General features: G+C 60.2%; 308 protein-coding genes, 2 tRNA genes, 1 other RNA gene and 5 pseudogenes. 158 read left to right on the top strand and 158 right to left on the bottom strand.

What is annotated here, in order from left to right; translation table 11 throughout:
• The first annotated feature begins 343 nt into the window (after positions 1-343).
• The 21 genes and pseudogenes from EV130_RS23455 to EV130_RS34265 all read left to right on the top strand — a co-directional run bounded on the left by EV130_RS23455 (position 344) and on the right by EV130_RS34265 (position 21793).
• A complete protein-coding gene (locus EV130_RS23455; RefSeq protein ID WP_074062279.1) occupies positions 344-682 on the top strand; it encodes a hypothetical protein in 339 nt (112 codons plus the stop codon).
• 145 nt (positions 683-827) lie between these two features.
• Positions 828-1034 carry a hypothetical protein gene (locus EV130_RS23450; RefSeq protein WP_074062280.1) on the top strand — a complete coding sequence of 69 codons (207 nt, stop codon included), beginning with the start codon at positions 828-830 and terminating at the stop codon, positions 1032-1034.
• A 177-nt stretch (positions 1035-1211) separates the two neighbouring features.
• Positions 1212-2018, top strand: a complete 807-nt coding sequence (locus EV130_RS23445; RefSeq protein WP_074062281.1) for a pseudouridine synthase — start codon at positions 1212-1214, stop codon at positions 2016-2018.
• Positions 2019-2032: 14 nt separating this feature from the next.
• Positions 2033-2719 (top strand): phosphoribosyltransferase, encoded by a 687-nt coding sequence (locus EV130_RS23440; RefSeq protein WP_074063294.1) that lies wholly within the window; start codon positions 2033-2035, stop codon positions 2717-2719.
• 101 nt (positions 2720-2820) lie between these two features.
• Positions 2821-4566: an SLC13 family permease gene (locus EV130_RS23435; protein ID WP_132661594.1), complete on the top strand. Its 1746-nt coding sequence runs from the start codon at positions 2821-2823 to the stop codon at positions 4564-4566.
• A 74-nt stretch (positions 4567-4640) separates the two neighbouring features.
• A complete protein-coding gene (locus EV130_RS23430) occupies positions 4641-5585 on the top strand; it encodes a phosphoribosylaminoimidazolesuccinocarboxamide synthase (RefSeq protein ID WP_132661592.1) in 945 nt (314 codons plus the stop codon).
• Between the two features lie 86 nt (positions 5586-5671).
• Positions 5672-6274: a TetR family transcriptional regulator gene (locus EV130_RS23425; RefSeq protein ID WP_074062284.1), complete on the top strand. Its 603-nt coding sequence runs from the start codon at positions 5672-5674 to the stop codon at positions 6272-6274.
• Positions 6275-6431: 157 nt separating this feature from the next.
• Positions 6432-7652, top strand: a complete 1221-nt coding sequence (locus EV130_RS23420) for an efflux RND transporter periplasmic adaptor subunit (protein ID WP_074063295.1) — start codon at positions 6432-6434, stop codon at positions 7650-7652.
• Between the two features lie 47 nt (positions 7653-7699).
• Complete coding sequence (locus tag EV130_RS23415; protein ID WP_132661590.1) at positions 7700-10804, top strand: efflux RND transporter permease subunit; 3105 nt, start codon at positions 7700-7702, stop codon at positions 10802-10804.
• A gap of 158 nt (positions 10805-10962) precedes the next feature.
• Complete coding sequence (locus EV130_RS23410) at positions 10963-12405, top strand: efflux transporter outer membrane subunit (RefSeq protein ID WP_132661588.1); 1443 nt, start codon at positions 10963-10965, stop codon at positions 12403-12405.
• 163 nt (positions 12406-12568) lie between these two features.
• Entirely contained in the window at positions 12569-13612 is a 1044-nt protein-coding gene (locus tag EV130_RS23405) for a LacI family DNA-binding transcriptional regulator (RefSeq protein WP_074062287.1), read from the top strand.
• Between the two features lies 1 nt (position 13613).
• Positions 13614-14636 (top strand): polyamine ABC transporter substrate-binding protein, encoded by a 1023-nt coding sequence (locus tag EV130_RS23400; RefSeq protein WP_074062288.1) that lies wholly within the window; start codon positions 13614-13616, stop codon positions 14634-14636.
• A 68-nt stretch (positions 14637-14704) separates the two neighbouring features.
• Positions 14705-15532 carry an ABC transporter permease gene (locus EV130_RS23395; protein ID WP_074062289.1) on the top strand — a complete coding sequence of 276 codons (828 nt, stop codon included), beginning with the start codon at positions 14705-14707 and terminating at the stop codon, positions 15530-15532.
• Entirely contained in the window at positions 15529-16308 is a 780-nt protein-coding gene (locus tag EV130_RS23390; protein WP_074062290.1) for an ABC transporter permease, read from the top strand. Before EV130_RS23395 ends, EV130_RS23390 begins: the two co-directional genes overlap by 4 nt.
• On the top strand, positions 16301-17323 hold the full coding sequence (locus EV130_RS23385) for an ABC transporter ATP-binding protein (RefSeq protein ID WP_132661586.1): 1023 nt from the start codon (positions 16301-16303) through the stop codon (positions 17321-17323). The genes EV130_RS23390 and EV130_RS23385 overlap by 8 nt, the downstream gene beginning before the upstream one ends.
• Before the next feature lie 4 nt (positions 17324-17327).
• Complete coding sequence (locus EV130_RS23380; protein ID WP_074062292.1) at positions 17328-18248, top strand: nucleoside hydrolase; 921 nt, start codon at positions 17328-17330, stop codon at positions 18246-18248.
• A complete protein-coding gene (locus EV130_RS23375; protein ID WP_132661584.1) occupies positions 18245-20032 on the top strand; it encodes an adenine deaminase in 1788 nt (595 codons plus the stop codon). Before EV130_RS23380 ends, EV130_RS23375 begins: the two co-directional genes overlap by 4 nt.
• Before the next feature lie 176 nt (positions 20033-20208).
• Positions 20209-20583 (top strand): IS66-like element accessory protein TnpA, encoded by a 375-nt coding sequence (gene tnpA, locus EV130_RS23370; RefSeq protein WP_245520086.1) that lies wholly within the window; start codon positions 20209-20211, stop codon positions 20581-20583.
• Positions 20580-20933, top strand: a complete 354-nt coding sequence (gene tnpB, locus EV130_RS23365; RefSeq protein WP_132661580.1) for an IS66 family insertion sequence element accessory protein TnpB — start codon at positions 20580-20582, stop codon at positions 20931-20933. Before tnpA ends, tnpB begins: the two co-directional genes overlap by 4 nt.
• Before the next feature lie 69 nt (positions 20934-21002).
• Positions 21003-21629 (top strand): annotated as a pseudogene (locus EV130_RS23360) (transposase domain-containing protein); the annotation flags it as partial.
• Positions 21611-21793, top strand: a complete 183-nt coding sequence (locus EV130_RS34265; RefSeq protein ID WP_165918560.1) for a transposase domain-containing protein — start codon at positions 21611-21613, stop codon at positions 21791-21793. The pseudogene EV130_RS23360 and the gene EV130_RS34265, both read left to right, overlap by 19 nt.
• Here the strand turns inward: EV130_RS34265 and EV130_RS23350 are convergent.
• From EV130_RS23350 to EV130_RS23295, 12 genes are all read right to left on the bottom strand, one after another.
• On the bottom strand, positions 21723-21980 hold the full coding sequence (locus tag EV130_RS23350; RefSeq protein WP_132661578.1) for a hypothetical protein: 258 nt from the start codon (positions 21978-21980) through the stop codon (positions 21723-21725). The two genes, EV130_RS34265 and EV130_RS23350, sit on opposite strands and share 71 nt — an antisense overlap.
• Before the next feature lie 45 nt (positions 21981-22025).
• Positions 22026-23165 carry a response regulator gene (locus EV130_RS23345; protein ID WP_132661576.1) on the bottom strand — a complete coding sequence of 380 codons (1140 nt, stop codon included), beginning with the start codon at positions 23163-23165 and terminating at the stop codon, positions 22026-22028.
• 13 nt (positions 23166-23178) lie between these two features.
• The gene (locus EV130_RS23340) at positions 23179-23544 is read right to left on the bottom strand and encodes a response regulator (protein WP_132661574.1); all 366 of its coding nucleotides are present in this window, start codon (positions 23542-23544) and stop codon (positions 23179-23181) included.
• A complete protein-coding gene (locus EV130_RS23335; protein ID WP_132661572.1) occupies positions 23541-25649 on the bottom strand; it encodes a sensor histidine kinase in 2109 nt (702 codons plus the stop codon). Before EV130_RS23335 ends, EV130_RS23340 begins: the two co-directional genes overlap by 4 nt.
• Complete coding sequence (locus EV130_RS23330; RefSeq protein ID WP_132661570.1) at positions 25615-26199, bottom strand: SCO family protein; 585 nt, start codon at positions 26197-26199, stop codon at positions 25615-25617. The genes EV130_RS23335 and EV130_RS23330 overlap by 35 nt, the downstream gene beginning before the upstream one ends.
• Positions 26196-27203, bottom strand: a complete 1008-nt coding sequence (locus EV130_RS23325; protein ID WP_132661568.1) for an ABC transporter substrate-binding protein — start codon at positions 27201-27203, stop codon at positions 26196-26198. Before EV130_RS23325 ends, EV130_RS23330 begins: the two co-directional genes overlap by 4 nt.
• Before the next feature lie 907 nt (positions 27204-28110).
• Positions 28111-29286, bottom strand: a complete 1176-nt coding sequence (locus tag EV130_RS23320; protein WP_132661566.1) for a M20 aminoacylase family protein — start codon at positions 29284-29286, stop codon at positions 28111-28113.
• An 85-nt stretch (positions 29287-29371) separates the two neighbouring features.
• Positions 29372-30877: a tripartite tricarboxylate transporter permease gene (locus tag EV130_RS23315; RefSeq protein WP_132661564.1), complete on the bottom strand. Its 1506-nt coding sequence runs from the start codon at positions 30875-30877 to the stop codon at positions 29372-29374.
• A gap of 9 nt (positions 30878-30886) precedes the next feature.
• A complete protein-coding gene (locus EV130_RS23310) occupies positions 30887-31348 on the bottom strand; it encodes a tripartite tricarboxylate transporter TctB family protein (protein ID WP_132661562.1) in 462 nt (153 codons plus the stop codon).
• A 149-nt stretch (positions 31349-31497) separates the two neighbouring features.
• A complete protein-coding gene (locus EV130_RS23305; protein WP_132661560.1) occupies positions 31498-32481 on the bottom strand; it encodes a tripartite tricarboxylate transporter substrate-binding protein in 984 nt (327 codons plus the stop codon).
• A 199-nt stretch (positions 32482-32680) separates the two neighbouring features.
• Positions 32681-34009 carry a sigma-54-dependent transcriptional regulator gene (locus EV130_RS23300; protein WP_132661558.1) on the bottom strand — a complete coding sequence of 443 codons (1329 nt, stop codon included), beginning with the start codon at positions 34007-34009 and terminating at the stop codon, positions 32681-32683.
• Positions 34006-35784 (bottom strand): sensor histidine kinase, encoded by a 1779-nt coding sequence (locus tag EV130_RS23295; protein ID WP_420493356.1) that lies wholly within the window; start codon positions 35782-35784, stop codon positions 34006-34008. The genes EV130_RS23300 and EV130_RS23295 overlap by 4 nt, the downstream gene beginning before the upstream one ends.
• Before the next feature lie 205 nt (positions 35785-35989).
• On the opposite strand from EV130_RS23295, the gene EV130_RS23290 reads away from it, so the two are divergent.
• On the top strand, positions 35990-36652 hold the full coding sequence (locus EV130_RS23290; protein WP_132661556.1) for a sulfite oxidase-like oxidoreductase: 663 nt from the start codon (positions 35990-35992) through the stop codon (positions 36650-36652).
• On the opposite strand, the gene EV130_RS23285 is transcribed toward EV130_RS23290, so the two are convergent.
• The 3 genes from EV130_RS23285 to EV130_RS23275 form a co-directional block, all read right to left on the bottom strand.
• Positions 36637-37275 (bottom strand): hypothetical protein, encoded by a 639-nt coding sequence (locus EV130_RS23285; protein WP_132661554.1) that lies wholly within the window; start codon positions 37273-37275, stop codon positions 36637-36639. The two genes, EV130_RS23290 and EV130_RS23285, sit on opposite strands and share 16 nt — an antisense overlap.
• Positions 37276-37362: 87 nt before the next feature.
• Positions 37363-38079, bottom strand: a complete 717-nt coding sequence (locus tag EV130_RS23280; protein ID WP_132661552.1) for a CbtA family protein — start codon at positions 38077-38079, stop codon at positions 37363-37365.
• 12 nt (positions 38080-38091) lie between these two features.
• The gene (locus EV130_RS23275) at positions 38092-38301 is read right to left on the bottom strand and encodes a CbtB domain-containing protein (RefSeq protein WP_074062301.1); all 210 of its coding nucleotides are present in this window, start codon (positions 38299-38301) and stop codon (positions 38092-38094) included.
• Between the two features lie 211 nt (positions 38302-38512).
• Here EV130_RS23275 and EV130_RS23270 point away from each other — a divergent pair, with 211 nt between their 5' ends.
• Complete coding sequence (locus EV130_RS23270) at positions 38513-39070, top strand: histidine phosphatase family protein (RefSeq protein ID WP_132661550.1); 558 nt, start codon at positions 38513-38515, stop codon at positions 39068-39070.
• 354 nt (positions 39071-39424) lie between these two features.
• Here the strand turns inward: EV130_RS23270 and EV130_RS23265 are convergent, their stop codons facing one another.
• Positions 39425-39760 (bottom strand): hypothetical protein, encoded by a 336-nt coding sequence (locus tag EV130_RS23265; RefSeq protein ID WP_132661548.1) that lies wholly within the window; start codon positions 39758-39760, stop codon positions 39425-39427.
• Positions 39761-40600: 840 nt separating this feature from the next.
• Here EV130_RS23265 and ligD point away from each other — a divergent pair.
• The 4 genes from ligD to EV130_RS23245 all read left to right on the top strand — a co-directional run bounded on the left by ligD (position 40601) and on the right by EV130_RS23245 (position 46885).
• Positions 40601-41644: a non-homologous end-joining DNA ligase gene (ligD, locus tag EV130_RS23260; RefSeq protein WP_132661546.1), complete on the top strand. Its 1044-nt coding sequence runs from the start codon at positions 40601-40603 to the stop codon at positions 41642-41644.
• 2076 nt (positions 41645-43720) lie between these two features.
• Positions 43721-44461, top strand: a complete 741-nt coding sequence (locus tag EV130_RS23255; protein WP_132661604.1) for an NYN domain-containing protein — start codon at positions 43721-43723, stop codon at positions 44459-44461.
• Between the two features lie 553 nt (positions 44462-45014).
• Positions 45015-46007: a magnesium transporter CorA family protein gene (locus EV130_RS23250; protein WP_132554495.1), complete on the top strand. Its 993-nt coding sequence runs from the start codon at positions 45015-45017 to the stop codon at positions 46005-46007.
• Positions 46008-46573: 566 nt separating this feature from the next.
• Entirely contained in the window at positions 46574-46885 is a 312-nt protein-coding gene (locus EV130_RS23245) for a hypothetical protein (protein ID WP_132661544.1), read from the top strand.
• A 17-nt stretch (positions 46886-46902) separates the two neighbouring features.
• On the opposite strand, the gene EV130_RS23240 is transcribed toward EV130_RS23245, so the two are convergent.
• Together EV130_RS23240 and EV130_RS23235 are read right to left on the bottom strand one after the other, a co-directional pair.
• Positions 46903-47121, bottom strand: coding sequence for a hypothetical protein (locus EV130_RS23240; protein ID WP_132661542.1), 219 nt, complete (start codon positions 47119-47121; stop codon positions 46903-46905).
• Between the two features lie 230 nt (positions 47122-47351).
• Positions 47352-47654, bottom strand: coding sequence for a hypothetical protein (locus tag EV130_RS23235; protein ID WP_132554499.1), 303 nt, complete (start codon positions 47652-47654; stop codon positions 47352-47354).
• Positions 47655-47777: 123 nt separating this feature from the next.
• Between EV130_RS23235 and EV130_RS23230 the strand changes: the two genes are divergently transcribed.
• Positions 47778-47993: a hypothetical protein gene (locus EV130_RS23230; protein WP_074062312.1), complete on the top strand. Its 216-nt coding sequence runs from the start codon at positions 47778-47780 to the stop codon at positions 47991-47993.
• A gap of 124 nt (positions 47994-48117) precedes the next feature.
• On the opposite strand, the gene EV130_RS23225 is transcribed toward EV130_RS23230, so the two are convergent.
• The 4 genes from EV130_RS23225 to EV130_RS23210 all read right to left on the bottom strand — a co-directional run bounded on the left by EV130_RS23225 (position 48118) and on the right by EV130_RS23210 (position 51200).
• Positions 48118-48194, bottom strand: a tRNA-Met gene (locus EV130_RS23225).
• Positions 48195-48326: 132 nt separating this feature from the next.
• A complete protein-coding gene (gene mnmA / locus EV130_RS23220) occupies positions 48327-49526 on the bottom strand; it encodes a tRNA 2-thiouridine(34) synthase MnmA (RefSeq protein ID WP_074062369.1) in 1200 nt (399 codons plus the stop codon).
• A gap of 161 nt (positions 49527-49687) precedes the next feature.
• A complete protein-coding gene (locus EV130_RS23215; protein WP_074063302.1) occupies positions 49688-50788 on the bottom strand; it encodes a mechanosensitive ion channel family protein in 1101 nt (366 codons plus the stop codon).
• Between the two features lie 226 nt (positions 50789-51014).
• Entirely contained in the window at positions 51015-51200 is a 186-nt protein-coding gene (locus tag EV130_RS23210) for a hypothetical protein (protein ID WP_132661540.1), read from the bottom strand.
• 190 nt (positions 51201-51390) lie between these two features.
• Between EV130_RS23210 and EV130_RS23205 the strand changes: the two genes are divergently transcribed.
• Both EV130_RS23205 and EV130_RS23200 read left to right on the top strand, forming a co-directional pair.
• Positions 51391-52722 carry an erythromycin esterase family protein gene (locus EV130_RS23205; protein ID WP_132552413.1) on the top strand — a complete coding sequence of 444 codons (1332 nt, stop codon included), beginning with the start codon at positions 51391-51393 and terminating at the stop codon, positions 52720-52722.
• A 2-nt stretch (positions 52723-52724) separates the two neighbouring features.
• Entirely contained in the window at positions 52725-53393 is a 669-nt protein-coding gene (locus tag EV130_RS23200; RefSeq protein ID WP_074062372.1) for a phosphoribosyltransferase, read from the top strand.
• Positions 53394-53468: 75 nt separating this feature from the next.
• Here the strand turns inward: EV130_RS23200 and EV130_RS23195 are convergent, their stop codons facing one another.
• Positions 53469-53891, bottom strand: a complete 423-nt coding sequence (locus tag EV130_RS23195; RefSeq protein WP_074062373.1) for a MerR family transcriptional regulator — start codon at positions 53889-53891, stop codon at positions 53469-53471.
• A 71-nt stretch (positions 53892-53962) separates the two neighbouring features.
• On the opposite strand from EV130_RS23195, the gene EV130_RS23190 reads away from it, so the two are divergent.
• Together EV130_RS23190 and EV130_RS23185 are read left to right on the top strand one after the other, a co-directional pair.
• The gene (locus tag EV130_RS23190) at positions 53963-56173 is read left to right on the top strand and encodes a heavy metal translocating P-type ATPase (protein ID WP_132552415.1); all 2211 of its coding nucleotides are present in this window, start codon (positions 53963-53965) and stop codon (positions 56171-56173) included.
• A 143-nt stretch (positions 56174-56316) separates the two neighbouring features.
• On the top strand, positions 56317-56832 hold the full coding sequence (locus EV130_RS23185; RefSeq protein WP_074063303.1) for a YidB family protein: 516 nt from the start codon (positions 56317-56319) through the stop codon (positions 56830-56832).
• Between the two features lie 64 nt (positions 56833-56896).
• Here the strand turns inward: EV130_RS23185 and serA are convergent, their stop codons facing one another.
• The 19 genes from serA to ybgC form a co-directional block, all read right to left on the bottom strand.
• Positions 56897-58492 carry a phosphoglycerate dehydrogenase gene (gene serA / locus EV130_RS23180; RefSeq protein WP_074062375.1) on the bottom strand — a complete coding sequence of 532 codons (1596 nt, stop codon included), beginning with the start codon at positions 58490-58492 and terminating at the stop codon, positions 56897-56899.
• A gap of 84 nt (positions 58493-58576) precedes the next feature.
• On the bottom strand, positions 58577-59755 hold the full coding sequence (locus EV130_RS23175) for a phosphoserine transaminase (protein ID WP_074062376.1): 1179 nt from the start codon (positions 59753-59755) through the stop codon (positions 58577-58579).
• Between the two features lie 337 nt (positions 59756-60092).
• The gene (locus tag EV130_RS23170; RefSeq protein ID WP_074062377.1) at positions 60093-60926 is read right to left on the bottom strand and encodes an outer membrane protein; all 834 of its coding nucleotides are present in this window, start codon (positions 60924-60926) and stop codon (positions 60093-60095) included.
• A gap of 220 nt (positions 60927-61146) precedes the next feature.
• On the bottom strand, positions 61147-61479 hold the full coding sequence (locus tag EV130_RS23165) for a cytochrome C oxidase subunit IV family protein (protein WP_074062378.1): 333 nt from the start codon (positions 61477-61479) through the stop codon (positions 61147-61149).
• Between the two features lie 8 nt (positions 61480-61487).
• Complete coding sequence (locus EV130_RS23160) at positions 61488-62210, bottom strand: heme-copper oxidase subunit III family protein (RefSeq protein ID WP_074062379.1); 723 nt, start codon at positions 62208-62210, stop codon at positions 61488-61490.
• 9 nt (positions 62211-62219) lie between these two features.
• Entirely contained in the window at positions 62220-62927 is a 708-nt protein-coding gene (locus EV130_RS23155; RefSeq protein WP_132661538.1) for a cytochrome c oxidase subunit 3, read from the bottom strand.
• Positions 62924-64702 carry a cytochrome c oxidase subunit I gene (ctaD, locus tag EV130_RS23150; protein ID WP_074062381.1) on the bottom strand — a complete coding sequence of 593 codons (1779 nt, stop codon included), beginning with the start codon at positions 64700-64702 and terminating at the stop codon, positions 62924-62926. The genes EV130_RS23155 and ctaD overlap by 4 nt, the downstream gene beginning before the upstream one ends.
• 32 nt (positions 64703-64734) lie before the next feature.
• Positions 64735-65559 carry a cytochrome c oxidase subunit II gene (locus EV130_RS23145; protein WP_132552418.1) on the bottom strand — a complete coding sequence of 275 codons (825 nt, stop codon included), beginning with the start codon at positions 65557-65559 and terminating at the stop codon, positions 64735-64737.
• 144 nt (positions 65560-65703) lie between these two features.
• Positions 65704-66090 (bottom strand): c-type cytochrome, encoded by a 387-nt coding sequence (locus EV130_RS23140; protein ID WP_132552419.1) that lies wholly within the window; start codon positions 66088-66090, stop codon positions 65704-65706.
• Positions 66091-66324: 234 nt separating this feature from the next.
• The gene (gene glmM, locus EV130_RS23135; RefSeq protein WP_074062384.1) at positions 66325-67677 is read right to left on the bottom strand and encodes a phosphoglucosamine mutase; all 1353 of its coding nucleotides are present in this window, start codon (positions 67675-67677) and stop codon (positions 66325-66327) included.
• Positions 67678-67897: 220 nt separating this feature from the next.
• Positions 67898-69829, bottom strand: a complete 1932-nt coding sequence (ftsH, locus tag EV130_RS23130; RefSeq protein ID WP_022715750.1) for an ATP-dependent zinc metalloprotease FtsH — start codon at positions 69827-69829, stop codon at positions 67898-67900.
• A gap of 98 nt (positions 69830-69927) precedes the next feature.
• The gene (gene tilS, locus EV130_RS23125) at positions 69928-71385 is read right to left on the bottom strand and encodes a tRNA lysidine(34) synthetase TilS (RefSeq protein ID WP_245520084.1); all 1458 of its coding nucleotides are present in this window, start codon (positions 71383-71385) and stop codon (positions 69928-69930) included.
• 11 nt (positions 71386-71396) lie between these two features.
• Complete coding sequence (gene ybgF, locus EV130_RS23120) at positions 71397-72413, bottom strand: tol-pal system protein YbgF (protein WP_132661536.1); 1017 nt, start codon at positions 72411-72413, stop codon at positions 71397-71399.
• Positions 72414-72575: 162 nt separating this feature from the next.
• Complete coding sequence (gene pal / locus EV130_RS23115; RefSeq protein ID WP_074062386.1) at positions 72576-73103, bottom strand: peptidoglycan-associated lipoprotein Pal; 528 nt, start codon at positions 73101-73103, stop codon at positions 72576-72578.
• A 155-nt stretch (positions 73104-73258) separates the two neighbouring features.
• Positions 73259-74569 carry a Tol-Pal system beta propeller repeat protein TolB gene (gene tolB / locus EV130_RS23110; protein ID WP_074063305.1) on the bottom strand — a complete coding sequence of 437 codons (1311 nt, stop codon included), beginning with the start codon at positions 74567-74569 and terminating at the stop codon, positions 73259-73261.
• A 21-nt stretch (positions 74570-74590) separates the two neighbouring features.
• A complete protein-coding gene (locus EV130_RS23105) occupies positions 74591-75718 on the bottom strand; it encodes a hypothetical protein (RefSeq protein ID WP_074062387.1) in 1128 nt (375 codons plus the stop codon).
• A gap of 8 nt (positions 75719-75726) precedes the next feature.
• The gene (gene tolR, locus EV130_RS23100; protein ID WP_022715756.1) at positions 75727-76182 is read right to left on the bottom strand and encodes a protein TolR; all 456 of its coding nucleotides are present in this window, start codon (positions 76180-76182) and stop codon (positions 75727-75729) included.
• A gap of 18 nt (positions 76183-76200) precedes the next feature.
• Complete coding sequence (tolQ, locus tag EV130_RS23095) at positions 76201-76920, bottom strand: protein TolQ (RefSeq protein WP_022715757.1); 720 nt, start codon at positions 76918-76920, stop codon at positions 76201-76203.
• Between the two features lie 385 nt (positions 76921-77305).
• The gene (ybgC, locus tag EV130_RS23090; RefSeq protein ID WP_074062388.1) at positions 77306-77761 is read right to left on the bottom strand and encodes a tol-pal system-associated acyl-CoA thioesterase; all 456 of its coding nucleotides are present in this window, start codon (positions 77759-77761) and stop codon (positions 77306-77308) included.
• A 114-nt stretch (positions 77762-77875) separates the two neighbouring features.
• Here ybgC and EV130_RS23085 point away from each other — a divergent pair, with 114 nt between their 5' ends.
• The 6 genes from EV130_RS23085 to EV130_RS23060 all read left to right on the top strand — a co-directional run bounded on the left by EV130_RS23085 (position 77876) and on the right by EV130_RS23060 (position 83286).
• Positions 77876-79096: an NAD-dependent epimerase/dehydratase family protein gene (locus EV130_RS23085; RefSeq protein ID WP_074062389.1), complete on the top strand. Its 1221-nt coding sequence runs from the start codon at positions 77876-77878 to the stop codon at positions 79094-79096.
• A gap of 8 nt (positions 79097-79104) precedes the next feature.
• The gene (locus EV130_RS23080) at positions 79105-79953 is read left to right on the top strand and encodes a glycosyltransferase (RefSeq protein ID WP_074063306.1); all 849 of its coding nucleotides are present in this window, start codon (positions 79105-79107) and stop codon (positions 79951-79953) included.
• The gene (locus EV130_RS23075; protein WP_132661534.1) at positions 79950-80849 is read left to right on the top strand and encodes an NAD-dependent epimerase/dehydratase family protein; all 900 of its coding nucleotides are present in this window, start codon (positions 79950-79952) and stop codon (positions 80847-80849) included. The genes EV130_RS23080 and EV130_RS23075 overlap by 4 nt, the downstream gene beginning before the upstream one ends.
• 62 nt (positions 80850-80911) lie before the next feature.
• Positions 80912-81508 (top strand): 5-formyltetrahydrofolate cyclo-ligase, encoded by a 597-nt coding sequence (locus EV130_RS23070; RefSeq protein WP_074063307.1) that lies wholly within the window; start codon positions 80912-80914, stop codon positions 81506-81508.
• 3 nt (positions 81509-81511) lie between these two features.
• The gene (locus tag EV130_RS23065) at positions 81512-82336 is read left to right on the top strand and encodes a TIGR00282 family metallophosphoesterase (RefSeq protein WP_074062391.1); all 825 of its coding nucleotides are present in this window, start codon (positions 81512-81514) and stop codon (positions 82334-82336) included.
• Positions 82337-82446: 110 nt separating this feature from the next.
• Entirely contained in the window at positions 82447-83286 is an 840-nt protein-coding gene (locus EV130_RS23060) for an MBL fold metallo-hydrolase (protein ID WP_074062392.1), read from the top strand.
• 37 nt (positions 83287-83323) lie between these two features.
• Here the strand turns inward: EV130_RS23060 and EV130_RS23055 are convergent, their stop codons facing one another.
• Positions 83324-83827 carry a pyridoxamine 5'-phosphate oxidase family protein gene (locus EV130_RS23055; RefSeq protein ID WP_074063308.1) on the bottom strand — a complete coding sequence of 168 codons (504 nt, stop codon included), beginning with the start codon at positions 83825-83827 and terminating at the stop codon, positions 83324-83326.
• Between the two features lie 175 nt (positions 83828-84002).
• Between EV130_RS23055 and EV130_RS23050 the strand changes: the two genes are divergently transcribed.
• Entirely contained in the window at positions 84003-84749 is a 747-nt protein-coding gene (locus tag EV130_RS23050; RefSeq protein ID WP_074062393.1) for a YebC/PmpR family DNA-binding transcriptional regulator, read from the top strand.
• 223 nt (positions 84750-84972) lie between these two features.
• On the opposite strand, the gene EV130_RS23045 is transcribed toward EV130_RS23050, so the two are convergent.
• Both EV130_RS23045 and EV130_RS23040 read right to left on the bottom strand, forming a co-directional pair.
• Positions 84973-85974, bottom strand: coding sequence for an LLM class flavin-dependent oxidoreductase (locus EV130_RS23045; protein WP_132661532.1), 1002 nt, complete (start codon positions 85972-85974; stop codon positions 84973-84975).
• A 127-nt stretch (positions 85975-86101) separates the two neighbouring features.
• Positions 86102-88423 (bottom strand): methyl-accepting chemotaxis protein, encoded by a 2322-nt coding sequence (locus EV130_RS23040; RefSeq protein ID WP_132661530.1) that lies wholly within the window; start codon positions 88421-88423, stop codon positions 86102-86104.
• A gap of 234 nt (positions 88424-88657) precedes the next feature.
• On the opposite strand from EV130_RS23040, the gene ruvC reads away from it, so the two are divergent.
• The 7 genes from ruvC (at position 88658) to EV130_RS23005 (ending at position 93425) form a co-directional block, all read left to right on the top strand.
• Complete coding sequence (gene ruvC, locus EV130_RS23035; RefSeq protein ID WP_074062395.1) at positions 88658-89170, top strand: crossover junction endodeoxyribonuclease RuvC; 513 nt, start codon at positions 88658-88660, stop codon at positions 89168-89170.
• Between the two features lie 41 nt (positions 89171-89211).
• Positions 89212-89475 (top strand): AbrB/MazE/SpoVT family DNA-binding domain-containing protein, encoded by a 264-nt coding sequence (locus tag EV130_RS23030; RefSeq protein ID WP_132661528.1) that lies wholly within the window; start codon positions 89212-89214, stop codon positions 89473-89475.
• Positions 89453-89719 (top strand): hypothetical protein, encoded by a 267-nt coding sequence (locus EV130_RS23025; RefSeq protein WP_132661526.1) that lies wholly within the window; start codon positions 89453-89455, stop codon positions 89717-89719. Before EV130_RS23030 ends, EV130_RS23025 begins: the two co-directional genes overlap by 23 nt.
• Positions 89716-90330, top strand: a complete 615-nt coding sequence (gene ruvA / locus EV130_RS23020; RefSeq protein WP_074062398.1) for a Holliday junction branch migration protein RuvA — start codon at positions 89716-89718, stop codon at positions 90328-90330. Before EV130_RS23025 ends, ruvA begins: the two co-directional genes overlap by 4 nt.
• 74 nt (positions 90331-90404) lie before the next feature.
• Positions 90405-91445 (top strand): Holliday junction branch migration DNA helicase RuvB, encoded by a 1041-nt coding sequence (ruvB, locus tag EV130_RS23015; protein ID WP_074063310.1) that lies wholly within the window; start codon positions 90405-90407, stop codon positions 91443-91445.
• Complete coding sequence (locus tag EV130_RS23010; RefSeq protein WP_074062399.1) at positions 91446-92348, top strand: metallophosphoesterase; 903 nt, start codon at positions 91446-91448, stop codon at positions 92346-92348.
• A gap of 513 nt (positions 92349-92861) precedes the next feature.
• Entirely contained in the window at positions 92862-93425 is a 564-nt protein-coding gene (locus EV130_RS23005; RefSeq protein WP_074062400.1) for a DinB family protein, read from the top strand.
• On the opposite strand, the gene EV130_RS23000 is transcribed toward EV130_RS23005, so the two are convergent.
• The 5 genes from EV130_RS23000 to EV130_RS22980 all read right to left on the bottom strand — a co-directional run bounded on the left by EV130_RS23000 (position 93422) and on the right by EV130_RS22980 (position 101546).
• Entirely contained in the window at positions 93422-94801 is a 1380-nt protein-coding gene (locus EV130_RS23000) for a virulence factor family protein (protein WP_132661524.1), read from the bottom strand. The two genes, EV130_RS23005 and EV130_RS23000, sit on opposite strands and share 4 nt — an antisense overlap.
• Positions 94798-97401 carry a bifunctional lysylphosphatidylglycerol flippase/synthetase MprF gene (gene mprF / locus EV130_RS22995; protein ID WP_074062402.1) on the bottom strand — a complete coding sequence of 868 codons (2604 nt, stop codon included), beginning with the start codon at positions 97399-97401 and terminating at the stop codon, positions 94798-94800. Before mprF ends, EV130_RS23000 begins: the two co-directional genes overlap by 4 nt.
• 250 nt (positions 97402-97651) lie before the next feature.
• Positions 97652-99775, bottom strand: coding sequence for a mechanosensitive ion channel family protein (locus EV130_RS22990; RefSeq protein ID WP_074062403.1), 2124 nt, complete (start codon positions 99773-99775; stop codon positions 97652-97654).
• A gap of 137 nt (positions 99776-99912) precedes the next feature.
• Positions 99913-100932 (bottom strand): phosphogluconate dehydrogenase (NAD(+)-dependent, decarboxylating), encoded by a 1020-nt coding sequence (gene gnd / locus EV130_RS22985; protein ID WP_074062404.1) that lies wholly within the window; start codon positions 100930-100932, stop codon positions 99913-99915.
• A gap of 119 nt (positions 100933-101051) precedes the next feature.
• Positions 101052-101546 carry an SRPBCC domain-containing protein gene (locus EV130_RS22980; RefSeq protein WP_074062405.1) on the bottom strand — a complete coding sequence of 165 codons (495 nt, stop codon included), beginning with the start codon at positions 101544-101546 and terminating at the stop codon, positions 101052-101054.
• 56 nt (positions 101547-101602) lie between these two features.
• Here EV130_RS22980 and EV130_RS22975 point away from each other — a divergent pair, with 56 nt between their 5' ends.
• Entirely contained in the window at positions 101603-101926 is a 324-nt protein-coding gene (locus EV130_RS22975) for an ArsR/SmtB family transcription factor (RefSeq protein WP_074062406.1), read from the top strand.
• A gap of 46 nt (positions 101927-101972) precedes the next feature.
• Here the strand turns inward: EV130_RS22975 and EV130_RS22970 are convergent, their stop codons facing one another.
• Positions 101973-103166 (bottom strand): MFS transporter, encoded by a 1194-nt coding sequence (locus EV130_RS22970; RefSeq protein ID WP_132661522.1) that lies wholly within the window; start codon positions 103164-103166, stop codon positions 101973-101975.
• Positions 103167-103301: 135 nt separating this feature from the next.
• On the bottom strand, positions 103302-104225 hold the full coding sequence (locus EV130_RS22965; protein ID WP_132552435.1) for a LysR substrate-binding domain-containing protein: 924 nt from the start codon (positions 104223-104225) through the stop codon (positions 103302-103304).
• An 84-nt stretch (positions 104226-104309) separates the two neighbouring features.
• On the opposite strand from EV130_RS22965, the gene EV130_RS32675 reads away from it, so the two are divergent.
• Entirely contained in the window at positions 104310-104471 is a 162-nt protein-coding gene (locus tag EV130_RS32675; RefSeq protein WP_155774468.1) for a hypothetical protein, read from the top strand.
• Position 104472: 1 nt separating this feature from the next.
• On the opposite strand, the gene ssrS is transcribed toward EV130_RS32675, so the two are convergent.
• From ssrS to EV130_RS22950, 3 genes are all read right to left on the bottom strand, one after another.
• Positions 104473-104631: non-coding RNA, 6S RNA (ssrS, locus tag EV130_RS22960), on the bottom strand.
• Between the two features lie 59 nt (positions 104632-104690).
• Entirely contained in the window at positions 104691-105068 is a 378-nt protein-coding gene (locus EV130_RS22955; protein ID WP_074062409.1) for a cell division protein ZapA, read from the bottom strand.
• A gap of 15 nt (positions 105069-105083) precedes the next feature.
• Positions 105084-105359, bottom strand: coding sequence for a DUF4164 domain-containing protein (locus EV130_RS22950; protein WP_074062410.1), 276 nt, complete (start codon positions 105357-105359; stop codon positions 105084-105086).
• Between the two features lie 339 nt (positions 105360-105698).
• Between EV130_RS22950 and tkt the strand changes: the two genes are divergently transcribed.
• The 6 genes from tkt (at position 105699) to EV130_RS22920 (ending at position 114894) form a co-directional block, all read left to right on the top strand.
• A complete protein-coding gene (gene tkt / locus EV130_RS22945) occupies positions 105699-107672 on the top strand; it encodes a transketolase (protein ID WP_074062411.1) in 1974 nt (657 codons plus the stop codon).
• Positions 107673-107729: 57 nt separating this feature from the next.
• Complete coding sequence (gene gap / locus EV130_RS22940) at positions 107730-108740, top strand: type I glyceraldehyde-3-phosphate dehydrogenase (protein ID WP_132552436.1); 1011 nt, start codon at positions 107730-107732, stop codon at positions 108738-108740.
• 575 nt (positions 108741-109315) lie between these two features.
• Positions 109316-111178, top strand: a complete 1863-nt coding sequence (locus tag EV130_RS22935) for a potassium/proton antiporter (RefSeq protein WP_132661520.1) — start codon at positions 109316-109318, stop codon at positions 111176-111178.
• 71 nt (positions 111179-111249) lie between these two features.
• Positions 111250-112449: a phosphoglycerate kinase gene (locus EV130_RS22930; protein WP_074062413.1), complete on the top strand. Its 1200-nt coding sequence runs from the start codon at positions 111250-111252 to the stop codon at positions 112447-112449.
• A gap of 224 nt (positions 112450-112673) precedes the next feature.
• On the top strand, positions 112674-113699 hold the full coding sequence (locus EV130_RS22925) for a class I fructose-bisphosphate aldolase (RefSeq protein ID WP_132661518.1): 1026 nt from the start codon (positions 112674-112676) through the stop codon (positions 113697-113699).
• Between the two features lie 277 nt (positions 113700-113976).
• The gene (locus tag EV130_RS22920; protein ID WP_132661516.1) at positions 113977-114894 is read left to right on the top strand and encodes a PhzF family phenazine biosynthesis protein; all 918 of its coding nucleotides are present in this window, start codon (positions 113977-113979) and stop codon (positions 114892-114894) included.
• On the opposite strand, the gene EV130_RS32670 is transcribed toward EV130_RS22920, so the two are convergent.
• On the bottom strand, positions 114891-115055 hold the full coding sequence (locus EV130_RS32670) for a hypothetical protein (RefSeq protein ID WP_022715794.1): 165 nt from the start codon (positions 115053-115055) through the stop codon (positions 114891-114893). The two genes, EV130_RS22920 and EV130_RS32670, sit on opposite strands and share 4 nt — an antisense overlap.
• A gap of 171 nt (positions 115056-115226) precedes the next feature.
• Between EV130_RS32670 and EV130_RS22915 the strand changes: the two genes are divergently transcribed.
• The 3 genes from EV130_RS22915 to rcdA all read left to right on the top strand — a co-directional run bounded on the left by EV130_RS22915 (position 115227) and on the right by rcdA (position 117611).
• Positions 115227-116507: an MFS transporter gene (locus EV130_RS22915; protein WP_074063313.1), complete on the top strand. Its 1281-nt coding sequence runs from the start codon at positions 115227-115229 to the stop codon at positions 116505-116507.
• 21 nt (positions 116508-116528) lie between these two features.
• Positions 116529-116720 (top strand): DUF1192 domain-containing protein, encoded by a 192-nt coding sequence (locus EV130_RS22910; protein WP_074062415.1) that lies wholly within the window; start codon positions 116529-116531, stop codon positions 116718-116720.
• 375 nt (positions 116721-117095) lie between these two features.
• Complete coding sequence (rcdA, locus tag EV130_RS22905; protein ID WP_074062416.1) at positions 117096-117611, top strand: protease adaptor protein RcdA; 516 nt, start codon at positions 117096-117098, stop codon at positions 117609-117611.
• A 304-nt stretch (positions 117612-117915) separates the two neighbouring features.
• Here the strand turns inward: rcdA and rpmE are convergent, their stop codons facing one another.
• Positions 117916-118137, bottom strand: coding sequence for a 50S ribosomal protein L31 (gene rpmE, locus EV130_RS22900; RefSeq protein WP_027508080.1), 222 nt, complete (start codon positions 118135-118137; stop codon positions 117916-117918).
• 191 nt (positions 118138-118328) lie between these two features.
• On the opposite strand from rpmE, the gene EV130_RS22895 reads away from it, so the two are divergent.
• The gene (locus EV130_RS22895; RefSeq protein WP_074063314.1) at positions 118329-120131 is read left to right on the top strand and encodes an ABC transporter transmembrane domain-containing protein; all 1803 of its coding nucleotides are present in this window, start codon (positions 118329-118331) and stop codon (positions 120129-120131) included.
• Between the two features lie 3 nt (positions 120132-120134).
• Here the strand turns inward: EV130_RS22895 and EV130_RS22890 are convergent, their stop codons facing one another.
• Positions 120135-121352, bottom strand: coding sequence for an adenylate/guanylate cyclase domain-containing protein (locus EV130_RS22890; protein WP_132552439.1), 1218 nt, complete (start codon positions 121350-121352; stop codon positions 120135-120137).
• A 235-nt stretch (positions 121353-121587) separates the two neighbouring features.
• On the opposite strand from EV130_RS22890, the gene EV130_RS22885 reads away from it, so the two are divergent.
• Entirely contained in the window at positions 121588-122571 is a 984-nt protein-coding gene (locus EV130_RS22885; protein ID WP_074063316.1) for a Bug family tripartite tricarboxylate transporter substrate binding protein, read from the top strand.
• Between the two features lie 66 nt (positions 122572-122637).
• The gene (locus EV130_RS22880; RefSeq protein WP_074062417.1) at positions 122638-122826 is read left to right on the top strand and encodes a YegP family protein; all 189 of its coding nucleotides are present in this window, start codon (positions 122638-122640) and stop codon (positions 122824-122826) included.
• Positions 122827-122856: 30 nt separating this feature from the next.
• Here the strand turns inward: EV130_RS22880 and EV130_RS34015 are convergent, their stop codons facing one another.
• The 6 genes from EV130_RS34015 to EV130_RS22850 all read right to left on the bottom strand — a co-directional run bounded on the left by EV130_RS34015 (position 122857) and on the right by EV130_RS22850 (position 128481).
• Positions 122857-123066: a hypothetical protein gene (locus EV130_RS34015; protein ID WP_132552440.1), complete on the bottom strand. Its 210-nt coding sequence runs from the start codon at positions 123064-123066 to the stop codon at positions 122857-122859.
• Positions 123067-123496: 430 nt separating this feature from the next.
• Complete coding sequence (locus tag EV130_RS22870; protein ID WP_074062419.1) at positions 123497-124528, bottom strand: peptidoglycan -binding protein; 1032 nt, start codon at positions 124526-124528, stop codon at positions 123497-123499.
• Between the two features lie 3 nt (positions 124529-124531).
• The gene (locus tag EV130_RS22865) at positions 124532-125626 is read right to left on the bottom strand and encodes a flagellar motor protein MotA (protein WP_074062420.1); all 1095 of its coding nucleotides are present in this window, start codon (positions 125624-125626) and stop codon (positions 124532-124534) included.
• A gap of 115 nt (positions 125627-125741) precedes the next feature.
• Positions 125742-126542: an inositol monophosphatase family protein gene (locus EV130_RS22860; RefSeq protein WP_074062421.1), complete on the bottom strand. Its 801-nt coding sequence runs from the start codon at positions 126540-126542 to the stop codon at positions 125742-125744.
• A 195-nt stretch (positions 126543-126737) separates the two neighbouring features.
• A complete protein-coding gene (locus EV130_RS22855; RefSeq protein ID WP_074062422.1) occupies positions 126738-127817 on the bottom strand; it encodes a tetratricopeptide repeat protein in 1080 nt (359 codons plus the stop codon).
• 10 nt (positions 127818-127827) lie between these two features.
• The gene (locus EV130_RS22850) at positions 127828-128481 is read right to left on the bottom strand and encodes a thiamine phosphate synthase (RefSeq protein WP_074062423.1); all 654 of its coding nucleotides are present in this window, start codon (positions 128479-128481) and stop codon (positions 127828-127830) included.
• Positions 128482-128588: 107 nt separating this feature from the next.
• Between EV130_RS22850 and EV130_RS22845 the strand changes: the two genes are divergently transcribed.
• Entirely contained in the window at positions 128589-129353 is a 765-nt protein-coding gene (locus EV130_RS22845) for a sulfite exporter TauE/SafE family protein (protein ID WP_074062424.1), read from the top strand.
• Between the two features lie 80 nt (positions 129354-129433).
• Positions 129434-129694, top strand: a complete 261-nt coding sequence (locus tag EV130_RS22840) for an ArsR/SmtB family transcription factor (RefSeq protein ID WP_074062425.1) — start codon at positions 129434-129436, stop codon at positions 129692-129694.
• 159 nt (positions 129695-129853) lie between these two features.
• Here the strand turns inward: EV130_RS22840 and EV130_RS22835 are convergent, their stop codons facing one another.
• Positions 129854-130027: a YdcH family protein gene (locus EV130_RS22835; RefSeq protein ID WP_074062426.1), complete on the bottom strand. Its 174-nt coding sequence runs from the start codon at positions 130025-130027 to the stop codon at positions 129854-129856.
• Between the two features lie 228 nt (positions 130028-130255).
• Here EV130_RS22835 and EV130_RS22830 point away from each other — a divergent pair, with 228 nt between their 5' ends.
• From EV130_RS22830 to ggt, 7 genes are all read left to right on the top strand, one after another.
• Positions 130256-130459: a YdcH family protein gene (locus tag EV130_RS22830; RefSeq protein ID WP_027508067.1), complete on the top strand. Its 204-nt coding sequence runs from the start codon at positions 130256-130258 to the stop codon at positions 130457-130459.
• Between the two features lie 19 nt (positions 130460-130478).
• A complete protein-coding gene (gene purE / locus EV130_RS22825; protein ID WP_074063317.1) occupies positions 130479-130973 on the top strand; it encodes a 5-(carboxyamino)imidazole ribonucleotide mutase in 495 nt (164 codons plus the stop codon).
• A complete protein-coding gene (locus EV130_RS22820; protein ID WP_074062427.1) occupies positions 130970-132034 on the top strand; it encodes a 5-(carboxyamino)imidazole ribonucleotide synthase in 1065 nt (354 codons plus the stop codon). The genes purE and EV130_RS22820 overlap by 4 nt, the downstream gene beginning before the upstream one ends.
• A gap of 156 nt (positions 132035-132190) precedes the next feature.
• Complete coding sequence (gene ykgO / locus EV130_RS22815; protein ID WP_003582204.1) at positions 132191-132316, top strand: type B 50S ribosomal protein L36; 126 nt, start codon at positions 132191-132193, stop codon at positions 132314-132316.
• 115 nt (positions 132317-132431) lie between these two features.
• Positions 132432-133046 carry a tetratricopeptide repeat protein gene (locus tag EV130_RS22810; RefSeq protein WP_074062428.1) on the top strand — a complete coding sequence of 205 codons (615 nt, stop codon included), beginning with the start codon at positions 132432-132434 and terminating at the stop codon, positions 133044-133046.
• A gap of 66 nt (positions 133047-133112) precedes the next feature.
• Entirely contained in the window at positions 133113-134123 is a 1011-nt protein-coding gene (locus tag EV130_RS22805) for an alpha/beta hydrolase (protein WP_132661600.1), read from the top strand.
• A gap of 68 nt (positions 134124-134191) precedes the next feature.
• A complete protein-coding gene (gene ggt, locus EV130_RS22800) occupies positions 134192-135937 on the top strand; it encodes a gamma-glutamyltransferase (protein WP_132661514.1) in 1746 nt (581 codons plus the stop codon).
• A gap of 4 nt (positions 135938-135941) precedes the next feature.
• On the opposite strand, the gene EV130_RS22795 is transcribed toward ggt, so the two are convergent.
• Complete coding sequence (locus EV130_RS22795; protein WP_132552444.1) at positions 135942-136649, bottom strand: hypothetical protein; 708 nt, start codon at positions 136647-136649, stop codon at positions 135942-135944.
• Positions 136650-136806: 157 nt separating this feature from the next.
• Here EV130_RS22795 and EV130_RS22790 point away from each other — a divergent pair, with 157 nt between their 5' ends.
• The gene (locus EV130_RS22790) at positions 136807-137877 is read left to right on the top strand and encodes a helix-turn-helix domain-containing protein (protein WP_132552445.1); all 1071 of its coding nucleotides are present in this window, start codon (positions 136807-136809) and stop codon (positions 137875-137877) included.
• 70 nt (positions 137878-137947) lie between these two features.
• Complete coding sequence (locus tag EV130_RS22785) at positions 137948-138922, top strand: threonine ammonia-lyase (protein ID WP_074063319.1); 975 nt, start codon at positions 137948-137950, stop codon at positions 138920-138922.
• Between the two features lie 27 nt (positions 138923-138949).
• Here EV130_RS22785 and EV130_RS22780 read toward each other — a convergent pair whose 3' ends face one another.
• Positions 138950-139852: a LysR substrate-binding domain-containing protein gene (locus EV130_RS22780; RefSeq protein ID WP_132661512.1), complete on the bottom strand. Its 903-nt coding sequence runs from the start codon at positions 139850-139852 to the stop codon at positions 138950-138952.
• Positions 139853-139964: 112 nt separating this feature from the next.
• On the opposite strand from EV130_RS22780, the gene EV130_RS22775 reads away from it, so the two are divergent.
• A complete protein-coding gene (locus EV130_RS22775) occupies positions 139965-140393 on the top strand; it encodes a tautomerase family protein (protein ID WP_074062433.1) in 429 nt (142 codons plus the stop codon).
• Positions 140390-140938 carry a DUF4865 family protein gene (locus tag EV130_RS22770; protein ID WP_132661510.1) on the top strand — a complete coding sequence of 183 codons (549 nt, stop codon included), beginning with the start codon at positions 140390-140392 and terminating at the stop codon, positions 140936-140938. Before EV130_RS22775 ends, EV130_RS22770 begins: the two co-directional genes overlap by 4 nt.
• Position 140939: 1 nt before the next feature.
• Here EV130_RS22770 and EV130_RS22765 read toward each other — a convergent pair whose 3' ends face one another.
• The 3 genes from EV130_RS22765 to EV130_RS22755 all read right to left on the bottom strand — a co-directional run bounded on the left by EV130_RS22765 (position 140940) and on the right by EV130_RS22755 (position 143599).
• Positions 140940-141575, bottom strand: coding sequence for a LysE family translocator (locus tag EV130_RS22765; RefSeq protein WP_074062435.1), 636 nt, complete (start codon positions 141573-141575; stop codon positions 140940-140942).
• 117 nt (positions 141576-141692) lie between these two features.
• Positions 141693-143132, bottom strand: coding sequence for a pyruvate kinase (pyk, locus tag EV130_RS22760; protein WP_132552447.1), 1440 nt, complete (start codon positions 143130-143132; stop codon positions 141693-141695).
• Positions 143132-143599, bottom strand: a complete 468-nt coding sequence (locus EV130_RS22755) for a DUF1036 domain-containing protein (RefSeq protein WP_074062437.1) — start codon at positions 143597-143599, stop codon at positions 143132-143134. The genes pyk and EV130_RS22755 overlap by 1 nt, the downstream gene beginning before the upstream one ends.
• A gap of 219 nt (positions 143600-143818) precedes the next feature.
• Here EV130_RS22755 and EV130_RS22750 point away from each other — a divergent pair, with 219 nt between their 5' ends.
• The 3 genes from EV130_RS22750 (at position 143819) to EV130_RS22740 (ending at position 145281) form a co-directional block, all read left to right on the top strand.
• Complete coding sequence (locus tag EV130_RS22750) at positions 143819-144610, top strand: N-formylglutamate amidohydrolase (protein WP_132661508.1); 792 nt, start codon at positions 143819-143821, stop codon at positions 144608-144610.
• A gap of 11 nt (positions 144611-144621) precedes the next feature.
• Positions 144622-144927, top strand: a complete 306-nt coding sequence (locus tag EV130_RS22745; RefSeq protein ID WP_132552449.1) for a DUF1244 domain-containing protein — start codon at positions 144622-144624, stop codon at positions 144925-144927.
• 90 nt (positions 144928-145017) lie between these two features.
• Complete coding sequence (locus EV130_RS22740; protein WP_008533181.1) at positions 145018-145281, top strand: DUF2312 domain-containing protein; 264 nt, start codon at positions 145018-145020, stop codon at positions 145279-145281.
• Positions 145282-145498: 217 nt separating this feature from the next.
• Here the strand turns inward: EV130_RS22740 and EV130_RS22735 are convergent, their stop codons facing one another.
• From EV130_RS22735 to EV130_RS22730, 3 genes and pseudogenes are all read right to left on the bottom strand, one after another.
• Positions 145499-147316 (bottom strand): peptidoglycan L,D-endopeptidase MepK, encoded by a 1818-nt coding sequence (locus EV130_RS22735; RefSeq protein ID WP_132661506.1) that lies wholly within the window; start codon positions 147314-147316, stop codon positions 145499-145501.
• 180 nt (positions 147317-147496) lie between these two features.
• Positions 147497-147712 (bottom strand): annotated as a pseudogene (locus tag EV130_RS34260) (helix-turn-helix domain-containing protein); the annotation flags it as partial.
• Positions 147713-147786: 74 nt separating this feature from the next.
• A pseudogene (locus EV130_RS22730) lies at positions 147787-149044 on the bottom strand (sigma-54-dependent transcriptional regulator); the annotation flags it as partial.
• A 207-nt stretch (positions 149045-149251) separates the two neighbouring features.
• Here EV130_RS22730 and EV130_RS22725 point away from each other — a divergent pair.
• The 10 genes from EV130_RS22725 to EV130_RS22680 all read left to right on the top strand — a co-directional run bounded on the left by EV130_RS22725 (position 149252) and on the right by EV130_RS22680 (position 160488).
• A complete protein-coding gene (locus EV130_RS22725) occupies positions 149252-151105 on the top strand; it encodes a M3 family oligoendopeptidase (protein ID WP_132661503.1) in 1854 nt (617 codons plus the stop codon).
• A 231-nt stretch (positions 151106-151336) separates the two neighbouring features.
• Positions 151337-152497 carry an aminodeoxychorismate synthase component I gene (locus EV130_RS22720; RefSeq protein WP_132661500.1) on the top strand — a complete coding sequence of 387 codons (1161 nt, stop codon included), beginning with the start codon at positions 151337-151339 and terminating at the stop codon, positions 152495-152497.
• Entirely contained in the window at positions 152494-153120 is a 627-nt protein-coding gene (locus tag EV130_RS22715; protein WP_132552454.1) for an aminotransferase class IV family protein, read from the top strand. The genes EV130_RS22720 and EV130_RS22715 overlap by 4 nt, the downstream gene beginning before the upstream one ends.
• Positions 153121-153191: 71 nt before the next feature.
• A complete protein-coding gene (locus tag EV130_RS22710; protein WP_132552455.1) occupies positions 153192-153476 on the top strand; it encodes a YciI family protein in 285 nt (94 codons plus the stop codon).
• Positions 153477-153686: 210 nt separating this feature from the next.
• Entirely contained in the window at positions 153687-155141 is a 1455-nt protein-coding gene (locus EV130_RS22705; RefSeq protein ID WP_074062445.1) for a homospermidine synthase, read from the top strand.
• Between the two features lie 167 nt (positions 155142-155308).
• Entirely contained in the window at positions 155309-155671 is a 363-nt protein-coding gene (gene omp10 / locus EV130_RS22700) for an outer membrane lipoprotein Omp10 (RefSeq protein ID WP_074062446.1), read from the top strand.
• 206 nt (positions 155672-155877) lie between these two features.
• Positions 155878-157737 (top strand): 5'-nucleotidase C-terminal domain-containing protein, encoded by a 1860-nt coding sequence (locus EV130_RS22695; protein ID WP_074062447.1) that lies wholly within the window; start codon positions 155878-155880, stop codon positions 157735-157737.
• A gap of 121 nt (positions 157738-157858) precedes the next feature.
• A complete protein-coding gene (hemH, locus tag EV130_RS22690; protein ID WP_132661497.1) occupies positions 157859-158893 on the top strand; it encodes a ferrochelatase in 1035 nt (344 codons plus the stop codon).
• Positions 158894-159018: 125 nt separating this feature from the next.
• The gene (locus tag EV130_RS22685; protein WP_074062449.1) at positions 159019-160029 is read left to right on the top strand and encodes an SPFH domain-containing protein; all 1011 of its coding nucleotides are present in this window, start codon (positions 159019-159021) and stop codon (positions 160027-160029) included.
• A 3-nt stretch (positions 160030-160032) separates the two neighbouring features.
• The gene (locus tag EV130_RS22680) at positions 160033-160488 is read left to right on the top strand and encodes an NfeD family protein (RefSeq protein WP_074062450.1); all 456 of its coding nucleotides are present in this window, start codon (positions 160033-160035) and stop codon (positions 160486-160488) included.
• On the opposite strand, the gene EV130_RS22675 is transcribed toward EV130_RS22680, so the two are convergent.
• Complete coding sequence (locus tag EV130_RS22675; protein ID WP_074062451.1) at positions 160489-161481, bottom strand: KpsF/GutQ family sugar-phosphate isomerase; 993 nt, start codon at positions 161479-161481, stop codon at positions 160489-160491.
• Between the two features lie 145 nt (positions 161482-161626).
• Here EV130_RS22675 and EV130_RS22670 point away from each other — a divergent pair, with 145 nt between their 5' ends.
• Positions 161627-163201 (top strand): outer membrane beta-barrel protein, encoded by a 1575-nt coding sequence (locus tag EV130_RS22670; RefSeq protein WP_074062452.1) that lies wholly within the window; start codon positions 161627-161629, stop codon positions 163199-163201.
• A gap of 2 nt (positions 163202-163203) precedes the next feature.
• On the opposite strand, the gene galU is transcribed toward EV130_RS22670, so the two are convergent.
• The gene (gene galU, locus EV130_RS22665) at positions 163204-164091 is read right to left on the bottom strand and encodes a UTP--glucose-1-phosphate uridylyltransferase GalU (RefSeq protein WP_074062453.1); all 888 of its coding nucleotides are present in this window, start codon (positions 164089-164091) and stop codon (positions 163204-163206) included.
• A gap of 204 nt (positions 164092-164295) precedes the next feature.
• Between galU and EV130_RS22660 the strand changes: the two genes are divergently transcribed.
• Positions 164296-165519 (top strand): lytic murein transglycosylase, encoded by a 1224-nt coding sequence (locus EV130_RS22660; protein ID WP_132661494.1) that lies wholly within the window; start codon positions 164296-164298, stop codon positions 165517-165519.
• Between the two features lie 88 nt (positions 165520-165607).
• Entirely contained in the window at positions 165608-166819 is a 1212-nt protein-coding gene (locus EV130_RS22655) for an SGNH/GDSL hydrolase family protein (RefSeq protein WP_074063321.1), read from the top strand.
• A 135-nt stretch (positions 166820-166954) separates the two neighbouring features.
• Here the strand turns inward: EV130_RS22655 and EV130_RS22650 are convergent, their stop codons facing one another.
• From EV130_RS22650 to gltB, 3 genes are all read right to left on the bottom strand, one after another.
• On the bottom strand, positions 166955-168409 hold the full coding sequence (locus tag EV130_RS22650) for a glutamate synthase subunit beta (RefSeq protein WP_074062455.1): 1455 nt from the start codon (positions 168407-168409) through the stop codon (positions 166955-166957).
• Positions 168410-168428: 19 nt separating this feature from the next.
• Positions 168429-168602 carry a hypothetical protein gene (locus EV130_RS32665; protein WP_165918557.1) on the bottom strand — a complete coding sequence of 58 codons (174 nt, stop codon included), beginning with the start codon at positions 168600-168602 and terminating at the stop codon, positions 168429-168431.
• 64 nt (positions 168603-168666) lie between these two features.
• On the bottom strand, positions 168667-173388 hold the full coding sequence (gene gltB / locus EV130_RS22645) for a glutamate synthase large subunit (protein WP_074062456.1): 4722 nt from the start codon (positions 173386-173388) through the stop codon (positions 168667-168669).
• 524 nt (positions 173389-173912) lie between these two features.
• Between gltB and EV130_RS22640 the strand changes: the two genes are divergently transcribed.
• Entirely contained in the window at positions 173913-174965 is a 1053-nt protein-coding gene (locus EV130_RS22640; RefSeq protein ID WP_074062457.1) for a threonine aldolase family protein, read from the top strand.
• A 13-nt stretch (positions 174966-174978) separates the two neighbouring features.
• Here the strand turns inward: EV130_RS22640 and EV130_RS33870 are convergent, their stop codons facing one another.
• Positions 174979-175107: a hypothetical protein gene (locus EV130_RS33870; RefSeq protein WP_257788689.1), complete on the bottom strand. Its 129-nt coding sequence runs from the start codon at positions 175105-175107 to the stop codon at positions 174979-174981.
• A 205-nt stretch (positions 175108-175312) separates the two neighbouring features.
• Between EV130_RS33870 and EV130_RS22635 the strand changes: the two genes are divergently transcribed.
• Positions 175313-175798, top strand: a complete 486-nt coding sequence (locus EV130_RS22635) for a BA14K family protein (protein ID WP_074062458.1) — start codon at positions 175313-175315, stop codon at positions 175796-175798.
• 39 nt (positions 175799-175837) lie between these two features.
• On the opposite strand, the gene EV130_RS22630 is transcribed toward EV130_RS22635, so the two are convergent.
• Entirely contained in the window at positions 175838-176695 is an 858-nt protein-coding gene (locus EV130_RS22630; protein WP_132661491.1) for a LysR substrate-binding domain-containing protein, read from the bottom strand.
• Between the two features lie 95 nt (positions 176696-176790).
• On the opposite strand from EV130_RS22630, the gene EV130_RS22625 reads away from it, so the two are divergent.
• On the top strand, positions 176791-177795 hold the full coding sequence (locus EV130_RS22625) for a bile acid:sodium symporter family protein (protein WP_132661488.1): 1005 nt from the start codon (positions 176791-176793) through the stop codon (positions 177793-177795).
• Between the two features lie 68 nt (positions 177796-177863).
• Here EV130_RS22625 and EV130_RS22620 read toward each other — a convergent pair whose 3' ends face one another.
• Positions 177864-178331: an Hsp20 family protein gene (locus tag EV130_RS22620; protein ID WP_074062460.1), complete on the bottom strand. Its 468-nt coding sequence runs from the start codon at positions 178329-178331 to the stop codon at positions 177864-177866.
• A 404-nt stretch (positions 178332-178735) separates the two neighbouring features.
• Between EV130_RS22620 and EV130_RS22615 the strand changes: the two genes are divergently transcribed.
• Positions 178736-179710 carry an alpha/beta fold hydrolase gene (locus EV130_RS22615; RefSeq protein ID WP_074062461.1) on the top strand — a complete coding sequence of 325 codons (975 nt, stop codon included), beginning with the start codon at positions 178736-178738 and terminating at the stop codon, positions 179708-179710.
• Positions 179711-179722: 12 nt separating this feature from the next.
• Here the strand turns inward: EV130_RS22615 and hisN are convergent, their stop codons facing one another.
• Both hisN and EV130_RS22605 read right to left on the bottom strand, forming a co-directional pair.
• Positions 179723-180496 (bottom strand): histidinol-phosphatase, encoded by a 774-nt coding sequence (gene hisN / locus EV130_RS22610; protein WP_074062462.1) that lies wholly within the window; start codon positions 180494-180496, stop codon positions 179723-179725.
• A 249-nt stretch (positions 180497-180745) separates the two neighbouring features.
• Positions 180746-181627, bottom strand: coding sequence for an N-formylglutamate amidohydrolase (locus EV130_RS22605; RefSeq protein WP_074062463.1), 882 nt, complete (start codon positions 181625-181627; stop codon positions 180746-180748).
• A 191-nt stretch (positions 181628-181818) separates the two neighbouring features.
• Between EV130_RS22605 and cpdR1 the strand changes: the two genes are divergently transcribed.
• Both cpdR1 and EV130_RS22595 read left to right on the top strand, forming a co-directional pair.
• Positions 181819-182181: a response regulator CpdR1 gene (cpdR1, locus tag EV130_RS22600; RefSeq protein ID WP_003542883.1), complete on the top strand. Its 363-nt coding sequence runs from the start codon at positions 181819-181821 to the stop codon at positions 182179-182181.
• Between the two features lie 84 nt (positions 182182-182265).
• Positions 182266-182340: transfer RNA gene (locus EV130_RS22595), tRNA-Val, on the top strand.
• A 261-nt stretch (positions 182341-182601) separates the two neighbouring features.
• On the opposite strand, the gene EV130_RS22590 is transcribed toward EV130_RS22595, so the two are convergent.
• From EV130_RS22590 to EV130_RS22575, 4 genes are all read right to left on the bottom strand, one after another.
• On the bottom strand, positions 182602-184752 hold the full coding sequence (locus EV130_RS22590; protein WP_132661485.1) for a hypothetical protein: 2151 nt from the start codon (positions 184750-184752) through the stop codon (positions 182602-182604).
• On the bottom strand, positions 184749-185327 hold the full coding sequence (locus EV130_RS22585; protein WP_074062465.1) for a nuclear transport factor 2 family protein: 579 nt from the start codon (positions 185325-185327) through the stop codon (positions 184749-184751). Before EV130_RS22585 ends, EV130_RS22590 begins: the two co-directional genes overlap by 4 nt.
• A gap of 82 nt (positions 185328-185409) precedes the next feature.
• Positions 185410-188379 (bottom strand): S8 family serine peptidase, encoded by a 2970-nt coding sequence (locus EV130_RS22580; protein WP_132661482.1) that lies wholly within the window; start codon positions 188377-188379, stop codon positions 185410-185412.
• Between the two features lie 288 nt (positions 188380-188667).
• Positions 188668-190605 carry an acyltransferase family protein gene (locus EV130_RS22575; RefSeq protein WP_132661479.1) on the bottom strand — a complete coding sequence of 646 codons (1938 nt, stop codon included), beginning with the start codon at positions 190603-190605 and terminating at the stop codon, positions 188668-188670.
• A 1204-nt stretch (positions 190606-191809) separates the two neighbouring features.
• Between EV130_RS22575 and EV130_RS22570 the strand changes: the two genes are divergently transcribed.
• Positions 191810-192007 carry a CrpP-related protein gene (locus tag EV130_RS22570; protein ID WP_132552465.1) on the top strand — a complete coding sequence of 66 codons (198 nt, stop codon included), beginning with the start codon at positions 191810-191812 and terminating at the stop codon, positions 192005-192007.
• Between the two features lie 193 nt (positions 192008-192200).
• Positions 192201-192677, top strand: a complete 477-nt coding sequence (locus EV130_RS22565) for a hypothetical protein (RefSeq protein WP_132661476.1) — start codon at positions 192201-192203, stop codon at positions 192675-192677.
• Positions 192678-192680: 3 nt separating this feature from the next.
• On the opposite strand, the gene EV130_RS22560 is transcribed toward EV130_RS22565, so the two are convergent.
• Positions 192681-193379, bottom strand: a complete 699-nt coding sequence (locus EV130_RS22560) for a hypothetical protein (RefSeq protein WP_132552466.1) — start codon at positions 193377-193379, stop codon at positions 192681-192683.
• A gap of 149 nt (positions 193380-193528) precedes the next feature.
• Between EV130_RS22560 and EV130_RS22555 the strand changes: the two genes are divergently transcribed.
• Positions 193529-194047, top strand: a complete 519-nt coding sequence (locus tag EV130_RS22555; protein WP_074062471.1) for an MgtC/SapB family protein — start codon at positions 193529-193531, stop codon at positions 194045-194047.
• Positions 194048-194080: 33 nt separating this feature from the next.
• Here the strand turns inward: EV130_RS22555 and EV130_RS22550 are convergent, their stop codons facing one another.
• Both EV130_RS22550 and EV130_RS22545 read right to left on the bottom strand, forming a co-directional pair.
• Entirely contained in the window at positions 194081-194266 is a 186-nt protein-coding gene (locus tag EV130_RS22550; protein ID WP_074062472.1) for a hypothetical protein, read from the bottom strand.
• 73 nt (positions 194267-194339) lie between these two features.
• On the bottom strand, positions 194340-194573 hold the full coding sequence (locus tag EV130_RS22545; RefSeq protein ID WP_074062473.1) for a hypothetical protein: 234 nt from the start codon (positions 194571-194573) through the stop codon (positions 194340-194342).
• 408 nt (positions 194574-194981) lie between these two features.
• Here EV130_RS22545 and EV130_RS22540 point away from each other — a divergent pair, with 408 nt between their 5' ends.
• Both EV130_RS22540 and EV130_RS32660 read left to right on the top strand, forming a co-directional pair.
• Positions 194982-196103, top strand: a complete 1122-nt coding sequence (locus tag EV130_RS22540; RefSeq protein WP_074062474.1) for a DUF475 domain-containing protein — start codon at positions 194982-194984, stop codon at positions 196101-196103.
• Between the two features lie 115 nt (positions 196104-196218).
• On the top strand, positions 196219-196446 hold the full coding sequence (locus EV130_RS32660) for a hypothetical protein (protein ID WP_165918556.1): 228 nt from the start codon (positions 196219-196221) through the stop codon (positions 196444-196446).
• Positions 196447-196534: 88 nt separating this feature from the next.
• Here the strand turns inward: EV130_RS32660 and EV130_RS22535 are convergent, their stop codons facing one another.
• The 5 genes from EV130_RS22535 to EV130_RS22520 form a co-directional block, all read right to left on the bottom strand.
• A complete protein-coding gene (locus EV130_RS22535) occupies positions 196535-198052 on the bottom strand; it encodes a tripartite tricarboxylate transporter permease (protein WP_074063323.1) in 1518 nt (505 codons plus the stop codon).
• An 11-nt stretch (positions 198053-198063) separates the two neighbouring features.
• Positions 198064-198555, bottom strand: a complete 492-nt coding sequence (locus EV130_RS22530; protein ID WP_074062475.1) for a tripartite tricarboxylate transporter TctB family protein — start codon at positions 198553-198555, stop codon at positions 198064-198066.
• Positions 198552-199496, bottom strand: coding sequence for a Bug family tripartite tricarboxylate transporter substrate binding protein (locus tag EV130_RS22525; protein ID WP_132661473.1), 945 nt, complete (start codon positions 199494-199496; stop codon positions 198552-198554). The genes EV130_RS22530 and EV130_RS22525 overlap by 4 nt, the downstream gene beginning before the upstream one ends.
• A gap of 170 nt (positions 199497-199666) precedes the next feature.
• Positions 199667-199807, bottom strand: a complete 141-nt coding sequence (locus EV130_RS32655) for a hypothetical protein (RefSeq protein WP_165918558.1) — start codon at positions 199805-199807, stop codon at positions 199667-199669.
• Positions 199808-200854 (bottom strand): ABC transporter substrate-binding protein, encoded by a 1047-nt coding sequence (locus EV130_RS22520; RefSeq protein WP_132661598.1) that lies wholly within the window; start codon positions 200852-200854, stop codon positions 199808-199810.
• 142 nt (positions 200855-200996) lie between these two features.
• On the opposite strand from EV130_RS22520, the gene EV130_RS22515 reads away from it, so the two are divergent.
• The 14 genes from EV130_RS22515 (at position 200997) to EV130_RS22450 (ending at position 225241) form a co-directional block, all read left to right on the top strand.
• Entirely contained in the window at positions 200997-202865 is a 1869-nt protein-coding gene (locus EV130_RS22515; protein ID WP_132661470.1) for an adenylate/guanylate cyclase domain-containing protein, read from the top strand.
• Positions 202866-202982: 117 nt separating this feature from the next.
• A complete protein-coding gene (locus tag EV130_RS22510; RefSeq protein WP_074062479.1) occupies positions 202983-203660 on the top strand; it encodes a response regulator in 678 nt (225 codons plus the stop codon).
• Positions 203657-205039 carry a sensor histidine kinase gene (locus EV130_RS22505; RefSeq protein WP_132661467.1) on the top strand — a complete coding sequence of 461 codons (1383 nt, stop codon included), beginning with the start codon at positions 203657-203659 and terminating at the stop codon, positions 205037-205039. Before EV130_RS22510 ends, EV130_RS22505 begins: the two co-directional genes overlap by 4 nt.
• A 110-nt stretch (positions 205040-205149) precedes the next feature.
• Positions 205150-208473, top strand: coding sequence for a transglutaminase family protein (locus EV130_RS22500; RefSeq protein ID WP_074062481.1), 3324 nt, complete (start codon positions 205150-205152; stop codon positions 208471-208473).
• 14 nt (positions 208474-208487) lie between these two features.
• Positions 208488-210908, top strand: coding sequence for a circularly permuted type 2 ATP-grasp protein (locus tag EV130_RS22495; protein WP_132661465.1), 2421 nt, complete (start codon positions 208488-208490; stop codon positions 210906-210908).
• Positions 210905-211792: a transglutaminase family protein gene (locus EV130_RS22490; RefSeq protein WP_074062483.1), complete on the top strand. Its 888-nt coding sequence runs from the start codon at positions 210905-210907 to the stop codon at positions 211790-211792. The genes EV130_RS22495 and EV130_RS22490 overlap by 4 nt, the downstream gene beginning before the upstream one ends.
• A gap of 375 nt (positions 211793-212167) precedes the next feature.
• A complete protein-coding gene (locus EV130_RS22485; protein WP_132661462.1) occupies positions 212168-213358 on the top strand; it encodes a pilus assembly protein in 1191 nt (396 codons plus the stop codon).
• Positions 213359-213634: 276 nt separating this feature from the next.
• Positions 213635-216097, top strand: coding sequence for a glycogen/starch/alpha-glucan phosphorylase (locus tag EV130_RS22480; RefSeq protein WP_074063325.1), 2463 nt, complete (start codon positions 213635-213637; stop codon positions 216095-216097).
• On the top strand, positions 216094-218301 hold the full coding sequence (gene glgB / locus EV130_RS22475) for a 1,4-alpha-glucan branching protein GlgB (protein ID WP_074062485.1): 2208 nt from the start codon (positions 216094-216096) through the stop codon (positions 218299-218301). The genes EV130_RS22480 and glgB overlap by 4 nt, the downstream gene beginning before the upstream one ends.
• Before the next feature lie 22 nt (positions 218302-218323).
• Complete coding sequence (gene glgC, locus EV130_RS22470) at positions 218324-219586, top strand: glucose-1-phosphate adenylyltransferase (protein WP_074062486.1); 1263 nt, start codon at positions 218324-218326, stop codon at positions 219584-219586.
• Between the two features lie 4 nt (positions 219587-219590).
• Positions 219591-221033 (top strand): glycogen synthase GlgA, encoded by a 1443-nt coding sequence (glgA, locus tag EV130_RS22465; protein WP_074062487.1) that lies wholly within the window; start codon positions 219591-219593, stop codon positions 221031-221033.
• 5 nt (positions 221034-221038) lie between these two features.
• On the top strand, positions 221039-222670 hold the full coding sequence (locus EV130_RS22460) for an alpha-D-glucose phosphate-specific phosphoglucomutase (protein ID WP_132552475.1): 1632 nt from the start codon (positions 221039-221041) through the stop codon (positions 222668-222670).
• Between the two features lie 10 nt (positions 222671-222680).
• A complete protein-coding gene (gene glgX / locus EV130_RS22455) occupies positions 222681-224663 on the top strand; it encodes a glycogen debranching protein GlgX (protein ID WP_132661459.1) in 1983 nt (660 codons plus the stop codon).
• A gap of 89 nt (positions 224664-224752) precedes the next feature.
• Positions 224753-225241, top strand: a complete 489-nt coding sequence (locus EV130_RS22450) for a MaoC family dehydratase (RefSeq protein ID WP_074062490.1) — start codon at positions 224753-224755, stop codon at positions 225239-225241.
• A gap of 259 nt (positions 225242-225500) precedes the next feature.
• On the opposite strand, the gene EV130_RS22445 is transcribed toward EV130_RS22450, so the two are convergent.
• The 4 genes from EV130_RS22445 to EV130_RS22430 are packed head-to-tail and all read right to left on the bottom strand — an operon-like array spanning position 225501 to position 230653.
• Positions 225501-226049, bottom strand: coding sequence for a sarcosine oxidase subunit gamma (locus tag EV130_RS22445; protein WP_074062491.1), 549 nt, complete (start codon positions 226047-226049; stop codon positions 225501-225503).
• Entirely contained in the window at positions 226042-229035 is a 2994-nt protein-coding gene (locus tag EV130_RS22440) for a sarcosine oxidase subunit alpha (protein WP_132661456.1), read from the bottom strand. Before EV130_RS22440 ends, EV130_RS22445 begins: the two co-directional genes overlap by 8 nt.
• A complete protein-coding gene (locus EV130_RS22435) occupies positions 229032-229373 on the bottom strand; it encodes a sarcosine oxidase subunit delta (protein ID WP_074062493.1) in 342 nt (113 codons plus the stop codon). Before EV130_RS22435 ends, EV130_RS22440 begins: the two co-directional genes overlap by 4 nt.
• A 26-nt stretch (positions 229374-229399) precedes the next feature.
• Complete coding sequence (locus EV130_RS22430) at positions 229400-230653, bottom strand: sarcosine oxidase subunit beta family protein (protein ID WP_074062494.1); 1254 nt, start codon at positions 230651-230653, stop codon at positions 229400-229402.
• 245 nt (positions 230654-230898) lie between these two features.
• On the opposite strand from EV130_RS22430, the gene EV130_RS22425 reads away from it, so the two are divergent.
• Positions 230899-231978: a FecR family protein gene (locus EV130_RS22425; protein ID WP_132661453.1), complete on the top strand. Its 1080-nt coding sequence runs from the start codon at positions 230899-230901 to the stop codon at positions 231976-231978.
• A gap of 4 nt (positions 231979-231982) precedes the next feature.
• Here the strand turns inward: EV130_RS22425 and EV130_RS22420 are convergent, their stop codons facing one another.
• The 5 genes from EV130_RS22420 to EV130_RS22400 all read right to left on the bottom strand — a co-directional run bounded on the left by EV130_RS22420 (position 231983) and on the right by EV130_RS22400 (position 235514).
• A complete protein-coding gene (locus tag EV130_RS22420; RefSeq protein ID WP_074062495.1) occupies positions 231983-234154 on the bottom strand; it encodes a CHASE2 domain-containing protein in 2172 nt (723 codons plus the stop codon).
• 170 nt (positions 234155-234324) lie between these two features.
• A complete protein-coding gene (locus EV130_RS22415; protein WP_074062496.1) occupies positions 234325-234555 on the bottom strand; it encodes a hypothetical protein in 231 nt (76 codons plus the stop codon).
• A 51-nt stretch (positions 234556-234606) separates the two neighbouring features.
• Positions 234607-234843: a 30S ribosomal protein S21 gene (gene rpsU, locus EV130_RS22410; RefSeq protein ID WP_074063327.1), complete on the bottom strand. Its 237-nt coding sequence runs from the start codon at positions 234841-234843 to the stop codon at positions 234607-234609.
• 51 nt (positions 234844-234894) lie between these two features.
• Entirely contained in the window at positions 234895-235197 is a 303-nt protein-coding gene (locus EV130_RS22405) for a cold-shock protein (RefSeq protein WP_074063328.1), read from the bottom strand.
• Between the two features lie 107 nt (positions 235198-235304).
• Complete coding sequence (locus tag EV130_RS22400) at positions 235305-235514, bottom strand: cold-shock protein (RefSeq protein ID WP_074062497.1); 210 nt, start codon at positions 235512-235514, stop codon at positions 235305-235307.
• A 366-nt stretch (positions 235515-235880) separates the two neighbouring features.
• Between EV130_RS22400 and rpsU (EV130_RS22395) the strand changes: the two genes are divergently transcribed.
• The 5 genes from rpsU (EV130_RS22395) to EV130_RS22375 all read left to right on the top strand — a co-directional run bounded on the left by rpsU (EV130_RS22395) (position 235881) and on the right by EV130_RS22375 (position 240608).
• The gene (gene rpsU / locus EV130_RS22395) at positions 235881-236093 is read left to right on the top strand and encodes a 30S ribosomal protein S21 (protein WP_003585885.1); all 213 of its coding nucleotides are present in this window, start codon (positions 235881-235883) and stop codon (positions 236091-236093) included.
• Between the two features lie 138 nt (positions 236094-236231).
• Complete coding sequence (locus EV130_RS22390) at positions 236232-237098, top strand: tetratricopeptide repeat protein (protein ID WP_074062498.1); 867 nt, start codon at positions 236232-236234, stop codon at positions 237096-237098.
• Between the two features lie 27 nt (positions 237099-237125).
• The gene (locus EV130_RS22385) at positions 237126-238190 is read left to right on the top strand and encodes an NAD(P)/FAD-dependent oxidoreductase (protein ID WP_132661450.1); all 1065 of its coding nucleotides are present in this window, start codon (positions 237126-237128) and stop codon (positions 238188-238190) included.
• A gap of 217 nt (positions 238191-238407) precedes the next feature.
• Positions 238408-240066: a sensor histidine kinase gene (locus EV130_RS22380; RefSeq protein WP_132661448.1), complete on the top strand. Its 1659-nt coding sequence runs from the start codon at positions 238408-238410 to the stop codon at positions 240064-240066.
• Between the two features lie 62 nt (positions 240067-240128).
• Positions 240129-240608, top strand: a complete 480-nt coding sequence (locus tag EV130_RS22375) for a DUF992 domain-containing protein (protein WP_074062501.1) — start codon at positions 240129-240131, stop codon at positions 240606-240608.
• 98 nt (positions 240609-240706) lie between these two features.
• Here EV130_RS22375 and EV130_RS22370 read toward each other — a convergent pair whose 3' ends face one another.
• The 6 genes from EV130_RS22370 to EV130_RS22345 form a co-directional block, all read right to left on the bottom strand.
• Complete coding sequence (locus tag EV130_RS22370) at positions 240707-242101, bottom strand: NAD(P)(+) transhydrogenase (Re/Si-specific) subunit beta (protein WP_074062502.1); 1395 nt, start codon at positions 242099-242101, stop codon at positions 240707-240709.
• Between the two features lie 10 nt (positions 242102-242111).
• On the bottom strand, positions 242112-242510 hold the full coding sequence (locus EV130_RS22365) for a proton-translocating transhydrogenase family protein (RefSeq protein WP_074062503.1): 399 nt from the start codon (positions 242508-242510) through the stop codon (positions 242112-242114).
• On the bottom strand, positions 242500-243657 hold the full coding sequence (locus tag EV130_RS22360; RefSeq protein WP_132661445.1) for a Re/Si-specific NAD(P)(+) transhydrogenase subunit alpha: 1158 nt from the start codon (positions 243655-243657) through the stop codon (positions 242500-242502). The genes EV130_RS22365 and EV130_RS22360 overlap by 11 nt, the downstream gene beginning before the upstream one ends.
• 99 nt (positions 243658-243756) lie before the next feature.
• Positions 243757-243981 (bottom strand): aa3-type cytochrome c oxidase subunit IV, encoded by a 225-nt coding sequence (locus tag EV130_RS22355; RefSeq protein WP_074062505.1) that lies wholly within the window; start codon positions 243979-243981, stop codon positions 243757-243759.
• Positions 243982-244099: 118 nt separating this feature from the next.
• Positions 244100-244852: an N-acyl amino acid synthase FeeM domain-containing protein gene (locus tag EV130_RS22350; RefSeq protein WP_132552482.1), complete on the bottom strand. Its 753-nt coding sequence runs from the start codon at positions 244850-244852 to the stop codon at positions 244100-244102.
• Between the two features lie 142 nt (positions 244853-244994).
• The gene (locus EV130_RS22345; protein WP_074062507.1) at positions 244995-247298 is read right to left on the bottom strand and encodes a putative bifunctional diguanylate cyclase/phosphodiesterase; all 2304 of its coding nucleotides are present in this window, start codon (positions 247296-247298) and stop codon (positions 244995-244997) included.
• 320 nt (positions 247299-247618) lie between these two features.
• Between EV130_RS22345 and EV130_RS22340 the strand changes: the two genes are divergently transcribed.
• Both EV130_RS22340 and EV130_RS22335 read left to right on the top strand, forming a co-directional pair.
• Positions 247619-248158, top strand: a complete 540-nt coding sequence (locus EV130_RS22340; RefSeq protein WP_074062508.1) for a TRAP transporter small permease subunit — start codon at positions 247619-247621, stop codon at positions 248156-248158.
• A gap of 21 nt (positions 248159-248179) precedes the next feature.
• Positions 248180-249739, top strand: coding sequence for a TRAP transporter large permease (locus EV130_RS22335; protein WP_132661442.1), 1560 nt, complete (start codon positions 248180-248182; stop codon positions 249737-249739).
• Between the two features lie 78 nt (positions 249740-249817).
• Here EV130_RS22335 and EV130_RS22330 read toward each other — a convergent pair whose 3' ends face one another.
• Positions 249818-250924 carry a TRAP transporter substrate-binding protein gene (locus EV130_RS22330; protein ID WP_132552484.1) on the bottom strand — a complete coding sequence of 369 codons (1107 nt, stop codon included), beginning with the start codon at positions 250922-250924 and terminating at the stop codon, positions 249818-249820.
• Between the two features lie 291 nt (positions 250925-251215).
• Here EV130_RS22330 and EV130_RS22325 point away from each other — a divergent pair, with 291 nt between their 5' ends.
• Positions 251216-251989: a gamma-glutamyl-gamma-aminobutyrate hydrolase family protein gene (locus EV130_RS22325; protein ID WP_132661439.1), complete on the top strand. Its 774-nt coding sequence runs from the start codon at positions 251216-251218 to the stop codon at positions 251987-251989.
• A gap of 402 nt (positions 251990-252391) precedes the next feature.
• Here EV130_RS22325 and EV130_RS22315 read toward each other — a convergent pair whose 3' ends face one another.
• From EV130_RS22315 to EV130_RS22305, 3 genes are all read right to left on the bottom strand, one after another.
• Positions 252392-253348: a 2-hydroxyacid dehydrogenase gene (locus tag EV130_RS22315; protein WP_132661436.1), complete on the bottom strand. Its 957-nt coding sequence runs from the start codon at positions 253346-253348 to the stop codon at positions 252392-252394.
• Positions 253349-253364: 16 nt separating this feature from the next.
• Complete coding sequence (locus EV130_RS22310) at positions 253365-254387, bottom strand: LacI family DNA-binding transcriptional regulator (protein WP_022715909.1); 1023 nt, start codon at positions 254385-254387, stop codon at positions 253365-253367.
• A gap of 120 nt (positions 254388-254507) precedes the next feature.
• Positions 254508-255020 (bottom strand): MarR family winged helix-turn-helix transcriptional regulator, encoded by a 513-nt coding sequence (locus tag EV130_RS22305; protein WP_074063329.1) that lies wholly within the window; start codon positions 255018-255020, stop codon positions 254508-254510.
• 87 nt (positions 255021-255107) lie between these two features.
• Between EV130_RS22305 and EV130_RS22300 the strand changes: the two genes are divergently transcribed.
• The 3 genes from EV130_RS22300 to EV130_RS22290 all read left to right on the top strand — a co-directional run bounded on the left by EV130_RS22300 (position 255108) and on the right by EV130_RS22290 (position 258116).
• On the top strand, positions 255108-255899 hold the full coding sequence (locus EV130_RS22300; RefSeq protein ID WP_132661433.1) for a creatininase family protein: 792 nt from the start codon (positions 255108-255110) through the stop codon (positions 255897-255899).
• A gap of 124 nt (positions 255900-256023) precedes the next feature.
• Positions 256024-257127 carry a CobW family GTP-binding protein gene (locus EV130_RS22295; RefSeq protein WP_074063331.1) on the top strand — a complete coding sequence of 368 codons (1104 nt, stop codon included), beginning with the start codon at positions 256024-256026 and terminating at the stop codon, positions 257125-257127.
• Positions 257127-258116 carry a WD40 repeat domain-containing protein gene (locus EV130_RS22290; protein ID WP_132552490.1) on the top strand — a complete coding sequence of 330 codons (990 nt, stop codon included), beginning with the start codon at positions 257127-257129 and terminating at the stop codon, positions 258114-258116. Before EV130_RS22295 ends, EV130_RS22290 begins: the two co-directional genes overlap by 1 nt.
• A gap of 53 nt (positions 258117-258169) precedes the next feature.
• Here EV130_RS22290 and EV130_RS22285 read toward each other — a convergent pair whose 3' ends face one another.
• The gene (locus EV130_RS22285) at positions 258170-259180 is read right to left on the bottom strand and encodes a serine hydrolase domain-containing protein (RefSeq protein WP_074063332.1); all 1011 of its coding nucleotides are present in this window, start codon (positions 259178-259180) and stop codon (positions 258170-258172) included.
• A gap of 151 nt (positions 259181-259331) precedes the next feature.
• Between EV130_RS22285 and EV130_RS22280 the strand changes: the two genes are divergently transcribed.
• Positions 259332-260288: an NAD-dependent epimerase/dehydratase family protein gene (locus tag EV130_RS22280; protein WP_132661430.1), complete on the top strand. Its 957-nt coding sequence runs from the start codon at positions 259332-259334 to the stop codon at positions 260286-260288.
• Positions 260289-260327: 39 nt separating this feature from the next.
• On the opposite strand, the gene EV130_RS22275 is transcribed toward EV130_RS22280, so the two are convergent.
• On the bottom strand, positions 260328-260918 hold the full coding sequence (locus EV130_RS22275; RefSeq protein WP_074062515.1) for a GNAT family N-acetyltransferase: 591 nt from the start codon (positions 260916-260918) through the stop codon (positions 260328-260330).
• A gap of 88 nt (positions 260919-261006) precedes the next feature.
• On the bottom strand, positions 261007-262140 hold the full coding sequence (gene odc2 / locus EV130_RS22270; RefSeq protein ID WP_074062516.1) for an ornithine/lysine decarboxylase: 1134 nt from the start codon (positions 262138-262140) through the stop codon (positions 261007-261009).
• 524 nt (positions 262141-262664) lie between these two features.
• On the opposite strand from odc2, the gene EV130_RS22265 reads away from it, so the two are divergent.
• The 3 genes from EV130_RS22265 (at position 262665) to EV130_RS22255 (ending at position 265368) form a co-directional block, all read left to right on the top strand.
• On the top strand, positions 262665-263558 hold the full coding sequence (locus EV130_RS22265; protein WP_074062517.1) for a LysR family transcriptional regulator: 894 nt from the start codon (positions 262665-262667) through the stop codon (positions 263556-263558).
• Between the two features lie 101 nt (positions 263559-263659).
• Positions 263660-264301, top strand: coding sequence for a DUF1007 family protein (locus EV130_RS22260; protein WP_132661427.1), 642 nt, complete (start codon positions 263660-263662; stop codon positions 264299-264301).
• On the top strand, positions 264295-265368 hold the full coding sequence (locus EV130_RS22255) for a nickel/cobalt transporter (RefSeq protein WP_132661424.1): 1074 nt from the start codon (positions 264295-264297) through the stop codon (positions 265366-265368). The genes EV130_RS22260 and EV130_RS22255 overlap by 7 nt, the downstream gene beginning before the upstream one ends.
• 4 nt (positions 265369-265372) lie before the next feature.
• Here the strand turns inward: EV130_RS22255 and EV130_RS22250 are convergent, their stop codons facing one another.
• The 4 genes from EV130_RS22250 to EV130_RS22235 all read right to left on the bottom strand — a co-directional run bounded on the left by EV130_RS22250 (position 265373) and on the right by EV130_RS22235 (position 267790).
• On the bottom strand, positions 265373-265579 hold the full coding sequence (locus EV130_RS22250) for a hypothetical protein (RefSeq protein ID WP_132661421.1): 207 nt from the start codon (positions 265577-265579) through the stop codon (positions 265373-265375).
• On the bottom strand, positions 265576-266265 hold the full coding sequence (locus EV130_RS22245; RefSeq protein ID WP_132661418.1) for a GNAT family N-acetyltransferase: 690 nt from the start codon (positions 266263-266265) through the stop codon (positions 265576-265578). Before EV130_RS22245 ends, EV130_RS22250 begins: the two co-directional genes overlap by 4 nt.
• Before the next feature lie 64 nt (positions 266266-266329).
• Positions 266330-267049, bottom strand: coding sequence for a tellurite resistance TerB family protein (locus EV130_RS22240; protein ID WP_132552497.1), 720 nt, complete (start codon positions 267047-267049; stop codon positions 266330-266332).
• A gap of 102 nt (positions 267050-267151) precedes the next feature.
• Entirely contained in the window at positions 267152-267790 is a 639-nt protein-coding gene (locus EV130_RS22235; RefSeq protein ID WP_132661415.1) for a 2-dehydro-3-deoxy-phosphogluconate aldolase, read from the bottom strand.
• 151 nt (positions 267791-267941) lie between these two features.
• Between EV130_RS22235 and EV130_RS22230 the strand changes: the two genes are divergently transcribed.
• From EV130_RS22230 to trhO, 3 genes are all read left to right on the top strand, one after another.
• The gene (locus EV130_RS22230) at positions 267942-268430 is read left to right on the top strand and encodes a CYTH domain-containing protein (RefSeq protein WP_074062524.1); all 489 of its coding nucleotides are present in this window, start codon (positions 267942-267944) and stop codon (positions 268428-268430) included.
• On the top strand, positions 268408-269316 hold the full coding sequence (locus EV130_RS22225; protein ID WP_074062525.1) for a CHAD domain-containing protein: 909 nt from the start codon (positions 268408-268410) through the stop codon (positions 269314-269316). Before EV130_RS22230 ends, EV130_RS22225 begins: the two co-directional genes overlap by 23 nt.
• Positions 269317-269398: 82 nt before the next feature.
• On the top strand, positions 269399-270328 hold the full coding sequence (gene trhO, locus EV130_RS22220; RefSeq protein ID WP_074063333.1) for an oxygen-dependent tRNA uridine(34) hydroxylase TrhO: 930 nt from the start codon (positions 269399-269401) through the stop codon (positions 270326-270328).
• 2 nt (positions 270329-270330) lie between these two features.
• On the opposite strand, the gene EV130_RS22215 is transcribed toward trhO, so the two are convergent.
• The 10 genes from EV130_RS22215 to EV130_RS22170 form a co-directional block, all read right to left on the bottom strand.
• Positions 270331-272538 (bottom strand): bifunctional diguanylate cyclase/phosphodiesterase, encoded by a 2208-nt coding sequence (locus EV130_RS22215; protein WP_132661412.1) that lies wholly within the window; start codon positions 272536-272538, stop codon positions 270331-270333.
• Positions 272539-272705: 167 nt separating this feature from the next.
• Positions 272706-273482: a MetQ/NlpA family ABC transporter substrate-binding protein gene (locus EV130_RS22210; RefSeq protein WP_074062527.1), complete on the bottom strand. Its 777-nt coding sequence runs from the start codon at positions 273480-273482 to the stop codon at positions 272706-272708.
• A gap of 31 nt (positions 273483-273513) precedes the next feature.
• On the bottom strand, positions 273514-274179 hold the full coding sequence (locus EV130_RS22205) for a methionine ABC transporter permease (protein WP_074062528.1): 666 nt from the start codon (positions 274177-274179) through the stop codon (positions 273514-273516).
• Complete coding sequence (locus EV130_RS22200; protein WP_132552502.1) at positions 274169-275242, bottom strand: methionine ABC transporter ATP-binding protein; 1074 nt, start codon at positions 275240-275242, stop codon at positions 274169-274171. Before EV130_RS22200 ends, EV130_RS22205 begins: the two co-directional genes overlap by 11 nt.
• A gap of 418 nt (positions 275243-275660) precedes the next feature.
• Positions 275661-277034, bottom strand: a complete 1374-nt coding sequence (locus EV130_RS22195; protein WP_132661410.1) for a GH1 family beta-glucosidase — start codon at positions 277032-277034, stop codon at positions 275661-275663.
• A gap of 233 nt (positions 277035-277267) precedes the next feature.
• Complete coding sequence (locus EV130_RS22190; protein WP_074062531.1) at positions 277268-278455, bottom strand: Gfo/Idh/MocA family protein; 1188 nt, start codon at positions 278453-278455, stop codon at positions 277268-277270.
• 195 nt (positions 278456-278650) lie between these two features.
• Positions 278651-279703 carry a sugar phosphate isomerase/epimerase family protein gene (locus EV130_RS22185; protein WP_132661407.1) on the bottom strand — a complete coding sequence of 351 codons (1053 nt, stop codon included), beginning with the start codon at positions 279701-279703 and terminating at the stop codon, positions 278651-278653.
• Between the two features lie 245 nt (positions 279704-279948).
• The gene (locus tag EV130_RS22180; protein WP_132661404.1) at positions 279949-280899 is read right to left on the bottom strand and encodes a substrate-binding domain-containing protein; all 951 of its coding nucleotides are present in this window, start codon (positions 280897-280899) and stop codon (positions 279949-279951) included.
• A 68-nt stretch (positions 280900-280967) separates the two neighbouring features.
• The gene (locus EV130_RS22175) at positions 280968-281978 is read right to left on the bottom strand and encodes an ABC transporter permease (protein ID WP_074062534.1); all 1011 of its coding nucleotides are present in this window, start codon (positions 281976-281978) and stop codon (positions 280968-280970) included.
• Positions 281979-282050: 72 nt separating this feature from the next.
• Positions 282051-283574, bottom strand: coding sequence for a sugar ABC transporter ATP-binding protein (locus EV130_RS22170; RefSeq protein ID WP_132661402.1), 1524 nt, complete (start codon positions 283572-283574; stop codon positions 282051-282053).
• Positions 283575-283741: 167 nt separating this feature from the next.
• Between EV130_RS22170 and EV130_RS22165 the strand changes: the two genes are divergently transcribed.
• Positions 283742-284773 (top strand): LacI family DNA-binding transcriptional regulator, encoded by a 1032-nt coding sequence (locus EV130_RS22165; RefSeq protein WP_074062536.1) that lies wholly within the window; start codon positions 283742-283744, stop codon positions 284771-284773.
• A gap of 50 nt (positions 284774-284823) precedes the next feature.
• On the opposite strand, the gene xylA is transcribed toward EV130_RS22165, so the two are convergent.
• From xylA to EV130_RS22140, 5 genes are all read right to left on the bottom strand, one after another.
• Entirely contained in the window at positions 284824-286134 is a 1311-nt protein-coding gene (gene xylA, locus EV130_RS22160) for a xylose isomerase (RefSeq protein ID WP_132661399.1), read from the bottom strand.
• A gap of 135 nt (positions 286135-286269) precedes the next feature.
• Positions 286270-287724 carry a xylulokinase gene (xylB, locus tag EV130_RS22155; RefSeq protein ID WP_074062538.1) on the bottom strand — a complete coding sequence of 485 codons (1455 nt, stop codon included), beginning with the start codon at positions 287722-287724 and terminating at the stop codon, positions 286270-286272.
• 16 nt (positions 287725-287740) lie between these two features.
• A complete protein-coding gene (locus EV130_RS22150; RefSeq protein ID WP_132661397.1) occupies positions 287741-288766 on the bottom strand; it encodes a LacI family DNA-binding transcriptional regulator in 1026 nt (341 codons plus the stop codon).
• Positions 288767-288891: 125 nt separating this feature from the next.
• Positions 288892-290481, bottom strand: a complete 1590-nt coding sequence (locus EV130_RS22145; RefSeq protein WP_132552509.1) for a DHA2 family efflux MFS transporter permease subunit — start codon at positions 290479-290481, stop codon at positions 288892-288894.
• Positions 290482-290502: 21 nt separating this feature from the next.
• Entirely contained in the window at positions 290503-291717 is a 1215-nt protein-coding gene (locus EV130_RS22140; protein ID WP_074062541.1) for an HlyD family secretion protein, read from the bottom strand.
• Positions 291718-291870: 153 nt separating this feature from the next.
• Here EV130_RS22140 and EV130_RS22135 point away from each other — a divergent pair, with 153 nt between their 5' ends.
• The 6 genes from EV130_RS22135 to lysS all read left to right on the top strand — a co-directional run bounded on the left by EV130_RS22135 (position 291871) and on the right by lysS (position 299530).
• Complete coding sequence (locus tag EV130_RS22135) at positions 291871-292545, top strand: TetR/AcrR family transcriptional regulator (protein ID WP_074062542.1); 675 nt, start codon at positions 291871-291873, stop codon at positions 292543-292545.
• Between the two features lie 103 nt (positions 292546-292648).
• Positions 292649-293488, top strand: a complete 840-nt coding sequence (locus EV130_RS22130) for a GyrI-like domain-containing protein (protein ID WP_074062543.1) — start codon at positions 292649-292651, stop codon at positions 293486-293488.
• Positions 293489-293588: 100 nt separating this feature from the next.
• Positions 293589-294338, top strand: a complete 750-nt coding sequence (locus EV130_RS22125; protein WP_074062544.1) for a TerC family protein — start codon at positions 293589-293591, stop codon at positions 294336-294338.
• A 259-nt stretch (positions 294339-294597) separates the two neighbouring features.
• Positions 294598-296367 (top strand): SLC13 family permease, encoded by a 1770-nt coding sequence (locus EV130_RS22120; protein ID WP_074062545.1) that lies wholly within the window; start codon positions 294598-294600, stop codon positions 296365-296367.
• Positions 296368-296559: 192 nt separating this feature from the next.
• Positions 296560-298017: a glutamate--tRNA ligase gene (gene gltX, locus EV130_RS22115; RefSeq protein WP_074062546.1), complete on the top strand. Its 1458-nt coding sequence runs from the start codon at positions 296560-296562 to the stop codon at positions 298015-298017.
• 16 nt (positions 298018-298033) lie between these two features.
• Positions 298034-299530, top strand: a complete 1497-nt coding sequence (gene lysS / locus EV130_RS22110) for a lysine--tRNA ligase (RefSeq protein WP_132661394.1) — start codon at positions 298034-298036, stop codon at positions 299528-299530.
• A 62-nt stretch (positions 299531-299592) separates the two neighbouring features.
• Here the strand turns inward: lysS and EV130_RS22105 are convergent, their stop codons facing one another.
• Entirely contained in the window at positions 299593-300282 is a 690-nt protein-coding gene (locus EV130_RS22105) for a hypothetical protein (RefSeq protein ID WP_074062548.1), read from the bottom strand.
• Between the two features lie 179 nt (positions 300283-300461).
• Between EV130_RS22105 and EV130_RS22100 the strand changes: the two genes are divergently transcribed.
• The 7 genes from EV130_RS22100 (at position 300462) to EV130_RS22070 (ending at position 307330) form a co-directional block, all read left to right on the top strand.
• Complete coding sequence (locus tag EV130_RS22100) at positions 300462-301370, top strand: LysR family transcriptional regulator (RefSeq protein WP_074062549.1); 909 nt, start codon at positions 300462-300464, stop codon at positions 301368-301370.
• A 121-nt stretch (positions 301371-301491) separates the two neighbouring features.
• Positions 301492-302652, top strand: coding sequence for an ABC transporter substrate-binding protein (locus EV130_RS22095; RefSeq protein WP_132552511.1), 1161 nt, complete (start codon positions 301492-301494; stop codon positions 302650-302652).
• A 196-nt stretch (positions 302653-302848) separates the two neighbouring features.
• Positions 302849-303835 (top strand): ABC transporter ATP-binding protein, encoded by a 987-nt coding sequence (locus tag EV130_RS22090; RefSeq protein WP_132661392.1) that lies wholly within the window; start codon positions 302849-302851, stop codon positions 303833-303835.
• Positions 303832-304800: an ABC transporter permease gene (locus tag EV130_RS22085; protein ID WP_132661390.1), complete on the top strand. Its 969-nt coding sequence runs from the start codon at positions 303832-303834 to the stop codon at positions 304798-304800. Before EV130_RS22090 ends, EV130_RS22085 begins: the two co-directional genes overlap by 4 nt.
• Positions 304790-305605, top strand: coding sequence for an ABC transporter permease (locus tag EV130_RS22080; protein WP_074062552.1), 816 nt, complete (start codon positions 304790-304792; stop codon positions 305603-305605). The genes EV130_RS22085 and EV130_RS22080 overlap by 11 nt, the downstream gene beginning before the upstream one ends.
• Positions 305606-305619: 14 nt before the next feature.
• Positions 305620-307047 carry a gamma-aminobutyraldehyde dehydrogenase gene (locus EV130_RS22075; RefSeq protein ID WP_132552514.1) on the top strand — a complete coding sequence of 476 codons (1428 nt, stop codon included), beginning with the start codon at positions 305620-305622 and terminating at the stop codon, positions 307045-307047.
• Positions 307048-307156: 109 nt separating this feature from the next.
• On the top strand, positions 307157-307330 hold the full coding sequence (locus EV130_RS22070; protein WP_022715956.1) for a DUF1328 domain-containing protein: 174 nt from the start codon (positions 307157-307159) through the stop codon (positions 307328-307330).
• A gap of 16 nt (positions 307331-307346) precedes the next feature.
• On the opposite strand, the gene EV130_RS22065 is transcribed toward EV130_RS22070, so the two are convergent.
• The gene (locus EV130_RS22065; RefSeq protein WP_074062554.1) at positions 307347-308015 is read right to left on the bottom strand and encodes a DUF1345 domain-containing protein; all 669 of its coding nucleotides are present in this window, start codon (positions 308013-308015) and stop codon (positions 307347-307349) included.
• A 105-nt stretch (positions 308016-308120) separates the two neighbouring features.
• Positions 308121-309086: a transaldolase gene (gene tal, locus EV130_RS22060; RefSeq protein WP_132661387.1), complete on the bottom strand. Its 966-nt coding sequence runs from the start codon at positions 309084-309086 to the stop codon at positions 308121-308123.
• A gap of 320 nt (positions 309087-309406) precedes the next feature.
• On the opposite strand from tal, the gene EV130_RS22055 reads away from it, so the two are divergent.
• A complete protein-coding gene (locus tag EV130_RS22055; protein WP_074062556.1) occupies positions 309407-310393 on the top strand; it encodes a sugar-binding transcriptional regulator in 987 nt (328 codons plus the stop codon).
• On the opposite strand, the gene EV130_RS22050 is transcribed toward EV130_RS22055, so the two are convergent.
• A complete protein-coding gene (locus EV130_RS22050; protein WP_132552536.1) occupies positions 310384-311256 on the bottom strand; it encodes a methylated-DNA--[protein]-cysteine S-methyltransferase in 873 nt (290 codons plus the stop codon). The two genes, EV130_RS22055 and EV130_RS22050, sit on opposite strands and share 10 nt — an antisense overlap.
• 69 nt (positions 311257-311325) lie before the next feature.
• On the bottom strand, positions 311326-311823 hold the full coding sequence (locus tag EV130_RS22045) for a DUF2244 domain-containing protein (protein ID WP_132661384.1): 498 nt from the start codon (positions 311821-311823) through the stop codon (positions 311326-311328).
• On the opposite strand from EV130_RS22045, the gene nth reads away from it, so the two are divergent.
• Positions 311822-312625 carry an endonuclease III gene (gene nth, locus EV130_RS22040; RefSeq protein ID WP_207900894.1) on the top strand — a complete coding sequence of 268 codons (804 nt, stop codon included), beginning with the start codon at positions 311822-311824 and terminating at the stop codon, positions 312623-312625. The two genes, EV130_RS22045 and nth, sit on opposite strands and share 2 nt — an antisense overlap.
• A gap of 16 nt (positions 312626-312641) precedes the next feature.
• On the opposite strand, the gene EV130_RS22035 is transcribed toward nth, so the two are convergent.
• Positions 312642-313361 (bottom strand): sulfate transporter family protein, encoded by a 720-nt coding sequence (locus EV130_RS22035; protein ID WP_132552516.1) that lies wholly within the window; start codon positions 313359-313361, stop codon positions 312642-312644.
• Positions 313362-313594: 233 nt separating this feature from the next.
• Between EV130_RS22035 and EV130_RS22030 the strand changes: the two genes are divergently transcribed.
• Positions 313595-314449, top strand: a complete 855-nt coding sequence (locus EV130_RS22030; protein ID WP_074062559.1) for a MurR/RpiR family transcriptional regulator — start codon at positions 313595-313597, stop codon at positions 314447-314449.
• Here EV130_RS22030 and EV130_RS22025 read toward each other — a convergent pair.
• The 9 genes from EV130_RS22025 to EV130_RS21985 all read right to left on the bottom strand — a co-directional run bounded on the left by EV130_RS22025 (position 314446) and on the right by EV130_RS21985 (position 324376).
• Positions 314446-316029 carry an FGGY-family carbohydrate kinase gene (locus tag EV130_RS22025; RefSeq protein ID WP_132661382.1) on the bottom strand — a complete coding sequence of 528 codons (1584 nt, stop codon included), beginning with the start codon at positions 316027-316029 and terminating at the stop codon, positions 314446-314448. The genes EV130_RS22030 and EV130_RS22025 overlap by 4 nt on opposite strands.
• On the bottom strand, positions 316029-316718 hold the full coding sequence (locus tag EV130_RS22020) for an HAD family hydrolase (protein ID WP_074063335.1): 690 nt from the start codon (positions 316716-316718) through the stop codon (positions 316029-316031). The genes EV130_RS22025 and EV130_RS22020 overlap by 1 nt, the downstream gene beginning before the upstream one ends.
• A 93-nt stretch (positions 316719-316811) precedes the next feature.
• Positions 316812-318293: a mannitol dehydrogenase family protein gene (locus EV130_RS22015; protein WP_132661379.1), complete on the bottom strand. Its 1482-nt coding sequence runs from the start codon at positions 318291-318293 to the stop codon at positions 316812-316814.
• A 101-nt stretch (positions 318294-318394) separates the two neighbouring features.
• Positions 318395-319393 (bottom strand): ABC transporter ATP-binding protein, encoded by a 999-nt coding sequence (locus EV130_RS22010; RefSeq protein WP_132661376.1) that lies wholly within the window; start codon positions 319391-319393, stop codon positions 318395-318397.
• A gap of 18 nt (positions 319394-319411) precedes the next feature.
• Positions 319412-320242, bottom strand: coding sequence for a carbohydrate ABC transporter permease (locus tag EV130_RS22005; protein ID WP_074062563.1), 831 nt, complete (start codon positions 320240-320242; stop codon positions 319412-319414).
• Between the two features lies 1 nt (position 320243).
• A complete protein-coding gene (locus EV130_RS22000; RefSeq protein ID WP_132661373.1) occupies positions 320244-321116 on the bottom strand; it encodes a carbohydrate ABC transporter permease in 873 nt (290 codons plus the stop codon).
• A 133-nt stretch (positions 321117-321249) separates the two neighbouring features.
• Positions 321250-322560: an ABC transporter substrate-binding protein gene (locus tag EV130_RS21995; RefSeq protein WP_074063336.1), complete on the bottom strand. Its 1311-nt coding sequence runs from the start codon at positions 322558-322560 to the stop codon at positions 321250-321252.
• A 144-nt stretch (positions 322561-322704) separates the two neighbouring features.
• On the bottom strand, positions 322705-323658 hold the full coding sequence (locus EV130_RS21990) for a sugar-binding transcriptional regulator (RefSeq protein ID WP_132661370.1): 954 nt from the start codon (positions 323656-323658) through the stop codon (positions 322705-322707).
• Positions 323659-323797: 139 nt separating this feature from the next.
• A complete protein-coding gene (locus tag EV130_RS21985; protein ID WP_237358562.1) occupies positions 323798-324376 on the bottom strand; it encodes an exopolysaccharide biosynthesis protein in 579 nt (192 codons plus the stop codon).
• Positions 324377-324640: 264 nt separating this feature from the next.
• On the opposite strand from EV130_RS21985, the gene EV130_RS21980 reads away from it, so the two are divergent.
• Genes EV130_RS21980 through EV130_RS21970 form a run of 3 tightly spaced genes read left to right on the top strand, consistent with a single transcriptional unit; the run spans position 324641 to position 327605 of the window.
• Positions 324641-325303: a response regulator gene (locus EV130_RS21980; RefSeq protein ID WP_074062566.1), complete on the top strand. Its 663-nt coding sequence runs from the start codon at positions 324641-324643 to the stop codon at positions 325301-325303.
• On the top strand, positions 325300-326634 hold the full coding sequence (locus EV130_RS21975; RefSeq protein WP_132661367.1) for a sensor histidine kinase: 1335 nt from the start codon (positions 325300-325302) through the stop codon (positions 326632-326634). Before EV130_RS21980 ends, EV130_RS21975 begins: the two co-directional genes overlap by 4 nt.
• A 59-nt stretch (positions 326635-326693) precedes the next feature.
• A complete protein-coding gene (locus tag EV130_RS21970) occupies positions 326694-327605 on the top strand; it encodes an ROK family protein (protein ID WP_132661365.1) in 912 nt (303 codons plus the stop codon).
• 54 nt (positions 327606-327659) lie between these two features.
• On the opposite strand, the gene EV130_RS21965 is transcribed toward EV130_RS21970, so the two are convergent.
• From EV130_RS21965 to EV130_RS21950, 4 genes are all read right to left on the bottom strand, one after another.
• Positions 327660-330806, bottom strand: coding sequence for an efflux RND transporter permease subunit (locus EV130_RS21965; protein ID WP_132661362.1), 3147 nt, complete (start codon positions 330804-330806; stop codon positions 327660-327662).
• Between the two features lie 27 nt (positions 330807-330833).
• A complete protein-coding gene (locus EV130_RS21960) occupies positions 330834-331970 on the bottom strand; it encodes an efflux RND transporter periplasmic adaptor subunit (protein ID WP_132552525.1) in 1137 nt (378 codons plus the stop codon).
• A 50-nt stretch (positions 331971-332020) separates the two neighbouring features.
• Positions 332021-332626, bottom strand: coding sequence for a TetR/AcrR family transcriptional regulator (locus EV130_RS21955; RefSeq protein WP_074062570.1), 606 nt, complete (start codon positions 332624-332626; stop codon positions 332021-332023).
• A 136-nt stretch (positions 332627-332762) separates the two neighbouring features.
• The gene (locus EV130_RS21950) at positions 332763-333194 is read right to left on the bottom strand and encodes an OsmC family protein (protein ID WP_132661359.1); all 432 of its coding nucleotides are present in this window, start codon (positions 333192-333194) and stop codon (positions 332763-332765) included.
• A 191-nt stretch (positions 333195-333385) separates the two neighbouring features.
• On the opposite strand from EV130_RS21950, the pseudogene EV130_RS21945 reads away from it, so the two are divergent.
• From EV130_RS21945 to EV130_RS21935, 3 genes and pseudogenes are all read left to right on the top strand, one after another.
• Positions 333386-333592: pseudogene (locus EV130_RS21945) on the top strand (galactonate dehydratase); the annotation flags it as partial.
• A 100-nt stretch (positions 333593-333692) separates the two neighbouring features.
• On the top strand, positions 333693-334091 hold the full coding sequence (locus tag EV130_RS21940; protein WP_074062572.1) for a DoxX family protein: 399 nt from the start codon (positions 333693-333695) through the stop codon (positions 334089-334091).
• A gap of 84 nt (positions 334092-334175) precedes the next feature.
• The gene (locus tag EV130_RS21935; RefSeq protein ID WP_074062573.1) at positions 334176-334955 is read left to right on the top strand and encodes an SDR family oxidoreductase; all 780 of its coding nucleotides are present in this window, start codon (positions 334176-334178) and stop codon (positions 334953-334955) included.
• A gap of 2 nt (positions 334956-334957) precedes the next feature.
• Here the strand turns inward: EV130_RS21935 and EV130_RS21930 are convergent, their stop codons facing one another.
• Positions 334958-336175 carry an adenylate/guanylate cyclase domain-containing protein gene (locus tag EV130_RS21930; protein ID WP_074063339.1) on the bottom strand — a complete coding sequence of 406 codons (1218 nt, stop codon included), beginning with the start codon at positions 336173-336175 and terminating at the stop codon, positions 334958-334960.
• Positions 336176-336512: 337 nt separating this feature from the next.
• On the opposite strand from EV130_RS21930, the gene EV130_RS21925 reads away from it, so the two are divergent.
• Together EV130_RS21925 and EV130_RS21920 are read left to right on the top strand one after the other, a co-directional pair.
• Complete coding sequence (locus tag EV130_RS21925) at positions 336513-337424, top strand: SMP-30/gluconolactonase/LRE family protein (RefSeq protein WP_074062574.1); 912 nt, start codon at positions 336513-336515, stop codon at positions 337422-337424.
• A 49-nt stretch (positions 337425-337473) separates the two neighbouring features.
• On the top strand, positions 337474-339717 hold the full coding sequence (locus tag EV130_RS21920) for a glycoside hydrolase family 2 protein (RefSeq protein WP_132661357.1): 2244 nt from the start codon (positions 337474-337476) through the stop codon (positions 339715-339717).
• A 6-nt stretch (positions 339718-339723) separates the two neighbouring features.
• Here EV130_RS21920 and EV130_RS21915 read toward each other — a convergent pair whose 3' ends face one another.
• On the bottom strand, positions 339724-340839 hold the full coding sequence (locus EV130_RS21915) for an ABC transporter ATP-binding protein (protein WP_132661354.1): 1116 nt from the start codon (positions 340837-340839) through the stop codon (positions 339724-339726).
• Between the two features lie 3 nt (positions 340840-340842).
• Positions 340843-340941 (bottom strand): annotated as a pseudogene (locus EV130_RS21910) (carbohydrate ABC transporter permease); the annotation flags it as partial.

Genomic DNA, 340941 nt, shown 5'->3' with positions numbered 1-340941 from the left:
GGCTTATACGGCTAACCCTCAGACATAGTCAACACCGACAATCCAACTTTTTTGACATTTTTGTAACACACTGTTTTCGCAGGTGATTTTGTGGCAGATTTATTCACAGATCGGCCTGTCAGCGCGGCTTATCGGGGAAAATCTTTATCAGCTGGTCAAAAATCGCTCAGATCCACCCTTCCGCTGGCGAAAAAATCTTCAAAAACAGCCGTCAAACGCGGTTTTATGGTTAACCAACGGTAAAGATCGGCCCGTAAAGAACGAGCATGGCCCATATCAGTCCAAATCGGAACCTAAAGCGGTTTGTCGTGTTGTTCTCCCATCGCAACACAAGGAGATCGACATGGCTGCCAATACCGATGACATCCGCACATCCGTGAGCAAGGACATCGCCGCGCTTCAACAGGAAGTGTCGCGCCTGCAGAAGATGATTTCCGCTCAGGGCGCTGAAGCCTACTATGAAGTGCGCGACCGCGCCGGCAAGGCCATTGATCAATCGCTCCCTCGCGCCAAGAACGCCGTTGCCCAGATCCGCGCCGAGAGCGTGGCAGCCGCCGGAGCTGCCCGCGAACATGTCGCGGCAACGACGACCGCCCTCGCCCTCGCCGGTGCTTTGGGCTTCCTTGCCGGCTACCTGCTCAGCGGTCATCACCAGGCGCAGGCGCATCATTGGTGGCGTTAGGCAAGGCCTACCGCAGCGCACAATAAGGATGACTATTTAGGGACCCTCCGATCGGAAATTAGGTAGGGTCCATAAATACTTATGTCTTAGAAAAACCAATTTTTAATGGCAGGAAGGCGAGCATAATAATGAGGGAGGATAAACCATGGAAAACAAGAAGGCGAATTGCATCGTCGAAGTCAGCGTAGACAGCGCCACTGGCCGGCGTGCAGTTGGCATCATGAATATGCGACAGGCCCTCGAACTGCCCGAAATGCTGAGCCTGACCTATACCCATCCTGACCCGGTGAAGGCCGCTGCCGGCATCGTCGTCAATCGTCAGGAACTGGCAGGTTTTCTCGCCTGCCGCTAAGGCCTGCAGGATTTGACAATATCGGTAACGGAGCCGCCGGCGCGGACAAGCCTGTTCGGCTGTCGTTCAGTGCAACTTGCGGCTCTCATTATTCCTTTGGGTTTTCGCCGCCTTCGCTGGCGTCCGTCTGAAGTTCATGCAAAGAATGCGGCGTTGCAACCAGGCAAGGACGTCTGAGTGGGAGAGCGGCGCCAACCGCACAAATTGCGTGAACGCGAGAAAGCCGGCGCTGATGCCGGCGGCAAGCGGGTAACCCTGCCGCGTGCTCTTTCGAAGCTCGGCTATTGTTCCCGCACCCAGGCCGAGCGCCTGATCGTGGACGGCCGTGTTGCAGTCGACGGGCGCATTGTTCGCAATCTCGACGCCTGGGTCGATCTTCAATCGGCAAAGCTTGCAGTCGACGGCGCAACGATCGCCGCCGAGGCGAAGATCTACCTGATGCTGAACAAGCCGCGCGGGCTTTTGACGACCCGGCACGATCCGGAAGAGCGTCCGACGGTCTATGACTGTCTCAAGGAATTCGACATTCCGCATCTTTCGCCGGTCGGCCGGCTCGACAAGGCAAGCGAAGGCCTGCTGCTGTTTACCAACGATACCGAGTTCGCGCAGGCCCTGCTCGATCCGATCACCCATGTGACCAAGACCTATCATGTGCAAGTCGATCGCATCATGGATGCGCATTCGCTGGCCGAAATGACATACGGCATCCGGCACGACGGCGAAGTGCTGATGGCGACGGCCGCACGGCTCCTGCGAAGCGGCGACCGCAACTCGTGGATCGAAGTGGAACTCGACGAGGGCCGCAACCGGCAGATCCGCCGCATGCTCGAAGCCACCGGAGCCGAGTGTCTGCGCCTGGTGCGCGTTGCAATAGGCGGGCTAAAGCTTGGAGAGCTGCCGAAGGGCTCGGTGCGCGCACTGACGGAGGCGGAGCTACGCGACCTGAAGCGGCGGACGGGCATGGAAAGGACCGGGCGGAATTGATGCGGAAGGACGATATCGCGCCGCACGACTTCTGGCAGGAGCTCCATCCCCCGGGCAGCTTTCCGGCCAATGGCGAGTTCACCTCGTTCTATGTCGCGGAATTGCAGGATCGCCGCCAGCTTCGACTGCCGATCCGGGTGCTTGCCGACAGCAAACACGCGCTCGCCTCGCTGATCGTCAACCAGGCGAGCTTCGCCGTGCTCGATGCACTCGCCGGGCAATTGGCGGCGACGATCAGGGACTTTGACATCGATATCGTAGCAGGCCTGCCAACCCTCGGGTTGACGCTTGCTGCGGCGGTCGCCCAGAAGCTCGGACACACGCGCTACGTGCCCTTGGGCACCTCCCGGAAATTCTGGTACCGCAACGACCTTTCCGTGGCCCTGTCGTCGATTACCACGCCGGAACCGCACAAGCGTCTATATATAGACCCGCGCATGCTGCCGTTGCTTCGGGGACGCCGTGTCGCGCTGATCGACGATGTCATCTCGAGCGGCAGTTCCATCGTCGCGGGCCTGCAATTGATGACCGCCTGCGACATCGAACCTGTCGTCATCGCAGCGGCGATGCTGCAATCAGAACGCTGGAGGGAAAAGCTCGCAGCTGAAGGCGCCCGGTGGCCCGACCGCACCGTCGGGGTTTTCGTGACACCGATACTCGAAAGAACGGCACAAGGCCGCTGGCGCGCGCCCACTGCCTGACCTCGCACAACATGAGGATTGATCGATCTTTCCGCGCACTCTCCCTATACAGTCCTGTCGGATGGCTACATTTTGCTGACGGTTGAAACGCGAGCCCGCCCATGACGTTCGAGCAAGCATCCCTGCTGATCCTTCTCTCGGCGATGCTCGTTCTGTTCTGCCTGAACCGTATCCGCATCGAGGTTGTAGCCATCGGCGGCCTGCTTGCCGGGTATGTGCTCCGGCTTTATCCGGCCGATCAGGTCTTTGCCGGTTTCGCCAGTCCGGTCGTCATCACGGTGGTCGAGATTCTACTGATCGTCCAGGTGCTCGCGCGCGCAAAGCTCTTTGACAGCCTCGCCGAACGTTTTGCAGCCGCCGGACTGTCCGGCTTCACGGTCATCGCCAGTCTTTCGGCCGTCACCGGGCTCATCTCGATCTTCATGAACAATATCGGCGCCTTCGCGATCATGCTGCCTGCAACGCTGCGCATCAGCAGCGTCATGAATATCCCGCGGCGCCAGCTCGTCATGCCGATTTCCTTCGCGGCGCTTCTCGGCGGCCTCGTCTCGCTGATCGGAACGCCGGCCAATCTGCTTGTCAGCGATGCATTGGCCAAGGCAACAGGTTCCGGCTTTCGTTTTTTCGATTTCGCCTATGTCGGCCTTCCTGTCGCCATCACCGGAATTCTGCTGATGGCCGCTGTCGTGCCGCAACTTTTTCCGGAAACCGACGACCAACCTGCCACAGCCGCGCCGGCCCGACGGCGCATCGTGGCGGAACGGCGCGTTCCTGAGGGTTCGCCGCTCGCCGGCCGTCGCCTTCTCGATTGCTCCAGCCTCTTTGACATCCAGCCGCACGCATTGATCCGCAACGGCCAGTTCGTCTTTGGTCCGTTCGATCAGTCGACCATCAAGGCAGGCGATATCTTGCTTGCAGAAGGCGCCGATGCGGTGTTTGCCGGCCTCGCCGCCTCGGCTGCGCTCGTTCCGGAAGCCCATCCGAATGGCATGCAGGCGGATTTCACCCACATTGAAGCCGTCGTCATGCCCGAGAGCACGCTGGTCGGCTCGCGAATCCGCTCGTTGGAGGTCTTTAAAAGCCGCAGCGTTCGGGTTGGCGCTCTCTCCATGCGGTCGCCGCGGATCGAAGGCCGCTTTGAGGATCTGCAGCTCTCGATCGGCGATATCCTTCTGCTCGAGGGCCCGCGCCAGGCCGTCGCCGAAGCGCTTGAGGAATGCGAATGCCTGCCGCTCGCCTCGCAACCTGCAGACGAGGCGACCTCGAATGCGTGGCAGCCCTTCCTGGTCTTTGCTGCTGGAGTGACGCTTTCGGCTGTCGGGCCGGCCCGCGCGGAGATCGCATTTGCGGCTGTCGTCTTCGCTCTTGCGCTGATGGGTTATCTCAACATCCGCCAGGCCATGGCGGACATCAACTGGCCGATCATCATCATGCTGGCCGCGATGATCCCGATCGGCTCGGCTGTTGCCGCAACAGGCACGGCCCAGTTGGTGGCCGACTGGCTGAGCCTGCTCGTGCCGATATCCATGCCGCTTGCCGGCATCGCACTCCTGCTCTTCATCGCCATGGCGCTCACGCCTTTCGTCAACAACGCCACGGTGGCCATTGTGCTCAGTCCTGTTGCGCTGGAATTCGCAGAGGCAGCGCACCAGCCTCCGGCCGCCTACCTGATTGCCGTTGCCGCGGGCGCATCGCTCGATTTCCTGACGCCGTTCGGCCACCACAACAACACGCTGGCGATGAGCATCGGCAGCTATCGCGTCTCAGACTTCATGCGCGCCGGCAGTCCGCTGGCGTTTGCTTGCTATTTTCTGACCGTTCTTCTGGTTGCCCTGCTCTGGCTTTGAACGCCATTTGCTTGACTTCCCCTGCAATGGAACTAGAGCAGGGTGAAACCGAGCGACAAAGGACTATCGAGCCCGTGCGAATTCTCTCCGAAGCCCATTTCCCCGAACTGCCGAACTATTACCGCGGCAAGGTGCGCGAGAATTATGACCTTCCGGATGGCAGCCGCATCATCATCAGCACCGACCGCCTCAGCGCTTTCGACCGCATTCTCACCTGCATCCCATATAAGGGCCAGGTGCTGACGCAAACGGCGCGCTACTGGTTCGAAGAGACCAAGGACATCTGCCCGAACCATGTCATTGACTATCCGGACCCGAACGTGGTCATCGGCAAGCGGCTCGACATTCTGCCCGTCGAGGTCGTCGTCCGCGGCTATCTCGCCGGCACCACGGGCACGTCCATCCTCACTCTTTATAAGAAGGGCGAGCGCGACATGTACGGCATGCACCTGCCGGACGGCATGCGTGACAACCAGCGACTGCCCGAGCCGGTGATCACCCCGACCAGCAAGGAATTCGACGGCGGCCATGACGAGCCGCTGACGCCTGACGAGATCGTCGGCCGCGGTCTGCTGACCGCGGAACAGTGGGCAACGCTTTCGAGATACGCGCTCGCGCTTTTCGCGCGCGGCCAGGAAATGGCCGCGAAACGCGGCCTCATCCTCGTCGACACCAAATACGAATTCGGAACCGACAAGGACGGCAATATTATTCTCGCCGACGAAATCCACACGCCCGACAGCAGCCGTTACTGGATCGCGGACAGCTATCAGCAGGCCTTTGAAGACGGCACGCGCCCCGCAAGCTTCGACAAGGACTTCGTCCGGGCCTGGGTGGCCGAGCGTTGCGATCCCTACAAGGACGAGATCCCCGAGATCCCGGTCGAACTGGTCGAGGAGACATCGAAGGTCTACATCAAGGCCTATGAGGCGATTACCGCCCAGTCTTTCGTTGCCGATGACCGCGGCGAAACCCCGGCTGCCCGTGTGCGAAGCAACCTTGCGCGCTATTTCCCTTAAAAACCCGGAACGAACCGCCCGAAGGCCGCCTCGGCGCTTGCGGGTTTTCGTCGGGAGGCATTAGCATGTGCAGGGCGGGGGAACGAATGGCACGAAGGCCGCGGCGCAAAGCCGAGGAGACGCGGGAAGACATTCTGTCGACGGCCGAGTTGCTGTTTCGCCAGCGTGGTTTCGTCGCCGTATCGATCGCCGACATCGCCTCGTCCCTCGGCATGTCGCCGGCCAATGTCTTCAAGCATTTTCATTCGAAAGTGGCGCTTGTCGATGCCATCGCCGAACGGCATCTCGGCAACGCCACCGAGCGCTTTGGCTCTTTCGACGGAAGCCTGCCGCCCAAAGAACAACTGCTGCGTTTCGTGCTTCGGCTTCTCGATAGCCACCTCAAGGACATTCAAGACAATCCCTACATCTTCGAAATGGTGCTGACGACAGTTCAGGCGAAGCTCGAAGCAGGTATTCGCTACCGCGAGCGAATCGAGCAGAATCTCGAGGAAATCATCCGCGAGGGGGTGAGCGCAGATCATTATAAATGTTCCGATCCGCGCCGCGCCGCCCATACCGTTGCCGATGTTCTTGCATCGGTGCTCCATCCCGTGCTGATCGCTCGTGACGATAAGGATACGCTTGTGCGCAGGGCCGAGGAGATCGTCTGTTTTGTCGATACCGCATTGCAAAATAGCGCTTGCTAAGTGACGATCATTGAATTACGTCACTTCGTGAATCTTTTCGCAAGTTCGGATCGAAGGGTATTTGAATCCCGCTAATCACGCTCCTTATTGGAATGCAGCGCTCCGTCGCCGGAGCCGGTGATCCGATCCGCAAATGCCAATCGCAAGGGAATTCAGCATGAAACGGCGTGGCTTCATCATTTCTTCAGCTTTGGTGCTGAGCGGATTGCTCTGTGCCTGCAGCGACAGCGGCAACAACCAGGCCGGCGGCGCCGGTGTGCCCGCAGCAGCGGCTCAGCAGGCAGCCCCGGTCGGTGTCGTGACGCTGAAGAAGGACACCTTCCCGGTCACGACGATCCTTCCGGGCCGGGCCGAGGCCTTTCAGACGGCCGACATCCGTCCGCAAGTCAGCGGCATCATCCGCGAAATCGCCTTCAGAGAAGGCAGCGAGGTGAAAAAGGGCGACCTCCTTTATCAGATCGAAGATGCGCCTTATGTCGCAACCGTCGAACAGGCCAAGGCGGCAATCGCCAAGGCCGAAGCCAGTGTGCCGAGCGCGCAGAGTAATTTCGACCGCTACCAGCGCCTTGTCGGCAGCGGCGCGACACAGATCGAATTCGAAACGGCAAAGACCACCCTTCTCCAGGCTCACGCTGAGGTCGAATCGGCCAAGGCCACCCTTGCCTCCGCGCAAATCGATCTCGACCACACGAAGATCGTCGCGCCATTCGACGGCGTCATCGACGAGACGGCCTACAACGTGGGCAACGTGGTTGCCGCCAATCAGACAGCGGCGCTGACGACGATCCGCCAGCTTGACCCGATTTATGTTTCGCTCACCGAATCGAGCACCAATCTGCTCAGGCTGCGTGATGCTTTGGCATCTGGCACGGTTCGAGGGGAAGGCGCCGATGTCGCCTTCCGGCTCATCCTGGAAGATGGCAAGGAGTACGCCCAGAAGGGCAAGCTGGATATGTCGAAGCAGATCGTCAGCGAGACAACCGGCACCTTCATCATCCGCGTGCTCTTTCCGAATCCGGATCTCGTCATCTTGCCGGGCATGTATGTTCGCGCGACCGTCGAGCTTGGCGCCGAGGTCGGCTATGCGCTGCCGCAACTCGCCACCAGCCGCGACGCGACCGGCCGTCTGACGGCGCAGTTCATCTCCGCTGATGGCAAAGTCGAGACACGTGTGTTCGAAAACGCCTCGCCCTCCAACAATTCCTGGCTCGTGACCGACGGCGTGAAGGATGGCGATCAGCTGATCGTCAGCGGCCTGCAGTCGATCGCGCCCGGCATGCCGGTTACGCCCGTCCCCATGAAGATCAATGAAAGCGGTGTGGTCGTGGCTGGCGAGCAGGCAGCAGCCGGTAACGCCCAGAAGCCGGCCGCGCAGTAGGACGCGCCAGGCTCCAACGTCGATCAAAGCCGCACAGGAATCATTTGATGGCCAAGTTTTTCATCCGACGCCCGATTTTTGCCTGGGTCATTGCGATTACCATCATGCTCGCAGGCTTGCTCGGCATTTTCACGCTGTCGATCTCGCAGTATCCCGACATTGCGCCCACCACGGTGCGCATCAACGCCACCTATCGCGGCGCGAGCGCTGAAACCGTCGAGAAATCGGTGACGACGATCATCGAAGACGGCATGACCGGTCTTGATGACCTCACCTACATGACTTCGACCTCGTCTACCGGTTCGGCCAGCATCTCGCTGACGTTTGGAACAAGCGTCGATCCGGACATCGCGCAGGTGCAGGTCCAGAACAAGCTGCAGCTCGTCCAATCGCAGCTTCCCGATGACGTCATCGATGCCGGCATCAGCGTCACGCGATCGACCTCCAGTATCCTGCTGGTCGGATCGCTGGTTTCGACCGATGGCAAGCGGAATTCCGTCGACCTCGGCAACATCCTGTCAAACCAGATCGAAGACCAGATACAGCGTCTCGAAGGCGTCGGCAGCATCAATATCTTCGGTTCGGGTTATGCAATGCGCGTCTGGCTCGATCCCTTCAAACTGCAGAAGTATCAGCTGACGCCAAGCGACGTGACCTCGGCCATCGAGGCCCAGAACACGCAGGTTTCCGTTGGCTCCCTCGGCGCACAGCCACTCGTCAAGGGCCAGCAGCTGAACGTCACGATCACCGCGCAGAGCCAGCTGACGACGGTCGCGGACTTCGAGCGGATCATTCTGAAAGTGGAAAAGGACGGATCGACGGTCCGCCTCAGCGACGTCTCGCGTATCGAAATTGGCCAGGAAAGCTACGGCGGCTCGTCGCGCTACAATGGCCAGCCATCGAGCGGCTTTGCCGTCAACCTTGCGATCGGCGCCAATGCCATCGACACCGCGGAGCGCGTTCGCTCAGCGCTCGACACAATCGGCCACGGCCTGCCGGAAGGCGTGGAGATTACCTATCCTTACGACACAACGCCCTTCGTCGAGCTGTCGATCGAAAAGGTCGTCCACACCCTCATCGAAGCGATCGTTCTCGTCTTCGTGGTTCTGCTCGTCTTCCTGCAGAACCTGCGCGCGACGCTGATCCCGACCATCGCCGTGCCGGTGGTCCTGCTTGGAACCTTCGGCATTTTGGCGGCAACGGGATATTCGATCAATACGCTGACGATGTTTGCCATGGTTCTCGCGATCGGCCTGCTCGTCGACGATGCTATCGTCGTTGTCGAGAACGTCGAGCGCATCATGTCGGAGGAAAAGCTGTCGCCGCTTGAGGCGACGGAGAAGTCGATGGGCGAAATCACCGGCGCCATCGTCGGCATCGCACTGGTTCTGACGGCCGTCTTCATTCCGATGGCCTTTTTCGGCGGTTCGACCGGCATCATCTACCGTCAGTTCTCGATCACCATCGTTTCGGCCATGCTGCTTTCGGCCCTCGTCGCCATCGTGCTGACGCCGGCACTTTGCGCCAGCATGCTCAAGCCGGTCTCCGAACACAGGAAGCACCGCGTCGGCGACTGGTTCAACCGCAACTTCACGCGCTCGACCAACGGTTACGTCCGCACCATCGGCTACCTGTTGAAGCGTCCGATCAGGGTGATGCTGGTGTTCCTGCTCGTCGGGGCAGGTTGCGCCTATCTGTTCACGCGCCTGCCGAGCTCGTTCCTGCCGCAAGAAGATCAGGGCGTTCTGCTGACGATCGTCACCACGCCGCCCGGATCGACGACGCAACAGACCCAGGCAGTCGTCGAGAAGGTCGAAAAGTATTATCGCGAAAACGAAAAGGATTCCGTCGATTCGGTCTTCGGCGCCCTTGGCTTCAGCTTCAACGGCTCCGGCCAAAACAGCGCGATCGTCTTTACAAAGCTCAAGGATTTTTCGCTGCGTACCGAGGCCAGTCAGCACGCGCAGGCGATCGTGACGCGGGCGCTCAAGACCTTCTTCACCTTCCGCGAAGCGCAGGTCTTCGCATTGCTGCCGCCGGCGATCCAGGGTCTCGGCGTGTCCAGCGGCTTTTCGATGTACCTCGTCGATACCGGCGGACACGGCACGGCTGCGCTCGACACCGCCTCCAAGCGGCTGATCCAGATGGCCAATGCCAGCGGCAAGGTGGTCGCCCTTCGCAACAACAACAAGGAAGTCGAGCCGCAGATGCGGATCGTCATCGACCAGGAGAAGATCGGCGCTATGGGCGTGGATATTTCCGCGGTCAATGCGATGCTCTCTGTCATCTTCACCGGCCGCGACGTCAATGACTTCACGCTGAACGGCGAGATCAAGCCAGTCTACGTGCAGGGCGATGCGCCCTTCCGGATGCAGCCGACCGATCTCGACCACTGGTATGCCCGCAACTCCTCCGGCGAAATGGTCCCCTTCTCCGCCTTCACCAGGACGGAATGGGTCAAGGGTGCCCCGACGCTTGCCCGCTTCAACGCCGTCAGCGCGATCCCGCTCGACGGGGCTTCGGCACCGGGCGTCAGCTCCGGCGATGCCATGAACGAGATGGAGGCCCTTACTGCACAGATCGGCGGCGGTTATACGGTGGCCTGGCAGGGCATATCCTATCAGGAGCGGCTCTCGGGTTCGCAGGCGCCGATGCTTTATGCAATTTCGGTGCTCGTCGTCTTCCTTTGCCTGGCGGCGCTCTACGAAAGCTGGTCGATCCCGTTCTCGGTGATCATGGCGGTGCCCGTCGGCGTGCTCGGCGCGCTTGTGGCTGCGACCCTCTTCGGACAGGCGAACGACGTCTACTTCAAGGTCGGTCTTCTGACGACGATAGGTCTCGCAGCGAAGAACGCGATTCTGATCGTCGAATTCGCCAAGGACCGTTTGGAGACCGGGATGGGTCTCTTTGAGGCGACTTTGGAAGCGGCAAGGCTTCGTTTGCGCCCGATCATCATGACATCGCTTGCCTTCATTTTGGGCGTCGTGCCTCTTGCCGTGGCCACCGGCGCGGGCTCCGCAGCCCAGAACGCCATCGGCATCGGTGTCCTCGGCGGCATGCTCGCGGCCACGGCGCTCGGGATTTTCTTTGTGCCGTCCTTCTTCGTGGTCATCCGCCGCGTCTTCTCCCGGCGCACGAAAATTGTGGCGTGAGTGTGATAAAAATGCACTGCCAGAATGAATGACTCATTGATACATTGCCGGCGGATTGCTTCGACATGGTGTATCTCGTTGGGACGAAGCGCGGCCGACGGCAAAGCATGATGCTTTTGGCAAGAAATTAGACTTGGTCGAGTTACAGGAAGAAATGAATGATATCTCTTCGTTTTGCTACACCGGCACTATTGCTTTTGCTGGCGGGCTGCGTGAGCGGACCGGACCACACGCCTCCGGAGATGCCGCTGCCGGCGAAGTTCGGTGAAGGCAGCAACAAGAATATCGGTGATGTAGCGACGGTGGCCTGGTGGTCGGCGTTTCGCGACAGGCAGCTTGACAGCCTGGTTGCGCGCGGCATCGACCAGAACCTCGACGTTCTGCAGGCGATGGAACGCATCAATGCGGCGTCCTCCAATGTGACGGTCGCCGGGGCTGGCTCGCTGCCGAGCCTGGTCGTCGGTGCCTCGCACACGGTGTCGGGCCAGATGGGCTCGGAGCGCACCCGGGTGGGTGCGACCAACACCTCTGGCGGCGAGGCCAATGTCTCCTGGCTGCTCGATCTCTTCGGCCAGTACCGGCGCTCCAAGGAAAGCGCGCTTGCTTCGCTCGATTCGGCCTATGCCAGCGCCGACGTGGCCCGGCTTGCCTTCCTGCAGGATCTCGTCTCGACCTATATCGACGCCCGCTTCTACCAGGAGCGCATCGCGCTGTCGAAGGCCAACCTGCAATCGCGCCGGGAGACCTACGATCTTACCAAGTTCCAGCTGGAAGCCGGTGCCGCCTCCAGGCTCGACGTCGTCCAGGCCGAGGGCCTGGTGCAGTCGACGCAGGCTGAAATCCCCGGCCTGGAAACCAACTTCCGCGTCTCGGCGCATCACATCGCCACGCTGCTCGGCCTGCCGGCCTCCTCGCTGATGGCCGAGCTGCAGAAGGGAGCCGCCCAGCCGGTCTACCGTGCCGGCATCATCTCCGGCATCCCGGCCGACCTGATCCGCAACCGTCCCGACATCCGCGTGGCCGAGCGCAATCTGGCAGCGGCGACCGCCAATATCGGCGTCGCCGAATCGCAGCTTTATCCGTCGATCTCGCTGTCCGGCTCGATCTCGCCCACCTGGGTCAATGCGGCCGGTGGCAGCGGCGGCGGCCTGACCACCTGGTCCTTCGGCCCGACGCTCAGCCTGCCGATCTTCGACGGCGGCCGCCTGCGCGCCAATGTCGACATCGCCAAGTCGGACGCCAAGACCGCCTATCTCGCCTGGAAGGCAGCGGTGCTCAATGCCGTCGAGGAGGTGGAGAACGCGCTGTCGGCCGTGCGCCGCGACGCCCAGACGGTGGAAGCGCTGCGCGCCCAGGTCAAGACGACGCAGGAATCGCTGGAACTGTCGACGGCAAGCTACAAGGACGGCGCCTCCTCGCTGCTCGACGTGCTCGACGCCCAGCGCCAGGTGTCGCTGGCCCAGGCAAGCCTGGCGGCGTCCGTGCAGCAGATGGCCAGGGACTACGTCTCCCTCAACGTCGCAATCGGCGGCGGCTATGCCCCCGGCGGCAAGGTCAACGCTGTCTCCGCCACCGTGGCAAAAGGCCCCTCAAAGAGCTGAAAGAGCCATTTCTAGGAATGACAAAAGCCCCGGCAACGGGGCTTTTTTTGTTGCTTTCGAAAAATCGTGTGTGGAAAGGGCCCCATCCCGCAAAATGGATTCGACAAGCCGCTGTGCTTCAGGTACGCGTGATTAAACGATTAATCAAACGCATCATGAAACTATGGCTCAGTTGCGCCCGGGACCGAACCTCAGCAGGATTGCGACGTCGCTTGGCGTGTCGGTCGCAACAGTCTCGAACGCGCTTTCGGGCAAGGGGCGCGTCTCGGAGCAGCTCGTCGGAAAGATCAGGGAACATGCCGCCGAGCTCGGATATGTTCCAAGCCAGGCGGGTCGGGCGCTTCGCACCGGCCGAAGCGGCGTGCTCGGACTTGTTCTTCCCGACATCGCAAATCCCCTCTTTCCCAAGATTGCGCAGGCGATCGAATTCGCCGCCGCCTCTGCCGGCTACGGCGTGCTGATCGCCGATTCGCGCGGGAATGTCTCGGCTCAGACCGAAGCAATCAACCGGCTTGTCGAACGCGGCGTCGATGGCCTGGTGATCGTGCCCCGCCGCGCAACGCGCATATCCGCAGCAAGCTGCCCAGTCGCCGTCATCGACACTGCATCGACGCCGGGCAACACGGTTGCAGCCGACCACTGGCAGGGCGGCCAACTGATTGCCGCTCACCTCGCCGATCTCGGCCATAAGCGGATCCTCATCATCGGCAACAATCCAGAATCGAACGTGCAGAACGATCGTGCGGGCGGCATCCGTTCGGGTCTTTGTCCGGGCATGAGCGCCGAAACGCTCTGGATCGAAAAGCTTGAACATCAGGCCGGCAGCGGCTGCCCGCTCGGCCTTGCAAGAAAGGTCGGCGAGGGTTTCACCGCCTTTGCCGCCTTGTCCGACCTTCAGGCGCTGCGGGTGCTCACGGAGCTGCAGCGCGATGGCATCCACGTGCCTGCCCAAGCCAGCGTCACCGGTTTTGACGACCTGATCTGGTCTGCGGTCGTGACACCTGCGCTTACCACGGTGAAGATGGACATGGACGCAATTGCCGAGATCGCCGTATCGGCCTTGGTCAAGAACATAAAAACAAGCAGCACCCGGGAGGGCGCACTCGTGACTGCGGAGAAAGATCGCGTGCCCATGCAACTGATCATCCGCCAATCGTCCGCCCCGGCGAACCCGGTTCAAGAACACCTGCAGATGGAGAACTCCTGACATGAAGACATCCCTCATCGCATCGGCAGCGCTGCTCGCGCTAATCCCGCTCGGCGCCATGGCGCAGGATCGGACTCTGACCATTTCCGTCTATGCCTTTGCGCAGGACGACTTCAAGACGCTGGTCTATGATCCCTTCGAAAAGCAATGTGGCTGCAAGCTCGTCGTGGAGACGGGCAACAGCGTCGAGCGCCTCGCCAAGATGGAGGCGAACAAGGCAAACCCGGCCGTCGATATGGCTGTCGTCTCGATGGCGGATGCGCTGTCGGCTTCCCGCAAGGGACTGGTGGAGAGGATCGATCCGTCCAAGCTTACCAACTTCGAAAAGCTCTACGATCTCGCCAAGGATCCGAACGGCGACGGCATGAGCGTCGGCTACACGTTTTATGCCACGTCTATCGCCTACCGCTCGGACAAGATGAAGATCGAGTCTTGGGCCGATCTCCTGAAGCCGGAATATGTCGGCCACGTCGCCTTTCCGAACGTGACCACCAACCAGGGGCCGCCGGCGCTCTACATGCTCGGCCTTGCGCTCGGTACGGATACGTCCGACCTCAAGGGTCCGATCGAAGCCGTCGGGGAGAAGAAGGATGACATCGTCACCTTCTACGAGAAATCCTCGCAGCTGGTACAGCTCATGCAGCAGGAGGAAATCTGGGCCGCTCCCATCGGGCGTTTCTCCTGGGCGGGCTTCACCAAGCTCGACCTTCCGATCGCCTGGGCGACCCCGAAGGAAGGCCAGACCGGCGGTATGAATGTCATGGTCGTCACCAAGGGCTCGAAGAATCAGGATCTGGCGCTGCAGTTCATGGATTTCTGGCTCTCGACCGACATCCAGACGAAACTCGCCGAAAAGCTGATCGATAGCCCTGCAAACAAGGAAGTGAAGGTATCCGAGGCCGCCGCCAACAACCTGACTTACGGCGAGGAGACAGCCAAAACCCTCAAGCTCATTCCCTCCGCCGCAGCGCTCGACAATCGCGACGCATGGCTCAAGGAATGGAACGACAAGGTCGGCCAGTAAGGCTGCGATAACACCCGGTTCCGGCTAGCCGGGACCGCCCCTTCCGCGGTCGTCCCGAAAGGCGCATCATGTTTCAGAACCGAGCAGAAGCCCTGGCGCTCGCCCTGCCCGCAGCAGTCTTTGCCGCCGTCGTTTTTCTGCTGCCCGTCTCCATCCTGCTTTCAGAAAGCTTTCGCCTTCAAGGCGCCTGGACGCTTTCGGCCTATGGTGACTTCTTCTCCGGCACGCTGAACCGCACCGTCTTCATCCGCACCTTCAAGCTTGGTCTTGAGGTGACGGCCGTTTCAGCGATCATCGGCTACGCCGCAGCTTTCGCCATCGTCAACCTGCCGCCCAAGGGCAAGGGCCGGATGATCGGCCTCGTTACCCTGCCGCTGATGATCTCGCCCGTTGCCCGTACCTATGCCTGGATCGTCATCCTCGGCCGCACAGGCATCGTCAACCAGGCGGTGACCGGAATGGGCCTCAGCGATGGACCACTACGCCTTCTCTTTACTGAAACGGCCGTGTTCATCGGCCTGCTGCAGCTCTTCTTGCCTTTGATGATCCTTTCCCTGATCAGCGCGCTCGAGAATATGCCGAAGGATGCGATCCCGGCGGCCCGCGTACTCGGCGCCAACTGGTTCCAGGTTTTCTGGAAGGTCATCCTGCCGCTGACCCGCGAGGGCCTCGTCGTCGGCGGCACGCTCGTCTTCACCGGCTCGCTGACAGCCTATATCACGCCCGCCGTGCTCGGCGGCTCAAAGGTGCTGATGCTCGAAACGCTGCTCTACCAGCAGGTCTCGGTCGCCAATAACTTCGTTTCCGCAAGCGTCATCGCCTTCATGCTGATCGTCATGAGCTTCGCCGCGAACATTCTGCTGAAGCGCCTGGCAACTGCAAGGAACAAGCGATGACCTCCCGCTTGTTCGCACCAATCGTGCTTTTCCTCGTGCTGACATTCCTCATCGGGCCATTTCTGATCATTATCGCCGCATCGCTTTCGGCCGGGGATACGCTCGCCTTTCCGCCGCAGGGCCTTTCGCTTCGCTGGGTGATCAAGGTCTTCACCATCGAGAGCTTCCGCGACAGCTTTTCGATGTCGATGTTCCTCGCAGTCTTCGGAACGCTCGCCGCTCTCGTGCTCGGCATTCCGGCCGCCTACGCTCTGTCGCGCTATTGGCTGCCCTTCGGTGAAACCGTGCGAACCGTCGTTTCGCTGCCGATCATCGTCCCGGGCATCATCGTCGGCCTCGCATTGCTGCGTTACCTGGTCGTGCCCTTCGGCTTCAACATCACGCTGGCGCTCTTCTTCGCCCACACGGCGCTCGTCCTGCCCTATGCAGTGCGCGTCGTTTCCGCAAGCCTCAATAATTTGCGCTCGGACATCGAGGAAGCCGCCGTGCTGCTCGGCTCGACGCGCCTGGGCGCCTTCTTCCGTGTTGTGATGCCGAATATCCGTGGCGGCATTCTTGCCGCCTTCATCCTCGGCTTCGTCACCAGCTTCAACCAGGTGCCGGTCTCGCTCTTCCTGTCCGGCCCCGGCGTGCGCACGCTGCCAATCGACATGCTGGGCTACATGGAGACCACCTACGACCCCTCGATCGCCGCACTCTCCTCGCTGCTCGCCTTCCTTTCCATCGGCATCGTCTTCCTCGCCGAACGTTTCCTGGGACTGTCTCGTTATGTCTGATGCCTATCTTCAACTCGACAAGCTGACGCTGGCCTATGGCGATACGATCGCCGTGAAGGATCTTGACCTGTCGATCGCCAAGGGCGAACTGGTTGCCCTGCTCGGCCCTTCAGGCTGCGGCAAGACGACGACAATGCGCTCCATTGCGGGTCTGCTGGCGCCCGCCTCCGGCCGCATCAATCTCGATGGCGCCGACATCACGCGCGTTTCGCCCAACAAACGCGCCGTCGGCCTCGTCTTCCAGTCCTACGCACTCTTCCCGCACCTGACGGTCTATGAGAACGTTGCCTTCGGCCTCCGCCTCAAGGGTCTCAACGGCCAGGATCTCGATACCCGCGTCAACGCCGGGATCAAGTCGGTCGGCCTCTCCAGTTTCGCCTCGCGCAAGCCCGCGGAACTTTCCGGCGGCCAGCAGCAGCGTGTGGCGCTCGCCCGTTCCATGGTCATGGAGCCGAAGGTGCTGCTTCTTGACGAGCCGCTCTCCAACCTCGACGCGCGGCTGCGCCTTGAAATGCGGGCAGAACTGCAGCGCGTGCAGAAGGAAACCGGCGTTACCATGATCTTCGTCACGCACGATCAGGCCGAGGCCTTGGCCCTTGCCGACCGTATCGTGGTCATGCTGAACGGCGCCATAGAGCAGATCGGCACGCCGGAAGAAATCTACAACAAGCCGGTCTCCGCCTTCGTTGCCGATTTCGTCGGCTTCGAGAACGTCTTCAAGCTGGAGAACGGCAAGCTCGTCACGGCGAACGGCGCCATAGAGCTTCCCCATCTTACTCCGCAGGCAGCAGGACTGGCCTGGCGGCCGAGCGCGGTCGCACTTGGTTCCGGTCCATTCCAGGGGGCCGTGAGCGGCACCTCCTTTGCCGGAAACACCCGCGAATATCTGCTCGATACACCGCTCGGACAGATCAAGGCCGAGGTGGATGCAAGCCTGCCGGCGCACGACATCGGCGCTGCACTTTCCTTCGACCTACCGCTTGCGGCCGCGGCAACTCTCAAGAGGTTCGGGTAATATCATGGGCGTTTGGATCGATACCGATATGGGTTTTGACGACATCGCCGCCATTTTGGTGGTTGATCAGTCCGAACTCGAGATAGACGGCGTCTCGCTCGTCTTCGGCAACACGCCGCTCACCCAGGTGCAGGCAAACGCTGCCGGTGCCATGCAAACCTTCGGATGGACATTCCCCATTCATTGCGGCCGCGCCCAACCAGTCCTTGGCAAGCTCGAGACTGCCCAGGCGATCCTCGGCGAAACCGGCATCCCGACGATCGAAAGAGCCCTGCCGCAAGCAGCAGCGCTTGCAGCAAGCGACGCCTTCACTGCTCTTTGCCGCTGGCTAGAGGCTGACGGTCCGCGCCGCATCCTGGCGCTTGGCCCGCTGACGAATGTCGCCGCGGTGGCGCTGGCGCGTCCGGATCTCGCCGCCCGCATCAGCGAACTCACCTGGATGGGTGGTGGCGTTACTGCCGGCAATCATACCGCCTCGGCGGAATTCAACGCCTTTGCCGATCCCGAAGCGCTGGCGATCGTCATCGCCCATGGCATGCCGCTGCGAATGGTCGATCTCGACCTGTGCCGCAAGGTGCTCGCCAGACCGGAAGACGCTGAAGTCGTGCGCGGCGCCGGCGGCACGAGGGCCGAACTTCTGGCCGACATGTTTGCCGGTTACATCCGCATCGGCACCGGCCGCGGCCGCCCCGCCATGGCGATCTACGATCCGTGCGCCGCCGTGGCCTTCGTGGCGCCGGATGCTGTGAAGTTCCACCCCGCCCGCATCGATGTCGAGCTGGCAGGCGAATTGACCCGCGGCCGCACGGTGGTCGAGACGCGCGACACTCATGCCACGTTCAACGCCCATTTTGCCGCCGATATCGATGCCGAGACGGCGCGGACCATTATCCTTGCAGCACTGGTCAACGAGGCCCGCAAATGAGCGTAAAGCGTAGGCGAGAACCCTCAGACATCAATGATCCGTCGCTGCGTGCCCGCGCCGTTGCCGCAGCAAGGGGTGCTGCACCATTCGATGCGCTTATCACAAGCGGCAAGCTGCTCGACGTAGTCACCGGCCGCTTCCGTGATGCAGATATCGGCCTCGTCGGCGGGCTGATCGCCAGCGTGCATGCGCCGGGCACCCGCACCGAGGCGACCGAATTCATCGATGCCGGCGGGACGTTCGTCACGCCCGGCCTGATCGATACGCACATGCATATCGAAAGCTCGATGGTGACGCCTGCCGAATATACCGCAGCCGTCCTGCCGCGCGGCGTGACGACGATCCTCTGGGATCCGCACGAATTCGCCAATGTGCATGGCCTTGACGGCGTGCGCTGGGCGATCGAAGCTTCCCGCGTTCTGCCTTTGCACATGATCCTGCTCGCTCCGTCTTGCGTTCCTTCGGCACCGGGCCTGGAAGTAGCAGGCGCCGACTTTGACGCTTCGGCAATGGCCGGAATGCTGCAACTTCCTGCGCTCGGCGGCGTTGCCGAAGTCATGAACATGCGCGGGGTCATCGACGGCGATCCGCGCATGACCGCCATCGTTCAAGCTGGGCTCGCCTCGGGCAAACTCGTCTGCGGCCACGCTCGCGGGCTGGAGGGCGTCGATCTCAACGCCTTCATGGCGGCCGGCATCACCTCCGATCACGAGCTGACTTCCGGCGCCGACCTTCTCTCCAAGCTTACCGCCGGAATGACGATCGAGCTCCGCGGCTCGCATGATCACCTCCTTGAGGAATTCGTCGAGACGCTGAACAGTATTGGCCATATGCCGCCAACTGTGACGCTTTGCACCGACGACGTCTTTCCGGATGAACTCGAAAGGGATGGTGGCCTTGACGACGTCATCCGCCGGCTGGTGCGCTACGGCATGAAGCCGGAATGGGCGCTTCGCGCTGCGACGTTCAACGCCGCCGAACGCCTGAAGCGCAGCGACCTCGGCCTGATCGCCGCCGGGCGGCGCGCAGATATCGTCCTGTTCGAGGACCTGCAGGACTTCAAAGCCCGCACTGTCATCGCCAATGGCCGCGTGGCAGCGCAGAACGGCAGGCTTACCTCGCCGGTCCATTCGCTCGACCCCGCGCCGCTTACCAATTCCGTCAAGCTATCGCCGGTTGCCGAAGACGATTTCAAGGTGCCCTCGAAAGGCAATCGCGTCCGCATCGCCACGATCGACCGGCCGCGTTTTACGCATTGGGGCACAGCCGATGCCGAGGTAAAGGACGGTTTCGTCGTACCGCCGCCGGACTGCGCCATGATTGCCGTCGCCCATCGCCACGGCAGGGCGGATGGCCGCCCGCGCACCGGCTTCTTGAAGGGCTGGGGAAAGTGGCGCGGCGCTTTCTGCACGACTGTATCGCATGACAGCCATAACCTCACAGTCTTCGGCGGCAATGCAGGCGACATGGCGCTCGCCGCAAACGCCGTCATCGCGGCCGGCGGTGGCATGGCCGTTGCCAGGGATGGCCAGATTGCCGCATTGCTCCCACTGCCGCTTTCCGGCCTCGTCGCCGAGACTTCGCTTAAGGACACCGCCTCCGGCTTCCGCGATATTCGCAAGGCAATGGAAAAGATCGTCGACTGGCAACCGCCCTATCTTGTCTTCAAGGCCTGCTTCGGCGCGACACTTGCCTGCAACACCGGCCCGCATCAGACCGACCGCGGGATTGCCGATGTCTTGACGGGAAAGGTGCTGGAAAGCCCGGTGCTGGAGATTTTGTAGCCGGCGCGGGAGTTTGCCTGCCCTCCCATCCGACACTTCGGGCCAGCTTCCCCTGAGCGGAGGGTCCGCCCCTATTTTTCTGTAACCGGTGTTCCGCTCCCACGTTGATATTGCCGCCCTGATCTGTGATCGCCTTTCCATGGAAGAGCAACGGGAGTTTCTCCATGGAGACTACATTGGAGGTTCTCACGACCAGGAAGTCTGGACGTGAGGTTCACCGGCATTGGCCGGATGAGGTCAAGGCGCAAATCGTTTCGGAGAGCCTTCGGCCCGGCGCGATGGTGAATGAAGTCGCCGAGCGACATGGCTTGAAGCCGAACCATCTGTCCACTTGGAGAACGATGGCACGACAAGGCAAGCTGGTTCTGCCTGCACCCGAGGATGCGGTGGAGTTTGCAGCGGTGATTGTTGAGCCACCCGTTTCGGAACCGCCGACTAAGAAAGCCAGCCGTCCTGAGATCATTGTTGGCTCCGTCACGATCCGTTTGGAAGAAGGCGCGTCTGCTACCCGAATCGTCGCTGTCGCGCGTGCCTTGGCGGTCCCAGCATGATCTTTCAATCGAACCGCGTGCGGATCATGGTCGCGACCAAGCCGGTCGACTTCCGCAAAGGCCATGATGGATTGGCGGCGCTGGTCAAGAACGAGCTGCACAAAGACCCGTTTACAGGAACGGTCTTCGTATTCCGGTCACGCAACGCGGACCGGTTGAAGCTGATCTACTGGGACGGCAGCGGTATTGTAATGGCCTACAAGCGGCTAGTGGAGCACACGTTCACTTGGCCAAATATCCGGGACGGCTTGATGACCTTGGGACATGCCCAGTTCGAGGCGCTGTTCGCGGGACTCGACTGGCGTCGGGTCCGTTCAGTGGAGGCGAGAGCGCCGACCGCCATCGAATAGGTGCGTCACGATGACTCGATTGGCAAACTCCGGCGGTGAGACGCGGGCCGAATTTGATAAACTTCTACCATGTTGGACGCCGCCGATTTGCCGGACGATATTGCTGCCTTGAAGGCGATGCTGGTCGCAGCGCAGGTGCGTGAAGTCCGTAAGGATGAGCGGATCGAACGGCTGGAGAAGCTGGTTGCCGCTTTCAAGCAGGCGGCCTTCGGCCGCAAATCAGAGAAAGCCGATCCCGAGCAATTTGATCTTGCACTGGAGGACCTGGAAACGGCCATTGCGGCCGTGCATGCCGGAGACGAGGCCGATAGCCCTTCGGATAAACCGCACCCCAAACCACGCGCTGCCAATCGCGGCTCTCTTCCCGCCCACCTTCCTCGTGTCGAGGAGATTATCGAGCCGGAAAGCCTGATCTGCCCCTGTGGCGGCGGCCTGCATCGCGTGGGCGAGGACGTGTCCGAGCGGCTGGATGTCATTCCGGCGCAGTTCCGTGTCATCGTCACCCGTCGTCCCAAATATGCCTGCCGCGCCTACACCGACGGCGTATCTCAGGCTCCAGCACCTGCTCGACTGATCCACGCCGGATTGCCGACCGAGGCGACCATCGCGCATGTACTGGTGTCAAAGTACGCAGATCATCTGCCGCTCTATCGCCAAGCCCAGATCATGAGCCGACAGTGTATCGATCTGGAGCGGAGAATTGGGCGATCATCGCTTCGCTCATCGAAACCAGCAAGCTCAGCGCTGTCGATCCGTTTGCGTATCTGACCGCCACGCTCACCTCCATCGTCAATGGCCACAAGCAGAGCCGGGTGGACGAGCTAATGCCATGGAATTACTCAGGGCGAACACGCGGCTGACGTCTGCTGTCGGCCCGAAGCTGACCTCGTACGTCACGATGCCAAGGTCCCCTTCGGGTGGGAAGTTGCCGTTCGGCTCATCTGCCAGAACGAGCACGTTGCGCCATTGTTGCCATTTGCTTGTTGCCGGCAGAACGACCGTTCCCCACCCGCTGCCGTCATTTAGAAGCGTCTGGATTGCGCGCATTGTATGTCGTCTGGATACGATGGGCCGCGTCCGCTGCTAACTTTGTCAGCCAAGCCACCGAACAATTTCGTAAGCCGGCATCGGGCGGTGGAAACCTTTCAGAGTCAATTCGCCAACAGGAACGGATTCAACCAGTGGCTCGATAGTGCCGTAGACCCGTTGGCTGACGAGAATCTGACGAGATTTGGCCTTCTCGCACAATCGGGCCGCATGGTTCGGGACGGTACCGATGACCGCATAATCCGAGCGCTGGTCAAAGCCAATCTGTCCGATAGTCGCGTGTCCCCGAGCGATGCCGATCCCGAAACCAAGCAAATAGCCCCGTTTGCGCCATCGTTCCGAATGCTCGTCGATCGCGTCACGCATCTCCGCCGCCATACAGACCGCTTTCTCGGTGTGGTCGATGCAAGGCAGTGGATCATTAAAAACGACGAGAAGACCGTCGCCCACGAAGCGTTCCAAGGTTCCCCCATGGCGGGCGATCAGCTCGCCGAGGCAGGAGTGGTATTCGCGAAGAACTGTCATCACCTCTTCGGGCTCGGCGGTCTCGGCGAAAGCTGTAAAGCCGCGAAGATCGCAGAAGACTACGGTCACCTCGCAACGGTGACTTTGAAGAAGCGCGTCGCCATTTCCTGCTGCAACAATAAGGTCGGCGACCTGAGCGGGCAGAAATCGTCTGAGGCGGCTCATCCGCTCGATTTCCATCACCTGCTCCGCCACTGTTTGTTCAAGAGAGCGGTTCCATGCCGCCAATTGTGCGGCCTGGTCCTCAAGGCGCAGCGCCTGGCTCTGGACGGTATCGTGAAGCGCCTTTTGGCGCAGCATCGAGCGGACTCGCGCCAGCAGAGCCTGGTGCTCGAACGGCTTGGTCAGATAGTCGTCGCCGCCGGCGTCCAATCCCTTCACCACGTCTCGGGTATCCGCCTTCGCGGTGACGAGGATAACCGGGATCGATCGCAGCGACACGTCTTCCTTGAGCATCCGCACGACGCTTATCCCATCGAGCTTCGGCATCATGATGTCGAGCAGGATCAGGTCCGGCTTGAACTCACGCGCCTTCGCGAACCCCTCTTCGCCGTCCGCTGCAGTCACCACTTCGTAGCCGTTCGCCTCGAGGCGCATGCGCAGGATTTCGAGATTTTCCGGCGTGTCGTCGACGGCGAGGATGCGAGGCGGATCGTGCACGGTTCAGCCTCCCTCAGGCAAGGAATTCTCGGATCTTTGTGAGCAGTTGGCGCGGACTGAATGGCTTGGCAATGTAGCCGTCGCACCCCGCAGCCAGGGCTTTCGCCTCATCTCCCGACAATGCGTAGGAGGTGACGGCGATTATCGGAATGTGTCGGAGTGTCGGGTCAGCCTTTATGCGTCGCGTAGCTTCATACCCGTCGATCATAGGAAGCTGGATGTCCATGAGGATCAGGTCTGGCTTCTCAGCTACGGCTGCCGCGACGCCGGCAGCCCCGTCGGCAGCCTCTATCAGGTCGTACTCGGTGGTGGCCAAAAGATCGCGGATAATCTGGCGGTTGTCGTCAGTGTCCTCCACCATCAGGATTCGTTTGCTCATGCCGCCTCCGCGCTTTCCTCTACCCGCATCGGGATCTTCAAGCGGAATGTCGAGCCTGAACCGAGAACCGACTCGACCTCTATGGTTCCGCCATGCATTTCAACGATACGTTTCGAGATCGCCAAGCCTAGACCGGTGCCGCCCTTCTGCTTGGTACTGCTGCTGTCGACCTGCTGGAATTCTTCGAAGATGAGCACCTGGTCTTTGGGCGCAATGCCGGGACCTGTGTCCCGCACTGTGATCTCAAAGTGTCCATCGACCACATCGGCAAGAATGTCGATCGCACCCGTTTCGGTAAACTTGACGGCATTGCCTGCAAGATTGAGGAGGACCTGGGTCAAGCGGCGTTCGTCCCCGCGTCCGATTGGCAGTTTCTCGGCAACAGTCGCCGTGAGCATGAGACCTTTCGCTCGCGCTAGCGGCTCCACCGCCGTCACAGTCGATTGAACAATCTGCCCAACGGAGTATTCCTCGAGCGCAAGCGTTAGCTGGCCCGCTTCGATCTTTGAAAGGTCGAGCACGTCGTTGATGAGCCCCAATAGGTGGTGGCCGTTAGCTTGCACGCGCGCCACGGTAGCCTTCGCCTTGTCCGGGAGCTCGCCGTAGATCCCGTCTACCAGCAGTTCGGTGAAGCCCAGGACGGAGTTTAGCGGCGTCCTCAGTTCGTGGCTCATATTCGCGAGGAATTGCGACTTGTGGCGGCTGGCTGCCTCCAACTCCCGGCCTTTCTCCTCTATCTCCCGGAAAAGCTTCGCGTTTTGCATGGCCACGACCGACTGGGCTGCAAAGGTCTCCAACAGATGAATCACCTGCGTGTCGAATTCACCGGGCTTGCGGCGCTCGACGACGAGCGCGCCCACGATCTTGTTTGGCCTGAGCAGTGGAACCACCAAGACGCCGCGATATCCGGCATCGAGGACGATCTTCTGGGAAGGAGAGGGGATACCTTCGCTAAGATCGGCGGCTTGGACCGGCGCTCGGCGTCTTGCAGCATCGCCAATTCCGGCATCGTTCAATTTGATCGGCTGGCTGGAGAGTGCGGCGATGATTTCGTCGCTCATCCCATAGGTCGCCCGGAGGCGGAAGTGTTGCCTGGTGCTGCTGAAGACGTAGATGGTGCCTGCGTCCGTGTCCGACAGTTGAACCGCCTTGGCTACGATCGTCTTCAGCACCGTATCGAGGTCGAGAGTTGAATTGACCGCTTGGCTGACTTCCCCGAGCGCCTCCAGTTCGCCAACCGAGCGTGCAAGCGCGGCCGTGCGGGCCTGCACCTCCTGGTATAGCCGCCCGAGCTGCACGGACATCTGGTTGACATCGGCGGCAAGCACTCCAAGCTCGTCCCGATTGGCGACGGTAACCTGTTGGGCGAAGTCGCCCGCCGCTATCTGGCGCAGACGCGTCTCGATCTTCTTGACCGGCTCGATTAGCGACCAGGAGATTATGTAGCCGAGCCCTAGCGCCAGCAGGATGCTGCCCACCGCAAAGGAAATCACGATCAGCCGGGAGGTTCCGAACGCCCCTTCGGTCGCTTCGATTGCCCCCACCATGTCGGCTTCCGCCATGTTGACGAGTTGGTTGGTCAGCCGCTCGAGGCGGTCGGCCGACGGCATGATCTCATCGAGCTGCATTCTGCGCGCCTCGTCGGTGTGCCCGGCGCGGATGAGCTCGACGACACGTGTGACTTTCGCGGTAAACTGATTGTATTCTTGCCGGACCTCGCCCAACACTTGCGCCTCACTTGCGGAGACAAACTCCATGCGGTCGAGGTCGTAGCCAAACTGGTTGAGCTGGCGCAGCGCTGCATCGAGCATCCTGTCGGCCTGAAGCAAAAGTGCGGTCGAGATGCTGTAGAGTTGGTTCGTCGTGTCCTGCTGGACCTGGCGATAGGCGGCGATCTTGCGCTGCAGCTTGATCAGCTCGGTTGTCTGAGCGTTGACTCCACTCAGCACCTGCAACCCGACGGCCCCGAGCACGATCAGCAGTCCGACGATCGACAGGAACCCGATCAACAGCTTGGTCTGGACGCGCGCTGGCAGCCGCGCAACCCAGCCAATCAGCCCGCTCGTGAGGTTACCTAGCTTCCTCCAAAAGGCTAAGAAGATCACTCCGGAACTCCTCCAGGTCGAAACCAGCGCCGAGATATTGTACGCGCAACATGCCGTTCGGGTCTACGAGCGACGTCAGCAGCGTGTGGTCGACGTCACCATTCGCCGTCTTCCGCGCAATGACGCCATATTTGCGCCCCACCTCATGGACCATCGCAGGATCGCCGGTAAGAAACGACCAGCCCTTCACATCGGCATTGAAGTTCTCAGCATAGTGCTTCAGCACCTCGGGAGTGTCGCGCTCGGGGTCGACGGTGATCGAAACGAAGACGATCTCGGACCCGAACGCACCACCCAGCTTGTCCTTCACGCGCGCCATGTTATCGGTCAGCATCGGACAGATGTCGGTGCAGGAAGCAAAGATGAACGCAACCGCAACTACCTTGCCGCGAAATTCACGGAGTGACACAGGTACTCCGCTCTGCGACGTCAGGGTAAAGTCGGGTGCGGCTCCGATAGTCGGCAAGCGCTGGTCGTGCGATGCATCATGTGCCTGAGCTGGCCCGGCTAGCAGCGCCAAAAGCAGAACCTTTGCTGGCCACCTCCTCATGACTTTAATTCACGCCTCAGTTCATTGAAGAAGCGCCAGTCCGTGGCCTTGGCGATGATCTCCTGGGGACTCGCGGTGATAGCGCCGGCCTCGTGCAGGCGCAGCGCGTAGAAGCGCACCGTGTCTTCCACGTCATAGTCCCGCCACCGCTTGTAGGGGACCTCGCCGAGGGCCTGGAGCGCGTAGTCGTAATTGGCGGTGAATTTGCCTTCAACGAGACGGCGCGCGACCATGGCCGGGTCGGCCACGCACAGATCGGCAGCCTTCAGGATGGCGCGCATCACCCGCTTTGAAGCGACGGGATTGGCGGCGATGAAGCCGGGATTGCCGGCCAGCACGCAGCAGAAATACTGCGACCACGGCCGGTCGAGCGCGCTGTTGATGAGGACGTGGCCGGCCGCCTTGGCGCGCAGTTCCTGCGGCTCCGGCGGAAAGCCGAGAAAGGCGTCGACATCGCCGCGCAGGAACAATTCCTTCGGCTTCACCTCTGGATCGCTCACCCAGACGATGTCCCGCACCGGGTCCAGTCCGACATGTGCCGCTATGCTGACGATGAACAGGTGCGGGGCCGAACCTATCGCCTGAACACCGACTTTCCTGCCCTTGAGTTGGAGGATGCTGTCGATGCCCGGCTGGACGAATAGTTCCCAACAGCCCGGATGGATGCCGCCCATGAATGTTAGCCTGTACCCCTGATCGACGGCGACAAGCGCAGGTGCAATGAAGGTCATGGTGAAATCGATTTTGCCGCTCGCCGTATTCGTCGCTGTCTCAAAGCCAGGCTGGGACTCGACGTAATCCACATGCGTGAAACCCTCGGCATACAGCAGATCCTCCGCGACAAATTGCGGCGCGAGGCAGATGCCGGAGTTCTTGCTCAGGCGAATCCGATCGGTCTCGGGCGGTGGTTCGGCGACGGCCGGTGTCGCGGCACCCACGAGTCCCGCAGCGCCGACTGCCGTGAGGCCGGCCAGGAAGCGGCGGCGGTTCTGGATGCTCGGCATGGGAAGTCTCCTTTCCTAACTTTACTTCTCAGCTCGCGCTTCAACTCGCCGAGGAAGCGCCAGTCGGTCATCTACCGCGCCACCATTCCCCGACCCCACACGCAGAGGTCGGCGGTCTTAAGGATGGACCGCAAGACCCGCTTGGTCGCCACCGGGTACTTGTTCACGTAGTCCGCCGTGGCGGAGATCATGCAGCAGAAATACTGTGACCACGGGTGGTCGACGGCATTGTTGAGGATCGTGTGGCCGATCTCCTGGCGCGCAGCTCCTGCGGCTGGGGCGGCGTGCCAGGAATGCGTCTTTCTTCCGATTGATAGAGAGTTCCGTCGGCTTGTTGTCTTCAGTCAAGACCCACTGAATATCGTTGACGGGATCGAGCCCGACATAGGCGGACATGAGGGCCAGCCACACGTGTCGCGAGTTATTGAAACCATCTACCCCACCCTCTTACCCCGCAGATCCGTGACGCTGCGGATGCTCTCCTTGGCGATCAGTTCGAGGCATCCCGAGTGCAACCCAGTTAGCACCTTCACGGGCACGCCCGCGTACCTCCGTCCAGTCGATGCATATTAGGCAACCCTAACTCAATCTAGCGATCGCGGCGGGTTGTCAAATCAACTTTTTGGAAATAGCGCACCTGCCGCGTCCTTTGGAGACGTACGGCAAAGTTCCGCTCAATTATAATGCGGCCGCCGTTAGTGAGCGGCCCCAACGGGGGCATCAGTGAGCATTCGTCCGGATCAGATGGACTTCCGCTCATGGCGCATTCTTGCCACCTCTATCACAACCGCAGCGTCCGAAACGGGCCAACGTTCTTGGTCAATGTGCTAGGAAAACAGTGCTTACATTTTTCTTCTTCGCTCAAAACGAAGGTTCCCGCGGGCATATCAGGGGAGGCCAATAACGCCTATGCTGGAGACGTCAGCTCCCCTTCCACCAGCTTCACCCAATAAGCCACGCCATAGCCGATCGCCGCATCGTTGAAGTCATAGGCGCTATTATGGTGGAGGGCGCCGTCGACGGCAGGGCCATTGCCGAGCCACACGTAGCAGCCCGGCGCATTCTGTGCGAAGAAGGCAAAGTCATCGCCGGCCGTCGAAGGCGGAAAGCTGGTACGCACCTTGTCCCCCAGCACGGCCCGTGCAGCAGCCAGGGCCTGTTGCGTCGCATTGGCATCGTTGACGACCGGTGGAATGCGCCGTTCGAATTGATAATCCACGTCAATGCCGTACATCGCCGCCGTGCCTTGCGCTAGGCGGCCGATCTCCACTTCGAGCTGATCGCGCACGTTAGCCGAATAGGCCCGCGCCGTCCCGCCGATCTCGACCTTGTCCGGGATGACGTTGAGCGCCTTCGGATCACCGGCCTGCAGCGAACAGGCGCTAACGACGGCAGGCTGCAGCGGATCGACGACGCGCCCGACGATCGTCTGCAACGAGGCAAGGAAGGTGCCCGCAGCGGTGATCGGGTCGCGCCCGAGATGCGGTTTTGCGCCATGCGTGCCCGTGCCGCGAAAGGTTATCCTCCAGCTGTCCGAAGAGGCAAGCTGCGGGCCTTCGACCACTGCGATCTCGTCGACGGCAAGGCCCGGCATATTGTGCAGGCCGTAGACGGCATCGCAGGGAAATAGCTCGAAGAGCCCCTCTTCCACCATCCGCTTGGCGCCGCCTCGCCCTTCCTCCGCCGGCTGGAAGATGAAATGCACGGTACCCGAAAAACCCTTGACCGCGGCTAGATGGCGTGCGGCGCCGAGCAGCATGGCGGTATGACCGTCATGCCCGCAGGCATGCATCTTGCCGGCCACCGTCGATTTGTACGACCGTTCGGCGATCTCCGGCATCGCCAGCGCATCCATATCCGCGCGAAGCCCGATCGCTCGCGTGCCGCTGCCGGCCTTCAGCGTGCCGACGACGCCCGTACCGCCTAGTCCGCGATGCACCTTGATGCCCGCCTCCTCAAGCAGCTGCGCCACGATGCTGCTCGTGCGCTCCTCCTCGAAGCCGAGCTCGGGATGGGCGTGCAGGTCACGGCGCAGCGATGCGAGAAAAGCCAGATCGTCCTTGATCTGCACGGGGATGTTCATGGGCCCGGATGTCCTGTCATACGAAACGGGCGCCAAAACAGCGCCCGCGTCAGGTTATCCTTTTTTCAACAATGCGCGGCGAACTTCAACCCTCTTCCACGAAGACCTCTTCGCGCTTCTTCTTCACACTCGGCAGGAAGACGACGATGAGGACCGCCGCGGCGATCGCAAGAAGTATCGCGCTGATCGGCCGCGTGACGAAGGTCGTCGGATCGCCGCGCGAAAGGATCATCGCCCGCCGCAGGTTTTCTTCGAGCAGCGGACCCAGCACGAAACCGAGCAGCAGCGGGGCGGGCTCGCATCTGAGCTTGGCAAGCACATAGCCGATAAAGCCGAAGAAGGCGACGGCATAGAGATCGTAGACGTTGGAGTTGACGCTGTAGACCCCGATCGAGCAGAAGGCCATGATAATCGGGAATAGCACGTAATACGGCACCGTCAACAGCTTCACCCAGAGCCCGATCAGCGGCAGGTTCAAGACGACGAGCATCAGATTGCCGATCCACATCGAGGCGATGATGCCCCAAAAGAGCGCCGGCTGCTCGGTTGCAACGTTCGGCCCTGGAACGATCCCCTGAATGATCATGGCGCCAATCATCAGCGCCATTACCGGATTGGCCGGAATGCCGAGGGTGAGAAGCGGAATGAACGAGGTCTGCGCACCAGCATTGTTCGCCGATTCCGGGCCTGCGACGCCGGCAACGGCACCTTGTCCGAATTCCTCGGGCTTGTCAGAGATACGCTTTTCAACCGTGTAGGAGGCAAAGGAGGCGAGGATCGCACCTCCGCCCGGCAGGATGCCGAGAGCCGAGCCGATCGCCGTGCCGCGAAGCACCGGCGCGATCATCTCCTTGAACTCTTCGCGTGACGGCAGCAGGCCTGAGACCTTTGCCACCAGCACCGTCCGGGTCTTCTCCCCTTCCAGGTTGCGCAGAATTTCGGCGATACCGAAGACCCCGACGGCAAGTGCCACAAAATTCAAGCCATCCGCATATTCGCGGATGCCGAGGGTGAAGCGTGGGGTGCCGGTATAGATATCGGTTCCGACGAGGCCAAGCAGCAACCCGAGCACGACCATGGCCAATGCCTTGACGACGGAACCATGGGCGAGCGCGATCGACGACACCAGGCCGACGACCATCAGCGAGAAATATTCCGCAGCGCCGAAGCGCAGGGCGATATCTGTGAGGGGCGGCGCGAAGATCGCGACAAGGAAGGTCGAGACCGTGCCGGCGAAGAAGGAACCGAGTGCGGCGATCGCAAGCGCCGCCCCTGCCCTGCCGCGCCGCGCCATCTGGTAACCGTCGATGGCCGTCACCGCCGAAGAGGATTCGCCCGGCATGTTGATCAGGATCGCCGTCGTCGAACCGCCGTACTGGGCGCCGTAGTAGATGCCAGCGAGCATGATGAGCGAAGACACCGGCTCAAGCTGGAATGTGATCGGCAAAAGCATGGCGATGGTCGCCGTGGCGCCAATGCCGGGCAGAACGCCGATCAGCGTACCGAGCAGAACGCCGATCAGACAGAAGAAGAGGTTGGCAGGAGTTGCTGCCGTGGCAAAACCGAGTGCAAGATTGCTAAAAAGTTCCATCGCGGCCTCCTAGAACCGGACCCAGGGGCCAAATCGCTCGAACGGCAATCCAAGGCCGTAGCTGAACACGCCGACGGAAAAGGCCGTCAGCAAAACCGAGAGCAAAATCGCGTGGAGCACCGTCATCCGATGCGAGGCGAAGCAGGCAATGAAAGCGGTCAGGAAGATCGAAGGCACGAATCCCAGCCCCCGGACCGTCAGCCCAAAAAAGATCGGCGCAGGCAGGATGAACAGCATGCCCCGCCAGGCAAACGGCCCCATCGGCTCGCCTTGCACGCGGATTGCTTGAACGAAGACGACGGCGCCGAGAATGATCAGCACCGCTGAAAGCAGCAGCGGGAAGTAGCCTGGGCCCATGCGAAGCGTCGTGCCCAAGTCGAGGCTGTAGGATTGGATGGCGAAAAATGCGCCGGTCGCGACAAGCAGCGCGCCGCAGATCACATTGGTGGTATCGAAACTAACCGGTTTCATGGTGTCTCCGTGGGTTGGAGATGGTTCCCTCAGCGCAAGTGGTTCCCCCTCACCGGCTTGCGCCAACTCTGCCTGAAGGCGAGAGGCTGCCACGATACCCTCTCCCCGGCGGGGAGAGGGTTAGGGTGAGGGGCCAAAGGTACTACGCCTCAATCCGCATATTCGCCGGCAGCGTCGATCACCGGCTTCCAGCGGGCGATTTCGCTTTCAAGCTTCGCCTTCAGGGCAGCAGGCGTGGCGTCGGCTTCCGGCGATGGCGTGGTGCCCAGTTCTGCAAAGCGAGCCGCCACGTTCTGGTCCTTCAAAGCGACTTGCAGCGACTTCGACAGACGATCGTTGATCTCGGCGGGAGTGCCCTTTGGCGTGTAGACGCCGTGCCAGATGCCGACTTCAAAACCGGGCAGGCCGGCTTCGACCGCCGTCGGGATATCCTTCATGATGTCGAGGCGCTTGGGCGAGGTCACGGCGTAAGCCTTGATGGTGCCGCCCTTGATCTGCTTCGTCGTGTTGGTCGTCTGGTCGCACATGACGTCGACCTGGCCACCGAGAAGATCGGTCATCGCCGGGCCGGTGCCCTTGTAGGGAACAGTGGTCAACGGTGTCTGGATCGCGCTCATGAGCATCATGCCGCAAAGATGCGAGGCTGCGCCGATGCCGGCGTTCGCAACCGTCACGCTGTCCTTGTTGGCCTTCACATATTCAATCAGGCTCTTGAGGTCAGTCGGTTCGAAATCCTTGCGGGCGACGATCGTCATCGGAACTTCGGTGACGAGGCCGACATATTCGAAGGAGCCGAGCGTGTCATAGGCGAGCTTGCGGTAAAGCGTAGCGCTGGTGGCCATGCCTATATGGTGCAGCAGGATGGTGTAGCCATCCGGGTTGGCTGCAGCCACCCGTCCCGCGCCGAGCGTACCGCCTGCACCGCCGACATTTTCGACGACGATCTGCTGACCGAGGTCCTTCGACATGGATTCGGCCACGAGGCGGGCAACGGTATCGGTCGGGCCGCCGGCCGAGAAAGGTACGACCATCGTGATGGTGCGCTCTGGATAGGTCTGCGCGGATGCGCCGGTTGCGAGAAGCGAAACGGCAACAGCCGCCGTCATGCCAAGCATGGCCTTCAGGATTTTCATCTTTTTCCTCCCTGATGAAAATAAAATACCACCGACGCTTCCCACGCGCCAATGAAGATAGGGCCATTAGCACGCCCGCAGCCGCCTACGGCAATCTGCCCGGCTCCGCCCTTTGCCAAAATTCGGCATTGGTGCGGCGCAGCATGGGTCGATTCGGACACAAACGGGTTTGGCGATGTGTGGAAATCCACCCATTTAACTAGTCGGAAACAAGCAGCTTCTTGTCCAGCCCGTATTTCTGCATCTTTTCGTACAATGTCTTGCGGGAAATCTGCAGCGACTCATAGACCGGCTTGAGGCTGCCACCATGCGCAACAAGGGCGCTGGCGATCACGCTGCGCTCGAAATCGGCAACCCGGTCGGCAAGGCCGCTGACTTCGCCCAACTGCCGCTCGCCGTCCAGGCCGAGCACGAAGCGGTCCGCTGCATTGCGCAATTCGCGCACATTGCCTGGCCAATCCCGCTGGGCGATGTCGGAAATCACCTCGGGCGGCACCGCCATCTCGTCGCGGCCGTAGCGTGCGGCTGCCTCGCGGACGAGCTGGAGGAACAGCAGCGGGATATCGGGCCGCCGCTGCGCCAACGCTGGCACGTGCAGCGTTACGACATTCAGCCTGTAGAGGAGATCGGCGCGGAAACGTCCCGCAGCGACTTCGGCCTCGAGATCGACCTTGCTGGTCGCAATGAAGCGCACGTCGAGCGGCACGACCTCGTTCGAGCCGAGGCGGGAAATGACCCGCTCTTGCAGCACCCGAAGAAACTTTGCCTGAAGGTCAATCGGCATCGATCCGATTTCATCGAGCAGGATCGTGCCGCCGCGTCCGTGTTCAAACTTGCCGTAACGCGGCCGCACCGCACCGGGAAAAGCGCCAGCCTCATGGCCGAACAGCTCGCTCTCGATGAGGTTTGCAGGCAGCGCCGCGCAGTTGATCGCGATGAACGGCCGGCTCGCCCGGGCACTGATGTCATGCAGCGCCCGGGCAACGACCTCCTTGCCCGCGCCGGTCTCGCCAACGATCAGGGTGTCGGCGTCGCTCGCCCCGATTGCCCGGATGCGGTAGCGTAATTCCACCATCACCTGCGTGCGACCCGGCAAACGGGCCTCGATATCGTCACGCTTGCCGGCAACGGCCTTGAGCAGCCGGTTTTCCAGCACGAGGCTACGGCGTTCCATGGCCCGCCTTATCACACCGGCCAGCATCTGCGGGGTGAATGGCTTTTCGATGAAATCATATGCGCCTTCGCGCATCGCCTTCACTGCCAGCTGCACGTCGCCATGGCCCGTAACGAGGATGACAGGCACTTCCGCATCGATCTCGCGGATCTTCTGCATCAGGGTCATGCCGTCGGTGCCCGGCATGCGGATATCGCTGGCGACGACCCCCGCGAAGCTATAGCCGATCAGCTCCAGCACATGGTCGGCATGGGAAAACGTCTCGACGTTGAAACCCGAAAGCTCCAGTGCCTGTGCCGTCGACCGGCGCAGCTCTTCCTCGTCGTCCACCAGCAGGATCTTCTGTTCGCTCACTCAGCCGCCTCCGGCATAATGCCCGTCGCCGATTGCAGATCGATGCGGAAAACGGCGCCTCCCTCCGGATGATTGGAGGCCGCCAGGCTGCCGCCGAAATCCTTGATGATGTTGTAGGATATCGAAAGCCCGAGGCCCAGGCCCTTGCCGACGCCCTTGGTCGTGAAGAAGGGATCGAAGATGCGCTCGGCGATTGCCGCCGGCACGCCCGGTCCGTGATCGCGGACCATCAGCACCACCTTGCCCTTTTCCTCGCAGGCCGTCACTTCAATCCGCCGGTCCTCGATCCCTTCGACGGCATCGGCGGCATTTGATATCACGTTGACCAAAACCTGCTGCAAGCGAACTGAGCCGGCACGGACGACGGGTGGGCGGATGCCAAGATCGACCCGCAGGTCGGCATCCGCCGCCTTCAGCCGCCAGGCGATGATCTCCAGCGTATCGCGGATCGCCTCGTCGAGCGGCACCGGGCCGAGCTTCTCGTTCGGCTTTCGCGCGAAGTTGCGCAGATGCCTGCTGATGGATGCCATGCGGTCGATAAGCCCGCCGATGCGCTGGATATTGTCCTGCGCTTCTGCAGTGCGTCCGCGGTCCAGGAGCACGGCCGCGCTGTCTGTATAGGTCTTTGCAGCGGCAAGCGGCTGGTTGAACTCGTGGGAGAGTGCCGCCGACATCTGGCCCAGACCGGCAAGCTTGCCTGCCTGGATGAGGTCGGCCTGGGTCTGGCGAAGCTGTATTTCGGTCAGCCGCCGCTCGGCGATTTCCTCTTCGATGCGGCTGTTGACGCGGGCAAGGTCGGCCGTGCGCTCCTCGACGCGCCGCTCCAGCTCGTTGCGCGCTTCCGCCTGCAGATGCATGCGCTCGTTGAGTCGCATCCGCCGCTGCCGCAGAATCGCAATCGCCAGGCCGGCGATGCAGAGAATGAGGAAGACGGCGCCAAGCGCGGTGCGTGCCTGCGTGCGAACGGAACCGGTGTCCATCAGCACGTTAACGGTCCAATCCTCGGCCGGCATATAGTGCGAGAGCACCAGATATTCCTTCTGCACGCCTTCTTCGACGAGAGACATCAATTCATGCTCTTCGAAATGGCTGCGCGTGATTGGTAGCGCGGTCAGCCTGGCATTCGCGTAGCGGCGGGACGCCCCCGTACGCGAGATGCGGTCTGCGGTCAGGGGCAGAATGCCGTTATAAAGCCAATCCGGCTTGCCCGACATGAAGATGATGCCTTCGGGATCCGATACGAAGATGCGGTATTCGCCACCGCTCCACGAAGCCTCGATCATGTCGATATCGACCTTGAAGACGATGACGCCGCGAATTTCCTCGCCAGCATAGATCGGCGAGGCAAAATAATATCCGCGTTTGAGCGAGGTGGTTCCGAGCGCGTAGAACCGGGACTGGCGCCCGGAAACGGCATCCTGGAAATAAGGGCGATAGCTGAAATTCTCGCCGACGAAGCTGCTCGGCAGATCGAAATTGCTTGATGCAATCGTCTCGCCATCCGGCCTGATCACATAGATATCGGAGGATTTCAGGAGTCCGTTGATCTCCTTGAGATAGAGATTGGCCGCCTCGCGCAGCGCCTGGTCCTGCGGGCGGCTGACCAGTTCCTTGATGTTGTCGTGATCGGCAATCAGCGCCGGCAGCGCCTCATAGCGGTTCAGGTGACCACTCAGCGCGGAAACCGCAAGCCGCATCGCGGTGCCCGCCTGCGATGACGCCTCGCCCATATAGGCACGGGTTGCCACCGCCCCACCATAATAGAAGAACGCCAAGACGACGAACGGCGCCGAAAACAGCGCGGCTATCAGCCTGTATCTGGACGACAGGTCCGCCTCCTCCCCTTCCTGCCTCTCTCCTGGGAGGCATAACCGACCTCCAAGTCTAATGACCGGATACGGGATTTCCAAGAGGGCGGCTTGCCTTGACTCACCCGGAGCCCCGATGTCCTATTGCCCCAACGCGATGAGGATTTCCCGCATGAGCGACGAGCAGACCCCCTCCGACAGCAAACTCACCACCTCGAAGCGCCGCTGGGCCGCCGAAGGCAAGTTCCTGACAGGTCGTATCAGCCGCCCGGAAACCGAGCGCCTGCCGCCCGGCCAGCATCTCGTCAAGAACTGGCCGGTCCTTGATCTCGGCCAGCAGCCGGTCATCTCGCTCAACACATGGCGTCTGGAAGTGCGCGGGCTCGTCGAGAGATCGCTCGACCTCACCTGGGCGGCCTTTCAGGCGATGGAGCAGAGCACCAAGGTCAGCGACATTCACTGCGTCACCACATGGTCGCGCTATGACAACAAATGGAAAGGCGTTGCGACACGAGATCTTCTCGATCTCGTAATGCCGAAGCCGCAAGCCAACTATGTCATGCTGACGAGCTATGACGGCTATACGACCAACCTGCCGCTTTCCGATTTCGCGGCCGAGGATGCGATCCTTGCAACATCATGGGAAGGCCTGCCGCTGACGCACGATCACGGCGGCCCCATGCGCCTGGTCGTGCCGCATCTCTACCTCTGGAAAAGCGCCAAGTGGCTTCGCCGCGTCGACCTCATCCCTGCCGACCAGGCGGGCTTCTGGGAAAAGAATGGCTACCACATGTACGGCGACCCATGGCGCGAGCAGCGTTATACGGACGATTGACCTCGAAGCAGGCGCTTGGCCACCAAGAATGCAGCAAAGAGGACGCCCACGAGCCCCGATAGCGACGCCATGCTTGCGGCGTGCGTCGCGATTTCGCTCCAGCGCGGGCGTACGATATCCGCCGTGTTGAAGGCCTCGCCGCTGAAGCGGCAGGTGATCAGCGAGAGCCCGCGCTGCACCATCGCCGCATCGGCATCGGCAATGATCGCCGATGCGGCCGCCGCTTCCTGCGGCATGGCGCGCATGGCAATCAGCACGGCCTTGGTCGCAGCCAGATAGGCGTGGGCACATTCGTTGAACGGGCTCCGCTCATCGGTAACGCTGCCGGGCATCTGCCCCCAGAAGCAGTAGGAATACTGGATCTGCGCATAGTTCAGCACACGCCTGAACGGCTCGTTCGTATCGATCGCCTGCGAGGCGAGATCGATGATCCGGTCCCGATATTCTGCGATCACTGCCATTTCGCCATGCGAGATTCCGGAGATGGGTATGCCGGCACGGCTGCCAGCCGAACTGCTGTTGTGCGCTGAGGCGTTGCCGGCGGCGAAAAACAGAAGTGCTGCCAAACCCAGGCTTGCCAGCCCTCGCTTCGTGCAACCTGGACAATGAGATTGCCGCAACATTGCCAGGTATTCCCTCATCCCTGTGACACAAGGGAACGAGGAGCTTTCTTTTGACGAGCCACGACGAGGCAACGCTTTAGGCCCAAATTATCGCAAGGCCGGACGCAGTCGCTTTTCCGCCAGCACTCCGAAGACAATCCCAAGCGCGGCCCACAAGATGCCATGCATGCCGAGCGAGGCCGTGCGAAAACGCCAGAGCACCGTGGCCGAATAATTTTCCGGCACCTCGTTGATTGGCGGAAGGGCGTACTGAACCAGGCCGATGAAGACGAGATAGATCGCACCTGCGAGGATCGCCGCATTCCAAATGCCGAAGCGCGCAGACAGATTGCGCGCCAGCGCCACTGCAGCAATCAGCGAGGCGACGGAAACGACGATCATCAGGAAGAACACTTCCGTGCGCACGCCGATCGTATCCGGATTGCCGACCGCAGGCGGATTGGCGGGGTACTTGATGGCCGGGACGAGAACGATGGCAACAAAGGCGGCAAGCGCAATCACCGCGGCCGTGCCGCGAGCGCCGAGCGGGCTGAACCGCCCGTGAACGAAGGCGAAGGCAAGAGCAAAGAGGCCGCCAACGGCAACCGCATAGGTCATGACGCCGGTGAAGAGGCCGAGGCCGGCCTGTGTGGCGCGGCTCACGAGTTCCGGTTCAGCGGCTTCGCCTGCAGCCTGGGCAGCAGCTTCTTCGAAGGCAATCGCCTGATCGACCAGCGGCTCACCGAATGCATAGGCAAAGGCAAAAACCAGGATGCCAGCAATCGCCCCCGCGAGCATGCCACGGAGCAAAAGATTTCCAACCATGTCCGTCGTCCTTCAGTGGCAGGGGAAGCCGAGAAGGTGACGGCCGTCATGTACGAATTCGTGGACGTAGCCGCCGGAAAACAGCGCCATGGCGCCCTCTTCGGTGCCGACGAAATAGATGGCGATGATCATCAGCAAGCCACCGAAGATCGCCCAGGGCAGGATTTCTCCTAGCGGGATCGGCGCCGGTGCTGCGATGGGCCGAAGAGCGGTGTCAGACATGTTTTCCTCCTGGAAGACGCGTTCAGTCGAAAGAGCGTTGTGCGGTAGGGTCTGACTTCCAGCCTGCTTTCGCATCCTGGTCACAGTGGCGCGACCGCGCCGGATTTTCACCGGCTTCCAAACCCGCAACATGACCGTTATATCTGGGCGCGGAGAACTGTCAACGAGACTTCATCTGGCTCCCCATCGCATTTCCGGAGATCGAAGGAACGTGCACACCCGGCTCACCTGGATCTGCCATGGCCTGACAAGCGCTGGTCGCAACGGTCGCTTTCCACTCGACGAACCGCTTGAGGAAAGCGCCGTCACGCAGACGCGGGCGATTTCCGGTTGGCTGCAGCGCGCCGACCGGGTCGTGACGAGTCCGGCGCTGCGCGCACGCCAGACTGCAGAAGCACTCTCGCTCGTCTCTCTTCCCGATCCGTTGCTTGCCGATTGCGATTACGGCCGGTGGGGCGGGATGGCGATCGCCGATCTGCAGATGCAGGAGCCCGAAAATATGCTCGCCTGGATGAGCGATCCGGAATCGGCCCCGCACGGCGGCGAAAATATCAGGCAACTCGCAGGACGGGCAGCCTTGTCGATGGAAACGCAATCGGTGCTCGGCGGCCACGTTATCGCCGTCAGTCACGCCGCGGTCATCCGCGTTGCGATCCTGAACGTGCTTCAGGCGCCGCTTTCGTCTTTCTGGCTCGCGGATATCGAACCGTTATCCGTGATCCGCATGACCCATAATGGCCGCCGCTGGGCGCTTCGCTTCGGCGGCTGAAGCCGCTTTATCGCTAATTTTTCAAGGAATAAATTAGATCAGCCTTACGCAAGCAAGTTGCGTCACATCTATTGAACCCGGTTCACCGGGCGCTAAGTCCTTGCCCCGAGGAGACAGGCCATGACCTATGACTGGAGTGGGGAGCGTACACGGCGCATGCGTCTTTTGCGGATTGCGACCGCCGTTATTCTCGTCGGCCTTGTTGTCAGCATTCCGTTGCTGATGACATAGGCGCAAGGGGCGAGCAGCCCTCAACTGCTCGCCTTTTCCTTATGGCCTCGAACGGAAACCCGAACCCACTCTGCGATCAAGCACGCCCAAAATTTCGCAACCGCCGGGACATTGGAGCTTGCCCTAATGCTTGATAGTCGTACCGGTCACCGACACTGGATCGCTGGCCGGAAACGTATCCTCGAGCCCCTCGTCAAGCTGCTCCTCGAGGGTCGATCGGTCATGGGAGGCGCGCGCGCTCAGCCTGACGTTCATCGTTTCGCCCTCGGGGCTCTTGGAGGACGCGATTTGGCTCAACAGCTCCTTCGCCTTTTGTATGGCATTCTGCCGATTGAGCGAGCGCTCGGCGTCGTTTTTCAACTGCACGGAAACGACCTCTCCGCCGTCGCCGACGAATTCGACCACAAAGCCAGCCTTCCCGCCACCAACGGGCATAACCTGTGTTCCAACGACCTGCATGGGGAATTTCCTCTCTATGAGCGCCAAAAGGAAAACGAAGATGTCACCCGCTTGGTTCCAGGCCGGAGGATCAGGGCGGCTGCGGCATGAGGCCTCCACCTGGATGGAGAAGTATTGTGCCTGGGACGGGCGAACTCCCGGATTTTTTGCGGGTGATGTCGATCAGCACCGATCTGTCGCATGACTCCCACAAGGCGAAGCGATGAGCAACACCTGTCGCAGTCAGCTTCAGGTCGCTGTTGACGGTGCAGTCGTACCTTTCGCTCGGGTATTCTGGCAGCCACCGATGCTAAAGCGTATCGTTCCGATCTTTCAAGCCGTCAAAGCTTCGAGGCCCGGGAGGGGCTGGAAGAATTATTTCCCGGTGCCATTTACTGAATTCTAATAAAGGCAGTGGAGTTTAGGAGCATGGCTCGGTGAGGTCCGAGGTTTTATCAGCCCGATTGACGTCGAAATCGAAGGCAACGGCGATATCGACAGGCTGGTACGGCCGAAGACCTCGCCGGTCATGCTTCTAAGCAGCAAATGGCCGGGAGTTTCCCTTATGACTTCGCTGGCGTGCGGCCAGCCACACTCAGTGTCCTGCCAGGCGATCGCTTTGATGAAGCACCGGGAAAAGAAGCCCCGCAAAGGGACGGGGCTCAAGATATGATGAGCAGCGCCCTAGAGCGGGCGACGACGGAAAGTACCCTTCATAGCTCGCATCTTCAAGATCCACGAATCCAAGGCTGAAAACTACGCACGATTCAAGGCGCCTTGACGACAGTTCGAGCGGCAAAGCAGGTGGTCATTGTCTCAAATTTCGTTTTCTTTTTGAGTATTCCCTGATGTAATCATCGGATGGCAAAGCCACCACCTTCAAAGCCCCTGCTGGCCACCGACAAGCCGCTTCGGTCCCGAGCCCGCAAGCCGCGAGATCCGGCACAGTCGAGCCTTCCCGTCGATCCCATGCCTGAACGCATCGAGCCGTGCCTGGCGCTTCTCAAGCCGAAGCCGCCGAAGGGCGAGCAATGGATTTATGAAATCAAATGGGACGGATATCGCCTGGCGGTGCATATCGAGCCGCATGGCGTGCGCATTGTCACGCGCGGCGGCCATGACTGGACGCATCGTTTCCCGGCGATCGGACAGGCCGCCAAGCAGCTCGGCGTGACGACGGCGGTTCTCGACGGCGAGGCAATCGTGGTCGATGAGCGTGGCCGATCCGACTTCGGGCTGCTGCAGCAATCGCTCGGCGGCCGGGGCGGCAAGCAGATCTCCGGCGAAGCGCTCTTCATGGCGTTCGACTTGCTCTATTTCGACGGGCATGATCTGCGGCAACTGGATCTTTCTTCGCGCCGCCATCTGCTCGAAGGTATGGTCACCGATCGAGAAGGCGTCATTCGGCTGTCGGAGGAGTTCGAGGCGGACGGAGACCGGCTGCTGGAGCTTGCCTGCGAGCATGGGCTCGAAGGCATCATCGCGAAGGATCGCCACAGCGAGTACCGCTCCGGCCGTCTCGGCGACTGGGTGAAAATCAAGTGCCTGCAGAGCGACAGCTTCGTGATCGTTGGCTATGAACTTTCCACGGTCGCGCGCGCCGGGATCGGTTCCCTGCTGCTGGCGGCGCGCAAGGGCGATGGCCTGGTTTATGTCGGCAATGTCGGGACCGGCTTCAACGAACGCACGGCGCAGGAGCTGCGCGGCATGCTCGATCGTGTGAAGGTGACGAAACCTGCGGTCGGCTATGAGGGCAGGCGCAAGGGGCTCGTCTGGGTGCGGCCAAAGCTGATTGCCGAGATCGAGTATCGTGCCTGGACGCACGACGGGAAGCTGAGGCATGCCTCCTACAAAGGTCTGCGCGATGAAGAGGACGAGGTCACGATCCATGTCCTGGAGAAATAGGCTCTTGGAACGCCCCTTGGAGGTACGTCAAACTTCGAACCGAACAGGCACGAAATACCGGATCGAAGTGAACAGTTCCGGAATAACTGGCGACGCCCCTGCATCTTCTGAACAAGGTCTTAGCCAGCGCCCGGACAGAAAGCAGTCTTAAGCGCGGCGGCGAAGATCTTCGCTATCCTCGGCAAAGAAGAGCATCAATAACCGCGTTGGTAAGACCTCCTCGGTAACGAGATCCGCAGTGCTCGGCATCGTTCATCAAGAGATCGCTGCTTTGATCTGAGGCGCCGCCAATGGGCCGCGCGCTCGAATGGGCCGTGCTTTTCGAACGCCTCCGCTGCCTGGTCTCAGGCAAGCCGCAAGATCGCGGTGGCGTTTATGCCGGCGCAAGGCGTTCGATGGGTAGCTGGACGAAAGATCTGCCTGGTCAATCCGTAGAGCGCGAACGACGCGCCCTACGGCGAATTGGCCTGTTAGCACTCAGTCGTCTTCTTCATTTGGCCGGGAGCGGCAGTGTTGGCATCCGTATCCTGCTGCCCTGGTGCCGCTTGCTTGGCGCTTCCAAGCTGTTGGCCAGGTGCACAGTCCTTAGCTGAGTTCTCATTCGTGGTGCTGCCGGTGGTAGTCGTATCGCTTCCCTGATCGGTAGTGGTCGGTTTGGTCGTCGTAGTCGTCGTCGTGGTGGTGCTACCGCCCGTAGTAGTACTCGTCTGAGCGATGGAAAGGCCTGTCGACAGGGCCAGCACGGCCGACGCCAAAAGGATCCGGTTCATCGTGGTACTCCATTGTTTTGCACGGTAAGCCTGACTACTTAATCGAAAAGAGGAAAAACAGTTCCGCAGCGGTGTTCAATTTTGTAACCACGGCTAAAGGGTCGAAACCGATTGCGAGCGGCACAGACAATCATCCGCGCTCGCCTATCGCGCCCTTTCGGCGCGACGCGACTCCTTTACTTTCCGGCCTATGAAGGCCAACACATGCGAAAGGACCGCAGTATGTCCCATTTGGAAAAGCTGAAGGGAAGCGGCCTCGTTCCGATTCAGGTCGACATGGCCGAGCGCGGCTGATGTTGTCGGCAACCTCAGCAGCATTTATTTGCGAGGACGTTAAGGTGCTCGACCAGGAAATTCCTGACCCGGGAGTATGAAGCGGACGACCGGGAACATTTCAATCGCCTGGGATGTTCGGCAGAATGGACCGTGCGGCCAAGATCTCCTGTAACCCGTGCTTTAGCCCCTTGCACGCGGTCGTGCGGTCCGCCTCGTTACCTCGCGCATTGGTATCATAGCGTACGGAAACCATGACCCATATCAGGCGTTCTTGTTTTGAACGTCTCCCGACGTTCCTCTTCGTCATCACCAGCCTGGCCCCGATTCGTCGGGGCCTTTTTTGTGTGCCGGCGGAACGCTCCGTTGAAAATGAACGGATTGCGTGGCCCATCCACAAACGCGTATCAGCTGGCGACCTGGCCCTGCGGTGAACACCCCGTCGCTCAGGGCCGATTTTTTGTCCACATCCGTACTAATCCCTATGGGCTAGTTCCCGGTACTGTGTTGGTTTGTCATTCTAGCATCAGAGCATGCCGCAGGAACCGGTATGTTCCATACCGTGGCCGCAGGTTTGAGTGGTTTCCCTACGGCAACAGGTGCACGAGGGCTTGCGTCACATGATCGGCGTGAGCCCTCGTCGTAAAAGCGTTAGCGCCCGGAAATGCTTGCGCAGAGGTCGAAATGACGGTCGGAAATGGCCGCGGCAACCACGCCAAGCCCGACGTGGAAGATAGTCGGTCCATTGTCGATGCCGCGCAAGATCGCTGTTATTGCCAAAGCTCTGCGACCGAAACGCCTTGATGAAGGCCACCGCTATGGAGCTTGTCGATGCCCTGAAAAGGCATTTGACCTGCGAATGCTCGCTCCTTCGGACTTAGAACGTCGTGTCGTCTGCCTCACCTTTTCGCGAGGAACGCGACCGAAGCGCTTGCAGCTATCCAATCATTCGGCCGTGACAAGGGAGCGGTTGCAAGAAATGATCTCCTCTGTGATGCTGGTGTTCGGGACTGAGAGACTGGAGCTCTGTTGCATGCCTGAAGCTCGCTCGCCGCGACTTGCTGTGCTCATCGACGCTGACAATGCCTCCGCAAAGATCGCTGACGGTTTATTCGAGGAGATAGCCAAGATCGGCGAGGCAAGTGTTCGGCGCATCTACGGCGACTTCGCTAGTGGTCGCTCAAAAGCTTGGATCGACGTCCTGGCAAGGCACGCGATCATCCCCCAGCAGCAATTCGCCTACACCACTGGCAAGAACGCTTCCGATATCACTCTCGTCATCGACGCCATGGATCTCCTGCACAGCGGCCGCTTCGACGGTTTTTGCCTTGTATCCTCAGACAGCGATTTTACTCGCCTCGCCTCGCGGATCCGTGAGCAAGGCATCGACGTTTTTGGTTTTGGTGAACAGAAGACACCTGAAAGTTTCCGCCAGGCATGCCGCAGATTCATTTATACCGAGAACCTGATTCCTGCGATCGCTTCAAATGGAACGGACGCCATACAGGCGACGCCCTCACTACAGCAGCCGAGCGCGGCGACGCCCATCATCAAGAGGATGATCGCTCAGATGGAGAGTGAGGATGGATGGGTGCCGCTCGGAGCGGTCGGAACGCAGCTAGCAAATCTGGCGTCTGACTTCGATCCACGGACATATGGCTTCAGGAAGCTCAGCGACCTCGTGAAAAAGACGAACTCCTTCGACATAGATCATGCGGAAGGCAGGCCCCTGCGCATCCGGGTCAAACAGCCATCTCCGAAGAAAAAGAGCTAACGACGTCCGACATCCCAGCGAACAAGCATAGCGCTCGAGCGCAATTCGGTCCGGCTCACTTTGGCGGCTTTCGTTGCTGAGCAACCTGCCACTCTGCTGAGATCGAAGAGTGGGTCGAGGTTGATCCGACAGCTCATTGCCTCAGTTGCGGCCTCCATTCCATTGTCGGTGACGCATCAGGCTTGCCGGCGACGACTGTCGACTTCCTGGAGCGGACATCGTCACGACGGTTTCTCGCAGCATTTGCGAAATTCCGACAAGCGCTCGCGCTGCAGGAGCAGCCTTGCCGGGTAACGAAGACGACATCAGCTGAATTTGCGAGAACATCGCGTCGGAGATGCGCGTGACCAACAAGCCGCGATGCGCCTTAACCCCGCTTGACTTCATGCTGGGCCGGGCGCATTCGGAGGTAGCGATGACATTCGTAAAACTGTCATTGATTCAAAGGAAAACGACATGAACCCCGACGTTCGAAGTTCGACGTCATCACGGCCGCGACCCCGGTGACCTTCCCTTGAGCTCCGGATAGACCGACGGTCTTTCAGGAGAGCCCATGCTACGCACCTACTGGCACCATGCCGATCGATTGGCAGCTGTCCCGTCCGATGTGACTCCGGAAACGGCCCCTGCTCCGGTTTGGCACGACCTGCTCAATCCGGTGCCCGAGGAAAACAGATCAGTCGAGCATCAACTGGGGATTTCCATCCCGACGCGCGAGGAGATGGAGGACATCGAGCTTTCCGCCCGCCTCTATCAGGAAAGCGGTGCCGAGTTTATGACGATGACGGCACTGACGGGCCTGGATGGTGACGAGCCCGTAAAGACGCCGGTGACTTTCATTCTGAAGGGCTCGAGCCTCGTGACCGTGCGATATGCCGAGCCGAAGCCCTTCGACGTATTCCTGTTACGGGCGCAGCGTGGCATTGGTGGCGGCGTGCCTTGCGCGAACGGCGAAATGTTGATGACCGGCCTTATCGAAGCGCTGATCGATCGCATGGCCGACGCCCTCGAGCGGCTGGGAAACGAGATCGACGGCGTTTCTCGCGAGGTCTTCCGCAGCAAGGTCTCGAACGTGACGAAAAAGACGCGCGACTTGCAGTCACTCATCGAACAGCTCGGCCAGAAGGCCGATTTCCTCACGGCTATACGCGAAAGCCTGGTCAGCATTTCCCGGCTCGTAGCCTATCACTCCGCCCTCGAAAGCCCACAACGCCGGCCGACTAAAGAGCTTCGGCAGCGCGTCAAGCTGCTGCAACGGGACGCCGCGTCCCTCGGCGATCACGCAACCTTTCTGTCGGGAAAGATCAACTTTCTGCTCGATGCGACGCTCGGGCTCATAAATCTCGAACAGAATCAGATCATCAAGATCTTCTCGGTGGCGGCGGTGGTGTTCCTGCCTCCGACACTGGTCGCCTCGATCTACGGAATGAATTTCGATTTCATGCCGGAGTTAAAATGGTATTTCGGCTACCCTCTCGCCATCGTCCTTATGATGCTCTCGGCCGTCATGCCCTACCTCTATTTCAAGAGACGCGGCTGGCTTTGAGCAATGATCGGTTGCTTCAGGCCGTTGAGAGACCGATCTCGATAATTCGCAACCATGCGAGAGGCCGCTCTGCGAGCAAGATCTGATGGGGCTTGAGCTGACGTCGCATCATGAACCGCGTGCATAAAGGCTTGATGGGAAGGTGAGGCAAGAAGTCTTGCCAGGCTTGCGAGACAAACGATGTATGAGATTGAGTAAGGGTAAATCCCCGTTTTGGCACAAGAAGCGGCCGTTGGAAGATCATGTGCTGCATCCATCAGGTGTCTTCACCTCGAAGTGGACCGGCCAGCGCAGCTGCCGGCACTGAAAGGACCCGTTGGAAGTCAGAAGCGACATGTCCGGGAAATGTGCGGAATGTTACTTCTAAGCCACAGACGTTGCTATGGAATTTATGGTGGCGGAGGACCGTATTGGTCACAACAGCCGACATCATGAACGGTCTCTCAATCTGTGAATAAATCGAATAACCGGTAAACCGCGTGCAAAGCCGTTCCTGTTGTTGAACTGCACTTGCGACTCATGGGTGTTCATTATCAACTGCTCATGCAACCAGCAAAGGAACGGCTATGGCACGCTACATTGCAGTTTACGATATCGCCGACACCTATCGGGGTCTGCATGCCGCGTTTATCGCTCAAGCGGAGAAACTTGGATGGTCGACTTGGGTATGGGCGCTTACCGCAAAGAAATGGTATAAGCTACCCAACACCACCTTGATCGGCGACTTCCAGGATTGCGACGCGGCACAAGCAGCATTCAACGCCGCAGCAAAGGCCGCCAGAGCTGAGAAGGGTGAGCTTGCGGTAGAGAAGTATTTTATCGCCGACTGGGGCTCAGCCACATTTGACTCTGATGTTAAAGCTGACCCTGCGAAATGATCGCTCGTTCGGTGCGCTTAGACACAAGTGACTTTCGGCACCACCCCGGAAGCCGTGCGTTGTAAGGCCTCCCCGGTGATTCCTTCACCGCTCGCACCGGCCTTTTCAAAGGTCAGCCGATAGACGCCGCCGATCTCGAACTGCTCGATGGCAACCGGATTTGTAACGGTCATGGAAAGCTCGCCGTGCGGCTTATAGTTCGACCAGTCGCCGTTGCTTTCCGGCGCGCCCTGCAACGGTCTCGCCGCTCGACTTCGCGCGTCTGGCTGAAGAAATGCTGAAGGCTGATCGCGAGACAGCCCTGAAAGCCTTTGGCCAGGCGATACTCGCTACCTCCTCTTCAGAATAGAAACTATTGCCGAAAATGCAAAAACCCGCGACCGGTGGAGGTGACGGGCTGTGGTGGCCAGGCGGTCCAGGTTCGACGCGTCGCCTTCGGTTGAGTTCTTCACTGGGCTTCGTAGGGCTAGTCCAAGGACCAGTTATAGGGCGATTCCGGATCATAAACACAAGCATAATCGAGGGTGCACATCTGACCGTTGGCATCCCGCAAGCTGACAATGGTGCGCTTGTCACCCAGCCTACAGCGCGCCGGCGGATAGCGGAAGCTGCGGCCGCCGATGCCGGTGCGTACAAAAGCCGCTTTGGATTGGCGTATAATTTGCATAATCTGGCTACACGTGTGAGCCCGGGCATTGACTTCCACGGCCTGGGCGGCAAGGCCTGACGACGGGAGCAAAAGCGCAGCTGCTAAAATCACGTTCTTCATGGGAACTCCTCCTATGGAGGCGAGTTAAACAGCGCTGCCAGCGGCATTCAAAACAAATTCTGTATTGTTAAGGCATTGGTTCGTTAAACGCATAACTGGCCCCGGAAAGTTTAGGAGGGTGTCGTGGACTTAGAAAGTATGCGATCTGAGTACGAACAGAAGATCAAGGAACATGAGGATCATCTCAAGGCGATGGATGAAAACGACATCCAACACTTCCAGAAGGAGGGCAATGGCCCACTTTCAAACGTTACCGAGCGTATAAAGGCCGAGTATCGCCGTAATATCGAAACATATACGGCGCTGATCGCTCAGATCGACGCGATACTAGGGGCTTAGGCCGAGCCTGCCAATAAGGCAGAGCACGATTAGATGGGAAATTCCGCGGCACAAAGATGGCACAAAGGCCGCGGAATTACCGGAGCCGCTTTTTCCTAAACGGCTGTATTTCTTAGGAATTTGATGGTAGCGGAGGAGGGATTTGAACCCCCGACACAAGGATTATGATTCCTCTGCTCTGACCTACTGAGCTACTCCGCCACTGGTCAACGATGCCGTTCGCGAAGCGGCGGCTCGTGGGATGAGCGGCTTATAAGGTGCGGTCCGGCTTGGTGTCAAGCAGGTGACATCAAGAAAACGGCGCGTTTTGTTGCAGGCCGTTTCGCGCCCGGTTCAGGCGGCGGCGGCTCTGGAAAGCAGGGCTTTCAGCGAGGCTTCGGCCGTCGGCTCGCGCTCTGAACGCTCGACGAAGCCGCCGCCAAACACGCGGGCGTCATCGCCAGGCGCCGAATAAAGCGCGCATGCCTGGCCCGGCGCCACGCCGGCTTCGCCGACGGTCAGGTCGACATAGATACCGCGCGCATCGGCACGGACAACCGCCGGCGCCGGTGCCCGGGTAGAGCGAACCTTCGCGTAGCAGGCAAAACCTTCGCCGGAGGAGGCTTCGGCAAGCGGCTGGTCGCCGAGCCAGTTGACATCGCGAAGATAGACGCGGTGTGTCTCCAGCGCTTCCTTGGGGCCGACAATGACACGGCGCGAGCGCGCATCGAGAAAGACGACATAGAGAGGCTCGCCGGTCGCAACGCCGATGCCGCGGCGCTGACCGATCGTGTAGTGCAGGATACCGTCGTGGCTGCCGAGCACGCGGCCGTCGAGATGTACGATCTCGCCCGCCAGCGCCGAGTTCGGCTTCAGCTTGGTGATGATATCGGAATACTTGCCTTGCGGCACGAAACAGATGTCCTGGCTGTCGGCCTTCTTGGCAACGACCAGGCCCATCTCTTCGGCAAGTCTGCGGGTCTCGGCCTTCGGCAGGCCGCCGAGCGGGAAGCGCAGATAGTCGATCTGTTCCTGGGTTGTTGCAAACAGGAAATAACTCTGGTCGCGCTCGGCGTCGGCTGGACGGTAAAGCGCGCGGCGGCTTGGGTTGCCGGATGTCGGGTTCGGGCGCGAACGGATGTAATGGCCGGTCGCCAGCGCATCGGCGCCGAGTTCCTTGGCGGTCGCCAGAAGATCGGCGAACTTGACGGTCTGATTGCACGACACGCAAGGGATCGGCGTTTCGCCGGCCACATAGCTTTCCATGAAAGGATTGATGACGGTGTCGCGGAAGCGCTTCTCGTAGTCGAGCACGTAATGCGGAATGCCGAGCGTTTCGCAGACCCGGCGCGCGTCGTCGATGTCCTGCCCGGCACAGCAGGAACCGGCACGGTGAACGGCCGCTCCGTGGTCGTAAAGCTGCAGCGTGATACCAAGCACATCGTAGCCCTGACGCTTCAACAGGCCGGCAACGACGGAACTGTCGACGCCGCCGGACATGGCAACGACAATGCGCGTATCTTCCGGTTTCTTGTCAAAATCCAGTGTGTTCACGAGTGCTGCCAGTTCAGTGCTTGTTTCGCCCCGCCGTCTGCCCTTGAAATGCGGCGAATTTCCTGTTCTTCCGGCAGGCTGGTCCGCCGGGCTTTCGTGGCCGTGGATATAGAAAGGATCGCGGCTTCGCGCAAGAGGCGGGGATTTGCTGCGACAATGCGCTATTCGGCTGCCGCCTTTCGCCCTTTCTCCTCCCGACCCTCCAGCATCGCTCTGACCTGCGGCAAGGCCTGCGGATATTCGCGCTGGATGAAATCGATCAGCTTTTCGCGGATTTCGCAGCGCAGGTCGAAGGTTCGTCCGGAATTCGAAGCTGAGGCGAGGATGCGGATTTCCATGACGCTTTCCCTGAAATCGGTGACGGCGACGTTGGCCACTCTCCGGTCCCAGAGCTTGGAGCCGGCCAGTATCTCCTCCGCCTTGGCGCGGATCGCGGAAACTGGCACGCTGTAGTCGAGATAGATCATGACCGTTCCGATCAGCGATGCGCTTTCGCGCGTCCAGTTCTGGAACGGGTTCTCGATAAAATAGCTGAGCGGCAGGACGAGGCGGCGCCAGTCCCATATTTTCACGACGACGTAAGTCGAGGTAATTTCCTCGACATTGCCCCATTCGCCCTCGACCAGAAGCGCATCGTCGATGCGGATCGGCTGCGTGATTGCAAGCTGAATGCCGGCAAAGAGGTTTTTGAGGACGGGCTGCAAAGCCAGACCGACGACAATGCCGGCAACGCCAGCGGATGCGAGCAGGCTCACGCCATATTGCTTGACCGCGTCAAAAGTCATCATGCAGGCGGAAATCGTCACGACGACGATGATCATGTCTGCGATCCGCTCAATGATCCGCGACTGCGTGACGTGCTTGCGCGCGAGCAGATTGTCCTCGGCGTCCAGCTTGAAGCGCCGCAGATAGACGGTCATCCAGATATGCTTGGCGGTCTTCGCCATCCAGGCAACGAGGATGATGAAGGCGATCAGCAGCACGTGGCGCAGCGTCGAGGCCTGATACTCCGTGAGTGGCGAAATCGTGGCGGCAAAGCCCAGCGCCGCAGTCAGGATTGCAAGCCGCGCCATGCCCTCGAGCCGGGAGACAAGCGACCTCCAGATGATATCGCGCGAGGCGACAAGGCGTGCCAGAAGCCGGAAAGCCACGCGATGGAAGAAAAGCGCGAGCGCCACAACGACAGCGAAGATGCCAATACTTGCCACCCAATCAGGCAGCCAGATGCCTTGGGCGCGAATATCGTTTACAAGGTCGGACATGAGCCGGCACTTAGGGTGCCCTGCAATATGGAAAAGGGCAAAAGTTCGTGCTACCGCTTGGGAGCCCAGCAAGGCCGCGAACATTTCCCCGATGAGAGATCTCAGCCGTTGACGGCGATCCACCGCTTTGGGGGCATGCCGATCTCAATTCTTCGGCTTGCGCCCGTGTCACGGATTTTTCGAGCAGTTAGCCCTGAAACCCTGCTGCTTGAGGCTCTTGAGCTGCTCACTTTTCGAAACCTTCGGCACGGGCCGTCGCATCGACGCCCGAGCCGATGCCGACGAGCGAGCGGATGATCGCAACAACGCCGGCATCCCTACCGGCCATGAAATTGCGATCAAACTTGATCCTGTCGGAGGCGAAGGCGCGCAGATAGCTGAAAAAATCCGGCTGGTGAGAAAATAGAAACAAATCACAAACATAGTTCGCCTGAGCTTTCGGCGGAAGAATGTAGCTCAGGCAATCGAAAACCGTTTGATGCCGCAGAAACAATTCTTGCGGCAATGTGTTTCTAGTGAGACGATACGGAGCCAACGAAGGCGCCGAGCCGCCCTCGCAAACGACGGACAAATAACCCGATCACATTCGAAAGGAGGCTCATATGACTCTCCTGGAGCTTAAACCGAACCAGGCGGACGGCATCGCGCATGCAATTCGCCATGCCTGCGAACCGCTGCCTGATCCCGCCCATATGATCGAATTCGGCGTCTTCTTCGATCCTTATATCGACAGCTCGAAGGTCGTCCTTTTGGGCGAGGCGACGCACGGTACGGCCGAGTTCTACCAGGCGCGCGCGGCCATCACCCGCAACCTCATCGAAAATCACGGCTTCAACATCATCGCAATCGAAGCCGATTGGCCCGACGCCGAACGGATCGACCGCCATGTGCGTCACCGGCGCGTGCGAACCTACGACGCAGAATCCTTTATACGCTTTCCCGATTGGATGTGGCGGAACGCCGAGTTCGAGCAGTTCGTCTCGTGGCTGCACAGCTACAATGAAAGCCTCGCGCCGGCCCGGCGGGTCGAGTTGCGCGGCCTGGATATCTACTCGCTGAATAGCTCGCTCAAGGCGGTGCTCGATTACCTCCAGCGTATCGACCCCGAGGAGGCGAAAGCAGCTCGCCGCCGTTATGCCTGCCTGACGCCATGGCAGGAGCGGCCGGCAGGCTATGCCCATGCCATCCTTTCCGGCGTTCAGGAGGAATGCGAGCCGGCCGTCGTCGCCCAATTGCAGGAACTGCTCGCCCGCGAGCTCGATTATGCCGCCGCAGATGGCGAGGACTTTCTCGATGCAGCTCAAAACGCGCGTATCGTGGCAACTGCCGAACATTATTATCGGGCGATGTACCGGAGCGGCAATGATTCCTGGAATCTGCGCGACAAGCATATGTTCGAAACGCTCCAGAAGCTCATGGAGTATCGGCCAGATGCAAAAGCTGTCGTTTGGGCCCACAATTCGCACATCGGCAATGCGGCTGCCACCGCCATGGGCTGGGACGGCCAGTTCAACATCGGCGAGCTTGCCCGGATTGCTTATGGCGAGGAGGCCCTTCTCGTGGGCTTCGGGACGGACCGCGGTACGGTGGCGGCCGCTGACGACTGGGACCAACCGGTAAAGATCAAGACCGTCAATCCGTCGCGTCCGGACTCTTACGAGCGTGTTTTCCGGCAGACCGCGATACCCAGATCGCTGACCGACCTGCGCGGAACCCGCGATCGGGCAGTGCGCGAGATATTGTCGGAACGTCGACTTGAACGCGCCATCGGTGTCGTCTACCGGCCGGAAAGCGAATTCTACAGCCACTATTTCGAGGCAGTGCTTCCCGAACAGTTCGACTGCTACCTTTGGTTCGAAGAAACGAAAGCCGTGAATCCGCTTGCTGCCGTGCGCCCGCAGGGTGTGCCCGAAACCTATCCGTTCGGACTGTGACGATGCAGAATCCTCTCCGCTTTCACGATCGTGCCGACGCGGGCAGAAAGCTCGCCGAGGCGATTGGCGCACGAAGCGATGACCCTGTCGTGCTCGGTCTGCCGCGTGGCGGCGTGCCTGTGGCATTCGAACTCGCGTGCTGCCTGCACGCGCCGCTCGATATCCTGCTCGTCCGCAAGATCGGGGCGCCTGGCTATCCGGAATATGCCATCGGCGCCGTCGTCGACGGCAAGAATCCACAACGTGTTATGAACGAGGACGTCCTCGCCTATTGCGGTGCGTCCCTCGATTATTTCGAGAAAGAGGCAGCCCGCCAGCTCGAAGAGATAGAGAGGCGCCGAAAGGTTTATCTCGGTGATCGCCCACCCACGGATCTGTCAAACCGGAGCGTCATTCTCGTCGACGACGGCATTGCCACCGGCGCTTCGGTCAAGGCTGGATTGAAGGCGCTTCGTCAGGCGGGTGCGGCTCATATCACTCTTGCGGTCCCGGTTGCGCCACGGATGGTAATCGAGGATCTGAGGGCGCAAGTCGACGAAGTCTTCTGCCTATCCGCGCCCGAGGACTTCCAGGCGGTCAGCCTTCACTATGACGATTTCAATCAGACCAGCGATGGCGAGGTCACCGAGTTGCTTGCAAGGGCGGATTTCGGCGCCCCCTCGAAGGGCTGAGGCGGTCTACGGTTTCAGCGCCATTTCTCCACCCTCGTGCCAGTCACCAGTGAGGGTGACCTGCGCCTTTCGGGTTCAGTGGTGCGGATGCATGCATTGGCCGTGGTCGGCAAGGACTTCGATGACCCGGCACTGATCCACACGGCCGTGGCCGCAGCCTTCGACCATGATCTCCAGCTCGGCTTTCAGTGCCATGAGACTGCGGATACGCTGCTCGACCTCGATGAGCCGCGCTTTGGCGATAGCATCGGCCGAGGCGCAGGATTGATCGGGATCGTCCTGCAGCGCCAGCAAGGTTCGGATGGAACCGACCTCGAAGCCGAGCTCGCGGGCATGGCGGATGAAGGCAAGGCGGCGGATATCGGCGGGTTCATAGGAGCGCTGGTTGCCCTCGCTGCGGCTGGGCGCCGTCAGCAAACCGATGCTCTCATAGTAGCGGATCGTCGGAACCTTCACTCCGCTCTGGCGAGCTGCTTCGCCGATCGTGATCTTTTTCATGATTTTTCTCTTGCACCTCTAGTCGCTAGAGCATGTAGGAAGAATGCTGCTGAAGAACAAGGAACTCCGAAATGGCTGAAGCGGCTCGAGCGAAATACAAAGTTGGCGGAATGGACTGCGCATCCTGCGCGGCGAAGATAGACACTGCAGTGCGCCGCATTGCCGGCGTCGAGGACGTTTCCGTTTCCGTGACCGCGGGCACGATGACCATCAGCCATAACGGCACGAGTGACCTGAAAGCGATCGAGAAGAAGGTGACGGGTCTCGGCTATTCGGTCTTGCCGATGCCGGCGAAGGCGCCGGATCACGATCAAGCTGCGCAAGGCCATAACCATGATCAGGCCGATCATGATCACCATGGGCACATTCATCCCGAAAAGGACATCACAGATCTGCACGGCCACGACCATGGACAGATCGGCGGCTTCTGGTGGCAAAGCAGAAAAGGGCGGCTGACGATCGCAGCCGGTGCGGCTCTTGCCGCGGCTTACGCTGCCGGGCATCTCATGCCGGCGATCGCCCCCTACGCCTTTGTTGCCGCTGTGCTGATCGGTCTTGTACCGATCGCCCGTCGCGCGATATCGGCGGCACTGTCCGGGACCCCGTTTTCGATCGAGATGCTGATGACGGTCGCGGCCGTCGGCGCCGTCATCATCGACGCCGGAGAGGAGGCGGCAGCCGTCGTCTTCCTCTTTCTGGTCGGCGAATTGCTGGAAGGCGTTGCCGCCGGACGTGCTCGGGCGAGCATTCAGTCGCTGACGGCGCTCGTGCCGAAGAACGCCTTGCTGGAGGAAAACGGCCAAACGCGGGAAGTGCCGGCAGGGACCCTCACCGTAGGCTCCACCATCCTCGTTCGCCCGGGCGACCGTATTTCGGCTGACGGCGTCATCGTCTCTGGCGAAAGTGCGATCGACGAGGCGCCTGTGACAGGCGAAAGCGTTCCGGTGCGCAAAGGTAGAGATGACACGGTCTTTGCCGGAACGGTGAACGGTGACGGCGCACTCCGTATCAAGGTAACCGCAGCAAGCGCCGACAACACGATCGCCCGCGTCATCAAGCTCGTCGAGGAAGCACAGGAATCGAAGGCGCCCACCGAGCGTTTCATAGACCGCTTCTCGCGTTACTATACGCCAGGCGTCGTCGCGGCCGCGGCATTGGTGGCGATTGTCCCGCCGCTCCTTGGCGCTGGCACCTGGGAGGAATGGATCTACAAGGGGCTCGCGATCCTGCTGATCGGCTGCCCTTGCGCTCTGGTGATCTCGACGCCAGCTGCGATCGCTGCTTCGCTCTCGGCAGGCGCGCGGCGCGGATTGCTGATGAAGGGTGGTGCCGTGCTGGAAACGCTCGGCAAGGTCACCGCCGTCGCGCTCGACAAGACCGGCACGCTGACTGAAGGCAAGCCGAGAGTGACCGACATCGTGCCTTTCGAATTGAAGGAGGCTCAAGTGCTCTCGCGCGCGGCCGTGCTGGAAAGAAATTCCAACCACCCTCTGGCACTGGCGATCCTCGATCGCGCAAAGAGCGACAAGGTGCCCGTACCGCCTGCCTTTGAGGTAGAAGCCGTTCCCGGCAAGGGCATGACCGGCCGCGTCGGCGGTGAAAGGCTGGATCTTCTCTCTCCGTCTGCCGCCCGCGCGACTGGCGCCCTGACGGTTGAACAGGGTGAGCGCATCGCTGCGTTGAACGTACAGGGCAAGAGCGTATCGGTTCTTCTCGTCGACGGCAAAACCGCCGGTTTCATCGCCATGCGCGACGAGCCGCGCGGGGACGCAAAAGCCGGCCTCAAGATGCTGACCGACGCCGGGGTCCGGATCGTCATGCTGACCGGCGACAACGAGCGCACCGCAAGGGCGATCGGTGAACAGCTTGGCATCGATGTCAGAGCCGAGCTCATGCCCGGAGACAAGCAGCGTATTGTTGGCGAGCTGAAGCGCGAAGGCTTCATCGTCGCCAAGGTCGGCGACGGCATCAACGACGCCCCTGCCCTGGCAGCTGCAGATGTCGGCATCGCCATGGCAGGCGGCACGGACGTAGCGCTGGAGACCGCGGATGCGGCGGTCTTGCACGGCCGCGTTGGCGATGTGGCGGCGATGATCGAGCTTTCCAAGCGGACGATGCGCAACATCTTCGAAAACATTGCCATCGCGCTTGGCCTGAAGGCGGTCTTCCTCGTCACGACCGTCATTGGCCTCACCGGGCTCTGGCCCGCAATCCTCGCCGATACGGGCGCAACAGTGCTCGTGACCCTCAATGCGCTGCGGCTGCTGCGCCCGGTTCGATAGTGTTTATCTTCAGGGAGTGAGCCAACCACAGCTTGTGGTGAATTTTCGATGACACGGGAACCATGTCGTCGGCCGCGCATTCCCGCATTCGGGCTGTATTGATCGAATGCGGCGCCCGGGCAAATCTCGATGGGGAGGACATCATGGATCGCAGAAATCTTACGGCATTGCTCGGCATACTTGCCGTCGCCGGATACCAGAACCGCGACAAAATCGCCGCGGCGCTCCGCGAACTCACGCAAGGCGGCGCACAGCCCCAAACTGGCGGCACGGAGCCCGGCGGAATGCGCTCCAAGCCTTCTGAGGGAGGTTTGGGCGGAATTCTCGGCGGCCTTGCAGGCGGCGGTCTCGGCGACCTCGTCAAGGGTGGCTCTGCCGGTGGTATCTTAAGTGGCGGCCTTGGTGGCCTACTCGATCAGTTCACCAAGAACGGCTACGGCGATACAGCGGATTCATGGGTATCGCGCGGCCAGAACAAGCCGATCGACGATCGGCAGCTCTCGCAAGCGCTCGGCCCGGACGTTCTCGAAGAGCTTTCTTCAAAGACGGGCTTGAGTGAGGATGAAATCCTCAAACGCCTTTCAAAAGACCTACCGAAGGCCGTAGACGACCTGACACCACAGGGTCAAATTCCGAACAGCGCCAACTTTTCGATCTGATTGAAAGGCTTGCCCGGCGCGGTCCCCCGCGCCGGGCATCCTCATTCTTCCTTGGGAGGAAATCTCAATCGACCGCAAAGACCAAGGGCTTGGCCTGGCGGATTGCCGGATGCGCCGTCAGCTTCGCCAGAACGTCGTCGCCAATAGGGCCGTCGACATAAAGGAGCGCGATCGCATCACCACCCTGCTTGTCTCGGCCGAGCTGGAAATTGGCGATGTTCACACCGGCTTCCCCGAGCGTCGTGCCGATGAAGCCGATCATGCCGGGAACGTCGGTGTTGGCAATGTAGACCATGTGGCTGCCGACATCGGCATCGAGATTGATGCCCTTGATCTGGATGAAGCGCGGCTTGCCGTCGGAGAAGACGGTACCGGCGATCGAGCGCGTCATGCTCTCGGTAGTCACCGTGAGCTTGATGTAGCCGTCGAAGACGCCGGTCTTGTCGCGCTTGACCTCGGAGAGCACGATGCCCTTTTCCTTGATCATGATCGGGGCCGAAACCATGTTGACGTCGGCAACCTGCGTGCGGATCAGGCCGGCAAGCAGGGCGCTCGTCAGCGCACGGGTATTCATGTTCGCCGTGGCGCCGTCGTAAAGGATCTCGATTTCCTTGATCGGCTCCTCGGTGACCTGGCCGACGAAGGCGCCCAGAACGTCGGCGAGCCTGATGAAGGGCTTCAGGATTGGCGCTTCTTCAGCCGTAATCGACGGCATGTTGATAGCGTTGGAAACGGCACCCTTGACCAGGTAGTCCGCCATCTGCTCGGCAACCTGAAGCGCGACGTTTTCCTGCGCTTCGGTGGTCGACGCACCGAGATGCGGCGTGCAGACGACGTTCGGCAGACCGAAGAGCGGGCTTTCCTTGGCGGGCTCGACCTCGAAGACATCGAAGGCAGCACCGGCGACATGGCCGGACTTGATCGCGTCTGCAAGCGCAGCCTCATCGACGAGACCGCCGCGGGCGCAGTTGATGATGCGCACACCTGGCTTGGTCTTCGCCAGTGCTTCCTTGTTGAGGATGCCGCGCGTCTTGTCCGTCATCGGCACATGCAGCGTGATGAAATCAGCCTTGGCAAGCAGTTCGTCGAGCTCGACCTTGACAACGCCCATTTCCTCGGCGCGCTCCTTGGAGAGGAACGGGTCGTAGGCGAGGACGTGCATCTTCAGGCCAATGGCGCGAGCACAGACGATCGAGCCGATGTTGCCGGCACCGATGACGCCGAGCGTCTTGCCGGTGATTTCGACGCCCATGAACTTCGACTTCTCCCACTTGCCGGCCTGCGTCGAGGCATCAGCCTGCGGCAGCTGGCGGGCAACGGCGAACATCAGCGCGATTGCGTGTTCGGCGGTCGTGATGGAGTTGCCGAAGGGCGTGTTCATGACGATGATGCCGCGACGCGAGGCAGCCGGGATATCGACGTTGTCGACACCGATGCCAGCGCGCCCGATGACCTTGAGGTTGGTGGCGGCTGCAATCAGCTTTTCGGTCGCCTTGGTGGCGGACCGGATGGCAAGACCGTCATAGTTGCCGATGATTTCGGCGAGCTTGTCCTTGTCCTTGCCGAGTTGCGGCTGGAAATCGACTTCGACGCCGCGGTCGCGGAAGATCTGGACGGCGGTTTCCGACAATTCGTCGGATACGAGAACGCGAGGTGCCATTGGGGGCTTCCTTCAAAAGTGTTCAGCGATGATAAAAGAGAATGCAAGAGCCCCGCTCAGTGAGCGGAGCCGGATGCGATCACGTCAGGCAGCAGCCTGGGAGAGCGTCGCCTTCTGCGTCTCGAAGGCCCAGGAGAGCCAGGGCATCAGCTTCTGCATGTCGGCGGTTTCGATCGTGGCGCCTGCCCAGATGCGCAGGCCCGACGGCGCGTCGCGATAGTGGCCGATGTCGTAGGCGACACCTTCCTTCTCGAGCAGCGAGACGACGCCCTTGGCAAAATTCGCCTGGCCGTCGGCGTCGAGTGCCGCAACATCCTTGTCGACGATCTTCAGGCAGACCGACGTATTGGACGCGGTTTCCGGTTCCACCGCCAGGTTGGCGATCCAGTCGCTGGCCGCAACGAAATCGGCGATGACCTTGGCATTCGCATCGGCACGCGCCATCAGCGCCTTCAGACCGCCAAGCTGCTTTGCCCAGAGAAGCGCATCGAGATAGTCCTCAACGCAGAGCATCGAAGGGGTGTTGATCGTCTCGCCCTGAAAAATGCCTTCGGAGAGTTTGCCGCCGGAGGTCATGCGGAAGATCTTCGGCAGCGGCCAGGCGGGCGTATAGGTCAGCAGGCGCTCGACTGCGCGCGGCGAAAGGATGATAACACCATGCGCACCCTCGCCGCCGAGAACCTTCTGCCAGGAAAAGGTGACGACATCGAGCTTGGCGAAATCGAGGTTCTGCGCAAAAGCGGCAGACGTCGCATCGCAGATCGTCAGCCCCTTCCGGTCGGCCGGGATGAAATCACCGTTGGGAACGCGCACGCCCGAGGTGGTACCGTTCCAGGTGAAGACCACGTCGCGGTCGAAATCGACGAAGGAAAGGTCCGGAAGCTCGCCGTAATCGGCTTCCAGCTTGCGGACGTCCTTGAGCTTCAGCTGCTTGACGACATCGGTGACCCAGCCTGCGCCGAAGCTTTCCCAGGCGAGCATGTCGACGCCGCGCTCACCGAGCAGCGACCAGAGCGCCATTTCAACGGCGCCGGTATCGGAAGCCGGAACGATGCCGATGCGGTAATCCGCCGGCACTTCGAGGACTTCGCGGGTAAGATCGATGGCTTGCTTCAGCTTTGCCTTGCCGACTTTGGCTCGGTGTGAACGGCCGAGAGCCGCGTCCGAAAGGGCATCAAGCGTCCAACCGGGGCGCTTCGAGCAGGGGCCAGAAGAGAAATGGGTATTTTGCGGACGTACGTCCGGCTTTGCGGTCTTTGCCATGTGCTATCCTTCCAGATAGATAGCTCCTCGTTGGGGAGGAGTGTCCCGCCGCCGTGGATACAGATGACGCGCATTATAGTCAACGTGGAAGTGTCGCATACGGAGGATTTTTTGACGCAGGCGCGATCAAGCCGCTTCATGCGTCGGGGCCGACCGCGCAGAACGGTCTGTAGATCGCTGTCTGCAGTATGTGCGACAAGATTTCGGCAGTCCCCGCTTTCAACCGCAAGACCGCGCATGCGCAGTTTGAGCAGACAATGGCACACCGGCGAAAGTAGACTTATCACGAAAAAGCCGCCCCAACGGGCGGCTTGCGATCAGTAGCTGAGACTCCGGATCACTTGTAGACCGACGGCTGCAGCGGAATTTCCGGCGGCGGTTCGTAGCTTGCCTGCTGGCAACCGCCGAAGAGGTAACGGGCGCCGACGCGAGCTTCATGAACATAGAAACCTCGGTCCCGGCCAGGACCACCGTTGCTGGCGTAGCCGAACATATTGCCACCGTCCACATGCAGGAAGCGATAGCCGACATCCGCCTTGACATTACACGTCACGTCGATCGAGGCGCCGGCCATGAGCGCGTAGGTGAAGCGCCAGTTGCCGCGGCCGCCATGGATCACGTCGTCATCGCAACCGCCGCCGTCATCCTGGCAGGAGGTGTTACGAAGGCTTTTCCATTTGACGTAGGAACCGCCGATACCGGCGCCGACATAAGGCGTGAAGGCGCCGTAAGTGCCGAGGTCGACATAGGCATTGGCCATCAGCGTCCAGGCCGTAAGCGACGAGACGTCGCGAGACGTGCAATCCTCGAGCGGAGCACCGCACTGGCCGGTTGTCGAACCGCGGAAATCAGCCTTGGTCAGGTAGTCGAGCGTGAGGTCGGTGCGCAGGTAATCGTTGATCTGGTAACCAACACCGCCGCCGACTGTCCATGAGTCGCGCAGTTCGGCGCTGTCGAAATCGACCTCATTGGCGTTGCTGCCCTGGAAGTAGCGGGCGCCACGCAGGTCGGTGAAGCCGTAGCCGACATCGCCCCGTAGATACCAGCCGGTCGATTCAGTTACCGTGACTTCCGGCGGCATTTCCGGCGCGGGCTCAGGAGCGAGATCGGCGGCGAAAGCATTTGATGTGACAAGCAATGCGGCAAAGATGCCGGACAAGCTTCTTTTCATGATCCACTCCAAAATCCAGTTGCATCGGCAGAGCGGACTCCCTGCCAAACTGATAGGCTTTGCATGGACAATGAATTGGAAATGTTAAAACCTGCTTAACCGTACAAATTAACTATGTTTTTTTGCAAAACACCGCGGCCGGGGCGACCCGTTGGATTTACCGCAAGCATGGCCGAGCCAACCAGTTCTTCGAACTTCTGATGTTCGACAAGTGATCGCTTCAAAGGCCCACACTGGAAAATGTCAGCCGGGTGAAGATCGTATAGTTCGATTCGGAGACCATCATAGCGACGAAGACCAGCACCAGAACCGGCGGCACCAGAATTGCATAGACAAGTGCCAGCCGCTCCCAGGCCATGTGCATGAAGACGGCGACAATCAGTCCTGCCTTCAGCACCATGAAGAACAGGATCAGGAACCACCGCGCATAGCCCTGGATGGCGAAATAGTCGACCAGGTACGAGAAGGTGCTGAGGACGAAGAGCAACCCCCAGACCAGGAGATAGAGCTTGACGGGGTGTTGTTGTCCGGAATGCGTTTGCGCTTGTGCCATGCCAGGCCTCACCACAAATAGAAGAATGCAAAGATGAATACCCACACGAGATCGACGAAGTGCCAGTAGAGACCCATGATCTCGACGATCTCGTAATCACCCTTGCGGCTGGTAAAAAAGCCGCGCCGCTGCGTGTCGAAATCACCGCGCCAGACCTTGCGAGCGACGATGAGAAGGAAGATCACGCCGAAAGTGACATGGGTGCCGTGGAACCCGGTGATCATGAAGAAAGACGAGCCGAATTGCGCCGCACCCCAGGGATTCTCCCAGGGCCGTACGCCTTCGGAGATCAGTTTCGTCCATTCGAACGCCTGCATACCGACGAATGTCGCGCCGAGCACCGCTGTCAACAGCATCAGGGCGGCCGTCCGGCCACGTTCGCGACGATATCCAAAATTGACGGCCATCGCCATCGTGCCGGAACTGCTGATGAGAACGAAGGTCATGATGGCGATCAGGATCAGCGGCAATTCCTGGCCGCCGATATGAAGCGCGAAGACCTCGCTGGGATTGGGCCAGTCGACAGGCGTGGACATGCGCGCGGTCATGTAGGCAAGCAGAAAGCAGCCGAAGACGAAGGTGTCGCTGAGGAGGAAGATCCACATCATGGCCTTCCCCCACGAGACGTTCTTGAATGCCCGCTGGTCGGAAGAGAGATCGGCCGCGATCCCACGCAGGCCCTCGGGTCGCTGGAGTGTTCCGCCGGTTTCTGCTTGCGTATAGTCAGCCATCTTTATCCCTCACGAAATCAGCTGGCGGCAGAGATCGACGAAGTCATTCGCCCAGCCGGCCAAGAGTGCGAAGAGAACGATCCAGACGAAAAGCATGAAATGCCAGTAGACGGCACAGAGCTCGAGGCTGAGTTGCAGCTTGGCTGCAGAAAAACGACCGTCGAAGGCCCTGCCTGTCGTGCGGCCGAGCACTGCCAGACCACCTAGAATGTGCAGACCGTGCAGTCCGGTCATGATGTAGAAGAAGCTGTTGGCGGGATTGTCGGCAAGCACGTAACCGGCCGCCGCAAGCTCCCGCCACGCCATGACCTGCCCGGCGAGAAAGAGGAATGCCGTCGCCAATCCCGAAAGGAGCGCGACCCGCATGATGTCGCTACGACCGCTGCGTGCCTCGACCTTTGCCCATTCGAGCGCCGCGCTGCTGAGCGCAAGCGCGGCGGTGTTGACCCAAAGCAGCCGAGGAATGGGCGTCGCCCACCAGTCGGCCGCCGCCATGCGCATGAAGTAGGCGCTGATCAGAAGCGCAAAGAGCGCGCCGACGACGGCGAGGAAAATGCCGAGGCCAACCCTGGCGGGGGCCATCGGCAACCGCTTTTCGCCGGCCGGCTCGGTCACCAGTCCCACCTCCAGCCAAGGCTTGGAGGTCAGCCGGTGCTGGGTCATCCACCAGAAAGCGATGACTGCGATGACCGCCAGGAAAATAAGAATGACGCTCATGAGGCTGCTCCCGCCGCCGTCGGCGCGGTGCCTGGGTCATTCTGCGCAAGGAAGTCCTGGCTATTGCCCGGCACGCTGTAATCATAGGCCCAACGGTAGACCACCGGCAGTTCCTTGCCCCAGTTGCCATGCACCGGCGGGGTCTGCGGGGTCTGCCATTCCAGCGTCGTCGCACGCCACGGATTGCCGCCGGCTTCCCGGCCCCTGTAAAGGCTCCAGACCAGATTGAACAGGAAGACGATCTGCGCTGCCCCGACAATCAGGGCCGCAGCGGTGATGAAGACGTTCAGCGTATCGGCGGACGGCGGAACGAAAGCCGTCTCGCCCATCTCGTAGTAGCGGCGCGGCACGCCCACCAGGCCGAGATAGTGCATGGGAAAGAAGATCGCATAGGTGCCGATGAACGTGGTCCAGAAATGGATGTGCCCGAGCGTCTCGTCCAGCATGCGTCCGGTCACCTTCGGATACCAATGATAGATCGCACCGAAAATGACCAGGATCGGGGCCACCCCCATCACCATGTGGAAATGCGCCACGACGAACATCGTATCGGAAAGCGGCACGTCGACGACGACATTGCCGAGGAACAGTCCCGTCAGGCCGCCATTGACGAAAGTTAGGATGAAGGCGAGCGCAAAAAGCATTGGCAGTGTCAGGTGGATATCGCCGCGCCAGAGCGTCAGCACCCAGTTATAGACCTTGATTGCCGTCGGTACCGCAATGATGAGCGTCGTGACGGCAAAGAAGAAGCCGAAATTCGGGTTCATGCCGCTGACATACATGTGATGCGCCCAGACGATGAAGCTGAGCGCCCCTATGATCAGGATCGCCCAGACCATCATGCGGTAGCCAAAGATATTCTTTCGCGCATGCGTGCTGATGAGATCGGAGACGATCCCGAAGGCGGGAAGCGCCACGATGTAAACCTCCGGATGACCGAAGAACCAGAAGAGATGCTGGAAAAGGATCGGGCTGCCGCCGCCCTGCTGCAGCTGCGTGCCCATCTCCACGATGGCAGGCATGAAGAAGCTCGTCCCGAGCAGCCGGTCGAAAAGCATCATCACGGCGGCGACGAAAAGTGCGGGAAAGGCAAGGAGCGCCATGACCGTCGCCGTGAAAATTCCCCAGACCGTCAGCGGCATGCGCATCAGCGTCATGCCGCGCGCGCGTCCCTGCAGCACGGTCACGACATAATTCAGGCCGCCCATCGTGAAGCCGATGATGAACAGGATCAGGGACGACAGCATGAGAATGATGCCCCAGTCCTGTCCGCCCGGCGTGCCCGAAAGAATGGCTTGCGGCGGATAGAGCGTCCAGCCGGCGCCCGTCGGCCCGCCGGGCGCGAAAAATCCGGCCACGAGCACCAGCACGGCGAGCAGATAAATCCAGTAACTCAGCATGTTGGCATAGGGAAACACCATGTCCCTGGCGCCGAGCATCAGGGGAATGAGGTAGTTGCCGAAACCGCCGAGAAACAGTGCGGTGAGAAGATAGATCACCATGATCATGCCATGCATGGTGATGAACTGGTAATAGTGCTCCGCGTCGATGAAGGCGAAGTAGCCAGGAAAGGCAAGCTGCAGTCGCATCAGCCAGGAAAGGACCAGCGCCACGAAACCTATGGCCATCGCCGTCACTGAGTACTGGACGGCAATGATCTTGGCATCCTGGCTGAAGACATATTTCGTCCACCAGCTCTTCGGATGGTAAAGCTCCACATCTTCGACTTCTGCAGGTGGGATGAGCTCCCCGGCGCCCGATCGAATATCGACCATGATATGTCCGTCCTCCCTGTTCCTCCGATAGGCTACTGCGCCTGTTCTGCCGGCTGCGCTTCCCCCGATGCCAGCATTTGGGTGAATGTCGTCTGTTCCGCCAGCCAGGCCTGGTAGGCGACCTCCTCATCGACCATGACCGTTCCGCGCATCTGCGAGTGCCCGACGCCGCACAGCTCGGCGCAAAGGATTTCGAAGGTTCCCGTGCGCGTCGGCGTAAACCAGAAATAGGTCACCATGCCGGGGATCATATCCATCTTTGCGCGAAATTCAGGCACGTAGAAATCGTGAAGAACGTCGATCGAGCGAAGCAGGACCTTGACCGGTTTGCCGATTGGCAGGTGCAGTTCACCTCCCTCGACGATCACGTCGTCGAGCCCTGCGTTGTCGCTCTTGTTCAGGCCAAGGGGATTTTCCGGGTTGACCTCACGGGTATCGGCCTTTCCCAGGCGCCCGTCCGCGCCCGGCATCCGGAAACTCCACTGCCACTGCTGAGCGACGACTTCGATCTGGTGCGCATCGGCAGGCACGGTGATGAACTGGTTCCACACGACGAGCCCGGGCGCGAGCATCGCGGCAACCCCTACGGAGGTTACCACCGCAAGCCATATCTCCAGCCGCCTGTTTTCCGGCTCATAGGCCGCCTGGTTTCCCGGTTTGTGCCGGAACCGGAACACGCAATAGGCCATAAAGGAACCTACTGCCACGAACACCAGACCGGTGATCGCGAAGGTGATCAGCAAGGTGTTGTCGATGTAGCCCCAGTTGGAGGCAATGGGCGTCCACCACCACGGGCTCAGCAAATGAAACACGACGGATCCGACGACCAGCAGAACCAGAACCAGCACGATAGCCATTGCCTGCTCCTTGAACCGTGACTTGCCACAGGGCGAAATTCGCAATCCGTCGGTGTATTTTTAGCATTATCTCACGAACAAGTCGTGTGGACAATGACAACGGCGAAAGCGGCGCCTGGGTGACTGTCGGGCATTCGCATTCTTCTATTGGGAAAACTGCTTGAGATAAGCGATGAGATTTTTGATCTCGGTGTCGTCCTTCAGCCCGGCAAACACCATCTTCGTTCCTTTTATCTTTCCCTTGGGATCGTGGAGATAGTCGCGCAGTGTTGCCTCGTCCCAAACCAGCCCGCCCTCGCCTGCCTTCTTCATTGCCGGAGAATAGCTGAAATTCGGATGTGTCGCCGCCTTCCTGCCAAGGATCCGGTTCAGCGACGGGCCGACCTTGTTCTTGTCCGTATCGGCAACATGACATATGGCGCATTTTTTGAAGACAGTAGCACCCGCCGTGGCATCGCCCTCCTGGGCATTCACGCCAAAGGCAGGAAGCATGGCAATCCATAAGCCGGCGAAAAGGACGCGATACCGCATGACAACCCAATCCTCCCAGGTTGCCTGAAACGATGGCCGGCGCCAGCTTCCTATCGCAATATGGCTTGCCGTGTTGTCGTCGCTGCAGGCGGGTGACACTTGTGCGATGAAGAAAAAGCTATGCCTCTGCGCCGATAAGTCAATTCATCCAATAAGATTGTGCCGAAGCGAAATAAGGCGGGCAAAAAAAGCCGGCGAAGCGGCGCCGGCTTTGATCGATCATCCAGGTCAGGATCAAGCGGCGGTGCGCACGCCCGAGATCGTGCCGATCAGCTCGTTGACAATGCGCTCGATCTGCGCCCGGTCGTCGCCTTCTGCCATGACGCGGATCAGCGGTTCGGTGCCGGAGGGGCGGATGACGAGGCGGCCGCTTTTGGCAAGCTCGGCTTCCGCATCGGCGATTGCTTGCTGCACCTGCAGGTCTTCCAGCGGCTTGCCTCCGGAAATGCGGACATTGCGCAGAAGCTGCGGCACCGGCTCGAAGCGGCGGCATACTTCGCTGACGGTCTTGCCAGTGCGCTTGACGGCAGCAAGAATCTGCAGCGCGGCAACAAGGCCATCCCCGGTGGTGCCGTAGTCCGAGAGCACGATATGGCCGGACTGTTCGCCGCCGACGTTGAAATTGTGCTGGCGCATGTGCTCGACGACATAGCGGTCGCCGACCTTGGTGCGGGCAAGGCCCATCCCCTTGCCTTCGAGAAAGCGTTCCAGGCCGAGGTTCGACATCACGGTCGCAACAATGCCGTTGCCGCGAAGCTGCTGGTTTTCCGCCCAGGTTTCGGCGATCACTGCCATAAGCTGGTCGCCGTCGACCATCGTGCCGTTTTCATCCACGATGATGACCCGGTCGGCGTCGCCATCGAGGGCAATACCGATGTCGGCCCGCACTTCGTCGACCTTCTTCTGCAAGGCGACTGGACTGGTGGAACCGCAATTGAGATTGATGTTGATGCCGTTGGGTTCGTTGCCGATCGTAACGACGTCGGCGCCGAGTTCCCAAAGCACGGCCGGCGCCACTTTATAGGCGGCACCATTGGCGCAGTCGATCGCAACCCTCAGACCCTGCAGCGTGACGTCGCGCGGCAGCGTGCGCTTGGCATGCTCGATGTAGCGGTCGTGCACGCCATCGATGCGCTTGGCACGGCCGATGTCGTCGGACTTGGCAAGTTGCGTGTGGAGATCCTTCTCCATCAAGTCTTCGATCTGCATTTCGATATCGTCGGAAAGCTTGTAGCCGTCGGGACCGAAGAGCTTGATGCCGTTGTCCTCGTATGGATTGTGCGAGGCGGAAATCATGACGCCGATATCGCAACGCAGCGAACGTGTCAGCATGGCGACGGCGGGCGTCGGGATCGGGCCAAGAACGAATGCATCGACGCCTGCGGCCGTGAAGCCCGCGACCATGGCATTCTCCAGCATATAGCCGGACAGACGCGTGTCTTTGCCGATGACCACGCGATGGCGGTGATTGCCGCGGCGGAAGATCGTACCGACTGCAATGCCGACCCGCATCGCCAGATCCGGCGTCATCGGGAAGATATTCGACTGCCCGCGAATGCCGTCTGTGCCGAAGTAACGTCTTTTCATATGCTCCCCTATGCTTTCAGCGCGCCAAGCAATTCAAGCCGCAGAGACGATTCGTCCCAATACAAAGCCCCATTGCGGCCTCTTCATGATAGCGGCATGCCACAAATCCTAGGCGCCATCACGTAAATTACCAAGAAAATTGATTATATCCCGTTACCGACGGAAAAAGGCCGGATCTTCTGCTGGAAAATCCGGCCTTGTTCGTTCGAGTTGCTTTCAGTCAATGCGGCTGGGGCTCGAGCCCTGCTTCCGGCTCGTCGCCCTTGGAAGCCGGGCGTGCGCCGGCTTTCGGCACGGCCGAGCCGCGGCTCGGCGGCGAGTCGTCACCAAGGTCGCGCGCCGGCTTCTCACCGCGCAGCAGCGCCTTGATTTCCTCGCCGGTCAGCGTTTCGTACTCAAGCAATCCTTCGGCAAGCGCGACGAAGTCGTCGTGCTTTTCGGTAAGGATATCGCGCGCCTGCGTGTATGCCTCGTCAATAAGCCGACGCACTTCGTTGTCGATCTTTTGAGCCGTGGCCTCGGAAACGTTCTTCGATTGCGATACGGAATGGCCGAGGAAGACCTCCTGCTGGTTTTCGCCATAGGCAACCTGACCGAGCTGGTCGGAAAAGCCCCACTGCGTGACCATGGCGCGGGCAAGCTTGGTAGCCTGCTCGATATCCGAAGACGCACCGGAGGTGATGTTCTCCTTGCCGAAGGTAAGTTCTTCCGCAACGCGGCCGCCCATCATGATGCACAGGCGCGAGACCATCCACTTATAGCTCATCGAGTAGCGGTCGCCTTCAGGAAGCTGCATGACCATGCCGAGAGAACGGCCGCGCGGAATGATCGTTGCCTTGTGCAGCGGGTCGGCGACGGCGACGTTGAGCGCCGTGATGGCATGACCGGCTTCGTGATAGGCCGTGAGCTTCTTTTCCGCCTCGGTCATTGCCGAAGAGCGGCGCTCGGCGCCCATCATGATCTTGTCCTTGGCGTCTTCGAACTCCTGCATGGTGACGACACGCTTGTTGCGGCGTGCGGCCATCAGGGCGGCTTCGTTGACGAGGTTCATCAGGTCAGCACCGGAGAATCCGGGCGTGCCGCGGGCTAGAACCTTGAGGTCGACATTCGGCGCCAGCGGAACGTTGCGGGCATGCACCTTGAGGATGCGCTCGCGGCCGACGATATCCGGGTTCGGAACGACAACCTGGCGGTCGAAACGGCCCGGACGCAGCAATGCGGGGTCGAGAACGTCAGGACGGTTAGTCGCCGCGATCAGGATGATGCCTTCATTGGCCTCGAAGCCGTCCATCTCGACCAGCAACTGGTTGAGCGTCTGTTCGCGTTCGTCGTTGCCGCCGCCGAGACCGGCGCCACGATGGCGTCCGACAGCGTCGATTTCGTCGATGAAGATGATGCAGGGCGCATTCTTCTTCGCCTGCTCGAACATGTCGCGGACGCGACTTGCGCCGACGCCGACGAACATTTCGACGAAGTCGGAACCCGAGATGGTGAAGAACGGAACGTTGGCTTCGCCGGCAACGGAGCGGGCAAGCAGCGTCTTGCCGGTACCGGGAGGTCCGACCAGCAGCACACCGCGCGGGATCTTGCCGCCGAGACGCTGGAACTTCTGCGGATCGCGCAGGAATTCGACGATTTCCTCCAAGTCCTGCTTGGCTTCGTCGACGCCTGCGACGTCATCGAAGGTGACGCGGCCATGCGCCTCGGTGAGCAGCTTGGCCTTCGACTTGCCGAAGCCCATTGCGCCGCGCGAACCGCCTTGCATCTGCCGCATGAAGAACAGCCAGACGCCAAGAATGAGCAGCATCGGCAGCAGCGTGCCGAGGTAGCTCAGGAAGCCTGACGAACCATCGGTTTCAGGCCGGGCCGAAACCAGTACGTTCTTCGACTGCAGGCGCTCGAGCAGGTTGTCGTCAATGACAGGAGAATAGGTCTGGAAGGTGGTGCCGTTTTCAACATAGCTTCCCGAGACACGGTTGCCCGTGACGACGACTTCCTTGACGCGGCCCGCATCGACCTCACGCAGGAACTGCGAATAGGGTATGTCGCGCGAGCCGGTCTGTGCCGGCGTCGTCTGGAACATGCTGAAAAGGGCAATCAGCAGAAGCGCTATGATTGCCCACAAGGCGAAATTTCGTAAGTTAGGGTTCATTGAACTCCCCAGCACTGCAACAACCGCCTCATGGCAGCCGTCTTATTTGGCTTCTAACATAGGGTTGCGCGGTGCCGTTGCCAAGGCGATACACTCTGTCAGATGGCTTTTCCGTCAATAAGACCAAAAGGCGGGCTTGGATAGGGGCGCATTCCAAAAGCCGCCGCGAGGCTTTCAGCAAAGATTAGATCAAATCGTGTCAAAAAGCGGTCGAACAACGCAAAATACCGCGTGAGGCTGACATCGGGATGAGAAATCACGCACATGTTCGGGCAGGCGGCGACTAGAATGCATGGTTGGGTGGCCAATGCCCGCTTGAACGCAGCTTTGGGCAAGTCCGCCCCCCCTGCCTCTTCATCGGTACCGTGCCGGCCATAGGGCTGGAGCGTGCCCGGGGCCTTGAGCGTATCGGATGCAAAGGCATCGTTGACGGCGCCGACGCGCCGTTGCTGGATTTCGCTGACGGGCGCGGAAACGATGGAGGCGCTGGCAAAACGTGCGATAACCGTCACGTCCGACGACGAGCTGTTCTCGACAACAAACCGGCCATCCCAGATGGCGCGCTTCCCAGGCGCAACAACCAGTGGCAAGATGCCGCGGCTTTCGCGGGCAAGGTAAAGGCCGTCGCGTCTGAGATCGAAGACCACTCTGCTTGCGGTCATGCGTCCTGGCCTGCCGGCGGTCACAAAACCGAGAATGCGATCCATCTGCACGCGCCCTGGCGCAAATCGCTGTCCGCCGAAAACGGCCGCAAGACGGCCGAGCGCATAGCCGAGCACGTCCAGTGGCGCCTCAAGTCCCTTTGCCGCCACGCGGCCCAGCCCTTCGCCGGGACGTGTAAAGTGTTGGCCGAGCCACAAGGCCGCCTGCCGTGAAAGCTCCAGGCGGATATCGGCGCCGTAGGCTTCGCGCCCGGGGGCGCCCTCACCTGCCAATGCCACGCGCGTCCGCACGCGCTCATATTTTACATCCTCGTTGCTTGGATCATCGAGCCAAGGCATGGCGCGGGCCGAGAGAAATGCGCGGATATCGGCCCGCAGGCACGAAAGAAACGGCCGTGCGACCCAGACCCGGCGATCAAAGAGAACGGCATCGGCGATCCCGGTGGAGGGGCTGCGACTGCGCGCGCCGCGCATGGCTTGCGTCTCGCGCTGATCGTCGAGCGTGTGCGCCGTCACGATCAAATTGGCGCCAAGTTCCGCCGCGGCATCTGCGAGCAGCTCGTAACGTGCCTCGCGAGCGGCCACCATGACGCCGGTTTTTGGTTTGGGATCGCGCCAGACACGGATTACATGAGAAATGCCGAGGGACCTGCATAAGGCTGCGACATGACGCGCCTCATCTGCCGATTCTGCGCGCAGATCGTGATCGATCGTCGCGGCACACAGGGAAATGTCGGAATTGGGTTCGGCCTTCAGCGCTTCCAAAAGGGCAAGAAGCAGGCCGGTCGAATCGCTGCCGCCGGAGATCGCGATGAGAATACGTGTCGGGCTGGCAAGCAAACGGCAAAAGCGGCGGGCCGCTGTCTCGGGCGAAAGCACGGTTTGCGCAGACAAACCGGAAATCCTCAGCAGGAGAGGCGCTTCTGTTCGCTCGCGACCTTGTTTATGACAGCGCGCGAAGCCTTCGGGTAACGCTTGGTCACTTCCTTGAGCGTCGCGCAGGCGGTGTCGTTATTGTCGAGCGCGGCCAGCGACATGCCGAGCTTCAGCAGCATTTCGGGCGCTTTTTCGGAGGAGCCGTATTTCTTGTGGGCATTCAGGAAGGTCTTGGCGGCCTCGTTGAACTTGCCTTGGGAATATAGCGCCTCGCCCAGCCAGAAGTTGGCATCGGCAGCGCGAGCGCTTCCCGGATACTGCGCGATGTACTGGGTGAACTGCTCCTCAGCAATCGCATAGTCGCCGGAAAGGACGTGACCGTAAGCGACCTTGTACTGGTCGGTCTCGCTGCCGAGAGATGCGGTCTGCTGCGGCGAAGTCGCGGCGTTTACGTCGGGAAGCGGCGCTGAACCGACCTCGGCGTTCTCATTCACGCTGCCACCGATCGGATTGCCGTTCTGATCGAACTGGATCGAGCCCAACTGCTGTGGCGGGCGGCCGAAACCGTCGGACGGAGCGTCGCTGGAGGGAGCCCTTTCGGCTCCCTGCGGGGTTTCGATGATCGTCGCGACATCGTCGTTCTGGCGCCGGGGGCGTGCGTCGGCCTGCCCGGAATCGGGAGGCTGCAGGTCGGCCTCGCTCTTCTTTGTGCTGCCCTTCGATCCGGCGGCACCGCCGCTCTTTTCCAGATCCTGGAAGCGGAATTCGTTGTCTTCCTGCGTCTTGCGCAGCGATTCCTGCATCTGCAGGATCTGAAAGCTCATTTCCTCAATGCGGCCGTTCAGCTGGCGCAGTTGCTCTTCGAGTTGCTGCACGCGCATCTCCGCGCTGCTGCTTTGCACGTTGACGGCCGGCGGCGTCTGCGTCTGGCTATGCGCAGGTTTGCCGCCAAAGTTCATGCCGAGGAACGAAGCGGAAAAAGCCGCTCGCTCGGTTCCGGTCACGGCCGCGAGGCAGAGCAAGCCTGCCACGACAAGTTTCTTCATAGGTTTCGTCCTGTCCCAGTGATTCTTCGCGCCTGGATGGCACGAACAGGAGATTTTTCCAATTACCTTCAAAAAGCAACGGAGTCTGGCCAAAGTGTGTTCAAAAAGAAAAGGCGGCCCGCCAAGGAGCCGCCTTTCCGCAACACGATATAATCGAGAGGATTACATGCCGGCGCCGCCGAGAACAGTGACTGCACGGCGGTTCTGCGACCAGCAGGAAATATCGTCGCAGACGGCGACGGGACGTTCCTTGCCGTAGGAGATCGTCTTCATGCGCTGAGCCGGAACGCCGCGCGACGAAAGATAATCCTTGGTTGCGGCAGCGCGGCGGGCACCGAGAGCGAGGTTGTATTCGCGCGTGCCGCGCTCGTCGGCATGGCCTTCGACGGTGATCGCATAGTTCGGGTAGCGAGCCAGCCACTGTGCCTGGCGGTCCAGTGTCTGGGCAGCGTCGGCGCGGATCGAGGTCGAGTCAGTATCGAAGAAGATGCGGTCGCCGACGTTGACGGTGAAGTCCTGAGCCGAACCCGGCGTTGCGGCACCTGCACCGAGGCCGAGCTCGCCAGCGCTGTTGGGCGTCTTCTTGTTGGCGCAGCCAGCAAGCGCCAGACCGGCAACGAGTGCGATCATGACAGGGTTGCGGGCGAGGTTCTGCATGCGGCTCATTGCCGGGGTGTGAATTCGGCTCATGGCCGGATCTCCTTGCGATTTATCAGGGTTGCCGGACTGTAACCGTACTCGGTTAATCGGCGCTCAAGAAGTATGGTTAATAATGTGTTGATTGTCCCTGCATCGGCCAATTCCAGCACTTTGCGGCGACAAGAAGGCGAAATCCGGCTCGTCCACTACTCAAGCAGCGGCGACCAGGCGGGGTCGGATGCGTAGGTCGGCGTCTTGATGACCTGCTCGTTGTAACCCGTCAGATCGATCGAATAGAGCTGCGGGCCGCCGGCACCGGCCGGCTGACGGAAGAACATCAGCACACGCCCATTCGGCGCCCAGGTCGGGCCTTCGTTGTGGAAGCCGGTCGTCAGGATGCGCTCGCCCGAACCGTCCGGCTTCATCACGCCGATCGAGAATTTGCCGCCCGATTGCTTGGTGAAGGCGATCAGATCGCCGCGTGGCGACCAGACCGGCGTCGAATAGTTGCCGTCGCCGAATGAGATACGGGTCTGGCCGGAGCCGTCGGCATTCATCACGTAAATCTGCTGCTTGCCGCCGCGATCGCTTTCGAAAACGATCCGGCCGCCATCGGGCGAATATGATGGCGAGGTATCGATCGCTGCCGTCGAGGTCAGGCGCGTCGTCGTGCGCGACCGCAGGTCCATCGTGTAGATATTGGCGTTGCCCTCCTGTTGAAGGCTCATCACCACTTTTTGGCCATCAGGCGAGAAGCGCGGCGAAAAGGTCATGCCCGGGAAGTTGCCGACAACTTCACGCTGTCCGGTCTCGAGCTGCAGCAGGTAGACGCGCGGCTGCTGGTTGGCGAAGGACATGTAGGTCACTTCCTGCCGGTTCGGCGAGAAGCGCGGGGTCAAAACGAGGTCGCTGCCATCCGTCAGCGTGCGCACGTTGAAGCCGTCCTGGTCCATGATCGCGAGCTGACGTTTGCGCTGCTGCTTCGTGCCGGATTCGGAGACAAAGACGACGCGGGTATCGAAGTAGCCCTCCTCGCCGGTGATCTGTTTATAGATCGCGTCGGCAATGATATGGGCCACGCGGCGCCAGTTTTCCGGCTGCGTGTAGAATTGCTGGCCGGTCATCTGCTGACCGGCGAAGGTATCCCAGAGACGAAATTCGGCGCGAAGACGGCCATCGCCTTCCTGCGTGACGCGGCCGGTGACGAGCGCCTGGGCGTTGATGACCTTCCAGTCCTCGAAACGCGGAGCGGCATCGGGGTTGGAAATCTTCTCGATGAAGGCGTTCTTGTTGACCGGCGCAAAGAGCCCGGAGCGCTGCAGATCGGCTGCGATCACCTGAGAAACCTGCGCGCCCATGTCGCCCTGCAGGAAGTCGGTAATGGCGATCGGCAGCGGCTCGACGTTACCCTTGTTGATGTTGATCTCGACAAGCGCCTGCGCAGGCGTCGCGATAGCCGCCGTCACAGCCATGCCGAGAGCCACCATGAAGGCGCGGATGAGGGAACACTTGGTCATGAGGAGCAAGCCTTTCAGCATTTAAAGGGCCATCTGACTGGGGTCGAAGTTCACGATGACTTCGCTCCACGCGTCATATTTGTCTTTCGGAAGGTTGGTGAACGGCGCAGACCGTTTGACGGCACGGTAGGCACCGCCGGCAAGCGCACGGCGTGTGGATTCGTTGCCGCCGGTCGCTTCGACCTCCGGATCTCCGATGATCTCGCCGTTCTCGTCCAGCTTCATGTGGACGGTGATGCGGACCTGGTCCATGTCCGCAAGGCCGGGAATGATCTGCCAGTTGCCGGCAATCGCGTTGCGCAGGGCATCCATCTCGCTCATGCTGAGCTTGGCGCCGGTGTTGTTCGACTTCTTGGCGCCCAAAGAAGCGACTTCGGTCGAGCGCTTGGCGCCGCCATTGGAAGGCTCCTGCTTGTTCAGCAGTGCGGCGATGTCGTCGGCGTTGAAATCGCTCTGCTTCGAGGACGAGGCCTTCGCCTTTTCCTGGGCCTTGTCGGCCTTCTTCTTGTCCGGCTGCTTGTCAGCCGTCTTCTTTTCGTCCTGCGCTTTTTCCGGCGGCTTTTCAGCGGGTTTCTGCTCGGGCGGCTTCACCTGCGGCTTGGCGACCGGCGTGGGAACGTTGTCGGGCAGCGCTTCGGCTTCCGGCTTCGGCGGCTCAGCCTGTTCGGCAGGCATTTCTTCCGGCTTCGGCGGGGTCGGCACAATTTCCGGCTTGGTTTCTGGAATCGATGCGACTTCCTTCGGCTCATCGACCACCGTGTCCTCTTTCATGATCTCCTTCACCTCGTTGGGAACGGGATCATTCTGGGGAAGCGGCTTTTCGGTGGCTTTCGGCGCGGCAGTGCTTTCGTTGTTGCTGGGCTTGGCGTTGGGGACCGGCGGGGTCTTCAGATCGACCTTGTTGTCGCCGAGGTTCTCGGCGTCTGCAACATCAGCGGGTTTTGACGTCGGCTTCGGCGCCGGCTTGTCGTTGGGCTTTGCCGTCTTGTCACCCTGCTGCATCTGGGTGATGGATTCGACCGGCACGAGATCGACCGGCATCGCTTCGAAATCATCGACCTTGAACGATTCGGGCGAACCAATGGTCACCAGAGCCGCGGCGAGCACCAGGCCGTGCAGAACAGCAGATGTGACGACACTGGTCTTCATCTTGCTTTCTACTGGTCCTTCTTCTGCTGAGTGACGAGACCGATATTCTTGAAGCCCGCGCCCTGGATGCGCGCCATGACGTCGGCGATCACGCCGTAAGGCGCCGTCGCATCACCACGCACGAAGATGCGTTCATTGTAGCCGGTGGTCGCGATCGCTTCGAGCTTGGCGGCGATTTCCTCGGCCGGGATCGGCGTTTCCTGCAGGAACACCGCACCGTCATTCTTGACGGAAATGGTGATCGGCTGCGTTTCGGAATTGAGCGCCTTGGCCTGCGTTTCCGGCAGGTCGATCGGCACGCCGACGGTCATCATCGGTGCCGCCACCATGAAGATGATGAGCAGCACGAGCATGACGTCGACGAGCGGCGTCACGTTGATTTCGGAAATAACACCCTTGTTCCGGCCACCACGACGGCGGCGTCCTCCGCCTCCGCCGTTATTGCCTCCAACAGCCATACCCATAATCGTGTACTCCGTTGGTTACTGCGCGGCCTGACGCGGCTGCAGCTTCTCGTCGATCTGGCGCGAAAGTATGGCGGAAAACTCGTCCGCAAAGCCTTCCATGCGGCCAGACAGCTTGCCGGCATCCGCGGAGAACTTGTTGTAGGCAATAACCGCCGGGATAGCGGCAACGAGGCCGATCGCAGTGGCCAGAAGGGCCTCGGCGATACCCGGGGCAACGACTGCGAGATTGGTCGACTTCGAACCGGCGATTGCCTGGAACGAAGTCATGATGCCGACGACCGTACCGAAGAGACCGATGAACGGACCGGCCGAACCGATCGTTGCGAGCGAGCCGAGGCGGGCGGAAAGATATTCGGTTTCACGCGCGAGCGTCACATCCATTGCCCGGTCGATACGCATCTGCAGGCCGATCGGCGAGCGTGCGCCGCGTTCGAAGGACTTCTTCCACTCGCGCATGGCTGCCACGAAGATAGAAGCAAGCCCGGTATTGTTGCGTTCCGAAAGGGTCCTGTAGAGCTCTTCCAGCGACTGACCCGACCAGAAAACCTGTTCGAACTTGTCGAACTGGCGCCGGGCGCGCCCATAGGCCAGATACTTGTCGATGACGATCGCCCAGGTCCAGACGGAGGCTGCGATCAGCCCGAGCATGACCAGCTTGACGACGATGCCTGCCTGCATGAACAGCGACCAGAGGCTGACGTCGGCCGTTGCTGCTGCCAATCCTACTTGTTCCATTTATCAAAATCCCCGAATCCAAACGCCCGGTGCTTGACCGGGCGGCACAGAAAGTGATCTCGCAAGAATTGCCTGGCGACCGCCGCCCAAAGCCCTGGTCAAGCTTGAAGCTCTTCTTCCGCCTTCCTTGCCGTCAAATTTGGTCAAAGGAAGGCGTGCACCGCACAATCTCCGACTTTCAGAGTAAGACACTATTATGGTTAAGAGATCGTTAGTGCCAGAGTATGACGGCAAAGCTTTACCAGCAGAATTTTCTTTCCGGCTTGGCACGAAGAGAGCGAAGTCCGACCATGGAATGCCCCGCAATCCTTGCAGCGCAAATTCCTTCCCATAAAAGTCATGTTTTTGCAAGCCTTGCGTTGTGTCTGCATGTCGGGGATGTGCCTCAGGCCCCCTCAGTCTCGATTTGCATCTGCTTGGCCAGTGCCTCGGGCAAGCGCCGTGGTCTTCCCCTGGCGTTGATGACGGCGATGATGACCTTGGCGGCGATGAGCGGTGTTTCGCCGCGGCGGATCTCCTGATGCAGCACCATCTTCGCGCCGCCTGCCTTTTCGGTGCGCGTTACGATCGTGAGAACATCGTCCATGCGGGCCGGATTCCTGAAGTCTATCTCCATGCGGTGAACGACGAAAACGAGCCCTTCCTCGTCGGCACTGATCAGCTCGCGCTGCTCAACGCCCAGGCAGCGGAGATAGTCGGTGCGGCCGCGCTCGAGAAAATGCAGATAGCGCGCGTGATAGACGAGACCGGAAAAATCGGTGTCTTCGTAATAGACGCGCTGGATCAGTTCGTGACCCGTCTGCGTCAGCGCACCAGAAATCGAAAAGCCGTTATCCGCCATAATTTTCTCCAAACTCGCATGCCTGTTGGCGAGGCGCAGCAATGCCCTAGCTTTGAACAATCGTCACAGTTCTTAAGTATCCCGATAGTGGATGAACATGCAGGAGGCAATGCGATGAAGATTGCGGTGATGGGCGGAGATGGGTTTATTGGCTGGCCGACATCGCTGCATCTTTCAGACGCGGGCCACGACGTCCACATTCTCGACAATCTCTCGCGGCGCTGGATCGACACCGAACTCGGCGTGCAATCTCTGACGCCGATGGATTCCATTCAGGAGCGAACCCGCATCTGGCATGCCGAAACCGGGCGGCGCATCCATTTCAATCTGATCGACCTTGCCAAGGACTACGAGCTTCTCAAGAAGTGGCTTGCCGAAAACCGGCCGGACGCCATCATCCATTTTGCAGAGCAGCGTGCGGCACCTTATTCGATGAAGAGCGACCGGCACAAGAACTACACCGTCAACAACAATGTCAGCGCCACGCATAACCTTTTGAACGCGCTCGTCGAACTACAGCTCGACGCCCATCTGGTCCACCTCGGCACGATGGGCGTCTACGGCTATTCGACCGTCGGCGCCGCGATCCCCGAGGGCTACCTGACCGTCGGCGTCGAAACGGCCGATGGCGACATGGCGAAACAGGAAATCCTCTATCCGTCCAATCCCGGCTCGATCTACCATATGACCAAGTGCCTGGATCAACTCCTTCTGCAGTTCTACGCGAAGAACGATGCGCTGCGCATCACCGACCTGCACCAGGGCATCGTCTGGGGCACACATACGCAGCAGACGTGCCGCCATCCCCAACTGATCAACCGTTTCGACTATGACGGCGATTACGGCACCGTGCTGAACCGCTTTCTCATCCAGGCGGCGATCGGCTACCCGCTGACCGTGCACGGCACGGGCGGCCAGACGCGCGCCTTCATTCACATTCAGGATTCGGTCCGCTGCATCGAGCTTGCGCTGAAGAATCCACCTGCGCGCGGCTCCCGTGTCGAGATTTTCAACCAGATGACCGAGACGCATCGGGTGCGAGATCTCGCCGAGATGATCGCCAGGATGAGCGGCGCGAAGATCGCCTGGCTTCCCAATCCGCGCAAGGAAGCGCCGGAAAACGACCTGATCGTGAAGAACGAGAAATTCCGCGACCTGGGGCTCAATCCGATCACGCTCGAGGCGGGCTTGCTCGGCGAGATCGTCGACGTCGCCAGGAAATTCGCTTACCGCGTCGACCGCTCCCGCGTTCCCGCCGTCTCCGCGTGGACGAAGGACATCGCCGCCACGATCGACCGCGACCCGGAAGGCAAGCGGCTGAAATCAGTGTCGTGAGCATGGACATGACAGAGACTGGAGCGGCCTCATCGGCAGAGCCTCCTCAACGCTACGCCTACATCACCCTCGTCACGAATGCCGACTATGCCAAGGGTGCGACCGCGCTTGTGCGCTCCCTCCGGCTCACGAAAACGGCGGCCAGTATCGTCGTGCTGCACACCGGCGGCGTGGATAACAGCGCCCTCGCCCCGCTTGCCGATCTTGGCTGCCGGCTGATCGCAGTCGCGCACCTGCCGCTTTCGGGCGCCTTCAACGACCGCCATGCCCGCGGCATGCTTCATTCCGCCGCCCCGTTTACCAAGGGCCGCAAGCCCAGTTTTCATTCGCCTCTCGACAATTTCTGCAAGCTGCGCCTGTGGCAGCTGAGCGAATACGATCGCACCGTCTTCATCGACGCCGATGCTATCGTCTTGAAGAATATCGACAAGCTCTTCGGCTACCCCGAATTTTCCGCAGCACCGAATGTCTATGAAACGCTTGCCGACTTCCGCCGCTTGAATTCCGGCGTCTTCGTCGCAAAGCCTTGCGAAGAAACCTTTGGCCGGATGCTCGCTATGCTCGACCAGCCGGATGCCTTCTGGCGACGGACCGACCAGACCTTCCTCGAAGCCTTCTTCCCGGATTGGCACGGCCTGCCCGTCTATTTCAACATGCTGCAATATGTATGGTTCACCATGCCCGCGCTATGGGACTGGAAGAGCATTTCGGTCCTGCATTACCAATATGAAAAGCCATGGGAGAAGGATCATCCGAAGGCGGCCAGGCTCAAGCCGCTGATCGATCTCTGGCACTTCGTCCATGCCGGCAATGGCCTGCCGGACATTGCGTCCATGATGAACCCGGAGGCGAAATGAAGGTACTGGTATCCGGCGGGACAGGCCTGGCGGGACGCTATATCGTCGAGGAGCTGCTTTGCGCCGGATATTCGGTCATCATCGGCGGACGCCGCGCGCCATTGCCGCGCCTCTTTTCCCGTCCCGTCGAATTCGCGCCGCTTTCGCTCGATCCCGACGAGGATCATATCGAGGCCTTCGACGATGCCTATTTCTTTGTGCATGCGGCGCTCAGCCATCTACCCGGCAAGTATCGGGGCGGCGAAGGCGATGATCCGCGCGGTTTCCGTCGCCTGAACCTTGACGGCACGGTGAAGCTCTTCGACACCGCCAAGCGCGCCGGGACCCGCCGCTGCATCTTCATCTCCAGCCGCGCCGTCTACCAGGATGCGGCGCCCGGCACTGTGCTCACGGAAGCCATGGTGCCGGAGCCGGATACGCTTTACGGAGAGGTGAAGCTCGCCGGCGAGCGAGCGCTGGCCCATCTGGCCGGAGCCGGCTTTGCAGCGGCCAGCTTGCGAGCCACGGGCGTCTACGGCGGCCTGCTCCCGAACAAATGGACGGATCTTGTCAGGGATTACCTGAGCGGCAGGCCGGCGCCCGTTCGAGCCGCAACGGAAGTTCACGGCAGCGACCTCGGCCGCGCCGTGCGGCTGATGCTGGAGACGGAAAGCGCCCGCATCTCCGGCGAGGTTTTCAATGTTTCCGATCTTCTGGCCGATACCCGCGATATCTTGTCGCTCGTGCAACAGGAAACCGGCTGTCCCAATCCTCTACCTGCCTCGGCAGACAAGGCTGCCATCAATCGGATGAGCACCGAAAAGTTGCGCTCGCTCGGCTGGCTGCCGGGCGGCAAGGCGCTGTTCGAACAGACAGTCCGGCAACTGGCAGGTCCATTGCAGCATTTGCTACGGTAAACTCCAGGCCGCGCCGCTTTGATGGGATTGCAAAGGCCCGCCAGCCGTTTATGGTTCGCCTTATGCAGCAGACGATATACAAGGAACTGAAAGCCCAGATGCGCGCCGAACGGCTTGCGCTGCGCGACGCAATCCCGCCGGAGACGCGCATCGAGAAAAGCCTGGCGATGGCGGAGCACGCTGGCGAGGCCGTGGCTTTCGATCCCGGCACGATCATTTCGGGCTTCATGCCCATCCGCTCGGAGGCAGACATCCGGCCGTTGATGGCGCGCTTTGAGGCACGCGGCGCTCGCCTCTGCGTTCCCGCCATCCTCGACAGGCAGACGATCGTCTTCCGCGAGCTCCTGCGCAGCGCGCCGCTCGTTGACACAGGCTTCGGCACTGCCGGACCGGGAAAGGAGGCGACCGTTCTCGATCCGGAAATCATGCTCGTGCCGCTTTCGGTCTTTGACGATCGCGGCCATCGCATCGGCTATGGCGCCGGCCACTACGACCGCGCGATCGGCCGTTTGCGGCAAAAAGGCATGCATCCGAAGCTGATCGGCATTGCATTCGACTGCCAGGAAGTGGCACATGTGCCCGACGAGCCGCATGACATAAGCCTGGATGCCATCCTGACAGAAAGCGGCCTTCGCTTTTTTGCTTCTTGGATCGGATAAGGAATGCGGCTGCTTTTTCTGGGTGACATGGTCGGCAAGACGGGGCGCACGACCGTATGGGACCGCCTGCCAGGGCTGGTTTCAGACCTGAAACTCGATTTCGTGATCGTCAACGGCGAAAACGCTGCCGGCGGTTTCGGCATCACCGAGGATATCTTTCTGGAGACGATCAATGCCGGCGCCGACGTCGTCACAACCGGAAACCACGTCTGGGACCAGAAGGACGCGGTGGCCTTTGCCGGTCGCCACGACCAGTTCCTGCGCCCGGCGAATTATCCGCAGGGAACGCCCGGTCGCGGCTCAGGGCTCTTTTATGCCCGAAGCGGAGCACGCGTGCTCGTGGCAAACATCATGGGCCGCGTCTTCATGCATCCCGAGCTCGACGATCCCTTCAAATCCGCCGAAGCGATCCTCGATGCCTGCCCTCTGAAGGAACAGGCCGATGCAATCATCTTCGATTTCCATGCCGAGGCCACCAGCGAGAAGCAGTGCTTTGGCCATTTCGTCGATGGACGCGCCAGCTTCGTGGTCGGCACGCATACCCATGTGCCGACCGCCGACCACCAGATCCTGAACGGCGGCACGGCCTATATGTCGGATGCCGGCATGTGCGGCGACTACGACTCCTCGCTCGGCATGGACAAGGAAGAGCCGCTAAACCGCTTCATTTCCAAGATGCCGAAGGGACGTATGGAAGCTGCCACTGGCCCAGCCACGATCTGCGGTGTCGGCGTGGAGATTTCCGACTCCACGGGACTTGCTGAAAAGATTGCGCCGCTGCGGATCGGTCCGCGGCTTTCCGAAACCATCCCGGAGTTCTGGCGCTGAAAACACCCGCCGGCAACACGCAATTGTGAGCGGCCCAGCCTGATTTCGGCTGGACCGATGCATCCCCTTGTCGCATCCTCGCCGCACCGTGAAAGCGCCGGAGGGGTGGCATGAAGCCGCAATTGCTTATCCTCGCTATCGCATGCCTTGTGCCTCCGGCCCTGCCCCGCGCAGCCGCCGCACAAGAGGAACGGAAACCGGTCAGCCAATGCCAGGCGATCGCACAGGCAATCCCCAGGGCCAGTTTCGCAAGCTTTTCCGGTGAGACGCCGATCGTACCCGCGGTTTCGGAAGGCGATGATGTCAAGCTGACCTTCCTCGGACATTCCACTTTCGAAATCGAAACGCCGGGCGGCATCGTCATCGCAACGGATTTCAACGGCTGGTACCGGCCGGTCGTAACACCCGACGTGGTGACGATGAACCGGGCGCACTCCACGCACTACACGCTGAGCCCGGATCCGGCGATCAAGCACGTGCTGCACGGCTGGAGCGATGTGCCCGGAGAAAAGGCCGACATCGACCTGGTGGTCGGAGACGCCTATGTGCGCAACGTCACGACCGATATCCGCGGCGGCTACGGTGGTGCGCAGCAGGATGGAAATTCGATCTTCATCTTCGAGAGCGCCGGGCTGTGCATCGGCCATCTCGGCCATCTGCACTATGAGCTGACCGATGCCCACTACACCGAGATCGGCCGCCTGGACATCGTCATGGTTCCGGTCGATGGCGGCCTGACCATGGGCGCCGACAGCATGAGCCGCATCATCAAGCGGCTGCGCTCGTCGCTGATACTGCCGATGCACCGCCGCGGTCCGCCGGTCGAGCGCTTCGTGTCGATGTTCGGCAAGGATTTCGATATCAGCTACGCGCCGGACGACACGATCACAGTTTCCATGCGCTCGCTGCCCAAGAAGCCGCTCATTTATGTGATGAAGGGCGCCCAATAGAGACCCAAAAGCCTGAGAGCTTTGGGCTCTTCCAGCATCATGCAAATTGCAGATGGCGTTTGATGCCCACCTCCGGCAACTTGTCGTCACTGAGATTGGCCTTGGCGATCTCCCAGCCGAACTTGAGCTTGCTGCCGGTAGAAACCCAGATCTCGGCGTCGTCCACATGCATGACGAGCATCGTCAGGTTCGGATCTTTCTTGCCCTCCTCGTACCAGGCGGCAACGACCGAATTCCAATATTGCTCGATCCTCGAAGGGTCCGGCCGGACCTCGATCTTGCCTGCCAGGGACGCGTGATAGTCGTGATCCTTGCCAATGACGCAGAAGCGCGCACGCGTTCCCGGTTTGACGGCGCGGACGATGTCGGCATCGGATTTGGTATAGAACCAGATGGTATTGGTCTTCGGATCGGCATGCGGAGCCATCGGCTGCATGTGCATGTCGGCGCCGTCGATGCCGAGCATTCCCGCAGAAACGTCGTTCACCTGATCCCAAAGCTGCCGTGCCGGATGATCGCGCGCCTCACTAAAGCTTGCCATGGCCTTCCCCTTCCGTTCGGACATTTCAAGCCTTCAAACGTCACGTCTGCCGCTTTGTTCCGCAGCTTTTGCCCATCCTCGGGACACACAGACAAGCTGCTTTTCCCTTGAATGCCGCCGGCTTCGCTCTTATAAGGCCGTCCATTCCGAACAATGAGACGTGAACAGGGGTGCCATGGCTGGCCATTCACAGTTTAAAAACATCATGCATCGCAAAGGCCGTCAGGATGCCGTGCGATCGAAAATGTTCTCCAAGCTTGCGCGCGAAATCACCGTTGCCGCCAAGGCCGGCCTGCCCGACCCGACGATGAACGCCCGCCTGCGCCTGGCAATCCAGAACGCCAAGGCACAGTCCATGCCGAGGGACAATATCGACCGCGCCATCAAGAAGGCTTCAGGCGCCGATAGCGAGAACTACGACGAAGTCCGCTACGAGGGTTACGGTCCGGGCGGCACGGCGATCATCGTCGAAGCACTGACCGACAACCGCAACCGCACCGCATCCAACGTCCGCTCGATCTTCACGAAGGCCGGCGGTGCGCTCGGCGAAACCGGCTCGGTTTCCTTCTCCTTCGACCACGTCGGCGAGATCACCTACAAGCCATCCGCCGGCGATGCCGACACGGTCATGGAAGCCGCGATCGAAGCCGGCGCCGATGACGTCGAGACCGACGAGGAAGGCCACACCATCACCTGCGCCTTCGAATCCCTTGGCGAAGTCGCCAAGGCGCTGGAGGCCGCGCTTGGCGAAGCTGAAACCGTCAAGGCCGTCTGGCGCTCCCAAAACAACGTGCCGGTGGACGAGGAAAGGGCCCAGTCGCTGATGAAGCTCATCGACAGCCTGGAAGACGATGACGACGTCCAGAACGTCTATTCGAATTTCGAAGTTTCCGAAGAAGTGCTTGCCAAGCTTTCGGCCTGAGCATTCGAACGACGAACAAAAGACCCGGCTGCGGAAACGCTGCCGGGTCTTTTGTCTTCAGGAGCGATGTTGGCGCAGAGCCATACCAGGCAGCCACCCGCCGCCTGATGGGCTCCCTCACTCCAGTGCTTGCCAGGCCCAGCGCGGTCAGGTCCTTGGGCGCCGAAGACCCATTCACAGGAACGAGGAAAGAAGCCGGGGAGGGTTTGGCAGGTCTGGGACCTTAAGCCGCAACACGCATGAAATTCCCCAGTCCCGCAAACAGCTCGACCGACTTCAGCCGCGCCTCGATGTCGTGGATCGGCATCGAGATGATGAGTTCGTCCGCCCCGGTCTCCTTCAGGAACTCGGTGACCTTCGCCTCTGACGTCTTCGGCGAACCCACGACCGCATAGCGCAGCGTATGCTCGATATTCAGTTTCTCCATCTGCGACCAGAAACCCTCCATGTCCTCGACCGGCCGCGGGAACGGGCCGCGAACGTTGCGGCGCAGGTTGACGAACTGCTGCTGGGCGGAGGTAAAGTGATATTGCGCCTCCTCGTCGGTCGGCGCGACGGAACCCATGACGCCGGCCATGACGTAAGGCTTTTCGAGCGAGGCCGAGGGTTGGAATTTGCTGCGGTAGATATCGATCGCGTCGAGCAGCGAATCCGGAGCGAAATGCGAGGCGAAGGCGTATGGCAGGCCGAGCATTGCTGCAAGCTGCGCGCTATAAAGACTGGAGCCGAGAAGCCAGATCGGCACATGGGAATTGTGGCCGGGAACGGCAAGGATCGCCTGGTTCTCGACCGGCGCACCTAATAGCTGCTGCAGCTCGACGATATCGCTCGCAAAGTTGTGGGCGCCTGCCTCCAGATTGCGGCGGAGCGCCTGTGCCGTGTGCATATCCGTACCCGGCGCGCGGCCAAGCCCGAGGTCGACACGGCCTGGAAAAAGCGCGGCCAATGTTCCGAACTGCTCGGCGATCACCAGCGGTGAGTGATTGGGCAGCATGATACCGCCCGAGCCGATGCGGATCCGTTTCGTTGCGGCACCGACATGGCCGATGACCACCGCAGTCGCGGCACTTGCAACCCCCGGCATGCCGTGATGCTCCGCCAGCCAAAAGCGCTTGTAGCCGCACTCCTCCGCCTTCTGCGCCATGCGCGCCGAGCCTTCGAAGGATTGTTTTATCGTCGTGCCTTCGGCAACGGGCGAAAGATCGAGAATGGAAAAGGGAACCATTGGTAAAACCTGCCGGTGATTGGAAGGACAGGTCTATGTAGGTTCACGAATGGCTCATTCCAAATGCTGCAGACGAAGAAACGGGCCGGTGTCCCGACCCTTCATCTCTTGGCTTCGTTTGTTCCGTTTATCGGCGCTGCCGAAGAACATGAACCTCGGCGCCGCTATAATGATAATGTTCGTGAGGCAGCGTGAAATTGCCGAGTTGACGATCCATCTCCACAGCCTCGGCCGCAAGTCGATGGATCGCGGCTGTCGTTTCCTCCACCATGGCGGCATTCTGCTGGGTCATCGAATCGAGCTCGGAAACGGCCGTGTTGATCTGGCGGAGCGTATCGGCCTCTTCGCGGGTCGATTCCATGATCTCGTTGATTTGGTCGTTGATCGCTTCCACATGGCCGCCGATGCCCGTCAGGGCCACCCCTGCCCGCTCGACTAGCGACACGCCGGTCTCGACTTCGTGGGTCGACTTCTGAAGCAGGCTCGCGATCTCCTTGGCTGCGCTCGAGGAGCGCTGCGCCAGCTCGCGCACTTCCATTGCCACAACCGCAAACCCCTTGCCGGATTCCCCGGCCCGGGCGGCTTCCACGCCGGCATTAAGCGCCAAAAGGTTGGTCTGGAAGGCGATGTCGTCGATGACGGAGATGATCGTATTGATCTGCCGCGAGGAGGATTGGATTGCTTCCATCGCTGCGATTGTCTCGCGCATGACCTGGCTGGAGCCAGTGGTCTCCTTCTTCGCGTCGCGGGCGATGCGCTCCGCCTGTTCGGCGCGTTGGATCTGGAGGCGAACGGACCGGGTGATCGCGTCGATCGCATTGGCCGTTTCGGTGATCGAGGCAGCCTGGCGCTCGGTGCGTCCGGCAAGGTCGTCGGCTCCCGTGCGCATCTCTTCCGAGCCCGACCGGACAGCCATAGAGTTGCCGCCGATCGCCGTCATCGTTTCGCTGAGCGTGGCGAGGGCCTCGTTGAAGTTGACGCGCAGGCTTTCAAGTTCGTCGGGGAAGCGCGTTTCGATCTGATAGGCGAGATCGCCCTTCGCCAGATGGTGCAGCCCCTCGTCCAGCGCCTGGACGACGTCCTGCAAACTTCTCGCTTCGGCTTCGCGAAGAGCAAGATTTTCCTGACGGTCGCGCTCGGCGCGGGCACGGGTTTCGGCGCTTGCCGCTTCCAGCTCGCGGCTTTCGATCAGTGATTGCCTGAAGCGGGCGAGCGCCTTGGCCATCGTGCCGATTTCGTCCTTTCGGGTCTGGCTGCCGATCTCGACATCCAGCTTGCCCTCGGCCACATCACGGGTAATTCCAGCCAGGCGGGAGAGCGGCGAAAAGAGCAGCTTGGTGATCAGGCCGGTGGCGATCGCCATGACGACAAGCGCTGCAAGGCCGATCATGGTCAAAAGCGTCGCGATCTCGATCGAACCCGCATTTAGCTCGCTGACGAGTACGCTTTCGACGACAAGGAACCGCTCGCCCTGGTAGGTGATAGAGCGGACATAGGCCCGAGCGGTGCCGTCGGGGCGCACAAAGTCGTCGACCGTCATGCCGTTGCTGCTTGAAAGCGCATCCTTCATGAACGTGAACGGCGCCGCCTCGAGCGTCGCAAGCCGGCCTTCGGCATTGAGCCCCACGGCCGAACCGTCACTGGAAATGATGGCTGCCTGAGCCGTACTGCCCGAAACGATCCCCTTTGCCAGGATGCTGGTGATGATATCGTCGCGCACCTTGAAGAGGATGATGCCCTTCGGCTGACCGAGCTTGATGATCGGCACTGCGTAGAAGATCGCCGACTTGCCGTTGGAGGCATCGACGCGCAGGCCCGAAAATGCGGTCGGCGCGGAATCGTCCGTTGCCTTGGCCGTATTTTCGACGGCCTTTGCAAACGCAATGCCCGCACCTGTCGTCTTCCATGCATCGGCCTTCAGGTTTTCGGCAAAATCATCGTCCTTTTTGTAGGAATAGAGAACCGAGCCATCGAGATCGGCAATCAGCAGGTCGCTGAAGGCGGTTTTTTCCAGGTCGCGTTGAACTTCGCCCTGCGTCTTTTCGTGGTTGGAGTAGTAAAAGCCGCTCGGTCCTTCCGGCTTCATCAGCCTTTCACGCTGATCGGCCGGGTTCGGATTGTTGGTGATGAACACCTTCTTGAGTTCGCCGCGCGCGTCGCCCGACGATTTTTCGATCGTCTTCCAGCCGCTCTTCAGGCTGGTGATCGACATCTGCAGCGCCTCGATGCGCGCAACGGAACTCGCCTGATTTTCGAGCTGTCCGAGTTGATCCTGCAGCATGTCGCCGCGGAAGATGAGAACGCTTTCCTTGGCCTTCAGCGCCTGCGCATCCGAAATGCGGCTGCTGGTGAAATAGCCGAGAACACTGATCGTGCTCACGGCCAGTGCCGTGAGCAGGATGAATGTCGCGATAACCTTGAAGGACAGGGACTGAAATCTCTGAACCATGACAATGAACCCTTCCGGAGCGGCTTGCCGGCAGCGCAAACCTGCCACCTTGACCGAAAACAGAACACGGGGAGCCTTAACCTTTTGCAAAAGGCAGCTCCTCTCACATTTGAAGGGGCAGCTTTCAGGCATTCGGTTTAATTCGTGGTAAACGGCGCCTTATAAAGGGGCGTAATGTTTTTGTTTTGTTCACATATCGGTGGCAGTTATTTTGCAACCGCAATAAGGTGAGACATGCAAAATACGATTCGCATCATCGGCATCGACCCGGGCCTTCGCCGCACCGGCTGGGGAATTATCGACACGCTCGGCAATTCGCTGCGCTTCGTCGCCTCCGGAACGGTGACCTCCGACGGCGAGATGGACCTCGCCTCCCGCCTTTGTCAGCTGCATGACGGGCTCGCTCAAATCGTCCATGACTTCAAGCCGGATGAGGCGGCGGTCGAGCAGACCTTCGTCAACAAGGATGCGGTCGCCACGCTGAAGCTCGGTCAGGCCCGCGGCATCGCGATGCTCGTGCCGGCACGCGCCGGGCTCCAGGTATCGGAGTATGCGCCCAATGCCGTCAAGAAAGCCGTCATCGGCGTCGGTCACGGCGAGAAGCAGCAAATCCACATGATGCTGAAAATCCTGATGCCGAAAGTCGAATTCAAGGGCAACGACGCCGCTGACGCGCTCGCCATCGCCATCTGCCACGCCCATAACCGCGGCAGCAGCCGAATGCGCCAGGCAGCATTGGCCGGCTGATATGTATTCTTGGTTTTTTCCCTTTTGCTATCTAGGTAATCATGCGTGTCACCGAAAAGGGCCAGGTGGCCATGCCGAAGGAGATTCGCGACCGGCTGGGGATGGGCCGCGGATCGGAAGTGGATTTCATCGCCTCTAAAGCGGGCGCCATACTCCTCAAGATCGAGACGGGTGGAGCTGATCCAGTTCGCACGTTCGATGATTGGGCGAGCCGCGCTCAAACAACGGTTGATCTCGGCGGAATGACGACGGATGATGATATCGAATGGTTGAGGGGCCAACGTGACGATCTCGACGCTCGTTGACACCGATATCTTTATCGACAATTGGGGGCCGGATACCGTCGAAAGGCAATGGTCCCTGAAGCAGTGCGTGATTGACGGTGACCTGGTAACGAAGGCAGTGATCTGGTCGAAACTCGCCGCCTCGGCTCATGCCGATTGGCGCCGGCATCGGCTGCTGAAGCGCGACGCTGCCCGCTACCGTTCCTATTATCCATTCCTCGACCTCATCACTCCCGAAACTCATCGCTCACGGACCTCTTCATGATCGGCAAGCTCAAAGGCACCATCGACGAAATCGGCGACGACCACGTGCTCGTCGACGTGCACGGCGTCTGCTACACCGCCCATTGCTCTGGCCGTACGCTGTCGAGACTCGGTTCGCCGGGAGAGGCTTGCGTGCTCTTCATCGAGACCTATGTGCGCGAAGACCAGCTGAAGCTCTTCGGCTTCATGAGCGCGCTGGAACGCGAATGGTTCAACCTGCTGCAAAGCGTCCAGGGTGTCGGCGCGAAGGTCGCACTCGCGGTGCTCTCCATCCTGACGCCAAGCGAATTGGCAAATGCGATCGCCCTGCAGGATAAAACGGCCATCTCCCGCGCCCAGGGGGTCGGCCCTAAAGTTGCGGTTCGTATCGTCACCGAATTGAAGAACAAGGCGCCCGCCTTTGCCGGCGAGGCGATCCATATCGGCCTCAAGCAGGAACTCGGTGAAGGTGTTGCTTCGGCCCCGGTCGCCGATGCCGTCTCGGCGCTGACGAACCTTGGCTATTCACGTGATCAGGCCGCCAATGCCGTCGCTGCGGCCATGAAGACGGCAGGCGAAGGTGCTGACAGTGCCAAGCTGATCAGGTTGGGCCTCAAAGAGCTCGCGCGTTAAATCCGCCGTGATTTGATGCAAAAGCGGAATACGTCGTATATGGGTTGAATCCCATCGAACCGGAAGAAGCCAAGATGAGTGAACCCGCGCGCCTGATATCGCCGGAAAAGCGGGGCGAAGACCTGGATGTGACGCTACGCCCGCAGTCGCTGGACGAGTTCACCGGCCAGGCGGAGGCGCGTGCGAACCTGAAGGTTTTCATCGAGGCCGCCAAGAACCGCGGCGAGGCGCTGGACCATGTCCTGTTCGTGGGGCCGCCAGGTCTCGGCAAGACGACGCTCGCGCAGATCATGGCCAAGGAGCTCGGCGTCAACTTCCGCTCCACCTCGGGTCCTGTCATCGCCAAGGCAGGCGACCTTGCAGCGCTGCTGACGAATCTCGAAGAGCGCGACGTCCTCTTCATCGATGAAATCCACCGCCTGAATCCGGCTGTCGAGGAAATCCTCTATCCGGCGATGGAAGACTTCCAGCTGGACCTCATCATCGGCGAAGGCCCGGCCGCCCGCTCTGTGAAGATCGACCTCTCGAAATTTACCCTTGTCGCCGCGACCACCCGCCTGGGCCTCTTGACCACGCCGCTCCGCGACCGCTTCGGCATTCCGGTGCGGCTCAGCTTCTACACGGTGGAAGAGCTGGAACTGATCGTGCGCCGCGGCGCCCGTCTCATGAACCTGCCGATGATCGACGACGGCGCCCGCGAAATTGCGCGGCGCGCCCGCGGCACGCCGCGCATCGCCGGCCGCCTGCTTCGCCGCGTGCGCGATTTCGCCGAAGTCGCCAAGGCCGAAGCCGTTACCCGCGAAATTGCCGACGAAGCGCTCACGCGCCTGCTTGTCGACAGTGTCGGCCTCGACCAGCTCGACAAGCGCTATCTCAACATGATCGCCGTCAATTTCGGCGGCGGCCCCGTCGGCATCGAGACGATCGCCGCCGGCCTTTCCGAACCGCGTGACGCGATCGAGGACATCATCGAGCCCTACATGATCCAGCAGGGCTTCATCCAGCGAACGCCGCGTGGCCGCGTGCTGACGGCAACCGCCTGGAAGCATCTCGGCCTGCAGCCACCGAAGGACCTGGAAGCCGCCCAGTTCCGGCTGTTTCAGGAAGACGATTAGGTGATCACGCGACGCGGATTTCTGAAGATTCTCGGCAGCAGTGTCGTGGGCGCCATGGCGTTTGGTGGTTACGCATTCGCCTATGAACCTATCGTGCGGCTGAACATTGCCCGTTATGCACTGACGCCGCCAGGATGGACGCCGGGCTTGAAGCTCAGGGTCGTCGCCCTTGCCGATTTGCATGCCTGCGAGCCCTGGATGTCGGCCAGCCGTATTGCCGCGATCTGCGCCAAGGCGAACGAACTCAATGGAGACGTGACGGTCATGCTCGGCGATTATACCTCCGGTATGAACATAGTGACGCGTCACATGCATTCGAGCGAGTGGTCGCAGGTACTCGCCGCCTTGCGCGCTCCGCTCGGCGTTCACGCCATCATGGGCAATCACGACTGGTGGGAAGACAAGGACGCTCAGAAGAACGACGGGGTGAAACCGTTTGCACATCGCGCCCTGGCCGATGTCGGAATTTCGGTCTACAGCAACCGTGCCGTCCGGCTCGAAAAAGACGGACATGGCTTCTGGCTGGCGGGTCTGGAAGACCAATTGGCGCTTCTAGCGGGCAAGAGGTGGGGCCGCGCGCGCATGGTCGGCCTGGACGACCTGGACAGCACGCTGGCTCAGGTTTGGGACGATGCGCCCGTCATCCTGCTTGCCCACGAGCCAGATCTCTTTCCGCGGGTGCCGCAGCGCGTATCGCTGACGCTTTCGGGCCATACACACGGCGGGCAGATCCGTCTTTTTGGCCGCTCGCCGGTCGTTCCCTCCCGTTTCGGCAATCGTTACGCTTATGGCCACGTTGTCGAGGAGGGACGAAACATCATTATATCGGGCGGTCTTGGCTGTTCGATTGCGCCGATCCGCTTCGGCGTCCCGCCGGAGATTGTCGTAATCGATCTTGGATAGGCAGAAAGTCCCCGAGCCGGCTCGATGGCGATGCCTGGCGTTTCAACCATCGCATGGCGGATCTCGGGCTTGGCGGCCGCGCCGGGAACGGCCAGACCTCCGAAGAAACGCCGAAGCGGGCGATGATCGGGGAATTCGGGCTCGTGGTCGAAAATCCAGCGCCTCCTTTGGGTGTGGGAAACTTCCCATTTGAGAAAACGCGCCTGGCAAGGGCGGGCTTCCATTGCCTGAGGTAAATTTCGCCCGCGTTTCCGTTCAAGTCCAGAAAGATCGTCCACCGGATCGAAGATGGCGGCAATTATCCCAGGTTCAAATGGCTGCCCGCGGCACAGGAAACCCTGTCCGGGCTGGAAATTTTGCCTATTTCATCGGAAAAGACGTCGCCGGCGTCGCCGCACCATCTTGTCTGGCTCGATCAGGCTCTGGATGGCAACGATCAAGCAACCGGCAAACATTGACGCCACGTAAATCGGCGCCTTTGCTGGGCCAAATTCGTGCTGAGGAGGATGCGCCATGCCGAGTTTCGATCCGCGCCGAGTGTTTCGCAAGCTCTCCTATAACAACGCGCTTGCGAACCATCGCCTGCTGGCTGCCTGCGCGTCCCTGCCTCCGGGAGAATTCGAGGCGAAGCGCGTCGGCTTCTTCCCCTCGATCAAGTCGACGCTCAACCACATCATCACTGTTGATTGGTTTTATGTCGACGCGCTCGAGGGCGGCAAGCTTGGTCAAAAAGCCTTCGAGGTCGAAGAGCCGTTCGATGAGGTCGCCTCGCTTGCTGGCGAGCAGCGCAAGGTCGATCAGCGCCTTGTGGCATTTTGCGAAGCCTTGACCTTGGAAGGGCTTGCAGCGGTGATCGATCTCCAGCGCGCCGGCCGCCTCCAGAAAGAGCGGGTGGACGACGTGCTGAGCCACCTTTTCCAGCATCAGACACATCATCGCGGCCAGGTGCATGCGATGCTCGCTGGAACCTGCGTAAAGCCGCCGCAGCTTGACGAGTTTATCGTCGATGACGACGCGAAGTTCCGCAGCGCCGATATTGCGGCCTTCGGCTGGAGCGAAGAGACGCTGATGCGTTAGTCGGCAAGGTGCGCCTTCAGCCGGTCGACGATCGTCCTCGTCAGCAGATCGTAGTTCTCGTCGAAATGGTGATCACCCGCCAGCTCGACGACGTCGGCGCCGCTATCCTTCAAAGCGGGACAGGCGACCTCGTCATCGTCGTCCTTGCCGTAGATGCATTGCACAAGCTTGGGGTCGATGGCTTTCAGATCATCGACCGGATCGCCGGCAGCACCCTCCGTCTTCTGACCGAGCCACCCCATGACGGAGATCACGTAGTCCACCTCGTGGGAAAGCGAGAGCAGCGACACCTGTGCGATCGTCGCTTTGTCGGCGGCTTTAAGCCTGTTGTAGGTGGCGGGCACGATATCGGCACCGAAAGAGTAACCGACCAGAAGAACGTGCTTCACCTTCCATTGCTTGCGATAGAATTCGATAATCTTTTCCAGATCGTCGGCCGTTTCCTGGGGCTGGCGCTCTGACCAGAAATAGTGAAGCGAATCGACGCCGACGACGGGGATGCCCTCTTTCTGCAGCGCCGCACCGACTTCCTTGTCGATATCGCGCCAGCCGCCATCGCCGGAATAGATGATCGCCATGGTGTTCATGGACGGATTGGCATCGAGCACGGCAAGCGGCAGTCCGAGCGGATTGTCGGCGCTTCCGGAAGCCGCGATCAGGTCGTCCAGCGTCTCGGAAAGAGCCGTTTCGGCATCATCCCCAGCATCGCGAATCTCGATTTCGGGATGATCCATCTTCAGCGCCGCGACATGCGCACGCCCATCTTTGGTTGCAGCAGACGTGAAGACAGCGGTGATAGGGTCTGCAAGGTTGCCTTCGGCGAGGCCGTAGACCATCCGGCCACCCACCGTCTTTTTCGATGCCGGCGTGCAGAGCTGCTTTGTGAGCGGAATGCCGGCGGCCGGATCCACGGCCAGCGTTTGGCCGATCGTCGCATCCGGCGTCTGCGCAGCAATCGCCAGCGCCAGTGCGCCGCCTTCGTTGATACCGGCGATGATCGGCAAGTGATAGGCGCTGTTGCCGGCAGCCCGTTGCACCTGCTGGCTGAGCGACTCGATATCGGACACCAGATAGATGCAGCCGTCATTCTCGTTGACGTCATATTTGCGCAGAGCATCCATATAGGACAAAAAATCGACACCGATGACGACGGCTCCCTCCTGCACCAGATTGTCGGCCTGCGCCTTTTCCTTGTCGCCCCAGCCAGCACCATCCGAAATCAGCATCACGGCGCCTTTGACGTCGCCGTCCGGCAAAAAGATGTGCGGTGAAGGAATAAGCCCGGTTTCAAAGCGTTGCGTGGTTTCCTCGGCAGCGACGGCCGGGGCCGTCAGCGCGAAAGCGCACACGGCCGAAAGCAGATATCTCCTGATCATTTCCTGACGACTCCCTTCAATCCGCCGCCGATGAGAAGTGTCGCGTCCATCAACGCGATCATCGGATTGCCCCCTCCTGAAACCGCAAGATAGCGCGGCTGCCAGTGCGGATGAAACTTTGATTTGAATGCCCGAAGGCCTTTGAAATTGTAAAAGCGCTCGCCGTGTTCGAAGACGGTGCTGCCGATCCGGTCCCAGACGGGTGCCGTCTCGCGCTTGGACATGCCCGAAAGCGGTGCCATGCCGAGATTGAAGTGCGTGTAGCCTTCGCCGCGCAGATATTCCATGATCCGTACGAAGAGGAAGTCCATGGACCCTTTGGGCGCCTGCGGCGAAAAGCGCATGAGGTCGATCGTACCTTCCGACTTCGTTCCGGTGACGAGGATATTGGCAAAGGCGACGATCCTGCCGTCCTTCTTCAAGATCCCAACCGGCTGGGCGATGACGTAGCCCGGCTCGAAGGCGCCGAGCGAGAAACCTTTCTCCTTGGCGTTGTGATGTTCGAGCCAGGCGTTGGAAACTGCAGAGAGCTCGTCGATGACACCGGCCACCTCCTCGGGCGGGATGACTTCGAATTCAAGCCCGTCGCGCTGCGCGCGCGCCGCCGTCTGCCGCAGGTTTGCCCATTTGCCGCCCTTCATTTCGAAATTCGCCAGATCGGCAACGGCCAATTCGCCGAGCTTGAACGCACGCAGGCCCGCATCGGCGCAGTGTGAGAGAAGGGCTGGAGAAATCTGATAGAACACGGCCCGGCAACCGGCAGCGCGCGCCGCCTCGACGAAGCGCCATACGAGTTCCGGTCTCGCCCCTTTTGCCCCGATGGGATCAAACAGTGCGATCCAGGAGCGCCCCTGCCGGCCATACATGATGAAGGCATCGCCATCCTCGGAAAACATGATGCTCTTGTCGCCCATGCGCACCAGATTGGCATCGGCATCATCCTGCGCCCTGACGATCTCGACTGCGCGCCGGAGCGCCTCCTGCGTGGCAGGCTCCGGTTTGAAGGCGGCGGGGCGAAGCAGGCTGAAGATCGCGATTGCCGAGGAAATGATCGTGAGGCCGAGAACCGCACGCAGCCCGCGCGGCGCCTCGCCGGCGAATTCGAACTGCCACCAGAGCTCGTTGCTGTATTCCACATCGCGGTAGACGAAGAGCAGAATGACGACGGCGCCCACGCAGACAACCGCAATCGCGGTCATCCATGATGCCGTCAGCGTCTGGTTGAGCAATGAGGCATGGCGGGAAAAGAGCCGGCGGCTGACAAAGAGGCTGGAAATTAGGAAGGCGAGGAACAGCGCTTCGACAAGGGCTACGGCCTTGAGCAGTGAAAGCGCCAGCGCGGCAACAGCGGCGATAATCGCCACCAGCCAGGCGCCATCGAGCCGCTGGCCAAGACCGCGCGCGGCAACGAGCAGCGCGAGACCCATCAGGCTGGAGAGGAAATGTGCTCCTTCAACGATCGGCAGCGGCAGATAGCTGGCGAGGAATTCCAGATTCTGGTCCGGCGTCGGCGTGACGCTCGAAAAGATCAGCATGACGCCGAGCAGCAGCGTCAGCGCCGAAAGCAGCTGCGGCGTCAGCCGCCCGCCGATGCGGCGGATGCTGGAAGCCGCCGGATGATCGACAAAGCGCCGAAATTCGGTTGCCGACACCGCGAGCACGGCGATCAGAAGCGGCAGCACATGATAGATCAGCCGGTAGAGGACCAGCGAGCCGAGAACCGCATCGATATTCACCGCGCTGCCAAGCGAAGCGATGACCACCGTCTCGAAAACACCGAGGCCGGCCGGAACATGGCTTAGCACCCCGAGCCCGACAGCAATCGCATAGACGGCAAGAAACACCGGCCAGCCGATCGCCGTTTGCGGCAGCAGAACATAAAGAACCGTGGCTGAAGCCGCGATATCGAAAGCGGTCACCAGGAACTGGCGCGACCATGTGCGCGAATCCGGAAGCCGGATCGAGATCGGGCCGATCTGCATCGCCCGACCGTTGCGTCCAAGCACCAGAAGCGCTCCCAAAGCCGCGATGATCACGCCCGCGACCAGCCGCAGCAGCAATGCGCTCGTTCCCACAAGAGGTGCAATTTCATCGGCGATGATCATCACTGCGATCGATGCGACCCCTGCCAGGCCAAGCCCGAAGGCCAGCGTGACGAACGCAATGACGCGGCCGATTTCTTCCGGCGTCAGGCCGAGACGCGAATAGGCGCGATAGCGGATCGCCCCGCCGCTCAACGCCCCGAAGCCCGCCGTGTTGCCGACCGCATAAGCGCTGAAAGCCGTCAGGGCCACATGGGGAAATGGCAGCCTCTTGCCGATGTAGTCGATGGCATTGAGGTCGTAAACGATGAGCGCCAGGAAGCTCAATCCGGTAAAGAGAAGCGCAAGCACAATGGCGCTGGGCCGCGTATTGGCCAGCGCTGCGACGACGTCTTCGTAGCGCACCTCATCGGTAAGCTTTACGACGGCATATCCGACGATGCAAAAAACAAGAAGCGTGGCGAGCGCCACCAGGTGGGGGCGATAGCGCCTGATGAACCCGCGCGCACCGCGCGTCGCTGCGACTTCGATCTCTTCCAAGCTGCCGTCACTCGCCATCTCTACCTGCCGCTTTGCCGTCTGGCGGATCGTCCAGGAGTCGAAGCATACGCGGCATTCAAGCTCTGCAAGCTGATACCGGGCGATACCCCACCGCCGTCATTTGCGTCTCAGTCGGCTTGAATTGGGGCAGAATTAGCGCCTTAAACCACGATGAACATTGCATTTTCGTAAGGTTTGACAATCGAAGGGCAAGATGGGCCCAAGGCTTGCGTGCCTGCCGGACCGTCCGATCCGAGCCTTGGCGTTTTCAGCTCGCCACCTCGCCCGCGGTATCCGGCTTTTTTGTCACATGACGCGCCGCTGCCGCACGCGCCTCGACTTCGCGTCCCTCGCCGGAGACCTGTACTGTTGGCACAGCAAATTCGATGCCGTTCTCCTTGAAGGCATTGCGGATCATCGCCAGTGCGTTGCGGCGGATGACGAACTGCTCGCCCGGTTTGGTCATCATCGCCAGGCGGATCTCGATTGCGAATTCGCCGAATTGCTCGACGCCCTTCATCTTCAGAGTCTCGATGATATGCGGCCCGAATTCGGGATTCTCGAGCAGTTGCTGTCCGATCTGCTTGATTACCTTCTTCGCTTTCACGAGGTCGGTATCGTAGGTCACGTTGAGACTGATCTTGTCGATCGTCCAGTCGCGGTTGAGGTTCTTGACCGCGCCGAGCTCGCCGAAGGGCACGGTCGTCAGTGGTCCGCGGTGATGGCGGAGTTTCACCGAGCGCAGGCTGAAGGATTCGACCACGCCCTTGTGGCTGCCGCTCTCGATATACTCGCCGACGCGGAAGGCATCGTCCCACAGATAGAACATGCCGCTGATGACGTCCTTGACGATCGCTTGCGCTCCGAAGCCCACGGCAACGCCGACGACGCCGGCACCGGCGATCAAGGGGGCGATCTGGATGTTGAGACCGGCGAGCACCATCAAGATGGCAATGACGGCGATAACGACAGCAAGGACGTTGCGAAAGATCGGCAGCAGCGTTTGCAACCGCGCACGCTTGGCCTTTTCCTCATCCGTGGCGCCATCGGCAAGCGACGTATTCGCAAGCTTGCTGTTGATAAAGGTCTTCACGAGATGCCAGATCAGATCGGCTGCAAGCAGAATGACGACACCGCCGATGATGCCGCGGGCGATGCGATCCACCATCGTCTCCCCGGCGGCCATCGTATCGGCTCCGACGCCGATCATCCGCCCCAGCCAGACAGCCGCCAACGCGATGATGACCGCCCTGACGCCGCGGTCAAGCAACACTGCAGCCATGCTGCGCTTTGCAAGGAAACCCGCTTCAGCCTGATGCAGCGCACGGACGCAAATCGTGGCGATGGCGAGCATTTTAGGCAGTATCAGCGCGTAGATGCCGAGCCAAAGCAGCCCGGTGAAGCCGGCGACCCAAAGTACCCAAAGCAGCATGAAATAAAGCGTGAGCGCCCAGGATGTCGTCGTGCTGCGGCGTGCACCGTCTGCCGGTCGCGACCAAACAGCCTCGGTCGCAATCAGAAACAATCCGATACCAAGGACGTAGGCCACGAAATAGCGCGATGCGCTGGAAAAGCCGAGCGGCGCCAGGACCTGGACGACGGCCCAGCCGAAGGCGAAGTAGATGACGAAGATCGCCGAGCGCCGGAACCAGAAAAGCGCTTCGGCGCGAGAGACCGCCGGTTCACCGTCGGCCCTTGGAAGCGCCACCAGGGCAACCAGCAGCCGTCCAAGCGAGACAACAAAGCGTGCGGCCACCAGCGCAATCGTCACGGCGATCGCCATCGACTGACTGACAGGCGGCCATTTGAACACGAGAAGCGCCACGAGAGTTGCGATCATGAAGACGATGGCAGGTACGAGCCTGAAGAACAGATTGACCCCTGCCTGATACAGCCCCGCCGGCTCCTCGGGATCTACGCGCTTCATTCGCGCGCGCGGCGCAACGGCACGGAAAAGCAGTTCCGCCAGGGGACCTGCAAGGAAAAGAGCCAGTGTTTGAACGAGAATGCGGCCGACGCCTATGGGCTCCACCTCCCGGTCGACAATATCGGAGGCGCTTTCGACCTCGTCCGGCAGGGCCATTGGGGCTTGCGACACCATCTCGACATGGCGCCGTACGTGCCCGAGCAAACCCGAAAGCGCCGACATCTGCTCTTCAGGCGCGGCTACGGCTGGAGCAGATGGAATATTGGTCTTCGCCGACATCCACTTCTGGACTTCGGGGGCCTGCATCAGTTCCATTATCTGGCGCACTTTGTCCGGCGGCGGCGCGGCCGGATCGGCGGCCGGTGCTGGCGTTTGCCCAAGTGTCGCGCCGCAAAGCGCCGTCAAAATCAACAACGAGAGAAGAAACGCCCAAAGACCGCGCCCCACGAACCTTGAACCCGACATGTTGCCGCCCTTCCGGTGTGTTCCCCGCATCAACCATATCGCGTGCACAGCCATAGGCAATGGCCCATGAAAAAGCCCGCAACCAGGTGGATGCGGGGCCGGGTGGATGCGGGGTTTGAAATGCGTCAGGCCGTCCCTTAGGTTTTCGGCTTTTCCAAATGGCCGCCGAAGCCGGCGCGCATGGCGGAAAGCACCTTGTTGGCGAACTCGTCATTGTCGCGCGAGGAAAAACGGCCATAGAGCGCAGCGCTCAGCACCGGCGTCGGCACGCTTTCGTCGATAGCGGCCATGATCGTCCAGCGGCCTTCGCCGGAGTCCGAAACGCGGCCTGCAAATTTCATCAGCGCCGGATCGGCATGCAGCGCGTCAGAGGTCAGATCGAGCAGCCACGATGTGATGACGCTGCCGCGCCGCCATACTTCGGCGACATCCTGCAGGTTGAAATCGTACCGGTAGTGTTCCGGGTGGGAGAGAGGAGCGGTTTCGGCATCCGCCTCATGCGCCGCCGCGCCGATATTCGCACGCTTCAGGATGTTCAGCCCCTCTGCATAAGCGGCCATCAGACCGTATTCGATGCCGTTGTGAACCATCTTGACGAAATGTCCCGCACCGTGAGCACCGCAATGCAGATAGCCCTGCTCTGCCGTGCTGTTCGGGTCGGGCTTGCGGTTTGCCGACGGCGGTGTGCTGCCGGCGCCGGGAGCCAGCGAGGCGAAGATCGGCGAAAGGCTCTGCACGATGCCCTTTTCGCCGCCGATCATGAGGCAATAGCCACGCTCCAGACCGAAGACACCGCCGCTGGTGCCCACATCGACATAGTGGATGCCCTTGGTAATGAGCTCGGCGCCGCGGCGGATATCGTCGTGGTAGTAGGAATTGCCGCCGTCGATGATAATATCGTCATCGTGCAGCAGCGGCACGAGCTGGGCAATCACCTTGTCGGTGATGGCCGCCGGCAGCATCAGCCAGACGGCGCGCGGGCGGGAGAGCTTCGATACGAATTCCTCCAGAGAGGCGCTGCCGGCCGCACCTTTTTCGACGAGATCGGCGACGCTCTCCGGCTTCGTGTCATAGACGACGCATTCATGGCCACCGCGCATCAAGCGCTGGACCATATAATTGCCCATACGGCCCAAACCCACCATGCCAAGCTGCATCTGAAAGCTCCTGGAATCCAATCAATTCAATAATTCCGGAAACTAGCACCCACAGTGCAGCAGGCAAGCGAAGTTCTATCACATTAAGGCGACGGCGGCTCCGATGATGGCTGTTGTTGTCATTTGAGCGCCTCGTAGTCTGGAGCCTCGGCAGGCTCGCCGCGCATCTCGCTGAGGAACATGCCCTCCCGGAGATTGATGCCGTATTCGACGAAGGCCTTCATGCAGCAGAGCATGTTGGCCCAGCCCTCGCAGTTGAGATAGGTGCCGCGCCGGCCGGCCTCGTCTTCGTGCCAGCCATTCTCGGAGATCGTCACCATCGTTCCACCGTCGTCCAGGGGATCGAATTTCATCTCGACCGTCGTTTTGTAGCGTACCTTGTTCGCGTCCGTGCCTCCATCCCAGCCCAGCAAGATGAGGCGTTCCGGAACGAGATCGACCACCTCGACGGGCGAATCCTTCCACCAGGTTACCGTCGTACCCTTGACGAGCGGCGCGCTCGCTCCGCCGACGGTCGTGAAATAGCTCGAAAGCTTCTTCGGATTGACCACCGCATCGAAAACTTCCGCGACCGGACGTCCGATCCGCCCGCCGACACGAATACTGAGGGCCATCGCACTTCCTCCTCTTTTCGATTGAGACTGGGGCCATTATGTTATAAAAATATAACATGTCAAGCGAATCGGATAACGACCCTGTCTTCAAGGCACTGGCCCACTTTCGGCGCCGTGAAATTCTCGACGTTCTGAAAGACGGTCCGCGCACGACCGGCATGCTCTGCGAAATCTTCGCGGACATGGATCGCTGCACCGTCATGCAGCATCTGAAGGTTCTGGAAGATGCCGACCTCGTTGTTCCAAAGAAGGAGGGCCGCGAGCGCTGGAACCACCTAAACAGTCTGCCGATCAAGCATATCTACGACCGGTGGATCAGTGCTTATGCGGGGCATGCGCTTTCGATCCTGGACCGGCTGAAGCGCGATCTGGAGGAATAAGCCCACGACAAAACGAGCGCCGAAGCACCCGTTTTGCCAAGGGAGTTCAAGCGGCCTTGCGCAAGGACGCGGCAAGCGGCTGAGAGCGGCGGTCGAGCGCACCGCTCGTGATTGTGAGGACAAGCGCCGCGGCAACGAGGATCGCGCCGACCCAAGGCGTGGCGGCGAGCCCGAGCGAAGATTCGACGACCAACCCGCCGATCCAGGCGCCCGCGGCGATCCCGAGGTTGAAGGCAGCAATGTTGAGCGCCGAAGCAACATCGACGGCGGCCGGACGGACCTGCCTTGCCAATTGCACGACATAGAGCTGCAGGCCAGGCACGTTTGCGAAGGAGAGAAACCCGAGTGCAGCAAGCGTCGGGATCGTCAGCCATGGCGAAACAGCCGTGAAGCTGAAGAGAACAAGCACGATGGCCTGGGCGACGAAGAGCCCGGTCAGCGCCCTCACAGGATCACGATTGGCAATCCGCCCGCCGATGATGTTGCCGATGGCGATCGCAATACCGTAAAGCACGAGGATCAGGCTGATGGCAGATGCTGAAAAGCCGGTGATCTCCTGCAGGATCGACGCAAGAAAGGTGAAGGCGACGAACGTGCCGCCATAACCGAGAGCGGTCGTGGCAAAGACGATCAGCAACCGGCCGCTGCCGAGCACGCGCACCTGATCCTTGATGCTCGTGGGCGGCGCTTTTGCGAGATCGGAGGGAAGCAGGAGCGCAATACCGGCAAAGGCCACGACGCCGAGCGCGGCCACGGCGGCAAAGGTCGCCCGCCAGCCGAATGTCTGGCCAATGAAAGTGCCAAGCGGCACGCCGGTCACGATCGCGACGGTCAGTCCCATGAACATCATGGCAATGGCCGAGGCGCGGCGGTTTTCCGCCACGAGATCGGCGGCGATCGTCGAACCGACGGAGAAAAACACGCCATGCGCAAAAGCCGAAAGTACGCGTGCAACCAAGAGCGGAGTGTAACCGGGGCTGAATGCCGCCATGGCATTGCCGATGACGAAGAGCGTCATCAGCCCGAGCAGCAGCGGTTTGCGCGCGATCCGGCCGGTGAGTGCCGTGAGGATCGGCGCGCCGAAGGTCACGCCAAGCGCATAGACGCTGACAATGAGACCTGCGAGCGGCAAAGAGATGTGGAGATCGCTGGCAACGGTCGGCAACAGGCCGACGATGACGAATTCCGTGGTTCCGATCGCATAGGCTGCGATCGTCAAGGCAAAAAGAGCAAGTGGCATGAGATGACCCGTGATGATACGCCACAGTCTGGGCGCAAGGTTATTGTTCGGGTCCAAATATGGATGCGTCGCACCGCGTCGATAATCCGCTGGAGCGGCCCAGCAGTTGTGAATTGAATTCAAGGTAGGCGCTGCTCAACCACGTTCCGTCTCGCTGACAAGCCATTTCCTGAAGAGCGCCAACGACGACTTTTTCAGCGCTCCGGGGGGATAAAGCATCGCGTAATTCAAGGCTGCAGGCTGGCGTTCGACGAAACAGCGCACAAGTTTTCCGGCGCTGATATGCTCGGCAACCAGCGAACTGCGCACCAGCGCAAAACCCTGTCCCCTGCTGCAAGCCTGCAGCATCTCCTCGAAGGAGCCGAAGACGGGCGCTTCTTCGACTGCTGTTGCGATGTCGAAGCCGGCAAGCGGCTCGACGTTCGGATCGTCTCGCACAGCCACCTGTTCGTACCATCGCTGCCAGTCGAGCACAGTGTGCCGCATGCCGCGATAAAGCAACAACGGCGCGGCGCGAATGGCACCACGGCTTGGAAGCGTGCATGAGAGGGTCGGCGCGCAGACGACGAATTCCTCGTCGAGCAGAAGCGGCTCCGTCACAAGGTCCACGCCGCCATGGCCAAGCCAGATCGCCAGATCGACACTTGAAAAATCCGGTCGCTGATAGCCGACGGCGGTGCGGACTTCGATTTTTGGATAACGGCGGCAGAAAGCCTCGACACGCGGGGCAAGCCATTGGCTCGAAAATTCCGGGGTCGTTGCGATCGTCAGCGACGGACTGGCGCTTGCTTGGCGGGCCTGATGCAAGGCGCTTTCGAGCGAAGCAAGCGCGCTCGCGATCTCGGGATGAAGCCTGAGACCAAGCGCTGAAAGCCTAGCGCCGTGCCGGCCGCGTTCGAAGAGCCGGCCGCCCATCCAGCCTTCCAGTTGCGCGATCTGATGGCTGACGGCTGTCTGTGTCAGCCCCAGCCGTTCTGCGGCGCGCCCGAAGCCTCCTGTCTCCGCAATAGCGCAGAAGGCCTGCAGGGTCGAAAGTGGCGGCAACGGACGATCCATCATGAAAATCTCTCATGATAAGAAGTACCGAGTTTCATTATTCAGCGCTGCAAAGCAAGAATAAATTGACCGCATGGGAGATAAGCCATGAGGTTTCCGATAAAGATTCTGAATGCATTGCTGGCGTTTTGCAGCCTCGCCACGCCCGCGCAGCGACAAAGCCCGACGCAGCCGGCAACCGCACTGAACGCGCATATGCAAAGGGACATCGGAATAGACGAGGGGCGCAAGCCTGCCTTCGAACATTGAAGTGCGATCCGCGGCAACCGATGGAGATTTACGATCCTGGGCGCCTACAAACGTAGGTGGGCACCGTGTGTCCAGGCCCACGAGCCTGGTCAGGGACAGCTCCCTTTGGATCGAGTATGGCCCCAGGGATTGTGGTTCCTGTCGAGAGGCGCAGATCGCAGCACGATATATAAGGCCGTTCGCAAGGCTACGCCAGAGGGACATGCATGCTGGGCAAATTTAATTGAGCTCGGCAGGCGCCCGGCCGTTGAGCTTGTCGGTGATGCCGCGAATGCGGCTCGTCACTTCTGCGAGCACTTCGGCGAGGCTTTCCTCCGTCCGCGCGGTCGCAGCGAGAACGGTGTCTCGATTGCCGCGCAACGTTTCAAGTTCCGTTTCTAGCTCGCTCACGCGGCGGTTCAGCTCGGAAATTTCGTCCATCACCATGATCCCGGCCATGACGGTGATCCTCAGATCGCCGATTTCGCCGAACTGACCCTTGAGATGGCCGACATAGCGGTCGAAGCGATTGGCGAGGTCAGTCAGGTGGTCTTCCTGTCCTTCCTCGCAGGCCATTCGATAGGCCTTGCCGTCAATCGTTACCGTCACCTGTGCCATGTCACCGTCTTTCCATTAGCGGTCAAGGACCGCGCGGATCGTCTCCATTGCCGTTACCAGCCGCCGGGAAACCTCGCGGTTGACCTCTTCCAGCCGGTTGGCGCGGAATTCTGCCTGGTCGAGTTCCTGCGCGAGCTTGGAGCGATCGGCATGTACGCGGCGAACCTCGCCCTCGATATCGCCCTGCTCGCGCTGGCGTTCGATCCGCATTTCCACGGCGTTTTCCAAGCCGGAAATCGCCTGCTTCAGCTCGTTGAGGGCCGCTTCCATGGATTTGCCTGTGGGCGTCATGTCGCTGTCCGGTTCTCCCGCGCAAGACCTCTCGAATCGGCAGGCCTTGCCGGTCCAGTGATTTCAACAGGATATGCAGCTAGCCGACGGCGCGTCAATAAAAGCCGTACCGGCGCACGGGCGCTATTCTGTGGATGACTGAAATACGCCCACCTGAAGCAGCGGATTCGTCTTTTGCACAAGCCGACGATCAAATGTCGAAAATCGTCGCACCCGGCCCGGATATGGCCTGCAATTTATTGACTTGGCCGTTCCAACTGCTATGTCTCACCCGCTTTCATCGATGGCCTTCACAAGGCTCGAGGCCATCTCCCGACACCGGAACCCCGTGGAAAAGCCATGACCTCTCCCGCACAACATGACAGGATGGCGAATGCGATCCGTTTTCTCTCCATGGATGCCGTCGAAAAGGCAAATTCGGGCCATCCGGGCTTGCCGATGGGCATGGCAGATGTCGCCACCGTTCTCTTTACGAAATACCTGAACTTCGATCCCAAGCGGCCGCACTGGCCAAACCGCGACCGCTTCGTGCTGTCGGCCGGTCATGGCTCCATGCTGCTTTATTCGCTGCTTTATTTGACCGGCTATCCGGACATGTCCATCGAGGACATCAAGAATTTCCGCCAGCTCGGCTACAAGACAGCCGGCCATCCCGAATACGGTCATGCGACCGGTATCGAAACCACCACCGGCCCGCTTGGACAGGGCATCGCAAATTCGGTCGGCATGGCGATCGCCGAGCGCAAGCTGCGCGAGGAGTTCGGCTCCGACCTGCTCGACCATTACACCTATGTGATCGCCGGCGACGGCTGCCTCATGGAAGGCGTCAGCCAGGAAGCCATTGCGCTGGCCGGCCACCTGAAGCTCAACAAGCTCATCGTTTTCTGGGACAACAATTCGATCACCATCGACGGCGCCGTATCGCTGTCGGATTCGACCGACCAGGTCGCGCGCTTTAAGGCAGTGCACTGGAACACGATCGAAGTCGATGGCCATGATCAGGCTGCCATTGCCGCCGCTATCGAAGCAGCGCAGAAGGCCGACCGTCCGACACTGATCGCCTGCAAGACGATCATCGGCTTCGGCGCGCCCAACAAGCAGGGCACCCACAAGGTGCACGGCAACCCGCTCGGCGCAGATGAAATCGCCGCTACCCGCGAGGCGCTGAACTGGGACGTCGAAGCCTTCACCGTCCCGGCCGACATTCTGGAAGCCTGGCGCAAGGCCGGCACACGTTCTGCCGAAACCATCACGGCCTGGGAGGGCCGCCTTGCTGCCTCCGAAAAGAAGGCCGAGTTCACCCGCCGCTTTGCCGGCGAATTGCCGCCCGGCTTCGATGCAGCCATCAGCGAATACAAGAAGAAGCTTGCCGAAACAAAACCGACGGTCGCCACCCGCAAGGCTTCGGAAGATGCGCTCGAAGTTATCAACGGCTTCCTGCCAGAAACGCTCGGCGGCTCCGCCGACCTGACGCCTTCGAACAACACCAAGACCAGCCAGATGAAGTCGATTACCCCGACCGACTTCTCCGGCCGCTACATGCATTACGGCATCCGCGAACACGGCATGGCGGCCGCCATGAACGGCATCTCGCTGCACGGCGGCCTGATCCCCTACGGCGGCGGCTTCCTGATCTTCTCGGATTACTGCCGCCCGCCGATCCGCCTCGCCTCGCTGATGGGTATCCGCGTCATCCACGTGCTGACCCATGACTCGATCGGCCTCGGGGAAGATGGCCCGACGCACCAGCCGGTCGAACAGCTCGCCGCACTGCGCGCTGTTCCGAACCTGATGATCTTCCGCCCTGCCGATGCCACGGAAACCGCCGAATGCTGGCAGATCGCCATTACGACGCCAAACCGTCCGTCCGGCCTGGCGCTCACGCGCCAGAACCTCTCGGCCGTGCGCATGGAATACAGCGAAAAGAACCTCTCGGCTCAGGGCGCCTACACACTCGCCGGCTCCGATGACGCCAAAGTCACGATCTTTGCATCGGGCTCCGAAGTCGAGATCGCCATTGCCGCCCGCACCACGCTGGAAGGCAAGGGCATTTCCACCCGCGTCGTCTCCGTTCCCTGCACCGAACTCTTCTTCGAGCAGCCGGAAGCCTACCGCAATGCGGTCCTTGGCAAGTCGCCGGTCAAGATCGCCGTGGAAGCCGCCGTCCGCGAAGGCTGGGACGCCTTTATCGGCCCGGAGGGCACCTTTATCGGCATGAAGAGCTTCGGCGCCTCCGGCCCATACAAGGAACTCTACAAGCATTTCGGCATCACGGCGGAAGCCGTCGTCGCCGCAGCAGAAGCCAAGCTCTAAAGGGGGAGCGTTCCGACGCTCCTCATCCGCAAGCCTATATCCAGGGAGTGAATGCAAATGACTGTAAAGGTTGCCATCAATGGCTTTGGCCGCATCGGCCGCAATGTCCTTCGCGCGATCGTTGAATCTGGCCGCACCGACATCGAGGTGGTCGCGATCAACGACCTCGGCCCCGTCGAAACCAATGCCCACCTGCTGCGCTATGACTCGATTCACGGCCGCTTCCCCGCAGTCGTCAAGGTCGAAGGCGACACGATCGTCGTCGGCAATGGCAAGCCGATCAAGGTAACGGCGATCAAGGACCCGGCGACGCTGCCGCACCGGGAACTCGGCGTCGACATCGCGATGGAATGCACCGGCATCTTCACCGCGCGCGACAAGGCTGCGGCTCACCTTACCGCCGGCGCCAAGCGCGTCATCGTCTCGGCGCCTGCCGACGGTGCTGACCTGACCGTCGTCTACGGCGTGAACCACGACCAGCTCACCAAGGAGCACATGGTCATCTCCAACGCATCCTGCACGACGAACTGCCTGGTTCCGGTCGTCAAGGTGCTGAACGACGCCGTCGGCATCGACCACGGCTTCATGACGACCATCCACTCCTACACCAACGACCAGCCGTCGCTCGACCAGATGCACAAGGATCTGTACCGCGCCCGCGCTGCCTCACTCTCGATGATCCCGACCTCGACCGGTGCGGCAAAAGCCGTCGGCCTCGTGCTGCCGGAACTGAAGGGCAAACTCGACGGCACGTCGATCCGCGTCCCGACCCCGAACGTCTCCGTCGTCGACTTCAAGTTCGTCGCCAAGAAGGCAACCACGGTTCAGGAGATCAACGAAGCCATCAAGGCTGCCGCCAACGGCAAGCTGAAGGGCGTTCTTGGCTACACCGAGGAGCCGCTGGTTTCCCGCGACTTCAACCACGACAGCCAATCGTCGATCTTCGCAATCGATCAGACCAAGGTCATGGAAGGCACGTTCGTGCGAATTCTCACCTGGTACGACAACGAGTGGGGCTTCTCCAACCGGATGGCCGACACGGCCGTTGCGTTTGCCAAGCTCATCTGAGTTTTCGCGAAGCGGATTCAGGAAGGCGGCCTGCGAAAGCGGGCCGCTTTGGTTTGGGCACTCAAGCGCCGGTACCGGGCTCTTCGCCGCGACCTGTCGGCCGCCCGAGAGAGCGGCGTCGCGCTCATCACTCAACCATCCGCCGATTTCACCGGCGGACTTAGGACAAGATGGGCTTTTGGACGTACCGGACGATTGTCAATAAGACGATTGTCAAGGTGCCGCTGCGGGATGGAACCCTCGTGTATAGGTTCCGGAAGTGCTTCGCGGAAAAAACTGGACAGCGTCTAAGGACGCTTGAAGCAACAAAAAATTGCACTCGTCTTCTCCTTGCCCTGCTGTTGCCTGATTTACCCATACATTCTTCGCTGAGAATCTCTCCCGTAGCATCCCCAACGGCCAGCCGTCCGGCGCGCCGTTCAGCAGCATGAAGCCGCAGGCAAGCGAGGTTAAGCCGCAAGGCCTACCCTTCCGACCTGTTTTGCCGTTTACTGATGCAGGCGGAATGAAGCGTGGAGGGCGAAAATAGCTGCATGCCAGGGCGGGCTTGCGGCGGGCAATGAAAGGGGTTGGACGTGGAAGCATTCTACATCGTCGTACTGGTTTCGACGGCGCTTGTGCTTCTTGCGGCCTTCTCGAGCCTGCTTGCCTTCCGCTTCGGCGCTCCCCTGCTGCTGCTTTTCCTGGCAATCGGCCTGATTGCCGGTGTAGACGGGCTCGGCATCGAATTCAGCAACAATTTTCTCGCCTATATCCTCGGCTCGATCGCACTTGCCATCATTCTCTTCGATTCCGGCTTCGGCACGCCGCTTCAGGCCTTCAAGCTCGCGGCTATACCTTCGCTGACGCTTGCCTCGGTTGGCGTCTTGATGACCGCCGGCCTCTTTGCCGTCGTCGCCATGTGGCTGCTGGATTTCACCTGGCTCGAAGGCCTGCTGCTCGGCTCGATCGTCGCCTCCACGGATGCGGCGGCCGTCTTCTTCCTGCTGCGCATCGGTGGCATCAACATCCGTGACAAGGTGCGTTCGACGCTTGAAGTGGAATCAGGCACGAATGATCCGATGGCGATCTTCCTCACGATTGCCCTCGTCGAATTGCTAGCCAGCGGCGAAGGCTATGCCGGCATCAATATCGGCATGCTCGCGGTGTTCATCCAGGAAATGGGCCTTGGCGTCATCCTCGGGTTGCTGGGCGGCATGATGATTGCGCAGGTGGTCGGCCGGCTGGACACTGATCGCGGCCTCACGCCGATCTTCGTGCTCGGCCTTGCGATGCTGGTGTTTTCCTTTGCCGGTGCCGTCGGCGGCAGCGGTTTTCTGGCTGTCTATGTCGCCGGCATCTATGCCGGAAACCGCAAGCTTCCAGCGCTGGGATCGATCAAACGCTTTCAGGACGGCATGACCTGGCTCGCTCAGATCATCATGTTCCTAGTACTCGGCCTGCTCGCGACGCCCTCGCAGTTTCCGGCCATCATCTTGCCTGCGGTTGCACTGGCGCTGTTCCTGATCTTCGTTGCCCGTCCGCTGGCCATCTGGCTTTCGCTCCTGCCTTACGACTATACGCAGCAGGAGATCGGCTTCGTCGCCTGGGTCGGGCTTCGCGGTGCAGTTTCCATCCTGCTCGCCATCATGCCGATCCTCGGCGGGCTGCCGAACGGGCAGATCTATTTCAACACCGCCTTCATCATCGTGCTGGTCTCGCTGCTGATTCAGGGCTGGACGATCAAGCCGGTGGCCAAGAAGCTCGGCCTCATCATTCCGCCGCGCATGGGGGCCGTCGACAAGGTCGAGGTCGACCTGCCCGGTGCGGCAAACCACGAGCTGCTTTCCTATCGCGTCATCAAGGACAGTCCGATCCTTCGCGGCGAGCGCATCCCGCGCTGGGCAACGCCTTCGCTCGTCATTCGCGACGGCAAGTCGATGCGTTATCAATATGCCGGGCGGCTGCGCGAGAATGATCTGGTCTATCTGTTCATCGTGCCAAGCCATTCGCGTCTGCTTGACCGGCTTTTCGCCAGCCGCGCGCCGGTGGATGCGGACGACGCGGAATTCTTCGGTGCCTTCGCACTCTCCCCTGCCCGCCCAGCGGCCGATCTCGATGCTGCCTACGGCCCCGGCCTGCTGAACGAATCCGAAAAGGGGCTGACGATTGCCGAACTGATGAAGCAGCGCCTTGGCGGCAAGGCCGACTATGCCGATCGCGTCCGTCTCGGCTCGATCATCCTGATCGTCCGGGCCCTCGACGACCAGGACCATATTACCTCGGTCGGCATGTCGCTCGAGGCCGTCGAGCCTGCCATCACGCTGCCGATCTTCATCAATCTGCATGACATCGTCCAGCGTATCCGCGACCGCCTCAAGGGTCGCAAAAACCCGGAAGCCGCAGCGGCCAAGGGCATGCCCGACCGTGAGGAAAACGCGCGTGAAAACCACGGTTGAACGCCTTGCGTCTTGAGGCATCCTTGCTATGGTCGGCCACCTTCTAAGGCAAATAACGAACGGATAGTCCCATGCCAGCTTTCAAGACTCTCGACGACCTCAGCGGCATCGCCGGAAAGCGTGTTCTCGTCCGCGTCGACCTCAACGTGCCCGTCAAAGACGGCAAGGTGACCGACACGACGCGCATTGAACGCGTTGCGCCGACGATCCTCGAACTGTCGAAGAAGGGGGCAAAGGTTGTTCTGCTTGCGCATTTCGGCCGCCCGAAAGAGGGTCCCTCACCGGACCTCTCGCTCTCGCTGATCGCGCCGGACGTTTCCAAGGTGCTCGGCAAGCCGGTTGCCACTGCATCGGACTCGATCGGCGAAGCGGCTGCTTCGGCCGTCGCCAGCATGAAGGATGGCGATATCCTGCTTCTTGAAAACACCCGCTTCCACAAGGGCGAGGAAAAGAACGAAGCCGATTTCACCAAGGCGCTCGCTGCCAATGGCGATATCTATGTAAACGACGCTTTCTCCGCCGCCCATCGCGCCCATGCGTCCACCGAGGGCCTTGCCCACCTGCTTCCTGCCTATGCCGGCCGCACGATGCAGCAGGAGCTAGAGGCGCTCGAAAAGGGCCTCGGCAGTCCGGCCCGCCCGGTCGTTGCCATCGTCGGCGGCGCCAAGGTTTCCACCAAGATCGATCTGCTCATGAACCTCGTGAAGAAGGTGGATGCTCTGGTGATCGGCGGCGGCATGGCCAATACCTTCCTCGCCGCCCGCGGCACCAATGTCGGCAAGTCGCTCTGCGAGCACGACCTTGGCGAAACCGCAAAGCAGATCATGATCGAAGCCGCCACGGCCGGCTGCGCGATCATTCTGCCGGAAGACGGCGTTGTCGCGCGCGAGTTCAAGGCGGGTGCCGCCAACCAGACCGTCGACATCAACGCCATTCCCGAAGATGCCATGGTCCTCGACGTCGGTCCGAAGTCGGTCGAAGTGGTCAAGGCCTGGATCGAGCGCGCTCAGACTTTGGTCTGGAACGGGCCGCTCGGCGCCTTCGAAATCGCGCCTTTCGACAAGGCGACGGTGGCAACGGCCAAATACGCGGCCGAACGCACTAAGGCCGGCAAGCTCACCTCTGTCGCAGGTGGCGGCGATACTGTTTCGGCACTGAACCATGCCGGTGCCGCTGATGACTTCAGCTATGTTTCGACCGCAGGCGGCGCCTTCCTCGAATGGATGGAAGGCAAGGTCCTGCCGGGCGTTGCCGTTCTTTCCGGCAAGTGACCGTCCGGCTGATTCGGCAATCTTTACATCTGGATAAACCGCTGAAGCCTTCCGGCTTTGGCGGTCTTTTGCTCATGGGTCGAAAAAACCCAAAGTTTCAAACGATTGAAATCATTTCAATCGTTTCAATGACTTAGCGCTCCATTCTCCTGCCTATAAACTTCTGTTATCGGCGACCTATATGCATGCTTGCCGATTGTTCTTGTCGTGGAGAGAGTAAAAAAATGAGCGAACGCCTGGAAGACATTGCAGCAAAGATGGTAGCGGTTGGCCGTGGGCTTCTTGCCGCCGACGAATCGACCGGTACGATTGGAAAGCGGTTCGATACGATCGGCTTGGAATCCACTGAGACGAGCCGACGCGATTACCGCGAAATGCTCTTCCGCTCCGAAGAGGCGATGAAGAAGTTCATCTCGGGCGTGATCCTCTATGAAGAGACGCTCTATCAGAAGGCGGCCGACGGCACGCCCTTCGTCGACATCATCAAGGCTGCAGACAGCGTTCCCGGCATCAAGGTCGATACCGGCGCCAAGCCGATGGCGAAATATCCGGGCGAGACAATTACGGAGGGCCTCGACGGCCTCGCCGACCGCCTTGCCAGATATTACGAAGCCGGAGCCCGCTTCGCCAAGTGGCGCGGCGTGATCGCGATCTCTTCTTCGCTGCCGACCTGGGGTTCGATGAAGGCAAACGCTCATGCGCTTGCCCGCTATGCCGTGCTGTGCCAGCAAGCCGGTATCGTGCCGATCGTCGAGCCGGAATGCCTGATGGACGGCAAGCCGGGCGACCACAATATCGAACGCTGCGCCGAAGTCACCGAATGGACGCTGCGTACCGTCTTCGAAGAACTTGCCGATGCGCGCGTCAGCCTGGAAGGCATGATCTTGAAGCCAAACATGGTCATTGACGGCAAGAACGCCCGCAAGGCATCCGTCGCAGAAGTCGCCGAACGCACCGTCCAGGTACTGAAGCGCACGGTTCCGTCCGCAGTTCCCGGAATTGCCTTCCTTTCCGGCGGTCAGTCGACGGAAGAAGCGACAGCTCACCTTTCGGCGATCAATTCGGGATTCGAATTGCCCTGGAAGGTCACCTTCTCCTATGGCCGGGCGCTGCAGGATACGGCACTGAAGGCATGGGGCGGAAAACAGGAAAACGTCGCCGCCGGCCAGCGCGCCTTCAGCCACCGCGCCGAAATGAACAGCCTTGCCGCCAAGGGCAGCTGGAACCAGGAACTCGAAAAGGCCGCCTAGCCGCACCTTAACGCCTTTGCCGACGGGTCCTCCTGCCTCTTGCTTTCAGGGGACCCGGAGCGCCCCGTCCATGCGGGGAAAGGCTGAAAATGAAATCATGAAAAGAGCCATTCACGGCGCAGAGGCGCCGTGACTTCATTCCTGAGCCAGACACGGGAATGAAGGAGGGGAGCAAGCTTGCCAAGCTCAAGTCTTGCATTGTCACGGCGACAAGATTGCCCTTTCGTCTTCGAAACACGTCACTCATTATCGCGGCTTCCAAAGCATCGGAGCCGCAATGACTGTCCTTTCTTATTCGACCGTCGACGTTTTCACCTCTTCCCGCTTTGAAGGAAATCCGCTTGCGGTCGTTACCGGTGCGGAGCATCTCAACTCCCTGACGATGCAGAAGATCGCAGCGGAGTTCAAATATTCCGAAACCACCTTCGTCCTGCCGCCCACCGATCCCGTCAATACGGCGAATGTGCGAATCTTCACGCCGACGATGGAAGTGCCTTTTGCAGGCCATCCGAATGTCGGCACGGCTTATGTTCTCGGCCAGCAGCAGGAGATCTTCGGCAGGCCGTTCGGCGACACACTGCGTTTCGAAGAAAAAGCCGGCCTGGTTGAGGTGGCGCTTCGGCGCAGTGAAGGTCGAGTAACTGGTGCGACGATCCGTGCGCCTCGACCATTGGATATCGGAGCCGGGGTCTGCGAACAAACCATTGCGCGCTGCATCGGCATCGACGTCCGCGCAATCGTCAAGTCGACCCACCAACCGGTTTTCGTCTCCGTCGGTCTTACCTTTGCGGTCGGAGAACTCGACGGCCTGGCTTCGCTTGGAGCCGCCCGACCGAATCTCACGCACTTCCAGGAGGCCGCCGGGGCGAACGCTGAAGGCAATCACGATTTCTCGCTCTTCGTCTATGTCCGTTCGCCGGACGAGCCCTGGACAATCCGCGCGCGCATGTTCGCGCCGTTAGACAACGTTGCCGAAGATCCGGCGACCGGCAGCGCTTCGGCGGCACTCTCCGCCTATCTCGTCTCACTCGCACCGGAGCAAACCATGATCCGGCGTGTGGTGATCGAGCAAGGGGTCGAGATGGGCCGGCGCAGCATCATCGAAGTCGATGTCGTCAAGCAGGATGGCGTCGTGACGGACGTCACGATTTCCGGCAATTGCGTGCCGGTCATGCGCGGTGAGATCACCGTCTAGGCGATCAGGTCGCGGCCAAGAAGCGCGACTGCCCAAACGGCAAAGGCAATCAGGGCGATCTTCCAGAAGTCCATCCGTTGCCGCAAACCGGGCAGCCCCAGCGGCTTGATGATCTGTATAACCATGGCCAGGACGAGCAACAGCGCAAGGAGCTTTGTCATGGCATTATTTTTCCAATATTTCAGAATGTCACAGGACGGACATTATTCCGCGCGAACACAGCACTTCTTCATGCCGTAACGGCATTCCGAGCCATAATCAACACCATTGGGACAGGACGGGCAGCGTCTTGCCTTATGACTTTTCAAATCGAACTTGCCGAGAATGGGGAAATGAGAAGAAATCTGCTGTCCGTCGCCGCGCTGCTTTTCGGAACGCTTTTCCTCTTCATGGGCAATGGCCTGCAGGGCATCCTGCTTCCCGTCCGCGGCAACCTCGAAGGCTATGCCACGACCACGCTCGGCCTGCTGGGCACGTCCTGGGCGGCGGGCTTTGTCGTCGGCTGCCTCGTCGCCCCCAAGTTGGTGCGGCGCGTCGGTCATGTGCGCGCCTTCTCCGGCTTCATCTCGATCATCGCCATCATCGCCCTTGTGAGCGGCATCATCATTGATCCGATCTGGTGGATTGCGCTGCGCGCCGTCACGGGCTTTTCGACCGCCGGCACCTCGATGATCATCGAAAGCTGGCTGAACGAGCGCGCCACCAACGAAAGCCGCGGTGCAATTTTCTCGCTCTATATCGGCATCACGCTTCTGGGTGTCGTCGGCGGCCAGATGATGATCCCGCTCGAAGATGTGCGAACGCCGTTGCTCTTCATGGTCTGCGGCATTTTCTACTGCATCGCCATGCTGCCCACGACGCTCTCGACCGCAGCCTCGCCGCAGCCGCTGAAGACGGTGAAGCTCGACCTGCCTGCGCTCTACCGCAATTCGCCCGTTTCCTGCCTCGGCATCCTGATGGTCGGCATCGCCAACGGTGCCTACGGCACGCTCGGCGCGGTTTTCGGGGCAGGCGCTGGACTTTCCGACGCCAGCATCGCGATCATGATGAGCGCCACCATTTTCGCCGGTGCGCTGATGCAGCTTCCAGCCGGCCGCCTTTCCGATCGTATCGATCGCCGCTATGTTCTGGCGGCCATGTCGGCAATTGCGGCGGTCGCCGGCCTCCTGATCGTGGTGCTGCATCCCTCCTCGCCCGCGCTGCTGATCGGCCTTGTCGTCCTCTACGGAGCAGTTGCCAACACGCTCTATCCGATCGCCGTAGCGCATGCGAACGACTACGCCTCCGCCGAGGATTTCGTAAAGGTTTCCGGCGGGCTGCTGCTGCTCTACGGTATCGGCACGGTGATCGGACCAACGATCGGCGGCCCGGTGATGGCGATGACGAGCCCGCACGCGCTCTTCCTCGTCACGGCACTGTCGCATGTCTTCATCACCGCTTATGCAATGATCCGCAGCCGCATTCGCGCCGCAGTCCCGGCAAGCGAACGCGACACTTACACGACGATGCCGACCGGCACCTCGCAGATGCTGACGCCCGAAAGCATGTCGCTTGTCGAGCCGATGTCGAACAAGCCTCCCGAAAGCGACGATCCTGCTGTAAAATACGGTTGAGAACCGGACGGAGGATTGCTCATGAGCTTCATTGACGACGACCTGCCTAAGAAGAAGGCGGCTTACGAAATCGGAACCGATCTCTCCATGCTTTCCCTGGATGAGCTGAAGGAACGTGTCGAACAGCTGAAGGCGGAGATTGCCCGCATAGAGGCCGAAGTTGCAAGGAAGGCTTCGGGCCGCGCCGCAGCCGAGGGCCTTTTTCGCTCCTAGCGTCTGATCAAGGGCTGCAGGCAAGCGAAAACGCTGCCGCAAGTCTTAATACGATACAATGTTAATAGAATATTAAGCTTTATGAGATATTACTGTTCTTATCCAGATTTCGTCTGGATCTCAGACAGTTTTCCATGCGGCGAATTGGTCTGATTTTTCTCCCTGTTTTACCTTGAGAGCCGCTTTTGCGGCTCTTCTTTTTGCGCCAGCGCCGATTTCCCACGAAACTGTGGAAGTTAACCTTTTCTTAAGAAACGCCTTGCGCAATTGAGCTAAAGATATCATCCTAAAGACATGAAGACAGGCCTCTGAAACTTTTGTTTCAGGCTGGCGTTACCTGAACATATGTAGACGCGTGCAACAGGAACCATTTGAATGTCGGAACTCGGTTTGAACACCATCAGTTTTGCGGGCCGCGTTGCCGCATCCTCGCAGTTCAAGACGCTGTACGGGGAAGGCATGTCGCTGGTCGAGGAAACTGCCGCCTATCTGGATGGCAACGGCCGCGCCGCATCCAAGGTCCTGCCGCGCATGGCCTCCGTTCTCTATGCTGCCGAATCGATGCGCCTTACGACCCGCCTGATGCAGATGGCGTCCTGGCTGCTGCTGCAGCGTGCCGTCAACAACGGCGAGATGTCGCGAGACCAGGTTCTCGCCGAAAAGAACAAGGTCCGCCTCGACGGGTTCAACGTGGACCGCAATGCTCCGGGCTGGACTGATCTGCCGGAAGCCTTCCGCGATCTCGTCGAACGCTCGCTGCGCCTCCAGAACCGGGTTGCCCTTCTCGATCGTGAAATCTATCGCCCGAATGAAGCGCCGATCGTTCCGGACAATCAGAACAGCGTCCAGGCACAGCTGAGCCTGCTGCAAACGGCTTTCGGCAACAACTGAGAGCTTGCACAGGCCAAAGACAAAACCGGCTGCGTCACTCGCGGCCGGTTTTTTTTGTGACATGCTCAATGGAATAGCGACATCCAGCAAAACGCGATGCCCGCAGATGCCGTAGCAAAGAACCGGAAGACAACGGAGAGCCGTTTCGATAATCCCGGGGCCCGCATCGCGGCGATTGGTTGCTGCTTTCCCAGAGAGGATCGTGAACTGCAGCTTGAATGCCTTAGCACGCGATCAGTCTTGCTCAAGCATTAAAAAAGCCCGGAAAACCGGGCTCTTTTCAAATTCGCTACCGCAGAAGCGATTAGAGGCCGAGGCCACCGAAGCGCTTGTTGAACTTGGACACGCGGCCGCCGCGGTCCATGAGCTGCTGGTTGCCGCCGGTCCAAGCCGGGTGGGACTTGGAATCGATTTCGAGGTTCATGACAGCGCCTTCCGAACCCCAGGTCGAGCGGGTTTCGTATTCGGTGCCGTCGGTCATCACTACCTTGATGACGTGGTAGTCGGGATGGATATCAGCCTTCATAACAATCTTCCTGCGATGCCAGGGTCCAATTTGACGCAAGTCATTGCGGCAAGAGAACCGATTGAATAAATGAAGCCGCAGTCGCTAAGGCTACGGCTTCCCATTCGGATGCGGTGCCTATACATGAAGGCTGCCCCGATAACAAGGGCCTACAAGCTGCTGATCAGCGGTATTGGGCGATTGGAGATGATTTGGCAAACGCAGTGCAGACAGCCGAAAAGAAGTCGCGTTCCTTAAAGCCGCTCGCAAGGCTGGCACCCTATGTGAAGCGTTACCGCGGCATCGTCGCATGCGCGCTGGTTTCGCTTACCGTTGCCGCCGTGACATCGCTCACGCTCCCGCTTGCCGTTCGCCGCATGATCGATCATGGCTTCACCCGGGCTGACGGCACCTTCATCAACAGCTACTTTGCCATGTTGTTGGTCATCTCCGTAATACTCGCGGCCGCAAGCGCCTTTCGCTACTATTTCGTCATCACCCTCGGCGAACGCATCGTCTCGGATCTGCGCCGGGATGTCTTTGCGCATGTCACACGGCTTTCTCCCTCCTTCTTCGATGTCAACCAGTCGGGCGAGATCATGTCGCGCCTGACGGCCGATACCACGCAGATCAAATCGGCTGTCGGTGCCACGGCCTCGGTGGCGCTTCGCAACCTGATCCTCTGTCTCGGCGCGATGGTCATGATGATCGTGACGTCGCCAAAGCTTTCAAGTCTTGTGCTCGGCGCAATCCCGCTGATCGTCTTCCCGCTCGTCGGCTTCGGGCGTTCCGTGCGCAAGCGCTCCCGTGCCGCGCAGGATACGCTCGCCGAAGCTTCCGCTTTCGCCAACGAGACGATTGCTGCCACGCGCACCGTCCAGGCCTTCAACGGCGAGGATGCGGCCGCAAGCCGCTACGGCTCTGCCGTCGAATCCGCCTATGAGGCAGCACGTTCGGCCATCCGCTCGCGCGCGCTTTTGACAGGCATTGCAATCACCTTGATCTTCGGCAGTGTCGTTGCCGTGCTTTGGGTTGGGGCGCACAATGTTCTGACGGGAACGCTGTCGGCCGGCACGCTCGGGCAGTTCCTGCTCTATTCGGTCATCGCCGCCGGCTCTCTCGGCGCTTTGTCGGAAGTCTGGGGAGAACTGTCGCAGGCTGCAGGCGCCGCCGACCGGCTGAGCGAGCTGCTGGACGAAGTTCCGACGATCGCAGCACCGGAAAAACCGGAGAGGCTACCGGTTCCGGCCCGTGGACGCGTCGAATTCTCGAACGTGCACTTCGCCTATCCCTCACGCCCCGCAAAGTCGGCGCTGCATGGCCTGAGCTTCAATGTGACGGCGGGTGAAACCGTCGCCATCGTCGGCCCGTCAGGCGCCGGCAAGAGCACGGTCTTTTCCCTGCTGCTCCGTTTTTACGATCCCCAGCAGGGCAGCGTCTGCATCGATGGTGTCGACGCGCGCGAAGTAACGCCCGGCGAACTGCGCGAACGCATGGCGATCGTGCCCCAGGACGTGACCATCTTTGCCGCTTCGATCCACGACAACATCGCCTTCAGCCGCCCCGGTGCGACGCGCGAGGCGGTGCGCGCCGCAGCGATTGCCGCCCAGGCCGATGAATTCATCGCAAGGTTGGACAAGGGCTACGACACCGAGGTCGGCGAGCGCGGGATCACGCTTTCCGGCGGCCAGCGCCAGCGTATCGCCATCGCCCGCGCGATCCTGAAGAACGCCCCGACCCTTCTGCTCGACGAAGCGACGTCAGCCCTTGATGCGGAAAGTGAAACACTGGTGCAGAAGGCGCTCGACGGCCTGATGCACGGCCGCACGACGCTCGTCATCGCCCATCGCCTTGCGACCGTCCTGAAAGCCGATCGCATCCTCGTCATGGATCAGGGCCGCATCGTCGAGGAAGGCACGCATCAAAGCCTGATCCGCCACGGCGGCATCTATGCCAAGCTGGCGAAGCTGCAGTTCGATGCAGGCGCGGAAGAGTTTCTGGCTACCGCCAAATAGGGGTTACCCCCGAGGAAACGCGTAGACATCCACGGGCTCGTCCAGGCCGCGCAGCGGATAGGATCCGAGGCTTTCCAGATCGTTTTCGCACCCTGCCATTTCGACGAAGGCCTTGGACAGCAGCACAGGACGCTTAATGTCCTTGGTCAGGGTCTCCAGCCGCGATGCAATGTTGACGGCCGGACCGATGACGGTGAAGTCGAGCCGCTTGCGCGAACCGATATTGCCGTACATGACATCCCCCACATGCACGCCGACGCCATAGCGCAGCTCCACATGTCCCCTCTGCGCGTTGAAGCGATTGAGCTCGGTCATTGCCGCTTGCGCTTCCTTGATCGCCCGCAGGAGATTGCGGCAGGCATCCGGATTGGTCAGTGGAAATATGGCCAGCAGGCCGTCGCCCATGAATTTCAGGATTTCGCCGCCGTGCTTTTCGATTGGCTCCGACATGGCATCAAAATAGGCGTTGAGCAGTTCGATGACATCGTCGCGCGGCCACAAGTCGGAGATCGTCGTGAAGTCGCGCAAGTCGCAGATGAGGATCGCGGCGCCGACCGTTGCGCCGCTGCCGCGGGTCGTGGCGCCTGCAAGAATCTGCTCGCTGGCATGCGGCCCGACATAGGTCTGCAGCAAGGTGCGGGCCAGAATGTTCTTGATCCGGATCTCGGTGACAAGCGTGAGCGCCGGCAAAAGATCCTTTAGGAAGCTCAGATGGTCTTCCTCAAAGCCGCCCGGCCTGTCGCTTGAGAAGGTAATAACGTGACGTTTTCCGAGTGTGTGCTCCATGGGCCAGGCCACATAGTCCGTCAGCCCCTCGCCCTGCAACTCGCCATAGAGCGGATAGGAAGCGACTTCTTTCTCGAGATTCTGCCGCACTTCTTGGCCGCCGCTGAAGATCTCGTTCATCGGGCTGTTCAAAAATTGCGACGTTGTCTCGACGCCATAGCCGAAGGTGGTGATGTTTGCTTCCTGCAAGCCTGGACGCCAGAGGATGCGCGCGCCGAGCCATTGAGGATGCAGCGTCCGGAAATGCATCGTCGCGCGGGCGACGGGGACGCCCGAAGCTCGCAGCCGCTCGCACATCTCCACGAGTATATTGTCGATGAACCGCTGGTTGCGCGTTTCATTGATCAGCCAGTCGAGGATCTTGTGCCGGCGCACCGGCCAAAGACCGTCCTCCTCGTCCTCAACTGCCGGAAATGGGTTGGATACCGGCTGCATGTCAAACTCCACGATCTCGTCCCGCCAAGCATACACGTTCAAATGCGTCTTTCGCATAGATGGTTATCGGAGGACGGATTGTAATATCAATAGTCGCATAGTTTGCCTCAGCGACTAAAGTTGCATTTCCATGCAGCCGCTTTCGGTTGCTTTTATCCGCCTCCGCCCTACCCTTCCTTTGCCCGATTTGATGCAGTCGGGCGGCATCATCGCTGAATTCCGGGAGGAGAATCGAATGGCACTTTTCAATATGACCCGCCGCATGGCACTCGGCCTCGGCGTGCTTGCGGCCTTGAGCGCCGGAGCCGCGCAGGCCGAAGGGTTTCCGGAGCGCGCAGTTACGCTAGTCGTTCCCTTTGCCGCCGGCGGATCGACCGATGTCGTGGCGCGCATCATCGCCGAGAAGATGTCGGAAGACCTTGGTCAGCAGGTGATAGTTCAGAATGTTGCCGGTGCAGGCGGCAATCTGGGGGCGGGCAACGTTGCGCGCGCAGAACCGGACGGCTACACGATCCTGATGGGAACGGTCGCGACGCACGCGCTGAACCCGCTGATCCTTAAATCCACGCCTTACGATCCGCAAAAGGATTTCGCGCCGGTTTCACTGCTTGTCATCGTGCCGAACGTGCTCGTCGTCAATCCGGAGCTGCCTGCAAAGAACGTACAGGAACTGATCGCGCTTTTGAAGGCCGAGCCGGACAAATGGAGCTATGCTTCCTCCGGCAACGGCACGCCGCTTCATCTCTCCGGCGAATTGTTCAATTCGATGGCCGGGGTCAAGATGCAGCACATCCCGTACAAGGGTGCAGGCCCGGCGCTGACCGATCTGCTGGGCAATCAGGTGTCGATCATGTTCGATAACCTGCCGTCGTCGTCCAGCCACATTAAATCCGGCAAGCTGCGAGCGCTGGCGGTCACGACGGAAAAGCGCGCTCCATCCTTCCCCGATATTCCGACCATCGCTGAGTCCGGCGTTCCAGGTTACGAGACCTATACCTGGAACGCTCTCTTCGCGCCGGCCAATACACCCGCGGATGTTGTGGCAAAGCTCAACACCTCCGCCAACAAGGCTATGAAGGACCCGGCCGTCGCCGAGCGCATGAAAGACTTCAGCGCCACGATCGTCGGCTCCACGCCGGAGGAACTCGGCGCACATGTAAAGGCGGAACTGGCCAAATGGGGACCCATCGTCAAGGGTGCGAATATCCAGATGGAATAGGTTCAACTTTTGCACTAGATTGTCTCCCGTTAGCGAGGCAACTTCCTGATAATTGGGAGATAATCGATGTATAAATTTGAAGTGTATAAGGACAAGGCTGGCGAATTCCGTTTCCGCTTCAAGGCTTCGAACGGCGAATCGATGTTCAGCTCGGAGGGCTACAAGGCCAAGGCATCCGCGCTGAGCGCCATTGAATCCATCAAGAAGAATTCGCCAGGCGCAACGGTCGACGACCAGACCGCGGCCACGGCTTAATCAGAATGGCGGCGCTCCAAAGGCGCCGCCTCACACGGCCCTTTCCGCCAGCTTCCCCGAAAAGATGCAACCGCCGAGAAGGTCCTTCAAGCGCTTTGTAGCCGTGCATGCCGCCTCCGCCGGACCCGGCGACCGACCTGCGGCATAAAGAGCCGGCACTGCATCACCGTTCATACGGATCACCGGCAGATCGGTCTGCAGGCCGCCCAGCGACTTTTGCGAAAGGATATGCAGCCGCACGGCGATCAGGGCCTGGGTTGGGATCCATTAGCCGGTGCGGCTTTGCCGTCCCCAGCAGCTTGTCGCCAATGTGAGTTCGTGTGCCGCCAATGGCAGTGTGCATCCTTGGAACAGGCGTCGTCGATTTCCCGATCGCGCGCCGCGATCTTCCCGCGCCGATGCGCAGTGTCGGGCTGGTTTTCCCCGATCAGCGCAATTGATGCGTTCGATGCGTTCTTCCAGCGGTCATGCGAGCGATGAAATCTTCCCCTTGTCCAATAGGCTTGCACCGGCCCGGGCGGGTTCTGCTGCGAATTCCGTCCCGAACGCCTCGGCTGCATCCATCGGCATAAGTTCGCATGCCTAAACCGCAGGACTTGCCATCACGATTTCATTGATGACAGCGGATGGTGGCGGAGCCTTCGGTTTCTGCAGGCGTCTGCTTGTCCTACTATTTTTCGGTCAGCTTGAGCTCGATGCGGCGGTTGGTGGCGCGCGCTTCCGGCGTGTCGCCGGGCGCGATCGGCTGGAATTCGCCAAACCCTGCTGCAACGAGGCGATCGGAAGGCACGCCCTGCGAAATCAGGTATTTGACAACGGAGATGGCACGCGCCGAGGAAAGCTCCCAGTTGTCGCGAAAGCGGCCGGCCCCGGAAAGCGCCACACTGTCGGTATGGCCGTCGACCCGTAGCACCCAGTTGATTTCCGGCGGTATTTCCCTCGAAAGATCAAGCAGCGCAGCGGCAAGTTTCGTCATCTCCGTCGTGCCTTCAATGTTTAGATCGGAACTGCCGGACGGGAAAAGAACCTCTGACTGGAAGACGAAACGGTCGCCGACGATGCGGATATTTTCGCGGTCCGACAGGATCTCGCGCAGGCGGCCGAAGAAGTCGGAGCGGTAGCGATTGAGTTCTTGAACCCGCTGCGCCAGCGCGACGTTCAGCCGCCGGCCCAGATCGGCGATCTTCGCCTGCGAGCTCTGGTCCTTCTGCTCCGATGCCTGAAGTGCCGCCTCGACGGCCGCGATCTGGCTGCGCAGGGCCGCAATCTGCTGGTTGAGAATTTCGACCTGGCTGAGCGCCCGGTCGCTGAGCTGCTTCTGTTCGTCGAGTTCTTTCGTCAGCCCGCCTATGCGCTGTTGTGCCGCATCCTTTCCGCCGGAACCGGCATCGAGCAATGCCTGCAGCCTCGAGCGGTCACCTTCAGCAGTCGCCAGAGAAGCCTGCAGGTTGGCAACGGAATCCTCGAGATCCTGCTTGCTGCCCTTCTCAAGCGCGAGCAGCTGCGTCAGTTCGTTGATCTGGCTGTTGAGGCGGGTCAGCACTTCGTCGCGGCCGGAAATCTCGCGGCTCAGAATGAACTGGCCGACGACGAAGACCGTCAGCAGGAACATGATGGCGATCAAAAGCGTCGACAGTGCGTCGACGAAACCTGGCCAGTAGTTCATTTCGCCGTGGCGGCGGCGGTTTCTGGCGAGCGCCATGGCTTACTTGCCCTCGCTCTTTTCGGTCTGGCTGGCGCGGTGGCTTCTGTCGAGGCCACTTTGCTTTTCCTGCGCGCCGATGCGTTCGGCCAGCCGATCGAGCGTGCGGCGCATGGCCTTTGCCTCGTCCTGCTGCGCTTCGATCCAGTCGCGCAGCATCTGCTGCTCGTTGCGCATGTTCTTGACGAGCCCCTGAATGCCTTCGGCAAGACTTGCCATGGCGGCAACCGAGCGCTGGCTGCCTGCTCCGCCTTCTTCGGCAACCTTCTTCAGATAGTCCGACATCGCGCGAAGGTCCTCCGAAGACGTACCCGGGTCGAGCGCCGGAACGGCAATATCCGACCCGACATCGGTCACCGAGGAAAGCCAGTTTTCGAGTTCGGTGTAGAAGCGGTTCTGCGCCCGGCCGGCCTGAAGATCGAGGAAGCCGAGAATGAGCGAACCGGAAAGGCCAAGCAGCGACGACGAGAAGGCCTGACCCATACCCGACAGCGGCAAGGACAGACCTTCCTTGAGCGTGGTCAGCACGTCGCCGGTGCCGTTCGAGCCCGCATCCAGCGACTGGATGACACCGCTGATCGAGCCGATCGTGCCGATGAGACCCCAGAAGGTACCGAGAAGACCGAGGAAGACGAGAAGGCCGATGAGATAGCGCGACGTATCACGCGATTCATCGAGGCGGGTCGCAATCGAATCCAGAATGGAGCGCAGCGCCGTCGTCGAAAGCGTCGCCGTTGACTTACGGTTACCGATCAGCGCCCGCATCGGTGCAAGCAGTCTCGGATTGCGGTTTACCTTGTCTGCACTGCCGGCTGCGCGGAAGGAATTGAACCAGCGCACTTCCGGACGAAGCGCCAGCACATGGCTGAAGACCAGGATGATGCCGACCGCAAGCACGCCGACGATGAGGCCGTTGAGCCCCGGATTGTGCATGAACGCTGTCTGCGTCTGCCGGAAAAGGATGGAAGCGATGAAGCCGACGATGACCAGGAACAGGAGCATCGTCCAGAGGAACGGCATCGGGCTGGAAAGTTTATAGACATAGTTGCTGCTCGGTTTTTCGGTCGAGCCGAATTCCGCCGCATTCACATTTTCCATGGTTGCGCAGCCCTCCGGATTGCTTGCAGCCGAAGACTAGATCAACATTGTGCCGAATTGAAGTGCGCGGGCAGAGAAAAGCGTGTCTTTACAACAGTCGGTTTGCGACCTTTTCTCACTTCGCAGGGATGGGGCGCTTGATGGTCTCCAACAGCGCCTTGTGAATATATTCGTTGCCGGCGACGATCGCGCCGCCGTCGAGGATATCCGAGCCGCCGTTCCAATCGGTCGCATAGCCGCCGGCTTCGCGGATAAGCAGGATGCCGGCTGCCATGTCCCATGGCGACAATGCCATTTCCCAAAAGCCGTCGAAGCGGCCAGCGGCAACATAAGCGAGATCGAGCGAGGCAGCGCCCATGCGGCGGATGCCGGCCACTTCGCCCATCACATGACGAAGCTCGACGAGGAACTTGCCGTGATTGCCACGGCCGAGATGGGGCACGCCGCAGCCGATGACGCAATCCGAAAGAACGCGGCGCGCACCGACGCGCAGCCTGCGGTCGTTCAAGAAGGCGCCGCCGCCGCGCTCGGCGGTATAGAGCTCGTCCATCGCCGGATTGAAGACGACGCCCGCAACGATTTCGCCATTGCGCTCAAGCGCGATCGACACGGCGAATGTCGGAATGCCGTGCAGGAAGTTGGTCGTACCGTCGAGCGGATCGACGATCCAGCGGTGCGCGCCGTCCGTGCCCTTGATCTCTTCGCTCTCCTCGCCAAGGAACCCATAAGTCGGGCGCGCCTTCAAGAGCTCGTCCCTGACGATCTTTTCAGCCTTCCGGTCAGCATTGGATACGAAATCGCCCGGCCCCTTCACCGAAACCTGGAGGTTCTGTACTTCCCCGAAATCACGCCCCAGCGACTTTCCCGCCTTTACGGCAGCCTGAACCATGACATTGAGAAGAGCAGAACGGGCCATTGGGGCATTTTCCTTGGAACTGGTACGGGGTGCGCTGTCAGGGCGGGAAAGGTCCCTGATCGCCGGAAAGGGCAGCGCTCTTAGTTAGATGGCGGCCTCAAGACCACAAAATCAGGCAAATTTCAAGGGGAGAGCGTTGCGGAGGCTGAAAGAGGTCGCCGGCACCATAAGACTTCGCACGCCCTGCACCAAACGTCAGGGCAAGCGGCGGAACCTGTTCGCCCGGTCGATCGCCTGCTTTTGCTGAGTGTCCTCGATGCCAAGGTAGAAATCCTCAAGCTCAGGATCGGGTAGGCCTGCCCGGCGCGAGAGCACGTACCATTTCGCCGCTTCGACGGGGTCAGGCTTGGTGCCGAGCGCACCGATATAAAGATGTGCGAGCTTGTTCTGCGCCGCGACGTTGCCGCGATTGGCGGCAAGCTTCATCCACTGAAAGCCCTTCACGAAGTCGCGCGGTCCGTTTGTGCCATTGACGAGCCAGACGCCGAGATCGAGCTGAGCGGTGTCGTAACCGGCGCGCGCTGCGCGGGCGAGCCATTCGCGCGCCAGCTTCTTTTTCTGCTTCGGCAAATCGGCAAGCACGGAATAGATTTGCGCCACGGCATATTGGGCGTCGGCAATACCCTGCTGGGCGGATTTCTCATAGTAGGGAAGCGCGAGCTTCAGTCCTTCGGGGCCGGGATGATCGGTCGTCAGCAACTGCCCCCAGTTGAATTGCGCCGAAGGATTGCCGCCGTCGGCTGCCCGGCGCATGTAATCGTCCGCCTTCGCCTTGTCGCGCGGCACGAGCTCTCCGGCCATCAGGATCAGCGAATATTTGAACATCGCCGCCGCATCGCCGCCTTCGGCCGCCTTGCCGTACCAGAACGCAGCACTCTTCAGATCGCGGCGAACGCCGAGCCCGGCATACTGCATTTCGGCAATGAGCGTCTGTGCTGCCGGATCTCCAAGCTGGGCTCGCGGTAGCGCCAGCTGCATTGCCGTCAGGTAGTAACCGCGCTGATAGGCGCCGTAAGCCGTATCGATAGGCCCTTTGTAATCCTTCTCCGGCGGCAGGTCGGGCAGCTTGGCGCCCATGCGGTCCAAGACGCCGAGACCGGTAGAGGGCTGTGCTCCTTCCGCCGGCCGGTTGGTCTTGAACGGTTCGGCCTTTGAACCAAGCGGACGTGTCACGACGTTGTCGACGGTCTGGGCCGAAGCGCCACACGGCAAAACGGCCGCGAAGACGGCGGCAGACAGGACAAATCGGCGCAAACGGGCGGAGAGGATCGGCATGGCCGCGATATCAATCCTCAAACCGTGGCGCTTTTTCGTCAAGAAGCGCGTTGACCTGCGCGACAACCGACGGGGCAAGACCCGGCTCGCCAAACACCGCCAGGCGCAATGCCACGAACTCGGCACCGGACTCGGCGACGACAAGGGCAGATGCCGGGTCGGTCCCGCCCATGACGATGCAGGGAATTTCGATCATCGAGGCCCACCATTCGGCGAGCGCCACGTTCTTCGGATGCGCTTCGGGCTTGATATCGCCGTCGAGTTTGCCGAAGAAAATATAGTCCGGCCGCGCCTCGCCGATCTCCAAAGCCGTGTGGCGGTCGCTCGCTTTACCGCCGCCGATGATCAGCTTGCCGGCATGTTTGTCGATCGCCTCGGCGATTTCGGCGGCTGAGCCCGTCAAATGCAAGCCGTCGGCCTTCGAGCGTCCGGCGATGCGGCTGTCGCCCGCAATCAGCGCCGCTGCCCCTGCATCCTGGATGATCGGAACCAGTTTCTCGGCATGTTTTTGAAACGCGCCGGTATCGAGTCCGTATTGCGGCACGATCACCGAGGCAACATCGCCGCCCTTGAGCGCGTCGGCGACAATCTTTGCCTGCTCGTCGGCATCAGCGATGTCCGGGACGATCAGGACAAGGCGGCAGCGGTTTTCCGGTCCGGTCATGAGCACTTTCCATTTTCAGCGGATTTCGCCAGCAGACGGCAAATCCACGCTCGTTTTGTGTGAGTAATTCCGTTAGACGGGGCTGGCAAGGGGAGGGCTTGAAAAGCATGCTGCCGGAACTGTCATTCTTTTATGCCGCGGTGCCTGCCGTGCTCCTCGTCGGTCTCGCCAAGGGCGGCATGGGCGACGCACTGGCCTTGATCGGCGTTCCTATTTTAGCCCTGGTTGTCTCGCCTGTCGAAGCGGCCGCCATCCTGCTGCCGATCCTGATCTTCATGGACATGATCTCGCTTGTCGTCTGGCGCAAGCACGGCGATTGGGCGACGCTGAAGATCATGTTGCCGGGCGCCCTCTTCGGCATCGCGGTCGGCTGGGCGACGTCGGCACTGGTGCCAGGCAATGTCTTGCGCGTGGTCATCGGCGCAGTCACCGTACTCTTCTGCGCCCGCTATTTCTGGAACAGTTTCGGCCCCGGTTCAGGAAAGGTCGTCCTGCCGCGCGGCCAGAGCCCCTTGCTGGCGAGCGCCTGGGGCACGCTTTCCGGCTATGGCAGTTTCGTCGCCCATGCCGGCGGCGCGCCGTTTCAGATCTACGCCCTGCCCTTGAAACTGCCGCCACGCGAATTCACCGGCACCAGCGTACGTTTTTTTGCAATCTTGAACGCGGTGAAACTCGTTCCCTATTTTGCGCTTGGCCAGCTTGATACCAAGAATCTCGTGACATCGGCGACATTGCTGCCTTTCGCGCCGCTTGCCACGATTGCTGGCGCCTGGTGCGTCAAGCGCATGAAGCCGGAGATCTTCTATCCGTTCATGTATGCAATGGCACTGATCGCAGCCCTTCTGATCATTCACGAAGGCCTTGGATTCTAAGTCATGACGCCGGCAAGTGCTGCTCGGTTGCGGCGCACAATTTCCTTGCCCGGACGCTGCCTTTGACGTAGCTTTCCGCCATGTCGACCACCGACCCTTTCGCCGCGATATCAGATCCGAACCGGCGGTTCTTGCTGGAGCAGTTGCGGCGCGCGCCGAAAACGGTCAACGAGCTCGCCGAAAGCCTGCCCATCAGCCGGCCGGCGGTCTCGCAGCACCTGAAGGCGTTGCTCGACAGCAACCTCGTGTCGGTGACCAGTGAAGGCACGAGGCGCATCTATGCGGTCAACAACCGTGGCTTCGACAGGCTCAATCTGTGGCTTGATCAATTCTGGGCGTGAAGCCTTTGTCCAATAGAAAATGCGCCAGCCCAACTCCGCACTGTTTGGGACTGGCGCATGATATTATCAAAAATCGCCGATCTTCACTAACCCGTTTGAAAGACTGGATTTTATCCTCTTATGCTGCAGGATCAGCGTGCCGGCAATAGGCATTATTGCTTAGTGAACGGATGATTTCAGACGTTGGATTTCGTCTTTGATGCGCAGCTTTCTGCGCTTGCAATCCGCAATGTCGGTGTCTTTTCTGGAGGGAGATGTCATCAGCGAATGCAACTCCTCCTCAAGAGCTACATGCTTTTTCTCGAGTGACTCAAGATGAGCTTGAACAGTCATTAGACCCTTCCTTCCTCTTGCCTTCCCCAGCCATCCATCGCTGGAGTTCTAGGCGTCAACTTTTGGAATGTGACATATTTTTACATCCTTGTCGAAGGCGAAAACGTGCTCAGTCCGTGGCAAATTCATGATCAACACCAACTAGCCGCTGCCGCTATTTGGTGATAGGAGCTTGCGGAAATCATCGCCAGGCCGGACAACGTCCGAAGACGATTATGGGGAGTACGAATGGCCGATCAGGAACAGGCGGAAATCAGGCTCATGGCGGCGCGATTGCGTCAGGAGCACGAGGATTACGACGCCGCGATCAACGCCATGATTGCCATGGGATGCGACGCGTTGCGCATCCAGCGCATGAAAAAGAAGAAGCTCGCCATCAAGGACAAGCTGACCAAGCTGGAAGACCAGATCATTCCGGATATCATCGCCTGAAAGGGTAATGCCGTTGACGCTGACAGACAGACCGCCCGTCGCCATCATCATGGGCAGCCAGTCCGACTGGGAGACCATGAAAAACGCCGCCGACACGCTCGAGACGTTGGAAATTCCTTATGAAGCGCGCATTATTTCGGCGCATCGAACGCCCGAGCGCATGGTGAATTTTGCCAAGACCGCACGCGACGAGGGCTTCAAGGTAATCATCGCCGGTGCGGGCGGCGCCGCCCACCTTCCCGGCATGACGGCGGCGCTGACGCCGCTTCCGGTCTTCGGCGTTCCCGTCCAGTCGAAGACGATGTCGGGCCAGGACAGCCTTCTTTCTATCGTCCAGATGCCAGGCGGCATCCCGGTCGGCACGCTTGCGATCGGCAAGGCAGGTGCAATCAACGCAGCGCTCCTGGCCGCTGCCGTTCTTGCGCTTTCGGACGAGGACATCGCCGAGCGTCTCGATGAATATCGCGAACGGCAAAGCGCCTCGATTGCCGATTATCCAATGGACAACCTATGACGGCAATGACGATCGGCATCATCGGCGGCGGCCAACTCGGGCGCATGCTTGCGATGGCAGCAGCACGGCTGAACTTCCGGACGATCATCCTGGAACCGCAGGCAGATTGTCCCGCCGCGCAGACAGCCAACCGCCAGATCGTTGCGGCCTATGACGATCCCGCCGCGCTTGCCGAACTGGCAAAGGCCTGTGACGTCGTAACCTACGAATTCGAGAATGTACCGGTTTCGGCAGCCGAGGCCCTGGCAAGGAATGTTCCCGTCTACCCCCCGCCCAAGGCATTGGAAGTGGCACAAGACCGTCTTGTCGAAAAGCGCTTCATCAATGAATGCGGCATCCCGACCGCGCGCTTTCACGCCGTCGATAGCCAAAGCGAGCTTGACAAGGCGTTAAAGGACTTCGGCGGCCAGGGCGTGCTCAAGACGCGTCGGCTTGGCTATGACGGCAAGGGCCAAAAGGTATTCCGTTCCGCCGCCGACAGCGCACAAGGCGCCTATGCCGCACTCGGCGGCGTGCCGCTGATTCTGGAGAGCTTCGTCGCCTTCGAGCGCGAGATTTCCGTCATCGCCGCCCGCGCAGCAAACGGCAGCGTCGTCGCCTATGATGCGGCGCAGAACGTACATCGCAACGGCATTTTGCACACCTCCACGGTACCCGCGTCGATCTCACAGGCGACAGCCACGGCTGCACACCAGGCGGCGGAAGCAATCCTCTCCTCGCTCGGCTATGTCGGCGTCATCGGCATCGAATTCTTCGTCCTTGCAGACGGCAGCCTGATCGCCAACGAGATGGCGCCGCGCGTCCACAATTCCGGCCACTGGACCGAGGCGGCTTGCGTTGTCTCGCAGTTCGAGCAGCACGTCCGTGCCGTCGGCGGGCTGCCGCTCGGCAGCGCGGAGCGTCATTCCGAATGCGTGATGCAGAACCTGATCGGTGACGATATCTTGAGCCTGCCGGAATGGCTGAAACGCCGCAATACCTTCGTCCACCTCTACGGCAAGACCGAATCCCGCCCCGGCCGGAAGATGGGGCATGTGACGGTACTGACGGGGAAAGCCTAGGTTTTGCCCGAGAAAACGCCTTCATGTGGTTGACACAGGCATGAGGCCGGGTTATCTGCACGCCCAACCTAAAGAGCGCGCGCAGACGCGCTTTTTGATTGTTTAAAAGATACGGGCGAATGTGAAATTCCCCCACAGAGATCGCGGATCAGAAAAATGAAGATCAAGAATTCGCTCAAGTCGCTCAAGGCTCGCCACCGGGACAATCGTCTGGTTCGCCGCAAGGGCCGCATCTACATCATCAACAAGCTGAACCCGCGCTACAAGGCTCGTCAGGGCTGATCTTGGCGTGAACCGGACTACGCCTGCGCGTTTTATGTTGCTGCGGGCTTATCTGGTTGGGTCGCTTCGGTGATCACATCAAATTTTCTTTGATCTTCGGCGCTGGCGGGCTACATTGTCCGCCATGCGCTTTTTTGCTTTGACCTGCGCGGCGCTGCCGCTTGCCTTCGGTTTGCTTGCTCCTGCTTTTCCTGCTGCTGCAGCGGAGAAGGACGTTATTGTCGAGCAGCCGGATGCCAATGCCTCCCCGAAACAGCATCTCGACAATCTCTATGCCCAGCTCAAGCGCGAGCGCGATCCCGACAAGGCCAGCGGCATTGCGGAAGAAATCCGCCTCGAGTGGAACAATTCCGGCAGCGCCACGGTGAACTTGCTGATGCAGTGGGCCGACAAGGCGATCGAGGAAAAGCGCAATCCTGCAGCCCTTGATTTCCTCGATCAGGCAATCGCGCTGAAGCCCGACTACGCAGAAAGCTGGAACCGCCGCGCAACGCTGAACTATGCCATGGGCAATTACCGCAAGTCGATGTCCGACATCGAACACGTGCTCGATCTCGAGCCGCGCCACTTCGGTGCACTCTCGGGATTGGCGACGATTCTCAACATGTCGGGCAATGATCAACTCACCTTGAAAGCCTGGGAGCGCTTCCTGGAGGTCTACCCCGCAAACCGAGCGGCGCAGCAGCAGGCGAATACTCTCTCCGAAAAACTCGCCGGCAGCCGGACCTGATCTTGACGGCGAACCGGCATGCGCAATCTTACGGACGGGTGCCTTAACTGTTGCCGGTTCAAAGCCATGCTTGCCGAAATTTCAGCCATTCTCGTCCCCATCGCTGCCGCAATCGGCTATTCGTCTTACAAAGCCCGGCAGTTTGAACAGGCATTTCCCAATATCGGCGAACTGAACGATATCGACGGCTACAGGATGAATGCCGTGCACATCCCCCGCCCCGACACGGCCGACCTGCCGCCCCTGGTCTTTATCCATGGCGCGAGCGGCAACCTGCTCGACCAGATCGGCGCGTTCCTGCTGCCGCTCGAAGGGCGCGCGGAAATGCTGTTCGTCGACCGTCCCGGACATGGCTATTCGGAGCGCGGAGGACCGGAGAACGCCTTTCCCTCCGGCCAGGCGGATGCGATTGCAAAACTCATGGAAAAGCGCGGGATAAAAGAGGCGATCATCGTCGGTCACTCCTTGGGCGGTGCGGTCGCCGCGGCCTTTGGCGTCAACCATCCGGAAAAGACCGCCGGTCTCCTCTTCCTTGCCCCGGCGACGCATCCGTGGCCTGGCGGCATCGACTGGTACTATCATATCGCGACGGTGCCGCTGATCGGCTGGCTCTTTAGTCGAGTTGTGGTCGTCCCATTGGGCCTGTGGCGGCTGGAGCAGGTCACGCTCAACGTCTTCCGGCCAAATCAGCGCCCGGCTGATTACATCTCAAAGACCGGACCGTCCCTGGTGTTGCGGCCGAAGACCTTTAGTGCCAACGCCACCGATTTCATGAGGCTGCTTGAATATCTGAAGGTGCAGTCCCCCTTTTATACCCGCATCACGGCGCCGACCGTCATCATCACCGGCGACAGCGACGGCATCGTCTGGGAGCACCTGCATTCTCAAGCCCTTGCCCGCGACATTGCCGGCTCCAAACTGCTGAAGATCAAAGGCGTTGGCCATAAGCCTGACTATCTCGCCACCGATGTCGCCATCGCCGCCCTGGAAAACATCGCCGGAATGCCGCGCGATCTGCAAGGCGCCGTGCGCGTTGCCGAAGAAAGGTTGTCAGGCGCCAGCTCGATTGCCGCTTGAACAGACTTGCGCACCGCCAAAACGCAACCATATCCCTGCGAATAATTCGATCGTTTGGAGAAGAAGTGATGGGACGCTTGCGCATTAAAGCCATTTCGCTATTTACCGCGTTTACCTTTGTCGTCTCACCGCTCGCGCCGGCGTTCGCCGCGTCGCCTGCGCCCGTCGAAGCCGAACATGGCATGGTCGTCACCGCACAGCATCTGGCCACAGATGTCGGTGTCGAAATCCTCAAGAGCGGCGGCAATGCGGTGGATGCGGCAGTGGCGGTCGGCTACGCATTGGCAGTCGTGTATCCGACGGCGGGCAATATCGGCGGCGGCGGCTTCATGACGATCAGGCTGAAGGACGGCAAGACCACCTTCCTCGATTTTCGTGAGCGCGCACCGCTTGCCGCCACCAAGACCATGTATCTCGATGCCAAGGGCGATATCGTTCCGCGCGCCAGCCTGGACGGCTATCTCGCCGTCGGCGTGCCGGGCTCGGTCATGGGCTTCGAAACTGCGCGTGAGAGATATGGCACCAAACCCCGCGCCGAGTTGCTGGCGCCTGCGGTCCGCTTTGCCAAGGACGGCTTCACGTTGGAACAGGGCGACGCTGCGACGTTCGCCTCAAGCGCAAAGCGCCTGGCGAAAGATGAAGCTGCCGCAAAGATCTTCCTGAAGCCGGATGGCCGACCTTATTCCGCCGGTGAAAAGCTCGTGCAGCCCGAGCTCGCCAGGGTGCTGACCGATATTTCCGAGAAGGGCGCCGACGCCTTTTACAGGGCCGCACCTGCCGAAGCGATCGTGAAGGCGAGCCAGGCGAAAGGCGGCGTTCTCGCGAAGGAAGATTTCGAGCAATATAAAGTGCGCGAATTAAAGCCGGTCGAATGCAACTACCGTGGCTACGACATCGTCTCCTCGCCGCCGCCCTCCTCCGGCGGCGTCATCATCTGCGAGATCCTGAACGTGCTGGAGGGCTACCCGCTTTCCTACATGGGTTATGGTTCGTCCGAGACGGTCCGCGCCATGGTCGAGGCCATGCGTTACGCCTATGTCGACCGCAACGCCGCCCTTGGTGATCCGGACTTCGTCGACAACCCGGTCTCGAAGCTTCTGGACAAGGGCTATGCCAAGGAAATCCGCGAGAAGACCGACCCCTACAAGGCCGGCAAGTCCCAAAACCTTAAGCCGCTCGGCGCCAAGGAAAGCGTTGAAACCACCCATTATTCGATCATCGACGACGAGGGCAACGCGGTCGCCGTCACTTATACGCTGAACGGCTCTTTCGGTGCCGGCGTGGTTGCCCCCGGGACCGGCATCCTGCTCAACAACGAAATGGACGATTTCACCTCGAAGCCGGGCGTGCCGAACCTCTACGGGCTCGTCCAGGGCGAAGCCAACGCGATCGCGCCGAAGAAGACGCCGCTTTCCTCCATGAGCCCGACGATCATCTCCAGGGATGGCAAGCCCTTCATGGTGATCGGCAGCCCCGGGGGCTCGCGCATCATTACGATCACGCTGGAAGCCATCTTGAACGTCATCGATTTCGGCATGGACATCAGCCAGGCCGTCAATGCACCGCGCATCCATCATCAATGGCAGCCGGACAAGATCTATCTCGAACCCTATACCCTGTCTCCGGACACGATAAAGACGCTCGCCGCCATGGGCTACACTTTTGACGACGGCAGCGGTCCGCCGCAATGGGGCCAGGCGGCCGGCATCCTTGTCGGCGGCAAGAGCCTCGCCGATATCGAGAAGAGTGGCGGGGCGCGCTATTATGGTGCGATGGATAGCCGCGCCACCGAGGGTTCGGCAAACGGTTATTGAGCGCCTACCGGATCCGGGCGCGTACATAATCTGCCTTGATGTTCACCAGCGGGCGCGCGCCCGCGACGCTTGGAACGAGGCTGTCGACGTAGGACGCCTTGGCAGTCACGGTGTAATCGACCGGCACATCCTTGCCGAATCCGAGATCGGCATCGAGCGACTGTGCGCAGATCTCGATCCTTTCATCGTGCTTAACAATATCGTAGGTGAGGCTGGCGCGGACGGCGGCGCCGGAGATATCGACGCTGGAAGCGTGGCCTTCGAGCGTAATGTCGGCCGCCTTTCCCGATGCGCCAAGACTTGCGAAGGCGCCATTCAATTCCGCAACGAAAACCTGCTGCTCGATACGCACGGCGCTGCCGGGCGGGACATTTGCCGAGACTTCCGTCGAGCAATCGGCAATGTCGCTCCAGGCCGACATGGCGACGTCGATCGTCAATGTGGCTCCGTCGACTCGTGCCCGGCTCTCGTCCTTGCAGATATTGAAGAACCAGCTCGAATACCAGGATGAAAACCAGCCACTGCGGCGCCCGCTGGTTGCTGCGCGATAGGGCTCATCCGATTTCGTGGTGATCTTGATCGAGCTTGCATCGCCAATGATGACGATCGTGCGGATGCTGGAAACATCAAAGGTCTCGCCGAGCGGTCCTGCACCGGCGAAACCGGAAATCAGCGTCGTGAGAATGAGGGGAATGAAAAGGACTATCGACATCGGCTTTCTCCTGGATGGCACCGTCGAAATGACCGGCCATGTCAGGCTGCCTTCCGGTCCTTTTTATCGAGACCTCAATCATGATCCGGGTCGCCCGCAATTGCGATCGAGGCCATTGTCGTGCTGATATCGAACCATCGAATCCGGACGCCGCCTCATGATCTTTGTTCCGCTTCCCTTCGTCGTTGCATTGCTGCTCTTCATCGTCCAGTTCCGCCTGCTGCGGCAGGAAGACTGGCGTGCGCCGGAAAAGCGGCCGTTCCTGCTTCTCATCGGCATCTACGCGCTGCAGTCCGTTCTGATCGGAATCCGCTGGGGCTACGACGTTCTCGCGATCATGCCGGCACAAGCCATTCTGGCAGCGATGATTGCCGCGCTCGCCTGGGTCAGTTTCCGGAGCCTGACGCTGGAAGGGCCGGCCTCGTTCGCTCAACTGTGGCCTCATATCCTTCCGGCGGTTCTCATAGCCGCCCTTTTGATATTCTGGCGCGAGCTGACGGGCGTTGCCTTGACCCTCATCTTCCTTGGCTATGGAGCGGCGCTGCTCTTACTCGCGCGCCATGGCCCGGACGGGCTTATCGCGTCGCGGCTCGACGGTGCGCTCCTTTCTTATCGTTCACTCCTGATCACGGCCGCGGCGCTCATTGCCGCCGCGCTCGCCGATATCTACATCAGCCTGGATTTCGACCGCACGGGCGGCACGCATGGCGGTGCCATCGTGGCACTCGGCAACGTCATCACGCTGCTGGTTCTCGGCGGCGCCGCGTCCATCGCCAGCGGCGGCCAACCGGCGCAAGAGCCGAGCCTGGAAACAGCCCCCACCCCGCCGTCAATGCCGACGGAAGAGGACGGCGAAGTTGCCGCCTCGCTCGATGCACTGATGCAGTCACGCGAAATCTATCGCGATCCCGAGCTAAACCTCAACCGCATTGCGCGAAAGTTGAGCCTGCCTGCCCGCCGCGTATCGATTGCCGTCAACCGCATCCACGGCATCAGCGTCTCGCAATATGTCAATGAGTTCCGCATCCGTTCGGCCTGCGATCAACTGATCAGGTCGGACGAACAGGTGACGCGCGTGATGTTCGATTCCGGCTTCATCAGCAAATCGAACTTCAATCGCGAGTTCCTGCGCGTGACCGGCACGAGCCCGACCGACTTCCGGCGCCGGCGCATCAGCGGCGTGGCTGACACCGCTGATGCAAAAGCGCCGGCTTTTGTGTCACGGTGACAAAGTCTGCGTTCACAAGTGAAGGCGGGCATCATATTCATGGATGAACCATCAGCCGAAAGAGCTCATAATGGCCAGCATTGAAATGATCGTCGCCGCTCGCGCCCGTCTCCGGGGCCATGCACGGCGAACGCCACTACTTTCTTCCCCGTTCCTCGACGAGATCGCCCGAAGGCATGTCTTCGTGAAGGCGGAATGCCTGCAGCATTCCGGCTCGTTCAAGTTCCGCGGCGGCTGGTCGGCCGTTTCCGGCCTTGATCCTGCAGTGCGTGCGAAGGGCGTCATCGCCTTTTCGTCCGGCAACCACGCGCAGGGCGTCGCCCTTGCCGCAAGGCTTCACGGCATTCCTTCCGTTATCATCATGCCGTCCGACGCGCCGTCGCTGAAGATCGACAACACTCGTGCCTTCGGTGCCGAAGTGGTGCTTTACGACCGCGCAAATGGGGATCGTGATGCGATCGGCGCCCGGTTTTCGGCAGAGCGCGGCCTCACACTGATCAGGCCTTTCGACGAGCCGTTGGTGATTGCCGGCCAGGGCACGACCGGGCTTGAAATTGCCGAACAGGCAGAAGAGGAAGGTGTGAAGTCCGCAGAAGTCCTTGTACCGTGCGGCGGCGGCGGGCTGACGTCCGGCATCGCGCTGGCGCTCGAAGCAAGCGCGCCGGGCCTCACCGTGAGGCCCTGCGAGCCGAAGGACTTCGACGACACCACACGTTCACTGGCATCCGGCAGGATCGAGCGCAACGCGGCGATGACGGGCACGGTCTGCGACGCGATCATGACGCCGGAACCGGGCAAGATCACGTTCCCGATCCTGCAGCGGCTCGCAGGCGCGGGCATTGTCGTCACCGACGAAGAGGCGCTGCGCGCCATGGCACTCGCATTCAAACGGCTGAAGATTGTCGTCGAGCCCGGCGGGGCGGTCGCGCTTGCCGCTGCGCTTTTCCATGGCGACGCCCTGGAAAGCGACAACGTCATCGCCGTGACATCGGGCGGCAATGTCGACGCGGATATCTTTGCCACCGCTCTCGAGCGATACGGCTGACCCGGTCAGCGCCTACGCATTCTTCGATCACCGTTGCGGCACAAAATCTAAGACCGCCTCTCCTACCGCCCGCAGCAAGATGGAAGCGAGCCGTGCCGTCGCCGGATCTGGGTCGGCTTCCGCGCGGTGAAGCACGAGACCCAACGAGGCAAGCTGCGGCAATCCCAGTTGCTCGGGCTTCAGCGGCCTGACCTTTGCCGGCAAGCCTATCGGCGTGCGTATCGTTACGCCCAACCCGGCCGCCGTCGCAGCCCACAGCCCGCTAAGGCTTGGGCTGACGAAGGCAAGCCGCCAGGCAATGTTGGCCCTGTCCAGCGCATTCGTCGCCGCGGTTCGCAGGAGACAGGGCGCCTCCAGCAAGGCCAGTGGCAGCGGCTCGCCGCGTGCGGAATTCCAGCCGGGCTCACCTTCGGCAGGACCGATCCAGCGCATCGGCACCTCGCAGATCTTTTCGCAATGCGCGCTCAAGGTTGCATCACTCCAAGCGAGCGCCAGATCGAGTTTGCCGGTTGTGACGCGCTCGAGCAGTTCCGCGTTACGGACGACTCGCGCCTCGATGCGCACCTTCGGATGGGCACGGGCAAAACGGCCGAGAACATCGGGAAGCAGATTTTCGCCGAAGTCCTCTTGTAGGCCAAGGCGGACCCAGCCTTCCAGCTCGGCGCTTTGGACGGCCGCTGCCGCTTCCTCGTTAAGTTCAAGCAGCCGTCGGGCGTAAGCGAGCATCGTCTCGCCCGCCTCCGTCAAAGCCAGGCCACGGCCTGCCTTGCGGAAAATCGGCGTACCGGCCTGCTCCTCCAGTTTCTTGAGCTGTGCGCTGACGGCCGAGGTGGAGCGCCCCAGCCGATCGGCCGCCTTTGCAAAGTTGCCGAGTTCCATTCCAGTCGCGAAGGCTCGCAATACAGCGAGGTCGAAGACCATCCTGCGCATCGTTTAATCCCGTTTTTCAGAACGTTCAGTTCATATAATTCTGATTTTCTGCATCATCGTGGCGTGCGAGGATCATGAAGTCAAGGATTGTCAACGAAAAGGGAGTCTCCACATGCCTTTGGTTCGAATCTCTTTGCTGAAAGGCAAGTCGCCGGATTATCTCCGTGCGCTCTCAGACAACATTCATCGTGCCATGGTCGAAACGTTCGACGTGCCTGTGAACGACCGCTTCCAGGTCATTCATCAGCATGAGCCTGGCGAGTTGATCTTCGACCGCCACTATCTCGGGGGGCCGAGATCCGACGATTTCGTGCTCTTTTCCATCACCGCGGGCAAGCCCCGCACGATCGGGATGCGCAAGGCCTTTTACCGGCGTGCGGCCGATCTGCTTGGACAGTCGCCGGGCCTGAGACCTGAAGATGTGATGATCGTGGTCAACACGACCTCTCCGGAGGAATGGTCCTTCGCCAATGGCGAAGCTTCGATGATGGAACCAGATTGGCAGATGCGAGCGCTCGCAACCATGGAGGCACCCCGATGATCGCCATGCAGTACAGCTTCACCCTGCCGGCGGATTATGACATGACGATCGTCGATCGCCGGATCGGCGACAAAGGGTCAATGATGGACGGCTTTCCGAATCTTCGGTTCAAGGCCTACCTCAGCGCCAGCAAGGGCGAATTCGGCAGCCGGGAGAACCTTTATGCTCCGTTCTATCTTTGGGAGCGGCCCGACGGCGCCAGCAATTTCCTCACCGGTCCCGGTTTCCAAGGCTTGACGCAGTCTTTCGGCTGGCCGCAGGTCATCCACTGGTTGGTATGGAATGCCGAGATCGCGGACTTGCGCGCCGCAAAGTTTGCAAGCCGCGACATCCTGCCGATCCCTGCCTACGCGCCGCTTGCCGAAATCCGCAAGCAGGAGGTCACGCGGTCAAATGCTGAAGCGGCCGAACGCGGCGTGCTGGCCACGATATCGGCTTTCGAGCCGTCGGGCTGGAGCCTTGTGCGCTTCACGCTCTATCGGGACATGCCGTTGATCTTCAACAAAGACCAGATCTATCGCGTCGGTCATGTCTCCCTGCCTTAGGTCAGGTGGTCGCACGCCGATAAAATGCCAATGACCCGGCAAGCGCGAGGAGTGCGCCGCCGCTGATACGGTCAAGCCACATGGCGCCGGAATTCTTGAGCAGGCGCACTGCCTGCGAGCCGAAGACGGCGTATCCGAACATGATGACGAAATCGATCGAGGCGAAGATGAGGGCAAGCACCGCATACTGAGTTGGCTGCGGCAGCGCAGGATCGATGAACTGCGGCAGAAAAGCCGAGAAGAACAGGTAGCCCTTGGGATTTGTGACGGCCACCATGAAGCTTTTAAGCCCGATCGCGAAGGTTGAACCGGCGCCACCTGCGCTTTCCACCTTCGCTGCCGTTTCGATCGTCCCCTTGGAGCGCAGCATCATGATGCCGAGAAAGGCAAGATAGGCGGCACCCAGATACTTCAGTACGGAGAACCAGAATTCGGAGGCCGCAAGCAGCGCGCCGAGGCCGATCGCCACAGCACCGATCAGAACGAAATCCGAAAGCACCGCACCCAGCATGCCGGCAATCGCCCGACGAGTGCCGTAACGCGAACCGTTGGTCAGCGCCAGGAGCACTGTCGGCCCCGGCGTCGCGATACCGACAAAGGAAACCGCAGCAAAAGCAAGAAGCGTGACGATATCCATAGGTCCCTCCAGAGCTCGGATACCGGAAGACTTGCATCTGGCGGAACCGCGATCAAGCCGAAAACGAAAACCGTTTGCTTGCGAGGCAGCGAGCTCGTTCGAGGCAAGGCGAACGGATCACATGCCGCTTTGGCCGTCCGAGCCGATATAGGCGATGCGGAGCATGTTGGTGGCGCCCGGCGTTCCGAGCGGCACGCCGGCCGAGATGATGATGCGGTCTCCCGGCTTGCCGAAACCCTCTCCGGCCACGATGCGGCAGGCCCGGTTGACCATATCGTCGAGATCGGTCGCGTCATGCGTGACGACGCAGTGCAGGCCCCAGACGATCGCCAGCCGGCGCGCCGTCTTGATGATCGGCGAAAGTGCCAGAACCGGCACCTGCGGGCGCTCGCGCGAAGCGCGCAGGCCTGTGGTGCCCGACGAGGTGTAACAGACGATCGCGGAAAGCTTCAGCGTCTCGGCAATCTGACGGGCGGCGAGCGAAATCGCATCGGCACCGGTCGCTTCCGGCTGGGCGCGCTGGGCATAGATGATGCCCGGATAATGCGGTTCGCGCTCGATGGCGCTGGCGATCGACGCCATTGTCGCAACGGCTTCGACCGGATAGTCGCCGGAGGCGGATTCAGCCGAAAGCATGACGGCATCGGCGCCCTCGAAAACGGCAGTCGCGACGTCCGACACTTCGGCGCGTGTCGGCACGGGCGCGGAGATCATCGATTCCAGCATCTGGGTTGCGACGACGACCGGCTTGCCGGAGCGGCGGCAGGCGCGGATCAGCTGCTTTTGGATGCCTGGAACGGATTCGAGCGGCATCTCGACGCCGAGATCGCCACGGGCGACCATCAAGGCATCCGAGAGTTCGATGATTTCTTCGATGCGCTCGATTGCCTGGGGCTTCTCGATCTTCGACATCAGGCCGACCCGGCCCCTGGCGATCTTGCGGACCTCTGCGAGATCTTCCGGGCGCTGGACGAAAGAGAGCGCGACCCAGTCGACGTCATCGGTGGCCAGAATGGCATTAAGATCGGTACGGTCCTTGTCCGTCAGAACGCCGACGCCGAGCAGTGTGTCGGGAAGGCTGATCCCCTTGCGATCCGATATCTTCGTGCCGGATATGACCGTCGTAACGATGCTATTGCCGTCGCACTTTTCGGCGCGCAACGCGAGCTTGCCATCATCGATCAGCAGACGGTGGCCGGGCTTGACGGCTTCGAGAATTTCCGGATGCGGCAGGAAAACACGGCTTGCATCGCCGGGTGCTTCATTGTTGTCGAGCGTAAAGGTCTGGCCCGGCTTCAGTTCGACCTTGGTTTCCGCAAACTTGCCGACACGAAGCTTCGGCCCCTGCAAGTCGGCAAGGATGCCGATCGGACGTCCGGAGCGGGCTTCGACGGCGCGAATACGCTCGATCAGAGTGCGCATCAGCTCATGGCTTGCATGGCTCATGTTGATACGGAAAACGTCGGCACCGGCCTGGTGCAGCTTTTCGATCATCGCTTCTTCGCTCGAGGCGGGGCCGAGCGTCGCGAGGATTTTCACTTTGCGATTACGCTTCATCAATTCGGGCTTTCTTGCGTGCCGGGAGTGTCGGAAAGTTGGACCATCCAGCTGCCCTGGCGGCCCGTGTCATATTCCTTGAATCCCATCCTCTGATAACCGCGGGCATAGCAGTCCTGCACGCCCGTGATCTTGAACTCGTTTTCTGCTACGCACATCTGGATGTCACCCGTCCAGCGCCCTCCCCGGGCGGCATCCTCTGCGTAGAGGTAGTAGTATCGCGACTGCAATTCTCCTTCGATCAGCGTCGCGCAGGTCGTTGCCGGGACCTGCCACCACCCTTCAGTAATCCACCCGTCCTTGGCACGGTATCCGATTGCCACACCGACAAGGTTCTGCGTGCCGTTGCAGACACGAAAATCGGCCCGGGCAACATCGGCAGCGAAAAACGGTGAGAGGGCAGCGAATGCAAAAAAGGCGAAACGGGCAATCCCGGACCGGGTGAGGAAACTTGGTGCGGCTTGCATCAACACGGCTTCCGAATGGCTCCCACGGTTATTCGTTGTCCGTGCCTTCTTGCGCCGCCATCAAACGAATGTCAACGCGATGCTAATCGATTATATTCCTTTCGTAACCTGCTCGTGATCAACGACTTGCCGCAGCCTGGCGCGCATTGCGCTTGAACCTGCAGCATGCGCATGCGATCAGTGACGGCGAGTGCCAAATGACGATCGGCAATTTTTCTGATGAATCCCTTCCAATCCTTCGAAATTCTACCTGGAAATCATGACAGCGGCATGGTGATTCTGGCCGACCACGCGATGAACCGCCTGCCTGAGCGCTACGGCAGGCTGGGGCTTCCCGAATCCGCGTTTTCCCGCCATATCGCCTATGACATAGGGATCGAGGGCCTGGTGCGGGAGCTTTCCGCAAGGCTGGGGGTTCCAGCCGTTCTCGGCGGATTTTCGCGGCTTCTAATCGATCCCAACCGCGGCGAGGACGACCCGACGCTGATCATGAAGATCTCCGACGGCGCGATCATTCCCGGCAATCATCCGATCACCGACCAGGAGTGGAACTACCGCATCGAGACGTTCCACCGGCCCTATCACAAGGCCGTCTGCGAGACGACCGACAAGGTCGCCAACGCGACCGGCAAGGCGCCGCTCGTGCTTTCGCTTCATTCCTATACGCCTGCCTGGAAGAGCGTTCCGCGGCCATGGCATGCCGCCGTCCTTTGGGACAGCGACCACCGCGCCATCGTTCCGCTGCTTGACATGCTGAGCAGCGATCCCGATCTGATCATCGGCGACAACGAACCGTATGACGGCGCCCTCAAAGGCGATACGATGTACCGGCACTGCATGGTCACCGGCATACCGCATGCGCTGCTCGAGATCCGTCAGGACCTGATTGGCAACGAGGCCGGCATTTGTGAATGGGCCGGACGCCTGGCTCCGATCTTCGCGGCCATGAATGCCGATCCGGCGCTGCACGAATACAATGTCCATGTGTCGCGCACCGGCCCTTATGAATGAAGGAGAGCGAGATGACCGCACTCAGCAAGAAACAGCAAACCGAATTCGAAGCTGCCGCCTTCCGCCGCCTTGTCGCTCATTTGCGCGAACGGACCGACGTTCAGAATATCGATCTGATGAATCTCGCGGGCTTTTGCCGCAACTGCCTGTCGAACTGGTATCGCCAAGCCGCCGAGGAGGGGGGCGTGCTGCTGTCGAAGGACGAATCGCGCGAGATCGTCTACGGCATGCCCTACGAAGACTGGAAAGACCTGCACCAGAACGAGGCCTCAAACGCACAAAAAACTGCATTTGAACTGAACAAGCCTCACAAATAGGTTCACGACGCCCGATTGGACTTGACCGCGGCGCAGCTTCGCGGCAGTCACTCCCCACCGAATTCAAGACGAGAAAATCAGGAGAACACGATGTCCGATGCTCATGGCGTCGCCCGCGACCAGCTTCGCGCTTTTATCGAGCGCATTGAACGGCTGGAAGAAGAAAAGAAGACAATTGCCGACGATATCAAGGACGTCTACGGCGAGGCAAAGGGCATGGGTTTCGACACCAAGATCCTGAAGAAGGTGGTCGCCCTTCGCAAGAAGGACGAGCAAGAGCGCATGGAAGAGGAGGCCATCCTCGATACCTATCTGCACGCGCTCGGCATGATCGAGGCTCCGCCGGAAGGCTGAGATTTTACTTGGCTGTTTTTTCCAAGGCCGCCGGAATCATTCCGGCGGCTTTTTGAATGCCATGGATCCGACCGTTTCAACCAGGACGCACTTGAATTCTGAACGGGCTGATCCTTCGGCCCATCAGTCTCCCGCCTCCCGTGCGGGAGGATGTCCCCAGCGCAAAAAAGACCGCCGGATTTCTTCGGCGGCCCGATCGTTCATTTCGGTTGATCGTTCAGTTCGTATTGAACTTGCGCACTTCCATGAAGTTCACCGCCGAGCCGCTGAAGCGGGCAGGATCGATGGAAGCGGTCTTGACGTTGAAGCCTTCGGCGTAGACGGCGGTCGGCTGGGCGCGAAGCGTCTGGCTGACGAAACGGGGGGCCTTGACCGGCTTCGTGATCATTTCCATGCGGGAATTTGTCAGCGCCCACTGCGAAATTATCTTCTGGGTCAGCTTCGGCTCGGTACGGACGGTCGCGCGGCTTTCCTCGGCAGCAGCAGCAGCCTCCTTCGTCGGGCGCCCGCCCTTGGTCGCAGCGCCACTGGAACCTTCGGAAATCTGCTGTAGGTCGAAGGCGTCGCCGAAGCTTGCGGATTTGACAGGAGCGAGTGCGGCAAGTTGCACCGGTGCCTTGTTCTCAGCCCGATTGGCCACGGGCATTGCTGCGCTGATGGCCTGCTCGACGGTGGCCGGTGCAAGGGCAGCCACCTGCCGGTCGACGGCATTGTTCTGATCAAGCGCCTGAGCGAGTGCCGGAGAAAGCCGATCCGCTTCGGCTTCGTCCGCATCCGCTTCCGGATCGGCTGCTGCCGCCGCAAGCAGATTTTCGGCGACCGCGGGACGTTCGGCCGGGGTTGGAACCATGGGGTCGTTCGACGCCAATTCCGCATCACCCGGGGCGTTGCGCGGGCCAAGCAGCGAAGGAACCGGAACGTGATAGGTGCTGAGATCGGCGAACTGCTGCGGCTGGCCCTGCTCTTCGGTGGCAGCGGCAAGTGCCTGCTGTGCAGCATTGCCGGAATTCGGCGAAACGAGCGCATTTGCAACTTCGCCGCCGGCAAGCTGACCGGCAAAGGCTGGACGAACCTGCGGCACCGGTGCATTGACCGCGGCAACCTCAGTTGGCTGCGGCTCGGCCGCGGCAGCAGGCGCTTCGGCCTTGGGCGGCGTTGCCCTTGCAACGGCGACCGGAGCGGTATCCTCCACGCTATCCTCTTCGTCGTCGGCGCCGCCGCCAAACAGCGCAGCGAACAAGGTCTTCGGCTTTCTCGTCTCGGCATCACCGCCGCTCGCCATGACAAGCTGATTGGTGCTTACCCGGCGCTTATACTCGGCCATCGCCTGCTGGTAGCCCGGCAGGGGCTTGCCGTCAGACGGGATATGAATGGTATTGCCGTTCGGGAAAAGCTGCGCCAGCTCCTGGCGGCTCATGCGCGGCCAGGCGCGAACGCCCCCGACATCCATGTGCACGAAGGGAGAACCGGACTTCGGATAGAAGCCAACGCCGCCAACCTGCATTTTCATGCCGATCGCACGCAGCTTTGCAAGCTTCACATCCGGAATGAAGAAGTCCATCGCCTTGCCGAGCATATGCTGGCTCTTTTCGGCAACGCCGGAATTGCGCGAACGGGACTTGAGCATTGAATTGGTGGCGGGCGAACGGAAGCCGCAGACCACGTTGATATAGTCCCTGGAACCGCTCTGGCGGTAGACTTCCCAGATCAGGTCGAAAAGATGGGGGTCCATCTTCGTCGGCTGGTTCTTGCGCCAGTCGCGAAGGAATCGGTTCAGCTGCCCAAGACCCTTCGGATCGAACCTGCCATTGCGTTTGTAGGTGATGACGGCCTTTTCGCCGGTATGGATGAAATAGAGTTTCAGACTGCGCGTCTCGCCGGCTGCCTCGGATGGCGTTCCAACGAATACTGGTGAGGAAACCGCCAGTGCGAGAAGGACAGCCACGGCCGTCCTGACCGCCTTTCCGCCAATGTCGGCGCACACCGTACGCCAGCTCAAGCGCGAAGGCTTGGAGTTCTCATTCAGATCCGGCAAACTCAATCCCCGTCAGACTGCCCAGGTCCCCGAACTGTCCCAATGACTGTCAATTGCGGTGACACGATGGCAAAAATGCCACACACGATCAACCTTTTCTTTACATAGTCAACGATCGACTAACAAGTGGTTTATAACGGGTAACAAAACATGCTTGCGGGAATGTTAACGGATCGCTGCTTATGCTGCGTCTTTCTGTGGATTGTCGGGGTCGATGCCGTAATCCTTGAGCTTTCTGTAAAGCGTTGAACGTCCGATGCCGAGTTTTCTGGCCACTTGACTCATCTGGCCGCGATAGAATTTAAGCGCGAACCGAATCAATTCCTCCTCGACGTCGGCAAGTTTGCGCACCTCGCCGGCCGGATTGACGCTTGCGATCGCATTCTCCGGCATTTCGTCGTGGTGCCCGCGCGACACGCTCGCAGAAACCTGCGGAGCGTGAAAATCCGCAAACTCCACCTCGTGCTCGCGATATGTATTGTCGGCAACCAGCGCCAGATGATCGACCACGTCATATTGCGGCAGCTGGGCAGCGATCTGCGGAAAATCTGATTCGCCGAGCTCCTGGCCCTCGGCCAGCACGACGGCGCGGAAGATCGCGTTCTCGAGCTGGCGGATGTTGCCCGGCCAGTCATAGGCCGTCAACAATGCCAACGCACCCGCGCTGACCGTCATGCGATGGCCATTTTTCTGTTCTGACGAGAAGCGGTCGGTAAAGACGCGCACCAGATGCGGAATGTCTTCCTTGCGCTTGCGCAGCGCCGGAATGGTGATCGGAAAGACATTGAGGCGATAATAGAGGTCCTCGCGGAAGTGGCCGTTCTTGACCTCTTCGATCAGGTCCTTGTTCGTGGCGGAAATGAGCCGGACATTGACCTTGTGGGCCGTCCGTGCGCCAACGGTCTCGACTTCACCCTGCTGCACGGCTCGCAGCAGCTTGACCTGCACGTCGAGCGGCAGATCGCCGATTTCGTCGAGGAAGATCGTGCCGCCGTCAGCCTCCATGAACTTGCCCGTGTGGCGCTCGGTTGCACCGGTAAAGGCGCCCTTTTCATGGCCGAAAAGGATGCTCTCGACGAGGTTGTGCGGAATGGCGCCGCAGTTGACGGTGACGAAAGGCTTACCCGAGCGGTCGCCGCCGGACTGGATGGCACGTGCAACCAGCTCCTTGCCGACGCCGGACTCGCCTTCGAGCACGACCGGAATGTTGGATTGGGCCGCACGCTGCGCCAGATCGATGACGCGGATCATCGCCGGGCTTGCCGAAACGATGTCGTCGAAACCGACCAGGCCCGAGCGCGACCGGCGGCCCGAGCGGGCCCGCACTTCGCGCTGGTCCAGCTTCATTGCGTTGGCGATCGAGGTTGCGATGCGCTCCGGTGAAACCGGCTTGACCACGAAATCGAAGGCTCCGGCACGCATGGCCTGCACCACGGTTTCGATGCCGCCCTGTCCGGTCTGCACGATCACCGGGATCTGCGTGCCGAGTTCATGGAGCGCTTCAAGGAATTCGAGGCCGGTCATTTCCGGCATCATCAGGTCGAGAAGGATGACGTTGAAGAGACCACTGTCGCGCTTCACCATCTCCAGGCCGATGCGGCCGTTCTCGGCCTGATGGACGACATGTCCGTGACGCTCGATTGCGTTCTTCAGCAGGCGGCGTTGTACCGGGTCGTCCTCGACCACGAGAATCTGCCCTGCACCCTTGAGCTCACTATAACCAGTCATTGTCGCCTCACTTCATGCGAAACCTGCGGGCACTCTGGCAGAAAGGCTTGAACATCCAGTTTTGAGAAATAATTGCATTTTAACGATTGTGGCGACACCGAATCCGTATCGATGCGGGGCCCCCAGCATCCCGAAAGCACCTTGATACGAGGGCTTCCGGCGCTTATGCAGTCAGACCTGTTCGAAACGAGGAAGAGGAACCTAGCCATGAATTTCGTGCTTTCCGGCGCCGGCCTTAATTTTTCGGCAACAGTTGCCTTTGCCGCGGCTGATCCGGCGCTCGGCGACCTTCCGGTCTGGAAGCTGCAGGATCTCTATCCTTCCGCCACCTCGACTGCCTTCACCAGCGACATGGAAAAGGCAGGCCGAAACGCGACCGCCTTCGAGCAGAAATGGAAAGGCAAGCTTGCCGATGCAGCGGCCCAGAAAGGCGCAGGAGGCATCGGCGAGGCACTGAAGGAATACGAGGCGCTGGACGATCTCATCGGCCGTCTCGGCTCTTTTGCTGGCCTCACCTATTTCTCCGATACGACCAATCCGGTGAACGGCAAGCTCTACGGCGACGTCCAGGCGAAGATCACCGAATTTTCGGGCCACCTTCTCTTTTTCGCGCTGGAGCTGAACCGCATCGACGACGCTGTGATGGACGCATGCATGGCCAACGACCCTGGGGCCGACCACTACCGCCCCTGGCTGATCGACCTTCGCAAGGACAAGCCCTACCAGCTGGAAGACAAGCTGGAACAGCTCTTTCTCGAAAAGTCGATGACGAGTGCGGCTGCGTTCAACCGCCTCTTCGACGAGACCATGGCCGAGCTGCGCTACGATATCGACGGCGAGAAAGTGCCGCTCGAAGTCGCGCTCAATCTGCTGCAGGACAAGGATCCCGAAGCGCGCCGCAAGGCGGCAATGGCGCTTGCTGAAACCTTCAAGGCGAATATCCGCACATTCACGTTGATCACCAATACGCTCGCCAAGGACAAGGATATTTCCGACCGCTGGCGCGGCTTCGAGGATATCGCCGACAGCCGTCACCTGGCAAACCGCGTCGAGCGCGACGTGGTCGATGCGCTGGCAGCTGCCGTCAAGCAGGCCTATCCGCGTCTTTCGCACCGCTATTACAAGATGAAGGCCAAGTGGCTCGGAATGGATCAGATGAATTTCTGGGACCGAAACGCGCCCTTGCCGGAAACGTCCAATGCAGTGATCTCCTGGGACGAAGCGAAGGACACCGTTTTGTCGGCCTACGGCAACTTCGCGCCGGAAATGGCGGCCATTGCCAAGCGCTTCTTCGACGAACAGTGGATCGATGCTCCCGTGCGTGCGGGCAAGGCGCCCGGCGCCTTTTCCCATCCCACGGTTCCCTCAGTGCATCCCTATGTGCTGGTCAACTACATGGGCAAGCCGCGGGATGTGATGACGCTTGCCCATGAACTCGGCCACGGCGTTCACCAGGTGCTGGCCGGTGCACAGGGGGCGCTGATGTGCCAGACCCCGCTGACGCTTGCCGAAACCGCATCCGTCTTCGGCGAAATGCTGACCTTTCGCGCGTTGCTTGACAAGACGACGGACAAGCGCGAGCGCAAGGCGATGCTCGCCCAAAAGGTCGAGGACATGATCAACACGGTCGTGCGCCAGATCGCCTTTTACGAATTCGAACGCGAGCTTCACACGGCCCGCAAGGCAGGCGAACTGACTTCAGAAGACATCGGCGAACTCTGGCTTTCGGTTCAGTCGGAAAGCCTCGGTCCAGCGATCAGGATCTCCGAGGGATACGAGACCTACTGGGCCTATATCCCGCACTTCATCCACTCGCCTTTCTATGTCTACGCCTATGCCTTCGGGGACTGCCTGGTGAACTCGCTCTACGCCGTCTACCAGAAAGCCGACAAGGGCTTTAAGGACAAGTATTTCGAGCTTCTGAAGGCCGGTGGGACCAAGCATCATTCTGAACTCCTCAAGCCTTTCGGCCTCGACGCCACCGATCCGTCGTTCTGGAGCAGGGGACTGTCGATGATTGAGGGGCTGATCGATGAACTGGAAGCACTTGACAAGGCCTGAGAGACAACGACGGGTCAGAGGCCAAGCGGGAGCCTGACCTGCAGCTTCGGCTGTCGCTGCAGGTCGCAAGCTTCATTGTGCAACGCTACGAGGAACGATGAAGGCAACCCGTTCTTGCTCACTCCTGTGCTTGTCACGGCAATCCAGTGCGCCCAGGTCCTTGGGCGCGGGAGACCCTTTGCAACGAAAAGAGTCCTCCGCAGCGACCATTTCCAGCAGAGGGAAGCGCGGATGACGATTTCTCCGCCTTGCATCCTCTTCCGCGACGACACGACCGGCGAAGTCATGCTCTTTGCCGATCCCGTCGAGACCATCATCGCCCGCACGCGCGGCGAATTCTTCGCCGGACTCGCGCGGATGGAGACGGCCAAGACGGAAGGAAAGTGGCTGGCTGGATACCTATCTTACGAAGCGGGCTGTCTCTTCGAGGAAAAGCTCGCGGGCTTCGTGGAAGAGAACCGGCAGACGCCGTTGCTCTGCTTCGGTATCTTCGACGCCCCGCAAAAGGACGGTCATCCGCTCGCGCAGCCGAAACAACGTCTCGACAACGAGGAATTTTTGACGGCACCCAAGGCCGCTTGGGCATATCCCGTATACAGAGAGCGCTTCGACCGATTGCATCGGCATCTGCGCCTTGGCAATTGCTACCAAGCAAACCTTACCATGCCCATCGAAGCACGTTGGAATGGAGATCCGCGCGCGGCCTTCTGGTCGTTGATCGAACGTCAGCCGGTAAAGTACGGCGCCTTCGTCGATCTCGGCGGCCCCGTCATCCTGTCGCGCTCTCCCGAACTCTTCTTCCGGACGGACGAGGAAGGATGGATCGAGACGCATCCGATGAAAGGCACGGCCAAGCGTGGCGCCGATGCGGCCGAAGATGCCGCCATCGTCGCGGCCATGCGTCGCGATACAAAGACGCAAGCCGAAAACCGGATGATCGTCGACCTGCTTCGCAATGACATCTCGCGCATCTCGGAGGTCGGTACGCTCGATGTACCGAAGCTCTTCGACATCGAGACCTACCCCACACTGCACCAAATGGTAAGTCATGTGCAGGCGAGACTTCTTCCCGACATTTCGATCCGCGATATCTTCGCCGCCCTCTTCCCCTGCGGCTCGATCACCGGCGCGCCGAAGCTCAGCGCCATGCAAATCCTGCACGAACTCGAAGACACGCCGCGCGACGCCTATTGCGGCGCGATCGGCATGGTCTCTCCGGCAGGCGCCATGCGCTTTTCGGTTGCGATCCGCACGATCAGCCTCTTTGAGGACGGCCGGGCAATCTTCAATGTCGGTGGTGGCATCGTCTTCGATTCCACCGCGGAAGCCGAATACGAAGAATGCCTGCTCAAGGCGCGTTTTGCGATCGGCGACCAGGAAATCGCGCGATGAGCGACTTCTCGCTGATAGAGACATTGCGGTGGGAACCGCAGACCGGATTCATTCGGCTGCGGCTGCATCTTGCCCGACTGACGCGCTCGGCCCGGCGCATCGGCTTTGGGGAGCCGCGACATGCGCTCGACGAGCTCGATTGGTCCGTACGAGGCGCGACGGGCGCTCTGCGCGTCCGGCTGACCTTCGATGCTCAGGGCCGAATAGAAGTCACCACCGCGCCCTTCGCACCGCTTGCGCCCGGCACGGTGTGGAACATCCGCATCGCTTCGACCCGCCTCGACAGCGCCGACAAGCTGCTGCGGATCAAGACCACCCGCCGCACGCTCTACGAGGCCGCCCGTGCCGAATACACGCCGCAGCAGGCCGACGAAGTACTGATGCTGAACGAACGCGGCGAGGTCTGCGAAGGCACGATCACGTCCGTCTTCCTCGGCGATGGTTCCGGCATCCTCCGCACCCCGCCGATCTCCTGCGGCCTGCTCGCCGGCGTGCTGCGCACCGAGTTGATCTGTGATCGCAAAGCCCGCGTCGGTCGCATCCGGCTGGACGATTTGAACAGCGGCCAGATCTATGTCGGAAATTCGCTCCGCGGCCTCGTCCCTGCACGGCTTGTTATCTGAGACCGCAGAAATCTTGAAGTTCCGTTTGAATATTCGACAGTTTCGCAACGATAGGCCGGAAGGATCTTGCCATGTTCATGCTCTCGCTCACCTATGTGAAACCGAACGAAGAGGCCGATAAGCACATGGAGGCGCATATGGCCTGGGTCAGGCAGGGCTATGCCAAAGGCTGGTTCCTTGCCTCCGGCCGCAAGGTTCCCCGCACCGGCGGTCTCATCCTGGCCATCGGCAATCGTGCCGAGATCGAGGCCTATGTCGCCGCCGATCCGTTCGTGTTTGAAGGCGTTGCAGAATACGAGATCACAGAAGTCGCAGTGACGACGGTGGCCGCGGGACTCGATATCTTGAAGACCTGAACCACCGACAATGGGGTTGCCGCTGCAAAGGGCCGGGCCCACTGCAGAGCTTGGGCATGTTCGCTCGCCTGATAAATCCGTTTCCGGCCCAAACGCTCTTTATTGTGACGCCGATTTATGGTTAGAGCCGGTCACCTCGCATTTCCTTGCGCCATTTCACAAGAATTCCTGAAGGTTCATCGCCTTCCTCGCCTTCCATAGGAGAAAAGAATGACGGAACAGACCCACCCGGTATATGCCGAAATTACCGGTCCGATCGTGATGATCGGCTTTGGCTCCATCGGCCGCGGCACGCTGCCGCTGATCGAGCGCCACTTCAAATTCGACAAGAGCCGGATGGTTGTCATCGACCCGCGCGACGAGCCGGCCGACATGGAAATCCTGAAGAAGTACGGTGTCCTCCACATCAAGGAATACGTGACGAAGGACAATTACAAGGATCTCCTGAAGCCGCTTTTGACCAAAGGCGGCGGTCAGGGCTTCTGCGTCAATCTCTCGGTCGATACCGGCTCGCTCGACATCATGAAGCTCTGCCGCAAGCTCGACGTACTTTATATCGACACCGTCGTGGAGCCTTGGCTCGGCTTCTATTTCGACAAGAACATGAAGAACGCCGACCGCACCAACTATGCGCTGCGCGAAACTGTACGCAAGGAAAAGGCGAAGAACCCTGGCGGCGCAACGGCCGTATCCACCTGTGGCGCCAACCCCGGCATGGTCTCCTGGTTCGTCAAGCAAGCGCTCGTCAACCTCGCCAACGAGATCGGCGTGAAGTTCGACGAGCCGGATCAGCACGACCGCGAAGGCTGGGCAAAGCTGATGAAGAAGGTCGGCGTCAAGGGCATCCATATTGCCGAACGCGACACGCAGCGCACCAAGCATCCAAAGCCGCTCAACGTCTTCTGGAACACCTGGTCGGTCGAAGGCTTCATCTCCGAAGGCATGCAGCCCGCCGAGCTCGGCTGGGGCACCCATGAAAACTGGATGCCGAAGAACGCCAAGAAGCAGAAGAAGGGCTGCAAGGCGGCGATCTATCTGGAGCAGCCGGGTGCCAATACCCGCGTCCGCACCTGGTGCCCGACGCCTGGTCCGCAATACGGTTTCCTCGTCACTCACAACGAGTCGATATCGATCGCCGATTATTTCACGGTCCGCGACAAGGATGACGAAGTCACCTTCCGCCCGACCTGCCACTATGCCTACCATCCGGCCAACGATGCGATCCTTTCGCTGCATGAGATGTTCGGCAACGGCGGCACGCCGCAGCCGGTCCACCACGTTCTCGACGAAGACGAGCTGGAGGACGGCATCGACGAGCTCGGTGTGCTCCTCTACGGCCACGAGAAGAACGCCTACTGGTTCGGCTCGCGCCTGTCGCTCGAAGAAACCCGCCGCATCGCGCCCTACCAGAATGCGACCGGCCTGCAGGTGACCTCTGCCGTTCTCGCAGGCATGGTCTGGGCTCTCGAACATCCAAGGGCCGGCATCGTCGAAGCCGACGAGATCGACTACAAGCGCTGCCTCGAAGTGCAGCTGCCTTATCTCGGTCCGGTTGAGGGTCACTACACCGACTGGACGCCGCTCGATGGTCGCCCGGGCCTCTTCCCGGAAGACATCGACACCAAGGATCCCTGGCAGTTCAAGAACATCCTGGTTCGTTCTTGACCGGACATTCACTCCGCATCGATGCCCGCCGAAAGGCGGGCATTTTTGTAACGCCTGCCGCGTAATTTCGCTTCATCGTTGCAGGAGGCTTGCCATGGCGGCGGGCTCGCGCCATGTTTTTCGAGACTTTCGCGGTAAAAGCCGCTCCGAATCGCCGGGAGAACCATATGATGTTCAGAAACATTCTCGTGCTTGCGGCTGCAGCAGCAGCGCTTGCCGCCTGCGTCTCAGACCGCCCCATGCCGGTAGCGACACGCGCTGCGCCGACCGGCGTCGAGGGATCCTGGGCCGATCCGAACGGCATCATTTCCACCTTCCAGGCAGGCACCTTTACGACCCGCACGACAGACAGCAACCAGCTGCTTGCGTCCGGTACCTATATCAACACGTCGCCGTCGCTGGTCGAAATCAGCATGACCTCGCTGGTTCGCAAGACGCAGTCGAAGGTCAATTGCGCGCTCGTCAGCCAAAGTCAATTGAACTGCACCTCGGATGCGGGTTCGCAATTCACATTGACGCGGCGCATGTAATTGCCCGCCCAGCTTTCGATGAAGAGGCTCTCCTTTGCGGGAGCTTTTTTCGTTTTGCCTCTTGGAAAGCACCCCGGGAACAACAGCTTTTTTGCACTTGCGGTCGGTCATCGTTGATGAAAACATCCGCCCGCCGGGTAGCCGCCAAACGATTAAGGGAAGGACGAAGTCAGGGGTATGGGACTTCGCCAAATTAGGAGAACAGTATGACCAAGTCATTTAGCTTCGGTCTGTTGACCGCATCGATGCTGGCGCTCAGCGCTGGCGCAGCCTTCGCGGACTACCAGCTCAATATTCTTCATATCAATGATTTCCATTCACGCATCGAATCGATCAACAAGTTCGATTCCACCTGCTCGGCGGAGGACGAAGGCAAGAACGCATGCTTCGGCGGCGCCGCTCGCTTGAAGAGCGCGATCGACCAGCGCCGTCAGGCGTTGTCCGGGCAGAACGTCCTGCTTTTGAACGCCGGCGACAACTTTCAGGGTTCGCTCTTCTACACGACCTACAAGGGCACCGTGGAAGCCGAGATGCTGAACGCCATGAAGTTCGATGTCATGACCGTCGGCAATCATGAATTTGACGACAGCGAGGACGGCCTCGCCGCCTTCCTCGACAAGGTTCAGTTCCCGGTTATTTCCGCAAACGTCCTTGCCGCCGACGGCTCCAAGCTCGGCGATCGCATCAAGCCTTCGCTGGTGCTCGATGTCGGGGGGCAGAAGATCGGCATCGTCGGCGCCGTGGCCAATGATACCGAAGAGCTTTCCTCTCCCGGCCCCAAGGTGATGATTGCCGAGGACGTCCAGACGATTGGCGCCGCCGTCCAGGAATTGAAGGGCCAGGGCATCAACAAGATCATCGCTCTCACCCATGTCGGCTATCCGCGCGATCTTGCAGCCATCGCCAAGATTCCCGATGTCGATGTCGTCGTCGGCGGCCACTCGCACAGCCTGCTTTCGAACACCGATCCGAAGGCGGAAGGCCCATACCCGACGATGGTGGACAATCCGGGCGGCTACAAGGTGCCCGTCGTGCAGGCGGCCTCCTACAGCAAGTATCTCGGTGATCTCGTCGTCGATTTCGACGACAGCGGCGTCGTCAAGAGCGCCAAGGGCGATCCGATCCTGATCGACTCCTCCTTCACGCCCGACCCGGCCCTTGTTGCCCGTATCCAGGAACTGGCCAAACCGATCGAAGAACTCCGCAAGAAGGTGATCGGCTCGTCCGAAGGCCCGATCGAGGGCGACCGCACCGTTTGCCGCGTCAAGGAGTGCTCGATGGGCAACCTCGTTGCCGATGCCATGCTCGACCGCACGAAGAACCAGGGCATACAGATCGCCATCCAGAACGGCGGCGGTCTTCGCGCCTCGATCGACGGCGGCGATATCACCCAGGGCGAAGTCATCACCGTGCTGCCGTTCCAGAACACGGTGGCCACCTTCCAGCTGACGGGCGCAGACATCGTCGCGGCGCTGGAGAACGGCGTCAGCCAGATCGACGAGGGCGCCGGCCGCTTCCCGCAGGTCGCCGGCCTGAAGTACAGCTTCGACAAGTCGAAGCCGCCGGGCAGCCGCGTCAGTGGCGTTGAGGTCAAGGAGAACGACAAATTCGCACCGATCGATCCGGCCAGGACTTACGGCGTCGTCACCAACAATTTCATGCGCGCCGGCGGGGATGGCTATTCGATCTTCGAGACAGCCGGCAAGAATGCCTATGACTTCGGTCCGGATCTGGCCGACGTGACGGTCGAGTATCTGGCAGCCCACAACCCTTACAAGCCCTACACCGACGGCCGCATAGCGCAAGTTGCCCCGACCGGGACCCCTGCACCTGCCGCGCCGGCTGCTCCATCCGCTCAAGCCCCAGCCGCAACGGCCCCCGCTGCCAGCGCACCGGCTGCGGCGACGCCGGCAAGCCATGTCATCGCCGCAGGTGATACGCTTTGGGATCTTGCCAAGCAGTTTTACGGCGATGGCGAGCTGTGGAAACGAATCTCCGAGGCCAACGGCAATCCCGATCCGCGTCGCCTGATGGTCGGCAAGGAGCTGCAGGTTCCCGCAAAGTAAGGCGATTGCCTGGTTGTTGAGGACCGGTCCGGGCTTTCCCGGGCCGGTTTTTCCACTTATAGGGTAAGCCACCGAGCCGGCTGCCCAGGAGCGGGAAGATCGATCAAACATTGGGGCCAAGATGACGATTGCACCTTCATATCTCCCGGCGGAGCATCCTCCGGTCAAATTCGGCAAGGTCGGGGTCCTTCTCGTCAATCTCGGCACGCCCGAGGGCACCGATTACGCGTCGGTGCGGCGTTATCTGCGCGAATTCCTGACCGACAGGCGCGTCATCGAATGGTCGCCGTTGAAATGGTATCCGGTCCTCTTCGGAATCGTCCTGAACACCCGCCCGCAGAAGGTCGGCAAGGCCTACGAGACGATCTGGAACAAGGATGAGAACGAGAGCTATCTGCGCACCTACACCCGCAACCAGTCCGATCTCCTGGCGGCGCGCCTGAAGGACCTGCCGAATGTAAAGATAGACTGGGCCATGCGTTATGGCACGCCCTCGATCGCTTCGCGCATCAGCGCACTGAAAGAGGAAGGCTGCGACCGCATCGTTCTTTTCCCGCTCTATCCGCAATATGCGGCGGCGACGACCGCCACAGTCAACGACAAGGCATTCCAGCATCTATTGAAGATGCGCTGGCAGCCGGCATTGCGCACGGTGCCGGAATATCACGACGACGACACCTATATCGAAGCGCTCGCCAATTCGGTGACAAGGCATCTTGCGGGGCTCGACTGGGAACCGCAGGTGATCCTCGCCTCGTTTCACGGCATCCCGCTCTCCTATTCCGAGCAGGGCGATCCTTACTACTTCCAGTGCCAGAAGACAGGGCACTTGCTTCGCGAAAGGCTTGGCCTTGCGAAGCAACAGTTCATGGTCACCTTCCAGTCCCGCTTCGGGCCGGAAGAATGGCTGCAGCCCTATACCGACAAGACCGTCGAGACGCTGGCCAAGGACGGCGTCAGACGCATTGCCGTTCTCAATCCCGGTTTCGTCTCCGACTGCCTGGAAACGCTGGAAGAGATTGCCGAGCAGGCGGCCCATTCCTTCCATGAAAACGGAGGCGAGAAATTTGCTCATATTCCGTGCCTGAACGACAGCGAGGACGGGATGCGCGTGCTGGAAAAGGTCGTGCGTCGCGAACTGATGGGTTGGGCCTGAGACGGACGCAGGCTGCCGCCGCGCCCGGTCTTCCAGCTGCCGACTAAAACCTTGGCGTGCGCTTGTGAAAATCCCGCTCGTTGAATAGAATCGCCGCCATCACAGGCCTGGTGGAGGAGAGAGTGATGATTCTAGGCGGGTTCGATATCGTCGTTATTGCTCTCGTCGTCTTCGTCATCCTTGTGCTTTTTGCGGGCGTCAAGACGGTGCCGCAGGGCTATCGCTATACGATCGAGCGCTTCGGCCGCTATACGCGCACACTGGAGCCGGGCCTCAACATCATCACGCCATTCATCGAGCGCATAGGCGCCCGGATGAACGTGATGGAGCAGGTGCTTGACGTACCGACCCAGGAAGTCATCACCCGGGACAACGCCTCCGTGGCCGCCGATGCGGTCGCCTTCTACCAGGTCCTGAATGCCGCCCAGGCCGCCTACCAGGTCTCCAATCTCGAAAACGCCGTTCTTAATCTGACGATGACCAACATCCGCTCGGTCATGGGCTCCATGGACCTCGACGAGCTTCTGTCCAACCGCGATGCGATCAATGACCGGCTGCTGCGGGTTGTCGATGATGCCGTGCAGCCGTGGGGCATCAAGGTCACCCGTATCGAGATCAAGGACATCCGACCACCGACCGATCTCGTCGACGCCATGGCGCGGCAGATGAAGGCCGAGCGTGAGAAACGTGCCCAAATTCTGGAAGCCGAAGGTTCGCGCAACGCCCAGATCCTTCGCGCCGAAGGTGCCAAGCAATCGGCGATTCTGGAGGCGGAGGGCCAGCGTGAGGCAGCGTTTCGCGAAGCCGAAGCCCGCGAGCGTCTGGCCGAGGCCGAAGCCAAGGCGACAAGGATGGTCTCCGAGGCGATCGCCGCCGGCGACGTGCAGGCGATCAACTATTTCGTGGCGCAGAAATATACAGAGGCGCTGTCTGCCATCGGTACGGCCGGCAATTCCAAGATTGTCTTGATGCCGATGGAGGCCTCATCCATCATCGGCTCGCTGAGCGGTATTGGTGCAATCGCCAAGGAGGTCTTCGGCGACGGCAGCAGTCCGCCCTCCCCGCCGCGGCCGCGTCAAGTGCCGCCGCGCACGACTCCGCCGGTCAATCCCTTCAACCAGGCCCCGGAGCGCTGAGGCATGCTGACACGCGTCGTTGCCGAACTCGGGCCATGGACCTGGTGGATTGTCGGCCTGGCGCTGCTTGCCGCCGAAATGGTGGTGCCTGGCTTTTTCCTCGTCTGGATCGGTCTTGCCGCGCTCGCCGTCGGCATTCTGTCGCTGCTGCTTTGGAATGCCGGCTTCTGGATCTGGGAAACGCAGCTCATCCTTTTTGCCATCCTGGCGGTTGCCGCGACATTCCTTGGCCGCCGGCTGACGCTTCGCCATGATGCGACTGACGAACCCTTTCTCAATCAGCGGGGCGCAAGTCTCGTCGGCCGGACGGCTACGCTCTTGGAACCGATCGCCGAAGGCCGCGGCCGCATCCATATCGATGATACGGTCTGGCGGGTGACCGGCCCGAATCTGCCTGCCGGAACGCAGGTGAAGGTGGTCGCAAGCAACGGGCGCGATCTGACGGTCGAGCCGCTGTGATCAGGCGACGCCGATCCGCAAGAGATCGTGAAAATGCACCAGGCCGGCCGGCCTGTTATCGTCATCGATGACGATCAGCGCTCCGATCTGATGCTGCTCCAGCAATGCCAGCGCGCTGGTTGCAAGCGCCGTCGGCCTGACGGTCTTGGGCGTGCGCGTCATGATGTCGTCAACGCAAAGCTCCGACAGGTTGCGTGTCAGATTCCGTGCGATGTCGCCTTCGGTAACGATGCCGCAGAGCCGCCCATCCTCGTCCAGAACGCCGACGCAGCCGAAATGCTTGCGCGACAGCACGTGGATCGCCTCGGGCATCGGTGTCCCCTTCGCCACCAGCGGAACGCGATCGCCGGTATGCATGACGTCGCCGACATGCATCAGGCTGGCACCGAGCTTTCCGCCTGGATGGAAGACATGGAAATCCCGCGCCGTGAAGCCGCGCGCTTCAAGCAGCGCGATCGCGAGCGCATCCCCGAGGGCGAGCTGCATCAATGTCGACGTCGTTGGCGCAAGGCCGTTCGGGCAAGCTTCCTGCTCGTTCGGGATCAGCAGAACGATGTCGGATGCCGTCGCCAGCGACGAGTGTTCGCTGCAGGTGAGCGCGACCAGGGGGATCGAAAATCGGCGCGTATAGGCAATGATGCTGCGCAGTTCGGCACTTTCGCCGCCTTTGGAAATGGCAAGGACGAGATCGTCGCTCGCAATCATCCCGAGATCGCCGTGATTGGCTTCCGCGGCGTGAACGAAAAACGCAGGCGTGCCCGTCGACGCAAGGGTAGCAGCCAGTTTCGTCCCGATATGTCCACTTTTGCCGACACCCGTAACGATGACACGACCGCTGATGTTGCCGATCGTCTCCACCGCTTGAGAAAACGGCTCCGACAGACCGTCGCTCAAGGCGCGCTCAAGCGCTTCCAGTCCGCGTCTCTCCGTCCCGATCGTCCGCCTGGCGGATTCGAGCACACCGTTTTCAACAAGTCTGACTGCTTTTCTCATGGCCCTGCGTTAGCGCTTTTCACTTAAGGTGTCTACCCACGTCGCCTTTCAACCTGTGAACAGATCCTTGCGGCCGCAACGAATGATTAACCACGAGGCTTTACGTTCGGGTAACGAATTGAAGCCTGCCACGTGCGGAATCCGGATGGTCAAGGAAAGAGAGACGAGCAGTTTGACGCCGCTCCGTGCGGCGCGCTTTGCCGTGTCTTCCCTCGCCCTTTGCGCTTTGTTTCTTCCACCTCACCCGGGTTTTGCTCAGTCCGCGCAAAACAGCACCAGCAGCAGCACACCCGGCTATTCGTCTGCATCCGGCTCGCAGTCCTACGGCGGTTCGGCCAATGCACAGCAGCTGCCCGAAAATGGCGCAGTCGATGGTAGCGACTTGGCAAATCCCCCGGCCTATCAGACAAGCGGCACACCGCCCGGCTCAAACCAACAAGCCGGAACGACGATGGCAGCCGGGGCGACTGAGCAGGAACCGTCTTCCGAAACGACCGGGTCCATTCTCGATGAGGACATTCGTCGCCTGAATACCCGCGAACCGGCAATCGACGACAGAAGGGCGCCACGCAGGCTGGAGGAAAACCTCACAGGTCAGGAGACGCCGGGCATCCGCGTCGGCACTTTCGTGCTGCGTCCTTCCGTTAACCAGTCGATCAACACCGAAACGACGAAGGAAGGTGAGACAAAGGAGACGCGGTCTTTCGCCCAAACCGACGCCTACGCAACGCTGACCTCGGACTGGGCGCTCCATCAACTGATCGTCACCAGCCAGGGCACTTGGCAGCGCAATGTCAGCGGTACCGGCGAAGAACAGCCTGCTTTCGACATCGACGGCGACCTTCGCCTCGATCTGCCGGACGACACGGTCGCTCATATCAAGGGCGGATACCGGTTCTATCGGGAAGATACCGACGATCCTGACGCAATCGCCGATGCCGAGCAGCAATCGGATGTGCAGGAGTTTTCGGCAGGCGCATCCCTCGAGCGCGATTTCGGCATCCTGCGCGCGACCGCGGCACTCGACCTGACCCGGACCATCTACTCTGACGCGGTGCTTTCGAACGGCACCAGGATCTCGCTCAGCGACCGCGACCGGACCTCCGGCACGTTTTTGGCCCGTGTCGGCTATGAGCTTTCGCCGGCACTCATTCCCTTCCTCGAGGCTTCCGTCGGCAAGACTGTCTATGACGAAAGCCGTGATTCGGCGGGTTTTGCGCGCTCCGGCAACAGCTACGGCGCCAAAGCCGGCGTCGAGGTCGATCTTGGAGAAAAGTTGAAGGGTGAAGTCGGTCTCGGCTACGAAACCGCAAGCTTTGACGATAGCCGCCTCGATTCGATCGATACCGCGATCGTCGATGCAAACCTCCTCTGGTCGCCTTTGCGTGGAACCGACGTTCGTTTTGATCTGTCGACCAGCATCCAGCCCTCGACGACAGCTGGTCAGAGCGGCTACGTCTCGCACGAACTGACAACGGCGCTGACGCACCAGCTGCGCGACAACCTCCAGGCAACGGTGCTGGGTGGGGTGATTTTGCGGGACTATCCGTCCGGCGGCAGCAGCGACGAAACGGTCTATACGGCGAGCGGCGGTCTCACCTTGAACATCAACCGCTATCTCGACTTCACCAGCACGCTGGGATACGAGCTGACGACGCGCGATGTGGGCGCCGACTCGCAGCAATGGCGAGCCGGCGTCGGTCTCAAGCTGAAACGCTAGGCTCAAAGGCCTTTCAGCAGTGCCCTGAAACCGTCTTCGACGGTCGGGCGGATATCCGCACGTTCGAGTGCGAAGGCAACATTGGCAAGGATGAAACCATCCTTCGCACCGCAGTCATAGGTCGTGCCGCGGAAGTGGTAGCCTGCAAAATCCTGTTCCTTGAGCAGCTTCAGCATGCCGTCGGTCAGCTGGATTTCGTTGCCGGCGCCGCGCTCCTGCGTCTCCAGGATCTTGAATATCTCCGGCTGCAGGATGTAGCGGCCGTTGATGAAGAAGTTGGAAGGTGCCGTCCCCTTGGCAGGCTTCTCGACCATTCCGGTGATGCGGAAACCGTCGCCGATCCGTTCGCCGGCTCCCACGATGCCGTATTTATGGGCCTGATCGGGCGCACATTCCTCGACGGCGATGATGTTGCCGCCACTTTGGGAATAGAGATCGATCATGCCCTTCATGCAGCCCTTGCCTTCATTCTTCATGATCATGTCCGGCAAAAGCAGCGCGAAAGGTTCGTCACCGACGATCTCGCGGGCGCACCAAACGGCATGGCCGAGGCCGAGAGGCTCCTGCTGCCGGGTAAAGCTGACCGTGCCTGCTTTCGGAAGCTGATTGGCGAGCAGCGTCATTTCGGCCTGCTTGCTGCGTTCGCGCAGCGTCTGCTCGAGTTCGAAATGAATGTCGAAATAGTCTTCGATGATATGCTTGTTGCGGCCCGTCACGAAAACGAAGTGTTCAATGCCGGCTTCGAGCGCCTCGTCGATCACATACTGAATGATCGGTTTATCGACGACAGTCAGCATCTCCTTCGGAACGGCTTTGGTGGCCGGGAGGAAGCGTGTTCCCAAACCTGCAACCGGGAATACCGCTTTACGAACTTTTTTCTGCTGTCCCACTTAGACCTCCTAGGGGGGCTGGATCGCTTTTACACTCAAGCTATTTTAGGGTGAACTAGATTAGAATCGCTACCGTTTTGCAAAGGATGACGGGAGAAGCCGGTCATGGTAAAGAATTTGTTGACTCCGTTCCGGTAGTGTCGGGTTTGGCCGGAAACTGCAACTCCGCCGCACGTGCAACGAAGATGACGGATACGACTGCCGATGACCCAGAACCGCAAATACTCCCTTCGTGGTCTTGCTCTCGCCTTCACGGTGACCGCTTCCGCAGGTCTGGCTCCCCATAGCGCGGCGGCCGACCAGCGGTTCCAGAAGTGGATCGCGGACTTCTATCAAACTGCCGCGCAAAATGGCATCAGCAAGGCAACCTATCGGAAAGCTTTCGCAGGCGTGACCGAACCGGACCCGACGGTCCTTGAAAAGGCGAACTTTCAGCCGGAATTCACGACCAAGATTTGGGACTATGTGGACTCCCGCGTCAACCCCTATACAGCCGATATCGGCCGCAAAATGGCCACAAAGCATGCGGCGACTCTGACGGCGATAGAACGGCATTTTGGCGTCGACAAGAACATCATCCTGGCGATCTGGTCGATGGAATCGAATTACGGTGCGGTCCTCACGAAGGACGACCGGCTGCACTATGTGCCACGCGCGCTTGCAACCCTTGCCTACGCAGACGATCGCCGCGCCAAGTTCGCCAAGAAGCAGCTCGTCGCTGCGCTGAAGATCCTGCAGAACGGTGATATCTCTGCCGATGGCATGACGGGGTCCTGGGCAGGCGCCATGGGCCATACGCAGTTCATCCCGACAAGCTATCTGCTTTATGCTGTCGATGCCGACCGCAATGGTCATCGCGACATCTGGAATTCGGTGCCGGATGCGCTTGCGACCTCCGCCAACCTTCTTGCAAAGAACGGTTGGGACACCGGCAGGACCTGGGGCTACGAAGTTTCGGTTCCGACAAGCCTCGCAAAGCAGGTCGGCAAGACACATACGATCGCGCAATGGGCAGCGATGGGCGTCACCCGCCCCAGCGGCAAGGGTTTTCGGGACGGCTCGACAAGAGCCGTGCTGAAGATGCCGGCCGGCCCTGGCGGCCCTGGCTTCCTGATGACCGGGAACTTTTTCACGATCAAGAAATACAACGCTTCCGACAGCTATGCGCTCGCCGTTGGCCTGCTTGCCGATGAGATTGCCGGTTATGGTGGCATGAAACAGCGCTGGCCGCGACCGGAGGGCACGCTCGACATGAAGGAAAAATTCGAGCTGCAAAATCGCCTGAAGACGCTTGGCTATTACAACGGCGAGGTCGACGGCAATTTCGGTTCAGGTTCCAAGGCCGCGATTTCGGCGGTTCAAGAACGCCTCGGCATGCAGGCCGATGGCAAACCCTCGCTCCCGCTCCTGAATGCGCTCCGGCGCTAGAAAGGAGAAATCCGCGACATAGGTTTCATGGACAGTGGACGTGTGCGTCTTGTCCATGCGAAAATGTCGTAAGGTTTGGGGCATGACGATGCGTAGATGGGGTGACAGGCTGAAACTGGGCTCAAGGACGCTGCTTTGCGCCGCATTGGCGCTTTCCTTCGCCATCACCGCGCCCTTTGATTTTGCCGACGCGCAGGAGCGCTATTACTACCGCCGCTCGATCTTCGATTTCTTCACCGGCCGCCGCTACATCAACGAAGACTATGCTCCGCCGCCCGAGGTTCGACGCCCGCCGCAGCGTCAGCGCAAGCGGGCGCCGATCGCGCCCAAATCCCCAACCGTCGCCACTGCGCGGCCCGTGGCGCCCGTCCTTCAGGAACCGGTGGTCCAGAAACTCGCGAATGCCCAAAAGATCCTGATCGTCGGCGACTTTCTCGCAAGCGGCCTGGGCGATGGCATGACGGAAGCATTCAAGGCCTCGCCTGGCGTGATCGTAGAGGCCCGAGGCAACGTCTCTTCGGGCCTGGTGCGCGACGATTATTACGACTGGCCCGAACAACTGCCGAAGATGATGGACGAACTGAAGCCGGCGATGGTCGTCGTCATGATCGGCGCCAACGACCGGCAGCAGATGGTAATCGGCGACGCCAAGGAGAAGTTCCGCACCGACGCCTGGTATGGCGAATATCAGAAGCGTGTGCTGAACTTCGGCAAGGAAATAACGAGCCGCAAGATACCATTGCTTTGGGTCGGGCTTCCGGCTTTCGAATCGCCCTCGATGACGGCTGACGCCGTCCAGATGAACCAGCTCTATCGCAAGCAGGTGGAAAGCATCGGCGGCGAATTCGTCGACATCTGGGACGGCTTCGTGGACGTGAATGGGCAGTTCGTCGTTACCGGTTCCGACATCAATGGCCAGCAGGTGCGCCTGCGCACCTCGGACGGCATCAATCTGACGCAGGCCGGACGTCGCAAGGTCGCCTTTTATGTCGAAAAGCCGGCCCGTCGCCTTCTCGGCACGCAGGCAAGTCCCGACCTTGTGCGCCTTGACACCAGCAACCAGCCCCATCTCGGTCTGCCGTCGGACCCGGTTGCCCATACACAGCCGATCAGTCTATCCGACCCCGATCTCGATGGAGGATCTGAGCTTCTCGGCGGCGGGCTCGCTCCGGTCACTTTGGCGGATTCGCCGCGCGACATGCTCGTAGAGGACGGCAAGATGGAGCCGGCGCCGGCAGGACGCGTGGACGACTACAGCCTTCCGGCTTCGAAAACGCCCAAGCAGGTCTCGGCCAAGTAAGCTCCGGTCTTTGGCCGAGCATTTTCCGGCAAAGCCTTTCGAAAGCTCACAAGCACTGTGCATGCCTCTTCAACGGATCGGCCGCCCGCAACCTTTTGCGAGCAGCGCGTTCTGTCCGGCTTTAGGCAACGGCGATCAGCGCGGCAGAACCGTCGAGCCCATCAGCGCTTCATCGATCGCACGCGCTGCCTGGCGGCCTTCGCGGATCGCCCAGACGACCAGGGATTGGCCGCGGCGAACGTCGCCTGCCGTCCAAAGCTTGTCGACCGATGTCTTGTAGTCGCGATCGTTGGCAACGACATTGGTCGAGCCGCGGCGATCGGTGTTGAGCGTCAGCCTGCCGTCCAGCTCCCTGAGGACGCTGTCGGTGAACGGTCCGCGGAAACCGATGGCGATAAAGGCAAGATCCGCCTTGATGACGAATTCCGTACCGGCAACCGGCTTGCGGCGCTCGTCGACCTCGCAGCAGGTGACGCCTGTCAGCACGCCGTCTTCGCCGATGAACTCCAGCGTCGCGACCTGGAACTCGCGAACGGCGCCTTCCGCCTGCGACGAGGAGGTTCGCATCTTGGTTGCCCAGAACGGCCAAACGGCGAGCTTGTCTTCCTTCTCTGGCGGTTGCGGACGAATGTCGAGTTGCGTGACCTTCACAGCGCCCTGACGGAACGCCGTGCCGACGCAGTCCGAAGCGGTATCGCCGCCGCCGACGACGACCACATGCTTGGCGCCCGCCAGGATCGGATCCGACGCCCAGCCGACGCTGTCGATGTTTTCGCGGCCGACACGCTTGTTCTGCTGCACGAGATAGGGCATCGCGTCATGGACGCCGGCAAGTTCGATACCGGGAATGCCGGCCTCGCGCGGCGTTTCGGAACCGCCGCAGTAAAGCACGGCATCGTAATCGGACAGCAATTGCTCGACCTTCAAGTCGACGCCGACATTGACGCCGCAATGGAAGGTGACGCCCTCGCCCTTCATCTGCTCGACGCGGCGATCGATGAAGTTCTTCTCCATCTTGAAGTCGGGAATGCCGTAGCGCAGCAGGCCGCCGGGGCGGCTTTCGCGTTCGTAGACATGGACCTCATGGCCGGCACGGCCGAGCTGCTGGGCAGCCGCCATACCGGCGGGTCCGGAGCCGATGACCGCGACCTTCTTGCCGGTATGGACCGTTGCCGGCTGCGGGCGGATGAAACCGAGCTCGTAAGCCTTGTCGGCAATCGCCTGCTCGACCGTCTTGATCGCAACGGGCGCATCTTCGAGGTTCAGCGTGCAGGCCTCCTCGCAGGGCGCCGGGCAGACACGACCGGTGAACTCCGGGAAGTTGTTGGTCGAATGCAGGTTCTGGATCGCCGCTTCCCAATTGTTGTTGTAGACGAGGTCGTTCCAGTCCGGAATCTGGTTATGGATCGGGCAGCCGGTCGGCCCATGGCAATAGGGGATGCCACAGTCCATGCAGCGCGCGGCCTGTTTCTGCACTTCCTGGTCCGACATCGGGATCGTGAATTCGCGGAAATGCCGGATTCGATCCGACGCCGGCTGATACTTCGCTACCTGCCGGTCGATTTCCAGAAACCCTGTGACCTTACCCATATTTTCGTCCCTCATCATCTTAAAGCCCAAGACCTAAAGGTCCCCAATACCAGTAGGCCAGTCCCACGACTGCGCCCAGGGCTACGAATTCCGTTTCAAGGCCGCCGCCGGCAAAAGAGGTTCCGGCGGAAACTGCCACGGCAAGGCACACAGAGATGAAGGAATGAAGCGGCGAAAATCGATTTTTCATCATCGTTCTTTCCAGCATCCTCCATGCCGCTCGTCGAAGCAGTGGCAGATTCAGCGTCTTGGAGCACTCACTCGGCGGCGATCCCCATCCGGCTCCGCTCCATTTCCTCGAGCGCACGACGGTATTCGACCGGCATGACCTTTCGGAACTTGGGACGGTAGTCGACCCAGTTGTCCAGGATCTGCTTGGCGCGGGTGGAACCCGTGTAGTGCAGATGGTTGGAGATCAGCTGATAAAGGCGCTCCTCGTCGTGACGTGTCATGTCGCCGGAGACGTCGACGCGTCCCTTGTGCATGAGGTCGCCACCGTGATGGTGCAGCTTCTCCAGCATGTCGTCCTCTTCCGGAACCGGTTCGAGTTCGACCATCGCCATGTTGCAGCGCTTGGCGAAATCGCCGGCCTCGTCAAGAACGTAGGCGACGCCGCCGGACATGCCGGCCGCAAAGTTGCGCCCCGTTGCGCCGAGAACGACCACCACGCCGCCGGTCATGTACTCGCAGCCGTGGTCTCCCACGCCCTCGACAACGGCAATGGCGCCTGAGTTGCGCACTGCGAAGCGTTCGCCAGCGACACCGCGGAAGTAGCACTCGCCTTCAGTCGCACCGTAAAGCACTGTATTGCCGACGATGATGGAATCTTCAGCGACGATCTTCGAGTTGTCGGGGGGCCGGATGATGATCTTGCCGCCCGAAAGACCCTTGCCGACATAGTCGTTGCCGTCGCCGATGAGGGTGAAGGTGACGCCGCGTGCGAGGAAGGCACCGAACGACTGGCCGGCTGTCCCCTTGAGAGTGACGTTGATCGTATCGTCCTTGAGGCCACGGTGGTTGTAGCGCTTGGCAACCTCGCCAGAGAGCATGGCGCCCGCCGAACGGTCGACATTCCTGATATCGGCTTCGAAGGCGACCGGGGTCTTTGCCGAAAGCGCAGGCTCGGCCTTCTCGATCAGCCTGCGGTCGAGGATGTCGTCGATCGGGTGCTTCTGGCGCGAAGTCCAGTAAGTCTCTTCCTTTGCCGCATCAACCTTATGGAAGATGCGGCTGAAATCGAGCCCCTTGGCCTTCCAATGCGCCAGCATTTCGTCCTTCTCGAGCAGTTCCGAAGCGCCGATGACGTCGTCGAGCCTGGTGAAGCCGAGCGAGGCCAGGATTTCGCGCACTTCGTTGGCGACGAAGAAGAAGTAGTTGATGACGTGCTCTGGCGTGCCCTTGAAGCGCTTGCGCAGGACCGGGTCCTGCGTCGCAACCCCTACCGGACAGGTGTTGAGGTGGCACTTGCGCATCATGATGCAGCCCGCGGCAATCAGCGGCGCGGTTGCGAAGCCGAATTCGTCGGCGCCCAGCAGCGCGCCGATGATGACATCGCGGCCGGTCTTCAGGCCGCCGTCCACCTGCAGGGCGACACGCGAGCGCAGCCCGTTCAGCACCAGCGTCTGCTGGGTTTCGGCGAGGCCGATTTCCCAAGGGCTGCCGGCATGCTTCAGCGAAGTCAGCGGTGAGGCACCCGTGCCGCCGTCAAAGCCGGCAACGGTGATGTGGTCGGCGCGCGCCTTGGCAACACCGGCGGCGACTGTGCCGACGCCGACTTCCGAGACGAGCTTGACCGAGACGTCGGACGCCGGATTGACGTTCTTCAGGTCGTAGATCAGCTGCGCCAGATCTTCGATCGAATAGATGTCATGATGCGGCGGGGGCGAAATCAGCCCGACGCCGGGCGTCGAATGGCGGGTCTTGGCGACTGTCGCGTCGACCTTGTGACCCGGCAGCTGGCCACCTTCGCCGGGCTTTGCACCCTGCGCGACCTTGATCTGCAGCACGTCGGCATTGACAAGATATTCGGTCGTCACCCCGAACCGTCCCGAAGCGATCTGCTTGATCGCCGAGCGTTCCGGGTTCATCGAGCCGTCGCGCAGCGGCATGTAGCGGTCGGACTCTTCGCCGCCTTCGCCGGTGTTCGACTTGCCGCCGATCTTGTTCATGGCGATGGCGAGCGTCGTGTGCGCCTCGCGGCTGATCGAGCCGAAGGACATCGCACCCGTCGAGAAGCGCCTGACGATATCGGCTGCCGGTTCGACTTCGTCGATCGATACCGGCTTGCGGCCGAGCTGCTCGGCACTCTTGACCCTGAACAGGCCGCGGATGGTGTTCATGCGCAGCGCCGTTGTGTTGACCATTTCGGAGAATTCGCGGTAGCGATCCTCGGCATTGCCGCGAACGGCATGCTGGAGGGCTGCAACGGCGTCCGGCGTCCAGGCATGGCTTTCGCCACGCATTCGAAAAGCATATTCGCCGCCGATGTCGAGCGTGCTTGCAAGCAACGGATCGCGGCCGAAGGCGGCGGTATGGCGAGCGACGGTTTCCCTGGCGATCTCTTCCAGGCCGACGCCTTCGATCATCGTTGCCGTGCCGAAGAAATATTTGTCGACGAATTCCGACTGCAGTCCGATTGCGTCGAAGATCTGCGCACCGCAATAGGATTGATAGGTCGAAATCCCCATCTTCGACATCACCTTGAGGATGCCCTTGCCGACCGCCTTGATGTAGCGGTAGACGATTTCACTGGCGTCCACTTCCTTGGGAAACTCGCCCTTGGCATGCATGTCGAGCAGTGTGTCGAAGGCAAGGTACGGATTGATCGCTTCAGCGCCATAGCCAGCGAGCAGGCAGAAGTGATGCACCTCGCGCGGCTCGCCGGTTTCGACGACAAGACCGACGGACGTCCGAAGCCCCTTGCGGATCAGGTGATGGTGGACGGCAGCAGTGGCCAGCAGCGCCGGGATCGCGATGCGATCTGGCCCGATCTGGCGGTCGGAGAGCACGATGATGTTGTAGCCACCCTTGACTGCCGCTTCGGCACGCTCGCAGAGACGATCGAGCATATCCGGCATGCCTTCGGCACCACGCTCGACATCATAGGTGAAGTCGAGCGTCTTGGTATCGAAACGGTCTTCCGTGTGACCGATCGATCGGATCTTTTCGAGATCGCCGTTGGTCAGGATCGGCTGGCGCACCTCGAGGCGCTTGGCGTTTGCCATGCCGGTATGGTCGAGAATGTTCGGCCGCGGCCCGATGAAGGAAACCAGGCTCATGACGAGCTCTTCGCGGATCGGATCGATCGGAGGGTTTGTCACTTGGGCGAAGTTCTGCTTGAAGTAGGTGTAGAGCAGCTTCGACTTGTCGGACATCGCAGAAATCGGCGTATCCGTGCCCATCGAACCGATCGCTTCTTGACCCGTCGTCGCCATCGGCGACATCAGGAGTCTTGTGTCTTCGGTGGTGTAGCCGAAGGCCTGCTGGCGGTTGAGCAGCGAGACGTCGCGGCGCAGCGCACGCGGTTCGACCGGCTTCAGGTCTTCCAGGATGAGCTGAGTACGGTCGAGCCAGCTGCGATAGGGATGCTGGGTCGCAAGCTGCGACTTCACTTCGTCATCCGAGATGATGCGCCCTTCTTCCATATCGATCAGCAGCATCTTGCCGGGCTGCAGGCGCCACTTCTGGACGATGTTTTCTTCCGGAACCGGCAGCACACCGGCTTCCGACGCCATGATGACACGATCGTCATTGGTGACGAGATAGCGCGCCGGACGCAGGCCGTTTCGGTCGAGCGTCGCGCCGATCTGCTTGCCGTCGGTGAAGGCCACGGCAGCCGGTCCGTCCCATGGTTCCATCAAGGCAGCGTGGTATTCGTAGAATGCCTTGCGCTCAGCGGCCATCGACTGGTTGCCGGCCCAGGCTTCCGGGATAAGCATCATCACCGCATGCGACAACGAATAGCCGCCGCGCACGAGGAATTCGAGCGCGTTATCGAAGCAGGCTGTGTCCGACTGACCTTCGTAGGAGATCGGCCAGAGCTTGGAAATGTCTTCGCCGAAGAGCGGCGAAGACACCGACGCCTGACGCGCCGCCATCCAGTTGACGTTGCCGCGCAGCGTGTTGATTTCGCCGTTGTGGGCAACCATGCGATAGGGATGGGCCAGTTTCCAGGACGGGAAGGTGTTGGTCGAGAACCGCTGGTGTACGAGGGCAACTGCGCTTTCGAACCGCGGGTCCGACAAGTCCTTGTAGTAGGCGCCGACCTGATAGGCGAGGAACATCCCCTTGTAGACGACGGTAGATGACGAGAGCGACACCGGATAGAAGTTGCTCTCCTCGCCTTCGAATTCGTCATAGATGCGGTTGGAGATCACCTTGCGGAGCGTGAAGAGGCGGCGCTCGAACTCGTCGTTCGTCGCGGCATCCTCGCCGGCACCGATGAAGACCTGAACATGATGCGGTTCCGTGGCGGCGATATCCGGCGCCTTGGAAAGCGACGAGTTGTCGACCGGTACGTCGCGGAAGCCGAGGAAGACCTGGCCTTCCTCGGTGATCACGTCCTGGATCACCTTCTTGAAGTGCTCGATCTGCTGTTCGTCGCGCGGCATGAAGATATGGCCCATGCCGTATTCACCGGCCTTGGGCAGGATGACGCCCTGCTTCGCCATTTCCTCGCGGAAGAAACGATCGGGAATCTGCACGAGAATACCGGCGCCATCGCCCATCAGCGGGTCAGCACCGACGGCACCGCGATGCGTCAGGTTTTCAAGAATGAAAAGGCCGTCCTTGACGATCTGGTGCGACTTCTGGCCCTTCATATGCGCGACGAAGCCGACGCCGCAGGCGTCATGTTCGTTGCGCGGATCGTACAGACCTTGTTTTCGCGGCAAACCGGAGGCGGATTTACGCGTATTGGCCGTTGCGCGCACGTGTGCTGCTGCAAACTGGTCAAAACCCGTGGATGGCGTCTTCGTCATCTTTCCCTCCTGTCAAAGCCCGCGAGTGGGCGTCTCCTTGTCGCGCGCCGTCCCTTGAAAAGGGGTTCGGCGCGTGACAGCGCTGTTGCATTGTCGAAGATCCGGTCGCGTTGGCCCGCCAAAAGCGAGCCGTTGCGCTCCGCGCCTGCCAGTCGCCGCCGCGCGGCCTTGGCTGCGCTCGGGTGGACTATAGCGTGAAACCCTGCAAAGGTCAGGGCTTTCGGCGCCTCTTCGGCCGTTTAGGCCAAAATAGGACAGCAACACTGTCCTAATTCATCAGTTCTATGCCAGAAACCTATGCGCTCCGCAAGAGCGCGCGTTTAAAAAACCTCGTTTTGCGACGGAAGATTGCCAGATTGGCGAAAATGGCGAAATTAAATTACACCGCGCCACGCTATTTTGTTTATTGATTGCGCAGTTCAATATTTGTGATGCATTGCGACGCAGATGTTTGACGGCGTGAAGCTTTGGCGTAATGTCCCTGCCGAACCTGCCAACCCCCCGCATTCCCCAACGGTCCTTCCATGTATTTTGCTTCCGACAACTGGGCTGGCGCCCATCAATCGATTGCCCAACGCCTGCTCGAGGCTTCCGCGGGGTTCGCGTCCGCATACGGCACCAGCGACCTCGACAGGAAAGTCGAGGCACGCTTTTGCGAGGTCTTCGAGCGTAACGTCGCCGTCTTCTTTGTCGCGACCGGAACGGCTGCGAATTCGCTTTCGCTCGCCAGCGTCCAGCGCCCCGGCGGCGTCACCTTCTGTCATTCGGAAGCCCACGTCATCGAGGACGAATGTGGCGCACCGGAATTTTTCTCCGACTCCGCTCGCCTTGTCGCCGTTGCCGGGGACTCCGGCAAGATCGATCCAGCAAAGCTTTCGGCGAAGATTGCAAGCTTCCCCGAGGATGCCGTGCACCATGGCCGCGCCAGCGCCATCACCATCACCCAGGCAACCGAAATCGGCACGGTCTACTCGTTGCCGGAAATCGGCGAGATTTCAGCCATCGCAAGAAAGAGGAGCCTTGCCCTTCACATGGATGGAGCACGTTTTGCCAACGCGCTCGTTGCGCTCGGCGCAACGCCTGCCGAAATGACATGGAAACGCGGGGTGGACATGCTTTCCTTCGGCGGCACCAAGAACGGCTGCTGGTGCGCCGAGGCGATTGTCTTCTTCAATCCGGACGAGGCAAAAGAGATGCCATTTATCCGCAAGCGTGCGGCACAGCTCTTTTCCAAGTCGCGCTTCATCGCCGCCCAGTTCGATGCCTATTTCGACAATGGTCTCTGGCTCGATCTTGCCCGCCACGCAAACGACATGGCCGACGGCCTTCGTGCCGGCATCGGCGCTAGCAATTGCGCCAGGCTCGCCTGGCCCACTGCCTCCAACGAAGTCTTCGCCGTCATCACCAAGAGCGCGGCAAGGACTGCTGAAAAAAGGGGGGCAGCGTTCTACGAGTGGTCGATTCCGGCCGCAACGCCTGACCTCGTCGACGACAACGAGACGCTGATCCGCCTCGTCACCAGCTTCGCCACGACAAAAGCCGATGTCGACGGCTTCCTGAAGTGTCTGGCGGCATAAAGCTCGGTAGCACCTAGTTCTGATGGCCATAGACGGCGGATTGCGGGGCACCCTCATCCGTCTTTTCCGCCTCGTGTCCAATCACCAGGATCATCATTACACAGGCCACCAGCCCGGAAACGAAGAGTACGCCATACATCATCGGTCCGTCCTTTCTTGCCCCGAACGACGACCATATTGGTTCCTAACGTAGGAGCCGTAATATCAACAAATAGCTAAGCGACAAGGTTGAAAGGGGCTTAAGACGGTAAGCAGCCGGTTAACCTTCCGTCCGGCGAACGCATGGGACCCTTATCTTATGGAACTTGGTGGGCACTCAACCGTTTATAAGCGAAAGGTGAAGTGCCATGAAAAAAATAGCAGTCGTTCTTGTGTCGCTCGTGACTGCCTTGACCAGCGTACCACCTGCCGAGGCGTTTCCTGCGATCAATCTGGAAAAGCCGAAAGTCGCATCGAACATAGAGCAGATTGGGGATCGCGACTGGAGCGGATGGAGCAATTTTGCCAGACGCCGGTATATCAAGAGCTGGCGCAACAATCGCGGCGGATACTATGGCGGCAATCGTGGTTATCGCTACAACAGATATTATGGTCGCCGGTACCACGATTATGACAATGACAACGACGCGGCCGCAATTATCGGCGGATTGGCGCTCGGTGCGATCGTCGGCGGCGCCCTGGCTCAGCCCTACTATGGCGCACCGTCCTCCTATGCTTATGGCGGCAACGGTCATACGAGCTGGTGCTACAGCCGATATCGCTCCTATAGGGCCTGGGACAATACGTTCCAACCCTATTACGGGCCGCGCCGGCAGTGCGTTTCGCCCTATTGATCGGCAAGCAACCGAAACCCGCCGTCTGGCGGGTTTCTATTATGCGGCCGATCGCAAACCCCGCACCTTTCCAACAATGTCCTCCGAAAGCGCCGACACCAGTGCCTGATCGGCGCCCTTGCGCGGCACCAGCACGAATTCCACATCCTCCAGCAGCGGCAGCCCTGCCGTGCCGATTTCTTTCAAACCCGAGGGGGCCATGCTGCGGGGCTGCACCAGGACTCCCATTCCGGCCCGCGCTGCGGCCGTAAGCCCGCTCAGGCTGCCGCAGGTACAGACGATCCGCCAGGGCACCTGCATCCGGCTGAGGGCCTCCAGTGCAATGCTGCGCGTCACGCTTGGCGGCGGGAAGGCGATCAACGGCAATGGCTCCTGGGCAAGCACATGTTCCGGATCGCGCGCCAGCCAGACCAGCGGCTCGCGATAGACGAGTCGGCCACGGGCATCGCCGAGCCGGCGCTTGGCAAGCACCAGATCGATCTCGCCATTGTCCTGCATCTCGTAAAGCGCACCCGATAACGCGACCGTCAACTCGAGGTCGACCGACGGATGCGACCGCACGAAATCCTCCAGCACGGCCGGAAGCTGGCTGGTCACGAAATCTTCCGAGACGCCGAGGCGGAGGCGGCCGCGCAGACTGTTTTCCTTGAAAAGCGACCGAACCTGCCCTTCGATGGAAAGCATCATGCGCGCATGCGAAAGCAGCGCCTCGCCATCTGCGGTGAGCACGACCTGGTGGGTGTCGCGCGCCAGTAGCTTTCGCCCAAGTGACGTTTCCAGCCGCTGGACGTGCTGGCTGACGGTAGACTGACCGAGCCCCAAACGCTCTGCGGCGAGCGTGAAACTGCCCATCTGCTCGACGGCAACGAAGCTGCGCAATTGCGTAAGATCAAGCATGATGTATCCCGGTTCGCGATAACTGTTATTCCTTGCATCCTGATTCATAATAGAGGACAAGACAACTGTCTTTCTGAGAATTCCGAGAATGCACCATGCGCCGCTTCCTTCCCGATACCTTCACGATCCTGCTCGTCTCTACCGTCATTCTTGCCTCGTTGCTTCCGGCAAGCGGCGTGTTCGCAGATTATTTCGGCCTCGCCACCGGTCTTGCCATCGCGTTGCTCTTCTTCCTGCATGGCGCCCGGCTATCCAGCGATGTCGTCGTTGCGGGCATCCTGCACTGGCGACTGCACCTCGTCATTCTTGCGACGACGTTCGCCGTATTCCCGCTGCTCGGCATGGCGCTCGGCCTCATACCGGATTGGATCCTGCCCCAGCCCCTTTATCTCGGCATCCTTTTCTTGTGCGTCCTGCCGTCCACGGTGCAATCCTCCATCGCCTTCACCTCGATTGCCGGCGGCAATGTGCCCGCCGCCATCTGCTCGGCCTCCGCTTCCAACATCTTCGGCATGTTCCTGACGCCGCTGCTCGTCGGCCTGCTCTTTTCCGTCGGCGGCCATGGCGGCTTTTCCTGGGATGCGCTGGAGAAGATCCTGCTGCAATTGCTTGCTCCCTTCGTGGCCGGGCAGTTCCTGCAGCCCTTTATCGGCGGCTGGATCCGCGCGAAGAAGAAAATCCTGATGCCGGTCGATCGCGGATCGATCCTGATGGTTGTCTATCTCGCCTTCAGCGCCGCAGTCGTCGAGGGACTGTGGCAGACTTTTTCGGTAAGAGACATCGCGGTCGTCGTCGTGCTCGACATGTTGCTGCTCGCGATCGTCCTGCTGCTCACGATGCATGGCAGCCGCCTTGTCGGCTTCAACAAGGCCGACGAGATTACCATCACTTTCTGCGGCTCGAAAAAGAGCCTGGCAAGTGGCGTGCCGATGGCAAGCGTCATCTTCGCCGGCCAGTCGATCGGCGCCATCGTTCTGCCGCTGATGCTCTTCCACCAGATCCAGCTGATGGTCTGCGCGGTGATCGCGCAAAAATATGCCGCAGCGGCTGCGCATCGGATAACAAAAGAGGAAGCCGAAGAGGCTGCAAGCCCAGCCTGATCTGCAGCCGACAAAAAAGCGGCGCCCAACGGACGCCGCCTGTCTTTTCCAATCCTGGGAGGGATCGTTTAGTTGGAGACCTGAGCCTCGATAGCCTTCGGCGCGCTTACAGGCTCTGCGGAAATCGCGATCTTGCGCGGCTTCATGGCTTCGGGGATGCTGCGAAGAAGGTCGATATGAAGCAGGCCGTTCTTCAGCGAAGCGGCGGTCACCTCGACGTGATCGGCAAGCTGGAAGCGGCGCTCGAAGGCGCGCTTGGCGATGCCGCGATAGAGGAACTCGCTGCCCTGCGCGTTCTCTTCGCTCTTCAGGCCCTTGACGGTCAGCGCGTGGGCCTGAGCCTCGATGGAGATTTCGCTTTCATCGAAACCGGCAACGGCCATGGTGACGCGGTAGGTGTTCTCACCGGTGCGCTCGATGTTGTAGGGTGGATAGGTATTGCCCTGATCCGGCTGAGCCAGGCTGTCGAGCATGGTGAAGAGACGGTCGAAACCGACGGTCGAACGATAAAGTGGAGAAAAGTCTACGTGACGCATGATGTCCTCCTGAAGGAAGCGACGTGTTGCGATAATTGCCCCTGAAACCCCTTATTCGGCAGCTTCGGGACGGTTCAGCGGACCCGTTTGGCACCCGCAGAATTCAGATGGTGATCGGCTTTCCTCAGTTCAAGACCTTTTGGAAGCCTGGTGAACGGGGCATGAACGCGAGGTTTTGCGTGCGTTCAGCAGCACGTCTGTAAAACTAGTCATTGTCGGGTAATCAAACTGGCCCGATGGCTGAAGTGCATCGTCCCTTCTTCTTCAGTCCGATTTACGGCCGGCGCCGGGCAGATCTCAAATCGCCCCGCCGGTCTCTTTTTATTCGCTCCGCGCTTAACTGTTGATTTTCCGTCCCCGTGCATTATCCCCTAGACCGAAAGCGGCATCGAAAGCAGCGGCTCATGGACAGCGTCCTTATTTCGACACCTGACAATCCGGTCCCGGACAGCCGTACCGAAGGCTATTTCGAGACACATGACGGCTTGAAGCTGCGCTATGCGGTGTTCCGCTCCGATGCCTCGGTTGCAAAAGGCACGGTCGTCATCCTGCAGGGACGCAACGAATGCATCGAGAAATATTTCGAGACGATCGGCGACCTGACGGCGAAGGGCTTCTGGGTTGCGATTTTCGATCTTCGTGGCCAGGGCGGTTCGCCACGGCTCATCAAGAAGCGCCAGCATGGCCATGTGAGGCGCTTTTCCGATTACGAGCGAGACCTCGACAGCTTTCTGGAAAAGGTCGTGCTGCCCGACACCCGCCTGCCCTTCTACCTGCTCGGTCACTCGACCGGTGGCCTGATTGCGCTTTCGGCCGCTCCCTATCTTGCAACACGCATTGAACGCATGGTGCTTTCGGCGCCCTTCATCGGCCTGATCGGCCAGGCAGCGTCTGCCACGACCATCCGCCGCCTGGCCGCCACGGCCTGCTCGCTCGGACTTGGCTCGCTGCCATTGAGCCGCAAGCTACGGGAGCTTCCGTTCCAGGACAATCCGCTGACATCGGACGCGGTGCGTTACGAGCGCAACCTCGCCATGATGAGGGAGCATCCGGAACTGATGCTCGGCCCCCCGACCGCGCGCTGGGTCCATGAATCGTTCAAGGCGATCGACAAGGTTCTGATGCCGAGCCACCTCTTTTCGATTACCATCCCGACGATCGTCATTGCCCCGACCCGCGACGGCGTCGTGCCCTATATCGCGCAGGAACGGCTTTCGCGATATTTCCGCGCAGCCCAGCTCGTGCCCATCAATGGCGCACGGCACGAGATTTTTCAGGAGCGCGACGCCTACCGCGCCGCAGCACTTGCCGCGTTCCACGCATTCATTCCCGGCAGCGATGCCGAGGCCGCTGAAGAGGTCGAAGGATTCGGCGTCTGAGGCGGATGGCGACTAGCGCTGCAGGATCGCAAGCGCCTGGTCGTAAACCGCGCGGCTGCCGGCGGCGATGATCGAGCCACCGTTTTCCGGCCTCCCGCCGTCCCAGGTCGTGATGATGCCGCCTGCATTTTCGATCACCGGAATGATCCCGCCGACATCGTAGGGCTTGAGGCCGTTTTCGATCACGAGATCGACGTGGCCGGCCGCCAGAAGTGCGTAGGCATAGCAATCCGTGCCATAGCGGAAGAGCCGGACCTGGCGTTCGATCTCGCGATATTTCTCCATTTCCAAGCCGGTGAAGAGATGCGGCGAGGTGGTGAAGAGGATCGCGTTCGAAAGCGTTTCGCAATCACGTGTCTTCAAGCGCCGTTCACCCTCCGGTCCGGAATAGATCGAGCCGTTCTCATCCGCGAAATAGCGTTCGCCGGTAAAAGGCTGCTCGATCATGCCCATGATCGCCCGCCCGTTCTTCTGTAGCCCGATCAGCGTTCCCCATACCGGCACGCCGGAAATGAAGGCCCGCGTGCCGTCGATAGGATCGATGATCCAGACATAATCACGGTCCAGGCCAATATCGCCGTGTTCCTCGCCCAGAATGCCATGACTGGGAAAATGCTCTTCGATCAGCTTGCGAATTGCCGCTTCCGCTGCCCGATCGCCCTCGGTCACGGGATCGAAGCCACTCGAAAGCTTGTTCGTCACATCGAGGCCAGATCGGAATCGCGGCAGTGTCTCGGCCTTGGCGGCTTCCGCCAGGCAATTGAAGAACGAGCGGTCAGGGAGCATGGATGATCCGTTTTCTAGGCTTGTGGCCGCATTTTCTTAGCTGAATTGGGCTCGAATGCAAATATACAAGGCATCCTCTCGATTTATGCCTAAAGATTTTGCATCGCAAAATAATGATTGACAATTGTGCAACGCAGCAGTAGCGTCTTCATACAGTCTTCTGACTGTAAATACCCTCCTTGGGTGTTTCCTCCCTAGACTTAGCCGCGCTGAACAGCGCGGTTCTTTTTTGAGCGACTGTCCGCAAGCTCATTCGGCAGCAAGTGCCGTATCGGTTGCGAACTGCTCCACGTAACTGGCCATCTGCCGCATGAAGCCGGTGACGGCGTTGACGATCAGCGGAAAGTCCGTGTGCTTTTCCAGCGTCACTTCGTCCACGTAGATTGCCCGGTTGACCTCGATCTGCAGGGCGTGCAGCCCGCGGGCTGGCCGGCCGTAATGCTCGGTGATGAAGCCGCCGGCATAAGGCTTGTTGCGGATGGCGGTGAAACCCATCTCCTCGAGAATACTGATCGCCGTACGCGAAAGTTCGGCCGATGCGCTGGTCCCGTACCGGTCGCCGATGATGAAGTCGGGCCGCGAATTGCTGCCTGCAACGCGGACATTGCCTGGCATCGAATGGCAATCGATCAGCACGCCGAAACCGAACTGCACGTGGGTGCGGGCGATCAAGCGGCGCAGCGCGGCGTGGTAGGGTTTGTAGATGCTCTCGACCCGATCGAGCCCTTCCTGCACCGGCAGCCGCCGGGCATAGATTTCCATATTCTCGGCCACGATGCGCGGGATCGTGCCGAGCCCGCCTGCCACGCGCAGCGAATTGATGTTTGCATAAGGCGGCAACAGGCCGTCGAACATGCGCGGATCGAGCTCATAGGGTTCGCGGTTTACATCCAGATAGGCGCGCGGGAAGTTGGCGAGAAGCAGAGGAGCGCCAAGCAGGCTGGCGGCGTAAAAGAGCTCGTCGACATAGTGATCCTCCGACCGGCGGATGGAAATGCCTTCGAGCCGCGACTGGGCGATAAATTCCGGTGGATAAATACGGCCGCTGTGGGGAGAATTGTAAACGAAGGGAATGGTCTGCGACACGGGCTCACGGATCTCAAAAAGCTCGTATTCGCGAATTTCCGGCACCTTTTTCCCTCTTAACCATGTCACAGGACGGCTGCTTCGCCCATGTTGCCAGTTGCCTCAGCGCAAGTCCATACTATGTAGCGGGGATGACGGCCCAAGGTAGGCAATTCACCGGTTGTTTACCGGCCAAAGTCTAGTGTAAATAGCTGGCACCTCCCACTAAAAAACCTATTCACCAATCGGTCTGGATAATGACTCAGAAGATACTGCTCGCCGAAGACGACAACGACATGCGCCGCTTCCTCGTAAAGGCGCTCGAAAAGGCCGGTTACAAGGTTCTGTCCTACGATAACGGCGCAAGCGCCTATGACAGGCTGCGGGAAGAGCCCTTCTCCCTGCTCCTGACCGATATCGTCATGCCTGAAATGGATGGCATCGAACTCGCACGCCGTGCCACCGAGCTCGACCCGGACCTCAAGGTCATGTTCATCACCGGTTTTGCAGCCGTTGCACTGAACCCCGATTCGAAGGCGCCGAAGGATGCAAAGGTGCTTTCCAAGCCCTTCCATCTTCGCGATCTGGTCGACGAAGTGAACAAAATGCTTGCCGCATAAGGCTTGCGGGTGGCGGGTCACAAAACTTCAAAAAAGCCTATTGACGGCTCCCAAGGTTTTGTGATCTATGCGCCGCCATCGGATGGGCGTGTAGCTCAGCGGGAGAGCACTACGTTGACATCGTAGGGGTCACAAGTTCGATCCTTGTCACGCCCACCATCCTTTTCAAGGGCTTAGCGGGAAACCGCCGAGCCCTTCTTGGTTTCTGGTGCCAAATGGTGCCAAGTTCGGTGATGAAAGGTTGCCACGTTTGGCATCCGATAACCTAGAAATGCACTTTCATCAGGACTGTAGCGGACTTCCGTTTGAAACCCGTTTTACCAGCACCACTGCCCGCTCTCGGTAAACTCGGGCACCGAGCCTCGGATGATTGGGCCATCTCGACTGCCTCAGCAGCTCCGGGCGCGAAAAAAATCTGATTTAGTCGCACACGGTGTCGGCGTAGAGCAGATAACCTGTTGCGCTATACGCCATAACATTCTGATCGAAACAGAACCTTTTCGGGGCGAGGCGAACGAGATATCGCCTGTTGCACTTTGCCGGGATGTCCAGCTTGAAGTCACGTGGCACTATCGACGGGGTTGGGTCGGTGAACCTGGAGTGTCCAGCGTAGGAGACATTTTTGATCAGCATTGTATCATCAGAGGCCTCGACATTCTCATTGAGGACAGTGATCTTATTGCCGTCTGTTTCATTCAGATAGGGGTAGTCGCTCGGAGATGGAGGCTCCCGCGTCAGAGGGATTGCGGCCGTCCTGACTGCGACGTTGAACCGGACATCATCCCTCTCTGGAACGCCGCCGTAGCCGTTGAGATATTTCCAGCGCAATCGTACCCTATGGTCCCTTTCGGTTTTGCCTGACGACGGCGGAATTACCTCGATCGACAGATCCGTCGGTGCGGAGCCGTCCTCTTGCGGGCCTGATCCCGGCGCAGGGCAGGCCGTGTAAAGCGGTCGATAACCGCATTCGGCCTCGCCGGCATCCCAAAGACAATTGCTTAGTTTTTGCCAGTCTGCAGCGCTAATCGGCGGCTGCAACGCGGACAAGTCGTTTCCCCTACCCGGCACCATCCAGGGATGGATCTTGCCGGCGCCGGACCGGAGCGCCCAGTCCGTGCGCCGGTTGTCGATCCGTGCGATCTTCTTTTTTTCTTCTTGCAGCTCCATGACTTTGTCCCATGTCGGCTTGGCGATCCATGGTTCCCGACCCACTGCATCGGCGGCAAACCGCTGGCCTGTGATCTGTGTCGTCAAAGTATGGCAGGCCGTACAGCTTCCCGTCGGATCTCGGACCGTTTTGGCGCGGGCGAGGTCGGCGCCGTGGACCGCGGTGTAGCTGGAGCCGATGACGCGAAATGGCATCTGTTCGGTACGCGGCCTTTCGGGCAGGTAGCCGCCCAGACTGAACGCTATTGCTCGCAAATCCTGCTCGCCGTCGAAATAACCCACACGCGCCTGCGCGGCATGTGGATTGATCACATAGGGGCTCTTGTTGTCGTGACAGATATGGCATTGAATTTGAAAGGTCGGATCGTATAGCGCCTCGGCGGACGCTCTTCCCGAACTATCGGAGTAAGAATGCCCTCCCGGAGGAACGAATGATCGGGACCAATCAAACTCGCTTCGGTCTTTGCGCCCGTCAAAAAATATAATCTCGCCGGTAATGCGGTTAAATCCGACCGTGCCTAGAAGGGCGAAGCGGGGATTGGAAGCCTGCCAATAGGGATTTGAGCTCACCATCAGATTCGACGTCGACTTGCGACACAATGTTAGCCATTCCACGTTGCCTTTGACCACACGCTTCAGGCGCGAGCCCGGAGCGCAATAGGCGACGTTTCCGGCCAGCGAAGGCTTGTCGCATTTCTCAATCCCGCTGGTCCACGCGATGACGTTGCCCGAAGCGTCGCGATGCTCGAATTCCAATGGGTGATTGGGCCTGGTGAAGTTGGGCTTCAACTCGACAATGTTGCCGTCGACCTCGATCGGCATTGTCTGAGCGTCATTCGCGCAATCCGCATCCGGAATTGGTCCAAACACAGCGCGTGCCTCGTCGCCGAATTTGGTGACGGTGCTGTTGGTTGCTGAAGCCGGTGCCCAGAGGATATCGCCGTCAAGGCGAAGAACCGCTTCAGCGAACGCCTCAGCCTCAAGTGAAGAGGAGGCGAGATTGACACGCAGAACATCGTTCTTGCTCTGGCTCTTCTTCGAAAGAACTATTTCCCTGCAGGCTTCAAATATCCGAAGCTGCTGCACATAGCGCTCATAAACTTTGTCTTGAGGAAGAACCTTCACGGCAGAGCCCGGAGGGGGCACGGGCGCGATGCAACCTGTCAGGGCGTCACACCTGCCGCCCTGTTCACAAGTTTGTCCGCCACCGCTCTGTAGCGCGGTAGTCGCCATTCGTGAGCCGAAACGGTAAATCTCCGTTGGTCCGGATCCAAAGGGTGAAAACCAATATGAACCGCTGGCCGAAACAACTGCCGCAATAACCCCGATGATAGATGCAAAGCCTCTTGCAGCCATGCAGCAAGACCCTCTCCAGCACCTCGTTTTCGGACCAAAGCCGGTCAACGAGCTCTTGCTTGAACTCCTGGCGTGTCCGTGATCAGTGTCAGCTTCGAGAAGCGCCAAAGACCGTCATCGTCTTTTACGAAGGTTTCTTGCATGACCGCCGTATAATCCAGCTCGGGAACTTCCCTATCTGGCCACTGAAGCGTCACCAGGAGCGTGGTCTTTCCGTTGACACTTCCATCTTTGTTTTGGTGCAGCAGCGTATTGCTCTCAAAGTGTCGCGCCTGCCTTGACCCCAGATCGCTCAGAATATCCGCGATATATTCTTGCAACTCGGGCGTCACAGTCGTTCTGATAAGCTGAAGGGCTCCGCCGCCGGAGCATGCCTCATATTGTGCGTCACTGGTGAACAATTGTGCGAATGCGGCGGCGTTCTTGTCATCCAGAGCCCAATTATAGCTGTGAATCAGATCCATTATTGCCTGCCTGTCGGCCGTCGAAGGATTGACGATATTGGCGCGTGGCGGCAGCCAGTTTGGATTGACGTTATCGACGCAGCTTGCCGCCATCGCCGTTCCGCCGAACATGACGCCAAACCCCAATAGAAGCGTGAATATTTTTGGCGTGCTCTTCATCCACCTCGCATAATGTCTCACCATCATAACCTCCTTTGGTGTTAACCTTGGGCAATTGGCTTGTTGAGAAGCGATCATTTGATCAATGATCCGAGCGGGAACCCTTCCGCGCGGCCTCCACCCCTGCAAGCAATTTGCCTTGTTCTTCAATGAGTATGCTAAGCCTATGCAAAAGCGTTCTATCCTCGCCGCGGACGTCAGGCTTGGAGATGGTGTCGGCGACAAGCTTCAAATATTCGGCGATCAACTTCTCCTGCGCGCCGACGTTTTCGATGTACCCTGGACTGGGAACGACGGCTGGCTGAGCGCCCGGCGCCACAACATACGTCATTCCGCCGAGGATCCTTTCCTCCTTCATGTCCGACGCCTGGTAGAGCTGAACGATGTTTATCGAGGCCGATGGCTGTCCATGGGACATGATCGAGATTTCGACGGGCAGGCTCTCCTTGGCGCCCAATTCAATGCGCTTGCCCATCTCGACTCCGCTGGACTCGACATTCCAATCCTTGGGTCGCCAGGCGACCAGCCGGGTGTTGATCGGGTAATCGAAGGGATTTGAAACAATGAGCTGAGACCTCAATCCACTCGAATTGCCGGAATCGACAAGGTGCAGGTTTTTTTGCGTCACGTTGTTGTCGCTTGGAGTGATCAAGTCCGGCACCTGGGGACCGACCGAGACCGTGGAGACCGGATCGTCGGGTGCCGTGACAACTAAGAACAGGCAGAAGTGATCCGGATTGTTCACGGACGCATTGTAGACGGGAGCGGCAAAATCGAACGGCAGCACAATGGAATTGTCATTGCTGTTGCCGGCCACGGAAGCACCGGAATAGGGCAGCGACGGTATCGTTTGAGCCGGCAAGGGATGCCAGATCGAAACATCGGTCGAGTTTGCGGGAAAAGCTGGCCAGAAGTCGGCGGGTAGAGCGGGGAGACCAGCTCCCGCAAAGGCCCAGTGCAACTTTACCTGAACATCGGTTGCAGTTTGCGTTCCGCGATTATGGATGCGGACATATACGCGATTGAGCGTGTTCGAAAGCGGGTTCTCGTCGATGAACGCGTCGAATTCTGTCGAGGATATCGGCTGTGTTGCGCTATAGGGGGGTGCATCGACTTTGATATCGACGCTTTGCCAATGGGGTATAAATCCACGGGTTTGCTCAAATGTGACATTTGATGGCTGCTCCGTGTTACCCCAATCCAAGCTGTTGTCGCGCACGTAGACATCCACTCCTCCGCGCCCGGAAATGTCCCGTCCAGCCACCGTCCGTGCCGCCTCAAAGGCGTTGACCCTGCCGAAACCGTGGGTCGGTAAGCCACCGACCGGAGTCGAAGAACCCGTCTGCTCCGAATAGGCTCCGCTGGAAGGAGATATTTTGTCGGCGGTATCCTGAAGAAGTCTTTGAACCTGCAACCGGGTCAACGAATTGTCATGCGACAGGAGCAGACCTGCAATACCGGCAACGACAGGGGCGGCGAAAGACGTGCCGCCGAAACAAAAAGTGTAGTCCCGGTTTGAAGGTGGCGGAGGCGCCGGTTCGGCGGATGCGCAGGGCGAAACAGGCGATCGATTGTTGTAACCGATGTCTCCGATCCTGTCCGTCGTTACCGCATCCAACGTGCCGCCATGCGTCGGAGCGAGTAGATCCATGCACGTGCCGAAGCCGGCCGGTAGCCTTTGGTCTTGATTGGTTGCACTGCTGACGGCGATCACGTTGGCAAGCGATGAAAGGTCGGGAGTGCCGTCGCAATTGTCCTCGACGGTATCGGTCATGGCAACGACAACAATTATGCCTTTGCTGACGCCGTTCTGGACACGACCGGTTGTCGCGGCGCTGTTGATCGAGTTGACGACATTTGTAGGAAGCACGACGCCGGAAGCATATCCCCAAGACAGTGAGATAATGTCGGCACCTATTGTCTTTGCATAGTCGATTGCGAGGCTTTCAGCGTAGTCCGTACCGTCAAGAGCTCTGATCGGCAGGAAGCTGCAACGCGGGCATGTCCCGACCACGCCAATGCTGTTGTTTTTACGCGCCAAGGCCACGCCCGCAACGGCTGTTCCATGCAATTGGTCCAGCCGTGGGCGAACATCGTTATCCCCGCAGGAAACCGGCGTAATACAGGGTGTAAAATCCCAGCCGTGAAGATCGTCGATGAAACCGTTACCGTCGTCATCCACATTTGGGCTGCCTATCTGCTCGGCATGGTTGGTCCACAGGCCGGCGGCGAGATCCGGATGATTCGCTTCAAGCCCATCATCGATAATTGCAATCACGATATTGGGATTGCCCGATCCCATCGGTCCGAGCGACCACGCGCCATCAGCATCGATGTCGGCGTCGGGTGTGCCCATCGCCTGACCGGTGTTGTTCAGGTGCCATTGATCTGAATAAAAGGGATCATTCGGGGCTGGCGGTGCCTGGCGCTTTTCAATCGGCCGGTAGAAGTTCGGATGCGCGAATTTTATGCCCGAAAGGCGGTTCAGTGCGTTGGAAACCTCAAGGGTATTCTTCGCGCTATCGGGCAATAGCCTGATCACAAACTGCCGCTTGTCGAACGGATTGTTGCCCAGGATTTCGCAATGATATTGTTCGGCAATCTTCTGGATGAGACCGACGTCAGCGTCGTCGGCGATCTGCACGACGATCTTGTCGGTCAATACATAGGGTAAATCGGAATTGCCGATTCTAACCAGGATGCCCGAATCCACGACCAGGTCGGGCCACGACTTCATCAGGTCTCGAGCAGCAGCATTGAGGCTCTTTGCATCCTTGGCATCGGGCACTTCGACCTCGACGATAGCGTCGGAAAGGGTCGGAATACGCCGACCGCCGAGGCTATCGAGCGTTTTCCGGTAGCGCTCAGCGTCAGCCATCGCCGTATCGGAGAGGATCAATGCGATGCGGTCCGGCACGATGTGCGCTGGATATGTCTCGTCGTCCTGGATGAAGACCGTCTCATTTTCAGCAGCGCTGGCAAAGGAAGATGGATTCAGGAGCAGAAGTGCAACTGCGGTAACAGTCAAGATTGTCGTGAAAATACCCTTCATGACTATCCCTCCGTCGTCGGACCAGCTTTCTGGCGTCGGGAGCGTCGTCCGATGCGCAACCTTGCGCCCAAAACAACCAAGACTCAACCTCACCGATTGGGCTTAACCAGAAGTAGTTACCCTCAGTGTTTGAACCGTGTTCCGGGGTATTTCTCGACGTTTCGCCGACAATTTGATGCCGGATCCAGGCCCAACGCATTCGATACCATCGCACGCGAAATGTGCCGATCACGGCAGGTGCATTGCCGACTTCGCGGTGCAATTCCGGCAATTCGGCTGCTTAAGCCTCTAGAGCATGCCACGGCTGACGAACGCGGGCGCGAACATTGCGCTGACCGACAGAGCCTTGGACCTGCTTGGATGATTGTCGTCGACAAACGCCGGAATTCCGTAGTCCTGGACAGGGCAGGTTTCCTCATTGCAAAAGAAGGGCGTGGCATCGATCAGCGTCACCTTCGCAAAGTCAGGCCTCGAAAACAGCCGCCTGACGATTTTCTGCCGCTCCTCGAATACTTCCCTCGACACGCCCGAAGGCAGCGGCTGGCCGAGCCGATGCCGGACCAGAACGGTCTGCGGCACGTATATCGACTGCTCCGGAACGAAACCGACAACGATGATACGCTTGCGGTCGAGGTGAGCGAACTGATCTGAAAGAGCCGCGGCAAGGCGGGAAAGTTTGGCTTCATCGTCGGGATGCTTCATCGACGGCGGCACAAGGATGGGAGCGCCATAGCGATAGCCGCTGGCGATGTTTGCCCAGCGCGCGACGATGATGACGGTATGAATGGTTTTCTCTTCTTTCAGAAGTTGTTCGGCTTCCACCAGAAACCGTTGGCAGCTGGTGGAATCGCTTCTCGACCGGATGATCGGTCTGCAGCCTTCTTTCGTCAGGATCATGACACTCTGGTGTGCCTGCTTGGCAGCCGCGACCACACCCGGGGCGAGCGCGTCTGCGATGCTGTCGCCCATCAGCGCCACGCCGGGCACCTTGTCGGCGCCGAGAATGCATGGAGTGCCAGCCCTCAGCCGTTCCAGCGAAGGGGCGTCACATGCACGACGGTCGGGATTGGTATCTCGCGCACCCGACGCCATGCGACGTTCGATGTCGGAAAACCGCTCGGGCATGCCGTCCAGTCGTTCCGTGACCACCCACAAGCCGATGCAGGTCGCAACGGTCGCTGCGACCAACTTTGCGGCAGTAGAAAAGCCGATGTCGGATCGCCGCGCGGGATTTTCGATGAACCGCCAGGCGGCGTAGCTGACAGCAAACGTAAGAGGCAACAGGGAGAGCCCTTCACCGGCCGTGAGTGCTTGTCCTTTTACGATTCTTCCAAAGTAGAGAACGGGCCAATGCCATAGATAGAGCGAATAGGACAGTTTTCCGATGAAGGCGAGCGGCCTGGAAGCCAGGACCGTTGAGACGAAACTTGGCCCGGAGCGGGCCGAATGCAGGATCATGGCAGCTCCGAGACAGGGAAGCAGTGCCGTCTCGCCGGGGAATGTCGTTTTCTCTCCATAGAAGAGAACAGGAATTGCGATGAGAGCGAGCCCGGCGGCCGACGCTGTCTGACGCCTGCCGTCGTCACGAATGGCGCCGAAGGTTCCCGTCGCCAGCAGGCTTCCGACGAGGAGCTCCCAGAAGCGGCCGAACGGTAGGTAATAGGCGGCCGTCGGCCAATGCCGGACCATGACGACAGAGATTGCGAAGGAGACGACCATCGGGAGGATGACGATCCGCTGCCATGACCAGTTGGTTCGGGAGCGGGCGACGAAGAAATAGAGCGGCAGGAACAGATAGAACTGTTCTTCGACACCGAGAGACCAAGTGTGAAGCATCGGTCGCCAGGCGGTGCCCTCGTCGAAATATCCCGCCGCCTTGGCGAAACTGAAATTGGAGATCGACAGGCTGGCCTCGCCGATGCTCCGCATCAGCCGCTCGAAGGCTGGAGGCGTGAGAATTGCTGCACCGACCAAGGCTGTTACAAACATCATCGCGAAAAGAGCAGGCAAGATCCGCTTTGCTCGGCGAAGGTAGAAATCGGCCGCGGAGAACGTCTGTTGCTTCATCTCGCCGATGATGATCGTCGTGATCAGATATCCCGAGATGACGAAGAAGACATCAACGCCGACGAAGCCGCCCGGCAGGAAGGAAACGGCTGAATGAAAAAGGATCACCGATAGGACGGCGATGGCTCTGAGGCCGTCAATTTCTGCGCGGTATTTCATCGGTCAATCCTGCAAACTCATCCGACATAACTGAAAAGTCGTCGCATTTCCTCGTGCCAGGCAGCTGAAAATTGGGGAAAAGACGGCGGAGAGTTTTCTTATGTCCGGCCATTGCGTCAGCAAAAAGAATGCGACGCAGTCGTCGCGCCAGCGTGCGCAAGGACATTTCAGCGTTTGATCGTGCTCCTCGACAATAGTGGGCCTTCACGCGCTGTGCGTCCAGTCACCATGGGGTGCTATGGGCTCACCAACCCATGGGACCTGGGTAATGTTCCACTTCCAGGTATTTTCCGAAAAGTCGTGACGGCACCCAGCTGGATGCGGACTCGCTGTCGAAGGCCAGATGGTCGTGGCGTCTGTCGCCAGGCAACACCTGTTCGGACGCTGAACGAAGAAGGGCGATATCTCTTGCTATCTTCCTCGAAATTTGCCGGGAGGTTTGGTCGGAGCAGGCTGAAGCCTGCGCAACCTTGTTGTTGGTGCGCCGTAAAGAGCCGCCGATACATGCGCGTTTGCAGATGCCGGCCAACGATCAAGGCTATGGATTGCTCCAAAGACCTTCCTTGACATCGTAAGGCGCACAGGTTCGACCCTTGTCGCGCACCATTCGATCCTCTTGAAATACAAGGGGACTTCACCAAACGGCCGATTGAAGAGTTCTCTTCAAGGACGTGAGAAGGCTTGCCTTACGGCGCAAAACTGCGCCCTTGCCCAACACGGCTCACACAAGCCAGCCAAAAACCCATCAAATACTTTACTTCGTAAGCGTGGCGTCTTCAGATAGAGTTGATGCGGTTTGCAAGTTCGGCGTCTCAGGGATTGCTGCGATGAAAAACATCGTGAACGCATAAACTGAGAACAACGTCAGCACCGCGGTCAATCGAATCATTCAGTATCTCCTTATTCACACAGACAGCTTGACCCATATCGGGGTTTTCCAAAACCGTTTTCTGAACGGGAGATGAACAAAAACTTGTGACGGGGCATTTTAACGATATTTTTACAACACATTTTGAAGGTTTCTCGTCGTCCCGCGGGTGCTTATAAGCCGGAAGAAGCAGGGTTTGATGGTCGTGAAGGAGGTGCTGCTCCATTTGGACTAATCCTGTGAATATCGAGAATCCACGCCGACGGCCTGGACTTTAGCAAGGAGAAATGTTTGCCTAGGAAGGCTGGCTGAGGGGCCGGCGGTTGGGGGCACGCGATGAATATCGAAGAACTGCTCGACATGCAGGAGCGCGGAATACGCGACCGGATCCTCGGCTATTCCTTAAGCGACAATCCGATGTCGCGACCGGAACTGATGCCGATCCGCGATGCTTCGGAGCTTGAAGTCTGGTACGCCCGCTACGATGCATGGCGCTTCGGTTGGTCCGTCGAGGACGCCAGCCGGCGCCACTGAATTCTTGAACGGGCGAAGGCTCCGCGCAAGCAAGAGAGAAGATACAGAGGGCGGCCGTCGTCGTTGACGGTCACGCTTCCCAGAACGGGCCGCTATCCCTGCAGCGGCCCGTTTTCTTTGAGCGCGGCAAATTTCGGACACAGAAACATGCGACCCCCGTCCGGTAAACCAGCATGACAGGATTCCTGAACAGATGAGACTGACAGTGATTGCAGCTGCGGCGCTTTCTGCCGCGGCTTTCGCCTCCGGCGCCAATGCCGCCTCCCAGAATTTCCCGGGCAGCGGCGTTTCGACACTCGCAGGCAAATGCGCAAAGCTCGTCGTTGGCAATGTGGATGCGACGAAGGGCTGCAAGGGCGAACTCGCCAGCGTGGGACTGCCGAACGGCCAGGTGACCTTCATCTTCACCTCAGGCGGCAAGATGCTTGGCTTTCAGGGCGATGGCACCGCGATCAAACCGGCATCCAACGATAATGCCAGGATTCCGGTCAAGATGGTGACAACCGGCGTCGGCGAGAAGATGACGGGCCAGGTCAAGGTGGCAGGCACCTGCACATTCGGCAACCCTTACGGCGGCAAGCCGGTCGTGATCGAATGCTCCGCGCAAAGCAAGGATACGACCTTTACCGGCAGCTTCCGCACCAGCGGCAAGGCTCCGAAGCAAAAATAGACCTCAGGTGCACCACCCGCCGGCGGCGCCAGGCTTGCGGGCAAGACCCTCGGTAACCAGTTGAGTGCCCAAGGAGCGGCCGCCGCGCGAAATCACGTGTGGTGCACCGGTACTGGCGGGTTTGCCGGCAGCGTTCATGACGAAGGGTCCGGCATTCAGAAATTTGAGCAGCCTCGATTTTGCGGCAAAGCCGATCCTCCGCTCGCCTTCGCAACGCGCGGCGCCGACATCCGGCACGACCATATCCGCAACCAGGATCTTCTCGCCCTTGTACCAGAATATCCCACCGTCTCCGACGCAGTTCACATGTGCGCCCTGCCCGCAATAGCCGAAGGCGGCGCGGGCGCTTTGCGGGCCGGCGGTCGATCTCGCCGTTGAGGAGAGCTTCACAGGCTCCGCGGCAGGAACAGGAACGGCTTCGGGCGGCACGGCAAGCTGCGGCGGTGAAGCGGCTGCCTGCCTTGGCACACTCCTGGCGACGACCGCTTTCGGCGCATCTGCCTTGATTGCAGCGGTAATCGCGGCTTTATCGGGCGCCCGTGAGGCAAGAATCGGGCGCACGCTCTTCCAGTTGTCGTAAAGCGCGATACTGCCTACGGCAACGACACCGGCGAAGAGCCAGGGCAAGGCTCCACCATGGCCCCTGCCCTTCGATTTTGCGGATGATTTGCGGCGGCGGCCGCGAGCTGCAGTTCTTGCCATCTGGTCCTAATCCCGTGTTGGGGCGATTATCGCCTCCCAATCCTTTCCGAAAGGTTGGCATGGAGCCTCAACGTCGAAACGGACGAACAAAGAGCCGCAGAAGACGTTAGCCCCGCGAAGAAATGTTCACCCGAAGGAGCGCCTTCTCCATGGAAATGGTCTTTTCCGACATGTTCCCTGAATCCCGTATTCAATACCCGGTGATTTTTGCCCGGCTCATCGGCGCAATTATACTGGGCGGCATCATCGGCTTCGAACGCGAGGCGCAAAACCATGCGGCCGGTCTGCGGACCCATATTCTGGTGAGTCTGGCTGCAGCTCTTTTCGGCATCATTTCCATCGAGTCCGTGCATATGCCGGGCTTTGCCGACGATCAGCAGGTCCGCATCGACCCGTTGCGCGTCATCGAGGCCGTGACGGCGGGTGTCGCGTTTCTCGCCGCAGGCATGATCGTCTTTTCCAGAGGTAGGGTGATGGGTCTGACGACGGGAGCAGGCATGTGGCTGTCAGGTGCGATCGGCCTTGCCATGGGGTTCGGCTACTGGCCGGTCGCCTTCTTCGCGACGGCGGCAGCAGTCTGCGTCCTCTTTGCTCTTGGAAAAATGGAGGAGCGCCTGGAGCGAGATCCCGCAAAGCACCTGCCGCCGAAAGACGGTGCCAAACCATAAAAAACGCCCGGCATGCCGGGCGCGCATTATCGGCTATGAGAATGAGCCAGTCTTTGCTCTTGAACTGTCCTTGCCGCCAGGAGCGCCCGCCTCGCTATGAGCGTTATTCCCGAATTCGCGCTTGTGGAAGTCAATGCCGTTCTCGCAGGCCTGTTTGAGGGCCTGCCATTCGTTTTCATGTTTCAGATAAATGTCCTGCGGCACGAGATCAGTCGTCATGGAACCCTCACAGTTTCGTCCGGGCCTTAAATGCAAAAGCCCCGACGTCGGTTCCCGCGCCCGTCATAAAAATCTACGTACTCCGTTTGCCGCCTTTGGACGCTGCAAGGTCTGGACCGCCTTTTGAGAGATCGCCGCCTGTGACATGGGCCGGAACATGAATGTCGTCCATCGGCGTCTGCGGCAGCGTCAGATCGACATGGTGCGGCGGCAGCACCTGCACCTTCTGCATGCGGTTCGGCTTTGCCCGCTTCATGCGGTCTGTCGCATCCGCACGCTTGTCGGCGGGATGGTTCGACGTGTGCATTTCTTGGTCCCTCCTTATTTATCGCGTCGGCAATAAAGTTTCATTGCCTCAACCAGAGCTTAACGGGCGGGCAACTGCATGGTTCCACACAAAAGCTTCGGCGCAGACTGCAGCCTCCTTGACTGACGCCACAGGTTGACTACGTAGGAGCCTGATCCGCAGCCAAAACGATGCGCATGGTTGCCCCCCGTGCAAAAGCATCGGCTGCCGGACAAACACTGGTGCCGGGCCCCTCTGGCGAGAGTTTTTTCGGCGCTCTCGTGATGTCGGTACCGCCTGCAAATAGCCGGCGGATTTTCACTCGATGAAAAAGCTCACAATGCCTCACGCGCATATCCCTTGCGATGTGCCGCGTTCTTCCATCACATCATCCTTCAAAAGCAGTGTCCGCATCAACGAGGTGCGGCCATGAAGCAACCCATCAGCCATAAATCCACGCTCGGCTATTTCCGCTGGGCTTTCGTCATAACGGCCGTCGGACTGATGCTCGGCGCTTTGCTGGGCTGGCAGTCCACCGGCACGATCAGCGGCATGGCCACCATCTTCTTCATCTGCACGGTTCTGGCCGTGCTGGAGATTTCCCTGTCCTTCGACAACGCGATCGTAAACGCCAACAAGCTCAAGGAAATGACGCCTGCCTGGCAGCACCGGTTCCTCACTTGGGGCATTATCATTGCCGTCTTCGGCATGCGCATCGTCTTCCCGCTGGCAATCGTGGCGATTGCCGCAAGGATCGGCCCGATCGATGCCATCATCCTCGCCGCACGGCAACCGGCCGAATATGCGCGCATCATGAACGAAGCCCATCTGCCAATCGCAGCCTTCGGCGGGACCTTTCTTCTGATGGTCGGCCTTTCTTACTTCTTCGACCCTGAGAAGGATGTCCATTGGATCGTCTCCGTTGAAAAACTGATGTCGCGGGGTGCGACGGTCAAAGGCATCGAGATCGCCTTCGTCCTCGCATTGATCCTCACTTTTGCATCACTGATTGAAGGCCAGGAATCGACGACCTTCGTCTACAGCGCGATCTACGGTCTGCTCACATTTCTGGTGGTCGAAGTGATCGGCGCCCTGCTGGACGCCTCGCAAAAGGCCATGGCGGAAGCGGCACGCGGTGGCCTCGGCGCATTCATCTATCTTGAGGTTCTGGATGCAAGCTTCTCGTTCGACGGCGTCATTGGCGCGTTTGCGCTGACGCAGAACCTTTTCATTATCGCCATCGGTCTGGGCATCGGCGCGATGTATGTACGCTCGATGACGATCATGCTCGTCGAAAACGGGACGCTGACGCATTACCGCTACCTCGAACACGGCGCGTTTTATGCAATCCTGATCCTTGCGATCATCATGTACGTCCAGACCCTCTTCCACATTCCGGAAGTCGTCACCGGTCTCGGCGGTGCAGCGCTTATCGGTGTCTCGCTGTGGTCCTCGATCCGTCATAACAAGCGCAAGGAAGCCCGCGCGAAGGCGCAAGCAAAGGCACAGGCCGAAGTCCATTCACCTGCCCGCGAGCGGCTGGAGGCCTGACATCGTCAAAGCCGCAGCCTTTACAGGCGTTGCGGCCTGGCACAAAAAATAAAGCCCGCGACCAACCGGTTGCGGGCTGTTTCATGCGTGATTTATCAGCGGATTAACGGCCGATATGATCGAAGGCATCCGGCGCGATACCGAGAACCTTGAGGTCTCGGGGCTTCGGACGGCGACCCGCTTCGAATGCAGCGCTTACAGCATTTGCAGCGCCGATGACAGCGAAGGCACGGCTGAAGAAACCTTCCCGAATGGACTTGCTGTAGGAGGACATTGTCTTTCTCGCTTTGGCTTCATTATTGACGCCTCATATATGATGCGCTGCAGCATTCTCCACAAGTGACGGGATTTCAGGCCAGCCATGCAAAAACAGGCGGCCGGCCCATGTTTGGGCCGGCCGCAAGAAAGCGCCCGAGGAGTATTTTTCTTGCTCAGTCTTCGCTTGCAGCAAGTTGCGAAAGAACTTCGCCGCGGCCGCGTATTCTCAAGATCAACGGGATGATGAAGGCGGCAGCCGCAACGAGCAGCAACCCGGCTGCGATTGGCGAGGTGACAAGCGTCGTCACATCGCCCTGGCTGATGGCGAGCGCCCGGCGAAGCTGCTGTTCGGCAAGCGGGCCGAGAATCAAGCCGACGACCACCGGGGCGATCGGATAGCCAAAAAGCCGCATGATATAGCCAAGGACGCCGAAGGCGAGCAGCATGCCGAGCTCGAATACGGAGGGATTGGCGCCGATGGTACCAAGCGTGGCAAACAGCAGGATGCCGGCATAAAGCCAGGGCTTGGGGATCGTCAGCAGGCGGACCCAAAGCCCGATCAGCGGCAGGTTCAGAACCAGCAGCATGGCATTGGCGATGAGCAGGCTGGCAATCAGGCCCCAGACGAGCTGCGGATTGTTCGCAAACAGCAGCGGACCGGGTTGCAGGCCGTATTGCTGGAAGCCGGCGAGCATGATCGCCGCCGTCGCCGTCGTCGGCAGGCCGAGCGTCAGGAGCGGCACCAGCGTACCGGCTGCCGATGCGTTGTTGGCCGCCTCCGGACCCGCGACGCCTTCGATCGCACCGTGCCCGAATTCTTCCGGGTTCTTCGCCAGGCGTTTTTCGGTCGCGTAAGAAAGAAACGTGCCGATTTCAGCACCGCCAGCCGGCATTGCACCGATCGGGAAGCCGATCAGCGTACCACGCAGCCATGCCTTCCATGAGCGGCCCCAGTCCTGCGCCGTCATCCAAAGAGAACCCTTGACCGCTTCGACCTTGTCCTCGCCGCGATTGGCTTGAGCGGCGATATAAAGCGTCTCGCCGATCGCGAACATGGCAACGGCAAGCGTGGTCACTTCGATGCCGTCCAAAAGGTCCGGAATGCCGAAGGAAAGACGTGCCTGGCCGGTCTGTTGATCGATGCCGACCATCGCCAGCGCAAATCCGACGAAAAGCGACGTCAGCCCGCGAAGCGCCGAATCGCCGAAAGCCGACGAAACGGTCACGAAGGCGAGTACCATGAGGGCAAAATATTCACGCGGCCCGAAGATCAGCGCCAGTTTGACGATGTAGGGCGCGATGAAGGCAAGGCCGAGCGTAGCGATGAGGCCGGCGACGAACGAACCGATCGCCGCCGTGGCCAGCGCCGGACCGCCGCGACCTGCGCGCGCCATCTTGTTACCCTCGAGCGCCGTCACGATCGAGGCGCTTTCACCCGGCGTATTGAGCAGGATGGAGGTCGTCGAGCCGCCATACATGCCGCCGTAGTAGATACCGGCAAACATGATCAGTGAACCGGCAGGGTCGAGCTTGTAGGTGACAGGCAGAAGAAGGGCAACCGTCAGCGCCGGGCCGATACCCGGCAGAACGCCGACTGCAGTGCCAAGCGTGACGCCGACGAAGGCGTAAAGAAGGTTCATCGGCTGCATGGCGACCAGGATGCCCTGGAAGAGGAATTCGAAGGTGCTCATCGCATCCAATCCTAGAAGAAGAGTCTCTCGAACGGTCCGGCAGGCAGCGTGAGCTGCAACATCTGCGAGAAAATGATCCAGACGACGAAGCTGAAGACGATTCCCGTCGGGATCGAAAGCCAGAGCTTGCGACGTCCGAAACCGCGCGCGGTGAAGGCAAAGAGAATGCCTGTGGCAATCGAGAAGCCGGCCGTTTTCAGAAGCAGCATTTGCGCCGCAAGACCGGCAACAATCCAGATGACGGGAGCGACTTCCTGATGCTCGCGCTCGGGAAACTCATTGCGCAACGCCTCAAAGACGGTCCAGATGCCGAGGCCGATCAACCCGAACGCCACGACCTTTGGCGCGGTAGCCGGTCCGATGCGGGCATACTGGGCGATCGCTTTCATATGCGTGGCATCCCAAAGCATGACGGCGGCAAGGACGAAAAGACAGATGGCAATGATCAGCGCCGCCCAATCCGGGCGGCGCTTCGTTGCCAAGGGTGCGTTACCCCTGCTCATTTAACAAGCCCGATCTCTTTGAGGATGCCTTCGGTTGCCAAGACGTCCTTCTCGAGCTGCGCCTTGAAGGCATCGCCGGCGAGGTAGGTGTCGGCCCAGCCCTTCGTCTTCATGATTTCCTGCCAGCCTGCCGACTTGGAAAGCTTGTCGAAATCAGCGGTGATGGCAGCCGTCTGCTCAGGCGTCAGGCCGGGAGCGGCGGCGACCATCCGCCAGTTCTGAACGCTGACATCGACGCCGGATTCCTTCAGCGTCGGGGCATCGACGCCGTCAATGCGCTTATCGCTCGACACGGCAAGCAGGCGGAGCTGCCCGGCCTTCACCTGCGATTCGAACTCGCCATAGCCTGAGATGCCGGCCGTCACCTGTCCGCCCAAGATAGCGGCAAGTGCCTCACCACCGCCCGAGAAGGCGACATAGTTGATCTTCGTCGGATCGACGCCGGCGGCCTTCGCGATGAGACCGACGGCAATGTGGTCGGTGCCGCCGGCCGAGCCGCCGCCCCACGACACCGAACCCGGATCTGCCTTCAGCTTGGCAACGAGGTCACCCATGGTCTTGATGTCGGACGATGTCGGAACGACGATAGCTTCGTACTCGCCGGTCAGGCGAGCGATCGGGGTGACGTCCTTCAAGGTGACTGGCGACTGGTTGGTGAGAATCGCGCCGACCATGACATAGCCGCCAACGATCAGGGCATTCGGATTGCCGCTGTTCTGGCTGGCGAACTGCGCCAGACCGATGGTGCCTCCGGCGCCCGGGACGTTCTGAACCTGAACGTTGCCGGAAATGCCTTCCTTCTGCATGACGGTCTGCAGCGAGCGGGCCGTCTGATCCCAGCCGCCGCCGGGTGCGGCGGGCGCCATGATGGTGTAATCGGCCGAATAGGCCGGCAGCGCGATAGCGGCTGCGAAAAGCGTAGCAAGGAAAGTATGCTTCACGATGTGTCCTCCGTGATCGCGGTGAGCGCCGCGTTTGTTCTCAAGGGAATCGGGAAGCGTTGCCGGGCTGCGGACATCGATGGTCCGCAAATAGCGACGGAGACTCCTCCCGAAACGTCTACTCTCCGCCTCCACGAAGAGAAGTACCACAACCGCACCACATCAAGCTGTCATTTAGCTGACATCTGCAGGATATCCAGCCGCCAGGACACTTTTTTGCCGCAATTCAAGCATGAGCGGCCGTGCATGCCGGTGGCGTCGATTGCAAATCCTTTCCAGATCGAGGAGGCAGGTGTGAACGCTATCGCCATTTACTGTGTCCGCAGCACCTCGTTCCAATGAGCGATCAGCCGCGCACGCTTGACCTGGTCGAGATAGACCATCAGCCCCGGACTGACGGGAACGGGTCGGAGCTGGGCGCCGAGAAGCTCCTGCAGGGTATTGGCCGTATTCTCGCCCGCAACCTCGGGGCTGACGGCCGGGATCTGAAGCTTTCGGGCCATGATCGTCTGTCCTTCCTTGGACATGAAGAAGGTCAGGTATTGCCGCCCGAGTTCCGGCTCCGCGGCAGCCTGCGGCACCAGCCCGATGCGTGACATCACGACTGTATAGTCCTTCGGCAGCACGATGCCGACATCGGGGTGCCGCAAGGCCCAGTCCGCCGCATAGGAACCGAGAATGTTGTAGCCGAGCACGAAGCGCCCGTCGGCTACCCTCTCCAGGATCGCCGAACTCGTCGAATAGAGCTTGACACCGGCAGCCCCCATCGCCCGGATCACCGACCAGATGTCCCCGAACTGCTCCTGATCGCGCGCCATGAACAGAAAGCCGACGCCGGAGCGTTCGATGTCATAGGTGCCGATCCGGCCGTAAACCGCGCTGCCTTTGCGTTTCAGGTAATCGACGAATTCCGCCCGTGAGCTTGGCACCGGCTCATGCAGGAAGCTCGGCTTGTGATAGACGAAGACGGCCGGCTCGAATGTGAGCGCATAGGCCGTGTTGCGCCAGTTTGCCCATTTCGGCCATTGTCCGCTCATTGGCAGATTGCTGACCTGCGCATAGCCGTCGTTGGAGAGCTTCACCTGCAGGTCCATCGCCGATGAAAAGGCGAAATCCGCCGTTTTCTTCCCGCCATCCGTCTCCCGCACGATCCGGTCATAGATCTCGCCCGTCAGCATGTCTTCATAGCGCACGGCGACATCGGGATTGGCTTCCTGAAAGCCATGGATCATCGGCCGGGCGAGAGGCTCGTCGAGCGATGAATAAACCGTCAGCACCCGCGCATCAGCCTTGCCGGATCTGGCGGGATAGAAGGCCTGATCCGCGGCTGCAAAACCGGGACAGAGCAGGAGTAGCAGAACAAGAAGTCTCCTCATCAGCGCAGAATGCATCACCACGCTTCACCGGGCAAGCACGCGTGATCGCCTGACGCCTGTCTCGCAACGCGACAAGAGCATTAAAAGACGCTAAGCTTATTTAGACAACCGTATGGAGGGGCTATTGGAACGACGGCTGAGTGCCATACTCGCTGCCGACGTGGTGGGTTATAGCCGTCTGATGGGTATCGACGAGACCGGTACCCTGCAGGCGCTCAACCGCCACCGCTGCGAACTGATCGATGTCAGGATCTGCGACTACAAGGGGCGCATCTTCAAGTTGACCGGCGACGGAATGCTCGCGGAATTCCAAAGCGTGGTAAACGCAGTCGCCTGCGCTGTCGAAATCCAGCGCGAGATGGCTGCCCGCAACAAAGACGTCCCGCAGGACCAGCGCATCGAACTGCGCATCGGCATCAATCTCGGCGACGTCGTCATCGAAAACGACGACGTCTTCGGCGACGGCGTAAACGTCGCTGCCCGGCTCGAGCGCCTCGCTTGGCCCGGCGGCATTGTCGTTTCCGGCTCGGTTCGCGATCAGGTCGGCACGCGCCTCAACATCGGTTTCGAGTCCCGGGGGGAGCAATCACTGAAGAACATCAAGCAGAACGTGTCGGTGTTCACTGTTGTCCTCGATCCGCCTTCTGCAACGGCCGGCGCGTCAAGCGATGAGGCACGCAACACCTGCTTTATCGCCGTTCTGCCTTTCACCAACATGAGCGGCGATCCTGAGCAGGAATATTTCGCCGACGGCATCACCGAAGACATCATTACCGACCTTTCGAAGATATCGAGCCTACACGTCGTGCCGCGACACACCGTCTTCACCTACAAGGGCAGTTCGCTGAAGGTAAAGCAGCTCGCAAACGAACTGGGCGTGCGATACGTTCTGCAGGGCAGCGTCCGCATCGCCGGCGCGCGCGTGCGCATTTCGGGCCATCTCATCGATACGGCGAACGGCGACCATCTGTGGGCCGATCGCTACGACCGCAATCTCACCGATATCTTCGCGATCCAGGACGAGATCACCAATTCGATCGTCGGCCAGCTCAAGATCCGGCTCCTGCCGGCCGAGAAGAAGGCCATAGCCGCCGAACCCACGGCCAATATCGAGGCCTATACCTACTATCTGCGAGGCCGCCAGCTATCGCACACCTGGACGAAGTCGTATCTGCAGCTCGCCCGCAGGATGTTCTGCAAGGCTGTGGAGCTGGATCCCGATTATGCGCGCGCCTACGCGGGCATTGCCGATTGCGATGCGGCATTACGCGATTGGGACCCGGACAATGTCCCTCTCGAGAGCATTCTGCAGATGAGCGCGCGCGCGCTCGAACTCGATCCTGATCTCGCCGAGGCCCATGCCTCCCGGGGTCTGGCGCTGCATCAAAACGGCCAGGATCAGCAAGCCATTGCAGCCTTCGAGCGGGCACTTGCACTTGAGCCCAATCTTTATGAAGCCAACTTCCACTATGCGCGATTCTTCTTCATGCGTGGCGATTTCGCCAACGCCGTCCGCTACTTCACGCGCGCGGCGCACATCCGCACGGACGACTATGTCTCGCCCATTCATCTGATGAGCGCCCACCGCTCGCTCGGGCGCATGTCGGATACGGAAAACTGGGCCAAGCTCGGGCTGCTGCGCGCAGAACGCGCACTGAACCTCAGTCCGGAAAATTCAGGGCCGGCCCATCGCGGCGCCCTGGCGCTGGCGCATCTCGGAGACAGGGCAAGAGCAAGGGACTGGGCAGCCCGCGCCATCGCGATCGATCCCGACGACATCGTTGCGCAATACAATCTCGCTTGCGTCTATTCGGTCCTCGGTGACGTGGAAGAAGCGATTGATATTCTGGAGAGGCTGATGCCGCGAAGCTCGGTCTACCACATCAAGTGGTTCGACAACGACTCCGATCTGGATAACATCCGCAGCGACCATCGCTTCCAGAAACTCCTGCTGGCAGCGCAGGAAGAACAACCGCGCGAGGTCGCTGAATAGAGCAGTCGGAACAGCCAAACTGCCGTTGATGAAATGACGCCGGGTTTTCCATTGCCGCTGGATGACATCCCCCTTCACGGGCTGTAATCTTCTTTGTTGAACAACAGGAAACCACCCGTGCGCATTCTCCTCACCGAAGACAATATCGCGCTGGCCGACGGCCTTTCGGCGATCTTGCGCGGTACGGGGCATGCCGTCGATGTCGTCCACGACGGCGCATCCGCCAATGCAGTCATCGCGGCGGAGAATTTCGACCTCGTGATCCTCGACCTCAACCTGCCCGAGATGGACGGGCTGGACGTCCTGCGCAGCATGCGCGCCCGGCAGAACCAGGCAGCGGTCCTAATTCTGACGGCACGCGGAGCGCCGGAGGAGCGGGTGAGAGGCCTCGACCTCGGCGCCGACGATTATCTCATCAAGCCCTTCGACATTACCGAATTCGAGGCTCGCGTGCGCGTGCTGCTGCGGCGCCAGGCGGGCCTGCATTCGGCGACGGTGATGTACGGCTGCGTGTCCTTCGACCTCAAGTCGCGCACCTTTGCGGCCGGCAATATGCAGCTTGATATTCCCGCTCGCGAAGTCGGACTGCTTGAAATCCTCTTCATGCGTGCCGGCAAGGTCGTTTCCAAAGAGGCAATCACCCAGTCGCTGACGGCTTTCGACGATGATATTTCCGCCAATGCGATCGAGCAATATGTCAGCCGGCTGCGAAAGCGCCTGGCACCGCATGGATTGACCGTAAAGACCGCGCGCGGCATCGGATATTATCTCGACAAGCTTCCCGAGGCCTCATGAAAGCCGCCTATTCGCTAAGGCGCCGGTTGCTTTTCTGGCTGCTGATCTCCACCGCCGTCATCGGCACGCTGGCGCTGGCCGACACGTACCGGGAGGCAGTCGAGACGTCGAACATCGTTTCAGATCGTGTGCTTGCCGGTTCGGCGCTCGCCATTGCCGAGCGCGTCGTCGTGGCAGAAGACGGCGCGCTGCAAGTCGACATTCCCTATGTCGCGCTGGAAATGCTGACGTCGGCCGCTCAGGACCGGGTGTTTTACCGCGTCGATGGCCCGCCGGGACGATTCATTACCGGCTACCAGGCGCTTCCGGTACTTGAGGAAACCAAGGGCGACGCAGCCGTCTTCGCAGACGATATTTTCCGCGGCGAGCCGATCCGCGTCGCGACGCTGGAACGCTCCGCCTCAACCGGCATCCGCTCGGTTCCCTTTGTTGTCACCGTCGCCGAAACGACGATCGCCCGCCGTCAGCTGGCACGTGCGATCCTTTTCCGTTCGGCTGTCCGCCTCGCCTTCATGATTGCCGGTGCAGCCGTGATCGTCTGGATTTCGGTCACGGTGGCGCTGCGGCCGCTCTACAAGCTGCGGGACGCAATCGGCGAGCGCAGCCCCGACGACCTGCACCCGATCGAGCAGTCGGTGCCGAGCGAGGTGCAGCCCTTGGTGGATACGGTCAACAGCTTCATGGTGCGCCTGCAGTCAGCCCTTGATGCGCTGCGGAATTTCACCGGCAATGCCAGCCATCAATTGCGCACGCCGCTCGCCATCATCCGAACCCAGCTTGCACTTTCCGCCCGCGCCGCAACCCTTGCTGAAGCGCAGGACTCGGCCCTGAAAGGCGACCAGGCCGTTGCGCACGCCGAACGCATTCTCGCCCAGTTGCTGCTGATGGCAAAGATCGACGCAGCAACAGCCAAGGAGGCTCTGGCAACCTCGAGGATCGACATCGCCGAGATCGCCCAGGAGATCACCGGCGAACTGATCCCGGCAGCCGCCGAAGCCGGTATCGATCTCGGCTTTGAAGGCGAGGGACATGCGATGATCCGCGCCGAACCCCTGTTGATCGGCGAGCTGCTGCGCAATCTTGCTGGCAACGCCATCGCATATGCCGGCAAGAGCGCCGAGGTTACCGTCAGGATTGCGCAGGATGACAAAACCGTGCGCCTAGAGGTTGAAGACAATGGTCCCGGTATCGCGCCGGAAAAGCTCGACGCCGTGCGCCGCCGCTTTTCGCGCGGAAACGACTCCGATGCGCCGGGGGCGGGCCTCGGCCTCCCGATCGTCGAGGAAATCGCCAATCTTTTCAATGCGACGCTTACGCTCTCGCCTGCGACCAGCGGCAAGGGGCTCAAAGCAGCCGTCGCCTTTGCAAAAGTGTCGTAAAGGCTTCGCGGCGTTAACCTTTGCGCCTTGCTTTCTTTCGTTGCATTGCACACTATCGCTGCGGGAACAGCAAATGCCGCATAACGATGTGGCGTCGGACAAGGCAAAATATGTCGATCAAAGCCAGTATCTATCATCTGACGCATTACAAATACGACAGGCCGGTCCGCCTTGGGCCGCAGGTTATCCGCCTCAAGCCCGCATCGCATTCAAAGACGCGGGTGCTCAGCCATTCGCTGAAGGTCACTCCGTCGAACCATTTCGTGAACCTGCAGCAGGACCCTTACGGCAATTATCTTGCCCGCTACGTCTTTCCCGACCCGGTGACCGAATTCAAGATCGAGGTCGATCTCGTCGCCGACATGACGGTCTACAACCCCTTCGACTTCTTCGTCGAAGAAGAGGCCACCAAATGGCCCTTCGACTATCCGCAGACGATCCAGGAAGACCTGTCGATCTATATGAAGCCCGAGGACCCCGGCCCGCGGCTCAAGGCTTTCCTCGAAACGCTCGACTATTCGCCGGGACAGCCGACCGTTGACATGGTCGTCGGCCTCAATGCCCGCCTGCAGCAGCAGATCGGCTATGTCATTCGCATGGAGGCCGGCGTCCAGACGCCGGAGGACACGCTTGAAAGCGCCAGAGGCTCCTGCCGTGATACGAGTTGGCTGCTCGTTCAGGTACTGCGTCATCTCGGCCTCGCCGCCCGCTTCGTCTCCGGCTACCTCATTCAGTTGACGCCCGATCTGAAGGCCCTTGACGGACCCTCCGGTACGGAAGTCGATTTCACCGACCTGCATGCCTGGGCCGAAGTCTATCTGCCCGGCGCAGGCTGGGTGGGCCTCGACCCGACATCCGGACTGCTCACCGGCGAAAGCCACATTCCGCTTGCCGCAACCCCGCATTACAGCAACGCCGCCCCGATCTCCGGCGGCTATTTCGGCGAAGCCAACACCGAGTTCGCCTTCGACATGAAGGTCGCCCGTGTCGCCGAGCATCCGCGCATCACCAAGCCCTTCTCGGAGGAAAGCTGGAACGAGCTCGACGCACTTGGCGAAAAGGTGGATCGTATCCTCAAAGCACAAGATGTGCGCCTGACGATGGGCGGCGAGCCCACTTTCGTGTCGATCGACGATTTCGAATCCGAAGAATGGAATACCGCCGCGGTAGGCCCGACCAAGCGGGAGAAAGCCGACAGCCTGATCCGCAGGCTGCGCGAGCGCTTTGCCCCGGGCGGCTTCCTGCATTACGGACAGGGCAAGTGGTATCCCGGCGAAAGCCTGCCGCGCTGGACCTTCTCACTCTACTGGCGCAAGGACGGAAAGCCGATCTGGCAGAATCCGGATTTGATCGCGGCAGAAGGCGCTGACACCGTCGCCAAGGCCGAAGACGCCGAGCGGCTTCTCACCGGCATCGCGCGCGAGCTTGCGATTGCGCCTGATATGGTGCTGCCGGCCTATGAGGATCCCGCCGAGTGGATCGTCAAGGAGGGAAGCCTCCCCGAAAATGTCGATCCGTCGAATTCCAAACTGAAGGATCCGGAAGAACGCAACCGCATTGCCCGCGTTTTCGAACGTGGCCTGACGGTTCCGACAGGCTATATCCTTCCCGTTCAGGCCTGGAACGCTCAGGCTTCAGGGCACCGTTGGATCAGCGAGAAATGGCAGACCCGACGCGGCAAGATCTTCCTCGTGCCAGGCGATAGCCCTGTCGGGTACCGTCTGCCGCTCGGTACGCTGCCCTACGTGCCGCCATCGCAATATCCCTATATCCATATGGCCGACCCATCGATCCCGCGCCAGCCGCTGCCGGAGGTCTTCGTGCCGGCCGGCCGCGCCATGCCGGAGGCCTCCTTTCATCGCGACGAGAGCGGCCAGAGCCGTGTGGAGCAGACCCTCGGCGAGATCGGCGGCGCGGTTCGCACTGCAATCTCGGTCGAGCCGCGCGACGGCCGGCTTTGCGTCTTCATGCCGCCCGTCGAGCGCATTGAAGACTATCTCGAACTCGTCGCAGCCGCCGAAAACGCTGCGGCTGAACTTGGACTTGCCGTCCATATCGAGGGCTACTCGCCGCCTCAGGACGAGCGCATCAACGTCATTCGTGTTGCACCGGATCCCGGCGTCATCGAGGTCAATATCCACCCCGCCTCGAACTGGCGGGATTGCGTCGCGATCACCACTGCGATTTACGAAGAGGCGCGCACGACCCGGCTGGGCGCCGACAAGTTCATGATCGACGGCCGTCACACGGGCACGGGCGGCGGCAACCACGTCGTCGTCGGCGGCGCCAATCCGAACGACAGCCCGTTCCTGCGCCGGCCCGACCTCTTGAAGAGCCTCGTGCTGCACTGGCAGCGGCATCCCTCGCTCTCCTATCTCTTCTCCGGCATGTTCATCGGGCCGACCAGCCAGGCGCCGCGCATCGACGAGGCCAGGCACGACAGCCTGTACGAGTTGGAAATCGCGCTTGCCCAGGTGCCGGCACCTGGCCGCGGCACGCCGCCGCTTCCCTGGCTGACCGACCGTCTATTCCGCAATCTCCTGATCGACGTGACCGGCAACACCCACCGTGCCGAAATCTGCATCGACAAGCTGTTTTCGCCGGATGGGCCGACCGGACGTCTCGGACTCGTAGAGTTCCGCGGTTTCGAAATGCCCCCGAACGCGCGCATGTCGCTTGCTCAGCAATTGATGGTCCGCGCCCTCATTGCCCGCTTCTGGAAAAATCCCGCCGACGGCAAGTTCGTGCGCTGGGGCACTTGCCTGCACGATCGCTTTATGCTGCCGCATTTCGTCTGGGCCGATTTCCTGGATGTGCTTGCCGATCTCAAGGAAAACGGGTTCGAGGTCAGCCCGGAGTGGTTCAAGGCACAGCTCGAATTCCGCTTCCCCTTCTGCGGCGAAGTGGAATACGAAGGCTCGAAACTCGAGCTTCGCCAGGCGCTCGAACCCTGGCACGTCATGGGCGAGGAAGGCGCGATTGGCGGCACTGTTCGATATGTCGACAGCTCGGTCGAACGACTTCAGGTTCGCCTCGAAACCAGCAATTCCTCGCGCTACACCGTCACCTGCAACGGCCGAACCGTGCCGCTTCAACCGACAGGGACGTCCGGCGTCTCCGTGGCCGGCGTCCGTTTCAAGGCCTGGCAGCCGGCCTCGGGCCTGCACCCGGTCCTGCCGGTCAATACGCCTCTGACATTTGACATTTATGATACATGGTCCAAGCGTTCGATCGGCGGCTGCATCTATCATGTTGCCCATCCGGGCGGGCGCAACTATGACACCTTCCCGGTAAACGGCAACGAAGCGGAAGCAAGGCGGCTGTCCCGATTCGAACCGTGGGGACATACGGCAGGCGGCTTCATTCCGCGCGCCGAGATGGGTTCGCCGGAATTCCCGCTGACGCTGGATCTCCGCAGGCCGGCAGGCATTTGACGAGCTAGGTTTTAATGGGCAAGAAACCGGCAGTGGAGAAACGTAGGCACGAGGTTGCAAGCCGCGGCGGCAACGATGCGGCATCAGGCTATGCGCCCCTGCCCGGCATTGCCGACGAGATGGTCGACAACAACGGCGCAATCCGCCCGGCCTGGCAGCGCTTTCTTGCGGGCTTCGGAGCAATTCCAAAGAAGGAACTGACCGAGCGCTTCGCCCGCGCCGACCGCTATCTTCGCGATGCCGGCGTATTCTATCGCGCCTATGGCAGCAAGGGCACCGGCGAGCGGTCCTGGCCGCTGTCGCATATCCCGGTCCTGATCGACGAGCGCGAATGGCAGGCGCTTTCGGCCGGTCTCGTGCAGCGCGCTAATCTGCTTGAGGCGATCGTTGCCGATATCTACGGCCACAACAAGCTGGTCGAGGAAGGCTTCCTGCCGCCTGGCCTGATCGCCGCCAACCCGGAATTCCAACGTCCGCTTGCAGGCGTAAAGCCCGCGACCGGCCACTACCTGCATTTCTGCGCCTTCGAGATTGGCCGCGGTCCGGACGGAAACTGGTGGGTTCTGGCAGACCGCACACAGGCGCCGTCAGGTGCAGGCTTCGCGCTTGAAAGCCGCGTTGCCACCACACGCGCCTTCTCCGATATCTATGCCGAAACCCCGGTTCACCGTCTCGCCTCCTTCTTCGGCGCCTTCCGCGATGCGTTGCAGACGATGAAGCATTCCGGCGACGACCGCATCGGCGTCCTGACCCCCGGACCGGCAAACGAAACCTACTACGAACACGCCTATATCGCCCGCTATCTCGGTTTCATGCTGCTTGAAGGCGAAGATCTGACGGTGGTCAACGGCCGCGTCATGGTTCGCACGGTGGCCGGCCTGAAGCCGATCGGCGTCCTCTGGCGTCGCCTCGATTCCGCTTATGCCGATCCGCTGGAGCTGAACCAGAATTCTCATATCGGCACGCCCGGTCTAGTCGAGGCACTGCGCGCCGAATCGGTGACGATCGTCAATGCTCTTGGAACAGGCATCCTGGAGACGCGCGCCTTGCTCGCCTTCATGCCGACGATCTGCCGCCGCCTGCTTGGCGAAAAACTCCACTTGCCGTCGATCGCCACTTGGTGGTGCGGCCAGAAGGAGGAGCGCGAACATGTCGCAAGGAACATCGAGAAGATGGTGATCGGTCCTGCCTATTCGCGCGCTCCCTTCTTCGACGATAGCGGCGAGTCCGTCCTCGGCTCGTCGCTGCGCGCAACGGCAAAGGATTCGATCACCGACTGGCTGATTTCCGACGGCCAGAAACTCGTCGGCCAGGAGGTCGTGACGCTGTCGACGACGCCGGCCTGGGTAGACGGAAAGCTGACGCCGCGGCCGATGTCGCTTCGCGTCTTTGCCGCCCGCACGGCGAATGGCTGGCAGATCATGCCGGGCGGCTTTGCCCGCATCGGCGCCGGCGATGACGCTGCTGCGATCGCCATGCAGTCGGGCGGGGCGGCGGCAGACGTGTGGATCGTCAGCGACAAGCCGGTCGAGCGCCATACCCTGCTGCCTGCCGAGGGAAGCTTCACCCGCAATATGCCGGGCAGCCTGCCGAGCCGGGCGGCCGACAATCTCTTCTGGCTCGGCCGATACATCGAGCGCGCCGAAGGAGCGCTGCGCATCCTTCGCGCCTGGCACGCCCGTTACGCCGAAGCCGCCGATCCGAGTCAGCCGCTGCTTGCCGATGTTTCCGAATATCTCGCCGCAATCGACATCGGCACGGACGAGGCCGTACCCGAAACACTGCTGCGCAACATCGACAGCGCCGTCTATTCCGCCAGCAATATCCGCGACCGGTTCTCGCCGGATGGCTGGCTGGCCCTTAACGATCTGGCCAAGACCGCGCATCGTTTCCACGTCAGTGTTGCAGCAGGCGACGACGCCAGCCATGCCATGACGATCCTGCTGCGCAAGCTCGCGGGCTTTGCAGGTCTCGTGCATGAAAACATGTATCGATTCACGGGATGGCGCTTCCTCTCGCTCGGTCGCTATATCGAGCGCGGCCTGCACATGACCCGTCTTCTCGGCCATATGTCGGGCCCCGATGCTCCTGACGGCGCGCTCGACATGCTGCTCGAGATCGGCGACAGCGTCATGACTCACCGCCGCCGGTACAACGTCAACACCGCGCGCCTGACCGTCACGGACCTTCTGGCGCTCGATCCGCTGAACCCGCGTTCGGTTCTCTTCCAGATGAACGAGATCCATCGCGAGGTCGAGCAGCTGCCGAACGCCTTCGTCAACGGCCAGATGTCGCCATTCTACCGCGAGGCAATGCGCCTGCATTCCGGCCTCGCCGTCATGACGCCGGAAACGATGAGCGGCGAGTTCTACAACAGGTTCGAACGCGAGCTCGAGCAGCTGTCCGACCTTCTCGCCCAGACCTACCTCGGGTGACCGCCGTGCTCTACGACCTCACCCTGCACATGGGATACACCTACGACACGCCGGCTTCCGGCGCGCGTCACATCATTCGCCTGATGCCGCTTTCGCTGCCCGACCGGCAGCGGCTGGTCGCAGGCTCGATCACCGTATCCCCCTCGCCGGATGAGCAATCGCATTTCACCGATTTCTTCCTCCATCCGGCAACATCCTTCCTGCTGCGGTCGCCGCACGAGACGTTGGATATCCGCATGCAGGCCCGCGTGCAGGTCGACAGCCGTTCGATCGCCGCCGATTTCTCGCCGGATCTCGACCGCCTGCCCAAGGAGGTCGCCGGCGTCTGGTCGCTGGAGCCTGACGCTCCCCATCATTTCCTCGCCAGCAGCCCTCGTCTCACGGAAACCCGCGCCATTTCGGACTATGCCAGGGGTTGCGCTCTGCCGGGCCTTACGGTCCTGCAGATCGCCACTGCCTTGTGCACTCGCATCAACAAGGATTTCACCTACGATACGGAAGCGACGACGGTAGATTCAACGGCTCTCGACTCTTTCACCCTGAAACGCGGCGTCTGCCAGGACTTCGTCCATGTCATGATCCTGGCATTGCGCAGCCTCGGCATCCCGGCAGGCTATGTCTCCGGCTTCCTGCGGACCATCCCGCCGCCCGGCAAGGAACGGCTCGAAGGCGCTGACGCCATGCATGCCTGGGTTCGTGTCTGGTGCGGTGAAACACTCGGCTGGGTCGAACTCGACCCGACCAACGACATGCCCGCCGGCACCGACCACATCGTCGTCGCCTATGGCCGCGACTATTCCGACGTCGCCCCCGTCATCGGCGTCCTGAAGAGCTACGGCGGCCATCGCGCCGTGCAGGCCGTCGACGTCATTCCCATCAAGTGATGGCAAGACAGGAATACCGCTGCTTCCTCAAGCCTCGCGACCTGCAAAAATTCCTGTTCTTTCTGACGGCCTGAAGCTTGAGACCGACCGGCCTTGGCGCAAGCACCCGTCTGCCGTCTTCCCGGCCTTTGTGCCGGAATGAGCCAATGGCTGCGGTAAGGCTTGCAGGGCCGACGCAGAACCGGCCGCCACAGGCGTTAATGCGCAAACGCGCCAGCCATCTTCTCGGCGCGACGTCCATGCGGCAAAACGCAGTAGATCATGTCCCGAAATCGCAAGTTGTCTGCAATTTTAGCGATTACCTTAAGACCTGTGGTAACAACCGCGCTGTAGATATGCAAACAGCATAAATTTTCTCTTGCTGCAGGTGACATGATGTCTCCCATATCTTTTCTGGGCGCCAAACTTGCGCGCCTCGTGCGTGATTGTTCGGGCAATTTCGCCATGATGACGGCAATTTTGTTGCCAATCGCCATCGGCGCTGCCGGGCTCGCCGTCGACGTATCCAACATGATGCTTTCGCAACGTCAGTTGCAGGAAGCATCCGATTCGGCCGCTCTGGCCGCAGCCTCCGCGCTCGTCGCCGAAAAGGTCGACGTGGATGGCGCCAAGGAGCTCGCCAAGAACTTTGTCATCGGCCAGATGTCAAATTACATTGACGATGCCGACACGATCGCAGCCCTTAGGGATGCAATGTCTGTTGTTGTCACCGAAACCGCATCCAGTTCGGGCGGCAAGTCCTTCAAGGTCGAGGTCAAGAGTGCCTACAACGCGAACAACACAGCGCTGATGCGCGTCATGGGCAAGGAAGCGACGCGGATCGGAGCTTTGTCCAAGACGGAGAGCAGCACCGAAAATACCGTCACAAAGAGTTCGCTTTCGATGTATCTCGTGCTCGACCGTTCGGGATCGATGGCCGAAGATACTACGGCTTCGTATACGCGCACGGAAAGCTACAACTGCGGCACGAAGAAGAACCCGAAGACCTGCGATCGAACGGTCACGGACTACTACACCAAGATCGAGGCATTGAAGCTGGCCGTTTCGAGCCTTCTGACCCAGCTGAATACCGCAGATCCTAATCTGCAATACGTTCGCACCGGCAGCGTGTCTTACAATGACCAGATGCAGTCGGCGTTGAATCTTGCCTGGGGAACGTCCGCCGTGTCGACCTACGTCAACGTTTTGACGGCGACAGGCGGTACAAATTCAAGCGATGCCTTCAAGGCGGCATACAACAAGCTTGTCGACCCGGCCGAGAATGCAGCGCATTTGAACAAGAACGGCCTGACGCCCGACAAATACATTGTGTTCATGACGGACGGCAACAACAACTACACTTCAGCCGATACCGAAACAAAGACATGGTGCAACCTGGCGCGCGAAAATAACATTACGGTCTATACGGTTGCGTTCATGGCTCCCGATCGCGGCAAGGCGCTTTTAAGCTACTGCGCGACGAGCTCGTCGACCTATTTCGAAGCCGAGAACATGGCCTCGCTCGTCGCAGCCTTCAAGATAATCGGATCGTCGGCCGCCAAACAGAGCATTCGCCTCACCCAATGAATTCGGCCTTCGTCGTTTCAGGAAAAGGCCGCTCCGGAACAAACCGGGGCGGCTTTTCGTTTAGGGCTAATCTCGCGCATCAGAACGGGAAAACCAATTGAAATCAAGTCCCTTATGCCGGTGAAGACGACGGTTCGCCAAATTTTTGCTTTCGCTAAATCCCTTGTTGCAAGTGCTTGGTAACGATGCATAAACTGCCGTGACCGGCGTGCGTGCAAAGTCGGCTTCGTCAGACGTAACGCACTGTAACTAAATCAAAATTGGCGAGATATGACGATGAACCCCGTTTCCAAGCCGACCATCCCCTCTCCCGCCCCGCGCAGTTCCAGGCCGGAAATTCTAGCCGAAGAAATCATCGAACGCCTGACTTACCGCATCGGCAAGGATGCAAAAGTTGCCAAGCCACATGATTGGCTGACGGCGACTATCCTCGTCGTTCGCGACCGCATCATCGACAAATGGATGGAATCGACGCGCAAGGTCTACGCGACCGGCGACAAGCGCGTCTACTACCTGTCGCTCGAGTTCCTGATCGGCCGCCTGATGCGCGATGCCGTCACCAACATGGGCCTGATGGAGCAGGTGCGCGATGCGCTCGCCTCCCTCGGCGTCGATGTCAACGTGATCGCCGGCCTCGAGCCGGATGCTGCTCTCGGCAACGGCGGCCTCGGGCGCCTGGCGGCCTGCTTCATGGAAAGCATGGCAACGGTCGAGGTGCCGGCCTATGGCTACGGCATCCGTTATGTCCACGGCCTCTTCCGTCAGCAGCTTGCCGACGGCTGGCAGGTGGAATTGCCGGAAAGCTGGCTGGCGCATGGCAACCCGTGGGAATTCGAACGCCGCGAAAGCGCCTATGAAATCGGTTACGGCGGCACCGTCGACGTCGCCAACGACGCCGAAGGCAAGCCGCGCTACGTCTGGAAGCCGGCAGAGCGCGTCATCGCCGCTGCCTTCGATACGCCGGTGGTCGGTTGGCGCGGCAAGCGCGTCAACACGCTGCGTCTCTGGTCGGCCCAGCCGATCGACCCGATCCTGCTCGACGCCTTCAATGCCGGCGACCATATCGGTGCCTTGCGCGAAAGCAACAAGGCGGAAAGCCTGACGCGCGTGCTCTATCCGGCAGACGCGACGCCGGCCGGACAGGAGCTGCGCCTTCGCCAGGAATTCTTCTTCTCCTCCGCCTCGCTTCAGGACATCCTGCGCCGCCACCTGCAGCAGTACGACGATTTCTCCTCGCTGCCGGACAAGGTGGCGATCCAGCTGAATGACACGCACCCCGCCGTTTCGGTTGCCGAGCTGACACGCCTGCTCTGTGACGTTCACGGCATGGATTTCGAACAGGCCTTCGATATCGTCCGCCGCACGATTTCCTATACCAACCATACGCTTCTGCCGGAAGCTCTCGAAACCTGGCCGATCCCGCTCTTCGAACGGTTGCTGCCGCGTCACATGCAGCTGATCTACGCCATCAATGCCAAGATCCTGCTTGAGGCGCGCAGGGAGAAGAACTTCTCCGACACCGAAATCCGGGCGATCTCGCTGATCGACGAGAGCGGCGACCGCCGGGTGCGGATGGGCAATCTCGCCTTCGTCGGCTCGCATTCGATCAACGGCGTTTCCGCCCTGCACACCGAACTCATGAAGGTGACGGTCTTTGCGGACCTACACAAGCTCTATCCGAACCGCATCAACAACAAGACGAACGGCATCACACCACGCCGCTGGCTTCAGCAATGCAACCCCGGCCTCACCAGCCTGATCCGCGAGGCGATCGGCGAAGAGTTCATGGACGACGCCGAAAAGCTCAAGCCGCTCGAAAAATTCGCAACCGATCCGGGCTTTCAGGAAAAGTTCGGCTCCGTCAAGCGCGCAAACAAGGTAGCGCTTTCCAATCTTGTCGCCAGCCGCATGGGCGTGAAGCTTGATCCTTCCGCGATGTTTGACATTCAGATCAAGCGCATCCACGAGTACAAGCGCCAATTGCTCAACGTTATCGAGGCGGTCGCTCTCTACGACCAGATCCGCTCGCATCCCGAACTCGACTGGGTGCCGCGTGTGAAGCTTTTTGCCGGCAAGGCGGCGCCCAGCTATCACAATGCCAAGCTCATCATCAAGCTCATCAACGACGTCGCCCGCACGATCAACAACGACCCGGCCGTCCGCGGCCTGCTGAAAGTGGTCTTCGTGCCCAATTACAACGTCTCGCTTGCCGAGGTCATGGTGCCGGCCGCCGACCTCTCCGAGCAGATTTCGACGGCCGGCATGGAAGCCTCCGGAACCGGCAACATGAAGTTCGCTTTGAATGGAGCGCTCACGATCGGCACCCTGGACGGGGCGAATGTCGAAATGCGCGACAATGTCGGCGCCGACAATATCGTCATCTTTGGCCTGCGCGCCGATGAAGTCGCCGATGCCCGCACCGACGGACACAACCCGCGCTCCATCATCGAAAGCTCGCGCGAACTGTCGCAGGCACTGGCTTCGATTGCCGGCGGCGTCTTCTCGCCCGATGACCGAAATCGCTACGCCCAGCTGATCGATGGCATTTATTCGCACGACTGGTTCATGGTCGCCGCCGATTTCGACGCCTATGCAGCCGCCCAGCGGGACGTGGACCAGATCTGGAACAAGCCCGCCTCCTGGTATGCAAAGACCATCAACAATACCGCGCGAATGGGCTGGTTCTCCTCCGACCGCACGATCCGGCAGTATGCCGATGAAATCTGGAGAGCCGGATGAAAACGCCGAAAGCCGCCCTTGAAGTAAAGCGTCCCTGGGAGATTACGGCAGACGAAATATCGGCAATCCTTACCGGCTCGCACGCCAACCCATTTGCCGTCCTCGGCGTGCATGAGGCAGGCGACAGCTATGCTGCCCGCTGCTTCATTCCCGGCGCCGAAGACGTCACCGCCTTGACGCTCGACGGCAGCGTCATTGGCGAACTGAAGCAGCTCCATCCGGATGGCTTTTTCGCTGGCCCGGTGGCGCTGGCGAAACGGCAGCCGGTGCGCTACCGGGCCCGGCGCGACGATGCGGAATGGGCCGTCACCGACCCTTACAGCTTCGGCCCCGTGCTCGGCCCGATGGACGATTATTACGCGCGTGAAGGCTCGCATCTGCGCCTCTTCGACAAGATGGGAGCGCACTGGATCAAGCATGAAGGCGCACAGGGAATCCATTTTGCCGTCTGGGCTCCGAATGCCCAGCGCGTTTCCGTCGTCGGCGATTTCAACAATTGGGACGGCCGCCGGCACGTGATGCGTTTCCGCGCCAGCGCCGGGATATGGGAAATCTTTGCGCCGGATGTCCCGACGGGCGTCCCTTACAAGTTCGAGATCCGCGGCCATGACGGTGTTCTCCTGCCGCTGAAAGCCGATCCCTTTGCCCGGCGCAGCGAGTTGCGGCCGAAGACCGCCTCCATCGTGGCGCCTGAGCTTCTGCAGGAATGGCAGGACGAAGATCACCTCAAACACTGGAGCGAAACCGACAAGCGTCGCCAGCCGATCTCGATCTATGAGGTGCATGCCGGGTCATGGCAGCGCCACCAGGATGGCTCCTTCCTCTCCTTCGACGAGCTTGCTTCCAGCCTCATCCCCTATTGCGTCGACATGGGCTTCACCCATATCGAATTCCTTCCGATCACCGAACATCCCTACGATCCGTCATGGGGCTACCAGACCACCGGGCTTTACGCGCCGAGCGCCCGCTTCGGCGAACCTGAGGGTTTTGCCCGTTTCGTCAACGGCTGCCACAAGGCCGGCATCGGTGTCATACTCGATTGGGTGCCGGCTCACTTTCCCACCGACGAACATGGCCTCGGCTGGTTCGACGGCACGGCTCTTTACGAGCATGAGGATCCGCGCAAGGGTTTCCACCCGGACTGGAGTACGGCGATCTACAATTTCGGCCGTACCGAAGTTCAGTCCTATCTCGTCAACAACGCGCTCTACTGGGCCGAGAAATTCCATCTGGACGGCCTGCGTGTCGATGCCGTCGCCTCGATGCTCTATCTCGATTACTCACGCAACCATGGCGAATGGATTCCGAACGAATACGGCGGCAACGAAAACCTCGAGGCTGTCCGCTTCCTCCAGGACATGAACACCCGCATCTACGCCGAGCACCCGGGCGTCATGACCATTGCCGAGGAATCGACCTCCTGGCCGAAGGTCTCGCAGCCGGTACATGAAGGCGGCCTCGGCTTCGGCTTCAAGTGGAACATGGGCTTCATGCACGACACGCTGAGCTACATGAAGCGTGATCCGATATATCGCAAACATCACCACAACGAACTGACTTTCGGCCTGCTCTACGCCTATTCGGAAAACTTTGTGCTGCCGCTCTCCCATGACGAGGTGGTGCACGGCAAAGGTTCGCTGATCGCAAAGATGCCTGGCGACGACTGGCAGAAATTTGCAAACCTGCGCGCCTATTATGCCTTCATGTGGGGCTACCCCGGCAAGAAACTGCTCTTCATGGGCCAGGAATTTGCGCAATGGAGCGAATGGAGCGAGGCAACCTCGCTCGACTGGAACCTGCTGCAATACCGCATGCACGAAGGCATGCGCCGCCTCGTGCGCGACCTCAACTTCACCTACCGCTCCAAGCCGGCGCTTCACGCGCGCGATTGCGAAGGCGACGGTTTCGAATGGCTGATTGCCGACGATCACGAAAACTCCGTCTTTGCATGGCTGCGCAAGGCACCGGATCACAAGCCGATCGCCGTCATCACCAATTTCACGCCGGCTTACCGAGAAAACTATTCCATCCGCCTGCCGTTCGAGGGACGCTGGCGGGAAATCCTCAATACTGATGCCGATATCTACGGCGGCAGCGGCAAGGGAAATGGCGGGCGCGTGCAGGCCGTCAATGCCGGCGGCAGCATCATTGCGTCGATCACCTTGCCGCCGCTGGCGACGATCATGCTTGAACCTGAGACTTAAGGACTGGTGGGAGGAGTAGATAATGGTAGAGAAGCGCATTCAGCCACTTGCCCGCGACGCAATGGCCTATGTTCTGGCCGGCGGCAGGGGAAGCCGCCTCAAGGAACTCACCGACCGGCGCGCCAAGCCGGCGGTCTATTTCGGCGGCAAATCACGCATCATCGACTTTGCACTGTCGAACGCGCTGAATTCCGGCATCCGCCGCATCGGCGTGGCGACGCAGTACAAGGCCCACTCTCTGATCCGCCATATGCAGCGTGGCTGGAACTTCTTCCGTCCCGAGCGAAACGAGAGCTTCGACATCCTGCCGGCCAGCCAGCGCGTTTCGGAAACACAATGGTACGAAGGCACTGCCGACGCCGTCTATCAGAACATCGACATCATCGAGGATTACGGCGTCGAATACATGGTCATCCTTGCAGGCGATCACGTCTACAAGATGGATTACGAGTGGATGCTGCAGCAGCACGTCGATTCGGGCGCCGATGTCACCATCGGCTGCCTGGAAGTGCCGCGGATGGATGCCGTCGGCTTCGGCGTTATGCACGTGGACAAGAGCGACCGGATCATCGATTTCGTCGAAAAGCCTGCCAATCCGCCAGGCATTCCGGACAAACCTGATTTTGCGCTTGCGTCCATGGGGATCTATGTCTTCCACACCAGGTTCCTGATCGACGCATTGCGCCGCGACGCCGACGATCCGAATTCCAGCAAGGATTTCGGCAAGGATATCATCCCCTATATCGTGAAGAACGGAAAGGCGGTCGCTCACCGCTTCGGCCAGTCCTGCGTGCGCTCGGATTTCGAACACGAACCCTATTGGCGCGACGTCGGAACGATCGAGGCATACTGGCAGGCGAATATCGATCTGACGGCGATCGTTCCCGAACTCGATATATATGACAAATCCTGGCCGATCTGGACCTATGCGGAAATTTCGCCACCTGCAAAATTCGTCCATGACGACGAAGACCGCCGCGGCTCGGCTACCTCCTCGGTCGTCGCCGGCGATTGCATCATCTCCGGCGCCACGCTTCACAAAAGCCTGCTTTTCACCGGTGTTCGCGCCAACTCCTATTCCAAATTGGACGGCGCCGTCGTCCTGCCGAGCGTGAAGGTCGGCCGGCGCGCGCAGTTGAAAAACGTCGTGATCGATCATGGCGTCGTCATTCCGGAGGGCCTCGTCGTCGGCGAGGATCCGGAACTCGATGCCAAACGGTTCCGGCGGACAGAAAGCGGTATTTGCCTGATTACGCAACCGATGATCGATAAGTTGGATCTTTAGACATATGAAAGTTCTTTCGGTTTCGTCCGAAGTCTTCCCTTTGATCAAGACAGGGGGCCTTGCCGACGTGGCCGGCGCCCTGCCAATCGCACTCAAGCGGTTCGGCATCGAGACGAAGACCCTCATGCCCGGCTACCCGGCAGTCATGAAGGTCATCCGCGATCCGGTCGTTCGCCTGCAGTTCGATGATCTGCTGGGAGCGCCCGCGACGGTGCTGGAAGCGGAATATGAAGGTCTCGATATCCTCGTCCTCGACGCCCCTGCATATTATGATCGCGCAGGCGGTCCCTATCTTGACCAGACTGGCAAGGACTACGCCGACAACTGGCGGCGTTTTGCGGCGCTATCGCTGGCGGCGGCCGAAATCGCGGCAGGCCTGATGCCCGACTGGCGGCCGGACCTCGTGCATGCCCACGACTGGCAGGCCGCCATGACGCCGGTCTATATGCGCTACTATCCGACACCGGAACTGCCGACGGTTCTGACGATCCACAACATGGCATTCCAGGGCCAGTTCAGCGCGGACATCTTCCCGAGCCTGCGCCTGCCCCCGCATGCGTTCTCGACCGAAAGCATTGAATATTATGGCCATATCGGCTTCCTGAAAGGTGGCCTCCAGACCGCACATGCGATCACCACCGTAAGCCCCACCTATGCAGACGAGATACTGACGAACGAGTTCGGCATGGGGCTGGAAGGCGTCATCGCCAGCCGCCGCGACGTGCTGCACGGCATCGTCAACGGCATCGATGCTGAAGTCTGGAATCCGGCAACCGATCCGGTCGTCCACACACACTACGGCGTCACGACACTTAAAAATCGCGAAGAGAACCGCAAGTCGATCGCCGAATTCTTCCATCTGCATGACGACGGCGCGCCGATCTTCAGCATCATCAGCCGCCTTACCTGGCAAAAGGGCATGGACGTGATTGCTGCGACCTCCGACGCAATCGTGGCTCTCGGCGGCAAGCTTGCCATTCTCGGCTCCGGCGATCCCGCCCTTGAAGGCTCGCTGCTTGCCGCAGCCGCCCGTCATCCCGGCCGCATCGGCGTCTCGATCGGCTATAACGAGCCGATGTCGCACCTGATGCAGGCCGGTTGCGATGCCATCATCATTCCCTCGCGTTTCGAACCCTGCGGCCTCACCCAGCTTTACGGCTTGCGTTATGGCTGCGTGCCGATCGTGGCACGTACCGGTGGTCTCAACGATACCGTGATCGATGCCAATCACGCCGCGCTTGCAGCGAAAGTCGCAACGGGAATACAGTTTTCTCCCGTGACCGCAGAGGGTATGTTGCAGGCAATCCGGCGTGCACTACATCTCTTCGCTGACCAAAAAGTCTGGACCCAATTGCAAAAGCAGGGCATGAAATCGGATGTCTCGTGGGAGAAGAGCGCCGAGCGCTATGCTGCCCTCTATTCAAGCCTCGCCCCGAAAGGCAAGTGACAGAAATGAACAAATCTGTATCCACAACGCCCTACCAGGACCAGAAACCCGGCACTTCGGGTCTCAGGAAGAAGGTCCCGGTCTTCCAGCAGCCGAACTATGCTGAGAACTTCATCCAATCGATTTTCGATTCGCTTGAAGGTTATCAGGGCAAGTGCCTCGTCATTGGCGGCGACGGACGCTACTACAACCGTGAGGTCATCCAGAAGGCGATCAAGATGGCCGCCGCCAACGGCTTCGGAAAAGTCATGGTTGGCAAAGGCGGCATTCTTTCGACGCCGGCTGCCTCGCACATCATTCGTAAATACAAGGCTTTCGGCGGCATCATCCTTTCCGCCAGCCACAATCCCGGCGGCCCGACTGAAGATTTCGGCATCAAGTACAACGTCAACAACGGCGGGCCTGCGCCGGAAAAGATCACCGACGCGATCTATGCGCGCACCAGGGTGATCGACAGCTACAAGATAGCCGATTTCCCGGACGTGAACCTCGATCGCATCGGCAAGGAAGAACTGCCCGGCGGCATGATGCTTTCGGTCATCGATTCTGTCGAGGACTATACCGCGCTGATGGAGGAGCTCTTCGATTTCGGCGCGATCCGCAACCTGATCAGCCTCGGGTTCCGCATCGCCTTCGATGCGATGAGCGCCGTGACCGGCCCCTATGCCAAGGAAATCTTCGAAAACCGTCTCGGCGCACCGCTCGGCTCGGTGCGCAATTTCATGCCGCTGCCGGATTTCGGCGGACATCATCCGGATCCGAACCCTGTCCACTGCAAGGAACTCTATGACGAGATGATGGGCGAGGACGCGCCCGATTTCGGCGCAGCTTCGGACGGCGACGGCGACCGCAACCTGATCATCGGCCGCGGCATCTTCGTCACTCCTTCAGACAGTCTGGCGATCCTCGCAGCCAACGCCAATCTCGCGCCAGGTTATTCCGGCGGCCTGGCAGGCATCGCACGCTCCATGCCGACCAGCGGCGCTGCCGACCGCGTCGCCGAAAAACGTGGCATCGGGATGTACGAAACGCCGACCGGCTGGAAATTCTTCGGCAATCTGCTCGATGCCGGAATGGCAACCATCTGCGGCGAGGAGAGCGCCGGAACCGGCTCAAGCCACGTCCGCGAGAAGGACGGCCTCTGGGCCGTACTCCTCTGGCTGAACATCCTTGCCGTGCGCGGTGAAAGCGTTCAGGACGTCGTGACCCAGCATTGGCAGACCTATGGCCGCAACTACTATTCCCGCCATGACTACGAAGGCGTGGATACAGAGGCTGCAAACGGTCTGATCGATAATTTGCGCAGCCAGCTTGCAGACCTGCCGGGCAAGACCTTCGGCGGCTTGACGGTCGAAAAGGCAGACGACTTCGCCTACCACGATCCGGTCGACAAGTCGGTCAGCGAGCATCAGGGGATTCGCATTCTTTTTTCAGGCGGCTCGCGTGTCGTGTTCCGCCTTTCGGGCACCGGTACGTCCGGTGCGACGCTGCGTGTTTACCTGGAGCGTTACGAGCCAGATTCGACCCGGCACAACATCGAGACGCAGGAGGCGCTGGCCGACCTGGTCGCCGCCGCCGAAAGTGTCGCGGACATCGCCAAGCGCACGGGCCGTGATGAACCTTCGGTCATCACCTGATCGGAGGCTCATGCGGGCGGACAACAGGGCAAAAAAAGGGGGCGCAATCCTTTTTGAAACCGGCGTCGAATTTTCCGTCTGGTCGCAGCATGCCGCGCAAATCCAGCTCTGCCTCTTCGATGAAACCGGCAACAAGGAACTCGCGCGCTTGCCGATGGCGCGCGAACACGGCCATGTGCACAGCCTTTTCGTCGACGGCCTGAAGGAAGGCGCCTGTTACGGCTTTCGGGCCGACGGCATCTATGATCCGGAAAACGGTCTCTGGTTCGATCCGTCCAAGCTTCTGGTCGACCCGTATGCCAAACAGCTCGACCGGCCCTTTCGCCATGATCTCCGTCTCGGCATCTTCGGCGAAGACACGCACAGCCTGATGCCGAAGGCGATGGTGACCCGCGATACGACAGTGACGCTGGAAAAACCGCTCTTCAAGCCGGGCGGCTTTATCTATGAAGTCGCCGTCAAACCCTTCACGATGCTCCACCCCGACGTTCCCGAGACGCAGCGCGGAACCGTCGCCGCACTTGCCCATCCCTCAGTGATCGCTCATCTCAAGCGCATTGGTGTCGATGCCGTCGAGCTGATGCCGATCACCGCTTGGATCGACGAGCGCCATTTGCCGCCGCTCGGACTGGCAAACGGGTGGGGCTACAATCCCGTTGCCTTCATGGCGCTCGATCCGCGCCTCGTACCGGGCGGCATGGCCGAACTGCGCGATACGGCTGCCAAGCTTCGGGCCGAAGGCATCGGCGTCATTCTTGACCTCGTCTTCAATCATACCGGCGAGAGCGACCGTCACGGCACGACGCTGTCGCTGCGCGGCCTCGACAATCTTTCCTTCTACCGGCATCTGCCCGGCCGTCCGGGCGAGCTTGTCAACGACACCGGGACTGGCAATACCGTCGCCTGCGATCATCCCTATGTCCGCCAGCTCATCATCGACAGCCTGCGACATTTCGTCCTGGGCGCCGGCGTCGACGGTTTCCGTTTCGATCTGGCGCCTGTTCTCGGCCGCACGGCAAACGGCTTCGAGGCAAAGGGAGCGACGCTGTCGGCGATACTCGGCGATGACGTGCTCGCCGAGCGCATCATGATCGCCGAGCCTTGGGATATCGGTCCGGGCGGCTATCAGCTTGGCAATTTTACAGCTCCCTTCCTGGAATGGAACGACCGCGTTCGCGACGATATCCGATGCTATTGGCGCGGCGACGACTGGAAGACCGGGGCGCTTGCAACAGCACTGGCCGGCTCCTCCGACATTTTCTTGCGAAACGGCGGAACGGCGACGCGCAGCGTCAATTTCCTCGCTGCCCATGACGGTTTCACGCTGAAGGATCTCGTTTCCTACAGTCATAAGCACAACGAAGCTAATGGCGAGGAAAACCGCGATGGCCACAACGAGAACCATTCGTGGAACAATGGCATCGAGGGCGATACGGACGATTGCGATATCATCAAAAAGCGCCGTTGCGATCTGAAGGCGCTGATCTCGACGCTCTTTGCCAGCCGCGGCAGCATCATGCTGACGGCGGGAGATGAAGGCGGACGAACACAGCGCGGCAACAACAACGCCTATTGCCAGGACAACGAAATCACCTGGGTCGACTGGAGGGCGCTGGATGAAGAATTGATTACCCACACCGCTTTCGTGGCAGCATTGCGAAAGCGCTTCTCCGTCTTCTCCGAATCCGGCTTCTTCGACGGTAACGGCGATGTCGAATGGATATCGTCCTCGGGCCAACCGATGAGACTTGGCGAGTGGGAGGCTGCGAACTTGTCCGCGCTCGGCATGCTGCTTAAAACAGGCGACCGCGATATCCGCAGACAAGTGCGTCTGGCCGTGTTTTTCAATCGATCGAACAATGCGATGGACTTCGTCCTGCCGCCCCCGGACACTGCCGAGTGGCGGCTGTTGAGCGCGCCCGGCAACTTTGAAAAGCTTGGCCCGGTCGTGACGGTTCGGCCGCGCTCGGTCGTCTTTTGCCTCGGCAATTGATTCAAGCCGCAACGAAGGTGAATCGTTGTCGTAATTGTCATGAATCCACTGTAAGCAATTGAGCAGGCGGCTTTTTTCATGGGGAATTTATGGTCAGGGAAATTTCGCTCGCGGAAGTGCGCGGGCTCATTGGCACGAAAACAGGGCTTTCAGATTGGATTCTTGTCGATCAGGCGATGATCGACGCTTTTGCGCACGCCACCAACGACCATCAGTTCATCCATACCGATCCGACCCGCGCGGCAACCGAAAGCTCCTTCGGCGGCACGATCGCCCATGGCTTCCTGACGCTCTCCCTGCTTTCGGCTATGAATTACGATGCGTTGCCGAAAATCCGCGAGCAGACGATGGGTATCAACTATGGATTCGACAAGGTGCGCTTCATGGCACCGGTCAAATCAGGCACCCGCGTCCGCGGCCATTTCGTCCTCGCCGATGCACGCTTCCGCGGCGCCAGTATGCTGATGACCACATATGAAGTATCCATCGAGATCGAGAACGAGAAGAAACCCGCACTTACTGCGAACTGGATCACCATCATCCAGTTCGACCCGAAGGACCGGCCGGAGGAAACCTGAGGAGCAGGCTACCGCGCAGTTGTTCCACCTCCTTGAAACCGCCGCTGGCTTGTAAACCACAGGCCAATTCGGCGTTGCCGCGTTATGCTTTGGTCTTTCCAAGAGCCAGCCGGTGAATTTTCCGAACCGCAGGAAAGCGCACTTGCAGAACTGGGCCTGCTCCTGACGAAGGCACGGGCACGATGTCGGCCGATAGGACACGCCACCCGCTATCCGGTCCATTTCCACGCCGCTCTCGGGCAATTTCACGGTCAGCCCGTCAGTGCCCCGCGTCGACTGCCGCCTCGGCCAGCAGACCGAAGACATAATCGGAAAACGACCGCCAGCATTCTATCCGGAACGTATCGTCCTCGGTGCGGAAGATCACGACTTCCGCCTTGCCGAACAGCGTGCGCGAGCAGGCGCCGACCGGAAATGTGCCGATCGACAGGTCCTGCGGGCAGCCTGCCGAAAGCGTGGCTTCGGCGCCGGGGCCGGAGACGATGATGCCGACATTGCGATGGGAGACGTCTGTTGCCGAATGAAGGAGGCTGACACCTGAGCACATGGCCATCAAATCTGCGCCGTCTTCATCGAGCACCAGCCATTCGTCGGGGCCGAGCCAGAGCACCGAGCGTCCACCCTGGCGGCCCGACGTCTTCGGCGCATCCGGGACCTTGACGCCGAGAGCCGATGAAAGAGCCTTGAGCGAACCTGCAGGCGCCCGCAGCGCCACCCGGCTCGCCGCAGGCGCAGGTGTCAGTCGCACAGTGGCAGATCCGGCGTGGTTGCCGGAAAGAGCGAATTTGCGAATTGCCACATCAACCATTGATCCGGCCTCCTTCCTTGTCAAAGAACACCATGTCCGTCACTTCGACGGCAATGGTCTTGTCCGGCATCGGCACATAGAGGGTCTCGCCGATGCGCGCCCTGCCGCCGGCGACCAGCGCGAAGGCGATCGACTTGCCGAGGTTTTCCGACCAGTAAGACGAGGTCACATGACCAAGCATGGTCATGGGCTTCGGCTCGTTCGGACTGGCGACGATCTGTGCGCCCTCTTCGAGCACCAGCTTTTCATCCTTCGTGACAAGACCGACAAGCTGCTTGCGGCCTTCCCTGACGAGATCGGGACGCTTCAGCCCGCGAATGCCGACAAAATCCGTCTTCTTCTTGGAAACGGCCCAGGCAAGACCTGCGTCATCCGGCGTAACCGTGCCGTCCGTATCCTGTCCGACGATGATATAGCCCTTTTCGGCGCGAAGAACGTGCATCGTCTCTGTGCCGTAGACGCAGGCGCCGAGCGGCTCGGCATTCGCCCAGACAGCTTCAAGCACCGATTGGCCGAAATCGGCCGGAACATTGATTTCGAACCCGACTTCGCCGGTGAACGACACCCTGAAGAGGCGCGCAGGCACGCCGCAGACCTTGCACTCGCCAACGCTCATATGCGCGAAGGCCTCGTTGGAAATATCGAGCCCCTCAACGAGCGGCGCGACGATCTCGCGCGCCTTCGGACCCTGCACGGCAATCACAGCCCATTGCTCGGTAACGGAGGTCAGCCACACGTTCAGGTGCGGGAACTCCGTCTGCAGATAGTCTTCCATGTGATGAAGGACGCGCGGCGCCCCGCCTGTCGTCGTCGTGACATGGAAACGGTCCTCGCTCAGGCGCCCGACAACGCCGTCGTCGTACACGAAGCCGTCTTCGCGGGTCATGATGCCATAGCGGCATTTTCCCGGTTTCAGCGTGTCCCAGGCATTGGTGTACATCAGGTTCATGAATTCGGCCGCATCCGGGCCGACGACTTCGATCTTGCCGAGCGTCGAGGCATCAAAAACGCCTGCGACGTCGCGAGCCGTTTTGCATTCGCGGGCAACCGACTGATGCATGGTCTCGCCGGCGCGCGGATAGAACCAGGCACGCTTCCAGTTGCCGACGTCTTCGAAAACAGCGCCGTGCGCCTCTTCCCACTGATGCATCGGCGTCTTGCGCGCCGGATCGAAGAGCTCGCCGCGCGAATGGCTGATCAGCGTGCCATATGTGACCGGTGTATAGGGCGCACGGAAGGTCGTGAGGCCTACCTGCGGGATTTCCTTGCCGAGCATTTCGGCGGCGATCGCCAGACCGTGCATGTTGGAGAGCTTGCCTTGGTCGGAGGCCATGCCGTTGGTCGTGAAGCGCTTGATGTGCTCGATCGAGTGCATGCCTTCGCGCACCGCAAGGCGGATGTCCTTGGCGCAGACATCGTGCTGGAAGTCGATGAAGGCCTTGGCGCTCGTCTTGGGGCCTGCACCTTCGGCAGCTCCGATCATGCCTCCGGTCCAGTCATAGGGCTGCTCGGCCGAGATGCTGATCTTGCCACCGCCTGATTTTCCGACGGCTTGCGCCATCAGCTCGCCGGCCGCAAGAGACTCTTCGATCGTCTGTTGCAGGCCGTCCGTGCCGTTGCAGGCACCGACCGAAAGACAGTCCTGTGCATAGGTCCCGGGCAGGAAGCGCTGGCTTTCCGGCTCGAACTTCACCTTGCCGCGCGACTGCGAGAAAAGGTGCACCGACGGCGTCCAGCCGGCCGAAACCAGCAATGAGTCGATCGCAATCTTGCGCGGCGAGCCTGCGCCGTTGCGGGCAACGGTCATCGATGAGACGCGGAGCTTGCCCGAGGTTTGGATGACCGATTGTCCGGCCAGCACCTCGATGCCGAGCGACCGCGCTTGGGCAAGAACTGCAGCTCCCGGTGTCTGGCGGCAATCGACGATGGCAGCGATTGCCACGCCGGCACGCTTCAGGTCGAAAGCGGCTTCATAGGCCGAGTCATGGGCAGTGTAGACACCAACCTTGGCTCCGACGGCGACGCCGTAATGGTTGAGGTACATGCGCGCGGCAGACGCCAGCATGATGCCCGGACGGTCGTTGTTTGGGAATACCATGTGCCGCTCGATTGCGCCGCTGGCGAGGATCACCCGCTTGGCGCGGACCTGCCAGAGACGCTCGCGTGGCAGGTCACGGCCTGGCTTGGCGATATGATCGGTCACGCGCTCCGCAAGAGCGATGAAATTATGGTTGTAGTAGCCGAAGGCCGTGGTGCGGGTCAGAACCTGCACGTTGTCCATCGCCTTCAGCTTGGCAGCCGTCTGCTGCGCCCAGACGTAGCCTTCGATGCCGTCGATCTTCACGCCACAGTCGAAACGCAATGCACCGCCGCATTCGGCCTGTTCGTCGCAGATGATGACGCGGGCGCCCGCTTCGGCCGCGGCAAGGGCAGCGGAGAGACCGGCAACGCCCGCGCCGGCAACGAGCACGTCGCAATGCGCAAAGCGGCTTGCGTAGTGATCCGGATCGCCTTCCGTCGGCGCAACGCCGAGACCGGCGGAACGTCGGATGAGTGGCTCATAGACATGTTTCCAGGCTGCCTTCGGCCACATGAAGGTCTTGTAGTAGAATCCAGCCGCAAAGAACGGCGAAAGCAGATCGCTGATGCCACCGACGTCAAACGCAAGCGACGGGAAGCGGTTCTGCGACTTGACGATCATGCCGTCGAAGACTTCCTGAACCGTGGCGCGCACGTTCGGCTGCTTTCGCGCAAAGTCGCGGGCAACGTCGATCAGCGCATTCGGCTCTTCCGCGCCGGCTGAAAGGATGCCGCGCGGCCGATGGTACTTGAAGGAGCGGCCGACGAGATGCACTCCGTTGGCAATCAGGGCCGAAGCGACGGTGTCGCCTTCGAGCGCGGTATAGCTCTTGCCGTCGAAAGTGAAGCGTGCGGTTCTCGCCGGCGTCAGGCGTCCCTTGCCTGGAATTCGGTTCGCGCCGCTCATTTCGCCTCTCCTTCCGTCGCTTCATAGGTTTCGACGGGAGCGTGCGGAACGCTGGCAGCGCCAATTTCAGGCCTGGGCTCGCCTGCCTTGTAGGTCATGATGAATTTGTCGCTGATGGTGTCGCGGGCCGCATTGAAGAAACGGCCGCAGCCGTGGATGTGCCGCCAGCGTTCGAAGATCAGACCCTTCGGGTTGTCGCGCAGGAAGAAATATGTCTCGAATTCCTCGTCGGAGATCGAAGCGATTTGTTGGGGCCGCGCAATATGCGCGTCGCCAGCGCCACGGAATTCGAGCTCGGAGCGCTCTTCCTGACAGTATGGGCAGTAGATCAGTAGCATTTGATTCCCTTGTCGGAATTGCGTGGTCAGTGCGCGACGGCGGCGGCCGCCGCTTCGTCGATGAGCCGTCCGGTGCGGAAGCGCTCCAGGGTCAACCCGGCATTGAACTTGTGCGGCTCGTCGCGGGCGATCAGGTACGCAAAGAGATTTGCCGAACCCGGCGTCGCCTTGAAGCCGCCGGTTCCCCAGCCGCAGTTGACATAGAGTCCTGGAACCGGCGTCTTCGACTGGATCGCCGAACGGTCCGGCGTATTGTCGACGATGCCGCCCCAGGAGCGCATCATTTTCACGCGGCGGAACATCGGGAAGAGCTCGCAAATCGCATCAAGCGTGTGTGTGATGATCTGCAAGCCGCCTGTCTGCGAATAGGAATTGTACTGGTCCGTGCCAGCGCCGATGACGAGCTCGCCCTTGTCGGACTGCGAGATATAGGCATGCACCGTGTTCGACATGACGACACAGGGAAAGATCGGCTTCAGTGGTTCGGAAACCAGCGCCTGCAGCGGGCTCGATTGCAGCGGCACGCGCACGTCGGCCATTTTCATTACGGTCGTCGAGTGGCCGGCCGCGGAGACGCCGACCTTCTTCGCGCCGATGAAGCCGCGATTGGTTTCGACGCCGACCACCCGCCCGTCCGGTCCGCGGCGGATGCCGGTGACTTCGCAATTCTGGATGATGTGCACGCCGCGATCCGACGCTGCACGGGCATAACCCCAGGCGACGGCATCATGGCGCGCCGTACCGCCGCGGCGCTGCAAGGCGGCGCCGTTGATCGGGTAACGCGCCGTTGCCGAAATATCAAGCGGAGGGCAATAGGCCTTCGCCTGCTCCGGCGTCAGCCATTCGTTATCGATGCCATAGAGGCGGTTGGCATGGATATGCCGCTTGAAGGACTGCTGATCGTGGATGTTGTGCGAGAGCATCATCACGCCGCGCGGCGAATACATCACATTGTAGTTGAGATCCTGCGACAGGTTCTCCCAAAGCTTCATCGAATGCTCGTAGATGTGCATGCTCTCTTCATAGAGATAGTTGGAGCGGATGATGGTGGTGTTACGGCCGGTGTTGCCACCGCCGAGCCAACCTTTTTCCAACACCGCCACGTTGGTAATGCCGTGCTCCTTGGCAAGGTAGTAGGCTGCTCCCAGACCATGCCCGCCGCCGCCGATAATAATGACGTCGTATTGCGCACGCGGCTCCGGCGAAGTCCACTGCCTCTCCCAGCCCTTGTGGCCTCTGAGCGCTTCCCGTGCCACGGCAAAAACCGAGTATTTCCGCATCCGCCTTCATCTCCTTCAGGGAAAGGCATTTTCTTGGTGTGGCCATACAAATCGCAAATCGAAATGCGGCACAACGTTTCTTTTGCGACGCGAACGGGCTTTTGTTTGACATGGGTCGAACAAGTGCTGATCACACCGAGGTTACTGCATGCCCCCGCGCACCGGATTAGTCCGACTAGCCCAAGAGGGCAGGAAGACGAGGCGCAAAAATACATGCTAATATTCCTATGCTCAGGGGTATTCCCATGTCGTATCTGCGTCTTGCCACAGCCACCGTGCTCAGCGCGGTGCTTTTTAGCTCCATGCCGGCCTTCGCAGCTGAGCAGGTTGGCCAGGCGGTCCACATCAAGACGGAAGTAACCGGTCAAACGGGACCGCTGACCGTAAATTCAGCAGTCCACCGCGACGAGCGCATTCGTACATCGCGATCCGGCCTCGGCCAGTTTCTTTTCCGTGACGGCACCAAGCTTGCGGTTGGCTGGGGTTCATCTGTCGTCATCGACAAATACATCTTCGACGACTCGCAATCGGTGAAAAGGCTGAGCATCCGCGCAGCGAAGGGAACTTTTCGCTGGATCAGCGGCAGTTCGAAATCGTCCGCATACCAGATCCTGACTCCTGCGGGCACGATCGGCGTGCGTGGCACCGCCTTCGATTTCTATGTCGGCCCGGATGGAACGACGGCCGTCGTCATGCTGAATGGCGCCGCCCAGTTTTGCGGCCCGGGCGGCTGCCGGCAACTGACACGTCGTTGCGACTGTGTCGTTGCGACACCCAACGGCGACATGACGGATGTGGCGCGCGTAAACCAGGGGGTCCTTCGAAGACTGGGGACGCCACGCGCCCTCCCGTTCCTTTCCGGCAGTCAGTCGCTTTCCGGCATGATGGGCGGCGGTTGCGGATTGTCGGCGGCACTGCAGCGGCCAGATGCGCCCCTGCGACAGGCACCGAGCGCTCCCACTCGAGCACCGAAACCGGAACCAGAGCCCGAAAAGCCCCGCGAACCCAGCAAGCCCCACCCGGAGAAGCCGCACCATCCGGACAAGCCGCACCATCCGGACATGCCGAGCCATCCGGACAAGCCGAGCCATCCGGACAAGCCGAGCCATCCGGACAAGCCGAGCCACCCGGACAAGCCGAGCCATCCGGACAAGCCGAGCCATCCGGACAAGCCGAGCCACCCGGACAAGCCGAGCCATCCTGATGGACCGCGTGGATCACATGATCATTACCGTGGAGATCATGACAAACGTGGCGACAAGGTCGACAATCATCATGGCAGGAACCGCGACAAGGGTCGCGGCGACCGGAGCCGCCATCGCTGATACGTCATCCTGCGGGACGCGCTTCCTCAGAAATCGGTTCATCCCGGAAATGATCGGCCCTGCGGGAAATCCGGCGATAGAATTCCGCAAGCCCGGGAGTGATCATTTTCGTCTTCAATCTGATGGCACTGACGATCCTGCGCGTGTCGGGCGAGCGCGAGCGAAATGCCTCGGTAAGCTGATTGTGGAGCTGCCGCAGCTCGTTGAACTCGGCCGATTGTCGCACGCGCTCATCGCCGACGACGGCGAACAGGCGCGTACGGCTGGTCTTTCCCTTTAGACCGATGGTACCCGCCTCAAGCAGCGCTGCACCTGGCTGCAGCCGTGCCGTGTCCTCCGAAATCAGAATATCGAAGCCGACTTCCTTGCAAGAGGATTCGATCCGCGCAGCAACGTTCACGGCATCGCCGACGGCCGAGTAATTGAAACGCGCCTCGGCTCCCATATTTCCGACACAGGCAATGCCGGTATGGATACCGATACCGATGCCCACCGGCTGATCCTTGCCAAAGCCGAAGGCATCGGCAGCATTGAGCTCGGCAAGCGTTTCCCGCATGGCCAGAGCGGCGCGAACCGCCTTCGTCTCGTGATCGGCAACATCGACCGGCGCATTCCAGAAGGCCATGATCGAATCGCCGATGAACTTGTCGAGCGTGCCCTCGTTGGCGACGACATGGCGGCTTAGCGCGTCGAGCAGGGTGTTCAGGAATCCGACGACGGCCGTCGGCGGCAGCCGCTCACTGATTTCGGTGAAATGGCGCACGTCGACGAACATGACCGTCAGCTCCCGGTCGTCGCCGCCAAGGCGCAGTGCGTCGCGCGTATGCTCGATACGATAGAGAAGCGATGGTGACAGATACTGTCCGAAGGCGCGGCGAACCTCGCGCCTTTCCCGGTCGATCACCAGGATGCGAAACGACGTGGCTGCGAAATGGGTCACTGATCCGCTGATGATCGGAGCCAGCGGATCGAAAAGAAGCCCGGCATAGGAAAAGCAGAGCCATGAGGCGACAACAGCAAGTGCGGTAATCGCCAAACCACAGAACAGGGCCACCGCCGGGCTGACGAAGGTCGTCAATATCACCAACAGGCCGCCGAGCACGGCGATGGCGAATATCTCCAGGCCATCCGCCCAATCCGGCCGCGACAGATAGCGGCCGTTTAAAATCTGCTCGACGGTCTGTGCGTGCAGCGAGACCCCCGGCACATTCTCCCCAAGCGCCGTGACACGGATGTCCTGCAGCCCCGCGGCCGATGTGCCGACAAAGACGATACTTCCGTTTATCGCCGCGCTGACTTCAGTCGATGCACCGTTTTGTGCAAGCACATGCCGCGCGGAAACATATCTGTCTGCATGATCGGGGCTGACATAGAGCCATAGCTCGCCGGCCGCCGTCACGGGGACGACAAAATCGCCTGTCTTGACTGAGGTCATGACGCCTGCCGCATCCGGAGCGCCTGCCAGCACATAGGTCGAGACACCCTGGGCAACACGCAGTGCCTCAAGCGCCAGATTCGGATAAAGCTGCTCCCCATCCGTCAGGAACAGCGGAACTGCCCGCACCACTGACGAAGAGCTGCCCGGATTGAGGCTGATGTGACCGATGCCGGCGGCGTTCGCTTCTAGGCGCGGACGTAAAGGCGTTGCAGCATTGAAATGTGGGGGTGCGCCGACGGGACTCTCGCCGGTAAAGGCAAAGCCTGCCTTGACGGACGGGCGATAGGTTCCCTCGTTGGTCAGGCCGAACCCGAGCACGACAGGCTTATCGGCAACAGAATCGGCGAAAATCTCGTCATTGTCGGGCAATTGCGACAGCAGCGCCGGATCGATTCCGGGCACGGTACCGACGACGGTACGGGGCGAAAGCCGGTCCGGTTCGGCAAAGAGGATGTCGAAGGCGATCGCCGCCGCACCCATCCCGGACAGCCTGTCGACGAGCATAGCCAGCCTGTCTCTTGGCCACGGCCACTGGCCGAATTCGCGCAGCGATGCCTCGTCAATATCGATCACCCGAACAGGCAGCTCTTCGAAGGGCCGCGGCGATACGCGCTGGTATTCGTCAAAGGTCACGTCGCGGATCGATCGCAGCAGCTGTGGATCGCTGGCCCGCAGCAGCGTGAGCACGGCAACAATCGCCAAGCCGATGATGACGCCGATTTGCTGCGCGCGTGTCATGAACCCGATGGCGCCCCCTAAGCTGCACGTCGCTGAGCAGCGAAGAAAGGCTACGCCGCTTTGGCGCCGAACGCCATCCTGTCGCAGGACCGGCGCGCAGCATAAAGGGAGATTGTGTCGAGCGCCTGGAAACTAGCGGCCGGAAAGAGGGTGCGCCTCGTGCACTCGACCTATTGGCCGGCCGATTTGGCTGAACCCTTGCGCTTCCTTTTCGGGGCCGGAAGTTCAGGCTCGGCTTCTGCCTGCCGCTGCAGACGGAGGGCTTTCAGCTTCTCCGTCTTTTTATCACGCAGTTTTGCTTCGTCTGCAATGATCGCCCGCGCCGTGTGATCCGTGGCTTCCGCCTTGTCGCGGGCCGACATCTTCGTGGCGTTGAAGAATGCGTCCTTTGTGGCAGTCATTCACTTTTCCTTGGATGATTCGCGATTGGAAACCACGCTCTCAAGCGGCATTCAACGGGTATTTACGGCCTTCTTGGGCATCGGCAGCAGGCCTTCGCGCTGCATCTTCTTGCGCGCGAGTTTCCGCTGACGGCGGATAGCTTCGCCCTTTTCGCGGGCGCGCTTCTCCGATGGCTTTTCGTAGGCGCTGCGCGCCTTCATTTCGCGAAAAAGACCTTCGCGCTGCATCTTCTTCTTGAGAACGCGAAGAGCCTGGTCGACATTGTTGTCCCTGACGAGAACCTGCAAAATCTTATCCTTTCGCGGCAATGCATGCCGTATCGTTAATGAGGGAAGGCGTTACTTTCGAACCTTGATGCTGGACGTCTTCAGCCAAGGCTCGGCATTGGAAGTTTGGACTACCTGAGCGCCGGAAATCCGCGGCGGGGATTCGGTCGCGTCGATATCGAGCGATGTTATCCTGCGCTCGAAGTTTTCGGCCTCGAACCGAACACGGTACTGCACATGTCCATGGTCGTTCGGCAGGACGCCGACGACCTTGCATCGCCTGTCGGCAGCGGCCGTTCGGGTGAGACCGGATTTCAGCACGACAAAATCCCCGATTTTATAGGTCGGCTTTGCCTTATAATTGGGCCTTGGCATCACGGGTGCTCTTTCAAATGTCAAAAAGGCCGGGCGCTTCACCCGACCTCTTCCCGTCACTCAGCCTGCTGTCAGACCATCCATGGTCAGTCGTGGCAAATGACAAATCACGCGGCCTGGAGATTGTCCGCGGCGTTCTTGCCGGACTTTTTGTCCCGGACAAGATCGTAGCGTAGCTTCTGCCCGTCGGACAACGCGCCCATGCCGGCGCGCTCCACGGCGGAAATGTGAACAAATACGTCGGTCGAACCGTCGTCCGGCTGAATAAAGCCAAAGCCCTTGGCGCTATTGAACCACTTAACTGTGCCTGAATTCATGAACGATCTCCTTTCAATCGCTGCACTGCCGGGAAATATTCACCGGTTCTTATCGAGAGTTGAGAGGAAATCTGACAGAGCGCTCAGCGCGTGACAAAGGTCACAAGCAATATTCGATAGGCTCATATATAGGGGTATTTCTGCATACCGCAATAGCAAATACGTTTCTGGAGGCCGTATCGGCCAAGCCGGCACAAGGCTTATGCGCCATTTTTTCGGCAGAACGCCATATCAGTCTGGACTTCGTGCCTTCTATCTGTTATCCCGCTTCACCAATCGCAAGGCTCCGGCCGCGCGAACCGTATAATTTTGCCCTGGCGCTGTGCCGCCGCTGGTGTCAACCAAAACCAAAGGAACGTGATTCTCGTGCAGGTACTCGTCCGCGATAACAATGTCGATCAGGCTCTCCGCGCTCTCAAGAAGAAGATGCAGCGCGAAGGCATTTTCCGCGAAATGAAGATGCGCGACTACTACGAGAAGCCGTCGCAGAAGCGCGCCCGCGAGAAGGCCGAGGCTGTTCGCCGCGTCCGCAAGCTGGCTCGCAAGCGGGCACAGCGTGAAGGTCTGGTCGCACGCTAAGCGGTACCGTCGTTATTTCGACGTTTTCAGATGCATGTTGGCGGGGGCGATTACGTGTCGCCGCCGCCTTTTTGTTTTTGCTGCTGAAGAGCGTATATCCGATCGCCCCCGGATATGACGCAGGGGGAAAGCGCACGAATGGCTGATTTCTTGTTCACCTCGCACCGGTCCTTGCGCGCGGCGAAAGCGACGCTGCCGGTGCTCGCAATCCTTGCGGCGATCGGCCTTGCCGGTTGCCAGACCGACAACACCTCCGATGCTGTGATCCGCCTCGACAAGGCTCAGGGTTCGGAAGAGAACATTGCCTCGCTGACTTCGGTGATCAATGCCAATCCGCGTGATCCGGAAGGATATAACGTCCGAGGCTCGGCCTACGGCCGTGCCGGTCAGTTCAAGGCCGCGCTGAACGACTTCAATAGCGCCCTGCAGATCAATCCGCGCTTTTACCAGGCCTATGCCAACCGCGCGCTCGTCTATCGCAACATGGGCCAGCAGCAACAGGCGATCGCCGACTACAACTCCGCGCTGCAGATCAACCCGAGCTACGACGTCGCCTATATCGGCCGCGGCAACGTCTATCGCCAGGCCAACCAGGACGATGCGGCATTCAACGATTTCGCCCGCGCGATCCAGCTCGGCACGACCGATGGCCGCGCTTATCACAATCGCGGCCTGATTTTCCAGAAGCGCAATCAGCAGGACAAGGCGATTGACGATTTCTCCAAGGCGATCTCGCTGTCACCGAATTCGCCCGAGCCCTATAACGGTCGCGGCATTTCCTATATCGCGCTGAACGACGACGACAATGCCTTCGCCGACTTCAACCATGCAATAGAGCTCAACGGCAACATTGCCGAATCCTGGGCCAATCAGGCGCTCGTCTATGAGCGCCGCGGCGACAAGGACAAGGCGGCACGTTCCTATCGCCACGCAATCGGCCTGGACCCGAAATACCAGCCGGCCCGCGATGGCCTTGCCCGGGTCGGCGCTGCAACCAGCGGCTAATACCTGCAGATCACGGAGGAAACAGCGATGGCGGCGAAACGGCATGTGATCGTCGTCGGCGCCGGTATCATAGGCGCCTCGATCGCCTGGCATTTGGCGAAGGCCGGTGCAGCTGTGACGGTCGTTGCCGAAGAAACCGGCGGCGTCGCAACACCCAACTCCTTCGCCTGGATCAATGCCAGCTGGGGTAACCCCGAATTCTACTTTCGTTTCCGGCGCCGCTCGATGGCGCAGTGGAAGCGGCTCGCTGCCGAGCTTCCGGGCATGCCGCTTTCCTGGTGCGGCGGCATCTGCTGGGATCTGCCCCGTGATCAACTCGAAGCTTTCGCGAAGGAGCACGGCGGCTGGGGTTACGGAGTAAGCCGCATCGAGCGCAGTGAGATCTCCCGCCGCGAACCCTATCTCGAAAATGCACCCGATTTCGCCCTCGCTGTCGCCGAGGAAGGCGCAGTCGAGCCGGTTGCAGCCGCGCGCATGATGCTGGCGGATGCCGAGGCGCGGGGGGCGAAATTCATCGGCGCTGCCGTTGGCAGCCTCATCCGTAGCGGAGATCACATTGCCGGCGTCGTGACGTCGCAAGGCCTGATCGATGCGGACCATGTCGTCCTGGCTTGCGGCGCAGGATCCGTTCCCATAGCCGCGTCAGCCGGCATCACGCTGCCGGTCGAAGCGCCTCCCGGCCTGATCGTTCACTCCCGCCCGTTCGAAAAACGGCTGAACGGCCTGGTGATTGCGAGGGAACTGCATATGCGCCAGACGACAGAAGGGCGCATCATCGCGGGCAGCGACTTCGCCGGCAGCGATCCGGGCGAAGACCGAAAGGCGACCGCGGCAGCTCTGTTTGCAAAGGTCAAAGCCAGCCTTTTAGAAACCGAGGCCCTGACGATGGATTTCCTCACTGTCGGATATCGCCCGACACCGAAAGACGGCTTCCCGATCATCGGCGATTGCGGCATCGGCGGTCTTTACATCGCAGTGATGCATTCCGGCGTGACGCTTGCTCCGTTGGTCGGCATGCTGGCGGCAAACGAAATTCTGTCAGGCGCAACTGACGAAAGCCTCGAGCCATTTCGCCTTTCCCGGTTCGCCTGACGGCATATTTGTATGACCATTACAATTCTTCCGTCAGCATGTTTTAGTGTGTTGCAACCACTTTCCCGTACCCCTAACATATCCGTGCTTCGATAGCAGGCTATCGGGAATCGAACGCATTGAGGGCACTGACGGCGATGCAGTTTTTTGCTTTCGTAACTGTTTGCGAAAATCAAGCCGGGCAATTCGCCCTCGAAAGGCTGCAAAGAATATTCCGATGAGTCTGCGCACGCGGCTGTTTCCCAAAGCTTCGATTGGCACCTATCTGGTTGCCATGGCGGTCTCGATCGCCGTGCCGATCTTTGCCTTCGTCACACTCCTGCTTCTGCAGCTCGAGGACAATCAGCGGACGACGCTGCGGCGCGAGACGGCGCAAGACGCGCTGAGTCTTTCTCGCTCCATTGACCGGCAATTGCAGGACATGGCGACGACGCTTCGTCTGCTCTCGACCTCGCCGGAACTCGAGAACAACGATTTCGCTTCGTTTCATGGGCGGACCGAAACGGCCCTGCGCGGCGATACGCTCTACGTGATCGCCGTCGACCGTAGCGGCCAGCAGCTGCTGAACACGCGCCGTGATTTCGGCACGCCGCTTAGCAAGACAGCCAATATCCCGGCAATGGAATCGGCCATCAAGTCCGGCCGTATCGAAGCATCCGACGTCTTCAAGGGAACGATCAGCGGCGAGTGGGTCTACAATGTCACGATGCCACTGGATGCAGGTCATGTCGCGGCCCTGATCGCCACCCAGAACGCCAAAGACCTCGCCAGACTTGTCACGACCGAAGATCTTGCGTCGGGTTGGTCTGCTGCGGTGATCGATCAGGGAGGCCATGTGGTGGCTTCGAGCGGCATGGCAAGCTTAGCCCCTGGAACGCCATTCGACACCCGCATCCTGCCGTCGCTTGTCGCTTCGCGCGGCGTCTTCGAAGACAAGGATATTCTGCCGAATCAGCTCCTGGGCTATGCCCAAATTCCCGGCTGGTCCTGGAAAACGGTGGTCTGGGGACCGGTTGCCACGGCCCAGGCATCGATCCTCACGACATGGCGTTTTCTGATCGTCGGCGGCATCGCATTGCTTCTGGTCGCCGTGCTCGCCGCTTATGCCGTGGCGCGGCAGGTGCGCACGACGATACGCGACATAGCCGATATGGCCAAGCGCATGGGCGAGGGCCAGATCGTCTCGCCGATCGATACCAGTGTCATCGAGGCGAACCAGGTCGCCGTTGCGCTCTCCAATGCCTCTTTCGATCGCAGCCAGACGGAAGACCGTCTGCATTTCATAATGCATGAGCTGGTGCATCGAACGAAGAACCTGCTTACGCTGGCCCAGGCAATGATGCGCCAGATCGCCAAACAGGCTGATAGCGTCGAAGGCTTCCAGAAAGCCGTTTCCGATCGCCTCGACGGGCTCGTCCGTTCGATCGAGCTCTTGACAAGCGAGCAATGGTCCGGTGCCTCGCTCCGCCGGGTCGTCGACATTCACCTGCAGGCCTTTCCGCAGGCGGCAGAACAGCTTGAGATTTCCGGAGAGGATTTTGTGGTCAAGCCGGAGGCGGTCCAGAACCTCGGCCTGACGTTGCATGAACTGGCTACCAATTCAGTGAAATACGGTGCGCTTTCGGTACCGCATGGCCGCGTCTCCTTATCCTGGGGAAATATCCGGGTCGAGGATCAGTCCGAGGCAATGCTGCGATTTGTTTGGGAGGAACGCAACGGTCCGAAGGTCGCTACACCGTCCCGCTCCGGCTTTGGAACCACCGTTATCAAGACGCATGCGGCAGCAGCCTTCCGCGGAACGGTTCAGGTGGACTATCTGCCGCAGGGCCTGATCTGGACTCTGACAGCACCGCGCAGCGCGCTCGAGCGCGAATAACGGCCGGAACAATCAAAAGGATCAATTCGTTTCCGATAGGTCATCCGAAAGGAGAAACGGCCATGTTCAAGCACATGATCATCGCAGCAACGGCGGCGGCAGCAGTCTTTGCAGGCCCGGCCGGCGCTGCAAACTATATCAGCGTCGGCCGTCTGGTCTGCGGATCGGAAGGCGGTCAAGGGCTGATTGTCACGTCGCAGAAGAATTTGATCTGCACCTACACCCCTGCCGGAGGCGGCCCGAAAGCCGTCTATGCTGGCAGGATCGAAAAATTTGGCCTCGACATCGGCGAGACGGGCAAAAGCGTTATGATCTGGCAGGTTCTTGCCAAGACTGGAACAAACATTCCGGAATTTGCGCTTGCCGGTGAATACTATGGGATCGGCGCCGATGCCAGCCTTGGCGCGGGTGCCGGCGCCAAGGTGATCGCCGGTGGCACCAACAAGGCTTTCATGCTGCAGCCGCTGAACGTGCAGGCTCAGGAGGGCCTCAACCTCGCGATCGGCGTGGAGAAAATGACGCTGGCGCCCGCTGCTACCTGACAAGGTCAGCGGTGACGGAAAAAGGCTCGCTCAGGCGGGCCTTTTTCTTCGGTCTGCATCTGTGAAACGAAGGCCTGATCCCGGCGCCGGGCCTTGGCTCAGTGTCCGATCGCCTTGTTGATTTCCTCGGTAACCTTCTTTGCATCGCCAAGCAGCATCATCGTGCCGTCCTTGTAGAACAGCGTATTGTCGATGCCGGCATAGCCCGAGCCGAGCGAACGCTTGACGAACAGGCAGGTCTTGGCCCTGTCGACATCGAGGATCGGCATGCCGTAGATCGGCGAGGTCTTGTCATCGCGCGCCGCTGGATTGGTGACGTCGTTGGCACCGATGACATAAGCGACATCGGCTTGGCCGAAGTCGGAATTGATGTCTTCGAGTTCGAAGACCTCGTCATAAGGCACGTTTGCTTCGGCCAAAAGCACGTTCATGTGGCCGGGCATGCGGCCCGCGACCGGATGAATTGCGTATTTGACTTCGACGCCGGCCCTCTTGAGATTGTCAGCCAGCTCGCGAAGCGCGTGCTGCGCCTGAGCAACCGCCATGCCGTAACCCGGCACGATAATGACCTTGGAAGCGTTTGCCATCAGATAGGCGGCATCCTCCGCCGAGCCGAGCTTGACGGTCTTGTCGGAATTGTCCGCTGCCGTGGCGGAGGTCTCGCCTCCGAAGCCGCCGAGAATGACGGAGATGAACGATCGGTTCATGCCCTTGCACATGATGTAGGACAGGATCGCACCCGAAGAGCCGACCAGCGCACCGGTGATGATCAGGGCGAGATTGCCGAGCGTGAAACCGATACCGGCTGCCGCCCAGCCCGAATAGGAGTTCAGCATGGACACGACGACCGGCATGTCGGCGCCCCCGATCGGCACGATCAGCAGCACGCCGAGCGCCAGCGAAAGCGCAACGACCGCCCAGAAATCGAAATGGCTTTCGGTTGCCGCAAGCCCGATGATGAAGAAGACGATCAGCACCAAAAGAGCGATGTTGATGATGTGCCGGAAGGGAAGCAGGATCGGCTTGCCGGACATGCGCCCGTCGAGCTTCAGAAAAGCGATGATGGAGCCGGTAAAGGTAAGCGCCCCGATGGCGGCGCCGATCGCCATCTCGATACGCGCCTCGCCGTGGATAGAGCCGATATCGCCGATGCCGAAGGAGGCCGGCGTATAAAGCGCGGAGGCAGCAACCAGCACGGCGGCAAGGCCGACCAATGAGTGGAAGCCCGCCACCAGCTGCGGCATGGAGGTCATCGGGATGATGCGGGCGATATAGGCGCCCGCCCCGCCCCCGATCGCCAGTCCGAGCACGATCAGCACGAAACCGGTAAAAGAAGGCGTTGCCAGCACCAGCGTCGTGAGGATCGCGATCCCCATGCCGATCATGCCGTAGAGATTGCCCTTGCGGCTGGTGGCCGGATGGGAGAGGCCGCGCAGTGCCAGGATGAAAAGCACGCCGGAGACGAGATAGAGGAAAGCTGCGATATCGGTCATGCGTCCCGCCTCACTTGTCCTTCTTGCGGTACATCGCCAGCATGCGCTGCGTGACGAGGAAACCGCCGAAGATGTTGACCGACACGAGAACGAGCGCGACGAAGCCGAAACCGGTCGCAAGCCCGCTTGCCGAGATGCCGACTGCAAGCAGCGCGCCGACGACGATGACCGAAGAGATGGCGTTGGTGACGGCCATCAGCGGTGTATGCAGCGCCGGCGTCACCGACCAGACGACGTAATAGCCGACGAAGATCGCCAGCACGAAGATCGCGAACTGGAAGACAAAGGGATCGATCGCCCCGCCCGTTACAGCACCTGCCGCATCCGGTGCCTGCGCGGCCGCCGCCACGACTGCGTTGACCGCCTGGTCAAGCTGCTCCAGCGCCCTGTCCATTGCTTCACTGGCCATCGGCTATCCCCTTCTTCGTCCCGCCGAATGCCGGATGCACGACATCGCCTGCATAGGTCAGCATGGTCGCTTTGATGAGTTCGTCGTCGAGGTTGAGGACGACGCTCTTCGTCTCCTTGTTGAGCATGGTCTCGAGGAAGGTGACGAGGTTCTTGGCATAAAGCGCCGAAGCGCTGGCGGCGACCCGGCCCGGCAGGTTGGCAAAGCCGATCACCTTGACGTCTTCGACCTCGGCGACCTCGTCTGCAACCACGCCCTCGATATTGCCGCCACGCTCGACCGCAAGATCGACGGCGACAGCGCCTGGCTTCATCGAAGCCAGCATCTGGCGCGATACGAGCTTCGGCGCAGGGCGTCCGGGGATCAGTGCCGTGGTGATGACGATGTCCTGCTTGGCGATATGCTCGGCAACGAGGGCTGCCTGCTTCGCCTGGTACTCCTTTGACATTTCCTTGGCGTAGCCGCCTGCCGTCTCCGCTGCCTTGAACTCCTCGTCTTCGACGGCGATGAATTTGGCGCCGAGCGAGGCGACCTGCTCCTTGGCGGCGGGGCGAACGTCGGTGGCCGAGACCGCAGCGCCGAGGCGGCGCGCCGTTGCAATCGCCTGGAGGCCTGCCACGCCTGCACCCATTACGAAGACCTTGGCGGCCGGGACGGTACCCGCCGCCGTCATCATCATCGGCAGGGCTCGATCATAGACGGACGCCGCTTCGATGACGGCTTGATAACCCGCGAGATTTGCCTGGGAGGAAAGAACATCCATGGACTGCGCGCGGGTGATGCGCGGCATGAGTTCCATGGCGAAGGCCGATAGCCCCGCCTTCGCCATGGCGGCAATCGCCTCGTCGTTACCGTAGGGATCCATGATTGCGATGACGACAGCGCCGCTCTTGTAGCCGGCAATCTCCGCCTCCGTCGGGCGGCGTACTTTCAGCACCACATCGGCGGTTGCCGCATCGCCGGCCGAGCCGATCCGGGCCCCTGCAGCTTCGAACTCGCTGTCCGGCATGCGCGACAAAACGCCAGCACCTGCCTCAACCACGATGTCGAAGCCGAGGTTCCTCATCTTCTTCACAGTTTCGGCAGACGCTGCAACGCGCGTCTCCGAACCGACCGATTCTTTTGTGATGAATACGATATTGCCCAACTGCCCCCTCCTCTGGGTCAGCCAAACCGCCGCGGGCTCACCGCTCAGGCCAAGCACCTATTCGAAAGATCGGAAATGCCGCTCCTCGCCTGCTGGCGATCAGCGCAGCAGCACGATGCCGGCAACGAAGATGACGAGAAAAACCAGGAGGCCGCCGAGAAAGCCGCTGCTGGTGAAAAAACCGGCTGTCATGCCAAGCAGCAAGGCGATGAGGAACATCGTTCCGTATTTCGCAGCCGAAATGAACAGATTGTAGGTCTGTTCATGTTCCTTGTAGTCCATCGGCGCGCCGACTTCGACGGGTCCGTTGTGTTCTTCGGCCATGAAATTTCGTCTCCCTGAATGCCATGATCCCATTGAGGGCTTACACAAAGCCTTCGAAAAGCGCAATGCATGAGAATGCCGCACCGGCAAGCGCTGCGGCATTTCAAGAACGCGGGCCTCAGAGCGGCAGATCGGTGCCGAACTGGCCTTCGGGCACGAAGCGAGCGGTCGGGATGATGGTGAGCGATGGCAGCCTGCTTTCGGGGCCACGGGAAAACATCATGCGCTGTTCGCTGGCGCTGGAAATAAAGAATGGGTAGCGCGTCAGAAGCTTTCGGCCAACCTCGATCACATTCGTCGCCATCAGCGTCATGTCGATTCCGTAGTTCTTCGCCAGCCGGCCCGGCACGATGGTATCTGCGTAAAAAACCCGCTTGTAGAAGGCGGCATGCGGAGGCCGGCAGAACTGGAGAACGCGGTCGGCACGGAAATGCGCGGCCGCAACGATGCTCGGCCTCAGCGTCAGATAGGGAATCCACGACAGGTCGGCGGTCAGTTCCGGATCGGCGGCAAAGCGCGCCGGATCGATCAAGGTCAGCCCTGCATCGAGAAGCGAATCGATCGCCTCGGGAAAGGCGCCCGCCGACTGACTGACGCGATGGTCCGGCGTAACATAGTGAAGGCGGACCGTGCTGACCAGTTCGCCGTAATAGTAGAGACCGAAGACATAAGCATGGCTATCGAAATCGGTATCGTCCAACAGCCCTTTTGGGGCGAGCGCCAGCACATCATGGGCCTTATAGGCCTTCCAGCGCAACCGTTCCACATCCTCCATATCCTCGCTGCTTTCGATGCGGCGATATTCGACATGGTCCAGAATTTCGAGAAGCTTTCTTGAAAAGTCACTTGTATTCAAAGGGATTGACGCCATTGATGTTCCCGCCGTTAACGGGTCATTAATCATATCTGGGCGCGCAAAGAGCAAGAATTATCAAAAATTTTTGACGTATTTGAATTATTAAGGTTAACGGCCGCGGATTAATGACCTTGCTTCGATGGCGCCAATTCCCCAATCAGGCAACCTTGCTGCGGCGGCGCTGGGTGACGCGGCGGCTGAGCGCTTGCGAAAGGATGCCGATCTCCTTTGAGGGGACGGGCGGAGAAAAGACATATCCCTGCACCAGATCTGCACTGCGATGCTTGTTGAGCAATGCCAGTTGCTCGACAGTTTCCACACCTTCGATGACGATCTTCAGGCCAAGCTCGCGGGCGAGATTGACAGTACCGCACAAAAGCTTCAGGCGGCGCGTGTCTTCGGCGATATTGCGAACGAAGGAGCGATCGATCTTGACGATGTCGAGCGGCAGCGTGTCGAGGTAGCTAAGGCTGGAGAAGCCCGTGCCGAAGTCGTCGATCGCTATGGTGATGCCGTGGGAGCGCAACTCCGCGAGGATGGCGCGCACCGCCGCAGGCTCGTCGATGAGACAGCTTTCCGTAATTTCCAGATGCAGCCGCGACGCCTTGAGGCCCGATGTCGAAAGCGCTTCCGAAACGACGGCGAGGATATCGTTGTCACGCAGGTCGCGTGCCGAGAGATTGACCGAAATCGCAATGTGGTCGGGCCAGGTCATGCATTCGCTGCAGGCCTTGAAAAGGATGAACCGCGTGATGTCCGATATGATGCCCATCTCTTCGGCGAGGCGGATGAAAACGTCCGGCGGAATGGCGCCTTTTTCCGGGTGGACCCAGCGCGCCAGCGCCTCGGCGCATTCGATGCGTGCCCCATCGGCTTTGAACATCGGTTGAAACGCAACGCTGAGCGCGCCCGCAGCCACCGCCTCGCGCAAGTCCGCCTTCAGCTTCTGCTGCTCGATGTAGCGTCCATCCATTTCGTGCTCGAAGCCGGTGATGCCGCCGCGCAGTCGTGACTTGCTTTCAAAAAGGGCGAGGTCTGCCTTGATGCTCCACTCCTCCATTGCAAATGCATTGCTTTCGAGGATTGCGTAGCCGGCGCTGAGCGACACAAGGAAGGTGACCTCGTCCACTGCGTAATTGCCCTGAACGTCGCCATGCATCCGGCGGATTTCGGCATCGAGCGCTTCGTTGTTCCTGGCATGCGGGAAGAAGATGACGAACTGGTCGCCCATGAGGCGTCCGACGATGGCATTGCCTGCTTCGTCCTTGAGCCGCGCGGCAATTGCGCAGAGCAGGTGATCGCCGGTGATGTGGCCGCGCATGTCGTTGACGTGCTTGAACTCGTCGATGTCGAGGACCATGAAGCCAAGCGGCCCACGCCTTTTCGGATGACGCTCGATATATTCCTTTACGAGATGACCGAAATATTCGCGGTTCGGCAGTCCGGTCAGCGCATCGAAGCGAACCATATGCAGGATCTTCTGCTCCGCCTTGACGCGGCTCGACACATCCTCGAAGATCAAAACTGCGCCGCCGTCGGCACGACGCTTCGCGGAAAATTCCAGCGACAGGCTCTCAGGAAAATGGATCAGGGTGCGCGACAGGCCCTCCTCGGCAACCTGTGTCAGCTGCCGCAGAATCAATTCCGGCTGCGAGGCATCCATGAAGCTGTAGCGCGCGCCGTAGCGCAGCACGGCACCGAGGTCGCGATCTTTCAAACGGTCCGGTTCGCCGATCTTGAGAAGCTCGCAGGCCTTCCGGTTGATCACCTGGATGCGGTTCGACGCATCGACCATCACGAGACCGTGCGGCATATTGTTGAGCGCTGTATCGAAACGATCGGCAATCAGCGAGATCTGCCGGTGAGCGATGACATTCTCATAAAGAAACTCGCGCACACCGTTCGCCATCGCCCGCGTTGTCAGCCAAAAGGGAATGAGGAAGATGGAGAGGATGCCGCGATAGAAATCCAGCGCCATCAGGCTGCCGACGATCATCGGCAGGCAGCAGGAGAAAGTCTGCAGGTCAACTGCCAGCCGCGAGCCGTAATTGCGGCCGACGACGGAAACCATGGTCGCCATGGTGACGGAAATGCAGGCAAGCTCGGCGAAGGAATCATGCACGACGAAGATGGCATAGCCGCTGCCGATGCCGAGGATGGCTGTCGTGCAGGCGGCGCCGGCAACCAGGACCCGCTCCCAGCGCTCGATTCCGGCGCGCGACAGTTTCTCTTTCTCCACGCGGTCGAAGCGCCGGAAGGTGATCATGCGCACGCAAAAGACCAGCAGGGCGGCTGCCGACAGCAGAACATAGACAAAAGACTGTGTTTTGGCTGCAACCGCCAGGAAAGTTGCGACATGCACGACGACGCCGGCGAGCAGCGTCATGCGGTTCCCCGAAAGAGAACTCACAAACGACAGATACACGTCGATAGGGACCCTGTTCGGGTTATGTGGTTTCATCCATACTTTCCCTGTGCGCCGGGATGATACGGGGAACCTTTTAAAATTTGATTGCCTGGAGCCTATCTATTTGGTTGTTTTTTCTAAAACCCAAGAGAGAGTTTGAAGATCAATGCGGAATTTCACAGCCAATAAGTGAAGTTTGTGGAAAAATGATCCACGCCTAAGTTGCTTATTGTACAGGATGCATCTTAACCGTCGCATCCGAAGTCTACGACTAAAATCCTATACGGCCGTTTATTCTTTCAATTTCGCGGACCGTAGTTTACACAAATTTCAAAAGGGAGAACTTGCCGCAAAGGCAGAGTAAGGGGAAAGGCATGCCGGCGTTCCTAAGCGTCAGCCGGCTGATCGACAGCGTCAGCCAATTCATCGGGAGAATCGCGGATTACATGGTGCTTGTGTGCTGCTTCATCAGCGCCGGCAATGCAATCGTCCGCTATCTTTTCAATTACAGCTCGAACGGTTGGCTGGAGATCCAATGGTATCTCTTCGCCTACGTCGTCGTGCTCGGGGCAGCTCATACGCTGCGCAACAATGAGCACGTGCGCGTCGACCTCATATACGGTTCGGTTTCCGACAGGGCCAGAATCTGGATCGATATCATCGGTTTGATCGTCTTCCTGATTCCGGCCTGCTCCTTCCTGGCTTACCTTTGCTGGCCCTATTTCGTGATCGCCTTCCAACAGGGCGAAGTATCCGCCAATGCCGGAGGGCTCATCCGCTGGCCGGTCAAGCTTGTTCTTTTTGCAGGTTTCGCACTCCTGGTGCTGCAGGGTATTTCGGAACTCATCAAGAGGATCGCCGCGGTGAGCGGCTACATCCAGCTCGAAACGAAATACGAAAAGCCCCTGCAATAAGGCTCTCCGGGAGGAACGGACTTGTTTGACTTCGGTATCATTCCGCCGGCGATGTTTCTGGGCATGGTCATCTTCATGCTCTACGGCTTTCCGGTGGCCTTTTCGCTCGCCTCCGTCGGCCTGTTCTTCGGCGTCATCGGCATAGCAACCGGCCATTTCAGCGAGGCCTTCCTGCAGGCCCTGCCCCTTCGCATCTTCGGCATCGTTTCCAACGACCTGCTGCTCGCCATACCCTTCTTCACCTTCATGGGCGCCATTCTGGAAAGGTGTGGTCTGGCTGAGGATCTTCTCGAGGGAACCGGCAAGCTCTTCGGCGCCGTTCCTGGCGGTCTTGCCTATGCCGTCATCCTCGTCGGCGCTGTTCTCGGCGCCATCACCGGGACGGTTGCGGCATCGGTCATCACCATGGGCGTGATTTCGTTGCCGATCATGCTGCGCTACGGCTACAACCCGCGCCTGGCGACCGGCGTCATCGCCGCGTCGGGCACGATCACCCAGGTCATCCCGCCCTCCCTCGTGCTCGTCGTTCTCGCCGACCAGCTCGGCAGATCGGTCGGTGACATGTATCTCGGCGCCATCGGCCCTTCGATCCTGCAAGTCGCGATCTTCCTTGGCTTCATCCTGTTCCTGTCCATCGTCCGGCCAGGCTTGATGCCGCCGCTGCCGAAGGATGTGCGCGGCGAGTTCAACTGGGCACTGCTGATGAAGGTGCTGGCCGGCATGGTGCCCTCCATTATCCTCATCTTCCTCGTGCTCGGCACGATCTTCATGGGGCTTGCAACGCCAACGGAAGCCGGCGCCCTGGGCGTCGTGGGCGCGATGATGCTTGCAGCGCTCCACCGCCGCCTGACCTGGCCGCTGGTTCGCGAAGCCATGACTTCGACGATGCATATCACCTCGATGGTGGTGATGATCCTGATCGGCTCGACCTGCTTCAGCCTCGTTTTTCAAGGAATGGATGGTTCGCGCTGGATCGAGCACATGTTGTCGGGCATCCCGGGCGGGCCGGTCGGATTCCTGATCTTCGTCAACCTCTTCATCTTCGTCCTCGCCTTCTTCCTCGATTTCTTCGAAATCGCCTTCATCGTCATCCCGATGCTGGCGCCCGTCGCTTCGGCGCTCGGTATCGATCTGATCTGGTTTGGCGTGCTGATCTGCGTGAACATGCAGACGAGCTTCATGCACCCGCCCTTCGGCTTCGCGCTGTTCTATCTGCGCTCCATCGCCAGCCGTGACGTGAAGACACGGGATATCTACATGGGCGCGATCCCATGGGTCGTCATGCAGCTCATCCTCGTCGCGATCGTGATATTCTGGCCGCAATCGGTGACCTACTGGCTGAACAAGGGTCCGGCCGTGGACCTCAACACGATCAAGATCGAAATACCGGGCTTCGGCGGCAACCAACTCTCGCTGCCGCCCGCCCCTGGCGGCGGCGGCACACCACAGATCCCGGGTCTCACCCTGCCGCCACTGAACGGTCTGCCCGGTCAGCAGCCAGCCCCTGCGATGCCTGCGCCGGCCAATCCGGCACAACCAGCACCTCCACCCGATCTCAGCCAACCTCCAAAGATAAACTGAATGCAAATGAAGAAGCCCCGATTTCCATCGGGGCTTCTGTTGGCGATGCGATGAAGGTGCAGAAGGGTTTCGAGCCGCCTAGAGCTTGCCCGATCGCTGCTGGATCATCATGAAGGTGTCAAAGGTATATTCCGAAAGCTGCATCCACAGGTAAGCATCGCGCTTGAATGCGGTCTGGTCGTCATAGATCTTCTTGAAAGATGGGTTGGAAGCCGAGAGCTGGCTGTAAAGACCAGATGAAGCCTGGAACGCGGCTTCCAGAATTTCCTGGCTGAAGGGGCGCAGCGTCGCACCTTCGGCGACAAGCTGCTTCAGCGCTGAAGGGTTCTTCATATCGTATTTCGCCATCATCCTGGTATTGGAATAGGTGCAGGCGTCGGCGAGGATTGTCTGGTAGTGCTTCGGCAGATTGTTCCACTTTTCGAGATTGAAGAAAGCGTGGATCGCCGGACCGCCTTCCCAAAAGCCCGGATAGTAGTAGTACTTGGCGACTTTGTGCAGGCCAAGCTTCAAGTCGTCATAGGGACCGACCCACTCGGACGCATCGATCGTGCCCTTTTCAAGCGCCGGATAGATGTCGCCGCCGGCAATCTGCTGCGGGATGACGCCGAGCTTTTCCATCACGCGCCCGGCAAGTCCGGCAATACGCATCTTGACGCCCTTCAGGTCGTCCAGAGTATTGATTTCCTTACGGAACCAGCCACCCATCTGCACGCCGGTATTGCCGGCGGGAAGGCCGAACATGCCCTGCGTGGCATAAAATTCGTTCATCAGGTTGATGCCATTGCCCTCGAAGAACCAGGCATTGGTGAGACGTGCGTTGAGGCCAAACGGAATGGCCGTGCCGATTGCATAGGTCGGATCCTTGCCGACGAAATAGTACGAGCAGGTATGGCAGCATTCGACGGTACCCGAACTGACGGCGTCGGCCGCCTGCAGGCCGGGCACGATTTCACCGGCTGCGAAAGGCTGGATCTTGAAGGCACCGTCGGTCGCGTCGGAAACCTGCTTGGCGATATCTTCCGCACCTCCAAAGATCGTGTCCAGGCTCTTCGGGAACGAAGAAGTCATGCGCCAGGAAATTTTCGGATTCTCCTGCGCGATCGCCGGGGCGGCGAGTGCGCTTGCGGCAACGGCACCTGCCCCCGCGGTTCCGGCCTTCTTAATAAACGAACGACGATCCATCAAAAACCTCCCGTATAGATGGCATGCGCGGAAATTACATCCTTGCCCGCAGCAATGAGGCGAGCTAAGCATGTGGCAGTCCGGGTTTCAAGCTTTTGTCGATCAGACTTTGGCATCAGGGCAGCAATTTGGCGAATGTCGCGTTTCCATCGAAAATCAGGAGTTTAGCATGGTCTTGATGCTTGAATGGAGCAGATCGGCCGCAATTTGGCCCGCCATTGCGCCGAGAAGTTGACTTGAGACCGATCTCGGTTCTCACAATAGAAAAAACGAGAGCTTACCGGACGAAAAATGATGAAGCCGATCGTCGCCGTTCCTGCCGATACCCGCACCCTCGATGGCGCCGACTGGCATGCCGTCCAGCATCAATATGTACGCGCGGCGCTCAACGCTGCAGGCGTCATGGCCTTCATCATTCCTGCCTTCGAGAAGGGCTATGAAACGGACCAGATCCTTGACCGAGTGGATGGCCTGCTGGTTTCCGGTTCTGCGAGCAACGTCCACCCATCGCTCTACGGTGCCGAGGCTCGCGAGAGCGATGGCCCCTTCGACCCCGCCCGTGACGCAACGGCCATACCCCTCATCCGCCGTGCAATCGACCGAGCCATCCCGCTCCTGGCGATCTGCCGCGGCATACAGGAGCTGAACGTCGCGCTCGGCGGTTCCCTTGCCAGTGAAATCCACGAGCAGGAGGGCATCTGGGACCACAGAAAGCCGGCCGATGTCGATCGCGACGGCATGTACGCTATCCGCCAAAGCGTTTTCGTCAAGGAGGGCTCCTGCATCGCCCGCATCATCGGTCCAGGCGAAGTCCTGGTGAACTCGCTGCACCGTCAGGCAATCGCCAAGACGGCGCCCCGCCTACAGGTGGAGGCGATCGCGGAAGACGGGACGATCGAAGCCGTTTCCGTCATCGACGCCAAAGCCTTTGCCGTCGGCGTGCAGTGGCATCCGGAATACTGGGCCGAAACCGACAAGCCGTCGAACCAGATCTTTGCAGCCTTCGGTGATGCGGCACGGCAATATGCGAAGACCAAGGTTGTCTCCATGACGGTTAAGGCTTAGGCGCTTCGGTTGCACGACAAACGACAGGTATCGACAGCAGCTCACGGCGGGCAGATCAACCTACGGCTTCTCGGCCCTGAGGAAATCGGGGCTTTCGGCAATGCAGGCCGAGCCCGCGTCATATGCGAGCACCGCCGCCGATCGGGAGAGCCTGACAAACGATGGATGGCGTCACCGCCTCGCGCGAACAATGCCGTGTTCGTCGCATTTTAGCGAGGAAAACCGGTTGGCATGTGGGCCCGATGCGACAGCAATCAAGCAAGATCGCCCACCGCGCCACGATCAATGGTTTGCCGTAAGCGCGCAGAACCCAGCCAAAGCTTGCAAATTCCGGGCGGGATTGACGACGGCGAGGAAATCCATGACGTCGTTATGGCGCGGCGCGATCGTTGACTGAGCCTTTTACCTTGCCAAAGGCGTCTCCGGCACCGGAGTTAGCGGCCTGCCCTCCTCGAACCAACCGATGAGATTGCCGGCAACGAGATCGGCCATCGCGTTGCGCGTCGGGATCGAGGCGGAGGCGACGTGCGGCAGCAGCACCGCATTCGGCAAGGCGAAGAGTTCCGCCGGGACCACCGGCTCACCGTAGAAGACATCGAGGCCCGCAGCACCGAGTGCGCCGCTCTTCAGCGCCGAAACGAGCGCTGCTTCATCCACAGTCCAGCCCCGGCCGACATTGATCAGGATGCCGTCGGGGCCAAGTGCAGAAAGGATCTCCGCATCGATCGTCTTGTGGGTGTGAGGCGTCTTCGGAACGATCGCAATAAGCGTATCGACAGCGTCGGCGAGACCTTTCAGCGTCGGGTGGTAATCATAGGCGATATCGGGATGGATCGTGCGCGTGTGATAACTGATTTTCACCTTGAACGGTTCGAGGCGCTTGGCGATCTCTTGGCCGATACGGCCGAGACCGTAAAGACCGACATGCCGTCCCTTCAAGGAAAAGCGCGACAATGGATAGGCCGAACCCATCGTCCAGTGGCCCTCACGCAGCCAGTTCTCGGCTCGCGGCAGCTCGCGGACGGTATTGAGCAAAAGGCCGATCGCCGTATCGGCGACCTCGTCGTTCAATACATCCGGCGTGTTGGTAACGACGATTCCTTTTTCCGCAGCATGCCTGACGTCCACGGCGTCATAGCCGACGCCGAAGCTCGCGATCACCTCAAGGTTGGGCAGTTGATCCATCCACCTTGCGGCAAACGCGCCGCTAACAGCTGCGCCGCGAATACGGTTTGCGGTTGTAGCGTCGAGTTTCAACGTCTCGTCTTTGTCGACCGCGACAACATCGAAACGATCATTCAAGGTCGCAAGAACACGCTCGTGTATCTTCCCGGGCACGAGAATGGCAATGCGGGACATGGCTTTTCCTCTTGTCTTACTGGCGGGGTCTGTAAGGGCTTGTCGACTGGCGGATGCGCATCTCGGGCTTGATCAAGTGGATGCCGTCCGGCTCGTGACTGCCGGCCAAGCGATCGAGAAGGGCCCGGGCGGCAAGGCGGCCGACTTCAGCCTGCCCATTCCAGACCGTGGTCAGCGCCGGTGTCGAGAGCGAGGCTTCCTCGAGATCGTCATAACCGGTCACGGAAATGTCCTTGCCCGGCACAAGACCGGCACGGGCAATGCCGTTCATGAGGCCGATGGCAACGAGATCGTTCCAGCAGACGGCGGCCGAAGGCTTTTGTGGCAGAGACAGGAAATGCACAGCCGCTTCGAACCCGCCCTGCATCGAGCGCGGACCGGGAATGCGCAGGTTGGGATCGACTTCGATCTCCGCCTTGCGCAGCGCATTGACATAGCCTTGATAGCGGTCGCGGCCGGTCGAGGTCTGATCCGTTCCGCCGATCATGGCGATCGAGCGGTGCCCGAGCCCGATCAGGTGATTGGTGGCAAGCGAGATGCCATAGCTGTCGTCGCCGCGATAGGTCGGCAGGTCCATCCCCTCCATCGAGCGAGCGACAAGGATTGCCGGCATGCCGTTGGCCTCGGCAAGCTGCATGTCTTCCGGCGGCGTGCCGATTGCGGGCGACATGATGACGCCATCGCCGCCGAGCTGCAGCAGCGTCTCGATGAAGGTGCGCTGCTTCTCGACCGAATCATAGTGGTTGGACAGGATGAATGTATGACGGCTGCGATCGAGCTCGCTCTCGATCGCCTTCAGGATTTCGCCGTAGAACGGGTTCATGATGTCGTGCACGACGACGCCGACAATGCCCGAGCGAGACGTGCGCAGGCTTGCGGCCCGGCGGTTATAGATATAGCCGAGCGCGCGCGCCTGTTCCTTGATTTTTTCTCGCGTATTGCCCGCAACGAGAGGGCTGTCGCGCAAGGCAAGCGATACCGTTGCCGTTGAAATGCCGAGTGTTTCGGCAATTGTCGAAAGTTTTATCTTTTGAGCCACGCATCCTCCCCAGGCAACGCGCGAGATGGTGGAGCGCATCGCAAACCGTAAGAGAGCGCCCCTTAAAATGTTTAATTAAAAGATTAAACGCAGGGAGGCAAACCGAATTTTAATCGCCCGTCAAATTTCGTCGGCTTCTTCGAACGGCACTGCTTCGGCCTGGAGGTTGTTGTCGATCGCCTTTAGAAGGCGCACGAGGTTGCGGATATCTTTCTCCGAAAAATCGAGCGTAGCCGTCCGATCGCAGGCCGATGCCGCCATCTCGATCGCCTTCACGCTGCCGCGTCCGAGTTCGGTAAGGTAGACCTTCGTCAGCCGCGCATCTTCCGCATCCGGCTTGCGCTCCAAAAAGCCCTGGGCTTCCATGCGGCCGATGGTACGGGTCATGGTCGGTGCCTTGACGCCAAGTTTCTGCGCAAGCCCGCCTGCCGTCATCCCGTCGGTTTCAGCAAGCGAAAGAATGACGCCGTCCTGGCCGGCGTAAAGCCCGCTTTCAAGCAGATTACGGGAAAGCACCGTGCGCATGGAACGCGCAGCCTGCGTCAAAGCCGGCGACAGATCGGCAAGCGTATATTCGGTCTGGTCCTTTTTCCTGGACTTGTTCTTCTTGCCGTCTTTGTGCTTCTTCCCCATCGCCATCCCTTTGATCTTTAAGCCGTGACAACGCTGCGTTATGACATTGCGCAGGTTCACGTCATAAACAAGGGGCATTGAAACCGGATGACAGCGCCTGCCCGGAACTTCGCAGACAACGATGCCGCACTTTCGGCCGAAGACCGCCGCAACTGGATCGCCGTTCTGCCGCTCGGCGCGCATGAGCAGCACGGCCCGCATCTTCCTTTCGAAACCGACACCTTGATTGCCGAAGGCATCGTCGAACGGCTAAAGGCTGCCCTGCCCCCCACATTGCCGGTCACCTTCTTGCCCACAGAACCGGTCGGTTATTCGATCGAACACAGCGACGTCGAAGGTACGAAGACGCTGACCTATAACGAAGCGATCGACCGCTGGCTCGCAATCGCCCGGATGCTTAGCGATATCGGCTGCCGAAAACTGGTGATGTTGAACGCCCACGGCGGCAATTCACCGCTGATGACAATCGTCGCGACCGAGGCGCGGGTGAAGTTCAACATGTTGGCCGTTGCGACCGGTTGGACCCGCTTTGGCGTGCCGGATGAGGTGATTTCAGCTGAAAACAAGGCGATCGACATCCACGGCGGCGATATCGAAACCTCGGTCATGCTGGCGCTGCATCCCGGTAGGGTCGCCATGTCCAGGGCTCAGAACTTCGCTTCACGGCAGCTGGAATTTGCCAGGCGATTCAAACATCTACGGGCCTACGGGCCGCACGCCTTCGGCTGGAAGATGTTCGATCTGAACATCCAGGGCGCGGCCGGAAACGCCGCGGCCGCAACCGTCGAGAAGGGCGAGGCGCTGGTCGGCCATGCGGTGAAGGGGCTGATGGAACTGCTGCAGGATGTGGATGCGTTCGACACATCCGAATTCACATAGGCAAATCCGACGGCGATGTGATCTTATAACATTATAAAAACCTTTGAACTGACGCGTCCAAATCCTTATATGGAACCGACCGTTGAAAGCCCCCTCGGCGGCAAGCCCATTCTTCGAGGTTCTCATGACCGACGCAATTTTGACTCAGCAGAAGCCCATCCCCGTCACCGTGCTCACCGGCTATCTCGGCGCCGGCAAGACGACGCTGCTTAACCGCATCCTGACCGAAAACCACGGCAAGAAATACGCGGTCATCGTCAACGAATTCGGCGAGATCGGCATCGACAACGACCTGATCGTCGAGTCGGATGAGGAGATCTACGAGATGAACAACGGCTGCGTCTGCTGTACTGTGCGCGGCGACCTGATCCGCGTCGTCGAGGGCCTGATGCGCCGCCCCGGACGCTTCGACGGCATCATCGTCGAGACGACCGGACTTGCCGATCCGGTGCCGGTCGCCCAGACCTTCTTCATGGACGACGACGTGCGCGCCAAGACGGAACTCGACGCCGTCGTCGCCCTTGTGGATGCCAAGCACCTGCCGCTTCGCCTCAAGGACAGCCGCGAGGCCGAAGATCAGATCGCCTTTGCCGATGTCGTCCTCATCAACAAGACTGATCTCGTCTCGCCGGAAGAACTGGCGCAGATCGAGGACATCGTCCGCGCTATCAATCCGTCGGCTCGCGTCTACAAGACGAGCCGCTCCGGCGTCGATCTCGCCCGCGTGCTTGATCAGGGCGCTTTCAACCTTGAACGCGCGCTGGAAAACGACCCGCACTTCCTGGAGCAGGATCACGACGATCACGTCTGTGGCCCCGATTGTGATCACGACCACCATCACCATGCGCATGACCACGACCATGACCACCACCACCATGATCACGACCATGGCCATCATCATCACGGCCGGGTGTCGCCGATCCACGACGTGACGGTGCAGTCAGTGTCGCTCCGCGGCGGCGAGATGAACCCCGAGCGCTTCTTCCCCTGGATCCAGAAGATCACCCAGACGCAGGGTCCAAACATCCTGCGCCTTAAGGGCATCATCGCCTTCAAGGACGATGCCGAGCGTTATGTCGTCCAGGGCGTGCACATGATCGTCGAAGGCGATCACCAGCGTCCTTGGAAGGATGGCGAAAAGCACGAGACGCGCCTGGTCTTCATCGGCCGCGAACTCGACCGCGAAAAGCTTGAAGCCTCCTTCAAGGCGTGCGAGGCCGCGGCCTGATGCCGACAGTTGCCCCGCTTGATCTCGACGGCCACATCCTGGCCGTCGAATTTTTAGGTGATGTCCCCTTTTTCGCGAATGCCGCCGGCACGCTTCACCGGCTGGATGGCGGCGAGAAGGTTTGCGAAGCCCATCAGGGCATGCTCACCTGCATCCGCGATCCCTATAGCGAAAGCCTGATTTCGGGCGGCGAAGACGGCAAGGTGTTGCGCATTGCAGCCGACGCCAGCGTCAGCGAGATCGCCAGCGCGCCGCGCAAATGGATTTCGCAAGTGGCCGCCGGCCCGCAAGGTGCCGTCGCCTATGCCTATGGAAAGAGCGCCTTCGTTCGTCTTTCGACTGGCGACGCCAAGGAATTCACCGAGGAGCGGACTGTCGAAGGCCTTGCCTTTGCACCGAAGGGACTGCGCATCGCTGCAGCGCGCTACAACGGCGTGTCGCTGCACTGGGTTGGCATGAACGCAAAGCCGGTCGATCTGGAGTGGAAGGGCGCACATACCGGCGTCACATTCTCGCCCGACGGCAATTTTCTGGTGACGACCATGCAGGAAAACGCCCTGCACGGCTGGAAGCTTGACGCCAAGCCTGGCGCTGAGGCGCGTCACATGCGCATGACCGGCTATCCGGCCAAGGTGAAGTCGCTCTCCTGGTCGGCCAAGGGCAAGTGGCTTGCCTCATCTGGCGCGCCGGCAGCGATCGTCTGGCCTTTCCAGGGCAAGGACGGTCCGATGGGCAAGGCGCCGTTGGAGCTCGGCACGCGCGCCAACATCATGGCGACCTCGGTCAAGTTCCATCCGGCTGAAGACATCCTTGCAATCGGCTTCATCGACGGCATGATTCTTGCTGTGCGTATTGCAGACAGTAAAGAGGCGCTGATCCGCCGCCCCGGAAAGGGCGCTATCACCGCGATGAGCTGGAACAAGAACGGCAAGCTACTCGCCTTCGCCTCGGAAGCAGGTGACTGCGGCGTCGTCGATATCTCGGCCTGACCGCTCAAATTCCTTCGATGGTGATGGCCAAGTGCCTTCGCCATCCCTTCCGGTCACGATATCCGGGCTTTTTCGATAATCTCGCCGAGGACGCCATGCAAGGCGTCGCGATAGCCGTTGCGGGCGGATGGCCCGCTTTCCTGCGAGGTCATCACCACGGTCAGATTGAGCGACGGCACGATGTAGAGCATCTGCCCACCGTAGCCCCACGCGAAATGCACGTCCTCGCCGCCCACATTGCGTTCAAACCATCCGTAGCCATAGGCATCGCCCGAGAAGCGCGAGGTGGTGCGCGGCTGCCAGGACGCGGCAATCCACTCTCGAGGAACGACCTGTCGCCCCTTTGGCGTCCTGCCGCCGTTGCGATAGAGCTCGCCGAACGCAAGCAACGAGCGGGCGCTCATGGCCATCTGGTTTCCGCCGAGATAGATGCCCTGTGGGTCGCGCTCCCAGGCGCCTATCCGAAACCCTTCGACTGGCCCGAGCCATTCCCGTGCCAGGGCAAGGGTTGTCTTGCCGGATTCCTTCGTCAGGATTGCTGACAGGAGATGGGTCGAGGCGGTCGAGTACAGCATTCGGCCACCAGGCTCGTCGTCGAAGGGTTGCGAGAGTGCAAAACGCACCCAGTTTCGGCTCGCAACCCAGCGTCCGTAGTTTGCTCCCGACATGCGGCCCAGACCTGCCTGCATCGACAGCAGGTTTCCGACGGTGATCTCGTTCAGCCGCGGATCGGGCGATTGCGGCAGATCCGCCTTCAGGATCGGCGCAATCTTCTGATCGGGTCCTGCAAGCACACCCTTGCTGACGGCGATGCCGACCAGGGCGGAGATGATCGCTTTCGAGGCAGACTTGATATTGGTCGATTCCGACGCTGTATGTCCGCGATAGCCTCGCTCGGCCAGGATCTTTCCGTCACGTGAGATGATGATGGTTTTCAGCGATTTCAGTTCCTCTCGGGAAGCGATATCGTCGAGCAGCGACGCAAGGCGATCATTTTCCTGCTGGGCTGGGGCCGGCGCGGCGGAAAGAAGAAGCACCAAGAATATGAAGAAGGCTCTGGTCATCGCCATGAGCTAGCGCAAACCGGGGCAGAATTCATCCGTCCGAAGAGCCGATTCACGCGGACGTGAAAGTTTATGATCCTTGCTTGCCCAATCGGCCGGCCGCCCAACATTTGGCCCGACCAGCTCAACACACGGCCAGGAGCGTAAGACGATGGCACGCGTAATCGTGATCGGAGCAACCGGCCACGTCGGCACATATCTCGTCCCGCGTCTCGTCGAGGCGGGGCATGACGTGGTTGCAATCAGCCGCGGCAAAGGAAAGCCATACTGTTCCCACGCAACATGGCAGTGTGTCGAACGCCAGCAGATGGATAGGGCGCAGATGGAGGAGGAAGGCAGCTTCGGCCCCGCCGTCCGCGCACTGAGGCCCGACATCGTCATCGACATGATCTGTTTCACGTTGGAGAGCGCTCGCCATCTGGCGGAAGTGTTGGACGGCCATGTCGGCCATTTTCTGCACACAGGCACCATCTGGACGCACGGCCATTCCATTTTGGTTCCGACGCGTGAGGATGCGCCCAAGACGCCCTTTGGAAACTACGGCGAGCAGAAGAAGGCAATCGAGGACTATCTTCTGGGCGCGGCACGCAGGCGGGCCTTTCCTGCAACCCTCATCCATCCCGGCCATATCGTTGGACCGGGCTGGCCTCCACTCAACCCCGCCGGACATTTCAACATTTCTGTGTTTTCGACGATTGCGCGCGGCGAGATGCTGAGATTGCCGAACCTCGGACTGGAGACCGTTCATCACGTTCACGCCGACGATGTGGCAGCCATGTTCATGGCAGCAATCAGCAATTGGCACGCCTCGACCGGAGAAAGCTTCCACGCGGTTTCGGACCAGGCACTGACGTTGAGAGGGTATGCCGAAGCGATGTTTCGCTGGTTCGGGCATGAACCGAAGCTTGCCTTCTTCCCCTATGACGACTGGTCGAAGACGGAAAGCGCCGAGGACGCAAGGGCGACATTCGAGCACATCGCCCGAAGCCCGAATTGCTCAATGGAGAAGGCAAGGCGCCTGCTGGAGTTCACGCCGCGCCACAGTTCCCTCCAGGCTGTGCAGGAATCGGTCCAGTGGCTCATCGCGCAAGGGCGCATCAGCGCCTAAAGGATAAACCCCTCTGGTTTCAGCGAGAGGCTTGATCCGTCAGGCCGCCTTCCAAAGAGGCGTTTTTGCAAGCATGCGCCCCGAGGGAACAACCATGCCGGCTGCACCGTCAAGCCAGCCTTCCGTCAACTCGAGCGCCAGGAAGCGCGAACGTTCGAACGGGCCTGGCATGACGAGATGGCAAGCCTTCTCGGCAAAGAAGCCGAAGCGCTCGTAATAGGCAGCGTCGCCGACGAGCAGGATCGCGCCATGTCCTTTGTTCTTGGCTTCGAGAATCGCCGCGCGCATCAGCGCCGAACCTACGCCCTTGCTTTCAAAGGTCGGATCGACGGCCAAAGGGCCGAGCAGCAGCGCATTGACCGGGCTTGCCTCGGCGTTGACGCCAGCTTCGATGTTCCAGAGGCGGACGGTGCCGATGACATGGCCGTCACGGTCACGCGCGACCAGTGCCAAGCCTTCTGCCGGGATGCGGCCACGCCGGATCTTCTCCGACGACTTCTTGCGGCGGTTCGGACCCATGGCACGATCGAGCAGGTTCTCGCGCGCTACGACATCCGACGGGTTTTCGGAGTCGATGGTGAAGACGGAGGGCGCAAAGAATGCGCGGACAGAATCAAGAACAGCGGCCATCTTGGCCTCCCGCACTCAAAACCGTTTCAGACGGTGTCGAAAGGAAATTGTGAAGGTGCCGCCCCGATTGGCTGCGGGGCCGGCTGGATCAGATGACGTAGGCCTTCAGCGGCTCAAAGCCATTAAAGGCAACCGCCGAATAGGTCGTCGTATAGGCACCGGTGCCTTCGATCAGAACCTCGTCGCCGATGGTAAGGCTCACCGGCAGCGGGTAGAGGTTCTTCTCGTAGAGCACGTCGGCCGAATCGCAGGTCGGGCCGGCGATGACGCAGGGCTCCATCTTGTCGCCGTCGCGTTCGGTGCGGATCGGGTAGCGGATGGCCTCGTCCATCGTTTCGGCGAGCCCGCCGAACTTGCCGATGTCGAGGAAAACCCAGCGGGCCGTGTCGTTGTCCGACTTCTTCGAGACAAGCACCACTTCAGCCTTGATGACGCCGGCATTGCCGACCATGCCGCGGCCCGGCTCGATGATCGTCTTCGGGATCTGGTTGCCGAAATGATCGCGCAGGCTCTGGTAGATCGAACGGCCATATGCCTCGGCCGTGGGAACGTCACGGAGGTATTTCGTCGGGAAGCCGCCGCCCATGTTGACCATCTGCAGATGGATGCCCTGCTTGGCAAGCTGCACGAAAACGCGCTTGGCATCGGCAAGAGCCGAATCCCAGGCATCGACCTTGGTCATCTGCGAACCGACATGGAACGAGACGCCATAGGATTCGAGGCCAAGCTGATGGGCATAGACAAGTACATCGACAGCCATTTGCGGGACGCAGCCGAACTTGCGCGACAGCGGCCATTCAGCGCCTTCACCATCCGTGAGAACGCGGCAGAACACTCGGGCGCCGGGAGCGGCACGCGAGATCTTTTCGACTTCCTCGTGGCTGTCGACCGCAAAGAGACTGACGCCGAGCGCACAGGCGCGTGCGACATCGCGCTCCTTCTTGATCGTATTGCCGTAGGAAATGCGGGCAGCGGTCGCACCGGCATCGAGTGCCATTTCGATTTCTGCGACAGAGGCGCAATCGAAGTTGGAGCCGAGGGAAGCCAGCAGCTTCAGCACTTCCGGAGCCGGATTCGCCTTGACGGCATAGTAGATGGCGCTGTCCGGCATCGCATGACGGAAGGCGTTGAAATTGTCGCGCACGACGTCGAGGTCGACCACGAGGCAGGGACCGTCGGGGCGTCGGGTTGCGAGAAAGTCGCGGATGCGCTGGGTGGTCATATCGATTCCCTCTTCCAATTCCAGAGCTCCGGCAAGAACCGGAGGACAAAGGGCATACGAATGCTCGCACTGGTACCAGCCGGTGGAGACCCCGGAACCATAGCAAGCGCTCGATGCGCAAATATTGAACCAACGCCACGAGAGCGGCATAGTTCGGCTTTGTCTGCCATGGATTGGAGGGAAAATCCCAACCGCACTTCCGGCAATGAAGGTGTGCCTCTTCAGTAACCCCGGCTGATGGAAAGCCGGAAGACACCAGAAAGGCCCGCACCGTCGTTGCTTAGGCGTCCTCGCATTTCCCGGTTGGCCGGAATAGCGACTGGAGGGGTTAGTTCCAGGTACCTTACCGATGACCTCACCTAATCGAGGGTCGGCGGACACCCATGGGCACGTGCGACTTTGGGCTGAGGACGAGATAAGAATATTCGCAGTCATAATCAAGAATTTTTTTGCCGATCGCTAAAAAAATAAATTGAACAACCGCGCGCAATTTGTTCAATCTTTCGCAACAACGGGAGACGGCCATGGACACATTGACGCGCATACGTGCCTTCATCGATGTCGTTGAAGCGGAAGGTTTTTCCGCCGCAGCGCGGCGCACGGGCCGCTCCAAGGCGCTGCTTTCCAAATATGTGCGCGAGCTGGAAGACGAGTTGGGTGCCCTGCTGCTCAATCGCACCACCCGGCAGTTTTCGATGACCGAGGCCGGGCATACTTACTACCGCACCGCCTCCGACATTTTGAAGGAGATCGACAACCTCGCCGATCTGGTCCGCGAGAACAACGCGCAACTCAAGGGCCGGCTGAAGATCTCGGTGCCGCGCACCTTTGTCGATGCCGATGTCGGTCAGTCTCTGATCGATTTTTGCAAGGAGAACCCCGATCTGCAGCTGGAAATCGCCGCAGACGACCGGTTCGTCGATCTGATCGAAGAAGGTTTCGACCTGGCGATTCGCGTCACCAAGCTTGAAGATTCGGGAATGATCGCGCGAAAGATCTCGGATTTCCGCGTCCACGTCTGCGCCACACCGGAGTTTCTCGAGCGCTATCCGAACCTCGAACATCCGACCGACATTTCCAACGTTCCCTTCATCGTCGATACGAACTCGCGCACGCAGGCAAGCGTCCGATTCTACAATCCCGACAGCACGTCATTCGCTGTCGCCGTTTCCGGGCCGATCGAGGTGAACAGCCCGCATGCGACATTGCGCGCGGCATTGTCGGGCATCGGCATTGCGGTCATTCCGGACTTCATCGCTCGTAAGCCGATCGAAGACGGCCGGCTCGTGACCCTGTTCAACGACTACATACCGACCGATCGCGGGATTTATGCCGTCTATCCGCATCGGCGCTACCTGCCGGCAAAGGTCCGCATTTTCGTGGATTACCTTCATGCTTGGTTCAAGAAGCAGGCTTGAAGCCGGCCTGATTCACTTTGCCGCCTTGAGGCCCGTCCCAATTCCGTCCCATTCTCCGGCAAGAAGACACCAACCGATTTGGGCAGAGCGGTACCCGACACATGAAGAATTCCACTTACCTGATGGCCGCGCTGATCTTTCTTGCGCCGGCCGCGGTCACGGCACATCCGCACATTTTCGTGGAAGCTCGGCTCGAAGTCGTGGCAGCGCCCGACGGCAGCGTTCAGGAGTTGCGGAACGTGTGGCGTTTCGACGAGGTGTTCTCCTCCTCCGTCGTCATGGATTTCGACAAGAACACCGATCTGAAGCTGGAGCCGAACGAGCTAGCCGAAGTCGGCAATACCGTGCGCGAGTCGCTCTCGGACTACGGCTACTACATGAATCTGACGATCGACGGAAAGAACGTGACCGTGCAGAAGCCGGACATCATTCACGTCGACTACAAGGAAGGACAGCTCCTGATGTTCTTCGCTGTAAAGCCCGCGCAGAAGATGCCGCTTAAGGGCACGCTCACCTTCGGCGTCTACGACCCCACGCTCTACACCTCGATCGACTTTCCGACGGACAAGGAGCTTTCAACGGTCGGGGACGGCTTCAAGAACTGCAAGCATGATGTGCTGCGGCCGGACGCCGATCAGGTGATATCTCAAAACAAGCAGTCGCTGACCGACGCCTTCTTCAACGATCCGACCGGCACCGACATGTCCAAGCTCTTTGCCACCAAGCTGGAGGTTTCATGCTGAAACGGAACGCTTTGCTGTTCCTTTCGATGGCCGCACTCGCACTGCTTGCGCTGATGAACGTGGCCCATGCCCAATCGCCGCTCGGGATTGGCACTGCCGAGCCGAGTTTCCAGCCGACAGGCGGACCGCTGGCGCCGTTGCTCGCCTACATCAATTACGAACAGCAGGCCTTCTACCGCGCGCTGACGGACACCCTGAAGGCAATGCGTGAAGACCCGTGGCAGCTTGCGTCGCTGATCGGTCTTTCCTTCGCCTATGGCGTCTTCCATGCGGCCGGTCCCGGGCATGGCAAGGCGGTGATCTCCTCCTACATGATCGCCAACGAAATCGAGCTGAAGCGCGGCGTAGTGATCTCCTTCATCTCGGCATTCATTCAAGGTGCAATGGCAGTGGCGCTGGTGGGCGGTGCCTGGCTCATTCTGCGTGGGAGCGGCATTACGCTGACGCAGGCGACGAATGCGATGGAGATCACAAGCTTCATCATGGTCATCGCCTTCGGTAGCTGGCTTCTCTTGCGCAAACTTCGTTCGATGATCGGCGGCCTGCCAGAGCATGAAGTCGTGGAAACATCGGCCGGCCCGGTCAGCATGATGCTCGACTGGAAGGACAATGAAAGCCGCAGGCAAGCCTATGCCTTCGGCGAGAAGCAGGCACGCAAGGCGGGGCACAACTTCATCTCCGGCATGGCCTGCGAAACCTGCGGCCGCTCTCATGCACCTGACCCGTCGCTTTTGGGCGGCGACAAATTCAGCATCCGCGAAGCCTGGTCAGCGATCGTTGCCGTCGGTCTTCGCCCCTGCTCCGGCGCGCTGCTTGTCATGACCTTTTCGCTGCTGAACGGTCTTTATCTGGGCGGCATTCTTTCCGTGCTCGCCATGTCGCTTGGCACGGCCATTACGGTCTCAATCCTCGCGATCCTTGCGGTTGCCGCCAAGGGCACCGCCGTCGGCATCTGCGGCCGTGGCTCAGCGAGATCGATCTGGATTGGCAACGCGATCGAAATCCTGGGCGCCGTCCTGGTGATTTGCATGGGCGTGCTTTTGCTGGGCGCCTCGCTTCAGGGGTAGGCTCTTACTTCCCCTTGCCTCGCTGATACTGCGCCCTCAACCAGAATATCGCGAAGAAGCCGAGCAGAAGCGCCGCGCCGGCAATGACGGCAAGCACGGGAGAATAGTTGCCGATCCAAAGGACGAGCGTCGGCAGGAAATAGATGGCCAGTCCCACGCAAATGAGGATGGTGGCGGCGGCGATCGCCTGTGAGCGGCTTTCGGGGCTCATGCGAGCCTTTCCTTTTCAAGATCGGAACGGATGTCCTGCAGGCGCCGGCGCTGCTTGCCTTCGGCATCGAAGTTCTCCGGCGAAAGCCAGGTCTCGAAAGCCTCGCTGATCAGCGGCCACTCGCTGTCGATCATCGAGAACCAGGCCGTGTCGCGGTTGCGGCGCTTGGAGATCATATGCTGCCGAAAGACACCTTCGAACTTGAAGCCGTAGCGCGCGGCCGTCGTCTTGCTGGCTTCGTTGTTGTTGTCGCACTTCCATTCGTAGCGGCGGTATCCGAGATCTTCGAAGACATGCTTGGCCAAAAGGTAATGGGCCTCGGTGGAAAGCGGCGAACGCTTCATATCCGGCCCGTGCGCCACCCCGCCGATCTCGACGACGCCGTTGGCTGGGTCGGCACGCATATAATTGGCCATGCCGACGATCCTGCCGGTGGCGTTGTCGCGGAAGATGTGAGTGAGCCAGCCGGACTTGCAGGCGTTATCGAGCCAGTTGGCAAAATCGGCGATGCCGGTGAAGTCGTCCTGCGCGAAATACAGAAGCAGCGGATTGATGCCCATGCCGCCCAGTCCGTCCCAGAGCGCCTGAAGATGCTCGGCCCGGACATAGGGCTCGACGGTCACGTAGCGCCCCTTCAGTGTCACGTAACCAGGTGCCGGCACCTTGAAATTCGATAGATCGCGCATGCTCACTCCTCTCATCGGAAGAGTGGATAGGCCAGCCGCCCGGGAAAGGCAACCAGCCTGCATGTCACCGTGACAAGGAAACCTTGGCGGAGGAAACCGTTGCCTCGATATGGTCCACAAGCGCATCGGCAAGGCCAAGACGCCCTGCAAGGAGATCGAGATAGCCGCGCTCGGCCCGCGAGTCCGGCTCGATCGTCAGGCGCGATGCCGTATAGAGCTCGACCCTCTGTTCCTCCGTAGTGGCGGCTGCGACCAGCGCGTCGAGATCGGTTGGCGAGGCGAGCTCGCGCTCGATGAATGACGCAGCTTCACCGCTGACGTCGGCGGCCCTCATCTTGTCCATGACATGCGCTCGCTCGGCGTCGTCGATATGGCCGTCGGCTTTGGCCGCCGCGATCATGGCGCGGATCAGCACCAGGGCAAATTCGTTGCTGCCAGCAGGCGAAGCCGGACCGAAACCGGAATCGGCGGGTGCCGGCAGGAGAACCGGCGTCGACGGCGGAGGGGCATCCGAAGGCGTGGCAGGTGCCTGACCCGCCTGGTAGTTCTTGTAGGCCTGGTATCCGAGGCCGGCGATCGCTGCGAGCCCGCCGATTGCTATCGCGTTGCCGGCAATGTTGCGGCCCGTCTTCGTCCCAAGAAGCACAGTCGCCAGCGCTCCGGCCTTCCACGGATTATCCTTGGCCAACTGGACGGCATCGCCGGCCCGGTTGCGGACACTTCCGCCGACGCCCGGTATTTGAGATCCCAGGAACTGGTCAAGAAGCTTCTTCGCGTCGAACATCCTTCATCGTCTCCCTGTTGAGGCAGAACTGAAGATAGGAACCAGATTGGCAAATACAAATGCCGGCGAAGCCGCCGGCACCTTGTTGCGATCAGGAAAATGTCAGGCTTTCAGCGCAGCCGCTTCCGAGGCGAGCTTGGTGATCCCTCCCCAATCGCCCGCAGCGACGAGTTCCTTCGGCGCCACCCAGGATCCGCCAACGCAGATGACGTTAGGCAAAGACAGGTAATCATTGGCGTTTTTGAGCGAAATGCCACCGGTCGGGCAGAAGAGCGTGCCGGCGAGCGGCGAGGAAAGCGCCTTGAGATATGCGGCTCCGCCTGCCTGTTCGGCGGGAAAGAATTTCAATACCTTGTAGCCTTCTTCGCGAAGCGCCATGACCTCGCTTGCCGTAGCAGCGCCCGGCAGCAGCGGAACCGGCGATGCCGAAGCGGCATCGAGCAGTTCCTGCGTGGCCCCCGGGCTGACGACGAACTTCGAGCCGGCAGCAATGGCCGCATCCCACTGCTTTGCATCCAGGATCGTGCCTGCGCCGACTTCCGCACCTTCGACCTCCTGGGCAACGGCACGGACCGTATCGAGTGCTGCAGGCGTGCGCATGGTGATCTCAATCGCCTTCAGGCCGCCTGCGACCAGCGCACGCGCCAGCAAAACGCCGGACTTCACGTCATCGACGATAAGCACCGGAACAACTGGCTGGAGTTTGAGGATGGAAAGGAGCTTTTCTGTCTTCTCGCCCATGGCCGCACGGTTCCCTAAACGATTGAATTGGGCTCCCGAATACCCCTATGGACCCGATTTGTCGAGACAAAACAGATGCGGCAAGAAGATGGGTATCCCTTCCGGGAGATTTACGCTACGGTGCGGCGATCGTCACAAAAGGTTCACTGAAATGGCGAAAGAGATCGAGCGGAAATTTCTGGTACGCAACGACGGCTGGCGCGCCAAGGCCGTGACGAAATCGATCCTCAGACAAGGTTACATCGCCTCGATGGACGACCGGTCCGTGCGTGTGCGCATCCTTGACGGAAAGAGCGCGCGGCTGACGATCAAGATCGGCCGCAGCAGCGTGACCCGCGACGAATTCGAATACGAAATTCCCGTTTCTGACGCCGAAGAGCTGATGCAAAGCGCCATTGGCCTGGTGATCGAAAAAACGCGCTACCGCGTGCCGCATGACAGCTTCGTGTGGGAAGTCGATGTCTTTGCCGGTGCGCATCGCGGCCTGGTGATCGCTGAGGTGGAGATGACGTCCGAAAATGACGATCCCTCCCGCCCGGCCTGGCTTGGCCGCGAAGTGACCGGCGATTTCCGCTATTCCAACCAAGCGCTGGCGACCGAATTCGAGTACGATCAGGATGCCCTTTCGCATACGGCCTGATTTCGATTTCACCGATGAGTTTCGAAGAGTGGCAACGGAACAGCTGGAACGTGCCATTGCTGTTCTCGAGGAGCGGCCGGGCGGCGCGCATGAGGCGGTCCATGCTTTTCGCAAGAACGTCAAGCGGCTGCGCTCTCTTTACCGGCTCGTGGCCAAGGAGGTTCCGGACTTTCAGAAGCGACAAAATGCCAGGCTGCGCGAGACGGCAAAATCGCTTTCATCGATCCGGGACGCCACAGCCCTGATCGGTACTGCCGAATATTTGCAAAAAGGCGCCCGCGGCAACGCAGAGAGCGAGGCGCTCATGCGCATCGTCACAATTTTGCAAGCACGGCGTGACTGGATGGCGGAGGCCGAAAGCGGGCTTGAGCAGAAGCTTCACGAGACGGCCGTCTCGCTGAAGGACGCGATCGGCGAAGTCGAGAGGGTTTCTTTCAAGAACAAGCGCAGCAGGAACGCCCGCATGCTCGCCAACAGCTGGAAGCGCACTTCGCAAAGAGCGCGCACGGCGTTCGATGCATGCCGCGATACGGCAGCGACTGAGGATTTTCATGAACTGCGCAAGCGAACCTACGACTACCGGCTCTATCACGCGCTGCTGCGAAATCTGTGGCCCGCCGCGATGAAGGCGAAGCAGGATGCAGCCACGGATCTCGCAGAACGGCTCGGCCGCGTCAACGATCTCTCGGTGCTGTCGCAACTGGTTGAGGCGGAGCCGCAGCTCTTTACCCGCAATGAAGATCTCGCCCACCTGCTCGATGCCATCATCTTCCGCCAACAGGAAGAGCGGCAAACCGCGCTCCAAGAGGCCGGCCGCATCTTTGCCGACAAACCGCAACATGAGGCCAGCCGGATCGAGGCACTCTGGCTGTTGAGCCGGAACTGAATTCGAAAAGCGCCAACACTTGGCGCGCGCGCCCGCAATGGCAAAGCTTGCGCAAAAACGCTTCAGACTGTATTTCAGCGTCATGACCGACAGCATCAATCACACCAGCCCGTTCCTCGTGGCGGCGCTTTATCATTTTGTTTCCGTGCCGCGCTTTGAAAGCCTGTGCGTGCCCCTGCAGACGCTTTGCGAAGAAAACGGCGTGAAGGGGACGCTGCTGTTGGCGCATGAAGGTATCAACGGGACGATCGCCGGACCGGATGCCGGCATCGAAACGGTGCTCGCCTACCTGCGGGCGCAGCCGGAATTCATCGCCCTGGAGCACAAGGAAAGCCGCGCATCCAAAATGCCTTTCCTGCGCATGAAGGTGAAACTCAAAAAAGAGATCGTCACGATGGGGGTCGACAATATCGACCCCAACAAGGTGGTTGGGACCTATGTGATGCCGCAGGATTGGAACGCGTTGATTTCCGATCCCGACACGGTTGTCATCGACACGCGCAACGACTACGAAACGGCGATCGGCACCTTTCGGGGCGCCGTCGATCCGAAAACCAGGACCTTCCGCGAATTTCCGGAATGGGTGCGCCAGAACACCGGCCTGCACAACAAGCCGAAGATCGCCATGTACTGCACGGGTGGTATCCGCTGCGAAAAGGCGACGGCCTTCATGAAGGAGCAGGGTTTCGAGGAGGTCTACCACCTCAAGGGCGGTATCTTGAAGTATCTGGAGGAGGTTCCAAGGGAGGAAAGCCTGTGGGACGGCGCCTGCTTCGTGTTCGACGAGCGGGTGTCGGTCGAGCACGGACTGAAGGAAGGCGAGCACAAGCTCTGCCATGCCTGCCGCAATCCGATCACCGCAAAGGAAACCACCTCGCCGCTTTACGAGGAAGGCGTTTCCTGCAGCTACTGCTACCATACGCGCACTGAAGACGACCGGCTTCGCTATCGCCAGCGGCAGCTGCAGATCGCGCTTGCCAAGAAACGCGGTCTCAAGCACATCGGGACTTAGGTTCAGGCAGCGGTTATCTGGCGCGGCATCGCGTCCAGGGCACGGCGTGCTTCAAGCATTTCGGTGATCCTGTCTGCCGGCACCGGCTTGCTGAAGAAATAACCCTGCAGGCAATCGCAACCAAAGAGACGAACGGCCAGTGCCTGCTCTTCCGTCTCGATGCCCTCGGCCGTCACCGGAATATCCAGTGAGCGGGCAAGCGCGACGGTTGCCTGCAACATCTCGCGCTGGCTGTCGCTTTCGGTCACGCCCTCGACCAGCGAACGATCGATCTTGATGCGGTCGAAACCGAATTGGCGGAGATAACCGATCGACGAAAAGCCCGAGCCGAAATCGTCGAGCGCGATCTTGACGCCGAGCGTCTTCAGCCGCTCGATCGATTGACGGGTGCGCTGCGGATTCTGGATCATGTATCCTTCGGTGATCTCCAGCGTTACGCGTTCCGCCTCGATCGCCGTATGTTTCAGGACATAGCGAACATAGTCGGTAAAGGCCGGATTGCGGAACTGGCCGGGGGAAACGTTTACGGCAACGCGCAGCTCCGGCCATTGCTTGGCGGTCTCACAGGCCTTGCGCAGCACAAACAGACCAAGCGCCTCGATAAGCCCGCTGGTCTCGGCGATGGGGATGAATACGTCCGGTGAGACTGGTCCGTGGCCGGGACGATTCCAGCGTACCAGCGCTTCGACGCCGTTCATCTCATGTGTAGCGGCATCGATCAGCGGCTGATAGGCAAGCGTCAGATCGCCACTTTCGATCGCAACGCGCAGATCGAGTTCAAGCGCATTGCGCTCCTCGCGGTCGGCATCCATGGCGGGATCGTAAAGCGTCATGCGGGCCCGGCCCGCTTCCTTGGCCTTGTACATCGCAAGATCGGCCCGGCGGACCAATTCTTCGCGGCCGATCGTCCCGCCAGCAGCCATCGCGATGCCGATGCTGGCGCCGATGACGACGACGCGCCGGCCGATCTCCAGCGGCTCCGCCAAAAAATCCAGGATCTGTTCCGAAAGCTGCAGCGCATCGGCGCTGCCGCCTTCAGACAGGAAAGCAATCGCAAATTCGTCGCCGCCAATGCGCGCCAGAACCGCGCCATCTGGAACCAGCACCTTGAGGCCGGCAGCAACTGCGCGGATCAACTGATCACCGGTGCCATGCCCGTATGCATCGTTGACCTCCTTGAAACCGTCGAGGTCGAGATAGAGGAGCAGTACGTTCTTGCCGGTCTGCCTCGCCTTGGCAACGACGTCATCGACAGCAATCCCAAGGCCTTCGCGGTTCGACAGACCGCTGAGGCGATCGCGGAGCGCATCCTCGCGGGCAGTGTTTTCCTCCGCCTTCAGCCGGCGTCCGGCAAGCCAGCCGATGACGAGCAGGCCGGCGAAGAACAGCCCGACGAGGCTGAGTGCCTTCACAATCGTCGGGCGCACCTGTGCGTAGCTGATGTCGCCCGGCGAACGCGAAATCCATACGAGTTTTCCGAGTGCCTTGCCGGCGGCGTCATCGATGGCCACGGAATAGTGCGCGTCGTAAGCGGCCGGCACCAGCTTCAATCCCTGGATGACATAGGTCTCGCCGAGGCCCTTGATGGTCTGCCCGTTCAGATGGCGGGCAAAAATCAGGTAGCGGCGCTGCCCTTGAGGTGCATTCAGCGTGCCGGATTTTTCACGCACGAGCGCAACGCCGACTGCCGCAATGCCGCTCTTGGTGCCGACGAAACCCACGGCTTCCGGTGATGCGAGCCCGGCGGCCTTCACTTTGTCGAACAACGTCCACAGCGACGGCGCAAAGAAATCGTCGATCGCGTCGTTTGACGGCTGGCCGTCGCGATAGACCATCAGCGGCTTCTTGTCGTCATCTATGACGATCGCCACGTCGAAGAGCGCGCTATTGGAGGACATTTCGCCGTAGTTGCTGATCGTCCAAGCCATGCCATCCGGGGCATAGACATTGACGGCCGCGTCGTCCCAGGCGGCGTAGTCGTTCAGCGTCGCGCCGAGTTGCGCTTCGAACGTCTTGATCGCCCCGGCCGTGGTTTCGCGCGAACGTTCCTCGTCGAGAATATTGGCGTTATCGGTGACGCGCGACAAAGCCGTCAGCACCATGACGGTAACGACCGCGACCATAGCCGCAAAGGAAAAAAGCACACCCGCAACAGTTGCGTGGCGGCCGATCCCCGATGCCTGATTTTTTTGCCTAAAGAACGCAGGCATACATGACTCCCCGATAACGGGGACTTTGCCAGTCAAGGCTTCAAAAACGGTTAAAGCGAAAGGCTACAAGGCTTCATCCAGGGTGATTTTTCTGAATGAAGATCACCGCGCATCGAAATGCCCTCCCCTCGGAACGGGAGGGCTTGATTTCATACCGGTTGGGTCGCTTACCAGCCTGCGATAACCGAACCCTTGAAAGTATCGGCGATGAACTGCTTCACGTCATCGCTGTGATAGGCTTCGACCAGCGTCTTCACCCAAGGCTGATCCTTGTCCTTCTCGTTGACCGCAAGGATATTGACATAGGGTGCCTTTTCGCCTTCGCGGGCAATCGGATCCTTGGAAGGATCAAGACCGGCTTCCAACGCATAGTTGGTGTTGATAACGGCAGCATCTACATCGTCGAGGGAACGCGGCAGCTGGGCGGCATCGAGTTCGGCGAACTTCAGATTCCTGGCATTTTCCGTGACATCGGCAGGTCCGACCTTCAGGCTCGCGCCGTCCTTGAGCTTGATCAATCCCTTATCGGCGAGGATCAGCAGAGCACGGCCGCCATTGGTGGGGTCGTTGGGGATCGCAACAGTGGCACCATCGGCGAGGTCGTCCAGGCTCTTCACCTTCTTGGAATAGATGCCCATCGGGAAGTTGACCGTATAGGCGACGTCAACGATCGCGAAGCCGCGATCGGCGACCTGGTTGTCGAGATAAGGCTTGTGCTGGAAGGAGTTGGCGTTCAGCTCACCATCGGCAAGCGCCTGGTTCGGCACGACATAGTCGGAAAATTCAAGGATCTCGATGTCGAGGCCCTTGGGCGCTGCAACTTCCTTCACCTTCTCCATGATCTGTGCATGCGGACCTGGCGTGACGCCAATCTTGATGCTTTCGGCCGCGGCAGCAGTCGCAAAGGCCGCTGCAAGGGCGGCCGCGAGGATGATTTTCTTCATCAATCTTCTCCTTGGGTTAATGGCAATTCGATCAATTCTTGCGCGATCGCTTGTCGAAACGGCGGGCAAGTGCATCGCCGGCGCTCTGCACCGCCTGGACGAGCAGGATCAGGACGATGACGACGACCAGCATCACGTCCGGCATGAAACGCTGGTAGCCATAGCGAATGCCGAGATCGCCGAGCCCGCCGCCGCCCACGGCGCCGACCATCGCCGAATAGCCGATGAGGCTGACCAGCGTCATCGTGAGCGCCAGTGTCAGCGCCGGACGCGCTTCGGCAAGAAGCACCTTGCGCACGATCTGCATCGGGGTCGCACCCATGGCGCGGGCGGCTTCGATCAAGCCCTTGTCGACGTCGCGGATGGCAGCCTCGACGAGCCGCGCGAAGAACGGGATGGTTGCGATCGTCAACGGTACGATCGCGGCCTTGGTGCCGATCGACGTGCCGGTAACCAGGCGCGTGAATGGAATGATCGCAACGACGAGGATGATGAAAGGCGTCGAGCGCGTTGCGTTGACGAGCAGTCCAACGACTCTGTTGAAAGAAGGCGCCGGAAAGAGCTCGCCGCGACCGCTTGTGGCCAGGAACACGCCGATCGGCAACCCGATCAGGGAGCCGATGAGGCCGGCGATCGCCACCATGCGCAGCGTGTCGAGCGTTGCCTTGGCTATGAGAAGCAGAAGATCAGGAGACATAGCCGAGCACCTCCGCAACGAGACCGTTCGCGTTGAAGAATTCATCCGCTTTCGCAAAAGTCGCATCATCCGCGGCATAGGTGATGATAAGCGAGCCGTAGGGTTCGCCGCCGATCTCGTCGACCGTTCCGGCGATAATGTTGATATCCGAACCCAACGTCTGGATAAGCTGCGAGATCAGCGGCTGTTCAGCAGTTCGCCCGAAGAACGTGATGCGCACGGCAACGCGACCGCCTTGTGTCTTGTGCGGCCGCAGGCCGGATGCCAGCGCTGCCGGAAGCTTCGAACCCGGCAACCCGGCAAGCAGAGCGCGCGTCGTTGGATGTTGCGGCCGGGTGAAGACCTCGAAGGTGCGGCCGCGCTCGACGATGATGCCCTTGTCGATCACCGCAACGTCGCTGGTGACGGCTTTAACGACCTCCATCTCGTGGGTGATCAGAAGCACCGTAAGCCCCAACTCTGCATTGATCCGCTTTAAGAGCTCTAGGATCGACTGGGTGGTCTCCGGATCGAGCGCGGAGGTCGCTTCATCGGAAAGCAAGAGCTTCGGCTGCGTGGCAAGTGCGCGGGCAATGCCGACGCGCTGTTTCTGCCCACCGGACAGTTCTGCCGGATAGCGGTCTCGTTTGTCCGAAAGCCCGACGAGATTAAGCAGCGGCTCGACGCGTGCACGAATGGCGTTTTTGTCGAAACCGGCGATTTCCAGGGGCAGTGCCACATTGCCGAAGGCGGTGCGCGAGGACAACAGGTTGAAATGCTGGAAGATCATGCCGACCGAACGGCGCAGCACACGCAGGCCAGCCTCGTCCAGATCGGGCACGTTGACGCCATCGACGATGATCTTGCCGCTTGTTGGACGTTCCAGGCCGTTGACAAGACGGATCAGCGTCGACTTGCCGGCCCCGGAACGCCCGATGATGCCAGTAATGGAGCCGCGTGCGACGGCAAAATCGACCGCTTCAAGGGCGGTAAACGATTTGTTCTCGGCGCCGAAGCGTTTCGATACGGCTTCGAAGAGGACGCTGTTTGCGGCATTGGCCGCGCTGGAAGGGTCGGAAGGCATGGATGCTCTCGATGTTCAACTAGTCGGCAATCGCTGAATGGCTGGCGACGCGGCGCGTCTGATCAGGCCGGCATTCGGCAACGCATTCGGAACAGAGAGGCAGTCTTTATCATCACACAACCGGAAGATTCAATTTGATCGGCGCATGGCTGCCATGCGCAGGGATGTAATGCTTTATGGCGGAGTTCCAGTCGCGATTGACAGAGAGATTTTTTCTTTGAATCGGTCAGGGCGGCAAAAAAACACCCATTGTGCAATCGCCTGAGTGACGAAGCAGCACCGCCTGCTTCTTCCCCGGCGGGTGAAGTGTCGGATGGGGGTGAACGATGAAAGGAGCGAACGATCGAACAACAAGAGGTCGGGTCTTCCAGAAGGCCCAACCGGCTTTCGGGTCTTCTCGCCAGAAGCGGCGGAAGGTTCAACCCGCCTTGTGATTGCCCGCCGGAAACTGGCTTGCCAGCTCCCGGTACCATTTGCCGCTCTTCTTGAGCGTGCGGACCTGGGTGTCGTAATCGACATGCACGAGGCCGAAACGCATCTTGTAGCCTTCCGCCCATTCGAAGTTGTCCATCAGGCTCCAGGCGAAGTAACCGCGCATGGGGAAGCCGTCCTTGATGAGATCGGCGACGACCGCCAGGTGATCGCTGTAATAATCCAGTCGCGGCTGGTCATCGACCTCGCCGTTGACCACATCCATGTTGTAGCAGGCGCCATTCTCGGTGATGTAGCATTCCGGCAGTTCATAGCGACGATAGAGGTCTTCGACGACATGCTTGAGGCCGGGCGCATAGACCTCCCAGCCGATATCTGTCTTCACGTCGCTGGCACGCGGCGCTTCGGCCGTCCACGGGAAATCGCCGTTTTTTGCCGGGTCGTCGGCAACACGCAAAGGCGTATAGTAGTTCAGCCCCCACCAATCGAGCGTCTGGCCGATGATCTTCAGGTCCCCATCTTCGACGGCGGGCATGTTGCCGCCGAGTGCTTCCACGAACTCGCTCGGATACTCGCCCTTGAAGACCGGATCGAAGAAGGCGCCGTTGTGGAACTGATGCGCGCGTTCGCCGGCCGCAATATCCGCCTTGCTCTGTGATCTTGGAATGACGGGCATCGCATTCAGCACCAGGCCGGCTGGCACCTTCGGCGCCTCGGCGCGGATGGCCTCGACACCAAGCCCGTGCGCAAGGTTGATGTAGTGCATGGCGTGAAGGGCTGCCTGCATGTTGCGCTCGCCCGGTGCGTGGATGCCGTAGAGGTGGCTGAGCCAGACGATGCACCATGGTTCGTTGAAGGTCGCGACGCTGTCGAGCCGGTCGCCGAGACGCGCCATGACGGTCTTTGCGTAGCGTTGATAGGCGTAGGCCGTGGAGCGCGCCGTCCAGCCGCCGTCGCCTGCCAACAGCAGCGGCAGGTCCCAGTGATAAAGCGTCGCGAAGGTCTTGATGCCTCGCGCCTTGCAACCGTCTACGAGGCGGTCGTAGAAATCGAGGCCGGCTTCGTTCACAGGCCCTGTTCCATCTGGAATGATGCGCGGCCAGGCGATCGAGAAGCGATAGGCCTCGACCCCCATGTCCTTGATCAGGTCAAGGTCCTGCTCGAGCCGATTGTAGTGATCGCAGGCAATATCGCCGTTATCGCGGTTATGGACACGGCCCGGCATGTTGCAGAAGGCATCCCAGATCGACGGTTTGCGCCCATCCGCTTTACTGGCACCTTCGATCTGGAAGGCAGCCGTCGCGACGCCGAAGGTGAAATCGCCCGGAAAGCGGGCGGCGAGTGTCTTGGGATCGATCATCAAAAAACCCCGTCTGGTTATGGACTGGTCGGTCAAGCGGCGGTGTAGCCAAAGGAACCGGCGTTGTACAGAGTGGAGACGTCAATCCTGCAACGGTGCAGGCCGATAGCGGACCTGCCGGGTAGGTGTCGCACTCACGCTGACGTCTCCGGAAAAACGAGGCGATGGACCTCCCCCGTTCGCGGGGAGAAGGTGGCTGCAGCCGGACGAGGGGCTCGCCCAAGATCCGGTCATCAAAGCTTGACCCAAGCCCCATTCCGCTTCGACGAAGCAACGCAGGCCTCGACGAAGGCAACGCCCTTCACGCCGTCATCGACGGTCGGATAGACCACGGCCTTTTCGACCGCTTTGCCCTTCTTGTGCGCATTGATCGCATGGGCCGCTTCCGTATAGATCGTCGCGAAGGCTTCGAGGTAGCCTTCCGGATGGCCGGAGGGAATGCGTGAGACGCGGGCAGCGGCAGCACCCGAACCCGCGCCGTTGCGGGTAATCAGGCGCTTCGGCTCGCCGAACGGCGTGTACCACAGATAGTTGGGGTCTGCCTGCACCCACTCGAAGCCGCCCTTGGTGCCGTAGACGCGAATCTTCAGCCCATTTTCATGGCCGGGAGCCACCTGGCTGCACCAGAGCATGCCCTTGGCCGGCCTCTCCTTGCCTTTTGCCTTGAAGCGCAGAAGCACGTGAGCGTTGTCGTCCAGGCGACGGCCTTCGACGAAACTATCGAGATCGGCCGCAAGACTGTCGAGTTCGAGGCCGGTGATGAAGGAGGCAAGGTTATAGGCATGCGTGCCGATATCGCCGGTCGAACCGCCCGCGCCCGACTGTGCCGGGTCGGTGCGCCAGACGGCCTGCTTGGCACCGCTCTGCTCGACAGGCTCAGTCAGCCAGTCCTGCGGATATTCGGCCTGCACGATGCGGATATCGCCGAGTTCACCATTGGCAATCATCTCGCGCGCCTGACGGACCATCGGATAGCCGGTGTAATTGTGCGTCAGGATGAATAGCGCGCCGCTCTCGTCGGCGACCTTCTTCAGCCTCTTGGCGTCGGCAAGATTGGAGGTCAGCGGCTTGTCGCAGATGACGTGGATGCCCCGACGCAGGAATTCCTTGGCGGCATTGTAGTGAACATGGTTCGGCGTGACGATCGAGACCGCCTCGATGCCGTTCTTAAGCTTCGCCTCACGGATCGCCATTTCGCGGTAGCTTGCGTAGGTGCGCGACGGGGCAAGGCCGAGATCGCGGCCCGATGCGATCGCCTTTTCCGGCGTCGACGACAGCGCACCTGCGATGAGTTCGTATTGATCGTCGATGCGGGCGGCTATGCGATGCACGGCGCCGATGAACGCACCCGCTCCGCCGCCGACCATGCCGAGGCGGATGCGCGGCTCGCGCGCCTGTTCACTTGATCCTTCAATTGCCATAGGTTCCTCCAAAGAAATGAGTGTTTGCCGACGGTCTCGCGACTCCCTCTCCTCAGGGGGAAAAGGTGGCGATAGCCGGATGGGGGTGCGGCTGATGCAGTCTTTCGCCGTTTGCTCAAGACGTCGCTCGGCTGCGCCCCCTCATCCGTCCTTCGGGACATCTTCTCCCCGAGGGGAGAAGTAAAAAAGCAAGGCTCAGAGCCCGAGCATCCTGCGATTCGCGGCTTGGTCCGTACCGCTGCCGGCGAAATCGTCGAAGGCCTTCTCGGTAACGCGGATGATGTGTGCCTTGACGAACTCAGCACCCTCCCGCGCACCGTCTTCGGGATGCTTCAGCGCGCACTCCCATTCGACAACGGCCCAGCCGTCGAAATTGTTGGCCGTCATTTTCGAGAAGACGGCGCCGAAATCCACCTGACCGTCGCCGAGCGAGCGGAAGCGGCCAGCGCGCTCGACCCAGCCCTGATAACCGCCATAGACGCCCTGGCGACCGGTCGGATTGAACTCCGCATCCTTGACGTGGAACATCTTGATGCGATCCTTGTAGATGTCGATGTTGTCGAGATAGTCGAGGCACTGCAGGACGTAATGCGAAGGATCGTAGAGCATGTTGGCGCGCGGATGGTTGCCGACCCGCTGGAGAAACATCTCGTAGGTGACGCCATCATGCAAATCCTCGCCGGGATGGATCTCATAGCAGACGTCGACGCCGCACGCCTCGGCATGGTCGAGGATCGGCTTCCAGCGGCGGGCAAGCTCGTCAAAGGCTGTTTCGACAAGACCGGCCGGACGCTGCGGCCACGGGTAAATGAAGGGCCAGGCAAGCGCACCTGAAAAGGTCGCATGTGCCTTGATGCCAAGGTGCTTGGAGGCCGTCAGCGCCATCTTCACCTGCTCCACCGCCCATTCCTGCCGGGCCTTCGCATTGCCGCGCACTTCCGGTGCGGCAAAGCCGTCGAAGGCTTCGTCATAGGCAGGGTGAACGGCAACCAGCTGGCCTTGCAGGTGGGTCGAAAGCTCGGTGATCTCGATACCGTTTTCACGCGCCTTGCCGGCGAATTCGTCGCAATAATCCTTGGAGCTGGCAGCCTTCTTCAGATCGATCAACTGACCGGCCCAGGTCGGGACTTGCACGCCCTTATAGCCGATATCAGCCGCCCATTTGGTGATCGCATCCCATGAATTGAAAGGCGCGGCATCTCCCGCAAACTGCCCGAGGAACAGGCCGGGCCCTTTGATCGTCTTCATGTCAGAATCCTCCCTGATGATCGATCGTAAACGTTTATGATAACTTCTGGCACGTATTTCGGCTGGGGCAAGGCGCCGCACGCCTTTGGGCAGATGCAGTTGAAATGCCGAAAGTCAAACCGAAGCGAGCTAATCATGCCTGTCTGGAGGCTGCAAGAGGTACGTGCCGCATTCTTGGCCGCAGCGCGTGTGCAAGCAGAGAAAATGCGCCCATCCTTGCGAATGGGCGCATTGCAGTTGGAACATCAGAATGGAGAATCGGGGAAGTAGAAGTCCTTGGCGTTATCCTTGGTGATGAGCGTCGCGTCGAGGATATAGGTGCCACGCACCGGAACCTGATCGTAGAAATTGGCTGCCGTCATTTCCATCGCCGTGCCGACCATCGCCGGAGGATAGAGAACGTCGACGGGGATCAGCTTGTCGCCGTCGATGACCTTCTTGACCATGTCCTTGGAGCCGGCGCCGGCGACGACATACTGGATGTCGGTACGCTTGGCCTGCTCGATGGCCTGCAGCACGCCGACGGCCATGTCGTCGTCCTGGCACCATACGACGTCGATCTTCTGGTACTTCGTCAGATAGTCCTGCATGACCTTGAAGGCGTCGTCGCGGTTCCAGTTGCCGTACTGGCGATCGAGAACCTTGACGTTCGAACCAGCGATGCCCTTGTCGAAGCCATCCTGGCGCTGCTGGTCGATCGGGATCGGCAGGCCGCGGATGACGACCACCTCTGCATCCGGCGTGTTTTCCTTGATATACTTGCCGGCGACTTCGCCGAGCGCCGGGTTGTTGCCGGCCACATAGAGATCGCGAACGGAATCATCGTTGTTGCTCGGGGCACGGTCGACGAGCGCCACGAACTTGCCGGCATCCTTGATTTCCTTGATGGCGTTGACGAGCGGATCCGGATCCGACGGCAGGATGACCAAGGCATCGATGCCTTGGGTCGCGAGATCCTGCACGGCGTTTGCCTGACTTGCAGCATCTGGCGAGGTCTTGACAATGACGTTCAGGCCCGGATGTTCGGCCATGAGCAGCTTTGCCACGCGCTCTGCGTGGAAGACGACGCCGGCCGTCCAGCCGTGGTCGGCTGCCGGAATGGAAACGCCGATCGTTACTTTCTTGTCCTGGGCATACGAGACGCCCGTGAGGACTGCCATGGCAACCACCGCCAGCCCCAGAATTTTTCTTCGCATTTTTTCTCTCTCCCAAATAATGAAGGGCCTAGTCGATCGAGGACCGGGCGACCCATAGACCCGGCTATTCACGATTTACGCACCAGCGACCGCTGAACCAGCATGGCGATGATGATGATCGCCCCCTGGATGGCGCCGATCAGGTATTCGCTGATGAAATTCGAAAGCAGCATGATGTTGCCGACGAGTTCGAGAATGAAGGCGCCGCAAATCGTGCCCCAGACCCGGCCCGCGCCACCCTTGAGCGCCGTGCCGCCGACGACCACGGCGGTGATCGCCTGCAGTTCCCAAAGGATGCCCGTCGTCGCCGAGGTCGAGCCAAGCCGCGGCACGTAGAGAAGCACGGCGATGGCGACGCACAGGCCCTGGATGACGAAGGCGATCGTGCGTACGCGATTGACGGCGATACCGGAGTAACGCGCCACGTCGCTGCTGGAGCCGACCGCCACGACATGCCGCCCATAGCGGGTGCGGTAGAGGACGAAGGCTGCAACGCCGGTGACGGCAAGGATCACGGCGATCGGGACCGGCACGCCGAGGATGGAGCCGAAATAGGCCGGGCGGTAGAGTGCCTGCAGTTCGGGCTCGCGCAGCGTGATGGCGCCGCCCTGCGAAAGCCATGTGGTCAAGCCGCGGTAAACGCCCATGGTGCCGAGCGTGGCTATGAAGGGCTCGATCTTGCCGACGGTGGTGATGAGACCGTTTGCAAGGCCGCATGACGCGCCGATCACGACCGTGAGCACGATGGCAGTCGTCAGCATCAGCGCCGGATCGGCGATCGCGCCGGAATTCATGAACAGGATCATCAGGCTGGCGACGAAAGCGACCATCGAGCCCACGGAAAGGTCCAAGTCACCCGCCGATATCACGAAGGTCGCGCCCACAGCGATGATGGCAATGAAAGCGCTTCTCGTTGCAACATTGGCAAGGTTCGTGATGCCGATGAAATTCGGATTGACCAGCGCCCCGACAACGAGAAGCAATGCCAGTGCCGCAAAGGGCGCGACCGCCCGAAGATCGACATCGCGCCAGGATCGGCGCCGGCTTTCCTTTTGGCTGCTTTCCTCGCTTACACTCATGTTCAAATCCAACCTCCCGTCCCATTATCCCTGGGAATTCGCCGTCACGCCTCGACCGATCGTTTCGCCTGGTCAGGCTGCAATCTTTTTCTTCAGTCCCGCCGCGTAGCGCATGATTTCCTGTTCGGAGATCTCATCGCCCTCCAAAATGCCGACGATTCGCCCCTCGCGCATCACGGCGATACGCGTGCAAAGTCCGATCACCTCCGGCATCTCCGAAGACACCACGATGATCGAATGACCATCGCGGGCCAGTGCCGAAATGAAATGATAGATCTGCTGTTTGGTGCCGACGTCGATGCCGCGCGTCGGCTCGTCGATGATGATGATCTGCGGCTCGATCTCCATGACTTTCGCCAGCAGCAATTTCTGCTGGTTGCCGCCGGACATGCGGCCGGCAACGATATTGCCGTCCCTGACGCGGATGTCGAAGCGGCGGCGGGCCCTTGCCATCGCAGCGGCTTCGCTCGCAGCGCTCAGATAGCCAAACCGGCCATGCTTGTCCAAGGATTGCAGCGTAAGGTTGGCGATCATGCCGGAGTTGAGAAGCAGTCCCTTGGACTTGCGGTCCTTGGTCATGTAGGCCAGGCCTGCGCGATTTGCGGCATGAACGTCGTGCGGAGGCACGGCCTGCTCGTTGACCGTGACCTCACCCGATGCGCGCGGGCGCAGACCGATGATGGCCTCCATAAGCTCGGTACGGCCGGATCCGATCAGGCCGGAAAAGCCGAGGATCTCGCCTCTGCGGACCTCGAAACTGGCATCACGGACATAGTGGGTCGATACGGAATGGACGCTGAGCACGACCTCTTCGTCGACATCGGGTTCGTTTTTGGCGGGATACAGGCTGGAGAGCTCCCGCCCGACCATCAATTGAGCAATGGATTCGCCGTCCAGGATGGCAGTGGGCGAGGTCTTCACCCATTGGCCGTCGCGCAGGACCGTCACCCGGTCGGTCAGTTCCATGACTTCGTCGAGCTTGTGGGAAACAAAGACGAAGCTCGTTCCCTGGTCGCGAAGCTTGCGCACCTGCTTGAAGAGGAAATTGATCTCCTCGCGCGAGAGCACGGCGGTCGGTTCGTCCATGAAGACGATCCGCGCATTGCGGCTGATCGCCTTGGCGATTTCCACCATCTGCTTGTCGGCGATCGACAGCGTGCTGATCTGCGCGTTCACGTCGACATGCGAGCCGAGGAGATCGAGGACGCGCCGCGCTTCGGCGCGCATATACTTGCGGTCGAGAACGCCATAACGGGTGACTTCGCGGCCGAGAAACAGGCTTTCGGTCACGGTCAGGTGTTCGGCGAGATTGAATTCCTGGTGAATGATGACAATGCCGAGCGCCTCTGCGGCACCATTGGGCGGCAGCTTTACAGGCTTGCCGTCGAGCAGGATTTCGCCGGAGCTTGGCTCTTCGAAACCGGAAAGGATCTTGACGAGTGTGGATTTGCCGGCACCGTTTTCGCCCATCAGCGCGTGAATTTCGCCGGCGCGAAGATCGAAATTGACGCTGAAGAGCACCTGAACGCCGCTGAACGACTTGCTAATTCGCCTCGCGGACAGTAGCACCGCGCCTTCGACGGTCTCCGGATCCATTCTTCCCTCCCTACGGCTCCCGTCCGCTTTAGCGACTATGTAAACCTTTACATTGGCGATGTAAAGGTTTACATCATTGCATAGATGAGAATTTTTCAGCGTCGCCTTTGACCTTCTGGGAAGTCTGTGTAGTGTCCCGGTCAAGACGAGACCCAAGGCAGAGCGCAGTGTCGAATTCCAGCCCCGCAACAATCGAAGACGTCGCCCGAATTGCCCAGGTTTCGATTGCAACGGTCTCCCGCGCGATCCATATGCCCGAGAAGGTCGCGAACTCGACACGCCTCAAGGTCAATCAGGCAATCGCCATCACCGGTTACACGACGAATGCGATGGCGCGCAGCCTGCGGCTCGGGCGCTCGAACATGATTCTCGTCGTCGCGCCCGACATCGGCGACCCGAATTTCTCCAACATCCTGGTCGGATTGGAGAATGAAGCCCGCGCGCACGGCTACGGCATTCTCATCGGCCATACGCAGAATGATGCCCAACGCGGCCTCGAATATCTGAAGTTCCTCAATTCCAATCAGGCGGCCGGGCTGATCCTGTTCACCGGCATCCTGCCCTTCGGACACCAGACCATGACGGCGCGCCTGCCGCCCAGTGTCGGCGTCTTCGAGCCGGTCTTCAACGGCGGCATCCCCTATGTCGGCGTGGACGACATCGCAGGCGCCCGCAAGGCCGTCGACCTGCTGATTGCCGAGGGCCATCGAAATATTGCCTTCATTGGCGATTCGCGCACCCGCCTCGCCTATAGCCGGCGGCGCATGGGTTATGACGCCGGACTGGATGCCGCAGGCGTCAGTCCAGGCCTTCGAATTGTCTTCGAAGGCGACGGCACGATCGAAAGCGGCCGGCTGGCGGTCGAACAGCTTTTTATGCGCGATACGCTGCCAACGGCCTTCATGTGCGTCAATGACCAGACCGCCATCGGCGTGATGATCGGCCTTGGCGCGCGCGGCTACGATATTCCTCGGGATTTTTCCGTGACCGGCTTCGACGACGTGCCTCAAGCCGTCTTCATGTCACCCTCGCTGACGACGATCCGCCAGCCGCGCACCGCCATCGGCAAGCATGCCATGGCGCTGCTGCTCGAACTGCTGTCGGACCGTCAGCCCGCCGAGACGGAAATCCTGCTCAGACCCGACCTGGTGGTCCGCAACTCGGTCTCGGCGCCCTCGCGGAACTGGATCAGGAAGTAAGAAGGAGACGGCGGCAGCCGGTAACGAGAGCTGCCGCCGGTCCGCATTGCTCAAACGTATCGGTTGACGACGTTTTCCAGCAGTTCCTGCTTGCCCGATTTCGGCTGCGGGTTGATGTTGCGCGTTTCAACCCACTCTGCGATCTGCTCGAGCGAATATTCGCCTCGCAAGAGCTTCTGGCCTTCGGGGCCGTTCCAGCCGGCATAGCGATCCTCGAGCGGTTTGGAAAGTGCCTTATCCTCTATCATCCTGGCCGCCGCCTTAAGCCCGCGAGCGCAGCAGTCCATGCCGCCGATATGGCCGATCAGCAGGTCTTCCGGATCGAGCGACTGACGCCGCAACTTCGAATCGAAGTTCGTGCCGCCGGTCTTGAAGCCGCCGCCTGCCAGGACGTGGTAATAGGCGAGCGCCATTTCCGGGACGTTGTTCGGGAACTGGTCGGTATCCCAGCCGGACTGGTAATCGTTACGGTTCATGTCGATCGAGCCGAAGATGCCGAGTGCGTTGGCAAGCGCCAGCTCGTGCTCGAAGGAATGGCCGGCAAGAATCGCGTGGCCCTGCTCGATATTGACCTTCACCTCATTTTCCAGGCCATTCCTCTTCAGGAAGCCGTAGACGGTCGCGACATCGTAGTCGTACTGATGCTTGGTGGGCTCCTGCGGCTTTGGCTCGATCAGGATCGTGCCCTTGAAGCCGATCTTGTGCTTGTATTCGACGACAAGGTTGAGGAAGCGGCCGAGCTGATCGAGCTCGCGCTTGAGGTCGGTGTTGAGCAGCGTCTCATAGCCTTCGCGGCCACCCCAAAGCACGTAGTTTTCGCCGCCGAGCTTGTGCGTCGCATCCATGCAGGTCTTCACCGTCGCAGCCGAAAATGCAAAGACATCCGGATCCGGATTGGTCGCGGCACCCGACATGAAGCGGCGGTTCGAGAACAGGTTCGCCGTGCCCCAAAGCAGCTTGACGCCGGTCGCAGCCTGCTTTTCGGCAAAGTAATCGACGATATCGTTGAGGTTCTTCGTGTTCTCGGCAAAGCTGTTGCCTTCCGGGCGAACATCGGCGTCATGGAAGCAATAAAAGGGTGCGCCGAGCAGCTGGAAGAATTCGAAGGCGACATCGGCCTTCAGCCTTGCTGCCTTCATCGTGTCTTCGAACCAGGGCCGCAGGAAGGTCTGGCCGCCGAAGGGATCGCCGCCTGGCCAGGTGAATGTGTGCCAGTAGGCAACCGCAAAGCGCAGGTGATCTTCCATGCGCTTGCCCATGACAATTTCGTCAGGCTGGTAGTGGCGGAAGGCCAGCGGATTGGTGCTGTCGGGGCCTTCATATTTCACTTTCTGGATATCGCCGAAAAATCCGGTGCTCATGGTGTTGTCTCCTTGGGTTTCACTCTTGTTGTTTATGAAGGCACGCGCCCCTTAACCCCTGCCTTTGCCCACCGGAAAAAGGGGAACAGGGCGCCGCTGCAAGTACGGGCAGGCGGATGAGGGGCAGCCACCATCTCAATGCGCCAGCGATCTGATTGCCGGATAAAGCGCCCGGTAGCGCCTGTAGGCATCCTCATAGGCACCGCTCAAAGCCGCCACCGGCTCGATCGTATTTGCCGTCTTCGGCGGCGTGCAGACCGAAACCGGCTCGGCGCCCGTCGCCGCGATCAGCCCAAGCCGCGCCGCGCCGAAGGCGGCGCCGAAATCGCCGTCGGCGGGCAGATCAACCGGAATGTCGAGCGCCGTTGCGATTGCCGCCAGCCAGTAGCGCGAGCGCGAGCCGCCGCCGATGGCGGTGACGCGGGATATATCGGTACCTGCCGAACGCAGCGCTTCGAGGTTGTCGCGGATGGCGAACGACACGCCCTCGAGCACGGCCTGCGTCAGCACAACCCGACTGCTCTCATGCTCGAGGCCGATGAAGGCGCCACGGATGACGGCATCATTGTGCGGCGTGCGTTCGCCGGAAAGATAAGGAAGAAACGTGACCCCAGAGGGTGCCTTTGGCGTCTCGCCGAGTTCGTTCGTGAGATCGGCAGCAGATTTGCCAGTAACGCTTGCATGCCAGTTCAAGGCATCGGTGGCCGAGAGGATGACACCCATCTGATGCCAGGTGTCGGGTAGTGCGTGGCAGAAGGCATGGACTGCACTGTCTGGCTTCGGCAGGTAGGCGGCATTCGCCGCGAAGAGAACGCCCGACGTGCCGAGCGAGACGAAGGCCGCGCCATCGCTGACGGTGCCCATGCCGCAGGCAGACGCTGCATTGTCGCCTGCCCCGCCGGCAACGACAGCATCGCCCGCAATGCCCCACTTGGCAGCGAGTTCGCCGCGCAGCTTTCCTGCCTGCGCCGTGCCTTCCACCAGCGCCGGCATCTGCTTTTCGTCGAGACCGGTCGCGGCGAGAAGCTCCGACGACCATTTGCGTTTGCCGGTATCGAGCCAGGACGTACCGGCAGAATCCGACATTTCGGAAATGTGCTCGCCTGTCAGCCAGAGCCGCAGGTAGTCCTTCGGCAGCAGCACCTTGGCGACCTTGGCGAAAATGCCCGGCTCATGCTTGGCGACCCAGGCGAGTTTCGGCGCGGTAAACCCGGGAAAGACGATGTTGCCCGTCAGCTTGCGGAATTTGGGATCGGCATCCAGCGCCGCTGCCTCGAGATAGGAACGCGTATCGTTCCAGAGAATACAAGGACGCAGCACCCGGTCGCCGGCATCGAGCAGTGTTGCGCCATGCATCTGGCCGGAAAGGCCGACACCCCTGACAGCCCCGAGCTCTTTCGGATGGTTCGCTTTCAGGCCCGCAACAGCCTCCTCGGTTGCGCGAATCCAATCCGACGGTTCCTGTTGCGACCAACCGGAATGCGGCCGCGAAACATCGAGCGAGCCATTCGCCGAGCCGATGATCTTCTGATCGCCGTCGATGAGCATCGCCTTGACGCCCGAGGTTCCGAGATCGAGACCCAGATACATGTCATTCTCCTTGCCCTTACGGCAGATTGTCCTTCAGGAATATGTCGAGCCGGATCCGCTCCTGCGCATCGATGACGGCAAGCCCGTCGGCTTTTGCTTTGAGAACGCGGATCGCACTGCGGACCTCGTGTCCGGCGTTCTGATTGAGGATCGCATCGATCGTGCCGTCGATGAGGGCAGCGCGCGTATGAACGGTCAATTCATGGGCAACGACTGTCAGCGGGCGGCTCGAGGCTCTCGCCTTCAGCGCCCTGACAAGACCACGATTGCCGGCGCCCAGGCTGTAGACGCCAATCACCCGCTCATGCTTGGACAAGACGTCGGCGACCAGCTTGTGCGCCAGTTCCGGATCGTCGCGGCCTTCGAGGACCGGCAGGATGGAGAGCTTCGGAAATTCCTGCGCCATCAGAGCGGCAAAACCTTGAAGGCGCTCGCGATGATCGCGCACCAGCATGGAGCCGGCAAGCACCGCAACCTCGCCCTTGGCATCGCCAAGAAAGCGTCCGAGAAGACGCGCTGCCGTTCTGCCGGCGGCGATATTGTCGACGCCCGCGTAATGATGCCGGCGCGAACCGGTGAGGTCTGAAACCAGCGTGACGACAGGAATGCCGTCGGACACCAGCTTGTCGACTGCAGCGACGACCTCAGGCGCGTCGGTGGCGACGAGCGCTATCCCGGCGGGACGTTCATCGGCGAGCTTTTCGAGCGCCGTAACCAGAGCGGCCGGATCGAAGGCGGCAACTTCCTCCGTGCGAATACTCGTCCTTTCGGACGGAGAACGGATCATCGCTTCGCCGATCTCGGCGTGCAGCCCGTGCATGAATGAATTGTCCGAGGCAGGCAGGATGAAAACCAGCGGATAAATGCGGCCCTTGGCGAGGTTGGCGGCGGCAACGTCGCGCACATAGCCGATCTCGCGGATTGCCGTTTCCACTTTTTCGCGCGTGATGCGGCGCACACCGGGGCGCTGGTTCAGCACGCGGTCGACGGTGGCCAGGCTGACCCCGGCCGCAGCGGCGATATCATGAACTGTTGGCCTCATCGCTCCTCCTGATGAAACCATTATCGCCAAATCTGATGTACGTAAATCAAAAATTTCAATCGGCTGTCGAGCACGAAAAAGGCCGGCATATCCCAAGCCGGCCGTGACTTCGTTTCTTCGACCGCTCAGTGGCCTCCGCTGCCACCGCCGCCGCCCTGGGGCGCCGGTTTCTTGATCATCGCGACCCCGAGGATCATGGCCATGAAAAGAACGGTCAGGATCAGGAAAACGTCGCTGAAGGAGAGAATGATCGCCTGCTGGGTGGCAAGCCCGACCATCTGCTTGATGGCGGCCGAAGCACCGTCCAAGCCATAGGAGTTGAAGTTGGCAGTCAGGTTGTTCATCTGGTCGATGGCGGCCGGATTACCCCAATCCATGTTTTCCCGCAGCCGCTCGTAGTGCACGTCCTGGCGGTTGGAGAGAACGGTATTGATCACCGCAAGGCCGACTGCCCCGCCGAGATTACGAGTGAGGTTGAACAGACCTGAAGCACCACGGATACGTGAAGGCGGCATCGTGCCGAGCGCGATGTTGTTGATCGGCACCATGCACATCATCAGCCCGAACCCGCGCAGGACCTGCGGGATGAAAAGCTCGTAGAAATCCCAGTCGTCCGTCAGGTGGGTCATGACGAAGGTGCCGGCCGCAAAGCTGGTAAAGCCGATCACCATCATCAGGCGAAGGTCCATCTTCGTCGACAGCCGGCCGGCAATTGGCGCAGTGAGGAACATCGCAAGGCCGGAGACAAACATGGTCTCGCCGATCATCAGCGAATCGTAACCGCGGATGCGCCCCAGATAGACCGGATAGATATAGGTGAGGCCGTATAGCCCGATCCCCATGACGAACGAGAACACCGAACCGAAGGAGAAATTCCTGTTGGTAAAGGCCCTGAGGTCGACGACGGGGAAGTCCACGGTGAAAGCGCGATAGAAGAAGACAATCGCACCTGCCGCGGAAGCCACAGCACCGGCGACGATATAGCTGTCGTTGAACCAGTCGTTCGAATTGCCTTCCTCAAGCACATATTCCAGCGCACCGAGGAAAATGCCCATGGAGATGAGGCCCCACCAGTCGAACTTCTTCAGGAGCGACAGTTCCGGCTTGTCGAAATCGATGAAATTCCAGGTGATGGTGGCGACCAGGATACCGGGAATGACGTTGACGAGGAACAGCCAGTGCCACGAGAAGGCATGGCTGAGGTAACCGCCGACGGTCGGGCCGATGGTCGGCGCAAGGGTGGCGATCAGGCCGATGATAGGCGATACGATGCTGCGCTTCGACGGTGGGAAGATGGTGAAAGCGGCCGCGAAGACGGACGGAATCATACCGCCGCCGATGAAGCCCTGGATGGCGCGGTAAACGATCATCTGATCGATATTCGTTGCCGTTGCGCAGAGCACGCTCGACAGCGTGAAACCAGCAGCCGAAATAGCGAAAAGATAGCGTGTCGAGATGATGCGAGCCAGCGTTCCCGACAGCGGAATCATGATGACTTCCGCAATCAGGTATGACGTCTGCACCCAACCGATCTCGTCCGAGCCGGCAGAAAGGCCGGCCTGGATTTCCGCAAGCGATGCGGAGACGATCTGGATGTCGAGGATCGACATGAACATGCCGAGCACCATCGCAAAGAATGCGATGAGCTTGCGCGGGTCCATTCGCTCCTCGGAACCGGCGACCGCAATGGCGCCTGTTGTAGCGGTGGTAGCCATTGGCCTACTCCGGCTGGCTGATCACTTTGCTGCCTGCCCTGTAGCGGGCGCCGTGCGGGTATCGACATCGACGACGACGCTCAGGCCGGCGCGCAAGCGGCCGCTGTCAAGCGCATCTTGAGGCAGCGCAATTCGGACCGGGACGCGCTGGATGATCTTTGTGAAATTGCCCGTCGCATTTTCCGGCGGCAGTAGCGAGAAGACGGAGCCGGAGGCCGGCGAAATCGACTCGACGGTGCCGACGATTGGATGGTCGTCATAAGCATCGACGTGCACGTTGACCTTCGAGCCCGGAACCAGGTGCTGGATCTGCGTTTCCTTGAAGTTGGCGTCGATGAACAGCTGACGCACCGGAACGAGCGCCATCAGGCGCTGGCCGGGCGAAACGAGATCGCCTTCCTGAACGGAGCGGTTGCCGACGACTCCATCATACGGTGCCTTGAGGATCGTGAAGGACAGATCGCGGGCTGCCTTGTCCCGCTGAAGCTCGAGCGTTTGGACCGAACCTTCGGCTTCCCTGCGCTGCGCCTGGAGGATGGTGACGTTTGCTTCGGCCGACTTGATGTTGGCGTCGCCGCCGACAAGATTGGCCTTGGCCTGGTCGAGAGCAATATTGGCAGTGTCGAGATCGGCCGTAGTGCCGACCGACTTCGCCTGGAGGTCAGCCTGGCGCTTCTGTGTGATCTCGGCGCCACGGACTGCCGCCTCGAGAGCCACTTTGGAGGCCTGGGCCTGAGCAAGCGCTGCCTTGGCTCCTTCGATCTGCGCGTCGATGCGGCTCAGCGACAGCTTCTCCGTGGCGATCTGGGCCTCGGCCTGATCGAGGGCGTTTTGATAGTCGCCGTTGTCGAGCGTGGCGAGCACGTCCCCGGCCTTCACCTGCTGGTTGGCGACAACGTTCACCTTCGCGACATAGCCGGTGACCTTTGGCGAGATCGTTGCGATGTCGCCTTCGATATAGGCGTCGTCCGTCGAGACCATGAAACGGCCGTTCGTCCACCACTCGTAGCCGTATGATGCACCGCCGGCCAGAATAGCGAGCGCCACGACCGGTAGCACCAGGCTGCGGCGCTTCTTCTTTTCAGCTGGAGCGGTCTGCGTATCGGGAGCAGCCTGAGGGGCACGCGGAGCTTCGGCGCTCGCCGGTTCGGCAGGGACAACGGCGTCTGACACCGGCTCGTCTCTTGCGGAATCGCTGACGATGCGGGCGACATTCGTTTTCTGGTTAGACGACATGAGCAAAGACCGGTAAATCGAGTGACATTGATCGAACTGAACGGTTCGGTTCAGTTGACATAGGGCCTTTTAGAAGTCATATCAAGCGATATCGAACCAGGCGGTTCGATTTTATGAAAGAATGTTCGCACTGCGGACGTGGTTAAGGAGACAATGACAGAGACCTTCAAGGATACGGTCGAAGCCCCGGCCGCAAGCGGCAGATGGGCGGCAGGAGAGGATCCGGCAAAGCGCAGGCAGATTCTCGAAGGGGCGAAGCGTGTCTTCATGAAACTCGGCTTCGATGCCGCCAGCATGAACGACGTGACGCGCGAGGCTGGTGTCTCGAAAGGAACGCTTTACGTCTACTTCGCCAACAAGGAAGAGCTTTTTACCGCGATGATGGAGACCGAGCGCGCCGCCTTTGTCGCCAGCGTGCGTGCGGCCCTCAATGCCAATCCCGATCCGGACACGGCTCTTTATGATTTCGGCATGACCTTCGTCCGGCACACAACCGAAGAAAAGGTCATCAATGCCATACGCACCGTCATCGGAGTGCGCGACCGCATGCCGCACCTCTGTCAACGCTTCTTTACCGGCCCCGAAAACATCCGGACCGTTCTCACCGACTATCTGAAGACGCAGGTCGGCGCCGGGCATTTCGTGATCGAGGATGTCGAGCTTGCCGCTCGCCAGTTCCTGGAACTCTGCGGCGGAGGCTTCTTCAAGCTGCGCCTCCTGGGCGACATGGCAGGCCCTCCGAGCGAGGAGGAGATGAGCCGCATCATCCGCGGTGCGATCCGCGTCTTCCTTGCTGCATATGGCGTTAACCAGAACCGGCCGGCCTGAATGTTTTCGATTTCTTTCTGCGTGGCACCGGAATCCAGCAATAGCGATCAAACCTGCTTGCCAGTTTTGCTCTATTCAGGAGACCGCAACCAAGGAAGAGCGCATGAGTGCCATTGGACGGGCAATTTGGTTTATTGAAAGCCATTCCGCCAGCGATATCTCGCTGGACGATATCTCGGATGCCGCAGGTCTGTCGCGCTATCATCTGTCGCGCGTCTTCGGACTCGTCACCGGCCACTCGATCAGCGGCTATCTCCGCGGCCGTCGGCTGAGCACCGCCGCATTGGCCCTGATCGGCAGTTCATCGAGCATCCTCGAGGTTGCCCTCGGCGCGAGTTACGGCTCGCACGAGGCTTTCACCCGTGCCTTTCGCGACCAGTTCGGCATTACGCCCGACGCGATTCGCAAGCAGGGGCACCTCCGCAACCTCGCTTTAGTGGAGCCGATCAAAATGGACCCCGCACGCCTCAACGAACTTGAAGAACCCCGCTTCGAAACCCTGCCGCCAATGCTTTTTGCCGGACTGCAAGAGGCCTATGACTACGGCGACAATGCCGCAATTCCCTCGCTTTGGCAGAAATTCAACTCTTACTTCGGCAATATTTCCGGCCAGCGCGGCAATGTCGCCTATGGGATCTGCACACATATCGAGGGAGAAACCGAAACGTTCCGTTATATGGCAGGTGCCGAAGTCACGGATGCCGGCGACCTGCCGGAAGGATTTACGACGCTGAAAGTGCCCGCTCAGCGCTACGTTGTCTTCACCCATCGCGGTCACGTCTCCGCTATTGCGTCAACGATGCATCATATCTTCGGGACATGGTTCCCCTCCTCGGCTCTGCAGCACGGCGAGATGCCAGACATGTTCGAACGTTACGACGAGCGTTTCGATCCTGATACCGGCATGGGCATCGTGGAAATCTGGATACCGGTCAAGGAATAAAAGCCTTCCCGCTTTCGTATATTCCCCTGCGCGCTTGTTTCTTGGCGCCTTCACCTTAAATTGCGGGCGTCAGATTCTATGGCGCGAGGGAAAATAGCTTATGCAAGATATCGTCATGCTCGTTCAGGATCCGGCAGCCTGGGTGGCTCTGGTGACCCTGGTTGTCATGGAAGTCGTCCTCGGCATCGACAACCTGATCTTCATTTCCATTCTCACCAACAAGCTGCCGGTCGAGCATCGTGATAAAGCTCGTAAAGTGGGTATCAGCCTCGCCCTCATCATGCGTCTTGCATTGCTTGGTACCGTGGCCTGGATCGTCCAGCTCACCACACCTGTCTTCGAGGCTTTCGGTCATGGCTTCTCTTGGAAGGACATGATCTTGATCGCCGGCGGTCTGTTCCTCGTATGGAAGGCCACCAAGGAAATTCACCACAGTGTCGATCCGGAGGATCACGAGCAGGATTTCATCGCGAGTTCGGCGACGACGGGCTTTGCGGCGGCGATTGGCCAGATCCTGCTGCTCGACCTTGTCTTTTCGGTGGACAGCATCATCACCGCCGTCGGCATGACCCCGCACCTGCCGATCATGATCATCGCCGTCGTCGCCGCCGTCACGGTCATGCTGGTCGCCGCGACGCCGCTTGCAAATTTCATCGAGAAAAATCCGACGATCGTCATGCTGGCGCTGGCCTTCCTGCTGATGATCGGCACCACACTCATCGCCGACGGCATGGGCTTCCATGTACCGAAGGGTTATGTCTATGCCGCCATGGCCTTCTCTGCGCTCGTTGAAGTACTGAACATGTTTGCAAGAAATGCCCGAATGCGGAAGAAAGCCAGCGGGCATTGAAAAGTCTTAAAAAGGGGGGCGCGACAAACCGCGCCATTTGCGTCAGCCGGCCCCCCTCGATTTGCCTGTGATTGCCGAAACCAGCGGCTGATGGTCTGCCGTGACGCTTGGCGCGAAGCGCCCTGTCCGGAAAGATGCCGGATACGATCATTTGCGCCCGGCCAGGCGAAGGATAGGAACTTTGCGGCCTGCGTGACATTGATTGGTCCAGGAAAAGCGCAAAAGTATCATCCGGCAATCAGCCCAACTCCGGAGCGGTATGACAACCCAACAGATCCTTTCCTTCGGCGTGATCGGCCTGATGATGGCAATCTTCATCTGGGATCGGTTTCGTTACGACATTGTGGCCTGTTGTGCCCTCGTTCTTGCGGTTGCAGCCGGTCTCGTTCCCTTCGACAGGGCTTTTTCCGGCTTCGGAGACGACATCGTCATCATCGTCGGCAGCGCGCTCGTCGTCAGCACCGGGGTCGCACGCTCGGGGATCGTCGACATGGCGATCAAGCGCTTCTTTCCAAATCTCGACAAGCCGCATCTCCAACTCGCGCTGTTGCTTATCGTAGTTGCCGTGCTTTCCGCCTTCATCAAGAATATCGGCGCTTTGGCGATCATGATTCCGGTCGCCTTCCAGTTCGCGAGGAAAACCGGCAATTCACCATCGCTCTATCTGATGCCCATGAGTTTTGCTGCACTGCTCGGCGGCTTGATGACGCAGATCGGCACCTCGCCCAACATCGTCGTATCGCGATTGCGCGAGGAGATCACCGGTGCGCCTTTCACCATGTTCGACTTCACGCCTGTCGGCGCGACCCTGACCCTTGTCGGCGTCGTCTTCTTGATCTTCTTCCACTGGCTGGTGCCGGAACGGCAAAACGAGAATCCCTCGCTGGAGGAAGCGCTCGACCTCAAGACCTATTTTTCGGAGGCGACGGTTGTCGAAGGGTCGAGCTTCGACGGCAAGAAGCTGAACGAAATCCTTCAACTCGGCGACGGCGAAGTCGTGGCCACGGCGATCCTGCGCGGCCACTCCCGCATGTCACCTTTTCCCGACGTGATGCTGAAGACCGGCGATACGATATTGCTGGAAGGCGTGCCGGATGCACTCGATCGCGTGGTGACCCACGCGAAGCTGAAGCTTTCGGGAAAGCCCATCCCGGAGGCGAGGGCGGAAGGCGATCTCGTGTCGATCGAGGCCGTCATCACCGCAGAATCGATGCTGATCGGCCTTTCCGCGCGCCAGCTCTCGCTGTGGAACCGGCGGCGGGTCAACCTGCTCGCCGTCAGTCGCCAGGGTCACAAGCTCACCGAGCGGCTGAGCGAAGTGACGCTTCGCGCCGGCGACGTTCTCCTGCTTCAGGGAAGCCGCAGGAACCTGCCTGCCTTCCTGCAGGAATTTTCCTGCCTTCCGCTTGCCCAGCGTGACATCATGCTTGGCACGCCACGCCGAGGCTATGTGCCGCTTCTGATCCTCGCCGCCGCCATGGGAGTGACGGCCGCTGGCCTCACGCCGGTTTCGGTCGCCTTTTTCTGTGCAGCGCTGGCCATGGTCGTCTTTCGCGTGATCCCGCTCGTCGATGTCTACAAATCACTCGATGCGCCGATCCTGATCATGCTTGCAGCGCTGATCCCGGTATCCGATACGCTCCGCACCACGGGCGGCAGCGATCTGATTGCCGGATGGCTCGGCGATTTCGCTGCCGAGATGCCGCCGTTCGGCGCGCTGGCGTTGATGCTGGTGACCGCCATGGCAGTGACGCCGTTCCTCAACAATGCCGCAACGGTCCTCGTGATGGGACCGATCGCGGCGAGCTTCGCCGAGGCCCTTCATTACAAGCCGGAAGCCTTCCTGATGGCCGTTGCCATTGGCGCCGGCTGCGACTTCCTCACGCCAATCGGCCATCAGTGCAACACGCTGGTTTTCGGCCCCGGCGGCTACCGCTTCAGTGATTACCCTCGCCTGGGCCTGCCGCTATCCTTCATCATCATCGTGGTGAGCGTGCCCGTGCTTCTTTATGTTTGGCCTGCCCTTTGAGTGCCCGGCGCCCATTTTCCTTGACGTGCGCGGTCGAATATGGCCTTAAGGCCAGCCAAACGGACAATCGGTGGATGAATGGGGCACGACGCCCTTATCCGGCCGGTTTCCTGATCCAGTGATCTGCATTCTTCCCGCCGAACGTCGCTTTCGCAGGAAAGCCGTCCGGCATTCATTTGACGGGCACAAAAAATGACAGCTTCCGGCGTCCGCGTCCGAATCGCTCCCTCGCCGACTGGCGAGCCGCATGTCGGGACCGCTTATATCGCTCTCTTCAATTACCTTTTCGCCAAGAAGCACGGCGGCGAGTTCATTCTGCGCATCGAAGATACCGATGCTACGCGCTCGACCCCGGAATTCGAAAAGAAGGTGCTGGATGCGCTGAAATGGTGCGGCCTGAAATGGTCGGAAGGCCCCGACATCGGCGGGCCCTATGGGCCTTACCGCCAGAGCGACCGCAAGCATATCTACGGCGAGTATGTCGAAAAGATCGTTTCTGCCGGCCACGGTTTCCGCTGTTTCTGCACGCCCGAGCGTCTGGAAAAGATGCGCGAGGCGCAACGCGCAGCAAACCTGCCCCCGAAATATGACGGACGCTGCCTGAACCTGTCGGCAGAAGAGGTCACCTCGCGCATGGCGGCAGGCGAATCCACTGTCGTGCGCATGAAGATCCCGGTCGAAGGCTCCTGCAGGTTCACCGACGGGGTCTACGGCGAGGTGGAGATCCCGTGGGATGCGGTCGACATGCAGGTCCTCTTGAAGGCCGACGGCATGCCGACCTATCACATGGCAAATGTGGTTGACGACCACCTGATGAAGATCACCCATGTCGCCCGCGGCGAGGAATGGCTGGCTTCGGTTCCCAAGCACATCCTGATCTACCGGTATCTCGGCCTCGAGCCACCGGTATTCATGCACCTGTCGCTCATGCGCAATGCCGACAAGTCAAAGCTGTCGAAGCGCAAGAACCCGACCTCGATCTCCTATTACACCGCGCTCGGCTATATCCCCGAGGCGCTGATGAACTTCCTCGGCCTCTTCTTCGTCCAGATCGCTGAAGGCGAAGAGCTGATGACGATGGACGAGCTCGCGGAAAAGTTCGACCCGGAGAACCTCTCAAAGGCGGGCGCGATCTTCGATATCCAGAAGCTGGATTGGCTGAACGGCCGCTGGATCCGCGAAAAGCTTTCGCAAGAGGAGTTCCAGCACCGCGTCCTGCAATGGGCGATGGAAAACGACCGCCTGAGGGCCGGTCTTGCGCTTGCGCAGTCGCGCATCTCCAAGCTTGGCGAACTGCCGGACCTGACGGGTTTCCTGTTCAAGTCGGACCTGAACCTTGATCCATCCGCCTTTGTCAAGATCAAGTCGCCGCCGGAGGAGATTCTGGAAATCCTCAACACGGTACAGCCGGATCTCGAGAAGATCCTTGAATGGAACGTCGAGTCGATCGAAGCCGAGCTGCGCGCCGTTGCCGACCGCATGGGCAAGAAGCTGAAAGTGGTCGTCGCCCCGCTTTTCGTCGCAGTCTCCGGCTCGTCGCGCTCGCTGCCGCTCTTCGATTCCATGGCGATCCTCGGCCGCGCGGTCGTACGCCAGCGCCTGAAACTGGCGTCCCAGGCGGTCGCCTCCCTCGTCGGCCCGAAGAACTGAACCGGACGTTAGCATCATGAATGAAAAGACCGAAACAGCGACCCTTTCCTCCGACGCAACGGAAGTCCGCGCCCAGAAGCTGAAACTTTTGCGCGAACAGGTCGGCGACGTTTATCCGGCGCATTTCCACCGGACGATCACCAATGGCGAACTCGCCGCGAAATACGAGGGCCTGGATCCGGACACGGAGACAAAGGATGTCGTCACGGTCGCAGGCCGAGTCTATTCCTCGCGCAACTCCGGCATGTTCATGGACATCCATGACGCTTCGGCCAAGATCCAGATCTTCAGCCACAAGGACACGACGCCGGAAGAGGCTCGCGCCCTGCTGCCGATGATCGACATCGGCGATATCATCGGTGTGACCGGCGTGGTGCGCCGCACCAAGCGCGGCGAGCTGACGATCAACGCGCAGCAGATCACCATGCTGACCAAGTCGCTACTGCCGATGCCCGAGAAATGGCATGGCCTCTCCGACATAGAGCTGCGATACCGCAAGCGTCACCTCGACATCATGACCAACGAGGAATCGAAGCTCCGTTTCCAGCAGCGTTCGAAGATCGTCTCCGGCATCCGCCGCTTCATGGAGAACGACGGCTTCATGGAAGTCGAGACGCCGATGCTGCAGTCGGTCTACGGCGGTGCGACGGCCGAACCCTTCAAGACGCATCACAATACGTTGAAGCTCGACATGTACCTGCGCATCGCGCCGGAACTGTTCTTGAAGCGCACGCTGGTTTCGGGCCTCACCGACAAGGTCTTCGAGATCAACCGCAACTTCCGCAACGAAGGCGTCTCGACAAGGCACAATCCCGAATTCACCATGATGGAGTGCTACTGGGCCTATGCCGACTACGAGGACATGATGGACCTCGTCGAACGGATGTTCGCCGAGCTTGCCATGTCGGTCCATGGCAGCACGGAATTCACTTTCGTCGACAAGCAGATCTCCTTCAAGGGCCCGTTCCGCCGTGTCCCGATGCCTGACGCGGTCAAGGAAGCGACCGGCATCGATTTCCTGTCGATCAAGACCGACGAGGAAGCCCGCGCCGCCACCAAGGCGGCCGGTTTCGAAATCGAGAAGGACGCGACCTGGGGCGAATGCCTCGCCTTCATCTTCGAAGAGAAGGTCGAAAGCACGCTCATTCAGCCCGCGCACGTCACACATTTCCCGAAGGACATCTCCCCGTTCGCCAAGGAAGTGCCGGGCGAGCCGCGCCTTGTCGAGCGTTTCGAGACCTATTGCAACGCCTGGGAACTTGGCAACGCCTTTTCGGAACTCAACGATCCGCAAGAGCAGCGAAAGCGCATGGTCGAACAGCTGGAGCAGGCTCACGCACGCGGCGAAAAGGAAAAACAGCTGGACGAGGAATTTCTGGACGCAATCGACCAGGGCATGCCTCCCGCCGGCGGTCTCGGCATCGGCGTCGATCGCCTGATCATGCTGCTTACGAATTCCCCCTCTATTCGCGACGTCATCCTCTTCCCGGCCCGCCGCAGCAAGGCGGACTGAGCGGCGGGATGAGCAGTTTCAGAGGGTAGACGGCCAATGGTCGCCCTTCGCATGCCCGGTGATCAATGGCCGGAGGCAGGAGCAGCCTTGCCGCCTTCTGGCGCAGAAACGGCTTCGCCTTCCGGGGATGCGTCCTCTTCGCCGCCTTTTTCGTTACCCTTGCCTGCGGTTGCAGCGACAGCCGTCGGATCAATGCAATCGGAGCGTTGCTTGAACGATGCGCTCAGCGCCTGGATCTCTTCGTCCGGCAAATCGATGCGTTCGCCGAAAAACAGGCCGTTGTCGCTCGCCTGACCGTCGTAATAGCGGGCAGTGTAGGGTTTGCCTTTCAGCCCTTCGGCCAACTGGTCGGGATTCGGGATATAAACCACATCGGCGCCGATGGCCCTGCCACGGATGTCCGAACGCAGTTTGGGACCGTTTTCGTCGAGGACCACGACCTGTACCAGATCCGGCCTTTCTTGCGCGTAAACGGCTTGCGCCACGCGAAGGGCAGTCTTGACCCGTGTCAGGCCGTCCGTCGGCTCCGTCTTGATGTATTTGCGAATCCAGACGCGATCCTGCTTCTTGATGGTTACCAGGTTCACATCGGTGCAGGCGACGCCGTTGGCCTCTTCCAAGGCCTGGCCGATGAGGTTGTCCCGGCCGATATAAAGGGCAACACCGCCGGAAGCGCCTGTAAACAAGGCCATCCCGCCGATCGTGATCACCAATTTCCGGGAGGGCCGGAAGATGCGCAGTAGGGCCTTCACGCCAACTGCTCCGCCATCGAAAGAACTCCAACGCAATACATGCACGTAAAACTAGTCAAACGACGTTTCGGAATGCTTAAGTGGTCTTTCGAGAAAGATACCAATTCGGCTAAAGACCAAAAAAGGTCCACCGCCCGTTGGCTTGCCATGATCGGTTTGGGCATGCTCTAAAAATACGCATGGCCTTCACTCTTCGCCAGATCCAGTATTTCGTCGCCGTTGCCGAGCAGGGCTCGGTGACACGCGCCGCGCAGAATCTTTCGATCTCGCAATCCTCGGTCACAGAAGCGCTGAAGGAGCTGGAAAACGACCTCGGCGTCGAACTCTTCGAACGCCACCCGCGCGGCCTGACGATCACGCACAACGGCCACCAGTTCCTCCGGCACGCGACAAAAATCCTAGCCAGCGTCTCCGATGCCCGCGCCAGTTTTTCCGGCGTGCAAAGCGCTCTTTCCGGCACATTGAATATCGGTGTCACCTCGCTGGTCGCAGGCTATGTTCTGTCCGATCTTCTGGCGCGATACCGCCGCGCATGTCCGGGTGTGGAGGTGAGTGCAATCGAAGACAATGGCGGCTATCTTGAGCATCTATTGGTCGGCGGTGAACTCGATGTCGCGGTCATGGTGATCTCCAACCTGCGCGACCGCATGGCCCTGCAGGCGGAGATCCTCGAAACCTCGCCCTATCGTCTCTGGCTGCCGATGGGCCACCCGTTGGTTTCTGCCGATATCATCTCGGTCGCCGATATCGCCCGCGAACCGCTGATCATGCTGACGGTCGATGAGATCGAGGAAAACACCGGCAAGCTCCTGTCGGCGCTCGGTGCCCGCCCGCATGTCGCCTTTCGCACCCGGTCGGTGGAGGCCGTTCGCAGTCTCGTTGCAACAGGCGCCGGCGTCGCGCTGCTTCCCGATCTCGTCTACCGCCCCTGGTCGCTTGAGGGCGATCGGATCGAAAGCCGCGATGTCTCCGGTTCGTTGCCGGTCGTCCAGGTCGGCATGGTCTGGCGCAAGGGTTCGAGCCTGCCGCAGGCAGCGCGAGATTTCGTCGGTATTGCCGAAGCAATGCGATCGGGCCGGGCGCGATGACGGCATCGGAATTTCCGATATCGGCTTTCTGATAAATGAATTTGCGAAACCGGAGTTTTCAGCGCAGCTTTCACCTGGGAACAATATGCCGCAGCAAGCGGCACAAACCGGGAGACAGACGATGAAGCACCTTCTGAAATCGTGCACTGCTGCCCTCGCAAGCTTGAGCTTCGTGACGCAGGTTGCTGCTGGCGAACCGTTGAAGGCCTTGGACAAGGGCGAGGGTGCAGTCAGCATCGTCGCCTGGGCCGGCTATATCGAGCGCGGCGAAACCGACAAGAATTACGACTGGGTTACCGATTTTGAAAAAAAGACCGGCTGCAAGGTATCCGTAAAGACCGCGGCGACCTCGGATGAAATGGTGGCGCTGATGAACGAAGGCGGCTTCGACCTCGTCACCGCTTCGGGCGATGCTTCGCTGCGCCTGGTTGCGGGCAAGCGCGTGCAGCCGATCAATACCGATCTCATTCCAAGCTTCAAGAACCTCGACGAACGCTTGCAGAGCGCCCCGTGGCATACGGTCGGCGGCGTCCACTATGGCGTGCCCTACCTGTGGGGGCCGAACGTTCTGATGTACAATACCGATGCCTTCAAGGATAAGGCCCCGACCAGCTGGAAGGTTGTGTTCGAGGAAGAAACGCTGCCCGATGGCAAGTCCAACAAGGGCCGCGTCCAGGCCTATGACGGGCCGATCTACGTCGCCGATGCTGCCATGTATCTGATGGCCCACAAGCCCGATCTCGGCATCAAGGATCCCTACGAACTCAACGAAGATCAGTATAAGGCAGCTCTCGACCTGCTGCGCGGCCAGCGCAAGCTCGTCTCCCGCTACTGGCATGACGCGATGATTCAGATCGACGACTTCAAGAACGAAGGGGTCGTCGCATCCGGTTCCTGGCCGTTCCAGGTGAACCTGATGCAGGCCGACAAGCAGAAGATCGCCTCGACCTTCCCCGAGGAAGGCGTGACCGGCTGGGCCGACACGACGATGCTTCATGTCGACAGCGAGCATCCGAACTGCGCCTATATGTGGATGGAGCACTCGCTGTCTGCCAAGGTCCAGGGTGATGCCGCCGCCTGGTTCGGCGCGGTTCCCTCCGTTCCGGCCGCATGCAAGGGCAACGAACTGCTGACCGATACCGGCTGCACGACCAACGGTTTCGATCACTTCGACAAGATCAAATTCTGGAAGACGCCTGTTGCCAAGTGCGCGACTCAGAGTGAGTGCGTGCCCTATCACCGCTGGGTGTCGGACTATATCGGCGTTATCGGCGGGCGATAGTCCACACCCAGGCACAATGATTGCCCCCCGACCCTCTCCCTCACGCAGGGAGAGGCAACATGCCTCAAGACCTCTCGCCGCTATCCAAAACGCCCCGAGGGGCGATAGCATCGCCGCGTGTCCCCATCGCCGCGTTGCCGGGAGAAGCTATCCGGCAGGCAGGACGAGGGGCATCAGGTATAACTTGGAGACCCCAATGACCCCCGCCGTCCGCTTCCAGCAGGTTTCGCGCCATTTCGGCCAGGTTCGCGCCGTCGACGGCGTCGATCTCGAAATCGCACCGGGCGAGTTCTTCGCTATGCTCGGTCCGTCGGGTTCCGGAAAGACGACCTGCCTGCGCCTGATCGCCGGCTTCGAACAGCCGACGGAGGGGCATATCGAGATTTTCGGAGAAACGGCAGACGGTGTCCCGCCCTACCGCCGCAACGTCAACACCGTCTTCCAGGACTATGCGCTCTTCCCGCATCTCAATATCCTCGAAAACGTCGGCTACGGGCTGATGGTCAAGGGCATCGGCAAGGTAGAGCGCACCAAGGCCGTCGAACAGGCGCTGGAAATGGTGAAACTTCCAGGCTACGGCGCCCGCCGGCCAGGCCAGCTCTCCGGCGGCCAGCGACAGCGCGTGGCGCTTGCCCGCGCGCTGGTCAACAAGCCGAAGGTCCTGCTGCTCGACGAGCCGCTTGGCGCGCTTGATCTGAAGCTGCGCGAGCAGATGCAGGAAGAATTGAAGAGCCTTCAGCGCGCGCTCGGCATCACCTTCGTCTTTGTCACCCACGATCAGGGCGAGGCGCTCTCCATGGCAGACCGCCTCGCCGTCTTCAACAACGGCCGCATCGTTCAGGAAGGTTCGCCGCAGGATATCTACCGCCGTCCGAAGACCCGCTTCGTCGCCGATTTCGTTGGTTCCTCCAATGTCATCGCGCCTGATGTAATGACGTCGCTCGGCGGTGAAAGGCGCTGGGCAAGCCTGCGCCCCGAAGCGATCCATCTTTCCGGCGACGGCATGGAGGCAGCGGTCGAAAACACCAGTTTCCTTGGTGCCGCCTATCGCCTGACGGTCGGCATGGGGGGAACACGCCTGCATGTCACATTACCGGCAGGTGCCAATGTGCCGAATATCGGCGCCAGCGTGCGTCTCGCATGGCAGCCGGCCGACGTGCATTACATGGATGATGCAGCATGACATCGCTCGCCCTGACGAAGCCTGGCGTTACGACCTCCATCTTGCCCGGCCGCGGTGGCTTCTTCGGTGGATTGTCGGATGCCTTCTGGCGCCACCCAAAGCTACTGCTTTTCTTGATGCTGACGCCGCCGCTGCTCTGGCTCGGCATCATCTATATCGGCTCGCTGATCGCGCTGCTGCTGCAGAGTTTCTTCTCGATCGACGATTTCTCCGGCTTGATCAACTATGAGTTCACGCTCGCGACCTATGCGGAGCTTCTCAATCCAACCAATTTTGACATCATCGTCCGTACCCTTGCCATGGCGCTCATGGTGACGATCGCATCCGCCGTCATCGCCTTCCCAATCGCCTACTACGCCGCGCGCTATGCGCAGGGAAAGTGGAAGGCGTTTTTCTATCTCGGCGTCATGCTGCCGCTCTGGTCGAGCTATCTCGTCAAGATTTACGCCTGGAAGCTGATCCTCGCCAAGGAAGGCATCCTCACCTGGATTTTCGCCAAGCTGCATCTCTCATGGCTGCTCGACGGCATTCTCACGCTGCCGATCGTCGGCGGCAATTCGCTTTCGGTGAGCTATCTCGGCACCTTCGTCGTTTTCGTCTATATCTGGCTGCCCTACATGATCCTGCCGACGCAGGCTGCTCTCGAGCGCGTGCCTGCAAACCTGATCGAGGCCGCCTCCGATCTCGGCGCCACGCCAGGCCAGACCTTCCGCACAGTGCTGTTCCCGCTATCGCTGCCCGGCATCGTTGCCGGCTCCATCTTCACTTTCTCGCTGACCCTCGGCGATTACATTATCCCGCAGATCATCGGTTCTTCCCGCCTCTTCATCGGCCAGGCGGTCTATGCGCAGCAGGGCACCGCCGGTAACGTGCCGCTCGCCGCCGCCTTCTCCGTCGTGCCGATCGTCATCATGGCCATCTATCTCTGGCTTGCAAAAAAACAGGGGGCTTTCGATGCGCTCTGACCGCCGACACCGCTCCCCTTTTGCCCTGAAGATCGCAGCCGCGAGCGGCCTGCTTTTCCTGCATCTGCCGATCCTGCTGATCTTCGTCTATGCCTTCACTACCGAGGAGAAGAGCTACCAGTGGCCGCCGCCGGGTCTGACGACGCAGTGGTTCGACGTAGCCTGGAACCGGCCCGATGTCTGGGCAGCCCTTAGCCTTTCTGTGCAAGTCGCCAGCATCGCCACCGCTATCGCCCTGGTGCTCGGCACGCTTTGTGCTGCCGCCGTCAGCCAGACGAAATTCTTCGGCCGCGAGGTCATCTCTTTGCTCGTCATTCTGCCGATCGCCCTTCCCGGTATCATTACCGGCATTGCGCTACGATCGGCCTTCAGCCTGTTCGACATCCCGTTCTCGGTCTGGACGATCGTGCTTGGTCACGCCACCTTCTGCATCGTGGTCGTCTACAACAATGCAGTCGCCCGCTTCCGCCGCACCTCCGGCTCATTGATCGAAGCTTCGATGGACCTCGGCGCCGACGGCTTCCAGACTTTCCGGCACGTCATCCTGCCGAATATCGGCACCGCACTGCTTGCCGGTGGCATGCTTGCCTTTGCCCTCTCATTCGACGAAGTCATCGTCACCACCTTCACCGGCGGCCAGCAGTCGACGCTGCCGATCTGGATGCTCGAAGAGCTCATCCGCCCGCGCCAGCGCCCGGTCACCAACGTGGTCGCCATGGCCGTCGTGCTCGTCACCTTCCTGCCGATCCTGGCAGCCTACTACCTCACCCGCGACGGCGATCAAATCGCCGGAGCCGGCAAATAAAAGGGAAGAACATCATGGACACCCAGATGCTGATTGGATCCCGCTTCGAAATGGGCACGGAAACGGAAGAGCACATCCTGAACCCGAAGACGGGTGAGACCGTGCTCAATCTGCCGGAAGCTTCCTTCGGCCAGATCGATGCCGCTGTGGAAGCCGCCGGGAAGGCTTTCAAGAGCTGGTCGCAGACGACACCCGCCGAACGCTCCGGTTATCTGCTGAAGATCGCCGATGCCATAGAGAAGGACGGGCAGGCCTTTGCCAGGCTCGAGGCACTGAACTGCGGCAAGCCGATCAACGCCGTGCTCAACGACGAGATCCCGGCGATCGTCGATTGCTACCGTTTCTTCGCGGGCGCTGTGCGCAACCTGCACGGTCCGGTCTCTGGCGAATACCTGCCAGGTCACACCTCGATGATCCGCCGCGACGCGATCGGCATCGTCGGCTCGATCGCGCCCTGGAATTATCCTCTGATGATGATGGCCTGGAAGCTGGCACCGGCGATCGCCGGCGGCAACACCGTCGTCTTCAAGCCTTCCGAACAGACACCGCTAACGGCTCTGAAGATGGCGAAACTGCTCGCCGACATCCTGCCAGAAGGCGTCGTCAACGTCATCCTCGGTCGCGGAGAAACCGTCGGCAATGCGCTGATCAACCACCCGAACATCGGCATGGTCTCGATCACCGGCGATGTCGCGACCGGCAAGAAGGTGCTGCAGGCGGCTGCCAAGTCCGTAAAGCGCACGCATCTGGAGCTTGGCGGCAAGGCCCCCGTCATCGTCTTCGACGACGCCGATATCGATGCGGTCGTCGCAGGCATCCGCACCTTCGGTTACTACAACGCCGGCCAGGACTGCACTGCCGCCTGCCGTATCTATGCTGACGCCAAGGTTTACGACAGGTTCGTCGCCGATCTCTCCTCTGCGGTTTCCTCGATTAAGTTCAACCTGGACGAGGACACTGAAAACGAGATCGGTCCGCTGATCTCCAAGCGCCAGCGCGACCGCGTCGAAAGCTTTGTCACCCGTGCTGCCGAACACAAGCACATGGAAATTACCGCCGGCGGCAAGGCCTCAGGCGACAAGGGCTTCTTCTTCACGCCCACCGTCATCGCCGGTGCCACGCAGGATGACGAGATCGTCCGCCGCGAGGTCTTCGGCCCGGTCGTCTCCGTGACGCGCTTTAGCGAGGTCGAGGACGCCGTCGCTTGGGCAAACGACAGCGACTATGGCCTTGCCTCCTCCGTCTGGACCAAGGACATCAGCCGCGGCATGAAGACGGCCGCGCGCCTGCAATATGGCTGCACTTGGATCAACACGCATTTCATGCTGGTCAACGAAATGCCGCATGGCGGTCTCAAGCAATCCGGCTACGGCAAGGATATGTCGGTCTATGCGCTGGAGGATTACACCGCCGTCCGTCACGTGATGATCAACCATGGTTGAGTAATTCCGACCAGGATCAGGTTGTGGTGAAGAACCGTCGCAGGGTCTGCGGCGGAACAATTTGGTCTTTCCTGCGTCCTCTTCTGTATCCAACGCAGAGGAAACATCCATGCTCAAATGGGCTCTCATATTTCTCGTCATTTCACTGGTTGCCGGCTTCTTCGGTTTTTCCGGCATCTCAGCCGCCACCGCAACGATTGCGCGTGTCCTCTTCGGCATCGCCCTCGTCATCTTCCTGATCTTCCTGATCCTGGCGCTGATCGCTGGCCAAGCGGTTCTTTAAGAGCCGCTTGTCTTGCCTAGAGCAGGCTCGCCCCGACATTGATCGCGAGTGCCAGGATGGTCGTATTGAAGAGAAACGACAGCACCGCATGAAGCAGCGCGATCTTTCGCATCTGCATGGTGGAGACGGCAATATCGGCCGTCTGCGCGGCCACGCCGATCGTGAATGAGAAGTAGAGGAAATCCCAATAGACAGGCTCTTCGATCCTGTCTGGAAAAATCAGGCCTTCACCCTTGTCAGGTCCACCGTAAAATCGATGAGCGTAGTGGATTGTGAAGAGCGTGTGGAGGAAAACCCAGGAAACCAGGATCGTGACCACTGCCGCGCAGGCTCTGGCGAAGGCGACATCAGGCGGCGCTTCTTTCACTGAATGCAGCTCGAGCCCAATGCCAGCAATGCTTGCGAGTGCCGCTGCGATCGACAGGAAGAGTACGAAGTTGTCGGAAAAATCCAGATCTTCGGCTCGCTTGCGGATATCGGCAACCGTTGCGCAAAGCATCCTTCGCCAGCTGATACATGCAAACACGATGGCCGTCACGTTCCAGCCGATCAGCACGTTGCTGGCGTTTACATCCCGGGAGGTGAGAAGCAGGAAAACCACCAAGCCTGCGAGGAAAGCAATGATGATGCTCAGATGCCGGACGATATAGATCATAATCGAACTGCGCTGATCGTCGTCCGCCATGTCGTTCCTCAGGCTTCTTTCAGGCTTTATGCCATTGATATCAGCACGAAAAAGGCGCGGCCGCCATTGGCAACCGCGCCTTTCCAGCCGTTTTCTATGAAGGTGTCAGGCAGCAGCGAGCTGCAACTCCTTCTGGACCATCGAGCGAAGCGCCGTCAGGTCCTTGGCGAAGGCGCGAATGCCTTCGGCAAGTTTTTCGGTTGCCATCGCATCTTCGTTCATCATCCAGCGGAACGTCTTCTCGTCGATCTCGATCCTCGGCTCGGCCTTCTTCGTGTCCGGCGAGAGCTTGCGAACCAGTGTGCCCTGATCATTGGCGAGTTCGTCGAGCAGCGCCGGACTGATGGTCAGGCGGTCGCAACCGGCCAGTGCTTCGATTTCACCAGCGTTGCGGAACGAGGCGCCCATGACGATCGTCTTGATGTCATGGGCCTTGTAGTAATCGTAGATCTCACGGACAGACTGAACGCCTGGATCCTCTTCCGCAGTATAATCCTTGCCCGTCGACTTCTTGTACCAGTCGAGGATGCGGCCGACGAAGGGCGAGATCAGAAAAGCCTTCGCATCGGCGCAGGCTATGGCCTGGGCCTTGGAAAAGAGAAGCGTCAGGTTGCAGTCGATGCCCTCTTTCTGCAGCAGTTCGGCAGCGCGGATGCCTTCCCAGGTCGAGGCGAGCTTGATCAGAATGCGGTCGCGTTCGATGCCGCGCTCCTTGTAGGAAGCGATGATCCCGTGCGCTTTGGCGATCGATGCTTCAGTGTCGAAAGAAAGGTCAGCATCGACTTCAGTCGATACGCGCCCCGGCACGAGCTTCGACAAGGCGGCGCCAACGGAGATCGCAAGACGATCTGCGACGGCGGCGGCAACTGCATCGCTGTTTCCGCCCTGCTTCTTGCCCCAGGAGACGGCTTCCTTGATTGCATCGGCAAACATCGGCGTTCCGAGCGCCTTCAGAACGATGGTCGGATTGGTCGTGCAATCCACCGGCTTCAGGCGGGCGACAGCCTCGATATCGCCAGTGTCGGCGACGACCGTGGTCATGTCGCGGAGTTGGTCAAGCTTGGATGTCATGGTCAAATTCCCTTGTGAACTCGAACTGTTAACTTGAGCTGCGGACCGGCGCGAGCTCTGCCCGGCGATGAAGTAGTTACAGACAGATGACTTTGCTGCAGGAGCGAAACCGCGTGCCTTCTCAAGTGCCCGCGTGTCCTCCTCGGACAAACGACTGTGTCGGGATGACTATCGCCACTGCGAAAAGCGAAAGTCAAGGACATTTGTGCATTTCAATTGACATAAGTGTCACGCCCGTCATTATCGCCTGGAACAAGGAAATTTTGCCCTGCTTTTCCGCTTCCGGATGCAAGTAGGGTGAAACTCGAGCAGGAGAAGATGTGGTCAAGCTGAAACGCGGCACGCACACGGCTTACTCAGAAGCCTCGTCGCTGAGGCTGCGCGCCGCGTGGCTCTACTACAATCAGGGCCTGACGCAGAAGGACGTCGCCGAGCAGCTCGCCATAAGCCGCACGACGGTCATCCGCTTGCTCGACGAGGCGATGAAGCGCAGCGAGGTGCAGATCTGGATCAACGATTCGATCGGGGACTGCGTCGAGCTTTCCGTGAAGCTGGAGCGCGCCTACGGGCTCGACGAGGCAATCGTTGTCCCCGCTCCCGTCAGTTCCGACGTCGATAGTCTTGCAAAGAGCGTTGGGCTGGCGCTCGGGCAGTTCCTGTCCGAGGCGATCCCGGACGAGTATACGATCGGCGTCGGCTGGGGCCGCACGATGACAGCTTCGCTTTCGAGCTTCAGGCCGCCCCGCCGCACCAATTGCAAGGTCGTCTCGCTGCTTGGCGGCATCGTCGCGGTGCACCAGACCAACCCCATCGACTATACGTGGCGGCTGGCCAGTCAACTTGGCGCCGAGTGCTACATGTTCCTCTCGCCGCTGCTCGTGGATTCGGTCGAGACAAAGCGCAATCTGATCGAGAAATGCGGACTGGACACGATCTATCGGCTGGCGGAAGACCTTGATCTTGCGATCGTCAGCTGCGGCGACATTGGCCCGCATTCGACATCGCTGTCGGAAGGCTGGATATCCAAGGCGGAATTGCAGCAGCTGATCGATGCCGGCTGCGTCTGCGACACGATGTTCAATTTTCTGGACAAGGACGGCAATACCGTCGATCACTCCATCAACAGCCGGGTGATGTCGGTCGATCTGGACACGCTGAAGAAGGCGCGCCACATCGTGCTCTCTTCAGGTGGGGCACACCGCGCCGTCGCCATCCGTGCCACCATCCGGCGCATCGGCTGCAATACGCTGATCACCGACGAGAGCGCCGCAAAGGCGCTGCTCGAACTGGCCGAAACTCATGCCTGACCGGCTTCCCACCCCAATATTGCCCGTTTGCGGGTGAGACCCCAATGGTAACCCGTCAAGTCGCCATTCTTCCCGAGCGCACGATGACATGGCACAACGAAGGAGATCGGATTGCGTCCAATCGCAGCACCGACTGCACGCGATGCCGTAGGCTGGCCGATATCTTTGGCAATGTCGGAATAGGTCATCGCTTTGCCAATCGGAATCTTCAAGAGACTCTCCCAGACGCGGACCTGAAAATCCGTGCCGATGAGCACGACGCGCAACGGCTGGTCTACTGACCAGTTTCCAGGCTCGAAAATGCGCGTTGCATAAGGCGTGGTTGCCTGCCGATCTTCGACAAATTGGGCATTCGGCCAGCGGCAGCTCATGTCTTCGAAACAGGCGGCCTCGTCGCCGAGATCGCTGAAAGCAAGGCCTGCAAGGCCGCGATCGGTAGTCATGACCAGCGCGACGCCGAAGGGTGACTGGTGGAAGCCGTAGCGGATCGTCAGGCCGCCGCCCTTTGCCTTCCATTCACCGGGCGACATGGCCTCATGGGTGACGAAGAGATCGTGAAGACGGCTTGGACCGGAAAGACCCACCTCGATCGACGTTTCAAGCAGCGGCATGTCTTCCTTGCGCAGCAACCGCTTGGCATGATCGAGCGTGACTGCCTGGAGAAAGGCCTTGGGCGAAAGCCCCGCCCAGCGGGTAAACGTCTTCTGGAGCTGCGTCGGCGACTGGTTGAGCCGCGCGGCTATCGCCTCCAGCGACGGCTGGGCGCGATAGTCTTCCGTGATAAGTTCGATGACCTGACGGACGGTCTCGTAATCCGGACTCTCGGCCATAGTGTCTCTGTTCAGATGGGCGATCATATTCATCATTCTTCTCCTTGTAACAAGGAGATAGTCAAGAAGGGGACCGCAAGCCACCCGTTTCTTGCGCAACGTTCAAAGCCGTTGCTTGACTGTCGCAAGCGCTCCTTTGAATGCCTTGGCAAAGCTTTCGCGATCATCCGGATTGAGGAAGGAGCCGATATCCGTCCGCCGGCCTTCACCAAAAACATGCATGGATAGAATGCCGATTTCCTGATGGCGGCAAACGAGGAAACGTGCCCAGAATGGATTGAAGTGATGCTCCACCATGCGTCCGGATGGCGTAAACTTTCGGATCGCGACATCGGTGCGCGAAACAGTCACTTCCTCGCGCGCCCTGCCGGAGCGGTAGTTGAGCCAGAAGGCACCGTACAGCAACGCGAAATCCAGCCCGAGGAAGAAACCGATCGGCCAAGCGCCGGTAACGACGAAGAAGATCCCATAGATGAAACAGAGCGTACCGGAAATCAAAAGCAGCACCCTGAAGCCCTTGCGGCCGAGCGACCGGTAAGGGAAAAGTTCGGCTGCAAAAACAGGCTGTTCGTTCGCCCGCCCGGCGTTGCTTTCCGTCATGGCTGATGAGTATAGATTGTCGATGCCCGATCCGAAACTCAAATCCGTCCGCAAAACCTTGCAAAACTCCAAAGCGAACACCCGCCGCAGGGCTGTTCCGGTGCGCACGGCGTATTCGCAAGCCGAGCGCGAGGAGATATTCCGCCGCTTTTCGATCCAGCGGCCGGAACCCAGAGGCGAACTGGCACACACCAATCCATTCACGCTCGTCGTTGCCGTGGCACTTTCCGCCCAGGCGACGGATGCCGGTGTCAACAAGGCGACGCGGGCGCTTTTCAAGGTTGCAGACACGCCGCAAAAGATGCTGGCGCTCGGCGAGGAACGGCTGCGCGACTACATCAGGACGATCGGCCTTTACCGCAACAAGGCGAAGAACGTCATGGCGCTCTCGCAAATGCTGGTCGATGAATTCGGCGGCGAGGTTCCGAACAAGCGGGAGGAACTCGTTCGCTTGCCAGGCGTCGGCCGCAAGACAGCGAACGTGGTTCTATCGATGGCCTTCGGCCAGGCGACGATGGCGGTGGACACGCACATATTCCGCATCGCCAATCGCATCAAGCTGGCACCGGGAAAGACACCGGACGAGGTCGAGGACCGCCTGATGAAGGTGATCCCCGGTCACTACCTTTATCATGCCCACCATTGGCTGATCCTGCACGGCCGCTACACGTGCAAGGCGCGCCGCCCGGAATGCGAGCGCTGCGTGATTGCCGATCTCTGCAAATCGCCGGAAAAGAGCTGCGACGTACCGGCGCCGCTGGTCGAGCTACCGCCGCAGGTGATCGGCGAGGCCGTCGAATAGCCGACGATCGGCCTCCTCAAGTTGATCGGTGAAAACCGAGATCCCGTTGGGAAATCAGCTTATAGAGATGAACCATCATGCCCGCCGCAAACAGCGGCGTCAGCAGATTGAGGAAGGGGATCGCCAGGAAAGCGGCGATCACCAGACCGCCGAGAAAGACGGTAGAAGCGTGCTTTGCCCTGAAAAGCCGGGCCTCCTGCGGAGAACGGAAGCGCATGGCGGCGAATTCGAAGAATTCCCGACCGAGCAGATAACCGTTTACCAGAAAGAAGGCGATCAGGTTCACGCCGGGGATGAAAAGGAGGAACAGGGCGACAATATTGCCGGCGATCACCACGCCCAGGAACTTGAGAGAACTCGTGATCGCCGGGCCGATCGGCATCGCCGTTCCCGGGATATCCTCGGGATAATCCCGCTTCTCCACCACTTCCGCCACGTCATCGAGAAACAGGCCTGCAATCAACGCGGTCACGGGCGACAGCAGCAGCGCCAGGCCCAAGGCGAGACCGATGCTTGCGAGAACGACGAACACGAAGCTCAGCCAGCCGGCCCAATCCGGGATTTCGGGAAAGAAGCCCGCAATCCACGGAAACAGAAAAGTCATGAACAGGCCTCGCAGCACGAACCAGAGCCCGATCAGAACCAGGATCGTAACCCCCAACACCTTAACGAGAACCGATCGGGTTTCCCGTGCAAAAAGGTTGAAAAAGGCAAGGCGCGCCGCATCGAGGATCATTCTTCGCATCTCCAGGTTATATCTGTGCATGTAGGAATCTCAACGCCCGACGGCAAGTCGAAATAAAACTACATGCAACGATGGAAAACTTGTCTAAAATAACACAATAATATATAGTCTATAGTGTTCGATATAAACTTGAGCCTAGGACGCAGCTTCCGGAAATAGTTGCAACGGCAAGTCTCGCCAATAGCGCATCCGCGAATTGCCTCTGGGAAGTCAGGGAGGCTGATGTGGAAGACTTTGTTCAGAAGCTCAGACACTATGTGAAGTCAGGCACGCCGGCCGAGCGCAGAATTGCGAAATATTTTACCGAGCATCTGAACGACCTTCCTTTCGAGACCGCTGCCTCCGTGGCCGACAGGCTCGATCTAAGCCCGATGACGGTTGGCCGTTTCCTGCGCGCGCTCGGCTATCAGGGTCTCGACAGCGTCAAGGTCCATTTCCGTGAAACAGCCGTCACCTCCCCTGTCCAACTTCAAAATTCGCTCAGCGAGTTGCAGACCGATGCCTCGGAAGGAAAGTCGCTTGCGTTGCTGGTCACCGAGCAGATCCAGGCGCTGCATCACATCTACCATCTGACGGCACAGACGCACTGGGCCGAAGCTGTCGCGATGATTGGCATGGCGCGTGAAGTTTTCATTGCGACGCATGCACGCCTTGCTTGCTTTGCGACGCATTTCGCCCACCGGCTGACACGGTCGCGCGATGGCGTCCACGCTCTGGACGGTTCTGCAAACCGCTTCGCCGAACTGTTCGCTCGCCCGAGCGGTGAAGGCGCCCTCCTGATCATCATCGATTGCCGACGCTTCGGCAAAGCGCGTCTGTTGGCGCGAACCGCGCGGCGCTATGGATACAAGGTCGTGCTGATCACGACGGAAATCAGCGACTGGCTGCCCGACCAATCCAATGTCATGCTGGCGCTTCCGCCCGCCCGTTCGCCCGACGAGGACAACCTTCCTCCGTTGATCGCTCTTCTCGACTGTCTGGCGGAATCCGTCATTGCCGCCACAGGCGAAGAGGCGCTCGAACGCCGGCGGCGAATATCGGAATTCGGCACTATTCTCGGAGAAGGCGGCAGCCGCTAGCATATAGCCTCCAGTTCGGCGCGATGGCGATACATCGCGAGAAACCGCCGGTATTCGCGATCATACAGAGCCTGCTTTGTCGCGTCCGGCGCACGCTCTTCACCCCCGGGATACATTGCCAGGCCGGCTGTCGTGAGATCCGTGTGTAAGCCACAGGCGACAGAAGCCCCGATCGCGGTGCCGAGCAACACCGCCTCGTTCATCTTCGGCACGACGACCCTGCAACCCGTTGCATCCGAGTAAAGCTCCATCAGCACGGGGTTTTTCACATGCCCGCCCGCAACATGCAGCGTATCCGGCACATAACCATATTCCTTCATCTTTTCGAGAATATGCCGGATGCCGAGCGCGATGCCCACGGCAGTGCGCCAGTAGAGCGCGCAAAGCCCGTCGAATGAGGTATCGAGCGTCAGCCCGCTGATCGTGCCGACTGCGTGCGGATCGGCAAGAGGCGACCGGTTGCCGTGGAAATCCGGCATCACGAAGATGCGCGAGCCGAGGGCGTCGCCTTCTTCGGCACGCAACTGGGCGATGCGGGAGACGATCTTGTGATGCAATGCAGGGTCGGGCTCGCCTCCAGCAGCATGCATGCGCACGATATGGTCGAGCAAGGCACCCGTCGCCGATTGTCCGGCCTCAACCAGCCACAAATCCTGAAATACGACCTCAAAGTAAGGTCCCCACATTCCGTGACTTGGTTTTCGATCGCGGGAGAAGGAAATGATGCAGCTCGAGGTTCCGGCAATGAGCGCCAACTGACGCTCAAGCTGCGCCGGGTCGGCCGCATAGCCGGCAAGCGTGCCAAGCGCGCCCGCATAGGCGTCGATCAGGCCCGCCGAAACATGGCAGTCCGTCGTCAGCCCGAGTGCCGATGCAGCCTCCTGGGTAAGGGTGCCGACGCTGGCGCCGACCGGTGCTGTCTCGTCGGGCAGACGGCCGCGTTCCTTCAGGTCTTCAAGACCGATCTGCGCGAGAAAATCCCCTTGCCAACCCGTTTGCTTGTGCGCCAGATAGTTCCACTTCGCCGTCAGCGTGCTGCGCGAACGGGCAAGCGAGCCCGTCGCCTTCCATGTCATGAAGTCGGCAAGGTCGAAGAAATAACCGGCATTCATCCAGGTGCCAGGCAGTTTCTTCTTCAGCCACATCAGCTTTGGCATCTCCATCTCCGGCGACATGAAATGCCCGGAGTGTTCGAGAACCGCATGGCCGGTTGCAGTGCAGAAATCAGCTTCGTTCAGCGCCCTGTGGTCCAGCCAGACGATCGTGTCGAAGCGTCTTTCGCCCCCGGTCGATACGCTGATCTGCCCACCATCGACATCGCGGACGACGAGCGAGCACGTGCCATCGAAGCCGATCGCACCGACAGACGCAGGAGCTGCGCCCGATTGTTCCATCGCCTTGCGAACGACGATGCAGACCGCCGACCAGATGTTTTCAGAATCATGTTCGGCATGATTTTCACGCGGCCTATTCATGATGATCGGATGTTCGGCCTTTCCGAGCAGGCGACCGCGGGCATCGAACACACCGGCACGCGCGCTGCCGGTGCCGACATCCACCGCAACCACATGATCATGCATCAAGGGAAAGTCCCATCCAGCTTTTGTTTCTGGATAAGGTGTAGCAAATCCGGCATCGCGTCAAACACGAGTTCCGGCGAAAGCCGCTCGAGTTCGGCACGATAACCTGCAAAATTGGCATGTGAGCCGCCGGTAAAGGCAAAGACCGTCATGCCTGCAGCCTTGGCCGCCTCGATGCCCGCAGGGCTGTCTTCGATTACGACACATTCCTTGGGATCGACGTGCATTTCGCGGGCGGCATGCAGGAAGAGGTCCGGTGCCGGCTTTCCATTCGTCACCATCGAGGCGCTGAAGATGTTCGGCAGCTTGTCGATGAGGCCGGTGACGGTGAGCGACAGCCTGATGCGCTCGACCTGGCTGGACGAGGCGACGCAGCAAGGGATGTCGAGCGCATCGATCGTCGCACCTATGCCGTCGATCGGCCTCAGTTCTTTCCTGAATCGTGCATAGAGATTGGTGCGAATGCGCTCGAGAAACTCGTCGCCGGCATGCACCTGATAATCGCTCTTCATCGTTTCGATGACCGTCGCGAGGCTCTTGCCTAGAAAGCGTGCATAGACCTCTTGCTCGGTGATCGGCACACCGAGGTCGTTCATCGCCTCGACGAGCACGCTGACGGAGATCGGCTCGCTATCGACGAGGACACCGTCACAATCGAAAATGACCAGGCGTGTTTCGCAATCAGCCATGAAGACCAACCCAGAGTTCGGTTCGGGCGCGTGATCGGCTCGCGCACGCGCAAGCCGATCAATGGCGGCATGAATTGCCGCCATGTTGAGTTCCTACACTGCAAGCTTGCCGTCGAGATAGAGCTGCAGGGTCGCACGGGTCCCCTTTTCCCACAGCGTTTTCAGGGCATGCGCAAAACGCTTGCGGAACAAGTCCGATTGCGACACCTCGCCGAAAATGCCCTCGAAGACGAGGAACGCCGCCGGATCGTCCTTTGCCTTCAGTGCGGCGGCATGGAGCAGATCGGCACTGGCATCGTTGAAGACGATCTCCTTGCCGCTGTCGGTCGTGCCCGCGAAGTAACGGCACCACAGAGCCGAAACCAGCGAAAGGCCCACGACGTCCCTGCCCTGGCGCAGATTGTCGAGCGTGGATGGCAGGATAAATTTCGGCTGACGGTTCGAACCGTCCTGCGCCAGGCGCGGGATCGTGTCGGCGATCTTCGGGTTCAGAAGGCGGCGCTCGATCAGCGCGAAATAATCCTTGAGCGAGGTATCGGGCACCGGCGGCACGATCGGGATGATCTCGTCGTTTTCGAGCTTGGCGAGGAAGGCGCGGATCAGCGGCTCTTCCATCGCCTCATGCACGAAATGGATGTCCATCAACGCCGCCGGGTAGGCGATCGCCGCATGGCCGCCGTTGAGGATGCGTATCTTCATGTGCTCGTAAGGAGTGACATCCGGCACGAAGGTGACGCCGACTTTATCGAGCGCTGGCCGTCCGGCAGTAAACTTGTCTTCCAGCACCCACTGTTTGAACTCTTCACAATAGACCGGCCAGTTGTCTTCGATACCGAACGTATCGTTCAAAAAATCGATCTCGCGCTGGCCCGTTGCCGGCGTAATGCGATCGACCATGGCATTGGGAAAGGCGACATTTTCCTTGATCCACACGGCAAGGGCCGGATCGGAAAGCTCCGCCACACCCAAGACGGCGTTTCTGGTCACGGCGCCGTTATGCGGAATGTTGTCGCAGGACATAACGGTGAAGGGCACGATGCCCTTTTCCTTGCGCGCCTTGAGACCGGCAACGATAAGACCGAAAACGGTTTTCGGCTCGGACGGGTTTTTTCCGTCCGCAGCTATCGCCGGATGCGATGGATCGAATTTTCCGGACGCGTCGATGAAATATCCGCCCTCGGTGATCGTCAGCGAGACAATGCGGATTGCAGGATCGGAGAGCTTGGCGACGATGGCTCGGCAATCGCCGACCGGCAGGATGTCGACCATCGGCGCCGTGACACGCGCAGCCGTCTTGTTGTTGTCCTGCTCCACGACCGTCGTCAGGAAGTCCTGCGCGGCAAGCTTCTCGCGCATCGCGACGTCGGAAGGCAGGATGCCTGCACCGATAATGGCCCAGTCGTGATCCTTTCCTTGGTTGAAAAGATCGTCGAGGTAGATAGCCTGGTGGGCACGGTGGAAATTCCCGACGCCGAAGTGCACGATGCCGGCGGTAAGCGACGCTCGGTCATAAGCCGGGATCTCGGCCGTTTTAGCCGCATCGGGAAGCGTTGCCAGCGATAATTTGCACGTCATGTTTCAGTCCTCTTGAGGTCTTGCGAAGCGGATCCGCGCTCTGCTTGCAGCAAACCGGACGCCTTGCCCGGCCTGCATTTTCACCCCGCACGATATGCGCTTCAGATGGCGAGGCCGCCCTCGTTGAATTTATGGATGCGCGACTTGTCCGGCGTCAGGTAGACGGTGTCGCCGGCCTTCGCCGCGAAATCGCCGCCACCGCGTGCGGTGACCGAGCCGATACCTTCGACGTCTATATGCAAGAAGGTATCGGAGCCGAGATGCTCGGCGACGACGACCCTGCCTTTCCAGTCGCCGTTTTCGGTCGAAAGCAGCACATGCTCGGGCCGCACGCCGATCGTATGCGCGTTCAGCGCAGCCGCATTGTGGCCTGTGATGAAATTCATCTTCGGCGAGCCGATGAAACCGGCCACGAAGAGATTGCGCGGGCTCTTGTAGAGCTCCAGCGGCGAGCCCACCTGCTCGATGTTGCCGCGGTTCAACACGACGATCTTGTCGGCCATCGTCATGGCTTCCACCTGGTCGTGGGTGACGTAAACCATTGTGGTCTTCAGTTGCTGGTGCAGTTCGCTGATTTCGATGCGCATGTTGACGCGAAGTGCAGCATCGAGGTTCGACAGCGGCTCGTCGAAGAGGAAGGCCGATGGCTGGCGGACGATTGCGCGGCCGATCGCCACACGCTGCCGCTGACCGCCGGAAAGCTGGCGCGGCTTGCGCTCCAGGTAATCGGTCAGGTTCAGGACGCGTGCGGCATCGCTTACCTTCCTGTCGATCTCGGTCTTGTCCATGCCCGCCATCTTCAACGGAAAGGCGATATTGTTGCGCACGCTCATATGCGGATAAAGCGCATAGGACTGGAACACCATCGCAAGCCCGCGCTCGGATGGCGCCTTTTCGGTTGCGTCCTTGCCGTCGATGACGATCTTGCCGCCGGAAACGTCCTCCAGCCCGGCGATCAGCCTGAGCAACGTGGATTTGCCGCAGCCCGACGGGCCGACGAAGACGACGAATTCGCCGTCCTGGATGTCGAGATCGATCGAAGGGATGACCTTGGCTTCGCCGAAGACCTTCGAAACGCTCTGAAGGGTAATGCTGCCCATGTTTGTCTCCCTGATGACTTATTTCACCGCGCCGAAGGTCAGGCCGCGGACGAGTTGTTTTTGTGAGAACCAGCCGAGGATCAGGATCGGCGCGATTGCCATTGTCGATGCGGCCGAAAGCTTGGCGTAGAACAGACCTTCGGGGCTGGAATAGGAGGCGATGAACGCCGTCAGCGGCGCAGCTTTCGAGGCGCTGAGGTTCAGCGTCCAGAAGGCTTCGTTCCAGGCCAGTATGATGTTGAGGAGCAGTGTCGAGGCAATGCCCGGTATCGCCATCGGCGTCAGCACGTAGATGATTTCCTTGGCAAGCGATGCGCCGTCCATGCGTGCCGCCTCGAGGATTTCGCCAGGGATTTCCTTGAAGTAGGTGTAGAGCATCCAGACGATGATCGGCAGGTTGATCAGCGTCAGCACGATCACCAGCCCCATCCGGCTGTCGAGCAGGCCGAAATTGCGGAACATCAGGTAGATCGGAATGAGCGCGCCGACCGGCGGCATCATCTTCGTCGAAAGCATCCACATCAGCACGTCCTTGGTCCGCTTGGTCGGCGAAAACGCCATGGCCCAGGCGGCAGGGATGGCGATGATGAGGCCGATCAGCGTCGAGCCGAAGGAAATGATCACCGAATTCATGAAGTGGCCGAGATAGTTCGAGCGGCTCTGCACCTCCGCATAGCTTTCCGTCGTCCAGTGGAAGAACAGGAACTGCGGCGGCGAGGCGATCGCGTCGGCCTCCGACTTGAAGCTCGTAAGAAATGTCCAAAGGATCGGGAAGAAGATCAGGATCGCCAGCGTCCAGGCGATCGCCGTCATGACCACCTTGCGTCGAGTTGTGACTTTTCTGGCCATCTCAAGCCTCCAGATTCTTGCCGACAAGGCGGACAAGGAAGATCGCGACGATGTTGGCGAGGATGACCGCAATGATACCGCCCGCCGAAGCGCCGCCGATATCGAACTGCAGAAGCGCCTGCGCATAGACGAGGTAGGTGAGATTCGTGCTCTGCGTCCCCGGGCCGCCATTGGTGGTAACCAGGATCTCGGCAAAGACCGAGAGCAGGAAGATCGTCTGGATCAGGATCACGACCGTGATGGCGCGCGCCATATGCGGCAGGATGATATAGATAAACCTCGATGTCGCACCGGCGCCATCCATTTCGGCAGCTTCCTTCTGCTCCTCGTCCAGCGACTGCAGAGACGTGAGCAGGATGAGCGTTGCAAACGGCAGCCACTGCCAGGCGACGATGAGAATGATCGAGAACAACGGCGCATTTGCCAGCCAGTCATAGGGTTGCAGCCCGAGCGCCTTGGCAAGATGTGCGAAGAGCCCGTTGACCGGGTTCATGAACATGTTCTTCCAGACAAGTGCTGCCACCGTCGGCATGACGAAAAACGGCGCAATCACCAGGATGCGCACGATGCCCTGGCCATAGATGTCCTGGTCGAGCAGCAGGGCGAAGGCGATACCGCCGACCACGGTGATGATCAGCACACCGAGCACCAAAAGCAGCGTATTGGTGAGTGCCGCGAAAAAGGCGGGATCGGAAAGGAAGTAGCTGTAGTTCACAAAGCCGACGAAGCTTTCCATTCCCGGGCTGAGAAGGTTGTAGTTCAAAGTCGAGAAGTAGATCGTCATCGCAAGCGGGACGATCATCCACGCGAAGAGAAGCACGACGGACGGTGCGATCATCATTCGCGCTGCGGAGCGGGTGTGTAACGTTGCCATGGCGATGACCGATCCTGTTTCGAGGGGCTGTCTGGCTGCAGGGCAGCTGAGAAAAAGGGGCCGCCGACGCTATTCGGGCATTCGGCGGCCCAGAGGGGCGGGAGGTCAACGATCCCACCGTCTCAGGAGGTTATTATTTGATGTAACCAGCCTTGGTCATTTCGCGGGTCGCCAGTTGCTGGGCGCTCTGCAGGGCCTGTTCGACCGAGACCTGGCCGGCGAGAGCCGCGGAGAACTGCTGGCCGACGGCCGTGCCGATACCCTGGAATTCCGGGATCGCCACGAACTGGACGCCGACATAGGGAACCGGCTTGACGGTCGGCTTGGTCGGGTCGGCCGCATTGATGGAGTCGAGCGTCATCTTCGCGAAAGCCGCAGCCTTCTGATATTCCGCGTTCTCATAGAGCGAGGTACGCGTGCCGGGAGGCGCGTTCAGCCAGCCTTCCTTCTCGGCGACGAGCTTGGTGTAATCCTTGCTCGTTGCCCAGGCGACGAACTTCTCGGCTGCTTCGACCTTCTGCGAGCTCGCCGGGATGGCAAGGCTCCAGGCCCACAGCCAGTTGCCGCGCTTGCCGAGACCCTTGTCGGGAGCGAGCGCGAAACCGACCTTGTCGGCAACCTTCGATTCCTTCGGGTTGCTGACGAAGGAGGCTGCGACGGTCGCATCGATCCACATGCCGCACTTGCCGGTCTGGAAGAGCGCCAGGTTTTCGTTGAAGCCGTTCGACGAAGCGCCGGGAGGGCCGGCTTCCTTCATCAGGTCGACGTAGAAGGCAAGCGTGTCCTTCCACTCCGGCTGGTCGAACTGGGGCTTCCAGCTCTCATCGAACCAGCGGGCGCCGAAGGAGTTCGACATCGCCGTCAGGAAGGCCATGTTTTCGCCCCAGCCGGCTTTGCCGCGCAGGCAGATGCCGTAGATTTCCTTGTCCTTGTCGGTGATCTTCTTCGCAGCATCGGCGATGAAGTCCCAGGTCGGCGCGTCGGGCATCTTCAGGCCGGCGGCGTCGAAAAGGTCCTTGCGATACATGACCATCGAGCTTTCACCGTAAAACGGCGCCGCATAGAGCTTGCCGTCCACAGTCAGGCCGCTGCGAATGGCCGGCAGCAGGTCATCGGCGTCATAGTCGGCGCCAAGGTTGTCGAGCGGCAGGAGCCAGTTCTGCTTTGCCCAGATCGGGACCTCGTAAGTGCCGATCGTCAGAACGTCGTACTGGCCGCCCTTGGTCGCGATGTCGGTCGTGACCTTCTGGCGCAGAACGTTCTCTTCGAGAGTTACCCATTCAAGGTCGATGTCGGGATTTTTCGCCTTGAAGTCATCCGTCAGCTTCTGCATCCGGATCATGTCGCCGTTGTTGACGGTCGCGATCGTCAGCGTTTCGGCCGAAGCCATGCCCGCAAACGCCAGTGCTGAGCAGGCGCCCAGCAGAATAGTTCTCAATGTCATATCTTCCTCCCAGAAGATGGGTATGAGCATTCGCTTTGCTCGTGAGCAATTACTCACTATGGGGCGTGGAATGTCAATTGGAATCGTTGCTGCAACAGCGAAATGCAGAGTTATCCGTTTGATTTTACAAATGATATTTTTTGCTCAGGAAGTGAGCAAAAAATCGGCCGTCTGTTCGTCGGTGATCAGGCTGTTGATTTGACGGCCAACAATGGCAGCTCTGATTGCCTTGAATTTGCGCGTGCCTTTGGCGATTCCAATGACTGTCGAGGTTTCGCGTGAAGGAATCGAGGCCGATGCGACGCGCTCGTTGATCGGATTGTCGAGAAGCCTGCCCTGGGCGTCGAAAATCCAGCCGCAGATTTCGCCGACGGCCCCCTCGCGCATCAGCTCCATCATCTCGTCCTTCTCCAGGAAGCCGTCGACGCAAAGCGGGCCGTCGATACCCAGTTCGCCAATACCGACGAAGGTCACATCGGCCTGGGCGCTGATGGCAAGCGTGGAGCGCACCAGTTGCTGGCCATGGAGCAATTCACGCTCCTCGGCCGAAGTGACGAGCACCGGCAGCGGCATCGGGAAGTGCCGCGCCTTCACCGCATCCGCCATGCTGAAGATGACATTGTAGTAGGCAGCTGATCCGTCCGGCGTAATGTTGCCCGTCAGCGAAACGATGCGATGATTGGGACATTCGATCGTCGGCAGCTGATCGACGGCAGCCTTCAGCGTACGGCCGGTTCCAACAGCGAGCACGATCGGATCCGGCCGCTTGAGCCATCGCTCGATTTCGGCAGCCGCCGCTTCGGCGATGCCGACCGTCCTCGATGAAGACCCCGGATCGCTCGGCACGATCTCGACATGCTTGAGATCGAATTTCTTGCGCAGCTGATTGGCGAGCTCGAGACAGGCAGCAATGGGATGATCGAGCCGCACTTTGATGAGTTTTTCGGCAACGGCCAGCGACACCAGGCGCTGTGCTGATTGCCGCGAGATACTCATCGTAGAGGCAATCTCGTCCTGCGTGCGTCCAGCCACGTAATAAAGCCAGCCCGCACGCGCTGCGTCGTCCAGCCGTCCAGGTGTCTCGGTTCTTTTCGCCATTGGGGTCTACCGCGCGTAAATGAGGCCGGCTTTTCCGCCGGGCGAATATCCTTGAGTCTGTGCCGCGCCAGATCAGAACAAAATTGAGCAAAAGTCGAGTGCATTGAGAAATGCAGCCGCCGTATGGGAGAAAATTCGCTCACGCAAACCAGTTTGTGACGAAGAAGATCGCAGCCTTGATAAGGCCGTAGATCACCCCGCCAACGACGGTCAGCGAAACACCGGCCATGATCAATCCAAACAACGAAAAGAGACCGTCCTTGCCCAATATGCCGAAGGCAAACAGACAGATGGTAAAGGCCGGCAGGATGTTGCCGAGCGGGATAGGCAGCGTCAGGATGACCGCAAGCACCAGGCAGAGAAAGCCCACGAGGTATTCGGCAGGCGGTTCGACGAGGAACGAAAGCCGCGGCTGCAGCATGCGCTCGGCAAAAGCGAGCCAACGGTGAATGCGCGAGACGATCGCTTCGAAGTCCTCGCGCTTCATCGAGCGGCCGGCAATTACCTTCGGTAGCCATGGCTTCAGCCCGAATGTCAGCTGGGCTGCCAGAATGAATAGCGGTGCGCCGAGGATTGCGGAAGTTCCCGGCGGCGTCGGCACCAGATTGGGAATGGCAAAGACCAGCATCAAGGCACCGGTCGCACGGTCGCCCATCACCTCGAAGAGGTCGCCGACGGAAATGCGCTCACGGTTCCTGTCACCCGCAAGCTGCCTCAGGATGGCCGAAAGCCTTCGCCCCCGGGGGCGCGGACCCCTGATAAAACGCCTGCGTGATGTCTCCATTTCCTCGATTGTCACAGCATCCCGGCTCATCGGCTTGCGACTGATACCATCGGAGTGTGAATCTTCTCTGTCGAATGCGCCGCCATCATGGCCATGCGCGTTCTGGATCTCGGCCATTACATGGCTATTTTTCGCCGGCACCCCTTGCTTGACCCTCAGCAACAAGCAGCGCTACTGCTCTTGGCAAGGAGACATTGCGTGCGCATTCTGCTGGTTGAAGATGACGGGATGATTGGGGAAGCGGTGCGCGATCACGTTGCAGCGGCCGGCCACGCGATCGACTGGATGCGTGCGATCGGCGATGCTGAAGCCGCCGCAGGCTCTGTCGGCTACGGCCTGATCCTGCTTGATCTGCAGCTTCCCGACGGCAGAGGCATCGATTTCCTGAAACGGTTGCGTGACAAGGGTGTGGCGATGCCGGTAATAATCCTCACCGCGCGCGACCAGATCTCCGATCGCATCGAGGGGCTGAACGCCGGCGCCGACGACTATCTCGTCAAGCCGTTCGATCTTAGAGAATTGAACGCCCGCATCATGGCCGTTTCGCGCCGCTACGACGCCAATCCAAGGACTATCATCCGCATTGACGATATCGAGATCGACCGGCCGCAGCACAGGCTTGCCGTCGCCGGAGAACCGGTTGTGCTGACCAGCCGCGAATGGGCTGTGCTCGATCTGCTCATCGCCCGTCCGGGCGCAATCGTAGCAAAGGACCGGATCGAGGAAGCCCTCTATGCCTTCGGCTCGGAAATCGAAAGCAATACGGTTGAGGTCTATGTCAGCCGGCTGCGCAAGAAGATCGGTCGCGACAGGATCAAAACCGCCCGTGGCATCGGCTATTCGCTGGCGCAACAATCATGAAACGCGAACCGAGCATCACGCGCCGGCTCATTCTCGCGCTCACGAGTGCTCTGGTCATCTTCTGGCTCGCCGCGATCGGGCTCGGCATCCAGGTGATGCAGCACGAATTCGACGAGCTTTTCGACAGCGCCCAGCAGGAGACGGCACAGCGTCTTTTGGCGCTGGTGGTCAATGACCGGAACCAGCGCCTCGAAACGGACCCTCCCGGCGTCGCGCTTCTGAATAGTCCGGCCAGCCGCGAATATCTGACCTACCAGTTACGCGACAAGGACAAGAAGGTCATCCTCCGCTCCAATGACGCCTCGCCCGAACCTTTCGATGCGCCACTCGTGCGCGGTTTTCACAACAATGATCGCCAGCGCATCTACACCGAAGCGACCGCTGACGGCGCCCTGTTCATGCAGGTCGCCGACCGCCTCGGCAATCGTCGCGAAGCCGTGCGCGAAAGCGCCGTCACGCTGCTGCTTCCGCTGATCGTGCTGATCCCGGCGAGTATTTTCGCCATCTGGCTCATCCTTGGCCGGGCGCTGAGCCCGATCGAAACGCTCCGCCGGAACATCGCCACCAAGGACAGCGGCAATATGGCAGCCATTGAAGGCCACGAATTGCCGAAGGAAATCAAGCCGATCGCTCGCTCGGTCAATCTTCTGCTCGCCCGTCTCCGGTCAGCTCTCGAAGCGGAACGCGAATTCAGCGCCAACAGCGCTCACGAGCTCCGCACGCCGATTGCAGGCGCGCTGGCACAGACCCAGCGCTTGATTGAAGAACTGTCGTGCGGCGCCGCCAGGACGCGGGCGCGGCAGGTCGAAAGCTCGCTCATCGATCTCGGGCGCCTTGCCGAAAAACTGCTGCAGCTTTCACGCGCCGAAGCCGGCATCGGAGCCAGCGACAAAGCCGAAGACCTCGGCAAGGTGCTGGATATGATCGTCAGCGACTACGAGCGCGACAGCCGCACCAAGGGGCGCGTCAACTATGTGCCCGACGCTGGATCAACGCTTGTCCGTTATGCAGACGTGGATGCATTCGGCATCGTCATGCGCAACCTCATCGAAAACGCGCTGCTTCATGGCGACCAGGCTCGGGGCGCCACCGTCAGCCTGGACAAGGCCGGGACCATCCGCGTCGTCAATGGCGGCCCTGCGATCCCGCAAGCGCATCTCAGTGACCTCAAGAAACGCTTCCGGCGCGGCACGACCAGCGCATCCGGTTCCGGCCTGGGCCTTGCGATCGCCGACCGCATCGTCTCGCAGATGGGCGGTACGCTGGAACTCCGCTCCCCGGCAAGCGAGGAGACTTCCGGCTTCGAGGCCAAGGTGAACCTGCCGGCATGAGACTTGCAAATCCGCCCGAAGGGTGCGACCAGACGCGGAAACTTTCGAGGCAGACAAGCATGATCATCTCACTCGACATCGGCGGTTCGGCAATTAAACTCGGTATCGCACGCTCGCAAACGGATATCGTTCCGATGGGTCGCCGTCCAACCCCCAAGGATGATTTTGCTGCTTTCGCCGAGACGATCCGAAGTTTCATAGCCGAGACCGGCGAGACACCTTCGCGCCTTGCCTTCTCGATCGCCGGCGTCGTCGATCCCGATACGCAGCGGCTGACATGTGCCAACATTCCCTGCATTCACAACCGCAGCCTTGCGTCTGATCTGGAGGCCGAACTTGGTTTTCCGGTTTTGATTGCCAACGACGCCGATTGCTTCACCATCGCCGAAGCCGAACTCGGCGCCGGGCGCGGCCACCGTATCGTCTTCGGCGCCATCCTCGGCACTGGCGTCGGCGGCGGGCTCGTTTCCGACGGCCGGCTCGTCAACGCCTCGGGCGGTTTCGCCGGCGAATGGGGCCACGGACCGATCCTTGCCTGCGAAGCCGGCAATCCGCCTGTGAAGATCCCAGCCCTTCCCTGCGGCTGCGGGCAGAAGGGTTGCGTCGATACAGTCGGCGGCGCCCGTGGCCTCGAGCGGCTTCACAAGACGCTGCACGACCTCGACTTCCCCAGTGAGCAGATCATCGCGCAATGGCAACGAGGTGAGGAAAAGGCGACGAGCACGCTCGACGTCTATACCGATCTCGTCGCCTCGCCATTGGCACTGACCGTCAACATCACCGGCGCGACCATCGTCCCGGTCGGCGGCGGCCTTTCCAATGTCGGGCCGCTGCTTGGCGAACTCGACAAGGCCGTCAGGGGCCGCACGCTGCGCAGGTTCGACCGGCCGCTTGTCGTGCGCAGCGAATGTCGTCTGGAGCCAGGCCTCATCGGCGCGGCACTTCTGGGCCTCAAAGCGGAAGCGACTTGAGAGCATCTTGATGATGATTGGAATGAAAATGGCGCGGCTTGCACCGCGCCATTTTCACTCTGCTGCCAATGCCGGCGGATGATGTTCTTCCGCCTCTTCCTGGTTGGCATTGGCATATTCGGCCTGCGTGTCCTTCGTCTTCGGCTCGCGGCCGAAGAAGAGGGCATAACCGGCTGGTAGCACGAGGATGGTCAGCACGGTTGCAACCAGAATGCCGCCCATCATCGCGTAGGCGAGCGGACCCCAGAAGACGCCGCGGGAGATCGGGATAAGAGCGAGAACTGCCGTCAGCGCCGTCAGCATGATCGGCCGGAAACGGCGCACGGCCGCACCCACGATCGCCTCCTGCCGGTGCATGCCCGCCTTGATATCCTGGTCTATCTGGTCGACGAGGATGATCGAGTTGCGGATGATGATGCCGAGCAGCGCAATCACCCCGAGGATCGCGACGAAGCCGAAGGGCGCGCCGCTGATCAGCAGTGCCGCAGAGGCGCCGATGATGCCGAGCGGACCGGTCGCGAGCACCAGCATCGCCTTGCCGAAATGCTGCAGCTGCGCCATCAGCAGCAGGACGATGACGACGAGCATGACCGGCGCCTTGGCAGCGATCGAGGCCTGACTTTCAGCTGCATCTTCCGCACCGCCCTGGATTTCGATCTTGTAGCCGGCAGGCAGGCTGTCGCGCAGACCTTGCATATCGTCATACATCTTCATCGCCACGTCGTTCGGCTGGATGCCGTCTGGCAGTGTCGCGCGGACAGTGATCGTCGGCAGGCGGTCACGCCGCCATTCGACGCCTTGTTCCATGACGGGGACGACCTTGGCGACCTGGGCGACCGGAACAAAGCCTCCGAAGTCCGTCGAGACATAGACCGAATTGACGGCCGACAGCAGCGAACGGCTGGAATCCGGTTCGCGGGCGACGATCGAGACCGTCTCTTCGCCGTCGCGGAAGTCGTCAAGCGACGTGCCCGACACGGCCGTCTGCAGCGTCTGGCGAACGCGCTGCGACGTGACGCCGAGGGCGCGGGCACGGTCCTGGTCGATCACCAGCTTCATGGCCGGCACCGGCTCCAGCCAATCGTCGTGTACGGCGCCGAGCTGCGGATTTTCGGCAAACTTTGCCTTTACCTGATCGGCGATCTGGCGAACCTCCTGGCGATCCGGTCCCATGACGCGCATTTGCACGGGCCAGCCCGTCGGCGGACCGAGGAAGAGTCGGTCGACCTTGCCGCGGATCGATGGAAAATCGTCCGCAAGGATGCCACGCAGCTTGACGATCAGCCGCTCGCGGGCAGGTTCGTCGTTCGCGATGATCAGGAGCTGCGCGAAGTTTGGATTGCGAAGCTGCTGGTCGAGCGGCAAGAAGAAGCGCGGTGCGCCCTCGCCGATATAGGTGGCGATGAACTTCTTGTCCTTGTCATCCATCATCCTGGCTTCGAGGGCCTTTGCCTGCGTCTCGACTTCCTTGATGCTCGTGCCTTCCGGCAGCCAGAGATCGACGAGAATTTCCGGACGCGAGGACTGCGGGAAGAAGTTCTGCGGAATGAACTGGAACGCCCAAAGGCTTGTTGCGAAGGTGAAGAGCGTGGCAGTCAGCACGATGATGCGATGGCGCACAGCCCATGCGACAGTGGTACGCAGGCGGCGGTAGAAGCGCGTGTCGAAGACATCGTGGTGCTCGCCGGCGTGCTTGCGCTGCTTGAGGATCATGTATCCCAGCCACGGGGTGAAATAAACCGCGACGAACCACGAGACGACGAGCGCGATTCCGACCACATAGAAGAGCGAGCGCACATATTCGCCGGCCGTCGATTCTGCAAAGCCGACGGGAATGAAGCCTGCCGTGGTGATCAGCGTACCGGTCAGCATCGGGAAGGCGGTCGAGGAATAGGCGAAGCTCGCCGCCTCGATCTTCACGAGGCCCTCTTCCAGTTTTCGTTCCATCATCTCCACGACGATCATCGCATCGTCGACCAAGAGCCCAAGCGCAATAATGAGCGCGCCGAGCGAGATGCGCTGAAGGTCGATGCCGAGTTCGTACATGATGGCGAAGGTCGCAGCCAGCACAAGCGGAATCGCTATCGCAATGACAAGGCCCGATCGCCAGCCGATCGATAGGAACGAGACGATCAGCACGATGACGAGCGCTTCGCCAAGCGCATGCATGAATTCGCTGATGGCTTCCGTCACGACATCCGGCTGATTGGATATCTGGTCGACGGAAACGCCGTAGGGAAGTGATTCATCGAAGCGCTTATAGGTCGCTTCGATATCCTTGCCGACGTCGGTGACCTTGAAACCCTTGGCCATGACCACGCCGACTTGCACGCTTTCGTGCCCGTTGAAGCGGTACTTGCGTTGATAGGGGTCTTCAAGCCCGGAATTAATGGTGGCAATATCACCGAGACGCGTCACCTGGTTGCCGGAACGCAGGCGTAGTTCGCGAATATCTTCGGCTTTCTTCACATCCCCTTCGACGGAGATACGCACCGAACGCAGCCCGGTATCGACAGAGCCGGCGGGATCGACTGAGTTTTGGCCTTTGATGGCGTTCTGCAGGTCTGGGATCGTAAGCCCTCGTTCGGCAAGCGCCTTGGAGGAAACGTCGACATAGATCTTTTCCGGCTGGTCACCGATGATGACGGCCTTCTCGACGCCGCGGGTCGAAAGCAGCATGTCGCGCGCCTGGATCGCGAATTTCTTGAGTTCCGGATAGGAGTAGCCGTCGCCGCTGATCGAATGAAGCGTGATGAAGGTATCGCCGAATTCGTCGTTGAAATAGGGTCCGAGCAGGCCTTCGGGCAGCTCATTCGAGATATCGCCGACCTTCTTGCGCACCTGATAGAAGGCGTCCGCCACTTCCGCGGAGTTCGTGTCGCCCTTCACCTGCAGCGTAATGATTGCGCTGCCGGCACGGGTGTACGAGCGAACGAAATCGAGGTGCGGCGTTTCCTGCAGCTTGCGCTCGATCTTGTTGACGACCTGATCCTCCATTTCCTGGATCGAGGCGCCTGGCCACGTAGCTTGCACGACCATGACACGGAAGGTGAAGTCCGGATCTTCCTTCTGTCCCATGCGCATCAGTCCGAGCGCACCGGTGATGATGATCAAACCGAAGAGGAAACGCGCAATGCTCGGATGACCGATTGCCCAGCGCGACAGATTGAAGGAGCGTTTCTCGGTGTTCGAGTTGTCCATGACAGTATTCCCTCTCCTGGACAGCAATTATTGAACGGTGCCGGCAGTCCCGGCGGAAGCCGACTGCTGGCCCGGCACGGAGACCTTCAGGTTCTCTGTCATGAACTGCGTTCCGGCAGCAACAACGAGATCCCCGCTCTTCAGGCCTTCGGTGACGTTGACGCCGTCACCGGTGAAATCACCGACATGAATTTCGCGTGCGTGCACGGTTGCCGCGCCGCGGTCGACCACCCAGACGATCTTCTTCCCATCCTTCTCGCCAAGCGCGCTCAGCGGCACTGCGACATAGGGTTCGGAGTTCTTGACATCCGCCTCGATCGTCGCCGTCATACCGAGCAGCACACGCTGATCATTTGGCAGGCTGACGCGGACGGAAAAGGTCCGGGACTGCTGATCGGCGCTGCCTGAAACTTCGCGCACCTTGCCCTCGAGCATCAGCTTGTCATCCGACCAGAAGGTTGCCTTCACCGTCTTGCCGGGCTTGAATTCGGCAATATCGTTTTCCGACACCGCGATTTGAACCTCCTTCTCGCCATCGACGGCAACGGCAACGACAGGCGTGCCGGAGGCGACGACCTGACCGGTATCCGCACTGACTGCGGTCACGATGCCGTTCTGATCGGCCTTCAGATCCGTATAGCTTACCTGGTTCTTTGCCTGATCGAGTGAGGAGATCGCAGCATCGCGCGTCGAAACAGCCTGGTCGTAGGAAAGCGAAGCCTGCTCGAGCTGCGATTTCGGTGTGGCATTCTTGTCGAAGAGCTGCCCGGCACGTCTGTTTGCGAGATCTGCCGTCTGCACACCCTTTTCGGCCGCCGCCAGATTGGCTTCAGCCGTCTTCACCGCGAGCTGATAATCGGTGGGGTCGATGCGCGCGAGCACATCCCCAGGCTTCACCCGATCGCCGATATTGACGAGTCGCTGCGTGATCTTGCCCGCAACACGGAAGCCGAGATTCATCTCGATGCGTGCTCTTACAGCGCCGGAATAGTCAAGGGTGCGCGTTTGGCCGGCCATTGCAATTTCCACGATCTTGACGGGGCGGACGATTTCCTTCGTCTCTGCCTTCTCCTCCTCGCTGCAGCCGGCAAGGCCGAGGCTGGCGATGCCGACAAATGCGAGGCTGAAAACGGACGGCAGATAGCGTGTCTTGAGCGAAACCATCTTCGCACTCCTGATCGTTTCGTGTGTTTCTGGACGGCCTTGCCGTGCTGTTATTTCAATGCCTTGATCGAATACTCGATGAGTTCGTCAACGCTCGCGCGGTTGGTCTTGGCAAGACATTGCGCCACCATCTGCGGGTGGCAGAGCGTCACGGTGGCCGCACCGAAGCAGCGTGAAGCAACATCGGCGTCTTGCTCGGCGAATTCACCGGCGGCGATCCCTTCGCGGATCACGCCGGCGATGAGTTCATGAATGCTGTCGATGTGCCTCTCGATGACATGCCAGTCGCGCTCGATCGCGAGGACCACAATCTCGTGCACCTTCTGTTCATCAAGCATGGTGTCGAGGGTCATCTGATACTGGCCATGCACAAATCGTCGCAGCCGCTCCGACGCGCTGATCGGCAGATGGCAGATGTCGTAGGCCTGCTTGTAACTGGCAGCCAGCATGCGGCCGCAGATCGCCTGGTGGATTTCCACTTTCGAGGCGAAGAAGCGGTAGATATTGGCCGGGGACATGCCAAGGTCACGCGCAATATCCGCAACCGTGGTCTTGCCGTAGCCATAATGCCGGAACAGCCGCTCTGCCGCGTCGAGAATGCGCGCCACGTTTTCCTGACGGGTACTGTCCAGCACGTTTTCTGTGGTGTCATCCATGCGCTCAGACCTTACGACTGACGAATTTTGAATTTCGTCAGTCGTAAGATATCAGGCATCACTTGTCAATGATCTGCTGCACCAAAAAAATGCCGCGGCCCCGGCTCGCGGCATTTAGAGTCACCAGTTGCCGAGGTCAGGCCAGCTTGACGTCGAGTGTGATCGGCACGGCGGAAAGTGCCTTGGATACCGGGCACCCCGCCTTTGCCTTATTGGCAAGCTCGGTGAATGTCGCCTGGTCGGCGCCGGGGACTTTGCCGGTCAGCGACAGATGGATCGCGGTAATCGCGAAGCCGTCTTCGACGCTCTCGAGCGTTACCTTTGCCGTGGTCTCCATGTCTTCGGCCGTTAGCCCCGCATCGCTGAGGATCAAAGACAGTGCCATGGTGAAGCAGCCGGCATGGGCCGCGCCGATCAATTCTTCGGGATTGGTGCCTGGAATACCTTCGAAGCGGCTTGCAAACCCGTAGGGATACTCCTTCAACGCGCCGCTCTGCGTCGATATCCGCCCCTTGCCTTCCCTGAGGCCGCCGGACCATTGAGCCGAACCTGTACGATTGATCTGCATGCCGTCCTCCTGTTTCGATTGGATTGCTTCGGGAAAGGTCTTGTGCCGCTTCCCGCCGCAGGAGGCTAAATCCTCCCGAACGGCAATATAAGGCTCTATCCTCGGAAGACGACTGCCATAAGAAAATCGGCCGAGGACAAGACCTCCCATCGGCCGACACGACACATCATCGCATGGCTGCAGGTCGATGCGCCTTCATCGAGGAACAGAGCATCGGCATTCACTACAACCAGGGCAACGACATCCTCGACTACATCTCCAACAAGGACGCCTTCCGATACCCCGAGGGGTTTGTCAGCATTCCCCAGGGGTCGAGGTCGATGAACGCGCTCAAGCTAGGCCCACCCTGGCGCAATCCCGTCTGGCGTCATGCCGACGAAAGCGTCGCCGAGTGGTGAGGACCAACAAGGGTCGCATCGAGCGGCCCTTTTTGTTGCACCGTGTAGGAGGCAGCGCGCGCCATCCGTCATAGTGAAAGCTCACCGAAGGAGATTTCACATGGCCAGAGCAATCGCAGTGATCGTCGCACGCATCATCTTCAGCTTCATCTTCTTCATGGCGGCCGGCTTCAAGTTTGCCGACATGGGCGCCACGGCAACCTATATCGCCTCCGCCGGCTTTCCGGTTGCCCGCTTGCTGGCATGGGTCGCAGCCTCCTTCGAGATGGCTTTGGCGCTAGCCCTGATAACCGGCGTGTTCTTTACGGAAGCAAGCCTGCTTGGGGCCATTTACGTCGTCTTTCTGGCATTTGCCTTTCATGGCCCGTCACGCTGGACGGACAACCAGGCGGAATTCGGCTTCTTCGTCGACCACTTCAGCTTCCTCGCTGGACTTCTATTTGCCGCCGTGCACGGGCCGGAGAAGTGGGCGATCACCCGCAGCCTGATGAGACTTTAAGGCCAGCCCGAACTTCGCCGCCCGCCGGAACCATGCCTCCATTCGAACATTGCCCTAGCGCTAACCGAACGAGGGATTGGGAAAATGGAACTTCAGGGAAGAACTGCTTTGGTCACCGGCGCCGGTTCCGGCATCGGAAAGGCCACCGCGCTGAAGCTTGCTGCAGAAGGCGCCAGGGTTGCCGTTTTGAGCCGCACCGGCCGCGAGGCCAAACAAACGCGCGACGAAATCCGCACCGCAGGCGGGCAGGCGATCTCGCTGACGGCCGACACCAGCGACGAAGGCTTGATGCGCGATGCAATTGACACGCTTCTGGCCAGGTTCGGCGGCATCGACGTCGTCGTTGCCAATGCCGGCATCAATGGCGTCTGGGCGCCGATCGACGACCTGAAACCGGAGGAGTGGGACAAGACCATTGCCGTCAACCTGCGCGGTACCTACCTCACCCTGCATCTCACTGTCCCGCATATGAAATTGAACGGCGGCTCCATCATCGTCGTCTCCTCGATCAACGGAACGCGGACCTTCACGACGCCCGGCGCGACCGCCTATACCGTCACGAAGGCCGGCCAAGTGGCGATGGTGCAGCAGCTGGCATTGGAACTCGGCAAGCACGGAATCCGCGTCAATGCCGTCTGCCCGGGCGCCATCGACACCAATATCAGCGACAATACCAGGAGCCGCCACCGCGAGGAGACGGAAATCCCGGTCGTCTGGCCTAAGGGCGAAATTCCGATCAGCGGCGGCGCGGCAGGCCAGAGCGCCGATGTCGCCGAAGCCATCCTCTTTCTTGCGACAGAGCGCTCGCGTCACATTACCGGCACACCGATCTGGATCGATGGCGGCCAAGGGCTGCTGCGCTAGGCTCAGGCGCCGAGCCCGGCAGTTTCGAGCGTGTAAAGCTCCTGCGACCGCTTGACACCGCGCAGCGCGTAACGGCCGATGCAGGCGAGGCCGCCGCGGTGAGCTTCAGCAATAGCCGCTGCAAAATCCGATGACATCAGTACGTTGAGATCGACCGACCGGCATATCGACGCAATGCGGCTGACCTCGTTGACCGCCGGACCAATGACCGTGAAGTCCAGCCGTTCCTGGCTGCCGATATTGCCGTAGAAGACATCGCCGATATGCAGGCCGAGATAGACGTCGGTCGTCGGCCTGCCATCGGCGGCGCGCTGTTGATTGAGCGTTGAAAGCTTCTTGCGCAACAGAGCCTCGGCGCGCAATGCCGCGTGGCATGCTTCGGATTGGTCCTCATCCTTGAAAATCGCAAGAACACCGTCGCCGATGAGCTTCAAGACGTCGCCACCTGCCTCGTGGATCGCGGAAATCACCACTTCGCTATATGCGTTGAGCAGCGGCAGAATCTCTTCCGGCGGCGCGCTGTCCGATATCTTGGTGTAATTCAGAAGATCCGAAAACCAAAGCGCCGCCGAAATCCGCTCCGACTTGCCGCGCGTGATCTTGCCCTCCAGCACCTGCTTTGCTGCATCCTCGCCCAGGTAGACCTCGGCGATGGTCCGCGCGATGCGACCGAGGGCGATGCATTTTATTGCCAGCGCCAGGACCGGCACCAGCTTGCGCAGGATGGCGAGGTCGTCGTCGCAAAAGCCTTGCGGATGCCGGGTCGTAAAATGCGAAAAAAAGCAATCCATCTCGCCGATCGTACCAGCCTTGGCGAAGCGATGTACCATGGCGACGAAATCGGTGTGGCCAGCTTTGACCATTTCGTCGAGCATGACGAAATCGGTCGGGTCGCCGAAGCCGATGCGGCGGCGCACCTCGCTCTCTTTGCCGGACCAGAGGTAGTAGAAGGCCGAACGCTGCCAGTTATCCCGCGCACTGCCTTCGCCGGTCGGACCATATTCGAACTCGGTCTCGATTTCCTCCTGGCTGTCCCACCGGAAGGCGCGGCCCTCGTGCACCGGGTGCAGTGTATCCATGAGCGCCAGGCCGCGATCAAGCGGCAGGCCGAACTCGCGGCAGGAATTGCAAAAGCCGGTCAGCAGCTCGGCTTCGGAGGCCCCTTTCAGCCCCTGTTCCGTCAGCCATGCGGCCACCGTTCCGACGTCGCTGTGATCCATGCCATTCACCTTCATCTGTGTCGAAGCTGTAACTATATTTCATCGCTGAAGGAAAGAAAAACCAGCTCTTGGCCCTCGCCGGCTCAATGGACAGTGCCGCGATCTCCACAGCATGGCCGAACCGACGCGAAGGCAGCACCGCTCGAATATCGAACCCTCTCGGTCGCCGCAGCAAATCCGCTTGTCGGGTTTGAGGCAGAGGTAGCCGCTTGCCGCACAAGGCGGCCGCGTTTTGAAAAATGCCAGAGCCCGGCGCATTTGCCGTTACCGGGCTCTGGCACGCATCGCCGTTTATGTTTACGAAGAACGTCATATCGCTTTGGAGAGGAGCCAGTCAGTGTCGCAAGATATCCTCTATGAGATCCGTGACGACCGCTTCCGCAGCCTGATTGCAGGGAGCGCCAGGCTGGAGGAGCTTTATGCCGGCTGCCGCTGGGCGGAAGGCCCTGTCTGGTTTTCCGATCTCAATTGCCTGATCTGGAGCGATATCCCGAACGAGCGCATGCTGCGCTGGGTACCTGATGGCGGCGTCTCGGTCTTCCGCTCGCCATCGAACTACGTCAACGGCAACACCCGTGATCGTCAGGGGCGCCTGATCTCCTGCGAACACGGCGGCCGTCGCGTCACGCGTACCGAGCCCGACGGCAAGATCACCGTTCTGGCCGACAGCTATCAGGGCAAGCGTCTCAACTCGCCAAACGACGTCGTCGTGGCGTCTGACGGCTCGATCTGGTTCACGGACCCGAGCTACGGCATCAAATCGGACTATGAGGGCCACAAGTCGGAGCCCGAACAGGAGACGCGAAACGTCTACCGCATCGACGCGCAGAGCGGCGTCGTCGAAGCGGTGGTTACCGACTTCATCCAGCCGAACGGCCTTGCTTTCACTTCCGACGAAAAGCAGCTTTACATTGCCGATTCCGGCTCTGCCGATCATGAGGTGCCGCGCCACATCCGCGCCTTCGACGTCATCGACGGCAAGAAGCTCGCCAACAGCCGTTATTTCTGCTCGATCGACAACGGCATACCGGATGGCTTCCGCTTCGACATCAGCGGAAATCTCTGGAGCAGCGCCGCCGATGGCGTCCATTGCTTCGCCCCGGACGGTACCTTGCTCGGCAAGATCAAGGTACCGCAGACCGTCTCCAACGTCACCTTTGGCGGCCAGAAGAAAAACCGCCTCTTTATCACCGCAACGCAATCGCTCTATTCGATCTACACGACGACGAATGGTGCACAATATCCATAAGCGGCTTTGCCGGCCGCGCCAATCAGACATGTTTTAAGAGGAGTCCGGGATGCGGTCCGTCGTCTCGTTCAATGAATCCTGGAGTTTCCACGAAGGCTTCGGCCAGCAGCTTCTCGATACTTTCGACGGCACGACGAGCGTCAGCCTGCCGCACACCGCCGTCGAGCTGCCTTTCAACTATTTCGACGAGACTATCTATCAGCGCGCCTTTACCTATCAGAAAATCCTGCGCTGGCTGCCGGAATTCGAGGGCCGCGAAGTCTCGATCGTCTTCGATGGCGTCATGGCCGACAGTGTCGTCTATCTGAACGGTGAAGAGATCGTCGCTCACAAGGACGGCTACACCCCTTTCGAGGCCCGCCTCACCGGCAAGCTTGTCAAGGGCGACAACCTTATCACCGTGAAGATTGACGGGAGCGAGAATCCCGCAATCCCCCCCTTCGGGGGCCGTATCGACTACCTCACTTATGCCGGCATCTATCGCGATGCCTGGCTTAAGGTCACCGGCGCGGTTTCTGTCCGCAACCTCAAGATCGAAACCGAAAACGTACTCTCCGAGGCCAAATCCGTTCGTGTTCGCTGCGATCTCGCCAACCCGCAAAATGCCGCGTTTCTTGGCACCGTTACGGCCCAGCTCAAGGACACATCCGGCACCGTCATCGCCACCGCGAGCGGCGACACGACGGGCGAAGACGTGACGCTTTCCTTCGAAAGCCTGGCGGACATTTCACTTTGGGACATTTCCAGCCCCGTGCGCTATGAAATAACTGTCGACCTGAAAACCAGCCACGGCTCGGATCGGCTGTCGTCGCATTTCGGCTTCCGCACCGCCGAGTTCACGCCGGATGGTTTTCTGCTCAACGGCAAGCCGCTGAAACTGCGCGGCCTGAACCGCCACCAGGCATTTCCTTATGTCGGCTACGCGGCCGGGCGCTCGGCGCAGGAGCGTGATGCCGACATCATGAAATCTGTGCTGAAGTGCAATATCGTCCGCACCTCGCACTATCCGCAGTCGAAATGGTTCCTTGATCAGTGCGACCGCATCGGCCTTTTGGTTTTCGAGGAGATCCCCGGCTGGCAGCATATCGGTGACGTGGAATGGCAGCAGGAGTCGATCCGCAACGTCCGCCGCATGATCGAACGCGACTGGAACCACCCGTCGATCGTCATATGGGGCGTGCGCATCAACGAATCGCAGGACTGCCACGACTTCTACGTCGAGACCAATCGGCTCGCTCGCGAACTCGACCCGACCCGCAAGACCGGCGGCGTGCGCTACATCACCGAAAGCGAGTTGCTCGAAGACGTCTATACTATGAACGATTTCATCCTCGGAAACGAGGAACTGCCCGGCGCCAATCGCCCGCGCACGGCTCTTCGCAGCCAGCAGGAAACCACCGGTCTCGATCGAAAGGTGCCCTACCTCATCACCGAGTTCAATGGTCACATGCATCCGACCAAGATCTACGATCAGGAAGCGCGCCAGGCAGAGCATGTGCGTCGTCACCTTGAGGTGCTAGATGCCGCCTACGGCGATCCGGAAATCGCCGGCGCGATCGGCTGGTGCATGTTCGACTACAATACCCACAAGGATTTCGGCTCCGGGGACCGGATCTGCTATCACGGCGTGCTCGACATGTTCCGCGAGCCGAAATTCGCCGCCTATGCCTATTCCAGCCAGTGCGATCCGTCTGACGAGATCGTCATCAAGCCGGTGACCTTCTGGGCGCGCGGGGAGCGCAACATCGGCGGCGTTCTGCCTCTGATCATTCTTACGAACTGCGATGAGATCGAGCTGAACTACGGCTCGATCACCAAGCGTATCGGTCCGGATCGTGAAAATTTCCCGCACCTACCCCACCCGCCCGTCGTGCTGGACCATCGGCATTTCACGGCGGACGAGCTTGGCACATGGGGTTTTGAATGGCTCGACGGCGAGTTTACGGGTTATATCGACAGCCAGCCCGTAGCCAGATTGCGGCTTGCTGCCGATCCTGTGCCGACGACGCTCGACGTTGTGGCCGACAGCGGATCGCTGAAAGCCCGCGAGCGCGACACGACGCGCGTCGTCATTCGCGCGCTCGACCAATACGGCCAGCGGCTTCCCTTTCTGCATGACAGCGTGACGCTGCGCGTCGATGGTCCAGCCAAGATCGTCGGCCCCTCCACTATTCCGCTGCAGGGCGGCACGGCCGGTTTCTGGCTGGAAGCAACGGGGCTCACCGGCAATATCACGGTCGAGGCTGCCTCGTCCCGCTTTGCACTCGTCACCCTCAATGTAACGGCTGTCTGACGGACGTTATGCGATCCGCAGCTGGCTCTCCGGATCGAAAAACACCGCCTTGTCGAGATTGAAGGCAAGGCGCGTGCTCTGGCCAGGCTGAATACCGGCATCGGCGCGCAGCCGCGCGATGACCGATTTGCCGCCGAGCTTCGTCACCGCGAAAGTGTCCGAGCCCGCGGGCTCGACGACCTCGATCGCACAATCGCCTTCCGCCAGCCACTTTGCCTTGCGATCGGCGCCATCCGGGTCGGTCAGCGCTTCCGGGCGAATTCCGAAGATCACGTTTCTGCCGGCATAGGAGGCCAGGCTGTTATTTGCGGCCGGAACAGGCAGCTTCAATGCTTCGGCGTTCGGCCGGTCGAGTGAAACCTGCAGGCCGCCGGCGCTGTTTTCCAGCCTGGCATTGAGAAGATTCATTGCCGGCGATCCCATGAAGTCGGCCACGAAAATGTTGGAGGGGCTATTGTAGATTTCCGAAGGGGTGCCGAATTGCTGCAGGACGCCATCCTTCAGTACGGCGATCTTGGTTGCCAGCGTCATCGCCTCGATCTGGTCGTGCGTGACATAGACGATCGTCGTTTTCATTCGCTGATGCAGGCGCTTGATCTCCGTGCGCATATCGACGCGCAGCTTTGCATCGAGGTTGGACAACGGTTCGTCGAAGAGGAAGACCTGCGGGTTGCGCACGAGCGCGCGCCCCATCGCGACGCGCTGCCTTTGGCCGCCTGAGAGCTGGCTGGGCTTGCGGTCGAGCAGATGGCCGATCTGCAGCATGTCGGCCACTTCCTTGACAGCCTTTGCCCGCGCGTCCTTCGGCACACCGCGAATCTCCATGCCGAAGGATATGTTTCCAGCCACCGTCATGTTCGGATAGAGCGCATAGGACTGGAACACCATGGCAATGTCGCGCTTGGAGGGATGAAGATCATTGATGGTCCGGCCATCGATGCGGATATCGCCTTCGGTGATCGTCTCCAGGCCGGCGATGGTGTTGAGCAAGGTCGACTTGCCGCAACCGGAGGGACCGACCAGCACGAGAAAGCCGCCTTTTTCGAGCTCCAGATCGATGCCCTTGAGGATGTCGACGGCGCCGAAGCGTTTTTTAAGACCGGATATTTCAAGGAAAGCCATGGATTACCCTTTGACGGCGCCCGCCATCAGACCGCGTACGAAATAGCGGCCGGCGAGAATATAGACGATGAGTGTGGGCACGGCGGCGATCATGGCGGCGGC

The sequence above is a fragment of the Rhizobium azibense genome (assembly GCF_004342325.1).
Taxonomy (GTDB): Bacteria; Pseudomonadota; Alphaproteobacteria; order Rhizobiales; family Rhizobiaceae; genus Rhizobium; species Rhizobium etli_B.
This window is presented reverse-complemented; position numbering and strand designations above follow the sequence as displayed.

Coding starts and splice junctions, on each gene's coding strand:
- EV130_RS23455 (WP_074062279.1), top strand. CDS start 344: ATGGCTGCCAATACCGATGACATCCGCACATCCGTGAGCAAGGACATC.
- EV130_RS23450 (WP_074062280.1), top strand. CDS start 828: ATGGAAAACAAGAAGGCGAATTGCATCGTCGAAGTCAGCGTAGACAGC.
- EV130_RS23435 (WP_132661594.1), top strand. CDS start 2,821: ATGACGTTCGAGCAAGCATCCCTGCTGATCCTTCTCTCGGCGATGCTC.
- EV130_RS23425 (WP_074062284.1), top strand. CDS start 5,672: ATGGCACGAAGGCCGCGGCGCAAAGCCGAGGAGACGCGGGAAGACATT.
- EV130_RS23420 (WP_074063295.1), top strand. CDS start 6,432: ATGAAACGGCGTGGCTTCATCATTTCTTCAGCTTTGGTGCTGAGCGGA.
- EV130_RS23415 (WP_132661590.1), top strand. CDS start 7,700: ATGGCCAAGTTTTTCATCCGACGCCCGATTTTTGCCTGGGTCATTGCG.
- EV130_RS23410 (WP_132661588.1), top strand. CDS start 10,963: ATGATATCTCTTCGTTTTGCTACACCGGCACTATTGCTTTTGCTGGCG.
- EV130_RS23405 (WP_074062287.1), top strand. CDS start 12,569: ATGGCTCAGTTGCGCCCGGGACCGAACCTCAGCAGGATTGCGACGTCG.
- EV130_RS23400 (WP_074062288.1), top strand. CDS start 13,614: ATGAAGACATCCCTCATCGCATCGGCAGCGCTGCTCGCGCTAATCCCG.
- EV130_RS23395 (WP_074062289.1), top strand. CDS start 14,705: ATGTTTCAGAACCGAGCAGAAGCCCTGGCGCTCGCCCTGCCCGCAGCA.
- EV130_RS23390 (WP_074062290.1), top strand. CDS start 15,529: ATGACCTCCCGCTTGTTCGCACCAATCGTGCTTTTCCTCGTGCTGACA.
- EV130_RS23385 (WP_132661586.1), top strand. CDS start 16,301: ATGTCTGATGCCTATCTTCAACTCGACAAGCTGACGCTGGCCTATGGC.
- EV130_RS23380 (WP_074062292.1), top strand. CDS start 17,328: ATGGGCGTTTGGATCGATACCGATATGGGTTTTGACGACATCGCCGCC.
- EV130_RS23375 (WP_132661584.1), top strand. CDS start 18,245: ATGAGCGTAAAGCGTAGGCGAGAACCCTCAGACATCAATGATCCGTCG.
- tnpB (WP_132661580.1), top strand. CDS start 20,580: ATGATCTTTCAATCGAACCGCGTGCGGATCATGGTCGCGACCAAGCCG.
- EV130_RS23350 (WP_132661578.1), bottom strand. CDS start 21,980: ATGCGCGCAATCCAGACGCTTCTAAATGACGGCAGCGGGTGGGGAACG.
- EV130_RS23340 (WP_132661574.1), bottom strand. CDS start 23,544: ATGAGCAAACGAATCCTGATGGTGGAGGACACTGACGACAACCGCCAG.
- EV130_RS23330 (WP_132661570.1), bottom strand. CDS start 26,199: ATGAGGAGGTGGCCAGCAAAGGTTCTGCTTTTGGCGCTGCTAGCCGGG.
- EV130_RS23325 (WP_132661568.1), bottom strand. CDS start 27,203: ATGCCGAGCATCCAGAACCGCCGCCGCTTCCTGGCCGGCCTCACGGCA.
- EV130_RS23320 (WP_132661566.1), bottom strand. CDS start 29,286: ATGAACATCCCCGTGCAGATCAAGGACGATCTGGCTTTTCTCGCATCG.
- EV130_RS23315 (WP_132661564.1), bottom strand. CDS start 30,877: ATGGAACTTTTTAGCAATCTTGCACTCGGTTTTGCCACGGCAGCAACT.
- EV130_RS23310 (WP_132661562.1), bottom strand. CDS start 31,348: ATGAAACCGGTTAGTTTCGATACCACCAATGTGATCTGCGGCGCGCTG.
- EV130_RS23305 (WP_132661560.1), bottom strand. CDS start 32,481: ATGAAAATCCTGAAGGCCATGCTTGGCATGACGGCGGCTGTTGCCGTT.
- EV130_RS23290 (WP_132661556.1), top strand. CDS start 35,990: ATGAGCGACGAGCAGACCCCCTCCGACAGCAAACTCACCACCTCGAAG.
- EV130_RS23285 (WP_132661554.1), bottom strand. CDS start 37,275: ATGTTGCGGCAATCTCATTGTCCAGGTTGCACGAAGCGAGGGCTGGCA.
- EV130_RS23280 (WP_132661552.1), bottom strand. CDS start 38,079: ATGGTTGGAAATCTTTTGCTCCGTGGCATGCTCGCGGGGGCGATTGCT.
- EV130_RS23275 (WP_074062301.1), bottom strand. CDS start 38,301: ATGTCTGACACCGCTCTTCGGCCCATCGCAGCACCGGCGCCGATCCCG.
- EV130_RS23265 (WP_132661548.1), bottom strand. CDS start 39,760: ATGCAGGTCGTTGGAACACAGGTTATGCCCGTTGGTGGCGGGAAGGCT.
- ligD (WP_132661546.1), top strand. CDS start 40,601: ATGGCAAAGCCACCACCTTCAAAGCCCCTGCTGGCCACCGACAAGCCG.
- EV130_RS23255 (WP_132661604.1), top strand. CDS start 43,721: ATGCCTGAAGCTCGCTCGCCGCGACTTGCTGTGCTCATCGACGCTGAC.
- EV130_RS23250 (WP_132554495.1), top strand. CDS start 45,015: ATGCTACGCACCTACTGGCACCATGCCGATCGATTGGCAGCTGTCCCG.
- EV130_RS23245 (WP_132661544.1), top strand. CDS start 46,574: ATGGCACGCTACATTGCAGTTTACGATATCGCCGACACCTATCGGGGT.
- EV130_RS23235 (WP_132554499.1), bottom strand. CDS start 47,654: ATGAAGAACGTGATTTTAGCAGCTGCGCTTTTGCTCCCGTCGTCAGGC.
- EV130_RS23215 (WP_074063302.1), bottom strand. CDS start 50,788: ATGTCCGACCTTGTAAACGATATTCGCGCCCAAGGCATCTGGCTGCCT.
- EV130_RS23205 (WP_132552413.1), top strand. CDS start 51,391: ATGACTCTCCTGGAGCTTAAACCGAACCAGGCGGACGGCATCGCGCAT.
- EV130_RS23200 (WP_074062372.1), top strand. CDS start 52,725: ATGCAGAATCCTCTCCGCTTTCACGATCGTGCCGACGCGGGCAGAAAG.
- EV130_RS23195 (WP_074062373.1), bottom strand. CDS start 53,891: ATGAAAAAGATCACGATCGGCGAAGCAGCTCGCCAGAGCGGAGTGAAG.
- EV130_RS23190 (WP_132552415.1), top strand. CDS start 53,963: ATGGCTGAAGCGGCTCGAGCGAAATACAAAGTTGGCGGAATGGACTGC.
- EV130_RS23185 (WP_074063303.1), top strand. CDS start 56,317: ATGGATCGCAGAAATCTTACGGCATTGCTCGGCATACTTGCCGTCGCC.
- serA (WP_074062375.1), bottom strand. CDS start 58,492: ATGGCACCTCGCGTTCTCGTATCCGACGAATTGTCGGAAACCGCCGTC.
- EV130_RS23175 (WP_074062376.1), bottom strand. CDS start 59,755: ATGGCAAAGACCGCAAAGCCGGACGTACGTCCGCAAAATACCCATTTC.
- EV130_RS23170 (WP_074062377.1), bottom strand. CDS start 60,926: ATGAAAAGAAGCTTGTCCGGCATCTTTGCCGCATTGCTTGTCACATCA.
- EV130_RS23165 (WP_074062378.1), bottom strand. CDS start 61,479: ATGGCACAAGCGCAAACGCATTCCGGACAACAACACCCCGTCAAGCTC.
- EV130_RS23160 (WP_074062379.1), bottom strand. CDS start 62,210: ATGGCTGACTATACGCAAGCAGAAACCGGCGGAACACTCCAGCGACCC.
- EV130_RS23155 (WP_132661538.1), bottom strand. CDS start 62,927: ATGAGCGTCATTCTTATTTTCCTGGCGGTCATCGCAGTCATCGCTTTC.
- ctaD (WP_074062381.1), bottom strand. CDS start 64,702: ATGGTCGATATTCGATCGGGCGCCGGGGAGCTCATCCCACCTGCAGAA.
- EV130_RS23145 (WP_132552418.1), bottom strand. CDS start 65,559: ATGGCTATCGTGCTGGTTCTGGTTCTGCTGGTCGTCGGATCCGTCGTG.
- EV130_RS23140 (WP_132552419.1), bottom strand. CDS start 66,090: ATGCGGTATCGCGTCCTTTTCGCCGGCTTATGGATTGCCATGCTTCCT.
- glmM (WP_074062384.1), bottom strand. CDS start 67,677: ATGAAAAGACGTTACTTCGGCACAGACGGCATTCGCGGGCAGTCGAAT.
- ftsH (WP_022715750.1), bottom strand. CDS start 69,829: ATGAACCCTAACTTACGAAATTTCGCCTTGTGGGCAATCATAGCGCTT.
- ybgF (WP_132661536.1), bottom strand. CDS start 72,413: ATGAAGAAACTTGTCGTGGCAGGCTTGCTCTGCCTCGCGGCCGTGACC.
- pal (WP_074062386.1), bottom strand. CDS start 73,103: ATGAGCCGAATTCACACCCCGGCAATGAGCCGCATGCAGAACCTCGCC.
- tolB (WP_074063305.1), bottom strand. CDS start 74,569: ATGACCAAGTGTTCCCTCATCCGCGCCTTCATGGTGGCTCTCGGCATG.
- EV130_RS23105 (WP_074062387.1), bottom strand. CDS start 75,718: ATGAAGACCAGTGTCGTCACATCTGCTGTTCTGCACGGCCTGGTGCTC.
- tolR (WP_022715756.1), bottom strand. CDS start 76,182: ATGGGTATGGCTGTTGGAGGCAATAACGGCGGAGGCGGAGGACGCCGC.
- tolQ (WP_022715757.1), bottom strand. CDS start 76,920: ATGGAACAAGTAGGATTGGCAGCAGCAACGGCCGACGTCAGCCTCTGG.
- ybgC (WP_074062388.1), bottom strand. CDS start 77,761: ATGGCGGATAACGGCTTTTCGATTTCTGGTGCGCTGACGCAGACGGGT.
- EV130_RS23085 (WP_074062389.1), top strand. CDS start 77,876: ATGAAGATTGCGGTGATGGGCGGAGATGGGTTTATTGGCTGGCCGACA.
- EV130_RS23080 (WP_074063306.1), top strand. CDS start 79,105: ATGACAGAGACTGGAGCGGCCTCATCGGCAGAGCCTCCTCAACGCTAC.
- EV130_RS23075 (WP_132661534.1), top strand. CDS start 79,950: ATGAAGGTACTGGTATCCGGCGGGACAGGCCTGGCGGGACGCTATATC.
- EV130_RS23070 (WP_074063307.1), top strand. CDS start 80,912: ATGCAGCAGACGATATACAAGGAACTGAAAGCCCAGATGCGCGCCGAA.
- EV130_RS23065 (WP_074062391.1), top strand. CDS start 81,512: ATGCGGCTGCTTTTTCTGGGTGACATGGTCGGCAAGACGGGGCGCACG.
- EV130_RS23060 (WP_074062392.1), top strand. CDS start 82,447: ATGAAGCCGCAATTGCTTATCCTCGCTATCGCATGCCTTGTGCCTCCG.
- EV130_RS23055 (WP_074063308.1), bottom strand. CDS start 83,827: ATGGCAAGCTTTAGTGAGGCGCGCGATCATCCGGCACGGCAGCTTTGG.
- EV130_RS23050 (WP_074062393.1), top strand. CDS start 84,003: ATGGCTGGCCATTCACAGTTTAAAAACATCATGCATCGCAAAGGCCGT.
- EV130_RS23045 (WP_132661532.1), bottom strand. CDS start 85,974: ATGGTTCCCTTTTCCATTCTCGATCTTTCGCCCGTTGCCGAAGGCACG.
- EV130_RS23040 (WP_132661530.1), bottom strand. CDS start 88,423: ATGGTTCAGAGATTTCAGTCCCTGTCCTTCAAGGTTATCGCGACATTC.
- ruvC (WP_074062395.1), top strand. CDS start 88,658: ATGCAAAATACGATTCGCATCATCGGCATCGACCCGGGCCTTCGCCGC.
- EV130_RS23030 (WP_132661528.1), top strand. CDS start 89,212: ATGCGTGTCACCGAAAAGGGCCAGGTGGCCATGCCGAAGGAGATTCGC.
- ruvA (WP_074062398.1), top strand. CDS start 89,716: ATGATCGGCAAGCTCAAAGGCACCATCGACGAAATCGGCGACGACCAC.
- ruvB (WP_074063310.1), top strand. CDS start 90,405: ATGAGTGAACCCGCGCGCCTGATATCGCCGGAAAAGCGGGGCGAAGAC.
- EV130_RS23005 (WP_074062400.1), top strand. CDS start 92,862: ATGCCGAGTTTCGATCCGCGCCGAGTGTTTCGCAAGCTCTCCTATAAC.
- EV130_RS23000 (WP_132661524.1), bottom strand. CDS start 94,801: ATGATCAGGAGATATCTGCTTTCGGCCGTGTGCGCTTTCGCGCTGACG.
- mprF (WP_074062402.1), bottom strand. CDS start 97,401: ATGGCGAGTGACGGCAGCTTGGAAGAGATCGAAGTCGCAGCGACGCGC.
- EV130_RS22990 (WP_074062403.1), bottom strand. CDS start 99,775: ATGTCGGGTTCAAGGTTCGTGGGGCGCGGTCTTTGGGCGTTTCTTCTC.
- gnd (WP_074062404.1), bottom strand. CDS start 100,932: ATGCAGCTTGGCATGGTGGGTTTGGGCCGTATGGGCAATTATATGGTC.
- EV130_RS22980 (WP_074062405.1), bottom strand. CDS start 101,546: ATGGCCCTCAGTATTCGTGTCGGCGGGCGGATCGGACGTCCGGTCGCG.
- EV130_RS22975 (WP_074062406.1), top strand. CDS start 101,603: ATGTCAAGCGAATCGGATAACGACCCTGTCTTCAAGGCACTGGCCCAC.
- EV130_RS22970 (WP_132661522.1), bottom strand. CDS start 103,166: ATGCCACTTGCTCTTTTTGCCTTGACGATCGCAGCCTATGCGATCGGA.
- EV130_RS22965 (WP_132552435.1), bottom strand. CDS start 104,225: ATGATGGATCGTCCGTTGCCGCCACTTTCGACCCTGCAGGCCTTCTGC.
- EV130_RS32675 (WP_155774468.1), top strand. CDS start 104,310: ATGAGGTTTCCGATAAAGATTCTGAATGCATTGCTGGCGTTTTGCAGC.
- EV130_RS22955 (WP_074062409.1), bottom strand. CDS start 105,068: ATGGCACAGGTGACGGTAACGATTGACGGCAAGGCCTATCGAATGGCC.
- EV130_RS22950 (WP_074062410.1), bottom strand. CDS start 105,359: ATGACGCCCACAGGCAAATCCATGGAAGCGGCCCTCAACGAGCTGAAG.
- tkt (WP_074062411.1), top strand. CDS start 105,699: ATGACCTCTCCCGCACAACATGACAGGATGGCGAATGCGATCCGTTTT.
- gap (WP_132552436.1), top strand. CDS start 107,730: ATGACTGTAAAGGTTGCCATCAATGGCTTTGGCCGCATCGGCCGCAAT.
- EV130_RS22930 (WP_074062413.1), top strand. CDS start 111,250: ATGCCAGCTTTCAAGACTCTCGACGACCTCAGCGGCATCGCCGGAAAG.
- EV130_RS22925 (WP_132661518.1), top strand. CDS start 112,674: ATGAGCGAACGCCTGGAAGACATTGCAGCAAAGATGGTAGCGGTTGGC.
- EV130_RS22920 (WP_132661516.1), top strand. CDS start 113,977: ATGACTGTCCTTTCTTATTCGACCGTCGACGTTTTCACCTCTTCCCGC.
- EV130_RS32670 (WP_022715794.1), bottom strand. CDS start 115,055: ATGACAAAGCTCCTTGCGCTGTTGCTCGTCCTGGCCATGGTTATACAG.
- EV130_RS22915 (WP_074063313.1), top strand. CDS start 115,227: ATGAGAAGAAATCTGCTGTCCGTCGCCGCGCTGCTTTTCGGAACGCTT.
- EV130_RS22910 (WP_074062415.1), top strand. CDS start 116,529: ATGAGCTTCATTGACGACGACCTGCCTAAGAAGAAGGCGGCTTACGAA.
- rcdA (WP_074062416.1), top strand. CDS start 117,096: ATGTCGGAACTCGGTTTGAACACCATCAGTTTTGCGGGCCGCGTTGCC.
- rpmE (WP_027508080.1), bottom strand. CDS start 118,137: ATGAAGGCTGATATCCATCCCGACTACCACGTCATCAAGGTAGTGATG.
- EV130_RS22890 (WP_132552439.1), bottom strand. CDS start 121,352: ATGCAGCCGGTATCCAACCCATTTCCGGCAGTTGAGGACGAGGAGGAC.
- EV130_RS22885 (WP_074063316.1), top strand. CDS start 121,588: ATGGCACTTTTCAATATGACCCGCCGCATGGCACTCGGCCTCGGCGTG.
- EV130_RS22880 (WP_074062417.1), top strand. CDS start 122,638: ATGTATAAATTTGAAGTGTATAAGGACAAGGCTGGCGAATTCCGTTTC.
- EV130_RS22870 (WP_074062419.1), bottom strand. CDS start 124,528: ATGGCGCTCGCCAGAAACCGCCGCCGCCACGGCGAAATGAACTACTGG.
- EV130_RS22865 (WP_074062420.1), bottom strand. CDS start 125,626: ATGGAAAATGTGAATGCGGCGGAATTCGGCTCGACCGAAAAACCGAGC.
- EV130_RS22860 (WP_074062421.1), bottom strand. CDS start 126,542: ATGGCCCGTTCTGCTCTTCTCAATGTCATGGTTCAGGCTGCCGTAAAG.
- EV130_RS22855 (WP_074062422.1), bottom strand. CDS start 127,817: ATGCCGATCCTCTCCGCCCGTTTGCGCCGATTTGTCCTGTCTGCCGCC.
- EV130_RS22850 (WP_074062423.1), bottom strand. CDS start 128,481: ATGACCGGACCGGAAAACCGCTGCCGCCTTGTCCTGATCGTCCCGGAC.
- EV130_RS22845 (WP_074062424.1), top strand. CDS start 128,589: ATGCTGCCGGAACTGTCATTCTTTTATGCCGCGGTGCCTGCCGTGCTC.
- EV130_RS22840 (WP_074062425.1), top strand. CDS start 129,434: ATGTCGACCACCGACCCTTTCGCCGCGATATCAGATCCGAACCGGCGG.
- EV130_RS22835 (WP_074062426.1), bottom strand. CDS start 130,027: ATGACTGTTCAAGCTCATCTTGAGTCACTCGAGAAAAAGCATGTAGCT.
- EV130_RS22830 (WP_027508067.1), top strand. CDS start 130,256: ATGGCCGATCAGGAACAGGCGGAAATCAGGCTCATGGCGGCGCGATTG.
- EV130_RS22820 (WP_074062427.1), top strand. CDS start 130,970: ATGACGGCAATGACGATCGGCATCATCGGCGGCGGCCAACTCGGGCGC.
- ykgO (WP_003582204.1), top strand. CDS start 132,191: ATGAAGATCAAGAATTCGCTCAAGTCGCTCAAGGCTCGCCACCGGGAC.
- EV130_RS22805 (WP_132661600.1), top strand. CDS start 133,113: ATGCTTGCCGAAATTTCAGCCATTCTCGTCCCCATCGCTGCCGCAATC.
- ggt (WP_132661514.1), top strand. CDS start 134,192: ATGGGACGCTTGCGCATTAAAGCCATTTCGCTATTTACCGCGTTTACC.
- EV130_RS22795 (WP_132552444.1), bottom strand. CDS start 136,649: ATGTCGATAGTCCTTTTCATTCCCCTCATTCTCACGACGCTGATTTCC.
- EV130_RS22790 (WP_132552445.1), top strand. CDS start 136,807: ATGATCTTTGTTCCGCTTCCCTTCGTCGTTGCATTGCTGCTCTTCATC.
- EV130_RS22785 (WP_074063319.1), top strand. CDS start 137,948: ATGGCCAGCATTGAAATGATCGTCGCCGCTCGCGCCCGTCTCCGGGGC.
- EV130_RS22780 (WP_132661512.1), bottom strand. CDS start 139,852: ATGCGCAGGATGGTCTTCGACCTCGCTGTATTGCGAGCCTTCGCGACT.
- EV130_RS22775 (WP_074062433.1), top strand. CDS start 139,965: ATGCCTTTGGTTCGAATCTCTTTGCTGAAAGGCAAGTCGCCGGATTAT.
- EV130_RS22770 (WP_132661510.1), top strand. CDS start 140,390: ATGATCGCCATGCAGTACAGCTTCACCCTGCCGGCGGATTATGACATG.
- EV130_RS22765 (WP_074062435.1), bottom strand. CDS start 141,575: ATGGATATCGTCACGCTTCTTGCTTTTGCTGCGGTTTCCTTTGTCGGT.
- pyk (WP_132552447.1), bottom strand. CDS start 143,132: ATGAAGCGTAATCGCAAAGTGAAAATCCTCGCGACGCTCGGCCCCGCC.
- EV130_RS22755 (WP_074062437.1), bottom strand. CDS start 143,599: ATGCAAGCCGCACCAAGTTTCCTCACCCGGTCCGGGATTGCCCGTTTC.
- EV130_RS22750 (WP_132661508.1), top strand. CDS start 143,819: ATGAATCCCTTCCAATCCTTCGAAATTCTACCTGGAAATCATGACAGC.
- EV130_RS22745 (WP_132552449.1), top strand. CDS start 144,622: ATGACCGCACTCAGCAAGAAACAGCAAACCGAATTCGAAGCTGCCGCC.
- EV130_RS22740 (WP_008533181.1), top strand. CDS start 145,018: ATGTCCGATGCTCATGGCGTCGCCCGCGACCAGCTTCGCGCTTTTATC.
- EV130_RS22725 (WP_132661503.1), top strand. CDS start 149,252: ATGAATTTCGTGCTTTCCGGCGCCGGCCTTAATTTTTCGGCAACAGTT.
- EV130_RS22720 (WP_132661500.1), top strand. CDS start 151,337: ATGACGATTTCTCCGCCTTGCATCCTCTTCCGCGACGACACGACCGGC.
- EV130_RS22715 (WP_132552454.1), top strand. CDS start 152,494: ATGAGCGACTTCTCGCTGATAGAGACATTGCGGTGGGAACCGCAGACC.
- EV130_RS22710 (WP_132552455.1), top strand. CDS start 153,192: ATGTTCATGCTCTCGCTCACCTATGTGAAACCGAACGAAGAGGCCGAT.
- EV130_RS22705 (WP_074062445.1), top strand. CDS start 153,687: ATGACGGAACAGACCCACCCGGTATATGCCGAAATTACCGGTCCGATC.
- omp10 (WP_074062446.1), top strand. CDS start 155,309: ATGATGTTCAGAAACATTCTCGTGCTTGCGGCTGCAGCAGCAGCGCTT.
- EV130_RS22695 (WP_074062447.1), top strand. CDS start 155,878: ATGACCAAGTCATTTAGCTTCGGTCTGTTGACCGCATCGATGCTGGCG.
- hemH (WP_132661497.1), top strand. CDS start 157,859: ATGACGATTGCACCTTCATATCTCCCGGCGGAGCATCCTCCGGTCAAA.
- EV130_RS22685 (WP_074062449.1), top strand. CDS start 159,019: ATGATTCTAGGCGGGTTCGATATCGTCGTTATTGCTCTCGTCGTCTTC.
- EV130_RS22680 (WP_074062450.1), top strand. CDS start 160,033: ATGCTGACACGCGTCGTTGCCGAACTCGGGCCATGGACCTGGTGGATT.
- EV130_RS22675 (WP_074062451.1), bottom strand. CDS start 161,481: ATGAGAAAAGCAGTCAGACTTGTTGAAAACGGTGTGCTCGAATCCGCC.
- EV130_RS22670 (WP_074062452.1), top strand. CDS start 161,627: ATGGTCAAGGAAAGAGAGACGAGCAGTTTGACGCCGCTCCGTGCGGCG.
- EV130_RS22660 (WP_132661494.1), top strand. CDS start 164,296: ATGACCCAGAACCGCAAATACTCCCTTCGTGGTCTTGCTCTCGCCTTC.
- EV130_RS22655 (WP_074063321.1), top strand. CDS start 165,608: ATGCGTAGATGGGGTGACAGGCTGAAACTGGGCTCAAGGACGCTGCTT.
- EV130_RS22650 (WP_074062455.1), bottom strand. CDS start 168,409: ATGGGTAAGGTCACAGGGTTTCTGGAAATCGACCGGCAGGTAGCGAAG.
- EV130_RS32665 (WP_165918557.1), bottom strand. CDS start 168,602: ATGATGAAAAATCGATTTTCGCCGCTTCATTCCTTCATCTCTGTGTGC.
- gltB (WP_074062456.1), bottom strand. CDS start 173,388: ATGACGAAGACGCCATCCACGGGTTTTGACCAGTTTGCAGCAGCACAC.
- EV130_RS22640 (WP_074062457.1), top strand. CDS start 173,913: ATGTATTTTGCTTCCGACAACTGGGCTGGCGCCCATCAATCGATTGCC.
- EV130_RS33870 (WP_257788689.1), bottom strand. CDS start 175,107: ATGATGTATGGCGTACTCTTCGTTTCCGGGCTGGTGGCCTGTGTAATG.
- EV130_RS22635 (WP_074062458.1), top strand. CDS start 175,313: ATGAAAAAAATAGCAGTCGTTCTTGTGTCGCTCGTGACTGCCTTGACC.
- EV130_RS22630 (WP_132661491.1), bottom strand. CDS start 176,695: ATGCTTGATCTTACGCAATTGCGCAGCTTCGTTGCCGTCGAGCAGATG.
- EV130_RS22625 (WP_132661488.1), top strand. CDS start 176,791: ATGCGCCGCTTCCTTCCCGATACCTTCACGATCCTGCTCGTCTCTACC.
- EV130_RS22620 (WP_074062460.1), bottom strand. CDS start 178,331: ATGCGTCACGTAGACTTTTCTCCACTTTATCGTTCGACCGTCGGTTTC.
- EV130_RS22615 (WP_074062461.1), top strand. CDS start 178,736: ATGGACAGCGTCCTTATTTCGACACCTGACAATCCGGTCCCGGACAGC.
- hisN (WP_074062462.1), bottom strand. CDS start 180,496: ATGCTCCCTGACCGCTCGTTCTTCAATTGCCTGGCGGAAGCCGCCAAG.
- cpdR1 (WP_003542883.1), top strand. CDS start 181,819: ATGACTCAGAAGATACTGCTCGCCGAAGACGACAACGACATGCGCCGC.
- EV130_RS22585 (WP_074062465.1), bottom strand. CDS start 185,327: ATGAAGAGCACGCCAAAAATATTCACGCTTCTATTGGGGTTTGGCGTC.
- EV130_RS22580 (WP_132661482.1), bottom strand. CDS start 188,379: ATGAAGGGTATTTTCACGACAATCTTGACTGTTACCGCAGTTGCACTT.
- EV130_RS22575 (WP_132661479.1), bottom strand. CDS start 190,605: ATGAAATACCGCGCAGAAATTGACGGCCTCAGAGCCATCGCCGTCCTA.
- EV130_RS22570 (WP_132552465.1), top strand. CDS start 191,810: ATGAATATCGAAGAACTGCTCGACATGCAGGAGCGCGGAATACGCGAC.
- EV130_RS22565 (WP_132661476.1), top strand. CDS start 192,201: ATGAGACTGACAGTGATTGCAGCTGCGGCGCTTTCTGCCGCGGCTTTC.
- EV130_RS22560 (WP_132552466.1), bottom strand. CDS start 193,379: ATGGCAAGAACTGCAGCTCGCGGCCGCCGCCGCAAATCATCCGCAAAA.
- EV130_RS22555 (WP_074062471.1), top strand. CDS start 193,529: ATGGAAATGGTCTTTTCCGACATGTTCCCTGAATCCCGTATTCAATAC.
- EV130_RS22550 (WP_074062472.1), bottom strand. CDS start 194,266: ATGACGACTGATCTCGTGCCGCAGGACATTTATCTGAAACATGAAAAC.
- EV130_RS22545 (WP_074062473.1), bottom strand. CDS start 194,573: ATGCACACGTCGAACCATCCCGCCGACAAGCGTGCGGATGCGACAGAC.
- EV130_RS22540 (WP_074062474.1), top strand. CDS start 194,982: ATGAAGCAACCCATCAGCCATAAATCCACGCTCGGCTATTTCCGCTGG.
- EV130_RS32660 (WP_165918556.1), top strand. CDS start 196,219: ATGATCGAAGGCATCCGGCGCGATACCGAGAACCTTGAGGTCTCGGGG.
- EV130_RS22535 (WP_074063323.1), bottom strand. CDS start 198,052: ATGAGCACCTTCGAATTCCTCTTCCAGGGCATCCTGGTCGCCATGCAG.
- EV130_RS22530 (WP_074062475.1), bottom strand. CDS start 198,555: ATGAGCAGGGGTAACGCACCCTTGGCAACGAAGCGCCGCCCGGATTGG.
- EV130_RS32655 (WP_165918558.1), bottom strand. CDS start 199,807: ATGGCGATAGCGTTCACACCTGCCTCCTCGATCTGGAAAGGATTTGCA.
- EV130_RS22505 (WP_132661467.1), top strand. CDS start 203,657: ATGAAAGCCGCCTATTCGCTAAGGCGCCGGTTGCTTTTCTGGCTGCTG.
- EV130_RS22500 (WP_074062481.1), top strand. CDS start 205,150: ATGTCGATCAAAGCCAGTATCTATCATCTGACGCATTACAAATACGAC.
- EV130_RS22495 (WP_132661465.1), top strand. CDS start 208,488: ATGGGCAAGAAACCGGCAGTGGAGAAACGTAGGCACGAGGTTGCAAGC.
- EV130_RS22485 (WP_132661462.1), top strand. CDS start 212,168: ATGTCTCCCATATCTTTTCTGGGCGCCAAACTTGCGCGCCTCGTGCGT.
- EV130_RS22480 (WP_074063325.1), top strand. CDS start 213,635: ATGAACCCCGTTTCCAAGCCGACCATCCCCTCTCCCGCCCCGCGCAGT.
- glgB (WP_074062485.1), top strand. CDS start 216,094: ATGAAAACGCCGAAAGCCGCCCTTGAAGTAAAGCGTCCCTGGGAGATT.
- glgC (WP_074062486.1), top strand. CDS start 218,324: ATGGTAGAGAAGCGCATTCAGCCACTTGCCCGCGACGCAATGGCCTAT.
- glgA (WP_074062487.1), top strand. CDS start 219,591: ATGAAAGTTCTTTCGGTTTCGTCCGAAGTCTTCCCTTTGATCAAGACA.
- EV130_RS22460 (WP_132552475.1), top strand. CDS start 221,039: ATGAACAAATCTGTATCCACAACGCCCTACCAGGACCAGAAACCCGGC.
- glgX (WP_132661459.1), top strand. CDS start 222,681: ATGCGGGCGGACAACAGGGCAAAAAAAGGGGGCGCAATCCTTTTTGAA.
- EV130_RS22450 (WP_074062490.1), top strand. CDS start 224,753: ATGGTCAGGGAAATTTCGCTCGCGGAAGTGCGCGGGCTCATTGGCACG.
- EV130_RS22445 (WP_074062491.1), bottom strand. CDS start 226,049: ATGGTTGATGTGGCAATTCGCAAATTCGCTCTTTCCGGCAACCACGCC.
- EV130_RS22440 (WP_132661456.1), bottom strand. CDS start 229,035: ATGAGCGGCGCGAACCGAATTCCAGGCAAGGGACGCCTGACGCCGGCG.
- EV130_RS22435 (WP_074062493.1), bottom strand. CDS start 229,373: ATGCTACTGATCTACTGCCCATACTGTCAGGAAGAGCGCTCCGAGCTC.
- EV130_RS22430 (WP_074062494.1), bottom strand. CDS start 230,653: ATGCGGAAATACTCGGTTTTTGCCGTGGCACGGGAAGCGCTCAGAGGC.
- EV130_RS22425 (WP_132661453.1), top strand. CDS start 230,899: ATGTCGTATCTGCGTCTTGCCACAGCCACCGTGCTCAGCGCGGTGCTT.
- EV130_RS22420 (WP_074062495.1), bottom strand. CDS start 234,154: ATGACACGCGCGCAGCAAATCGGCGTCATCATCGGCTTGGCGATTGTT.
- EV130_RS22415 (WP_074062496.1), bottom strand. CDS start 234,555: ATGACTGCCACAAAGGACGCATTCTTCAACGCCACGAAGATGTCGGCC.
- EV130_RS22405 (WP_074063328.1), bottom strand. CDS start 235,197: ATGCCAAGGCCCAATTATAAGGCAAAGCCGACCTATAAAATCGGGGAT.
- EV130_RS22400 (WP_074062497.1), bottom strand. CDS start 235,514: ATGAATTCAGGCACAGTTAAGTGGTTCAATAGCGCCAAGGGCTTTGGC.
- EV130_RS22390 (WP_074062498.1), top strand. CDS start 236,232: ATGGCTGATTTCTTGTTCACCTCGCACCGGTCCTTGCGCGCGGCGAAA.
- EV130_RS22385 (WP_132661450.1), top strand. CDS start 237,126: ATGGCGGCGAAACGGCATGTGATCGTCGTCGGCGCCGGTATCATAGGC.
- EV130_RS22380 (WP_132661448.1), top strand. CDS start 238,408: ATGAGTCTGCGCACGCGGCTGTTTCCCAAAGCTTCGATTGGCACCTAT.
- EV130_RS22375 (WP_074062501.1), top strand. CDS start 240,129: ATGTTCAAGCACATGATCATCGCAGCAACGGCGGCGGCAGCAGTCTTT.
- EV130_RS22370 (WP_074062502.1), bottom strand. CDS start 242,101: ATGACCGATATCGCAGCTTTCCTCTATCTCGTCTCCGGCGTGCTTTTC.
- EV130_RS22365 (WP_074062503.1), bottom strand. CDS start 242,510: ATGGCCAGTGAAGCAATGGACAGGGCGCTGGAGCAGCTTGACCAGGCG.
- EV130_RS22355 (WP_074062505.1), bottom strand. CDS start 243,981: ATGGCCGAAGAACACAACGGACCCGTCGAAGTCGGCGCGCCGATGGAC.
- EV130_RS22350 (WP_132552482.1), bottom strand. CDS start 244,852: ATGGCGTCAATCCCTTTGAATACAAGTGACTTTTCAAGAAAGCTTCTC.
- EV130_RS22345 (WP_074062507.1), bottom strand. CDS start 247,298: ATGAAACCACATAACCCGAACAGGGTCCCTATCGACGTGTATCTGTCG.
- EV130_RS22340 (WP_074062508.1), top strand. CDS start 247,619: ATGCCGGCGTTCCTAAGCGTCAGCCGGCTGATCGACAGCGTCAGCCAA.
- EV130_RS22330 (WP_132552484.1), bottom strand. CDS start 250,924: ATGGATCGTCGTTCGTTTATTAAGAAGGCCGGAACCGCGGGGGCAGGT.
- EV130_RS22325 (WP_132661439.1), top strand. CDS start 251,216: ATGATGAAGCCGATCGTCGCCGTTCCTGCCGATACCCGCACCCTCGAT.
- EV130_RS22315 (WP_132661436.1), bottom strand. CDS start 253,348: ATGTCCCGCATTGCCATTCTCGTGCCCGGGAAGATACACGAGCGTGTT.
- EV130_RS22305 (WP_074063329.1), bottom strand. CDS start 255,020: ATGGGGAAGAAGCACAAAGACGGCAAGAAGAACAAGTCCAGGAAAAAG.
- EV130_RS22300 (WP_132661433.1), top strand. CDS start 255,108: ATGACAGCGCCTGCCCGGAACTTCGCAGACAACGATGCCGCACTTTCG.
- EV130_RS22295 (WP_074063331.1), top strand. CDS start 256,024: ATGACCGACGCAATTTTGACTCAGCAGAAGCCCATCCCCGTCACCGTG.
- EV130_RS22290 (WP_132552490.1), top strand. CDS start 257,127: ATGCCGACAGTTGCCCCGCTTGATCTCGACGGCCACATCCTGGCCGTC.
- EV130_RS22285 (WP_074063332.1), bottom strand. CDS start 259,180: ATGACCAGAGCCTTCTTCATATTCTTGGTGCTTCTTCTTTCCGCCGCG.
- EV130_RS22280 (WP_132661430.1), top strand. CDS start 259,332: ATGGCACGCGTAATCGTGATCGGAGCAACCGGCCACGTCGGCACATAT.
- EV130_RS22275 (WP_074062515.1), bottom strand. CDS start 260,918: ATGGCCGCTGTTCTTGATTCTGTCCGCGCATTCTTTGCGCCCTCCGTC.
- odc2 (WP_074062516.1), bottom strand. CDS start 262,140: ATGACCACCCAGCGCATCCGCGACTTTCTCGCAACCCGACGCCCCGAC.
- EV130_RS22265 (WP_074062517.1), top strand. CDS start 262,665: ATGGACACATTGACGCGCATACGTGCCTTCATCGATGTCGTTGAAGCG.
- EV130_RS22260 (WP_132661427.1), top strand. CDS start 263,660: ATGAAGAATTCCACTTACCTGATGGCCGCGCTGATCTTTCTTGCGCCG.
- EV130_RS22255 (WP_132661424.1), top strand. CDS start 264,295: ATGCTGAAACGGAACGCTTTGCTGTTCCTTTCGATGGCCGCACTCGCA.
- EV130_RS22250 (WP_132661421.1), bottom strand. CDS start 265,579: ATGAGCCCCGAAAGCCGCTCACAGGCGATCGCCGCCGCCACCATCCTC.
- EV130_RS22245 (WP_132661418.1), bottom strand. CDS start 266,265: ATGCGCGATCTATCGAATTTCAAGGTGCCGGCACCTGGTTACGTGACA.
- EV130_RS22240 (WP_132552497.1), bottom strand. CDS start 267,049: ATGTTCGACGCGAAGAAGCTTCTTGACCAGTTCCTGGGATCTCAAATA.
- EV130_RS22235 (WP_132661415.1), bottom strand. CDS start 267,790: ATGGGCGAGAAGACAGAAAAGCTCCTTTCCATCCTCAAACTCCAGCCA.
- EV130_RS22230 (WP_074062524.1), top strand. CDS start 267,942: ATGGCGAAAGAGATCGAGCGGAAATTTCTGGTACGCAACGACGGCTGG.
- EV130_RS22225 (WP_074062525.1), top strand. CDS start 268,408: ATGCCCTTTCGCATACGGCCTGATTTCGATTTCACCGATGAGTTTCGA.
- trhO (WP_074063333.1), top strand. CDS start 269,399: ATGACCGACAGCATCAATCACACCAGCCCGTTCCTCGTGGCGGCGCTT.
- EV130_RS22215 (WP_132661412.1), bottom strand. CDS start 272,538: ATGCCTGCGTTCTTTAGGCAAAAAAATCAGGCATCGGGGATCGGCCGC.
- EV130_RS22210 (WP_074062527.1), bottom strand. CDS start 273,482: ATGAAGAAAATCATCCTCGCGGCCGCCCTTGCAGCGGCCTTTGCGACT.
- EV130_RS22205 (WP_074062528.1), bottom strand. CDS start 274,179: ATGTCTCCTGATCTTCTGCTTCTCATAGCCAAGGCAACGCTCGACACG.
- EV130_RS22200 (WP_132552502.1), bottom strand. CDS start 275,242: ATGCCTTCCGACCCTTCCAGCGCGGCCAATGCCGCAAACAGCGTCCTC.
- EV130_RS22195 (WP_132661410.1), bottom strand. CDS start 277,034: ATGATCGATCCCAAGACACTCGCCGCCCGCTTTCCGGGCGATTTCACC.
- EV130_RS22190 (WP_074062531.1), bottom strand. CDS start 278,455: ATGGCAATTGAAGGATCAAGTGAACAGGCGCGCGAGCCGCGCATCCGC.
- EV130_RS22185 (WP_132661407.1), bottom strand. CDS start 279,703: ATGAAGACGATCAAAGGGCCCGGCCTGTTCCTCGGGCAGTTTGCGGGA.
- EV130_RS22180 (WP_132661404.1), bottom strand. CDS start 280,899: ATGCGAAGAAAAATTCTGGGGCTGGCGGTGGTTGCCATGGCAGTCCTC.
- EV130_RS22175 (WP_074062534.1), bottom strand. CDS start 281,978: ATGAGTGTAAGCGAGGAAAGCAGCCAAAAGGAAAGCCGGCGCCGATCC.
- EV130_RS22170 (WP_132661402.1), bottom strand. CDS start 283,574: ATGGATCCGGAGACCGTCGAAGGCGCGGTGCTACTGTCCGCGAGGCGA.
- xylA (WP_132661399.1), bottom strand. CDS start 286,134: ATGAGCACCGGATTTTTCGGCGATATCCAGAAAGTGAAATATGAAGGC.
- xylB (WP_074062538.1), bottom strand. CDS start 287,724: ATGTATCTGGGTCTCGATCTCGGAACCTCGGGCGTCAAGGCGATGCTC.
- EV130_RS22150 (WP_132661397.1), bottom strand. CDS start 288,766: ATGAGGCCAACAGTTCATGATATCGCCGCTGCGGCCGGGGTCAGCCTG.
- EV130_RS22145 (WP_132552509.1), bottom strand. CDS start 290,481: ATGGCTACCACCGCTACAACAGGCGCCATTGCGGTCGCCGGTTCCGAG.
- EV130_RS22140 (WP_074062541.1), bottom strand. CDS start 291,717: ATGTCGTCTAACCAGAAAACGAATGTCGCCCGCATCGTCAGCGATTCC.
- EV130_RS22135 (WP_074062542.1), top strand. CDS start 291,871: ATGACAGAGACCTTCAAGGATACGGTCGAAGCCCCGGCCGCAAGCGGC.
- EV130_RS22130 (WP_074062543.1), top strand. CDS start 292,649: ATGAGTGCCATTGGACGGGCAATTTGGTTTATTGAAAGCCATTCCGCC.
- EV130_RS22125 (WP_074062544.1), top strand. CDS start 293,589: ATGCAAGATATCGTCATGCTCGTTCAGGATCCGGCAGCCTGGGTGGCT.
- EV130_RS22120 (WP_074062545.1), top strand. CDS start 294,598: ATGACAACCCAACAGATCCTTTCCTTCGGCGTGATCGGCCTGATGATG.
- gltX (WP_074062546.1), top strand. CDS start 296,560: ATGACAGCTTCCGGCGTCCGCGTCCGAATCGCTCCCTCGCCGACTGGC.
- lysS (WP_132661394.1), top strand. CDS start 298,034: ATGAATGAAAAGACCGAAACAGCGACCCTTTCCTCCGACGCAACGGAA.
- EV130_RS22100 (WP_074062549.1), top strand. CDS start 300,462: ATGGCCTTCACTCTTCGCCAGATCCAGTATTTCGTCGCCGTTGCCGAG.
- EV130_RS22095 (WP_132552511.1), top strand. CDS start 301,492: ATGAAGCACCTTCTGAAATCGTGCACTGCTGCCCTCGCAAGCTTGAGC.
- EV130_RS22090 (WP_132661392.1), top strand. CDS start 302,849: ATGACCCCCGCCGTCCGCTTCCAGCAGGTTTCGCGCCATTTCGGCCAG.
- EV130_RS22085 (WP_132661390.1), top strand. CDS start 303,832: ATGACATCGCTCGCCCTGACGAAGCCTGGCGTTACGACCTCCATCTTG.
- EV130_RS22080 (WP_074062552.1), top strand. CDS start 304,790: ATGCGCTCTGACCGCCGACACCGCTCCCCTTTTGCCCTGAAGATCGCA.
- EV130_RS22075 (WP_132552514.1), top strand. CDS start 305,620: ATGGACACCCAGATGCTGATTGGATCCCGCTTCGAAATGGGCACGGAA.
- EV130_RS22070 (WP_022715956.1), top strand. CDS start 307,157: ATGCTCAAATGGGCTCTCATATTTCTCGTCATTTCACTGGTTGCCGGC.
- EV130_RS22065 (WP_074062554.1), bottom strand. CDS start 308,015: ATGGCGGACGACGATCAGCGCAGTTCGATTATGATCTATATCGTCCGG.
- tal (WP_132661387.1), bottom strand. CDS start 309,086: ATGACATCCAAGCTTGACCAACTCCGCGACATGACCACGGTCGTCGCC.
- EV130_RS22050 (WP_132552536.1), bottom strand. CDS start 311,256: ATGAATATGATCGCCCATCTGAACAGAGACACTATGGCCGAGAGTCCG.
- nth (WP_207900894.1), top strand. CDS start 311,822: ATGGCTGATGAGTATAGATTGTCGATGCCCGATCCGAAACTCAAATCC.
- EV130_RS22045 (WP_132661384.1), bottom strand. CDS start 311,823: ATGACGGAAAGCAACGCCGGGCGGGCGAACGAACAGCCTGTTTTTGCA.
- EV130_RS22035 (WP_132552516.1), bottom strand. CDS start 313,361: ATGATCCTCGATGCGGCGCGCCTTGCCTTTTTCAACCTTTTTGCACGG.
- EV130_RS22025 (WP_132661382.1), bottom strand. CDS start 316,029: ATGCATGATCATGTGGTTGCGGTGGATGTCGGCACCGGCAGCGCGCGT.
- EV130_RS22020 (WP_074063335.1), bottom strand. CDS start 316,718: ATGGCTGATTGCGAAACACGCCTGGTCATTTTCGATTGTGACGGTGTC.
- EV130_RS22015 (WP_132661379.1), bottom strand. CDS start 318,293: ATGACGTGCAAATTATCGCTGGCAACGCTTCCCGATGCGGCTAAAACG.
- EV130_RS22010 (WP_132661376.1), bottom strand. CDS start 319,393: ATGGGCAGCATTACCCTTCAGAGCGTTTCGAAGGTCTTCGGCGAAGCC.
- EV130_RS22005 (WP_074062563.1), bottom strand. CDS start 320,242: ATGGCCAGAAAAGTCACAACTCGACGCAAGGTGGTCATGACGGCGATC.
- EV130_RS22000 (WP_132661373.1), bottom strand. CDS start 321,116: ATGGCAACGTTACACACCCGCTCCGCAGCGCGAATGATGATCGCACCG.
- EV130_RS21995 (WP_074063336.1), bottom strand. CDS start 322,560: ATGACATTGAGAACTATTCTGCTGGGCGCCTGCTCAGCACTGGCGTTT.
- EV130_RS21990 (WP_132661370.1), bottom strand. CDS start 323,658: ATGGCGAAAAGAACCGAGACACCTGGACGGCTGGACGACGCAGCGCGT.
- EV130_RS21975 (WP_132661367.1), top strand. CDS start 325,300: ATGAAACGCGAACCGAGCATCACGCGCCGGCTCATTCTCGCGCTCACG.
- EV130_RS21970 (WP_132661365.1), top strand. CDS start 326,694: ATGATCATCTCACTCGACATCGGCGGTTCGGCAATTAAACTCGGTATC.
- EV130_RS21965 (WP_132661362.1), bottom strand. CDS start 330,806: ATGGACAACTCGAACACCGAGAAACGCTCCTTCAATCTGTCGCGCTGG.
- EV130_RS21960 (WP_132552525.1), bottom strand. CDS start 331,970: ATGGTTTCGCTCAAGACACGCTATCTGCCGTCCGTTTTCAGCCTCGCA.
- EV130_RS21955 (WP_074062570.1), bottom strand. CDS start 332,626: ATGGATGACACCACAGAAAACGTGCTGGACAGTACCCGTCAGGAAAAC.
- EV130_RS21950 (WP_132661359.1), bottom strand. CDS start 333,194: ATGCAGATCAATCGTACAGGTTCGGCTCAATGGTCCGGCGGCCTCAGG.
- EV130_RS21940 (WP_074062572.1), top strand. CDS start 333,693: ATGGCCAGAGCAATCGCAGTGATCGTCGCACGCATCATCTTCAGCTTC.
- EV130_RS21935 (WP_074062573.1), top strand. CDS start 334,176: ATGGAACTTCAGGGAAGAACTGCTTTGGTCACCGGCGCCGGTTCCGGC.
- EV130_RS21930 (WP_074063339.1), bottom strand. CDS start 336,175: ATGGATCACAGCGACGTCGGAACGGTGGCCGCATGGCTGACGGAACAG.
- EV130_RS21920 (WP_132661357.1), top strand. CDS start 337,474: ATGCGGTCCGTCGTCTCGTTCAATGAATCCTGGAGTTTCCACGAAGGC.
- EV130_RS21915 (WP_132661354.1), bottom strand. CDS start 340,839: ATGGCTTTCCTTGAAATATCCGGTCTTAAAAAACGCTTCGGCGCCGTC.